At 40.1% G+C, this 461,373-nt stretch carries 446 protein-coding genes, 9 tRNA genes, 1 other RNA gene, 2 pseudogenes, 1 CRISPR repeat array, 1 riboswitch and 1 other annotated feature (2 of these 461 cut by a window edge); of the genes and pseudogenes, 222 read left to right on the top strand and 236 right to left on the bottom strand.

Annotated elements, in window-relative coordinates; translation table 11 throughout:
* The 3 genes in view from tssK to tssB are tightly spaced (at most 23 nt apart) and all read right to left on the bottom strand, a layout consistent with a single transcriptional unit that may run on beyond the window.
* Positions 1 to 133: the 5' end (the start) of a type VI secretion system baseplate subunit TssK gene (gene tssK, locus G3341_RS13600; RefSeq protein WP_154623941.1), read on the bottom strand. It extends 1,205 nt beyond the left edge of the window; only the first 133 of its 1,338 coding nucleotides appear in the window; the start codon lies at positions 131 to 133; its stop codon lies beyond the left edge, outside the window.
* A gap of 23 nt (positions 134 to 156) precedes the next feature.
* A complete protein-coding gene (gene tssC / locus G3341_RS13595) occupies positions 157 to 1,701 on the bottom strand; it encodes a type VI secretion system contractile sheath large subunit (protein ID WP_375097468.1) in 1,545 nt (514 codons plus the stop codon).
* A 19-nt stretch (positions 1,702 to 1,720) separates the two neighbouring features.
* Positions 1,721 to 2,218, bottom strand: a complete 498-nt coding sequence (gene tssB, locus G3341_RS13590; RefSeq protein ID WP_154623943.1) for a type VI secretion system contractile sheath small subunit — start codon at positions 2,216 to 2,218, stop codon at positions 1,721 to 1,723.
* A 1,046-nt stretch (positions 2,219 to 3,264) separates the two neighbouring features.
* Between tssB and G3341_RS13585 the strand changes: the two genes are divergently transcribed.
* Positions 3,265 to 3,594: a hypothetical protein gene (locus G3341_RS13585; protein WP_230085867.1), complete on the top strand. Its 330-nt coding sequence runs from the start codon at positions 3,265 to 3,267 to the stop codon at positions 3,592 to 3,594.
* A 525-nt stretch (positions 3,595 to 4,119) separates the two neighbouring features.
* Here the strand turns inward: G3341_RS13585 and G3341_RS13580 are convergent.
* Both G3341_RS13580 and G3341_RS13575 read right to left on the bottom strand, forming a co-directional pair.
* The gene (locus G3341_RS13580; RefSeq protein ID WP_244316438.1) at positions 4,120 to 4,443 is read right to left on the bottom strand and encodes a hypothetical protein; all 324 of its coding nucleotides are present in this window, start codon (positions 4,441 to 4,443) and stop codon (positions 4,120 to 4,122) included.
* 367 nt (positions 4,444 to 4,810) lie between these two features.
* Positions 4,811 to 5,698, bottom strand: coding sequence for a PhzF family phenazine biosynthesis protein (locus G3341_RS13575; RefSeq protein ID WP_163862439.1), 888 nt, complete (start codon positions 5,696 to 5,698; stop codon positions 4,811 to 4,813).
* Between the two features lie 988 nt (positions 5,699 to 6,686).
* Here G3341_RS13575 and G3341_RS13570 point away from each other — a divergent pair.
* Positions 6,687 to 6,917, top strand: a complete 231-nt coding sequence (locus G3341_RS13570) for a hypothetical protein (protein ID WP_244316437.1) — start codon at positions 6,687 to 6,689, stop codon at positions 6,915 to 6,917.
* Positions 6,918 to 7,074: 157 nt separating this feature from the next.
* Here G3341_RS13570 and G3341_RS13565 read toward each other — a convergent pair whose 3' ends face one another.
* The 8 genes from G3341_RS13565 to G3341_RS13530 all read right to left on the bottom strand — a co-directional run bounded on the left by G3341_RS13565 (position 7,075) and on the right by G3341_RS13530 (position 15,081).
* Positions 7,075 to 7,824 carry an ankyrin repeat domain-containing protein gene (locus G3341_RS13565; protein WP_154635716.1) on the bottom strand — a complete coding sequence of 250 codons (750 nt, stop codon included), beginning with the start codon at positions 7,822 to 7,824 and terminating at the stop codon, positions 7,075 to 7,077.
* Positions 7,825 to 8,010: 186 nt separating this feature from the next.
* Entirely contained in the window at positions 8,011 to 8,232 is a 222-nt protein-coding gene (locus G3341_RS13560) for a hypothetical protein (protein WP_154623984.1), read from the bottom strand.
* Positions 8,233 to 9,234: 1,002 nt separating this feature from the next.
* Entirely contained in the window at positions 9,235 to 10,011 is a 777-nt protein-coding gene (locus G3341_RS13555; RefSeq protein WP_154623983.1) for a 3-hydroxybutyrate dehydrogenase, read from the bottom strand.
* Positions 10,012 to 10,141: 130 nt separating this feature from the next.
* The gene (locus G3341_RS13550) at positions 10,142 to 11,536 is read right to left on the bottom strand and encodes a GntP family permease (protein ID WP_208852772.1); all 1,395 of its coding nucleotides are present in this window, start codon (positions 11,534 to 11,536) and stop codon (positions 10,142 to 10,144) included.
* Positions 11,537 to 11,581: 45 nt separating this feature from the next.
* Positions 11,582 to 12,505 carry a 3-hydroxyacyl-CoA dehydrogenase family protein gene (locus tag G3341_RS13545; RefSeq protein ID WP_163862433.1) on the bottom strand — a complete coding sequence of 308 codons (924 nt, stop codon included), beginning with the start codon at positions 12,503 to 12,505 and terminating at the stop codon, positions 11,582 to 11,584.
* Positions 12,495 to 13,700 carry an acetyl-CoA C-acetyltransferase gene (locus tag G3341_RS13540; RefSeq protein WP_163862430.1) on the bottom strand — a complete coding sequence of 402 codons (1,206 nt, stop codon included), beginning with the start codon at positions 13,698 to 13,700 and terminating at the stop codon, positions 12,495 to 12,497. Before G3341_RS13540 ends, G3341_RS13545 begins: the two co-directional genes overlap by 11 nt.
* A gap of 14 nt (positions 13,701 to 13,714) precedes the next feature.
* Complete coding sequence (locus tag G3341_RS13535; protein WP_154623979.1) at positions 13,715 to 14,371, bottom strand: 3-oxoacid CoA-transferase subunit B; 657 nt, start codon at positions 14,369 to 14,371, stop codon at positions 13,715 to 13,717.
* A gap of 11 nt (positions 14,372 to 14,382) precedes the next feature.
* A complete protein-coding gene (locus G3341_RS13530; RefSeq protein WP_154623978.1) occupies positions 14,383 to 15,081 on the bottom strand; it encodes a CoA transferase subunit A in 699 nt (232 codons plus the stop codon).
* A 142-nt stretch (positions 15,082 to 15,223) separates the two neighbouring features.
* Here G3341_RS13530 and G3341_RS13525 point away from each other — a divergent pair, with 142 nt between their 5' ends.
* The 4 genes from G3341_RS13525 (at position 15,224) to G3341_RS13510 (ending at position 19,944) form a co-directional block, all read left to right on the top strand.
* A complete protein-coding gene (locus tag G3341_RS13525; protein ID WP_154623977.1) occupies positions 15,224 to 16,114 on the top strand; it encodes a LysR family transcriptional regulator in 891 nt (296 codons plus the stop codon).
* Positions 16,115 to 16,663: 549 nt separating this feature from the next.
* Positions 16,664 to 17,593 carry a Dyp-type peroxidase gene (locus G3341_RS13520; protein WP_154635618.1) on the top strand — a complete coding sequence of 310 codons (930 nt, stop codon included), beginning with the start codon at positions 16,664 to 16,666 and terminating at the stop codon, positions 17,591 to 17,593.
* Between the two features lie 427 nt (positions 17,594 to 18,020).
* Entirely contained in the window at positions 18,021 to 19,397 is a 1,377-nt protein-coding gene (locus G3341_RS13515) for an alanine/glycine:cation symporter family protein (protein WP_154623233.1), read from the top strand.
* A gap of 181 nt (positions 19,398 to 19,578) precedes the next feature.
* The gene (locus G3341_RS13510; RefSeq protein ID WP_154635619.1) at positions 19,579 to 19,944 is read left to right on the top strand and encodes a hypothetical protein; all 366 of its coding nucleotides are present in this window, start codon (positions 19,579 to 19,581) and stop codon (positions 19,942 to 19,944) included.
* A gap of 39 nt (positions 19,945 to 19,983) precedes the next feature.
* Here the strand turns inward: G3341_RS13510 and G3341_RS13505 are convergent, their stop codons facing one another.
* The 5 genes from G3341_RS13505 to G3341_RS13485 form a co-directional block, all read right to left on the bottom strand.
* Entirely contained in the window at positions 19,984 to 20,934 is a 951-nt protein-coding gene (locus G3341_RS13505) for a substrate-binding domain-containing protein (RefSeq protein ID WP_375097499.1), read from the bottom strand.
* A gap of 93 nt (positions 20,935 to 21,027) precedes the next feature.
* Positions 21,028 to 22,068, bottom strand: a complete 1,041-nt coding sequence (locus G3341_RS13500; protein WP_154622946.1) for an ABC transporter permease — start codon at positions 22,066 to 22,068, stop codon at positions 21,028 to 21,030.
* 44 nt (positions 22,069 to 22,112) lie between these two features.
* Positions 22,113 to 23,615 carry a sugar ABC transporter ATP-binding protein gene (locus G3341_RS13495; protein ID WP_154622947.1) on the bottom strand — a complete coding sequence of 501 codons (1,503 nt, stop codon included), beginning with the start codon at positions 23,613 to 23,615 and terminating at the stop codon, positions 22,113 to 22,115.
* Positions 23,612 to 25,123, bottom strand: coding sequence for a xylulokinase (gene xylB / locus G3341_RS13490; protein WP_154622948.1), 1,512 nt, complete (start codon positions 25,121 to 25,123; stop codon positions 23,612 to 23,614). Before xylB ends, G3341_RS13495 begins: the two co-directional genes overlap by 4 nt.
* A gap of 3 nt (positions 25,124 to 25,126) precedes the next feature.
* A complete protein-coding gene (locus G3341_RS13485) occupies positions 25,127 to 26,164 on the bottom strand; it encodes an NAD(P)-dependent alcohol dehydrogenase (RefSeq protein ID WP_154622949.1) in 1,038 nt (345 codons plus the stop codon).
* A 212-nt stretch (positions 26,165 to 26,376) separates the two neighbouring features.
* Between G3341_RS13485 and G3341_RS13480 the strand changes: the two genes are divergently transcribed.
* From G3341_RS13480 to G3341_RS13460, 5 genes are all read left to right on the top strand, one after another.
* Positions 26,377 to 26,928, top strand: coding sequence for a D-lyxose/D-mannose family sugar isomerase (locus tag G3341_RS13480; RefSeq protein ID WP_163862427.1), 552 nt, complete (start codon positions 26,377 to 26,379; stop codon positions 26,926 to 26,928).
* Between the two features lie 76 nt (positions 26,929 to 27,004).
* Positions 27,005 to 28,018, top strand: a complete 1,014-nt coding sequence (locus tag G3341_RS13475) for a LacI family DNA-binding transcriptional regulator (protein ID WP_195848154.1) — start codon at positions 27,005 to 27,007, stop codon at positions 28,016 to 28,018.
* A 160-nt stretch (positions 28,019 to 28,178) separates the two neighbouring features.
* Positions 28,179 to 28,772, top strand: a complete 594-nt coding sequence (locus G3341_RS13470; RefSeq protein WP_154622952.1) for a YcxB family protein — start codon at positions 28,179 to 28,181, stop codon at positions 28,770 to 28,772.
* Between the two features lie 98 nt (positions 28,773 to 28,870).
* Positions 28,871 to 29,407, top strand: a complete 537-nt coding sequence (gene aac(2')-Ia / locus G3341_RS13465; RefSeq protein WP_163862424.1) for an aminoglycoside N-acetyltransferase AAC(2')-Ia — start codon at positions 28,871 to 28,873, stop codon at positions 29,405 to 29,407.
* Positions 29,408 to 29,648: 241 nt separating this feature from the next.
* The gene (locus G3341_RS13460) at positions 29,649 to 29,912 is read left to right on the top strand and encodes a DUF2798 domain-containing protein (RefSeq protein ID WP_154622954.1); all 264 of its coding nucleotides are present in this window, start codon (positions 29,649 to 29,651) and stop codon (positions 29,910 to 29,912) included.
* Between the two features lie 45 nt (positions 29,913 to 29,957).
* Here the strand turns inward: G3341_RS13460 and G3341_RS13455 are convergent, their stop codons facing one another.
* Complete coding sequence (locus G3341_RS13455) at positions 29,958 to 30,401, bottom strand: PACE efflux transporter (protein ID WP_163862421.1); 444 nt, start codon at positions 30,399 to 30,401, stop codon at positions 29,958 to 29,960.
* Between the two features lie 98 nt (positions 30,402 to 30,499).
* Here G3341_RS13455 and G3341_RS13450 point away from each other — a divergent pair, with 98 nt between their 5' ends.
* From G3341_RS13450 to G3341_RS13420, 7 genes are all read left to right on the top strand, one after another.
* Positions 30,500 to 31,405, top strand: a complete 906-nt coding sequence (locus tag G3341_RS13450) for a LysR family transcriptional regulator (RefSeq protein WP_154622956.1) — start codon at positions 30,500 to 30,502, stop codon at positions 31,403 to 31,405.
* 46 nt (positions 31,406 to 31,451) lie between these two features.
* Positions 31,452 to 31,760, top strand: coding sequence for a YnfA family protein (locus tag G3341_RS13445; RefSeq protein ID WP_163863619.1), 309 nt, complete (start codon positions 31,452 to 31,454; stop codon positions 31,758 to 31,760).
* 411 nt (positions 31,761 to 32,171) lie between these two features.
* Entirely contained in the window at positions 32,172 to 35,219 is a 3,048-nt protein-coding gene (gene fdnG, locus G3341_RS13440; RefSeq protein ID WP_154624643.1) for a formate dehydrogenase-N subunit alpha, read from the top strand.
* A 12-nt stretch (positions 35,220 to 35,231) separates the two neighbouring features.
* A complete protein-coding gene (gene fdxH / locus G3341_RS13435) occupies positions 35,232 to 36,113 on the top strand; it encodes a formate dehydrogenase subunit beta (protein ID WP_154624642.1) in 882 nt (293 codons plus the stop codon).
* Complete coding sequence (gene fdnI / locus G3341_RS13430) at positions 36,106 to 36,759, top strand: formate dehydrogenase-N subunit gamma (protein WP_154624641.1); 654 nt, start codon at positions 36,106 to 36,108, stop codon at positions 36,757 to 36,759. The genes fdxH and fdnI overlap by 8 nt, the downstream gene beginning before the upstream one ends.
* A 105-nt stretch (positions 36,760 to 36,864) precedes the next feature.
* Positions 36,865 to 37,545: a hypothetical protein gene (locus tag G3341_RS13425; protein ID WP_163862419.1), complete on the top strand. Its 681-nt coding sequence runs from the start codon at positions 36,865 to 36,867 to the stop codon at positions 37,543 to 37,545.
* 155 nt (positions 37,546 to 37,700) lie between these two features.
* Complete coding sequence (locus G3341_RS13420; protein ID WP_154624639.1) at positions 37,701 to 38,159, top strand: YbaK/EbsC family protein; 459 nt, start codon at positions 37,701 to 37,703, stop codon at positions 38,157 to 38,159.
* 7 nt (positions 38,160 to 38,166) lie between these two features.
* Here the strand turns inward: G3341_RS13420 and G3341_RS13415 are convergent, their stop codons facing one another.
* Both G3341_RS13415 and G3341_RS13410 read right to left on the bottom strand, forming a co-directional pair.
* Positions 38,167 to 38,721: a GNAT family N-acetyltransferase gene (locus G3341_RS13415; RefSeq protein WP_154624638.1), complete on the bottom strand. Its 555-nt coding sequence runs from the start codon at positions 38,719 to 38,721 to the stop codon at positions 38,167 to 38,169.
* A 14-nt stretch (positions 38,722 to 38,735) separates the two neighbouring features.
* Positions 38,736 to 39,176 (bottom strand): acetyltransferase, encoded by a 441-nt coding sequence (locus G3341_RS13410; protein ID WP_154624637.1) that lies wholly within the window; start codon positions 39,174 to 39,176, stop codon positions 38,736 to 38,738.
* 309 nt (positions 39,177 to 39,485) lie between these two features.
* Here G3341_RS13410 and agp point away from each other — a divergent pair, with 309 nt between their 5' ends.
* Positions 39,486 to 40,739 (top strand): bifunctional glucose-1-phosphatase/inositol phosphatase, encoded by a 1,254-nt coding sequence (gene agp / locus G3341_RS13405; RefSeq protein ID WP_163862415.1) that lies wholly within the window; start codon positions 39,486 to 39,488, stop codon positions 40,737 to 40,739.
* Positions 40,740 to 40,826: 87 nt separating this feature from the next.
* Complete coding sequence (locus G3341_RS13400; protein ID WP_244316436.1) at positions 40,827 to 41,438, top strand: GNAT family N-acetyltransferase; 612 nt, start codon at positions 40,827 to 40,829, stop codon at positions 41,436 to 41,438.
* 181 nt (positions 41,439 to 41,619) lie between these two features.
* Here the strand turns inward: G3341_RS13400 and G3341_RS13395 are convergent, their stop codons facing one another.
* The 12 genes from G3341_RS13395 to ttrS all read right to left on the bottom strand — a co-directional run bounded on the left by G3341_RS13395 (position 41,620) and on the right by ttrS (position 55,160).
* A complete protein-coding gene (locus G3341_RS13395) occupies positions 41,620 to 42,057 on the bottom strand; it encodes a universal stress protein (RefSeq protein WP_154624635.1) in 438 nt (145 codons plus the stop codon).
* A gap of 223 nt (positions 42,058 to 42,280) precedes the next feature.
* Entirely contained in the window at positions 42,281 to 42,847 is a 567-nt protein-coding gene (locus tag G3341_RS13390) for a tetratricopeptide repeat protein (protein ID WP_154624634.1), read from the bottom strand.
* A gap of 536 nt (positions 42,848 to 43,383) precedes the next feature.
* Entirely contained in the window at positions 43,384 to 43,869 is a 486-nt protein-coding gene (locus G3341_RS13385) for an AmiS/UreI family transporter (protein WP_154624633.1), read from the bottom strand.
* 3 nt (positions 43,870 to 43,872) lie between these two features.
* Positions 43,873 to 44,886: an AAA family ATPase gene (locus G3341_RS13380; protein WP_163862411.1), complete on the bottom strand. Its 1,014-nt coding sequence runs from the start codon at positions 44,884 to 44,886 to the stop codon at positions 43,873 to 43,875.
* A gap of 205 nt (positions 44,887 to 45,091) precedes the next feature.
* A complete protein-coding gene (locus tag G3341_RS13375; RefSeq protein ID WP_154624631.1) occupies positions 45,092 to 46,138 on the bottom strand; it encodes an aliphatic amidase in 1,047 nt (348 codons plus the stop codon).
* A 484-nt stretch (positions 46,139 to 46,622) separates the two neighbouring features.
* Positions 46,623 to 47,033: an acyl-CoA thioesterase gene (locus G3341_RS13370; protein WP_154624630.1), complete on the bottom strand. Its 411-nt coding sequence runs from the start codon at positions 47,031 to 47,033 to the stop codon at positions 46,623 to 46,625.
* 258 nt (positions 47,034 to 47,291) lie between these two features.
* On the bottom strand, positions 47,292 to 48,083 hold the full coding sequence (locus G3341_RS13365; protein WP_163862408.1) for a PhzF family phenazine biosynthesis protein: 792 nt from the start codon (positions 48,081 to 48,083) through the stop codon (positions 47,292 to 47,294).
* 155 nt (positions 48,084 to 48,238) lie between these two features.
* Complete coding sequence (locus G3341_RS13360; protein ID WP_154624628.1) at positions 48,239 to 49,771, bottom strand: peptide MFS transporter; 1,533 nt, start codon at positions 49,769 to 49,771, stop codon at positions 48,239 to 48,241.
* A 436-nt stretch (positions 49,772 to 50,207) separates the two neighbouring features.
* Entirely contained in the window at positions 50,208 to 51,428 is a 1,221-nt protein-coding gene (mdtG, locus tag G3341_RS13355) for a multidrug efflux MFS transporter MdtG (protein ID WP_154623011.1), read from the bottom strand.
* A 69-nt stretch (positions 51,429 to 51,497) separates the two neighbouring features.
* Positions 51,498 to 52,442 carry a Kdo(2)-lipid IV(A) acyltransferase gene (locus tag G3341_RS13350; RefSeq protein ID WP_154623010.1) on the bottom strand — a complete coding sequence of 315 codons (945 nt, stop codon included), beginning with the start codon at positions 52,440 to 52,442 and terminating at the stop codon, positions 51,498 to 51,500.
* A 162-nt stretch (positions 52,443 to 52,604) separates the two neighbouring features.
* On the bottom strand, positions 52,605 to 53,201 hold the full coding sequence (gene ttrR, locus G3341_RS13345) for a tetrathionate respiration response regulator TtrR (protein WP_154623009.1): 597 nt from the start codon (positions 53,199 to 53,201) through the stop codon (positions 52,605 to 52,607).
* 225 nt (positions 53,202 to 53,426) lie between these two features.
* A complete protein-coding gene (gene ttrS, locus G3341_RS13340; RefSeq protein ID WP_163862404.1) occupies positions 53,427 to 55,160 on the bottom strand; it encodes a tetrathionate respiration histidine kinase TtrS in 1,734 nt (577 codons plus the stop codon).
* 265 nt (positions 55,161 to 55,425) lie between these two features.
* Between ttrS and ttrB the strand changes: the two genes are divergently transcribed.
* The 3 genes from ttrB to ttrA are packed head-to-tail and all read left to right on the top strand — an operon-like array spanning position 55,426 to position 60,270.
* Positions 55,426 to 56,163: a tetrathionate reductase subunit TtrB gene (ttrB, locus tag G3341_RS13335; protein WP_154623007.1), complete on the top strand. Its 738-nt coding sequence runs from the start codon at positions 55,426 to 55,428 to the stop codon at positions 56,161 to 56,163.
* Positions 56,163 to 57,191: a tetrathionate reductase subunit TtrC gene (gene ttrC / locus G3341_RS13330; RefSeq protein ID WP_154623006.1), complete on the top strand. Its 1,029-nt coding sequence runs from the start codon at positions 56,163 to 56,165 to the stop codon at positions 57,189 to 57,191. The genes ttrB and ttrC overlap by 1 nt, the downstream gene beginning before the upstream one ends.
* Positions 57,184 to 60,270, top strand: a complete 3,087-nt coding sequence (gene ttrA / locus G3341_RS13325) for a tetrathionate reductase subunit TtrA (RefSeq protein ID WP_163862398.1) — start codon at positions 57,184 to 57,186, stop codon at positions 60,268 to 60,270. The genes ttrC and ttrA overlap by 8 nt, the downstream gene beginning before the upstream one ends.
* 137 nt (positions 60,271 to 60,407) lie before the next feature.
* Here the strand turns inward: ttrA and G3341_RS13320 are convergent, their stop codons facing one another.
* Positions 60,408 to 61,433 carry a nickel/cobalt transporter gene (locus G3341_RS13320; RefSeq protein WP_163862396.1) on the bottom strand — a complete coding sequence of 342 codons (1,026 nt, stop codon included), beginning with the start codon at positions 61,431 to 61,433 and terminating at the stop codon, positions 60,408 to 60,410.
* Positions 61,424 to 62,059 carry a DUF1007 family protein gene (locus G3341_RS13315; protein ID WP_163862393.1) on the bottom strand — a complete coding sequence of 212 codons (636 nt, stop codon included), beginning with the start codon at positions 62,057 to 62,059 and terminating at the stop codon, positions 61,424 to 61,426. The genes G3341_RS13320 and G3341_RS13315 overlap by 10 nt, the downstream gene beginning before the upstream one ends.
* A 268-nt stretch (positions 62,060 to 62,327) precedes the next feature.
* Between G3341_RS13315 and G3341_RS13310 the strand changes: the two genes are divergently transcribed.
* A complete protein-coding gene (locus G3341_RS13310; protein WP_154623002.1) occupies positions 62,328 to 63,374 on the top strand; it encodes a rhodanese-related sulfurtransferase in 1,047 nt (348 codons plus the stop codon).
* 31 nt (positions 63,375 to 63,405) lie between these two features.
* Here the strand turns inward: G3341_RS13310 and G3341_RS13305 are convergent, their stop codons facing one another.
* From G3341_RS13305 to G3341_RS13285, 5 genes are all read right to left on the bottom strand, one after another.
* Positions 63,406 to 63,999: a LuxR C-terminal-related transcriptional regulator gene (locus tag G3341_RS13305; RefSeq protein ID WP_163862390.1), complete on the bottom strand. Its 594-nt coding sequence runs from the start codon at positions 63,997 to 63,999 to the stop codon at positions 63,406 to 63,408.
* 248 nt (positions 64,000 to 64,247) lie between these two features.
* Complete coding sequence (bssS, locus tag G3341_RS13300; RefSeq protein ID WP_154635662.1) at positions 64,248 to 64,502, bottom strand: biofilm formation regulator BssS; 255 nt, start codon at positions 64,500 to 64,502, stop codon at positions 64,248 to 64,250.
* Positions 64,503 to 64,714: 212 nt separating this feature from the next.
* Positions 64,715 to 65,764, bottom strand: a complete 1,050-nt coding sequence (gene pyrC / locus G3341_RS13295) for a dihydroorotase (RefSeq protein WP_163862387.1) — start codon at positions 65,762 to 65,764, stop codon at positions 64,715 to 64,717.
* A 185-nt stretch (positions 65,765 to 65,949) separates the two neighbouring features.
* Positions 65,950 to 66,025 (bottom strand) — tRNA-Asn (locus G3341_RS13290).
* Positions 66,026 to 66,271: 246 nt separating this feature from the next.
* Positions 66,272 to 66,347, bottom strand: a tRNA-Asn gene (locus G3341_RS13285).
* 220 nt (positions 66,348 to 66,567) lie between these two features.
* Here G3341_RS13285 and G3341_RS13280 point away from each other — a divergent pair.
* Both G3341_RS13280 and G3341_RS13275 read left to right on the top strand, forming a co-directional pair.
* Complete coding sequence (locus G3341_RS13280; protein ID WP_163862383.1) at positions 66,568 to 68,283, top strand: arylsulfatase; 1,716 nt, start codon at positions 66,568 to 66,570, stop codon at positions 68,281 to 68,283.
* Between the two features lie 12 nt (positions 68,284 to 68,295).
* Entirely contained in the window at positions 68,296 to 69,471 is a 1,176-nt protein-coding gene (locus G3341_RS13275) for an anaerobic sulfatase maturase (RefSeq protein ID WP_154624498.1), read from the top strand.
* A gap of 49 nt (positions 69,472 to 69,520) precedes the next feature.
* Here the strand turns inward: G3341_RS13275 and G3341_RS13270 are convergent.
* Together G3341_RS13270 and G3341_RS13265 are read right to left on the bottom strand one after the other, a co-directional pair.
* Positions 69,521 to 69,596: transfer RNA gene (locus G3341_RS13270), tRNA-Asn, on the bottom strand.
* Positions 69,597 to 69,718: 122 nt separating this feature from the next.
* The gene (locus G3341_RS13265; protein WP_154624497.1) at positions 69,719 to 70,237 is read right to left on the bottom strand and encodes a YlaC family protein; all 519 of its coding nucleotides are present in this window, start codon (positions 70,235 to 70,237) and stop codon (positions 69,719 to 69,721) included.
* Between the two features lie 471 nt (positions 70,238 to 70,708).
* Between G3341_RS13265 and cspE the strand changes: the two genes are divergently transcribed.
* The 4 genes from cspE (at position 70,709) to mgtA (ending at position 75,169) form a co-directional block, all read left to right on the top strand.
* Positions 70,709 to 70,921 carry a transcription antiterminator/RNA stability regulator CspE gene (gene cspE, locus G3341_RS13260; RefSeq protein ID WP_008911725.1) on the top strand — a complete coding sequence of 71 codons (213 nt, stop codon included), beginning with the start codon at positions 70,709 to 70,711 and terminating at the stop codon, positions 70,919 to 70,921.
* Between the two features lie 106 nt (positions 70,922 to 71,027).
* Positions 71,028 to 71,219, top strand: coding sequence for a protein DsrB (dsrB, locus tag G3341_RS13255; RefSeq protein ID WP_195848191.1), 192 nt, complete (start codon positions 71,028 to 71,030; stop codon positions 71,217 to 71,219).
* Between the two features lie 395 nt (positions 71,220 to 71,614).
* The gene (locus G3341_RS13250) at positions 71,615 to 72,313 is read left to right on the top strand and encodes an MgtC family protein (RefSeq protein ID WP_154621814.1); all 699 of its coding nucleotides are present in this window, start codon (positions 71,615 to 71,617) and stop codon (positions 72,311 to 72,313) included.
* A 153-nt stretch (positions 72,314 to 72,466) separates the two neighbouring features.
* Positions 72,467 to 75,169 carry a magnesium-translocating P-type ATPase gene (gene mgtA, locus G3341_RS13245; protein WP_163862380.1) on the top strand — a complete coding sequence of 901 codons (2,703 nt, stop codon included), beginning with the start codon at positions 72,467 to 72,469 and terminating at the stop codon, positions 75,167 to 75,169.
* A 477-nt stretch (positions 75,170 to 75,646) separates the two neighbouring features.
* Here mgtA and G3341_RS13240 read toward each other — a convergent pair whose 3' ends face one another.
* Positions 75,647 to 75,958, bottom strand: a complete 312-nt coding sequence (locus tag G3341_RS13240; RefSeq protein WP_154621816.1) for a DUF5339 domain-containing protein — start codon at positions 75,956 to 75,958, stop codon at positions 75,647 to 75,649.
* Positions 75,959 to 77,153: 1,195 nt separating this feature from the next.
* On the opposite strand from G3341_RS13240, the gene fliZ reads away from it, so the two are divergent.
* Positions 77,154 to 77,666: a flagella biosynthesis regulatory protein FliZ gene (gene fliZ, locus G3341_RS13235; RefSeq protein ID WP_154624120.1), complete on the top strand. Its 513-nt coding sequence runs from the start codon at positions 77,154 to 77,156 to the stop codon at positions 77,664 to 77,666.
* 357 nt (positions 77,667 to 78,023) lie between these two features.
* Here the strand turns inward: fliZ and putA are convergent, their stop codons facing one another.
* Positions 78,024 to 82,007, bottom strand: a complete 3,984-nt coding sequence (putA, locus tag G3341_RS13230; RefSeq protein ID WP_163862377.1) for a trifunctional transcriptional regulator/proline dehydrogenase/L-glutamate gamma-semialdehyde dehydrogenase — start codon at positions 82,005 to 82,007, stop codon at positions 78,024 to 78,026.
* Positions 82,008 to 82,462: 455 nt separating this feature from the next.
* Between putA and putP the strand changes: the two genes are divergently transcribed.
* Positions 82,463 to 83,947: a sodium/proline symporter PutP gene (gene putP / locus G3341_RS13225; RefSeq protein ID WP_154624122.1), complete on the top strand. Its 1,485-nt coding sequence runs from the start codon at positions 82,463 to 82,465 to the stop codon at positions 83,945 to 83,947.
* A gap of 244 nt (positions 83,948 to 84,191) precedes the next feature.
* Here the strand turns inward: putP and G3341_RS13220 are convergent, their stop codons facing one another.
* From G3341_RS13220 to G3341_RS13195, 6 genes are all read right to left on the bottom strand, one after another.
* Positions 84,192 to 84,938 carry a glutathione S-transferase family protein gene (locus G3341_RS13220; RefSeq protein ID WP_154624123.1) on the bottom strand — a complete coding sequence of 249 codons (747 nt, stop codon included), beginning with the start codon at positions 84,936 to 84,938 and terminating at the stop codon, positions 84,192 to 84,194.
* A 417-nt stretch (positions 84,939 to 85,355) separates the two neighbouring features.
* Positions 85,356 to 86,759 (bottom strand): D-serine/D-alanine/glycine transporter, encoded by a 1,404-nt coding sequence (cycA, locus tag G3341_RS13215; protein ID WP_163862374.1) that lies wholly within the window; start codon positions 86,757 to 86,759, stop codon positions 85,356 to 85,358.
* A gap of 1,093 nt (positions 86,760 to 87,852) precedes the next feature.
* Positions 87,853 to 88,842 (bottom strand): Csu type fimbrial protein, encoded by a 990-nt coding sequence (locus G3341_RS13210; RefSeq protein WP_163862371.1) that lies wholly within the window; start codon positions 88,840 to 88,842, stop codon positions 87,853 to 87,855.
* A 54-nt stretch (positions 88,843 to 88,896) separates the two neighbouring features.
* On the bottom strand, positions 88,897 to 91,275 hold the full coding sequence (locus G3341_RS13205; RefSeq protein WP_163862368.1) for a fimbria/pilus outer membrane usher protein: 2,379 nt from the start codon (positions 91,273 to 91,275) through the stop codon (positions 88,897 to 88,899).
* Positions 91,247 to 91,963: a fimbrial biogenesis chaperone gene (locus G3341_RS13200; protein WP_244316434.1), complete on the bottom strand. Its 717-nt coding sequence runs from the start codon at positions 91,961 to 91,963 to the stop codon at positions 91,247 to 91,249. Before G3341_RS13200 ends, G3341_RS13205 begins: the two co-directional genes overlap by 29 nt.
* A 31-nt stretch (positions 91,964 to 91,994) precedes the next feature.
* Positions 91,995 to 92,519, bottom strand: coding sequence for a Csu type fimbrial protein (locus G3341_RS13195; protein ID WP_432279732.1), 525 nt, complete (start codon positions 92,517 to 92,519; stop codon positions 91,995 to 91,997).
* A 1,931-nt stretch (positions 92,520 to 94,450) separates the two neighbouring features.
* On the opposite strand from G3341_RS13195, the gene flhD reads away from it, so the two are divergent.
* The 12 genes from flhD (at position 94,451) to G3341_RS13135 (ending at position 106,549) form a co-directional block, all read left to right on the top strand.
* Entirely contained in the window at positions 94,451 to 94,798 is a 348-nt protein-coding gene (flhD, locus tag G3341_RS13190; protein ID WP_154622961.1) for a flagellar transcriptional regulator FlhD, read from the top strand.
* On the top strand, positions 94,798 to 95,385 hold the full coding sequence (gene flhC / locus G3341_RS13185; protein ID WP_154622986.1) for a flagellar transcriptional regulator FlhC: 588 nt from the start codon (positions 94,798 to 94,800) through the stop codon (positions 95,383 to 95,385). The genes flhD and flhC overlap by 1 nt, the downstream gene beginning before the upstream one ends.
* Positions 95,386 to 95,481: 96 nt before the next feature.
* Positions 95,482 to 96,369 carry a flagellar motor stator protein MotA gene (motA, locus tag G3341_RS13180; RefSeq protein WP_163862359.1) on the top strand — a complete coding sequence of 296 codons (888 nt, stop codon included), beginning with the start codon at positions 95,482 to 95,484 and terminating at the stop codon, positions 96,367 to 96,369.
* Between the two features lie 7 nt (positions 96,370 to 96,376).
* Positions 96,377 to 97,336, top strand: a complete 960-nt coding sequence (motB, locus tag G3341_RS13175; protein ID WP_154622962.1) for a flagellar motor protein MotB — start codon at positions 96,377 to 96,379, stop codon at positions 97,334 to 97,336.
* A gap of 67 nt (positions 97,337 to 97,403) precedes the next feature.
* On the top strand, positions 97,404 to 99,503 hold the full coding sequence (cheA, locus tag G3341_RS13170; RefSeq protein ID WP_163862356.1) for a chemotaxis protein CheA: 2,100 nt from the start codon (positions 97,404 to 97,406) through the stop codon (positions 99,501 to 99,503).
* A gap of 22 nt (positions 99,504 to 99,525) precedes the next feature.
* On the top strand, positions 99,526 to 100,023 hold the full coding sequence (gene cheW, locus G3341_RS13165) for a chemotaxis protein CheW (protein ID WP_154622964.1): 498 nt from the start codon (positions 99,526 to 99,528) through the stop codon (positions 100,021 to 100,023).
* A 93-nt stretch (positions 100,024 to 100,116) separates the two neighbouring features.
* A complete protein-coding gene (locus tag G3341_RS13160; RefSeq protein ID WP_163862354.1) occupies positions 100,117 to 101,802 on the top strand; it encodes a methyl-accepting chemotaxis protein in 1,686 nt (561 codons plus the stop codon).
* A 112-nt stretch (positions 101,803 to 101,914) separates the two neighbouring features.
* Entirely contained in the window at positions 101,915 to 103,480 is a 1,566-nt protein-coding gene (locus tag G3341_RS13155) for a methyl-accepting chemotaxis protein (protein ID WP_154622966.1), read from the top strand.
* Between the two features lie 69 nt (positions 103,481 to 103,549).
* On the top strand, positions 103,550 to 104,386 hold the full coding sequence (locus G3341_RS13150) for a CheR family methyltransferase (protein WP_154622967.1): 837 nt from the start codon (positions 103,550 to 103,552) through the stop codon (positions 104,384 to 104,386).
* Positions 104,386 to 105,453: a protein-glutamate methylesterase/protein-glutamine glutaminase gene (locus G3341_RS13145; RefSeq protein ID WP_154622968.1), complete on the top strand. Its 1,068-nt coding sequence runs from the start codon at positions 104,386 to 104,388 to the stop codon at positions 105,451 to 105,453. The genes G3341_RS13150 and G3341_RS13145 overlap by 1 nt, the downstream gene beginning before the upstream one ends.
* A gap of 40 nt (positions 105,454 to 105,493) precedes the next feature.
* Positions 105,494 to 105,886, top strand: coding sequence for a chemotaxis response regulator CheY (gene cheY, locus G3341_RS13140; RefSeq protein ID WP_154622969.1), 393 nt, complete (start codon positions 105,494 to 105,496; stop codon positions 105,884 to 105,886).
* A 24-nt stretch (positions 105,887 to 105,910) separates the two neighbouring features.
* A complete protein-coding gene (locus G3341_RS13135) occupies positions 105,911 to 106,549 on the top strand; it encodes a protein phosphatase CheZ (protein WP_154622970.1) in 639 nt (212 codons plus the stop codon).
* Positions 106,550 to 106,649: 100 nt separating this feature from the next.
* On the opposite strand, the gene G3341_RS13130 is transcribed toward G3341_RS13135, so the two are convergent.
* Positions 106,650 to 107,207: a hypothetical protein gene (locus G3341_RS13130; protein WP_154622971.1), complete on the bottom strand. Its 558-nt coding sequence runs from the start codon at positions 107,205 to 107,207 to the stop codon at positions 106,650 to 106,652.
* A 335-nt stretch (positions 107,208 to 107,542) separates the two neighbouring features.
* On the opposite strand from G3341_RS13130, the gene flhB reads away from it, so the two are divergent.
* Positions 107,543 to 108,694 (top strand): flagellar biosynthesis protein FlhB, encoded by a 1,152-nt coding sequence (gene flhB / locus G3341_RS13125; protein WP_163862351.1) that lies wholly within the window; start codon positions 107,543 to 107,545, stop codon positions 108,692 to 108,694.
* On the top strand, positions 108,687 to 110,783 hold the full coding sequence (gene flhA, locus G3341_RS13120; RefSeq protein WP_154622987.1) for a flagellar biosynthesis protein FlhA: 2,097 nt from the start codon (positions 108,687 to 108,689) through the stop codon (positions 110,781 to 110,783). Before flhB ends, flhA begins: the two co-directional genes overlap by 8 nt.
* A gap of 558 nt (positions 110,784 to 111,341) precedes the next feature.
* Here flhA and G3341_RS13115 read toward each other — a convergent pair.
* The 3 genes from G3341_RS13115 to flgA form a co-directional block, all read right to left on the bottom strand.
* A complete protein-coding gene (locus tag G3341_RS13115; RefSeq protein WP_154622973.1) occupies positions 111,342 to 111,782 on the bottom strand; it encodes a flagella synthesis protein FlgN in 441 nt (146 codons plus the stop codon).
* A 10-nt stretch (positions 111,783 to 111,792) separates the two neighbouring features.
* Complete coding sequence (gene flgM, locus G3341_RS13110; protein ID WP_154622974.1) at positions 111,793 to 112,095, bottom strand: flagellar biosynthesis anti-sigma factor FlgM; 303 nt, start codon at positions 112,093 to 112,095, stop codon at positions 111,793 to 111,795.
* A 172-nt stretch (positions 112,096 to 112,267) separates the two neighbouring features.
* Positions 112,268 to 112,924, bottom strand: coding sequence for a flagellar basal body P-ring formation chaperone FlgA (gene flgA, locus G3341_RS13105; RefSeq protein ID WP_163862349.1), 657 nt, complete (start codon positions 112,922 to 112,924; stop codon positions 112,268 to 112,270).
* Between the two features lie 276 nt (positions 112,925 to 113,200).
* Here flgA and flgB point away from each other — a divergent pair, with 276 nt between their 5' ends.
* From flgB to flgL, 11 genes are all read left to right on the top strand, one after another.
* Positions 113,201 to 113,614, top strand: coding sequence for a flagellar basal body rod protein FlgB (gene flgB, locus G3341_RS13100; RefSeq protein WP_154622976.1), 414 nt, complete (start codon positions 113,201 to 113,203; stop codon positions 113,612 to 113,614).
* A gap of 5 nt (positions 113,615 to 113,619) precedes the next feature.
* Positions 113,620 to 114,024, top strand: coding sequence for a flagellar basal body rod protein FlgC (gene flgC / locus G3341_RS13095; RefSeq protein WP_163862346.1), 405 nt, complete (start codon positions 113,620 to 113,622; stop codon positions 114,022 to 114,024).
* A 12-nt stretch (positions 114,025 to 114,036) separates the two neighbouring features.
* Positions 114,037 to 114,870 (top strand): flagellar hook assembly protein FlgD, encoded by an 834-nt coding sequence (locus G3341_RS13090; RefSeq protein WP_154622978.1) that lies wholly within the window; start codon positions 114,037 to 114,039, stop codon positions 114,868 to 114,870.
* A 30-nt stretch (positions 114,871 to 114,900) separates the two neighbouring features.
* Positions 114,901 to 116,121, top strand: coding sequence for a flagellar hook protein FlgE (gene flgE / locus G3341_RS13085; protein WP_154622979.1), 1,221 nt, complete (start codon positions 114,901 to 114,903; stop codon positions 116,119 to 116,121).
* Between the two features lie 15 nt (positions 116,122 to 116,136).
* Complete coding sequence (locus G3341_RS13080) at positions 116,137 to 116,892, top strand: flagellar basal body rod protein FlgF (RefSeq protein ID WP_154622980.1); 756 nt, start codon at positions 116,137 to 116,139, stop codon at positions 116,890 to 116,892.
* A gap of 19 nt (positions 116,893 to 116,911) precedes the next feature.
* Positions 116,912 to 117,694, top strand: a complete 783-nt coding sequence (flgG, locus tag G3341_RS13075; RefSeq protein ID WP_154622981.1) for a flagellar basal-body rod protein FlgG — start codon at positions 116,912 to 116,914, stop codon at positions 117,692 to 117,694.
* A 90-nt stretch (positions 117,695 to 117,784) separates the two neighbouring features.
* Complete coding sequence (locus G3341_RS13070) at positions 117,785 to 118,552, top strand: flagellar basal body L-ring protein FlgH (RefSeq protein WP_375097498.1); 768 nt, start codon at positions 117,785 to 117,787, stop codon at positions 118,550 to 118,552.
* Positions 118,553 to 118,589: 37 nt separating this feature from the next.
* Entirely contained in the window at positions 118,590 to 119,693 is a 1,104-nt protein-coding gene (locus G3341_RS13065) for a flagellar basal body P-ring protein FlgI (protein WP_154622982.1), read from the top strand.
* Complete coding sequence (flgJ, locus tag G3341_RS13060) at positions 119,693 to 120,673, top strand: flagellar assembly peptidoglycan hydrolase FlgJ (protein WP_163862343.1); 981 nt, start codon at positions 119,693 to 119,695, stop codon at positions 120,671 to 120,673. The genes G3341_RS13065 and flgJ overlap by 1 nt, the downstream gene beginning before the upstream one ends.
* Positions 120,674 to 120,813: 140 nt before the next feature.
* Complete coding sequence (flgK, locus tag G3341_RS13055; protein ID WP_163862340.1) at positions 120,814 to 122,454, top strand: flagellar hook-associated protein FlgK; 1,641 nt, start codon at positions 120,814 to 120,816, stop codon at positions 122,452 to 122,454.
* Between the two features lie 28 nt (positions 122,455 to 122,482).
* Entirely contained in the window at positions 122,483 to 123,418 is a 936-nt protein-coding gene (gene flgL / locus G3341_RS13050) for a flagellar hook-associated protein FlgL (RefSeq protein ID WP_154622985.1), read from the top strand.
* 254 nt (positions 123,419 to 123,672) lie between these two features.
* Positions 123,673 to 124,660: a CRISPR direct-repeat array (repeat unit 28 nt; unit sequence GTTCACTGCCGTATAGGCAGCTTAGAAA).
* 709 nt (positions 124,661 to 125,369) lie between these two features.
* Here flgL and fliR read toward each other — a convergent pair.
* From fliR to fliF, 13 genes are all read right to left on the bottom strand, one after another.
* Positions 125,370 to 126,152 carry a flagellar biosynthetic protein FliR gene (fliR, locus tag G3341_RS13045; protein ID WP_154623806.1) on the bottom strand — a complete coding sequence of 261 codons (783 nt, stop codon included), beginning with the start codon at positions 126,150 to 126,152 and terminating at the stop codon, positions 125,370 to 125,372.
* Positions 126,153 to 126,154: 2 nt separating this feature from the next.
* Positions 126,155 to 126,424 carry a flagellar biosynthesis protein FliQ gene (gene fliQ, locus G3341_RS13040; RefSeq protein WP_163862337.1) on the bottom strand — a complete coding sequence of 90 codons (270 nt, stop codon included), beginning with the start codon at positions 126,422 to 126,424 and terminating at the stop codon, positions 126,155 to 126,157.
* Positions 126,425 to 126,470: 46 nt separating this feature from the next.
* A complete protein-coding gene (gene fliP, locus G3341_RS13035) occupies positions 126,471 to 127,214 on the bottom strand; it encodes a flagellar type III secretion system pore protein FliP (protein WP_154623804.1) in 744 nt (247 codons plus the stop codon).
* A gap of 12 nt (positions 127,215 to 127,226) precedes the next feature.
* Positions 127,227 to 127,655, bottom strand: coding sequence for a flagellar biosynthetic protein FliO (gene fliO, locus G3341_RS13030; protein ID WP_154623803.1), 429 nt, complete (start codon positions 127,653 to 127,655; stop codon positions 127,227 to 127,229).
* A gap of 19 nt (positions 127,656 to 127,674) precedes the next feature.
* Positions 127,675 to 128,091 carry a flagellar motor switch protein FliN gene (gene fliN, locus G3341_RS13025; protein ID WP_154623802.1) on the bottom strand — a complete coding sequence of 139 codons (417 nt, stop codon included), beginning with the start codon at positions 128,089 to 128,091 and terminating at the stop codon, positions 127,675 to 127,677.
* The gene (fliM, locus tag G3341_RS13020) at positions 128,084 to 129,091 is read right to left on the bottom strand and encodes a flagellar motor switch protein FliM (RefSeq protein ID WP_154623801.1); all 1,008 of its coding nucleotides are present in this window, start codon (positions 129,089 to 129,091) and stop codon (positions 128,084 to 128,086) included. The genes fliN and fliM overlap by 8 nt, the downstream gene beginning before the upstream one ends.
* Positions 129,092 to 129,096: 5 nt before the next feature.
* Positions 129,097 to 129,579 (bottom strand): flagellar basal body-associated protein FliL, encoded by a 483-nt coding sequence (fliL, locus tag G3341_RS13015; RefSeq protein WP_163862334.1) that lies wholly within the window; start codon positions 129,577 to 129,579, stop codon positions 129,097 to 129,099.
* Between the two features lie 163 nt (positions 129,580 to 129,742).
* On the bottom strand, positions 129,743 to 131,101 hold the full coding sequence (locus G3341_RS13010; protein ID WP_163862332.1) for a flagellar hook-length control protein FliK: 1,359 nt from the start codon (positions 131,099 to 131,101) through the stop codon (positions 129,743 to 129,745).
* The gene (gene fliJ / locus G3341_RS13005) at positions 131,102 to 131,545 is read right to left on the bottom strand and encodes a flagellar export protein FliJ (protein ID WP_154623798.1); all 444 of its coding nucleotides are present in this window, start codon (positions 131,543 to 131,545) and stop codon (positions 131,102 to 131,104) included. It lies immediately after the preceding gene.
* A gap of 7 nt (positions 131,546 to 131,552) precedes the next feature.
* Complete coding sequence (fliI, locus tag G3341_RS13000; protein ID WP_163862329.1) at positions 131,553 to 132,920, bottom strand: flagellar protein export ATPase FliI; 1,368 nt, start codon at positions 132,918 to 132,920, stop codon at positions 131,553 to 131,555.
* Positions 132,917 to 133,648, bottom strand: a complete 732-nt coding sequence (gene fliH / locus G3341_RS12995) for a flagellar assembly protein FliH (protein WP_154623796.1) — start codon at positions 133,646 to 133,648, stop codon at positions 132,917 to 132,919. The genes fliI and fliH overlap by 4 nt, the downstream gene beginning before the upstream one ends.
* A complete protein-coding gene (gene fliG, locus G3341_RS12990; RefSeq protein ID WP_154623795.1) occupies positions 133,641 to 134,633 on the bottom strand; it encodes a flagellar motor switch protein FliG in 993 nt (330 codons plus the stop codon). Before fliG ends, fliH begins: the two co-directional genes overlap by 8 nt.
* Positions 134,630 to 136,312 (bottom strand): flagellar basal-body MS-ring/collar protein FliF, encoded by a 1,683-nt coding sequence (fliF, locus tag G3341_RS12985; protein WP_163862325.1) that lies wholly within the window; start codon positions 136,310 to 136,312, stop codon positions 134,630 to 134,632. The genes fliG and fliF overlap by 4 nt, the downstream gene beginning before the upstream one ends.
* A 238-nt stretch (positions 136,313 to 136,550) precedes the next feature.
* Between fliF and fliE the strand changes: the two genes are divergently transcribed.
* Positions 136,551 to 136,862: a flagellar hook-basal body complex protein FliE gene (fliE, locus tag G3341_RS12980; protein WP_163863616.1), complete on the top strand. Its 312-nt coding sequence runs from the start codon at positions 136,551 to 136,553 to the stop codon at positions 136,860 to 136,862.
* Between the two features lie 139 nt (positions 136,863 to 137,001).
* On the opposite strand, the gene G3341_RS12975 is transcribed toward fliE, so the two are convergent.
* Positions 137,002 to 137,724: a YadA-like family protein gene (locus tag G3341_RS12975; RefSeq protein WP_244316433.1), complete on the bottom strand. Its 723-nt coding sequence runs from the start codon at positions 137,722 to 137,724 to the stop codon at positions 137,002 to 137,004.
* Positions 137,725 to 138,538: 814 nt separating this feature from the next.
* Between G3341_RS12975 and def the strand changes: the two genes are divergently transcribed.
* Positions 138,539 to 139,042 carry a peptide deformylase gene (def, locus tag G3341_RS12970; protein WP_154624561.1) on the top strand — a complete coding sequence of 168 codons (504 nt, stop codon included), beginning with the start codon at positions 138,539 to 138,541 and terminating at the stop codon, positions 139,040 to 139,042.
* 41 nt (positions 139,043 to 139,083) lie between these two features.
* On the opposite strand, the gene fliT is transcribed toward def, so the two are convergent.
* Genes fliT through fliD form a run of 3 tightly spaced genes read right to left on the bottom strand, consistent with a single transcriptional unit; the run spans position 139,084 to position 141,294 of the window.
* The gene (gene fliT, locus G3341_RS12965) at positions 139,084 to 139,473 is read right to left on the bottom strand and encodes a flagellar protein FliT (protein ID WP_154624562.1); all 390 of its coding nucleotides are present in this window, start codon (positions 139,471 to 139,473) and stop codon (positions 139,084 to 139,086) included.
* On the bottom strand, positions 139,463 to 139,861 hold the full coding sequence (gene fliS, locus G3341_RS12960) for a flagellar export chaperone FliS (protein ID WP_154624563.1): 399 nt from the start codon (positions 139,859 to 139,861) through the stop codon (positions 139,463 to 139,465). Before fliS ends, fliT begins: the two co-directional genes overlap by 11 nt.
* 5 nt (positions 139,862 to 139,866) lie before the next feature.
* Complete coding sequence (fliD, locus tag G3341_RS12955; RefSeq protein WP_154624564.1) at positions 139,867 to 141,294, bottom strand: flagellar filament capping protein FliD; 1,428 nt, start codon at positions 141,292 to 141,294, stop codon at positions 139,867 to 139,869.
* A 349-nt stretch (positions 141,295 to 141,643) separates the two neighbouring features.
* On the opposite strand from fliD, the gene G3341_RS12950 reads away from it, so the two are divergent.
* Positions 141,644 to 142,726 (top strand): FliC/FljB family flagellin, encoded by a 1,083-nt coding sequence (locus G3341_RS12950; protein ID WP_163862321.1) that lies wholly within the window; start codon positions 141,644 to 141,646, stop codon positions 142,724 to 142,726.
* Between the two features lie 215 nt (positions 142,727 to 142,941).
* Positions 142,942 to 143,667, top strand: a complete 726-nt coding sequence (locus G3341_RS12945) for an RNA polymerase sigma factor FliA (protein ID WP_163862319.1) — start codon at positions 142,942 to 142,944, stop codon at positions 143,665 to 143,667.
* A 172-nt stretch (positions 143,668 to 143,839) separates the two neighbouring features.
* Here G3341_RS12945 and G3341_RS12940 read toward each other — a convergent pair whose 3' ends face one another.
* A complete protein-coding gene (locus G3341_RS12940) occupies positions 143,840 to 144,457 on the bottom strand; it encodes a bifunctional 4-hydroxy-2-oxoglutarate aldolase/2-dehydro-3-deoxy-phosphogluconate aldolase (protein ID WP_154624566.1) in 618 nt (205 codons plus the stop codon).
* A gap of 2 nt (positions 144,458 to 144,459) precedes the next feature.
* Complete coding sequence (locus G3341_RS12935; protein ID WP_154624567.1) at positions 144,460 to 145,413, bottom strand: sugar kinase; 954 nt, start codon at positions 145,411 to 145,413, stop codon at positions 144,460 to 144,462.
* A 239-nt stretch (positions 145,414 to 145,652) separates the two neighbouring features.
* Here G3341_RS12935 and kdgR point away from each other — a divergent pair, with 239 nt between their 5' ends.
* Together kdgR and G3341_RS12925 are read left to right on the top strand one after the other, a co-directional pair.
* Entirely contained in the window at positions 145,653 to 146,438 is a 786-nt protein-coding gene (kdgR, locus tag G3341_RS12930; protein ID WP_154624568.1) for a DNA-binding transcriptional regulator KdgR, read from the top strand.
* A 209-nt stretch (positions 146,439 to 146,647) separates the two neighbouring features.
* Positions 146,648 to 147,001: a hypothetical protein gene (locus G3341_RS12925; protein WP_231131749.1), complete on the top strand. Its 354-nt coding sequence runs from the start codon at positions 146,648 to 146,650 to the stop codon at positions 146,999 to 147,001.
* 32 nt (positions 147,002 to 147,033) lie between these two features.
* Here G3341_RS12925 and G3341_RS12920 read toward each other — a convergent pair whose 3' ends face one another.
* Both G3341_RS12920 and G3341_RS12915 read right to left on the bottom strand, forming a co-directional pair.
* Positions 147,034 to 147,984, bottom strand: coding sequence for a chitinase (locus G3341_RS12920; protein ID WP_163862314.1), 951 nt, complete (start codon positions 147,982 to 147,984; stop codon positions 147,034 to 147,036).
* A 310-nt stretch (positions 147,985 to 148,294) separates the two neighbouring features.
* Positions 148,295 to 150,337, bottom strand: coding sequence for a choline transporter (locus G3341_RS12915; protein WP_154624571.1), 2,043 nt, complete (start codon positions 150,335 to 150,337; stop codon positions 148,295 to 148,297).
* Between the two features lie 210 nt (positions 150,338 to 150,547).
* On the opposite strand from G3341_RS12915, the gene betI reads away from it, so the two are divergent.
* From betI to betA, 3 genes are read left to right on the top strand one after another with little or no spacing between them, the layout of a single operon-like run.
* On the top strand, positions 150,548 to 151,144 hold the full coding sequence (betI, locus tag G3341_RS12910) for a transcriptional regulator BetI (RefSeq protein WP_154624572.1): 597 nt from the start codon (positions 150,548 to 150,550) through the stop codon (positions 151,142 to 151,144).
* A gap of 29 nt (positions 151,145 to 151,173) precedes the next feature.
* A complete protein-coding gene (gene betB / locus G3341_RS12905; protein ID WP_163862311.1) occupies positions 151,174 to 152,652 on the top strand; it encodes a betaine-aldehyde dehydrogenase in 1,479 nt (492 codons plus the stop codon).
* 39 nt (positions 152,653 to 152,691) lie between these two features.
* Positions 152,692 to 154,359, top strand: a complete 1,668-nt coding sequence (betA, locus tag G3341_RS12900; RefSeq protein WP_163862306.1) for a choline dehydrogenase — start codon at positions 152,692 to 152,694, stop codon at positions 154,357 to 154,359.
* A gap of 337 nt (positions 154,360 to 154,696) precedes the next feature.
* Here the strand turns inward: betA and cutA are convergent, their stop codons facing one another.
* Positions 154,697 to 155,044 carry a divalent-cation tolerance protein CutA gene (gene cutA, locus G3341_RS12895; RefSeq protein WP_154624575.1) on the bottom strand — a complete coding sequence of 116 codons (348 nt, stop codon included), beginning with the start codon at positions 155,042 to 155,044 and terminating at the stop codon, positions 154,697 to 154,699.
* 688 nt (positions 155,045 to 155,732) lie between these two features.
* Here cutA and G3341_RS12890 point away from each other — a divergent pair.
* Positions 155,733 to 157,205 carry an anion permease gene (locus G3341_RS12890; protein ID WP_163862302.1) on the top strand — a complete coding sequence of 491 codons (1,473 nt, stop codon included), beginning with the start codon at positions 155,733 to 155,735 and terminating at the stop codon, positions 157,203 to 157,205.
* An 84-nt stretch (positions 157,206 to 157,289) separates the two neighbouring features.
* Here G3341_RS12890 and G3341_RS12885 read toward each other — a convergent pair whose 3' ends face one another.
* Complete coding sequence (locus tag G3341_RS12885; protein ID WP_154622931.1) at positions 157,290 to 157,505, bottom strand: 3-oxoacyl-ACP synthase; 216 nt, start codon at positions 157,503 to 157,505, stop codon at positions 157,290 to 157,292.
* Positions 157,506 to 157,813: 308 nt separating this feature from the next.
* Between G3341_RS12885 and G3341_RS12880 the strand changes: the two genes are divergently transcribed.
* Together G3341_RS12880 and G3341_RS12875 are read left to right on the top strand one after the other, a co-directional pair.
* A complete protein-coding gene (locus G3341_RS12880; protein WP_154622930.1) occupies positions 157,814 to 158,686 on the top strand; it encodes a DMT family transporter in 873 nt (290 codons plus the stop codon).
* Positions 158,687 to 158,845: 159 nt separating this feature from the next.
* Entirely contained in the window at positions 158,846 to 159,166 is a 321-nt protein-coding gene (locus G3341_RS12875) for a hypothetical protein (RefSeq protein WP_154622929.1), read from the top strand.
* A gap of 54 nt (positions 159,167 to 159,220) precedes the next feature.
* Here the strand turns inward: G3341_RS12875 and G3341_RS12870 are convergent, their stop codons facing one another.
* Entirely contained in the window at positions 159,221 to 160,312 is a 1,092-nt protein-coding gene (locus tag G3341_RS12870; RefSeq protein ID WP_154622928.1) for an NADH:flavin oxidoreductase/NADH oxidase, read from the bottom strand.
* A gap of 605 nt (positions 160,313 to 160,917) precedes the next feature.
* Between G3341_RS12870 and G3341_RS12865 the strand changes: the two genes are divergently transcribed.
* The 3 genes from G3341_RS12865 to G3341_RS12855 all read left to right on the top strand — a co-directional run bounded on the left by G3341_RS12865 (position 160,918) and on the right by G3341_RS12855 (position 164,339).
* A complete protein-coding gene (locus tag G3341_RS12865; protein WP_163862299.1) occupies positions 160,918 to 162,234 on the top strand; it encodes a CitMHS family transporter in 1,317 nt (438 codons plus the stop codon).
* A 276-nt stretch (positions 162,235 to 162,510) separates the two neighbouring features.
* Positions 162,511 to 163,221, top strand: a complete 711-nt coding sequence (locus tag G3341_RS12860) for an RNA ligase family protein (RefSeq protein WP_154623071.1) — start codon at positions 162,511 to 162,513, stop codon at positions 163,219 to 163,221.
* A complete protein-coding gene (locus G3341_RS12855) occupies positions 163,218 to 164,339 on the top strand; it encodes an AAA family ATPase (protein ID WP_154623070.1) in 1,122 nt (373 codons plus the stop codon). The genes G3341_RS12860 and G3341_RS12855 overlap by 4 nt, the downstream gene beginning before the upstream one ends.
* Before the next feature lie 67 nt (positions 164,340 to 164,406).
* Here the strand turns inward: G3341_RS12855 and G3341_RS12850 are convergent, their stop codons facing one another.
* The 8 genes from G3341_RS12850 to citC form a co-directional block, all read right to left on the bottom strand.
* On the bottom strand, positions 164,407 to 165,444 hold the full coding sequence (locus G3341_RS12850) for a 4-oxalomesaconate tautomerase (RefSeq protein WP_163862295.1): 1,038 nt from the start codon (positions 165,442 to 165,444) through the stop codon (positions 164,407 to 164,409).
* 195 nt (positions 165,445 to 165,639) lie between these two features.
* Positions 165,640 to 167,073, bottom strand: a complete 1,434-nt coding sequence (locus G3341_RS12845) for an anion permease (protein WP_154623068.1) — start codon at positions 167,071 to 167,073, stop codon at positions 165,640 to 165,642.
* A 236-nt stretch (positions 167,074 to 167,309) separates the two neighbouring features.
* Positions 167,310 to 168,194 (bottom strand): triphosphoribosyl-dephospho-CoA synthase CitG, encoded by an 885-nt coding sequence (citG, locus tag G3341_RS12840; RefSeq protein ID WP_163862292.1) that lies wholly within the window; start codon positions 168,192 to 168,194, stop codon positions 167,310 to 167,312.
* Positions 168,175 to 168,720 carry a citrate lyase holo-[acyl-carrier protein] synthase gene (gene citX, locus G3341_RS12835; protein ID WP_163862289.1) on the bottom strand — a complete coding sequence of 182 codons (546 nt, stop codon included), beginning with the start codon at positions 168,718 to 168,720 and terminating at the stop codon, positions 168,175 to 168,177. The genes citG and citX overlap by 20 nt, the downstream gene beginning before the upstream one ends.
* A 4-nt stretch (positions 168,721 to 168,724) precedes the next feature.
* Complete coding sequence (gene citF, locus G3341_RS12830; RefSeq protein ID WP_154622463.1) at positions 168,725 to 170,251, bottom strand: citrate lyase subunit alpha; 1,527 nt, start codon at positions 170,249 to 170,251, stop codon at positions 168,725 to 168,727.
* Between the two features lie 10 nt (positions 170,252 to 170,261).
* A complete protein-coding gene (gene citE, locus G3341_RS12825; RefSeq protein ID WP_154622462.1) occupies positions 170,262 to 171,158 on the bottom strand; it encodes a citrate (pro-3S)-lyase subunit beta in 897 nt (298 codons plus the stop codon).
* Positions 171,158 to 171,454, bottom strand: a complete 297-nt coding sequence (citD, locus tag G3341_RS12820; protein ID WP_154622461.1) for a citrate lyase acyl carrier protein — start codon at positions 171,452 to 171,454, stop codon at positions 171,158 to 171,160. Before citD ends, citE begins: the two co-directional genes overlap by 1 nt.
* On the bottom strand, positions 171,451 to 172,527 hold the full coding sequence (citC, locus tag G3341_RS12815; RefSeq protein ID WP_163862286.1) for a [citrate (pro-3S)-lyase] ligase: 1,077 nt from the start codon (positions 172,525 to 172,527) through the stop codon (positions 171,451 to 171,453). Before citC ends, citD begins: the two co-directional genes overlap by 4 nt.
* Positions 172,528 to 172,895: 368 nt before the next feature.
* Here citC and dpiB point away from each other — a divergent pair, with 368 nt between their 5' ends.
* Both dpiB and dpiA read left to right on the top strand, forming a co-directional pair.
* Positions 172,896 to 174,524, top strand: coding sequence for a sensor histidine kinase DpiB (gene dpiB, locus G3341_RS12810; RefSeq protein WP_154621839.1), 1,629 nt, complete (start codon positions 172,896 to 172,898; stop codon positions 174,522 to 174,524).
* 1 nt (position 174,525) lies between these two features.
* Entirely contained in the window at positions 174,526 to 175,209 is a 684-nt protein-coding gene (dpiA, locus tag G3341_RS12805) for a two-component response regulator DpiA (RefSeq protein ID WP_154621838.1), read from the top strand.
* 49 nt (positions 175,210 to 175,258) lie between these two features.
* Here dpiA and G3341_RS12800 read toward each other — a convergent pair whose 3' ends face one another.
* Positions 175,259 to 176,284: an SEL1-like repeat protein gene (locus G3341_RS12800; protein ID WP_163862282.1), complete on the bottom strand. Its 1,026-nt coding sequence runs from the start codon at positions 176,282 to 176,284 to the stop codon at positions 175,259 to 175,261.
* A 1,038-nt stretch (positions 176,285 to 177,322) separates the two neighbouring features.
* Between G3341_RS12800 and dtpA the strand changes: the two genes are divergently transcribed.
* Positions 177,323 to 178,792, top strand: a complete 1,470-nt coding sequence (gene dtpA / locus G3341_RS12795) for a dipeptide/tripeptide permease DtpA (RefSeq protein WP_163862279.1) — start codon at positions 177,323 to 177,325, stop codon at positions 178,790 to 178,792.
* A gap of 66 nt (positions 178,793 to 178,858) precedes the next feature.
* Here dtpA and G3341_RS12790 read toward each other — a convergent pair whose 3' ends face one another.
* The 3 genes from G3341_RS12790 to G3341_RS12780 all read right to left on the bottom strand — a co-directional run bounded on the left by G3341_RS12790 (position 178,859) and on the right by G3341_RS12780 (position 181,578).
* Positions 178,859 to 179,347 carry a DUF4822 domain-containing protein gene (locus G3341_RS12790; RefSeq protein WP_154621837.1) on the bottom strand — a complete coding sequence of 163 codons (489 nt, stop codon included), beginning with the start codon at positions 179,345 to 179,347 and terminating at the stop codon, positions 178,859 to 178,861.
* Between the two features lie 188 nt (positions 179,348 to 179,535).
* Positions 179,536 to 180,519 carry a class II fructose-bisphosphatase gene (glpX, locus tag G3341_RS12785; protein ID WP_154621836.1) on the bottom strand — a complete coding sequence of 328 codons (984 nt, stop codon included), beginning with the start codon at positions 180,517 to 180,519 and terminating at the stop codon, positions 179,536 to 179,538.
* Between the two features lie 135 nt (positions 180,520 to 180,654).
* Positions 180,655 to 181,578 (bottom strand): AEC family transporter, encoded by a 924-nt coding sequence (locus G3341_RS12780; RefSeq protein ID WP_163862274.1) that lies wholly within the window; start codon positions 181,576 to 181,578, stop codon positions 180,655 to 180,657.
* Between the two features lie 579 nt (positions 181,579 to 182,157).
* Between G3341_RS12780 and G3341_RS12775 the strand changes: the two genes are divergently transcribed.
* From G3341_RS12775 to G3341_RS12715, 13 genes are all read left to right on the top strand, one after another.
* Positions 182,158 to 184,890: a DUF2339 domain-containing protein gene (locus G3341_RS12775; RefSeq protein WP_244316432.1), complete on the top strand. Its 2,733-nt coding sequence runs from the start codon at positions 182,158 to 182,160 to the stop codon at positions 184,888 to 184,890.
* Positions 184,874 to 186,352 carry a DUF3999 family protein gene (locus G3341_RS12770; protein ID WP_244316431.1) on the top strand — a complete coding sequence of 493 codons (1,479 nt, stop codon included), beginning with the start codon at positions 184,874 to 184,876 and terminating at the stop codon, positions 186,350 to 186,352. The genes G3341_RS12775 and G3341_RS12770 overlap by 17 nt, the downstream gene beginning before the upstream one ends.
* A gap of 208 nt (positions 186,353 to 186,560) precedes the next feature.
* Positions 186,561 to 186,842, top strand: coding sequence for a hypothetical protein (locus G3341_RS12765; RefSeq protein WP_154624558.1), 282 nt, complete (start codon positions 186,561 to 186,563; stop codon positions 186,840 to 186,842).
* 192 nt (positions 186,843 to 187,034) lie between these two features.
* Complete coding sequence (locus tag G3341_RS20905) at positions 187,035 to 187,295, top strand: GFA family protein (RefSeq protein WP_348273351.1); 261 nt, start codon at positions 187,035 to 187,037, stop codon at positions 187,293 to 187,295.
* Between the two features lie 206 nt (positions 187,296 to 187,501).
* Positions 187,502 to 187,918 carry a phosphate-starvation-inducible protein PsiE gene (psiE, locus tag G3341_RS12755; RefSeq protein WP_154624556.1) on the top strand — a complete coding sequence of 139 codons (417 nt, stop codon included), beginning with the start codon at positions 187,502 to 187,504 and terminating at the stop codon, positions 187,916 to 187,918.
* Positions 187,919 to 188,210: 292 nt separating this feature from the next.
* Complete coding sequence (locus G3341_RS12750) at positions 188,211 to 189,764, top strand: AbgT family transporter (RefSeq protein WP_154624723.1); 1,554 nt, start codon at positions 188,211 to 188,213, stop codon at positions 189,762 to 189,764.
* Between the two features lie 33 nt (positions 189,765 to 189,797).
* Entirely contained in the window at positions 189,798 to 191,030 is a 1,233-nt protein-coding gene (pepT, locus tag G3341_RS12745) for a peptidase T (protein WP_154624724.1), read from the top strand.
* Positions 191,031 to 191,250: 220 nt separating this feature from the next.
* Entirely contained in the window at positions 191,251 to 191,937 is a 687-nt protein-coding gene (locus G3341_RS12740) for a LuxR C-terminal-related transcriptional regulator (RefSeq protein ID WP_154624725.1), read from the top strand.
* Positions 191,904 to 193,736, top strand: coding sequence for an excinuclease ABC subunit UvrC (gene uvrC / locus G3341_RS12735; protein WP_163862268.1), 1,833 nt, complete (start codon positions 191,904 to 191,906; stop codon positions 193,734 to 193,736). The genes G3341_RS12740 and uvrC overlap by 34 nt, the downstream gene beginning before the upstream one ends.
* 57 nt (positions 193,737 to 193,793) lie before the next feature.
* Complete coding sequence (gene pgsA, locus G3341_RS12730) at positions 193,794 to 194,342, top strand: CDP-diacylglycerol--glycerol-3-phosphate 3-phosphatidyltransferase (protein ID WP_154624726.1); 549 nt, start codon at positions 193,794 to 193,796, stop codon at positions 194,340 to 194,342.
* 163 nt (positions 194,343 to 194,505) lie between these two features.
* A tRNA-Gly gene (locus tag G3341_RS12725) sits at positions 194,506 to 194,581 on the top strand.
* A gap of 24 nt (positions 194,582 to 194,605) precedes the next feature.
* Positions 194,606 to 194,679, top strand: a tRNA-Cys gene (locus G3341_RS12720).
* Between the two features lie 7 nt (positions 194,680 to 194,686).
* Positions 194,687 to 194,773, top strand: a tRNA-Leu gene (locus G3341_RS12715).
* Between the two features lie 201 nt (positions 194,774 to 194,974).
* On the opposite strand, the gene G3341_RS12710 is transcribed toward G3341_RS12715, so the two are convergent.
* From G3341_RS12710 to G3341_RS12595, 24 genes are all read right to left on the bottom strand, one after another.
* A complete protein-coding gene (locus G3341_RS12710; RefSeq protein ID WP_163862265.1) occupies positions 194,975 to 195,187 on the bottom strand; it encodes an ogr/Delta-like zinc finger family protein in 213 nt (70 codons plus the stop codon).
* An 86-nt stretch (positions 195,188 to 195,273) separates the two neighbouring features.
* Positions 195,274 to 196,371 (bottom strand): phage late control D family protein, encoded by a 1,098-nt coding sequence (locus G3341_RS12705; RefSeq protein ID WP_163862262.1) that lies wholly within the window; start codon positions 196,369 to 196,371, stop codon positions 195,274 to 195,276.
* Entirely contained in the window at positions 196,368 to 196,829 is a 462-nt protein-coding gene (locus G3341_RS12700; protein WP_163767912.1) for a phage tail protein, read from the bottom strand. The genes G3341_RS12705 and G3341_RS12700 overlap by 4 nt, the downstream gene beginning before the upstream one ends.
* 8 nt (positions 196,830 to 196,837) lie before the next feature.
* The gene (locus G3341_RS12695) at positions 196,838 to 199,777 is read right to left on the bottom strand and encodes a phage tail tape measure protein (protein WP_163862259.1); all 2,940 of its coding nucleotides are present in this window, start codon (positions 199,775 to 199,777) and stop codon (positions 196,838 to 196,840) included.
* The gene (locus tag G3341_RS20970; RefSeq protein ID WP_423811247.1) at positions 199,770 to 199,838 is read right to left on the bottom strand and encodes a GpE family phage tail protein; all 69 of its coding nucleotides are present in this window, start codon (positions 199,836 to 199,838) and stop codon (positions 199,770 to 199,772) included. Before G3341_RS20970 ends, G3341_RS12695 begins: the two co-directional genes overlap by 8 nt.
* A gap of 65 nt (positions 199,839 to 199,903) precedes the next feature.
* Complete coding sequence (locus G3341_RS12685) at positions 199,904 to 200,212, bottom strand: phage tail assembly protein (protein WP_163862256.1); 309 nt, start codon at positions 200,210 to 200,212, stop codon at positions 199,904 to 199,906.
* A gap of 10 nt (positions 200,213 to 200,222) precedes the next feature.
* On the bottom strand, positions 200,223 to 200,738 hold the full coding sequence (locus tag G3341_RS12680) for a phage major tail tube protein (RefSeq protein ID WP_163767839.1): 516 nt from the start codon (positions 200,736 to 200,738) through the stop codon (positions 200,223 to 200,225).
* 2 nt (positions 200,739 to 200,740) lie between these two features.
* Positions 200,741 to 201,913, bottom strand: a complete 1,173-nt coding sequence (locus tag G3341_RS12675) for a phage tail sheath protein (RefSeq protein ID WP_163862253.1) — start codon at positions 201,911 to 201,913, stop codon at positions 200,741 to 200,743.
* 110 nt (positions 201,914 to 202,023) lie between these two features.
* Positions 202,024 to 202,656, bottom strand: a complete 633-nt coding sequence (locus G3341_RS20900) for a tail fiber assembly protein (protein ID WP_348273350.1) — start codon at positions 202,654 to 202,656, stop codon at positions 202,024 to 202,026.
* The gene (locus G3341_RS20735; protein ID WP_244316430.1) at positions 202,656 to 204,437 is read right to left on the bottom strand and encodes a phage tail protein; all 1,782 of its coding nucleotides are present in this window, start codon (positions 204,435 to 204,437) and stop codon (positions 202,656 to 202,658) included. Before G3341_RS20735 ends, G3341_RS20900 begins: the two co-directional genes overlap by 1 nt.
* Complete coding sequence (locus G3341_RS12660; protein ID WP_163862249.1) at positions 204,434 to 205,045, bottom strand: phage tail protein I; 612 nt, start codon at positions 205,043 to 205,045, stop codon at positions 204,434 to 204,436. The genes G3341_RS20735 and G3341_RS12660 overlap by 4 nt, the downstream gene beginning before the upstream one ends.
* On the bottom strand, positions 205,038 to 205,946 hold the full coding sequence (locus G3341_RS12655) for a baseplate assembly protein (protein ID WP_163862246.1): 909 nt from the start codon (positions 205,944 to 205,946) through the stop codon (positions 205,038 to 205,040). The genes G3341_RS12660 and G3341_RS12655 overlap by 8 nt, the downstream gene beginning before the upstream one ends.
* Positions 205,947 to 205,949: 3 nt before the next feature.
* A complete protein-coding gene (locus G3341_RS12650; protein ID WP_121875247.1) occupies positions 205,950 to 206,291 on the bottom strand; it encodes a GPW/gp25 family protein in 342 nt (113 codons plus the stop codon).
* Complete coding sequence (locus G3341_RS12645) at positions 206,288 to 206,926, bottom strand: phage baseplate assembly protein V (protein ID WP_163862243.1); 639 nt, start codon at positions 206,924 to 206,926, stop codon at positions 206,288 to 206,290. Before G3341_RS12645 ends, G3341_RS12650 begins: the two co-directional genes overlap by 4 nt.
* 69 nt (positions 206,927 to 206,995) lie before the next feature.
* Positions 206,996 to 207,610 carry a phage virion morphogenesis protein gene (locus tag G3341_RS12640; protein WP_163862240.1) on the bottom strand — a complete coding sequence of 205 codons (615 nt, stop codon included), beginning with the start codon at positions 207,608 to 207,610 and terminating at the stop codon, positions 206,996 to 206,998.
* The gene (locus G3341_RS12635; RefSeq protein ID WP_163862237.1) at positions 207,603 to 208,034 is read right to left on the bottom strand and encodes a phage tail protein; all 432 of its coding nucleotides are present in this window, start codon (positions 208,032 to 208,034) and stop codon (positions 207,603 to 207,605) included. Before G3341_RS12635 ends, G3341_RS12640 begins: the two co-directional genes overlap by 8 nt.
* Positions 208,012 to 208,557 (bottom strand): DUF2570 domain-containing protein, encoded by a 546-nt coding sequence (locus G3341_RS20545; RefSeq protein WP_208852750.1) that lies wholly within the window; start codon positions 208,555 to 208,557, stop codon positions 208,012 to 208,014. Before G3341_RS20545 ends, G3341_RS12635 begins: the two co-directional genes overlap by 23 nt.
* Positions 208,554 to 208,955, bottom strand: a complete 402-nt coding sequence (locus G3341_RS12625; RefSeq protein ID WP_121875172.1) for a structural protein — start codon at positions 208,953 to 208,955, stop codon at positions 208,554 to 208,556. The genes G3341_RS20545 and G3341_RS12625 overlap by 4 nt, the downstream gene beginning before the upstream one ends.
* The gene (locus G3341_RS12620) at positions 208,952 to 209,266 is read right to left on the bottom strand and encodes a phage holin, lambda family (protein ID WP_409097264.1); all 315 of its coding nucleotides are present in this window, start codon (positions 209,264 to 209,266) and stop codon (positions 208,952 to 208,954) included. Before G3341_RS12620 ends, G3341_RS12625 begins: the two co-directional genes overlap by 4 nt.
* A gap of 24 nt (positions 209,267 to 209,290) precedes the next feature.
* The gene (locus G3341_RS12615) at positions 209,291 to 209,494 is read right to left on the bottom strand and encodes a tail protein X (RefSeq protein ID WP_121875173.1); all 204 of its coding nucleotides are present in this window, start codon (positions 209,492 to 209,494) and stop codon (positions 209,291 to 209,293) included.
* A gap of 28 nt (positions 209,495 to 209,522) precedes the next feature.
* The gene (locus tag G3341_RS12610) at positions 209,523 to 209,987 is read right to left on the bottom strand and encodes a head completion/stabilization protein (protein WP_163862233.1); all 465 of its coding nucleotides are present in this window, start codon (positions 209,985 to 209,987) and stop codon (positions 209,523 to 209,525) included.
* A 66-nt stretch (positions 209,988 to 210,053) separates the two neighbouring features.
* Positions 210,054 to 210,746 carry a phage terminase small subunit gene (gpM, locus tag G3341_RS12605; RefSeq protein ID WP_163862231.1) on the bottom strand — a complete coding sequence of 231 codons (693 nt, stop codon included), beginning with the start codon at positions 210,744 to 210,746 and terminating at the stop codon, positions 210,054 to 210,056.
* Positions 210,746 to 211,831 carry a phage major capsid protein, P2 family gene (locus G3341_RS12600; protein ID WP_163862228.1) on the bottom strand — a complete coding sequence of 362 codons (1,086 nt, stop codon included), beginning with the start codon at positions 211,829 to 211,831 and terminating at the stop codon, positions 210,746 to 210,748. The genes gpM and G3341_RS12600 overlap by 1 nt, the downstream gene beginning before the upstream one ends.
* A gap of 24 nt (positions 211,832 to 211,855) precedes the next feature.
* Positions 211,856 to 212,689 carry a GPO family capsid scaffolding protein gene (locus G3341_RS12595; protein WP_163862225.1) on the bottom strand — a complete coding sequence of 278 codons (834 nt, stop codon included), beginning with the start codon at positions 212,687 to 212,689 and terminating at the stop codon, positions 211,856 to 211,858.
* Between the two features lie 143 nt (positions 212,690 to 212,832).
* Between G3341_RS12595 and G3341_RS12590 the strand changes: the two genes are divergently transcribed.
* The 3 genes from G3341_RS12590 to G3341_RS12580 all read left to right on the top strand — a co-directional run bounded on the left by G3341_RS12590 (position 212,833) and on the right by G3341_RS12580 (position 217,172).
* Positions 212,833 to 214,590 carry a terminase ATPase subunit family protein gene (locus G3341_RS12590; protein WP_163862221.1) on the top strand — a complete coding sequence of 586 codons (1,758 nt, stop codon included), beginning with the start codon at positions 212,833 to 212,835 and terminating at the stop codon, positions 214,588 to 214,590.
* Positions 214,590 to 215,615 carry a phage portal protein gene (locus G3341_RS12585; RefSeq protein WP_121875179.1) on the top strand — a complete coding sequence of 342 codons (1,026 nt, stop codon included), beginning with the start codon at positions 214,590 to 214,592 and terminating at the stop codon, positions 215,613 to 215,615. Before G3341_RS12590 ends, G3341_RS12585 begins: the two co-directional genes overlap by 1 nt.
* Before the next feature lie 519 nt (positions 215,616 to 216,134).
* Positions 216,135 to 217,172 carry a hypothetical protein gene (locus tag G3341_RS12580; protein ID WP_163862218.1) on the top strand — a complete coding sequence of 346 codons (1,038 nt, stop codon included), beginning with the start codon at positions 216,135 to 216,137 and terminating at the stop codon, positions 217,170 to 217,172.
* Positions 217,173 to 217,182: 10 nt separating this feature from the next.
* On the opposite strand, the gene G3341_RS12575 is transcribed toward G3341_RS12580, so the two are convergent.
* The 11 genes from G3341_RS12575 to G3341_RS12530 all read right to left on the bottom strand — a co-directional run bounded on the left by G3341_RS12575 (position 217,183) and on the right by G3341_RS12530 (position 223,646).
* Positions 217,183 to 218,052: a DNA cytosine methyltransferase gene (locus tag G3341_RS12575; RefSeq protein WP_163862215.1), complete on the bottom strand. Its 870-nt coding sequence runs from the start codon at positions 218,050 to 218,052 to the stop codon at positions 217,183 to 217,185.
* A 2-nt stretch (positions 218,053 to 218,054) separates the two neighbouring features.
* Complete coding sequence (locus tag G3341_RS12570; protein ID WP_163862212.1) at positions 218,055 to 220,445, bottom strand: replication endonuclease; 2,391 nt, start codon at positions 220,443 to 220,445, stop codon at positions 218,055 to 218,057.
* A complete protein-coding gene (locus G3341_RS12565; RefSeq protein WP_163862210.1) occupies positions 220,438 to 220,761 on the bottom strand; it encodes a DUF5405 family protein in 324 nt (107 codons plus the stop codon). Before G3341_RS12565 ends, G3341_RS12570 begins: the two co-directional genes overlap by 8 nt.
* Positions 220,761 to 221,561 carry a DNA adenine methylase gene (locus G3341_RS12560; RefSeq protein WP_163862206.1) on the bottom strand — a complete coding sequence of 267 codons (801 nt, stop codon included), beginning with the start codon at positions 221,559 to 221,561 and terminating at the stop codon, positions 220,761 to 220,763. The genes G3341_RS12565 and G3341_RS12560 overlap by 1 nt, the downstream gene beginning before the upstream one ends.
* A gap of 22 nt (positions 221,562 to 221,583) precedes the next feature.
* Positions 221,584 to 221,850 carry a DUF3850 domain-containing protein gene (locus tag G3341_RS12555; RefSeq protein WP_163862203.1) on the bottom strand — a complete coding sequence of 89 codons (267 nt, stop codon included), beginning with the start codon at positions 221,848 to 221,850 and terminating at the stop codon, positions 221,584 to 221,586.
* Position 221,851: 1 nt separating this feature from the next.
* Positions 221,852 to 222,073, bottom strand: a complete 222-nt coding sequence (locus G3341_RS12550) for a TraR/DksA family transcriptional regulator (protein WP_121875187.1) — start codon at positions 222,071 to 222,073, stop codon at positions 221,852 to 221,854.
* Positions 222,066 to 222,326, bottom strand: a complete 261-nt coding sequence (locus G3341_RS12545; protein WP_121875188.1) for a DUF2732 family protein — start codon at positions 222,324 to 222,326, stop codon at positions 222,066 to 222,068. Before G3341_RS12545 ends, G3341_RS12550 begins: the two co-directional genes overlap by 8 nt.
* A gap of 74 nt (positions 222,327 to 222,400) precedes the next feature.
* Entirely contained in the window at positions 222,401 to 222,832 is a 432-nt protein-coding gene (locus tag G3341_RS12540; protein WP_121875189.1) for a DUF5347 family protein, read from the bottom strand.
* Between the two features lie 12 nt (positions 222,833 to 222,844).
* Positions 222,845 to 223,003 carry a TetR family transcriptional regulator gene (locus G3341_RS12535; RefSeq protein WP_121875190.1) on the bottom strand — a complete coding sequence of 53 codons (159 nt, stop codon included), beginning with the start codon at positions 223,001 to 223,003 and terminating at the stop codon, positions 222,845 to 222,847.
* Between the two features lie 245 nt (positions 223,004 to 223,248).
* Positions 223,249 to 223,452: a DNA-binding protein gene (locus G3341_RS20730; RefSeq protein ID WP_244316429.1), complete on the bottom strand. Its 204-nt coding sequence runs from the start codon at positions 223,450 to 223,452 to the stop codon at positions 223,249 to 223,251.
* A gap of 2 nt (positions 223,453 to 223,454) precedes the next feature.
* On the bottom strand, positions 223,455 to 223,646 hold the full coding sequence (locus G3341_RS12530) for a hypothetical protein (RefSeq protein ID WP_121875193.1): 192 nt from the start codon (positions 223,644 to 223,646) through the stop codon (positions 223,455 to 223,457).
* Between the two features lie 77 nt (positions 223,647 to 223,723).
* Between G3341_RS12530 and G3341_RS12525 the strand changes: the two genes are divergently transcribed.
* Genes G3341_RS12525 through G3341_RS12510 form a run of 4 tightly spaced genes read left to right on the top strand, consistent with a single transcriptional unit; the run spans position 223,724 to position 226,373 of the window.
* On the top strand, positions 223,724 to 224,113 hold the full coding sequence (locus G3341_RS12525; protein ID WP_121875194.1) for a helix-turn-helix domain-containing protein: 390 nt from the start codon (positions 223,724 to 223,726) through the stop codon (positions 224,111 to 224,113).
* A gap of 18 nt (positions 224,114 to 224,131) precedes the next feature.
* Positions 224,132 to 224,743 (top strand): hypothetical protein, encoded by a 612-nt coding sequence (locus G3341_RS12520; RefSeq protein ID WP_163862200.1) that lies wholly within the window; start codon positions 224,132 to 224,134, stop codon positions 224,741 to 224,743.
* Positions 224,744 to 224,769: 26 nt separating this feature from the next.
* Positions 224,770 to 225,354 carry a hypothetical protein gene (locus G3341_RS12515; RefSeq protein ID WP_163862197.1) on the top strand — a complete coding sequence of 195 codons (585 nt, stop codon included), beginning with the start codon at positions 224,770 to 224,772 and terminating at the stop codon, positions 225,352 to 225,354.
* Between the two features lie 8 nt (positions 225,355 to 225,362).
* Positions 225,363 to 226,373: a phage integrase gene (locus tag G3341_RS12510; protein ID WP_163862194.1), complete on the top strand. Its 1,011-nt coding sequence runs from the start codon at positions 225,363 to 225,365 to the stop codon at positions 226,371 to 226,373.
* Between the two features lie 288 nt (positions 226,374 to 226,661).
* Here G3341_RS12510 and G3341_RS12505 read toward each other — a convergent pair whose 3' ends face one another.
* The 12 genes from G3341_RS12505 to G3341_RS12460 form a co-directional block, all read right to left on the bottom strand.
* Positions 226,662 to 227,684: a tyrosine-type recombinase/integrase gene (locus G3341_RS12505; protein ID WP_244316428.1), complete on the bottom strand. Its 1,023-nt coding sequence runs from the start codon at positions 227,682 to 227,684 to the stop codon at positions 226,662 to 226,664.
* 2 nt (positions 227,685 to 227,686) lie between these two features.
* A complete protein-coding gene (locus tag G3341_RS12500) occupies positions 227,687 to 227,905 on the bottom strand; it encodes a DUF4224 domain-containing protein (protein ID WP_163862191.1) in 219 nt (72 codons plus the stop codon).
* Positions 227,902 to 228,072, bottom strand: a complete 171-nt coding sequence (locus G3341_RS20495) for a hypothetical protein (protein WP_167520924.1) — start codon at positions 228,070 to 228,072, stop codon at positions 227,902 to 227,904. Before G3341_RS20495 ends, G3341_RS12500 begins: the two co-directional genes overlap by 4 nt.
* Before the next feature lie 73 nt (positions 228,073 to 228,145).
* Positions 228,146 to 228,319: a hypothetical protein gene (locus G3341_RS12495; protein ID WP_163860442.1), complete on the bottom strand. Its 174-nt coding sequence runs from the start codon at positions 228,317 to 228,319 to the stop codon at positions 228,146 to 228,148.
* Complete coding sequence (locus G3341_RS20490; protein WP_167520923.1) at positions 228,316 to 228,486, bottom strand: hypothetical protein; 171 nt, start codon at positions 228,484 to 228,486, stop codon at positions 228,316 to 228,318. Before G3341_RS20490 ends, G3341_RS12495 begins: the two co-directional genes overlap by 4 nt.
* Positions 228,480 to 229,073, bottom strand: coding sequence for an HNH endonuclease signature motif containing protein (locus tag G3341_RS12490; RefSeq protein ID WP_163862187.1), 594 nt, complete (start codon positions 229,071 to 229,073; stop codon positions 228,480 to 228,482). Before G3341_RS12490 ends, G3341_RS20490 begins: the two co-directional genes overlap by 7 nt.
* Entirely contained in the window at positions 229,070 to 229,300 is a 231-nt protein-coding gene (locus G3341_RS12485) for a hypothetical protein (RefSeq protein WP_163862184.1), read from the bottom strand. The genes G3341_RS12490 and G3341_RS12485 overlap by 4 nt, the downstream gene beginning before the upstream one ends.
* A 25-nt stretch (positions 229,301 to 229,325) precedes the next feature.
* Positions 229,326 to 229,505, bottom strand: coding sequence for a hypothetical protein (locus G3341_RS12480; protein WP_163862181.1), 180 nt, complete (start codon positions 229,503 to 229,505; stop codon positions 229,326 to 229,328).
* A gap of 45 nt (positions 229,506 to 229,550) precedes the next feature.
* A complete protein-coding gene (locus tag G3341_RS12475; RefSeq protein WP_163862178.1) occupies positions 229,551 to 230,051 on the bottom strand; it encodes a siphovirus Gp157 family protein in 501 nt (166 codons plus the stop codon).
* On the bottom strand, positions 230,051 to 232,069 hold the full coding sequence (locus G3341_RS12470; RefSeq protein ID WP_163862175.1) for a hypothetical protein: 2,019 nt from the start codon (positions 232,067 to 232,069) through the stop codon (positions 230,051 to 230,053). The genes G3341_RS12475 and G3341_RS12470 overlap by 1 nt, the downstream gene beginning before the upstream one ends.
* 12 nt (positions 232,070 to 232,081) lie before the next feature.
* On the bottom strand, positions 232,082 to 232,414 hold the full coding sequence (locus G3341_RS12465; protein ID WP_163862172.1) for a hypothetical protein: 333 nt from the start codon (positions 232,412 to 232,414) through the stop codon (positions 232,082 to 232,084).
* Positions 232,415 to 232,917: 503 nt separating this feature from the next.
* A complete protein-coding gene (locus G3341_RS12460; RefSeq protein WP_223854751.1) occupies positions 232,918 to 233,502 on the bottom strand; it encodes a LexA family transcriptional regulator in 585 nt (194 codons plus the stop codon).
* A gap of 162 nt (positions 233,503 to 233,664) precedes the next feature.
* Here G3341_RS12460 and G3341_RS12455 point away from each other — a divergent pair, with 162 nt between their 5' ends.
* The 12 genes from G3341_RS12455 to G3341_RS12400 all read left to right on the top strand — a co-directional run bounded on the left by G3341_RS12455 (position 233,665) and on the right by G3341_RS12400 (position 240,993).
* Positions 233,665 to 233,850, top strand: a complete 186-nt coding sequence (locus G3341_RS12455; RefSeq protein ID WP_150375409.1) for a Cro/CI family transcriptional regulator — start codon at positions 233,665 to 233,667, stop codon at positions 233,848 to 233,850.
* A 38-nt stretch (positions 233,851 to 233,888) separates the two neighbouring features.
* The gene (locus G3341_RS12450) at positions 233,889 to 234,344 is read left to right on the top strand and encodes a toxin YdaT family protein (RefSeq protein ID WP_163862168.1); all 456 of its coding nucleotides are present in this window, start codon (positions 233,889 to 233,891) and stop codon (positions 234,342 to 234,344) included.
* Positions 234,345 to 234,358: 14 nt separating this feature from the next.
* On the top strand, positions 234,359 to 234,583 hold the full coding sequence (locus G3341_RS12445) for a hypothetical protein (protein WP_163862164.1): 225 nt from the start codon (positions 234,359 to 234,361) through the stop codon (positions 234,581 to 234,583).
* Position 234,584: 1 nt separating this feature from the next.
* A complete protein-coding gene (locus G3341_RS12440; protein WP_163862161.1) occupies positions 234,585 to 235,415 on the top strand; it encodes a replication protein in 831 nt (276 codons plus the stop codon).
* Positions 235,405 to 236,823, top strand: coding sequence for a replicative DNA helicase (locus G3341_RS12435; RefSeq protein ID WP_163862157.1), 1,419 nt, complete (start codon positions 235,405 to 235,407; stop codon positions 236,821 to 236,823). Before G3341_RS12440 ends, G3341_RS12435 begins: the two co-directional genes overlap by 11 nt.
* Before the next feature lie 224 nt (positions 236,824 to 237,047).
* Entirely contained in the window at positions 237,048 to 237,278 is a 231-nt protein-coding gene (locus G3341_RS12430; protein ID WP_163862155.1) for a hypothetical protein, read from the top strand.
* A 36-nt stretch (positions 237,279 to 237,314) separates the two neighbouring features.
* Positions 237,315 to 237,788: a hypothetical protein gene (locus G3341_RS12425; protein WP_163862152.1), complete on the top strand. Its 474-nt coding sequence runs from the start codon at positions 237,315 to 237,317 to the stop codon at positions 237,786 to 237,788.
* Between the two features lie 38 nt (positions 237,789 to 237,826).
* Positions 237,827 to 238,165 carry a hypothetical protein gene (locus G3341_RS12420; RefSeq protein ID WP_163862149.1) on the top strand — a complete coding sequence of 113 codons (339 nt, stop codon included), beginning with the start codon at positions 237,827 to 237,829 and terminating at the stop codon, positions 238,163 to 238,165.
* Positions 238,166 to 238,285: 120 nt separating this feature from the next.
* On the top strand, positions 238,286 to 239,173 hold the full coding sequence (locus G3341_RS12415; protein WP_163862146.1) for a DUF2971 domain-containing protein: 888 nt from the start codon (positions 238,286 to 238,288) through the stop codon (positions 239,171 to 239,173).
* A 76-nt stretch (positions 239,174 to 239,249) separates the two neighbouring features.
* Positions 239,250 to 239,843 (top strand): DUF1367 family protein, encoded by a 594-nt coding sequence (locus G3341_RS12410; RefSeq protein ID WP_163862143.1) that lies wholly within the window; start codon positions 239,250 to 239,252, stop codon positions 239,841 to 239,843.
* A gap of 11 nt (positions 239,844 to 239,854) precedes the next feature.
* A complete protein-coding gene (locus G3341_RS12405; protein WP_163862139.1) occupies positions 239,855 to 240,169 on the top strand; it encodes a Ref family recombination enhancement nuclease in 315 nt (104 codons plus the stop codon).
* 44 nt (positions 240,170 to 240,213) lie between these two features.
* The gene (locus tag G3341_RS12400; protein WP_163862136.1) at positions 240,214 to 240,993 is read left to right on the top strand and encodes an antitermination protein; all 780 of its coding nucleotides are present in this window, start codon (positions 240,214 to 240,216) and stop codon (positions 240,991 to 240,993) included.
* 314 nt (positions 240,994 to 241,307) lie between these two features.
* Here G3341_RS12400 and G3341_RS12395 read toward each other — a convergent pair whose 3' ends face one another.
* The gene (locus tag G3341_RS12395) at positions 241,308 to 241,640 is read right to left on the bottom strand and encodes a hypothetical protein (protein ID WP_163862133.1); all 333 of its coding nucleotides are present in this window, start codon (positions 241,638 to 241,640) and stop codon (positions 241,308 to 241,310) included.
* Positions 241,641 to 241,920: 280 nt separating this feature from the next.
* On the opposite strand from G3341_RS12395, the gene G3341_RS20895 reads away from it, so the two are divergent.
* The 5 genes from G3341_RS20895 (at position 241,921) to G3341_RS12375 (ending at position 243,554) form a co-directional block, all read left to right on the top strand.
* A complete protein-coding gene (locus G3341_RS20895) occupies positions 241,921 to 242,040 on the top strand; it encodes a hypothetical protein (RefSeq protein ID WP_120752678.1) in 120 nt (39 codons plus the stop codon).
* A 149-nt stretch (positions 242,041 to 242,189) separates the two neighbouring features.
* Positions 242,190 to 242,459, top strand: a complete 270-nt coding sequence (locus G3341_RS12385; protein ID WP_163862130.1) for an HP1 family phage holin — start codon at positions 242,190 to 242,192, stop codon at positions 242,457 to 242,459.
* The gene (locus G3341_RS12380) at positions 242,459 to 242,929 is read left to right on the top strand and encodes a lysozyme (RefSeq protein ID WP_004918815.1); all 471 of its coding nucleotides are present in this window, start codon (positions 242,459 to 242,461) and stop codon (positions 242,927 to 242,929) included. Before G3341_RS12385 ends, G3341_RS12380 begins: the two co-directional genes overlap by 1 nt.
* On the top strand, positions 242,911 to 243,084 hold the full coding sequence (locus tag G3341_RS20485) for a hypothetical protein (protein WP_167520922.1): 174 nt from the start codon (positions 242,911 to 242,913) through the stop codon (positions 243,082 to 243,084). The genes G3341_RS12380 and G3341_RS20485 overlap by 19 nt, the downstream gene beginning before the upstream one ends.
* A 20-nt stretch (positions 243,085 to 243,104) precedes the next feature.
* Entirely contained in the window at positions 243,105 to 243,554 is a 450-nt protein-coding gene (locus G3341_RS12375) for a lysis system i-spanin subunit Rz (protein ID WP_244316427.1), read from the top strand.
* 45 nt (positions 243,555 to 243,599) lie between these two features.
* Here G3341_RS12375 and G3341_RS12370 read toward each other — a convergent pair whose 3' ends face one another.
* Positions 243,600 to 243,914 carry a hypothetical protein gene (locus G3341_RS12370; protein WP_163862124.1) on the bottom strand — a complete coding sequence of 105 codons (315 nt, stop codon included), beginning with the start codon at positions 243,912 to 243,914 and terminating at the stop codon, positions 243,600 to 243,602.
* Between the two features lie 191 nt (positions 243,915 to 244,105).
* On the opposite strand from G3341_RS12370, the pseudogene G3341_RS12365 reads away from it, so the two are divergent.
* The 5 genes and pseudogenes from G3341_RS12365 to G3341_RS20480 form a co-directional block, all read left to right on the top strand.
* Positions 244,106 to 244,771: pseudogene (locus G3341_RS12365) on the top strand (terminase small subunit); the annotation flags it as partial.
* Positions 244,772 to 245,335: 564 nt separating this feature from the next.
* Positions 245,336 to 245,677 carry a hypothetical protein gene (locus tag G3341_RS12360; RefSeq protein WP_154623575.1) on the top strand — a complete coding sequence of 114 codons (342 nt, stop codon included), beginning with the start codon at positions 245,336 to 245,338 and terminating at the stop codon, positions 245,675 to 245,677.
* A 454-nt stretch (positions 245,678 to 246,131) separates the two neighbouring features.
* Complete coding sequence (locus tag G3341_RS12355; protein WP_163862121.1) at positions 246,132 to 246,845, top strand: carbonic anhydrase; 714 nt, start codon at positions 246,132 to 246,134, stop codon at positions 246,843 to 246,845.
* 1,216 nt (positions 246,846 to 248,061) lie between these two features.
* Positions 248,062 to 248,445: a hypothetical protein gene (locus G3341_RS12350; protein ID WP_195848632.1), complete on the top strand. Its 384-nt coding sequence runs from the start codon at positions 248,062 to 248,064 to the stop codon at positions 248,443 to 248,445.
* 944 nt (positions 248,446 to 249,389) lie between these two features.
* Positions 249,390 to 249,560 carry a hypothetical protein gene (locus G3341_RS20480; protein ID WP_167520921.1) on the top strand — a complete coding sequence of 57 codons (171 nt, stop codon included), beginning with the start codon at positions 249,390 to 249,392 and terminating at the stop codon, positions 249,558 to 249,560.
* Positions 249,561 to 249,844: 284 nt separating this feature from the next.
* Here the strand turns inward: G3341_RS20480 and G3341_RS12345 are convergent.
* A pseudogene (locus G3341_RS12345) lies at positions 249,845 to 250,837 on the bottom strand (chitinase); the annotation flags it as partial.
* A gap of 1,492 nt (positions 250,838 to 252,329) precedes the next feature.
* On the opposite strand from G3341_RS12345, the gene cas1f reads away from it, so the two are divergent.
* From cas1f to G3341_RS12305, 8 genes are all read left to right on the top strand, one after another.
* Positions 252,330 to 253,307: a type I-F CRISPR-associated endonuclease Cas1f gene (gene cas1f, locus G3341_RS12340; RefSeq protein ID WP_163862118.1), complete on the top strand. Its 978-nt coding sequence runs from the start codon at positions 252,330 to 252,332 to the stop codon at positions 253,305 to 253,307.
* A complete protein-coding gene (gene cas3f, locus G3341_RS12335; RefSeq protein WP_163862116.1) occupies positions 253,304 to 256,831 on the top strand; it encodes a type I-F CRISPR-associated helicase Cas3f in 3,528 nt (1,175 codons plus the stop codon). The genes cas1f and cas3f overlap by 4 nt, the downstream gene beginning before the upstream one ends.
* A gap of 211 nt (positions 256,832 to 257,042) precedes the next feature.
* Positions 257,043 to 258,314: a type I-F CRISPR-associated protein Csy1 gene (gene csy1, locus G3341_RS12330; RefSeq protein WP_163862113.1), complete on the top strand. Its 1,272-nt coding sequence runs from the start codon at positions 257,043 to 257,045 to the stop codon at positions 258,312 to 258,314.
* Entirely contained in the window at positions 258,311 to 259,258 is a 948-nt protein-coding gene (gene csy2, locus G3341_RS12325) for a type I-F CRISPR-associated protein Csy2 (RefSeq protein ID WP_163862109.1), read from the top strand. Before csy1 ends, csy2 begins: the two co-directional genes overlap by 4 nt.
* Before the next feature lie 2 nt (positions 259,259 to 259,260).
* Positions 259,261 to 260,286 carry a type I-F CRISPR-associated protein Csy3 gene (gene csy3 / locus G3341_RS12320; protein ID WP_163862105.1) on the top strand — a complete coding sequence of 342 codons (1,026 nt, stop codon included), beginning with the start codon at positions 259,261 to 259,263 and terminating at the stop codon, positions 260,284 to 260,286.
* 8 nt (positions 260,287 to 260,294) lie between these two features.
* Positions 260,295 to 260,936 (top strand): type I-F CRISPR-associated endoribonuclease Cas6/Csy4, encoded by a 642-nt coding sequence (gene cas6f / locus G3341_RS12315; RefSeq protein WP_154623419.1) that lies wholly within the window; start codon positions 260,295 to 260,297, stop codon positions 260,934 to 260,936.
* 1,116 nt (positions 260,937 to 262,052) lie between these two features.
* Positions 262,053 to 262,835, top strand: coding sequence for an elongation factor Tu (locus G3341_RS12310; RefSeq protein ID WP_154622575.1), 783 nt, complete (start codon positions 262,053 to 262,055; stop codon positions 262,833 to 262,835).
* A gap of 318 nt (positions 262,836 to 263,153) precedes the next feature.
* A complete protein-coding gene (locus G3341_RS12305; RefSeq protein WP_154622574.1) occupies positions 263,154 to 263,627 on the top strand; it encodes an anti-virulence regulator CigR family protein in 474 nt (157 codons plus the stop codon).
* A gap of 254 nt (positions 263,628 to 263,881) precedes the next feature.
* Here G3341_RS12305 and copM read toward each other — a convergent pair whose 3' ends face one another.
* From copM to G3341_RS12220, 17 genes are all read right to left on the bottom strand, one after another.
* The gene (gene copM / locus G3341_RS12300; protein ID WP_154621784.1) at positions 263,882 to 264,247 is read right to left on the bottom strand and encodes a CopM family metallochaperone; all 366 of its coding nucleotides are present in this window, start codon (positions 264,245 to 264,247) and stop codon (positions 263,882 to 263,884) included.
* A gap of 325 nt (positions 264,248 to 264,572) precedes the next feature.
* Positions 264,573 to 265,004 carry a hypothetical protein gene (locus tag G3341_RS12295; RefSeq protein WP_154621785.1) on the bottom strand — a complete coding sequence of 144 codons (432 nt, stop codon included), beginning with the start codon at positions 265,002 to 265,004 and terminating at the stop codon, positions 264,573 to 264,575.
* A 749-nt stretch (positions 265,005 to 265,753) separates the two neighbouring features.
* A complete protein-coding gene (locus tag G3341_RS12290; protein WP_154621916.1) occupies positions 265,754 to 267,397 on the bottom strand; it encodes a thiamine pyrophosphate-binding protein in 1,644 nt (547 codons plus the stop codon).
* Positions 267,398 to 267,465: 68 nt separating this feature from the next.
* Positions 267,466 to 268,935, bottom strand: a complete 1,470-nt coding sequence (locus G3341_RS12285; RefSeq protein ID WP_154621915.1) for an aldehyde dehydrogenase — start codon at positions 268,933 to 268,935, stop codon at positions 267,466 to 267,468.
* Positions 268,936 to 268,948: 13 nt separating this feature from the next.
* Positions 268,949 to 269,743 (bottom strand): aspartate dehydrogenase, encoded by a 795-nt coding sequence (locus G3341_RS12280; protein WP_154621918.1) that lies wholly within the window; start codon positions 269,741 to 269,743, stop codon positions 268,949 to 268,951.
* 10 nt (positions 269,744 to 269,753) lie between these two features.
* Positions 269,754 to 270,548 (bottom strand): SDR family oxidoreductase, encoded by a 795-nt coding sequence (locus tag G3341_RS12275; RefSeq protein WP_154621914.1) that lies wholly within the window; start codon positions 270,546 to 270,548, stop codon positions 269,754 to 269,756.
* A 22-nt stretch (positions 270,549 to 270,570) separates the two neighbouring features.
* Positions 270,571 to 271,401, bottom strand: coding sequence for an alpha/beta fold hydrolase (locus G3341_RS12270; protein WP_163863606.1), 831 nt, complete (start codon positions 271,399 to 271,401; stop codon positions 270,571 to 270,573).
* Positions 271,402 to 271,416: 15 nt separating this feature from the next.
* On the bottom strand, positions 271,417 to 271,932 hold the full coding sequence (locus G3341_RS12265) for a cupin domain-containing protein (RefSeq protein WP_154621913.1): 516 nt from the start codon (positions 271,930 to 271,932) through the stop codon (positions 271,417 to 271,419).
* Between the two features lie 30 nt (positions 271,933 to 271,962).
* Positions 271,963 to 273,237, bottom strand: a complete 1,275-nt coding sequence (locus tag G3341_RS12260) for an MFS transporter (protein WP_154621912.1) — start codon at positions 273,235 to 273,237, stop codon at positions 271,963 to 271,965.
* A gap of 22 nt (positions 273,238 to 273,259) precedes the next feature.
* On the bottom strand, positions 273,260 to 274,474 hold the full coding sequence (locus G3341_RS12255; RefSeq protein ID WP_154621911.1) for an NAD(P)/FAD-dependent oxidoreductase: 1,215 nt from the start codon (positions 274,472 to 274,474) through the stop codon (positions 273,260 to 273,262).
* A 4-nt stretch (positions 274,475 to 274,478) separates the two neighbouring features.
* The gene (locus tag G3341_RS12250) at positions 274,479 to 275,405 is read right to left on the bottom strand and encodes a VOC family protein (RefSeq protein ID WP_163862102.1); all 927 of its coding nucleotides are present in this window, start codon (positions 275,403 to 275,405) and stop codon (positions 274,479 to 274,481) included.
* Positions 275,406 to 275,514: 109 nt separating this feature from the next.
* Positions 275,515 to 276,291 (bottom strand): IclR family transcriptional regulator, encoded by a 777-nt coding sequence (locus tag G3341_RS12245; protein ID WP_154621909.1) that lies wholly within the window; start codon positions 276,289 to 276,291, stop codon positions 275,515 to 275,517.
* Between the two features lie 32 nt (positions 276,292 to 276,323).
* Positions 276,324 to 277,079: an SDR family oxidoreductase gene (locus tag G3341_RS12240; RefSeq protein ID WP_154621908.1), complete on the bottom strand. Its 756-nt coding sequence runs from the start codon at positions 277,077 to 277,079 to the stop codon at positions 276,324 to 276,326.
* The gene (locus tag G3341_RS12235) at positions 277,072 to 278,109 is read right to left on the bottom strand and encodes an aromatic ring-hydroxylating oxygenase subunit alpha (RefSeq protein WP_154621907.1); all 1,038 of its coding nucleotides are present in this window, start codon (positions 278,107 to 278,109) and stop codon (positions 277,072 to 277,074) included. The genes G3341_RS12240 and G3341_RS12235 overlap by 8 nt, the downstream gene beginning before the upstream one ends.
* Positions 278,110 to 278,172: 63 nt before the next feature.
* Complete coding sequence (locus tag G3341_RS12230; RefSeq protein WP_154621906.1) at positions 278,173 to 278,481, bottom strand: recombinase-like helix-turn-helix domain-containing protein; 309 nt, start codon at positions 278,479 to 278,481, stop codon at positions 278,173 to 278,175.
* A 2-nt stretch (positions 278,482 to 278,483) separates the two neighbouring features.
* Positions 278,484 to 278,798, bottom strand: a complete 315-nt coding sequence (locus G3341_RS12225; protein ID WP_154621905.1) for a Rieske (2Fe-2S) protein — start codon at positions 278,796 to 278,798, stop codon at positions 278,484 to 278,486.
* A gap of 455 nt (positions 278,799 to 279,253) precedes the next feature.
* The gene (locus G3341_RS12220) at positions 279,254 to 279,679 is read right to left on the bottom strand and encodes a universal stress protein (RefSeq protein ID WP_154621904.1); all 426 of its coding nucleotides are present in this window, start codon (positions 279,677 to 279,679) and stop codon (positions 279,254 to 279,256) included.
* A 330-nt stretch (positions 279,680 to 280,009) separates the two neighbouring features.
* Between G3341_RS12220 and G3341_RS12215 the strand changes: the two genes are divergently transcribed.
* The 4 genes from G3341_RS12215 to G3341_RS12200 all read left to right on the top strand — a co-directional run bounded on the left by G3341_RS12215 (position 280,010) and on the right by G3341_RS12200 (position 283,758).
* Positions 280,010 to 280,207 (top strand): ParD-like family protein, encoded by a 198-nt coding sequence (locus G3341_RS12215; protein WP_154621903.1) that lies wholly within the window; start codon positions 280,010 to 280,012, stop codon positions 280,205 to 280,207.
* A gap of 1 nt (position 280,208) precedes the next feature.
* Positions 280,209 to 281,003: a type I methionyl aminopeptidase gene (gene map / locus G3341_RS12210; protein ID WP_154621902.1), complete on the top strand. Its 795-nt coding sequence runs from the start codon at positions 280,209 to 280,211 to the stop codon at positions 281,001 to 281,003.
* Positions 281,004 to 281,879: 876 nt separating this feature from the next.
* Positions 281,880 to 282,230, top strand: a complete 351-nt coding sequence (locus G3341_RS12205; protein ID WP_154624736.1) for a phage holin family protein — start codon at positions 281,880 to 281,882, stop codon at positions 282,228 to 282,230.
* Positions 282,231 to 282,945: 715 nt separating this feature from the next.
* Entirely contained in the window at positions 282,946 to 283,758 is an 813-nt protein-coding gene (locus G3341_RS12200) for a hypothetical protein (RefSeq protein ID WP_163862099.1), read from the top strand.
* A 72-nt stretch (positions 283,759 to 283,830) separates the two neighbouring features.
* Here the strand turns inward: G3341_RS12200 and G3341_RS12195 are convergent, their stop codons facing one another.
* The 3 genes from G3341_RS12195 to G3341_RS12185 are packed head-to-tail and all read right to left on the bottom strand — an operon-like array spanning position 283,831 to position 285,848.
* Positions 283,831 to 285,087, bottom strand: coding sequence for a PTS ascorbate transporter subunit IIC (locus G3341_RS12195; RefSeq protein ID WP_163862096.1), 1,257 nt, complete (start codon positions 285,085 to 285,087; stop codon positions 283,831 to 283,833).
* Between the two features lie 11 nt (positions 285,088 to 285,098).
* The gene (locus G3341_RS12190; RefSeq protein ID WP_154624733.1) at positions 285,099 to 285,386 is read right to left on the bottom strand and encodes a PTS sugar transporter subunit IIB; all 288 of its coding nucleotides are present in this window, start codon (positions 285,384 to 285,386) and stop codon (positions 285,099 to 285,101) included.
* Between the two features lie 18 nt (positions 285,387 to 285,404).
* Positions 285,405 to 285,848: a PTS sugar transporter subunit IIA gene (locus G3341_RS12185; RefSeq protein WP_154624732.1), complete on the bottom strand. Its 444-nt coding sequence runs from the start codon at positions 285,846 to 285,848 to the stop codon at positions 285,405 to 285,407.
* Positions 285,849 to 286,083: 235 nt separating this feature from the next.
* On the opposite strand from G3341_RS12185, the gene G3341_RS12180 reads away from it, so the two are divergent.
* Positions 286,084 to 287,118 (top strand): LacI family DNA-binding transcriptional regulator, encoded by a 1,035-nt coding sequence (locus tag G3341_RS12180; protein WP_154624731.1) that lies wholly within the window; start codon positions 286,084 to 286,086, stop codon positions 287,116 to 287,118.
* Positions 287,118 to 287,864, top strand: coding sequence for a YnfC family lipoprotein (locus G3341_RS12175; RefSeq protein WP_163862093.1), 747 nt, complete (start codon positions 287,118 to 287,120; stop codon positions 287,862 to 287,864). Before G3341_RS12180 ends, G3341_RS12175 begins: the two co-directional genes overlap by 1 nt.
* Positions 287,865 to 288,009: 145 nt before the next feature.
* Here the strand turns inward: G3341_RS12175 and G3341_RS12170 are convergent, their stop codons facing one another.
* Complete coding sequence (locus tag G3341_RS12170; RefSeq protein WP_154624729.1) at positions 288,010 to 288,300, bottom strand: hypothetical protein; 291 nt, start codon at positions 288,298 to 288,300, stop codon at positions 288,010 to 288,012.
* 1,009 nt (positions 288,301 to 289,309) lie between these two features.
* On the opposite strand from G3341_RS12170, the gene G3341_RS12165 reads away from it, so the two are divergent.
* Entirely contained in the window at positions 289,310 to 289,699 is a 390-nt protein-coding gene (locus G3341_RS12165) for a hypothetical protein (protein ID WP_154635772.1), read from the top strand.
* 155 nt (positions 289,700 to 289,854) lie between these two features.
* Here G3341_RS12165 and fetB read toward each other — a convergent pair whose 3' ends face one another.
* The gene (fetB, locus tag G3341_RS12160) at positions 289,855 to 290,631 is read right to left on the bottom strand and encodes an iron efflux ABC transporter permease subunit FetB (protein WP_154621971.1); all 777 of its coding nucleotides are present in this window, start codon (positions 290,629 to 290,631) and stop codon (positions 289,855 to 289,857) included.
* Between the two features lie 9 nt (positions 290,632 to 290,640).
* A complete protein-coding gene (gene fetA / locus G3341_RS12155) occupies positions 290,641 to 291,294 on the bottom strand; it encodes an iron efflux ABC transporter ATP-binding subunit FetA (RefSeq protein WP_163862089.1) in 654 nt (217 codons plus the stop codon).
* 262 nt (positions 291,295 to 291,556) lie between these two features.
* Positions 291,557 to 291,629, top strand: a riboswitch (Fluoride riboswitch).
* A gap of 113 nt (positions 291,630 to 291,742) precedes the next feature.
* Between fetA and crcB the strand changes: the two genes are divergently transcribed.
* The 4 genes from crcB (at position 291,743) to G3341_RS12135 (ending at position 296,764) form a co-directional block, all read left to right on the top strand.
* A complete protein-coding gene (crcB, locus tag G3341_RS12150; RefSeq protein WP_163862087.1) occupies positions 291,743 to 292,123 on the top strand; it encodes a fluoride efflux transporter CrcB in 381 nt (126 codons plus the stop codon).
* A gap of 923 nt (positions 292,124 to 293,046) precedes the next feature.
* Positions 293,047 to 294,270: a hypothetical protein gene (locus tag G3341_RS12145; protein ID WP_154623350.1), complete on the top strand. Its 1,224-nt coding sequence runs from the start codon at positions 293,047 to 293,049 to the stop codon at positions 294,268 to 294,270.
* Positions 294,271 to 295,512 carry a Zn-dependent hydrolase gene (locus tag G3341_RS12140; RefSeq protein ID WP_231131754.1) on the top strand — a complete coding sequence of 414 codons (1,242 nt, stop codon included), beginning with the start codon at positions 294,271 to 294,273 and terminating at the stop codon, positions 295,510 to 295,512.
* A gap of 67 nt (positions 295,513 to 295,579) precedes the next feature.
* Entirely contained in the window at positions 295,580 to 296,764 is a 1,185-nt protein-coding gene (locus tag G3341_RS12135; protein WP_154623351.1) for a M20 family metallopeptidase, read from the top strand.
* A gap of 756 nt (positions 296,765 to 297,520) precedes the next feature.
* On the opposite strand, the gene G3341_RS12130 is transcribed toward G3341_RS12135, so the two are convergent.
* Positions 297,521 to 297,697 carry a DUF2526 family protein gene (locus G3341_RS12130; protein WP_154621823.1) on the bottom strand — a complete coding sequence of 59 codons (177 nt, stop codon included), beginning with the start codon at positions 297,695 to 297,697 and terminating at the stop codon, positions 297,521 to 297,523.
* 116 nt (positions 297,698 to 297,813) lie between these two features.
* On the opposite strand from G3341_RS12130, the gene G3341_RS12125 reads away from it, so the two are divergent.
* Complete coding sequence (locus tag G3341_RS12125; protein ID WP_230085767.1) at positions 297,814 to 298,167, top strand: hypothetical protein; 354 nt, start codon at positions 297,814 to 297,816, stop codon at positions 298,165 to 298,167.
* A 108-nt stretch (positions 298,168 to 298,275) separates the two neighbouring features.
* Here G3341_RS12125 and G3341_RS12120 read toward each other — a convergent pair whose 3' ends face one another.
* The 3 genes from G3341_RS12120 to G3341_RS12110 all read right to left on the bottom strand — a co-directional run bounded on the left by G3341_RS12120 (position 298,276) and on the right by G3341_RS12110 (position 299,411).
* The gene (locus G3341_RS12120) at positions 298,276 to 298,464 is read right to left on the bottom strand and encodes a hypothetical protein (protein WP_154635543.1); all 189 of its coding nucleotides are present in this window, start codon (positions 298,462 to 298,464) and stop codon (positions 298,276 to 298,278) included.
* Between the two features lie 170 nt (positions 298,465 to 298,634).
* Positions 298,635 to 298,826: a YegP family protein gene (locus G3341_RS12115; protein ID WP_154621824.1), complete on the bottom strand. Its 192-nt coding sequence runs from the start codon at positions 298,824 to 298,826 to the stop codon at positions 298,635 to 298,637.
* A gap of 270 nt (positions 298,827 to 299,096) precedes the next feature.
* Positions 299,097 to 299,411 (bottom strand): hypothetical protein, encoded by a 315-nt coding sequence (locus tag G3341_RS12110; RefSeq protein WP_163862081.1) that lies wholly within the window; start codon positions 299,409 to 299,411, stop codon positions 299,097 to 299,099.
* 288 nt (positions 299,412 to 299,699) lie between these two features.
* Between G3341_RS12110 and G3341_RS12105 the strand changes: the two genes are divergently transcribed.
* A complete protein-coding gene (locus G3341_RS12105) occupies positions 299,700 to 300,710 on the top strand; it encodes a luciferase-like monooxygenase (RefSeq protein ID WP_163862079.1) in 1,011 nt (336 codons plus the stop codon).
* A gap of 305 nt (positions 300,711 to 301,015) precedes the next feature.
* On the opposite strand, the gene G3341_RS12100 is transcribed toward G3341_RS12105, so the two are convergent.
* The 4 genes from G3341_RS12100 to hxpB form a co-directional block, all read right to left on the bottom strand.
* A complete protein-coding gene (locus G3341_RS12100) occupies positions 301,016 to 301,402 on the bottom strand; it encodes a YkgJ family cysteine cluster protein (protein ID WP_163862076.1) in 387 nt (128 codons plus the stop codon).
* A gap of 292 nt (positions 301,403 to 301,694) precedes the next feature.
* Positions 301,695 to 303,086: an L-cystine transporter gene (locus G3341_RS12095; protein ID WP_154621828.1), complete on the bottom strand. Its 1,392-nt coding sequence runs from the start codon at positions 303,084 to 303,086 to the stop codon at positions 301,695 to 301,697.
* Between the two features lie 179 nt (positions 303,087 to 303,265).
* Positions 303,266 to 303,841 carry a metal-dependent hydrolase gene (locus G3341_RS12090; RefSeq protein ID WP_154621829.1) on the bottom strand — a complete coding sequence of 192 codons (576 nt, stop codon included), beginning with the start codon at positions 303,839 to 303,841 and terminating at the stop codon, positions 303,266 to 303,268.
* Positions 303,842 to 304,030: 189 nt separating this feature from the next.
* Positions 304,031 to 304,696 (bottom strand): hexitol phosphatase HxpB, encoded by a 666-nt coding sequence (gene hxpB, locus G3341_RS12085; RefSeq protein WP_154621830.1) that lies wholly within the window; start codon positions 304,694 to 304,696, stop codon positions 304,031 to 304,033.
* A gap of 324 nt (positions 304,697 to 305,020) precedes the next feature.
* Between hxpB and G3341_RS12080 the strand changes: the two genes are divergently transcribed.
* Positions 305,021 to 305,560, top strand: a complete 540-nt coding sequence (locus G3341_RS12080; RefSeq protein ID WP_154621831.1) for a YniB family protein — start codon at positions 305,021 to 305,023, stop codon at positions 305,558 to 305,560.
* Positions 305,561 to 305,602: 42 nt separating this feature from the next.
* On the opposite strand, the gene G3341_RS12075 is transcribed toward G3341_RS12080, so the two are convergent.
* Entirely contained in the window at positions 305,603 to 306,472 is an 870-nt protein-coding gene (locus G3341_RS12075; protein WP_154621832.1) for a fructosamine kinase family protein, read from the bottom strand.
* A gap of 415 nt (positions 306,473 to 306,887) precedes the next feature.
* Between G3341_RS12075 and G3341_RS12070 the strand changes: the two genes are divergently transcribed.
* Entirely contained in the window at positions 306,888 to 309,176 is a 2,289-nt protein-coding gene (locus G3341_RS12070; protein WP_163862073.1) for an FdhF/YdeP family oxidoreductase, read from the top strand.
* A gap of 78 nt (positions 309,177 to 309,254) precedes the next feature.
* Here G3341_RS12070 and G3341_RS12065 read toward each other — a convergent pair whose 3' ends face one another.
* The 4 genes from G3341_RS12065 to G3341_RS12050 are packed head-to-tail and all read right to left on the bottom strand — an operon-like array spanning position 309,255 to position 312,805.
* Positions 309,255 to 310,121, bottom strand: coding sequence for a metal ABC transporter permease (locus tag G3341_RS12065; protein ID WP_154622294.1), 867 nt, complete (start codon positions 310,119 to 310,121; stop codon positions 309,255 to 309,257).
* A complete protein-coding gene (locus tag G3341_RS12060; RefSeq protein ID WP_154622293.1) occupies positions 310,114 to 311,004 on the bottom strand; it encodes a metal ABC transporter permease in 891 nt (296 codons plus the stop codon). Before G3341_RS12060 ends, G3341_RS12065 begins: the two co-directional genes overlap by 8 nt.
* On the bottom strand, positions 311,001 to 311,891 hold the full coding sequence (locus G3341_RS12055) for a manganese/iron ABC transporter ATP-binding protein (protein ID WP_154622295.1): 891 nt from the start codon (positions 311,889 to 311,891) through the stop codon (positions 311,001 to 311,003). Before G3341_RS12055 ends, G3341_RS12060 begins: the two co-directional genes overlap by 4 nt.
* 2 nt (positions 311,892 to 311,893) lie before the next feature.
* The gene (locus G3341_RS12050) at positions 311,894 to 312,805 is read right to left on the bottom strand and encodes a metal ABC transporter substrate-binding protein (RefSeq protein ID WP_154622292.1); all 912 of its coding nucleotides are present in this window, start codon (positions 312,803 to 312,805) and stop codon (positions 311,894 to 311,896) included.
* Positions 312,806 to 313,072: 267 nt separating this feature from the next.
* Between G3341_RS12050 and G3341_RS12045 the strand changes: the two genes are divergently transcribed.
* On the top strand, positions 313,073 to 313,732 hold the full coding sequence (locus tag G3341_RS12045) for a transglycosylase SLT domain-containing protein (protein ID WP_163862070.1): 660 nt from the start codon (positions 313,073 to 313,075) through the stop codon (positions 313,730 to 313,732).
* Here the strand turns inward: G3341_RS12045 and G3341_RS12040 are convergent.
* Positions 313,726 to 314,430, bottom strand: a complete 705-nt coding sequence (locus tag G3341_RS12040; protein WP_154622290.1) for a MarC family NAAT transporter — start codon at positions 314,428 to 314,430, stop codon at positions 313,726 to 313,728. The genes G3341_RS12045 and G3341_RS12040 overlap by 7 nt on opposite strands.
* Positions 314,431 to 314,986: 556 nt before the next feature.
* Between G3341_RS12040 and fos the strand changes: the two genes are divergently transcribed.
* The 5 genes from fos (at position 314,987) to G3341_RS12015 (ending at position 318,010) form a co-directional block, all read left to right on the top strand.
* Positions 314,987 to 315,403: a fosfomycin resistance glutathione transferase gene (fos, locus tag G3341_RS12035; protein WP_163862067.1), complete on the top strand. Its 417-nt coding sequence runs from the start codon at positions 314,987 to 314,989 to the stop codon at positions 315,401 to 315,403.
* 76 nt (positions 315,404 to 315,479) lie between these two features.
* Complete coding sequence (locus G3341_RS12030) at positions 315,480 to 316,004, top strand: GNAT family N-acetyltransferase (RefSeq protein ID WP_163862064.1); 525 nt, start codon at positions 315,480 to 315,482, stop codon at positions 316,002 to 316,004.
* Positions 316,005 to 316,133: 129 nt separating this feature from the next.
* Positions 316,134 to 316,535 (top strand): hypothetical protein, encoded by a 402-nt coding sequence (locus tag G3341_RS12025; RefSeq protein ID WP_154623094.1) that lies wholly within the window; start codon positions 316,134 to 316,136, stop codon positions 316,533 to 316,535.
* Between the two features lie 118 nt (positions 316,536 to 316,653).
* Positions 316,654 to 317,103, top strand: a complete 450-nt coding sequence (locus G3341_RS12020; RefSeq protein WP_163862063.1) for a methyltransferase family protein — start codon at positions 316,654 to 316,656, stop codon at positions 317,101 to 317,103.
* A gap of 307 nt (positions 317,104 to 317,410) precedes the next feature.
* Complete coding sequence (locus G3341_RS12015; protein WP_154623091.1) at positions 317,411 to 318,010, top strand: LysE family translocator; 600 nt, start codon at positions 317,411 to 317,413, stop codon at positions 318,008 to 318,010.
* A gap of 59 nt (positions 318,011 to 318,069) precedes the next feature.
* On the opposite strand, the gene G3341_RS12010 is transcribed toward G3341_RS12015, so the two are convergent.
* The gene (locus G3341_RS12010; protein ID WP_163862059.1) at positions 318,070 to 318,267 is read right to left on the bottom strand and encodes a hypothetical protein; all 198 of its coding nucleotides are present in this window, start codon (positions 318,265 to 318,267) and stop codon (positions 318,070 to 318,072) included.
* A gap of 314 nt (positions 318,268 to 318,581) precedes the next feature.
* Positions 318,582 to 319,217 carry a lytic polysaccharide monooxygenase gene (locus G3341_RS12005; RefSeq protein WP_154623354.1) on the bottom strand — a complete coding sequence of 212 codons (636 nt, stop codon included), beginning with the start codon at positions 319,215 to 319,217 and terminating at the stop codon, positions 318,582 to 318,584.
* Between the two features lie 555 nt (positions 319,218 to 319,772).
* Here G3341_RS12005 and thrS point away from each other — a divergent pair.
* The 8 genes from thrS (at position 319,773) to ihfA (ending at position 327,938) form a co-directional block, all read left to right on the top strand.
* The gene (gene thrS / locus G3341_RS12000; RefSeq protein WP_163862056.1) at positions 319,773 to 321,701 is read left to right on the top strand and encodes a threonine--tRNA ligase; all 1,929 of its coding nucleotides are present in this window, start codon (positions 319,773 to 319,775) and stop codon (positions 321,699 to 321,701) included.
* Positions 321,702 to 321,704: 3 nt separating this feature from the next.
* Entirely contained in the window at positions 321,705 to 322,244 is a 540-nt protein-coding gene (gene infC / locus G3341_RS11995; RefSeq protein ID WP_163863604.1) for a translation initiation factor IF-3, read from the top strand.
* Positions 322,245 to 322,685: 441 nt separating this feature from the next.
* Positions 322,686 to 323,225, top strand: a complete 540-nt coding sequence (infC, locus tag G3341_RS11990) for a translation initiation factor IF-3 (RefSeq protein ID WP_163863602.1) — start codon at positions 322,686 to 322,688, stop codon at positions 323,223 to 323,225.
* A gap of 92 nt (positions 323,226 to 323,317) precedes the next feature.
* Positions 323,318 to 323,515: a 50S ribosomal protein L35 gene (gene rpmI, locus G3341_RS11985; RefSeq protein ID WP_004263702.1), complete on the top strand. Its 198-nt coding sequence runs from the start codon at positions 323,318 to 323,320 to the stop codon at positions 323,513 to 323,515.
* A 42-nt stretch (positions 323,516 to 323,557) separates the two neighbouring features.
* Complete coding sequence (gene rplT / locus G3341_RS11980; RefSeq protein ID WP_004263714.1) at positions 323,558 to 323,914, top strand: 50S ribosomal protein L20; 357 nt, start codon at positions 323,558 to 323,560, stop codon at positions 323,912 to 323,914.
* A gap of 89 nt (positions 323,915 to 324,003) precedes the next feature.
* Positions 324,004 to 324,128: a sequence feature (Phe leader region), on the top strand.
* A 123-nt stretch (positions 324,129 to 324,251) separates the two neighbouring features.
* Positions 324,252 to 325,235, top strand: a complete 984-nt coding sequence (gene pheS / locus G3341_RS11975) for a phenylalanine--tRNA ligase subunit alpha (RefSeq protein ID WP_154623356.1) — start codon at positions 324,252 to 324,254, stop codon at positions 325,233 to 325,235.
* Positions 325,236 to 325,249: 14 nt separating this feature from the next.
* The gene (gene pheT / locus G3341_RS11970) at positions 325,250 to 327,637 is read left to right on the top strand and encodes a phenylalanine--tRNA ligase subunit beta (protein WP_154623357.1); all 2,388 of its coding nucleotides are present in this window, start codon (positions 325,250 to 325,252) and stop codon (positions 327,635 to 327,637) included.
* A gap of 4 nt (positions 327,638 to 327,641) precedes the next feature.
* A complete protein-coding gene (gene ihfA, locus G3341_RS11965) occupies positions 327,642 to 327,938 on the top strand; it encodes an integration host factor subunit alpha (RefSeq protein WP_004263721.1) in 297 nt (98 codons plus the stop codon).
* 246 nt (positions 327,939 to 328,184) lie between these two features.
* Here ihfA and G3341_RS11960 read toward each other — a convergent pair whose 3' ends face one another.
* On the bottom strand, positions 328,185 to 329,183 hold the full coding sequence (locus G3341_RS11960) for a RhoGAP domain-containing protein (RefSeq protein WP_163862053.1): 999 nt from the start codon (positions 329,181 to 329,183) through the stop codon (positions 328,185 to 328,187).
* A gap of 120 nt (positions 329,184 to 329,303) precedes the next feature.
* Here G3341_RS11960 and btuC point away from each other — a divergent pair, with 120 nt between their 5' ends.
* From btuC to G3341_RS11905, 11 genes are all read left to right on the top strand, one after another.
* On the top strand, positions 329,304 to 330,305 hold the full coding sequence (gene btuC, locus G3341_RS11955; RefSeq protein ID WP_163862050.1) for a vitamin B12 ABC transporter permease BtuC: 1,002 nt from the start codon (positions 329,304 to 329,306) through the stop codon (positions 330,303 to 330,305).
* A gap of 2 nt (positions 330,306 to 330,307) precedes the next feature.
* On the top strand, positions 330,308 to 331,084 hold the full coding sequence (locus G3341_RS11950) for a vitamin B12 ABC transporter ATP-binding protein BtuD (RefSeq protein WP_231131755.1): 777 nt from the start codon (positions 330,308 to 330,310) through the stop codon (positions 331,082 to 331,084).
* A gap of 130 nt (positions 331,085 to 331,214) precedes the next feature.
* Positions 331,215 to 332,360 (top strand): UDP-4-amino-4-deoxy-L-arabinose aminotransferase, encoded by a 1,146-nt coding sequence (gene arnB, locus G3341_RS11945; RefSeq protein WP_154623360.1) that lies wholly within the window; start codon positions 331,215 to 331,217, stop codon positions 332,358 to 332,360.
* Positions 332,360 to 333,352 (top strand): undecaprenyl-phosphate 4-deoxy-4-formamido-L-arabinose transferase, encoded by a 993-nt coding sequence (gene arnC, locus G3341_RS11940; RefSeq protein ID WP_163862047.1) that lies wholly within the window; start codon positions 332,360 to 332,362, stop codon positions 333,350 to 333,352. Before arnB ends, arnC begins: the two co-directional genes overlap by 1 nt.
* A complete protein-coding gene (arnA, locus tag G3341_RS11935; RefSeq protein ID WP_163862044.1) occupies positions 333,352 to 335,334 on the top strand; it encodes a bifunctional UDP-4-amino-4-deoxy-L-arabinose formyltransferase/UDP-glucuronic acid oxidase ArnA in 1,983 nt (660 codons plus the stop codon). The genes arnC and arnA overlap by 1 nt, the downstream gene beginning before the upstream one ends.
* Positions 335,334 to 336,227 carry a 4-deoxy-4-formamido-L-arabinose-phosphoundecaprenol deformylase gene (gene arnD / locus G3341_RS11930; protein WP_154623362.1) on the top strand — a complete coding sequence of 298 codons (894 nt, stop codon included), beginning with the start codon at positions 335,334 to 335,336 and terminating at the stop codon, positions 336,225 to 336,227. Before arnA ends, arnD begins: the two co-directional genes overlap by 1 nt.
* Before the next feature lie 7 nt (positions 336,228 to 336,234).
* On the top strand, positions 336,235 to 337,893 hold the full coding sequence (gene arnT, locus G3341_RS11925) for a lipid IV(A) 4-amino-4-deoxy-L-arabinosyltransferase (protein WP_163862041.1): 1,659 nt from the start codon (positions 336,235 to 336,237) through the stop codon (positions 337,891 to 337,893).
* Positions 337,890 to 338,237 carry a 4-amino-4-deoxy-L-arabinose-phosphoundecaprenol flippase subunit ArnE gene (arnE, locus tag G3341_RS11920; RefSeq protein ID WP_154623364.1) on the top strand — a complete coding sequence of 116 codons (348 nt, stop codon included), beginning with the start codon at positions 337,890 to 337,892 and terminating at the stop codon, positions 338,235 to 338,237. Before arnT ends, arnE begins: the two co-directional genes overlap by 4 nt.
* Positions 338,234 to 338,632, top strand: a complete 399-nt coding sequence (gene arnF / locus G3341_RS11915; protein WP_154623365.1) for a 4-amino-4-deoxy-L-arabinose-phosphoundecaprenol flippase subunit ArnF — start codon at positions 338,234 to 338,236, stop codon at positions 338,630 to 338,632. The genes arnE and arnF overlap by 4 nt, the downstream gene beginning before the upstream one ends.
* 99 nt (positions 338,633 to 338,731) lie before the next feature.
* Positions 338,732 to 339,220 (top strand): C40 family peptidase, encoded by a 489-nt coding sequence (locus G3341_RS11910; protein WP_154623366.1) that lies wholly within the window; start codon positions 338,732 to 338,734, stop codon positions 339,218 to 339,220.
* A gap of 74 nt (positions 339,221 to 339,294) precedes the next feature.
* Positions 339,295 to 340,311, top strand: a complete 1,017-nt coding sequence (locus tag G3341_RS11905) for a lipoate--protein ligase (protein ID WP_154623367.1) — start codon at positions 339,295 to 339,297, stop codon at positions 340,309 to 340,311.
* Between the two features lie 77 nt (positions 340,312 to 340,388).
* On the opposite strand, the gene G3341_RS11900 is transcribed toward G3341_RS11905, so the two are convergent.
* From G3341_RS11900 to ppsR, 11 genes are all read right to left on the bottom strand, one after another.
* Positions 340,389 to 341,966 carry a phosphoethanolamine transferase gene (locus G3341_RS11900; protein WP_154635596.1) on the bottom strand — a complete coding sequence of 526 codons (1,578 nt, stop codon included), beginning with the start codon at positions 341,964 to 341,966 and terminating at the stop codon, positions 340,389 to 340,391.
* Positions 341,967 to 342,296: 330 nt separating this feature from the next.
* The gene (locus tag G3341_RS11895) at positions 342,297 to 342,668 is read right to left on the bottom strand and encodes a helix-turn-helix domain-containing protein (RefSeq protein WP_154622097.1); all 372 of its coding nucleotides are present in this window, start codon (positions 342,666 to 342,668) and stop codon (positions 342,297 to 342,299) included.
* A gap of 651 nt (positions 342,669 to 343,319) precedes the next feature.
* Complete coding sequence (locus tag G3341_RS11890; protein ID WP_163862038.1) at positions 343,320 to 344,105, bottom strand: heme ABC transporter ATP-binding protein; 786 nt, start codon at positions 344,103 to 344,105, stop codon at positions 343,320 to 343,322.
* Between the two features lie 5 nt (positions 344,106 to 344,110).
* Positions 344,111 to 345,112, bottom strand: a complete 1,002-nt coding sequence (locus G3341_RS11885; RefSeq protein WP_163862035.1) for a FecCD family ABC transporter permease — start codon at positions 345,110 to 345,112, stop codon at positions 344,111 to 344,113.
* Complete coding sequence (locus G3341_RS11880) at positions 345,109 to 345,930, bottom strand: heme/hemin ABC transporter substrate-binding protein (protein WP_163862032.1); 822 nt, start codon at positions 345,928 to 345,930, stop codon at positions 345,109 to 345,111. Before G3341_RS11880 ends, G3341_RS11885 begins: the two co-directional genes overlap by 4 nt.
* Positions 345,931 to 345,945: 15 nt before the next feature.
* Positions 345,946 to 346,995, bottom strand: a complete 1,050-nt coding sequence (locus tag G3341_RS11875) for a hemin-degrading factor (RefSeq protein ID WP_163862029.1) — start codon at positions 346,993 to 346,995, stop codon at positions 345,946 to 345,948.
* A gap of 26 nt (positions 346,996 to 347,021) precedes the next feature.
* Positions 347,022 to 349,022, bottom strand: coding sequence for a TonB-dependent hemoglobin/transferrin/lactoferrin family receptor (locus G3341_RS11870; RefSeq protein WP_163862025.1), 2,001 nt, complete (start codon positions 349,020 to 349,022; stop codon positions 347,022 to 347,024).
* Between the two features lie 114 nt (positions 349,023 to 349,136).
* Complete coding sequence (locus tag G3341_RS11865; RefSeq protein WP_163862022.1) at positions 349,137 to 351,290, bottom strand: TonB-dependent hemoglobin/transferrin/lactoferrin family receptor; 2,154 nt, start codon at positions 351,288 to 351,290, stop codon at positions 349,137 to 349,139.
* Between the two features lie 89 nt (positions 351,291 to 351,379).
* A complete protein-coding gene (gene hemP, locus G3341_RS11860) occupies positions 351,380 to 351,565 on the bottom strand; it encodes a hemin uptake protein HemP (RefSeq protein ID WP_154622091.1) in 186 nt (61 codons plus the stop codon).
* 226 nt (positions 351,566 to 351,791) lie between these two features.
* A complete protein-coding gene (locus tag G3341_RS11855) occupies positions 351,792 to 352,841 on the bottom strand; it encodes a 3-deoxy-7-phosphoheptulonate synthase (protein WP_154622090.1) in 1,050 nt (349 codons plus the stop codon).
* Positions 352,842 to 352,968: 127 nt separating this feature from the next.
* A complete protein-coding gene (gene ppsR / locus G3341_RS11850) occupies positions 352,969 to 353,829 on the bottom strand; it encodes a posphoenolpyruvate synthetase regulatory kinase/phosphorylase PpsR (RefSeq protein WP_154622089.1) in 861 nt (286 codons plus the stop codon).
* A gap of 272 nt (positions 353,830 to 354,101) precedes the next feature.
* Between ppsR and ppsA the strand changes: the two genes are divergently transcribed.
* Positions 354,102 to 356,477, top strand: coding sequence for a phosphoenolpyruvate synthase (gene ppsA / locus G3341_RS11845; protein WP_163862019.1), 2,376 nt, complete (start codon positions 354,102 to 354,104; stop codon positions 356,475 to 356,477).
* Positions 356,478 to 356,869: 392 nt separating this feature from the next.
* On the opposite strand, the gene rprA is transcribed toward ppsA, so the two are convergent.
* An RNA gene (gene rprA / locus G3341_RS11840) (antisense sRNA RprA) lies at positions 356,870 to 356,979 on the bottom strand.
* 244 nt (positions 356,980 to 357,223) lie between these two features.
* Positions 357,224 to 358,339, bottom strand: a complete 1,116-nt coding sequence (gene ydiK, locus G3341_RS11835; protein WP_154623914.1) for an AI-2E family transporter YdiK — start codon at positions 358,337 to 358,339, stop codon at positions 357,224 to 357,226.
* Between the two features lie 266 nt (positions 358,340 to 358,605).
* Between ydiK and ydiJ the strand changes: the two genes are divergently transcribed.
* From ydiJ to G3341_RS11790, 9 genes are all read left to right on the top strand, one after another.
* On the top strand, positions 358,606 to 361,662 hold the full coding sequence (gene ydiJ / locus G3341_RS11830) for a D-2-hydroxyglutarate dehydrogenase YdiJ (protein ID WP_163862017.1): 3,057 nt from the start codon (positions 358,606 to 358,608) through the stop codon (positions 361,660 to 361,662).
* Positions 361,659 to 362,075 carry a hotdog fold thioesterase gene (locus tag G3341_RS11825; protein WP_154623916.1) on the top strand — a complete coding sequence of 139 codons (417 nt, stop codon included), beginning with the start codon at positions 361,659 to 361,661 and terminating at the stop codon, positions 362,073 to 362,075. The genes ydiJ and G3341_RS11825 overlap by 4 nt, the downstream gene beginning before the upstream one ends.
* 370 nt (positions 362,076 to 362,445) lie before the next feature.
* Positions 362,446 to 362,826: a Fe-S cluster assembly scaffold SufA gene (gene sufA, locus G3341_RS11820; protein ID WP_154625058.1), complete on the top strand. Its 381-nt coding sequence runs from the start codon at positions 362,446 to 362,448 to the stop codon at positions 362,824 to 362,826.
* 16 nt (positions 362,827 to 362,842) lie between these two features.
* Positions 362,843 to 364,342 (top strand): Fe-S cluster assembly protein SufB, encoded by a 1,500-nt coding sequence (sufB, locus tag G3341_RS11815; protein WP_163862014.1) that lies wholly within the window; start codon positions 362,843 to 362,845, stop codon positions 364,340 to 364,342.
* A 45-nt stretch (positions 364,343 to 364,387) separates the two neighbouring features.
* On the top strand, positions 364,388 to 365,134 hold the full coding sequence (sufC, locus tag G3341_RS11810; protein WP_154625060.1) for a Fe-S cluster assembly ATPase SufC: 747 nt from the start codon (positions 364,388 to 364,390) through the stop codon (positions 365,132 to 365,134).
* Positions 365,109 to 366,413 (top strand): Fe-S cluster assembly protein SufD, encoded by a 1,305-nt coding sequence (sufD, locus tag G3341_RS11805; protein WP_154625061.1) that lies wholly within the window; start codon positions 365,109 to 365,111, stop codon positions 366,411 to 366,413. The genes sufC and sufD overlap by 26 nt, the downstream gene beginning before the upstream one ends.
* A 7-nt stretch (positions 366,414 to 366,420) precedes the next feature.
* Positions 366,421 to 367,659: a cysteine desulfurase SufS gene (gene sufS, locus G3341_RS11800; RefSeq protein WP_163862011.1), complete on the top strand. Its 1,239-nt coding sequence runs from the start codon at positions 366,421 to 366,423 to the stop codon at positions 367,657 to 367,659.
* Positions 367,660 to 367,846: 187 nt separating this feature from the next.
* The gene (sufE, locus tag G3341_RS11795) at positions 367,847 to 368,263 is read left to right on the top strand and encodes a cysteine desulfuration protein SufE (RefSeq protein WP_154625063.1); all 417 of its coding nucleotides are present in this window, start codon (positions 367,847 to 367,849) and stop codon (positions 368,261 to 368,263) included.
* 270 nt (positions 368,264 to 368,533) lie between these two features.
* The gene (locus tag G3341_RS11790; RefSeq protein WP_154625064.1) at positions 368,534 to 369,607 is read left to right on the top strand and encodes a L,D-transpeptidase family protein; all 1,074 of its coding nucleotides are present in this window, start codon (positions 368,534 to 368,536) and stop codon (positions 369,605 to 369,607) included.
* Between the two features lie 106 nt (positions 369,608 to 369,713).
* On the opposite strand, the gene G3341_RS11785 is transcribed toward G3341_RS11790, so the two are convergent.
* The 6 genes from G3341_RS11785 to G3341_RS11760 all read right to left on the bottom strand — a co-directional run bounded on the left by G3341_RS11785 (position 369,714) and on the right by G3341_RS11760 (position 374,132).
* Complete coding sequence (locus G3341_RS11785) at positions 369,714 to 369,950, bottom strand: major outer membrane lipoprotein (RefSeq protein ID WP_004919171.1); 237 nt, start codon at positions 369,948 to 369,950, stop codon at positions 369,714 to 369,716.
* Between the two features lie 544 nt (positions 369,951 to 370,494).
* Positions 370,495 to 371,907 carry a pyruvate kinase PykF gene (gene pykF / locus G3341_RS11780; RefSeq protein ID WP_154625065.1) on the bottom strand — a complete coding sequence of 471 codons (1,413 nt, stop codon included), beginning with the start codon at positions 371,905 to 371,907 and terminating at the stop codon, positions 370,495 to 370,497.
* 409 nt (positions 371,908 to 372,316) lie between these two features.
* Positions 372,317 to 372,393: transfer RNA gene (locus G3341_RS11775), tRNA-Val, on the bottom strand.
* Positions 372,394 to 372,420: 27 nt separating this feature from the next.
* Positions 372,421 to 372,497: transfer RNA gene (locus tag G3341_RS11770), tRNA-Val, on the bottom strand.
* Between the two features lie 26 nt (positions 372,498 to 372,523).
* Positions 372,524 to 372,600 (bottom strand) — tRNA-Val (locus G3341_RS11765).
* Between the two features lie 158 nt (positions 372,601 to 372,758).
* The gene (locus G3341_RS11760) at positions 372,759 to 374,132 is read right to left on the bottom strand and encodes an MATE family efflux transporter (protein ID WP_163862008.1); all 1,374 of its coding nucleotides are present in this window, start codon (positions 374,130 to 374,132) and stop codon (positions 372,759 to 372,761) included.
* A 283-nt stretch (positions 374,133 to 374,415) separates the two neighbouring features.
* On the opposite strand from G3341_RS11760, the gene G3341_RS11755 reads away from it, so the two are divergent.
* Entirely contained in the window at positions 374,416 to 375,072 is a 657-nt protein-coding gene (locus G3341_RS11755; RefSeq protein WP_154625066.1) for a riboflavin synthase subunit alpha, read from the top strand.
* Between the two features lie 183 nt (positions 375,073 to 375,255).
* On the opposite strand, the gene G3341_RS11750 is transcribed toward G3341_RS11755, so the two are convergent.
* The 4 genes from G3341_RS11750 to punC all read right to left on the bottom strand — a co-directional run bounded on the left by G3341_RS11750 (position 375,256) and on the right by punC (position 379,216).
* A complete protein-coding gene (locus tag G3341_RS11750) occupies positions 375,256 to 375,543 on the bottom strand; it encodes a putative quinol monooxygenase (RefSeq protein WP_154625067.1) in 288 nt (95 codons plus the stop codon).
* Between the two features lie 27 nt (positions 375,544 to 375,570).
* Positions 375,571 to 376,326: a helix-turn-helix transcriptional regulator gene (locus G3341_RS11745; RefSeq protein WP_163862005.1), complete on the bottom strand. Its 756-nt coding sequence runs from the start codon at positions 376,324 to 376,326 to the stop codon at positions 375,571 to 375,573.
* Between the two features lie 158 nt (positions 376,327 to 376,484).
* A complete protein-coding gene (gene cfa, locus G3341_RS11740; protein WP_163862004.1) occupies positions 376,485 to 377,633 on the bottom strand; it encodes a cyclopropane fatty acyl phospholipid synthase in 1,149 nt (382 codons plus the stop codon).
* Positions 377,634 to 377,995: 362 nt separating this feature from the next.
* Positions 377,996 to 379,216, bottom strand: a complete 1,221-nt coding sequence (gene punC / locus G3341_RS11735) for a purine nucleoside transporter PunC (RefSeq protein WP_163862001.1) — start codon at positions 379,214 to 379,216, stop codon at positions 377,996 to 377,998.
* Positions 379,217 to 379,339: 123 nt separating this feature from the next.
* Here punC and punR point away from each other — a divergent pair, with 123 nt between their 5' ends.
* A complete protein-coding gene (gene punR / locus G3341_RS11730; RefSeq protein ID WP_154625070.1) occupies positions 379,340 to 380,245 on the top strand; it encodes a DNA-binding transcriptional activator PunR in 906 nt (301 codons plus the stop codon).
* On the opposite strand, the gene purR is transcribed toward punR, so the two are convergent.
* Positions 380,246 to 381,271, bottom strand: coding sequence for an HTH-type transcriptional repressor PurR (gene purR / locus G3341_RS11725; protein WP_154625071.1), 1,026 nt, complete (start codon positions 381,269 to 381,271; stop codon positions 380,246 to 380,248).
* A gap of 281 nt (positions 381,272 to 381,552) precedes the next feature.
* On the opposite strand from purR, the gene G3341_RS20965 reads away from it, so the two are divergent.
* Positions 381,553 to 381,636 carry a YnhF family membrane protein gene (locus tag G3341_RS20965; protein WP_101495216.1) on the top strand — a complete coding sequence of 28 codons (84 nt, stop codon included), beginning with the start codon at positions 381,553 to 381,555 and terminating at the stop codon, positions 381,634 to 381,636.
* 77 nt (positions 381,637 to 381,713) lie between these two features.
* Here G3341_RS20965 and sodB read toward each other — a convergent pair whose 3' ends face one another.
* Positions 381,714 to 382,292 carry a superoxide dismutase [Fe] gene (gene sodB / locus G3341_RS11715; RefSeq protein ID WP_154625072.1) on the bottom strand — a complete coding sequence of 193 codons (579 nt, stop codon included), beginning with the start codon at positions 382,290 to 382,292 and terminating at the stop codon, positions 381,714 to 381,716.
* Between the two features lie 503 nt (positions 382,293 to 382,795).
* Here sodB and G3341_RS11710 point away from each other — a divergent pair.
* Positions 382,796 to 383,143, top strand: a complete 348-nt coding sequence (locus tag G3341_RS11710) for a Grx4 family monothiol glutaredoxin (protein ID WP_163861998.1) — start codon at positions 382,796 to 382,798, stop codon at positions 383,141 to 383,143.
* Between the two features lie 103 nt (positions 383,144 to 383,246).
* Here the strand turns inward: G3341_RS11710 and rnt are convergent, their stop codons facing one another.
* Together rnt and gloA are read right to left on the bottom strand one after the other, a co-directional pair.
* Positions 383,247 to 383,888, bottom strand: a complete 642-nt coding sequence (rnt, locus tag G3341_RS11705; protein WP_154625074.1) for a ribonuclease T — start codon at positions 383,886 to 383,888, stop codon at positions 383,247 to 383,249.
* A 118-nt stretch (positions 383,889 to 384,006) separates the two neighbouring features.
* Positions 384,007 to 384,414, bottom strand: coding sequence for a lactoylglutathione lyase (gloA, locus tag G3341_RS11700; RefSeq protein WP_154625075.1), 408 nt, complete (start codon positions 384,412 to 384,414; stop codon positions 384,007 to 384,009).
* Positions 384,415 to 384,584: 170 nt separating this feature from the next.
* Here gloA and G3341_RS11695 point away from each other — a divergent pair, with 170 nt between their 5' ends.
* Positions 384,585 to 384,824 carry a DUF1289 domain-containing protein gene (locus G3341_RS11695; RefSeq protein WP_154625076.1) on the top strand — a complete coding sequence of 80 codons (240 nt, stop codon included), beginning with the start codon at positions 384,585 to 384,587 and terminating at the stop codon, positions 384,822 to 384,824.
* A gap of 543 nt (positions 384,825 to 385,367) precedes the next feature.
* Positions 385,368 to 385,802 carry a transcriptional regulator SlyA gene (gene slyA, locus G3341_RS11690; RefSeq protein WP_154635589.1) on the top strand — a complete coding sequence of 145 codons (435 nt, stop codon included), beginning with the start codon at positions 385,368 to 385,370 and terminating at the stop codon, positions 385,800 to 385,802.
* Between the two features lie 498 nt (positions 385,803 to 386,300).
* On the opposite strand, the gene G3341_RS11685 is transcribed toward slyA, so the two are convergent.
* Positions 386,301 to 386,768, bottom strand: a complete 468-nt coding sequence (locus tag G3341_RS11685) for a glycine zipper 2TM domain-containing protein (RefSeq protein WP_154622766.1) — start codon at positions 386,766 to 386,768, stop codon at positions 386,301 to 386,303.
* Positions 386,769 to 387,307: 539 nt separating this feature from the next.
* Between G3341_RS11685 and anmK the strand changes: the two genes are divergently transcribed.
* The 4 genes from anmK (at position 387,308) to pdxY (ending at position 391,652) form a co-directional block, all read left to right on the top strand.
* Positions 387,308 to 388,429 (top strand): anhydro-N-acetylmuramic acid kinase, encoded by a 1,122-nt coding sequence (anmK, locus tag G3341_RS11680; protein ID WP_196713031.1) that lies wholly within the window; start codon positions 387,308 to 387,310, stop codon positions 388,427 to 388,429.
* Positions 388,430 to 388,453: 24 nt separating this feature from the next.
* Positions 388,454 to 389,107, top strand: a complete 654-nt coding sequence (gene pdxH, locus G3341_RS11675) for a pyridoxamine 5'-phosphate oxidase (protein ID WP_154622764.1) — start codon at positions 388,454 to 388,456, stop codon at positions 389,105 to 389,107.
* A 159-nt stretch (positions 389,108 to 389,266) separates the two neighbouring features.
* A complete protein-coding gene (gene tyrS, locus G3341_RS11670; RefSeq protein ID WP_154622763.1) occupies positions 389,267 to 390,541 on the top strand; it encodes a tyrosine--tRNA ligase in 1,275 nt (424 codons plus the stop codon).
* A gap of 247 nt (positions 390,542 to 390,788) precedes the next feature.
* The gene (pdxY, locus tag G3341_RS11665) at positions 390,789 to 391,652 is read left to right on the top strand and encodes a pyridoxal kinase PdxY (RefSeq protein WP_154622762.1); all 864 of its coding nucleotides are present in this window, start codon (positions 390,789 to 390,791) and stop codon (positions 391,650 to 391,652) included.
* A gap of 48 nt (positions 391,653 to 391,700) precedes the next feature.
* On the opposite strand, the gene gstA is transcribed toward pdxY, so the two are convergent.
* From gstA to G3341_RS11625, 8 genes are all read right to left on the bottom strand, one after another.
* Positions 391,701 to 392,306, bottom strand: a complete 606-nt coding sequence (gstA, locus tag G3341_RS11660) for a glutathione transferase GstA (RefSeq protein ID WP_154622767.1) — start codon at positions 392,304 to 392,306, stop codon at positions 391,701 to 391,703.
* Between the two features lie 371 nt (positions 392,307 to 392,677).
* Positions 392,678 to 393,466 (bottom strand): enoyl-ACP reductase FabI, encoded by a 789-nt coding sequence (fabI, locus tag G3341_RS11655; RefSeq protein WP_154622761.1) that lies wholly within the window; start codon positions 393,464 to 393,466, stop codon positions 392,678 to 392,680.
* Positions 393,467 to 393,616: 150 nt separating this feature from the next.
* On the bottom strand, positions 393,617 to 394,420 hold the full coding sequence (gene sapF, locus G3341_RS11650; RefSeq protein WP_154622760.1) for a putrescine export ABC transporter ATP-binding protein SapF: 804 nt from the start codon (positions 394,418 to 394,420) through the stop codon (positions 393,617 to 393,619).
* Positions 394,420 to 395,415 carry a putrescine export ABC transporter ATP-binding protein SapD gene (sapD, locus tag G3341_RS11645; RefSeq protein WP_154622759.1) on the bottom strand — a complete coding sequence of 332 codons (996 nt, stop codon included), beginning with the start codon at positions 395,413 to 395,415 and terminating at the stop codon, positions 394,420 to 394,422. Before sapD ends, sapF begins: the two co-directional genes overlap by 1 nt.
* Complete coding sequence (gene sapC / locus G3341_RS11640) at positions 395,415 to 396,305, bottom strand: putrescine export ABC transporter permease SapC (protein WP_154622758.1); 891 nt, start codon at positions 396,303 to 396,305, stop codon at positions 395,415 to 395,417. The genes sapD and sapC overlap by 1 nt, the downstream gene beginning before the upstream one ends.
* A complete protein-coding gene (gene sapB, locus G3341_RS11635) occupies positions 396,292 to 397,257 on the bottom strand; it encodes a putrescine export ABC transporter permease SapB (protein ID WP_154622757.1) in 966 nt (321 codons plus the stop codon). The genes sapC and sapB overlap by 14 nt, the downstream gene beginning before the upstream one ends.
* Complete coding sequence (gene sapA, locus G3341_RS11630; RefSeq protein ID WP_163861995.1) at positions 397,254 to 398,939, bottom strand: ABC transporter substrate-binding protein SapA; 1,686 nt, start codon at positions 398,937 to 398,939, stop codon at positions 397,254 to 397,256. The genes sapB and sapA overlap by 4 nt, the downstream gene beginning before the upstream one ends.
* 368 nt (positions 398,940 to 399,307) lie before the next feature.
* A complete protein-coding gene (locus G3341_RS11625) occupies positions 399,308 to 399,916 on the bottom strand; it encodes a hypothetical protein (protein WP_163861993.1) in 609 nt (202 codons plus the stop codon).
* 210 nt (positions 399,917 to 400,126) lie between these two features.
* Here G3341_RS11625 and umoC point away from each other — a divergent pair, with 210 nt between their 5' ends.
* The gene (gene umoC / locus G3341_RS11620) at positions 400,127 to 400,555 is read left to right on the top strand and encodes a lysozyme inhibitor LprI family protein (protein WP_154623861.1); all 429 of its coding nucleotides are present in this window, start codon (positions 400,127 to 400,129) and stop codon (positions 400,553 to 400,555) included.
* 86 nt (positions 400,556 to 400,641) lie between these two features.
* Here the strand turns inward: umoC and pspF are convergent, their stop codons facing one another.
* Positions 400,642 to 401,670, bottom strand: a complete 1,029-nt coding sequence (gene pspF / locus G3341_RS11615; RefSeq protein WP_163861990.1) for a phage shock protein operon transcriptional activator — start codon at positions 401,668 to 401,670, stop codon at positions 400,642 to 400,644.
* 278 nt (positions 401,671 to 401,948) lie between these two features.
* On the opposite strand from pspF, the gene pspA reads away from it, so the two are divergent.
* The 9 genes from pspA (at position 401,949) to G3341_RS11570 (ending at position 408,927) form a co-directional block, all read left to right on the top strand.
* A complete protein-coding gene (gene pspA / locus G3341_RS11610) occupies positions 401,949 to 402,620 on the top strand; it encodes a phage shock protein PspA (RefSeq protein ID WP_154623859.1) in 672 nt (223 codons plus the stop codon).
* 79 nt (positions 402,621 to 402,699) lie between these two features.
* Positions 402,700 to 402,930 carry an envelope stress response membrane protein PspB gene (gene pspB, locus G3341_RS11605; RefSeq protein WP_154623858.1) on the top strand — a complete coding sequence of 77 codons (231 nt, stop codon included), beginning with the start codon at positions 402,700 to 402,702 and terminating at the stop codon, positions 402,928 to 402,930.
* Entirely contained in the window at positions 402,930 to 403,286 is a 357-nt protein-coding gene (gene pspC / locus G3341_RS11600) for an envelope stress response membrane protein PspC (RefSeq protein WP_154623857.1), read from the top strand. The genes pspB and pspC overlap by 1 nt, the downstream gene beginning before the upstream one ends.
* A 92-nt stretch (positions 403,287 to 403,378) precedes the next feature.
* Positions 403,379 to 403,561: a hypothetical protein gene (locus tag G3341_RS11595; RefSeq protein WP_163861986.1), complete on the top strand. Its 183-nt coding sequence runs from the start codon at positions 403,379 to 403,381 to the stop codon at positions 403,559 to 403,561.
* A 119-nt stretch (positions 403,562 to 403,680) separates the two neighbouring features.
* Complete coding sequence (locus G3341_RS11590) at positions 403,681 to 405,078, top strand: YcjX family protein (protein WP_163861984.1); 1,398 nt, start codon at positions 403,681 to 403,683, stop codon at positions 405,076 to 405,078.
* Positions 405,075 to 406,130, top strand: a complete 1,056-nt coding sequence (locus G3341_RS11585; protein ID WP_163861981.1) for a YcjF family protein — start codon at positions 405,075 to 405,077, stop codon at positions 406,128 to 406,130. Before G3341_RS11590 ends, G3341_RS11585 begins: the two co-directional genes overlap by 4 nt.
* Positions 406,131 to 406,368: 238 nt before the next feature.
* Positions 406,369 to 407,934, top strand: coding sequence for a transcriptional regulator TyrR (tyrR, locus tag G3341_RS11580; RefSeq protein ID WP_163861977.1), 1,566 nt, complete (start codon positions 406,369 to 406,371; stop codon positions 407,932 to 407,934).
* Positions 407,927 to 408,349, top strand: a complete 423-nt coding sequence (locus tag G3341_RS11575) for a hypothetical protein (RefSeq protein WP_163861975.1) — start codon at positions 407,927 to 407,929, stop codon at positions 408,347 to 408,349. Before tyrR ends, G3341_RS11575 begins: the two co-directional genes overlap by 8 nt.
* A 203-nt stretch (positions 408,350 to 408,552) precedes the next feature.
* Positions 408,553 to 408,927 carry an ATP-binding protein gene (locus G3341_RS11570; protein WP_154623851.1) on the top strand — a complete coding sequence of 125 codons (375 nt, stop codon included), beginning with the start codon at positions 408,553 to 408,555 and terminating at the stop codon, positions 408,925 to 408,927.
* Between the two features lie 46 nt (positions 408,928 to 408,973).
* Here the strand turns inward: G3341_RS11570 and tpx are convergent, their stop codons facing one another.
* Positions 408,974 to 409,477 (bottom strand): thiol peroxidase, encoded by a 504-nt coding sequence (tpx, locus tag G3341_RS11565; protein ID WP_163861972.1) that lies wholly within the window; start codon positions 409,475 to 409,477, stop codon positions 408,974 to 408,976.
* A gap of 502 nt (positions 409,478 to 409,979) precedes the next feature.
* Here tpx and G3341_RS11560 point away from each other — a divergent pair.
* The gene (locus G3341_RS11560) at positions 409,980 to 411,602 is read left to right on the top strand and encodes a peptide ABC transporter substrate-binding protein (RefSeq protein WP_163861969.1); all 1,623 of its coding nucleotides are present in this window, start codon (positions 409,980 to 409,982) and stop codon (positions 411,600 to 411,602) included.
* 363 nt (positions 411,603 to 411,965) lie between these two features.
* Positions 411,966 to 412,949, top strand: a complete 984-nt coding sequence (gene zntB, locus G3341_RS11555; RefSeq protein WP_154623848.1) for a zinc transporter ZntB — start codon at positions 411,966 to 411,968, stop codon at positions 412,947 to 412,949.
* 369 nt (positions 412,950 to 413,318) lie between these two features.
* Here the strand turns inward: zntB and ttcA are convergent, their stop codons facing one another.
* The 3 genes from ttcA to G3341_RS11540 all read right to left on the bottom strand — a co-directional run bounded on the left by ttcA (position 413,319) and on the right by G3341_RS11540 (position 416,286).
* Complete coding sequence (gene ttcA / locus G3341_RS11550; protein ID WP_163861967.1) at positions 413,319 to 414,233, bottom strand: tRNA 2-thiocytidine(32) synthetase TtcA; 915 nt, start codon at positions 414,231 to 414,233, stop codon at positions 413,319 to 413,321.
* A 725-nt stretch (positions 414,234 to 414,958) separates the two neighbouring features.
* Positions 414,959 to 415,207 carry a helix-turn-helix domain-containing protein gene (locus tag G3341_RS11545; RefSeq protein ID WP_154635587.1) on the bottom strand — a complete coding sequence of 83 codons (249 nt, stop codon included), beginning with the start codon at positions 415,205 to 415,207 and terminating at the stop codon, positions 414,959 to 414,961.
* A gap of 386 nt (positions 415,208 to 415,593) precedes the next feature.
* A complete protein-coding gene (locus tag G3341_RS11540; protein ID WP_154635586.1) occupies positions 415,594 to 416,286 on the bottom strand; it encodes an aspartate/glutamate racemase family protein in 693 nt (230 codons plus the stop codon).
* Positions 416,287 to 416,537: 251 nt separating this feature from the next.
* On the opposite strand from G3341_RS11540, the gene G3341_RS11535 reads away from it, so the two are divergent.
* Positions 416,538 to 416,870, top strand: a complete 333-nt coding sequence (locus G3341_RS11535) for an MliC family protein (protein ID WP_154635585.1) — start codon at positions 416,538 to 416,540, stop codon at positions 416,868 to 416,870.
* A gap of 130 nt (positions 416,871 to 417,000) precedes the next feature.
* Here G3341_RS11535 and G3341_RS11530 read toward each other — a convergent pair whose 3' ends face one another.
* Positions 417,001 to 417,627, bottom strand: coding sequence for a glutathione S-transferase family protein (locus G3341_RS11530; RefSeq protein WP_163861964.1), 627 nt, complete (start codon positions 417,625 to 417,627; stop codon positions 417,001 to 417,003).
* 158 nt (positions 417,628 to 417,785) lie between these two features.
* Entirely contained in the window at positions 417,786 to 421,091 is a 3,306-nt protein-coding gene (locus G3341_RS11525) for a M66 family metalloprotease (RefSeq protein WP_163861960.1), read from the bottom strand.
* A 512-nt stretch (positions 421,092 to 421,603) separates the two neighbouring features.
* On the opposite strand from G3341_RS11525, the gene G3341_RS11520 reads away from it, so the two are divergent.
* The 9 genes from G3341_RS11520 (at position 421,604) to G3341_RS11480 (ending at position 429,988) form a co-directional block, all read left to right on the top strand.
* Entirely contained in the window at positions 421,604 to 422,527 is a 924-nt protein-coding gene (locus G3341_RS11520) for a substrate-binding domain-containing protein (protein WP_375097497.1), read from the top strand.
* A 55-nt stretch (positions 422,528 to 422,582) separates the two neighbouring features.
* The gene (locus G3341_RS11515) at positions 422,583 to 424,139 is read left to right on the top strand and encodes a sugar ABC transporter ATP-binding protein (RefSeq protein WP_154622583.1); all 1,557 of its coding nucleotides are present in this window, start codon (positions 422,583 to 422,585) and stop codon (positions 424,137 to 424,139) included.
* A gap of 11 nt (positions 424,140 to 424,150) precedes the next feature.
* A complete protein-coding gene (locus tag G3341_RS11510; RefSeq protein ID WP_154622582.1) occupies positions 424,151 to 425,170 on the top strand; it encodes an ABC transporter permease in 1,020 nt (339 codons plus the stop codon).
* Positions 425,171 to 425,530: 360 nt separating this feature from the next.
* Positions 425,531 to 425,755, top strand: coding sequence for a stationary-phase-induced ribosome-associated protein (sra, locus tag G3341_RS11505; RefSeq protein WP_154622117.1), 225 nt, complete (start codon positions 425,531 to 425,533; stop codon positions 425,753 to 425,755).
* Positions 425,756 to 426,040: 285 nt separating this feature from the next.
* Positions 426,041 to 426,823 carry a YaeF family permuted papain-like enzyme gene (locus G3341_RS11500; protein WP_154622118.1) on the top strand — a complete coding sequence of 261 codons (783 nt, stop codon included), beginning with the start codon at positions 426,041 to 426,043 and terminating at the stop codon, positions 426,821 to 426,823.
* Between the two features lie 372 nt (positions 426,824 to 427,195).
* Entirely contained in the window at positions 427,196 to 428,125 is a 930-nt protein-coding gene (locus G3341_RS11495) for a Gfo/Idh/MocA family protein (protein WP_163861957.1), read from the top strand.
* A 280-nt stretch (positions 428,126 to 428,405) separates the two neighbouring features.
* Positions 428,406 to 428,834, top strand: coding sequence for a universal stress protein (locus tag G3341_RS11490; protein WP_154622120.1), 429 nt, complete (start codon positions 428,406 to 428,408; stop codon positions 428,832 to 428,834).
* Between the two features lie 186 nt (positions 428,835 to 429,020).
* Positions 429,021 to 429,359, top strand: a complete 339-nt coding sequence (locus G3341_RS11485; RefSeq protein WP_154622121.1) for a hypothetical protein — start codon at positions 429,021 to 429,023, stop codon at positions 429,357 to 429,359.
* A gap of 191 nt (positions 429,360 to 429,550) precedes the next feature.
* Positions 429,551 to 429,988: a universal stress protein gene (locus tag G3341_RS11480; RefSeq protein ID WP_154622122.1), complete on the top strand. Its 438-nt coding sequence runs from the start codon at positions 429,551 to 429,553 to the stop codon at positions 429,986 to 429,988.
* A gap of 148 nt (positions 429,989 to 430,136) precedes the next feature.
* Here G3341_RS11480 and G3341_RS11475 read toward each other — a convergent pair whose 3' ends face one another.
* Positions 430,137 to 430,430: a DUF5339 domain-containing protein gene (locus G3341_RS11475; protein WP_154622123.1), complete on the bottom strand. Its 294-nt coding sequence runs from the start codon at positions 430,428 to 430,430 to the stop codon at positions 430,137 to 430,139.
* Positions 430,431 to 430,673: 243 nt separating this feature from the next.
* Between G3341_RS11475 and G3341_RS11470 the strand changes: the two genes are divergently transcribed.
* Complete coding sequence (locus G3341_RS11470) at positions 430,674 to 431,081, top strand: hypothetical protein (RefSeq protein WP_163861954.1); 408 nt, start codon at positions 430,674 to 430,676, stop codon at positions 431,079 to 431,081.
* A 4-nt stretch (positions 431,082 to 431,085) separates the two neighbouring features.
* On the opposite strand, the gene G3341_RS11465 is transcribed toward G3341_RS11470, so the two are convergent.
* Complete coding sequence (locus G3341_RS11465; RefSeq protein ID WP_154622125.1) at positions 431,086 to 431,715, bottom strand: TetR/AcrR family transcriptional regulator; 630 nt, start codon at positions 431,713 to 431,715, stop codon at positions 431,086 to 431,088.
* 202 nt (positions 431,716 to 431,917) lie between these two features.
* Here G3341_RS11465 and G3341_RS11460 point away from each other — a divergent pair, with 202 nt between their 5' ends.
* The 3 genes from G3341_RS11460 (at position 431,918) to G3341_RS11450 (ending at position 434,553) form a co-directional block, all read left to right on the top strand.
* A complete protein-coding gene (locus G3341_RS11460) occupies positions 431,918 to 432,727 on the top strand; it encodes a threonine/serine ThrE exporter family protein (protein ID WP_163861951.1) in 810 nt (269 codons plus the stop codon).
* A complete protein-coding gene (locus G3341_RS11455; RefSeq protein WP_163861948.1) occupies positions 432,718 to 433,188 on the top strand; it encodes a threonine/serine exporter in 471 nt (156 codons plus the stop codon). The genes G3341_RS11460 and G3341_RS11455 overlap by 10 nt, the downstream gene beginning before the upstream one ends.
* Positions 433,189 to 433,566: 378 nt before the next feature.
* Positions 433,567 to 434,553, top strand: a complete 987-nt coding sequence (locus G3341_RS11450; protein WP_410241965.1) for an endonuclease — start codon at positions 433,567 to 433,569, stop codon at positions 434,551 to 434,553.
* Between the two features lie 80 nt (positions 434,554 to 434,633).
* Here G3341_RS11450 and G3341_RS11445 read toward each other — a convergent pair whose 3' ends face one another.
* A complete protein-coding gene (locus G3341_RS11445; protein ID WP_163861946.1) occupies positions 434,634 to 435,179 on the bottom strand; it encodes a toxin-antitoxin system YwqK family antitoxin in 546 nt (181 codons plus the stop codon).
* Between the two features lie 511 nt (positions 435,180 to 435,690).
* On the opposite strand from G3341_RS11445, the gene phoH reads away from it, so the two are divergent.
* Positions 435,691 to 436,476, top strand: a complete 786-nt coding sequence (phoH, locus tag G3341_RS11440) for a phosphate starvation-inducible protein PhoH (RefSeq protein WP_154623910.1) — start codon at positions 435,691 to 435,693, stop codon at positions 436,474 to 436,476.
* A gap of 61 nt (positions 436,477 to 436,537) precedes the next feature.
* On the opposite strand, the gene zinT is transcribed toward phoH, so the two are convergent.
* The 6 genes from zinT to G3341_RS11410 all read right to left on the bottom strand — a co-directional run bounded on the left by zinT (position 436,538) and on the right by G3341_RS11410 (position 441,169).
* On the bottom strand, positions 436,538 to 437,182 hold the full coding sequence (zinT, locus tag G3341_RS11435; RefSeq protein ID WP_154623909.1) for a metal-binding protein ZinT: 645 nt from the start codon (positions 437,180 to 437,182) through the stop codon (positions 436,538 to 436,540).
* A gap of 181 nt (positions 437,183 to 437,363) precedes the next feature.
* Positions 437,364 to 437,540, bottom strand: a complete 177-nt coding sequence (locus tag G3341_RS11430; RefSeq protein ID WP_163860441.1) for a hypothetical protein — start codon at positions 437,538 to 437,540, stop codon at positions 437,364 to 437,366.
* Positions 437,541 to 437,694: 154 nt separating this feature from the next.
* Entirely contained in the window at positions 437,695 to 438,534 is an 840-nt protein-coding gene (locus G3341_RS11425; RefSeq protein WP_163861943.1) for a siderophore-interacting protein, read from the bottom strand.
* Between the two features lie 161 nt (positions 438,535 to 438,695).
* Positions 438,696 to 438,875, bottom strand: a complete 180-nt coding sequence (locus G3341_RS11420; RefSeq protein WP_154623908.1) for a DUF2474 domain-containing protein — start codon at positions 438,873 to 438,875, stop codon at positions 438,696 to 438,698.
* Positions 438,832 to 439,842, bottom strand: coding sequence for a cytochrome d ubiquinol oxidase subunit II (gene cydB, locus G3341_RS11415; protein WP_154623907.1), 1,011 nt, complete (start codon positions 439,840 to 439,842; stop codon positions 438,832 to 438,834). The genes G3341_RS11420 and cydB overlap by 44 nt, the downstream gene beginning before the upstream one ends.
* Positions 439,832 to 441,169, bottom strand: a complete 1,338-nt coding sequence (locus G3341_RS11410) for a cytochrome ubiquinol oxidase subunit I (protein ID WP_154623906.1) — start codon at positions 441,167 to 441,169, stop codon at positions 439,832 to 439,834. The genes cydB and G3341_RS11410 overlap by 11 nt, the downstream gene beginning before the upstream one ends.
* A gap of 247 nt (positions 441,170 to 441,416) precedes the next feature.
* Between G3341_RS11410 and G3341_RS11405 the strand changes: the two genes are divergently transcribed.
* Together G3341_RS11405 and G3341_RS11400 are read left to right on the top strand one after the other, a co-directional pair.
* Positions 441,417 to 442,841, top strand: coding sequence for a PLP-dependent aminotransferase family protein (locus tag G3341_RS11405; RefSeq protein WP_154623905.1), 1,425 nt, complete (start codon positions 441,417 to 441,419; stop codon positions 442,839 to 442,841).
* A gap of 99 nt (positions 442,842 to 442,940) precedes the next feature.
* On the top strand, positions 442,941 to 443,522 hold the full coding sequence (locus G3341_RS11400) for a HutD/Ves family protein (RefSeq protein WP_154623904.1): 582 nt from the start codon (positions 442,941 to 442,943) through the stop codon (positions 443,520 to 443,522).
* Positions 443,523 to 443,668: 146 nt separating this feature from the next.
* Here G3341_RS11400 and G3341_RS11395 read toward each other — a convergent pair whose 3' ends face one another.
* From G3341_RS11395 to G3341_RS11385, 3 genes are all read right to left on the bottom strand, one after another.
* Positions 443,669 to 444,265, bottom strand: coding sequence for a lytic polysaccharide monooxygenase (locus G3341_RS11395; RefSeq protein WP_154623903.1), 597 nt, complete (start codon positions 444,263 to 444,265; stop codon positions 443,669 to 443,671).
* Positions 444,266 to 444,824: 559 nt separating this feature from the next.
* Positions 444,825 to 445,241, bottom strand: coding sequence for a structural protein (locus tag G3341_RS11390; RefSeq protein ID WP_154635583.1), 417 nt, complete (start codon positions 445,239 to 445,241; stop codon positions 444,825 to 444,827).
* 443 nt (positions 445,242 to 445,684) lie between these two features.
* Positions 445,685 to 446,230, bottom strand: coding sequence for a hypothetical protein (locus G3341_RS11385; RefSeq protein WP_154621834.1), 546 nt, complete (start codon positions 446,228 to 446,230; stop codon positions 445,685 to 445,687).
* Between the two features lie 1,078 nt (positions 446,231 to 447,308).
* On the opposite strand from G3341_RS11385, the gene G3341_RS11380 reads away from it, so the two are divergent.
* The 4 genes from G3341_RS11380 (at position 447,309) to G3341_RS11365 (ending at position 453,740) form a co-directional block, all read left to right on the top strand.
* A complete protein-coding gene (locus tag G3341_RS11380) occupies positions 447,309 to 448,883 on the top strand; it encodes a S8 family serine peptidase (RefSeq protein WP_154635656.1) in 1,575 nt (524 codons plus the stop codon).
* Positions 448,884 to 449,308: 425 nt separating this feature from the next.
* Entirely contained in the window at positions 449,309 to 450,886 is a 1,578-nt protein-coding gene (locus tag G3341_RS11375; RefSeq protein ID WP_154635655.1) for a S8 family serine peptidase, read from the top strand.
* 439 nt (positions 450,887 to 451,325) lie between these two features.
* On the top strand, positions 451,326 to 452,699 hold the full coding sequence (dbpA, locus tag G3341_RS11370; RefSeq protein ID WP_163861939.1) for an ATP-dependent RNA helicase DbpA: 1,374 nt from the start codon (positions 451,326 to 451,328) through the stop codon (positions 452,697 to 452,699).
* Positions 452,700 to 452,762: 63 nt separating this feature from the next.
* Positions 452,763 to 453,740 (top strand): Gfo/Idh/MocA family protein, encoded by a 978-nt coding sequence (locus G3341_RS11365; protein WP_163861936.1) that lies wholly within the window; start codon positions 452,763 to 452,765, stop codon positions 453,738 to 453,740.
* An 81-nt stretch (positions 453,741 to 453,821) separates the two neighbouring features.
* Here G3341_RS11365 and G3341_RS11360 read toward each other — a convergent pair whose 3' ends face one another.
* Positions 453,822 to 455,471: an alpha-keto acid decarboxylase family protein gene (locus G3341_RS11360; RefSeq protein WP_163861933.1), complete on the bottom strand. Its 1,650-nt coding sequence runs from the start codon at positions 455,469 to 455,471 to the stop codon at positions 453,822 to 453,824.
* A 125-nt stretch (positions 455,472 to 455,596) separates the two neighbouring features.
* On the opposite strand from G3341_RS11360, the gene G3341_RS11355 reads away from it, so the two are divergent.
* From G3341_RS11355 to G3341_RS11340, 4 genes are all read left to right on the top strand, one after another.
* Complete coding sequence (locus G3341_RS11355; RefSeq protein ID WP_154624116.1) at positions 455,597 to 456,475, top strand: LysR family transcriptional regulator; 879 nt, start codon at positions 455,597 to 455,599, stop codon at positions 456,473 to 456,475.
* 202 nt (positions 456,476 to 456,677) lie between these two features.
* Complete coding sequence (locus G3341_RS11350) at positions 456,678 to 458,225, top strand: type I restriction-modification system subunit M (protein WP_163861930.1); 1,548 nt, start codon at positions 456,678 to 456,680, stop codon at positions 458,223 to 458,225.
* Positions 458,222 to 459,364 carry a restriction endonuclease subunit S gene (locus tag G3341_RS11345; protein WP_163861927.1) on the top strand — a complete coding sequence of 381 codons (1,143 nt, stop codon included), beginning with the start codon at positions 458,222 to 458,224 and terminating at the stop codon, positions 459,362 to 459,364. Before G3341_RS11350 ends, G3341_RS11345 begins: the two co-directional genes overlap by 4 nt.
* A 64-nt stretch (positions 459,365 to 459,428) precedes the next feature.
* Positions 459,429 to 461,373 carry the 5' portion of a type I restriction endonuclease subunit R gene (locus G3341_RS11340; RefSeq protein WP_163861925.1) on the top strand. The gene runs 1,295 nt beyond the window's last position, so the window shows 1,945 of its 3,240 coding nt (coding positions 1–1,945); it begins with the start codon at positions 459,429 to 459,431; its stop codon lies off the right edge, out of view.

The raw sequence follows: 461,373 nt of genomic DNA, 5'->3' as shown, positions 1-461,373 counted from the left end.
TCACACCCCATGTTGAGGCTATGCCCATCTTGGCAACGACTTCGGCAACATAGCTATCCCAACGGGATTGTTGCTGGAATTGTTGGGGGGCCAAAAAGGCCCCGTCAGTCCATAGGGGACGATAGATTTTCATCCTGAAATGACCTTTAATAACCGTTAGGATTTTGCTTTAGGCATCTGTGAAACTAAAGATAAATCGACATCCATACCTTCAACTTGGAAGTGTGGAACTGCATACAGTTTCACTCGGAAGAAGCCAGGGTTGTCTTCAATGTCCTCAACCACGACTTTCGCATCGCGCAGAGGGTGGGAGGCCTGTAAGTCATCACCTGGATCAGTCATTTCAGTCACTAAGCCACGTACCCAATTGTTGAGTTCTAGCTCAAGTAGGCGTCTATCTTTGGTCGTACCGATATTTTCACGCTGAATAAGTTTCAGATAATGGGCGATACGTGATAGCAAGAAAATGTATGGTAAACGGGAGTTGATGCGACTGTTAGCGGTTGCATCTGCCGTGTCATACAGGGCTGGCTTTTGCGCTGAGTTAGCAGAGAAAAAGCAGGAATAATCACGGTTTTTGTAGTATGACAGCGGAATAAATCCAAGATTTGCAAATTCAAATTCACGTGTTTCAGGGATCATTACTTCGGAAGGAATTTTCACCTGACTGCCAGTGCCTAAGTCAAATAAATGGATTGGCAAATCTTTAACTGCACCACCAGCTTGAGGCCCTCGGATTTGGACACACCAGCCATTATTAATAAAACTTTTCACCATATTCGCTGCAAACGCGAAAGTTGCATTTGTCCACAAATATTTCTCATGATCTGGCCCTTTAACTTCTTCAACATAATTGAAGCTACGAACAGGGACTGTATCGGGGCCATAAGGTAGACGACCCAACACACGAGGCATAGTTAAACCAATGTAACGGGCATCATCGGAATCACGGAATGCTTTCCATTTGATATATTCAGCGCGGTCAAAGTAGTTACCAATGTCTTTAATTGCAGCCACTTCTTCCATTGTATCTTTGCCGAAGAATTTAGGGCCTACAGAACCAATAAATGGCATATGCGCTGATGCGGAAACTTTTGAAATATTACGTAATAGCGCAATGTCTTGGGCACTACGGTCAAATTCATAGTTGGAGATCATTGCGGCAATTGGCTCACCACCTGGTGTGTCGTATTCGGCAATATAGGTGTGATGGTATAGACCACTTTGAATGACTTCTGGACTATCTTCAAAATCTTGACGTAGGTCGTCTTTTGAAATATCGAGCAGTTCAATTTTAACATTTTGGCGAAAATCGGTGCGATCAACGAGAAATTTCAACCCACGCCATGTTGATTCGACTTGTTGAAATTCGGAATGATGCATGACTTCATCTAGTTGTTGACTGATTTGTTTATCAAGCTCAGCAATATGGTGGTCGAGTAGATTGCGGTCTAAACGCTCCACTTTTTGACCTGAAGATTTCAAACGGTCAAGAAAGACTTGAACTGCGACGGTAACACGTTCATCTGCGGTTGCATCGGCTAATGCAGCATTATCTTGGAATGCATTAATATCACTGATACTTGCTACAGGGGTTAAATTAATTTTTTCAAACAAAGAGGCATAAACACCGTGATTTGAGGTGTCATCAAGTACCGTGGTTGCGCCTTGTGTTGGTTCATTTTTTACAGACATCAGCATAATCCTTTCGTAATCCATATTAATCTTTTTTTGGTGCTAATTGAGCAAGCTCTTCACGCAACTCATCACTAAGTGATGGGTCTTTAAGGATATTTTCCAGTTCTCGACGGAACGTGGCGTTATCGAGCAGATTAGATTTCAGATCACGTAATAAGTTACGCATGGCTAACATGGCACGAAGCTGAGGAATCTGGCGAGCGACTTGCTCAGGTTCAAAATCTTTCATATTTTTAAACGTCAATGCGATGCTTTCTTCACTGCCATCCGCTGCAAGGGTGTTTTTGACTGTTAAGTTCACTGACGGGGAGAATTCGGCTAACACGCTATCAAAGTTATTCTTGTTAATATTGATTTTTTCGCGTTCAGATAACGCTCTATCATCCTGCCCGTGGCTGTAATCACCAACGGCTAATAATTTTAGAGGTAATTCGACTTTTTTCTGAGCGCCACCGGTGTGCAGATCCAATTTAATATTAACCCGAGCTTTGGGGACTTCATTTTGAAAGCTATCTGACATGCGAAGTATTCCTTGAATTTGTCACGCATATTGAAATGCATATTGATAAATGGTTGCAATAACATTGCGTTTATTTCACTTATGTTGTTATTAAATTTATATCTTTATTGATGGAATAAATCAACTTTTCTTATCAGTAAATGTGACGGTAAATTTAGTATATGGCCTGTTTTATTTTGCCTTAAATTAAAAAGTAAATAATATCAATTGGTAATATTGTTTTTTGTATGTCTACTTATTAAGATGTATCAAATAGATTTATACGCAATATTTGATATGTGAAAGTATGTGGGTGTCATATATAAGATTTTTTACTCGTTTTGTTAGTAGATTGTCGTTTTTTGATTAAAATAGTCTTGCTATGAAAAAGGAATATATGACTGTCTATCAAAAATGATTGTTCCCTGAGGTCTTTGGAAGACATGCGGTATATTGAATGTCATTAGGGTTGCAGTAAAAAATACAGCTAACCTATACCGAAAAATACGGTGTAGCCACTTTGAAATTAAAAACACTCACGTTAATAACGTAACAAAATAATACTGAAAATAAATTACAGTGGTGTCATTGATTGAATCATATACAACACAATGTTTAACTATCTGTTATTAAATGTAATTTTTAATTGAGGTGTGCAGTACGTGCGTATTCAGTTTGGTATTAAGCTAGATTACTTATTTTTTGGAATTATCTTAATTGTTGAATTTATTATCTAAGGTGTCATGGGGTGGCTGGAATTTTATTTTAATTAGTATGCTTTCTGTGATTGTTTTAAGATGAATAAACCAAATAATGGAAGTTTGAAATCATTTAAGTTAACTATCTCAGGGACAAAAATAAAAAATTTGTCATGAACTAAAATAGCGACAGATAAAGTTATCTCTATAATGACCATTCAGATTAAGAGCGACAAACGTAGCTCATCCTATGATACTCGATATTTGCGCGCTGGAGTTAATGACTTGCCAGAAAGTAAACAAAGTAACCGCTACAAGTCGTGATGATTGGTTTAATGGCTATCAGCTAATAAGAGCAATAACAATTTAATGACAATGGATAAAATGGAACACAAAGTTAATATTGTTAAAGCAATAAATATCATTGATGAAAACTCTAAAGTTCTTTACGGAATCTTTGGGATGATTGATAGCTCAGGTTATTTTCCTCCTTGTGATTTTTTGAATGAATTTTTATTTCATGGAAGCGACCCTTGTGACCAATATTATAGAATGGGGGAATGGAAGCCTTTTATTCTCACAAAGCAAGAATATGAGGGAGTCAAAAAATGGTGGTATGAATTACATCCCGAAGCTATTGAATCGAGCTTAAACTGCAAATGTTGGTGCGATTGGGTACAGAAAATATTAAGTCAATAATTGACCTTTATTCATTTTTCGCAACGTTTTTAAGCCTTGGATTGTTCGGCAAGTACGTTAGTGAGTTTGACCTTTTGCGGCAATAATGAGTTTCTTTATCGGTTCATGATCGGGCTCAGTACGATGAACGAAATATAGATTGACTGTTTTTCATGTCAGTAAGGAGTCTCCACTCCTTAATCAAACGGGCTATGGTATAGCCATAAGTGACGGTTGACTCTTATTAAGTAAGACATAGTAATTTAGAGTTTTCTCGTTGTTTTCGATGTCTCTCCGTTGGGGGGGAATTAAACTTTTATGAGTTTAGTTCAGTTCAATTCAGGTTGTAGCTTTGGCAGAAAATCTGATTATAGTTGCCTCACTTTAGGGGAGGTGGAGAAGTGTAAACACCTCAATAGCTGTTGAGTTTATTCATTAATCCCTAAGATACAATCTGGTAATACTCGCTAAGTAACTTTTAAAGAGTCTTTGCTTATGTTTATTGATGAAAGTCTATAATGCCAAACTTTGAGGCGTTAAGGTTAGCTAAGTCAACATTTCTTTTTTCCAAGTGAAAATATTAGAAGGCTCGATATATATACCCTTTTGAGGGTCAAAAAGTACGCCATCAGTTAATTTTATGAGGCAGTATATGGATATCACCGTTATGGTTAGTTCTAAGGGATTGTTACCGATTGAAAAACACATACAGAAATCAGCACTAGGTATATTAACCTCTTGTTTTTCTTCATGGTCTATAAACCATGAACAGTATTCAAAGCCCGTTATTTCTTGATTAAATTGAAAAGGCAGAAAGCCAGAGAAAGTGACTAAGTTAATGTCAGTATCCATAATCAGCGAGCTATTCATTTTTGTTATTTCCGCTTGCCATTTAGAAGGCGATGGTAGCGATTTAGTCGCGAGGTAAACGTGAAAATTTGTCGACATAAAGACCAACTTAAGCAAATATATTTTATGTCACATCAGTATACTCAATATTTTCCACTCATGAGTGTTTTTAGTCTTCGCCATCACAAATTTTCGGGTGAGTCTTCTTTCAGGTACGGTTGTTGCAATATCAACAAGGCGTGACATGCATAATCTATCAACACAATAATATTACGGGGCCGGATGTAGCAAAGATGCGAGTAAAGCATTTATATTGCTTTTGGCGATAATCGTAGCTTTTTACACTGACATTATCTGAGTTAAACCCACGTAATATTCATTTGTCTTTTTAAATTCTAACTATTTTTGTGCCAACCATCGCAGCTTGCCCACCAACTCTGACACGATTTATCGTTTGTCCTTGTTTATTAATTATCACCTGAAGGAGGGAAGAACATGCCATAGCACGCCCTTGCTCTAACAGAAAATGCGTGTCATTAGGCAAGACATGCTTGACTAAATAGCATCCTAAAGCGCCGCTGGAGCTCCCCGTTGCAGATTCTTCATTTATGCCATAAAGAGGTGCAAAGTTACGGCAGTGGGCGGTGATAGATGCATCGCTGCTCAGTTCAAATACATGGAAACCTATCGTATTAAATTGGCGACTTAGGTTGGTGATTTGCGCATAGTTTGGACGTAGGTCATCTAATTGACTGGGCTGTACGGGAATAATAATGTCTGGTAATCCTGTTGAGATCACCTCTATGGGGAGACCCGTTGCCTCGATAGTTTCTTGTGGTATGCCAAGAGCGCTTGCAACATCTGCAACATCAGGTCCTTTGCGTATGATAGGTAAAGCTTGCTCCATGATGATCCCATCAGAACTGACATCGACACTCAGAATTCCAGCTTTTGTTTTCTGTGTATAATGCCCAGAAGTCAGCTGATGAAGTGAAAAAAGGGTAAAAAATGCGGCTAGTGTAGCGTGCCCACAAAAGTCTACTTCTGCTTCTGGAGTGAAAAAATCCACCTTGAAATCGGTTTTTTCGCCACGATAGACAAACGCTGTCTCGGAAAAGCCAACTTTCCGTGCGATGGCTATTTTTTGTGCATCGCTTAGCTCAGGGGGATAGAGCACGACCCCAGCGGGATTACCGCCAGAATTATTTCGTGTAAATGAATTTATGAGGTGTACCTGAACGTCGAGTCCAACCGAATCTAGTATCTCGTTTTGCATCTATTCTCCAATATTTTTTGACTCAGTTTGCTTGATTTTTCTGAGTATAAAGCTTTCTTATCGTTGATAGAGATAAATAATTAGTATGAACGTTTACCATTTCAGCCGAAACATGGTTGCTTAATCGAATCGCGATGAAGTCGGTCAATAAATGGTCTAAAAAGGTCAAGCTTGAATAATTTTTTACAGCCAGATGGTCGGGATTTCATATTGTTGACTATTTCTCTATACAGGACTAGCGGAACTTATGACTAATTACCATCATCAATTGGTTTTGTATAACAAAAATGATTTTTTCTCTCTTTTTAGGTAGAAAGTGGGTAGAACATCAATGCCCAGTTTGTTTAAAATCGGCTCATTAGTGATATCAGACAGGGTAAAGGAAAAAGACGAATTATAGAGTCCTCATTCTATTACAGTGGAGACTATGGCGCTTTATTGACCATTAGCTAACGCCTATTTGCTCATCGGGTTGATGCACGCGAGGCTTACCTCTGCTCTGTAGTGACTCGCGATATACTTGATGTGACTCTTTGAGCGCTAACAGACATTGAGGACATTATTTTGGGTGTTATAGGAATAGAAAATCTTATGGTTATATCCTTACGATTATAGGTGAAGGGTTGGTGATAATAGCAAGCTGGTAATAACGGTAAAGCGGCGATATAACAGTATCATGTCATCAATGGGATAATGATGAATGCTTGAGTCTTGTTGTTGATAAATTGAGCCATGTGACATGTTTATGTCATGTACAATAGGAATATCATATCTGTAGGTTGAAGCTTATTTAAATTAGAGAAATTAAACCATGCAAGAGCGGTTAATTAGCCTTAGTGACAGATCATTGTCTAGAATTCAGTTAGATAATTTTCATTATGACTTACACGCTATTTCTTTAATTTTGAGTAGTGCAGAGGAAATATTCAAATTAACATTTGAATGGGTTTATTCATTTAGGGTAACGGATGAAGGAAACCTCTTAAAAATGCTTGACTATTTTGACGGTCAGATGACGACAGGGTTATATAAAGTCGCAAATTCATCCTATTTACAGTGGTTCCATGAGCAAAGTGCGAATATCCATGATGCGTGTGTTGAACATTATTTAGTTGTGACAAATGATGATGTGATAGACATTATCACATCGGCGAAACCTTTGTTTGAATCTTTATCAGAACCTAAAAAAACACTCGATTGTGATACTCTTTCGCGATAATGATGCGTGATTAAAAGTTATAGAAATAATTAATTAACTAATTGAAATATCATCAAAAAACTAATTTTTTTGATGGCAGTATTATATGAAAGCAAAAACGATGTTTGCAAGGGGGTTTTGATAAAAATACCGTCTATGGTAGACGGTATTTTCAGCGTTATTCGTCGCAAGATGGTTTACCCGTACGGTGATTTAATGCGCCATTAGCAATTAATAACTTTTGCATATCTGGCAGATTATTCTTACATGCATAGGTTAGTGCGCTTTGATCGTAGGAAGGGTAGGTTTTATCATCGGTTGTCGTGGAGCGATTAATATCAGCACCTTGCGATAAAAGATATTTTACGATATCAAGGCGGTTATTGCTGGCGGCGACCATAACAAGTGTTTCACCGTCGCTTTCAAGCGTTTGGTCATTTAAATCAACATCTTTTTTCATTAAATTATGGATTTTTTTAACGACATTAACATTATTCCCAAGCACTGCGGATTTTAATACGTTATACACATCTCCTTTATCAGTTGCCCATAGATTCGCATTCTGAGAGATAAGGTAATCAACCATTTCTTCATCACCGATAAATGCAGCCCAGCCAAGCGCTGTTTGGTCTAAACTACCAGTATCTTTTGCTTCGATATTTTGCCCATTAGCGACCATTTTTTTGACTTTGACTAAGTCACCTTGTTTTACTGCATCAAACCATTCAGCGTTTTCGCCTGTGCTGGGTGTTTTATAGAAAATTCTATGAGGTAAGCGATTTTCATTAGCTAATTCAATCATTTCAGAATAATTATATTTAAATGATTGATATTCTGGCGGATTATTTTTATTGATAACCTGAGCTTGAGCGTATGCTGCCACCATTGATAAAGATAATAGAACAACTTTTAATCCGAATACTCGCATTATTAACTCCAATATTATTTTTTGACGATCAGGTTATTATTTTAACTAAAAATAAATTATTTGCATTTAAATGATGCTAAAGTGAAATTGATTGTTTAATTGGAAATGTGATTTATGTAATTATTTGATTTTATTTGATAAAGTGATTTTTAATCAATAAAAAATTGCTTAGAGGGCACTTGCTCTCTATAAAAACGTTTCGTTAGTTTTTTCTGGTGTCTTGTCCTTGAAGGAGCAGTTCTGTTTAAACTCAGGATTGGATATTGCTATGGTTGCAATAACAATACCTTTGGAGCTGGTTTTATGGCGGTCAGCGGGGGAGATAAACTTGATGTGATAGTTTGGCAAAGGGTCAACAATTTCAACGGGTGCCATGGCATCTAAGGCTTCAAACTGATCAAATAACACGATGTTAGCATGTGAGTTTTCATGGTGAGTTTCTTAATATCAGAGCAGTGTAGCTATAACGAGAAATATCGGAAGAGCCAAACAATGTGTTCGTGATATTGGATGTGAGTCTTATAAAAATATTCTAAAACTTCTGATAATGATAACTGTCTATGCCTGTTGAGAAAATAATGAGCGCTCGCTTACACCATATCAAGCAAGCATCAAAAGGTCGTAATAGATATGATATTGTTGAGAGTGCTAGTGTTATGACGGTGTAGCAAAATAAAAATCGTCATGATGGCCAGTATTGACTCGGAAATAGTGTGCTCTTGTTATCACAAGGGCGTTGTTGAGCAATAGAGAGTTAGGTAACAAGCTATGATTGCCTTTCAATTTCTTCTATTCTTTTTATCACAGAGGTTGTATCGCTGTTGGCATATTCCATTGTACTCAGGTAGATAATATTTTTTGTGTCAAAATCCTTTTTGTAAAATTGGTATTTTAATCCTGGAATACAAATAAGCAGGGAGGCATTTTGTTGTATCAACATTTCAATATCTGACTCTGTATTATCTTTATAAACAATCCAATTTAAATTCTTTTTTTGGATAGTGGATTGTAATAGAGAGACATAGTGCTCAACGGTATTTCCTGACAATATACGGGCGATGAAATTAGAACCATCTAGCCATGTAAAGGCTGCTCTACCAAGTGTTGGACTAAGTTGATAAATAAGGTAGACTTTTTTTCTTCTATTGTCACGACGACTATCCTTATGAGGATGGAGATAGTTTTAAGGATTAAAACTATCGCATGCTTTGGTGTGATCAATGTTTTTATTTTAAAGAGTGATATTCACTAAAAATAAACGGATTCATTGATGATTTATTTTAAGTTTCAAATAATTTATCAGCGGAATATGTGTTATCAAAAATAATAAATAAGGCAGTGGTATGGATGGTTAGTATTATTTAATAGTAGAATAATTAACCACAACGACTGCCTAACTTCAATGGGTGTTTATTGGGCTACCCATCCACCATCCATATTCCAAGCAACGCCTCTGACTTGTGTGGCGCTATCAGAACATAAAAAGAGGGCTAATTCGCCTAATTGTTGAGGTGTAACAAATTGGCCTGACGGCTGTTTTTCTTCGAGTAAGTCTTTGAGTGCTGCTTCGGGCTTTGCTCCATCAGCGATACGCTTATCGATCTGTTGCTGTACCAGTGGGGTTAATACCCATCCCGGACAAATGGCATTGCAGGTAACATTAGTGCGAGCGGTTTCAAGAGCGACGCTCTTGGTTAAGCCTATGACACCATGTTTAGCCGCCACATAAGCGGATTTATTTTTTGACGCGACTAGACCATGTACAGAAGCAATATTGATAATCCTTCCCCAATTATGTTTAAGCATATTTGGTAGGGCTAGCCGCGTGGTATGAAATACAGACGAAAGATTGATGGCGATGATAGCGTTCCATTTATCGACAGGAAAGGATTCTGCTGGGGAGACATGTTGGATCCCTGCATTGTTAATCAGAATGTCCACACCGCCAAATTCCTTATCTGCATAGTGCATCATATCGATGATTTGTTTTTCATCGCTTAGATCGGCATTGTGGTAACCCGGTATATTGCCATTTTGTTTTTGTGCCACCGCGGCTTTTGCCATCTCGATATCGCCAAATCCATTGAGAATAATTTTGGCGCCAGTTTGGGCGAATACTTGTGCAATTCCTAATCCTATACCGCTAGTGGAACCTGTAATAAGTACTGTTTTTCCATGTAAATTCATGATTATTCTCCTCAAATAAAGCGAACTGTATAAAACAAATCAATAAGGTGTTTTTGAGCTACCGTATTGTTAACGATCAATTTACTGTGCACTAACTCATGCATAATGCGGCTCATTTTGAACAGGAGGCTTACACTATACCTGTCATATAAAAGACACCGATGACGAAAAAGACGGCGAGACTTTTAATGATGGTAATAGCAAAGATCCCACCATAAGCTTGCCTATGGCTCAAACCTGTAATAGCGAGTAATGTGATCACCGCACCATTGTGAGGAAGGGTATCCATGCCACCACTAGCCATTGATGCTATACGGTGAAAGACTTCAAGAGGGATATGTGCAGCGTGAGCCGCCGCAATAAAATTATCGGCCATTGCCGCTAATGCAATACTCATTCCTCCGGATGCTGAGCCAGTGATACCTGCTAATGTCGTGATACTAATAGCTTCGTTAAGTAATGGGTTCGGAATGGTTGAAAGCGCGTTAGAGAGAACTAAGAATCCCAGTAATGCGGCAATAACGGCACCAAAACCGTATTCAGACGCTGTATTCATAGCGGCAAGAATCGCACCACTAACAGCACTTCGGCTTCCTTCAGCTAAACGCCCACGGATATTACGGAACCCCAAAATGATAACTAATAAAATACCGGATAGCAGGGCGGCTTCAACAGCCCAAATTGCAGTAATTTTACTTAAGTTAGTCATGATGGGCGCAGCAAGCCCCGGTAACATTAATTCGTGTTCTGGCCCATACCATTTAGGAATGAGATAAGTGAATACTAAGTTTAAGACACCCACTAAAATTAAAGGTGAAATAGCGACAATAGGATTAGGCAGATCAATATTTTTGGGCGTTTCTGGTTCATTGAGTAATTCGGTTCCATAACCTTCATTTTTTATTTTGGCCTTACGTCTTTGACGTTCTAAATAGATAAGGCCAAGTAAAATGATAAATAATGAACCAATTAAACCCAGCCAAGGAGCTGCCCAAGCGGTTGTCCCAAAAAAACTGGTTGGGATGATATTCTGTATTTGTGGGGTACCCGGCAACGCATCCATGGTGAAAGAAAAAGCACCAAGAGCGATTGTTGCTGGGATCAAGCGTTTGGGGATATTACTTTGCCTAAAGAGTTCGGCGGCAAATGGGTAAATAGCAAAGACCACCACAAATAAGGAAACTCCGCCATAGGTTAATAATGCACAGGCTAATACGATGACTGGAATAGTGTGGCGTTGCCCTAATCTTTTGATGGCAGCGGCAACGATTGAATGAGAAAAACCAGATAATTCAATTAGTTTTCCAAATACGGCACCTAGAAGAAAGACGGGAAAGTATAATTTTACGAAACCGACCATTTTCTCCATAAATAGCCCTGTGAAGGCTGGCGCTACAGCACTAGGGTCGGTGAGTAGTACAGCACCGAGAGCTGCGATTGGCGCAAATAGAATAACGCTATATCCACGATAGGCTGCCAACATTAGAAGGCACAGTGCGGCTAGGGCAATTAATACACTCATTATGGCACCTCAATTTTTTGCTTGTGCTTGTGGAAAATCAAAGAGACGTTATGGTTTTAAGCCAGAACGTAATTGGTGTTCTCTGCGTTTTTGAATGTATTCCTTGCGTGAATCATCCCAGCGATAAAACCCTTGCCCACTACGTATCCCTATATGCCCAGCCTTAACTTTTTCATCGATTAAGGCGACCATGTCACTTCCGTTTGCCAATTCAGGTAGTAAATGACGATAAATATCTTGCACAGTAGCAAGCCCGGTCATATCCGCAGCTTCAAATGGACCTATCATTGCATAGCGTCGTCCTAATGACGCTCTCATGACTTGATCGACGGTTTCAACGCTAGCAATGCCACTGTTCACGATGTGTAGCGCTTCTCGGAGTAAGGCAAATTGTAAACGGTTACCAATAAAGCCTGGTGCAGCACGGTTTAGTACCACAGCCTCCAATTGCATGCTAACGAGTATCTTTTGCAGCATATTGAGATATTCAGGTTGTGTGGCTGAACTAGGAACAATTTCTACAAGCGGAATAAAATGAGGAGGATGCCAAAAATGAGCGATTAATAAACGCTCTGGGTAGGTAAGGTTTGCTGCTAGCACATCGGGAAGAAAACCGCTGGTATTGCTAGCAATAATAGCATTTGGCGAAATAAGTTGTTCAAGTTGGGCATACAGTGCATGCTTTAAGTCCAATTTTTCAGGTATAGCTTCGATAATTAAATTCGATGGCGCGATGTCATTTAATGAAGTCGTTCCTTTTAAACGCAGGATAATCTGTTCTTTATCATCTGGAGAGCATTGTTCAGCGGCAATCAACTCATCAAGAATGTGGTTAGCAACAGTGCCGATTTCAGCAATTCTTGTATCATCAGTGTCATACAACCAAATTGTATGTCCATGTCTTGCAAAATGCGTGGCAATCCCAACGCCCATTAAGCCTGCACCGATAACGCTAAAATGATTATTCTGCATAAGACGCTCCTTTTGGTCGTTCAACGGCTAATGCAATGCCTTGGCCTCCGCCAACACAGAGGGTGGCTAACCCTTTGTAGACATCTCGACGAGCCATTTCATGAAGTAGAGTGACAAGAATACGGCATCCCGATGCGCCAATAGGGTGGCCCAGTGCAATTGCTCCCCCATTAACATTAACTTTTTCGCTATGCCAACCTAACGTATTGCTCACCGCGAGCGCTTGGGCCGCGAACGCTTCATTCGCTTCAATTAGGTCTAAATCGTCAATGCGCCATCCCGCTTTGGCTAAACAGCGACGTGATGCATCGACTGGACCAATTCCCATGATGGCGGGGTCAACCCCTGAGACCGCATAACTCACAATTCGAGCCAAAATTGGCAGACCGAGTGCTTGAGCTTTTTGTTCACTCATTAGCATGACGGCGGCAGCACCATCATTAATTGAAGATGAATTTCCAGCGGTCACTGAACCATGGTTAGCGCGGAATGCGGGAGGAAGCTGGGCTAACTTTTCAGCTTGAATATGCGGTCTCGGTTGTTCATCGGTATCGACGGTTATCGTAGTTTTATTCTTTTGTGGGATATTGACAGGAGTGATCTCACTGGCAAAGCGACCGGTTTCTATTGCCATTGCCGCTTTTTTCTGAGAATTCAAGGCAAATAGGTCTTGTTGTTCACGGCTTATGTTAAATTGTTCGGCTAAATTTTCTGCGGTGATCCCCATATGGTAATCATTGAAAGCATCCCATAATCCATCATGCACTAGGCTATCTTTTATTGTGTGATGACCCAGACGCATTCCTGAACGGGCGCCATCAAGATAATAAGGGGCTTTGCTCATATTTTCTTGCCCACCTGCAATCACAATGTTGGCATCACCACAACGAATCGCTTGAGCTGCCTGTTTCACTGCTGCAAGACCTGAGCCACAAACTAAGTTAATTGTAATCGCTGGGGTTGTTTCGGAGAGCCCCGCAGTTAAGGCAGCCTGTCTGGCAGGGTTCTGCCCACAGCCTGTTGTTAATACTTGCCCGAGTATGACTTCATCGACTTCATCTGCCGAGATAGCCGTTTTTTCGAGCAGTGAACGGATCACGGTCGCGCCAAGTTCAACGGCTGAAAGAGAGGATAATGCTCCCTGAAAAGCCCCAATAGGCGTACGTGTGGCTGCAACTATAACGACGTTTTGCATCATTTACTCCTTAATTAGGCAACATTCATTTCAGGAACATGTTCTGGAATAATTAATTTTCCAGCCGTTTTCATCGCGATTTCATCAATGCTTATTCCTGGAGCGCGTTCGCGTAAAATAAATGCTCCATCAGCAATATCAAGTAACGCTAAATCCGTTAGAACCCGTTTGATACAGGCAGCCCCCGTCAAGGGTAGAGTACAGGCAGGTAGTAATTTAGATTTTCCGTCTTTGGCAGTATGGGTCATCACAACAATGATATTGTCAGCACCCGCCACTAAATCCATTGCTCCGCCCATACCTTTAACTATTTTTCCAGGAACCATCCATGAGGCGATATTGCCATTGACATCAACTTCAAATGCACCTAATACCGTTAAGTCAACATGGCCGCCTCGGATCATGGCAAAGGATAATGCGGAATCAAAAATAGCCGCCCCCTTGCGAGCAGTAATAGTTTGTTTTCCTGCATTAATCATGTCTGGGTCAAGCTGTTCTCGCGTTGGAAAAGCCCCAATACCCAATAAACCATTTTCTGATTGCAACATCACATCGATGTCATCAGGAATGTAGTTAGCAACCAGTGTCGGGATACCGATGCCGAGATTCACGTAATAACCGTCTTGTAATTCACGGGCAATACGCATTGCCATTTGTTCGCGTGTTAACATGTTTATAGCCCTCAACTACGCAGAGTTTGTTGTTCGATGCGTTTTTCAAAGTGACCTTGTATTAGGCGGTCGACAAAAATGCCGGGGGTGTGGATCATGGCAGGGTCAAGCTCACCTGGAGGAACGATTTCTTCGACTTCGACAACGGTAATGCGCCCAGCGGCAGCCATAAGTGGATTAAAATTTTGTGCGGTATTACGGTAAATGACATTGCCATACCAGTCGGCTTTCCATCCTTTAATGAGTGCAAAGTCACCGGTGATCGCTTTTTCCATAATGTAGTGACGCCCATCAAATTCACGAACTTCTTTACCTTCTGCAACGGGGGTTCCATAACCCGTTGCAGTGAAAAAAGCGGGAATACCGGCACCACCTGCGCGTAATTGCTCAGCTAATGTGCCCTGTGGGGTGAGTAATGCTTCAAGCTCCCCATTGAGAACCTGTTTTTCAAATAAGGCATTTTCGCCGACATAAGAGGCAATGATTTTGCGTATTTGTTGTGTCTCAAGGAGTACGCCTAGACCAAATCCATCAACACCACAGTTATTAGATACAACAGTCAGTTCTTTCACTCTACGGCGACGAACTTCTGAGATGAGATTTTCAGGGATACCACATAGCCCAAAGCCGCCAGCAAGCACGACCATATTATCAGTTAACCCTTCAAGCGCGTCTTGATAGGAGGTAACACGTTTATCGAGTCCAGCCATAGAAATACTCCTTCAGTTGTCTTTACAGACATGATTCATGACCAAAAATGATTTGTTAATTTTAAATTTGTGACGGATTCATTTGTTTTTCTTATTAATATAATGTTAATTAAATGTATTCATAAGGTTAACGAGGTTGGTCATGAGGATGAGTATCAAACAGCTACGCGCATTTTCAGCGGTAGCTCACACTTTAAGTTTTGCCCATGCCAGTGAACGATTAAATATGTCTCAGCCAGCACTTAGTTTGACGATTAAGGGGTTAGAAGAAACGTTAGGGGGACCGTTATTATTGAGGACAACCCGCAAAGTGATGTTAACGCCAGAAGGTGAAACTTTGCTGAAGATGTCTCGTCAGCTACTCTCTGATTGGGACAGTACAGAAGAAGCGATGCGCCAACACTTTAATCTTCAGTGTGGTAAGGTTTCTATCGCGGCTATGCCATCATTTGCGACGAATGTGTTACCACCAATACTTAAAACATTTCGTATGCGTTATCCTGGGATCAATATTACGGTTCATGATGTGATTAATGAACAAGTGATCGAGATGGTTCATGAAGGACGGGTTGAGATAGGTATCGTTTTTGAGCCTAATTGCTCTGAACAGGTTAATTTTACACCTTTAGGTCTCGAACGTTTTATTGCAATAGTGCCCCCTGATTGTCATCTAGCAAATCGTGAACGTATCTCATGGCGAGAATTGCTCAGCCTTGATTTTATTACTTTACAGCGTCCGTCATCGGTACGTTTTATGTTAGAAGAAGAACTGAAAAAAAATGGGCGTTCGTTGAAAGTGGCATTTGAGAGCCATCAACTGGTAACGGTTGGTCAATTAGTGGCAAATGGTTTGGGGGGAAGTGCTGTTCCTGCTCTGTGTCGTACTCAGATGAAAGAATTGGGGGCGGTGTGCCTTGAGTTGGATAATCCCGTTATTGAGCGTCGTGTAGGCTTGCTATATTCAGCACATAATCAGTTTTCTACTGCGGCACAGGCGTTGGTGAATACCTTAAAGAAAGCCTATAACCCCTAACGGGGCTTGTGGTTGTTGACAAAGTGGGATAAAAGCGTGGTTTTTCCCACTTTGTGTTATCAGCCGAAAATCAATAAATTGATTTTCGTAGTCTATTTTCAAAACTTATTCGACTTGCCGCCAAACATAATAGGTTTGTCAGCGGTCTGTAGTCCCTAACAGGGCTTTTTGTCTCTATTTTAACCATGACAGCGAAAGTTTTATAAAGGCTTTATAGGATAGTGAATAGTGTGAAGCCCTTCCTTTCTAATTAATTTAGATGATGATATAACATTTTATATAGAGTTATTTTTATTATCTGACAATAATAAAAATAATTTAAAGATGTTTTTTAAGATTAGATGTTTTTTTAGAATGTGATTATCTTTTTTGGATTGAAATTTGATTTTCTTTGCTTGTTTATGGGGGATTAATATTTTTATCTTTTTATTAAAAGTGCGTTAAAGGTGTTTTTAATAAAGGTTAATTTAAATAAAAGAGATAAATTATGATGTTTTTAAATCAAATAACAATCCTAAAATGAATGAAAATAGAAAGGGTATAAATTATATGAAATATCAAGATGTGACTAAAACCCCAGGTGAAAACTCTTACTTTCTTGTTTTTAATCTCTTAGATAAAGAAAAAAACCGAGATGAACTGGTGTCTTTTTGTAATAACTTATCAGGTCTAATACGTAGTATGAGAACACGTTTTCCAGCACTGGAAACGAGTTGTGTCATGGGATTTGGCGCAGAAGCTTGGGAACAATTATTTCCCCAATTGCCTAAACCTAAGCAATTGAGTCCTTTTAAAGAAATTAAAGGGGAGCATTACACCGCGGTATCAACACCGGGCGATCTTTTTTTTCATATCCGTGCATTGAATGTTTCAGCCTGTTATGAGCTAGCCTCAATGATCAGCCAACAATTAAATGGAATCGTGACTCACATCGATGAAGTTCATGGTTTTCGCTATATGGACGGGCGGTCAATTATTGGTTTCGTTGATGGAACAGAAAACCCAGAAATGGAAGATGAACGTGCTGAATATGCGGTGATTGGCGATGAAGATGCACAATTCGCTGGTGGCAGTTATGCATTTGTTCAAAAATATATCCATGATATGACAGCATGGCAAAACTTGAGTGTTGAAGAGCAAGAAAAGGTGATTGGTCGTCATAAGTTTAATGATATCGAATTAACGGATGAGCAAAAAATACCTAGCTCTCATAATGTCGTCACGAATATTAAAGATGAAAAGGGTGAAGATCTGAAAATTGTTCGAGCCAATATGCCATTTTCTAGTCCTTCTAAAAATGAATATGGCACTTATTTTATTGGTTATGCAAGATACTTTACAACAACGCGACGCATGTTAGAAAGTATGTTTCTAGGAACAGAAAATGGTGCAACAGATGAGTTACTCAAATACAGTACAGCAGTAACAGGTACTTTGTTTTTTGTTCCTTCACCGTCGCTATTAGATGATATTGAATAAAAGTGTAGAGTATTATTTTAAACGTTATTTCGAGGTTATTAAATTAACCTCGAAGATTATGGCTTAAAATTTATGATTGAAACTTAGTCAGTTCGGTGAGCGATTTAAATAATTTTCGTTTAAATAAATAAAATATCCAATATATTCTTCCATTTCTTGTCGTCATGTAGATTAAACGAATCACAATAATAATCTTGAATGAGTCTGATGGATTTATTCAGGATGATCTGCGTCCAAAAAATAACTCGTATGATTTAAATTCAAATAGTAACTAGTGACGTCACTCACATTCTTTCACTAATAATGTCATTTTGTGAAATTTTTTCTCGCACTAAATCTGTTTATCGTCTTTATTAAAAATTATAAGAAAATGTTATGGATTTGTAATGGACAAATAAAGAGCAATAAAAAATGGGGGAAGGGTAGGATGGAGCTGATAACAACTTGGCTAGGTGAGTTAAACAGTATTGTATGGGGGGTACCGATGTTGATAGGTATCCTCGGCGTTGGGATCTATATGCAGCTACGGTTAGCATTTTTGCCTATTCGTAAACTCGGGACAGGGTTTAAATTATTATTTCAAAAGAATGAATCCCGAGGGGAAGGGCAAATCTCACCATTTAATGCCTTAATGACTGCATTATCAGCGACCATTGGTACGGGGAATATTGCTGGTGTTGCGACTGCTGTTGTTATGGGAGGGCCTGGAGCACTATTTTGGATGTGGATGACGGCATTAGTCGGTATGGCAACGAAATATTCTGAAGCTGTACTTGCGGTCCGTTTCCGTGAAGTTGATAAATATGGGCAATATGTGGGCGGCCCAATGTATTACATCAAAAACGGTTTAGGGCCGAAATGGATTTGGTTAGGAACGCTCTTTGCGCTTTTTGGTGCATGTGCAAGTTTCGGTATTGGTAATACAGTGCAAGCAAACTCGGTAGCAGATGTATTAGAAAGTAATTTTGGTATACATAAATGGTTGACTGCTGGGGCGCTTGTCATACTGGTTGGTGCTGTTTTAATTGGTGGCTTACGTCGCATTTCTGATGTGGCAGGGAAATTAGTGCCCTTTATGACAGTCGCTTATTTTGGTGCTGGCTTGTTGGTGTTAGGGATTAATTTCAGCGAAATTCCCGCTGCATTCTCTTTAGTTGTGACTTCTGCATTTACACCAGTTGCAGCTCAAGGAGGATTCGCTGGTGCGGCAGTTTGGGCCGCTATTCGTTTTGGTGTCGCTCGAGGGGTATTTTCCAACGAAGCGGGTTTAGGTAGCGCACCTATCGCACATGCCGCAGCGAAAACGCAAAATCCTATTCGCCAAGGTTTGATTGCCATGTTAGGCACATTTATCGACACGATTATTGTTTGTTCGGTAACAGGTTTAACGATCATTATTACGGGGGGATGGCTGACAAGTGAAACAGGTGCAACACTCACCGCATCTTCTTTCCAATCAGCAATTCCTGGTGGGAACTATATTGTTGCAGTTGCTTTAGCCATATTTGCGTTTACGACGATTCTTGGGTGGAGCTTCTATGGTGAAAAATGTGTGCAATATCTATTTGGTTTGAGGGCAATTAAGGTATTTAGAATATTATGGTTAATTGCTTTACCTATAGGCGCGACACAATCACTTGATTTTGTATGGTTATTAGCTGATACCTTGAATGCCATGATGGCAATTCCAAACTTGATTGCATTGATCATGCTAAGCCCTGTGGTTTATCGGTTAACTCGAGACCATATTAAAGATGTCAATGCTGATAGCATTGATATGGCTAATAAGCTCTATGAAAAATAACTCATTTAATATTAAAGCCCCGTCAGTATGAGGGGCTTTATACATGTGTGATTGAAGAATACATTAGGTGCTCAATTAATCATCAAAATTTTTTGCAATTGAGGGAATGAAATGTTTTTATAGAAGCCATTCTCAGACCTTGGATGAAGATGGTTCAGATTATTTTTAATATGGAGTCACAATGATAAAAAGGGTTTTTGCGATAGCTATGTTGTGTGCGGCTTATATGCCAGCGCAAGCCATGAAAGAATATCAGTTACAGTGTCCTGAAAGAGATGTGATGACAATACTCCATACCAATTATTTGATTACGACATTGAAGTGGGGCTCTAGTTTTATTATTTCTCATCCAACCGTTCGTTATAGTGATAATAATATCAAATATAAAATCTATAATTTTTTAAATGGAGATTCGTTAGTTAAAACAGCAGGCGATAATAAGCATTACTATTTTGTTTATAAAAATGGTCACAAGGTAGAGTGTAATAAAATAAAGGAAACGGAATTAGAAATAACAAAATTACCAAGAGTGCATAATGTTGGGTAATTCATCGTCACCCAAGTGATGAGTGACGATGAGATGTGCTTATTGACGAGCGTCTAAGAGTTGTTGTGCGTTGTCTTTTGTGACAACAGTCCAAGGAATTTGATAACGTTTGTCTTTACCATCGTTCCACTGTAATTGATCTGCATACTGTTTCCAGATAGCAGACTTCGGTTGATAGCTATCACCTTTAACGGATTTCATGGCAATATCGATAGAGCCTTGCATTTGTGCGTTTGCATCTTGCAGGATAGATACCATTTCGCCATTTTGAACAGCAATGATGGCATCGGAAACCCCATCAACCCCGGCAATCGCAAAACTATTTACCTCAAGGCCCGCACCTTTGATTGCTTCGATTGCTCCCAGCGCCATTTCATCATTTTGCGCGATAACACCATTGATTTTGCCGCGATGTTTTTGTAACCAGTTTTCCATTAATGGCATCGCTTCTGCACGTGACCAGTTTGCAGTCTTGCGCTCTAATACTTTGATTTTACCTGGGCCACATTCTGCAATAGCTTTATCGTTACCTTCACCACGCTGGATTTCACCGCTACCCCCTTTAGGGCCTTCAATGATAACGACATTACCTTCACAGTTCATTTTCTCGAGGACATTTTTGGCTTCCATATAGCCACCTAAAACGTCATCTGAAACGACTTCCGCGGTCATTTTATCGGTATTAAGGCGTGCGTTAGTCACAATAACCGGGATTTTGGCATCATTTGCCATAGTGACGACATCAATGTTTGCTTCATAATCCATTGGATTGATGATAATCGCATCGGTCTTGGTCTGAATAGCCGTTTCTGCTTGGTTATTTTGTACCATCGGGTCATAACGGCCATCATAGACGGTAATTACTGCTTCACCGTCTTTAACCGCAGGGTGTTCTTTGGCCGCTTTTTCCATTAATTGCACGAATTCCGCTTTCATTCCATACATCAAAATAGCAATTTTGACGGGATCTTCTTTGGCGGCGATCGCCATATTACTGATAAATAATGCAGAGGTAAGAGCTGCAATTTTAGTCATTTTTTTCATTATAATACCTTTCACAGTTAGGGTTCAGTGTTGTTTTAATTAATCACGTCTTTGTTTACGTGAAGGGTCGAGCAGTACGGCAATGACGATTAAGGCGCCTTTAATAATTTGTTGGTAATAAGAAGGAACGCCCAATAAATCTAATCCATTGTTCATGACACCGATGATCAATACGCCAAAGAAAGTACCAACCAAGGTGCCTACACCACCAGACATACTGGTTCCACCGATAACAACAGCGGCGATGGCATCTAATTCATAAGCACCACCAGCACTGGTTTGTGCAGAACCCGTTCTTGCCGTTAAGATCAATCCGGCAATACCAGCTAACGCACCACACAGGGTGTAAACTAGGACTTTTACTTTGATGACACTGATACCTGATGTTCTTGCACTTTTAGGGTTTCCACCTACGGCATAAACATAGCGGCCGAATGTTGTTTTATTTAGCAGCACCCAAGCAAGTGCGAATATGACGATCAATAACACGACAGGTACAGGAATATCAAAGATGTAGCCGTTACCTAGCCACCTAAAGTCACTATTAAGTTGAGAAACAGGGTTACCGTCAGTGGTTAATAATGTTAAACCACGGGCTGCTGAGAGCATTCCCATCGTTACGATAAAGGGCTGGAGATTGAATTTAGCTAAAATAGTACCGTTAATCAGGCCACAGATAATACCGATGCCTAAGGCAATGATCATGGGCACCATCACGGCATTTGCAGTATCGCCAATCGATAAGCCAGCATTTGTTGTGGCAAAACGAGCAGCAACAATACCACTAAGAGCAAGAACAGAGCCGACTGATAAGTCAACACCAGCAGTAATAATAACGAAGGTCATCCCTATCGCTAAAATACCGTTAATGGATATTTGACGTAAGACAATCAGCATATTGTCTTGGCTAAGGAAATAGTTATTTGTCCATTCGCCGCGCGCCACTTGCACTTCACCAATAACAGCGACAATCAGGCAAAGAACAAAGAAAGCCATAATAATGCCGTACTTATGCATATTCTTCTTATTGCGAGCGAGAAAGGACATCCCCGGTGTTGGTGTAGAGTAAGTACTATTCATTGTTTTTCTCTTTATTATTTAAAATAAAAATCAATGTCACTGAATTAAACAGCAAGTTTCATTAATTCTGTCTGAGTTGCTTCAGCAGCAGAAAGTTCGCCAGCAAGCTCACCGTTACGGAAGACAATAATGCGATCGCTCATCCCGATAATTTCCGATAATTCGGAGGAGACCATGATGATCCCTTTACCTTTCAGAGCAAATTCCGACATATAACGATAGATCTCTTTTTTGGCGCCAACATCAATACCCCGAGTAGGTTCATCAAGTAACATCACTTCAGGGTCAAGCAGTGCCCAACGGCCTAGAACGACTTTTTGTTGATTACCGCCACTGAGATTTCCTGCCAGTTGATCGGCATCGGGGGTTTTAATGTTGAATAATTTGATCATGTCATCGGCGCGAGCTTGTTCTTTCTTCTCATTAATGAAACTGGCACGACTAATCTCTGAAAAAGAGGCGATGTTAATATTTTCATTAATTGAACGGCCTAACATTAAACCCGTTTCTTTTCTATCCTCAGTTACATAAGCAATACCAGCTTTGATCGCATCTTGAGGAGAGTGCTTGCCTAATTCAGTATTGTTAACTTTAATGGTTCCCGCAGAGGCGTGCTCAATACCGAAAATAAGATCGAGAAATTCACTTCGCCCTGAGCCGACAAGTCCATATATTCCCAGAATCTCCCCTTTTTTAAGGGTTAAACTGATATTTTTGATTTTATCGAGCCAACTTAACTGTTCGACAGTTAAGATCGTTTCATTGGTAGGCTGATTAAATTTGGCAAATTCATCTTTAAATTCACCACCAATAATATGTTCAATGAGCTGCTCACGTGTGATATCTGCAATTGCACCTTCTGTAATAAATGTGCCATCGCGGAAAATAGAAAAAGTGTCAGCAATTTGAAATATTTCAGAGAGACGGTGGGAAACATAAATAATCCCTTTCCCCATTTGCGCTAAACGAGTAATAACGTCAAAAATCTTTTGTGCATCTTCTTCACCAATAGCGGATGTCGGCTCATCCATAATGATGATATCAGCATCAGAGTGAGACAGTGCTTTGGCTATCTCGACCAGCTGTTGTTCAGCAACACTGAGATTACGCACTTTTTCTGTGGGTGAGAGATCAAAATGCAAGTCTGCCATTAAATCAGCCGTTAGCTGATTCATTTTTTTGAAATCGACAAAGCCGAGCTTTTTAGGTTCGCGACCTAACCAGATATTCTCAGCAATGGTGAGATCAGGAATTGAGCTAAGCTCTTGTTGAACAATTGCAATGCCTGCATTAAGTGCATCTTTTGGTTGATGAAAATGGCAATGTTTGCCTTTCACTATGATGTCACCCGAATCAGGCTGGATGAACCCCATTAGGATACTTAAAAAGGTCGATTTGCCAGCGCCATTTCCGCCGCATAAAGCATGAATAGACCCTTTTTTCAGGCTAAATTGTGCATTTTTTAATGCCACTACAGGCCCAAATGATTTTTTAACCCCAGTGATATGTAAAAGTTCATCCGCTTGAATGTCCACCGAGTTTGTCATATTGCCACCTCTGGATATTCAGCTTGGAGTAACGAAAGGTAATCTTGATATAAACCTTCATAGCAAGATACTTTTTGGTTGTCGGGTATGACGAGTGTGCTCTCATCAAGATGCACAAATTGCCGACAAATTTTTTCTAATAATGCTGTTTTATCATCATGTTCAGTTAAGGTATCGCACCAGATAGCTTGAATTGCCGCGCCCAACGCCGCCGCTTCACTGTTAGTGACGCAAATAACAGGAACATTCATAATATTTGCAACAATTTGACGCCATTTGGCACTTTTCGCGCCACCGCCAGTGAGACGAATTTCATGAGCATGTATTCCTTGTTTACGGAATAAATCAATACCAAAACGTAGGCCATAAGTTGCACTTTCAACAACGGCGAGGCTTAGGTTTTGAGCATTGAGATTGCTGCTATCAATATTATGAATACTGGCTTTAGCTTGCGGTAATTGTGGAACGCGCTCGCCATTAAAGAATGGCAACATTTTCAAACCATTAGCGCCAGGTTCGGTCTGTTCTAAGGCTTGATTAAAGCTCTTTAAATCAAGATTGAGGAATTTTTGTACTGCCGTGGTTGCTGAGGTCACATTCATTGTACAAATTAATGGTAACCAGCCATTTGTTGATGAACAAAAACCAGCAATCATCTCTGAATTTGCGACAACAGGCGTTTTCGAGTAGGTAAAGAGTGTGCCTGAAGTCCCCAAGCTCATTGTGATGATACCGGGTACAATATTGCCAGTGCCAATGGCTGCCATCATATTATCACCGCCACCAGTCGCCACTTTTGTTTGGCTCGATATGCCTAATCGACAAGCAATTTCCGGCAATACAGTACCAATACAGGTTTCAGCGGTAACCAACGGAGGAAGCGCTCGCTGTAAACGGCCTGAATCATCAATCAGATTGATGGTATGAGTATCCCATTCACGCGTGCGAATATTCAGTAGCCCAGTTCCTGATGCATCGCCAAATTCAGCAATACGAACACCCGTTAGCCAAAAATTAAGGTAATCATGTGGCAGCAACACCGTGTCTAACTGCTCCCAAAGTTCAGGATGATGTGTTTTTAGCCACAAAATTTTAGAAATGGTATAACCCGTTTGAGGCATTAACCCTAGTTGGGATAAAGCACCTTCTGTGCCACCTAATGCATCAACAATGTTTTGATTTTCTGCGGCCGTTTCAGTATCGCACCATAGTTTAACGGGGGCGATAACATGACCTTGACTATCGAGTGGCACAAAACCATGTTGTTGACCCGAAACGGCAACAGCAGCAATTTCTTTACCTTCAATTCCAGCGTTATTAATTGCTTGGTGAAATGCTATTTCCAGTGCATCTGTCCACCAAGAAGCATGCTGTTCACGGCGCCCAGATGCTTCGCTTATGAGAGGGTGAGGCGCGGAACCTTCACCCAATATTTGTGCGCTTTCGCTATCAACGATAACGACTTTAGTACTTTGCGTACCGCAATCGATCCCAGCATACAGTGTCATGTATTACTCCATTTCTAATACAATCTTAATATCGGTTGGGCGACCTTCGGCAGCGCGCTCATAAGCTTCAACACTGTCCTTAAACTTATAGGTTGCTGATAATAATGGTTTTACATTAAGTTTGCCGGCACTGAGTAAACGGATAGTACGTGGGTACATGTTTGCGTAACGGAAGATGGTTTTAAAGGTAATTTCTTTCGCTTGTGCAGACACGATATCTAAAGGTGCAGGATCGATTGGCATACCAACGAGCACAGCGGTTCCACCCGGCGCCATGTGTTCAGTGATGTTGGCAATAACGGCTTTGGCACCACTGCACTCAAACAGAACATTCACGCCATTACCTTCCGTCAATTCATTAACTTTATCTGCGATGGCTTGGGTATCTTTACTGTTAATTGGGTGTAGCCCCGGATATTGCTTAGCAACTTCCAATTTTTTATCAAATAAATCACAGATAATAACGTCTGAACAGCCGCCAGCGAGCGCAGACAACGCGGTGATGATGCCGATGGTACCTGCACCAATAACGAGAGCAATATCACCGGGCTTAATTTCTGCTTTTGTCGCAGCTTGCATACCGATAGCAAGAGGTTCAACCATTGCGCCTTCAGCAAAAGAAACATTCTCAGGAAGCTTGAAGGTAAAGGCGGCTGGATGAATAACGCTTTCACGCAGACAACCGTCAATCGGCGGAGTTGCCCAGAATCGAACCGCAGGATCTAGGTTATAGAGGCCCGCACGTGATTGCGTTGATTGTAAATTAGGAATGCCAGGCTCCATACAAACACGATCACCGACTTTTAAATGAGTGACATTTTTACCGACAGCGGTGATCACACCTGATGCTTCATGCCCTAGAATCATCGGTTTTTCAACGACAAATGGACCAATACGCCCATGTTGGTAGTAGTGAACATCACTACCGCAAATACCCACAGTATGAATTTTAATTTCGACGTCATCCTCACCGAGGACTTCAGGGCTTTGCCAATCCTGAATAGAAATTTTTCCTGCTTTTTCGAGTACTAATGCTTTCATGATTACCTCTGGCTCATTTCTATGGTATCGATATCATTTTAATGATGCGGATATTAGATCGAATTTTATTATTTTTATGTGATGTAGGTTGTAGTTTCATTAAATGAGTAGCATTTTTGTAAATGCAAGGGGGGAAATAGGCTAGTGGATCACATTTTTTGTAACCATGATGCCGCTATAATGTTATCGGTATCATTAAGGAGATTCATCTGATGAATAAAGCACAATATCAACAGCAAGTCGTTAATTTCCTAAAGAAAGCACAACTGCGTATCACTGAAGAAGAAAAAGCACGTATTGAGATTGCGAGTTTTGGATTACCTGATTATCCTCGTCCAGGCTTACAACTATTAACTTATTGTAATAACGAACGTTATTGTGCTAAAGAATTGGTTCTTTTTCCTGATCAAGTGTGCCCAGAACATCGGCACCCACCGTTCGGCTCTTCAATCGGTAAGCAAGAAACCTTTCGTTGTCGTTGGGGGGAGGTGTACTTGTTTGTTGATGATGACTCATTAACATTGAATGAAAATGAATCAGGTGAACCCATTTGTCATAAACCGGAAGGGGATGAGCAATGGTATCAATGTAACCGTTTTATTCTATTGAAGCCGGGGGAGCAGTACACCATCAAACCGAATACACTACACTGGTTTAAAGCGGGTAGCATGGGGGCGGTAGTGTCAGAGTTTTCCAGCGAAAGCCGTGATGAGTTCGATATTTTTACGGATCCTAGAGTACGTCGTTTAGAAGGTATTGAATAATATTGTGGGTTTTACATGACTGAAACGATTAAATGATACTATAATGGTACGAAATGATACTTAATTTAATAAGGAGATGAAATTGGCAGAGCATAAGTCACAGAAAGTGACGTTAGAAAACGTAGCGGCACTTGCTAATGTAAGTAAAATTACAGCATCTCGTGCTTTTTCTCAGCCAGATAAAGTTCATCCCGAGACGTTGAAAAGGATTTTAGAAGCGGCGGATAAAATCGGTTATGTTGTTAATGCGGTTGCTCGTAATCTACGTGCGAAATCATCAAAAACGATAGGCATCGTTACCCCTGATATGGGAAACCCCTTTTTCGGGGGGTTAGCGAAATTGATGACACAAGAAGCCTATCAAGTCGGTTATGACACATTAGTTTTTGACTCTTACGAATCGAAAGAAAATGAAGCGCGAATCATTGAAAAACTGATTGGTTACAATGTGGATGCGATTATTCTTTCGGTTGTTTCTTCTGACCGTTTTTATCAGCCCGCTTACTTTAAGCAACTTGAACTGCTTAATATTCCCGTTATCCTTGTTGATCGGGAAGTGGATATTAAACAATGTAGTGGTGTCTACATCGATAATTTAGATTGTGGGCTGCAAGCAGGGCGTTTTATCCAATCGCAGGATGCAAAAAGTGTTGTTATCGTATCAGGGCCTGAAGATTCAAATGTTGCCCGCGATAGGGTGACAGGGCTGAAAGCCGCTTTACAAGGTAGTGTTAATCATGTTGAGATTTTATATGCGGATTTTCTGATGGATGAAGCCTATAAGATTACAGATAGTTATCTTCAAAAAAATAAATCTCCCGATTTTTTTGTTGGTTGTAATAACCAAATTTCGTTAGGAATTATTAAGGCTTGTATTAAAAATCAAATATCATTGCGAGATGATGTTTCATTGTTCAGCATTGATGAAGTTTCTTATTCATCAATCTATGGTTTTAACTTCCCTTGTATTTCACACGATTTGCAAGAAATATCGTGGCAAGTGATTAATATGGCGGTGAGAAGAGCATCGGATGAAACGGCAAAACCTGCAAAGGTTATTGTTAGAGGGAAGCTTACGAATACATTTTAAACGCTATCTATTCGCGACGAGTGGGTATTATGCATTGTTATTCGATGACTTACCCACTGCGACAAGTATGGCATCTCTGTTTCATCGTGGCTATTAGAGTTAGCAATGTTATGATACTTTGAGCGTATCAGAGCCACTATCACTATTAAGTATCTGTAAGATGAAAGATCGCTACGAAGTCAAATTTTCACTTTCTATTTCTGAAATAAGAAAGATCCAAAAACAGATAAAAGAATATCAAAGAATTGAAATCGCTAAGCCTTATCAGTGGGTACTCTATTTAGCAAAGATCGGTTTATACAGCCTGAGTATTGGTGGCCTATTCATTATTTTTATCGTGTTATCTCTGCTAATGTTATCAACAGATATCGACCCTGAAATAGCACGGTTACAGAGAATGAGCTGGTTAGGCTTGGCTTTGGTTGTTGTTGCATTATTCGCATTTTTTCTATCTCAAAAGTTAGAAAATTATTTTATGAAAAAATATGAAAATAAAGAACAGAATGATGAAACCTATCTACGTCATATCAAAATAAATCGATATTTTATTGAGTTCATCCAAGATAACAGTAGTTATAAAGTGTTTTGGCCGCGAGTAAAAAAAGTCAAACGAGATAACGAACTGATATTTGTACAAACCAGTGACAACGATTTTATTATTTTTCCTATTCGTGCTGTTTCATCAATAGAAGAGTTTAATCAACTCTATCAGTTTATGAGTACACAAATAAAGCATCACATCACTCAGCCGTGAGGCGTTGAGTTCAACAGCACAGCACATTTTTTCCGTTATTTGATAAATGTTTTGAATATACTGACTACGATTTTTATCAATGCTTATATAGGATTTTTATGGCTATCGAATATCGCAATCTGCATACATCCCAATTATCACAAGATGAAAAAGAGAGGCTTTATCACTTGCTTGTGGAAGGCTTTGAAGGGGATTTTACGCATGATGATTTTGCACATACTCTCGGTGGAATGCATGTGGTTGCCTTTGACCAACAAAAAATGGTTGGCCATGTTGCGATAATTCAGCGTCATATGGCAATCAATGAAGCGCCTATTTCTGTTGGTTATGTTGAAGCTATGGTGGTTTTACATGAATATCGACGTCAAGGGATTGGGCGACAATTGATGTTACAAACGAATAAAATCATTGGTTCATGTTATCCGTTAGGTTTGTTATCGGCTTCGGAAGAAGGAGAGAAATTGTATCATTCGGTTGGCTGGAGAGTATGGAAAGGCAAACTATTCGAATTAAATCAAGGCCACTATATCCGCTCTATTGAAGAAGAAGGTGGGGTTATGGGCTGGAAAGCTGATGGTGAAATTGATTTGAGTGCTTCACTGTATTGTGATTTTCGCGGCGGTGATCAATGGTAATTAATCAGCAGAGTTGGGTTTGTAGAATAATTGCTCATTAGGTAAGAGCCAACCACATGTTATGGATAATTAAGATCGGAATTACTGTTGAGATATACTATTTGACAAGCAGAAAGATATACTTAAAATATGACTTTCTATTGGTCTAAAAGACTCGTAAGCGTTTACGTTAATCAACGCATATAACTTTGTTATGCAACAGTTATATGCTGTTGTATGCGTGTAATTTGGAGTCTATAGAATGTCATTAGAAAATAAAAATACAATTTTGGGGATCCCCAAACTTCCTACCAGAGCTTTGATTTTTCTTATTCCTTTTTTCTTATCATTAGTGATGAGCGGTATTGTTTCTTTTATTAGTATTGTAAAAGCCTTGGGCTTGAATAGTGAAATATTCGCACCTTGGTTAAGTTCTTGGTTGTTATCATGGATGATAGCTTTTCCGACAGTATTAATTGTTTTACCGCTAGCGAAAAAAGTGTCTTTATTTTTTGTTAAAAGCTAATGACTTTGCCATCTTTATGTAAGATGGCATATCATTAACGTCATATTACTGAATCATATTCTCTTCTTGTGGTAAGGCCGATTTAGGTAAGCCAAATATTTTGTCAAAAGCCCAATTAAAGAAGAAAGTATAAATAGGAATAAATATAATTAACGCAAAATCGAGTATTAAGGCTTGCAGCAAACTAACCGATAACCACCATGCAATAAGTGGAATTAAAAAGACCACTAAGGTTAGCTGAAATAAAATTGCATGGGCAAACCGTCGACGGAATGTCCTGATCCTCGATGTTTGTTTTGACTCCCAATATTCGAATGCGGTATTGAAAATAAAATTCCAGCTCACGGCAATCGTCGTGATAACAAGCGCTAATGGCCCTGTGGTTTCTGCCGAATTACCAGAAAGAAAGGCAAGTGCCAGTGATGAAATTAACCAGCCAATCACTTCATAGGCGGTAATAAAAACGACTTTTCGTTTGATACCTTGCATTTTTTTATCCTACATACTGTGTGTTTTAGTCTGGTAAATTAAATCAACATTGATGATAATAAAAGTCAGCTAATATCAATATAATTGAAAGGTTGGATATGCCATTTAATAGCGAAAATCTCACTATCTTTTTGACTGTACTGGAGAAAGGCTCATTTTCGGCTGCTGCAAGAGCGTTGCATCGAGTTCCCTCTGCGGTGAGTATGGCGATCGCTAATTTGGAAGCTGAGTTGGGTTTTTTGCTGTTTGAAAGGCATACTAGAGAACCTAAGCCTACTGAAAAGGCCCTTTCTCTAGAGCCTTATGCGCGTACCATTGTCGATAATCTGCGGCAGTTAAATGTTTTTTCGCGAGAGTTAACACAAGGGGTGGAAAGCATCTTAACTATCGGGATTGCAGAAGGCATTAACCCCAATTTATTATTTGATTCATTGAAAACATTGAGTCAGCGTTATCCTTTAATGCACGTCGAGTTAATGACGGCCCCCCAAGATGACATTCTGTCGTTATTACACCAGAACCGCCTACACCTTGCGATTGCCTTTGGTGGTATTTCTGTTAACGCTCAAGAACAATTCCAATGTATTGGTTATGAATTGTTGGTTGCAACCATTTCAGCGGCTCATCCATCGATTAAACAGGCATCTTCTTTATATATGGAAGATCTTGTTCAAACTCGGCAGATTGTCATAACCAGTTTTGAACATGAGTTGAGTGATATTCGTGCCGTTGTGGCAAGTAATTATTGGCGAACGGATAACTTTGCAATGGCATTAGGTTTAGTTGAAGCCGGAATGGGGTGGGGTAACTTACCAATTTCATTAATTAAAGATAAGTTAAAACACGGTACGCTTAAGCGATTAGAGTTTAAAAATACGCCAAATGGATTAGAGTTACCGATTCATATAGTTTGTTTAAAAGGGCAGGTATTAAAACGCGGTGCACAGGAATGTATCGAATTATTAAAGTCAAATAATCAAGTCATCAAAGTTCCTCGTGTTTGAGCCCTAGACCCTACGTTAGAGAATATTATTATGTCATTAAAAATTTATTGGTTTGTTTTTCTTAACTGCGTTAGCTGAAATTGCAGGTTGTTATTTCCCTTATTTGTGGATGAAAAAACAAGCTGGTGCATGGGTATTATTACCTGCGGCGCTGTGCCTTATGGTGTTTGTGTGGTTACTGACGCTCCACCCTGAGTCTAGCGGCAGAATTTATGCAACTTATGGCGGAATTTATATTGCTACAGCATTATTATGGTTACGTGTGGTGGATGGCGTCTCTCTGACGACAACCGATTGGATTGGTGCGCTGGTGGTATTTATTGGTGCTGGAATTATTATTAGCGGTTGGAAATAAAGTTAAATTAATTTGACATAAAAATGTAAATTTTAGTTATGGGAATAGAGTGCTTTTTTATTATTAATAAATTTTTTTAATATAGAAGGCGTGTCAGAGTAGAGATGATTTAGTGAATATTGATAAGGAAAACTTAATTTAAATTAAGTAAGCGTTTATTATTGAGGTAAGTGTTATACGCTAAAAATTGATCCTGACTTTGTTTTTATATTTAATGTGTTTTCTTGTTATTTGATCTGTATCATTATTTTAAAATATTACTCTATTAGTAGTATATTTAATTGAGGATTAACTACTCAGTTAATATTAATTTACCTTTTATTTTCACATTCATTGATTTTAGGCAATATATAATTATCATACGTTGATATTCTCCCTCCGATTTATACAATAAATATAAAGAGGGAAGCAATGAACGTCAGTCGCAGAAAGTTTTTTAAAATCTGTGCCGGCGGGATGGCAGGTACGACAGTAGCTGCGTTAGGTTTTATGCCTTCAATGGCAATGGCTAATGTACGTGAATATAAATTACTCAGGTCTAAAGAGACTCGTAATACTTGTACTTACTGTTCTGTAGGTTGTGGATTATTAATTTATAGCATGGGCGATGGTGCCATGAATGCTAAATCTGCTATTTTCCATGTTGAAGGGGACCCTGATCATCCTGTCAATCGAGGAGCTTTATGTCCTAAAGGGGCTGGGCTACTGGATTATATCCATAGTGAAAACCGCTTACGTTATCCTGAATATCGCGCGCCAGGTTCTGATAAATGGCAACGCATCAGTTGGGATGATGCCTTTACCCGCATTGCACGGTTAATGAAAGATGATCGTGATGCCAATTTCATCGAAAAAAATGAACAAGGTACAACAGTAAATCGTTGGTTATCGACGGGGATGCTTTGTGCATCAGCGGCAAGCAACGAAACGGGTATGTTAACTCAGAAATTTGCACGTTCCCTCGGCATGTTAGCCGTCGATAACCAAGCACGTGTCTGACACGGACCAACGGTAGCAAGTCTTGCTCCAACATTTGGTCGCGGTGCGATGACCAACCACTGGGTTGATATTAAAAATGCGAATGTTGTTGTTGTGATGGGCGGAAATGCTGCGGAAGCTCACCCTGTTGGGTTCCGTTGGGCGATAGAAGCGAAGAATAACAATGATGCGACACTGATTGTGATCGATCCGCGTTTCACTCGTACGGCATCTGTGGCCGATCACTACATACCAATTCGCTCAGGTACTGATATTACTTTTTTATCAGGGGTTCTGCTATATCTGATTGAAAATAATAAAATTAATGCGGAGTATGTTCAACACTATACCAACGCAGCGTTGTTGGTCAGAGATGATTTCAGCTTTGAGGATGGTTTATTTAGTGGTTATAACGCGGAAAAACGTGCTTATGACAAAACGACATGGAACTACCAATTTGATGAAAATGGTCACGCACTACGTGATGACACGCTACAAAACCCACGTTGTGTATGGAACTTACTGAAGCAGCATGTTTCTCGTTATACACCTGAAATTGTAGAACAAATTTGTGGTACACCGAAAGATGACTTCTTGAAAGTTTGTGAAATCTTAGCTTCAACAAGTGTGGCGGATAGGACAACGACTTTCTTGTATGCATTAGGTTGGACCCAACATACGGTTGGCGCGCAAAATATTCGCACAATGGCGATGATCCAATTGCTATTGGGTAACATGGGAATGGCAGGTGGCGGAGTCAATGCGCTACGTGGACACTCAAACATCCAAGGTCTTACCGATTTGGGCTTGTTATCGACTAGCTTACCTGGCTATCTCACTTTGCCATCTGAAAAAATGCTGACGGTGGAGAGTTATTTGGCCGCGAATACGCCAAAAGCCACTTTACCCAATCAGGTTAACTATTGGAGTAATTATCCAAAATTCTTTGTTAGCTTGATGAAGTCTTTTTATGGTGATGCGGCACAAAAAGATAACCAATGGGGTTATGACTGGTTACCAAAATGGGATCAAGCTTATGATGTGATGAAGTATTTTGACATGATGAGCAAAGAACAAGTCAATGGCTATATTTGCCAAGGCTTTAACCCTGTTGCGTCATTCCCAGATAAAAACAAAGTGGTTAGCTGCTTAAGTAAACTGAAGTATTTAATTGTTGTTGACCCACTCGTCACTGAAACGGCTAACTTCTGGCAAAACCATGGTGAAATGAATGATGTTGATACGGCATCCATTCAAACTGAGGTATTCCGTTTGCCATCAACATGTTTTGCTGAGGAAGATGGTTCGATCGCTAATTCAGGCCGTTGGCTACAGTGGCACTGGAAAGCCGCAGATGCACCTGGTGAAGCACGTAATGATGGTCAAATCCTAACCGGCATTTTGTATAAAATCCGTGAGCTTTATGAGCAAGAAGGTGGTCAGGGTCGTGACCCGCTTATGCAGATGCGTTGGGATTACAAGCGTCAATTCCATCCAGAATCAGAAGAAGTAGCCAAGGAAAATAACGGTATTGCATTGGCTGACCTCTATGATGCGGATGGTAATTTGCAAGCGAAAAAAGGCGAGCTACTCAGTTCTTTTGCGTTATTACGCGATGATGGTTCTACGGCATCATCTTGCTGGATCTATACAGGTAGCTGGACAGAAAAAGGCAATCAGATGGCAAATCGTGATAATAGCGACCCATCTGGCATTGGTAACACATTAGGCTGGGCTTGGGCATGGCCACTCAATCGTCGCGTCATTTATAACCGTGCTTCTTGTGATACACAAGGTAAGCCATGGGATAAAAAACGCATCTTGATTGAATGGAATGGCAAAAAATGGGTCGGTAATGATATTCCTGACTTCAATGCTTCTGCGCCTGAAGTAGGAACTGGACCATTTATTATGCAACCGGAAGGTTTAGGTCGTTTGTTTGCGATTGATAAAATGGCGGAAGGTCCATTCCCTGAGCATTACGAACCATTTGAAACGCCATTAGGAACTAACCCGTTGCACCCGAATGTGGTTTCAAACCCAGCAGCACGTATTTTTGAGGAAGATAAAAAACGCCTCGGAAATCACGAGCAATTCCCTTATGTCGGTACCACTTATCGTTTAACTGAACATTTCCATACATGGACTAAGCATGCTCGTTTGAATGCGATTGTACAGCCTGAGCAATTTGTGGAGATTAGCGAAACTCTGGCAAAAGCGAAAGGCATCGTGAATGGCGATAAGGTTAAAGTCAGCAGTAAACGTGGCTTCATTAAAGCGGTGGCTGTGGTCACTCAACGATTGCAGACATTAATGGTGGATGGCAAACCGATCGAAACGGTCGGGCTACCTATCCATTGGGGCTTTGAAGGTGCAACCCAAAAAGGGTTTATTACGAATACATTAACTCCATCTGTTGGTGACGCGAACTCTCAAACTCCTGAGTATAAAGCGTTTTTAGTTAATATCGAGAAGGCGTAAGGGAGGGAACGAATGCAATCTCAAGACATTATTAAACGTTCCGCGACCAATAGCATTACGCCTCCCCCACAGGCGCGTGATGATAAGTTTGAAGTTGCGAAACTGATAGATGTGACATCCTGTATTGGTTGTAAAGCCTGTCAGGTTGCGTGTTCAGAATGGAACGATATTCGTGATGAAGTCGGTCATTGCGTTGGTGTTTACGATAACCCAATGGATTTGAGCGCGAAATCATGGACCGTGATGCGATTTAGCGAAACCACTGAAAATGGCAAGCTAGAGTGGTTAATTCGTAAAGATGGTTGCATGCATTGTACGGACCCTGGGTGTTTAAAAGCCTGTCCGTCGGCGGGAGCAATCATTCAATACGCAAATGGTATCGTGGACTTTCAATCTGAGCACTGTATTGGTTGTGGGTATTGTATCGCGGGTTGCCCGTTCAATATCCCGCGTTTAAATCCAAAAGATAACCGTGTTTATAAATGTACACTGTGTGTGGATAGGGTTGCTGTAGGGCAAGAGCCTGCTTGTGTGAAAACTTGTCCAACAGGCGCGATCCATTTCGGTACCAAAAGAGAAATGCTGGAGTACGCTTCCGAACGTGTTGATAAGCTACAAAAACGTGGTTTTAAAAATGCGGGGATCTATGATCCAGAAGGTGTTGGCGGTACTCATGTAATGTATGTGCTACAACATGCGGATAACCCAGAGTTATATCATGGTTTACCGAAAAATCCGCAAATTGATACCCCAATTAACCTGTGGAAGGCGGTGTTAAAACCACTTTCAGTGGTGGGCTTTATTGCCACTTTTGCAGGGCTAATTTTCCACTATGTTGGAATTGGTCCTAATAAAGAAGTGGATGATGAAGAGGAGGAAGATGGTCATGAGTAAAAAGAGCAAAATGATTGTTCGGACAAAATTTATTGACCGAGCATGCCACTGGACCGTGGTTATCTGCTTCTTTTTAGTTGCTTTGTCAGGGATTGCCCTATTTTTCCCAACATTGCAATGGCTGACAGAAACCTTCGGAACGCCGCAAATGGGACGGATTCTGCATCCTTTCTTTGGTGTATTAATTTTTGTGGTGTTGATGTTTATGTTTTTCCGTTTTGTGAAACATAACATTCCGGATAAACAGGATTTACCTTGGATTAAGAACATCGTTGAAGTTTTAAAAGGTAATGAACACCATGTAGCGGATGTAGGAAAATATAACGCTGGGCAAAAAATGATGTTTTGGAGCATTATGAGTATGATTTTTGTACTCTTAGCGACTGGCATCATAATATGGCGTCCTTATTTTGCGCATATCTTCCCAATGTGGATGGTTCGCTGGAGCTTATTTATTCATGCAGCAGCAGCCATCATCTTAATTCATGCCATTTTGATCCATATGTACATGGCTTTTTGGGTTAAAGGGTCGATTAAAGGCATGGTAGAAGGTAAAGTCAGCCGACGTTGGGCGAAAAAACATCACCCTCGTTGGTATCGTGAAGTTGAAGCGAAAGAGGCGGAAGCGGAAAAAAACAAACCGTAAGCTTATAAACTGCCGTTATTTGAGCCACCGTCATTTTATGCGGTGGCTTTTTTGTATGTTTTTTTGCTAATGTTATTTATCACGAGTGTTGTCATAGGAAAAATAATGCGGGCTGATCAATATATTGCGTACTGTTTTGTGAGGGCAATGAAGCGGGAAAAAGATATTTTATTATTGCAAAAAATGTCTTATGTGAAACATTGGGTATTATGTAACCAAGCGGGTGTTGAGGTTATCAGAACGGTAGAAATTACATATTTCCTTGATAAATTACGCGATTATCTGGATGGAATGATAAGCAAACAGGTTTATTTCAATCAACAACAACAGATCGTCATCGCGGATGGTGATGTATGTGTAAAATTGTTTACTGTGGAATGGACGGGAGAAAATGCAGTTTTAATTGAGACTGTGGCGGAACAATCCATATCGTCATTGCAAAATGAAGGACATAATCAACAGGCATTTTTAAAGACGCTACAAGAAATTGAACGGCTAGCAATGCAAATTGGGGAAACTGGTTTTGCCGCTATTTTTAGATCACAAGCAGAAAAACTACTAAAACCAGTTAAAAATAATGAAATGCTTTGTGAATGCTTATTTGATGTGGCTTGTGGTGCTTGGGTTTTTGGTGGGATGGGCTCATGGAATGATTCAGCGCCTTTTTTAGCTTATGAAAAAGGCTTAGAACCTGAGTATGATAAGCTAACTCACCAATTATACCATCATATTCAGCATGCTCTCCGTTATTCAGCAAATCATTGTGATGTGAGCACCGAGAGCTAAAAAATGCACATTTTCTGAAAAGTTTTCATTAAAATCATCCTATTTTAGGGTGGTGGTTTTCATTAATTTGCGGCACCTAATGGTGTTTTTTAATTTCTAAACCAATAAACGAAAAAATAATAATCACTTGCAAACCATAACAAAAGAGTACAACGATGAGTATAGAATCTGTTAGAAAGTTTATCGCCCAACATGCTCCTGATATCGAGATTATTGAGACTGACGGGGTGACAGCCACTGTTCAGCAAGCCGCACTTGTTCATAATGTCGAGCCTAATCAGATAGCGAAGACCCTATCACTAAAAGTAAAAAATGAGGTTATCCTTGTCGTGTGTGCAGGAGAGGCTCGTTTGGATAATCAAAAGGTCAAACAGGCTCTCGGTTCGAAAGCAAGAATGCTCAGAGCGGATGAGGTGGTGGAGTTAACCAGCCACCCTGTTGGGGGTGTTTGTCCTTTTGGTTTACCTTCAGCGTTAGCGGTATATTGTGATATATCGCTACAACAATATACTGAGGTACTACCTGCCGCAGGGTCGGTTAACAGTGCATTACGTATTTCACCTCAGCGCATGTTAGAACTTACTCAAGGTTCTTGGATCGATATTTGCCAATAATGATGGATTAATTTGATAAATAAGGGTTTTGTAGACGATATAATACATGCTCTTGTAGCCAATGGCCTTCAGGGAGGGCGGGATGAGCAAAGTTTTCAGGGTCTTTCGTCATGCCCAATTTTTTCATCACGCCCTCAGAAGGTGTGTTAGCGACCGCGGTGAAAGCAACGATCTCATTTAATTTCAGTTGATTAAAAGCAAACTGAATTGCAGCTTGAGCCGCTTCAATGGTATAACCTTGTCGCCAATATTGAGGACGTAATCGCCATCCAATTTCGGTACACGGCGAGAAAGGAAATTGATATTCGGGAATATTTAGACCAACAAAACCAATTAATTCATGTGTCGACTTTAATTCAACAGCCCACAATCCCCATCCTCCTTGGCTGGCAAATCGCGCCATAATCGTATCCATAAAGTGATCGCTTTGTGATTTATTTAATACGAAAGGAAAATAACGCATGACTTCAGGGGAACTATTCATTTCAAAAAACAGCGCTTTGTCTTGTTCAGTCCAGCCACGTAGAAGTAAGCGGGGAGTTTCAAGTGTAATAATTGACATATAAAAGCCTTATATTATTTTGTGTGTAGCCTCAGATGAAGAATGGGGAAGGGATTACCTTCACCATCTTTTTCTGAGCGTGCAAATTGCCTAAATCCCATATGCTGGTAAAAACCAATGGCCTGTGGATTTTGCTCATTCACATCAACGTCAGTAATTGCGAGTTGCTCAATAGCAAAACGAAGTAATTGTTTGCCGATCCCTGAACCTCGATGAGATTGTGAAATAAATAGCATCTCTAGTTTATTTTGGTCAACACCGATAAACCCAGTTATTTTATTATCTTCAGTAACCGCAACATAGACTGAGAGTTGCGGTAAATACTCTTTATAGATGGCGACTTTTAATTTCTGTAACGTTGCTTCAGGTAAAAAATCGTGTGTTGCTCTGACGGATGACTCCCAGACATCAATAATTTCATTGTATTGTGATGGGGTAGCGGCTTGAATTCTCATCGGAGTAAACTCCTAATTTGGTGAATAGAATATTGTCAGTCGTTGCGGTTAATATCAACCATGCCTTTATAGGGTTTCGCTAATATTCTTGGTTGAAGCGATTATAACAATAAATAGCCATTAATGACCTCGCTTAGTTCTTATTTCGTAGTGAAGTCTGTTTTTGAGATATTAATCGCAGAAAAAAAAGTCAGTTACTTCATTATAAGATAGCAGTAAATTCAACTAGAAATAGGAATAAGTTATTTATTTTACAATAAATTAATGTCATGCGACAAAATACAACAACAAAATGGTAGGGGTATTTCGATGAAATATAAGGTTTTAACACTCTGTTTATCTGCTGCACTATTGGCGCCAATCGCTCCTGCATTTGCAAATACCGATAATGCTGAAAATATGCAACTCGACCAAGTATTATTATTAAGTCGCCATAATTTACGAACACCTATTGTTAATACGGGGATCTTAACGGAAGTTACCGATAAAAAGTGGCCTGCATGGGATGCGAAGAGTGGGTATTTAACGACAAAAGGCGGCGCACTTGAAGTTTATATGGGGCATTATTTTCGGGAATGGGCGGATGAAAAGAAGTTACTCGCCGATGAATTATGCCCAACGAGTAATGAAGAATTATTTGTTTATACAAATAGCTTGCAAAGAACAATTGCGACAGCACAATTTTTCACCGCGGGTGCATTTCCCGGTTGTACTGTGAAAATTCATCATCAACCTGAAATTGGCACCATGGATCCCGTCTTTAATCCTATTATTACTAACGATAGCTCTGAGTTTAAGCAAAAAGCCTTATTAGCGATGGAAGAGCATTTAAAACAGCTCAACCTGAAACCAGGATATGATGAGCTAGATACTGTTCTTGATATTAAAAACTCGCCAAAATGTAAAACGGATAAGCTGTGTGAACTTTCATCACAAGATAATCGTTTTATTATTGAGGCTAATAAAGAGCCAGGTGTAGCTGGGGCGCTTAAAATTGCGAACTCAGCAGTCGATGCGATCGATTTGCAATATTATGAAGGGTTCCCAGAAAAACAAGTTGCATGGGGAATGGTAAATACAGCAGATAAATGGCGTAAGCTAAACACGTTAAAAAATGGCTATCAGGAAACTTTATTCTCTCCTAAATTAATTGCTAAAAATGTTGCTCATCCTTTATTAAATTACATTAATAAAGGCTTCGTTTCTGTCGATAAAGGAGAAACGGCAAAATTTATTATGCTGGTTGGTCATGATTCAAATATTGCTTCCTTAATGTCAGCCATGGATTTCAATCCGTACCAATTGCCAGAGCAATATGAATATACCCCAATTGGTGGAAAATTAGTTTTCCAACGTTGGCATGATAAGAGTGATAATAAAGATTATGTGAAGGTGGAATATGTTTATCAAACAGCAGATCAACTTAGAGATAATAGCTACCTTTCTTTAGAAACCCCACCTAAACACGTCACGTTATCTATGAAAAATTGCCCTATCGATAAGAACGGTTATTGTTCTTGGGAAGATTTTCAAAAAGTGATGCAATCTGCATTAGCGCAATAATGGTTTTATTGATACGCACTAGCCCGTGATAAAAGCGGGCTTTTTACTTTATTGAATCATTATCGTGTTGCGTTAAGTCGATAGTCAATGCGGCTTAACGATACTCAATTTAGCGAGTTATTAGCGAGTACTGGCGACTTGAAGAATGGCAACTCTCGTTGTTATTATGGCTGTTTATTAGCGGAATTCACGGATAAATTATATAACATGGACATTCAACTACTGCACTTAAATCAAATAGACTGTAATGACATTATCGCACTCAATACGCATCCTCTCGTATTAGCACACATGCCCCTTGGAGATGACCAGTTTGATGAGCCATTTTGCCACCAATGGGTTAAGCAAAAAGAGCAACACTGGCATACACATGGATTTGGTGTATGGGCATTGGTTGTTGATGGTAGGTTTATTGGATGGGGAGGGTTTCAAGATGAAAATGGAGATGCTGATTTAGCGTTAGTATTGCATCCAGATTATTGGGGGTGCGGTAAAAAAATCGTGAATAAAATGCTTGAACAAGCGGTGACTCATATGTCGTTACCCTCAATAACCATTCATCTTCCACTCAGTCGTAAAAAACTGGGGGCTATTTACCGTTATGGTTTTGTGGAAGAAGGTGAAGTGAGTTTTGATGGGGTCATTTTCAAACGATTTAGATTGAAATTAGCCGAACTATCTAAGAAAAAACCCTGCTAGAAAGCAGGGCGTGAAAGCCACGAAAATGTTTATGAGGCTTCAATCTAACCTATAATCTTGTGTAATAGTCTTATAAATTGTGTGTATTTATTATCTCTTGAATTGGTCTTAAAGAGATGATCTCAATAAGATTAAAATCCAAACATTTCACTAAAAATGTTATTTTTTACTACCCTATATTTCAGCGGATCACCAAAACAGATGTTTTTGCGTAACGTACGACTGATGCAGCATTAGAGCCGAGTAAATAGGTAGACATGCTTGGGTGGCGAGAACCAATTAAAATGATATCTGCATTGATCTCTTCGGCGATAGCCAAAATTTCATCCTTAACTGAACCTACAGAGGATGTAACATGTACCTTATCAGCAGGGATAGCAAAGCGTTTTACTTTCTCTTTTAATTCATTGAGGATGATTTCCGCTTGTTTTTCATCATCGGGAAAATCGCCAGGAAGAATGGTTCCACCGTAGCGTAAATAGTTAGAAATGGGAGCACTAACAGCGAGAAAATGCACTTCGGCATTATTTAATTTCTGGATGGCAGTGACATGAGGGATGACAAGGTCGGTAAGTGCGTCTTCACTAACATCAATCGGAACTAGAATCGTTTTGTACATAAATCCTCCTTTTTGTCTTTTATTTTATAAGTTTAGAACATTTCCATGCATATTGAAATTAATCATTACTATTTTAAAGACAATGAACTATTTAGACTTAAATGGAGCAGATAGTGGGGGAGTAGGATGAAAAATAGAGAGGAATATTATCAGGAAAATAGAATATATTTAATCCACAACTCATAACGAATTTCGCTAGAGTTGTGGCACGATTTGGTATCAATTATTTTTTACAAGCTTCTTTTAAACCGCCTTTGCAGGCTTGACTCAAGTATTGTTTGGCTGCTTTATCATCTATTTCGATACCTTCACCATTTTCATACATTTTTCCGACTTGAAATTGTGCTGGTGGATATTTTTTATCGGCAGATTTTTTAAACCAGTCAAAAGCCACGATATAATTTTGTTTAACACCGATCCCTTGATAATAAATTTGCCCCATATAATTTTGAGCTTCGGGATTACCTTGGTTGGCAGATTTTTCAAACCATTGAATCGCAGTTTCAATATTCGGCTCAACACCGTTACCATTTAAGTACATATCGCCTAAAAAAAGCTGTGCATCTGCACTGCCTTTATTAGAGGCCATGGTTAACCATTTTTTAGCTTTCGGGTAGTCCTTCTTAACTTCATTTCCCAAGTAGTAGCCGATACCCAGCATGACTTGAGCTTTGATGTCACCTTTTTGAGCCTCTTTTTCAACCAATTTGATCGTTTCGTTAGAGACAGCGGCAAAGCTTGAATGCATCGAAATAATGAAAAGTAAAATGAATGAATAGATTTTATACATAATGTTGTGAATATCTTATATTGTGTCAGTGAGCAAGGTAAAGGTGGTTGTACACGCTATGTTAAGATGATAGTCCAAACAAATAACAACATCATTAACACTCAGGATTAGCGTTAGCAACAAAATTTTACTTTAAATACTTTACGTCTCTAGGCATAGAATATCAATGTGTTTTAGTTTTTTATCTCACTTTGCTAACGCTTTTTAAAATAAGAATGTGCGTAAAGTTGTTTTTATCTCGTTCATTATCGTAATTTACTAGTTTTAGGTGTGTGTTATGCAGGGTTAGTATTGTAGTGAACGGATGTATTTTTATTTATAGGAAAATCCTGCTTTTTTAAAGAGGCAATTTCGTTGTTCTATTTTAAGAAAGTGCGATCGGTTCTCATACTCGTTAAGAATAGAACTATCACACGGTGATAGGCGTATAAAGTGAGGTTCTTCCTATTATAAGGGGTTAATTAACGTGAAATCCTGATAATGCTAATCCCCCTACAATATCTAGAGGGTACTAGCGATTTATTTATTGCTATTGATTACCAGTGATTAGTCACCATCATTAGCCCTGGTATGGCGCAGGTAACAATACCAACGAGTAGTGTTAACGTACCTAGATGATTAATTTTAATATTCAGTGAGAATGTACAAAAAAACAGTAACCATAATATTGCCCATACTAACCAGAGCACAACCATGCGAATATCTGAACTGGCATAATAGGCATAAAATAAGGCATTAAAAAAGACAAAAAGACAATACCATCCAAATAATTTACCCGATAAGGAATATATTTTCACAAAACTTAAAAATAGATAAGTGAAGGTAAATAGCATAGATTGTGCTATTGCAGTGTAGGCTATACTCTCTTTAGCATTGATCATTAAAATGATATTACCAATTAAACAAAAACAACCAATAATACCATTAAATATTCCCGTTTCTTTATCATCATATCCTTTTATAATTGCGATTCCATTTATACTCAAAACACTACCAATAAAAATAAGTAATATCCCCTCCATCGTTCACCTCTTAATGATAAATTGATTATTATCGACAGTGAGCACTATATGCTTTGAGTGCTCATTATTGAATATCGCTCTTGCGACTAAAGGTTCTATATGTATCTTAAAAATACGCTTTATATCTCTTACACCATAACGTGGGTCACACATTGAATTTATTTTCACTTTTGCTAAAAAATCGAGTGTGATATTAATTGAATACTGTACTATTCTTTGATTAAGATTGGATAATTGCATATCAATTATTTTAATCGCTTGTTCAGAGGTTATTTTCTTAAAGCTTATTTTTCTATCTATTCGATTAATAAATTCGGGGTCAAACTGTTTTTCAAGTAATGAGATGATTTTATTATCATAGCTCTTTTTTGACCATAACTTAGTTATACCCTGTTTTTCATTTAAAATATCTTTAGAGCCTAAATTAGACGTCATAATAATTATTGTATTTTTGAAGTTAATCGTTTTTTGGCCATTGGCAAGTTCTAATTCTCCAGTATCAAGAATATTCAGTAATGTTCTGATGACGCTTTTGCTGGCTTTTTCGATTTCATCAAATAATACAATGCCAGGAGTATTATAGCTGCCCTCTATTTTATCAGTATCAAATAACGAGTAGGACTCTTTACTTCCTGAATAACCTGGTGGTGCACCTGATAAAGAGGCAGCATAGTGATCTTGAGACAAAGTATTCATGTTTATTCGGCAATAATGCGCTTTACCATTATTGATTGCCTTCGCTAAAGCAATGACTGTTTCTGTTTTTCCTACCCCAGTTGGTCCTAAGAATAACAATGTAGTTAATGGTCTATTGGGATCAAATATATTGGTTTTAATGCAGTAAAGAATATCTTTTAGCTGAGTTAATACTTCATCTTGCCCAATGATAGTTTTTTCAATATTCTCGATAACATTTTCTGGGTCAAAGATAAAACGAAAATGTCCTTTCTCTATTTTTAGAGATGAAGTGTTTTTTTCTTGAAGGTTCGATGCTAACATATCATTGATAAAAGGCATGTTTGTTCCTAATTAATGATAATGGATAAAGTAGTAATTCAAGAACAGCAGTGTATTTCTATTAATCATGCAAGTTGCTATTTATATAATATTTGGCTAATAGAGATGCCAAATACTCTCCATTTATCCTTGATGTAGAAAATTAATAGCAAGTATTAATATATTTAACGTTTATTCAATAATGAATTACTACTTCAGATTTTAGTTAACCAACATTTTTTATTTTATTTTCATCCGTGGGTAAATCGTAAACTTGGCATTCTGAAATACCGATAGTATCTCGAGTGATGCTTTCAACCTGTTCTTGCGTTTTTTCTGCATCAAGTACCCAGCTGCGATAAAATTCAAAAGGACACTCAGCAAGCCCTTTATTACCGTCACCCGAATTATAAATACCGGTATAGCCACGATGTAAAATCTTAAATAGATGGTTTTGTGATTGATCATATCGGCGAGCATCGCGGATTTCAGTTACTGAGAGTTGAGCATACTGCACACCCATTTCCTCTTCACCACATTCACCTAATGTATGTCCATCAAAACCAATAATCGCAGAATGCCCAAAGTAGGTATAAACCCCATCAAACCCAGTGCCATTTGCGACAGCAACATAACAGTTATTTGCCCATGCCATGGTTTTTGCCATCATTATCTGTTGTTCTTTAGCGGGATACATATAACCTTGACAACGAACAATAAGTTCTGCGCCTTTCATTGCGCAATCACGCCATATTTCAGGGTAATTTCCATCGTCACAAATGATCAGGCTTATTTTTAATCCTTTAGGTCCATCAGAAACATAAGTTTTATCGCCGGGGTACCAGCCTTCGATAGGGCACCATGGAATAATTTTACGGTATTTTTGGACTATATTACCGTTATCATCGATCAAAATAAGCGTGTTATAGGGCGCTTTTAAAGGATGTTCTTCATGTTGTTCACCCGTGATAGAAAATACCCCCCAAACCTTATTCGCTTTACAAGCCGCTGAAAATATTCTTGTTTCATCACCGGGAACCGTTGCTGCGGTAGCCATCATTTCTTCATGATCATACATGATCCCTTGGGTGCTATATTCAGGAAAAATAATAAGGTCAAGACCTGGAAAGCCTGTTTTTATACCCGCAATGACATCTGAAATTTTATTTGCATTTTCAATAACATCATCTCGGTTATGCAAGCGAGGTATTTTGTAATTAACGACAGCAACACCCACGGATGTAGGACTACTCGAAATATCACCATGTCTCATAGATTTCCTCTCTATATTATTTTTACTCGTTTAATGACTAAGTAAATGTAACTAAATGGAGGTATCAGGGGAGTTAATTCGCGACTATATGTGATAATTATCACGTTTTTTTGTAATCAGTGACTGGGGAGTATAATGTATTGATTTAAATAGAAAATACTTTTTTAAAAAATGACCCCTATAGTTTATTTGGTATTTTTATTGGTGAGTCATTGCGGTTTTTGTAGTGTGAAATGAGGTTAATCAGGCTGCGTAGGTATGTTATTTACTATGAATCATCTTTAAATATGGAAGGAAAAACTGGCAATATCGTCACATTGCTGCTTTTTAAAGTTATCTTTTAAGTAGATGGTTATTATTTTTTATTTCCAATAAGGAAGAATTAATGACTGATTACTCTGTGTGATAGGGTAGCGTTTAGAATAATACCTCAATACATTCATGAGGTAAGACTTTAGACTTGCTACCCAGATTGAATGCTGATCTATTGAAAATCGAAAAGTGGTGTTGGTTTACCATGATCATCGACAGCGACAAAGTTAAATTGACCATGGATCACTTCTTCGCGGCCTTCACGATACATATCTTCTAAAAAGATAGAAACATTTACTGTCAAACTTGTTCTACCAACACGGCTCACTTTACCCACTAATTCAACAATTGTGCCGGAGGGGATCGGGTGAGTGAAGTTGATTTTTTCGGTTGAAACGGTGACCAAACGTTTACGAGAAAAACGCGTTGCAGTAATAAAAGAGACTTCATCCATCCACGCAAGGGCGGTTCCACCAAATAAGGTATCATGATGGTTTGTGGTCGTAGGAAAAATAACCTTGGAAACACTGGTAATAGAATCTTCGATTTTTTGCGTGATTATCTCATCAACGTCAGAACGCATAATGTTGCCTTACAATTATTTGCTATGGGACTAAATTAGCCATATTTCACACCGTGGTGATGACTCGGTTTATATGTCCAAGCCATCCATATTGAATGTGGCTGGCGAATGATTACCTCATTGCTGCCACATTCCCCTTATTTAGGGTATATAAATTTATTGTTATACGCTATCCAAAATGAGTTACACCGGCGATGTTTCATTGATAATTATTTTTTGGGTCAATATAGGGACGTAGTCAAACACATATTCGTGAGCTTAAATATGGATGTTACCGGTTAAAAATAGCGTTGCTTCTCCAGTCAGTTTGACTCTCTCATTGTCGACTGAACATAACACGACACCACCACGAGCAGATATTTGATGACCGATTAGCTGATTTTTATTTAAACGTGCAGCCCATAATGGTGCGATAGCGCAATGCGAGGTACCTGTTACCGGATCTTCGTCGACCCCTTTGGCGGGAGCAAAGTAACGGGATACAAAATCAGCATTTGGGTTATCACTGAGGGCAGTAATGGTTAGGCCTGGTAGAGGGAGCGCGGCCATCGCGCTCAGATTAGGCGTACAGTTGGCAACTTGATTGGCATCACTTAAAAAGCAGACATAGCGGTCTTTAGCGAGCCATAATGATTCTATATCGACCCCTAAAATGTCGGTTAATTGAGGGTGATCGGTAACAGCAACCTGTTTTGTTTCTAGCACAGGGAAATCGAGTGTAAACCCTTTTTCATTTTTGTATACGATGAGTTCTCCAGAAAGAGATTGAAATACGAAAGGTGAAATCGGGTGTTGCTTAAACTGATGCAGTATAAATGCCGCCGCAAGTGTCGCGTGACCACATAATTTAACTTCTACGTTAGGTGTGAACCAGCGAATATGCTCTCCAACTAAGAATGCAGTTTCTGAAAGATTAATTTCAGCAGCAATAGCCATTAATTGATCATCTGGAAGCCATGTTTCGAGTAACACAATAGCAGCAGGATTACCGTGAAATTGTTGTTGAGTAAAGGCATCAACATAATAAACAGGAAAGGTTGTAGTACTCATAATGGTTTTCCAAAGGCAAGTTTAATAGGGTGCTAAATGAGTAAGAGGGAAAGGAGTATAGCGCTAATTAAGCATCAACATAATAGGTTAATGCTTGAAATAAAAATGCCCGATAGGCTGTAAAAACCTATCGGGCATAGAGACGTTAATGAGGATTATTCTGCTTTCGCTTCATTCTCATCTGCGTTTTTTAACATTTTTCTGACTGGGATAATTAAGGCAGCCAGAACAATGGCACAGATAACTAATGCTATTGAAACGTGTGAGAACAGCTCAGGCATTGAATTCAATTGTTCTTTATTGATATTACCGCCCATAATACCAGCCGCAAGGTTACCGAGTGCGCTAGCACAGAACCACAGGCCCATCACTTGACCACGCATTTTTTGTGGTGCTAATAATGTCATTGTGGCTAACCCAATAGGGCTTAAGCACAGTTCACCCAATGTCAGCAACAAGATACTTGATACTAACCAGAAGGGAGAGACCCCCGTTTGTGTCGCTAGAACTTGATTAGCAGCCATCATCATGACCGCAAAACCTGCCGCAGCAAATAGGATACCAATGACAAATTTAGTCATGCTGCTTGGGTTCATATTGCGCTTGGCGAGGGAAGGCCAGAACCAGCTGAATACCGGCGCTAACAGAATGATGAATAATGCGTTGATAGATTGGAACCAAATCGTTGGGATTTCAAAGGAACCCATTTGGCGATCGGTATAGTCACGCGCGAAGATATTGAACGACGTTGGTTTTTGTTCAAACGCTGACCAGAAAAATGCGGCAGCAATGAGCAGTATTAAACAAGCCAGTAGACGTGAACGTTCGCTGCTATTTAGGCCTGCAAAGAAGAACATAAAGAAGAAATAGATACCAACACAAGTTGCAATGATATAAGCGGAGCTTTTTGCAATTGTCGATGCATTGAATGGGATCGTGCCATTATCGATTAAGATAACTAAGACTGCTAGCAATGCCATTGCAACAGTAACCCATTTACCAACATTTTTACGTTCTACAGTTGGACGGTTCCAAGTGGAATCTAATCCAACTTCTTTATCATATCGGCGCATTTGCGGAATGGCATAGAATCGGAAAATTAACAACGCGATCAACATACCGATGCCGCCTAGGCCAAAGCCGAGGTGCCAACCATATTTTTCATGTAGAGGGCCAATAATCAAAGGAGCAATAAATGACCCCATGTTAATGCCCATATAAAATAGTGAAAAACCACCATCACGACGAGTATCTTCTTTCTTGTACAGTGTCCCTACCATGACGGTGATACAAGTTTTAAATAAACCCGTACCTAATACAATCAGTAACAAACCGACGAAGAAAAAGGTATTACTCCAGAAGGCGGACATCGCGATGGATAGGTGACCGAACGCGATGATCAATGAGCCATACCAAACTGCTCGACGTTGCCCTAACCAGTTATCGGCAAGCCAGCCTCCAGGAAGTGAGGTGATATAAACACCACCAGCAAAGATACCGACAATTGCGGATGCTTGTTCAATGGGTAACCCCATTCCCCCTTGTAATAGTGCTGCACTCATAAATAATATGAGGAGAGGGCGTACACCATAGAAAGAAAACCGTTCCCACATTTCAGTGAGGAAGAGTGAACTTAGTGGGTACGGGTGCCCAAAAAAGGTTTTTGTTTTAGTCGCAGAATGACTCATCTGTGAACTCCGATAAATTATTTTTTGATTGGTTGTGCTTGGAAATACACCTAGCGAATCTGTAGGTGTTAAAATTTATAGATATGTTAACTTAATTTTGTAAACATATTTTTAACATACATTATTATAAAAACACTTATAAACAGAATATATTTCTTGTTAAAAGTGTATTTTTAAGGTGAAAAGTCGATATCAATCGCACTTTTCACGATAAGGTAGGCGACAATACAGGAATTTGGTTGACAAGAAAAGAGATGATTATAAAACAATCATAGCCTTCAAAAACATAAGCTTAAGTTATGTTTTCTCTGTTTTTTGCATAAAATGCTGTTATACCTACAATAAATCAGGGAAATGAATAAATAACTGCATTTATCAGCGGGCGGTATGGAACGAATTTTTTTAGCGAAAAAAAATTTTTTGCTTTCTATCACATTCAAACAGAGGGAGACTGACAACCTTGGGATTGTCGTTTAATGATGTACCATGAATAAATTAAATTGAATAACACCAAGGCTGCGGTAAAGAAAAACACAGCTCTAAAGCCATAACTTGCCGCAACAAATGATCCCATTAGTGGACCCGTGACGTTTCCCACATCACGTAATGCTTGGTTATAGCTAAAAATTCGGCCTGTCACTTGGTGAGAGATATTGTAAATAATTAATGTTTGTACGGCGGGTAATAAGGCCGCGTTTAATGCCCCGAGTAAAAAGCGTAGTGCGCCAAGTTCCCAATAATTACTGACAAGCCCCATCGGGAATAACACAAAAATAGAAGCGGCTAATACCGCCAGTAAGACTTTTTCAGGACCAATGCGGTCACTCAATTTACCTAACCGAGGGGCGCTAAGCAGGGCGGCGATACCGGGAATAGACGCGATGACACCACTAATAAAAGCTAAGTTCTCTGTTGTGCCAGCGAGATCACGAACATACAGTGTAATAACTGGGTTGATTGAACCCATTGCTGCTTGGATAATCATGGTCGTAAAAAATAAGCTGATCACCAGATTTTTATTTTTTAGCGATGCAAAGACTTGCTTGTTATTAAGGGCATCTTGACGTGAAACTGGGGTAAAACGTTCTCGGACATAAAATAGCGTAACAATAAAGCAAATAAAGAGTACGCTAGCGGTAATAAAGAATACTGGGCGTAGGCCATATTGGTCGGCCAGTAATCCCCCAATAAGCGGACCAATTAATGCGCCACTTACCGCACCGGTTGCGAGCACGCCCATCGCCCAACCGCTTTTCTTAACCGGTACTTGCGTCGCAATTAATGCGTTAGCATTGGGAACAAATCCGCCGAGTAAGCCTAATAGCGCCCTAAGGGCGAGTAACTGCCAAATATTTTGAGCAAATCCAATTAATACCATTACGATGGCCATACCTAATGCCGAACGCAACAGCATTAACTTTCTGCCTTTTCGGTCAGATAATCGCCCCCAAAACGGCGCTGCAATCGCAGAAAACAAAAACGTAATACTGAAAACCGCACCTGTCCAAAGGTTTAAAGAGCTATGATCGGTCACGCCGAGTTCTTCGATATATAACGGAAGAAAAGGCATGATCAGACTAAATGCAGCCCCCGTTAAAAAACAACCAAACCAGACCACATAAAGGTTACGTTTCCAATAACTGTTTCTGTTTAACATAGACTCCTTACTCAACTGTAATGCTTAAAACACAGCGGCTGTCAGAAAACCGACAGCCGCTGTGTTTTATCAATGATGGATTTTGTCTAAATCACCGTACAATGAAGGTTCTCCTTCGGGACGTGTTTTGAACCGTCGATGTAGCCACATGTACTGTTCTGGGGCTAATAATATCGCTTGTTCAATGAGCTGGTTCATTTTTGTTGCCACCGCCACTTCATTATCAACGGGGAAGTTGTCGATAGCAGGCTGAATGATTAATTCATATCCTTTGCCGTTAGGTAATCGACGAGGAATAAAAGGTACAATTAACGGGTCGGCAAGGCGTAATAAAATCGCTGAACCATTTGTGGTTGCGGCATTTTTTACCGCGAACAGCGGTGCAAAAGAGCTGTTTCGAGGACCATAATCATGGTCAGGGGCATACCAGAGAATTTCCCCCTGTTTTAAGCTACGTACCATCCCTTTAACATCTTTCCGGTCTAACATATATTTATTAGAACGCAGACGCCCGCGAGTCTGTAACCAATCCATCAGCTTATTGTCATTTGGACGATAAACGCCAATGCCTGGATTAAGTATACCGAATGCTCTTGCTCCTAGCTCTAAGGTTAAAAAGTGGATCCCTAAAACGATAATGCCACGACCTGTTGATTGCGCCGCGAGCATATGTTCACGTCCTTCAATTTTAAACCAGCGACGGATACGCCATTCAGGCCAAAACCAAGCCATTCCTGTTTCAAAAACGCCCATGCCAACGGATGCAAAATTTTTGTTAATGTACTGTTGGCGTTTTTCTAAACTCATTTCAGGGAAGCAGAGTGCTAAATTACGATCGGCAATCTGTGCACGCTTTTTCAGTAATCGCTTCGATAGCATGCCTAAACGTGTGCCCATCCAATAGATCATGGGGTAGGGCAACAGAACTAGCAGGTACAGCAAGCCGATGCCAAACCAAGTGAGCCAGTAACGTGGGTGTAATAAACTTTTATGAAACTTTGGAGCTTGTATCATTGGTTTCCAAAAATTAGGTTAGTGATTTTATACCGTTGTTCGTTATTGACATTGTTATTATAACAACGATTAATCTATGGTTTTGACGACTAAAGCATCATGAAATGACTGATTTAGTTTAAACATTAGCCTATTTATCAATAATGTTCTTATTATAACAAATTATTCATTTAATAAATTAGCCGTCTGTAGCGTACTCATTAATTCAGCAATATTACGCACAGCCATTTTTTCCATCATTCGGGAGCGGTGTACTTCAACAGTTCGCACTGATACACAGGCGACGTCTGCAATTTCTCGGTTGATTAAGCCCTGTAAGACATACTTGCAAATCTCTTTCTCTCTCGGTGTCAGTGTTTGGTAGCGTTGCTGGATGAGGTAACTGGCCGTCGCTTGCGTTGTTTTTGTTTGAGCTTGTTCGAGTGTTTTAGCGAGCAATTGGCTATCAATGGGTTTTTGGAGAAAATCGACCGCACCCAGTTTGATTTGCTCGACAGCCATAGGGATGTCACCGTGACCAGAAAGAAAAATGACTGCTAATGTACTTTGCTGTTCTTTGAGTAATTGATGGACTTGGCGGCCATCAAGTTTTGGCATGCGCATATCGAGCAGTACCACACCTTCTTGATGAAGATTTGCTTGTTGGATAAATTGTTCACTGTCATTCCAAACCACAACGGTATAACCGAGTGTTTCAAGAAGAAATTGGCAGGCATCCGTGACAGCAGGATCATCGTCCACCAGATGTATAACAGGCATGAATAAGTACCTCATTTCATCAAACTGGGGTATCAATATCTAAACGGGTGAAGCGTGATTGTCTCATATTCACATGATTAATGTTATCAATAGTATGCGAAAGTAAATCGACATTCATTAAAATTTAGCGTGAGGGGATATGACTCCATTCTTATTGAACATCACCTTGAAAATAGATGACCCTCGCCTTCATGTTATCCGTCGATGTATGAAGGCGGTTGGTGTTTATACTTTTTCCTCATAAGGAAAAATTAAGGTCACTCTTAGGCCATTTAACCCCTCCTCACTCAGATTATTTTCAATACGAATATCCCCTCCTTGGCTTTGAATCAGCCGCTGACAAATCACTAAGCCAAGTCCGAGTCCCTCTTTTTTCGTCGTCGCAAAGGGCGTAATCCCTTGAGTGAGCTGTTCAGGCGCCATACCACCGGCATCATCTTGTAAAACCAATAAAAATCGTTCTGGTGCAAAGTGAAAACTAAAACATAAAGTCTTTGCACCAGCCTGTAAGCTATTACTGATTAGATTGGAGAGTAATTGGTCAAGTAGTGTTTCTGGGAGCTTCAAGCAGACATCATGGCTATTAGGTAAAATCAGTTTGACGAGTGGGTAATGCTGTGGAACTCGTAGTAGCTGCCAGATATGTTGTATGGTCGGTATGACATATTGCTCACTTAAAGGTAACGCAACTTCTTGGTTTGGTTTTCCTGCCCATAACCGAAGATTGCGAATAATATCACCACCGCGCTGCGCTTGATTATCAATTTTAGTGAGGGCGTTAATCAGTGGATGTTCATCTGACTCTTTTTGAAGACGTAAAATACAGCCTTGGGCATAGTGGCGGATTGCCGAAAGAGGTTGGTTTAACTCATGAGCAAACCCAGAAGCCATTTCGCCTAATATATTCAGCCGTTGCGCCTTTGCTAAGTTGGCTTCTTGTTGTCGTAAGCGATTGTGCGCGTCTTCGAGTTGTCGACTTTTGCGACGAACTAAAAATGCGATCCAAACATGGTTAATGCCAAGTAGAATAAAAAACAGTACCGCGATGCTGATAGTGATTTGATGCTGGATCAGCCAACTCACAATATCTTGCCAAATTTGGCGTTGTTGTGGGTGTTGATTCACATCACGCAATAGCGTCTCAACTTGATTGACCGAGGCGGGGGCTCCCCAGCGCATACCTGACTTATCCGATGAAAGCAGTGTTTTAGTCACTTTATCAACTAAATTATCAGGAACATCATTCAGCGCGGCAAACGACCAATTCGGGTAGAGTTCTGTACTGGTTTTACAGGGTAAATTGCTCTCATGTTCGATTAAAGGACGGAAATGGTTTTTATCAATTAACCCTTCTTTATCCATATTCTCCAATAAACAGACAGGGATAATGGCCGCAGAAAGTGAGTCGTCCCGTAACGCATACAATAATGCATCGGCAGGAAAGCCGAGGAACTGCATGCGAAAATCTTTTTCGGCATCATAGCCCATATCTCGCAATACTTTATAACCTAACAGATAGCCTCCAAATGCATCCGGAGAAATTGCCCCCACCTTCTTACCGATGAGGTCTTTTATTTCGTTAACCTCGCTATCAGCGCGCACTAAAATAAGGCTACCAATCACATTGCGTGTTGTACTATCGGGTTCGACGGAAGAGCGTAAAGAGAGCAACCAACGTAGATGATAACGGCTATCTAATTGAATAAATTGTGCGGGATTAGTGAGTAAAAAGTCAATTTTGCGTTCTGAAATCGCATTACGCATCTCATCTAAATTAAGCGGCTGCAAAGTGAAATGCTCATCAGGCAGCGCATTATTCAATGTATCAATTAATGTTTGCCAATGGGTTTGGGTTGAGTTAGCACCGCGTAAGGCAAGCACCCCAATTTTCCATTCTGCTGCCATGGCCGGAAATGACCCGGCAATAAGAATGATTATCAGTAATCGATACAAAGACATAGAGTATTTCTTTAACATATTTGGCTTATTAGTTGCGTTAGATCAATTTAGCTACGGGTATGTGGTAAACCACAATAGGGTCGTTACGCTGCCCCTCTTACAATAAGACCAATTAAAGATAACACACCGTTTTTAAAGAGAAATAAGAATTACTGGGGTTATCAAAAATAGCTTGATGTAACAGGTAAATAAAACCTGTAAAACCAAAAGAATAGCAATTTTTATCCTCTATTTTAGCATTAGCAATGTCCTACTGGAGCCAATTATGGATCTGAGTAAACGAAAATTTCTACAACAATTAGGAGCTGTGACTGCCGGGGCATCGTTGATACCGATTGCTGAAGCAGGACTTAATTTCGCTCCAACTCGTCGTGAAGGTAATCCTGAAAAGCGTTATGGAATGCTGATCGATTTACGCCGCTGTGTCGGTTGTCAATCATGTACTGTTAGCTGTGCTGTTGAGAATCAGACGCCACAAGGTCAATTCCGGACGACGGTTAACCAATATCAAGTCTCTTTGCAAGGTGAAGAAGGGCTGACAAACGTCCTGTTGCCCCGTTTATGTAACCATTGCGATAACCCGCCTTGTGTGCCTGTTTGTCCTGTGCAAGCAACGTTCCAACGTGAAGATGGCATCGTGGTGATTGATAATGAACGCTGTGTTGGCTGCGCCTATTGTGTTCAAGCCTGCCCATACGATGCGCGTTTTATCAACCACACAACACAAACCGCAGATAAATGTACTTTCTGTGCTCATCGCCTTGAGGTGGGATTATTACCTGCTTGTGTTGAATCCTGTGTTGGTGGGGCACGCATTATCGGTGATTTAAAAGATCCGAATAGTACTATTCGGAAAATGCTCACAGAACATGAAGCAGAAATTAAAGTTCTTAAACCTGAAAGTGGCACATTACCGCAAGTGTTTTATTTAGGTCTGGATGATGCTTTTGTTCAGCCGTTAGCCGGCAAAGGGCAACCAGCACTGTGGCAGGAGGTGTTCTGATGAGTGAACAAGTGGCTTATATCTCAGAAATTATGGCTCAACCGCAAGAGTTTTTTTGGTTGCCTTGGGCGGTTCAGTATTTCTTTTTTATCGGTATTGCAGCATGTGCAACCTTGTACGCTTGTTACTTACACTGGCAAGCTAAGAGTGAAAATAGCCGTTTAGAAATGATAGCGGTATTTATCACGATAACGATGGGTATTACAGCACCATTAGCATTGACAGCGGATCTGCACCAAACGGCTCGTGTATGGCATTTCTATGCCCATCCAACCATTTGGTCATGGATGTGGTGGGGATCTGTGCTGTTGCCTTTATTTACGACCTTTACTGGCCTGTATTTCATCGCACTCTTGGTTAAGTTTATTTGGAAAAAAGAGTTTAAAGCAACGCGTTGGGTTGCGCTATTGTCTGCTCTATCCGCCATAGGGTTATTGCTGTATACCGGACGTGAAGCGTCAGTATTAATCGCACGACCAATTTGGTTTAGCTGGTGGATCCCAGTATTGCTATTCTTCAGTGCAATGCAAGCAGTGCCCGCTTTAATCGGTTTAGGTGCACGACGTGAGCCACAATATCAACAACGTCTAGCACGTTTTCAGGTTATCACCTTACTTTTATTAGCCGTGTGCTTCGCATTATGGTTATCAGGTGACACCATTTCAGGTATTGCAGTACGTCATCAACTCGATGTAGCAAGCCCTGGCTGGTGGATGTTAATGGGGATTTGTGCACTATGGGTTGCCGCGTTATTGATGTCAGTATTCAATCTGAAGGCGACTCGTTCGATAGGTTATATCACCGTTGCTGCATTAGTCGCGATGGGGCTAACTTGGAGTTTACGTTGGGTATTCTTGATGGAAGTTCAAGCGGTACCAAAATACAACGTTATCGTTAATCCATATCATTTCCCGATGGGCACTGATGGGCTACTCGCATTACTCGGTACATTCGGATTGTGGATTGCACTAATTATTATCGTTCGTGAAGGTGTTCGTTGGTTTGCAAGGAGAGTGCAACATGGCTAAATTCTCAAGACGTCAATGGCTTAAAGGTGGTTTAGTTGTCGGTGGATTAGCACTGTTTGGTGCAGGTTACCGTGACGTTGCTAAGCGTGCAGTCGATGGCCTCGCCAATGGCACCTCCGGTAAAGTGACATTAGATCGTATCAATGGCAACTCATTACGTCCTGAAGGCCAAGCGAATGGTGGCTGGAAGGAAAATCCAGAACAAGTCGTTGCCATGACACAATGCTTCGGTTGTTGGACACAGTGTGGTATTCGCGCACGTGTTGATACGGCAAAGAATGAAGTATTACGTATTGCAGGTAACCCATACCATCCACTTTCTCATGAAAAGCATTTTCCTTATGGTATGCCTTTGAAAACGGCCTTCAACAAAATGGGGGGAGAAAGTGGTTTAGAGCATCGTTCAACGGCATGTGCACGTGGTGCGACGTTGATGGAAGGACTAACGAGTCCGTTACGTATCCTAGAGCCAATGAAGCGTGTTGGTCAGCGTGGTGAAGGTAAATGGGAACGTATTAGTTTTGAGCAACTGATTAAAGAAGTGGTTGAGGGCGGTGATTTATTTGGAGAGGGACATGTTGATGGACTACGTGCTATTCGTGACCTCGAAACCCCTCTGGATCCTGCACAACCCAAATTAGGTCCAAAAGCAAACCAATTATTAGTCACTAATGCTGGGGATGATGGCCGAGATGGTTTCATTCGACGCTTTGCGCAAAATGCGTTTGGTAGCAAGAACTTTGGTGCCCACGGCTCCTATTGTGGTTTAGCCTATCGTGCGGGTTCTGGTGCATTAATGGATGATTTGGATAAAAACGCACACGTCAAACCCGATTGGGATAACGTTCGTTTTGCCTTATTTATTGGAACCTCACCAGCACAGTCAGGGAACCCATTTAAACGTCAAGGTCGCCAATTAGCGTCTGCTCGTTTACGAGATAATTTTAACTATGTCGTAGTTGCGCCTGCATTACCGTTAACGACAACACTTGCTAACGATCATGGTCATTGGGTACCTGTTCAACCGGGTACTGATGCTGCGCTCGTCATGGGAATGATCCGCTGGATCATCGAAAATGAGCGTTATAATGCGGCCTATTTGAGTGTGCCGAGCGAAAAATCGATGCAAGCAGCGGGGGAGAAGAGTTGGACTAACTCGACGCACTTGGTGATCACTGATGACGCACATCCATTAGCGGGACAATTATTACTTGCTTCACACTTGAATGGACAAGTCGCGGATGATGAACAAAGTAAAAAAGCATACTTGGTACAGGATGCATCGGGTGAGCTAAAACTTGCTGATGATGTCACGAATGCACAACTGTTTGTGACGCGTAAAGTAACGTTACATGATGGTAGTGAAGTTACTGTGAAATCAAGTTTCCAATGCTTAAAAGAAGCGGCTGAGCGCATGACTCTAGAAGAGTATAGCGAACGTTGCCAAGTTCCTGTGAAGACGATCGAATCATTGGGTCGCGCCTTGACCTCTTATGATCGTCAAGCCGCTGTAATTTCCCATGGTGGGATGATGGGAGGCAATGGTTTTTATACCGCTTGGTCGGTCATTATGTTGAATGCACTGATTGGTAACTTAAACCTCAAAGGGGGAGTCTCTGTTGGTGGCGGCAAATTTAACGGCGAAACCGATGGTCCTCGTTATAAGATAGCGAGCTATGCAGGTAAAGTGAAACCAAAGGGTGTCGTATTATCACGTAGTAACGAAGTCTATGAAAAATCTGATGAATTCAAGGCTCGTGTCGCTGCGGGTGAATCACCTTATCCTGCGAAAGCACCTTGGTATCCGTTTGCTAAAGGCCAATTAACAGAGCAATTAGCATCGGCACTGATGGGATATCCCTATCAATTGAAGGCGTGGATCACCAATATGACGAACCCTGTTTACGGTATTGCAGGGATCCGTCAAGTGATGGAAGAGAAACTGAAAGATCCAAAACATCTTCCTCTTATCATTGGTATTGATGCCTTTATGAATGAAACCACCGCATTGGCTGACTATATCATTCCTGATACTCATAATTTTGAAAGTTGGGGATTCAGTGCTCCTTGGTCTGGCGTCCAGGTCAAAGCAAGTACAGCTCGCTGGCCGATTGTTGAGCCGCGTACCGCGAAAACGGCGGATGGTCAGCCTATTTCGATGGAAGCATTCTGTATTGCGGTCGCTAAAGAACTAAACCTTCCAGGATTTGGTGATAACGTTATTGAAGATATGGATGGCAATAAACATTCATTGAACAGTGCAGAAGATTATTATCTACGTGTGGCAGCGAATATGGCTTGGTTGGGTGAGAAGCCTGTACCAGAAGCGGCAAGCGAAGACATTCAGCTCAGTGGTGTGGAACGCATTATGCCAGCCATGGAGAAAACACTAAAACCTGAAGAGATCAGACGCGTAGCCTATATCTATACACGTGGTGGTCGTTTTGCTCCTTATGAAAAAGCATGGGATGGTGATGCGACAGGACCACAATGGAAAAAAGGTTTACAGATTTGGAACCCAACGGTTGCGGTTAATCGCCATGCCATTACAGGCGAGCGTTACAGTGGATGTCCAACCTATTATCCACCGCGTTTAGCTAATGGTGAGGATGTCAACAATATCTTCCCACCAAACGAATGGCCATTAAAACTCATGTCATTTAAATCACATGTTATGAGCAGTTCTACCACGATGATTGAACGCTTACGCCATGTGAAGCCGACCAACCTTGTGGCTATTCACCCTAATGATGCACAAAAAATGGGTGTTAAGCATGGCGATTGGGTCAAAATCACGACGCCAGGAGGTCATGTAGAAGCTCAAATCAGTGTATTAGACGGTGTGATGCCAGGGGTACTTGCGATTGAACATGGCTATGGTCACAAAGAAATGGGGGCGAAACAGCACTTTCTTGATGGTGAACCGATGCCGATGAATGCAGCGAATGGTTCAGGTATCAACCTAAATGACCTAGGTTTTGCCGACCCAACGCGTGAAGTGGCAAACACGTGGTTAGATTGGGTTTCAGGAGCATCGGTAAGACAAGGATTGCCTGCTCGTATTGAACTTATTGGTTAGAAATAACAGGTGGCCAGAGAGGATGGTTCTGGTCACATTCAGTTTAGACAGTTGACATTGCGCTTACGATGTAGCTACCTCATCGTAACTTCGGCAGATGCCAAGGAGGGGGAGCCCTCCTTTTTTTCGCATATTACTCAGTGTATTCGAGGCGTAAGTAAAGGTGAACTCACTTCATTGAGTGTTAAGCTTTGGTACATCAAGACACCTAACAAGATAAACACAATCCCAGCACATAAGCTAATCGCTATTCCCCAATACGGCGAAAAAGGGGGACTGCGCGTTTTCGTTATCCGCATTGCGTTATCACGCATAAAATAGACAAAACAAGCGATTAAACAAATCGTTAAGGCTGTCCCCATTGCCATCGCTAGGGCGGCAAGTACTCCCCACAGATAAACGCCTATTACTGACGAAAATAGCAAAACAAGTATCGCCCCTGAACAAGGGCGTAGCCCCATAGAGAGCACGACAAGGATTTGTGTACGTATACTCGTTTGTAATTGACTACTTGAAACAACGTGTTGATGACCACAACCGCAAACAGCATCCGTGGAAAGTGTCGGTTTAAGAACGGCGCCATGGCTTAGTTTCGATGGTGAAATTGTGTGTATTTTCCATACAGATGCCGTGCGTCTTTGAGCGGTTTTATACCACTGGTGAATCGCCTTTAAACAGAACAAAAAACCGAGCAAGATGACGAATGCATAGCTGAGTTTTTCACTGTATAAGCTGACTATATTGAGGTGGCGGGTGGATAATTGGAAAACGACTAAGATAACGGAGACGAGGACAATCGCCACACCACCTTGTAACAGGGAGGCCAGTAAACTGAGTAGGACACTCTGTTTTAGGCGAGTTGGTTGTGTTGCAATATAAGTACTAATAATCAATTTACCATGGCCAGGGCCAACCGCATGTAAAAAGCCATAGAGAAAGCTGACCGCGACAAGTAAGCTTCCTGCTTGTAAAGGGGCTCGTTGAGTTGATTGCAATAACTCAGTCAGAGAAAGATTTAACTGACGTTGCCAAGCAACACTGGTTTGTAACCAAAGGGGCCAGTACTGGTAAATTTGATAAGCAACAGCGCTAAGAGTTACGAATAATAAGAGACTGAGAACAATTTTGGGGCGTAAAACTTGAGCTAATCGACTTATTGGCATTGTATTTTTACCTTCTGAGCAAATTGCAGCCCTAAGGTTGTGTCCTCTTCAGGTGTCTGATTAATATCAAGTGAATAAGCATAGAAACGTAATTCGTCAGACACGTTAGGCTCTTGCAAGGTGAGGTGGCATGATGCGGCATTAAGCGCTTGTGGGGCAATCACCGATTGCTGATTGGGGTAAGTCATGCTGACAAAAAAGGTGGGGTCATAGGTCATGAACTCGATATTTGAACCTTTTATCGCGATAGGCTGTTTCAAAACCATGCTAAAAGAGAAAATTAGTTGCAGCCCTTCACGGCGTAATTGGTAATGGCTCGGTATTGTGTGGAAGGCCGCTTTTTTGCCTTGCGAATAAAAATCGGTGAAATAGTCTTGAGCTAGAATATTTGCCATAAGCGTTGCTGCCTGAGCTTTCCATTTAGGGTCATCTTCCTTACTATTTTTCAGTTCATAAGCAATATCAGCGGACGTCATGGGATCCATTTTCCAAGTAAACGTTAGGCCAATAAATTGCTGTTGCTTGATATCTGGCACTACTTGCATATCGATAAAGCTATGAGGATGAGAAATACTTTTTGCTGTGAATATTAAACAGAGAACAAGAAGCAACGCTTTGAATTTCATAGGCGATCTATGTTAATGAGTCGGATTGAGTAAATAATGTCAAATTTTAATGTTATAATATAACTTAATTTCACGTTGAAATAAACTCATCTATTACGGTAAGTTTCCCTTTTGTATTACTAAAAAATAAAACCCCTTAACATTAGGGGTTTTTTATTAACAAAATAACAGCGATAATATTGGCGAATGATCTCGTGTGGACACTTCGTGGACACCATCTGATTTTAAGCTTTAACGATGAGTTAGTTACAAAGGAAAAGAGAACACCATGCCAGTGTTACACAATCAAGTTTCGAATAAAATTCTTAAAGAACGTATGTTGGCTGAGACTGAGCCGCGAACAACGATTTCTTTTTATAAATATTTCAATATCCAAGATCCGGTCGAGTTTAGAAATGATTGGTATGTGAAATTCAAAGCACTTAATGTGTTTGGGCGAGTGTATATTGCTAAAGAAGGTATCAATGCGCAAATCAGCATACCTTCATCAAAGGTTGACGCACTACGCGAACTTATTTATCAGACTAGCCCTGAATTAGATGGCTTACGCCTTAACATTGCTATCGACGATGACGGAAAATCTTTCTGGGTACTTCGCATGAAAGTTCGTGATCGTGTGGTTGCTGATGGTATTACAGATGATTCGTTTGACGCTTCAAAGACGGGACAGTATCTCAAAGCGGAACAAGTGAATGAGATGATTGATGATCCAAACACTGTTTTTGTGGATATGCGCAACCATTATGAATATGAAGTAGGCCATTTCGAAAATGCACTGGAAGTGCCATCTGATACTTTCAGAGAGCAACTACCAATGGCTGTTGACATGTTGCAACAACAAAAAGATAAAAACATTGTCATGTACTGTACTGGTGGGATCCGTTGTGAAAAAGCTAGCGCATACATGCTGCATAATGGCTTTAAAAACGTCTACCATGTTGAAGGTGGTATTATTGAGTATGCGCGTAAAGCGAGAGAACAGGGTTTACCTTTGCGTTTCAAAGGGAAAAACTTTGTGTTCGATAACCGCATGGGAGAGCGTATCACTGATGAAGTATTAGCGCATTGTCACCAATGTGGTGAACCTTGTGACTCACATACTAATTGCCGGAATGATGGATGCCATTTATTATTTATCCAATGCCCATCTTGTGCTGAGAAATATGAAGGCTGCTGTAGCGCTGCATGTACTGAAGAAATGAAATTACCTGAAGAGCAGCAACGTGCCCGCCGAGCAGGCCGTGAAGTTAGCAATAAAATATTTAATAAATCACGTCATCGTTTAGAAGATGGCTTATTAAATAGTGATAATTAATTTTTAAAAAAGCCCTATGTAGGGCTTTTTTTTAATAGAGATATTTAAAAATATTATAAATAAAGAAAAGCTCTATACGATTTTTAACATACACTTTTGTGACGATATGCCTCTTTTGTGAATAAACCGTACTATTACTGATCCCCAATTTCTTAGAAATAAGGTGATTAGGTGTTTCATTCATCCAACTATTAATAATGCACTGTTCTTTTAATGTAAATATTGATGAGTTTGATTTATTTGTTAGTTTTATTGTTTCCTTGATATGTTCTGAATCATTAATCACTTTATCTAAAGTAGGAATAATGATTTTTTTAGACATAATAAAATAGTTGTCCTTTAATAATAATGGCTTGTCTGATATTGGGTAGGTGGCATTGATATAAATATAAAACCTTGTTTCATTCGATGATGTTAAAAGTTTTTTTAGTGATAAGCAATAATTAGAGTGATGGCAATAGTAAGTTAAATTCACAAGGACTATTGTCGGCTTGGTGTCATTAATACAACTAATCGCTTCATCAATACACCCCACACTGATAAATTCTAATTTTTTATTAGATGATAAATATTCAGTAATGCCAATTCGAGTATAATAACACTCATCAATCACTAGTATTCTCATAAGGAACATCCTTGTTCGAAAAGAATATTACAATAAATTGTAAGGGATATTAAAGTCAATAAACTAATGATAAAAAATAATTAATTTTGTTTGTTTTTGATAATAAATCGAAAATAACAATTATCAATTTTATGCTATTAATATTAACTATATTAAATATAAAGATTGAATCTATTTAAATTAAGAATAAGAAGGCATTGAATGTGCTAATGGATATTGGGGATAAACCCGAATATCCATTACTTTCTCTAGTGCGTTTTAAAATCTGGTTCTACATAATCACCAGATTCTATTTTATCGATACCGGCTTGTAGAATATTAATCAGCTGCCTTGCTACATCGGTTGTTAACCACATTGTCTTGTCAACAACAGCACTTTCACTATTTTCACTTTTTTCTGGCAAATAATGCAAACGCAGCATCATTGCATCATAGGCATCAACGGTACTGATGTCCCAACCAACAACAGGGTGGGTTTGAATCACATCATTTTTTCTATTCATAGACACCTCCTAATCATACTACGTGATAAATACATATCGATAACTGACTAAGGGCGAGATACTCATAACGAGTATCACTTAGTATAAAAGGATTTTGTCATTTGAAAAGAGGAAAGTCGTTTTTTTTGCATCTAAATGACAGATTATGCAAAAAAGTCACAGAAAAGGGATTAATAGACTAACGGGAAGTGATTAGCTTCCCGTCAAAATGATTAGCTAACAACGCGTACAGACCAAGATACATCTTCATCAGCGAGAAATGGGATCAATTTATCATGACCGCAATCAATCGATGAGGCAGTGATATTTTTTTCTTTTGTTAATTGGATAAAGCCCTCATTAACAGGAAGATTATAGAACTTAGGCCCATTTAATGAGCAAAAGGCTTCAAAATGTGCCAGTGCACCGAGTTCTTCAAATACCGTTGCATAAGCTGCGAGTGCGGTCGGTGCATTAAATACGCCCGCGCAACCACAAGATGACTCTTTACGATGTTGTACGTGAGGCGCCGTATCGGTCCCTAAGAAAAAGCGCTTATTACCAGATGCAACGGCTGCACGTAGTGCTTCTTGATGCACATTACGCTTTAAAATAGGTAAGCAATATAGGTGAGGGCGTACACCACCCACTAACATGTGATTACGGTTAAACATTAAATGTTGCGGTGTTAATGTAGCAGCTAAATAATTGTCTGCCTCTTGTACATATTGAGCAGCTTCTTTTGTCGTGATGTGCTCAAACACAATTTTTAATTTAGGAAACCTTTTTCTGAGTGGTTCCATGACTTGCTCGATAAAACGCGCCTCGCGGTCAAAAATATCGATATCACTTGAAGTGACTTCACCATGGATCAATAGTGGCATGCCAACTTGCTCCATTGCAGCAAGTGCTGAATAGATATTTTTGATATCAGAAACACCATGACTTGAATTGGTTGTCGCATTAGCAGGGTATAACTTACACGCTGTAAATACCCCTTCTTGGAAACCACGAATGAGTTCATCGGCATTCGTCGTATCGGTTAAATAACAAGTCATTAATGGCGTAAATTGATGACCCACAGGAACCGCTTGCATAATGCGTTCACGATAGGCTTTAGCCATTTCAATGGTCGTAACTGGGGGGACAAGGTTTGGCATGACAATGGCACGACCGAAAAACTGACTAGTATAGGGCACTACAGTTTTCAGCATATCACCATCGCGAAAATGAACATGCCAATCATCTGGGCGGCGGATCGTTAAAGTTGTTGCAGTTGTCATGAAACCGGCTCCATAAAGGGGGAAATAGAGTAATGAGCAAGATGCTCAAGCCGGAGCAGAATAATAAAACGAAAACGATAAAATAGCTACGCTAATTGACAATTATCTTGAAATATAAGCGTTTTCAATTTGGATTTATCATAAAGGAAAAAACAGGGAGTGTACTAAAGGTAGGTGAATTAAGTTGGCTCCTCCAGCTGGACTCGAACCAGCGACATACGGATTAACAGTCCGCCGTTCTACCGACTGAACTATGGAGGAACTCCTTAAAGCGAGAGGAATAGTAGCGTTACTGGATCGAAATGTCAAAGAAGAAACGGTAAGAAAAGTTTGATTGCTTGTTCTGTGATCGAATTGCTGTAAGTTTCATCGAATAGGGCATGGTAACGTGCTTTCGAGGGGGAAAGACGTGATGAATAAACGACGATAGTAGTGAAAAATAGTGATAGGAAAAGCGAGGTTATCTTCAAATAGCAAAAGCCCGCTATAAAGCGGGCTTTTTAAATTTGGCTCCTCCAGCTGGACTTGAACCAGCGACATACGGATTAACAGTCCGCCGTTCTACCGACTGAACTATGGAGGAATTGCGATGTTCCTGAGAACGAGGCGAATATTACCCATCCTATTGATGCTTGTAAAGCATAAATATGAAAAAAATTGCCAAGTGATTGCTAAATAAACAATATGGCGGTTATGTCAGCAAAAATAGGACCAATAGGTATCGTACCTAAGAACGATAGTCATTGATGAAAACTATATTTAACGTTAAAGCTACAAAAAATTAACAATGAGAGTTAGCTTGAATGAAAAAAACACTGTTAGCTGTCGCTTTAACCTCTGTGATTTCTAGTACAACATTTGCTGCACCTATTGATAAGCCTAATGTTCTGATCATCATTGTCGATGACATGGGATATTCTGACATTAGCCCATTTGGAGGGGAAATCCCTACGCCAAATTTACAAGAAATGGCTAATCAAGGTGTTAGGATGAGTCAATATTATACCTCTCCAATGTCTGCGCCTGCGCGCTCGATGCTGTTGACGGGGGCAACCAACCAACAAGCAGGAATGGGGGGAATGTGGTGGTATGAAAATACGGTAGGGCAACCCGGCTATGAGCTGCGTTTAACCGACCGTGTGGTCACTATGGCGGAGCGTTTCCAAGATGCCGGCTATAACACCATGATGTCAGGTAAATGGCATTTAGGTTATACCAAAGGAGCAAGGCCAACGGACAGAGGTTTTAATCAAGCATTTGCATTTATGGGAGGCGGAACCAGTCATTTTGATGATGCGATGCCACTTGGAACAGTTGAACGTTTTCATACTTACTATACGTTAAATGGCGAAAAGACATCATTGCCGAGTGATTTTTATTCAAGTAAAAATTATGCGCAACAACTTGAACAATGGATAAAAGAAACGCCGCAAGACCAACCTATATTTGCTTACCTCGCTTTTACTGCCCCGCATGACCCCATTCAAGCGCCTGACGATTGGATCAGTAAATTTGATGGAAAATACGATGAAGGATTTGGCAAAGTTTATCGCCAACGTATAAATAGACTCAAAGAATTGGGTATTATCAATGATAAAACCCCCATGCCCAATTTGGATTTAGATAAAGAATGGCAGCAGTTAACGCCTGAAGAAAAGCGTTATGCTGCGAAAACAATGCAAGTATATGCTGCAATGATTGCCTATATGGATGATCAAATTGGCGGTGTCATAAATACATTAAAGGCCACTGGTAGAGAGAAAAATACCATTATTATTTTTGCTACGGATAATGGTGCTAATCCAGCTTCTGGTTTTTATTATGAATCGGATCCGCAATATTGGGAACAATTTGATAATAGTTATGAAAACCTTGGTCGTAAGAATTCATTTGTATCTGTTGGGCCTCACTGGGCAAATGTGAGCAATGCTCCTTATGCAAATTTCCATAAAACAACCAGCGCGCAAGGTGGAATTAATACTGACCTGATTATTACGGGCCCTGGTATTGGCAAAAAAGGCAGTATTGACCATACCCCGATGGCTGTTTATGACATCGCTCCAACGTTATATGAATTTGCAGGTATTGATGCAAATAAACAAATTAAAAATATCCATCCATTACCGATGTTAGGCACAAGCTTTAAATCCCATTTCCTAGGTGAAAGCACGGTTAATCCTCGACATTTATTTGGTGTGGAATTACATAATCAAGCTGCATTAATTGACGGGGATTGGAAATTAAGACGTTTAGTGAAAGGTTCGTCAAAAGCGGAAATGGCGCCTTGGCAGCTCTTTAATTTAAAAGAGGATCCACTAGAAACACATGATTTAGCGTCGAAATACCCTGAAATTGTAAAAAAATTAGAGGCGCAGTATCAACAATTTGCTGAGACGGGCATGATTATCGAGGCTAAAGGCGAAGCGATAGATTATATCGGCGTCGATGAATCAACGGGGCATTACATTGGTATCGATCCTAAAACGAACCAACGTATCGAGTCGAAAAAGGGGCAGTAATAGGAGAATAAAATGAAAATTGCGTTTTATGATCCACCTGTCGTTGATAAAAAATCGGTCAGATCGGCGATTCCTTTTCATATTTTATTAAAGCCCGTTGGTTCGGGCTGTAATTTAAAATGTGACTATTGCTATTATCCACAAAATAATGAGCAAAAAGCGGCACCGATGATAAAGGATATGCTGGAGCCTTTTATTAAAAATTACATTGCATCCCAGCCCATCTATACCAAAGAAATTAATTTTGTCTGGCAAGGTGGGGAACCTCTACTCGCAGGATTAGATTTTTATAAACGAGCGATGTCCTTACAACAAAAATATGTGCCTCAAGGTGTCCGCATTATTAATACATTGCAAACAAATGCAACGTTATTAACGCCGGCATGGTGCCGTTTCTTTAAACAGCATGATTTTATCATTGGCGTTAGTCTTGATGGTCCAGAACATATTCATAACCGCTATCGCCATGACAGACGAGGTAATAACGGTAGCTATCTGGCTGTGCTACAAGGCATTAAATTACTGCAACAGTTTGCTATTGAATTTAATATATTAACCGTTGTTCATGATGGGGTTGCTCATTTAGGCAAAGAAATTTATCTCCATCTGGTTGAGCTTGGCGCTCATTATATTCAATTTCAGCCCTTGATGTTAGAAGGGGATGCGATTAACCAAGGGTTTACCTTAAGTGCAAACAACTGGGGGCAGTTTTTAAGTTCAGTGTATCGACAGTGGCAGGCGTCGGCGCATATTGGCAAAGTCTTTGTAATGAATATCGAACAAGTATACAGCCAATATTTTACCCATGTAAGCACAAGCTGTGTTCATTCGGAGCGCTGCGGCACGAATATGATGATGGAAACAAAAGGTGAAATTTATGCTTGTGACCATCAGGCAAATAAAAGCCATTATCTTGGCAAATTTAATGGACAGCAGGGATTCAGTGAATTTGTCACTTCTGCTATTTCGCTCCCTTTTGGACAAAATAAAAGCCGCCGTAAAGAATGCCAGCAATGTGCGGTGAAAATGGTGTGTCAAGGTGGTTGTCCCGCGCATGTAAACCTATTAGGTCGCAATCAATTATGTGAGGGATATTTTGCTTTTTTTAGCTTGGTGTTAGAGCCGATAAGGCAATACCAGCGAAATGCGCAAGGTGTGCAGCGTTGGCGTAATGCTATGTTGAAATAAAACGAACATTAATAGCAAAAAGCCCGCTATAAAGCGGGCTTTTCAAATTTGGCTCCTCCAGCTGGACTTGAACCAGCGACATACGGATTAACAGTCCGCCGTTCTACCGACTGAACTATGGAGGAATTGCAGTGTTCCTGAGAACGAGGCGAATATTAACGATATCGCCTCAGGCTGTCAACGATAAAAACACAAAAATAATTCGTTTGGTTACGGACTGTGCATTATGGTTGATTTTTACTCTAGCTTATTGATATTGCGCTTTATTCTGAGTCATTAATGGTGTTTCTACTCGTGTAGGAACTTCCGGATAGGCAATATGATAAATATCATAAAATGAAACCATCCCTTTAAGTTCGACCAAACGTGTAATTTCTTGTTTGATTGCACTACTAACATCATTCGAATCAAGGATTTTTTGAATCGAGGTATCAGAAACTTTCTCGGTTACAAACCATTCACCGTTATAGCAAACGCGTAAGTCAAGGACACCGATATCTTCAAAACGATATACAGGTTTAATATCAAATAGCAGAACAGCCGCTAAAATGATAAATAATGCGGTAAAACCAAGCATCCAGTACAACCCAAAATAAGGGGCATAGAGGACTAAAATCGCTAATGGAATATAAGCGGCAACCATACCGATACATAAATAGGGATGGTTAGCGATAAATTGACTGTTGAAGTACGGCTTACCATCACGCTTTTCGCTTTTATTGATAGTGTCCAAATCTTCGATAAGTATTTTTTTAATGATATCCATGGTGTGATAGCTCTCTGTAAGACATCTATGCAATGAAGAGTATCATGCGTAAGTCGAATTGTTATATATCAGTTACGAAAAAAATTGAGTGTAATTGTCACGGCATAAGAATTATCTTATTGATAGCGTTTGGATTGACTCAATAATTCTTTCAATCTATCAACAAAATGCGAAAAAATTGTTAATTTAATAGCGTGAAAAGTGACGTAGCCTAAAAAACAGCGTTTTTTTCAGGGGAATCTCTATAAAATAGTTGCTATTATCCTTAACTCATGAGTTAATGGTCATCGGCCTGTTTAGCAGTCCTATTTGATGTATGATTACTGAGTTAGTGTGTTCTAAAGAAGAAAGTTATCCCAGATAGCCTTTGACCGTGACGCTTCATCTTGGTTTTTTCCTGATTAAATAGCTGACTCTGGCCCATATATGCCGAAAAGGCAAGTTTTTTTGATGTTATATAGGAAAAGTCAAATGTCCGACAAAATGAAAGGTCAAGTTAAGTGGTTCAACGAGTCTAAAGGCTTCGGTTTCATCACTCCTGCTGATGGTAGCAAAGACGTTTTCGTTCACTTCTCTGCCATTCAGGGCGCTGGTTTCAAAACTCTGGCAGAAGGCCAGCAAGTTGAATTCACCATTGAAAATGGTGCGAAAGGCCCAGCAGCTGCTAACGTAACTGCAATCTAAGCTTAATTGCTTAACTGATTTTCTAAAGCCCGTCATTTTTAATGACGGGCTTTTTCATTCCCGCTACACTAGGTTTCAGTACACTTTTACTGGAGACCGCCATCTGATGAAAATTAATGATCGTGTTTATGTCAAAACTGACGGCCAAGAACGACGTGAAGGCAAAATATTACTCATTGAAACTTTTAATGAAGGCATAATGTATTTAGTTTCTCTACCTGAATACCCAGGTGGTATCTGGTTTTTTAATGAAAAAGAAGGGGGAGATGGGATATTTGTCAGTCCCATAGAAAGCTAATTATTATGAAATATTATTTTAAAGCTTTACTTCATAAATAACGCAATCTATACTTCTTGCAAATTTCGTTAGGAGATAATTACTTGGACAGTCAGAGTTGTAATAAAAATTTAATTTTATTGGCAAGTAATTAATTATTCCTTCTATTAACTGCTTGCCGCGATGGTGGGCAGTATCAAGCGTTGACTCTCTCGATACTCCTTAATTAAATAACTATTGTTTATCAATAGGTTGTAATTTTTGTGGGTAAAGGTCATGAATCTCTATTTCTATTCATTATTTCCTCCAGGTAATAGCCTATAACGTTGAATAATTATTTTATTATTCATACTTAAGGCTAGGTGAAATATATTTTACCTATTTTTATTATCCAATTTATTTTTGGAGGGACCATCATGTTATTTACTCCCGATATTTTAAATTTAGTTTTCGCAATGTGCTTAGGTGCTTTAATTGGTGCGGAACGTCAATGGCGTCAGCGCATGGCGGGTTTACGCACAAATGCGTTAGTCGCAACAGGGGCTGCCGTATTTATTTTGAGTTCGGTCACCACCTCACCTGATAGTCCAGGAAGAATCGCAGCACAAGTTGTATCTGGAATAGGTTTTCTGGGAGCCGGGGTTATCATGCGTGAAGGGATGAATATTCGTGGTTTGAATACGGCGGCCACACTTTGGTGCTCTGCTGGTATTGGGGTGTTATGTGGCCTCGGGCAGTACTCTTTAGCGACGATGGCTACGATGCTTATCCTTTGTGCCAATATTCTACTGCGTGAAGCGGCACAAAGAATTAATAAACAACCACAAACCCAAGCGCTTGATGTTGAACAACGTTATAAAATTCGTGTGATGTGTCATCAAGACGATGAAATCTTAGTTAGAACATTAATTTTACAAGCAATAAATGGATTACATATCCGGCTGCAATCATTAAGCAGTGCCGATACGCTTAGACCGGAACAGTTAGAAGTTATTGCTGAATTTTTAGCAACACCGGCGGAGCAAAAAGAAATTGAAGCATTGGTTTGCCGGATCAGTATTGAACAGAGTGTCAGTGCAATTAACTGGAAAGTGGCATCAGAGCTACCAGCCTAATGCTGAATAATTATTAACTAAAGGAGCCGAAATGGACGATCACCCTCCGTCATGGAGTAAAAAATGGGAGCTATCTAACTATGAATAAATAATTTATTTTCAGTTAGATAGCGTTCAATTAGCACGGTAAATACCGTATTAGAGATAAACGTTATGACTGAAATCAGGCATCCGCGCAAAAGTGCCAAGACCACTGCGCGCCAAAAATATATTGTTGGCGAACAAGCCAATAAAACAATGGAACAAGTGCTTAATGAATATCAAACTAATTTATTAGGTTTGACAGATAATGAGGCACTCGATCGATTAGTAGAACAGGGCGAAAATGAAGTTGCCCATGAGAAAGCCCCTCCAGCGTGGAAGCAGCTCCTCTCCTCATTTAAAAATCCTTTCATTTTTGTCTTAATGACATTGGCAATAGTGAGTTTTTTCACTGACTATTTCATCCCTGAACGCCAAGGTGAAGAAACTGATTTAACAGGCGTTATTATTATTGTCACCATGGTGTTATTAAGCGGATTATTAAGGTTTTGGCAGGAATATCGAACCAATAAGGCTGCTGAAGCGTTGAAATCCCTTGTTCGTACCACCGCAACGGTGTTCCGTCGAGACAATAAAACAGGGCGTTCAGTACGCAAGGAAGTTCCCATCAAGTGTTTGGTTCCAGGAGATATTGTCTTGTTATCTGCTGGGGATATGGTTCCAGCAGATCTAAAACTGGTTGAGTCTCGCGATCTATTTATTAGTCAGGCGATATTAACTGGGGAGTCGATACCAGTAGAAAAATATGACACGCTGGGGGATGTCAGTGCGAAAAGCATTGATCCCATCTCACTAACCGAAAATGAATTGTTGGAAATCTCTAATATTTGTTTGATGGGAACCAATGTGACCAGTGGAACAGCGAGAGGGATCGTTGTAGCAACGGGCGCAAAAACCTATCTTGGCTCACTGGCCAAATCGATTGTTGGTAGTCGTGCGCAAACGGCGTTTGATCGTGGAGTCAACAGCGTTAGTTGGTTACTCATTCGCTTTATGTTGGTTATGGTGCCTATTGTTTTACTCATTAATGGTTTTACAAAAGGTGATTGGTTTGAGGCAACGTTATTCTCTCTGGCTGTTGCGGTTGGCTTAACGCCTGAAATGCTACCTATGATTGTCAGTTCAAATCTAGCCAAGGGCGCAATTGCCATGTCTAAACATAAGGTGATTGTAAAAAGGCTCAATGCGATTCAAAATTTTGGGGCAATGGATGTACTTTGTACTGATAAAACAGGCACATTAACGCAGGATAGGATTATTTTAGAGCATTATTTAGGAAGTAACGGCGAAAAAGATAATCAAGTTTTGCAACTGGCATGGTTGAATAGTTTTAACCAAAGCGGTGCTAAGAATATGATGGACCAAGCGATCATTCGGCGCGGCAGAGGAAAAAATGCAATAGAGCAATTGCGTGCTTATCAAAAAATTGATGAACTTCCCTTTGATTTTATTCGTCGTAAGCTCTCTGTATCGGTGAGGACCCCAGCAGGAGAGGCACTATTAATATGTAAGGGTGCAGCAGAAGAGATGCTTGCTGTATGTACGAGTTATCAACACAATGGTCAATCTCAGCAACTTGACTCCCAAGCGAAACAACAGATTACCGAATTAGTCAGTGATTATAATCGACAAGGTTTTCGCGTGTTGCTATTGGCCACTCGCTCACTAAATAGTGATGAAGCCAGTTTGCCACTTTCTGCCGTTGCGGAACAACAGTTAGAATTGCGTGGTATTTTAACGTTTCTTGATCCGGCGAAAGAAAGCGCAATTTCAGCGATTGCAGCTTTACGTGAAAATGGTGTGACCGTAAAAGTATTAACGGGTGACAACGCCATTATTACGGAAAAGATCTGTCACGATGTAGGTTTAAATGTGAGTGAGATTATGACTGGCCTTGAAGTTGAGGCTATGTCAGATACAGAATTAAAACAGAAAGTTGAGCAAGTCTCGGTATTTTGTAAGCTAACACCATTACAAAAGTCCAGAATTTTAAAAATATTGCAAGCCAATGGTCATACCGTGGGTTTCTTAGGTGATGGAATCAATGATGCACCGGCATTACGTGATGCAGATGTGGGGATTTCCGTTGATACAGGAACTGATATTGCAAAAGAATCTGCTGATATTATTTTGTTAGAAAAAGATTTAATGGTATTGGAACAAGGTGTGATTAAAGGACGAGAAACCTTTGGCAATATCATTAAATACCTAAATATGACGGCAAGTTCTAACTTTGGTAACGTATTTTCTGTTTTGATCGCTAGCGCCTTTATTCCATTCTTACCGATGTTAGCGATTCATCTATTAGTACAAAACTTGTTATATGATATTTCTCAACTGGCTTTGCCTTGGGATAAAATGGATAAAGAGTTTTTAAAACGTCCACGCAAATGGGATGCAAAAAACATAGGCCGTTTTATGGTATGGATAGGTCCTACATCATCCATTTTTGATATTACTACCTTTGCTTTGATGTGGTACGTTTTCCAAGCTAATAGTGTTGCTCATGAAGCATTATTCCAATCAGGTTGGTTTGTTGAAGGGCTATTATCACAAACCTTAGTTGTTCATATGTTACGTACGCAAAAAATACCGTTTATTCAAAGCACTGCGGCGTTACCCGTCTTATTAACCACAGGGTTGATAATGGCGCTTGGTCTTTATATTCCGTTCTCCCCATTCGGTGAATGGATCGGATTACAACCATTACCAATAGAATATTTCCCTTGGCTGGTGTTAACGTTAGTCAGTTATTGTGTTGTTGCACAGCTAATGAAGCAGTTTTACATAAAACGTTTTGGTACTTGGTTGTAGATAATTAAAACGTGGTAGTAAGGCTATTTTAATCGCCTTACTACTCAGCTAAATACAGAGATTAAAGCGTCATTTGCTTGTTTTGAAAGATAATAACAACAGGGTAGTCTTCATTCAATTTACTGCCTTGAACAGCTTTAATAATAACAGTGTATTTGTGACATATTTTTATACTGGGACATTTTTACTGAATACAGGATGATTATTAAAAATAATATGAGAAACATCTCTTCGATAGGGGGGTAGAATAGGCTTTGAGAAACTATTTTCTGGGTACTCAACAGTTCAGCATGATGACGCTATTTTTTATCATTATTGAATGGCCGATTTTCAGGAAATTATAATAAGCCATTTTTATTGTTATAATTGAGTATGAAGGGAGACAGGACGAGACAATATTTGAAGGCTTGCGATTGTACTCTCATTATAAAAATATGGAGCCATATATCTATAGCCCCATGGTATAGAGAAATCTTATTACTGTAGGCCTAAAGCAGATTTCATTTGTTTCATTGCATCAATACCTTGTTGGCAAGCTTTATCTTGCTGATCTTTAGGTAGTGCTGCAACTTGTTTTTTACCTTCTTCTAATTGGCCTTTCATAGCATCTAATTGAGCTTTTGCTTCTGGATTTTCAGACGCTTTTGCAATCAGAGAATCAATCTCAGCAAAGTAGGTATTACAAGTTTCTGTTGCACCCGCAACTTCTGATTTTTTCTCTTCATCAGAACAAGCTGTGATCGTTAATGCCATTAAACCCATACCGCAAGCTAGAATTAACTTTTTCATAATCAACCTTAAATTATTTATTTTTGAAGTAGCAGAGGGAGTATATAAAAGTTTTTCTCGATATCAAACGTAACAAATCCTAAAAAATAACTCGAAAAATACCTTATAAGTTAGCTTAAAACTGATATCTAAAATCTATGAGCCAAGATATTTGGCATTTTAATCTAAAAGATGAGTGTGATGTATTGAAAATATATTACAAGATGCCGTAATAACATAGGCCATTGACAAGATAATGTTGTCTGTTGTTATCACAAGCGGGGCATTTGCAGTAATGGGAATATTTTAATATAAGTCGACTGTTTTTTATTCAATTTGCTTAAAGCGTGGTATCACCATGAATCAAGAAAGTTATCCACAGACTGAGCGTGAATTTACCCACAGAAAATGTGGATGGTATCAATTTATAGGTGTCGTATATTAGCGATGTGGTATGAGTGATATCAGTGTAACGATCTTAATAAGTGAATGGGTAAATTTACTTAAAAAAAATAAATTAATATCTCAGATGGCTGTTTGGGGTGAAATTATAATCTATAAATTAGATATATCTTTTGGTTATGAGCTATAACTTTTTTGCATATGTTAAAAAAATAAATTCATATGCTTAATAAGCACATAAATGTAAAATTAAATTTACAACTTTTCTTTTATATCAGCTTATGAGCTATTTAAAAAATTAATATCTACGCAGAGAATAGTTAAATTTTGGTTATGTTAGGTGAGTTACTTCACATTTTTACTATTTTAACGCCAATTTAACTATCAAACTGATTTATAAATTAAATTTTTATTGAATGCTCGGTTGATTATCGGGTAAAGTCATCACTTTAACTGTTGGTATAGTTAGCGACTTATAATGCTTTATTGTGATTTTATTCTGTGCAAAGGCAATAAATGACTGGTTTAATAGGTTGACGCTAAATCAAATTCGTACCAAACTCTAGTCTTCGCAGAAATTCGCCAAAGAGTGATAGACGCGATAGAATGCATTTCACAGAGGGAAAATAGCTCATACCGTGTATTTTTAGTATGAACTAGTCTCTTAAGAGAAAGCAAAAGAGCTTGATACAGATAAATCTGTATTATTATGCAACATAGCGGATAAATAATAATGCTATGGGCATGCTAAGTATGTAGCGTGGATACCACGTTACAATTTTAATTTTAGACTTACACACAGGGCTTTATCATCATGTCTGCTTCTATTGTTAAGAAACGGCCGCTGAGTCGTTATATCAAAGACTTTAAACACAGCCAAACTCATTGTGCACATTGTCATAAAACACTGGATCGTATCTCTCTAGTCTTTAATGATAGCATCTTGAATAAAGAAGCTATTGCGGAGATGACCGAGCTAGTTGATGAAAATACATGGGTTGAATTACAAGATAAATTTACCGCACTTTGTCGTTTTTGCAGTGAAATTTATTGCAATAGTAATACTGATTTCTTTGACATCATGTCATTTAAACAGTATTTATTCTTACAGACTGAAATGAGCCACAGCACAGTTCGCGAATATGTTGTTCGTTTGCGCCGTCTTGATGAACTTCTCTCATCGTCTAATTTTTCAATGAAAGAGTTTACAGCGAGCAAAATTCAAGAGCAATTAAGCGATAAAATGACTGAATCTGCTTTTAGCAACTACAATATTGCGCTACGTAAATATGAGCAATACTTGTATTGGGAATCAGAGAAAAATTAATCCATAGCAAAGAACCTAGTTAACAACTTGTTCAGTGCAATACGGTTATAGTACGTCAGGTGTCCATTATGGGCACCTTTTTGTTTCTAATGAATATAGTGATTTTTTTCGTCATTAATCGAGGTTAATTAGAACCGTCTATTGTGATGGTCATATTAAGAATAAGTACTAACCACAATAGATAATTATTTAGATTCAATCTTAGCTCAATATTATTAATTACCAATATTGAATATCTGGTTATTAAAAGAACAATACAGATTGGGTTGAAATAATAAAGGGCATGACGGGAAGATAGGAAGCAAATAAATAAAACGACGCCTGAACCTAATATTAACTAGGCTCAGGCGTTTTTAATTAGCCAATGGTCATTAGGCTTGCATTACCACCTGCTGCTGCGGTATTGATGCTCAATGAACGTTCATGGACTAATCTTTCAAGTAATAAGTTGGTTTCACCACGTTCGAAACCTTGTACTGAAATGATTGGGCCTTTACGTTGAGCGATACTCTCGCAGACAACTTTGAGTTGGTCACTGTCACCATGATAAATAACGGCTTCAATATGGCCATGATGTTCTTGCCAATTTTTTGTCATTGCAACTGCATGACGCACTTTTTCAGGCAGTGATTTGTAGAGCTTTTGGTGGATCTCACTTTCAGGCCATAATGCTTGGCAGCCGCTGGCAAGAACCCCAGCCAATTGCACTAAACAGTCTTTTTCATTATCACTAAGACATAAAATCGTGCCACGTGGTGTTAAGGTATACGTGTTCTTTTCACCCGTAGGTCCCGGTAGTAAACGTGATGTACCTGCTTGTGCATGGCGTGCAAATTGCTCTAATACTTCAGATTCTATATGGTGTTCTTGTTTCTCTAACCATGTAGAAAGGGCATTGAAAGACTCAAGTAGAATAGGGCGTGCAGTGGCATCTAGTGCAAGCTCACTATCTTGTCTTTCGAGCGTACGAGAGACAGCATTATCTGGACGTTCACTTAATAATCGATACAGATAGAGTGGTCCACCCGCTTTCGGTCCAGTACCCGACAGACCTTCACCACCAAATGGTTGAACACCGACAACCGCACCAACCATATTCCGGTTAACATACAGGTTGCCAACTTTGGCTCTTGCAACGACTTGGTTGATGGTTTCATCAATTCGAGTATGAACGCCTAACGTTAATCCATAACCCGCAGCATTGATCTGCTCAATAATATCAACGAGTTGTTCTCGTTTGTAACGAACAACATGTAGCACAGGACCAAAGATTTCTTTTTTCAGTTCACTGACGTTATCCAATTCAATCAATGTTGGTTTCACATAAGTACCTTCAGATTGCTCATGGAGATCCTCATTATGATTGAATACGGCTTGGAACACCTCTTTGCCTTTGCTACGCATTTGTTGAATATGTTGCTCAATATTCTCTTTAGCTTCGCTATCAATGACAGGCCCAATGTCAGTATACAGATGCTCAGGATTCCCCATACGGCACTCTTCCATCGCACCTTTAAGCATACGAATTGTGCGATCCGCGACATCTTCCTGAACACACAAAATACGTAAAGCCGAACAGCGTTGACCCGCACTATCGAACGCGGAAGCGACCACATCGGTGACAACTTGCTCCGTTAAGGCTGATGAATCCACGATCATCGCATTCAACCCGCCCGTCTCGGCAATGAGTGGTGTTGGGCGGCCTTGAGCATCCAGCCTGCCTGCAATGTTACGTTGCAATAAACCTGCCACCTCAGTAGAACCAGTAAACATAACGCCACGAACTCTTGTATCACCAACCAGTTTCGCACCGATAGTTTCCCCTTTACCCGGTAAAAATTGCAATACTTCACGTGGAATACCCGCCTGATGGAGTATCGATATTGCAATTGAGCCTATAAGAGGAGTTTGCTCCGCCGGTTTTGCTAATACGGTATTACCTGCCGCTAATGCTGCCGCTATTTGCCCTGTAAAAATAGCTAATGGGAAGTTCCATGGGCTAATACAGACGACAGGACCTAGTGGTCGATGCGTATTGTTATCAAAATCATCTCTGACTTGAGTTGCATAATAATTGAGGAAATCGACGGCTTCTCGAACTTCTGAAATCGCATTCGCGTAGGTTTTACCCGCCTCACGAACAAGCACATCTAACAATGGCTGTAGCTGTTGCTCCATGATATCAGCGGCACGTAGTAATATCGCCGCACGCTCTGAAGGTGGAGTAGCAAACCAAATCGCACCGGCATCACTGGCGATATTTAATGCATATTCAGCTTCCTCTAACGTTGCTTCACGCACGTGACCAACAATATCGGAATGGCAGGCAGGATTAATGACAGGCACTCTGTTTTCGGCTGCTTCCGTAGATTGATAATCCCCTCCTAACAGTGGCTGAGCTAATTTTTCCTGCATTGCAGCCGTTAAAAGAGCGCTAGAAAGTGAAGCTAAACGGTGCTCATTTGACAGATCCAGCCCCATTGAATTGACGCGACGCTGGCCATAAAGATCACGAGGTAATGCAATTTTAGGATGCGGTAAACCAATTTGTCCTTCGACTTTAGAAAGCTCAAGTACTTCTTTCACTGGGTCAGCAACTAACTCATCAAGAGGAATCGTTGCATCCGCAATACGGTTAACAAATGAAGTGTTAGCTCCATTTTCGAGTAGACGACGAACCAAATAGGCTAACAACGTTTCATGAGTACCAACTGGCGCGTAAATACGGCAAGGACGATTAAGCTTGCCGTCAGCAACTTTTCCAACCACTTGTTCGTATAGCGGCTCCCCCATGCCATGTAAGCATTGGAACTCGTATTGGCCTGGATAGTAATTTTTCCCTGCAATTTGATAGATAGCAGCGAGGGTATGAGCGTTATGTGTTGCAAACTGTGGATAGATAAGGTTTGGAACAGACAATAATTTACGAGCACAAGCCAGATATGAAACGTCAGTATAGACCTTACGTGTATAAACAGGATAACCTTCTAAGCCATCAACTTGTGCGCGTTTGATCTCGCTATCCCAATAAGCCCCTTTAACTAGACGGATCATTAATCGACGCTTACTGCGTTCTGCAAGATCAATAATAGAGTCGATTACAAATGGGCAGCGCTTTTGGTAGGCTTGGATGACGAAGCCAATCCCATTCCAACCGGCAAGTTTAGGCTCGAAACAGAGTTTTTCGAGTAAATCGAGTGAGATTTCTAAGCGATCTGCTTCTTCCGCATCGATATTGATCCCCACATCATATTGATGTGCTTGTAGCACTAATGATAATAAACGAGGATACAACTCTTCCATGACGCGCGAATATTGTGCGCGACTGTAGCGGGGATGCAAGGCAGATAATTTAATAGAAATGCCTGGGCCTTCATAGATGCCTCGGCCATTAGATGCTTTACCGATTGCATGAATAGCTTGTTGGTATGACACCATATAATCTTGGGCATCTTTTTCTGTTAGTGCTGCTTCACCTAACATGTCATAAGAGTAGCGAAACCCTTTTTCTTCCAGTTTCCGAGCATTTGCTAATGCTTGTGCGATAGTTTCACCAGTAACAAACTGCTCACCCATCAAGCGCATCGCCATATCAACGCCTTTGCGGATTAATGGTTCACCACTCTTACTAATAATACGGTTTAAAGAGCTAGAGAGTTTTGCTTCATTATGTGTAGAAACTAATTTACCAGTGAACAATAAGCCCCAAGTTGCTGCATTGACAAACATTGAGCTACTTTGCCCTAAATGGGATTGCCAATTACCCGTACTGATTTTATCTCGGATCAGTGCGTCACGTGTTGCTTTATCTGGGATACGTAATAGCGCTTCAGCTAAGCACATGAGCGCAACACCTTCTTGTGAAGAAAGTGAAAACTCTTGTAATAAGCCTTGAACTAATCCAGAACGACCAATGCCATTTTTTTGGTTACGTAGTTTTTCCGCTATGGAGTAAGCCAACTGGTGTGCTGCATCGGCTTGTTCAGCGGGCAATTGCGCTTGTTGCAATAACATGGGAAGCGCTTGCGTTTCAGGAATGCGATAAGCGGATGTAATCGCTGAGCGTTTAACCGATTGGGGTAAAATATGTTCAGCAAAATCCAAAAAAGGCTGATAATTCGATTCTGTTAGTGATTCTTCTTCTGATATTTGGCCGTCTTTGTTATCTTGTCCTGCGGAGATCTCAGGGATGAACTGCTGATTATCAAGCTGTTCAAGATAATTGAATATGGCTTGCTTAATTAGCCAATGCGGCGTGCGGTCAAGACGTTGAGCAGCAGTTTTAATGCGTTCACGAGTCGCTTCATCAAGTCTCACACCCATAGTTGTCGTACTACTCATCCCATTTCCTCTAAATAATTAGCTACTAGAAACAAAAAAGTTACACATCAATAGCATGATGTTGCAACTTTGTGCAACGTTGTTAAAGCCTATTCTAAAGGAATTGTGAAATATATCGTATTTTTATTTGTTAAATGAGATGGTCAATAATAACAAATTAATTTTTTATTGAAAATCAATCGGTTGAATTCAACCCCTTAATGAGTGGAATGTTAATCAATCTATTAACTTTAGTACCACTAATTTAACATTTGTGATATGGGTATCGTTTATGGAATAAAATGGCGTTAATTTCTTGTTAAATGTAAATGAGTTTGTCTAGCATGCTAAGGTGATATTTTTTATTAAGTGCAACACAACACAAACACAAGACACATAAATTTATAATTTAATTTGTTAACGTGCAATTTAGTGCAACAAACCAAAAAAGAATAACTATTCTATGGAGAAGACGGATGACTGTAAGCACTCCGATGATCATTATGTTCATCGTATATATTACTGGCATGTTACTTATTGGCTATTTAGCTTATCGCTCAACGAAAAATTTTGATGATTATATTTTAGGCGGGCGAAGTTTGGGTAGCGTGGTAACAGCCTTATCGGCCGGTGCCTCCGACATGAGTGGGTGGTTGCTAATGGGGTTACCTGGCGCTATTTTCCTCGCGGGTATTTCAGAAGCTTGGATTGCGATAGGATTGAGTTTAGGCGCTTACCTCAATTGGCTATTTGTCGCTGGGCGTTTACGCGTTCAAACTGAGAAAAATAATAATGCGTTAACCTTGCCTGATTATTTTACTAGTCGCTTTGAAGATAATAGTAAAATTTTGCGTATTATCTCCGCTGTTGTCATTTTAGTGTTCTTTACCATCTACTGTGCTTCTGGTGTTGTCGCTGGTGGCCTATTGTTTGAAAGTACTTTTAATATTAGCTACGAAAAAGCAATGTGGCTTGGGGCATTAGCAACAATCGCATATACATTCCTAGGGGGATTCTTAGCGGTAAGTTGGACAGATACCGTCCAAGCCTCGTTAATGATATTCGCATTGATTTTAACGCCTATCGTGATCATCTTCTCATTAGGCGGTGCCGATACCGCAATTGAGGTGATTAAAGCTAAAAACCCTGAATATTTAGATATGTTTAAAGGGTTGAATTTTGTTGCCATTATCTCGCTATTAGGGTGGGGGCTAGGCTATTTCGGGCAACCACATATTTTAGCTCGCTTTATGGCTGCGGATTCTCATCGTACTATCCGTTCTGCTCGTCGCATCAGTATGACTTGGATGATTTTGTGTCTTGGTGGAACGACGGCTGTTGGTTTCTTTGGTATTGCTTATTTTGAAATGAATCCTGCATTAGCCTCTTCGGTTATGGGGAATAATGAGCGTATTTTCATGGAGCTAGCGGGGATACTCTTTAATCCTTGGATTGCCGGTATCTTATTATCCGCTATTTTAGCCGCGGTTATGAGTACATTAAGTTGCCAATTATTAGTATGCGCAAGTGCTTTAACTGAAGATTTGTATAAGCCATTCATTCGTAAAAAAGCAAGCCAGAAAGAACTCGTTTGGGTTGGTCGTTTAATGGTTCTGTTAGTGGCAGCGATTGCGATCTACATCGCAAGAGACCCTGATAGCAAAGTTCTGGCACTGGTTAGTAATGCATGGGCTGGTTTTGGTGCGGCTTTTGGTCCCGTTGTCTTAATGTCAGTATTGTGGAAGCGCATGACACGAACAGGGGCTCTTGCAGGGATGATAGTTGGAGCTGTCACAGTATTAGTTTGGATGAAGTACAAGTGGTTTGCACTGTATGAAATTATTCCTGGCTTTATTCTTGCGACTATTGCAATTGTCCTTGTTAGCCTATTAACAAAGGCACCAAGTGCTGCTGCTCAGGCGCGTTTCGAACAAGCTGAGGCGGAATATAAAACGAAGTAATTTATAAAATAAAGTCCCCCCAGTAGTTGGGTAATCAACTGCTGGGGGTTTTTTATGAGCAAATAGAAAATGACTATTGAATATTGTTCATTGATTTTATTTTGTATAGCCTTATTTTTTGAGCATTCAAATCTGAGCTTGTGGGGATGTTTATTCACCGCAAGTGATGGTAAAAATAATCAACTTTGAGTAAGGCGCTCAGTTTGTTTCCTTTAGACTTGTCTAAACCGCTTATCCGCTTTTGTTACCCGATGACTTGTTCACAAGTATCAGCTATCCACGCTGGAGACCCTTTAGAACCCCCGTTTAGTGCCAGTATTTGTGGAACAATGTAATCCCATGCTTTATGTGAAAGCCTATAACTTGGCCTTGACTCGAGCTTTGTTAACCAGCCACAGATATTAGGGTATCTTTCTATTATTTGCTTAAAATTGGGGTCAATCCTTAAAGCAAAAATATCGCAAGCATAGAGTAAATCTGCGGCGGAAATATCATTTCCAGATAAGAAATCTTTGCCTTCAAGCAGAAAATCTAAATTTTTAAACATAGCATGAAGTGCATTTAATTTAGCTTCAATCTCAATTGCTGAGGGTTTTGCTATCCCGAGATATGCAGGCATTAATAGTACGGGAAGAAAATATTCCAATGTTGAAATTTTACGAAGATTCGTATGATACCAAGATAAATGTTTATTGATGACAGCCTTAGATCTATGGTTCGCTCCAAACCATTTATCACTACAACCGTGAATATCGGTAAGGTAGTTCATGATTGCCGTTGCTTCGGAAAGGCAAAAGTCGTTGTGCTGCATTGCGGGTATCTGATGCAACGGATTGACGGCTAAAAACGCCTTAGAAAGATGTTCTCCTCGCGTCAACCACGTGTATTTGATATCGATGGGAATATTAGCCTCAATACAAAGCCAGTGAACTGCTCTACTTGGCTCTGAGGTAGGATCATGAAAAATAGTCAATGCGGATAAATTTGTCATTTTTTACCTTTAATTTAACGTTGCTCATTAGACATAAAGTGAACTTTACGATCATGTTTATGACTTATCTCTTTCAATGTAATACCAAAATAAATTAATAAATAACAGCTCAACTGCTTAATAATCTGTCGATATTTATTCTCTACACTAACTTAAGTAAACGGCGGCATTAATAAAAGGTGCTTGTACGGTTAGGAAAAAGTGCATTGAAAATGTACTAGCACAGATGAAGAAGATTGAGCTGATGATATTTGGTTCAGAAATAGCCATATCGATAGGCTATAGGTATGAATGCATAAGGTATTACGAAGTCGATAAAAGTTAAAAGGCCTGAGTTCAGGAGTGTCTTGAATTCAGGCCTTTTAAGCTATTTGAATAACATATTCAATTTTATAGTAGCGCTTTACTATCTGGTCTTTAATGCGTTTTCTTACGGCGTTTAACGACTTGGTAACCAATTAATAGAATGATAAACCAGACAGGAGTCGCGATCAGTGCTTGTCTTGTATCATGTTGAAATGCTAGTAGCACTACCATAAATGCGAAGAAAGCCAAACAAATCCAAGACATCACAATACCCGCAGGCATTTTATAAAGTGAAGCTTTATGAAGCTGTGGGCGATGTTTTCTAAATTTGAGGTAACTGTATAAGATCATACTCCAGATAAACATAAATAGGATCGCTGATACAGTCGTGACTAATGTAAAAGCATGCATGATATCAGGAATAAAATAGATCAGTACGATACCAAAGCTGAGACAAATACAGGTAAAGATCAGTCCCGTGGCTGGAACAGCTTTTTTTGATAAACGACTAAACTGTTTTGGTGCATCGCCTTCTTTTGATAGGCCAAATAGCATGCGGCTGGTTGAAAAGACGCCACTATTAGCCGAAGAGGCTGCCGATGTCAGTACAACAAAGTTAACAATACTCGCAGCTGCCGGTAAGCTAATCAATACAAACATTTCAACAAATGGGCTTTTATCCGCTAAAATTGTGCGCCATGGCGTTACCGCCATAATCACAATCAGCGATAACACATAAAAGGTAATGATCCTAAAAGGAATAGCATTAATTGCTTTTGGCAGAGATTTCTCAGGATCACGGGTTTCTGCTGCGGCAGTGCCGACCAATTCTATTCCTACAAAGGCAAAAATGGCGATTTGGAAGCCCGCGAAAAAGCCACTCATTCCCATCGGGAACATGCCGCCATCATTCCAAATATTACTTAATGATGCAGTATGACCTGCCGGTGATTGAAAGTTCATGGCGATTAAAGTGCCACCAACGGCGATGAGCGTGACAATGGCAACAATCTTGATCATGGCAAACCAGAATTCGAGTTCACCAAATAGCCTGACAGACACTAAATTCAGCGTTAATAGAACGACAACGCAAATAAAAGAGGTCACCCATTCAGGAAAATCGGGGACCCAAAAACTGACATAGGATGTAATGGCGACAATATCGGCAATACCTGTAATGACCCAACAAAACCAATAAGTCCAGCCGACAAAAAAGCCAGCCCAAGGACCAATGAGGTCGGATGAAAAATCACTAAAGGATTTGTAATTGAGGTTGGAAAGTAATAATTCGCCCATGGCTCGCATGACAAAGAAGAGAATGAAGCCAATAATCATATAGACAAATATGATTGAAGGGCCCGCGAGTGAAATGGTTTTCCCAGAACCCATGAATAGCCCAGTTCCGATCGCGCCACCGATAGCGATAAGTTGGATATGGCGGTTACTCAGGCTACGTTTTAGCTGTTGCCGATCAGCAGACGAGCGTGTTGATGTTGTGGATTGATTTTCTTCCATCGGTATTTATCCAAAGAGGTTGGTTAGTGCGGTCACAGTATATTTTTAGTTGTGTGACAGTGTTTGCATAAATATTGTGACACAAATCTCAGTCAGTGTAAGGAAAACTTAACTGATTGTAAGTAGAGTGGTGATATCTTAATCCAAAGATAACACCAAATTAACATCAATAACCAAAATTTAATTATATAAATAAAATAGCAGAATAATGTGGATTCTGCTAAATGAGAGAGATTAAATAAATTTATCGGATTGTCAGCTCAGTAGGTAGAGCGATTGGTTTTGAGCCACAGCCAAACAGTATTGCGGTCGATAATCGAATAGCGAAAGCATTTTTTGAAATGAATAGTTCTATTCTTGATGGATATTTTAACTTAATTTCAAGCGTTATATTACTTAGTTTTCAATCACACTGATCGCCTACAGATTCAGGAATATTAGCCTCAGCGTTTATCAGGAGTTAATACACTAAGCAATCGATTGTTTATGATTACTTGATATTGTATTCCCATAAAATGTTTTAATGGGAGAGTGACTAATGTTTCTAAACTAGGGCTATTGAATCAGTCATCTTCATATGACTGATAACTCTGAAGAGTAATACCTTTGTTAACCTTGAAAAAATCTTTGCTGCTTGATGCAGCAAAACGACACGGTTATAAAAGTTAAATGGGATATAAAAAATACTCATACCGACTACGAAAAATAGCGGTTAATTATCCATTCAATGTACGCATAAAAAAGTGAGCGCCCGCCAAACGCTGCTCTTCTTTCGCAACAATGCAATGATTGCTAAGAAGCTCCCCTTGTAATGACCGTTTTGATAATAAATAAGCCAATTGCCGGATAATTAGATTATGTATTATCAAATTCCGGCTTGCTTGCGCATCCCACAAATCGCAATATGATACCAACAAGGCTAATTATCATTCAATTATTATTCAATTCTCATAATATTAATTTTTTCCAACCAAGAGCGAAAATATTAGAAAAAATCTATGTGTATTAAGTAACAAATTACTTGAGAATAACCTTTGGGAACGGTTTTTTCTTATCAGGGTGACGCAAAATACGCTAATGATTCTCTGGTATTTTAATAGGTTACATTAATAGTGACGGTATCGCTATAACTGCCTGGAGGATAATTTGTTGATGGTACCGTGACATAAACCGGGTAGTCTTTAGTGATCCCCGAGCCAATATCGGTAATTAAATTTAAAGGATTATTTCCCCACGTTGCGCCATTTAACCCCGGTGTTGAGCTTAATTGATAAGGGATTTTTTCAGTAGTCGAAATACTTTGTAACACCCCTGAACCTTGTAAATTATTATTTGAGGGTAAGAGTCCGATACTAAACGGTGTTGTATTTGTACAAGTGACCGAAATATGGCCACTAGCCGCTGCATTATTTGTTGAGCTCTGTACACTGCCAATATTAATGTCTCCATTACTTGATACTAGGCATTGATCAGTAATTGTTGCGGTTACGACAAAAGGAAAACTAGGGCCAACAATTGAACCACAGCTATTAGGCGTACTAAGGATACCAAGATTTAAGGTTGAGGTGGCTGTTAGTGAGGTATAAGTGTCAATATAAGTTGCAGGAATAACACTTGATTGATTAACTGATAGTTGAGCGTAAATAGTCACTGAACCAGTCGCAGGTGTTAGTCCTTGGTTTAAGCTTAATTTAATCATAATTGGACTGGAGCCAGAAATATGTTGACTCCCCCAGATTAGACTATGATTTGCATTTTGATAGAGCTGATAATTAATGGGACTATTTAATCCAACTGGTAACATTTGGCGAGAGGTAATTTGTCCAGAAACGCTGGAGATACCAATATTTAAACAAAGTGTGGCACCAACAAGTGTTTCGAGAGTTTCTTTAGTACAGCTATAATTAAAGGTCAAAGAGGTGGTTGCCACGTTATTCGTTAAAGGCATTATGTGACCAAAATTCAATGTGCTAATATTTGAAATGGAGCAAGCTAGGCTATAAGCGTGACGAGGTAAATTTAAAGACAGAGATAAGAAAAAAACAATGCAAGATATTTTATATTTTCTATGAAGAGTTAACATTTTTTATCTCCTATTCAATTTGTGATTGAATATAGTGAGTAAGTATTAGGATACTTACTCTGAATGGCAGCGTAATGGCCCAATTTGAGGAATAAGTTCCTCCGTTTTGGGATAGTGGAAAGTGAGGCTACATTGCTCTTTACCGTAATTAATGAAAAGCGTATTGCTTTCTTGTAATGTATCGAAATAAGCCATTCCATCGTATCCAATTGTGATTAGATTTTCTTTTTGATCATTTAATTGAACTAGGCTACCTGCGGGCAACAGTCTTCCTTCAGCATCTGAAAGAATAACGAGTGCGGAATGTGTTTTTAATAGTTCAAATGTTGCGAAAACACCGGAATGGTATTTAGGTATGACTTGTATACTCGATTGCTTGACCTGTATATTGGCTGGAAGGTCTGTGGAATCTAAAGCTAGAATATTTTTTTGATAACTATTGAGTGACGGTATTAACAGTAACCCGTCATCATCAGTAATACCAACAATAGAGTTTTCTAATTTAATTGGAATATGGCTGATACCGTTAGTTGAAACGATAGCAAAACTGTTCATGATGGATTTTGAAATAAATAAACCATTACCGATAGTTGCTATAGCGCCACTCGCGCCAAGATATTGTGAATTCATTTGGTTTATTTTATTCATACCCGCGCTGACATCTATTTTATCGGTAAGATAACGAATATCTATTTGATGATGGCTTTCATCACCTTGTTTACTTGCGGTTATATCCCAACCTAATCCACCTTCGTTAGTGATCGATTTATTGGCATTAATTTGATGCAAGAATCCATCTTTATTGTGTTGGCTAGTCATGCGGATACTCTTGTTATTTTCAAATAGCAGAGTCGCGGCAAGATAAAAAAGGCTTTCTTTATCATCATTGAGTTTTTTATTCATGCTGGCGCTAAGATATAGATTATCACCGAGGGATTTATACCAACTCACTCCTAAATAATGAATGGCATGATCATGCTGAGGACGAAAACCTAAATAGGATAGATTAATATTGCCAAGGGTTTCAAAGTGATAACCTATAGTGGTATTACCGTTAAATGCATAGGGTGGGGATGAATAGGTTGCGGCAATATCTTGATATTTAGAGGTGGTAGTGGTGGCGGATGCCCCGAAATTAAAGTGATTATTTGACCAATAGTAACTTGCATAATAAAGCCAGCCTTGGCTATTTAAATCAGAGCTTACGGCAACAGCCGTTGAGATTGTGCCGCCTCCCATTTTTGGGATCCAATCACCTTCAATACCTAAATTGATTAAATCAGTTGTTAATTCAGAATGGGCACTTGCAGTGAAGTGATTATTCATACCATAACGCAATGTGGTACTTGCAATCGGTGAATTGGCATAGTCAAAAGATCGGAGGGCATAATTTTCGCGTACGACACCAAATTCAGTGGACCAATCAAAAATGCCTTCACGTAGTAATGTTTGGTCATTATAGAATGAAATGTTTTGCACGTTTGCTCTACCTAGAGAATCAGTCAGGATGATTTGTGCATTTCCCTCTCCATTAACGCTCGGCAAACTGTTCAAGGTAAAATGACCTATAGGAACTTCACCGCTATAGCGTTTGATACCATCAATATATAACTCAACATTTGAAGGAAGTGTGGCGGAGCCATAAAAAGCGATTAACGGGGCGGTTGGAATATAAGGCTGCAAAGAAAAGTCAGTCGCTATTTGTAGCCCTGCTATCCGAGTTGCTCGTGACCAAGTTAGTGAACGAGTTATGGTATCGCCGATATTTAAAAATAGTTTTTTATCTTCAAAAGAAGAACGCCAAGTTGTGTCTAAACGAATAAAAGGTTGGCTGAACTCGCTGTGCCCAAACGTGTTTTGGGTTTGTTGTGTCGTACTAAATAAGCCTTGTTGATTAAATAATCTCAATTCTGAAAAGCTACTTAATGCAGTGGTTTTATTTTTTACAACACGTAAATCATAGTTGAGTAAAGCACCAGAGGAGGATTTTGCCTGCACTTGTTCCGATGGGATAAGTTCGATTGTTGTCGAGCCGAGTTCTAATAATGAAAGAGGAGAATGAATTGCAACGGCTTGTTGGTTGGGATCATAGTGGTAGCTAAGGCCGGTTAATTCATCCAAGCAAATAGTCTTAGCATGCGTTTTTATTGCTTTGAAACGCAGTTGTTTCAGTGTTTCTGTCGTGGTACACAGCCGATCATTATCGTAGCCAAAACGAGCAATACCAAAATGAGTTTGGTTAATTGTGACTTCAAGATACAGTTCGGTACCTGATAATGGCGTTGTGTCATTGAACACATATTCCACTGTCGTAGAGGTGATATCGGATTGAGCGATAACAAATAGGGGATAAAACATCACGTATAGCAGTGAGATATCTGCTAAGTAATGATGATGAAAGCGATTAGAGGGGGTAGGATTGTCGCTCACCATTGATCATTACTTTTATTTGGTTGTTGGGGGCGGAGCATAGGTCAGTCAGTTTAATATTCCATTGCATAGTGGATTGCGGTAAGACGTATCCTAATAAACCTGAATTAATTACCGTCGTTTTACCTTTACAATTTATCAAACGAATATCTGACAGCTGGGCATGTGTATTGCCTCTGTTATGTACAACTAGATAGCTTTGGGATTGGAATTTTTTTATTTGCCATTCTAATAACGTGCTGGGAGGAGGCATGTTTAAAGGTTGAATAAAAATAGGCAATGAATAATGTAAAACAAGCCGTAAATGACTGCTGTTTTTCTGAGGTAATGGAATTTCATTAATTGAGAGTCGATATGCTTGTTCTTGGTTCCCTAGTAGGTTGTTGTTACGAATAACCCTGATAAGCTGTTGTTCATTGGGGAGAAGCTTTATCATTGGTGGACTAATCATGATATCTCGAGTTGGTGTTAATTGGTTACCTAAATTCTTTTGTTGCCAGATAAATGTTCTCACCTGAACTTGTATAAGGTCTTTTCCATTATTACTTAACCAAATTCCGGCTGCTTTTTGTTGCGCGGTGAATGTCAATGTCACGGGTGTGACTTGCAACCCACTCGCACTTATCTGGTTGGAAAAACTGATAGTAGCGAGTAGGTTGATGAACAGTAGAATAAGGGGGCATTTAATCAATTTGCTCTTCCTTATACTGAAACAGTTACGTTTAGTAATTAACATTGACCGTAACTACATCAGAATAGGTATCCGGTGTAAAATTGGCATTCGTCACCACGGCATAAACGGTGAAAGTTTGCGTTTCTCCATTACCTGTTCCAGACACCCCATTTCCTTCATCAAATAATGTTGTTGTATTTCCCCAATTAGTGCCAGTTGCAGAGGTTTGCTTTAATTGATAGGGGATCCTATCTGTATTGCCTGTTGGATTGGTGAGTGGTGCTAAATAGCCACTACCTTCGTCAGTACCTTTATTTGCAAGAGAGGGAGCGAGTCCAATATTAAATGGTGTGTTTTTTGAGCAAGTGACACTGAGTATATTACTTGAAGATAAATTGGTGGTATTTGAAGTGACTGATCCTAAGTTGATATTTGAGCCAACACTGATCTGACAAGTACTGGTGACTGTCATGAGTACTTGAAAGGACGTTGTTGCTAAGTTAGCACCATAAAATGGCGATGATACAAAAGCTAACCCAATAAGAAATTGTGTTTTCTTCATTGTCAATAGCATAGAAAACCTCGCATAGCCGTCTCTGGCATAGATATATATTAATCATGGGTTTTTCTGTTTTAACAACTCAGATGTGTTAATTGTTTAATCATAATTGGAGTAAAGGCAATATTATTATCCATTATTTTTTGTATTTTAATCTTTGATCATCCTGAGGCTCTAGATAACGTATTAATAATGTTTACATTTTTATTGTTTAAAAAACGAACACTGCTTGAGCGGCGTCGTGATTTTAAGCAGTAAAAAATGAAAACTAAATCAGTTGTTTGAATTTTGGTTTGCAAATAAAGCTGATTATTAGGGGATTTTCTTGTTTATGTTTATCTATGTTTTTATTTGGTTTTTTTGTATTTTTAATCGATTAAATAGCAAGCGTTTCGTAAAGTAGATAGCTTTCCATGGCAGTTAGCGTAACTCAGCAGCAGAATATTTTGTTAATGCTTTGGGGCATGACAAGGTGAATTTGCGTCACGAGTTTTCATCAAAATGAGCGAATTAATTAGAAAATTTTCAGAAACTCCAAAATGGATTGTGATGTCATTCACATTTTCATCATCACTTTTTATGTCTAAAAAGCTAGCAATTTAGTCTTAAAATCAAAATTTACGCTTCAAATGAAAATTTGAAATGAAAAGAGAGAGTTGATGGTTAGGTCGAATGGTGACTAAGAAATTTTACTTATGTTGCCTTTGAGGAAATGAGTGGATTGTTAAAATAAAAATATATAGTAACATGTATTGATAATCTCTTTTAGTTACTATTTGGTGTCCACTATGAAAGCAAATTTTATCTCTATTAAAAAAAAGCGTTAATCGGATAATCCTTGAAAATTTATGATTTTTCACAAACAGTGAAATAACAATTGAAACAAAAAATTAATAAAAAATGTATTTTTAACATGCGAATAATTTGTCTTTTTAGCTTTAATGACAGTAGCTTTGGAAATGTAGGTTGATCATTTCATTAAAAAAAACAGCCTAGAATAATTTACTCGTAAAAGGGAATTTATTATGTAATGAATAAAAGTGTAATACTTTAAATAATTAACTTAACCAAAATAAATATTAGTCAGCTGAATTTACATATATAGAAATTCAGTTTTATATGAAAAATGACCTACTCTTTTATGAGTAAAAATCACCCTAAAAAGTAAGGGTGAATAATAATCAATAGCATCTCATTCATAAATTTTACTTATCAAATATTAAGTGGAATTAATAATGCATCATTTAATATTCTGTATTTAAAATAGCCACTCTATGTTGAGAAATTTTGAATGAATAATATTGGGTTTATCGAACTAATTGAAATTTAATAGATAAAGTGAAATTTGTTGTAGCTGTTATTTTGACCTACCACGAAGTTGGTCTGGACTTTCTTAATAACTTTGTTTGATATGGATCAATATCCTGTTTTGTATGTTGTGATTGGTTATTTGCGTTGTTTATTCAATAAATAGGAGTGAAAAAATCAACTAAAATCCTATCATTTGGTTTAAGTTGATCTTATGTGTCGCGGTTATTTGAGATATGGAAGAGTAAGATAAAGATATAATGAAGAAATCTTTATGAATCGATGGATTGTTACCCTAAAGGAATAAAAAGAAACATAAGCATCTTGAATAGTTAATCCAGTGGTGCATAATAAATACCGACTGAAATTGATATCGGTAAATTCCGACATTTATTCAAATTTTAGCTTTGCCATTATTGTCTGTAGGTATTCAGGAAATAGATTTAATTTAAGTTTTAATTTTTGAGTATTTTATACCCCTTACTAGGTATTCGCTTAATGAATCACATGAAAAGGCAATGGAGACTGTCACCTAGTATATTTTTCTAATTATTAAAAATTAGGTTATAGAAACACATTTAAACTTCATGTTTGTCCTATTTGAACGTAGATGTAGGTAATATTTAAAAGGAAAAAAAATGACCTCAACAACTGATTTTCTGAAGCATATATACGATATTAATCTTTCATATCTACTGCTTGCTCAAAAACTTATCTCCCAGGAAAAGGCCTCTGCTATGTTCCGGCTTGGTATTTCTGAATCAATGGCGAATACATTAGCAGATCTTTCTCTCCCTCAATTGGTCAAATTAGCAGAGACAAACCAGCTTATCTGTCAATTTAGATTTGAAAACAGTGGCACAATAGAGAAATTAACTCGTGACTCAAGGGTAGATGAATTACAACAAATTCATACAGGTATATTACTTTCAACTCACTTGTTGCAAACGCACAAGGCAAATGACAATGAAACAGCGAGAAAATGATGAGTAGCATTACTGAAAAAAGTATTGTTAAAGAAGCTAGCGATATTCGCCTTGCGATGGAACTGATTTCTTTAGGTGCTCGTCTCCAAATGCTAGAAAGTGAGACTCAAATTAGCCGCGGGAGGTTAATTCGTTTATATAAAGAGTTAAGAGGGTGCCCACCACCAAAGGGAATGTTACCGTTCTCAACAGATTGGTTTATGACATGGGAACAGAATATCCATTCATCCATGTTTTATAACGCCTATCAGTTTTTAATCAATACAGGGCGTTGCAAAGGTGTGGATGCCATTGTAAAGGCTTATCGTTTGTACTTGGAACAATGCGCACCACAATCAGAAGAACCATTATTAGCTTTAACACGCGCGTGGACACTTGTTCGTTTTGTTGAAAGCGGCATGTTGCAAAGCTCTGTATGTAGCTGTTGCCATGGCTCTTTTATTACTTATGCACATATACCCGAAAATAGTTTTACTTGCAGTTTATGCCAACCGCCATCAAGGGCAATAAAAAAACGTAAACTTTCCGAACATCTCGCCGATATAACGGTATATCGACAGGATGGCATTACTAAAGCGGTAATGTGATTGGATTGATTTGGTCAACAGGTCTTAAGATTACCTGACTTTCCTTATATTCCCTTTAACTGCCATCTGTTACATAACTGAGTTGAAGGGAATATTGTGTTAATACTCATCGGATATATCATTGTTACAGGTACAGTTATCGGCGGCTATTTGATGCTCGGTGGGCATTTAGGGGCGCTTTATCAACCTGCGGAATTCGTTATTATTTTAGGTGCTGGCTTCGGTGCATTCGTTGTTGGTAACAGTGGTAAATCGATTATCGCCTTATGCAAAGTGTTACCACGCTTATTTCGCCGTTCTTCCTACAACAAAGCAATGTCGATGGATTTGATGGCATTGTTGTTTCAGTTATTAAATAAGTCACGTCAAGAAGGCTTGCTCGCACTTGAAAAAGATATTGAAAATCCTCAAGAAAGCGAAATTTTCTCTCAGTATCCCCGCGTTTTAAAAGATCAAACTACGCTGATGTTCGTGGTGGATTATTTGCGTCTAATGGTGACGAGTAATCTTCAAAGTCATGAAATAGAAGCTCTGATGGATGAAGAGTTAGAAACTTTTCGCCAAGAAAGTGAAGTCCCCGCTTCTGGACTGAATATGGTCGGTGATTCGATGCCAGCATTCGGTATCGTTGCGGCAGTATTAGGTGTGGTGAATGCATTAGGTTCAGCGGATCGACCCGCTGGCGAACTGGGGGCATTAATTGCGCATGCCATGGTTGGTACTTTTTTAGGTATTTTAGTGGCTTATGGATTTATTTTACCGCTTGCCGCACTTATTCGTTTACGTACGAGTGAGCAACTCAAAATGATGGAATGCATCAAAGTGACATTCCTATCTGCATTGCAAGGGTATGCACCACAAATCGCTGTCGAATTTGGACGTAAGGTTTTATACAGCACGGATCGTCCTTCTTTTATTGAGTTAGAAGAGAGGGTTCGTGAAGTGAAAGTGGGTAATCGTTCACAAGTTCAGAACGAGGAGTGAGCAGCCGATGAGAGCAAATAACGCCCATATTATTCGTGTTAAAAAGCGTGTTTCAAGCCATCAAGGTGGACATGGTGGCTCTTGGAAAATCGCCTATGCGGATTTTATGACGGCGATGATGGCATTTTTTTTAGTTATGTGGCTGATTTCTATATCAAGTCCACAAGAGCTAACTCAGATAGCGGAATATTTTCGTACCCCATTAAAAACAGCGATTAATCCGGGTGCGAAAAGTGGTGATGCGACAAATCCAATACCAGGAGGGGGCAAGGACATCATATTTCGTGATGGAGATGTTTTGCCTGAACCGAATAATGAGATTCAAGGTCATGCTAATTTTCAGTTTGAAAAACTAAAGCGTTCGCTTGAGCAAGCCATCCTCAAAGACCCTCGATTAAATGAACTCAAGCCTCACTTGTTGATCGATATGATTGATGAAGGGTTGCGTATTCAAATTGTTGATAGCGCAAATCGCCCTATGTTTATGGTCGGTTCGGCACATGTCGAGTCTTATATGCGTGATATTTTGCGCGCGCTTGCTCCGTTACTTAATGACGTTCCTAATAAGATCAGCATCTCAGGCCATACGGATGATCTGCCGTATGCCAATGGCGCAAACTATAACAATTGGGAACTTTCCGCGGATAGGGCAAATGCCTCACGCCGTGAACTGATCGCTGGCGGACTCACCCAAGATAAGATTTTACGGGTTGTTGGTATGGCTTCCAGTATTCATCTCGATAAAAGCAACGGATTAGCGCCGATCAATCGCCGTATTAGCATCATTGTATTAAATGAAAGTGAAACGGAGCAAATCTTACATGAATACGATGGCGCAACAACCTTGAGTGAAGTGTTACATAAATCTTCATCAAGGCCTGAGCCTTCCTCAATTGGAAATGCAGAAAATGCAACCAATGAGGACGCTCATTCATCATCAATATCAACACCAACACCTTCAAACTGATTGAGTTGTATCGCCATTTATCGGCCTACAACATGAAGTGAAACCTAAGCTAAATTGGATAAGAACCATGGATATTACTGAGTTTTATCAAACGTTTTTCGATGAAGCTGATGAGTTACTTAGGGATATGGAACAACATTTGCTTGAGCTCGATCCTGTCGACCCAGATAGCGAACAGTTAAATGCAATCTTCCGTAGTGCTCATTCAATAAAAGGTGGAGCTGCGACCTTTGGTTTCACACAGTTGCAAAACACCACGCATACATTAGAAAACCTGCTCGACAAGGCACGTCATGATGAACTGACATTAACACCTGATATCATTGATATTTTTCTTGATGCAAAGGATGTGATGGCCGCACAACTTGAAGCTTATAAAAATGATTCATTACCGGATGAAGAATCATTTAAGCATATTTGTGAAGTACTTGGACGTGTAGAGCAGAAAGCCGAAGAAGTGGTTGTTGAAGAAACCAGCATCGCATTACCCTTGAACCAATCAACCTCTGTTCAAGTTGCTGAAGACACGATAAAAAGTGAATACGAGCATTATTTTATCATCACGCTTAATCAATTGAAAAAGAATGAGGTAGAGCTATTAGCGGAGGAGTTAGCGCTATTCGGCACCCTGTATAACACACAAAAAACAGCAGATAGTTTAACGGCTTGGGTTGGAACCAATACAGCAATTGAAGATATTTGTGGCGTGTTATGTTTTGTTGTTGATGAGTCACAGATCAGTCATCAATTAACCAATGCACAAACCTGTTTAGCTTACCTACTCGCAGACAGTAATAATGAATTAGAAGCGGCTGATTCAGCAAATGTTGCTTCAGAAGCGGTTGATTCTGCAAAAGAGGTTGAACAGGACCTTAACAAGGAAGCGCCTTCAACCGCGGCAGTCAAGCCTAAAGCAAATGCAGACTCTCGCAAAGCTGTCTCTTCAAAAACAAAAGCCGATTCTAGTAGTATTCGTGTCGCCGTGGAAAAGGTTGATCAGCTTATTAATTTAGTGGGTGAGTTAGTGATTATTCAGTCCATGCTGACTCAACACAGTCAGCAGCTCGACCACAATGAATATGGTGATTTACTGAGTTCGATAGTGCAATTGGAACGTAACTCTCGTGCATTGCAAGAGTCCGTTATGTCGATTCGTATGATGCCGATGGATTACGTTTTTAGCCGTTTTCCTCGAATGGTGCGTGATATTGCCACTAAGCTCAATAAAAAAATTGAGTTAAAAGTCGAAGGTAGTGCGACAGAGCTCGATAAAAGTTTAATTGAACGGATTGTTGATCCCCTTAATCACCTCGTTCGTAACAGCCTTGACCATGGTATTGAAAAGCCTGATGTTCGGGTTGCTAATGGCAAGCCTGAAACCGGTACATTAACACTCTCGGCATCACATCAAAGTGGCAATATTTGTATTGAAGTTCGGGATGATGGCGCAGGTCTCAATCGTGAACGTATTCTTGCAAAGGCTCGCTCTCAAGGCATGAGTGTTCATGACGGCATGAGCAATGAAGAGATTGCCATGCTGATTATGGCACCGGGCTTTTCAACCGCAGAAGTTGTCACCGATGTTTCTGGGCGTGGTGTCGGTATGGATGTTGTAAAACGCAATATTCAAGACATGGGCGGACGCATTCAGATTGGTTTCACCGAAGGAAAAGGCACCATCATTCGTATCTTACTGCCGCTTACCTTAGCCATCTTAGATGGTATGTCAGTGAAAGTTGCAGAGGATGTATTTATCGTTCCACTAAGTGCCATTATCAGTACGTTACAACCACGCCAAGAAGATATTTATCGCCTTGCGGGCGAAGAAAAAATGTTACTGGTCCGCGGCGAATACCTTCCCTTAGTTGAATTACATCAAGTGTTTAGTATCACTGGCGCTGAGCGCGACTTGGCCAATAGTATCGTACTGATCATTCAACATGCCGGACATCGTTTTGCATTATTGGTTGATAAGTTGGTGGGGCAGCAGCAAGTCGTTGTTAAAAATATTGAAAGTAATTACCGCAAAATTCCGGGAATTTCTGCCGCCACCATTATGGGGGATGGCTCTGTCGCACTGATTTTAGATGTGGCTGAGCTACAACAGATGAATAACAGCATTTTGCTGAAAAAGAAGCAGCAAATTGCACAACCCGTTCTGCACTAAATAGAGATAGAGGCTAAACACTATGTCAATGTTGGATGATGATTTAAATAAGCTTGATGAAGAAAAAAATGGGGAAGGTTATCTCATTTTTACGTTAGGCGAAGAAGAATACGGCATCGAAATATTAAAAGTACAAGAAATTAGAGGATATGAGCAAGTTACTCGTATTGCTAATACACCTGATTTCATTAAAGGGGTTACCAATTTAAGGGGAGTGATTATCCCTATTATTGATTTACGCATTAAATTTTCCCATCAAAACGTCACCTATAACGACAACACGGTGGTGATTGTTGTGAATTTAAAAGACAGGGTTGTTGGCATTGTTGTTGATGGCGTATCCGACGTATTAGTGCTGAATGAAGAGCAAATTGCTGCTCCGCCAGATTTTGCCGTCACATTATCAACGAAATATCTGACAGGGCTTGGTACTGTGGGAGAGCGTATGTTGATTCTTGTGGATATTGAAAAACTGTTAACCAGTGACGAAATGGCGCTGATTGACAGCATGGCTGAGTAACCCTCAGCCATAAATATTCTCGTTTCAACGGCTAAAGTTTTTAGCCTTACGACCGATACCAAAAATACAACAACATTATGTTAGTAAAACGTCATGCACAGCCGAATTAAAATCGTATCAGGACTTTTGTCCGTCATTGTTGTCTTTATTCTGTTGCAGTTAATATCCAGCAGTTTGATGTTTAATAAACTGGGCGATAACAGTGACAGTATTAATTATTTGAATTCGCTCCAACGCCAAAGACAAGTATTAACCGAAAGTTGGGTTAATCTTTTACAAGCTCGCGCTAATCTGAATCGCTCAGTCAATGCCTATTTATTGGAAGGGCGTGCCTATCAGGATGATGCTTCCGCTGACGACCTGATTAAGGCAGCAAATCGTAATTTTAAAGCCGCGAATGCTGCCTATCAGCGTTATAACAAGCTGATGTCAGAAACAAATTATGATAAGGCTAAATTTGAAAAGCTCTTTTCAACTTATGAAACTTACCGTAATGCGTTAATTAAATTAGGGGAATACGCTCAAAAAGGTCAATTAGAGCAATTCTATGCACATCGTACGTCAGAACATCAAATTAAATTTGAAGAACAATTTAATGCTTATTTTGCTGACATTTCAGCGGATTTCCAAAGTGAAGTTAAACGTGCCGATGCTAATTATCGCGAATCCTTATATTTAATTATCTTTTTATCGGTTGTATTAGCACTTATTGGCTTCTTGAGTTACCGCTATGTACGTAAGGGAATTATTGAACCTTTAGGGCATTTAATTCAACGAATCAAAATTTTTGCTGCGGGTGATTTAACACCAACCGTTGATACCAAGGCGACCAATGAAATTGGTGAATTGGCTCGGGGTGTCGAACATATGCAACAAGAACTGATTAATACGGTTCGTGGGGTTCGTGATGGTAGTGAGACTATTTATCAAGGAACCAGTGAGATAGCCGCAGGTAACAATGATCTTTCTTCTCGTACTCAGCAACAAGTTGCGTGTTTAGAAGAAACTGCCGCGAGTATGAGTGAGCTGACCGCGACAGTAAAACAAAATACGGAGTACGCGCATCAAGCTAGCGAGTATGCAAGTCAAGCTTCAGCGATTGCTAAAGAAGGCGGGAAAGTGGTGTCCAATGTGGTAAATACCATGCTGAATATCGCTGAAAGTTCTCAAAAGATCTCAGATATCACTGCTGTTATCGATAGCATTGCCTTCCAAACCAATATATTAGCATTGAATGCGGCGGTTGAAGCGGCACGTGCTGGTGAACATGGGCGTGGATTTGCGGTGGTGGCCGATGAGGTTCGTAACCTCGCGCAACGCAGTGCAAATGCCGCAAAAGAGATCAAAGCATTGATTGAAGACTCTGTATCAAGAACCGATACAGGCGCGCGTCAAGCTGGTGATGCGGGTGAAACAATGACAAAAATTGTTGAGTCCGTTACTCGTGTCACTGACATTATGTCCCATATTGCATTGGCATCGGATGAGCAGAGCAAGGGAATTTCACAGGTCAGTATTGCCGTTGCTGAAATGGATAAGGTGACTCAGCAAAATGCTTCACTCGTTGAACAATCTGCGGTTGCGGCAAATGTTTTGGAAGAACAAGTCGCTAAGCTTGCTCAACTGATATCGATTTTCCGTTTGCCTGCCATGAAGCAAACAGAGCGCCAAGTGACAGAGCCTGCGGCAAGAACAATTTCAAATGTCGTGAAGACGCCAGATTTGAAAAAAATAGCATCGAAGAATCATCAAGATGATGACAATTGGGAAACTTTCTAAAGACTCAGCTCAGCTTAGCGCTGCCAAGTTTTACGCTTGGCAGCGTTTCTGTACATCACTGAAATAGTGATTGTTACATAGAAATCTTAGCTGGCGTATGTGGGGATAAAATATGTTTGGTAAGAGTATAAGGATTTCAGTCAGTTTATATCTACTGCTTATTATGTTTTGTGGGATGCAGATAGTATCTAGCGCCCTTTCATTGGGAATAGTGTCTAGCGAACTCTCTTCTTTAGAACGTATCGATCTCGGTTCGAAAAAACGTGATTTACTCGAAACCACCTATGAAGATCTTATGCAAGCCCGTAGTACTCTGACCCAAATCGTGGTGCACATGAAAGTGGATTCTGACACGAAGAGCATTGAGCAGGCGAAAGGTGTTTTTGATCAATTTCTACAAAAAGCGGCTGACGACTATGAAAAATTTAAAGCTCAGCCGCTATTGAATGAGCATGAAAATCTCGCGGCAATCGAAGAGAGTTACCAAGCTTTTGTGGCAATTTTAAAAGAATTAAGAGCGTTGATTGAGAGTAATGACATTCCTGGCTATGTCGCATTGCCTGCACAGCAGCATCAAGATCAGATGGCTGAAATTATCAACCAATACCTTGAGTTACTGAACAACGACAGCAAAAACTCACTAGATTCTGCGAATTTCTATAATCAAGTGGCCTGGTTTATGTTCTTTGCTGTGACCTTCATTATTTTAGCCGTTTCTGGTTTAGCGCATTTTTGGATGAAGCGTAAAGTCATTTATCCACTCATGAGCATGAGTGAACACTTTATGAAACTCGCGCAAGGCAAACTGAATCAAGATATTCGCGTCACAACCCGAGATGAAATTGGTGAAGTATTTGAACAACTTAAACTGATGCAAGAGTCACTTGCGACTTCAGTTATTAATTTACGCATCAACACTGACCAAATGTATACCGGTATTCGTGAGATTGCGTTGGGCAATAACAATTTATCCTCTCGCACGGAGCAACAAGCTGCATCATTAGAAGAGACGGCAGCGAGCATGGAAGAATTAACCGCGACAGTAAAACAAAATGCGGACAACGCACGTCAAGCAAGTGAACTCGCGATCTCAGCATCAAAAACGGCAACTAAAGGCGGTGATATTACTGTCGATGTTATTGAAACAATGACAGAAATTTCACACAGCTCACAAAAAATCAGTGCCATTATTAGTGTGATTGATGGCATTGCCTTCCAAACCAATATTCTCGCTTTAAATGCAGCAGTAGAAGCCGCTAGAGCTGGCGAACAGGGACGTGGGTTCTCGGTTGTTGCAGGTGAAGTTCGTGCATTGGCTCAGCGTAGTGCTGAAGCGGCGAAAGAGATTAAAACATTGATTGATGAATCCGTTGGACGAGTCAACCAAGGATCTCAATTAGTTAACGAAGCGGGACAAACCATGAATGAGTTGGTGGCGGCAGTGAATCAGGTCACTGAATTGATGGGGAATATCGCGTCTGCTTCTAATGAACAGAGCCGAGGTATTGAACAGGTTGCAACAGCAGTGAGCCAAATGGATTTAGTGACGCAACAAAACGCCGCATTGGTTGAGCAATCGACCAGTGCAACAGCGGCCTTGGAAGACCAAGCCAATAATTTAGTTGATACTGTTGCATTCTTTGAAGTATCGGAAAATAAAGTCGCACACATTCGTTAATTCATTGCTAGGCATTAAGCAGCCGTTTATCGGCTGCTTCTGGGTTTTTATTAAATAGGACAAAGTACGATGCTTTTTGCGCCACAGATAGAACCATTGACCGATGAAGAGTTCGGTCGGGTTTGCCGATTTATTCATAAAAAATCAGGCATCGTTCTTACCATGAATAAAAAAAACATGGTGTATAACCGGTTATTAAAAAGGTTACGAGACTGTAATGTCAGTAATTTCGCTGAATATCTCCATATGTTAGAGCGAGAGCCGTTACATCCTGAATGGCAAGCATTTGTGAATGCATTGACGACAAACTTAACCGCTTTTTTCCGTGAACCTCATCATTTTGTCACTTTGGCCGATTTTGTTCGTTCTCGTAAAAATAGCAACATCAATATTTGGTGTGCGGCTTCTTCAACAGGGGAAGAACCTTATTCTATTGCGATGACACTAAGCGATGTGCTGGGTGCTCAAGCCTCTAATGCCAAAATCATCGCAAGTGATATTGATACAGAGGTATTAGATAAGGCGAAACAAGGTGTGTATCGCATTGAAGAACTCAAATCACTCAGTGCATTACAGCGGCAACGCTATTTCATGAAAGGGGTGGGAGATTTTGAAGGCTACGCACGTGTTAAACAGACATTAAGGCAGATGATTGAATTTCGGTATTTAAATCTTAGCGATAACGATTGGCAGCTGCAACATCGCTTTGATGCAATTTTTTGTCGTAACGTCATGATCTACTTCGATAAAGAGATGCAAATCAAACTATTAGAGCGGTTTGCGCCATTACTCAAACCAGACGGTTTGTTATTTATCGGCCATTCAGAAAATTTATCACAATTATCACAACGATTTGTAATTAAAGGACAAACAGTCTACAGCTTACAATCGGCGAGGAGGGGGTGATGAACAAAATTAAAGTGCTTTGTGTTGATGACTCAGCATTAATGCGTCAAATCATGCGTGAAATCATTAATAGTCACTCCGACATGATGGTTGTTGATACGGCACCGGATCCCTATGTGGCGCGTGATTTAATCAAACAACATCAACCTGATGTCTTAACGCTTGATGTTGAGATGCCGCGGATGGACGGCATTGATTTTTTAGAGAAATTGATGAGGTTACACCCATTACCTGTTGTTATGGTTTCTACGCTCACATCCAAAGGCTCTGAAGTTACACTGAAAGCATTAGAACTTGGTGCGGTTGATTTTGTCACTAAGCCACAAATTGGTATCCGTGAAACCATGATGAGCTACCGTGATGTGATCGGCGAAAAAATCCGTGCCGCGGCCATGTCAAAAATTACTCAGCGAAATCGTTTTGCGCGTCCAGAAAAGGGGGTTGCTGAGCCAACAAAAATGGTTAAGCCACTGTCACCCTATGTTTGTCATAGCAGAGTGATTGCTGTAGGGGCATCAACTGGCGGGACAGAAGCTATTCGCCAATTTTTAGAAATGCTCCCTCGTGAATGTCCTCCGGTGGTGATTACACAGCATATGCCTGCCGGTTTTACGCGTTCATTTGCTGAAAGGTTAAATAAATTGTGTTCGTTGACCGTGAAAGAGGCCGAACACAATGAACCACTACAGAAAGGCCATGCTTATATTGCCCCCGGTGATTCACATATGTTGGTAGTCGATAACGGCCGTGGTTATCACATCCGTTTACAGCAAACTGAACCTGTAAACCGCCATCGCCCTTCTGTGGATGTGTTATTTGACTCCGTGGCGAAATGTGTTGGTCGTAAGTGTGTGGGTATTTTATTAACCGGAATGGGCATGGATGGGGCAAAAGGCATGCTGAACTTGCGTCAACAAGGCGCGGTCACCTACGCACAAAACGAAAGCAGTTGCGTGGTATTTGGCATGCCGCGAGCAGCTATCGAACTCAATGCTGTCGACGAAATTCAAGATATTGCCAAAATTGCGCCGAGTGTTTTGGCTCGACTTTCATCTGTGTCCGCATAACGGTTGCAGAATTTACAATTGTATTTTTGAAGGAGTGGTTATGGCCGCTAAAGATCTGAGTTTTTTGGTAGTAGATGATTTTTCCACGATGCGACGTATTGTTCGTAACTTATTAAAAGAACTTGGCTTTAATAAAATTGAAGAAGCGGAAGATGGCATTGATGCCTTAGAAAAAATCCGTGCCGGACATATTGATTTTGTGGTTGCGGATTGGAATATGCCTAACATGGATGGCTTAGAGTTATTGAAAACTATTCGTGGCGATGAAGCGTTGAAACATATTCCTGTTTTGATGGTGACTGCTGAAGCGAAGAAAGAAAATATCATCGCAGCAGCCCAAGCGGGTGCGAGTGGCTATGTTGTGAAGCCATTTACCGCGGCGATATTAGAAGAAAAATTGAACAAAGTATTTGAAAAGATGGGATTGCAATAAACGCACCTGCTGAAGGAGAGTGTGATGACAGAACAAATAGTAACGGCGAGCAGTCCCACTGGTAATGACGATTTAAAACAGGTCATTACTCGGATTGGTACCTTGATGAGAACTTTGCGCGAAAGCATGCGGGAACTTGGCTTAGAAAAAAGTGTTCAGCAGGCTGTTGCTAGCATTCCTGATGGCAAAGACCGTCTGCGCTATATTGCGCAAATGACGGCTCAAGCAGCTGAAAAAACATTAAATGGTATTGATGTAATCAAACCACTGCAAGCCCAGATGCATGACCAAGCGCTAGCATTGCAGCAGCAATGGAATGGTGTGACTAATAACCAAATTAGTGCGGAATTACAGCAATCTACGAATGATTTTCTCGGTCGAGTGATTACTGATAGTAATACGACTAAAGCAGAATTACTTGAAATCATGATGGCACAAGACTTTCAAGATCTGACAGGGCAAGTCATTAAAAAAATGATGGAAGTGGTCGAAGAAGCAGAGAAACAGCTACTCGCATTGTTAATGGAAAATACGCCACCAGAAATGCGAGTTAAACAGCAGAATGACAGCTTATTAAATGGCCCACAGATTAATAAAGACGGTGCGAATGTGATGGCATCACAATCGCAAGTCGATGATTTGTTAGATGAGTTAGGTTTCTAACTGGCGGTAGATCCCCCTTCAACTATGATGCAGGGGGATTTCATCATGTAGAGAACATGTCGCTCAAGTCATGAAACAGAGCACGCTATCGACCTATTACTTAGTCATGTTGATAGACTTCAACAATTTTGCCACCAAATGCTTCAGTAAATTGCTGAATGAAATCATCACTCATATCCCAACTATGAAAACTGAATCCTAAATCACCAAATGCCCATGGTGGGTCATAATGCCAGTCTGAAATAGGGGCGTGATAATCACAATTGACACATTCTAAATCATGAGGATGACCTTCGTACCAAGCCGTCACCGCATCGCTCCAACGTTCACTTTGCTCGCTTTGCTCATTTTTACACGTTGGGCAGTAGATACCCAGACCATTTCCTCCGGCATGGAAAACCGTACGCTCAGTGGTAATGGTTAAATAGTTTTTCAGTATGTTTTCGGGAAGTTGTGTCGGTACGATTTTATCATCAATCACATATAAGATGGGTTGTTTATACGCTGGCGTCGGGCGATACAACACTTCATCATCTTCTAGCTGCTGATAATCAGGGTCAATAATACCTTGTTGTTTTAACCAATTTAGCATGCGTTCCGCTTCTTTTTTGGCATCTTCAGCTAAAACCTCTGGGGCGACAAGATGGCAACTATCCATATCGTGGTGACCTTTAAACAAGAAAGTAGCTGATTAGCTTACCTTCTGACATGACCGAACAAAATAGGATTCGGTGTATTTATTTTGCAGTACTGATCATGTCTACGCTTAATCAGCATACTCAGGATTTTCGTCTTTATTTTTGTCATGTAATTTCGACATCTTTTTAATGCACGATGCCGTTATTTTTTGCGTAACGTTTCGCAAAATAGCTGAAATATTACTCAATGGGTAAATAACCCTAGTGAACGTCGTCTATTTTCTTGCATTGATTTTTTTACACTCTGTCATGCTATAGCCCAAACTTCCAATCTGCTGACCAGCAAGGAAATGGCGTGTCCGACGACAGTGATGTAGAAAAAACAGAAGAACCCACGCCCCATAAAAAACAGAAAGCAAAAGATGATGGGCAGATAGTTCGTTCAAAAGAGCTAAGTTCGCTAATGATGATGTTGGCGGGTATCAGCCTATTATGGCTAAGTGGTGGGCACCTTGCCGACGAGTTGCGGCAAATTTTTCGTCAAGGCTTTATTTTTGATGGGCACTATATACAAAACACCTTGTTGATGGTGAGTTACTTTGGACAAATGGTAGGGGAAGCATTATTTGCACTCTTACCTGTCATTGGCGGGTTGGCGTTAGTTGGTATTTCGGCATCTTCACTTGTTGGTGGCTTATTATTTAATAGTAAATTAATTAAATTTGATTTGAAAAAGCTTAATCCAATCAGTGGATTAAAACGAATTTTTTCGATGAACGCACTCTCTGAACTGTTTAAAGCAGTCCTAAAGTCGATGTTTGTTGGATTAGGGGCAGCCATTTTTTTATGGCAAAACTGGCCATCATTGTTGCATCTGGTAACCGAATCACCAGTAAGTGCGTTAGAAAACGCGATGTACAAGGTGATTTTTGCCGGCTATTTAATTGTATTTTTGCTGATCCCGATGGTGGCATTTGATGTGTTTTATCAGTTTCGCTCTCATTTAAAAAAATTACGAATGAGCCGCCAAGAAATCAAAGACGAGTTTAAACAACAAGAGGGTGACCCTCAAATTAAAGCAAAAATTCGTCAGCAGCAGCGAGCAATAGCGCGTAATCGCATGATGGCGGATGTGCCTCAAGCCGATGTGATTGTCACCAACCCGACTCACTATGCAGTCGCATTAAAATACGATGACAAGCATATGGGGGCGCCGAAAGTATTGGCAAAAGGTGCTGGCGTGTTAGCGCAACGCATCAAAGAAATCGGCCAAGAGCATCGAATTTTACAGCTAGAGGCTCCCCCATTAGCACGGGCTCTCTATCGCCATGCTGAAATAGGGCAAAGCATTCCTGTCGCACTGTATGCTGCGGTGGCAGAAGTCTTAGCATGGGTTTACCAACTGCGTCGCTGGCGGCGTGAGGGTGGATTAAAACCAAGAAAACCGAAAAATTTACCAGTGCCACCGGCGCTGGATTTTGCTGGAGAAAACAATCGCGATGGCTAATTTGGCTGCATTATTAAAATTGCCTAAAAATTTACAGGGTACACAGTGGCAAATTCTTGCTGGCCCAGTGCTTATCTTACTTATCTTATCAATGATGGTACTGCCGCTACCGGCCTTTATTTTGGATTTGCTATTTACCTTTAATATCGCGCTATCCATTATGGTGCTATTAGTGGCAATGTTCACCAAGCGTACACTTGATTTTGCTGCTTTCCCAACCATCTTACTGTTCGCGACATTATTACGTTTATCACTGAATATCGCCTCAACACGTATCATTTTGCTGGATGGTCACACCGGTCCTGATGCGGCAGGGCGTGTTGTTGAAGCCTTCGGTCACTTCTTGGTCGGCGGCAACTTTGCGATCGGGATTGTCGTTTTTATCATTTTAGTGTTGATTAACTTCATGGTGATTACTAAGGGGGCTGGACGAATCGCTGAAGTCGGCGCACGTTTTGTACTCGATGGTATGCCTGGCAAACAAATGGCCATTGATGCGGATTTGAATGCGGGAATTATTAATGATGATGAAGCCAAAAAACGTCGAGCAGAAGTCACTCAAGAAGCTGATTTTTATGGTTCGATGGATGGTGCGAGTAAATTTGTGCGTGGAGATGCAATCGCGGGGATCATGATCATGGTGATCAACGTCGTTGGTGGACTGATAATAGGTGTTGGGCAACATAATATGACGCTAGGTGATGCAACCAGTGCTTATACGTTGCTGACTATCGGTGATGGCTTAGTGGCTCAGATCCCTGCTCTGATTATCTCCACTGCCGCGGGGGTGATTGTGACTCGTGTGGCGACCGATGAGGATGTGGGTGAGCAGATGGTCACCCAATTATTTAATAACCCACGAGTTATGTGGCTCAGTGCAGGGGTATTAGGGTTAATTGGCTTAATCCCAGGCATGCCAAACTTTGTTTTTTTACTGTTTACGGTGGCGTTAGCTGGATTGGGTTGGTATTTAGTACGTAAATCAAAACAGCCTGAAAACCAAACTGAGGATGGTCAACTCAAACAGTTTCAAGAGGCAAATAAAGTCGTTGAAGCGACGTGGGACGATGTTCAATTAGAAGATTTGTTGGCAATGGAAGTTGGCTATCGGTTGATCCCTTTAGTGGATAACGACCAACAAGGCGAATTGCTTGGACGTATTCGTGGGCTACGCAAAAAATTTGCTCAAGAGGTGGGGTATTTGCCTCCAGTTGTTCATATTTGTGACAACTTAGAGCTTTCCCCTTGTGAATATCGCATCCTTATCAAAGGTGCGGAGGTTGGGCGCGGTGAAGCTCAACCAGGGCGTAGTTTAGCCATTGACCCCGGTAATGCAGCAGGCACCTTACCTGGTGATGCGACTAAAGAACCCGCCTTTGGTCTGCCAGCTGTGTGGATTGATGATGATTTACGTGAACAGGCTCAAATTCAAGGATATACCGTTGTCTCCGCGAGTACGGCTGTGGCGACGCACTTTAATCAAATTCTGCTACAGAACTCCAGCACATTGTTTGGTCGTCAAGAAGCTCAATTGTTGTATGACCGAGTGAAAAAAGAGATGCCGAAGTTGGCTGATGACCTGATCCCTGACACCATTTCTCTGACAATACTGCATCGTGTATTGCAGAATTTATTGGCGGAGGAGGTGATGATCAGAGATATGCGGACGATCCTTGAAACACTCGCTGAAATGGCAGGTGAAAATGGTGAGCAAAAAGATACTGACTATTTAACATCGCAGGTGCGTATCGCGCTAGGACGAGCAATAACCCAACAGTGGTTTGGTCATGCAGAAGAAATTCAAGTGATTGGATTAGATGCCGGTCTCGAGCAAATTTTATTACAGGCGGCAAAAAATGGCGGCGGGTTAGAGCCTAACTTAGCACAATTTATTCAAAATCAGGCAGAAGAGGCGATAAGGCATCAAGAAGCCATGGGAGCCCCGACGGTATTGTTAGTTAATCATGGTTTACGTTTGATTCTTTCTCGTTTTTTACGTCGAAGCTTGCCACAGCTGGTCGTGATGTCAAATCTCGAACTAAATGATCGTCGTAAAATTCGTATGACATCCATGATCAGTGGCAGCTAAATCCGTTTATGAAAGCGATGAGTATTTAATAAAAGAGTACGATGCCTTATTGGGTAATCCAGTCAGGCATCACACACTGTCCGCCATGGCATTTTTATCTTTGGATAAAAGAATAACCTCCCCATAATCATTGCCTATCGATATCACACAGCTATCACTGGCAGAAGACATAAAAAACGCAACGTTGATGTTTGATAGAAACGCTTTTGTGACGTTGATGATGTCACGTTGAATTCTAATGGCTTGAAACATACCAACAGTTATATCACCAATAGGTATGATGCCAATTGGATCATTATTATGTTTTGTGGCTGCTGGTTGTTGTGAAGTTATAGAATAAGATGCTTGGATGAGTCATCTATTACTATTGGATAGATCTAGTTGCCCAGCGAAAGGGCGAGATTGGTTTAACCAATGATATACCTTAAATGATAGCTTCTCTTTTATTGGCTCGTAAACGCGATGATGATGGGATGCGACGATAATAAAAATAAATGATTCTTCAATGATATACCGACTTTAGCTAGCGAGTCATAATTGACCAGTATATCACTGAGATTAAATAGAGATTTTCTTCCCTAAAACAGGGCGTTTCTCTTCTAAACCATCCGCACCATAAGTTGATTGATTATTATGCTTTTTGACAAAAGCAAGTCGCTGATTATTCAGTTCAATGTGCAACTGCAACATTTGGTGGTTACGGTAATTAAGCTCTTTTAACGTCGTTGTTAGCGCTTTAATTTCAGCCCATAGATGATAAAGAGCAGGATGTTCATCATAAGGTGCGGCAATACCAAGTTCTTGCTCAAGGCGTAACCGATTTGTTTCACCATGGCCTATCGTGGTGACTAAATAGCGTTTTTGCTCAGTCGCTTCCTGAAAAGGTGAGGGTGGAACACGGTGGTAGCCCAACAACAGCTCTTCATTCTTCATCACAATTTGTAATGACTGCAAATGTGTGAGCTGTTGTTCCAATAATATTAATAATTCGTCGTTCATATTAACTATCTTATTTCATCGCCAGCATACATTCATGGGCATCGCGTAAAATACCGTCAGCAATTTTTCCTGCATCCATTTGCAATGTTCCCTCTTTAATGGCTTGCTTAATTCTTTCAACCTTTTCACTATTAATATCGCTCGCCTGAGGCTGGAGTAATTTCTTTTTGAGTTCACTTGGTGAAAAAGTACTTTCTTTGACTGATTCGGCTTCTGAGACTTTTTTCTCACGAAGTTGTGCCGCAGGATCTTGAGGGTCACGGTTTGTGACTTGCGTTAACGCTGAAATTGCAGATGTTTGCTCAATAGCCATAGTGTTTTTCCTGTTCCGATATTTTTATGAATGGAATATCGGCATTAATTACGAGTTCTTTAATGTTATGCTTATCTTTAAGACAATTCTAATATTTGAAATGATGCCGCTACTATTCATTATTAGCGGGTACATACTATATATTATGTTATTGAATCTCAATTAAAATTCGCTACTTGAGCGCTATCTGAACACTGCCATTTTCGAGGGCCGAGCCATTCACAACTTGGCCGTTAATGAGACGCACGCGTATATTTTCACCTATGGCAGCATTATTGATGGCTCGTCCTTCATATTTCACAGAAAAATGATTTCCATTGGCAAAAACATAGACGTTTTGTCCTGCTTTAATAGCCCATGGTTTACGCATCATGGATTGCGTCAGCGTCTGTCCTGCATTGATATCACGTAGTGCGATACTACCGCGTATTGCGACTTTATCATTTATCGTGCCAGAGGGTAATTTGTGTAATAACCCCTTTTTGGTCCCGATATCAACAAATTCAATTTTTTCACCACGGGTGATATTGCGTGTTGCAACATGGTACTGCCCTGTGACATTAACGGTTAATTGGATAAATTGCTTCTTTTTACCGCACTGTACAGGTAATGAAATATTTCCCATATTTCGCCTACCGACGGGTGGGAAAATGTGTGGTTTTTCACAATTGGGCCAACGTTCTATTGGGGTTTTTATCTCAATAGAAACTTGATTAGGTTTTGGGTGTATTTGGCGAAAATAGTCGTTAATGTCTTGAGGTAAAGAGGCTTCAGCGGTGGCTGTCAGTAAAATTAATGTACTGAATATTGTTGTTTGAAAACCATTCATCGAACTGACACCTTATCAACATACACTTTTTAGTTGCTCGCATTCTACGCATGCCATCAATATTGAATGGGGCAAATAGGTCAATAATTTTGCCTTTATCCTGCCATTAGATTTTTTGTCATACCGCTAATATAAGCGCGTCGAATTTTAAATTTCAGCGTTTTCTGCATTGCTATTCTTTGAAGAATCGCGTTGGCGAATGACGTGACATATTCCAGCTTATTTAGAGCGATAAGATTGAAACGCTAGGTAAGCACATATTTATCGAGGGCGAACATGATTGATAAATTAAATGCCACATTTGCTTTTCAGCAGCAGGCATTATCAATACGCGAGGCAAGACAAACTGTATTGGCCGCAAATATTGCGAATGCGGATACACCCGGATATCAGGCGCGAGATATTGATTTTAGTCGTCAGTTACAACAGGCGGTCGATCGCGCTGGGATCAACGGTAAAGGTGTTGCGCTTGCAGTGACAGCAAAGGGCCATATAGAAGGCCGAGGCATGAAAGCTCCCGCTCTTGATCTTAAATATCGTGTGCCATACCAAACGTCAATGGATGGTAATACGGTTGATATGGATATAGAACGCAGCCAATTTGCAGATAATACCTTGAAATATCAGGCAGATCTGACATTCATTAATAGTCGCGTTAAAAGCATGTTGGCCGTGCTACAACAAGGGTAATGATTATGGCTTTATTAAGTATTTTCGATATTTCAGCATCTGCATTGACGGCTCAATCACAGCGCCTCAATGTGAGTGCTAGCAATATGGCTAACGCAGAAAGTGTCGTTGGCCCTGACAGTGAACCTTTCCGTGCGAAACAATTGGTCTTTCAAATGTCGCCTCAAGGTCGCAATGAGGTCGGTGGTGTGCGAGTCAGCCAACTGATTGAAGACCCTACACCGCCACGTATGGAATATAAGCCCGGTCATCCATTAGCCGATGAGAAAGGTTATGTACGTATGCCTAATGTCGATATGGTTGGTGAAATGATCAACACGATTTCTGCTTCCCGTAGCTATCAAGCGAATTTAGAAGTAATGAACACCGCGAAAACGTTGCTTCAAAAAACCTTAACCATAGGCCAGTAACGAGGAAGCAAAATGGGCATTGCAGCCACAATGTATGATTCTTTGGATAATACAACGACTGGCCCTGAGCCATTGAAAAGTAATATTCCAACAAAAAGTCAAACAGATGATATGCGTGACACATTTTTAAAAATGATCGTGACGCAGATGCAAAATCAGGATCCCACCAAGCCGATGGAAAACACGGACTTGACGAGTCAACTTGCCCAAATTGCAACTCTCGAAAGCATGAATAAGTTGAGCGATAAAGTCAGCGGGATCTCAAGTCAAATCGGTTCAGGTCAATCGTTGCAAGCAACCCAATTAGTAGGAAAAGGGGTTTTGATACCGCGTAATGAAATTGTGCTTGCACCGCTTAAAAAACAAGAAAGTGGTGAAAATAGCGATATTTCTAAGCCAACAAATCCTCTACCTGATGATGAACTCAACCGTAGTTTGTCGGTGTTAAATGATAGTGGTGATGAGAGTGAGGTATCTCAAGACGATTACATTTCTTCACCATTTGGTTTCTTCCTACCTAAACACGCAGACAGCGTTGAGATCACCATTCGTGACAAAAATAGGGCAGTAGTTCGTACGATTTCTTACGAAACAGAAGTAAAACCCGATATTTACGATATGTCGTGGGATGGTCGTGATAACAACGGTCAATTAGTTGCAGATACTAAAAGTAAATATTTCTTTGATGTAAAGGCCATTAAAAACGGTGCTGAGATAGAAGTCACTAAACTGGGTTATACCCGAGTGAATGGTGTCACACCGGGCACTGATGCGCCTTTATTGGATGTTGGGATAGGGCAGAGTGTGCCACTTAGCAGCATTTTTAAGGTCTACCCATCATCTTAATTTTATTCCCCAAACCGTCATGGAGAACACATGTCTTTTTCACAAGCAGTTAGTGGCTTAAATGCCGCCTCAGCGGGGCTTGATACGATTGGTAATAACATTGCCAACTCCGCAACCAATGGTTTCAAAGGGGCGACCACCTCTTTTGCCGATATGTTTGCCGGTTCAGGCGTAGGTCTGGGTGTTAACGTTGCGGCAGTCACTCAAAATTTTAAAGATGGTCCAATTACTCGGACGGATAGACCGACAGATGTGGCAATTTCTGGTAATGGCTTTTTCCGAGTTCAAAATCAAAACGGCGATATCTTTTATAGCCGTGATGGACAATTTACGCGCGATAAAAGCGGTAATCTGGTGAATAACCAAGGAATGATTATTACCGGTTACCCAGCGGGTTTAGATGAAAATGGCAATATCGTTGTTCAAAGCGGTGGCGTACCTCAAGGATTAAATATCCCAACAGATATGATGGATGCAAGAGCATCTGATACGGCAAAGCTCACCATTAATCTAAACTCCGAAGATAAAGTTAAATCAAAACCATTTGATGTTAATAACCCTGATGACACAGGAAGTTATAACTTTAGTACCACAATGAGTGCCTTTGATAGCCAAGGTAACACCCATGAAATTTCAGTTTATTTTGTTAAAACGGATGACAATAAATGGACGGCTTATGGAAGAGACTCAGGCGATAAGGTGGCGAAAAAATTAGGTGACCTAGAATTCGATGGTAATGGTCGCTTAGCCAGCCCAACGAATGCCGTTTTTGCATTTGATTACAACGGATTGAATGGCGCTAATGATGGCACATTGCAGGTTGACTTAAATAAAACTCGTCAGCAAAAAGTCAGTGAATCTTCTGTCAGTGCTATTGATGTTAATGGCTATCCTGCCGGTGAGTACACCAATTTTAAAATAGAAGACAACGGTCTGATTGTCGCTAACTACTCAAACCAACAAAAGCGAGTGGTTGGTCAAGTGGCCCTGTCTGCTTTTGCTAATCCAAGTGGCTTAGTTTCACAAGGCGGTAACGTGTGGGCATCATCAAATGCGTCAGGTAACCCAATGGATGGCGTACCGGGGGTTGGTCAATTCGGGAAATTGACGAGTGGAGCGTTAGAGTCTTCTAACGTTGATATGAGCCAAGAGCTGATCAATATGATTGTGATGCAACGTAACTACCAATCGAACGCGCAGACAATCAAAACCCAAGATCAGATGCTGCAAACGATGGTTAATTTACGTTAATAGTAGAGGGTGGCCATGGATCACGTCATTTATACCGCAATGGGTGGAGCTCGACATGCGCTTGAAAACCAAGCGATTGTTTCTAACAACATTGCGAATGTTTCTACCTCTGGTTTTAAAGCACAGCTAGCGGCGATGCGCGCTGTTCCGATTAATGGTGATAGCGAGCAAACACGTACGTTAGTCGTTGCTTCAACGCCAGGCGCTGATATGAGCCAAGGGCCGCTTAATTATACCGGCCGGCCGATGGATGTTTCATTGAACGATAAGCATTTCTTAGCGGTTGAACTTGCCGATGGCAGTGAGGCTTATACACGTAACGGGAACATCCAAATTTCATCTGAGGGTGAGCTGGTGATTGGTGAACACCGTTTACAAGGTGATGGCGGGCCAATTAACGTTCCCCCAAATGCTGAATTAACCATTGGTGAGGATGGTACGGTCACCGCGCTACTCGCCACCGATCCGCCAACCATGTTAGGTCAAATTGGTCGTTTGAAAATTGTGGAAGCTCAACCTCAGGATTTGCTACGCGGTGAAGATGGATTATTTCATCTCTCACCACAGGCAATAGCCGCGAATGGTGATGTGCTGGCACAAAGTGAACGAGCATCACTCACATCGGGAGTGATTGAAGGCAGCAATGTTAATGCGGCTGAAGCTATGGTGTCGATGATCGCCAATGCGAGATATTTTGAAATGCAGATGAAAGTGGTACGTAGTGCGGATGAAAATGCACAAAAAGCCAACCAACTGCTTGCCGTTAGCTAATTTTTAGTAAGGAATCACCATGATCCGTTCTCTATGGATTGCGAAAACTGGGCTTGATACCCAACAAACCAACCTTGATGTTATTTCCAACAACTTGGCAAACGTCAGTACTAATGGTTTTAAACGTCAGCGTGCTGTATTTGAAGACTTGTTATATCAAAATGTTCGTCAACCGGGGGCAATGAGCTCAGAGCAAACGTCTTTGCCATCGGGGTTACAATTGGGTACGGGTTCCCGTCCTGTCGCAACAATGCGTATACATAGCCAAGGTGCGTTGAATAAAACAGGGAATACCACGGATATTGCGATTAAAGGGCAAGGTTTTTTACACGTGCAGATGCCTGATGGTAGCGACGCTTATACCCGTGATGGCGCTCTACAGCCTAATCAGGATGGCCAATTAGTCACCTCCAGTGGTTACCAGATCGTGCCGGCAATTACCATCCCAGATAATGCAAATAGCCTTTCTATTGCCTCGGACGGTACCGTTTCAATCACAGTTTATGGTGATAACCAACCACAACAAATTGGGCAAATCACACTGACAACCTTTATTAATGATGCAGGCTTAGAAAGTATGGGGGAAAACCTCTATATGGAAACTGCCAGCTCAGGCGCTCCAAATGAAAGTGCGCCGGGCACTAACGGTGCTGGCTTGCTGTATCAACATATGCTGGAAACCTCGAACGTTAACGTTGCAGAGGAGTTAGTCAATATGATCCAAACTCAACGTGCCTATGAAATTAACAGTAAAGCGGTTTCTGCTTCTGACCAGATGCTGCAACGTTTAACACAACTTTAATTTGATGGAATAGCAATCCAGTACAAGCTAAATGGCAATTTGCGGATGATTGCAGGTTGTCATTTGGCGAATGAGAGGGAATTCAACGTGATGATAAAACAGATACAGCAGCTAAAGAGCACCATGATGATGAAAAGCGGTATTGTCCCTCAAAATAAGGAAAATTCATTATTTTCACCCAGTAAGGTTCTCGTGCTGACATTGGTATTCGCTATCAGTGGCTGCGCTTATGTCAAACCTCGTCCTCTGGTGGATACGCAGACAAGTGCGTTACCGACAGCACCGACCGCACCTGCACCTAATGGCGCCATTTTTCAAAGTGCACAGCCTGCATATTATGGCTATCAACCACTGTTTGAAGATAGGCGGCCTCGTAATGTGGGGGATATTTTAACGATTAACTTGCAAGAGAATGTTAGCGCCAGTAAGAACTCATCGGCCAATGCGAATCGTAGTGGCAAAACAGGTTTTTTAGCCGCCATTTTACCCGGTTTTATGCAGGGTTGGTTAGGGGGTAGCAATACCGAATTGGATGTGAAAGGAAGTAGCGATTTTACGGGGAAGGGAGGAGCGAATGCTAATAATACATTTAAAGGCACAATCACCGTCACGGTCGATCAACTCTTAGCGAATGGCAACTTACATGTTGTTGGTGAAAAACGTATTGCTATCAATCAAGGTACAGAATCGATTCGCTTTTCGGGTGTTGTGAACCCTCGAACAATTGGTGCGGATAATAATGTCAGTTCCACACAAGTGGCGGATGCACGTATTGAATATGTCGGTGATGGTTATATTAACGAATCACAAACCATGGGCTGGTTGCAACGCTTTTTCTTAAATGTTTCGCCTTATTAAGGTGAAAATTGAGCTGTAAACTCGTAGAGATAATCGAATGAATAAATTAGTGACCCTTCTGCTGACACTACTCTGTGTGTTTGTTGCCCCCGTTAATGGTGAGCGCATCAAGGATTTAACTACGGTGCAGGGTGTGCGTGATAACGCGTTAATTGGTTATGGATTGGTGGTCGGGCTGGATGGCACGGGTGACCAAACCATGCAAACGCCATTTACCACCCAAAGCTTGAGTAACATGTTATCTCAGATGGGGATCACGGTTCCTCCTGGCACCAATATGCAATTGAAAAATGTGGCGGCCGTTATGGTCACCGCTAAATTACCGCCTTTTGCACGTTCTGGTCAGTCACTCGATGTTGTTGTTTCTTCAATGGGGAATGCGAAAAGCCTACGCGGAGGAACATTGCTAATGACGCCTTTGAAAGGGGTTGATGGACAAATTTATGCGATGGCACAAGGCAACATTTTAGTCGGGGGAGCAGGCGCCAGTGCGGGGGGGAGTAGTATCAAAGTTAACCAATTGGCTGGTGGGCGGATCACTGGAGGAGCCACGATAGAACGTGAGCTCCCAACGAGTTTCGGCCAAAATGGTGTAATCAATCTACAACTTAATGACGATAGTTTCACATTAGCTCAAGATATTAGTGATGCGATCAATCGGTTACGTGGGGCAGGTACAGCAACACCATTAGATTCTCGCACAGTACAGTTACGTGTGCCGATGACGAATAGTGAGCAAGTACGTTTTCTTGCACAAGTCCAAGAGTTGAACGTTCGCACGCCGATTGCTGAAGCGAAAGTTATCCTTAACTCGCGTACAGGTTCAGTCGTGATCAATCGCAGTGTGACATTAGAAAGCTGTGCCGTGGCACATGGCAGCTTATCTGTGATGGTTGATAGGCAAACGCAAGTGAGCCAACCGGACACGCCGTTTGCTGGCGGACAAACCGTAGTGACGCGTAATACGAATATCGGCCTTCGTGAGCAAGGTGGCGCGCTACAAAAAGTGAACGCAAGTGTACAGCTGAACCAAGTCATACAGGCGCTGAATACTTTAGGCGCAACGCCAACAGATTTAATGTCTATTTTACAAGCGATGGAGAGCGCGGGTTGTTTACGTGCTAAGTTGGAGATCATCTAATGAATGATATGCAACTCATGCAAGGTGCGGCATTTGATTTGCAGTCGCTCAGTAGCCTAAAACGTGAAATTGCTGATTCCCCAGATAAAGGGTTACGTCAAGTCACCCAACAACTGGAAGCGACATTTGTGCAAATGATGTTGAAAAGTATGCGTGATGCGCTACCTCAAGATGGCTTATTTTCCAGCGATCAAACACGCATGCTGACCAGTATGTATGATCAACAAATTGCTCAAGATTTGTCGAATAAAGGATTAGGGTTCGGCGAAATGATGTATCAGCAGTTAAAACAAACTCAAGGTGAGACTTCCTCCCCCGAAGAACCAATAAAGCCATTCAGTATGGAGAGTAAGTTACTGGATTCGCTGCCTAATCCAGCAATGGCTCAAATTGTACGCCGTTTTGCGCCATTAGGTGATGCATTGTCATCACCAATGGGAAAAGTCAAATCCCTCTCGCTAAATAGCCAAAACTTTATCAGTCAGCTTATTGAGCCAGCCAAAGCCGCGAGTCAAAAAAGTGGTATATCGCCTCTGTTAGTGCTTGCTCAAGCCGCGCTGGAAAGTGGTTGGGGTCGCAGAGAAATTTTAACGGCAGAAGGGAAAGCCAGTCATAACCTATTCGGTATTAAAGCAGGGAAAAGCTGGCAAGGACCTGTGACTAACATTATGACGACCGAGGTGATTAACGGTAAAAGCATGAAAATGCGTGATAATTTTCGCGTTTATGCTTCTTATGAAGAAGCGATTGCGGACTATATTAATTTACTCACCGAAAACCCTCGTTATCACAGCGTTAAGCATGCGCAATCACCGGAAGTTGCGGCACGCCGTTTACATCAAGCCGGTTATGCAACAGACCCTAACTACTCGGATAAGTTAATTGCTTTGATTAACCAAATTCGTAGTCATCATGGGGTCGATAAAACAGCCTCGAAAGCGGTTCAAGCGTATACCGTCGATCTCAGTGATATTTTTTAATTTTTTATTAGAAAGGTGCCGTAAGCACTAAATGTTTACGGCATTTTTCCGATAACTAAAGCAATGAAAAAATTTGGGTTGATATTGCGACGGTTTCATCGATAAGCCATGGCGATAAGCACCAGATAAAGGAAAAGCTTATGCTGAATAATGTAATGAATAATGCGCTTAGTGGTGTGAATGCGGCACAAGGTGGGTTAAGTGTTATTTCTAATAACTTAGCTAACGCTGGTGTCGGTTATTATCACCGCCAAAGTGCTGTTTTCGGGGAGAATCCCGGCACAATGACACCTAACGGCTATTTTGGTAACGGTACCTATTTCAGCCATGTTCGCCGCGAATTTGATGAGTTTATCAACCAGCAATACGGTCAATCACGGGCTCGTAGTGGTGAATATGAGGCTTATGCGAAAAACAGTAGCCAAGTTGATGATTTGCTCACTAATGATATCGAAGATATTTCCAGTAATATCGGTAGCTTCTTTACTGCTCTTGATGCTGCGAGTAGTGATGCGAGTGATAAGACACTGATTGATGTTTTTTTGGGTAAGTCAAATGCATTAGTTGGTCAATTTAAAGAAGCAAATCGACGACTGCAAGACATGGAGCGTGATGTTAATCGCCAAATTGAAACTAAGGTGAGAGACATTAATACCTATGCGGAAAAAATCGCAGGTCTGAACCAGCAGATTGCTCGAGTACGCTCTGTGAGTGGTTCCGAACCGAATGACCTGCTTGATGTACGTGATCGCTTAGTCAGTGAAATTAACTCATTAGTTGGTGTAAAAGTCATCGAACAAAATGGGAATTATAACGTTACCTTCGCAAATGGCTTGCCATTAGTCACAGGGGAACACGCTAACCGTTTAGAAGCGGTTCCGTCCTCACAAGATGATAGCCGTTTCAGTATTGGGTTTGTGGGAGCGAATGGGCAAGCGCGAGAAATTCCGGATGATGCATTTCGTGGTGGCGAGCTCAGTGGTGTTTTACGTTCACGCAAAGAAGTTATTGATCCTGCTTATCAAAAAATCAATAAATTAGCATTGGTCTTTGCGAGTAAATTTAATGAGATCCATCAAAAGGGCTTTGACGCTAACGGCAATACAGGTAAGGACTTTTTCGAAATTGGAAAAGGGAATGTCGTCAGCAATACCTTTAATCGGGGCCAAGCGGATTTCGATTTTCACTACAGTGATGTCTCTCAAGTGACGGGTAATAATTATGAGATGCGCTTCGATGGTAAAAATTGGGATGTCACAAGGTTACCAGAAGGGACTAAAGTCACTGTGGATGCGTCAACCGCGGATACACTGAAGTTTGATGGTATTGCGTTGAAGATTAGCAATAATAATGCACAAAGTGGTGACGCATTCTTAGTAAAACCAGTCAATGGTGTCATCAACGGTATGCAGACGTTGGTGAGTGAGGCGGCAAATTTTGCTGCTGCGGGCAGTAAAGGTAGTGGCCCTGGTGATAATGAAAATTTAAAAGAGCTAGTAAAACTCCAAGATCAAAAATTAGTGGGGGGAACATCGACATTCTCAGATTATTACGCCACTATCGTCAATGATGTTGGTAACCAAACAAAGCAAGCGCAAATTGATTCCGAAACACAAAATAAAATGACAGAAAGCTTCTATGAGCAGCAGCAGGCTATTTCTGGCGTCAATATGAACGAAGAAAGTATTCAGATGCAAAAAATCCAACAGTTTTTTAATGCCAATGCACAGGTACTAAAAACCGTTGATGACCTGTTCAATGCCTTGATGAGAGCGTTCTAAGTTTCAGTGAATTAAAAAGGATTCTATTATGCGTTTAAGTACTAATATGATTTATCACCAACGTTTGCAAGACATGAACAATGCACAAGCACGTTGGATGGATGCAGGCAGTCAATTAGCGTCGGGAAAACGAGTGAGTAAGCCATCGGATGACCCTCAAGCATCCTCACAGGCGGTACGAATTAATCAGTCAGAAAACCGTAATCAGCAATATGTCGCAAGCCGAGGGTTCGCAAAAACCGGTATGTTGTTGCAAATGAGTATTTTGACTCAAATGACGGATATAACAACTCAAATCGATACAACTATTATTCAAGCTTCCAACCAAGCCAGTTTAAGCGATAGCGATAGATTATCCCTCGCAGAACAATTAAGTGGTTTAAAGGACCAGTTGGTTGCTTTGGGTAATACAACCGATGGTAATGGCCGTTATATTTTTGCTGGTTTTAAATCGGATAAGCCCCCATTTGAGGTCGATGCAAGTGGTGAAGTGATCTATAAAGGCGGCGATAAAGCGATTATGCAGAATGTATCGAGCGATCGCGAAATGACAACCTATTTCACTGGTGCTCAAGTATTTACAACAGATAGCACGAATACGGTTGAGGTGTTTAAAAGATTAAATGCAGGTATTGCTGCATTGAAAACACCACAAGAAAATGCGACTCAAGCTGAGCGAGAGGCTGCTCAAAAAGCATTGGGTGAGGCGAACTCAGCAATTAAATCGGCGTTAGATAAGATTTCAAACATTGAGGCTAAGCAAGGGTTGCAATTGCAAGAAATTGATAAGTTAGATTTCCTTGCAGATACGCGCAGTATTCAAAATAGTCAGCGTATGAGTAATTTGTTAGATACAAATTGGACAGGGGCAACATCAGACTATTATAAAGAGATGGCAATGTTCCAAGCGTCTCAGGATATTTTTAAAGATTTAAATAGCATGTCACTGTTTGGCGGTCGCTAATTTATTAGCCAGCTTCAATTGGGTTGAGGCTGGCTAATTGGTTTACCCACTTCTTTTTCCCTCTTGTTCATATTTTTCCTATCAAACCATTGTATTTTTCTTCGTATGTTTTACCCTTTATTTACCTTTTTATTTTTGCTCTTTAAAAATTTCTGATAAAACAAGATGTTACTAAGGTAGTAAAAAAAGAAGGTATTTAGCTAATAATTAGCTTAATTTATTGTTGTCTAACGCATTTTATTTGCTAGGCTATCGTTCACTGCCGTATAGGCAGCTTAGAAAGGTAGGAAATATTGTATCAGTTACAAAAGATAGTTCACTGCCGTATAGGCAGCTTAGAAACCGCGAATGGGACACCGGAGCTGGCGTTTTGGGTTCACTGCCGTATAGGCAGCTTAGAAAAGATCAGCAAAGAGGTGCTGAGGATACGCCAGGTTCACTGCCGTATAGGCAGCTTAGAAATATAAATATAATAGGATTAACAAGCATTGTCAGTTCACTGCCGTATAGGCAGCTTAGAAAGTCAGTTGCGGCACTTAAAGAGCAACAGTCATGTTCACTGCCGTATAGGCAGCTTAGAAACGTAAATTTGCGTGTAAAAGATTATTTTACATGTTCACTGCCGTATAGGCAGCTTAGAAAAGACAAACAAGCAGCTGAGACACAAGATAATCGTTCACTGCCGTATAGGCAGCTTAGAAATTTATCATCCAGCACGACCGGTGTAGTGATAAGTTCACTGCCGTATAGGCAGCTTAGAAAAGTAAATTTGCGTGTAAAAGATTATTTTACATGTTCACTGCCGTATAGGCAGCTTAGAAAGAGCGAATACAACAAATACTAACTTTTATCTGGTTCACTGCCGTATAGGCAGCTTAGAAATATTTCTCCCACCCAAAATTTAGTACCTGAATGTTCACTGCCGTATAGGCAGCTTAGAAATATAGGTGAATATATCAAAAACGGTGAAACAAGTTCACTGCCGTATAGGCAGCTTAGAAAACACAGAAACCAATCATGCACAATCTCGCTGAGTTCACTGCCGTATAGGCAGCTTAGAAATTTGAATAATGCGACTGAGGGAAATTTCCCTGGTTCACTGCCGTATAGGCAGCTTAGAAAATCAAACGCAATAAAGTTACCCGCAGCATCACGTTCACTGCCGTATAGGCAGCTTAGAAAGATCGATGCAAGAGTAACTGAGCAGACAGAAGGTTCACTGCCGTATAGGCAGCTTAGGAATCACGAAATCGACGCTATATATTAATGAATAATTAGAATACTTCTATAATGAATAGGTTTTAGTCGGAGATATAGAGGTTAATACATATTAATAAGAGTGATCATTTCAATTATTAGATACTTTATCTCTATCAATATTTGATTTGGCATGTTAAGGCGAGTGTGTTACTTTTATCAATACTTAACGTGATATGTTGAAATTAATTTATGTAGTTTTATTGATATTCAAAATAATACATTTAAGTCGCTTTTTAAATGTTTCTCGTTAACTATTTATTATATATGTTAATTTTACTGATATCTTATCAGCTTAGAAATCGATGATTTTACTGTTAACGTTCACTGCCGTACAGGTAGATTAATACATAAACCATATCAAGGTGATAGCTATTATAGGCTTGTTAGCCTTTAGCCAGATGAACAAATGATGATTTATCAACTGATATCAATTATAGGTATATGGTTATATGTTTAATGACTGTTGTTTTTTATAATTTTAACCTCGATAATTTTACTGTTAATATGGGTTTTTTATTTACTAAGGTATGTTAAGGACTAATTATGTTTATTGAAATAGTTATTATAACAAAGCACCTTAAGTTAAGGCTGCTGTTTAACTTACTCTTATTAATGTTTAAATGAAATATAGGTGTGCAAATAAGTAGTTATATGCGGTACTACTTATTTTAAAATTATTCATCTGTATTATTTATCCAGAAAATAACCCAAACATTAATGAAAGCTGTTCAAAAGCTTGATGGATAAGGCGTTCACTATAACGCGGTAAAATTGAAATAATCAACCCGAGCATGCTAATACCAATCGTGAGTGTCAGTGGGAAACCGACCACAAATACAGAAAGTTGTGGTGTCATGCGATTCAGAATACCCAGTGCTAAGTTAAGAATTAAAAATAGCGTAATAAATGGTAATGCCAACATTAACCCATTGATAAAAATGCTATTGGCAAATTGCACCAATGACCAAAATCCATCGCGATTTAGAGGCGAAACCTGAATTGGGATCAGCTCAAATGAATGAACAAGAATATAAATCAACCATAAATGTCCATCAAATGAGAGAAATAACAACAGCATAATCAGATTTAGAATTCGACCTAAAATGGGCATATTAGGGCCACCTGTAGGGTCGAAAAAGGTGGCAAAAGATAATCCCATCTGTAAACCAATCACTTCCCCTGCATGGCGTACAGCAGCAAATGCCATCTGCATGGTTAAGCCTATAGCAACGCCAATAACCAGCTGTTGCACTATCACCCATAAGCCCATTGCTGAAAATAATGGAATATTCACGACAGGAAGTTGAGGTGATACGATCAAAATCACAAAAAAAGCTAATATCACTCTGACTTTAGTAATCGATTGTTTTTCATTAAAAAAGGGCGCTGTACCGAACAGCGCTAAAAGGCGTATGAAAGGATAAAAGCCTTGGCTGAGCCAGAGAGTGAGTGTTTCACTAGTCATCGTTAACATGATTAGCCAATGATGAATGGTAAATTACTGAATAGGGTGCGCATATAGTCCAGCAATAAATTGAGCATCCATGGACCCGCAATAATAATGACAGCGATAACAGAGAGAATTTTAGGAATAAATGATAGGGTCATTTCATTCACCTGTGTAGCCGCTTGCAGCAAGCTAATGATCAACCCCGCGAATAGTGCAGCGAGCAATAATGGGGCGGCTAACATTAAAGCAATCTTCATCGCTTCGGTACCCATTGCCATAACTGATTCAGGTGTCATCGTTATTCCTTATTTAAATAACTCAATGAATAAATGATGTTTATTGCTAATTAAAAAAGCTTTGTGATAAAGAACCGAGTAATAACTGCCAGCCATCCACTAAAACAAATAACATCAATTTAAATGGCAACGAAACTGTCGCAGGTGGAACCATCATCATACCGAGCGCCATCAAAACACTAGCAACCACTAAGTCTATGATTAAAAATGGAATAAAAATGGTAAATCCGATTTGAAAAGCGGTTTTGAGTTCGCTGGTAATAAAAGCTGGTACCAAAATTCGCATAGGAACATCTTTAGCTTCTTGGATATCACCGACTTTTGCTATTCGAGCAAACAGAGCTAAATCAGTTTCACGGGTTTGTCCTAGCATAAAGGTACGAAATGGGGCGGTTCCCCGTTCTAAAGCCGTTTCTAAACTGATCTTATCTTCACTAAACGGTTGATAAGCTTCGCGATAAGCTTGGTCTGCAACAGGTGACATCACAAAAAATGTCAGAAAGAGCGCAAGTCCTAATAACACTTGGTTTGGTGGTGCTGAAGGGGTACCAAGAGCGTTACGTAATAGACCTAACACAATGATAATGCGTGTAAAGCTGGTCATCATTAACAAAAGTGCAGGAATAAAACCAAGCAAAGTTAAAAAAAGTAGTGTTTGAACGGGCAATGACCAGCTTTGACCCCCATCAGGTAGCGTTTGACTCATGATGGGAGGCAAAGCCGCCAGAGCGTGTGTTGGTAGTATGAATAATAATGAAGCGATCACAGTGGTAGATTTCAAAGGGAACATGTGTGCTTCCAATTATTGACAAGAGGAGATGTTGGAGGCCGCTTGCTGAGCGGCTTCTTGTTTTTTCTTCAGAAGAGACTGAAATGTCAGTGGTTCAGTCACCGATGTTAACGTTGTTGCTTGCTTAGCAGGGCATTGATGCAACAAATTCACGGATTGTGCAGTAACACCTAACACTAACCATTCATTATTTATCTCAACGACCACAACACGCTCTTTATTACCGAGTGAACAGTGACTTTTCACGTTCACTAATGGGTTTTTACCGAAACTTTTTGGGGCAAAACCGATTTTTTTTACCAACCAAGCGCCAGCGAGTATCAATAAGATGATGCCGCCTAAAGCGCCTGAAATTTGCGCTAAGCTGTCACTGTTGCTAATTGCCGGGGGCGTTTGGCTGCTAGGCTGTTCTGTGTGGCTAATAAATGGTGTTGTTTTCATGTCACTCCCCATTGCCATATTAACGACTTAAACGGCGCATACGTTCCGATGGCGTAATAATGTCGGTGATGCGAATACCATAGTTATCTGACACCACGACCACTTCACCTTGGGCGATTAAATAGCCATTAATGAGGATATCCAAAGGTTCACCCGCTAATCCATCAAGCGCAACGACAGACCCTTGCGATAAACTTAATAGCTTCTTGATCGTCATTTTGGTACGCCCTAATTCGACTGAAAGACGAACGGGGATATCCATAATCAGGTTAATATCAGACAGCTGATTGAGTGCATTTTGGCCATCGAGATTTGCAAACGCCTGTGCACCGGCAGAGGCGGATTCCGCTTTCTTTTGTTGCTCTAATGCCTCAGCCCATAAATCTTCACTGTCGTGATTGGTTGATGCATCAGGAGAATTTTTCGCCTCACTCATTGGTACTTTCCTCATCTAGAGTGTTTAAAACAGGGTTAATCAAATGTTCTACACGCAATGCATATTGGCCATTTTGCGCGCCGTATTGGCTGGTTAATACTGGCACACCATCAACGCTCACGATGAGGCGATCTGGCTTCTCGATAGGAATAACATCCCCTTTTTGCAATTGCAGTAAGCGAGATATTCGTAATGGAATATCGACAAAATTCGCGACGAGTTCTAACTCAGAACGTTTGACTTGTGTGACTAAATTACTCACCCAAGCCTCATTTTCTTGGTGGCCTTGCTCTACTGGCGGGTTAATTAACCGTTCACGTAAAGGCTCTATCATGGCGATAGGAATACAAATACTAAATTCACCGATGGTATTGCCGATTTCAACCAAAAAGGGGGTTGTCACCACAATGTCATTCGGTGACGTTGTGATATTGGTGAATTTTACCTGCATTTCCGAGCGCACATATTCCACATCAATATCTGCGATAGGTTTCCAAGCATCGCGATAAGCGCTAAGCGCTAGCTTTAGCATTCGGTTGATGATGCGCTGTTCAGTATTGGTGAACTCCTTACCTTCTGAACGAACGGGAAACCGCCCATCACCACCAAACAAGTTATCGACAGCGATATACACTAAGGCCGGCTCAAAAGTGAATAAAGCCGTACCGCGCAAAGGCGGCATATGAATCAGGTTCAAGTTAGTAGGAACTGGCAAGTTACGAGCAAATTCATGATAAGGCTCGATCTTTATTCCCCCAACAGTAATATCTGGGCTACGGCGTAACATATTAAACAACCCCATCCGAAATTGACGAGCAAAGCGCTCATTAATAATTTCGAGAGATTGCATGCGTTCACGAATAACGCGACGTTGCGTATTTGGGTCGTAGGGACGAATGTGTTCTTTGTCTTTCGATTGTGTCGCTGATTCATTCGACGCCGGTGCGTCATCATTGAGCAACGCATCGATTTCAGCCTGAGATAAAATATTATCGCTCATCTGAATTACCGTAAAATAAATGTCGTAAATAGTACGTCTGTGATTTGCTGATCTTTTTCACCAGGGATCATCGTCGGCGACAAAGTGTCTTTAATAGATTGCATTAATTGCAATTTACCTTCATGACTACTGAGGACTTTTGATTTTTGTTCCGATAGCAGTAATAGCAGTCGGCTACGTACTTCGGGTAAGTAGTCATGCAGTTGCTTACGTGATTTTTCATTGCCTAAACGTAATGTGATATTGATATACAACACACGGTCAGGGGCTTCATTGAGGCCGGGAAGATTGACCGTAAAAGGTTCTAAATCCATAAAAATAGGTTGGCTAATGTTAGATGGGGTGTCTTCTTCATTTGCTGATTTTGCTATCTGCTGTGTTGTCCACCATGTATAACCACCAAAACCTACACCGGCAATGGCAAGAAGGGTAAGCAGTACGAGCAGCCCTTTATTTGAACTTTTAGATGCATTGCTTGAAGACGACATGTTAGCAAAATTCCTATTTATGAAGACCAAACCCAACATGGGCTTTTTATTTTGTATCTTTAGCATTATGGCTTGCTTGAGCCAGACTAAAGGGGGGAAAAACGAAACAAAAAGGGGGTAACTCGGCGCTTTAAATAGGAAATCACCACCTCTTGTTTAAAAATTAAGCGAATGTGTCGATTCCTCCTCGAGAGTGAGCAATCGAGGTAATATGCGTGGCGGTTACCGAGTCACTATTCACAACGCCTCCCACAGAATGGCGGGTATGAAGTTGGTGTTCATGGCTGTTTTGCGAATGTGCATCTGAGCCATTTTGATCACTAAAGTTATCTTGCCCAACAGAACCTTGAGCAAGATGAATGCCACTTTCCTGCAACGCATTACGTAGCATCGGCATCATCGTTTCCATGGCGGCCCGTACGTGGCTATGTGGCGAAACAAAATGCATTACCGCTTGGTTATCTTCAATACGCAGATGAACATTCAAGGAGCCTAGCTCTTCTGGATGTAAACGTATTTGCGCATGTGAAATACCTTGGCGTGAGAAAAACAACATGTGTTGGTTTAATTGCTGTTGCCATGCGTCACTCCCTAAAGGCACTCCGGATGGCATTGGCACAACAGGCATATTGGCGGAAGCTGCATGTGAGTTAACGAGTGGTGCTGCCAAATTGACAGTTGTGCCTACCACGGTTTGTGTTGGTGTCACCTGAAAGGAACCATTCTCCACAGTTGATGTAAATGCTCCTTTGATATTTTGACTGTTATCCACAACGGAGACGTTTTGTGTTACAGAAAGTGGGTCTTTATCAGTCAGTTTTTTATTTAATGGCATAAAGTCGTGGGTTAACTCTTTAGCCGGTATTTCGCGTTTATCGTTAAGGGAAAATAGCGGCTGGTCTTTACGTTCTTGTTTCTCGTTTTTAATAAATGCCGCGATTGATGTCGACTCCTCATCTTCAGCTAGCTGCATTTGTGCACGAAAATCAATGCTCTCATCAGCGTCGGGGTTAGCGACCAATTGGCTATTGAGTGGTGATGTTTTTTGCGCAAAAGGCACTAAAGCTGAACGATGACCATCGGCAAACTTCGTGGATACCGACGCAAGCGCTTGCTGATTTAAATCACTTTTTAGGTTGGTTAACCACACTTGTTCGACAGCATCTGCTTGGTTCAGTAACTGTGCCTGTAACGCCGGTTGGTTCGCTTCGTTGCGTATGTGGCGGCTATAATTGAGCTGGTCGATCGCGTGTTCAGTTTTATCCTTAATCGGTGAGGTATCACGCTCAGCCGCTGCTGTCGGCGTATTTGTCGACACCGAGGTGCTGTTAGGCGCATTTTCTAACGTAGAATGATTAGTCGATGTTTTTTGTGGCGCTGGCTGCTGGTTATCCAACACAGCTTGAAAAGGCACCGCAGGCGCTTGGTTATCCTCAAAACGCGGCTCGTTTTGTTGTGCGTTACCGATATTTTTACTGTTTGTGATGGCTGCCTTGGCGGCGTTATGCGTATTGACGTCCATTTATTGGTTTCTCCGTAACGTTGCACGTTGAGCATATTCATCCATTTGCTTTTGCTCTAATCGGCTTAAGCGCTGATTTTTAGTCTGCTCAGCACGTTGAATTAAAGTATCGAAAGCATTGACCCGCTGTTGTTTTTCCTGCCAGTGACGGTTTGCTTCATTGACACGTTGTTCCCATAGGGATAACTGTTGCTGCTGTTGCTCAATTGTCAGCTCTAATGTCACTAAAAACTGTTGATAGTTTTGCCATTTATCGGCATCTATCCCGCTATGCAGTGTCTGATTGAGCTTTTGTCGGTACTCAGTCTGATAGTTTTCTAGCATATTGAGTTGTTGAGTCATCTGTACTTGCGTTTGTCTAACTTGGGCTAAAACCTTTGCGGCTTCCTCAGAAGCCTCAATAGCCAAACTCAATAATGTAGTTAACGCATTGTTTTTACTCATCTAACCCTCATGACTCATTAGGAACCGCATGCGCCAATTGTTCACAAGCGCTTTGATAGTCGCAGCGCTCATCGATGTCTTGTTGCAAAAATTTAGACATACGAGGGTAATATTGAATGGCCATATCTAGCAGCGGATCGCTGCCTGCTGCATAGGCACCCACATTAATGAGGTCACGATTTCGTTGATAACTGGAAGTCAGCTGCTTAAAGCGTTGAATTTGGCGATAATGTTGCTTATCAATTAATTCAGTCATGGCTCGGCTGATTGAGGCCTCAATATCAATAGCGGGGTAGTGACCTGATTCAGCCAGCGAGCGTGATAATACGATATGACCGTCAAGAATAGCGCGAGCAGAATCCGCGATAGGGTCTTGCTGATCATCCCCTTCCGTTAGCACCGTATAAAAGGCGGTAATTGAACCACCATTTTTGCCATTACCTGCGCGCTCAACCAATGCGGGTAATTTGGCAAAAACAGATGGCGGATAGCCTTTGGTCGCAGGCGGTTCTCCAATGGCTAAAGCGATTTCCCGTTGTGCCATGCTATAACGCGTCAGGGAGTCCATAATCAGTAAAACATTCTTACCAAGGTCACGAAAATACTCGGCGATACGGGTAGCATAGGAGGCACCTTGCATGCGTAGTAATGGTGAAACATCAGCAGGCGCCGCAACAACCACTGCTCGTTTTAAACCTTCAGCACCTAAAATATTTTCAATAAAATCTTTAACTTCGCGCCCACGCTCTCCGATGAGGCCAACGACAATGATGTCAGCTTGTGTGAAACGCGCCATCATCCCAAGCAGGACACTTTTCCCCACGCCAGAACCGGCAAACAGGCCCATACGCTGCCCTCGACCCACAGTGAGTAGGGCATTGATCGCTCGAACCCCCACATCCAAAACACTGTGGATAGGTGTACGCTCTAGTGGGTTGATTGGTGGAGTGATCAAGGGAGCACGTTGCTTAACATCAAGCGGCCCCTTGCCGTCAAGAGGGGTGCCTTGCGCATCTAAAATACGCCCTAATAGCTCATCCCCGAGAGGTAATAAACGGCTAGTTTGCCCATCATCTCCCGTTGTTTGTGCATAGACACGCGCTCCCGGCGCAATGCCTTCGAGATCCGCAAGCGGCATCAGTAACATGCGCGAACCATTAAATCCAACGACTTCACAAACCACCTCGTCATGGCGGCCATTGATAGTACGCTCAATAATACAAGTGGCTCCCAATGGCATTTTGATGCCTTCAGCTTCCATGACTAAACCGGTAATTTTAGTCAAACGCCCATAATGGCGTGTCATTGGGATCCCTTTCATACGTGATTCAAACCCTTCCAGTGCGGCAATCCAACGGCTCATTCGTACTGTCATGATAGGGTCTCCGGCGCATAAAGACGGCACAATTCCTGCCAGCGTGTTGCAACGGTCATATCGATTTCACCCTCTTCAGCGACAACGCGACAACCCCCAAGGTGTAACTTGGGGTCACCCACTAAGCGCCAGCCGTTTAAGCTCAGCAGTGAGCCTAAATGCTGTTCGATCAGTTCGGTATGCGCTGGGTTAACGTGTAACTCAGGCTGCCCAGTAAAAATAGGTTTTTGCTGTAGCAGATGGCTGATTTCTTCAAGTAGAGCGGTACCGTCACAGATGGTTGATTGCCCCAATACCTGTTTTGCAGCGGTTAAAGCGATTTGCAACAGCTTTGTTGTGATCACGGTATCGAAACTATCTAATGAATAATTAAACTCAGAGAGTAGTTTTTGCCATGTTTCAATAATGGGTTGCTCTTGCGCTAATGCTTGTTGGCGGCCTTGCTCTTCACCCGCGCGAAGCCCTTGCTCAAAGCCTGCTTGATAACCTTCCTTTTTCCCCAAATCATAACCTTGTTGATAGCCAGCACGATGCGCTTCTTCTTTTAGGTTATCGAGAATATTAATCTGCTCTAGTACCTCTTGTGGTTCAAGGCAGGGGACTTTAGGTTTATCAGGTTCAGGCTGTTCATCAGCGGAAGGTAACCCTGAAGAGTTAAGATCCCACTGGTTCAACTCGCGTAATTGCCAAGGCTGCCATGCATGCGGAGGAATCGATGAATTAGACATAGACATCATCTCCACCACCAATGGTGATTTCGCCTTTCTCTGCTAGGCGGCGAACGATCATAAGAATCGCTTTCTGCTCGTTTTCGACTTGAGACATGCGTACTGGTGAACGGGACTCCAAATCGTCACGAACAATTTCAGCAGCACGAACAGCCATATTGTTGAGGAAATGGTCTCGTAGAGCTTGATTGCTGCCTTTGAGCGCGATAACCAACGAGTCGTTGGAAACTTCTTGTAGAATGCGCTGAATGCTGCGATTGTCGACTTCGATAAGATTTTCGAATAGGAACATTTCATCAATAATGCGTTGTGCCAGTTCGCCATCGTAATCACGCATCGCATTAATCACGCTTTCTTCTTGCTGATTTTTCATCAAGTTAATAATTTCAGCAGCAGTTCTTACGCCACCCATTTTGCTGCGTTTGAGGTTTTGTCCATCAAGCAGGTTATTTAGCACTTCGGTCAATTCAGCTAACGCTGCTGGTTGAACGCCACCAAAGGTTGCGATACGTAGCATAATATCGTTGCGTTGACGCTCTTCGAATAGCTCCAAAACATCCGCAGCTAGGTTACGCTTCAGATGGACTAAAATCGTAGCAATAATCTGTGGATGTTCGTCACGAATAATATCGGCAACGGTTTGCGGTTCCATATAATTGAGGCTTTCAATACCTGAAGTGCTTTCCTGCTTATCAAAGATATCTTCAAGTAAGCTAGCGGCACGCTCTTCACCCAGTGCTTTCACAAGCACGGAACGTAAATAATCATTCGTATTGATATTGAGTGCGGCAAATTGAATGGCGGATTCCTCAAATTCTGTTAAAACCTCCGCCAACTCATTGTTAGAGATTTGTCGCATATTCGAGACGGCCATACTCAATTGCTGCACTTCTTTAGGATTCAAATGCTTGAAAACTTCAGCTGCCTGATCTTCGCCGAGTGTCATCAGCATCACGGCACTTTTTTCGGTTCCACTTAATATCATTGTGCTTTTCCTAACCACTGGCGAATGACCATAGCCACGACTTGTGGATCTTTTTCTGCCATTTCACGAATACGCTGACTTTGGATTTCTGCGCTGACACGTTGGCGAGTGAGACGGCGACGTGTTTGTTCATCCATATCTTCATTAATTTCTTCTTCAACGACGAGAGGGGTTTTAGGCTGAGCCGCAACAAACACCTCTGCTGCTTGGGCTTGCTGTGTTTGACGGTATTTGAGCCATTGAGGCTTGATACCAAAACGCCACATAAACCAAGCAATAATAGCGATTAAGATAATTTTGCCGTAATCCAATACTTGTGCGAGAAGTTGTGGGTTCTCAAGCATTGAAGGTTGTTCTTCTACGACGCTATCGTTGGTGAACAGTGAATTTGTAATACTCAATGAGTCACCACGATCAGTCGAATAGCCCATTGCCTCACGGGTAAGTGATTCAATTTGTTCCATCATTTCCGGTGATAACGGCTGCATTTGTGGACCATTTTCACCTTCTTGCGGTAAATAGTTGATGATCACTGCAACGGACAACCGTTCAACGACACCTATTTGGCGCTGAGTATGGCTAATTTTACGGTCGACTTCATAATTGGTGGTTTCATCACTTTGAGAATGACTTGAACCATTATGAGAAGCACTGCTTTGCTGTGATGTTTGTTCTTTTTTATCCGTCGTTATTGGTGCACTCGGAGCACTGGGTGGTTGATTCGACAGCGCCCCAGGTACGCCACCGGTACCGCTAGCATTGTTCTGCATGCTATGGCTATTTTGACGAGAACGTATCGCCGCACTATTGGGGGTTTGGTTTGGCTTATATTCTTCAGAGGTTTGCTCAACTTTTGAGAAATCCATCTGTGCGGTAACTTGAGCATGAACGTTAGCACGCCCAACTAAAGGCGAAATAATGTCTTCAATACGTTGTTTGAGATGAGACTCCATCTCTTTCGTCATTTTTATTTGCGCATTGTTAGCCGATTGCTGGCTATTGTCATTGTTAGTCAGCAATCGACCTGTTTGGTCAACAATCGTCACATTTGAGGCTGTTAAACCTGTTACACTGCTCGATACCATGTGGATAATGGCATTGATTTGGCCCTCATCGAGCATACGACCAGGGAGTAACCCCACGGTAACAGATGCAGTCGGTAATTTTTGTTCACGGACAAATAAGGTCGGTTTAGGAATAGCCAAATGAACGCGAGCATTTTGCACTGGACTGAGTGATTCAATCGTGCGCGATAACTCACCTTCTAATGCACGTTGATAGTTAACTTGCTCACTAAATTGGCTAATACCAAACTGTTCTTTATCTAACAGCTCAAAGCCTGTATTTCCGCCCTTTGGTAAACCTGACTGGGCTAATTTTAGGCGCAATTCATGAACTTTATCGGCCGGTACCAAAATTGCACTGCCATTATCGGCAATTTGATACGGCACGTTCATTTGCGTTAATTGACTGACGATATCACCACCGTCTTTTGCGCTGAGGTTACTCAGAAGTACGCGGTAGTCAGGGCTGCGTAGCCAAAGAAGTAGGGCGACAACGACCGCAATTGCGGCGGCGCCAGCAATCATTAATGGGATTTTTGGGGAAGTCTTAAAGCGTGATGCAATAGATGCAAACCCTTTGGTAGCTTCTCCGGTCTCTTTAGATGCGGCACTCATAAATATTCCCTGCCTTGCAGAATCAACAGATGAAAACACTTTTGGCGAAACAATGTTATTCCCTCTTCGTACATCACTTTTTTACGTTGCTATTATTGATGACTCTGATAAATCTAATGACGGAATCAGCCCATAATTTTGGTGTTATTTATCGGCTTCAAGTTAAAAAGGCTGTGCTAGGGTATGCATGCCAAATAAGACAGCGACGATGGCTCGCACAGAAATTGAAGGGAAGAAAATGACAATCCAAGCTATTGAAGGCGTATTATCGCAGCTACAAATGACCGCATCACAAGCTGCAAATCACAGTAAGCCCGTGATTGAACCTGTTGGTTTTGCTGATCATCTTGTTTCTGCCGTAAATCAAATTAATTCTGTTAGGAATCAATCGGCAAAACAGATTGAAGATTTTACATTGGGCAAAAGTGATATTTCGCTGAATGATGTTATGGTGGATATGCAAAAAGCCAGTTTAAGTTTACAAATGGGTATCCAAGTACGAAATAAACTGGTCGCGGCATATCAAGAAATTATGGCGATCCCCGTTTAAACAATGATTTTTAAATTATGATGATATGAATTTTATCGTTGTTAGGATTTTGGCATCAATGATGCAATGGAAGCGTTCACTTCCTGTGGTATGGGAAGTGAACGTTTAAAGATATCAAAAAAGAGTGTGGCGTAGCCAACTACCAACCAATGGCAATACCAGCACCGACCACGGCGCGGTCTGAATTATTCCAAGAGATAGAGCTACGAAGGTTAATATTCTCTTTTACTTGGTATTGTGCGCCAGCCGCGATAGCATGACCATCATGATAATGACCTAGGCCAACACCTGCACTAAAACGGGTATTCATGGTATAGGGAATATTCGACATCGCCGCAACAGAAGCGATGCCTGAATTAGCTTGCTTGGCTGTTTTATCAATTTTTTTATCCAGCTTAGTAAAACGTGTGTTATTGATATTCTGAGTTTTATCTATGCTTTGGTGTAGGTTAGCAAACTGATTCAAATTATCTGTCTGAGCTTTATGATGCTTCCTCTTAAGTAATAACCATTTTTTTTCGCTATTATGGGAATACATGCTTAGCTGAGCATTAATATAATGATTATTATTTTCTATTGATTGTTTTATGTTTTCATCTACTTCAGACATGGTGGGTGTAAAACTTTTGTCTACTTTTTTTAATTGTTCCAAAAGAAGCTCATCAAAGGTTTTAAATTTTGATTTTTGCTCTTTTTCAGCGAGATGTTGTTTGATTTCTTTTCCGAACTCTTGCAGTTCATAGAGTGTCATGGCTGAATCCATTAATAATGTTGAAAAATGAATAGGGGCGGCGAGCGTGGCACTTGAAAGAGAAACGATTGATAGGAAAGTCATCGCCTTTAGGGGAAAGTGTTTTTTCATCTTGATTCCTTTATTAATGAAATAAATCCATCTACTTTAATTAACTCAATTAATATAGTGCGTTCTGTTTTTTATAATAAAGTTAATTGATTTTTATTAATATTCTGAATTTGTTTTTAATTAGCTCGTGAAAAGTGATTTTATTTGAATTAAATTGAAGGCTATTTATTTCTTTGATAATTTTGGTGAATGAAACAACCGGAGTGAAGCAGCATATTCAGTGTTAACTTTATGATAAATGGTTTTAAATATAATCCTGTTGATATAGGAATTGATAGGTTCCTGAAGCTCAATCAAATGACACAAAAAATAACAAAAAGCGATAATCAGGTAATGTCTTACTGGCAATTCTATTAATTTATACATAGATAATGTTTTTATCGCTTACTCCGCCAATTTCATTCTATTGATGAGGGAAATAATCTAGGCTAAAAATAGAGCAGATTGATTGTGGGCTAAAAATGATTTTAGATGTATATTATTATGATAAATCCCCTCGATAAGTAAGGCTATTATTGCAGCATAGCGAATGAGATGATTAATCCTTATTATAAATTGGGTTATTTATCATTAATTTGAATTGTTTTGCTGTTTTAGGTCTATTTTTGGTGTTTTTTCCCAAATTACATGTTATTTTTCTGTGAAATTCCATTATGTATTCTTTTACTTTAGGCGACGTAGCGGTAACCTAATTGATTGTTATGTGATTTTTTCATTGAGTCATAATGCCATTTTTTGCATCTTATCGTAAATTTAAAAATACGATAATGATAATAGTTTGAATAAAGAGCACGACAGATAGGATTTTTGAGATATGGCAGTAAAAACGATTATTGAGATACCTGATGAGCGCTTGCGAATCAAATGCAGTCCAGTGACTGACATTGCGGCGGTACAAACATTAATTGATGATTTATTAGATACCATGTATAGCACCGAGAATGGTATTGGTTTAGCAGCAACGCAAATTGCAGCAACACAATCGGTAATGGTAATTGATATTTCTGAAAATCGCGATCAACCGATGGTATTTGTTAACCCTGAAATTATTGAAAGTGAAGGTGAGACGAGCTACCAAGAAGGATGCTTATCTGTACCTGAAATTTATGCAGATGTTGCGCGGTTTAAACGTGTGAAAGTCAAAGCGTTAGATAGAGATGGAAAAGAATTTACTCTTGATTCTGACGAGTTTTTGGCAATTGTGATGCAACATGAAATCGACCATTTACATGGAAAAGTGTTTCTTGATCATTTATCGCCACTAAAGCGGAATATGCTGTTGAAAAAATTAAAGAAACAGCAACGCTTAAGGCAATAAGTTATCCATAAGTGTCAGGTAGGGGCGCCTGACACACATGGCTATTCAATGGGTTTAATTGTCATTGGTGTATCTGGCTCATTAAATTGGCCATAACTGTTATTGATGACCCGTGTTTGATCCAACTGTTTCATTTCTTTACTTAAAAAATCTAAGTGTTGTTGCAAATAGGTTTTAGTGATCTTTTCATTTTCGATAATTTGATGCAATAACCCCACCAGTTCATCTGTGATGGGGTTCTGCGCTTCGAATTCATGTGTTAATTGCGTTAAATTTTCGACGGCATACACATACTCTGTTTCTTGGGCAACGAGTTGTTCCCACTGTTTTGCTTGTGCTAGCGCGACTAAATTTTCGCTTAATACTAAAACATCACGATAGATTTCATATAAATCAATAGGTTCTTTATTATTCACCTGTTTATCTTTCATCCACATTTGCCCCGATCTGTTGCCAAGCTGACGCGATATCGGAGAGTAATTGGTAAACTTCTTGGATATAAGCCACATTATTTTCAAGGTTAGCATTTAATAAGCGCATAATCATGTAATCATATAGACGATCAAGGTTTTCCGCGATTTCGCCACCCGCGTCATGATTAAGCGCTTGTTTCAAACCCGTATCAATAATATCGATGGCTTTTGTAATTTCTTGGCCTTTTGCCGCGATATTATTCTGTTGCATAAAAATTTCAGCACGTTTTAGGGCGCTTAACGCCCCTTTATATAGAATAGTGATCAATTGATACGGTGTCGCGTTGGTAATTTCACTTTCCAAATCGACTTGTTGGTAGGCTTGTTTTGCTTTTTGTTGATACATAATTATTAACCTAACAGTCTGCCTAATGAGTTACTGGTGCTATTGAGTGAGCTCATCATTTTATCTAAATTCTGGAATTGACGGCGGTATAAATCCATAGTGTTTTCAATTTGTTTATTTGTTTGTTCAATGCGTTTATCAAGGCTTTTCTTTTTCTTTTGCACGCCATCAGTTGCGTTATGCAGTGTGCCTTCACGAGCGTCAAGTGTCTCTTTTAAGAAATTAAAGTTTTCTGTGGCAAAGCCTGTTTCTTTACCATCTCCCATAAAGAAACTTTTGACACTTCCAGGGTTATCTTTTAGCGCTTTTTCGAATTTTTTATCTTCTATCTCTAATGTGCCATCAACTTTTTGTGTGATCCCCATTTTATTCAATAAATTAATCTCACCACTATCTTGTGCTGAACGTATTTGCGTACGTAACTGGCTTTGTATTGTTCGTAGTGTAGAATCACCAATCAATGGGCCGTTGGTTTTATCTGGCGCAGTTCCTTTCGTTGTTGGCGTATATTTAGTCAATTCCTTAGCGAGATTTTGGAATTCATTATAGGCATCTACCCATGCTTTAATTTTTGCTTTAGCAGGTTCAATATCCTCAGAAACGATCAGATGATCGGGTTTTTTATCTTCACTCTCTTTTTTTAGTGTCAGAGTTAAACCAGGAAAGAGATCTTTTGCTTCATTGCTTTGTGATTCAAGTTCAAAACCATCAATATTTAACAAGGCATTTTGCGGGGGAACTTTTTGCTCTATGCCGATGTTTTTTTCATCTTTTAAAACGACATTACCATCACTGTTTAATTCAGATTCAACATTCAGTATTTTTGCGAGTTCGTCATCACCTTCAACATTAATACTAATACGGTGGTCTGTACCTTCTTTTTTAGATGTGATAACAAGGTGATAATTATTCGTTTTATCTTTAATCACTGCAGCGGTAACCGTTTTATCGGTCTTATTAATCGCATCTGCTATTTCAATTAAAGAAGTATGTTCATTATCTAATTTAATAATGATAGGTTCTTTTTCAGCGGGTTGAGTAATGGTGATGGTGCGTTCTGCACTGCCATTCCCTAATAATTTTTTATTATCATCATGGCCTTTAGTGGCGATAGTTTGCGCTTTGGCTAACTGGGTGACTAATACATCATGTACACCTGCTACCGCTTTGCCGTCTGTTTTTACATCAAAACTCTTATATTCGCCATTGACTTTGGTGGTACTGATATCACCATATTTTTTAAGATCTTCAGCCGCTTTTTTTAATTTTTCGAGTGACGATTGCATTTTACCAAAGGCACTGATTTGCGCATCATAGCTGGCTTTTTGAGTGGCTAATGGCTCAAGGCGGCGTTTTTCCATCGCTTCAAGTTGGTCCATTTGGTTATTTAAGTCTAAGTTTGCCCCGATACCGAGTGTCGATATACCAGCCATTGTTCTCTCCTAAAAAATTATTCTCATTTACAGGGTTATCGGCGAGAAGAACGGAAATCTTAGACTAAGTCGATAAATAATGATGGCAGGAGTTGACCCTACAAAACAGGGTATTTGTCTCTATTGATAATCAATAAGTTAAAATTTGCGGTTTATAAAATTATTTTGACAAAATAATTTATCGCTCGAAGTGCTGTGGTTGCTGGTTTTTTGGCTTTCAGATAAAAAATTTTTGTTGAAAGCCCTAAAGCCCTTTTTTATGCCGCCGATAATGGTATTGCTGGCAACAAACTGTAAAGCCTAACAGATTGGCTAACTTTATTATTACGGAATAACAAGGACATATATTATGGCACAGGTTATCAACACTAACATCCTGTCTCTGACAACTCAGAACAATTTAAACCGTTCACAAAGCGTACTGGGTACTGCAATTGAGCGTCTATCTTCAGGTTCACGTATCAATAGCGCAAAAGATGATGCTGCGGGTCAAGCGATTGCTAACCGTTTCACTGCTAACATCAAAGGTTTGACCCAAGCTTCTCGTAATGCGAGCGACGGTATTTCAATGGCGCAAGTGGCTGAAGGTGCAGTTAACGAAATCAACGAAAACTTGCAACGTATTCGTGAACTGACTGTTCAAGCAGCTAACGGCAGTAACTCTGACAGCGATATCACTTCAATTCGTGATGAAGTACAACAACGTCTGGATGAAATCGACCGTATCTATCAACACACTGAATTTAACGGAACACAAATTCTAAACGGTGAGACTGTTTCTTACCAAGTGGGTGCGAAAGATGGTCAAACTATCAGCATGGAAATGCAAAAAATGGATCTTGATACATTAGGTATCAAAGATTTTAAAGATAAAGTTGAAAAAGTTTCCGCGGCTGCGGCTGGTCCAAAAGAGCCAGCGGGTAAAGGCACTGCAATCACCGTAGATGCTGATAACTATGCGGTTGAAACCGCTGGCGGTACAAAAATTGGTACAGCTGAAATTTATGCAGATAAAACAGATCCTGCTAAATTTTATATCAAGGATACAACAGATAATAAATGGTACGAAGCGACTAAAGACACAACCACTACCACTGGTAAGGATGAGTATGTGAAAGGTGCTGAGATCACTGCTCTAGGTGGTGGTACTGCTGCAAAATCTGACGCATTAGATACTTTAGATACTGCACTGAAAAATGTGGATTCATACCGTTCTAAACTGGGTGCATTCCAAAACCGTATGCAATCTACTATCAATAACCTGAACAACTCAGTCAACAACTTGAGTGCAGCACGTAGCCGTATCCAAGACGCTGACTTTGCAACAGAAGTGTCTAACATGAGCCGTGGTCAAATCCTGCAACAAGCAGGTACTTCAGTTCTGGCACAAGCAAACCAAGTTCCACAAGGTGTTCTGAGCCTGTTACGTTAATTCGTTTCACTCTCTCGTTTATAAGGCCAGAATATTCTGGCCTTTTTTGTATTATGATGACGGCATGAATTTCATTTCGGCGCGATACCATTTCGCCAGTAAACATTTGTGTTAGGGAAAATAGCGCTAATTTACCTCATTACTCAACGGATTGAATTATTAAGTCACTAGCATAATGAATACCTTTATATCAGTCTTAAAGGGTGATTCCGGTTGTGAGTGATTTGTATACTGCCGAAGGTGTAATTAATAAAAATAGCCTATGGGAGCGTTATTATCCCTTAATACGACATGAGGCCCTAAAGTTACAAGTGAGACTGCCAGCCAGTGTAGATGTTGATGACCTCATACAAGCGGGAGGTATTGGGCTATTACATGCATTGGAACGTTTCGATGCTTCTCAGGGGGCGTCATTCGCCACCTATGCGGTACAGCGTATTCGTGGTTCCATGTTGGATGAATTACGCAGTCGCGATTGGGCGCCTCGTAGTGTACGCCGCCAAGCACGAGAAATGGCAAAAGCGATTGGTGAGCTTGAACAAACATTGGGTCGTACAGCCACTGAAAGTGAAATAGCGCAATCACTAAAAATAGATATTACTGAATATCGACAAGCCTTACTGGATACGAATAACAGCCAACTCTATTCCTATGATGAGTGGCATGAAATTCATGGCGAGAGCTGTGAACCCGTCATTGATGAAAGTGATGGTGGCAACCCATTGAATTTTTTGATGGAGTCGAATTTGCGTTCACAGGTGATTGATGCCATCGAGCAACTCCCTGAGCGAGAAAAGCTTGTGCTGACGCTATATTATCAAGAAGAATTGAATTTAAAGGAAATTGGAGCGGTGTTAGAGGTTGGGGAGTCACGTGTTAGTCAGCTGCATAGCCAAGCTATCAAGCGCTTACGTGGTCGTTTAAAGTCTATTTCCGAGTAATATTGCGGCGTTCGCCGCATTCGCGATAGTCACAGAAGCCGCGTTAGCATACTGATGATGTGGTGATAGGACTAAAAAGTCCGCTTAGTTAACTATTTTGCTGTGGAGAATGACATTTCTTTGTTGAATAAGCGCTCCCTACATCATGGCGTCAGGAGCACTTACTTGAGCATTAAAGGCTGGCAGCCTCAGCGATCAGCTTCCCTAACTCATGCCAATTTTCATTATCAATCAGGTCATTAGGTACCATCCATGAACCACCACAAATAAGGACAGAAGGTAGCGCCTTATATTCGTGGATATTTTTTGGACCAATTCCCCCCGTAGGCATAAAATTCACAGGGTAGACGGCACTTAACGCTTTTAACATCGCTACGCCACCAGAAGCTTCTGCTGGGAAAAACTTCACTGTGGTTAAATTAAATTCTAACGCCTGTTCAACTAAGCTTGGATTATTGAGCCCAGGGATAATAATGACATTTTTTTGCTGGCAATAAGCGACGATTTTAGGGTTAAAACCTGGGCTTACGATAAAGTCCACGCCTGCATCAATGGCTTGATCAACCTGTTGAGTTGTCAGTACTGTGCCCGCCCCAATCAGAATTTCAGGGTATGCCGCTCGCATATTTTTGATGGCTTGTACGGCAGCAGGAGTTCGAAAAGTCACTTCTGCACACGGCAGCCCATTTTCCATTAACGCTTTAGCGAGGGGAGCACCATGTTCTGCATTATTGATAGTAATAACAGGCACGACATTAATTTTTTTTAATTTCTCGATGAGTTGATTCATGTTTAGATCCCTTTGATATTGTTTAGCTCTATGATGGGCATCGCTTCACGCGGAATAATGGCACCTCGGTGTTGGATCACGGTTCCTGCAAGTAAATGGCCTGTGCGAGCCGCTTCTTCAGGTGAGCCACCCAGAATTCGACAGGCAAGATAACCGGCGCTGAAAGAATCACCAGCAGCGGTGGTATCAATGACTTGTGCCACTTTATTCGCGGCGACTTCGAATTGTTGGTCGTGAATAATGATATAGCAGGGTTTTGCTCCGCGTTTAATAATGATCTCTTCAACGCCATGCTGCTGTGCACGTGCAATGGATTGGCTTTCTTGCTGATCACCATACAGCAGTTGCTCATCATCAAAAGTTAAAAATGCGATATCAGTCAGCGATAACATCTGTTGGTAGGCTTGCTGTGCCGCCTCGACAGAAGGCCATAATGCCGGACGGTAATTATTGTCAAAAATGACCTTAGCGCCTGACTGGCGAGCTGTTGCTAACAGTGTAAACAGCAATTGGCGAGCGGCTTCAGGTAAAATAGCTAAGCTGATGCCACTTAAATAGAGATATTGTTGTTGATTCAGTAATTGTTGGGTGCGCTCGGCGGTTTGCGCATTTAACCAAAATTTCGCTGCTGAGTTATCACGCCAATAAAAAAAACGGCGCTCACCCTCTTCTGAAGTTTCAATTAAATACATACCGGGGAGGTGTTTTTCGGCGATCAGTACATGGTCTGTATTGATCCCTTCAGCTTGCCAACTTTCTAACATTTGTTGGCTAAAAGGATCTTGACCAAGCCCCGTTAAATAGCGAGTGATAACACCTTGTTTATGGGTTAAACGTGCAAGATAGAGAGCGCTATTTAGCGTGTCCCCACCAAAAGTTTGCTTAAATAATTCCCCTGATTTTTGTAACTCAACCATACATTCGCCAATCACGGCAACTTGCAAAGCTGTAGCCATTTTTACCACCTATCGTTTTTATTTTTTATCACTCAATTGAGTAAAACCTCATTAGCTAACAGCATTAAAACCTATTTTTTAGACAAGTTCAAATAAAAATGAAACGCCGTTTTAAAAATATCGAATCAGCGTTCTTGTTTTTCATGAAAGTGATCTTTATGCTGTTGAGTAAACATAAAATCGGCACATCAAACCATCTGATATGGTTATCATATTGGTTTGAACAAATAGGAAGGTGAATGGTGGATAAGGTCACGCAAACGGATGCCGTTTCGTCAGTAGTAAAAGTATTCAGTATTCTCAATGCATTAGGAGAACAAAAAGAGATAGGCGTGTCTGAGCTTTCACAACGACTGCTGATGTCAAAAGCCACCACCTATCGTTTCTTGCAAACCATGAAACAATTAGGCTATGTGGCGCAGGAAGGGGAGGCGGATAAATATTCATTGACGCTTAAACTATTCGAATTAGGTGCTAAATCTTTAGAGTATGTTGATTTAATTGAAATTGCTGATAAAGAAATGCAGCATATTGGTCAATTAACACATGAAGCTGTGCATCTTGGTGCTTTCGATGATAACGCCATTATTTATATTCATAAAATTGATTCTAGCTATAACTTGCGAATGTATTCGCGGGTCGGGCGGCGTAACCCATTGTATTGTACCGCTATCGGCAAAGTACTTTTAGCTTGGCAAGATGAAGCCACGGTAAACAGCATTTTAGAGAATGTGGAGTTTGTGAAAAAAACGGAGACGACGATCCTCAGTAGCGAACAATTTATGCGAGAGCTTGCTGAAGTGCGTAAGCTGCATTATGCACAGGACAGAGAAGAGCAAGAGCTGGGGCTACGTTGCATCGCAGTGCCTGTTTATGACCGTTTAGGCCATGTGATTGCTGGGCTATCAATATCTTTTCCTACCATTCGCTTTGATGAACAGCAGTTGGAATATTATATTCGTTTGCTAAAGGTTGCTGGACGTCATATTTCAGAAAAAATGGGCTATCACGATTATCCGTTATAGTAGGGGGTTAAACCTGTAATTCTTCACTAAGCTGTATATGAGTGAATATTTAACCTTTAAATTTAACTAAATCAATCGTTTGAAATTTGGTTAAATGATCACTTTTTTGCAGATAAAAAGGGCAGTCACACAAGTTTTGGCTGATAAAACTCGCCATTTCATTCGTCATATCTATAATTTTGGCATTATTTTGTGATTAAAATATGATTATGCTTAAAAATTTATTGATATTTAGCCTATTTATTATCCCTATCCAAGCCATAGCAATGGATTATACCTTCACAGAAAAAGCGCCTGCTGACCGTGTATATAATGAAGATTATCAAGGTATTGATATTATCAAGCAGCAACAACGTTTCATTTTTGATCCGAAAAAGAAAGTGGCTGAAGAGGATCGCCGCTATGAAGACTTACTGGCTCAAAAACAACAAAGTGGCGAGTGGGATAGTTGGAATAATGGTGTCTGTCATCATGCTTTCGCCACGATGGGATGCTCGGGGGAGCCAGCCTGGTTGCATGACCCGCAACAACTGAAGCACATGATTGAACAAGCGAAGAAATAAGGCGAGGCAATGTATCGCCTCACCTTGGCCCGTTATTTCAGTGCGTTAGTAAAGCGTTCCGTGTATTCAAAATCTTTGGTTTGCTCAGGGTTGCCTGAATTAGAGGCTGATGCGAATTCGCCGACGCCGACCCTATCGCGGGTTAAGCTCCACATTGAAATTAAGTTCACGCCATTGGTTTTCGCAAAATTACTTAATGTATTGATATCATTAAAATTAAACATGGATCTATCATCATTAAGACCAATCATTGGAGTGACTTGTACTAAATCATACAGCTCTGCATCTGTTAGTGTTGGGTAGTAGGTTTTTAATTGACCTTTTAGGCTGGCTGCCACATCTGCGGCGGCCTGCCCCATATTTTTATCAGTTCCTTGACCATAATCCATAGCCATACCATTCACTTTCATTTTTAAACCTGCATTAACAGATTTTTGTACTAGCGCTAACCCTTTTTCGACAAGCCCATAAGGCATCACCGGTAACGTTAGGCTCAAGGTGATATCAGGGTTATTTTTTACTGTGGTTGATAGCGCGGTGAAGGTTTTATCGGCATCGTATAAATCATTTTCAAAATCAAAATCTAGCTGCGAGGCGCCAAGAATATCAATGACTTCTTGGTAGGTTGCAATCAGTTGGTCAACAGTTTGCCTTGCAGAGACATCATAGTTAGCCGCACCTCCGAATGACACAATCACTTTGATATTGGCTTCAATTAACGCATCACAAAATGGTTTAGCCCAAGAGATAGGCATACTGGAGTATGCTCCCCATGCGGCATTATTATTAGGATCCGCAGTTAAAAAAGCCAAGTACACACCATCAACGCTGTGACTTATCGCGGCTTGGCTATATTTAGGGTTTGGTTTGCCGTTAGGAGCAAGTGGGTCGTTCCAAATAGCATCAACGGTAACATCGAAATAAGGTGCAAATAGTGTCTTATTCATCATCATTTCTCTTTTAGTCGGGGGAATTTTAACCATCTGGCATCGCGCCATTAATGATCAAAATACGCGATCTTTATTGGTCAAATGATGAACAGATTAATGACTTGTCATGAAATTTATTTCAAAAACAGGCATGTTATTGTTATTTAAAAAGGGGCCTAATTGGCCCCTTGAGGTGGTTGACAAAGCGGGATAAAAGCCTGGTTTTTCCCGCGTTGTGTTATCAGCCGAAAATCAATAAATTGATTTTCCTCGTTTGTTTTCAAAACCTATTCGACTTGCCGCCAAACATAATAGGTTTGTCAGCAGTCTGAAGGGGACTCATTGCCCCCTTGCAGTAAAACGCTTAATTAGTTTCAGGGAAGGTCAATGTTGCCCCAGGTGCTTCTCTACTTAAGTGAATGAAATTCAGATGTTTTTCGTATTGATCTAAAATGTCACTGATCACCTGTTCTTTGGTGTAATCCATTAAGTCATTGCCTTGTGTTCCCTCCCAAAGGAAGGTCTCTAAGCGATAGTAATGAGATTTTCCAGAACGAGCTCGGTAAGTAAAGCCCGGCACAGAGTAACGCTGAGGCCAAATTTGATAAATAAAGTTCTGCTCTTCGGCCAGATCAACGACAAGTTCTAAGTGATTTAAACGTTCATCGCCAACGGGGGGAAGGCTATTAAATTCAACGTTAGCACCACGTAGCGATAACTCTTTTGCTACCTCTTGCATTGCGGGTGTACAGACTAAATCCAACATACGCTGTGTATAGGTGGTACCTGGGAAGTTCATCACACGACCTAATCGCTGTTTCCAGTTTAATTTTCCGTTACCGTATAACGGGGCTGGTGCATTGGTCGTCAGTGAACTTACTCGTCTGAAATCTTCCACTTTAAGTGACTTATACAGCCCAGCCATAATAAAGAAAATAACAAAACTGAAAGGTAAACCCATAATGACGGTTGTGTTTTGTAACGCCGCCACGCCATCGGTCATTAACATCCCTAAGGTTAATAAACCAATTGCGACAGACCAAAAGATACGTAACCAGTTCGGCGCATCATTGTTGATATCGCTTAAGTTTGACGTGAAATTACCAAGGACTAATGAGCCTGAGTCCGCGGAGGTCACATAAAAGAGTAAGCCTGTGATTGTCGCAACGGAAGCGGTTAAACCAAAACCTGGGTAAAGTTCAAGCAGTGAATAGAATCCTTTTTCAGGCGCCGCTAGAACGGTTTCAGCAAGTGCTTTATTGCCATGAATGATTTCGTATAACGCACTGTTACCGAAAATAGATAACCAGAGAAGGGTAAACACAAAAGGGATAATCAGTGTGCCAATGACAAATTGGCGAATGGTTCTTCCTCGTGAAATACGCGCAAGAAACAAACCAACAAATGGCGACCATGCGACCCACCAAGCCCAGAAGAATAAGGTCCAGCTATTCATCCAATCCGTTGGGCGGTCAAAGGCAAAGCTATTGAGCGTCATCCCCATAAAGCGATTAATGTAATCACCGACATTAAGGACTAGCGCATTGAGTAAGAACTCAGTATCACCAACAAACAAAATGAATAAGATCAAACCTAATGCGAGCAATACATTAAGTTCCGATAAAATACGGATCCCCTTATTGACCCCAGAAGTGGCTGAAATCACGGCCATGATGACGGAGAGCAAGATTAATCCCCCCTGAACACCAAGCCCTTGCGGGAGGTCAAACAGGACTTTTAAACCATAATTGAGCTGAACAACACCAATACCGAGTGTGGTTGCAATGCCAAAAATAGTACCAATAACCGCGGCGACATCGACGGTATGACCGATAGGCCCATAAATACGTTTACCAAAAATCGGATAAAGTGCAGAACGGATGGTTAACGGTAAATTGTAGCGGTAGCTAAAGTAACCAAGCGCAATTCCCATTAATGCATACATAGACCAGCCCGTCAGGCCATAGTGGAAGAGAGTCCACACCATCGACTGACGAGCTGCTTCTAATGTTTCCCCTTCGCCTGTAGGTGGCAGCATATACTGTGTCACGGGTTCGGCGACGGAGAAAAACATCAGGTCGATACCGATTCCGGCAGCAAACAGCATGGCAGACCAACTGAGTACACTAAATTCAGGTTTCGATTGCTCTGGACCTAATTTGATATTACCAAAACGAGAAGTCGCTACGAATATCACAAAGACAATATACAGCGTTGCGGCTAATAGATAATACCAACCAAACGTTTTTGATACCCATCCAAGGGTGGCAACGATCCACTGATTGGCCGTTTCTGTCATGAGTATGGTGAAAAATGAAAATGCTAGTATTAAACCAGCAGAAGTGAAAAAAACCACAGAGTTTAATTTGTCTTTCTGCTGATTTTTTGGACTATTTTGAATTGTCATCGGCAGTTTCCACAATTTTATTTATTCGAAAGTTAAAAGTTACATTCTTTGCTAATTTGTTGAATTAAAAGCAAAGAGTTGAATTTTTACGGCTATCCTCTCCTTATGTTTGTAAAGTAATTGTGATAAAATATAGTTAATATTGATTGAATGTTCAATTAAAAAAAAGTTTAATAAATAGGTTCACTGTATTTTTTGGGTTAAGAAATCATGCCGAAAATAGGAATGCAATCGATACGTAAGCAGCAGTTAATTCAAGCCACACTTGATGTAATTAATGAAGTCGGTATGCAAGAGGCGAGTATCGCTTTAATTGCTCGAAAGGCGGGGGTATCAACCGGCATTATTAGTCATTACTTTCGTGATAAAAACGGTCTGCTAGAGGCGACAATGCGCCATATACAGTACCAATTAGGCGTTGCTGTTGCGATGCGTTTAAGACTGTTGAGTCATGCTCAGCCAAAGCAGCGTATTCAAGCCATCGTTGAAGGTAATTTTGATTCTTCACAAATTAGTGAAGCGGCGATGAAAACATGGCTGGCATTTTGGGCAAGTAGCATGCATCAACCGAGTTTAAATCGGTTACAGCAAGTGAATGATAGACGGCTGTATTCCAATCTCAGTTATGAATTTTCGCGTGTACTTGATAAACAATCTGCACGCATGGCTGCTAAAGGATTAGCGGCATTGATCGATGGGTTATGGTTGCGTAGTGCCTTGAGTAATGAGGCTTTTCCCCTGCAAGATGCTTTAACCATTACGAATGAATATATCGATATGCAATTTACTCGGCATAAGGATAGCTAAGCCAACCGTTTTAACAGAAAGGAGATATTATGCACCAACCACAATTACATAAACTTTATATTCATGGTGGTTATGTGGATAGCTCACAACCTGAATGTGGGCAGTTTGATGCAATTAATCCAGCGAATGGTGAAGTGATCGCATGTTTACAATCTGCAACGCATGAAGACATTGATTGGGCTGTGGAAAGTGCCAAACAAGGGCAAAAAGTATGGGCAGCGATGACGGCAATGGAGCGTTCTCGTATTTTGCGCCGTGCTGTTGATATTTTACGTGAGCGCAATGACGAATTGGCACACTTGGAAACGTTGGATACCGGTAAACCATTATCTGAAACACGCTATGTGGATATTGTCACGGGTGCTGATGTTTTAGAGTACTATGCAGGCTTGATCCCCGCGTTAGAAGGAGAGCAAATTCCTTTACGTGAGAGCGCATTCGTCTATACACGCCGCGAGCCACTTGGGGTTGTTGCTGGGATTGGTGCGTGGAACTATCCAATTCAAATCGCACTTTGGAAATCTGCACCCGCTTTGGCGGCAGGTAATGCCATGGTATTTAAGCCAAGTGAAGTCACATCGCTGACCGCACTAAAACTGGCTGAGATTTATACGGAAGCCGGACTGCCAGCAGGCGTTTTTAACGTTGTGACAGGCGCTGGTGCGGATGTGGGTCAATGGCTAACAGAACACCTAGGGATTGCAAAAATATCCTTCACCGGTGGTGTTGCGACAGGCAAAAAAGTGATGGCAAATGCTTCGGGTTCGACATTAAAAGATGTCACGATGGAACTTGGTGGCAAGTCACCGCTTATTATTTTTGATGATGCTGATCTGGATAACGCAGCAGATATTGCCATGATGGCCAATTTCTATAGTTCAGGCCAAGTTTGCACTAACGGCACTCGAGTTTTTGTGCCAGAAAGCTTAAAAGCACAATTTGAAGAGAAAATTCAACAACGTGTGGCGCGCATCAAAATAGGTTCACCGCTCGATGAGACAACTAACTTTGGTCCATTGGTGAGTTTTCCACATATGGAAAATGTATTGCGCTATATCGAAATAGGCAAACAGCAGGGCGCTAAATTACTTTGTGGTGGTGAGCGTTTGACTGAAGGAGCATTTGCTCAAGGCGCTTATGTGCTGCCAACCGTCTTTACTGATTGTTCTGATGATATGCAAATCACCCAAGAAGAGATTTTTGGTCCTGTGATGAGTATTTTGAGTTATCAGTCGGAAGATGAAGTTATCGAACGTGCAAACCATACGTTATATGGCTTAGCCGCAGGGCTTGTCACTCGTGATATCTCACGAGCGCATCGAGTCATCCATCAATTAGAAGCGGGTATCTGTTGGATAAATACTTGGGGGGAATCACCAGCACAAATGCCTGTTGGGGGCTATAAGCACTCAGGGGTGGGTCGTGAAAATGGCCTAGTAACACTCCAAAATTATACTCAAATAAAATCAATACAAGTCGAACTTGGGGAGTTTGCCTCGGTATTTTAATCGTTTATTTTAAATTTGACTGAAACAGAGGAGATAACAATGGTCTATGACTACATTATTATCGGTGCTGGTTCAGCCGGTAACGTTCTTGCTACCCGCCTGACAGAAGATTCTGATGTTACTGTGCTGCTCCTTGAAGCTGGAGGACCGGACTACAGGTTCGATTTTCGTACACAAATGCCAGCGGCTTTAGCCTATCCATTACAAGGTCGACGTTATAATTGGGCCTATGAAACTGATCCTGAACCGCATATGAATAATCGCCGTATGGAGTGCGGACGAGGAAAAGGATTAGGAGGCTCATCACTGATCAATGGCATGTGCTATATCCGTGGTAATGCATTAGATTTTGATGGGTGGGCTCAAGCACCAGGCTTAGAAGATTGGCGTTATCTCAATTGTTTGCCCTATTTCCGCAAAGCAGAAACGCGTGATATAGGGGCTAATGATTATCATGGTGGCGATGGCCCCGTGAGTGTGACGACACCGAAAAATGGCAATAACGTGTTGTTTCATGCCATGGTTGAGGCTGGCGTTCAAGCGGGTTATCCGCGAACTGATGACCTGAATGGCTATCAACAAGAGGGCTTTGGCCCTATGGATAGAACAGTAACGCCAAAAGGGCGTCGTGCGAGTACGGCTCGTGGTTATCTGGATCAAGCCAGAAAACGTCCTAATTTAACTATTATCACGCATGCTACGACAGATGTTATTGAATTTGAAGACAAAAAAGCAGTCGGTGTGAAGTTTTATCAAGGGAATAATAAAACGGCCGTTCAGGCAAAAGCACGTAAGGAGGTCCTATTATGTGCTGGGGCGATAGCTTCACCTCAAATTTTGCAACGTTCGGGGGTTGGGCCTGAAGATGTTCTGCAAGAGTTTAATATTCCTGCTGTACATGTCTTACCGGGAGTAGGGCAAAATTTACAAGATCATCTGGAAATGTATTTGCAGTATGAATGTAAGCAGCCTGTATCTCTCTATCCAGCATTAAAGTGGTATAACCAACCCGCAATTGGTGCTGAATGGTTATTTAAAGGTACGGGGATTGGTGCCAGTAACCAATTTGAAGCTGGCGGATTTATTCGTACCAGCGATAAATTTGCGTGGCCAAATATTCAATTTCACTTCTTACCTGTAGCCATTAACTATAACGGCAGTAATGCTGTAAATGTGCATGGCTTCCAAGCACACGTTGGGTCGATGCGTTCACCTAGCCGTGGTCGTGTAAGATTAAAATCCACGGATCCTTATCAGCACCCTAGTATTTTGTTCAACTACATGTCCAGTGAACAGGATTGGGAAGAGTTCCGCGCAGCCATTCGTATTACACGTGAAATCATGGCACAGCCAGCACTGGATCCTTATCGAGGTAAAGAAATTAGCCCTGGTAAGCATATCCAAACGGATGAAGAGCTGGATGCATTTGTGCGTGAACGTGCTGAAACAGCATTTCATCCCTGTGGTTCATGCAAGATGGGATATGATGAAATGGCCGTTGTTGACGGTGCAGGTCGGGTTCATGGACTCGAAAATCTCAGGGTAATTGATGCATCAATTATGCCGCTGATTATCACGGGTAATTTGAATGCAACAACCATCATGATAGCTGAAAAAATGGCGGATAAAATCCGTGGTCGTGAGCCGTTACCTGCGAGCCAAGCAGACTACTATGTTGCAGGTGATACGCCTGTACGCCAAATTTAATCATCATTCATTTTATTTTCGCCCCCGATTTATTGGGGGTTTCTTGTTTTATTGAACAGTAAAAATAAGCGTATATCACAGTAGGTGAAGTTACTTATTTAACTCCGTTGATTTTCAAGTGACCCCTCTTTAAATGAGGGTCTTTTTTATACTTTTATTGATATGTTTTAATAGGATAAAAAAGCCCTCCTAAAAGAGGGCAAATAAATCGAAAACGAGAACTTCTGTATAACATTAATTTTTTACTTACCAGAGCTGACCAGTTGTTTACCCTTAGATAATGAGAGATGTGATTGAAATATTGAGAGCTTACTCACTATTTAGGATGATTATTGGTTCATTTTACCGCTTTTATTAACCACTCTAGATAACGGCTATCGATTTTATCTAAATCTAGGCTAATCAACTCTGGGGTTTCGTATGGGTGAATTTCCTTGATGGCAGCGAATAATTCAGGCTGATTTTTATGCGTAGATTTAATGAATAACATTATTTCTTTATCTTGTTCGATCGTGTTTTTCCATTGATATATCGATGTTATCTCGGGTAGCAAAGAGACACATGCCGCTAACCGTTTATCTAATAATTGCTGAGCAATTTTGATGGCATTGTTTTGGCTATTCGTCGTGCATAAAATAATACAAGGCTGTTGTTCTTTATCATAACTAACATCATTTTTTGTCATTTATATTTCCTCAGAGTCGTGAGTTTATTTGGAGTATATTCATGATTAAGGTTAGATTAAATAGCCATACAGGGTATGAAATTCAATCAACAGATAATTGTAGTGCAGAGAGTAATAGTTTCATACCTTAATTATCATGATGGTAAGAGAAACAAAATTATGAAAGAGAAAATAGGTACAAAGAGATTATTATTTGAACACTATAGTAAATGAAGATTGAAGTCTTTTATTTAATGTGATTATTGCATAATAAAAGCTGTTTATATTAATAATTCGATTCAGCCTTCATTTTTGTTAATTTTAATATAAATTAGTCTGGTTTTTTGTATATTGTGGTGTTTCACTTTCATATTGCTTTAATAATTAAGCCGATATTCTTTATGAGGGAAAATGAATTTAAAGATTAGGGAGGATCTTATAAATGGCTATCTTCAATCATCTCATTTTCTCAATTAGGAATATGTTAATTCTATGATAATTACTTGTTAATTGTTAACAATATTTTTTGTAATCATGAATTACATTCTGTTACTAAATTAAAATCGTTTCTTATATGTAAAACTAAGTAACTCAATGATAACGATCAAAGTCTGGCAGAGATATTTCGCTAACATGTTTACAAAGATAGAAAATATATGACTAGAAAAAATTTTATTTCCATTTTTAAAACTCGTATGGATATCCTGATATGAATAAACTGACCCCTCTAAAACCGATACCTACATTGATTGCAGTTGCAATCACACTCATTATTTGGTTCCTTATCCCCGTACCGGAAGGCGTTAATCCGAATGCTTGGCATTTATTAGCGCTATTTGTTGGTACGATTGCCGCTATTATTGGTAAAGCACTACCAATTGGTGGTGTGTCTATTATTGCTATCGCGTTAGTCGCCGTGACGGGAGTGACTAATCCGAATTCAACAAAGGCTGCGATTGCAGATGCATTAAGTGGTTTTTCTAATGACCTGATTTGGCTAATTGGTATTTCAATCATGGTCTCTATGAGCCTAAATAAAACCGGATTAGGCGCTAGAATTGGTTATTATGTTATTTCATTGTTTGGTAAAAAAACGTTGGGGATAGCTTATTCACTTGCCATTGCTGAGACAGTACTTGCTCCTGTAACGCCAAGTAATACTGCTCGAGGAGGGGGAATCATTCACCCGATTATGCGCTCAATTGCTGATAGCTTTGGCTCTAAAGCGGATGATGGTACTTCTGGGAAAATAGGTCGTTACCTCTCGTTAGTGAACTACAATATTAACCCTATTACTTCTGCAATGTTTATTACCGCGACAGCACCAAACCCACTCATTGTCAGTTTGATCGTCAGTGAAGCAGGGGGAGCGAATGAATTAACATGGTCAATGTGGGCTATTGCTGCATTTGCGCCCGCTTTAGTTTCATTAATTTTGATGCCTTTAGTCATCTATTTCATGTATAAACCTGAAATCACTTCAACACCCGATGCGCCTAACTTTGCCAAAGAGCGTTTACAGCAATTAGGCCCTATTTCATTACCTGAAGTTATTACACTCGGGGTATTCGTATTATTACTGTTAATGTGGGCTGGGGTACCGGCAATGTTATTTGGCCCAAGCTACAGTGTTAATGCGACAACAGCGGCATTTATTGGGTTAGGTATTTTACTCTCAACTGGCGTAATAAATTGGGATGATGTATTAAAAAATAAAGGCGCTTGGGATACCGTCGTCTGGTTTGCTGCTTTAGTGATGATGGCGAGCTTCCTTGGTAAATTAGGGCTGATTAAATGGATGTCTGTCTCAGTGGGAACTTCGATTGATAATATGGGACTGAGCTGGGCGTCGGGAGCCTTAATACTTGTTCTAATTTATGTTTATTCGCACTATTTCTTTGCAAGTACAACAGCGCATATTACCGCGATGTTTGGTGCTTTCTTTGCTGCTGGATTAGCACTTGGCGCACCTCCAATGTTACTTGGATTAACATTGGCATTCTCATCTTCGTTAATGATGTCATTAACGCATTATGGTACAGGGACGGCGCCGATTATTTTTGGTTCAGGTTATGTAACATTAGGTGAATGGTGGAAAGCCGGTTTTGTGATGAGTGTTGTTAACCTAATTATTTGGATCGGCTTAGGTAGCGTTTGGTGGAAATTCTTAGGTTATTGGTGATTAATTAAATGAATTAGTTTGGTCATTTTGAAGAGACCCCCAGTAGTTGAACCACTAATTACTGGGGGCTTTTTTATAATACAATTACAGCAAATAATTAATCAGTAATATTAACAGGGCACTGACTAAACAAGCTGTCAACATAATGCTTGACCAACTGATGTTGAATGATGAATCCCTTGTGTTTTTCCATAATAAACTGATTTCCGCAGGATACGCATATTTACGAGCCTGAATAGCACGCTTAATATTCTGAACGGCCGCAGGATCGGTATCCGCGTTTTTAGGAATATTCCTCATATTGACCCGCCTTTTCAAATATAGTTTTGATCACGTCTTGGCATAAAACTGAAGATATTATGTCATGCTTAAAAAGGAGAAAAATTGACGGATTAAAGAGCTGATTTCCTCATTTACGAAATGAAAAACAGGAAATAGAGGAGATGGCAACGAAAAAAGCAAACTTCGGTGAGACGAGTCATTTATAAAGAGGAAATTTTGTTGCTATAAAGGTCTTATTTGATTGTGAATATAAAATATCGATTGGCATAAAACATATAGGCAGTATGATTATCACTAATAAACATAATCAATAGGTAAAATAAATTATGCAGCCACAAAGAAAAGCGGAAGTGTTCTTAGTGCTGACTACCTTTATTGCTGCATGGGGATGGGTATTTTCCCGTGAGTCCGTGCAAGGTATGCCAATCTTTGCTTTTCTCGGAAGCCGTTTTTTACTTGCAGCGGTTATTCTCTTACCTTTTTGCCTAGGTAAACGAAATCGAATTCAATTACAGCAAATTCCGAGCATTTTAATGACCGGAGGATGGATGGCTCTTAACCTCGTCTTATGGATTTATGCGGTAGCGACAACCGATTCATTAGGTGAGGGGGCATTTATTATGAGTTTAGCGATGCTGTTTGTGCCATTAGTCGGATGGGTTTTGTTAAAAATTCGTCCTACACGTTACTTTTGGCAAGCACTACCTGTGGCAGTCTTAGGTCTTGCCTGTTTGACCCTATTTAAAGGGCAAATCCAATTTAAAAGTAGTCAACTTTGGTTTTTAGCCGCAGCAATCGTACAAGCAATTTACTTTTGTTATACCAGTGTTTATGCCCGCAGTGTGCCTATTTTACCGCTAACGACCATTCAATTAGCTTGTACAGGTATCGTTGGGCTAATGTTGTCTTTCTTTTTAGAAGAGTGGCCTACAACGATAGCCACATCGACCTTAATGTGGTTTATCGCAAGTGTGGTGATCGCAACGAGTTTACGATTTATTTTGCAGTTAATTGGACAAAAAAATACGACTGCTGCAAATGCTGCGATCATTATGATACTCGAGCCTGTTATGACGGTATTTGTTGCCGCTATTTGGTATCATGAGAGAATGCCTGCCATCCAAATTTTAGGTTGTATTCTTATTTTAAGTGCATTGTTTTATTATCGATGGCGCTCTTTTCGCTTATTATCGAAATAAGACGGCAATGAAAAATAGCCTTTATACTAGAGATTTTTTAATCTAAAGCAGCTATTATTATTCACATGTAAAAGGTATGGGGAATTAATCTAAATATGATTTTCTCATTTGGTTTTTTAGATTAATCGTAATGCAAACTAAATTTATAATAGGCTAAAGATGAAAAAGATCGCATTAGTTTTGGGTATGGCAGGCGTTATGACTTTATTGGCAGCATGTTCGGATGATAAAGCGGAAATTGCTGAATATAAAGCAAGTTTTGTGAATGATTGTGTAAAAGCATCCGGTAGCCCAGCCGGTGAAACCGCAGATGCTATTAGTGCTATCTGTGGTTGTGCCTATGATAAGACTATCGAAAAATATGGTTTGAAAGAGTTCAAACGTATTGAAGGTGAATTAGCGAAATCAGCAACCGCTGAATCTGATTTCCAAAAATCAATGATTGAATTTGTTAATCAGTGCACGCAGGCTGAGCGTTAATTAGCATCAATCACAGCGGCGGTTAAATCATCTACCGCTGTGATTGCTTTTTTTTTAGCTAAATAATTGCTTAAATTGATGTGGCGCACTTCGCAAATATTGTGGGGCGACTTTGATGTGTTCTGCTAATTGTGTCGCTGCATGCCATGGCCAACGTGGGTCAAACAACATTCCTCGGCCGATCGAAACAAAATCAGCTTGCCCTGTTGCAATAATGGCTTCTGCCTGAGCAGGCTCCGTAATTAAACCAACCGCGATAACAGGCATAAAGGTATGCTCATTGATCGCTTGAGCAAGTGGGACTTGGTAATTTGGGCTGATTGGGATCTGTTGTTGTTCAGATAACCCACCGGAAGAAACATGGATATAGTCGCAACCTAATTCTTCCAATAATTCGCTAAGTTCAATGGATTCAGGCACATTCCAGCCACCATCAACCCAGTCCGTTGCTGAGATCCTTACACCAACAGCAATATTAGGGCTAATGGCCTCTCTGACTTCCCGAAAAACATCAATTAATAAACGGCTACGATGAGTAAAACTACCGCCGTATTCATCTTGTCGTGTATTTGATAATGGGGATAAGAATTGATGCAATAAATAACCGTGTGCCGCATGAATTTCAATAACGTCAAACCCAGCATATTCCGCGCGTTTAGCAGCATCGACAAAATGTTGTACGGTTTCAGTGATCTCTTGTTGACTGAGTTCACGCGGTGGATGTGCATGACCAAAAGGTAAATTGGATGCAGACACTGTCTGCCAACCATGCGGTTGTTCTTTGGCTAAACTTTGACCGCCAAGCCAAGGAAGGTCGGAAGAGGCTTTTCTACCTGCATGAGCGAGTTGAATTCCTAAGCGTGCATCAGCAAACTGTCTGATATCTTCTAACATTTTTTTTAATGCATCGGCTTGTTCATCATTCCACAGACCTAAGTCTTTATAGGTAATGCGTCCTACAGGCGTCACTGCACTGGCTTCAATAATGACCAAAGCAGCCCCTGACAAGGCAAGGTTCATATAGTGGGCATTATGCCAAGCTGTTGGCATGCCATCGGTAGCAGAATATTGGCACATTGGTGGAACAATGATCCTGTTATTTAAGGAGACCTGCCCAAGAGAGGCGGGAGAAAATAGGAAGCTCATTTGTCTTGTTCCTTAGTGGTCGTGAGTCATTTGTCTATAGTACTCATAAGTTTAGTCTTATTCTGTGCTGTTCATGTGGTTTTATCCTATCCATGATCTCGCGCTAGTAATAACGGAATAATGCAAGTGAATAAGTATAAATTTGAGTGTTAAGTGAAAAAGTATAATTTCCTGCTTCTCACCGGTGATTTGAAAACAAAAAAGTTAAAAAAAAATAGAAAATATAAACTGATTTAATAATTTAAAATAATTACTGTCTGATATTCGCTAGCTTAGCAATTAAATAAATAAAAAACAAATCTAATTGGCGTTAATTTTCATTAATGGTTTTAATGGAGTTAATAGATTTTTTATCTGTTTTTTTATTTTAAATGCTAATTTTACTTGTTGATTTATCATCATTTATTCCGCAAAAAAGACAAATGACACTTGCGAAATTGAATTTTGATTTATATAAGAGCTGATAGGTAGATGTGTTTACTTGAGCATATTAAAAATAAATGTCTCACGATTGAAATTAAACAATGAAATAAATCAATACACATTTTAAGTATATTTAATTTTTAATATTCACCTGAAAATATAATTCTAATAAGGAACTCAATGTGTTAACAATTATTGGTATCTTGATCATTCTTTCTATCGTCACCCTACTGATGATGGGCAAAGTTAGCCCTATCATTGCTATGTCATGTATCCCCTTTATCGGCGCATTAATTGCGGGATATTCAATAGCAGAAATATCGACTTTTTTTGAAAGCGGCATTAATAAAGTTTCCAAAGTGGCTGCGATGTTCTTGTTCGCCATTTTATTCTTTAGTTTGATGAAGGATCTGCATATTTTTGATCCGCTGATTCGTTTGATGGTTAAAATGACGCGAGGCAATGTCATTATTGTCTGTGTTATGACCACATTAATTGCGGGCCTCGTACACTTAGATGGCTCAGGGGCTGCGACTTTCTTAATTATTATCCCTGCGTTACTGCCACTATATCGGCAGCTTGGCATGAGCCCTTACTTAATGCTGCTATTGATGTGTGCCAGCATGGGGATTATGAATATGGTGCCGTGGGGAGGCCCATTGGGACGCGCTTCGGCGGTAACAGGTATTGATGCGGCAACGTTATGGCAGAGTTTAATTCCAGTACAAATCATTGGCATGGCTGGTGCTGCCGTTTTCGCTGCACTAATGGGAGTACGTGAAAAACGTCGTATTGCTGCCGCTGCCGCTAAAGGCACTACGCCATACATGATGGATTCCTTGTTGCCAGCAAATGAACAGATGGCAGATATTAGTGAACAAACTCATAAACCGAAAAAACCGTGGATTAATGGCGGGTTAATCCTAGCCTCCGTGATTTGCCTTGCTTTTGGGCTACTTTCGGCGCCGTATGTCTTTATGATCGCCTTATCGATAGCTTTGCTAGTTAACTTCCCTAATCCAAAAGATCAGATGAAGGTGTTATCACAACATGCTCCACAGGCATTAGGCATGGTCGCTATTATCTTAGCTGCTGGCGCGTTTCTTGGAATTCTATCCGAGGGAGGCATGCTGAAATCTATCGCGGAAGACTTAACGGCAATATTGCCAACAGAGTGGGTATCTAAAATTCATATTTTTGTTGGAATTTTAGGTGTGCCGATGGATATTTTCACCAGTACGGACGCGTATTATTTCGCGCTATTACCGATCATTCAACAAATTGCTGAAACAGCTGGAGTCGATCCTTCATCTGTCGTGTATGCGATGGCGATTGGGAATAATGCGGGGACATTTGTGAGCCCATTCTCGCCAGCAGCTTGGCTTGCGATGGGGCTAGCAGGAATTGATATGGGACGTCATTTACGTTATTCATTCGGATGGATTTGGTTGTTCAGTTTCTTTACTTTAGCCATTGGTGCTGTGCTCGGGCTTTATTAGATGCTAGCCGTTTGACCAATATTTCACAAACCGTAGCCTAATTGGCTACGGTAATTTGTTGAATAGTATAAATTCGGATTAATTTCCTCGCTTTTTGCTTCACTGTTAGTCTAGAATGCCCCCGCTTTAATACAAAGGTTTTAAATCTATACCACTCCATTATGAGGCCGTTTCGCGGAATTAATATGTAATACCAACTCTTGATTTCTCATATAACGCAGAGGCAAATCTTGCGAAAAGATTTGTTGTTTTTTCTATTTCTGTAGAGAGAGCATAATGACTATGCAATCAAGAAAGTATGGTAGAACGTATCACTATCCGTTCTCACCTGGCACCACTAGCGATGATCGTATCAATAGCGATTGGTGGTCACACATCCAGAATATTAAGCAGCTGGTACATACTGAAAAACTCGATGGTGAAAATAATTGCTTAAGCCAATATGGGGTGTTTGCTCGTTCTCATGCGACGCCAACGCAGTCCGCATGGAGCCAACAGATACGTCAGCGCTGGCAGTTAATCAAGCATGATTTAGGGGATATCGAGCTATTCGGAGAAAATCTCTACGCCGTACACTCTATTGAATATCAACATATTGAAGATTATTTCTATATTTTTGCCGTACGACAAGGCCGCTACTGGTTAAGTTGGGATGAAGTCAAGTTTTATGCAGCATTGTTTGATTTTCCGACAGTGCCTGAGCTTTCCCTGAGTATTAGCCAACAGCAAGGGCCGCAAGTGTACGCACAACAACTTATCGAGGCGGCTTCACAGGATAGCCATTTCGGTGCTTGCGATACGCATACTCAACTCCCTTGCAGCATGGAAGGGATTGTCACTCGCGATAGCCAGCGCTTTTTAGTCGATGATTTCATGTCGCATGTGTTTAAGTATGTACGCAAAAATCATGTTAAGACTGATATTCATTGGAAAAGAAACTGGCAGCGAGCAAAGTTAGCGTTCGAGCGCAAAAAGGAGGCGAGATGAATTGGCAATTAACGGACACAACGGAGTGGTCACAGTTAGAGTCTCAATTTGAGTTTGTTCGTGATATGCGAGGGGTTCCTCAAGATGGATTACATCATGCCGAAGGCGATGTTGCGATACATACCCAAATGGTGCTTGCAGCGTTAGAAACATTGCCTGAATACCAGCAACTTTCTGACTTGCAGAAAAATATCGTATGGACGGCGGCACTCATGCATGATGTTGAAAAGCGAAGTACGACGCGCGAGGATGAAAACGGGCGCATTATTTCGCCGGGTCATGCTAAAAAAGGTGAGTTATCAACGCGGCAAATTCTTTTTCGGCAGGTTGAAACGCCTTTCATTATTCGAGAGCAAATTGCCGCATTAGTTCGCTATCATGGCTTACCATTATGGGTGATGGAAAAAAAGGATCCTGAAAGAGCGCTCTTTGCCGCCTCTTTACGTGTCGATATGTCGCTGCTGTGTTTGTTAGCAAAAGCGGATGTATTGGGGCGTATCTGTGAAGATCAGGCGGAACTCTTATCTCGCATTGAATTATTTGAGCTATTTTGTCGTGAACAAGGTTGCTGGCAACAACCAAAAGCTTTTGCTTCTATGGCTGGGAAATTTCATTATTTCCATTATCAACGGGGTACACCTGATTATGCACCGTTTGAGGAAGCCGGAAGTGAAGTTATCATGCTGTGTGGATTACCTGGAATGGGGAAGGATCACTTTATTTCTCAGTACTTTCCTCAAAAAGAGGTTGTGTGCCTCGATGAAATTCGTCGCAAACATAAAATTAATCCAGCGGATAGAAATGCCCAAGGTTGGGTGGCACAGCAGGCAAAAGAGCAAGCTAAAGGGTTATTGCGTGAAAAGCAGGATTTTATTTGGAATGCTACGTCACTCAGTGCGTCATTGCGCGCCAGTATGATCGATTTATTTGCGCGTTATCAGGCTAAAGTTCATCTGATTTATTTAGAAGTACCTTATAAACAGTGGCAGCAACAAAATCGCCAACGTCAGTATGCGGTGCCTGAAAAAGTGATGTCGCGTATGGCCGATAAACTGGAAATACCGACACCCGATGAAGCACACCAAGTCTCTTATTTTATTAATGGTGAGTTTCAATAGCGAGATACTGCAAGGAAGTGGCGTCTATGATGAGTAGACGCCATTTTTCAATTTACATTGTGACGGGTTAAGGGACATAGACATCCCCAGCAAATAGTTTTCTTGCTGTTCTGATAATTGAGGCTTGTAATCCTTCAGGGAAATGTCCTCGCTGATTGAGAGACACATCAAAATGCCCACTTAAATGTTCGATAGAGATGTGCTGCATATCGACTTTTTGAGATAAATATCGTTTTATCACACTGTTTTCTAAAATAGTGCCGGTTGCAATGGCAATAGCACCAGTGACAGCCAGTGCACCATGGCATTTATGTGGCATAAAGTAGCGTACGTTGACGGTTCCGCCATGAATAGCTGGGGAGACTAATATGGGTTTAGGGATAACTTTTTGGCTCACATCACCTAACCCCATTGCAAGGCCTGCTTGCTGGCGAATGCTTTCTAAGCGTTGCATAAACGTCTCGTCTGCTTCAAGCTGCTCCGCCGTTTCATAACCTGTTTTATTCAGTTGTGGAGCATCGATTAAAACAACGGGCATCGCCATATCGATGCAACTCACCTCCACCCCATCAAAAATATCGATTTCGTGCCCAGTGGGGAGCAATTTTCCTGTTTTGGTGCCACATGCATTTAAAAAGGTGAGGGAGATCGGTGCTGCATGGCCCGGAACACTGGCAATAGTCGTACTTCCCTCGTACAACACTTGTCCATTTGGCGTTTGCACTGTGGCATTAACGAAGGTATGAGTATTGATGTTGCGAATACGAATGATCGTTTCATCGCCTGTAACCGGTATTAAACCTTTTTCTATCGCATATGAACCTACCGCACAGAGTATATTGCCGCAGTTCGGTGCCGTATCAACAAGACGATCGGTAATCGATACTTGTGCAAATAAATAATCAATATCTGCATCAGGGTGAGATGAACGACTGATAATCGCAACTTTACTGGTTTGTGGGCTGCCTCCTCCAATACCATCAATTTGCAAGGCATGACCTGACCCCATAATGGCTAATATGAGTTCATCACGTTCTTGGATATTTTGGGGTAAGTCATCCGCTAATAAAAATACGCCTTTAGATGTGCCTCCGCGCATCAACATACAAGGTATTTTTTCATGTATTTTCCTCTGTAGAGTATCGCTTATTATTATTTATGCTGTTGATGGCATGAAATAAGATAACCGCTGCCCATAACACAGCAAAATAATAGAAGAGGGAGGTTTTATATTTATATGGGACCCAAATAATACTTGGATCCCATGGGTTATTTTTACGTTTAGGCTAAACGTTATTATTTAAATTAAACCAGCACTGATTAAGATTTCCCACCAGCCTAAACCAATGGTCATATGTACCAGTAAACTTAAGAATGCGACGATACCCCCAATAATCCACCAAGAACGAATGTCGTTATAACCAGCACCGAAAACAATTGGAGCTGCCGCGCCGCCATAGTGAGTTAAGCTACCGCCATATGCATTAGAGAACAGTAAACCTAGTGCTAGTAACATTGGCGGTGCCCCAGCAACCATACCCACGGTTGCAAATACAGGAACCATCGCAGCGACATAAGCACCACCAGAGGCGAATAAATAACGTATCGCAACACTGATAAACATGATCACAAAGAAGGCCAGCATTGTTTGATCGCCAAATGAAAGGTGTTGCCCCATCACATCAGCTAACCATTTGAAAAAGCCAGCTTTCGTTAGCACGCCAGACATTCCGATGATACCGCCATACCAAATTAAGGTATTCCAGCCACCTTTATTTTTTAACACATCATCCCAAGTCACCACGCCTAGAATTAATGTTAAGGCCATAACACAAATCGCAACGGTGGAGGCGCTAACGCCAATTTGACCTGCAAATATCCATCCCGCCAAAGCTAAGATAAAGATAATACTGAGCAGTTTTTCTCTTACCGTCATTGGGCCGAGGTCAGCTAATCCTTTCGCAGCAATCTCTTTATTGTTGACTTTTTTCAACTCAGGAGGATACAACTTGTAGATGATAAGGGGAGTCAGGATCAACATAATTAGCCCAGGAATAGCAGCCGCAAGCGCCCATCCACCCCAACTTAAATGGATCCCCATAATGTCAGTCATCATGGCTAATGCTAATGCATTTGGTGCCATCGCGGTTAGGAACATATAGCTGGTGGTTTTTGTCACCATATAAACGTTCACTAACAGGTAATGGCCGGCTTTACGAGGGCTTTTTTCAGGATCTGAACCTAATGCCACCGCTACGCTGTTAATAATTGGAAAGACAATTCCCCCTGCACGTGCCGTATTTGATGGCGTTGCTGGTGCAATAATTAAGTCAAGAATTGCGGTGACATAACCAAGACCTAATGTTGTTCCACCGAGCTTGCCAATTAAAATATAAGAGAGCCGTTTACCTAAGCCTGTAATCACGAATGCCGCACTGAGCGTAAAGGCAGCAAAGACGAGCCAGGTTGTACCGGAGGCATAGCCATTAAGCACTTCACTGACTTTGACATCTTTAGTGCCTGTCACACCAATGACCACTGCGCTGGCAGCGATAGTGGCTAACAAAATAACAGGTTCAGAATAGGGCTTTAATACCAGCCCCACGATAGCGGCTAAGTAAAGACCAAATAATAACCACGCAATGTGGGGTAACCCTTCCGGTGTTGGGATTAACGATATGATTATGGGAATCGCTATGAGAAGAAATAGCTTCCATATTTTATCTTTTTGCATAGGCCAATTTCCTTAATGAATACTAAATTTGGTTAATATTAAAATTTATTATTTAATATTATGAATTTTTGTCTGGTGTATTTGGAATACAGCTATGCTTTGAATGGATATTGGAAATCCTTCAATGCCAAATACGGGATAAATTCGTTAAAACAGTAATCAATGATTAAGTTTTTTATTTTTGTTAATTAAATTTTATTTTTCCTGTGTCGGTTAATATTGAATTGGTGTTAATTTTATTTTGAATAAGGTAAGCGAGCTAAAAACCAAGTGAGAATTAATAAGTCTGCACTTCCACCTGGACTTAAGTTTTTTATAATGCATTGCCTATCGAAGCGTTTAATTTTTTCTAAATCTGTCGAATAAACTAATCCACCTTGGTCAAGTACCGCTTGTGCTTGGGTTTTCAGCCATGATAAACCGGCTAGTCCGCCACGATTGGCCACATTGGTATCATCATTGTTTGCCATTAATAAGATGAGTGTTTCAAGTAATGCGAGTTGTTGAGGTTTACCTTCAATAAGTTGTTTTAAATAATAAGGCAGAGATAAATCAACCACGAGTCGGTAACCACTTTCCGCTTCACCACGAGCACCTGTTAAACCAAATGATTGGTATAAACGCTGGCCTGCGGTAGGCGTATCCGTTATTTGCATTAATTCAGTCGTAATACCTTGGCACATCAGTGATACGTCTTGACTGATAGAGGCAGCCGAAACCGGTTTCTGTAACGCTAATTGACGGCCGATGATGGTTAATACTAATCCTAGAGAGAAGATTGAACCTTTATGCGTATTAACGCCTTTTGTCGCACGAAACATCGATTGTTCACATGCAATACCAATTGGGCGAATTTTTTTCAAAACATGCTGAACAGGGAGTTGTTTATACTTTGCGCCAGCGAAGAGAAAATCAGGAAAATGCTGAGCGATAGCACGGGCACTGAGATGAAAATCAGTCAACGCCATATCCTTGTGAGCCCCTGTATTCCATGCATCAACAAGGCCGGGTTTTGGGGTTAGATTCACCTCAGCCATCATGGCTTGCCAACCCAGTTGGCTATAATAATGTACGGCCTCATGTGTGAGCCGTTCTGTTTGCTCAATCGTTAGCGGACGCATTAGCTAGCACCTCGATTTGAGTAAGAATCTCATTCAGCGGATGGATACGCTCCCGAGCACAAATTTTGGCCTCTTTTTCGCACAGCAAGCAGCGTCTAGCGGGAAGGCCTAGCTTGGCGCGTGAATATTGCCGCCCCTCAGCGTCAAAGACATCAAAATCCCATAAACGACCTACGTGAGATAACGCTTCTGCTTCAATTAAGGCATGTTTTACCTCAATGGCATTGGCATCTACTGCGACGAAACATTCAGGCCCCGTCGATAAGGCAAAAGATTGTTGCGCTAAAAGTACCCACTGCCTGCGTTGAGCGACCTGTTTAAGCGCATTTAATCCCTGATTAAAGATCAGTCTGACAAGATGATTATCTTTGACAGGACCAGGAAAAACGACAGTAAATGAAATCAGGGTTACCTGATGGAGACCAATCCACTGCTGCTGTCTAGCCTGACGGTTATCACGACTTTGTAGCAGCTCAGGTAAAGAAATTTCAGGTTGCTCTATGGTATCAGGCAGTGGGTAAAACATGGTGTTACTCCTTAACTTGATGCACGATATCAATCACAGAGCCATCTCGGTAGCGAACAACGGCGACGATTTTATCAGTGAATTCAATAGGATTAGGTTTACCTGTTAATAACTCAGCCCGTTCACGTAGCCAATCAATGGAAACGGTATTGATTCCTTGGTTTTCCAATTGTTGTTTCAATTCGGGGCGAGCTGGATTAACAGCGATACCATGGTCTGTGACTAAAATGTCGACACTAGACCCAGGCGTAACACAGGTGATCACTTCATCAACAAGCGTTGGTATACGGCCACGTACTAACGGTGCAACAATGATGGACAGTTTTGATGCAACAGCAGTGTCACTGTGACCCCCTGATGCGCCACGTATCACGCCATCGGATCCTGTCAGTACGTTAACATTGAATTTTGTATCGATTTCGAGTGCACTTAACACCACCACATCCAGCATATCCACCGAGGCACCTTTGGAATCAAAGCAGGCGTATTGATTGGCACTGATCTCGATATGATTTGGGTTGCGAGCTAATGACATTGCAGCGGCACGGTCAAAGCTTTGCACATCAATTAATTTACGAATAAAGCCTTTTTCATGTAAATCGACTATTGTGGATGTGATGCCACCGAGGGCAAAACCCGCACAGATATTGTGACGGCGCATTTTATCTTCTAAGAAACGGGTAACAGCAAGTGACGCACCCCCCGTACCTGTTTGTAATGAAAAGCCTTCTTTGAAATAGCCTGACTTTTCGATAACGTCGGCGGCTGTTCGAGCGATCAAGAGTTCTCTAGGATTCGAGGTCATGCGGGTCGCATCGGCACCAATTTTATCGGCATCACCAACCCGTGGCACTTTGACAATATAGTCCACTTCATCCTGTTTAATACTTGCGGGATTGTGTGGGTATGGCAGTAGTTCTTCCGTTAACATGATGACTTTATTGGCAGTTTCAGCATCAATTTTGGCATAACCGAGTGAGCCACAACAGGCCTCACCAGTGTAACCATTAGCATTGCCATATTCATCACAAGAGGGGACCCCGATAAAAGCGACATCGATACTGAGCTCACCACTGTGAATAAGATTAGCTCGACCACCATGAGAGTGGATTTGTACGGGTTCAGTTAGCTCACCACGAGAAATGGCTTCAGCTAATGGGCCTCGAAGACCTGAAGTATAAATTTTACGTACGACACCATGGCGAATATGCTCCACTAATGGTGAATGACAGGCACTTAACGAGCTTGAAGCCAGTGTGAGATGACGAAAACCCATTTCTGCGATGACTTGCATAACAAGGTTAATCGTTAAATCGCCACCACGAAATGCATGATGAAATGAAATAGTCATGCCATCTTTTAAACCCGCACGGCGAATAGCGAGTTGCAAGTCTTCACACAGTTTACGATTACGTGGTTTTTGCACCTGCTGCTGAACCTTGCCAATATCATTAAACTGACGATGTGATTCGTCTGTCATAAGGTCAAAATAGGCTGATACGCGAGCCTGACGCTGTGTCATATTTGTCATTTTTTATGCCTCACTCTTCCCGAATTCCTGATAATGCCGCTCGTGAAAGGACTAAACGTGCTCGATCAATCACTGGGCCATCAACCATTTTCCCGTTTAATGAAACGACACCACGACCTTCTTGCTCAGCAGCATTAGCTGCATCAACAACACGTTGAGCATGATCCACTTCTTTTTGGGTTGGGGCATAAAGGTTATGCAGTAGCTCGATTTGACGAGGGTTAATTAAGGATTTGCCATCAAAACCAAGCTGTTTAATGTGAGCAGCTTCTTTTAAGAAGCCTTGTTCATTATTCGCGTCAGAGTACACGGTATCGAATGCTTGAATACCTGCTGAACGCGCTGCCTGTAAAATAGCGCACCGAGCATAGAGGAGTTCAATGCCTTCTGGAGACCGCTCGGTACGCAAATTGCGAACATAATCTTCAGCACCTAATGCGATGCCAATAAGTCGGGGTGATGCGTGAGCAATATTGACTGCTTGTGTAATCCCCATGGGTGATTCAATTGCTGCGAGTAAACCGGTGCTACCCTGTTCACGACCACAGCTTTTTTCAATACGTAAGATTTCATTTTCGATATCAATAACGTCTTGCGCCGTATCTGTTTTTGGCAGACGTACGATATCGGCACCACCACGAACAACGGCTTCTAAGTCAGCGACACCGAAGGCCGAATCAAGGGCGTTCACACGTACAACCGTTTCAACGTCCTGATATAGCGGGTGCTGTAGCGTATGATAAACCAAGCGACGAGCCGTATCTTTTTCACGGAGTGTGACAGAGTCTTCAAGGTCGAACATCAAAGCATCCGCTTTATAAATAAAGGCATTACTTAGCATGGCCGCATTGGAGCCAGGCACAAATAGCATACTTCTACGGGTGCGATTTTTTTGTTGTGGAGTCATTATTGCTCCTCCCAAGGTAAGGCAGTTATGTCAGCAGCTCTGGCAAATAAAGCTTCTAAGCGTGCTCTAAGAACACATTCCAGAGCGCCTTTATCGTCAACAATAATTTGAGCCCCTTGGATGTCGTGTTGTTTAACTAGCTCAAGCACTACGTGTTCAATTGCATCGCCAAACTGTTTTTCAACACTACTGCTGATTTGTATCGAGACTTCTTGGGTGTCTTCTAAGGGTTCTATTCGTACCATGACATCACTTGATTCAAGCGTGCCAGCAACGGCTGCGTGGAGTATTTTCATAGTTCACCTGTGACTAATTCAGAATTTTCGATGCGGTGAGAGGCAGATGGTGAGCGGGAAGCTAACATATTCTCTAAATAGTGATAGGTTGCCTCAGGCACAATCGGCTTGATCGCCGCCAGATCTTTTTTAGCAAGTAGCCTACGTACTTGTGAGGCGGAAACTGCCGTGCCGTCGTAGACCATTCGCGGAGATTCAACCAGCTCAATAGGTGGGGAGTTGAGCGTGCGAGTTTCGAGCCAAAAGCGCATGTCTTCGTTATATTGATGAGTGACTTTGCAAAAAGGCTCTGTTCCAACAAAACGGTGAGTAATACCAAGCGCGGGGGCAATATATTGTCGAAAAATTTTAATATCGATTTCGGTATAACAATTATCAACAACCGCTTTATCTTTAATGAAATAACACGGGAAAGTTGCTCGAGAAATAATGTATTCAGAGCCTCTATGAATGGTAAGGTTCTCTATTCCTTGAGTGCCTGCTTCAATTAACTGTAATCTGACGCTGTAAGGGAAGCGTGAGGTATCTTCTTTGACAACAAAAAGATGAAGCCAATCACAGGATTTGGCTGCTTTTTCAATTAAATAGCGGTGCCCTAAAGTGAATGGATTGGCATTCATCACAATCGCGCCAATTTTTTTGCCTTCTTTATACTGGGCTTTTAAACTTTTAATATAGCGTTTTAGATAACAGCAGCTGTTCTCCATTAACACCATAATATTCGGCACGGTGGCTAGGGTATGGAATCCACACTGTTGAAATAAACTTTCATTTTGTGTTTTAGTATAAATAAATAAGTGAGTCGTATTATTTTCATAGGCAAGGTTAACCAATTCGGTTGCTAGCTTTAACGCTAAACCTTCACCACGAACATGATCACTAATTGCAACACATTTAATAACATTTTTAGCGAGGCCGCCACACGCAATTAATTGATCATTACGCGTAATCGTAATAAAAACGTCAATGCTGGAATCTATATCTAAATCGTTTTCTTTTAAAAACTGAGCTATTTCAGCTAGTTTCCTGTTCTCATGACGTTTTACTTGGTTAAACGTTATGTTTTCGAACATATTAGTATCCTGCATCTCATATAGAGATGTTTTTAAGTTGTTACTAATGTTAAAGTTAATTAAATAAAAGTTCGGATATTAATTTAATAAATAACTCATTAGCTTTTTATTTAATTACCCTGTTCGATATTAATATTAAAGATTATCTCATTATTATATTTGACCTATTTCATGTTTCTAAAAGGAGTTTGTATTTGTTTTATGGTTTTAATGTGTTTAATTATGGGATATGTTGTTTATTGCTTGGTTTTAATGTATTTAATTATTAATATGTCTCTTACTCGTGAGCTCAGTTAGCTTCATAATGCGCTAATCGGTGTTTTTTCGTGTAACAATATTTTTACTTTTCAGTAGGTAATAGGATATCCATGAAAAAAGAGTACCCGCGGTCTCCATTTAGAAAAAGCCACTCGATATCCTTTTCTGTGCGAGTTTTCTTTCTTTTATTACTCGTTTCCGTTGTGTTGACGTTTAGTTTGGGTAAGTACTTTACCGAAACCGCTGAAAATCGTTTAATGGCGAATATTCGCTCACTTGCAATGAGCCAAGCGAAGTTGATCGCCTCCATGGAAAGTATTATTCAGTCTGTTAAGACACGCGATATCCCAAAATTAAAGATAATTGCGGATAAACTTAATCAAGATTCTGACTATGATTATGTGGTCATCGGGGATGAAAATTCGCTACGCTTATATCACCCCAATGAAGAAAAAGTTGGCTTCAAGATGCAGTGGAACAAACCCGGTGCATTAGAGCGGGGGGAAAGCTATTTTATCGGTGGGGAAGGTTCTATAGGCAATGCCGTTCGCGCGAAAACCCCGATATTTGATGAAAACAATCAAGTGATTGGTGTTGTCTCTATTGGTTATCTCACTAATAAAATAGAGACGTCCAGAAGTGAATTATTGGTTCAGACGGGAGCCATGTTTTTTGGGGTGTTAGTGATATTGTTATTCCTATCATGGGCCTTTACTCGCTTGATTCAGCGGCAAATGTTGGGGATGGAACCTGAGCAAATTACACAAATGGTTGTCGTACAAAAAGGAATATTTGAAGCGGTTTTTGAAGGGGTGATTGCTGTTGATTGCGCAGGGAAGATCATTAATATCAATCATAATGCACGTAAAATGCTTTCGTTAAGTGAACCCTTGAACCATTTAGTTGGGCGTTCAGTGAGTGAGTTGATTACCCCAGAGACTTTCTTTATTAATGATATCGCAACAACGCAGCATGATGTTATTTGTTCATTTAATGGTTTGAATGTTATCGCTAACCGCATTGCTTTATTAGATGAAAATCATCTCATTGGTGCGGTGATTAGCTTTCGTAGCCAAAATGATATTGAATCCCTCAACTCACAATTGACACAAGTGCGTCAATACGTTGAGAATCTTCGCTCATTACGTCATGAGCACCTTAATTGGATGTCGACACTAAGTGGTTTATTGCAAATGAAGGAGTATGACCAAGCATTGGCAATGATAAAGGGGGAATCAGAGTCACAACAGCATCTCATTGATGCGCTACGTCAACAATTTGCGGATAAACAGGTCGCAGGTCTACTGTTTGGAAAATATCACCGAGCCAGAGAACTCGGGTTGCAGTTGGTGTTCACGCCGGGTTGCCAATTGAGTTCACTCCCACCGTTATTAAGCAGTACTGAATTCTGTGCAATTTTAGGTAATCTTTTAGATAATGCATTTGAAGCAAGCCTAAAAAGTCAGGAAGGAAACAAGCAGATTGAATTATATCTCTCAGATGAAGGTAATGAGTTTGTTATTGAAGTGGCTGATGAAGGCTGTGGTTTCCCTTCAGAAATAAAAGATAAATGGTATGAAAGGGGCATAACGACAAAAACGGAGTCTGTCGATGGGCATGGGATCGGCTTGTATCTGGTGGCTTCGTATGTCAAAAGATGTAATGGTGTGATTATTATTGAAGATAATCAACCAAATGGTACTCTATTCTCAATTTTTATTCCAAAAGTGAAGATATAAAATGATGAAGATAAAAATCCTCATTGTGGAAGATGAACTGCTGCTCGCTGAGATGCATGGCGAATACATTAAATCCTATCCTGCTTGCGATAAAGTTTGGGTGGCAGGGGACTTGGCACAGGCCAAAAAAATGATCGAATATATGAAGCCTGACCTGATCTTACTGGATAACTATCTACCTGATGGAAAGGGGATAGATTTGGTTCATGAATTAATCCAAGAAAGAAATAGCGCAGATATTGTTTTTACAACGGCGGCGAGTGATATGGAAACTGTCTCTGAAGCGATTCGTTTAGGGGTTTTTGATTATTTGGTGAAACCTATTGCTTATGAGCGATTAGGTCAGACACTGGATCGCTATATTCAACGTAAATCGGTCTTGCAGGCGAGCCGTAAAACGAATCAGAGCCAAATTGATGATATGTTTAACACATATGCACGCGGTGAAGCGAAAGAGGAACTGCCAACGGGTATCGATGGGTTAACGTTAGAAAAAGTCTTGTCACTATTTACGCAACCAGAAGCGGAGCATACTGCTGAAACAATTGCGGAAACTATCAAGCTCAGCCGTACTACAGCGCGTCGTTATCTAGAGTACTGCTTGGCACAACACAAAATAGAGGCAGAAATTGAGTATGGTAAGGTAGGGCGTCCTCAGCGTATCTATCGCGCGGTTCAAAAATAAGCTTATCATTAGCGTCTGCATAACGTGATTTTTATGCAGACAACTAACACTATTTTTTTAAATTATTTTCAAGTATCAACACTTTTTTCTCTGCTCTTTCATTGCCGTGTGCGGCGGCGAGTTTGTACCAATACAGTGCTTTTTTATCATCCTGATTGACGCCCATGCCATATTGGTAACAGGCACCAGTGGCATACTGCGCGTCAGCACTGCCATGTTGTGCCGCACGAATAAACCAGTGGCAAGCTTTTGCTTGATCAGCAGTTACACCATCGCCTCGAGCATAGATCAAAGCGAGGTTAAATTGCGCCGAAATTTCACCTTGTTCAGAAGCCAAAGTTAACCATTTTATAGCAGATTTAATGTCCTGTTTGACGCCTTGTCCATGCAGATACAGCATACCTAAACTATTTTGTGCAGGAGAGAAACCAAGCTGCGCTGAACGTGAAAAATAGTGATAAGCTTGTTGATAGTTCACTTTATCATACATGCCAGTCGCGGCCTGATAACCTAATAGATAAAGTGCTTGAGGTTGATCTTGTTTCGCCAACGATAGATAGATTTGCTGGGCCTTTTGCGGATCTTCAGTGACTGCAATACCTTTTTCATACCAATAAGCCAGCATCAATTCAGCCGGTTGGAAATGTTGTGCTGCGGCTTTAACTAACCACTCTTCAGCGTGCTGTTTGTTTTGTGGCAGTAAATTATGTATCCCCGTTAAAGAATATTCGGCCATATTTAACTGACCGAGAGGATCACCGGCGATGGCGGCTTTTTTCATCCATAACAGCATTTGCTCTTCATTCTTATCTACCCCTTTACCTTGTTGATACATAAGGGCGAGATTAATTTGTGCCTTTGTAAATCCTTGCTCTGCGGATAAACGATACCATTTAGCCGCATCGGCAAGTTGGTTTTCGGATTGATATAGCATAGCAAGGTTGAATTGTGCCTCGGCCTGCCCATTTTGTGCATTTTCGTACAGTTTTTGTTTATCTTGAGGCGCTGGCTCAGCGTAACTGTGCAGCGCGAAGGCATTGAAAATAATAAACAGCGATAACAAAAAATTTTTCACGGGAGACCCTTTTATCGTTTTTTCTACGAGTAGGTTAACTTGCTGTTTTCACTTAAGCAATAATGAATATAACTAGGACGTTTTTCGTGAACAGCGTGCTTGGTGATGTCAACAGAGAATTTTTTCAAGGAAATAAGAAAAAATTATGAACCTTTATTAAGGGTAAGAGGTCTTATTAGTAAGTATATCTGTTTGCTTGCGTAAACATTCATATATTTACCCTCAATATTCATTTCTTTACATGAAGTAATGCAATAATGCATCTAAGTAGTGAGAGTTTCACTCGTAGCAACGAAGATCCTTAAGTAGAATGCATTATGCCCAGCCGATTTGCTGGGCTTTTTTTTATCTAAATTTTCTCTCAACAACCCCCGTTATCCTTTTCATCTTAGTTGTCTGCATTGTTATTCATATTCTATGTTGATTTATTTTTAATCAAATTATTGTGTGTGAGATAACGACACGTTTTGACGAATAGCGCTATTCAACGGCTGTTTTATGGAAGTAAAAATAAGAATGTGTAGTTGATTTACACATTAGCACCAAGGAGATATAAATTTTGTCGCTATGCGCTTTAAATCAGAACAATATGCTTAACATATGATATACAATTGATTAATTAATGTTCGTTGTGGGTGGGGGAAACTGGCTGTATAAGTGAGCTTAATCACGATATAAAACTATTGATAAGGTAATTAGTGCTAGCTAAATCTTTATTTTTGGTGCATAAATAGCGTATATTGCTTAATTGATTTTCGCATTCCTAGCGGTGTTTATCCCTATAAATGTTGAATAAATAATCAAATCTGCTTTAACTCATTGAATTTTATGTTTGTGATTCATAAACATCGTTTTACACACAGAGATGTTAATTTTGAAGGTTAAATCTATGGAGCCTAAGGTCAGGGATTTTGACGTCATTAGCCCGCAAAGTTTGGATTTTTCAACTTTAATTCTTGAGACAATAACAATGCTGAGGGTACAGACAGTACCCCATTTTGCTTTTTGCTTACGTACAGGTTGTCATAGAGGTAACTAGTGTCCACAACTAACAACAAAGAGGAAATCAGTCTTAACGCGTTTAAGCAACCTCGCTCGTTCTATCTTATATTCTCCATCGAACTCTGGGAGCGTTTCGGTTATTACGGTCTTCAGGGGATCCTTCCTATTTATCTTAGCCAAGTGCTGGGAATGTCAGAAACAGAGTCAATTACGCTGTTTTCTGCTTTTGCTGCTTTAGTATATGGCTTTGTGGCGATAGGAGGCTGGTTAGGTGATAAAATCCTAGGTACTAAACGTGTTATTGTGCTTGGTACGCTGGTTTTAATCGCCGGTTATGCTTTAGTGGCCTATTCTGACCATGATGTCTCCATGGTATATGTCGGTTTGGCAACCATCGCCGTAGGTAACGGCTTGTTTAAAGCTAACCCATCATCATTATTATCAACCTGTTATGCTAAAGACGATCCACGTTTGGATGGTGCATTCACGATGTACTATATGTCTGTTAACATTGGTTCCTTCTTCTCTATGTTAGCAACACCGTGGTTAGCCAAACATTATGGTTGGGATATTGCATTCTCACTCAGTGTTGTTGGTCTTGTTATCACCTTGATTAACTTCTTTATGTGCAAAAAATGGGTCGCGGCTCATGGCTCTAAGCCTGACTTTGTACCCATGGTCATTTCAAAGCTCTTAGCCACGCTCGTTGGTATTGTTGCACTGATTGCGATTTCAACTTGGCTACTGCACAACATGGATATTGCTCGTGCAGCGCTAGGGATTATTTCATTAGGTATCATTGTTATCTTTATTAAAGAAACGGTCGCGTTAGATGGAATAGCACGTCGCCGTATGATCGTTGCGCTGATCCTGATGTTAGAAGCGATTGTGTTCTTTGTTTTGTATAGTCAGATGCCAACATCTCTTAACTTCTTTGCGTTACATAACGTTGAACATGAAGTTTTAGGTTTCAGCGTTGAGCCTGCACAGTATCAAGCTTTAAACCCACTGTGGATTATGATTGGTAGTCCGATCCTTGCGGCTATTTATAATAAGATGGGCGACCATCTACCGATGCCGCATAAATTTGCTATTGGTATGCTGCTTTGCTCTGCGGCCTTCCTTGTGTTGCCATTGGGTGCAAAATTCGCTAACGAAGCGGGTATTGTGTCAGTCAATTGGTTGATCATCTGCTACGGCTTCCAAAGTATCGGTGAATTGATGATTTCTGGTTTAGGTCTGGCGATGGTGGCACAATTAGTTCCACAACGTTTAATGGGCTTTATCATGGGGTCATGGTTCTTAACAAACTCCGCAGCGGCATTTATTGCTGGTTATGTTGCTTCTATGGCAGCAGTGCCAAAAGGGGAACTCACGAGTTCTGTTGATTCTCTGGCGGTGTACAGTGATGTGTTCTTGAAAATAGGTGTTGTTACAGGTGTGATTGCGATTTTGATGGTCGTCACCGCACCAATGTTAAATCGTATGACATTAGAGCGTGATTAAACGAATTTTATTGCTCGATGATTCAATAAAAGGGCCGAAACAGGCCCTTTTGTTATTTATGAAAAATTATTTTTTCACTTTATGGACGATATCAACATATTTTGAGGTATCGTCTTGTGATGGATAGATGCGGTAAGTGTATTCCTCTGGAGTCACCGTCACGTTTTCGACAACGCGAGTAAATAATACTTCACCCTTATCATTTTTGGCGGTAAGGGAACGGCTTTTTCCATCTTCACTGAATGACCAGTCACCTTGCATTTTCGGCTTACCCTCTAAAGTGGTCATCTTAAAAGTACCATCTGGGTAGTATTCCGCAAGTCCGAAGAAATTAGCCACTTGCTCATTGGCAGGGTCAACACGTTTTTTGTCTTGATCAAGTGCTTCTGTTGTCACCCACACTTTATCTACCATGATATCTTCATACGCATTGAGTTTCTTTTCGACAGAAGCTGATAAACCAACAGAGGCTGTTGAATTTGTATTAGCTTGGACTGTGAACGCCGCAACACTAGACAGCGCAATGATAGCGGCAATAAAAGGTTTCAATTTCATAAATACTCCATTATTAGATGACATTATAGATTGATTAAAGAGAGTCCTTATATAAAACTAGAAGATTAATGATGAAATGTGAAGGCGTAAATTATTGCCAATTATGTCTATCGTATAGTTATCTTTACGCAATAAATGCGTGTGAAGAAACTGGTACTTAACCAAAATACCAGTTTTAGGAGAGGCCGTTAGTTGAAGTGACGGTTGTTAATTATTTTTAATGAACGATTATTACCATTAATTAATAGTGTACTTGAAGTACGGCCATTCGCGTTATAAGCGATCCCTGACATTAATACGGTAGGAGTAATGGCGGTGGCGGCAAACATAACATCATCGGTACTGACCATCGTCTCTAACGTCAGTATCTCGCCGATAGCGACACCCATTTGCTGGCAACGTAACGCTTCTTGTTCGGCTAATAATCTATTTTCTGGGCTATCGCCTTTCGCTAAAGTTCGGGTAACTAAGCGGGCTTGCATGTCTCCACCTAGCGCACGTGCAATAGCAGCACTAATAATCCCTTCGGGGGCACCACCCGTGCCATACATCATATCGATAGGTTGCTCTGGCAATATAGCTAATAGTGAAGCTAAAACATCGCCATCGGGGATGGTAACAACATTCACGCCAAAATGACGTAGTGTTTGCATAATATGCTGGTGGCGAGGCTTATCTAAAATAGCAATTGATAGATCAGCAATGGGTTTATTGAGTGCAGATGACAAATTCTCAAGGTTTTTTTCTAATGGATTGGCAAGATGGACCGCACCTTTAGCCTCTTTGCCGACAACCAATTTTTCCATGTACATATCTGGTGCTTGTAAAAGAGCGCCTGTTGGGGCTGCGGCTAGTACCGCAATCGCATTATGTTCATTACAGGCAACCATGCGCGTACCATCGATAGGGTCAACAGCGATATCTAACTTCTGTTTTGCAGAAGGGTTTCCAACCTGTTCCCCAATATACAGCATAGGCGCTTCATCAATTTCACCTTCACCAATCACCACTTGCCCGTGAAAATCAATGGCGTTAAGGCGATTACGCATTGCTTCGACGGCGGCTTTATCTGCCGCATGTTTATCTTGTTTACCCACCCAATCGTGAGCTGCTAAAGCTGCAACTTCTGTAACGGAAGCGATTGCATAAGCTAGTTCATCGCTAATTTGCATTATTTATTCCCTGAATAGTAAAACATCATATCTAGACATATAATACTTTTTTTGTGATCTATCTGGCAAATCGTTGGTGAGGAAAGCGGCTGGAGAAATAAAAGAAAAGCAGGCTATTAGTAGCCTGCCTGTGTGTTATAGCGCTTCAACGATCGCAATACCGCCAATAATCGAAATTAAAGCGGCGAGTGTACTGAGTAATACGGTTCCTGCCGCAGTCTCAGTATAAGCCTTATTACTGATGGCTAATGCTGGAACGGCTGTCGCTGTCGGCAATACCCCAATAATAAAGGCAGATTTTAACATATCGCCTTGTAAGCCAAGAGCAATACCGGTTCCCAGTATTAAGGCAGCTTGCATAAAGTTCTTCACAAAGACGTTGAAAACGATCTCGACGCTAATTTTTAGCTTAATTCCAGACAGTAGTAAGCCTAGGAAGAATAATGCGACCCCTCCCGCTGTTTTACCTAATTCGTTTACTGAGTTTTGCAGTATTTCAGGTAACTTAACGCCAAAAATAGCGAATAAGGCACCTAGAATAGGTAGGAACACTAACGGTTGTGCGACGGCTTTACCAATTGATTTTAAAATACCGTTGTTTTGTTGCTTGCCACTAATCAGCAACAGGGTAAAAGGAATGATAATAATGGTATAAATTAAATTTCCTAGCACCATCGCAATAAGACCAGATGAACCTACTGTTGCTAAAAGCACCGGTGGCCCACAGTAGGCCATATCAGGGAAAGAAACGGATAGCGCTTGCATCGCTGAGTCTTTTTTATTATGTCGGAAAAAAACTTTACCGACTAAGAAACCGATTATATAAGAAACGATCAAGCCAACAGCTAATGCTAATAGATAGTCAATATTGAGCAGCACAGAAGGTGGGGCTTGTGCTGCGGCAAGGAATAGGGCAAAAGGTAGTGCAATTTTAACAACAAAGTCAGCAAATGCTTGGGAATATTCACGTTTTATAAAGCCGTATTTTCCTGATAGCCAACCGACCGCTAAACCGAGAATGATTGGTCCAAGTGCGGCCATTATTACTTGTAATAACATAATGTCCTCATGAGATGAAATAAAATATTACCCGAATAGACAAATTATGACGCACGAAAATTCACCACTTAAAAAATTATCTTATTTAGATAATCTTATTTGTGCTGATTTCAAGTGTACGGGCAGTACCTCTTTTAGTGGTAGTGTTCACTGTATTATTAATTAGCGCTAATTTTTAATAACGCAAATATATAAATATCACAAATAAATTAGAAAATATGGAAAAATAATCATTATCTATTAAATAAGGTCGTTAATGACAAAAAAAGAGGTTCTTAATAATAAGTAAACATAAAATGAGGGTCATTTTTACAATAAAATAACGCTATTTTAGAACAGTCTTGACTCGACTACGGATAGTGACCTACTGTTCATAATAACTCTTTTTTTGACTAGTATTTTGAGGTATTGTTCAGCCTTGGCTTTAATTTGTAATAATTTATTACAGCTAGTTGGCAATAGGTAGAATGCTATCTACACTAGTCCAATATTTAGATGCTCTTTTTTGGCTAATTTAATGATGAGGGAAGCCTATTTGTGGATATTTTGATACTAGTAGGGTTCGTAGTTATTCTTTTAATGGTAGTTTCACCTATACTTGCCATTATTGCGATGCATCGCGTAAGTCGAATGAGATCTCAGCTATCAGAGTTAAATCAACGCGTTATTTCATTAGAACAAGCGTTAAAGCCTGATGCTGGGAGCTTGGAAAATAGCCAATCGGAGCTAGTCCATACAGCGGAAATGGCCTCGTCAGAAAAAAAACAAACGCCGCCAATTTTATTTCAAGAAACTCCTCATTATCCACACAGTTTAACTGGTCATTCAACCACAAATGCATCATTGGAGCCGCATTCGCAAACTGGCGTAATAATGTCAGCACAGGAATCGCAAACACCCGTGGATGTTAATCGCTTTGAGCGTCGTGCAAATAATAAAACGCAATTACAAAATGACAGTAATTGGTCTTTATTTAGTCACTTTTTTAGCTGGGTTTGGAAAGGTAATCCGCTTGCTAAAATCGGTATTTTATTATTATTTTTTGGTATCGCATATTTATTGAAATTTGGCGTACAAAATAACGTATTATCCCCACAATTACGTTTAATAGTCAGTTCGATTGGTTGTTTGTTACTGCTTGGTATCGGTTGGTATTTACGGCATAAAAAGACGTTATTTGCATTAATATTACAAGGTGGCGCCGTAGGGTGTTTTTATATAACCGTTATTGCAGCATTTAAAATGTATTCGCTACTGCCATACGGTATGGCATTTGTGGCAATGCTGATAATTTGTGCCGTCAGTATTGTGCTTGCCTTATCGCAACGAGCGATCAGCTTAGCGATTTTAGCCTCGCTCGGCGGATATTTAGCACCTATCCTGCTGTCTACTGGTGGTGGTAATCATATATTTCTCTTCTCCTATTATTTGATGCTATCTGTCGCTATCTTAATTATTAGTGTCTGGCAAGCTTGGCGCCCGCTTAATCTAGTCGGTATGTTTATGACTTATTTTGTCGCGGTTCTATGGGGTTGGGAATACTATCAAACTGACTATTATGTCTCTAGCCAAATTTTTCTTATTGCAAATTTGATTGTCTTTAATGTGTTAACGCAACTATTTGCTTTACGTTACCCACATGATAAGCAATTAGTTGTTGATAATACGTTATTATTTGTACCTCCTTTTATTAGCCTTGCGATACAGTATGCTATTTCTTGGCAAATCAATGTTGTTCCTGCATTTGTTGCATTGTTGCTTGGCGCATTTTATTTATTGGCCGGTTTCCGGATCCATAAAAAATATGCAGCCATCGGAAAAGAACTTGCATTGGGAAATATGATTATTGGGGCAAGTTTTGTCTCGTTAGCGATACCCTTGGCGCTTTCATTCGAATGGACATCTATTATTTGGTCTATTGAAGGGCTATTGCTGCTGTATTATGGGTTTTCGGTACAAAATAAAAAATTGTCTACAGTTGGAGTATTGCTTATTTTAGTGAGTGCGATAACGCTATTAGGTGGTTTCTCACTATATACTTGGAGCCGTTCCAGTGTTTATATGGTTCCTGTTTTGTTAGCAGCCTGTTTTAGTGCAGGGGCTATGTTCCATGTTCGACGTGAAACGTCAACCAACTTCAATATTGTGAGCCATGGGTTATTACTTCTAGGATTAGCCGTTTGGTATTTTTGGCTCCCAGCCATAACGGATATTTTGTCTTGGAGTGGGGAATCTGAAAGCTTCATCATTATGGCATTAGTGATTATTTCTGCCTGGCTCTGGCGAATATTAGCCATTAAAGCTGATTGGATTGCACTATTATTGTGTCAGTCCTTTATTTGGCTGGTGGGGTATTACTATCTTGCCGTAGATTTTATTCAAGATGAAAACCCTATGGGTAGAGGAGAGGGGTCTCTTATTTGGCCCGTCATGTTGGGTAGTTCGGTGTTATTCGCCATGCATGCCCAAAAAGCGCATTATATTTGGATGCAACGTATTCTCCATGGCGCAACATTTTGGCTAATCATCGCGTTTATTGCGGCACAAGTGAATTGGTTTGTTGCGATCCTCCCTTGGGGGATGAATGAGTTAGGTTATTTTATTTATGTCATGACGATAACCTTAACGACGCTAGTGTTGTATTGGCTACAAAGCCAAAAAATGCCACCAATGAAGCGAAATGGTATTATTTATTGGTATAGCTTCTTGCCAGTTATTCTTGTGCTTATTGTGTTGTCATTTGTCGCTAATTTAGAGGATGGCAAACTGACATTCTGGAATTATGTTCCTCTGATTAATCCATTAGATGAAGCTGGGTTATTTAGCATCGCATCATTACTATTGATGCGTCGTGGTTTAGTACAAAAATTGAAAAAAATAAGGGTGTTCGATCTCTGGGTTATTAGGGGATTAAGTCTTGCTGCTATTGTTCTGAGCATATTATGGTTTAATGGCATTATGCTTCGAGCAATATCTGATTTTGCCGAGATTAACTGGAATGCTCAAGCACTCTTTGATTCTCGCTTGGTGCAAACTATTCTTTCTATTAGTTGGTCATTAGCTGCTTTAGCTTTTATGATTTTTGCCAGCCTCAAACAAAACCGTCTCAGTTGGCTGTTTGGCGCGGGAATTTTTGCCTGTGTAGTCGTGAAATTATTCTTGGTTGATATCTATGGGCAGGACGGTTTATTCCGCGCTATAAGCTTTATTGTTGTCGCAATACTTATTTTAGTTGTTGGTTATTTTTCTCCACTACCACCAAAAATGGCTCAAGAGAAAGGACTTAATGAGGCTGATGATGAAACTAAATAAAAATCCAAGGAGTTGGCTGGTATTTGTGATGCTAGCTTTTTTTCTCTTATTCTCGGGGACAATTTATGCCGAAAATAAAAAAATATTAACACCTTATGATTTTTATCAGGGGGTTGAGTTAAAAGAGTCCAGTCATAACATTCCATTTGCTTGGGTTGAACTTCCCGTTGAAGCCTATGTTAATTCTGCTTACCCTAAAACGTTACAAGATGTCAGGGTATTTAACGGTACGGGTCAGGAAGTGCCTTCTGCGCTCTTTTACCATTCAGAAGAAAGCAGTCAAACATCACCAATTCGTTTCTCTTTACAGCCTTTAATGACGCGTGAAGAACAATTAAACTTAAAAGAAGAAACAGAGGACGATAAACAGTATCTTTTGGTGGAAACCATACCGAATAAACTGACTCGCCTAGAATTACCCTCTATACAACAGTCGAAAGATACACGGTATCAAGCTTATCTTTTAACTCGCCAACAGGATCAACAAGCTCTTTTCCCTGCTCAAACATTAAATTTAGAGTGGGGAAAGAGTGATCAAGATTGGCAAGGCAAAGCATTTATTTATGCTAGTGATGACAAACAACATTGGGTAAATATTTCAGCTTATCAGCCAGTGATGAATCTCAGCTCGGATGTCGGTGTTATTCAAAATAATACAATTGAATTATTAAAGGGGAATGATTCAGCGCTAAGTGCGCCTTATCTAATGGTGATTATTGTTACGACTAAAGATACAACCCTACCTGAACTCAAGACAGTACAGGGAATTGGTAAAACATTCCATGCAACAAGACAGCAAGAAATTTGTCGTTTTATTACTCAGAATGAAGGTATCTCTTTAAATCAATTAATCTACCGTTTACCTTCACCTCAGCCATTGAGCTCAATTGTCATTCAGTTACAACAAACAAATCGCGTAATTCCATTACAAATTGAATATGCCTCTAATTCAGGCGAAAATTGGCTACCGTTGACAAATATGGTTGCTTACCATCAAGTGAATAATGGAGAACAAACTCGTAACCCAGAGATAGCGTTAAATGACTTAATGATTAAAAAACTGAGGATTACGGCATTGAAAGGGAGCTGGGATGATAAGCCCCCTTATATAGAAGGAAAACGAGATGCGGTTAATTTAGTTTTTAATGTACAAGGTGCGTCGCCTTATTTATTAGTTTGGGGGAGTCACCTCGCTAGTATGGATGGGCTAAATTACCAAGAGCTTATTGAGCAATCATTAACGGTTGAGCAGCTCATGCATAATTATCCTGAATTATCACTCGCAAAAGAAGTTATTGAGTTAGGTGGTGAAGAGCAGTTAACCATCAATGGCTCAGAGGGTAATAATTTTGATTGGATGATCCTTGTTATCTGGTTGTTGTTAGGGATTGGGATTATTGCCTTACTGTATTTCTGTTGGTATCTCTTAAGAGAAATTAACACTAAATCGACTAAAAAATAGCACAATGCATTATTTGTGTTCCTGAATCAATAAAGTGGGTGAGTTAAACGGCTTCATCCACTTTATTATTATTTGGCCAGCCTATTCTTAAATAAAAAAATCTACCACACTAAAAAATTTACAATTTTTTCCAAATGATTACCTTCAGACAGTATATTTTGATGCGGTAATGCGCTAAAACAAATACTTGGAAACAGGAGGGTGACCAATGAAAAGAGGTTTTTTTTCAAAGCTATTTATCGCTATTGCATTATTAACTAGTGCTTCTATCGTTGCACAAGCAACGGATACTGTGAATTTGCATGATTACGAAAAAGTGAAAATAGTATATTCATTGAAACAGGATAAAATGCAAGATTCAGGTGATATTGAATCACTACGTGAACGAGTAGAAGTCAATCGCGCAGAGCTAGAGGAAATGAATACAGACCGTCGTCTTAGTGATCGACAATTCCGTATTCATCATAAAAAAAATCGCTTTTTTCATTAGCCGATTCTATAGTGATACAACAACGTTAATAATAAAAAGGAACGACCCTGTATCAGGGGCAATGCCTTTGTGGGGCGGTAAAAATAGTCGCGTCTCAGCCTATCGATAAAATCAGTGTCTGCCATTGCAATAGCTGTCAACGTTGGAATGGCGGCCCTAGTTTTACTCTTGATTGCAAAGAGGATGTGATTATTGAAGGGGGAAAATAGCGTAACGCGTTTTGCCTCATCGCTGTGGGGGGAACGTGCATTTTGTCAGCGATGTGGTACACATTTATATTATCACTTTCATTCACCTTCTTCTTATTATGTTTCCGCCGCTTTATTTGCAGAAAGTCGCCATGCTAATCTTGCTATGCAGATATTTGTTGATAGCAAACCTAACTACTATCACTTTATTGAAATAATACCAATGCTGACAGAGCAAAATATGATAAAGTTGATGAATAAATAGACTATGTAGAGAGCGTTGCTGCGAGCTATTCAAAATATTATCGGTTTTGTTTTCCTTCTATCCTGTTAATGTCATAAATATCGATTACAATAAATAAAAAGACTTATCACTTGTTATAGATATTCATTTAACGCTGTTTATTTGATATAAAAAAGATAGATGAATGCCCTATAGTAATATGACGCCTAGTTTAGGAAATTTAACTAATGAATAGTATGAGAAATATGCGACATGCCAGCAATATCGCATGGGTATTGCAATGGGTGCTGAATATTGGATTGATAGCATTAGCGATCGTACTTGTTTTCTTTTTGGCTAAAGAAACATACACCATGGCATCTTTAATGTTTAGTGGGCAGAAGGAAGCAACAGCTTATGAATTATTAGAAGGAATTGTCATCTATTTCCTTTATTTTGAGTTTATTGCTTTGATAACTAAATATTTTTTATCTGGTTACCACTTCCCATTAAGGTATTTTATCTATATCGGTATTACTGCCGTGATACGCTTGATTATTGTCGATCACAGTGACCCCATGACGACGTTACTTCATGCTGGCGCGATTTTAGTTTTAGTGATTGCTCTTTATATCGCCAATACCGAAAAACTCAAACGAGAGTAGAATATTTAAAATAATTTTTGTTTATAAAAAGGAATGTTACACATTCCTTTTTCTTATATTTCTTTAGTTAAAATATAGCCATTAATATCTTAACTAAAAAATTGCCCCTTACCAAAAGCCTGTTCTATTTTAGTGGAAAACATTAAGTAATTTGCAATGATAAATTATCTTAATGCAAGTGTGGGCAACTGGTTTATCCTGTTAAATATTCGAAAGAAAGTATTTTACTTTTTATAAAGGGTTATTTAGTGTGTAAAAGTTTATTACTCTAATAACTTAAGTACTTGCGAATATGACAACAAATACACTCCCTAAAAAAAAGGGCTTCTTAAATCGCGTTGAGCGTATTGGTAACGTTATGCCTGACGTTACAATGCTATTTATTTATGCCTTGATAATCTGTTGGTTTTTATCTTATTTACTCTCATTTGTAGATTTTAATTACTACCATCCAGTGTCAAAAGAAAAAATATCTGTCGTAAATATGTTTAACTATGAGGAAATCATATTATTCGTTACGTCGGCAGTGAAAAACTTCATTAACTTCCCACCTCTTGGAATAACAATCGTTGCAACTTTGGGGATAGGGATCGCTGAGAGTAGTGGCTTTATCAATACAGCCTTGAAAAAAATGCTCTCGTTTATTACGCCAAAAATGCTGACACCAACAGTGGTTTTTGTGGGTATCGTTTCTCACATCGCGTCTGACTCCGCTTATGTTATTTTAATGCCGGTCGCAGCGATGATGTTCTACGCAAGTGGTCGTCATCCATTAGCAGGTATAGCCGCCGCCTTTGCAGGCTTAGCGGGTGGGTTTACAGCAAGTTATACACCTTCAATCATTGATCCAATTATGCAGAGCTTTACACAAGATGCAGCGCAAATGATGGCTCCAGGCTATAGCGTTAATGTCTTATGTAACTATTTCTTCAGCCTTGGTGGTACGTTTGGTGTTATTTTTACGTGTTGGTTCATTACTGAAAAAATTGTCGAACCTTGGCTAAATAAAAACTGCCCAATTACAACAAGCCAAGTTGATACTGACGCAGAGCAAAATTTAGGCAAAATTACGCCGTTAGAAAATAAAGCATTTCGTGTATCAGGCCTTGTTGTGCTTGCACTGGCTGCTGGTTTATTTGCTTTATTATGGCCAGAGAATTCATTATTACGAGGTCCTGACGGTAGTTTGACTAGCCCGAAAGCCCCAATAATGCAAATTGTTGTGCCATTGCTGTTTATTTTCTTTGCATTGCCGGGCATTGTATATGGTTATATGACTCAATCTTTCACATCGACTAAAGATGTTGTGAAAGCGATGGAAAATATTACTAAGTCATTAATTCCATTTATTGTATTTGCTTTCTTCGCGGCGCAGTTTCTATATTCATTTCAGCATTCAAACCTCGGCACATTATTGGCGCTATCGGGTGCTGAATTATTGCGTACCTTAGATATGCCTTCAGAATTGACGGTATTCGGTGTCATTTTATTGACTGCAATATTGAATATTATGATCACATCAGCAACTTCCAAATGGGCGATTATGGCGCCTGTTTTGGTACCCATGTTGATGGCGGTTGGGATCTCTCCGGAACTAACACAAGCGGCTTTCCGCGTGAGTGATTCAGCGATGAACGTCAGTACACCGATGTTCCCATTCTATCCGTTGATTTTGATGTATTGCCAAAAATATTACAAAAATGCTGGTATTGGAACACTTTGCTCGATGATGATACCGTTCACGGTCGGCTTGTTGGTAACATTAACTGCGACGTTGTATCTGTTCTGGGCATTTGATATTCCAATTGGTTTTGATAGTGGTTACACATGGCAACCAACGCCATAAATAAGTTGGCGGATTGAGTAAAAGGAACAAAAAATGAATGAATTAGGTAAACAGCTTGAACAACGTTTCTTTCGCTATCTAGCAATAGAAAGCCAAAGTGATGCAGCAGCAACGGTTGTTCCAAGCACGGAAGGGCAACGTGATTTAGCAAAATTGCTGGCAAAAGAGCTAGAAAGCTATGGTTTAAAAGATATTTATATCGATGATCATGCTATTTTGTACGCGGTTCGCCCTGGTAATAATCCTTCAGCACCGAAAATTGGTTTCGTGACCCATTTAGATACCGTAGATGTTGGATTATCACCCGTCATTAAGCCTCAAACCTTAAAATATGAAGGTAAAGATCTGTGTTTGAATGCACAAGAAGATATTTGGTTTAAAACAGCAGAGCACCCAGAAGCGGCACCTTATGTAGGGGAAGAGATTATTTTCAGTGATGGCACGAGTGTACTCGGTGCCGATAATAAAGCGGCGGTCACTGTTGTTATGGAGTTAATGGATAAACTGCAATATGCTGATTTTGCATGTGGCGATATCTACGTTGCTTTCGTTCCTGACGAAGAGATTGGGTTGCGCGGCTCAAAAATCATGGACTTGTCACGCTTTAAAGTCGATTTCGCTTACACTATTGATTGCTGTGCATTGGGCGAGGTGGTTTATGAAACCTTTAATGCGGCTTCTATTGATGTTTCGATTAAAGGAATAACCGCACATCCAATGTCTGCAAAAAATGTGTTGTTAAATCCAATTCGTGTGGCGCATGACTTTATTGGTTGTTTTGACCGTTTTGATACGCCTGAGCATACAGAACAGCGCGAAGGCTATTTTTATGTGACTGACTTAGTAGCCAATCCGGATAATGCAAAAATTAAAATGGCTATCCGCGATTTTGACCGTAATAGCTATGAAGCTCGTAAGCGTTATATCGGTGAAGTGGTTGAGTTGATAAGAGCACGTCATCCAAAAGCAAAAATTGAATTCAAAATAGAAGATGTGTACAGCAACATTAGTGATTCACTAGGTAGTGACCGTACTGCTATTGATTTAATTTTTGACGCGCTAAAAATTCAAGGCGTCGAGCCAAATGTTATTCCTATGCGTGGAGGCACTGATGGTTCAGCTCTGTCAGCAAGAGGGATTTTAACGCCTAACTACTTCACGGGTGCGTTGAATTTCCATTCTCGTTTTGAGTTCTTACCATTAAGTTCTTTCGAGAAAAGCTATTTGGTTTCAGAGAGCATTTGCCGCTTAGTCGGCCAAAAATAGTTTATGACAAGTCGTTTCTCTCATTATCAAATAACCATGTTTATGCATGGTTATTTTATTTGTATTCAGTATGGTTTTTAAAAATCCATTTTTAATTTTTATTAAACTGCGGAATATTAAATCCATCGGCTAATGATGAAATAAAAAAACTGTATTTTATCTTATAAAATTGCTATTTATGGAGATGGATATTAACGTGCAATAACATATAGAGAAATAAATGATTAATATTATAATTATTGACGATAATAATATTTTAATTCGCGGGCTGGAAGCTATTTTTAATCGTCATAAACGCTGTCATGTTGTCGCGTCATTTCCCTTTATCGAGCAAGCCATTTCGTGGAATAGAAAACAAAAAGCCAATATTATCTTAATTAATAGCGATAATTGCCAATTTGAATCATTAAAAAACTTGCAAACCTTAAGACGGACTCAACCTGATGTCGGAATTATCATTTATAATATACACAATCACTATGCTTTTTTATTAAAGGCTCTTGAGCTTGGGATCCAAGGTGTGTTGAGTGCAAAAATTGAAATTAATGAATTTTTAGAAGCCATACAGATAGTCAATGCGCGCAGTAAAATTATTTCCCCCGATATTGCACAAGCCATCGCATTGAAACGCATTCATCAAAACGATCAGACGGATATCTATGAGTTATTATCCACTCGTGAACTTGAAATCATGCTCTTCATCACTCAGGGGATTTCGACCAAACAGATTGCACAGCTTCTTAATTTGAGCCCTAAAACGGTAAATACCTATCGATATCGAATGTTTGGTAAACTTAATATCCGTAGTGATGTAGAATTAACTCATATTGCTATCAGCTATGGGTTAATCGTAGCCAAACAGGGTTTATTAGGGTGTCAGAACAGTTCGAACCAAAAGCTTTCTTAAAAACAGTCACCAATCAACCTGGCGTATATCGAATGTATGATGCTGGGGGAACAGTCATTTATGTTGGAAAAGCTAAAGATTTAAAAAAACGGCTTTCCAGTTACTTCCGAACGACAGTCAGTAGCCGAAAAACTGAGCAGCTAGTAAAAAACATTGCCTCTATTGATGTGACGATCACACACACAGAAACCGAGGCCTTGTTACTTGAACATAACTATATCAAGCTTTATCAGCCACGCTACAATGTTTTGTTGCGGGATGACAAATCTTATCCTTATATCTTTTTAAGTAAAGAAACACATCCGCGACTCTCTATGCACCGTGGAGCAAAACACGCGAAGGGGGAATACTTTGGTCCGTTCCCTAATTCCTACGCGGTTCGCGAAACATTAGCGCTGATGCAAAAATTGTTTCCAATTCGTCAATGCGAGGATAGTGTTTACAAAAACCGTTCAAGGCCTTGTTTACAGTATCAGATAGGTCGCTGCTTAGGGCCTTGTGTTAAAGGGTTAGTCAGCGATGAAGAATATGATCAGCAAGTCAATTACGTACGTTTATTCCTAACAGGCAAAGACCAACAGGTCTTAACAGGATTGATAGAACGGATGGAAAAGGCAAGTCAGGAGCTGCGTTTTGAAGATGCTGCACGTTTTCGCGATCAAATTCAGGCCGTACGCGCAGTCACGGAACAACAATTTGTTTCTGGTGATGGTGAAGACCTTGATGTTATCGGTGTTGCATTCGAATCAGGGCTTGCCTGTATTCATGTGTTATTTATTCGACAAGGTAAAGTATTGGGAAGCCGTAGCTATTATCCAAAAGTTCCAGCAGACACTTTACTTGAAGAAGTAGTACAAACTTTCTTAGGGCAGTTTTATTTGCAAGGCAGTGAAAATAGAACATTACCCGGTGAAATCCTCTTAGATTTTTCATTACCAGAAAAAGAATTGCTAGCGGACTCTTTATCACATATTGCAGGTCGAAAAGTGCAGATCCAAACCCAACCTCGAGGGGCGAGGGCGCGCTATTTAAAATTAGCTCGAACGAATGCGCTTACTGCACTACAAACTAAGCGTGCTCAGCAATCAACCATTCATCAAAGAATGGCATCTTTAGCAAAAATTGTGGGTATGGATGCCATAGCACGTATGGAATGTTTTGATATTTCCCATACGATGGGAGAGCAAACGGTCGCATCGTGTGTTGTGTTTGATAAGAATGGTCCCGTTAAATCAGAATATCGACGCTATAACATCACAGGAATTACTCCCGGTGATGACTATGCAGCCATGCATCAAGTTTTAACCCGTCGCTATGGTAAGCATCTGGATGAAAGTAAAATACCCGATATTATTTTTATCGATGGTGGAAAAGGGCAATTAGGGCAAGCGAAAGATGTCTTTGATTCACTGGATGTTGATTGGGATAAAAATAGACCTCAACTTATTGGCGTTGCAAAAGGGAGCGATCGCAAAGCGGGCCTTGAAACGCTATTTTTTAAGCCTGAGGGCGAGGGCGTAGCTTTACCGCCTGATTCACCTGCATTACATGTGATTCAACATATTCGTGATGAGTCACATAATCATGCGATAACAGGACATCGCCAGCGTAGAGCAAAGGTAAAGAATACCAGCGCGTTAGAGTCAATTGAAGGTGTTGGACCAAAACGTCGTCAAATGCTACTAAAATATATGGGAGGCTTACAGCCACTGAAAAATGCGAGCATAGAAGAGATAGCAAAAGTGCCCTCGATCTCATACGCGTTGGCAGAAAAGATTTATAATGCATTGAAACAGTAGGTGTCTTAGGGCACCATACTTATTAAATCCAATTTGGTCAAAAAGTTACTGAGCATGATGAAATTAAATATTCCTACGTGGTTGACCCTGTTTCGTGTCATCTTGATACCGTTTTTTGTGCTAGCTTTTTATTTACCTGTAAGCTGGGGCCCATTTGTTTGTGCATTAATTTTTGTTATTGCCGCAGTAACAGATTGGTTTGATGGTTATTTAGCGAGGTTATGGAAGCAAACAACTAAGTTTGGTGCCTTCCTAGACCCTGTTGCTGATAAGGTGATGGTGGCGACGGCATTAGTTCTTGTCACTGAAAGTTTTGATGTTTGGTATGTTACCTTACCTGCCGCCACAATGATTGCACGTGAAATCATTATTTCATCATTAAGAGAATGGATGGCTGAAATTGGTAAAAGAAGTAGTGTCGCTGTGTCTTGGATAGGTAAATTTAAAACAACTGCTCAAATGATGTCTTTAGTTGGGTTGTTATGGCGTCCAAATTTACTTATTGAGAATCTGGCTATCGCATTATTGTATGTTGCCGCTATTTTAACGTTCTGGTCAATGTATCAATATTTGAAGGCTGCATGGGCAGATTTGAGCGAAGCTTGATCGAAATGATTGAAAAAACAGCGAACGAACGGTTTTAAGTGATTTTTTTAAATAATTGTGTTGACTCAAAATGTGAAATCAGTAGAATGCAACGCATCGAACGGCAACACGGTTTACGAAAAAAAATAAGTAAATCAGCCAGTTTGAAAAGCGAAAGCTTTAGGCGGGAATAGCTCAGTTGGTAGAGCACGACCTTGCCAAGGTCGGGGTCGCGAGTTCGAGTCTCGTTTCCCGCTCCAATCTCAGTAAGAGATTAAGAAGAAGGCGCGTTAGCAAAGCGGTTATGCACCGGATTGCAAATCCGTGTAGCTCGGTTCGACTCCGGGACGCGCCTCCAAAATTTAGCCCAGGTGGTGAAATCGGTAGACACAAGGGATTTAAAATCCCTCGGCCTTTAGGCTGTGCGGGTTCAAGTCCCGCCCTGGGCACCAAATAAAAACCGCGTTGAATAACAACGGGTTAGGGAAAGAAAAAGCCACCTCTAAGGTGGCTTTTTTGCATCTGAAATTTGTCACTGAAAATCAAAAGTGGCAGCAAAGTGGCAGCAGATTGGCACCACTGGTTGTAACTACAGTATAGTTTTGAATGAATTTTACTATTAACAAACAGTGATCTCCATCACACTCTACAAATTAAATAATAGCTCGTTGTTCACTACATGTGTGAGGGATCACCGCATCCAACAGTTCAGTTTTAATTATGTATCGCGCCACGGACTCATGGCTAACAAAAGTAGTGCTGCAATTGATGTTTTGGCACTGATTATAATTTTCTTTGGTTTCGTTGGTGATATAGCGTGAGCTACGAATGCGGGTAGGTTCATTACAAATGGGGCATTTCATCATGATCCGGTTACCTTTTGCCATGATGTTGATATTAAGTCTATTGTACTGATATTTTATCCAGTAGTCATTCTGGTTTTGTATGATTATCAATCAGTCATTTCCATATCTGAAATTTTCACCTCTAATTCAAGCGCTGAAGTAAAGCCACTGTCGCTTAATGAATGAGACACTTTTGTGATTATCCATTCGGCGTTATCTATTTCAGGTTTAAAACCTTGCACTTTAACTGGCATTTCGGGATAGATATCGGCTCGGCCTTTGGCCAATTGAATGGAGAATGAGGCGACACCTCTTTGCATTTTTTCCCATGCGGCCTTAGCGGCTCGCTCGGCGTTCCCTTTATTTGCGTAAGTGTGTGAAAGGGTTAGCGTATTACCTTCCTCGCCAACAAGGTAATCACCTTGCGGCTCATCAACTTTAGTCTTGTCTTTTTGCTTAGTTTTCCGTTTACGCTTAACTTTCACATCATCTTTCTTTTGTGGTTTGCGCGTATTTAGCCAGCTTGCCACAACGCCGGTATAGGCACCCCTGTCAGCCAATGAAAAGCGGTACCCATCACCAATTGATCGCGTTAATAATAATGGGGGAATGGGGCGACCACTGGCAGTTTTACCACTGCCTTGTGGCATAAATAACAGCTGGCCATTTTTAATCGCGGCAATTGCGCCCTCTTGTTTGCCAAGTCGTGCCAGAAAAGAACCATCAGATTCGTTGGTTTGGTCGATGTGGGCTAATTTAACGTTGGCCAACTTATTTTCAATCATCGGCTCAACGTTATTTCGCTTGGCGATGGTTTTAATAATGTCACCAAGGCTTTTGTCATGATATGAGATTTCACGTTTTACATTGAGTGATGATCGGAAATCTGCACTACGGCCACGAATGGTAATTTTATCGGGCGCGCCACTGTATTCAATTTCATCAACAGTGAATTTGCCTTTAAATATTAGCGGCTCGTTTTTCCAACCCAAATGCAAAGAGAGCACTTCGCCGCGTTTAGGCAACATCATTTTGCCGTCAGCATCATCTATCTCAATGTCCAGCTGGTCAGCTTCAAAGCCGCGATTGTCGGTCATGGTGAGTGACATTAGCCGGCCTTGCAGCCGATCATTGATATTGACATCACCGGCGGCGAGCACATATTGCGGTACCGATTCAATACCGGTCAGAAAAAAATCACTCATGACAGCAATCCTCCAAGTCCATTTGCGACGGAATCGGTCAGCGTATCCAGTTGCTCGCTGATATTGCCGAACACCTCAGCGAGCGACTCATCAACGCGTTTAAGCGTTAATGTGAATTCAATTTTTCTGGCCGCACTGTCATGAAAGAAATCACTTTTGTTTTCATTGAGGTTCTCAATAACGTACATGCCGTAAATTGTACCGTCGCCACCAATAAACGACCACGCTTTACCAGTCTCTGCCATGGCCTGCAACATCAATAATGAATATTTGCCGCCGGTTAATTCAGGGTAAAGCGTACCAGATAGGGTCAGCCCATCATTTGACGCGCCCATAAATTGGAAGCTTGGCCGTTTGCCGATGCGGTTGTTATAGCCAAATCGAAATTGGTGCTCGCGTTGCATCCCCTGAAATGGTGTGGTGCGTAACTCAAATACGAATAAACCAAGTGCTGCCATGGCCATAATTAAAAGTCCTCACTGTCGCGGTAATTGCTACGCTGTGCAGCCTGCTGGCGTCGATAATAAGCGTCAATTTGTCGTGCGACCTCTTGCCCAATATCTTGTGCTGACTGGGTTGGTTGCGGGTAGATATTGATCACTGGCGCAGGTACCGGTTTTGATGATGGTGCACTTTGTTTCATACCGGCATTAACCGCGTAGGGGTGAATAGGTTTTGCGCTGACTGGCTGTGATAAGGTACCGAGTGTCATGGCTGCCGCCATGGCCATTGCCGCAGTATTGCGCCGACTGGTTACGCGAGCAGGCCCTTCGACAATTTCCGCGCCACGTTCGCCGACAATACCAAATTGGCCACGGGGTATGATGCCGCCACTATCAAACATACCGGCGCTCTTCATGCTAGCTTTGATCACTGTAACTTGATTTGACGCGCGTAATGCGCGCGTTTCATCGGATAGCATCCAATCCGGCATCAAATCCGTGGCCATTTTTTTGATTTCAGCAAATTGGGCTTTTAAGGCTTCCCATTTTTCAAGGATGCCATTTTTTAAACTATCAATGATCAAACCACCCACTTGTTTAAAGTTTTCAGGGAGGTTTTTGACGTTGTTAACGATTTCATCCCATTTATCTGAAATGGTTTTTTTAATGGTTGCCCACATTTTCAAGGTGACAGCGACAATGCTATCCCAATGTTTGTAAATTAAACCAACGGTTGTCCAGTTTAAAATAAAGTTTTTTGTCCATTCCCAAAACTGGGAAAAGGTTTGTTTGACCGCATCCCACACCACATTTGCATAGTGCGTTATTTTATCCCAATGTTGGTAAATTAAGCCGGGTGTTGTCCAGTTAAGAATAAAGGCTTTTGTCCACTCCCAAAACTGGGAAAAGGTTTGTTTAACCGCTTCCCAAACAGTATTGGCATAGCCGGTTATTTTATCCCAGTGGGGCGCGATCAAACCGACGATAGTCCACTTCATTAAAAAGCTTTTTATCCAGTTCCACGCAGCGGAAAAAAGCTGCGCTACTTTATCCCACAATTTTTTGACGTACGGCGCAATATTATCCCAGTATTTATAAATGAGATAAGCCGCTGCCGCGATGGCGGTAATAATCAAAATAATGGGGTTGGCCAATAATATTTTGCCGAGTGTCATAAATGCTGCGCCAACGAGCTTGATAGGCTTAATCAGCATGGTTAAGAAGCCACCGCCTTTAATGCCAAGCACCGATAGGCTAAATTTAGCCATAGCAAGTGGCCCTATCATTGCGGCGATCATTAACGAGATACCACCGCCAACAGCCAGCACTGCGCCTAACCCCAAAGTGATCATAGTAATTTGTTTGACTAACGCAGGGTTTTGCTTTGCCCATTCACCGAACCGAGATATAAGGCTTGTCACACTTTTTGCTATTTCACGAAGTGGGCTATCGGCACCACCGAATATTTGAATGCCGACGTCCTCATAGGCAGATGTAAGGTTTTTTAAGTCACCATCAAGGTTATCGGTCATGGTTTTAGAAACTTTCTCAGCCTCACCTTTTGCGGCTTTGATTTCTGCAATCATGCTTTGCAGTTCACCAGAGCCGGATTTATCCACTAAGACCGATAGCGCCGAAAACGCCTCTTCACCGGCGATATGTTTAAATAATCCCGCACGTTGAGCGGTACCCATTTTTTTAGTTTTCTTATCCAGCTCCGCTAAAATTGCGGGTAATTCGCGTAAATTACCTTTGGCGTCACGGGTTTGAATACCTAATTGTTTTAGGGCATCGGCGGCTTGCTTAGGTGGTTCGGCTAGTCGGCCAAGAATGGATCGCAAACTGGTACCAGCCATTGAACCTTGAATACCGGCATCGCCTAATTTGCCCGCAGCCACGGCAGCGGTTTCTAAATCGACACCGAGCCCCGAAGCAACCGGCGCAACATATTTCATCGTGTCGCCAAGCATAGTGAGATTGGTGTTAGACCGCGTAAACGTGGCGACAAGTGCATCACTGACACGGTTCATTTCATTAGAATTCAGCTTAAAGCCGGTCAAGATGTTGGAACCAATATCAGCGGTAGTGGCCAAATCAATATCACCGGCCAATGACATGGCCAGCGTGCCTTTCATGGCGTTCTGAATTTGGTCGGGCTTAAAACCCGCCATGGCATAGAAGGCTTGACCTTGTGCCACTTCATTGGCGGTAAATGCGGTTGTTGCACCCAGATCACGCGCTTGATTACGTAATGCTTTGTAATCATCGGAATCTTTATCAAGACGGGTTAGAGCCTGCACTTTCGACATGCCCACTTCGAAATCATAGCCTGGGGCCAGCACTTTTTTTGCCGCATAACCCATACCCACACCAGTAGCCGCCATTGCTGCACCCGCTCCCGCAATTTTATTGCGCGTGCCCATGGTTGATTGGTAGCTGCTACGCGCATTGGCCATTCGCCGCTCTTGCTCTGCGCTGCGCCTCAATTGTTGCTCTTGGCGCTGTAATTGTTGGGTTGTGCGTGAAATATCACTATTTAGCCTGCGTTGAGCTTGTCCTAGCTGATTCGTTGAAATGCCGTTAGCTTGTAATTCATTCCGTTGCCGCTGTACTGATTGTTGCAGCTCACCAAATTTATTTTTGAGTTTTGCCGCCTCTTGCTGGGCTTTTCTCAGTGCTTCGGTTTGCCGCTGGGTGGGATTCGCTGTTGCACTCATTTCACGAGCAAGTGCAGCCGCCCGTTGCGTGGCGGCTTGATATGCTTGCTGAGTTGTTGTGAGTTGCTGCTTTGCTTTGCGAAAGCCTTCGATTTGTCCGGCTTGCTGGTTTAACGATTTCAATGTATCGCGAGACTGGCGAATAGCACTCGCCAGTTTCTTATTTGACTCTTGTGCGCTACGAAATGGCCTTGTCAATTTATCGACGGCGTTTAGCACAACTTGTAAACGTAGATTTCTACTCATCACTATGTCCGCTTCGTTTGTATGCGCGATAACGCCATTCTAATAATTCAATCAAACTCATTTCGGCGGTGGCAGAAGGTGTCCAATGAAAAATGGTGGCAATGTCTGCCACCAAATCATCAACGGTTAATCGTTCTGGTAATCTGTGCGCATTGAGTTCGGTAGCAAAAAACTCACCACCTCAATCGATAGCAAAACCAAATCGGCTGGGTTCATGGCCATGATTTCCGGCTTGGTCAATGCCGGCGTGGTGATACGAGGGAGCACCTCAGACATGGATAAAACATCCATATCCATCAGCGCTTGCAAACGAACGCCGCGCAATGCGCCAGTGTTAGGCTTACGCACGACAATTTCAGCCAATTCAGATTCACCACGTTTAATTGGTTCGTCCAGTTTTACAGTAGCTTGTGTTTTTTTCACTTCGTCAGTCATGTGATTTTCCTTACAGGCCAATGGCGGCGCGTTGTTCAGCAAGACGGTCTACGCCGTCAACAATTTCGATCATGTTGATAATGTCGATTTCAACTAGCGGTGAGCCATCCCAAATCAGTTTGTAGTAGGTTGATTTAAAACTGAATTTAACTTGGGTGTTTTCACCTTGCTTGGCATTACCGGCGTCGATTTCAGACAAAAAGCCGCGTAATACCACCTCACAGGCATTAACTTCGCCGGTATCTTCGCGTTGATAAGCGCCAGCGAAACGGAGCATCACACCATCGACCCCAGAGATACCCCACTGTTTATAAATTTGTGCTTCGATACCGCCCAGTGTGATTTCGCTGTCTAACGCGCCATCATCTAAACCCATGCGGATATTTACCGCGCCCTGCATACCGGCGCCGCGATAGGTTTCTAATTTGCGGGTGATTTTGGGCAGCGTGATCTCTTCTGCAATGCCTTGCCAGTTGTCGCCATCGACAAACAAATTCATGCTTTTTAATTTGCGTGGTAAAGCCATGGTTACCCCTTAATATTGGATGCAAAATCCATCAAGTAGCGATCAGTGATACGCTGACGGAATGAGATATTTTCAGCAGGTGGTACCGGTGTATAGTCATAATCAATGGCTAATTTACCGTCTTTTAATTCGTCTTTGCCGTTAGCATCGGGATCAAACCAGCATTGACCACCCAGCAAATAACCGTTGGTGACTAAATTGCGCATTTTGGCATTGATGCCTTCGATAATGTCTTTAACCAGCGTTGGGGTCAGCGGCTTATCGACTGCCCACATGTGCGCTTCTGCCATGGTATCGGCGAGTACTTGTGCGGTACGGGTGTAGTTTTCAAAGGCGAACAGCGGATCATCAGAGCAGGTGCGAGAACCCCAAAAGCGAAAGCCATCTTCCCGAATCAAGGTGGTGACTTCGTTTTCATTGAGTAAACCGGCATCGGTAGCGGGGTTTTGCAAATCCCAAGATATGTCCGCAGAGATACCGGTGACACCGTTAACACCAACGTTTGAAAGCGTTTTATGCCAGCCAATATCCTGATCGATTTTTGCGCGCAGACCTAGCGCCCGTGCGCTAGCGTAAGCGATAGATTCCGAATTAGTGACCGTATCCCACGATACAAAATCAGGGTGGATCACCATTATTTCGCGTTGATTGAAGTTTTTGCGGTAGTCGAGGGCTTGAGAAATGGTTTTACAACCGTACGCGCTGACGTAAGCAAATGCGCGCAGCTCTTGCGCTATCGATGCCAGTTTGGTGGCAACGGCTTGCGTGTCGTGGCCGGGTACACCGATAATGCGCGGTTTGACGCCGGTGTGGTTTTTGGCGGTAAGCAGTGCCTGTAAACCGGTTTTCTGGCCAGTGTCAGACGTGCCGCCAATAATGTTTGATGTGGTTTCTACTTCGGTTTCGCCTTGTTCAACACGAACAACAACTGTGACCGGTGCGGTTTGGTCAGCGATCGCGGTCAATGAATGCGATAACGTGCCCGTTTTACCTGCCTTGCCAATGGCTGTGCGAATATCGGTAATCAATACCGGTTTGTTAAGTGGGAATACCGTTGCATCAGCATCGTCGGCGGTACATACCATGCCGACAATAGCAGTACTAACAGTGCGGATAGGGCGAGTACCGTCGTTGATTTCAACAACGCGCACGCCATGGTGATAATCTTGCGCCATAGAAGCTCCTTTTGGTGGTAGCTTCTATGGTGTTATTGATATTAAACGTTGTCGCGGGATTGGTGTTGTATGAGTGAAGGGTACAACAAAGGGGAACATACCCCTTGTTGTTATTCGGGTTTTTGTGGCCAATCGATATCATGTGCTAAAGAAGTATCAACACGATTTAGTAAAACGCGGTATTTTTTCCACTCTTTCAATAATGCAATTTCTTCATCAGTAGCAATATCGAGATCAACAGCATCTTGTAGAGGTGCAATCGCATTATTTGACTCTGCTAAAAGTGATTGCTTTTGCTGTTCGGCTTCTGCAATTAGCTGATCTTTAGATATAGGTGGGTTTAAATGTGCTTTAATCTCTTTTTCTGACATTTTCTTGAACAGTTTAATATTTTCTCGTATGTCAAAAATCGCAGGGGTGACAGCGTCATATTCAATTTTGAGTGGTTGATATTCTTGAAACACTTCATTGAACTCAAATAACTTATTATCTAGGTCAATCTTAGCAACTTCAATTTTTTCATTTAATTCATTAACATCATCTTCTGATAGACCATCATTGAATGAATCAATTAAATTATCAAAAGTATCTTGAGCATGCTGTAGGCTGTTCTGAGCGTCAAAAAATAGTGGCTCTTTTTCACTGATTAAAAACTCAAGCTCGGTCAATCGTGCAACTTGTGATAATTGCTCATCGTCATATGCATAAACAACATTTGTGGCTTTATCTTTGTAATAGTTCATTAGCTTAACTCCAGCCATTTAGTGATTGATATACCTGAGCCGCCCGATGCTGACACGGAATAACTTGCGCTCGGTGGTATAATGCAAGTCACGCATGCGTCTGCATTACTTCCGTAGCTTGATGATTGAAAGCTACCAACGCCTGTTATTGAAAGTTTAAGATTGACAGCGACTTGCGCAGATGATTGTGCAGCAGTAATGACAACTTGGATCGCTTTACTCGATGAGTTTGTGTAATTCGTACCTTGTGCTCTCGAACTCGTCACATCTTTCCAAATTTGACCAATTCCAAGCAGTCGGTCTGTCGTCGCTTTTTGGCTTAATACTTTTGTGGTTGATGAACCAATATCATTAGCAATATCACTAATGTTAATTTTATTTTCATTTAAGTATGCCGCAAGTGCAGAGGTAGGAACTGTATCAGCGCCAGCATCGGCAATTCTATTTGATAACTTTACGAGACCTTTCGTGCTTGTTGTCGCATCGGGTACCGATGAGAGCTTTTTCCCCAGCTCTTCATAGAGATAATATGTCACTAACGAAGAAGGAACAGTCTCCGACGTGTTATCACCCGCGCGGTTTGATATTTTAACGATGCCTTTTGTCCCCGTTGTTGCATCTGGTACCGATGACAATTTCTTTCCTAGTTCTTTGGCAAATAAGTCAAGACTTGGAACTTTATTCACATCGTTAGTAACTTGCTGGGAAATATTCTCTTTATCAAACTTTTTAAGTAGTGCTAAGTTGAAATCACTTGTACTCACTTTATTTAAATGTAAATAATTTGTTATCGCAGACGTGGGTACTGTCTCGGTTGTATCATCAGTTACACGATTTGATATCTTAACAATACCTTTTGTACCCGTTGTTGCATCAGGCACTGATGACAATTTCTTTCCTAGTTCTTTAGCAAATAAGTCAAGACTTGGAACTTTATTCACATCGTTAGTAACTTGCTGGGAAATATTCTCTTTATCAAACTTTTTAAGCAATGCTAAATTGAGATCTCCAGGTGTTACAAAACCCGTTAATTCAAGCCATTTATTTAGCTCACCATTGCTATTTTTCCTCGTCGTTATCCATGCTTTGCCGGCGTATGCATCAAATGCTAATAATGTTGGCCACTCATCAGGGCCAATTTGGAACACTTTGAATGCACTTTGAATAGGGGAATCCTCTGGATAAGGCGCGGATGCCCTAATACCACTACCTAGCCCACCCAAAACTTGTTCTGCAATGGGTTTATTTCCATTTAATACTAAAGGCTTGATATTAACTTTTTGAGCCAAATCGAATTGTATTTTTTTATCTAATACAGTGATTTCAGCATTCACATATTCACGCGTAGCAAGCACAACAGACGGATCAATCTTTAAGGTCACTGATTCGGTATGACTGACAATTAACACCATACGAATTGACTGTGTACGGCCTGAGCCTTCGGCAAGCTGTGGTTTGTAGGTTTCAGGACAGTTAGCAATAGCAATTAAATTGCCCGCTTTATCAAATAAACCAATTTCGCGTATCCACCAACCGCCGTCAGCTTCAGGAATGATTTGTTCAGCGATAATTTGGTTTTTATTCTTTTCATCAATAAACAACGTATTGATAGCGGCTCGGCGCTTTTCAGCAATCAGTTTCGTTTGATTGGTGTCTGGCGTAGGTAATGAGCCGCCGCCATCACCGACGGCCATGTGGGTTAACTCTATTTTTGTGCCCAAGGCGGTTGCCTGAGCGAGTAAGTTCTCACCTAATTTAGTGAGCAGAGCAAAGTATTTCATTGTGGATTAATCCTCATTTCATCAATTAAGTGAACAGCCGCGCCGCGAACGTCAAGGCCAGAAACCGAAATTAAAGGCGGTGTATACGCGTAAACAGTGAGTGAATCACCGGTGTAGCTAGATGCCCCGCAATAAAATTCACCGCGTGTTTCCAGTTGAATAGTGAGCCCAGCCAAATGACGGCTCGCTGGCTTGGCATCAAAAATTAGTGCTTCTAACTCTTGATACATCTCTTCTGTAATGCCAGTTTCCAACACTCCAATATCAAGGCGAAACGTGCCGGCGGTTTCGTTTGTTTTCCACCACTCAACAACGCGAATCAAATAACCGAGCGGCTCAACCACGCGGCGTAGTGCGCCGATAGTGCCCTTGTGTTTATGAATAAACATCGCGGCTTTAATTGCGTCACGTTTGGCTTTCTCCGTCCAGTTTTTATCCCATCGGTCAACGCTAAATGCCCATGCCAAATACGGCAATAAATGCACAGGGCATGAATCAGGACTCCAAAGCTCACGAATGGGAATAGGTACACGTTCGATTTGCGCGCAAGCTTCGGCGGCGGCGAGTTCTAATGTTGATGAGCCGGTAGGCAGTAAACGATTATTCATCGGAACCACCCAGCGATACGTTAATATTGGTGCAGTAGCTGGCCTGTGTTTTGTCTAGCTTGATATCAGCAACCGGCTTTTTGATTTCGACACGTTGCACACCTTGAACATGCAGCGCCGCATAGATGGCGCTCAGCACAATGTCACGGCCTAACCTGTGCTGCTGAGTGGTGTAGCGTTTTAATTGCGCCTCAGCAGCGGCGGTAATTGGCTCGTATTCAGGTGAGGGATAGCAGTAGATCACAGCATCAATTTCATAGTTAATAATGGTAGCTGATTGAACCGTGACACGGTCTGCCACTGGCCTAACATCTTCATCGTTTAACGCGATATCGACTTTTTCAATTAAATCCGCCGGTGCGCTACCGTTCCCCTCACGAGATAAAACTGTCACCGTGACATACGCCGGCGCAGGGCTGATCACAGAGGCATCAGCTACCCGACCATCGGCGCTACGTGCATGATGTTCGTAACTACCAACGGGACCGGCAACGCTAAGCCCCTCAAATGCACTTGGAATACGTACGCGCAGGTCAGCATCGGATTCATAAACCGGCGGGATAGGCGGAACGGCATTAGGATCACCGGCTGATAGCATTAGGCGTTTCACATTATTGTTGGCTGCAAGTTGGTCTAAATCGCTACCAACGGCAAAAGCTACCATGCTAGCTCGCGCGGCCTCATTGATGCGCTGGCGTAATATCAATTCGCGATAGCTGTTTTCTTGCAATAGCTTAGTAAGCGGCTCCGATTCAAGCGCTAACGTGCGAGCAATCGCGCCTCGTAGTTCTTCGGGCAGCGCAGCAATTAAGGCATTTTTTCGCTCTGTAAAAATCAATTCAAACTCTAATGATTCAACGACATCCGGCGGCGGCAATTGGCTTAGATCAATTGTTGGCATGGTTTACCTCACGGGTACTGAAAAATTAAATGATTGTTCAGTGCCAGAAAAGACACCGCTTAAGTCAACGACAATACTTGCAGGTGTTGGCGATGAAATAGTGAGTCGCTGAATTTGAATACGCGGTTCCCATTGCAGTAGCGCGGTATAGCAAGCCGCCATTAGTTGTAATCGCAACGCGTTATTGTCGGGCTGGTCAATCAAACGAAATAACAATGAGCCATACGAGCGACGCGCGAGCCGGCTACCGATTGGCGTGACTAAAATATCGCGCACTGATTGACGAACATGGTCAATGTCGGTGATGTGTTGGCCACTTGTCGCACTTAAGCCTAAATATTTCATTGCGGGTTACCTGTTGAGTCACCACCTGAGCGCACACCACCATGAGTATGGGTATGCAATGTGATACCGTTCGATTTGATTGCGCCGCCTTGGTGATTAAAGTTGCCGGTCATTTCGCCACCTTTTTGCACATTTAACGTGGCACAGGTGAGGTTGTCAGAACAAATAACAGTGGGTGTATTGAATTGGATTTGCTCACTGGCGTTAACTGTGACAACGGGTGCATTGGCGGTGATCTGTTCGCTGGCGTCAATCAATGCGGTTTTAATGCCAACGGCTTTTAAGGCACCGGTTGCCGGTTCGTACTCAATCACCGCACCGTCAGAATAGGTCACATGGTTGGCGGTCAATGAATCGGTTGGCTCGCTATGCTCATCCGAAAAAATACCGGTCAATACAATACCGGTGGTCAACTCACCGCCAATCGAAAATATCACCACTTGTTCACCAACAGACGGCGCCCAAATGTGACGCGCTGCACCGGCTCGCTGGGTTATCCACGGTAGCCAGTCAGTTTGTAAGTTTCCGGTTTGCACCCGACAGCCACGGTGAATATCGACATCAATCACAACGCCGGTGCGGATCAGGTTTCGGATTAAACGGAGTAACTCCGCATTTTTCGTGTTTGGGTTCATGGTGACAGCCTGCCCGAAAACATGGCGTGAATGCATCGGCTTAGTGTTGTAAGCCGTGGGCTTACAACATCAGGAGGCGAGATAGTTAATAAGCAGAGTTTCAATATGGCGCACATCTTCGGGGGTAAAACCAAGCAACTGACGGGCGGGGTATTGAATATCCAGATTACGCAGTTTTTCTTTTAAGCCATATTGATGGATGGCGGCGATGTTAGCCGCAGCCGGCGCAAAATAGATTGCCGCCTCGTTTTCATTGGCAAAGGTGCGCATATAACGCGCAGTGGCGAGGCGTTTAAACATGCGAGCCTGTTTACTTTTCCCTTTGATTTTGACGCGGTCTTTTTTGACTGAAATAAAACGCTGAATATCGCTTTTTCGAAATGAACGAGCGCCGCCTTTATCCACATCAAAGCCGATGATCATGTTTCTGCTTTGTCGCCAATTTTTTAAATTACGCTGTTGGCCACGCCAGATAAAACGCATTTCACGCTTAACGGTAATAAACTGTGCTTTGCGTTTGGTAAAGGCGCTGCCATCAGGGTTTTTCTGTTCGCGAATACGTTTGATTTGGCTTTTACGTAAATCACGAACCAGTAACCGCGACAGTTTTTTGCGCTCAGATGGAGAGACTCGGGCAAGCAGGCCAGCGAGTTCGTGATTGAGTTCGGTGAGCGCATCATCCATACAGGCTATCCCATTCGTGGGCTGGGTCTACGGGTTCACTGACCGCTTCAACGTGATATTTACCGTCTTTGTTGGCGACAATGACACGCTCTGTCAGTTTTAAATCAATACTGATATTGGCACTTTGGCTATTGAGAATGTCGGCTTCAAAGCGAATGCCGGTTGAGCGTTTATCGGGGTTTGCCAAAATATCGGGCTGATGTTCTTTTAGCCACTCGATCACTACGGCAAAAACAATATTTTGGTCATCAGGAAAGGCTTCAATAATGATATTTAGGCTGTAGCTGTACTCATAGGAAAGCGAAGGCTCCATGGTTGCGATGATGCTGCCATCATCAACAAACAAATAGAGCTTTTCAGGGTTGCTTTTGAGATAAGGGATTTTTTGGCACAGCCGATTTTTAATGCTGTTCAGTTTTTTCATTTTGCCTTGCGTCCTCTATGTCTTCGATAGCCATCAGCTGTGTGTTGGCCTGCTCTAAGTCTGCCAGCAAGGCATTAACCCACAGCGCCAAATCACAGTAGGTTATAGATTGTCGGGCAATGATGGCAGTACTGGCTGGGTCAGTGTTTTCGGCAAGGGAACGCATTGCGCTGGCACGTAAACGGTAGGTGTTGTTGAGCAAGCTGTCAGCAATATCACGAGGCACAGGCAAATCACAGGTTGGCTCTTTTTTAAGCAGGGTTTTGTATTCAATTTTTCTTTCCTCGGCGTCAGCGCGCTGCTGAATACCCCGCGATGAAGCACTGGCGGCAATCTGATTAAAGCGCTGAAACTGTAATGACTGGTCGGCAATAATGTGCTGTTGCATCGCAAGTTCACTTGCGAGTTGGTTATTTGCATTCACTAAACGCTTGCGGGATGCTTCGCTTTTGTCCAACAAAAAGATAAGCCATCCCACAAGGAATATACTAATGACAGCCAATGTCAGTGGCGTTTTACTCATAACAGGCTGTACGCTTTTTCAAATTGTTGCTGGCTATAGGGTTGCTGGTTACTGTTTTCAACCTTGATAATCGCCTTGCTTATTTCAAATAAAACGGCTTTATCTTCCAATGTTAAACAGTCATCAGGACTGACATTGAGGCTATTGGCTACTGCCTGAATATAGTTCTCAGTATGGTTTTCAATGGGTGGTGCATAGCGATTAATCACTACGCGTATAGAACACAGGCCATGCAATTTTTGATAATTGAGTAGTAATTTAAACAATGCGCGCAATCCCCAAACAGGATCCGTGAACTGGCAAAAACTACGGTCTGTTTGCTGTTCGCTTAGACCTTGCCATTTAGCCCCATGGCGAATATTTCCGGGGTTGTGATTACGTATGCCTCGTGGTGTCATTTATCCCCCAATCGTTTGTTAATCATGCGGTGCGCGATATCTCGTATTTTCTCAACACCTAAAAAACCAATTGCCCCGCCAATCATGCCGGAGGCCGCTTCAGGGATACCGATAAACTCAGCACCACTGATCACCGCCCAAGAAAGTGCGCCACACAATAAACATTCGGCCCATTTATTTTTACGGGTATCACCGTCATAAATAAAAATGGCGTAGCGAATAAATATGGCTAATGCGACACCAGATAATTGCGGCCATGCGTTTTTCAATGCTTCGAAAATTTCCGTTAAATGTTCTTTCATCGTTTTCATACCATCCCCCTATTGAGGGTGTTATTAATCCCATAGTTGGATCAGGACTTTTTGCGGCGGCTCGGTGATATCAGGGAGTTCAACTAATGTGCCATGTTGTAAAATAGCGCCCATTTCCGCTAAACGCGGGTTAAGCTCTAAGGCTTTTTCGACCATGCCCGCCGTTTGCCCCAACACCCGAAAACACAGTGCATCCAGCGTTTCGCCTTGCAGTGCCGTCACTTTCATATCAACTCACTTTCATATCAACTCACTTTCATATCAACTCAACAATGTTGTGTGATTGCCCCTTGATGCGCTGAATTGCCCACTGCACATCACGCCACAGTTCATCAATTGTGGTACCTAGACCCTCGGCTTTTTTTTCACCGCTGTTAGTGGTATCAACATCGCGGTAACGTTCGGTCAAATTGGCTTTGGTTTGGCTGTAAACGGCTCGGCGATAAAGTAGAACTAATTCACTGTCATCATTGATAAAATCAGCCGGCACTTTATCCATCGAAATATAGCCGTTGGTGATTTGCGTTTGTCGCCAGTTTGCCAACTCACGATTGATTTCAATAATGGCGTTAGTGATCGCGTGGCGAAGGCGTTCAGGCGTGACCTTGCCATCTGTTAACATAGATTGCTGATAATCCCGCGCGTGAATATCGGGAAAAAAATCACCACTGTGAAACACCTCATCAGTGATGTTCTGTGATTGCGTGGATGTAAAATCCATACTGACACCTCTTAATAGGTGGGCGGTGGACAGAGGCGTTAACCTAAGTTGTGTCTCTGTGCCGCCCTAGCGCGGTGGCTCGTTCTGTAATGTAGTGTTGGTTTGTTGCTGCTTTTCTAAGTATTTTTCTAGCTGTCGCAAATCTTGTTTCACACCAACACGATCATTTAACTCAAGCGCACGCAACCATGAGCACGTCGCTGGTTGCGGCTGGTTATTGTCTCGCTGTGCATAGCCTAACCATTTGTAAAGATTCGCTCGCACCTGGTCTGGCATATCTTCATCAATGGTTAATTCCATTGTGCGAGTTAAGACATCTAATGGGATTGGGTTTTTGGCTACATATTGCTTTTCTGCCTGATCGGCAATCTCTTCTGCGATAGCACAACCCGTTGTTCGGGTGTGCTTTTCAGGCATATTCAGGTTATAACGCAAAGCATATTCAGCAATATCTAGCGCACCGTGCCAATCGCCGGCGTCGACACGCCAGAGCATCACGCGCATAGTGACATCATCTTGTTGTCCTTTTCCGCTGGCTAAAACACCCGCGACCCACGGTGCATAATTGGGTAGCATTTCCCGCTTCACGCTGGCTTTACGTTCAAATGACTGAATGCGCTTTAGCCGGCGGCGGTCAGCGTTCATCATTAAGACCATTTGGGTATAAGCCGAGCTAGTTTGTGTGATGGGATCGCGCTGTTGCGCGTCCTTTTCGGCACTCATGCGGATAACGTGACGACGAAAAATGCTATTACTCACTATGCGCTTTCCTTTTCTGTCTCAGTTTCTTCCTTTTCAGGCGCTTTGACTTGTGCTGTGAGCATTTCGATATTTTCAATCAAGGCCACGCCGCGATAGTCTTCAACCACATAAGCCTCATTGACTGACTCGTAGTTTTCGATTTGATCGCGTTTTGGGTTATCAATAATGTGACGGCGGCGGGTCTCGTTTTGCCAGTAAATAGACAAGTTATCAAGGCGAGTGATGAATAGTGCGTTTTCAGGGAAATACGGCGCACGAACAGCTTGTAAACCACCAATCCGTTTTTGGCTGATGATCATATCAGCGGCCAGTTTTTCGCTGTTTTCTTGGTCTTTATTGACAAGTGGGAAATATTTATCGCTCAGCAGCTTACGACCACAAATCACAACAATTTCGGTGTCATCTTGGTACTCTTCATCAATCAAATCATCAACAGCACTCATAACCAGTGCGTCGAGGTTGGAGAAGTCACCACCGATACCAACACGAATAGTTTTTGAAATAACTGCGCCGTTCTCATCTTTGACGTCACTCACGACATGCTCAGGGGCATCATTGCGGACTTTTTGCAGCCAACCAATATTCACGTCTTGCAGCAATTTATTCACTTCACGGTTAGATTTTTTGGCGCGAGTAACACCATTAAAACCAATCATGATGCGGTCAAGCGCTTGGCGGCGAATGATCGCGTTACGAATGCGCAATTGGAAATCTTTGAATTTCGCCCACAAATCCAGTTTTTGATATGTCAATGCAGTATCAAAGTTCGTTTGTTCACATTTATATTCAATATCCGTTAGTGAACTAGGGTCTGTCGGTACTCGGTCTTCTTTTGTCGTGTCGGTTGTACCGGCAATAGTGGAGCCTACTCCCAAACCGATCACTTGCCCTGATTGTTCATCAACAGGAACGACATTAATCATGGTCAGGAAAGCGGCGCTTTGCTGAATGTTATCTTCCAGTTTTTGCGCAATTGACGGATTCACTTCAACTTTTGTTGAAAGTGCCTCTGTCTCCACTTCTAACAATGAGGCTAGTTGAGTCAAAAATGCATTAAATTGAAATCGGGTATGTTTTTTCATGTCTGTTCTCAAATTAGGGGCTAATTAGCAATCCGTCAGATATTCCGCTGCCGGTGCACCACTATTGCCCAGCGATTGAGGGCGTTGTTTGCCGCTGTTATCAGTGTTGGTTAACTGGGTTTTTAGTTCAGTCAGTTCAGTGCGTAGTGCTTTCAGTTCATCGCTGTCTTTTTGGCAATCGTTTAATTGCGCTTTCAGGGTAGTGACCTCGGCTTGTACGTCATCAATGGTTTTTGCGCACAGCTCAACGCTTTTATTGACGTCCGTAAAACGGGCATCATCGTTTTTACTTTTGCGGCCAATAATTTCAGTAATACGAGCAAATAGAGATGGACCTTTTGGCTCTTCGGGTTGTTCGTCTTCAAACTCAAAAAGCGTCTCTTCAGCCGCAGTGAAAACGTTGTCTTTTGATTGTTTGCGTTCTGAAAGTGGGTGAGTGCCACTGTTTTGACTGAATTGCAGCATTTCAGTGCCAAGACTAGCAGGGCGATCAGTGACCGCGAGGCCAACTAAGTAAGCCTCGCCAGTATCAGAAAATTTCGGGCTAATCTCGACAGAGGTATAAACTTTTTGGCGTTTTTGGTTCATTTGGATCAGGTCGTCAGTCGGCGATAACTTTGCATAAAGCCCTAACTTGCCCTTTAGTGCGCCTTCAGTGATCTCTTCGGTATAGACGGAATCCACATCACCAAAACGCGGCATCCATTCATAATTTAAATGCTCAAGGTTAATGCGCGCACCGTAGACCTTCGGATCGTAATTCTTTTCAATTTCAGTTAACCAATTGCGCGGTACTGTGCGGCCATCGGTTGTAGCCCCCTCAACACAAATACGCACTGGCTTTGTTTTTTTCGCCATTTAATGACTCCATCAGTCACATCAGAATAATAGGCTTATGGTTCCAGTGTTTACATGACAGAGACAATGATTCGTTGTTGTAAAGGGGGGAGGTACAACACAAGGCGAGCGCGCGGAAGAATGGCGACCAGTAATCTGACCGCATGAATACATTACACGATTTTGAACCCCGTAAACGCGCGATGCACCTGTATTTTAATGGGTACAGGATCGCACGTATTGCTGAACTGCTTAACGAAAAATCAGCCACAATTCATAGCTGGAAACGGCGCGACAAGTGGGATGACATTACGCCGATTGAACGTGTTGAAATGACACTGGAAATGCGGCTTTGTACCTTGCTAGGCAAAGAAAATAAGGAAGGCAAAGACTTTAAAGAAATTGACTTGTTGTACCGGCAAGTCGAACGTCACGCAAAAATCCGCAAATACCAAAACGGCGGTAATGAAGTTGATTTAAATCCGAAGTTGGCCAACCGCAATGCCGGCGAACGCCGCGCACCCGATAAAAATGTATTTAGCGAAGAACAGATCGAAAAGTTAGAAGAGATGTTTCGTGAAAATATGTTTGCGTACCAAAAAACATGGTACAGCGCAGGGCATAAACACCGAATTCGCAACATTTTGAAATCGCGTCAAATTGGGGCGACTTATTTTTTTGCTCGAGAGGCGTTTATGGATGCGCTGATCACAGGGCGAAATCAGATTTTTTTATCGGCGAGTAAGGCTCAAGCGCATGTATTCAAAGGATACATCATTGATATGGCGCGAGAGGTTGATGTTGACTTAAAAGGTGATCCGATAGTTTTGCCTAATGGCGCAACCCTGTATTTTCTCGGTACCAATGCACGGACAGCACAAAGTTACCACGGTAATTTATATTTAGATGAGTTCTTTTGGATACCTAAATTTCTTGAATTGCGCAAAGTGGCCAGCGGTATGGCGATGCATAAAAAGTGGCGTCAAACCTATTTTTCAACACCTTCAAGTCTCACACATAGCGCGTACCCGTTCTGGTCAGGAAAATTATTTAATCGCGGTCGCTCTAAAGCTGATCGCATAGAGATTGATATTAGCCATAGCGCACTTGCCGCCGGCAGACTGTGTGAAGATGGTCAATGGCGTCAAATTGTCACCGTGGAAGATGCGATAAAAGGCGGCTGTAATCTATTTGATATTAATCAGTTAAGGCTGGAATACAGCCCCGATGAATATCAAAACTTACTGATGTGTGATTTTGTTGATGATATCGCATCTATTTTCTCGCTAGAGCTAATGCAGCGCTGCTTAGTTGATAGTTGGGATGCATGGGAAGACTTTCAACCTGAAATGTACCGGCCTTATGGATATCGTTCTGTTTGGATTGGCTACGACCCCGCCAAAGGTACAGAAAATGGTGACAGTGCAGGTTGCGTAGTGATAGCGCCGCCATCCATGATGGGCGGCTCATTCCGCATTCTTGAACGCCATCAATGGCGCGGTATGGACTTTCGCGCTCAAGCGGAAGCCATCAAGCAACTGACCGAACGCTATAATGTCGAGTATATTGGCATTGACTCAACCGGTATTGGCCACGGTGTTTATCAATCTGTTTTAGAATTTTTCCCGCAAGCCCGTGAATTTGTCTATAACCCTGCGATGAAAAATGCATTAGTGCTTAAAGCATGGGATGTGATCAACAGCGGTCGCTTAGAGTTCGACGCTGGGGATACGGACATTATTCAATCCTTTATGGCCATTCGCCGCTCAACAACGGCTAGCGGTAACCGACCAACATATGAAGCCAGTCGCAGCGAGGACGCCAGTCACGCCGATTTAGCATGGGCAACCATGCATGCTTTGTTCAATGAACCGATCACGGGTGACAGCACCCAACATCATAATATCGTGGAGCTTTACTAATGAGCCGTAGAAATCGTAAAAAACAAAATCAATTGCAAAACACTGGCGGCGTAGAGGCGTTCACATTTGGTGAGCCGGTTTCTGTTCTTGATAGCCGTGAAATCTATGATTACCTTGAATGTGTAAGGATGGAGAATTGGTACGAACCGCCGATTAATTTTAATGGATTATCAAAAGCGTTTCGTGCCGCGCCGCATCACAGCAGTGCTATTTATGTCAAACGCAATATTTTAACCAGTACTTTTAAGCCACACCGACTACTAGACCGACAAACGTTCGACAGCTTTTCACTCGACTTTTTGATGTTCGGTAATGCATATCTTGAAGAACGAACCAATCAACTCGGCGGGCTATTAAAATTCAAGCATACACCGGCGAAATATACGCGCCGAGGTACCGATGACGAGCAATATTGGTTTGTGAAATACGGCTATGAAAGTGAGCCGTTCGCATTCAATCAAGGTAGCGTATTTCATTTGATAGAGCCGGATGTGAATCAAGAGCTTTATGGCCTGCCTGAATACTTGGCTGCACTGCCATCAACATTGCTCAATGAATCCGCAACGTTATTTCGTCGCCGTTATTATCTGAATGGTAGCCATGCTGGTTACATCATGTATATCAGTGATTCTTCGCAATCCCCCACAGATATAGAGAATATTCGTAAAGCAGTACGTAGCAGTCGAGGACCAGGCAATTTCCGTAATCTGTTTTTGTATGCACCGAACGGCAAGAAGGACGGCATTCAAGTTATGCCCTTAAGTGAAGTCGCGGCCAAAGATGAATTTTTGAATATTAAGAATGTCAGCCGTGATGATATGTTAGCAGCGCATCGGGTACCACCACAAATGATGGGTATCATTCCACAAAACACCGGCGGTTTTGGAGATGTTGAAAAGGCGGCAAAGGTATTTGTGCGCAATGAACTAATACCGCTACAGGCCAAGATGAAACAGTTAAACGACTGGTGCGGGGAAGAAGTAATACAGTTTGAGCCGTATAAGCTAGATGATGATAACGATTAAGTTAATGACAATAGAATAAATATTACCGCCCACCGAGGCGGTATTTTTTCGCCTACATGTAGGTGATCTTGATGGCTCCTATAATAATAAGACCCCACGATATTATATCAAAGTGGCACTGCCAAGACGAATCCGCAGAAATCCCCCCTCACTAATTAGCGAATTAAGCGCGCTGTACGCCACTGTAATCAGCGCAAAAATAATTGCTGCTGTGGCATAAATAATTGATTTTAACGCCTCTGTGACGCTGAGATTTTGCGGACGGATAATTAACAATAAACATGTCGCCGCGCAATCGTAGCCCCGCCACGCCTGCCCACTAAATAGAGCGCTTTTCATGCAGGTGCAAGAGATCGTCTGAGGTGCGCTAGTGCTGGCGCTTTGCGCGGGTTACGATCCTTGTTTAAACTTGCGGAATGGGACGGGAAATTGCAAAATTTTATTACACTATATAGATATATAAAGTACACATTTTTCTGTAGTCTAATAAAACAAATTAATTGAATTTCAAGAGGAAATATGAGTATTTTTGCCAGTGAAACAAAAAATCAACACTTCGTATCTCAAGTAGAACAAAGAGAAAACTCTTGCAACAAGAACGCTAGCAATAAAAATCAAGAAATATTTAAATACACAAGAGTAGATGAAAGCCAATTTGATGACGGGAAACGAGTAAAAATATCAACTAATCAAAGTGATTTTGATTTATTCACGTTAGCAAAAAAAGACAGCCAAAGGAAAAATCTTGAAAATTTAATGGGTAATCTAGAAAGTAATTATCTGACAATAGTAGATAAAATAGAAAAGTCTTGTGAAAACCACAAAAATGGTGTAAATATTTTCTTTACAGAGATAGATGATATAAAAAAAGTCTTAGAATTGAAATTCTTAACTCGATTTAGAAACCCATACCTAATAAAAGAAACGTTACGCTTAATTTCTTTTACCAAAAATTTCATATTAGATGATGACCGTCATCTTGAAGCACTTATCGCTTTGCATAAGGCTGAAAACAATATTGATTTTTTGAGTAAAAAATACGGCGTAACAAAGGATGAATATATATCTTGGTTAAACACTCTAGTCGGGTTATTGCTACCGATAAAAGGAGGAAGCCTTCTATCAGGAATGGTTAATGAGTTTTTTGAAGCGTCAGAGTTCGGGAAAAAAGTTTTCATTTATTACTATGATAATGAAGGTGTTTTGCTTCCTGACTGCGGGACATTAGACATTGCAGAAAGTGACATGATTACCTATGGATTTAATTTAACATCTAAAATTTTTATACTGCTCGCTATGCCTGTATGTAAAGATATTGCCTCTTTTAAAGTAAAACAGAGGTCTGATGCTGAAATGAATCAGTTAATCAATGACCTGAAAATCAAATACCCAAACATAACAAACGAAGCTATACAGCGTTACTTAGAGTTTGAGAAACAATTTAATGCTAAAACAAGCATCACTTACGCAGGAAATAACACTCAAATGCTTGATGTTTTTAATTTTGGCGTTAAGAGACTTTCGAAACAGTATTACTTTTCTTCATCAAGTAGTTAGTTACAGATATTTATTTCATATATTTTTTTATCTGCCTACCTATCCATTCACCAACAGGGACGCTTACACCATTACCTATCTGTTTGTAAGCGTCAGTTTGGCTAACAGGAAACTGAAACCAATCAGGAATACCTTGTAATCTCGCATATTCACGAACTGTATATGGGCGAACGCCCATAGCAAAATTTTTGTCTACTACTAACCGAGTACTTTTATCTTTTGCGTAATGAGCTATGCATGTTGGTGCTATATCATCACGAGCCGGATCACTGATAATAGGTAAATCTCTATAGCTTCCATTCATGCGAGAATAAACGGATTTCGGTATTGTAATGTGAGGCTCTTTTTCTAAAATTTCAGCTAAGCGAATTGGTTTAAAGCTCTCAGGTGCTTGCGGTGAAAAATATCGTTTTGTTCCAATAATAATTAACCGGCTACGTTTTTGAGGTAACCATGTTTCAGACTTAATTGGACAAAACACGTTCACATAGTAGTCTGGCATTTTTTGCATAGCTTCCATCACCACGGGAAAAGCCTTCATCCCTGGTACATTTTCAACTACATAAAATTCAGGTCGAGCAATTGCCAAATGTCTCAACGCATGTAAAAAAAGTTCATCGCCGGTTCTAGTGCCGTGAATATCAGAAATTGTGCTGTACTTGGTACATGGGTATGTAAAAATCATACCATCACAAGAATCTTGTTCAAGTACCAACTCTTGGGTTAAGTCGCACTCTTTTATGTGATTTCCTAGATTGTGCCGGTAAGTTTTACAGGCTGCGTTATCTATTTCGAATGCTTGCCCAATATTGATACCTGCTTGTAATAAGCCTATGTCCATCAAACCGCCACCACAAAAATATGAATTTACCGTAACCATTCCTAACCCTTTTTCATTTTCTCAATGCGCGCCAGCGCCGCGGCGCAACGTTCCCGACTCCGTTGTAAATCCGCCTCTTTTTTCGCTTTAACTGCCTGAATTCGTTCTTTTATGGCTAATTCCGACTCAATAACCCGCACTTGTCTACCGTCAAACCTGAAAATACGGTCATCATCTTTGATGGCCATACCTCTAATAAACATGTTGGCCATAGTTTCAGTTGGCAGATCAACCCCTGTTTTCTGCATAAAACTGCAAATTTCTGGCCTTAATTCGCTTTCCTCTTCATTTAATTCAATTCGTGATACTTGCCGCTGCTGCCTACCCTGTGAAATTTCGCTTCCTGCCGCGTTCTGAGCATCTGTTTCAATAAAGGCAAAACCGTATTCCTCTATGTTGCATACTTCACCAGAGCAACGCTCTGGCTCGTAAAATTGCACATCTGATAGATTGGATGTGATCCGCGATCTACAGTTATTGACAGGACTCCGAGGCGCGCCGATGGCGCTTTTTAAAAGACCATCGTTCGCAGCATCGGTGTTTTTCTTCACAATCTTGTATTGCCTTTCACGCGTTTTGAGTGTTGGTTTGCCGGTTGCGAGCTGGTTATAAATACCTACCACTTTCTGCACCTCTTCGCCGTATGTGTTTACATCACTGACTTCACGTGCAACTCGTATCGTTTCTTCTTTACGACGAATACATGGCCCACCTTGCGACATCACATATTCAAAGAAATCACCACCATCGGCAGCGGCGCGAACACGCTCCGCAACATCACCGAGCTGATCCGCAATCGAAACGCCTCGCGGAAGCCGACGACACTCGCGATAAGCACCTTTTGAGGGAAGTTTATAGAATTGAAATTGCGGTATGCGCCATGTTGAAGCCCAAGCAGTAACCGCTGCTGCCATGCTTTTTAAATCTTTGCCGGTTTCGTGGTCTATCTCGCCATCAAGCGCATAACCATCAATATTTTTAGCGATATACTTTGCAATGTAACCCACAGCACCGCCGCGATTCATGTGCTTACATTCGAAACGGTACTTATGTGCGCCGGCCTCGTCACCATCTTCTTTTAAAGCGCGTTTACGCATAATCTCAATGGCTTTTGCACGGCTGGCTTTATCAACAAATAACAGCATATGCCAATGTGGTGTTCCATCATGATGCGGCTCAACAACACGAACACCATAAACATTAATGTTATTGTCATTAAATGCAGAACGAATACGCGACCAGACTTTGACTAAGTACTGTTGTCCGTCCTTCGGTGTGTATGCTTCATTTTTCCATTTACTATTAAGCACAGCGATCACGTCTTTTTTACGTTTGCGTAGCTTTGTTGGGTGATATTTAGAAGGGCAAGTCATGGTAATAAACATACCGATATCGCCACGTTCTTTCGCTACACGTTCAATACCGGCCATTTGCGCCATTAATTCCATGCGACGAATTTCAGGGTTTGAAACACTTGCCATCACTTTATCGAACAGATCAAACCGCTCACCCGTTTCAACGTCTTCAATATCCATGCCTTGTAAATACTGCATATTAGATAAACGTTGCTCTTGCACAGCTCGAATTGCTTGTTTACTGGCGTAGGGGGTGCGATTCTGACAAACATCCATATTTGCGATCATCAAGGCTTCAAGCCATTGGGTACGATGGGCTTTTAATTTGCGATACCAATAATCTGTATTGGTTAGGCGCTGGATAGCGGAAATAACTTTGCGAACATCTAAATTTTGCTTTTTTTTGCCTCGTTTGCGATTTTTAAGTACACGACAATAGGCTTGATAGTGAAGCGGTGATATATGCAGCCCTTTTGCTAATTCAGCTAAACGACCATAGATTTCAGTTTGTGTTGAATCTTCATAGATAATTTCACGATCGCCGTTATGGTGTTCGGTCAGCGTATCGCAATACTTTTCATATAAATCGAAAAAGCCGGCAGCGATAGTCTCCGCAAGCTTTTTTACGGGTTTATCACTCAGATCAAACAATCTATTGAATTGGCTTACTTCGACAGATAAGCGAGTAGAAAGTGTCAATAATGCTTTTGCACTCATCTCATAGCGTGAGCTTACAGCGTTCAAGCGCGGCCAAATTTGCTCATGAAAACGGAAATACAAAAAATCATGCGCTTTGCGTAAGCCTTTTTCTTTAACGAGGTTTTCATAGTGCTTTTGATAGCGGTAGCGCAGAACGCGCGGCAAGGCTTCTATGTCATTTAAAATCGCTTGCCCCTGAACGACTTGTTCACGGGTAAGCGGTCTCTCTACATCAGACTTGTAATAACCATTCTCTTTAGGCTTATTCCACGGATACGGAAATACCACATCCGCAGTATAAGTTAACGGTTGCTGCGTAAAATCTAATACCTTAGACATTTAGCGCACCACCCAAGGTTTCAGGCCGTAATACGTTGATGGCCGTTTCACAACGACGGGAAATAACATCTACTGCTTCACGGTAAACATCTAATGTTTTTATGCCTTTTCCTTTCACGTTTTGGACGTGATAAGAGGTCAATTCAATAGCCAGCATCCACGGATCAGAATGACAACATACAAGGCTATAGCTACGCTCAAAGCGATTAATTTCAAGTAATCGCCAAATGACTTTATTATTTTCAGTATCAACATGGCGCTGAATAGCAAAACGTGTACCGCTAATGTACACGCCGTTTTTAGGATCAAGTTCCATTACATGACCCCCTCTAAAACAGCAACAATTTCTTTGGCCGGCTTGCGGTTGCCTTTTGCTGATATAGTACGAGGCGCATCTATTTCATGGATTGTGAAACCTAAATCAGAATAAAGCTCTTTGGCATCAGGTGAATTAGAAACCGTGATCGGATTGCCTTGGATATCATTAATATCTTTTAGAGCTATTGCTAACGCTTCGTGGTCTGCATCAGAAAAACCGGCAGTGTGATATTGAGTGAAACCTTCACCCATATATGGTGGATCGCAGTAAACACCATCATCAAAATCAACGAGTGAAAGTGTGTCTTTCCAATCAAGGCAAATAATATCGGCAAGTTGTGACTTTTCAGAAAATGAAATAATTTCATTTATTGGGTAGTACGGTTTTTTGTATCTACCATAAGGCACATTAAATTCGCCTTTAGAATTATATCTGCATAAGCCATTAAAACAGTGTCTATTCAAATATAAAAAACGAAATGCATGGTTAAAACTATCTGAAGGTAAAATGTTAAACAAAATACGTTGGGCTTTATAATTAAACTCAGTATTCAAGTTTGACCACTCAAGCTCTTTTTTTAAAAAATATTCAATATCATCTTGAACCATTAAATATAAATCTATTAAATCCTGATTTACGTCTGCAATTAAATACTGCTCATAATCAGTATTCATCATCACTGCGCATGATCCGGCGAACGGCTCGACTAGACGCTTTGCCTTTGGTAGGTGTGGGCGTAGCTGTTCAATAATGCGAACTTTAGAGCCCGCCCATTTCAAGATAGTTTTATTTTTCATGCTATAACTTTTCCTCGACGACTTAAAAAGACAACATGACAAACTCAGGCAAATGGGCTAACTCAGCGTAAACGTCATTAACCCTTGTTACATCTGTGATAACGCATGCAATTTCACGACCTGTATATTCACCACCATGACGAGAACCACACGTCAATTTAATTTCTTGTAAAATTAAAATATCGGTACACAAGAAATTTCTATCGTTGTACCTGAACTCAGCCCGCTTTTCTTTTTTAAGTATTTTTTTAAAGTATTCTGAATTTATTTTTAATAAATGTTTAGCCATCTCAAACACCCCGATAATGTTTATTTTTCAGTTCAAAGATGGTTTGGCAGTCGATGCAGCGGACACAGCCAACAGAAGCAATGCGTCGCTCCTCAGGAATAGGATTTCCACATTCTTCACACATAAAAGCAGACACACCAACAGGACGCTTAACAACAGCATTGATTTGATGCTCACGCATTTGCGCTTCACACTCGCTAGCACGGTCAAAGTTTTTAGACATGATTTAGCTCCGCCGCTTCGTTTGATAAACGTTCCGCTTCTCCAGCTAGTAGCTGATAAACTTCGGAGTAAGACATTTTTTCTTGCACGGCTTTGCACGCTAGCGAGTCAATGCGCGATGAGAATTTATCTAGTAATGTTTTGCGTTCGTCTTCACGAATAGCATGAATACTGACAGCCACAGCGGAGTAATCACGCTCACCTGTAGCAAGGTCAACACCAACTAAAATGGGCTTAATTTCAATGTTTTTCATAATAAAAATCCTATATTTAGAGTGTGGAAATCCCTGACGCTCAACGTCATTAAATTCCGGTTATTCATTATTCATTAAATAGGCATTGCAATGTTTTTTGGTATTAACGCTGCAAGCGCTTTAATTTTATTTATCGCTGTAATAATTGATTGCTTCTCTTCTTTACTAAAATCATAAAACTTTAAATTGTGCTGTTCTTTTTTTATTTCAGCTAAATAAAAAATCATACTCAATGTTCGTTTATCATTTAATCTTAAGTATTCAATAAACCCCGCTAGTTCATGATTTTTTGGATTCTCTTTGTTTTTGTGAAAGACAGATGTTCGTAGCGCTGCTGCTTTGTTTATTGCGTATGTACGTTCAGCAATGCTACCACCGTCATTTTTGTACGCTTTAATAATCGCTTTATTGCTGACACAATCATGCTTACTTACATCTTGCTCTACATTATTCAGTAACTGAATAATGCCTTCTGTTTTAGCAAGTTCAGTTGTAGTGCTAGCCATAAATAATTAATCTTAAATAGAAGCGATTAATAAATAAAAAACAAATAAAATACCGGCGGTCATAAATAGCCTATCCGCTAAAGATAATTTATTTTTTTTCTTTTTATGTTCGAATTTTTTTACAGATGAACCTGTTAATTTATATTTGTACTGCAAACGTAATTGGCTCATTTTATCTTCTCCGTTCTATTAAAAACGAAATCATCAATACATGGATGTGTCCCGCGCATTGCATATAACTTATCAATGTATTGAGCTGCATCATTAAGCGAATCAAATAACCCATACGAACACCCATCGTGCTGAACGTTATAGCGAGTGATTGGGTTTATTGTTTTCGCCGGTAATTTTGTTATTGTGAAATTACAGTATGTAAAGCTATGTGTTGAAATTTTCTCAATCATAAATACACCGGATTAGCTATTTCTGATTGCATCTTTCAACATTGCAATCATGTTGATTTGAACTTTCTCTTTTGCACATTTTTTGGGCCTTATAATTATGTCGCCACGGTGCACCATCTTTCTCACCGTCTCTAATGGTATGCCGGTGAGCTCTGAATATTTATTAACAGATACATAAGGCGCTGAGACACTGAATTCATACGTAACGTTACTCATAACTACCTCTTCGCTATTACTTTCAGGCCCTCGAGGAACACAAGGCGCGCCATTGCTGATTTAGAACGGCTTTCTCGTTCCGCTAATAATTCAAGTTCAATATTTTCGCTTTCTAATAATCGCATAGGAATCAATTTCTTATCTCCGCCTGATGCAGTTAAACGCGATCTAGGTACATTTTTTTCTTGTGTCATAATGTTATATTGTGATCCACTAAGTGTTGGTTAGTTGTATTTTGGTATTCAATTGAATACATGTCAAGGGTTTTTGTATGCAAATAGATATCGGTGAGCGTATTCGCTCAGAAAGAGAGCGAATTGGGCTTAGTCAAATGGCATTTGGCGAAGTGGGGGGCGTGAAGAAATTAGCGCAACTTAAATATGAACAGGGTGAACGCTCACCAGATGTTTTATATCTAGCGGCACTTTCAAAAATTGGAGTTGATGTCCAGTTTATTGTGACTGGAGTCAGATCAAGTGAAGCATTAGCAAATGATGAAATGGAACTAATTAACTACTACCGTTCTGCGCCTTTGGCAGTAAAACAAGCTGTATTTGCAGCTTTAACCGCAAACAAGCCTGCTGATAGTGAAACGACGATTAATGTAACAGGATCAGGTCAACGTATAGCAGGGCGTGATTTTCACGAGAATAAAAAATAGTCTTTATAGGTGGTATGAGTGAGCATTGAAGTCAAAGGAAACGACAGCCGCATTGCTAGTCGAGACTTTAAAGAGGGTGGTGTTCATATAGAGCGATATGAAGACAGTAAAGTGATTCATATCAATAATACTAATAATGATGAGAAATTATTAGTTTATGCACAAAGAAAAGTACTTAATGAATTAGTTGCTGAGGTTTCAGAACTATGCAGTGAAGAGAAATTTGTGATCTGGAAACTGGTGCATGCTGAATGCGGCGTGACAAAAATTGATGAGATCACAACAGAACAATACCCATCGATTGTTAATTATTTAAATAAGATGATTGATGAAAAAAAAGAGGAAGCCACTAAGTCATCACTTGTTCATTTGCTATTAAAAAATACACAAAATGACAAAGTACTCAGAGATGATTTGATGGTTTATTGTCAATTTAAATTTGCAATGAGATCACTTTTGACAGAGTTGAATTGTTCACAGCTTAGGCAAGCACTCGGCTGGCTTTATGAAGAGAAACAGAAAAAAGAGCAATCTCAGGGTATAAATTGGATAGATGTTGTTCGTAAGTATCCCAAACAATTCACGGTTGTTTTTGCAATTGGTTTTTTTGTTGGGCTAATTATTTTTTGATTATTAATTTTATATGAGACGATTTTATGAAAAAGACAATCATCAGTATTGTATTGCTTTCGTTTATGTTAGGTAGCTTGCCAGCCAAAGCAGAAGAAATACTTAGCTACGGTGAAACTGAGGAATTAGCTTGTAAAAATAAAGTATTTGATCGTGATATATCTGAGACGATAGAAGACTTTGGCGATTATTATCCAGAGAATAATTCGTTTAAAGTGTTAAATAAAAAACCATTGAAATTACAGTTTACTCCGAACGGATACGCAGAAGATGCTAAAGATGTGAAAGAGTTGCTAGTAAAACGTGCGGTAGTCTACGGTGTATATAGAACATTTATACATAGTAACAATGATAAAGTCACAATAGTTTCTTATTTAACAGACTCAACAAATACAAAAAATAAGCTGAAAGGTAGCCCTGAATATACAGTAACGCTCACAAAAAAACAGGCTGAAGATATCTTGAAAAAATATCTTCCGGTGAAATCTATCGATGCAATAGTGAATGATGATTGTTCATTTACCCAACAATTTAATGAGATTCGTTATGATGATTCTGGAAAAAAAGGCTTTGATTCGTTTTTTGATGATTTAGTTAAAGTCTCGAAGTGAGGTAAATAGTGGCTGTCAGTAAGCTCTCTAATGGTAAATGGTTATGCCAGTGTTTCCCTGATGGGAGAGATGGCCCTCGCATAAGAAAGAGGTTCGCTACAAAAGGTGAGGCGCTGGCTTATGAACGTAAAATGATGCAAAGTGCGGGTCAATCAGATATTGGCGTCAATGAATCTAACGCTATTCGATTAAGTGATTTGATTAGCCGCTGGTATGAAATGCATGGAAAAACGCTAACATCAGGTGACGGTAGAAAAAGTAAGCTTGAGGCTATTTGCGAAAGATTAGGTGATCCCCTAGCTTCTGATTTTGACCGAAATATGTTTGCTCAGTATCGTGAACATAGATTAGCGGGTAAGTGGAATGCCAAAGGCAGAACAACGCCAAAACAAGCCACTGTTAACCGTGAGCAATCATATTTACACGCTGTTTTTGCTGAGCTAAAGCGCTTAGGTGAATGGGAAGGCGATAATCCACTTGATGGCGTTCGCCAGTTTAAAGAATGTGAGCAAGAACTGGCATTTCTTTATAAAGATGATATCAAGCGCTTGCTTGTTGCATGTGACGATTCTCAAAATAAGGATCTTGGTTTTGTTGTTCGCATTTGCTTAGCAACTGGCGCTCGATGGAGCGAAGCGCAGAATTTAACACAGTCACAAATAATTCCGCACAAAGTGACTTTTGTTCAAACGAAGTCAAAGAAAAATAGAACGGTTCCTATATCAAAAGCCCTTTATGACATATTACCAAAGCGTAGAGGGCCGTTATTTTCGAATTGCTACGATGCTTTTGAAGGGGCACTAAAAAAGGCAAATATAGAATTACCAACAGGGCAAAGAACACATGTTTTAAGGCATACATTTGCTTCACATTTTATGATGGGAGGTGGAAATATATTAGTTTTACAACAGATTCTAGGCCATAGCTCTATTTTGATGACGATGCGCTATGCTCATTTTGCACCTGAGCATTTGGATGCTGCGGTTTCTTTGAATCCACTTGATAATTTGAATAAATAATGTGGCAGCAAGACGATATACAGACTTATTCCGGCTAATATAAGCTTATAAATAATTCATTATTATCAGCAACTTATTGTTTTAACTACTGCCTGTCTAATATTTAAAATCCCTCGGCCTTTAGGCTGTGCGGGTTCAAGTCCCGCCCTGGGCACCAAATAAAAACCGCGTTGAATAACAACGGGTTAGGGAAAGAAAGAAGCCACCTTTAAGGTGGCTTTTTTTGTGACTGAAATCACCTTTCGCTACTATTTCGCTATTAACTTTCGCTACTAACTCTCCCATTCACTAACGCTTTTGCCCTCCAACTGTTGGAACGATTACCACTTTTCGATCATATCGCGCTGTCTGTGATGGTGTTTTATGGCCAGAAATACTTTGTTTCTCACTCAGCGTTCCTTCCAGATCAGATATTCCTTTAGCCTTCAAATCATGAAACGTAAAATTAAAATCTAAATAAGGAAATTTTTTTACAGCTTCCTCTTTAGCTTTTTGCCAACGACTATTAAATCCATCTCGCGTATATTTTGAGCCTTTTGGTTGATGAATGACATAAAGACTACTAATTCCTGAACTAAGTGGTAATGTTCTACTTAAATCAATAGCGGCTTTTAATCTCTCCGTCCATGCTTTAATTTGTTTCTTACCCGTCTTCCCTTGTTTGATAAATATTCCATCATCGGACAATTGTGAATAAGTGAGCGTTAAAACGTCTGCTTGTCTTGCGCTACATAAATAAGCGATCTCCATAGCTATTTTGACTATATCGGGTGCAACAGAGTAGAGCGCATTATATTCATCGTCTGTAATGTATCTATCGCGCGCAATTTCTTTAAACTGCCTAACACCCTTGCATGGATTACCTTTCACCATGCCGCGTTCATATGCCCAACTGAACACGCGAGATAAAAAAGCTTTTTCTCTATTAGCTTGGGTTTGGCTATTAACGCCGCGTTTGTCCATATATTTTCTAACATGTTCAGGCTTGATGTTATCAGGTAGCATTTTTCCAAAAACAGGTAATAACTTTTTTGAATATTTTCTATAGTCTTTTTGTGAAGTTATAGAGAGGTTAGTAAAGTCAGCAGAAAAAAAGAATTTATCAATTAAAGCATTCAATGTTTCTTCATTTTTCTGATCGTTAATAAACTTCTCATAAGCAAACCATACCTCGGCTTGTGTGAATGTTAAGTCACACAGTCGAACAGTTCTTCCTCCTGGTACTTGGAATTCAAATGCAGATTTACCTCTTCGTACTCGAGGAGGCATCCAATTATCCTCAGCGTTTTTTCTTCTTCTAACTCGCACCATGATCACATCGCCCCGAAGTCTGGCTCTTCTTGTGCTGGTACTTGAGCGCGTTGTTTGAGCGGGCTGTTAAAATGCCCCCACGTTGTTTTCGGATAGCCGTCAGGGCGCTTAACGAAAAAGATCCCTGAACGTTTTAAAACTTCGCATTGTTTGGACGGAAATTGATAGCCAGTTAATTCAATCATTTCCTCATGAGTGATAATGTCATGATCGCTTTTCATTGGTCTTGCCTCATCATCAATAAAATAAGCAAATCGGCGGTATCACAAGCGCGTTTTATATCAGCTTCGGTTAATTGCTTGTTTTTAACGCTTGCTGCTAATTTGCCTAATTTAATATCGAAATCTGTTAATAATTGTTTACCTGATACCCAAGGTTGTAATTGCATGATGTTAACTCGTTTGGTCGTTGAGAAAACACCATGCTAGTTAGAAATAAAAAATAAAACTGATTACGCTTAATCAATTATTTGCCCTGATAATTGCCTCGACTGGGTAACACTCAGACAGAATGCCTTGTTGAGTTAGCGTATCTTTATCAATCAGACAGTTTTGCTCATCGGGATAAACGTAGCCGTAGGGTTGATATAAACAATCAGCACCGCTGCAAATTAGCAGGAATAAACCATAAATCATTGTTTACTCCTTTGTAGTTCTGCTTGAGTAGGTTGAATTTCAATTTTGATTGATGAGGGTAAGTCATAAGAGACTTTGCAGCGTCTGTCTGTTGAAATAAAACCGTACGAGCCATCGGGTAGGGTGATTTTTACTTCCTGGTCTTTTTGATGTTGATGTCTTAGCATTGGTCTTGCCTCTGTTTTATTCGGTCTGTAATCGCTAATTTTATTTTGGCCAATTGAACTGCGGTATGTTTATGCTCTGCTATCGCACCAGGGAAATGTCGATTAACAATTGCATGTTCCCGCATTGAAATAATCATTAAGTTATCGATATCACAATTTTGTTTATCATCATCAATGAATTTAATAACGTGTTCTTTGGGAATAGGGCCGTTATATTTTTCCCACACGAGTCGATGCTTTAATTCCCATTTGTTGGGGTCGGCAATTTTGACTTTGATGTAGCCATCTTTTGTTAATGCTTCAGCTCCTATGGATTGATAATTGTGGGGGCGATTACCCTTTTTAAATGAGCCGCTATTTGCAGTAATTAATCCTTTCTTACCTTTATTAAAAGGAATGTCACCTTTAGCGAATTGCCCTGAACGACCCACTCGTAGCCCTAATCGTTTACGGAAGCCATTGACAGATTTTCGGGTATACTCAACGTCAAATTCTAAGTTAAAGGCATCAGTCAACTGATCAAGCCGTAGCATGTAATTGATGCGCATCCAACTGCGCATTTGCTCATTGTAGGTAAAGTGTGTCACTCTTTAACCTCCAAATAACTAGGTGCAGTTCTGATTTCGTTATCGCCTAATAAGCGTTTTACGGTGATGGCCAACTTGCCATTTTCAACAATAGAGGCAGCAACTTCGGTGACAGCTTTGGCTCTATTGATCTCTTCTTTTAAATCATCGCCTTTTACTGATTCATCAGAGAGTCTTTCAAGCTGTGCAAACAAATGGTTGTGCAAATCTTCTAAATTATTCTTCATAATCAATACTCCGTGACATGTCACACTAGTGTAAAACGGTTGAATTTGTTGGTGCATTAAGCTGTAGTAGTAATGCTTTTTGTACCTGAGACAGCATTTGACGTTCTTGTTTTGTGACATCGTCCGTTGACGCTGTGGACCATTCGATACTGGATTTATTACTGTCTTCGTCGTGGTTGATGATGATTTCTAATTTCATGGCCATAATATTATTTCCTATAATGCGCTCATTGCTGAGCGCTAAAAGTTATTAACGGACTTGCAATGTACGTTCATTAATTTCGAGATGTGCGCCAGCCACTTTTTTGCCTTTTTCAATTGCTTCTTTAATGGCTTTTTTGTCCGGTGTAGTTACAACTTGAACTTGAACCAAATCGTTAGGAAGCAAATCCTCGTTATCAATGACAACAGAGGTTGATCCTTTACGTGCAGTGAACGTATTTTTAAGTGTTTTGAGATTGTCTAAACCCGATGCCAGCAAGCAGGTTAATGCATACTTTTTTAAGTTTTTAGCCTGGTTTTCGAATGATTTTTTACGTTCAGATAAGCGCTTAGATTCTTCCTCTAGTGTTTTTGCTTGCCCTTCAATATTGCGAACATGAACCATGATTGCATCTAACTTATCGCCTAACTCGCCCTCGATGCCTTCTAACGTGTCAGCGATTTCTTCAGGGGAAAAATTACCAACTTCAACAAGCTGCTGTAGCTTTTCATAGCTTGCAGCAAGTGCAATAGCAGTAGTTTTGGTCATTAGATTGCCTCTTCTTTCTGTTTAAGTAGATCTATACACTCTTTTTCAATTTCATTTAGCCGGCGCAAACGACCGGATAAATATTTTGCGTACTCTTTGTCACCGCGATCTTGCGCTAATTTAATATGTGTTGATATTTCACGGGTGAGGGAGGATGTGATTCCCTGTAATTCATTTTGTGTAACAGCGCTGCGCATGGTTTCAGTATGCTTAGTGAATTTCTCATCTAATTCTTTACGAATGCGAGTGGCATCTTCAGCGTTGTCTGTTGCGGCTTTGATTTCATATTCAAGCTTGTTACTTGCAACATATTCAGGGTTATCATGCATACCCATGAATACATCAGAACTAAAGCCAAGCATAGATAAGGCTTTTTTGATTGCATCGGTGAGAGATTTCTTAATGGCTTCACCATCAACTTTCATGCCGTATTGAGTTTGGTACCGGTAAGGGGTGGCGCCATAACTTTCAAATTCGCCACGGGTTTCACATTCGATGATGTACCAAAAACGGATTTTGATTGAATGGTTTTGTTCGCAGAATAAAGATCCGTCACCATCACGTAAGAATCTAGTCGCGACTTGTTTGTTTCGCTCATCAAGAACAGGTTCTACAAGCGGTTTACCATCGATAAACTTCTCTTCAAGTACTTCATAACCCCAGCCCTCACCGATGGGTCCGAATATCTCTGTTGCACGCATGAACATGTAATTACTGTTTATGCTAGTACCAACGAACCCCATACCTTCTAAAGGCTTGGTAAAACGTGCATCGGTACGTTGTACACGCTTCCAGATGCTGAGATTATCGCTATCGCCTTTATTAAGAACTTCATCTAATACAGAGGCGCGGTGTTGGAAATCATCTTGTTGAACATTGACGACCTCAACTGCAGGCTCAATATGCTGGTTAACTACCGGTGTTTCAGCTTGTTCGGTTTCTACGATAACTTCCTTCACAGGCTCTTTTCCTGTTTTAGTCGGTGAATCTTTTTTCTTACTCGAGCGTTTTGTTTTTTCTGATTTAGCCGGTTCAATTTCCTCTTTTGTTGTTTCATCGTTAGCTGGCTTAGTATCTAAATTGTCAACTGCAAAACGGCCACTACCGAGAGAAGTTATCTTGGGGTTATTGGTACCAAGTTTTGAATCAATAAACGCTTTACGGGCATTCGCATCATCAAATAGTTCAGGCTTCTCACGTGCTTCTGTTACTAGTGCAAATATGTTTTCACGTGGGATATCTAGAACGCTAGGGAAGGTACGCAAATCCATAGATAAGCGCTTCCAAGGTTTATCTTCAGTGCTGATGAGTTCTTTTGCTTTACGAATATCTGCACTTTTTGCATCGCTTGGTTTAATATCCAAGAGTGCGAGGGCAATTTCGAGGTCAAGAGCGGCATAATCACGCTTAAGAACAGGCTCATCTTCAACGGGAGGTAGTTCAGGTTCCTCGATTAACCAACTTTCACCAAGCGCCTTAGCTTCTTCGATTGTGACATTATCGTCAGCATACTCATAAACTGCCTGCGCAATTTCCATTGTTTCATCGGCATCCATTAATGAAACCTTGGTGATTTCAGCAAGGCCAGTAGCAATATTACGAACTTTCGGGTCTTCTGTACTTTCATTGAGATACTTCAATGTGAAAGTATATTGCTTATCAGTAATTTGAGTTTTACCAAACATCAGCAAAGCAGCTATGCGAGGTTTAGTAGCAAGTTTTTTAAATTCTTCATATTTAACTGGCTGCCATTTCTCACCGTCAAACTCATTTTCAACAGCAAATTTTTCATCGAACTGATCGAGTACAGGGCGGGGGGAACCTACTGCGTCTTCACAAATGATTGGTTCATCAACGTTGAAGTTATCCATCGAATCAGGGAAAACCTCAGATAGCTTAATCATTGCAGTTGCAGCAGCAATTTTGGCATTAGCCGCATTGAAAGCGATTGTTAAAGGTACAGCACCGTTCGTCCGAGCCTCGGTCGTAGGCTCAAATACACAGATAAAAGTTTTCATTGGTCTTGCCTCTTAATATGGGATTTGTTCGTCTTCTTTAGAAATGGGTTTGCCTTCTAAACAAAGCAGCATCTGGATCTGGTCTTCAAGTAAACTTGATTTCACTTGCGCATCAGCAAGAATTTTGTTTTGCTCAGCTTTGAGCGCGTCAATCTCTAATTGAACTAGCTCAGTGCTTGACGGTGCAGTAAATGGAATGTCGATAGTATGCTCAGCAATGACAAAGCCTAAGCCAGAATCGATATCGTATTTGAATGGATAAGGGCTGTATTTGTATGAACCGTCAAATTGCTTTTGTGCGTGGATATACAGCGTAACATTTAGGGTTTTATGTTGTGCTTTCATAGCAACTCCTTTAAAATAGTGACTGATCAGTGATTCTTATCATTGGTCTTGCCTCTTAAGCGGATTGGTCTCCGCTAAGAACTTCCGGTTAGCTTTGGTCGGCGATCCGGGTAAAAGAGCCCACCTCGGTGGGTTTTTTTACGTCTATAATTTGTTGCCCGTCTTTCCGAGCTGTCAGGTCTGGTCTTGCCTCGATCGTGGTCGATGGTCTTGCCTAGCTTTGGTCTAAAAGTTTTCCCTGGTACTGCTAAAAAATTGCCGTTATATCGTGGTAATCATGGTCAGTCGCGATGAGGGTGACGGTTCTCCTCCGACATAACAGCAATAAATCTGGTTTGAACACTTACCTAAACACTTGCTGTGTTGTTTGAAACACAAAACCGTTCTAGTTGCGCTAAAGTTTAATTAATCAAACAATACTGTCAAGGAAAAAGTTCGTTTTTTTAAACTTTATTTTGTGGGGAACAAAAAAACCCACGTGATTGTGGGTTTGAGAGGGGATTCTATATTAAATCTTGCTCTATTCTGACACAGACACCTATTATTTCACATGTCTCATCAAACTGTATGGGTTTATAATTTGGGTTAATTGGCATTAGATATTGATTGGGACCATCAATAACATATTGCTTAACTGTTGTTTCATTGCTTGGCTTTAATCTTGCTACAACAATTCGACCATTATAAACATCCTTTTCTGGGTCAACAATTACAATAGCCCCTTCTGGTATAGATATACGACTCCTTCCTGTCGTATCAACCATTGAATTACCAACCACACGGAGTGAAAAGGATTTATTGGAAACTTTTGCAGTAGTTTCTATCCATTCTGTAAACTCATCAAAATGCTGTTCAAGCATATCTTTCCAACGTCCTGCTTGTACATATGAGATTAAAGGTACTCGCCTCGTAATATCTGGTCCTTGGGTAGTATTACCTATAGTTTCCTCAATTAATCCTCCATCGATTAACCATTTTTCGCTAACACCAAGTACAGAAGCTAAGGATGATAGAAATTTAGCGGATGGCTCAGTACCACCGTTAACCCACTGACTAACAGTTCCTTTAGATGCACCTGTTGCATCCATTATGTGTTTACTCTTTAGTTTTAACTCTCGCATTCTCAGGTTAATGCGATCACTCATTGTTTGTATTGTCATGTTTGTATAATTAAACAAATCCGGTTTAATTTCTTGATTTTCTATAGTTTATTTATTTAAACTTTTGCATGAACTTCACAGGAGAAACTAATGAAGAAGCAAGATGTATTAGATTATTTTGGCGGAACTACAAAAACCGCTAATGCGCTAGGAATATCAAAATCAACAGTAAGCCTATGGAAAGAAACGATTCCTTGGAAATATGCTTTGCTGATTGAAAAAATAACTAACGGATCGTTGTTGGCAAGTATACAGACAGGTTCGATTTTAAACTGATTAAGGCAAATCAATTTTGCGACAGGAGACGCGAGTAGATGAATTTTGATATCGATATTGTTCGTTCCGAGGTTGAGAGCTGGGCCTCAGAACATGGTCAAGAGCACGTAGCGATTGAGATCAGTCGCGCTTACATGCGATTAGTAAATGATAAATCACAAGGGCGTTTACATGTGATTGAAGATGAGAACGGTAGGGCGGATTGGAAGGCGATCAACAACAACAGGCAGCAAATTTTCAGATGGTTACGTGGTGATTCTAGTGCGTCATTGAAAAAAATTGCAGAGCTAATGCCAGCAATTGAAATTGCGTTGCCCGCAGTGAGGCTAGCCAGACTTCGCGGTGATACTAAAAATTATTTAGCGTCAGTGGCGATACAACTTTTTGCTGATGCGATCAGTGAAATTTTATTAGAGGGGCGTGACATGTCACGTCACATAAATAATGCAGTCAATGCATTAAACGCTATTCCACGCCCGACCAGCGTGCATTAAAAGAGGCAAGACCAATGCTAAGAACAACTGAAATTATTACCTATTGCAATGGTTTTTTATTGAATGGAGAACCAGCAAATAGAGAGCAAATTGAAGATATTTTTGAAGGTCGAAGAGCGGCTGCAATTAGTGTGTGGGTTCAATACGAGCAGCAGAAGAAAAAATTGATGCTAAAAAAACTCACGCCAGAACAATACCAAAACGCGTGTCGTGACATTGCCAAAGCGCTGGGGGTGTGAAGTGAGGCCTTCTGATTTATTGTTAGATTTTGGGCGACCAGTGGCCTATTACCCTGGTCTTGTAAAACGTTTTGGCAGTGTTAATGCGGTGATCTTTTTTAGCCAAATTTTTTATTGGCAAGATAAAACCGATTCTGAACTGGGCGTTTATAAATCCTCAGAAGAAATCACATCTGAAACAGGTTTAAGTTATCGAGAGCAACTTACTGCGCGGAAACATTTAGTTAAGCGTGGGATCTTGGTTGAAACGGATAAGCGCTTAGAACATAAAATCTATTATCGGATAGATTGCGACCAACTTGATAGAATAATGTCACAACCTATTGAAAAAACACCAAATGCGCAAAGCGCATCTGGGGAAAGTCACAAAGGGGATTTCGCGGAACAACAAAACGAACAGCCGCGACAAAACAAATCCTACGGTGGCGGTGAAACAAATCCGCAATCCGATCCTACAGAGAATACTACAGAGATTACTACAGAGATTACTGATGGTACGTCAGGTGAACCTGACGACAAAAAGGCATCAACAAAAATTAAATTGAATTATGAATCTATCGTCAAAGCTTATCACGATATTTTACCTGCTATGCCCGCTATTCAAGTGATGACAGATGAACGCAAACGCAAGCTGAGAAACTTCTGGTTAAAATTTAATTTCAATCAAGAGCGCTGGGAGAACTATTTGACCTATGTTTCTAGCAATTGTCGCTGGATGCTTGAAGAGAGGGAAAATGGTCGTGGTGGCTTATGGCGCCGTAAAAACTTGGATTACTTGATTACTGAGCGCTGCTATGTTGCGGTCAAGGAGGAGCGAGCTAATGACAAATAATTACTTTGTGCCACCAAGCAGCACGGAAGCCGAGCAAGCGGTGTTAGGCGGTTTGATGATGAGTACGGATGAAGACAAACGTCAGTATGTGATTTCGCAGATCAAGCCGGAGTCGTTTTATCAGTGGTCTCACAATCGAATTTTCGCTGAAATTGTTAAATTGATTAAATCCAATTACCCAACGGATGTGATCACAGTAAGTGATGCCCTAACTGAAGCCGGTGATTTGGATAAAGTTGGCGGATTTGCCTATGTAGCCGAGCTTTGCAAGTTACCTACAGCAGCAAACATTGTGAATTATGCACGTATTGTCAGAGACAAAGCCATTCAGCGTTACGCAATTAATAATCTCAATACTTGCGTTGAAATGATGATGGCTAATGATGGTCTAGAAGTCAGCAATAAACTTGCCAATGTTCAGCAAGTAATTTCAAGTGTGATTGAGCATGCTAAAACAGGCAAAAGCAAAGGGTTACGACCTGCTCGTGATGTCGTCGGTGATTGGGTATGTGAGGTTGAAAGACGCTTTGATGATCCAAAAAATGCGGTAGGTTTTACGCTAGGGATTGAGTCGCTTGATGAGTTAATGGCCCCGAAACAAGCGCTAAGAGGTTCTCTAATTGTTGTGGGAGCTAGACCTAAAATGGGTAAGACAGCTTTCTACAACCGTGTTGCAACGCATTTTGCATTGAATCATAAACTCCCTACATTGCTATTTAGCCTAGAAATGACTGACCGTGGGATCATCGAACGTATGATCGCTCAAGAAGGTAATGTTTCAGCAGATATTTTCTATACTGGCGCACACGACGACATGGAAATGAATTGCGCATTAGCAAGGGCAGAAGAGATCGCTGAGTCGAATATGTATATCGATAGCACTCCTGGTGTTGATTTGCACCATATTATTGCTGAGTGTCGAAAGGTAAAAAGGGTTAAAGGGAAAGTTGGGCTTATTGCTGTGGATTATCTAACATTAATCAAAGCTGCCCCAGCAGAACGCCGCGATATTGCCTACGGTGACATTACAACGGGTTTAAAAAACTTAGCTAAGGAAATGGATTGTGTGGTCCTGTTACTTACCCAGCTTAACCGTAAGCTGGAAGAACGAGCAGACAAACGACCGACACCCGCTGATAGCAGAGATACAGGGCAAATAGAGCAAGATTGTGATGTGTGGATAGGTTTATATCGTGATGCAGTTTATAACACTAATGCGGACAAATCGTTGATGGAGATAATTTTACGATTAAACCGTGATGGTAAAACCGGTACCGCTTATGCTCAATTGGTTAACTCGTATATCAAAAATATCAACCAACGAGATGCAGAACTATTAGCCTTTAAAGGGCGAAAAAATAACCGAATTTACTCTCAAAAAGGAACACAAAACACAAACGCATTTTAAGCAGTTAACAAGGCTCGACCAAGCCATTGATCAATAAATTAGAGGCAGACCATGATAATCAAAGACCCCATCACACACGAATCACTCGTGCGTGATAACAGACCTATTTTCCCTGATGATGGATGCGACTATTCACAATGTCATATCGATCGCCTTCATGCAGCTGCAAGGGCGAGAATGAAAACACCTTATCAACCCAAGTTAAAACCACAAAAGAGGTAGGCATGTCAGGGCAATCAAGTTACTTGCCTGATGGGCTTCCTCACAATCGTGCTTTATGGCCAGAAGAATATCGCGAACTGGAGCAACTTGATTTATTGGCTAGTCGGTTAATTCGGCAACTGAAAAATCGCAAAATCTACAGAGAGCGCGTGCTGGTGGAAATTGAAAAGGCACCTGAGGTACATCGGGAATTTTTTAGAGATAGGTTGAATTATTGGTTAAACATAATGTAGAAGATAATAACTAAACTAAATAAAAGTGATGCAAAAATGAAATATAAACCGATGCCTAAAGAGTTTGTTTTGTTAGATGTTGAAAAAATCAATGGTTACTTATGTGCTGTTGAGTCATTGAATAGAGAGCCGAATGTTGCCCCTGAGTATGAATGCACTTATGTGGAAGAAAAAACGACCTTACTTAGCTCAGTTCAGTCAGTGATTGTTCGTCATAGCGATAAGCATCCCATTGAGCATTGGCATGTTTCGTTAGAGCAAATCAACGAAAAAGACATGATTAAGATAGTGGAAGAATGGTTTTTTCAGCTTGGTTTTGCTGCAAAGCATTCGGATTTACTAGAGGATTTAGTCGTTGGTTTTAGAGATTTAATTCAGCCATACACTATCGGTTCTTCAGTATATAGAGTGAATATATCCCCACCAATTTGGTATGCAATACGATGGGATATTTTTGTGATCCATTCTAGGCACGGCTCTCTTTTATTTGAATTTAACTTTAGTGATTAAATTATTTGTGAGCAATTGTACTAAAAGAGGCAAGACCAATGAAAATGACTACATCAGAACGTAAAGCTAAGCAGCGCGAGAGACAAAAGCAGCAAGGCTTAGTTAAAGTTGAATTATTACTTGATGAACAAGAAATGGAAATGCTCCAAAGAAACTGTGCATTACGTAGACCAGGAAGAGATCCGTATGATATCGCTGAATATATTTCTATGTTGACTAGAATTGATGACCGTTCAGTTATATCTTTGGTTACAGAGCTAAATAAACGACGTTGTAAAAAATGTAATGCTCAACTGCCGGTGGCTGAATGTTGCCTTAGTGGTAGTGTAGAGTGCTGGAATACTATGGGATGGCATGAATTGAAGTTAGTGATTTAAATTAGTGGGTTCAGGATTCTGCATAGGTACATTGGTCATGATAGTATTAGCTAAGTATGTGATGATCTGGCAAAAATGATATAGCCGGCGATCACATCAATTTTTGATAAGGAAACAAGGATGATTAATGAAGTATATAAATACGTTCCTCCTGAGCGTATTGATATTTTAGAGTCCAAGAGAATATGCTTTTCTACAAAGGAGCAGTTAAATGATAACTATGAGTTCCAGTTCAAGATAAAAGCATGTAGAGAAGATGTTGATGAGCAGCAATTTCTAATTGAGCAAATTCTTAAGAGTCATGACTTAAAAAATGAGCTAGCACTTTTAGACAGTATGAAATTTATAGCTGAGCATAATTTAGGTCGTAGTATAGATTTAAAAGAATTTTTATTTTTACTATTAAACATAAATCAAAATGGAAGTGATTTCATAAAAGGTCTAGTCAAAATATTAGAAAAAGAAGCTATCGGTGCTTTTCAAAAAAGGCTTTGTGTATTATGCCTAAGTAACAACCCAAGTAATAATTTAATGTGGGGCTATTATGCGAAATCATATACAGGATTCATGATTGGTTTTAACAGTGAACATCCTTTTTTTAATAAAAAAAAGAATGATTTTGATGTGGTTCGGAGTCTTAGAAATGTTGAATACATGGATGAAATACCAATCTTATATTTGAAGGATGCTATTGATAATAAAGCTGAAATAGAAACATCTATTTTTTATAATAAGCATACAGATCATCTAGCAGAACAGGAATGTCGATTTTTAGATATAGTAGAGAATGCAGCATCTGTTACCAAAGATGGATATCATTTATTCGACCTGCCCAAAGGATTAATAACCTCGATAACTTTTGGGCATAACATGTCTTCAAATGATGAAATGAATATTAAAAATATTATCACGAATGACCACTTCTTTGACGGAGTTTCGCTCTATAAAGCATCACCCAATGATGACAGTAGGATAATAGAGAGGCATAAATTGAAACTGGTTATATAACCATACTTGCTATATAATTTACCTATTGGTCTGAACACCCAATCTTAACACTTGCTGTGTCTACTGAGAGAAACGTATGGCACAGCATAGCTTTATCAAAATGTCTAACGACACTCTTGTACCTGCCAATCCAGCTGCGAGAGATTTTTTGCATTCCAAAATCAAGTGTGGTGACGTGCTTTATGCTGATTTTAAGAAGGCACGTAACCCTCGATTCCATCGTAAATACTTCGCATTACTTAACCTTGGGTATGAATACTGGGAACCAACCGGTGGCACTATTTCGCCTGAAGAAAAAGAGCTAGTATGCGGTTACGTTAAATTCCTCGCTTACTACACCGATAACGACGATGCCCTCCAATCCGCTGCGGATGTTTATCTAGACGAAATAGCACAGAAGCGCGCTCACAATATTTCAGCGACTAAGTCATTTGAAGCTTATCGTGCTTGGGCTACTGAGCAAGCTGGATATTTTGATACATACATAATGCCTGATGGCAGCAAGCGTCAAGTTCCTAAATCAATTAGCTTTGCCAGTATGGATGATTTTTCATTTAGTGAACTCTATAAAGCAACGCTCGATGTGCTCTGGAATTTTATTTTATTCCGTAAATTTTCCACCCAAGAAGCTGCTGAAAATGCGGCGGCTCAGTTATTAGATTTTACCTAGAGGCAAGACCAATGACCAAAAAATCAAAGAACAAAGAAGAGATGCAGTGGTTATCAGATGTAGCAGAACTCGGCTGTATTTGTTGTAGAAACATGGGGTATGGGGCAACTCCTGCGGAAATCCATCATACACGAACAGGGCAGGGAATAGCGCAGCGTGCTAGTCATAAGGATGTATTGCCGTTATGCCCGCCTCACCACCGCGCTAGCTATGATACCGGCTTTCATGCGGCCCCAAAAACATGGCAGCAAATTCACGGTACCGAAATCGAGTTATTAGAACAAACCAAAAGAGAAGTCATGGAGCTGCGCGCATGTCGTATCTGATAGCCATTAAAAAATATTGTTGATGTGTAATAGGTGGTGAACCAATGAAACTCGAAAATGCACTGAAAAACTTTCACCCTAAGTCACCTACATTCGGTAATGTAGCAGGTTGTACATCTCCTGACCGAATTACAGGTACAGATATCATGGCAGCTATGGGGATGGCAGAATCACAAGCTAAGTTCGGTATGACAGCCTTTCTAGCGAAGAATGATATCAGCGAAGAAGATAAATTTTCTACCGTGGAAGCATTGACCCAATACGCTAAAAAAATTACACCAAAGCTGGTGGCTAAAGCTGCAGGTAAAAAGTTGGGTTACTGTCTAATTGTTCTGGCCAGAATGGCATTTGAAGATTATGCCCGTTCAGCAGGTTCAGTTTTTCCATGTTCAGCATGTAGCGGTAAGGGCCTTATTTATAAGCGTAAGGACGTAGTCAAACATCCTGGTATAACGAGACTAGACGGAGCAGTGGTTATTGAGCCATGGATTGAAAATGAAAAGGTGGATGAGTTATGTGTTCCTTGCAATGGAAAAGGGCAAATAGCGCACCGTTGCCGCTGCAAAGGGCGAGGTAAGGTATTAGATGACATTCAAACTAAGCTGCAGGGCGTGCCTGTATTTAAAGATTGCCCTCGTTGTGCTGGCAAGGGGTTCAACCGGGTGCCGTCGTCTGTGGCATATAATGCGATAAAACACTTAGTACCTGATTTAACCCAATCGTCATGGTCACGAAATTGGAAGCCATTTTATGAAAAGTTAGCTAGTAAATGTTTTATTGAAGAAAGTGCGGCAGAACTGGCATTTAGCAGGGTAATAAAATAATGTGTTTTATTTGATTTTTGCATAAAATTGGCTTATTATCTTCTAATAATGGACTTTCTATACCTAGTCGCATTAAACAAATTCAAGGCCTCGCAATCGCGGGGTTTTTCGCACTATAGAGGTTTATATATGTTTGATTATTTTGAGGGGTTTGATGAGTTCGAGTGGGTTTAATTTATTGATATTGTTAAGTGGCTTATTGCTGAATTAAGCATATCTATATGATTAAAGTTAGTAATTAGATGAATTAAAGAAAAAAGCCATTCAGTATCAAATGGCTTAAATATCGAAAGTTGATTATTTATTGTTAATTATTAATTATCGTCATATACATCATTGTCTGGTACAATGTTGTTTGACATATCAAAGCCAATCAGGCCGCTATCATCTAACGAAATTCCAGCCCTTAGATACTTAGGGCCTAATAAATTATTAGGGTTTGAAAAAGATGGCGATCCATAGCAATATGAGAGCAGTGTTTGGTAGAACATCATGTCAAGTTTTGAGTGTAGATTTAAATTAACCACCTCTGTCCCTCCGCTAGCTCTTTCTAGCGTTAACCTAAAAGGAATATCCTCCCCCGCAAAGTCATTATATATACTAGAAAACCCTTTAACATTGAAAACTATATAACGGCGCCTTTCCATAAAAACCTCGCTTAAATTTTATTAATAGACTAAGTTTTTGAAATTCAATTTAACTGTAGTTAATTAAAGCAACAAAAGCTAATTAATATTAAAATATTTAATGGAATGTGTTTTTTGTATTTAAGTGAGTATCTTTGATTGATTGATTGATTGATTGATTGATTGATTGATTGATTGATTGATTGATTGATTGATTGATTGATTGATTGATTGATTGATTGATTGATTGATTGGTTGATTGGTTGATTCAAAATTAACACAGTCAGATCTAGCGAGAGAGATGGGAGTTAAAAAGCAGGAAATCACCCGGCTTTTTAATCTTCAACACTCAACTAAAATTGACACTATTAATCAAGCTATTATTGCAATGGGGCATAGACTAACCCTTTCATTATTATAGTGCAAAACATCTAACCAAGAGGTCGCCTAGTGCGGCCTTTTTTCGTATACAGCCCCCGCAAATCACTATTAACACGTTTAATTACTGCAATTAATTTGCTGGTGGCTACCTATTAACTAAATATCGGGCACTCCGTAGGGGGTGAAATCATGCGTATGGATAAATATAGCAACGCAGCCTACGGTAGTGCTGGGCTCACAGCATTCTTTGCAAGCTTATCGCTTTATGAGTGGGGCTTTATTATCGGGATGGCGTTTAGCATCATCCTTGGTTTAGCGACTTTCTTTATGAATAGGCGAGAACAGAGAAAGCGAACTCGATTATTTGAAGAACTGGTTAACAAAACAGACCCTCTAAACCCTTCAGCCACTGCACGAAAAGCCACCGAACTTATGGCGAAAGCCCCTAAGGATATCTAATGTCACTCAAACAAAAATTAACTGTGCTTGTTGGTGCAGGGGCTTCGGCTATCGCGTTAACAGTGATTGCGTATTTTGAAGGTGTTAGGTATGAGCCGTATGAAGATGTGGGTGGGGTTTTAACAGTTTGCTATGGGCATACAGGAAAGGACATTGTTCCCAACAAAGTTTATTCAAAAGAAGAATGCAATGAGCTGTTAGAGCTTGATTTTATGAGAACTAAACTTCAGGTAGATCGCCTGGTTAAAGTTCCTGTAAGTGAACATACCAAAGCTGCTCTGTATTCATTTGCATTCAATGTTGGTACCGGCGCATTTGCTAAGTCGACAATGCTTAAAAAGCTAAATGCAGGTGATCAATATGGTGCTTGTGAAGAGCTTAAAAAGTGGGTTTACGCTGGTGGAAAGGTATGGCGTGGGCTAGTTAATCGCAGAGAGGCGGAGGCGGCCATATGTCATGGAAACCTATAGTGGTTGTAATGTGTTTCATGCTACTTGCGATATCAATAATTGCTTTCGGTGCTTACCGTATAACAGATAACACATGCAGCATTGATAAAGTCAGTTTAGAAAAACGCTGTCAGAAAGCCATCGACCACTATAAAGGTCGGCAAGTTAATTTTTAATCTTCTATATGGTAACTGCCATGAATAAAGTTAGAGCATTGTTATTTATCGCTGCATGGGTGGCCATATGGGGAATGTGGAAACAACACGAAAGGATAGGTGAGTTAAATACCAAGAATGCCGCACTACTCGTCGAGCTGACAGAGCAAGTCAAAATTAATGAAGACTACCAAGAACGTGTCCAAGCTCTTCATAAACTCGATACAAAACATATTCAGGAACTAACCAATGCAAAAATTGAAATTGATAAGCTGCGTATTGCTGCTGAGCGTAATCCTGAGCGGGTGTATATCAAAGCCAGTTGTAAAAAAGCCGAGGGCACTACCGCCCCCGGCTTGGATGATGCAATCACCGCCAGACCTACTGACTCCGCTATCAGAAATTATTGGTTACTCAGGCAACGAATCGCTGAGTCCAATCAAATAATACTTGGCTTGCAAGATTTTATTAGATTGGAGTGTTTAAAATGAATTCAAGTATGCTGTTCTCTGAAACTAAATCTAGACTAATACAAGTTATTCCTGAGCAAATGCATTTAAAATAGCTCTTAGTTTTTCGTTTATTTGCTTGCCAGCTTTTTCTAGTTGGTATTCTGAGCTGTTAGGAAGAATCTCTTTGAGTAAAACACTCATATCCATAGCATCTATAAGATTTTTGAAAGCAACCACAACCTTATCGTTACCTGCAACATCATTTAATGCCTGTATTAAAAATGAAATAGATAAGTTGCTTGCGACCAACTCATTGTGTACTGATAAATTCATTTCTTCCAAATGAGCTAAACGTTCATTTTGAAGCTCTAATATTTCTATAAGTTTTTGTAATTCCATGACTTAGTTAACTCCATTTTTAGTAGTGGTGAACATGATGTGATTTTAGTTCTTTGATTGCATTCTAATACAAAACTTACTTTGGAATATCGAAATATACGGCTAAATCTCCCACTAATCTTAGTTTTATATTTCGTTATTAATGGAGTGAGATTTGTTCTCGGTAAGTATTGGTACAAGAGATAAACACGATGGCTAAACCGGATTGGGGGACGCTACAGCAACAGTTCCTCACCGAACATGCTATATCAGGAATATCCCCTAAAGAGTGGTGTGAAGACCAGGGACTCAATTACGCAACAGCAAGGCGATATATTAAAAAGCCAGCTGCGCAATCTGCGCAAAAAACTGCGCAAAAGAAATTGCGCACTGCGCACGAAAAAGAATGCGCAAAAGAGCCGATACACGATAGTGATATACCAACTGCGCAGAGTAGTGAACAAGATAATGCGCACGATGATGAAAACACGTTTAACCTGCGCAACTACAAGCTTACAGACCTACAATTTCGTTTCGTCAATGAGTATCTTATCGACTTAAATCGAACGGCTGCATATAAAAGAGCTGGTGGTAAATGTGATGGCCATAATGCCTACGCTAGCGCAAGTCAGATATATAGAAATATTGAGGTCAATCGAGCAATAAGAGACGCGCTAGCAGAACGAGAACGCAGAACAGAAATAACCCAAGATGCCGTATTAAAAATGTGGTGGGATATTGCGACCGCAGACGTTAATGAGCTAACTGAATACCGTCGCTTATGCTGTCGTCGCTGTTGGGGCTTTGGCTTCAATTACCAGTGGCGTGATGCGGTCGAATATGATGATGCTGTGAAAAAAGCCATGTTAGCAAATAAAGCGCGTGGGTGGCTACGGGCACCTGTGAGGAAGCATGATAGCCAAGTATGCATTGGTTAGATCCAAAGGGGAGCTGAGATGAACTGGTATGGTGAACTCAATGTCATGAGGAAGGTTACTGCGAAAGTGTAGCTATTTTCTATAACGATAAGGTAACTTTAAGTAGTAGGCCTGCTGCTCTTGAAATCCATTCGAAAAACTGGGAACTACCTTTTCGTTGTGGAGAATGCCAAAGCTAATTGGCTAAATATCAGTAGAATTTAGAGGTCCACATGAGCAACATAAATGAAAGAAATGCGAGTATTACACCAACAGATATACCGAAAGTTCCTTTGCTTTGGCTGGACGAAATAATAATTATGAATGAGATCGCAAACCCAATTATAGGGGCGGCGACTAATAATTGAACAATACCATCAAGCATAGTAAATCCCATTTAAGTGACTGTGTTCTATCATGCATGAATAAAAGACACAACCGCTATATTTTGCTATTAACTATTTTCCTTTTTAAAATTTAGAACTATAGTGTACTTAACCTAAATTTCAATGAAAGTGAAAATATATGAGTACGGAAAAAGTAGAATATAAAGTAGTTGGAAAAGGAATTTTAAATGCATTCTGGTTCGGGCTTATCGTATTCATCATTGCATTGATCATCAATCATGTTAACCCACATAGTCACTATGGAGGATGGTCAACCCTTTCCAGAGGGTTGTCGATGGTATTTATTATTTTTGGTGCTGGCGTTTATTGCTTTTTTTGTTTCATAATTGCTATAAATGAGTGGTTAGATAACAGGAAAAAGAGTCATGTTAATACTGAAAAGGCAATGATAGCCACATTTTTACATGGTACCGTTGCTTTGTTTGTGGGGGGTTGTACGTTGATTATCTTCTATCAGTAGCTTTTCCTTTTTATTCAAAAAATTACGCAAAGGCTACACATTGTGTAGCCTTTTTCTATTTAGGAGAGGTGGTTGTGAGTCAAAATACCAGCAGTAATGATATCTCCATCATAATTTAGACCACCTAATTGGCGGTTTTTTTATCTCTAAAGGAGGCGTGACATCATTAATGGATATATTCTGTTCAGATTTTTGAGTTTGATACACGCCAAGCCGGTGGAGCATCTGATCGTGTTCGGTTCCCAACAGATGACATTATTACTGCCATTAAAGGTGCACAACAATCTGCAACTGAGGGTAGAAATAATGGAATATAGTATGTTTTATTTTAGATAAGATGTGCTATTAATTGTTATTATAAGATAAATCCTAATGATATTTGTGTAAGCCAAGGTGTAGCTTTAGAATTCACATTGACAACTTGAGTTACTATCACATGGGTTACAATAAGGCTATGTTATATATCTTAGCTACTCTCACTTTTTCATCACAAGCTAATTCATTATGGACTTACGAAGGTAGTGGAGCACCTGAAAATTGGGGGAAGCTGAGCGACGAATTCAAAGTTTGTGAAAATGGATTTAACCAATCCCCGATTAATATTGATAAGGTCATTGATGGCAAATTAAAGCCATTATCTATAAACATACATACCCACGCACAAAAAATCATCAATAATGGGCACTCAATACAAATCAATGTTAATGATGATGATGACTTTTCTATTGATGGAGCAACTTACCAATTAAAACAATTTCACTTTCATAGCCCAAGCGAAAATGAAATAAAAGGTAAGCAATATCCATTGGAGTTGCATTTTGTTCATTCCAAAAATGATGGTGGAGTTGCTGTACTCGCAATTATGTTAGAGGAAGGTGATGCGAATCCTGCCATCGAGCAAGTGTTGAGTAATATACCGGAAGAAAAAAATCAGGAAAAAGAGTTAGGTACAAATATTAACTTAGCTGCTCTTTATCCAGAAGACAAAAGCTATTACCGTTTTAGCGGTTCTTTAACGACACCACCGTGTACTGAAGGCGTGGTATGGTTAGTGATGAAACAGCCAATAAAAGCATCAAAAGAACAAATAAAGAAATTTCAACAAGCCTTGGGGCATTCAAACAATCGGCCCGTTCAGCCATTATATGGTCGGTTGATCGTAAACTGATATAAGCTTCAGTATAAAGCGCCAACGGGAGTAGTTGGCGCATTTTCAAATCACATAAAGTGTTTTTTATGGCCTAATTCCTATGTTTCAGGGTTACCATAAAAATGCTTTTCCAGTTGTTTCAATCAATCTTTAGCTATCTGTTAATGTATAAAAGACTAAAGAAGTTCTTTATTAACTGTTTCCATTTTTAAAACATCTTTATGAAAACGAGGAGCAGGTAATGTCATTTTTATCAATAAAACATCGGGGATAAAGAAAGCTCTTTTACTAAAGAAATGAGTTTAACTTAAATTTTCTCGATTTTTATTTAAATAGTAGTTGAATTGAAAAGAGGAGAGGCGAAATGACAGCGTGTCATGCATTGTTTATAAAAGCGGCTTAGTAATGTATAATAAGCATTGCTAAGTTAATTTACGGCTGCGGCCGGAGTTCTAGTAAAAGTGATAATAACTGACCCTATCTTATTTTGTATAATCTTCGGCATTGCTTTAGTCGTAGCTGTAATCTTTGAAATGATATCTGAAAATAATAGTGCTAACGAACTGAATTCAATGGGAGGTCATATGATGAAAAGATTTTCAAAATATATCAGTAAAATGTGTTTTTTTGCAGTAACAGTAACCTTATCAACCTTTCTAGGGCAGCCGTAAGTTAATTTTAACACTATGTACCATCCTGATTAGCTATAGTTCTCATTTTTCCTATGTTGTATTTGTCTTATTAGTCAGCCAGTGACTTAATTTTTTCAAAAAACATCCATTTAATTATTGAATAATGTGTCAATTATACGCTTAGTTAACGAAACGATATATGGGGCTAACTGTTTTAGTGATTCTTTGAATTAGATACTCATATTCCTACACGGTTCTAATGCCAATCATTGCGTTTTCTAAAGTGCTTATCACCTTTTTTATCAGTTGCAGCTTCTGGTAGTGATTTTTGCTTGAAAAGGTCTTTATCTATCATCGCTCATTTATAGTCATAGCCGTCTAGTTATTTAGCCTGACTATTTGGCTTTTCTAAAAATATTTTTCACCTTAAGTGTTTGGGTGACGGAATATAAAATGGGTAAAATAGGAATATTACTGATGATGATAATTTACTGAAATAAAATGCAAAAAGTGGTAGCCATCGGTGGTTAATGAAAATGTTTGTGTTATTAGAGAATAAAAAGGAAAATAGATATTCAGAAAATAAATAAAGGTACCTTAGTATGTTTAAGAAGTTCATGTATATCTTATTATTAACGTCAGGACTGGCTAGCGCTGAAAATCTTAAATTTGATGATTTTTTTCGCGAGAATCAAGACTTGAACACGCCTCTTTTAAAAAAGGTTATCATGGCGCAAGCGATTGGTATATATGAAATAGAAACGGTTCCAGAAAAAGAACTCAGGATATTAAATTTTGATCAGTCAGAACGAGAAAAAAGAGAAATGATCAAAAAACTATTAATTGAGCTTGATCCTAAAAGTTATGAGTATGCTAAAAAAGCGTTGATATTTCTACAAGACCTCTGTGATCAAGGCTATGGCTCAATATACAAGTTAGATGATGAAAATTGCGACATAATTAAAAAGCATAATCAAAAAGCATAACCAATGACGGCAAATAAAACTTTTACGAGAAATAAGCAGCCACTTGTGTATGGGCGTAATAACCTTTCAGAGTTGTTGTTATAGTGTTTTACTATCCTATTGATTTAATTATTTATTAAGTTAAATGATTGTAGTGAAAGCGTTATATCATTATTTGAAATATACAGTTAAAAGTGAATTTAAAATCTCTTGATGCAAAGTCGTGAAGGGGCTTCTCCTGTCTTGTGTGTCAAATAAAATAGCTTTTAATAATAAAGGGTTAGGGAAGAAAAAGCGACCTTTTAGGTGGCTTTTTTGTCATTGAAATCCTCTTTCGCTACCCACTTAACCATTCATGAATGGTTTTCTCTCCAACCGCTTTAGGAGCAGTGCTCTTCGAGCAAACTAAGTTGTTTTTGATGACGTTTGTGGTTAGAAAGACATTGTTTCTCATCAATAATGCCTGCTAGGCCTAATATTCGTTTCACCTTCAAAACATGAAACGTTAAAAATCTAATTAGATGAGCTGTTTCCAGCTTCCTCTTTGGTTTTTGGTTAGTGGGATTAAATCTACTATGGAGGTACATTGAGTTTATCGGTTGAGATAGGCATCAAGGCGGCTCACTTCGCCATAGCGGTATGAGACAAATTACAGTTCATAGCCCTGCATGCCATTCAAATAAATCAAACATACGTTATAACTAGAAATAATTTGATTATTAGCTAGCCAGTTTGTTCGATATCTTAAAAGTTTGATGCGTTTACAGAGAAAAAATTGAAAAATCGCTAATGCGGCATGGGACATGTTCTAGAGGTTGGTGAGTTATCAGCAATAGGTTATGAGAATATGACTGACGATACACTTGGAAAAAGTAAAATCGCTCCCATCATATAACTACATATTTTATAGCGGATAGACAGCCGTTTTGTCGTAAGGTTATTGAATGTAGTGAGTTGGAGTGAAAATGAAAAAGTCGGTTTATAAAGCTAGCGGTTTATGGAACGAAAAATCTTTCATAACTCTTTTTATTGCAACAAGTGAAAAAGATGTTCTCTCAACAATCGCATTCTGGGCAAACTTAGATGGCGCCAGAGTCGATGAGCTATCTATCGAGCATTTCTGTTCTGTGCACTGATGACATTAGGATGAAAGAGTTGAGTTATTCATTTAGCTTAATCTCTTTCATCATGAAAAATTAACGGGTAGCAAGAGAATGACTAAAAAATTAGCTCTCAAAGAAGAGAGATAAACCCTATCAGGTTGGTTGTATTTGCTGATGTGGTCTGGTCTATGATGCTAGTTAAGCGAAAGCAAAAATGACTCGCCTCCGAATGGCCGGAGGCGAGGGAATGTTATATTGATAAGTATCAAATACATTATTTGGCAGCTAGCTTGCTAGTTTCGAGAGCTATTTATTCAGAGTAGTGCAGCGTAGCGAGTTTTAAATTCCCAGTTATACGCTACGCCAGCCTTACTTTTTCCATTGTCCCAGTTCACTGACCAAGTCATTAAGCCTTTGATGGATAGGTTTTGAGCATCAAGACGTGAAAAAGCGTTATAAACTGCTTGCTTATCGACGACATAACCGCTACCAGCGGCATCATTATTACTTGGTAAGCCAATAACAAATTTTGACGCTGGGATCTTAGTGTAGCCGCGAGTACCCGTTACTAAACTTTCGGTGAGGTAATACAGAAAATCTTCCTTCATGGCGTCGTTATTTTGAGCGAGCCAAGCACCTGTACCAGCTGTTGTTTGATCGACCCAGATACCGTCACCACCTTGGTTATAATATTGCGGTGCGATGAAATCATAATAGCCTTCGAGCGCGGTAATATAGTCAAGATAAGTACCATTAATACGTAAATAAGGAAATTCAGGCGCCATACTAATAATAAAGTTTTTACCTTCTGCCGCATAATGTGCTTTTACTTTTTTCAACGCGGCAGGTAAAACAGTTTTATTATTGGCAGCACCAATGGCAGCCTGTTCTAAATCGATATCCAGACCATCGAAACCGTAGACTTCTACCAAACGGATAATTTCATTAGTCAGCTTGTCTTCATCGCCAGATGTCAACGCGATATGTGCATCTGCGCCACCGAGAGAGATCAACACCGCACGACCTTGGCTATTTAGTACGCCGACTTGACGACGAAATTCGGTGTCAGTCAGATTATAAGGCTTGAAGGTTGGAATGCCTTCTCCCTTCATGAAGGCGACGGCGACAACGTTATATTCTACGGGAATATCAGTTAGATCCATGTTGGTGAATTGGCCTTGTTGATAACCATCACTAGTCCCTGCGGCCCAGTTATGCCAAAAACCCATCATGATTTTTTTATTGGATATATCAGGCATAGTGGCTGCATCATCGACAAGGGATGTATTGGTAATGTCATTTGAGCTCATAGTAACCTCATTATTGTAGGTAAGATTAATTCCACTCGTTCCCAATATTCAATATTGGTAGAACGTAAAGATATAGTGCGAATTTTCTATGAGGCTGTGCTGAAAAATTTTCCTACCAATAATAAATTAAATTCAAACTAGCAATAATACGCTATATTCTAGCGTTTGAGTCGTCATCTAATATTAGAGTAAGCTATCGGCGATAGCGAATATAAGGTCGATTATTTAGATAGTTATAAAATAACAACTTTACTTTTATAATAAATGTTTTTCAAAATTCATTATTAACAAATAAAGGTGGTTTATGTTCTGCTAGGTAATATATTTTTACTAACAATACTAACAATACTAACAATACTAACAATACTAACAATACTAACAATACTAACAATACTAACAATACTAACAATACTAACAATACTAACAATACTAACAATACTAACAATACTAACAATACTAACTCACTGCCTGAAATTAATGGTTGCTAAAGAAGAAATGATAGAGTCAGCGTGAGTGTTTGAGGGGATAGGGGGATGGAGAGAGGCGAATATACCATTTATGTCCTATTTTTATATTTTGTGAAGCGTAATACTGTTAATATTCAAAAGCATACTCTTCGTATTCCAGTGATTATATTTTATTTCTGATGATAAATTGCTTCTATTTGTTAATGAAGAGGTTATTCACAAGATGATATGGATTGCTTTTACACATAAACAAAAGTATTTATCTAGTAGAGTTTAAATACAAGAGACAAAAGAATTACGTTAGGTGACTATTCTTTTGATAGCTAACTTAGCGAGCCGACTTATGCAACCGATGAAAATCGAAAAATTGGCAGAAGGGCGTGTGTTATTCAAAATTGAAAATTCTTAACGTATTTCTATCTTTTTTGAGGGGATGATATAAGTTTATATAAGGTTCAGTATTTTTTACCCCTTTATTTTTCTTGCTGAAATGTTTCTATTAAAAATCAACTGGTTATATGTCATTAAAAAATAAAAGGTATTTTCCACAAAATCAGATGTAATATATTGTTGAACTTAGATTTTTTGCTGATAATTTATAGTGCACTGCCGTATAGGCAGCTTAGAAATAACGTTTGGCATTGAGCCTGACTACGACAAGGTGCACTGCCGTATAGGCAGCTTAGAAAAAACCAGTTCTGCCCCGCATTCGCCGCAGCTGGTGCACTGCCGTATAGGCAGCTTAGAAATGTGACCTACGGCATAGAAGGCCGTAGGTCACTAGTGTGCGATTATATCAGTGGCTCAAAATCCTCTTATCACTATATGCCTACAATACTATAAAAATTATTATCTGTTAGTCTTAATACAACATATAAGTTATTTTTATGATATGGATTGGGATCTGCTTCCCAAAATCACCTTATACACTATGAAATTAAAGGCGTAACGGTAGACGTAGCCTAAGTTAAATTGTATTAATATAGCAAGGTGGCTTATCAAAACAAACGGAAGGTTGGCTTAGCATGGATGATCTCTCTCCGTCAGATTTAAAAACAATCCTTCATTCTAAACGTGCCAATATGTATTACTTGGAGCATTGCCGAGTGATGCAAAAAGAGGGGCGAGTTCTCTATTTTACTGAAGCAAAAAATGAAAATCTTTACTTTAATATTCCGATAGCGAACACAACGGTTTTACTATTAGGAACCGGCACCTCTATTACTCAAGCGGCGATGAGAATGTTATCACAAGCAGGGGTACTGGTGGGGTTTTGCGGCGGTGGTGGAACACCTTTATATATGGCTACCGAAGTTGAGTGGTTTACACCACAAAGCGAATATCGGCCAACGGAATATTTACAAGGTTGGATGAGCTTTTGGTTTGATGAACAGAAACGCTTATCCGCTGCGAAAACGTTACAGTGTTCACGTATTAACTATTTACAGAAAATATGGCAAAACTCTCGGGAACTGAAAAGCGAAGGGTTTATTTATGACGACACAGTTATTCAAAACGCATTAAAAACCTTTCAAACGCGAACTGATGAAGCCAATGACACACAAATATTATTATTAATCGAAGCACAGTTGACTAAAGTGCTATATAAATATGCGGCAAATAATACTGGGCAAAACAAATTTACCCGTCAGCATCAAGCAATAGATAAAGCGAATACTTTTTTAAACCATGGTAATTATTTAGCGTACGGTTTAGCTGCAAGCTGTTTATGGGTTCTGGGGATCCCTCATGGCTTTGCAGTGATGCATGGAAAAACGCGCCGTGGTGCGTTAATATTTGATATTGCAGATTTAATTAAAGATGCCATTGTACTGCCATGGGCATTTATTTGCGCTAAAGAAGGGGCTACAGAACAAGAATTTCGTCAACAAATTTTACAGTCTTTTATTGATAATCACGCTTTAGATTTTCTGTTTGATACCGTTAAAGCTATTGCATTACAAGCGGGGTCACAGCAACAAATACAAAGGTCAGAATTATGATGGTGACTTTTGTTTCACAATGTGAAAAACATGCTTTAAAAAGAACTCGGCGTGTATTAGACGCATTTGCCAATCGTATTGGCGATAATACATGGCAAACGCTTATTACGGAGGAAGGGTTACTTACCGTAAAAAAAATGTTGAAGCAAAGCGCGAGTCGCAGTACTGCTGTCAGTTGTCACTGGATACGCTCTCGCTCACGTTCGCAACTTCTCTGGATTGTTGGAAATCGAAATAAATTTAATTCACAAGGATATGTGCCAGTAAATCGCACTGAAAAATCATTTTTGGGGCGAGAAGATGAAAATGATTGGAAATACCTTTCTTTAATTAGTACTTTTGCAAAATTAGCCGCTTTATTTCATGACTGGGGTAAAGCATCACGCTTATTTCAAGATAAGCTCAATCCTGCAATTAAAACGACATTTAAAGGTGACCCTGTTCGTCATGAATGGGTATCCACAATATTGTTTAGTTTATTAGTTAAAAACCAAGGGGGTGAGAGCGATGAGCAATGGCTTGAAACCCTCATTAAGAATGAATGGGATGAACTGCAATTACAGCAAGGGGCAACTGAAAATTATTTATTACAATCACCGTTGGCTAATTTGCCTGATGCCGCAGCTTTGCTAGCATGGTTGATATTATCTCATCATCGGTTGCCTTTTCTTGATGAACAAGAACTTAAAAATTGGCAAGACATAGCGCTTAATACACATAATCAGTTACTAACTGAAATAAGGCAAAATTGGGGTTATGAAAATAATGATGATATATCTCAATTTCAACGACGTATTAAGATGTGTTTTGAGTTCCCTAATGGCTTATTAAGTCACTCGACTGTTTGGATTCGCACCGTTCAGAAAGTCGCAAATGAGCTAAAAAATCAATTACCGTTATTTCGACAAGCAATGGCCGATGGAAGTTGGAGAGTGATTGCCCATCATGCACGCCTTTGCTTAATGTTGGGGGATCATAATTATTCATCCAAAGGGAATGATCCTCAATGGCGCAGTGAGATAGCGCTATATGCTAATACCCATAAAATTAATCATATCCCCCAATTTAAACAAAAACTTGATGAACATCTGGTGAAAGTAGCAGAAATAGCCGGTGATATTGCAGAAACGTTACCTTATTTTGAAAGCGAATCATCTCCTGTCAGTGATATTCCTCAGTTAGCTTATGATAAAAACAGTAAAGGGAAATTTAGCTGGCAAGAAGATGCAGTTAATTCAATCTATCAATATCGTAAAAAGCGCGATGATGAGATAAAAGGTTATTTTATTGTCAATATGGCGAGTACTGGCTGTGGTAAAACACGCGCGAATGTCAAAATTATGCAAGCGTTATCAGAAGATAAGCAAAGTTTTCGTTTTATTTTAGCGCTGGGGCTACGTACGTTAGCATTACAAACAGGGGATGAATATAAAGATAAAAATAGTATTGGGTTAAATGAGGGGGATATTGCGGTTTTAATTGGCTCTAAAGCGGTCGCTCAGTTACACCAACAAGCAAAAGAGAATGACGATAACTTAAAAGCCCATGATCAAGATTCATCGCCGCAGCTTAATACCAACTCGAATAACTTATTGCCTTATCAAACCGGTTCTGAATCACAAGAAATGTTGTTCGATGAAAATGAAGAAGAGCTGAGATGGGCAGAAGATAAATGGCAGGGAGTTCTCCCTGAGGAACTGTTATCAACGGTGCTTACTAGAGCAAAAGATCGGGCTCTACTCTATGCACCTGTTTTAGCTTGTACTATTGACCATATCATGGGAGCCACTGAAACAGTTCGTGGAGGTCGCTACATTTTACCTTGTTTGCGGTTAATGTCTTCAGATCTTGTCATTGATGAAGTGGATGACTTTACTGATAGTGGCTCGATAGCCGTAGCGCGTCTTATCTACATGGCTGGACTATTAGGGCGTAAAGTCATGATCTCCTCTGCTACGATAACCCCAGATACCGCGTTAGCTTACTTTCATGCGTATCAGTCTGGGTGGTATGCCTATGCTAAAAGCCGTCAACAGCCCTTAGAGGTTGGTTGTCTATGGGTGGATGAAGGTGAATACGACTCAATAAAAGATAAATGTCAATCTTCAACCTTGGCGGCGACATTAGTCGCTAATGATGACAATACGCCTTATTTATACCAGCAGTACCATGACAAGTTTATTAAGAGAAGAGTCAATGTGTTAGCGCAACAGCCTGCACGTCGTAAAGCATTAATAGTACCTACACCGAAGGATAATACTCAAGATAGTCAACAATGTTATTTTAATCACATCCTCAATGCAGCATTAGCTCAACATGACCAGCATGCCTTTCTCGATAAACGTACGGGTATTCAAGTTTCATTTGGTGTGATACGTGTTGCGAATATTTTACCTTGCGTTGATTTAACACGTTTCTTACTTGAATGTGCATGTCCTGAAGGTGTTGAAATTCGCACCATGGCTTATCACAGCCAGCAAGTTCTTTTACTACGTCATGAGCAGGAGCAACATTTAGATAGCGTTTTAAAACGTAAAGAGCAGGTCGGAGAAGAGGCGAATGCACTCAATAATCCAATTATTCGCCAGCATCTAGAAAATGTGAGTATAGAAGGGAAAGCTCAGCATTTGCTATTTATTTTAGTTGCAACTCCGGTGGAAGAAGTAGGGCGTGACCATGACTTTGATTGGGCAGTTGTAGAGCCATCATCTTATCGTTCTGTTATTCAAATGGCAGGGCGCGTTCGCCGACATCGAGAAGGCGAAGTTCAGCAGCCTAACATCGCATTACTACAATACAACAAGAAAGGGTTTGAAGGTGGGATAGATAATCCTTTTTCTCGCCCTGGCTATGAAAATAATCATATTGGACTTGGCTTATCTACTCATAACCTTTGTGATCTTGTTGATGAGCAACAGTTACTCAAATCAGTTGATGCGACACCACGGATACAACAGCAAACTAATTATGAAAATAAAAAGCACAGGGATCTAGCTTGCCTAGAACATGCGGCAATCAAGTATACACTTAAAACTGAATATATTTTCCCTCCTAAACAGGTAGAAAAACCGGTGGCTACAAAAAGACGGTCGCAAAGTAAAAATTATCATACGTTACCCCGTAATGCGGCATCGCATATTTGGGGATACACCCATGGTTGCTGGTGGATGACCGCAGTGTCCCAGCAACTCGCCTCTTTTCGCAGTCAAATGCCATCTTTTCGGCTTGTTTTGGAAATATCACCAAAAGGCACAATACAATTTAGTGAATATACTCGAGAAAGTGCGTGGATATCGGTAGGGCCTCAAAATGGCATTTATTACAACAAATTTCCTGAGTCGATAAAAAAACGATTATGGTTGGTTCGGGACTATGAACAATCCATTCAATCGCAGGGAATGGATGGGAAACAAGCGACTTCACTGTCACGGTTTTATGGTGAGTTAACATTTTTAAAACAGCAGAATAGAGACGTTATCTATCATTATGATGACCAAATGGGGATCTATCCGGTAATAAGATAATGAAGATAAAAGATACCTTTTGATCATTCGATGTTGGACGGTGATGTAAATCTAAAAGCGTTATATTGATGATAAATAATTACATTTAACTGAATGAAATTATTCGATGTAGATAGATGAAAACCATGGTGGTTATGTTATTTGTGGTATGAAGAGTCAATATTTTGTTCAGCTAGATTAATGTATAAGTTTAGTCACAAGGACCCTAGATATGTTAGATCCAGCAATAGAGGCCTTTTTTGAAGAACGTAAAGAAGGTTGGCTTAAAAAGACTTTAAAGGCATCAATGAGTGAGGATGAGGTTAGTCAAATAAAGCAGAAGTGTGAGGAGGTATTTGCGCTATCACAGTGGTTACCAAATGCTGCAAAACGTGCTGGACAGATATCACTTTCGACTCATCCTTGTACTTTCAGCCATCCAAGCGCCCGTAAAAACAAAAATGGCTCTGTGAGTGCAATCATTGCTAATGCAAAGGCCGCTAATGACGGTTTTTTACGTTCAGGTAATGTGGAAGTCGAACCCGATGCATTAGGCAATGCTGCTGCATTAGATGTTTATAAGTTCTTGACCTTACAAATGTATGATGGAAAAACACTGTTGGCACATATTGAAGCAGAAACTTCACTTGCTAAATCGTTGCTTACTTTCGAGGGGATGCCTTACGAACAATTAAGAGAAGGTTTTTTAGCAATGAGTGCAGCAGATGATTCAGTCGTGACAAGTTCAAAAATTAAACAGGTTTATTTTCCTGTTTGGACGGATGAAGATGATTACCATCTACTCTCACCTTTGACGCCTTCTGGATTATTATTTGAAATGCGTCGTCGTATTGATGATATTCGTTTTTCAGAGCAAACCAAGGAGCTGCGGGAATTAAAACGTAAAAGGGAATATAGTGAGATTGGCTTCAAAGAAATCTATGGGATCACCACGATCGGCTTTGGCGGTACTAAGCCACAAAATATTTCCGTTTTAAATAACCAAAATGCAGGGAAAGCGCATCTATTGCCTTCTTTGCCTCCGGTATTAAATATTCGCGAAACGCGTTTGCCTAAAACTAATTTCTTTACTGATGTGATAAACCCATGGCATAGCAAGGAAACATTTCAAGCATTTCACGGATTAATCACACTTCCTAAAGAAAAAATAAATAGCGACTTTGCTGAATATCGTGATAACCGCATTCAAGAATATGTGGATTATATCATCGTCATGATGTGGAAAATTCGCCGTATATTAGAACAAGAAAAAGTCGTTCTTCCTGTGAATATTGCGAAGTACCAACAAACCTGGCTATTCCCTGATACTGAAGAGCAACGAAATAATATGGAGGATTGGCTTGAAATATTAATTCCTGAAATCGCTCGTCAATTTATAGCAGGCTATAAGGTTGTTAATGGCAAGAAAGCATTATTCTTAGGTAATGATGAGTTTAATTTCATTAAGGATCTTGTTGCGAAAAATAAGGAGCTGCTGAGATGAGCAAGCCAATGAATTTACTGAAGCTCCCACATTTGAAAGTGCACAATGCCAACGCATTATCAAGCCCATTTACAATCGGATTTCCTGCAATGACTGCGTGGCTAGGGTTTATGCATGCATTGGAACTTAAATTAAGAAAAATTGGTTTTTCGGCGTTAGAGTTTGAATCAATCGCTGTTATTAGTCACGAGTGTAATTTACAGACATATCGTGGTCGTGATGACTTTGTGAATTCAATTATAGGAACGGGTAATCCTCTGGATAAAGAGGGTAACCGCTCTGCATTTATTGAAGAAGCGCGCTGCCATTTAGATGTTTCATTGGTGATTCACTTTTCTGATGCTGATAACGAGCAAGGTGACGTGTTATTAGATACCGCCAATGTACATCGTGTTACTGAAATTCTTTCTACTATGAAGTTAGCGGGTGGAGATATTTTATCGGCTAAAAAACCTGAAATATATTATTTACCTGCCAATGATAGGAACGGTAGTTATAAGCGTAACTTACTCAATAGCTTAATGCCTGGTTATGCTTTGGTTGAACGTAGGGATTTAATGGTGGCTTCAATGGAGGAGGGGCAAGATGCAATGGATGCACTATTGGATTATGTGACAGTTAATAACCAATGTATTGAAATAGAAAGTAAAAACGAATCAAAAGATAAGTCGTTTGAATGGAAAACACAACGTAAAACGAATGGTTGGATTGTTCCCATCGCGACGGGTTATCAAGGTATTTCCTCTTTAGGCATCGCTAAAAATCAGCGTGACCCCAATGTTCCCCATCGGTTTGCAGAAAGCGTTGTAACGCTAGGACAATTTGTCATGGTAAACAAAATTGGCCATCTAAATGAAATGTTGTGGGAATATCACACTGATTTAGAAAATAATCTCTATTTATGTCAACAAGTTGAATCTCAATATTTTACGCGCGGAGAGTAAAAATGGCAAAGAATAATGATGTAGCATCCGTATTGGCATTTGAAAAAAAATTGGTTCCATCGGACGGGTATTTTTATGGTACGAGTTGGAAAAATAGAACAGAGTGTATACCGCTTGCTTTGCAAGAAAAATCGGTCCGAGGAACAATCTCAAATCGTCTCAAAGGCCCTGTCAAAAACGATCCGCTAAAATTAAATGCTGAAGTTGAAAAGGCGAACTTACAAACAGTCGATGCTTGTGCATTAGGTACACAGCAAGATACCTTAAAACATCAATTCACCTTGAAAATCTTAGGTGGGGTAGAAACGCCATCCGCTTGTAATAACGCACTGTTTAAAGAAAGCTACACAAAAGCGGCAAAAGAATATATTGAAAAAGAAAGCTTCCGTGAACTTGGCCTCCGTTATGCCCATAATATTGCGAATGCACGTTTTTTATGGCGCAACCGAGTCGGCGCTGAAAAAATAGAGGTTGAGGTAAAAATCTTGAGTGAAGGTCTCGAGCAACAATGGACTTTTGATGCAACGCAATACAGCATTCGTAGCTTTGACCAGCAAGATGAAAAGGTGAATGAACTCGGCGCTAAAATTGCTGCTGCCTTAGCAAACAGTGAGGGAGCATTACTTCTTGAAATAACAACTTATACTCTGTTAGGCCAATCTCAAGAAGTTTATCCCAGTGAAGAGTTGGTATTAGATAAAGGTAAAGGGAGTAAAAGTAAAATTCTTTACCATGTGAATGGGCATGCCGCAATGCACTCACAAAAGATAGGTAATGCATTACGTTCCATTGATACTTGGTATCCCGATTATCATGATGACGTGAATAGTGGTGGTGCTATCGCTATTGAACCTTATGGAGCGGTGACTAATCTTGGTCGGGCTTATCGAACACCAGGAGCAAAACAAGATTTTTATACTCATTTTGATAAATGGGCTCGTGGTGAAAAGTTGGCACGCATTGAAGATGAACACTATGTTATGGCGGTATTAGTGCGTGGTGGTGTCTTTGGCGAAAGTGACAAATAAGGTGAACTATGAACTATTATCAGGAGATTACACTACTACCTGATTCGACGATACCGTTGGACTTTCTATGGCAAAGGGTTTACCAACAAATACATATCGCATTGGTAGAAAATAAGTCTGAAACGGGTCATAGTGAGGTTGCTGTTGCTTTTCCTGAATATGGGAGTGTCGGGTTCCGTTTAGGTAAAAAGATACGATTGATGGCAAATACAGAAGCTATGCTTGCCCAGCTCAATGTCAATCATTGGCTAGCACGGTTATCTGATTATGTGCATGTTAAGTCGATTCTGACAGTACCGGAAAATGCCATACCAGTCAGTTATGTACGACAACATGTGAAAGGTAAAAAACGGACTGAACTGGATATACAAAAGAAAGCGCAATTTCTCTCAATAAAATCGGGGCAGCCTGCGGAAGTTTGCTTACATGTGTTGAGGAAAAATCAGGTTAATGAATTTAGTCGATTGCCTTTTATCTGGATGGAGAGTCAACAGAGTAAATCTAAATATGAAGGAGCAATTCATCGCCCGTTTCCGTTATTTATTCGCTGTATTTCTGCGGGAAAAGCACAATTAGGTGGGTTTAACTGTTATGGATTAAGTCAGCAAGTCGGAAGAGATGTTGAGTTAGCGACAGTTCCTCATTTTTAACCTTATTATTTTGCTCTTTAAAAATAAAATTATAAAACAATGAGTTACAATTAACGGTAAAAAAGAAGGTATTTTCTCTAAAATATCACTAACTGTTTGTTGTAACTTATTTTTTATTTGATAAGCTCGCGTTCACTGCCGTATAGGCAGCTTAGAAAACGCAGACTCGCTCATGACGCTCTGATCTATCGTTCACTGCCGTATAGGCAGCTTAGAAAACACAATATATAAGACCACTGACAATAATTAAGTTCACTGCCGTATAGGCAGCTTAGAAATATCACTACGATGCTCAAGTAATACTTGTTTAGTTCACTGCCATATAGGCAGCTTAGAAATGAATGTTTACGCCAAGGGAAAACAATAGTGTGTTCACTGCCGTATAGGCAGCTTGTTGGTGTTTTAAATAAGTGAAGTATACCATCATCATAAAAATGGGAACTTATAGTCGCTAGTGTTGTTTGTGAGATATCATCCCATTAATAGTTAAAGCTGAAGATAATATATCAAAAGAATCTATCAATAGAGCAGTAAATAATACTGCACATCAAATACGTAACCTAATAAATAGAATGATATTATTTAATAATAGTCAAATTTACGTTTTAGTTGTTATGATTTAGATAATGTTTAGCGTATTTGTAAATATTCGCTAAATAACATTGCTATTGATATAAATAGTAAAAAATAGCCCCAAGATATATTGGGGCGAAGCTTAAAATCAGCATTACAGGGAAAATCCAGTAATCAATGCATTCTCTCGTAGGGGGAGAATGTGATAAGTATAGTACAGTAGTTTTAATTAATTGCATAACAAGAATATGTTACCAAATACTGAATGGAATGTACTGTTTTGAACTATTTTAGTGAATGAAATACAATGTTATTGATAAGGTAATATAAATAAAAAAGATAATTTAATTTACACTTTTAAAGTGTTTGGTATATTAAGAGCAATATATGATCAGAGGAGACGAAATCCTTGATGAAATAAACGGTTATCACGATTTACTCTTTCGTTTATATTGTTAGTATATAGTGGTGGGGGCAGTTTCTGTAGCAGAGCATGATATCAAAGAAACTGTAGAGATTATCTCGTCATAGGTGTTGGTTTCCATGAAGGCGTTCGTTGTATTCTTAGGAGGATTGTTATTTTCATCCTTAGCATTTTCATCTGTCAATTCTGTTATGCTTCTTGGGGATGATTACCGCTACAATTTAGTTAACGCGTTCCCGAACAAAAAATTTGTGGCACCTAAAGTTAGTAATTCGCTAATTCAAGATGTTAAACAGGCATTTAGCCAAGAAAGTATCATCCTAGTTGTTAATATGGCTGATGGACCTACTCAAAAACTTAGAGAATCAATTTTAGTTGCAAGGCAATCAGGTCATAACTCTGTCCAAATCTACTTTCACGGTAAACATCTACCAAAAGAAATGCTGGATGACGAAGATTTTCAGCAACTTATGTCATTAGCTATTGAGGAAGTGAACGAATTATTAAACTTATATGATATGCAAGTAACCGCAGTTTATCATGATTGGTTAGATGATTCGTTTGAAAAATTTCTATCCCAGAAAAATACGGTGGAGAGAGTTCTACCAGAAAAAGCGATATTAATGAATCAAATCTATAGCCACGCCTATATCTTCAGTAAAGAAGAAGCGGCAAGTAATGACGCTATTATGGATGGAACAGTTATCGAATTTGCTTGTCAGGATGTCATAAGCAGTGGCACCGTGCGAGTGCAAGAGCCTATTCAGCGAGGTGAGACTTATTCAAACATTATACTACAATTAGAAAATCCAACACTTATTCCAATTTATGCACGTTGCTTAGGGACATTAAATAATAAATTAAGTATGGCTTTCATTACGATTTCTAAAAATGATATTTAAAGCGCGTTAGTCTTTGTTAAAGATATTATAACAAGATTAGTCTGGTTTTATGTGACTAAATTAGGGTGTGTCAATTGTAGGGTAATAGGCTAACGTAATCAGCACAAAATGATATTGTTAGTCTTATTGATATATTCACTTTATAAATCTGTCTTAGTTAGCTGCCGATTTTAGAGTAAATGACTGCATTAATGTGCTATGTCAGGGTTATGGATGATAATATTCTTTAATTAGGGCTTTATTCTAGGAATATTACCTATAGAGGCAAGGTCTATTGAGGTGTATTTTGGATGCTACAGCGTCAATGAGGGTATCATCATGAATAAAATGACTAAATTGTCAGGCCTATTGATTTTAGCGACAAGCTTATCATTAGCGCCGTACGTCTCTTACGCGGAGCCAAATGGTGGCCAAGGTCATGGACAAAATAAAGAGCACCCTAAAAATAAAGGAAATAAGAGTAATCAGGGGAACGGTAAAGATAAAAGGCATGATGCTTCTTCAGATAAAAATAATACCTTATCAGTGGCGTTGACATACAATGAAGCGAGAGCATTGGCTTTAGATAGTGGTATTACAGGTTATAATGCCTTACCGCCGGGTATCGCCAAAAATTTCGCAAGAGGTAAACCATTGCCTCCGGGAATTGCTAAGAAAGCCGTTCCTCAATCCATGCTACTTCAATTGCCACATTATCCAGGATATGAATGGAATATTGTAGGTAATGACTTAGTATTAATAGCGTTGAGTACAGCAATCGTGACTACAATTATTAATGATGTTTTTGATTAATTAACTTTAAATAGTGGGTTAGCGATTCAATAATTATTTTATAGCCCCCGTTTAATTTAGATAAATTAAATGGGGGCTTTATTGTTTGCAATATGCCTTAGGCATACATCTTGGTGACTCAGCGATTAAACACGCAGAAATCTAATTAAAGCGAGAGATAAATAGCCACTATTGGTTTTTTAGATAAACACTCTTAAATGGATACTACGATTAATACTCGCTTATTGGACTCTTAGTGATAAAGATAATGTCTATTACTTTTTATCTTTATTTTTTTCTAACCACTTTTGCATTTGCTCTATTTCTGGGCCTTGGGCATTAATGATTTGTTCTGCGAGTTTTTTCATTTCAGGATCTGTACCATATTTTAGTTCAATTTTAGCCATCTCTATTGCCCCTAAATGGTGAGCGATCATGCCTTGAGCAAAGGCGACATCTGCATTTTGTTCATTCATGCTTTTGGCCATATCTGAATGCATTTTATCCATAGATTGGTTTAACTCCTTCTGCATTTCATTTGTTGTTGAAGAAGACATATGCATTGAATGACCTGAGTTAGCGAAAGCACTCAATGAAACGCTAGCGGCAATAAGTGTGGCGATAGGAAGTATTTTTTTCATGGTAATGTCCTTATGAAATGATAGATTAAACGGAAGTAACCATAAAGCTTCCCCTAAGGTTAAGGTCAATCGGCCCTATAACAAATTTAACTTATTTTACATATGAATTGATTGTGAATTTTTAATTCGATATGGGGTGGTGAAGATAGCGGATTGTTTAATGTGGGTTTTGCTGAGAAGAGCGATACAATGGCATTGATAATGCAGAGCCTATTGCGGTACAAAAAAGCCAATCAGCGGGTGCTCCCCCTGTTGGCTTTAATCGTCTGGCGCTATTTGAGGTTGAATTTAGATCTCTGATACTAATAGTAAAGGGCTAGAGTCATCAATCTGTCACTGTAGATATTTTTTCACTGATATAATTAATCGTTGAAACACCTTTTTCACACGCTGTTTCTTTGAGTGCAGAAGGGGCTTTTTCTGCTGATTTTTTTAAATTATTTAATTGTTTAATATAGGTCTCAGCACCAGCAATTGTTGGGTTTGCTGTTAAATATTCAGTTATTGAGTCTATATTTTGGTAGAAATAGGCACACTGACTTTGGCCAGGTTGAATTGTATCGATGCGCTTTAACCCCTCAGGAATTAATTTGGCTGTATTATCTTTAATTAATTCAGCATATTGACCATTTTTTATTTGTGCAACCGTTGTATCAATTTTGCCTTTTAAGTTAAAAAATAGTGTTGCCATCACGATAATAGCGATAAGTAAAACGAGATTGATGAAGAGGCTAATGGGTAGTAAATATTTTTTCATTATATTCCCTTAAAAATTATTACTATAGCAGAGGTGTTTGTTTTCCTATTACTCATAATATAACATCTACCTTTAATGACAGTGAAATAAAATAGGTAAATATTTGTAACCTTATATCTTAATTATGCGAGTAAACCGAAGGCTTTTTATGGTCGAGAAACGGCTAGGAAAGAGATAACTTTTTACGATAAAAGAAGATACTCAACTAGGTAATATCTGTCGCTCAACTTTATTGAGAACCGCTACGGGGTTGCATGAAGTGTAAAAATTTCATGTTAATTTTTCAGCATGTAGGGCGACATTGACCGTATTTTCTGTACCTTCAAAGCGCTGTGGTTGATGCGTTATGTTATCCATCAAGCGATGTGACATGTTTTCGCGGTTATATTCCTTTTAGATCTTTATTTAGAATATTGTAATCTGACAAACAAAAATAACTTTAAAATAAAGGTTATTTATTTGGTGTTACTTTGGGCAGTATAAATGATGATTATTTTAAACGATTTTTCATCTTTCAGTATTGAAATCGTTTAAAGTGAATCTAAACAATCCATTTTTACTCTTATAATATCTTGATTAATTTAAGTTTTAACATATACCAGCTATTTTAAACGAACCACATTAGGCTGTGTAACATACAGAAAAGCTAAAAATCCATCAATTAAGTAAAATAGAGTGAGACTATAAGACTCACTCTATGGTGTGATCATCAGAAATCGTTGTAGATGAATAACGTTAATAATAAATGATTAAAATAATTTTTTCTGAGGAGGCCCAGAGAAATTCATTTTACCAATATTTTCCATTAAAACCTCGATAACAACAGGTTGTTTTAAGTCGACGGCAAGCTGTAAAGTTGACTTAAAATCGTCTGCTTTATCAATAGTTAATGCTTTAATTCCCATTGATTCGGCTAATCGAGTGAATGAAGGTGTCAGTAGGTCATTATAATATTGGCGGTCAGCAAAATATTTTTCTTGGATCCCGCGCATAACACCGTATCCATGATCGTTCATGATAATTAAGACAATGGGTAATTGTTCTTGGGCCATGGTGGCGAGTTCACCGACACCTAACATCAAACCACCATCACCGACTAAACCAATAACTGGAATTTGTGGGTTGGCTTTGGCACTGCCAATCGCCATGGCTAAACCAAGGCCTATAGCTCCAGCTAACGAATGTATATTATGCCGTGGTTGAGTGGCCTTTAATAATCGGCTCCCCCATAAACTACCCGAAACTGTAATATCTCGAACAAAGATACCTTGAGTCGGTAAGGCGTGTTCGACGGCATCACTGAGTTGGCTGTAGGGGCCACACTGTTCTCTAAGTTGTTGTTCTGCTAAATGAGTCGCCTCTTGCACTTGTTGTCGCCATTGCGGTGAAATCACACTATTCGCTTTTTCAAGTCTTTCAGCCAATGCACTTAGAATGCTGTGGCAATCCGCGGTAACGACAAGGTCTGCACTATAGTTGCGATTGGTCGCTTGAGGATCAATATCAATTTGAATTAAAGGTTGCGGTAATGGCAATGACCAGGTTTTGGTTTCATTGCTGCGTAATCGTGAACCTGCAACGAGTGTGATATCACAAGTGCGCATTAATTTATCAATTGAATCCGCATTATGGAAAGCCCGTAAACTGAATGGATGGTCATCAGATAAAATGCCTCGACCATGGGTACTACTTATCACGGCGACGCCTAAATCGGCTAGTTTTTTAACCGCTGCTGAAGCATGGAGAGCGCCGCCTCCAATCCATAATAAAGGGCGTTGTGCATGTTGTAATCTTTGCCAAATCGCATCAACTTGATCTGTGGTTGCGGCGGGTAGCGGTTGAGTGGTCAGGGGAGTACTGAGTATTGATAAGGGAACGGGGGTATTTTGAATATCAATAGGAATTTCGATAGAAACAGGTCCGCAAGGGATGGTTTGAGCCACTTGAATCGCTTTATGCAAAATTGCGACTGCTTGGGCAGCGCTGTGAACACGAAAAGCCTGTTTAGAACTGGCTCTTAAAAAACCGAGTTGATCACGTGTTTCATGAATAAAGCCAGCATCCATGTCGAGATAGGCTTTTTCAACTTGCCCAGTTATGTGAATGAGTGGTGAGCACGCGTTCATTGCTTCAATCATCGAGCCTACAGCATTCCCCGCACCCGCACCTGTGCTGGTTAAGGCAACGCCTAATCCTGTAAAGCGGCTATGTGCATCAGCCATGGTAACGGCTCCCGCTTCCCCACGACTAGGTGTGAAATCAATAAGGCCTCGTCGACCAATGGCATCGGCAATGGGGAGATTGTGGATTGAGATAACGCCATAAACAGTGCTAACTTGATATTGTTCTAATGTTCTGGCGATCGCCTCGCCAACCGTGATTGTCTCATGCATAGTGTTCTCCTTAAGAATTTGATAACCAATTAACAGCGACGTGTGTAGGGCTGCATATCAATGGTCATTTATTCACACCAACGGTTTGGTTGTGGGTTTAGTGCCAGAAAAATACTTTTTTGTTGCATATAAGCTTTTAGGCTTTCTAAGCCTTTTTCTCTACCGAGTCCGCTCTCTTTGAACCCACCAAAAGGTGTTGAAATGGAGAAAACTTTGTAGGTGTTGATCCAAACTGTGCCAACATCTAATGCATCCGCGAGTTTAAATGCACGTGTATAGTCTTTAGTCCAAATACCTGCTGCGAGGCCATAAAGCGAGTCGTTGGCTTCTTCTATCAACTCCGCTTCATTATCAAAAGGGATCACGACTAATACAGGACCAAATATTTCTTCTTGGCATACAGAAGCTTGATTATTTAGTCCTTCAATAATGGTCGGTAAGAAATAATTACCTTCTTGTAAGTGAGGATCTTGAGGTATTGTTCCGCCCAAGCGGATACTGCCGCCTTCTGTTATTGCTTGAGCGACATAGCGCATTACACTTTCTCGATGCGCTGGTGATATTAATGGGCCAACATGCACACGCTCTTGACGGGGGTCGCCAATAATTAATTGTTGTGTGAGTGCAGTTAACTTTTCTAAAAACGGTTGATAAATTGCACGTGAAACAAAGAGTCGAGAGCCTGCGATACATGCTTGACCCATCGAGCTAAAGATGCCGTAGCAAACACCATGTGCAGCAAGATCGAGATCCGCATCTTCTAAGACGATGGTAGGTGATTTGCCTCCAAGCTCTAATGAGGTGGTGATCAATTTGTCAGCAGCGATATGAGCGAGTTGTCTGCCGGTATTGGTACCACCAGTAAAGGATATCTTTCTGACTAATGGATGACGAACAAGGGCATCACCCACAACAGAGCCTTTACCGGGCAACACGCTGAGTAGCCCTGAGGGCAATCCGGCTTCTTCAAATAATTCGGCTAGTTTTAACGAAATTAATGGGGTTGCTTCCGCTGGTTTTAATATCACCGCATTTCCCGCCGCTATTGCTGGAGCAATTTTTTGCATATCACTGGCAATAGGGGAGTTCCATGGGGTTATCGCAGCGATGACGCCAAGAGGTTGGTAGGTACTTAATGTCATCATATCAGGTTGGCGGCGAGGGGGTAATTCGCCACCACTGACCTCACAAACGGCGGCAAAATAGCGCGCTGTTGCCGCTGCACTCATTACTAAGCCACGGGCTTCTGCCCATGGTTTACCGTTATCGAGAGTTTGTAAACGTACTAATTCCTCAGCGCGTTCTTCAATGAGTGCACTGACTTTCAGCAGAATTGCGGCTCGCTGGTGGGCGGGCATATAGCGCCAAGCGGGGTCACGCCATGCGTTATCTGCGGCGAGAACAGCCTCTTCAACATCGTCTAAACTGGCGCTGTTAAGTGTTGCAACAATATGTTGATCACCAGGGAAACGTGAATGCATTTCGTGACCACGGCCTAGTTGCCATTTTCCCCCGACAAAGATATCGATTTTTTTCATGGTCCTACTCCAGTCAGATAATGGCTTTTTGTTCTGCAATGCGACGACAAATTTCGACGGCGCTTAATGCTGATAACAAAGATGTTTTGGCATTTAAAGGCAGCGGATTACCGTTTAGTTCGATACAAAAATGGCCGAAATCCCCCGAGACATCGATGCGATGACTATTTTGGGTGGTGATTGGATCAACCATTAACTCAACTTTAGTCTCATCCATGCCAATACCATAAAGAGCGACAGTTGCTGCGACATTGGCATTGGCAGGAAATTTCAACGCCGCTTCTCGTGCAGTTCCACTAAAAAACACCGTCGGTTCGGAAACCGCATCAAGGTCGATATAATTTTCAGCGGGGCCATTACGCCAACTGGCAGGGCTCTTTCTTGATTGGTAGGTCACTTGATTGATCGTGGCTTCTTTTGCGCAGCGTAGGCCATCCAATCCAGCAACCGCACCTGATAAGGGTATCAATGTGCCTTGATGCTGGTGAGCTTGATGACGGAGAGTGTCAGCGAATTGCGCATCAGCAAGAGCACCGGTTGAAATAATCGCGAGTGTCCACCCCTTTTCTAATATTTTGGCAGCATATTGTTTTACAGCTTGTTGACTTGCACACTCTAGAACCAAATCAGGTTGTTGTATGGCCTGAGTCGGCGAGCTGAGTGGCGTCACACGGTTTTGAAAGCGTTGTTGGATATCAGGATGATGATGTTCTCTTGCCACTATCCAACGCAATTCAATGCCTTTGGGTAAGCGACTAATTACTTCATTGGCCATTGCACCATATCCGATCAGCATTAATGTTTTCATCATAATTCCTTTAAATGTGATGGCAGAAACCACCTGAAACATCCAATGCCGCACCTGAGGTAAAAGAAGCCATTGGTGAAGCTAAAAAGACGAGAGCTCTAGCTGGCTCTTCAGGTTTACCAAGGCGTTGCATTGGAATACCGCGTTTTTGGGCAATCTCGCCAATCCAACTTTCCCAATTAAGACTTTTATCACTGCGCTGTTCAAAACGGCGCCGCCACTGCTCTGATTCAACCATGCCGAGCAAAATAGAATTCACACGGATGCCTTTTGGTAAAAGGGTTTTTGATAGGTTTAGAGTGAGGTTGAGTAATGCTGCACGTGCAGCAGAGGTTGCTACCATGTGAGGTTCTGGTTGTAAGGCTAACAGTGAATTGACACAAGTAATGGAGGCAATCTCAGATTGCTCCAATAATGTCATAAATGCATTAACGGGGTTAATGACGCCAAATAATTTTAGTTGGGCCTCGTGTAACCATGCCTCTTCGGGCGTGTCGGCATAGTGAGCGACATACCCTTGTCCCGCATTATTGATCAGTAAATCAGCTTGGCCAAAGTGCGATTGTACTTGTTGTGCAAAGGCTTCTGTTTGTGTTTTATCCATAACATCACAGCAGACAGCAAGAAGCTCCGCTTGTGGATAATCAGCTTGTAACATCGTGAGTGTTTGCATCAATTTGTCTTGATTACGCCCACAGAAAGCCACTTTACATCCCTCTTCGAGCAATAATTGAACGGTCGCTAATCCAATCCCTGAACTGCCACCGGTGACGACGGCAACACGATTTTTTAGCTGTAAATTCATAGCGCTTTCCTTAATTAAACTTCTACAACGGCAGAGTCGCCAAAAATTGTTTCAGGTAATGATTAAATGGCTGAGATGCATCGAGATAGCTTGCATGTCCAGCCTGTTCGATATAGACGAGTGAACAACCTTGTTGTTGAGCGATCGCTTGGACTTTTTGAGGCGGCGTAATGGTATCATCAAGGCCTACTAGCATCTGGAGCGGACCAGAATAATGGCTGAGATAACGATTAATATCATCGTATGCCAGCATCCAAGCCGCCGCTAAGAATCCTTTAGGATTGAGTTTACGCATCGTCTGCCTAACCCAATCTATTTGTTGCTCACTGGCTGTTGGGCTTAACAAGGCGGCTGCACGTTGTTGCGCATAATTTTCAATACCGGAATTGAAGACGATAGTCTGTCTTTGTTCATAAACTTGTTTTTGTTCCGTTTTGTCTTTAGCTCCATAACCTTGCGCTGGGTTAGCTAATAGTAATCCTTTAATACGCTGTGGGTATTTTGCCGCAAATGCACTGGCTATAATGGCACCAAGGGAATGACCAACGAGCACCACTTGCGAAATAGCTAAACCGTCAATCAAAGCCACTAATGCCTCTGCATAATCGTTAGCTGTTGGTGTGTCGGTCGTCAGGGCTAGACTATTGAGGTAACCCGGCGCCTCCCATGCGAGTAGTCGGTATTGTTGAGTCAGTGATGAATCCGCCAGTTGATAAATCCACGATGCAGATCCAGAGCTGATACCGTGAAGTAAAATGATAGTTTCTCCTTCACCTGCTTCACGCCAGTTAACATGATATTGACCAAAATCAGCGGACCGAATAGTTGGCAATTGTTCAATAGGCAGTTTCATCACTCAATTCTCCTGTTAACCACGTTTCACTTTTGATAATGGATGATCGTCTGGATAGGTTGGAATCGCAGGTTTTGGTGTACCAATCATGACGCACATTAATGCTTCTTCTTCACCATGGTTGAATAGGCCGCGATAAATACCTGCTGGAACTGAAATCAGGTCGCGCTCTTTAAGTATCGTTTCATATTCTTCATCACCATCCTTAATGAATAGGGTAATTGTTCCTTTTAGCATGAAGAAAACCTCTTCAACATCAGGGTGTAAGTGAAGAGGGCCCTCACATTTTGAGGGAAGAACCATTGTTGAAAAGGTAAAATTTTCAGCAGGAACGGTATTTACATCGTTAGCAACACCTGTCGCGCCTGTACCGATGTAGCGCATTTGTGCACGGCGATATTTGGGATCAAAATCAGCTTGAAATTTCAACGCGTTCCAATCATATTTACGACCTTCGAAGCGGGCGATGCGTGATTCAACCCAATCTGCCATCGAGGTGTCTTGTGGTTTTATTTGGGCTTGTTGTGACATAGTGATATCTCCGGATATTGAGTAGTAAAATCAGTATTTTTTGATGATAGGTAGCAACAAGACGCTACCGATTAAACCGATAATGACGATAAATAGTAGGCCGCTATCCATATCGTGGGTCAGTGTGATTAATACCCCCATCAATAACGGTGCTGCCGCGCCAGCAAGATTGCCGAGTCCATTAAATATGCCACCAGCGAGTGCGCTGACTTGTTTCTGTGTGGCTTTGGCGAGTAGTGCAAAAATATTGGGTGCTCCCGCCCCCCACATGAACATGCTAAAAGCCATCATTAAAATGATGCTGTAGGTCGTACTTAGGAATAACACGCCTGCCAATCCAGCGACGGCGCCTAGCAATGAGATAAAGCAAACCAGAGCGCGACGGTCATAACGATCTGAAAGCCATGCGCCTATCGCCTCACCAAACAACATGGCGATAAAGGGGAGAGAAGAAAGGATCCCTGCATGCTCTAAATTGATGGATTTACCCTTGATTAAATAACTGGGTAACCAACCATTCATTCCCCATAGATAAACAAGGAACGCAATATTAAATAAGCAGATAATCCAAAAATGGCTATTGCGTAAGAGGATGTTGCGTTGTGTTTTGGCTTCAGCAAGTTCGGTAATGGATACTTTTCCATCAACTTTTTTAGCGTGTTGATTGACTAAATTAGGGTGGCGAATACCAATAACGACAAGCCACCACACAGGCACCGTGAAAGCCGCCATAACAAAAAAGGTGCTTTGCCAGCCAAAACTGTGCAGTAAATAGATAGAAATAGGAAAACCGAGTGCGGCACCAATCGGTGTACCTAATAACCAAAGCATTGTCGCTCTTGCTTGCATTTTTTGTGGAAAGGTGCGACGAACAATGGCATAAGAAATCGCCAGTAAGGGGCCTTCAGCAATGCCCAGTAAGACACGTAAGACAACCATCGTTGTGTAGTGATGGGTAAAGCCCATAAAAATCATCAAAATACACCAACTGCTAATCATAAACAGTAGCATTTTTGTTGGATGAAATTTATCGCCAATACCACTGAGTAGCATGGATGAAATACCATAAGAAAACAGAAAAGCACTCATCAACAATCCAAGACGAGTTGGATCAAAATCAATCCCTAATGCTTTTTGGAATTGTTCATCAGAAAATAAAGCGGCGATGCTGATTTTGTCGAAAAAAGCTAGCAATACACAGGAAAATAGAGCGATTGGGATGAGCCAATTCACTTTTTCTGTGTGTTGGGTAGCTGTTTCACCGGTTTGTGTCACTGAGGGCACAGATATTGATTGATTTGCCATAGTATGTCTCCTGTCTGTACATTTACTTCAGTGACATGAGTGAAAATTGAGGATCAGCTAGCTCTAAAGGGGATAATTGACGGCTGTTTTGCATCCACCTTTTGCCTAATTTAATGGTGCGAGCATCGTTAAATGCGACCATTTGAACTAATTCATTGTCATTATTCAGTGAAAAATGCACTTCGGACGTTGGCGTTATTCGTTGAATATGTTGGGTTGCCTGTGAAGTAGGGACTCCTAAAATCTGGATATTATCTTGGTATTGGTCTGACCATAGCCACGCGAGCTCATTAAACCCTTCACTATGGTGGTTAAGCATGGCCTTTGCGGTGCTAATGGCTTGGTTCTGTGCATAAGCCCAAGATTGCAAACAAAGGGATAACGTGGGGTGACAAGCGACATCGCCAGCGGCATAAATATCAGGGTGTGAGGTTTGCCCCTGTCCGTTGACAACGATGCCATGGGTTAATTCAAGGCCTGCCTGAGCCGCTAATTCAAGATTTAATTCAACACCAATTCCCATGACGGCAAGGTCAAATGATTGGTTAGGTCGCTTTGCACAGCGAATACAGAGTTCGTCTGTATTTTCATCAAGTAAAATTTCACCGCAATCGGTAATAACATTCACGCCAGCTTGTTGGTGGCGTAGGGCTAATGCGTTTGATACGCTGCTGGGCACACTTCGCTGACATAAACGCTCTTGGCGTTCAAAAATAGTGACATCGATCCCCATTAGGCGTGCGGAGGCAGCGACTTCTAAACCTATCCATCCACCACCAATAATGGCAATTTTTTTGGCTGATAATAGCGCGCGGCGTAATTTTTGCCCGTCATCCCAAGAGCGAAGGGCAAATACTCGTGGGTGGGACTGCCAAGCAGAGGAAAGGTAGCGAGGCCGCCCGCCTGTAGCAATCAATAGCTTATCAAATGTTAAGCCGCGTCCATCACTGAGTTGAACCTGTTTTTTCTCGCTATCAATGCCAGTGGCCCGAATAGGGCGATACCACGTTAAATTTAACGCCTTGGTTTCTTCTTCACTGAATAGACGTGATAATGTGGTGTTTTCTTGAACAAGGGCTGCTTTTGATAACGGTGGTCGTTCATAGAAATCATGTGGTTCATCACTAATGACGGATAAACGCCCTTGATAACCTTGGTCCCGTAATGTTTTGGCTGCCCAGCCTCCGGCTTGTCCACCACCGATAATCACGATACCGCCTTCAATTAATGGTTTCATCGCTTCACCCCTGACCTTTTTTCACTTGTCGACGAGTTTCATGATCGATACCGCCTTCCACAGCCCATTCGGTAAAGGAAACGAGGGAGTGTTCAAGTTCACGTGGTTGCCATTTTTCGGTTAAATAATCGTCATTGGTGTAGTACTCAAAAGCCCCGCCAGTTGGGCTATTGACATACCAGAAATAGGCTGACGAAATAGGGTGACGACCGGGACCGATAAAGGTGCTCCATTGTTGCCGATTCATTGCGAGACCGCCGCCAATAATCTCGTGGATATCGCGAACGGTGAAGGCTACGTGATTCAAGCCACGCCCACGATGAGGGAGTTTGAGTAAAAATAAATTGTGATGGCAGCCATTAACTTGCGTGCGTAAAAAAACGGCACGATCGATATAGCGATCAGAGACTTGAAAACCGAGCTTATCGCAATAAAACGCTTCTGTTGCTGCTAGGTCATCAACAAAAAAGACGACATGACCAATATTAATAGGGGTGGCTTTGTCGTAAACAGGGCTTGGTGCATCAATACGACGAATATCCCCCCATTGGTTGATGGGCGAAATATCAACGGAGACTTGTTGTTGTTGCGTGATACAAAAAGCGACAGTCATTCCATTAGGATCAAGGCATTGTGCGCCATCAGGCGTCAATTGGAAATTGGGGCTGTTTTCGATTTGTTGAATAATGTGTTCAAGTTCTGCACGAGTATTCACGCCCCAAGTGATTCGGCGTAAGGTCGAACCGGATTCAAATGGGGTGGGTAAGCGGGGATCATCAATGGCTGATAATGTCACGCTAGCACCGGACAGTGTTGTAAAATAAGAAGGGGTATTGGGTGATGCTTGCAGACCGAAATCCTGTAAAAATTGCTGACAATCGGCAATGTTATCCACACCAAATTCTAATTTTTCAATACCAATGACTGACATAATTTGACCCTCTATGTATGCATTTGTTATTGCCCACCTTGATTTTGGGCAAGCAGAAACCCGAGGCTTATGGCAATAAACCTAATGTTTGATTTTTTTATGGGTAACGCTATATCGCTTTAGCGGATGTCATACCACCTATAAACTCAGTAAGTTTTTGCGCGGCGCTGCTCACTTCATTCTGTAGCCGTTGTCGTTCCTGTACAGGGATGGTATCCATAGGAACCATAATACTGATCACAGCTTCCACACCGTTATCACGATTGAAAACAGGATAAACAATCGAGGAGATGCCTCGGCGATAAAATGATTCTCCAATCACGTAGCCACGTAATCTATCCGCTTGGATCATTGCCCAAAACGCTTGTTTACTGCCTGCATCATCCGGTAATTCATCATCGGGGTAGAGAGCATCAAATTCCTCTCGGCTCAATCCACTGAGTAACATACGTCCAAGCGATGTTCGATGAGCTAATAAACGTGTTCCCACGCTGACATGGTTAATTTTTGACTCTGCGCCACTGACCCGAGCAATGTAAATAATGTCACGCCCATCACGTATGACTAAATGGCTGTTACATTGGCTACGGTCACGCAATTGTTCAATAATGGGTTGGCCTAATTGTGTAAGATCCAGTGACGCGATATAGCCCAACCCTAAGCTAAGTACTTTGCGACCAAGTGAAAAAGCCCCAGTGCGTGGGTGTTGCTCAATAAAATCTAAATGTACTAACGTCTGTATCGCGCGATAAGCAGTGGCCTTTGGCATATCAACTAGGCGTAAAATCTCAGCGAAGGTTAGCTCGCGGTGCTGTTGTGCGAGGAGTAACAAAAGCTGCAATCCTTTTTCCAGACCCGGGATCAAATACTTGCATGTTGAACTCAAATCCTTAACCTCCCCGCATTAAAGCGGCGCCTTTAGTTAAATACAAAACCACCATTCACAGGGATGAGTTGCCCAGTGACGAAATTGGCCAGCGGTGACAGCAAATATAAAACCGTACCAGTGACGTCTTCAGGTTTTTGTTCACCTTGAAGAGCTCGCCCATTTTCGTATAGCTGGTGGCGCTCCACAGGAACATATTCGGTGGCTTCAACTTTGGTTAACCCAGGGGCGATAGCATTGACACAAATTCGTTGTTCACCCAGCTCTCTTGCCATAGAACGTGTCATGCTGATAATGGCTCCTTTGCTCGCAACATAAGCCATGAGTTTAGGGGCACCCCATAATGCCGTATCGGAGGCGATATTCACGATCTTGGCATTGTTACTCTGGCGCAAAAAAGGCAGCGCGGCTTTGGTCACGAGCCAAGTTCCTTTCACATTGACCGTCATAACACGATCCCATAACTCTAGGTCGTACTCTTCTAATGTCTTACCCCCTACGCCTGTTGCGAGGGCTGCGTTATTAATCAAGCCGTCTATCTTGCCTTGCTGACCAATAGTCTGGAATACATCCTCTATCGCTTTGGGATCGGCAATATCCAGAGTCAATCCATCGGCAGCCAAACCTTCTTGACGTAGCTGAGCAACGCTTTGTTGCAAGCGATCACTGAGGATATCGCAAAGCACCACTTGCGCTCCTTGTTGAGCAATCGCTTTGGCAAAATCAAACCCTAGCCCTCTCGCTGCGCCGGTGATCACAATACGTTTGCCTGCCAACAAATCATGCATTTGACGTTTCCTCTTTGTAGATTTGGTCAAATTGTTTTTTGGCTTCACGTTGCATAATTCGACGAAGACGCGATAACCCGACATCATGTTGGTAGAGGAATTCACGCTGACGTGCATTAGGCGCCATATTTTCAAGAATAACTCTGTCTTGTTCTAAAACATCCCAGTGCAAGCCCTCTAGGCGGTTGCGGTACATAAAACGCCAAAGATCTCGTTGCCAATCTTTAACTTTACGGATACGCCAGAAGAAGACTCGGGTATTGTCTCTATCTTCAGGCACGACCATACCGATAATCCAAAAATGGCCACCGGGCCCGAAACGCTTTTGGTAAGGGATAGAGAGTCGAAGCCAATTAGCGCCGGTGCTCGCGAACTCTACCCAGTCAAAATTGACACCCATTTGGTCATTTTTGCGAAAGATAAAACCATTTTGGGTCGGTTCTAAGATCATTTCAGACTGTTTGTCACCGTCAGCCATGGAATGTGAAGAGGAGTGTAAATAAGTGCCATGCATTGGATCCATGACGTTTTCCAGTGCATATTGATAATTACAATGCCAAGTTGCAGTACATAAAAAGTGGCTATGGTTTTCACTATCAGCAAGCTCTTCAGGGAATGCGAGCTGCGGTGGTGTTTCATCGGCGATGGCGAAATAAAGAAAAATCGCGCCATGACACTCTTGAACTGGATAAGTTTTTAGGCATTTTTGGCCTTCTAATGGGCATTGATTAACAGCCGGCACATCTTTAACAACGCCATCACCTCCCACCTCAACACCGTGATACCAGCAAGCGATACGTTCACCAAGGTTCCATCCCATCGATAAACGAGCGCCGCGATGTGGGCAACGGTCTTCCAATGCGTGAATTTGACCTTGTTGGTCTCGCCATAAAACAATTTGCTCTTCTAAGCGAGTAATTCCGATCGGATTACTGGTGACTTCCCAGCTGGATAAAACAGGGTACCACTGGCCTCTAAGGCCAATGTCTAAATAATCTTGATAGTTCTGAGGTTGTGTATTAGTTGTCATAATTTGCTTCCTGTTATCAGCGGTATCATTCTTTATTATTATTTCTGCGCTAGCGGCAGTGAATTAATACCCATTTACTTGGAGAAATTCGCGGAAACTTGCCTCATTCCATGGTTGGCCTTGCCTATCAAACACGTGCTTTTGATTGAGTGCACTGATGATTTGTTCGAGAGTCTCAATACCGGAATCAAATAGGGTCTCTAATGCGGCAATGAGTGCGACTTCGTATTCATCGGGGAGCCGTGAACGAGTTTGCCAAATAATATTGGGTGCTGTACCAGGCGACTGGATTTGCCCTTTACCGCCTTCACGTGCAGGTATAATCTGATGATTAGCAGGTAAATAAGGGTTGAAATTCTGTATCGGTTCCATTTCTACTCCTCAATGAAGCTAATTTCGATTTGGTTGTTATTAACGCGAGTTTGATAAGTTTTTAAGTCACGTCCCCCAGGCTCGCGCAGACATTTTCCTGTTTTGATATCAAATACCGCTTCATGCAGTGGGCATTCAACTTTGCCATCTTCAACAAAACCTTGGCTCAGTAAAGCGTAAGCATGGGGGCAAACGTCCTCCATGGCGTAGTACTGGTTTTCCACTAAGAAAATACCAATCTCTGCATCATTGACTCTGGCGGAATAAGGAAATTCTTCTTGTACTTGTGAGACATTACATACGGCGACCCAACTCATATTACTTCCTCCACAGCAAGACAGTTTGTTTCATATATAAAACATTGTTTATTATTTAAAACCAGACTAATGGGCTGAGCGATAAACAGTCAATCTAATGTTGCGGATATGTAAAATATTTGTTTTAAAATGTGCGTTGTGTCGAGCTTATCGTTATTTCTGGTTTCATATAAGAAACCGTATCGGGAAATACAGCATAAGGGTCGCTTATACATTGAATTGTCGAGTATTCAGTTTAGGCTAGCGTGCCTACAGCAAGGAATAATGACTGTAAAAAGAGATGGTTAAGAGAAGTTTAAACGATGAGGTGGTAGAACGATTCTGAATATTATTTTGGCGTATATCCATGGGTAGGGAGGTGAAACTTGTCAGCAAAGACGGGTTGATAACACCATGTATTGTATTATTCGTTAACTGATAGGTATTAACACCCACCGATAAAGTGGGTGCAAATATTAACGTATAGTTAAAACAGAAATGTTAGAGTTTTGGATAATCATTGAGGCGGTAGAACCTAAGAAGTAGGTGGACATACCAGGCCGTTTTGAGCCGATAACAATCAAATCTGCTTGTATCTGATCTGCAATACGTAAAATTTCATCTCTAGGTGTGCCCATGACAACTTGAGCCGTATATTTTTCTTTTGATAATTTGAAATCTTTAATTATATCAATCAATTGATTGGTCACTTTATCTTGTTCACTATCCGCTTTTTCAGCAAAACCAAATCCCATAGAAGTATAAAAAGGAATGGTTGGAATGACGGCTAAAAAATGAACGTGAGCATTTTCTTCCTCAGAAAGGTATTGAATGTGAGGAAGGACAAGGTTCGCTAAATTTTTTTCTGTGATATCAATGGGGACTAAGATTTTTTTGTACATATTGTTCTCCGAACAATCATGAATAGTATGCTCAAAACTTATCTGATTAAAACAATCGCTGGAAACAACATTTACCCTAGCTTTTGCACGGTAAAAAACTCTCTCTTAATACAAGTATAAATATAGCGCTAACTAACAATTAGAGTACAACATGATAACGTTTGATACTTTGACGGAGGATTCAAGTCAGAAAATTAAAATTGGCTGTTTTAAACAGGTTCATTCGTGCGATTTATTTCTAGATAGTTATTTAACATCTATCTTTATCATGGTAGATATTATATGGTTTATATATAAACCATAACGTTTTATATGCTTTGAGGGGCTATTTTGGGAATTGTCAAAATTTCAGATGAATTACATGACTATTTGCGTCGAGCTAGCCATGTTATGTCACGTTCTATTAATTCTCAGGCGGAATTTTGGATAAAAATAGGTATTCAAGCAGAATTAAATCCAGACAAAACCTTCACGACACTGATTAGTGAAATGTTAGAAAAAGAATCTGTTAATCATAAAGGGAAGTAGCATGAGTAATATCACAATCAAAACAGCGGAAGAAATTGAATTGATGCGTGAGTCAGGCCGCTTGCTAGCTAAAGTATTTGCCATGCTGGATACGTTTATCGTGCCAGGTATTACCACCATGGAAATCAATAATAAGGTTGAAGACTATATTGTAAACGATCTACAAGCTAGGCCGGCCAGTAAGGGGCAGTATGATTACCAATATGTGTTAAATACCTCGTTGAATGAGGTCGTTTGCCATGGCGTACCGAAAGTTGATGAATATTTAAAAGCCAAAGATATTATCAACGTAGATATTACATTAGAAAAAAATGGTTTTATTGCTGACTCAAGCAAAATGTATGTCATGCCAGAGGCTTCTCCACTTGCGCGTAAACTAGTTAAAGATACTTATGAAGCGATGTGGGAAGGGATCAAGCAGGTCAAACCTGGTGCAACTCTGGGAGATATTGGTGCCGCAATTCAACACCATGCACAAGCCAACGGGTACAGTGTTGTGCGTGAATACTGTGGTCATGGTATAGGCCGCGAAATGCACGAAGATCCTCAGGTCCTCCACTATGGCGTACGGGGTCAAGGAGCGGTGTTGAAAGAAGGGATGACATTTACAATCGAACCAATGATTAACCAAGGTGGCATGAAAATTAAAACTAAAAAAGATGGTTGGACTGTGGTGACTCGAGACAAGAAGTTGTCAGCACAATCTGAGCATACGATTTTAGTGACAGCAACAGGTTATGAAGTGCTAACCCTGCGCGATGAAGAAAAAGCTTATGTCGCTAAACATCACCTCTAATAGAGCGAAAATGAGTGTAAAAAGCCGCTTATGCGGCTTTTTGTCTATTTATTCCTTTATTTACTAAGGGAATGCGTTGCTGTTAAAAGCTCAGTTTGATTTTACTGATTTCACTCAAGTTAATATGCTGCATTGACAGTAGAATAACATCACGTCTAACAGACTTTTGACTGTATGAATCGATTGACTCGCCATTGGCTTGGTCATATACCATTTTGTCGTTGTCGTGATAACACTGATGTTTTTAGTCACTTTTACAATGCTAAGTTGCGCATTTAAATCCGATATCATGTTATTGAGTTAATCAGATGTATAATTTTATAACAATTTGATTTTATACAATAATAGCTATGTTTTGGCGATGACTCAGTGAATAAATTCGCGCTGGCCATTCTGTTTCAATAAATAAATTTATTAGGTTTTACCAATATAGCGAGTTATCGGCGTTTTTGAGTACTCGATTCACATTAAAAATGATAATTGAAAGTCATAATTACAAGGAAATACCTTTAATTATTAGAGAGCTGCATGGTATATAAATAATAGCGTTTTTTACATTTTCTTGGTAAGCGTAATTATTATTAATGACTAAAAAATTAACGCCTTTAATTTGGCTTTTGTGTGTGTGAGGATACAAATCTATCAGCTGCTATATATAAAAATAATATAAAGTTAAATATGTTTTCAATTAATGCTTTTAGTTTTATTTCTCAAAGTTAAAAGGAGGTTTTTGCAATAATGTCATTTGGGAGATTTTTCTGTGTCAGTAGCGATAAAAAATATCAAGGGTAATTGAGATTAATTACGACTTGATATCAATGATAAGGGGGCTTCATTTATTGATAATAATTTTCACTCCATTTAGGAGGTTTCATTATGCATGAGAAAAATATTGATTTTTGGGAGCAGGTTTTTCGCTGGATTCAACTCAATTTTCCTTTATTAAGTGGTGTTATGTTGGCAACGCTAATTGCATTTATTAGAGAATGGCGAGATGGTAACAGCGCATGGCAATCATTAGCCGAAGCAGTCATATGTGGTGCTATTACCGTTAGTGCTATTCGTACTCTACAATGGTTACTTGTATATATGAATTATTCTGAGGCTTGGTCATCCCTTGCGGAGTTTTGTGGAGCGATGATAGGTTTTCTTGGGACAAAAAAATTAAGTTGGATTATTGATTCTTTTTTAATTTCAATAAAAAAACGCTATGGAGATAAAGAGTAACGTGTCATTTTAGTTTCCGAGTAATGAAGAATGAAAACTGAGTAGTACGATAAGCCCTAATGAGGCTTATCGAAGTATATTGTTATCCATAAAAAGAGTAATCGCTAATATAAAACTTAATTGGCCCGTCTCATCAACAGAGATAACTTATATCCATTAATCCATTAATCCATTAATTCATTCCTTTCATTGGGTTATTCTTGTTAAGATTTATAATTCAATTTATGCGTTTTCCAGACGTGCGGTCATGTGTGTGAACAACGCGTCAGAGATCCGGTCAAAATTATCTTATTGTAGAGAAAAGCGTAGGGCATTTGATCCGCGGAGCTAATCGACTTTGCCAAGGGAACGATGTTACCTCATTGCATACACGTGGCGGTAGATATTCTGACTATATGCAAACACTAAAACTAGGTTGATGAAATTTTGTATTAAAAGGGACTTGGGTTAATTCACGATGACACACTGGGATTTAATTGGGGAAGCTCGAGGAGTGTATGCCAAAGCTTGAATTTGAACATCAAAAACCAATTAAAAAACAGTAGGTTAACTAGCTGTTTTTTTAGGTGTGAACATGAGTAATGGCAAGCAAATAATCATTTTTAGATGGCATTTTAGCGTTAAAATCTGAACTTGTTTTTGGTCGTTAAAAAGCTAGAAAGTGTTATTCTGGATATGTTATATCATCGAGAAATTTCTTATCTGGAACTTCTCTATGTTTAGCCTTTCTGAATTAATTAATGACACACCTATTGACTCTATTCTCTTATTTGTTATTACGTTTATTTTGTTAGTGATTTCAGCTTACATCGGTAAATTTATATTTAAGCGTAGGAATGCACATGAAGACATTGCGGATGACGAAGCGAAAATAATATTGGGTGCAATTTTATCCTTACTGGGGTTATTGATTGGTTTTGTGTTGTCAATTTCAATCAATGGCTATAATAGCCGTCAACAAACTGAGGAAAATGAAGCGATTGCGATTGGCAATGCTTATCAACGGATACAAATACTCAACAATAGCGATAAAAATGATGCAATCCATCTATTACAGCAGTATTTAGAAGCAAGAATTGAATTTTTTAAATCGGGTATCAGTGATGAAAATAATCAATGGCGAAGGGTATCTTTAGAAAAGCAAGCCGCACTCTGGGATATCGCCGTTAAGGAAGCGAACCAATCTCCCAACCCAGTCATTGCTTCTGTACTCACTGCGTTTAGTGACCTCTATCTTTCACAGCAAAAAACCATGGCAAGTTGGCGTCATCAAATACCAAACGCAGCTTGGTTTTTACTCATTTTCTTTGCGATTTGTTCTAATATCTTGATCGGATACAACATCCGAGGCACGAAAGGAAAGAACTGGTTAATTTTAATATTGCCTTCCTTAACAACATTAGCGTTATTTATGATTGCAGAGATTGATATTCCGGGAGAAGGGGTTATTCATGTGACTCCGGATGATTTGATTTCTTTGCAGGAGTTCTTATTTAAAGAAGGGGCGTTAGTTGGTAAGTTGGGCTAATAGCATTTGGAAATTGATTGCTTAATGAAGTGAAAAATCCCCGTAGCCAAGGTGGCTATGGGGATTTTATTTCTAGCGTACAATAATACCTAACAGAATACCGATAGCTCCAAAGTCAGCATCACTAAATGTTGTATTTGCGATACCGATATCACCAAGAACAGGGAATAGGAATACAGGTAAGAAGGTAATCAATAAACCTTGCGCAAAGGCACCTAAAATGGCACCTCGACGTCCGCCTGTTGCATTACCGAATACGCCAGCTGCTGCACCAACGAAGAAGTGTGGCACAACGCCTGGAATAATGACGGTCATATTGAGCGCATAGAGAATAAACATACCGATTATGCCGGCAGCAAAACTACTTAAGAAACCGACTAATACAGCATTTGGCGCATAAGGGAAGACGACAGGGCAGTCTAGAGCTGGTTTTGCATTTGGTACTAATTTATCCGAAATACCTTTAAAAGCAGGTACGATCTCAGCAATCACCATACGAACACCTTGCAGGATAATATAAACACCCGCAGCAAATGTAATAGATTGCATTAATGAGAACATGAACCAATTTTTACCGCCACTCACTTCACGTACATAATCACCACCCGCGAATAGGCAGGTAATAATGAAAATAATGAACATAGTGAATGAAATAGCCACTGGGGTATCACGTAAGAAAAGCAAGCTCTTTGGCACATTCATATCTTCAGTTGAATGTTCTTTATTACCAAATTTACTGCCAATAAAACCGGCGAGGACATATGAAATAGTGGAAAAGTGACCAATGGCGACATCATCAGAACCCGTGACTTTTTTCATGTATGGGTGCGCGATGGCTGGGAAAAACACCATACAAAAGCCGACAATCAGTGAACCAACGACGACTAACATTGTTCCTTGCATTCCAGCAGTTGCTAGAATAACGGCAACCATCATTGACATGAATAATGTGTGATGGCCGGTGAGGAAAATAAATTTCCATGGTGTCAGGCGTGCAATGAGTATGTTGATTAACATGGCAAAGAACATAATCATCGCCATTTCACGGCCAAAGCTCTTCTGAGCGATAGAGACGATCGCTTCATTGTTTGGAACGACACCGTTAATGCCAAAGGCATGTTGGAAAATCGCTGAAAAATCACCGAGTGAACTAACGACTAAACCAGCACCTGCACCTAAAATGACAAAACCCATGATGGTTTTGATGGTGCCTTTAATGCATTCGGTCACCGGTTTTTTTTGAGCAATCAGACCGATAAGTGCGATCAGACCCACTAATATAGCGGGTTCTGATAGCACATCTTCCATCAGAAAACGAAAAAATGACATACCGCCTCCGTTTATAGCGCGCCGAGATTACGCAGAGCGACACTCAAATGTTCTTTCATTGCAACTTTGTCGATCATATTTTCTAGCGCAACAATTTCACCATTAACGTGTTGTGCGACTAATTGCTCCGCGATATCTTTAGTTCCGACATAAATATCACTTGCAGTCCCTTTTGCTGAACCAAGATCAACATGATCAACATCTGCATTGACTTGCAAGTCTTTCAAAATTGTTTTGATGCTCATTTCCATCATTAGGCTAGTACCTAAACCATTTCCGCATACGACTGTGATTTTCATGTGATTTCCTTTTAATAATTAGTAACGAGCGATGATATTGAGAATGTCATCGATGTTTTCTGATTGCATAATGCTGTCAATATCTTCTTGATTATCAAAAAGTTCTGCAAGTTTAGCGATGGCGCCAATATGGCTATCACTGTCAGTTGCAGCAAGAACAATTAACAGCTTGATTGGGTCGTTGCCTTCAGATCCAAACTCCACACCATTCTTGATAACGGTTAAACCCAGTGATAATTGGTTAACACCGTCTTCCGGGCGAGCATGAGGCATTGCAATGCCTGGACCTAGGACATAATAAGGACCAATTTTTTCATGTGAATGAATGATGGCATCAATATAAGAAGGTTGAATGGAATTGTTTTTAATCAAGGGTTCGCAAGCGATATTAATCGCCTCTCGCCAATCAGTGGCGTTTTCGACAACCTGAATAACATTGGGGGTCAGTAATGTCGTTAGCATTAAATTTGCTCCTGGTAATGTAAAACTCTTTTTTTAGCTTTTCTTCTAACTAAGAGCATAGTAGTGATCAATGGTAGCGCTATCTAGTTGAATTATTCATTTTCGTGATAGCGCTATCATTTCGCAAAAATAAAGCGAATAAAAAGCAAAGAGCATAAAAGTCCGCTCATTAACAAAACTAACCTGTGGTAACTTATAGCCAGATAGAGAATGAAATAGAGCAAAAAAACCTTTTATGGAAAAAATACGCAAAAGAAAAAATACAGGACGGGTAACGCTTCAGGATGTGGCCAAATATGCAGGTGTGGGATCAATGACTGTATCGAGAGCGTTGCGTACTCCTGATTTGGTATCAGATAAACTGCGAGAAAAAATTAATGAAGCCGTTGCCGAGTTGGGATACATACCAAACTCTGCGGCTGGAATATTAGCATCAGGCCAAAGCAGAACCATTGCAGTGTTAGTACCGTCATTAAGGGACTACGCGAGTTCGGCATTCCTGCAACCATTACAAGACGTGCTGAATAAAAATAGTTATCAGGTTGTCATTGGTAGTCATGATTATCAGCAAAAAAAAGAAGCAGAGGTTCTATTTACGTTATTACAAAGTAATCCTGCTGCTGTAGTGATTTTTGGGGCAATTAATTCCGAGAGCGTTTTTAATTACCTTAAAAATATTGATATTCCCGTCATCGGTGTTGCAGGTGAATCGAATTATCCGCTGTCATTAAACATCAGAAGTAATATTGGTGAAGCCGTGTTTTTTTTAACCCACTATATGCTGCAAAAAGGGTATCAAAGAATTGGTTATATAGGCGCCCAGATGGATAGCAAAGTACAAAGTCAGCAATTGAGTGGTTGGACAAAAGCCATGCTCAGTCACTATCATAGCGCTGAACAAAGTATTACGACGCCCTATGTTGCGACGATGGATTTTGGGCGCCAAGCGATTAGCGAAATGCTAACACGGCAGCCTGAGCTTGATGCTGTCATATGTAGCCATGAAATGATTGCGTTAGGTGTGCTATTTGAATGTCAAAGAAGACTCGTAAAAGTACCATCTATGTTAGCGGTTGCTTGTGTTGAAGGATCATCTAATTGTGATTATATTCATCCGTCATTAACCTCTGTGCGTATTGATTATAGCAAAATGGCAAAAGAGACGGCGAAGAAACTACAAAAATGGTTAGCAGATCCTGATAGTGATTACTCGAATCAACACGAAGAGATCATCTTTCCTTATAAATTTGAAGCAAGGCAAAGTGCATAATGATGAAGTTTATAACTTTCGCTTTCACATTAGCGAGTTTATTAATGTCGACGGCATCAGCAGAAAAGGGATATCTGCCAGCAATACAAAATATATACGCATTGTACAGTGGGGTATTAATAAAGGGGCCTGTAAAAGAAATAAATGCGACGTTTTATACTGAAAATAATATAGTCGCTCATGAGATTAACTTAAAATTGGACGAAAACAGTTGTATTGAGAGTTTTGAGTCCATTTCTTCTGCCGCTAACCAGCATATACAATTAGCAAGAGAAGATAACCAATTAAAAGGTCGTAGCGCTCAAGGGGAGATTATTATTAATTTAGACGACCAATGTCGTTTTATCTCTCAAAAAGATCATTATGGTACTGCGTATTTTGAATACAATGAACGGGGTTATATCAAGAGTATTACCAATAGCAGTAGCGATACCATTGATACATTAGTTTATAGTCATTTAGGTGAGCTTCAGGAAATGAATTACTATGATAACAATCAATTGTATATGCAGACGATCTACACGCCAATAGCCGATAGTGAGCGTTATGCGGATATTCGGATAGAACAGAAAATGCTTGGTGATTTGGGGTATAGCGTTGACAGAAAATGTCAATATAATCCGTCGGGAGCACCAACAACTTGCCAAGTTTTAACGACCTATGATGTTGATGGAAAAATGCAAACTCAAAAGCAGTCTTTAGTGATTGAAACACAATTCTATGAGGTTCAAGGGGAAGGTAAATAACTCACCGGTTAAGTGATAAGTGAGTGTGACAGTTATCGATATGGTCGTAAGGATTGATGATTTCTGAGTTGCTGTCCTTTGAATGAAATGCGCTATATCTCCGGTGAACGCCTCTTTAGGGCAAGTTAAAGAGGCGTTTGATTTCTTATTTTTTATTAATCAACGTTTTATTATAAATAAAACGCGCTTCCGCTTGTTGCAAATAACTCAGAATGAGTTGATAGATCTGCTCAGATTTATGGCATAAATTGCTATTGCTCGCCAAAGTGGGTTCCACTTGTTCGATAAATTGTTTTAAAAAATCATCAATACTTAGATTCTTATGAGCAATTTGTGTATGGTAAAACTGATATACATATGATGCTTGTGTATCTGAAAGATCGATATTTGCATTTATATTGTTGATTGCAAGTAAGAGCAATTGAGTATTTGTCATAATACACCCTATCACAGAGACGTATAAATGCTACCTGACTAAAATGAAATCCATTGTCAAAATTGGTCGTAAAATTTTAGTTTTCTCATTCAAGATAGATTTATAGGAATATTCTGTATTGGTACGCCTGCTATTTTGTGTCCGCAATCAATAAGGCATGGTGTATTCACTATTTCTATTGGGCTTTTAAGTATATTTTTAAGGGGTATCTGGCGCAAATTGCACCTTAAAAGCGTGTTGAATGCTAACCTCTTATTCTATTGATGTACTGAGTTTCTCACTATGTCGTGTTTTGACGCGCTATGGTGATGTGAGATTAGAGTCATATTTTCCCAGATGAGTGAAGCGCGATTAGTCTAGTCGACGAGAAAGGTAAAATAGCACAAATTAGAAAAAAGTGGTTTATTGATTCATCTGTATAAATTAAAGACCGCCGGTACTGGTGATATAGCCGAACGACAGATAACAAATTTAGATTGTATTATGAATTATCGTTATGATTTCTATTTTTTATCCTTCATTTACTCCTTTTGCGGGAGTGTAAATATTTAGATACAAATATTTGCTTATTGAAGGAAATATTTTTATTTATTCATGTTTTAAAATGCCATATTATTTGTTCTTAAGTTAAATGTTTTATGGTGATTATGCTGAAAATATTCTTTTTCGCTAAAAGAAACAAACTGTAACAGTTTGGTGGGGCAATAACTCTTATTTTCAATCGTTATTACTGATAGGATTACTCTTTGATTGTGTGAGACGAGTTAAAATAATTTAATTTTATTAAACTGAGTTATTTTTAACTGTTATATTTTCATCACTGTCTCTCGCCTTATCATAATTATTTTTAATAGATAATAGTAAGAAAAATTTAAGTTATTAATGTGAGACGTATCGTTACCTAAAGCTGTACTCTACCTTATACTATTTAGAGATGCTTTAATTAACACGCTTGTTAAATATACTTTTGTTTAATTATCAATGTGTTGGCTTTTTAAGAGCGTAAAGTATGAATATAGTCAAATTGCTCACGATCGTGCTGATTGTCGGTGGTGCATTTCTATTAGGGGTTATTTTTAATTATAAGCCTCAACCGGATTTGATCAAATCGGTTAAATATAGCGTAGTGGATTATTTGTCTTATCCTGAGTCAGCGGCATTTAGAAATATAAAATATAATTTTATTCGTGCAACAACTGACAAAGGGGAAGTCGGTTATGTTTGTGGGGAAGTATTAAGGGTAAAAAATGCAAAAATAGAAGGATATAAACGGTTCACGGTAAAGGTTTACAAAAATCAAGACGGCAGAACAGTATTGTCAATTCCATTAGTTGAAGGGGATTATGATCTGTTACCGTTGTCAGTGATGGAATCGTTATGGAAGCGATATTGCAGCTAAATTAATGCTTAGTGAATTTAGCTGTAATAGAGAATAGTATATAACCACTCAAATAACTTATTTTTATGGTCTAATAGCCAAATCGGAAATTGCGAAAATTCGCTTTATAAGAAAACACTGGATAATTGCGCTGTTACCCAGTGTTTCCTCTGTGATTACTTATTTAGCGTGTTTATAAGTAGCTGATGACGATTATTATAAAATTTAAGGTAGGTCATATATCCCGTTAAAATGGTCGATAAACTGGCCGTAGCTAATAACATAAATGTTACCATGATCTGATATTTAACTGCTTCCAATGGATCAACACCAGCAAAAATTAATCCAGACATCATTCCGGGTAAACTGACGATACCGACTGTTTTTGCTGAGTCAATTGTTGGGATGAGTGATGCTCGGATACTATCACGAATGATAGAAATAGAGGCCGTTTTTGGGGTTGCACCTAGGCTTAGCATCTCTTGTATCTGCTGTTGTTGATTACTAAAACGCTGCCCTAAATTATTAAAACATAAACCGACAGCAATCATCGCATTGCCGGCAATCATGCCTGTAATTGGAATCACCTGCATAGGTGTAAAGACAATGGCTTTGGTGATAATCAAGATCAATAAGGTTAAAAGTGTGCTGGAGGTAATGGCGATAAAAGCGGTTACGAAAACTTTTTCTATATATTTACTTCTCTTTCTCGCATTCCAGGCGGCATTAAAGCAGATAAACATAACCATAGCGATAGTGAGAATTTCATGATCAACATGAAAAATATACTTTAGAATATAACCAACAATTAATAGCTGGACGATCGCACGGCATGTACTCCAAATGATGTCTTTTTCTAGAGTGAGTTTTTCTTTGTGACTAATAAAAATGGCAACCAGAACAAGCATGATAGAGAAAGCCAAGGATTCATTGGTAATATTAGGTTGGTGCATGGCTTATTCCTATTTTTCGGTATGATGAGCGGGAAGGGTAATCATGTTATCTGCATGTGAAATTTCATCTTGGTCATGTGTAACCCATAAGATGGCAATATTTTGTTGTGTTGCTAATTGATGGATTAATTCATTAACTTTCACTTTATTCGCCTCATCCAAAGCGCTGGTTATTTCATCTAATAATAAAACTTTAGGTAAAAATTGAAGGTTACGAATCAATGAGATACGTTGTTTTTCTCCTCCAGATAGCTCATTGATGCTTTTTTCTAAGATAGATTCGGGTAAAGAAAAATAGCTTAGATCTTGAAGCACTTTGTTTTTATTAAAAGTTTGCTTACGTATTTGATAAGGAAAAAATAGGTTGTCGTAAACAGTAGAACCAAATAAAGAGGGAGTTTGTGTACAGTAAGAAACTTGTTGGCGATATTCTTCCGGTGAGAGAGTCGTATAATCATGACCATTAAAAAGCAGACGTCCAGAAGTTGGCGAGAGTAACGAAGCGATTATTTTTAGTAGTGTGCTTTTTCCGCAACCAGAAGGCCCTGTTATTAATTTGAATTCACCTTCATATAAACGAAAATCTACTTTGTCTAGTATGACTTTATTATCAATGACGTATCCAATATTCTCCGCGGTCAATAGTGTGCGTTTTTTATCCATTTTAGATTTATCCTATGAAAATTAATCTGACTTCATGTGGAAATTTTATCATTGATTATCGATCTCAATAGTGACATGAAACGATATAAGCCGTTATATGCTTTGCAATGCAAAATATTATGCGCCATTTACGTTAAAATTTACATATTAAGACGAAATAGAATGCCAATCGGAAAAAGATATTAATAAAATTTACGTTTTATTGTTGAGTTAATATGACTGCAAGACTCGGCGCTTTACCTTAATATTCATTATGGATATCCTATTGATAGGAGATGGCATTCCTCCTATCAAAAACCGCCCAAAGAAAAAGGGCTAATGATGCCTACGTTAACCTTTTCAATTGATAGGGGGCGTAGCGATTATGCGCCCTGAATATTTTGGGGCATAAATGCTTTCAACGTTTCCTTCTCATTTATCCCCTGTTTACAGCTATAAGGGATTGTCTATGTATGCATCACTTTTTTCTATTGCGTTAGGTTCCGTCTTGGGCGGTTGGCTAAGGTGGTTTGTCAGTTTAAGGCTTAATCATCTTTATCCAAACATTCCAATGGGCACAGTGTTTGTGAATTTAGTCGGGGGCTTTGTTATTGGTTTTGCTATTGCTTATTTTGCTAGCTCAAATTTAAATCCAGCTTATAAATTGTTTATTGTGACTGGTTTTTGTGGTGCCTTTACGACGTTCTCAACGTTTTCATGGGAAGTTTTGATGCGGATTCAAGAAGGAAAATTGATGATTGCGCTGAGTACTATCGCAATTCATGTTGTAGGAGCGTTATTTTTTACCTTCTTAGGCATGCTTTGTCATCATTGGCTATTGCAACAGTAATGCCTGAAAACGGCTCTTCCATTGTGGATGATGATTAACGATAAATTGAATATTTTCGGCTGGATGCATAATAGGCGAAAAATAGGAGTAAGCTCACAAGGGCTGCTTAGAAGAAAAGTATTGATATCACCGCCTTACTCTGGTTGCAAAAACTAGGCGCTTATTTGTTAATGACAACGGGTAAGGTGGGTATTTATAAATATTAAGATAATTTTTATAAATGAATATTCCTTATTAATCCCTAATTACGATCAGTTATTTTAAAGGAGACGATATTGAATCTCTTTATATTGTATTTACGTTTCTCAATGAGTGAAATTTTGTCTAGTTAAAAATATGATCAATTATCCTCACATCGTATCTTTAAAATGAAGAACGCATTATTTCAGAATGGCTTTTAGCAAAAAAACACTTTTTATACACTAATTTTAACAAAATGCTAATAAAGTAGATTGTTTGGAGTAATGTGATTCTATTATGAGAAAAACAACCTTTTTTCCTAAATCATAAGTGTATTTTTTGGAATTATGGCGGTCGACAACAGAATATAATCTCGTTGAACAAAAAATAAACCAAGAAATTATTTATTATTAACTCTGTATTTTGTGAAATATATCGCTAAAAAATCACGCTATTATCAGCGTATTCCTGATGTTGCAATAGATTTTTTGTTATTTATCACTATTTTAATAATGAGTTTTCTATTTGGCAATTTGCCTAGTCTTCCAGAGCGTTATCTATACATATTGATTTTCGATGATATTATGATTTTTGTTGCTATTTTCCATTATCGATAGCGAAATAATCTCATATTTGGCTATATATCAAACTAATTATGAAGTTATATCGCGCGTTATAAAAAATAATAAAACGTATAGCCTTAAAAAAATTGAATTAGAAAAAGATATTGACGGGGAAAAGTTATGTCACAGATGTTAGCTCTGTTTATCATAGTTTTGATATTGTATATCGGCGATGCAATTGCGGTGAGAACCAAAGCTTGGATCCCTTCTGTATTCGTGTGTGCCGTTTTATTCCTATTCGGTTATTGGACATTCTTTCCAAAGGATATTGTAAGTATTGCTGGAATACCGCAAGTGGTTGCAGTGATGTTGATGTATCTGTTAATAACCAATATGGGAACACTGTTATCGCTAAAGGAACTTTTACGGCAGTGGAAAACCATTTTAATTTCCTTATCTGGAATTTTAGGCATTATTATATTTATATTCGCTGTGGGAATGGTGTTATTTGATCTCAATACAATCTTGGTTGCTATTCCACCCTTAGTGGGGGGAATTGTTTCTTCACTTATTATGTCTAAAGGGGCAGCGGATGCTGGCCTGATTGATTTATCCGTATTTGCTATTTTAATTTATGTTATGCAAGGTTTTGCCGGATACCCATTAACAGCGGTCATGTTAAAAAGAGAAGGGCGCAGAGTTCTTGAACAATACCGTAATGGTCAATGGAACGCGTCATTATCTGTTGAAGGGGCAAAAGATGTTGCAGTAAAAACGGTGGTTTCTGAAGAAGAGATGCCGCGTTTATTCAAGAAAATACCTTCACATTACAATACCAGTTATTTTAAGTTTTTACGCTTAGCAGCGGTTGGGTATCTTGCCTATTTAGTTTCAACATGGGCTGCCCCTATTGTGAGCATTAGCCCATTTGTATTATGTCTGTTATTTGGGGTTATTGCTTCTTCACTCGGCTTTTTAGAAAGGCAACCTTTACAAAAAGCCAATGGGTTTGGCTTTGCCATTATGGCGTTGATGCTGTTTATTTTCGATACCTTAAACCATGCGACTCCAGATATGTTATTACGACTGGTTTATCCAATGATTGTTTTAATTGTTGCCGCAGTAATTGGGATGTATCTCGCTTCTTGGATAGTCGGAAAGATACTGGGTGTCTCTAAAGAAATGGCATTCGCCGTATCGTTAACCGCACTCTATGGTTTTCCAGCCGATTATATCATTACGAATGAAGCGATTAATGCGCTGACGAAAGATGAGAAAGAAAGGCAAATTCTGACCGGCCATATGTTAGGACCCATGTTAGTCGGTGGATTTATTTCAGTGACCATGGTCTCTGTGGTACTTGCTGGAATTATGGTTGGTTTTATTACACCACTTGCAGGGTAAATGATGATGGAAACAAGCACATTCAGAATTCAACGGCATTTAGAGCAGTTGGCCGAATTTACATCGACACCGGGTCAAGGAACGACTCGTATGAGCTATAGTGAGCAAGATAAGCAAGCTAGAGCATATTTAAAAGAGCAAATGCATCTGCTTGGCTTACAGGTACGTGAGGATGCCATCGGTAATCTCTATGGACGATTAGAAGGCACGGAAAGTGGGTTGCCTGCCGTTATGATTGGTTCACATTTTGATTCTGTACCCAATGGTGGCGCTTTCGATGGGCCAGCAGGGATTGTGGCAGGGTTGGATGTTGTGGCGCGTATTCGTGAGCAACAACTTCAACCACGTTATCCCCTTGAAGTCATTGCATTGGTTGAAGAAGAAGGAACCAGCTTTGGGCGTGGTTTGATGGCTTCGAGTGTGATAACAGGTCTGATTGGTCGCAAAGAGTTGCACCAATTAACTGACAGACAAGGTATTTCTGCGGCACAACGTATGGCTGATGCGGGATTTAATGCCGATAAAGCAGCAGAAGCCGTACTTGTACCGTCGACAGTGAAAGCTTTCTTAGAACTGCATATTGAGCAAGGCCCCGTCTTAGAGCAAGCAAATGAAGACGTTGGCATTGTTGATATCATTGTTGGCATTGCTCAGCTTGAAGTCAAATTAACGGGTAAAGCGGGGCATGCAGGAACGACACCAATGCATATGCGTGCTGATGCATTGGTGTGCGCGAGTCACATTATCAGCCAAATTGCGAACATAGCGATAACAGTAGGTGAAAGTACGGTTGCAACAGTCGGAAGATTGAATGTGTTACCTAATGGGGCAAATGTGATCCCGAGTGAAGTCACATTCAGTGTTGATATTCGTTCGAGAAATGAAACGGCGTTACGTCAAGCCATTGCACAAATCATCGCGCTGGTTGAGCAGGAAAGTACTAAGAGGAATATTCAAAGTGATGTTATTCAGCCTCTTTATGTTTCACCCACAAAATTAGCCCCTGAAATTCATCAATTGATGGTAAATCATGCACAAAAACAGGGATTACGTTATCGAACGATGGTAAGTGGTGCAGGGCATGACACGATGATTTTTGCCGGTATCACAGCTACTGGGCTAATTTTTGTACCGAGTCGTAATGGATTAAGTCATCATCCAGATGAATGGACGGATTATGAGCAAATCGCTCGTGGTGTTGACGTTATGTTTGAGTCTGTGCGGTCATTAACCGAATGTTGAACTCATAATCAGTCTTATCGTGATTAAGCAGATGAAGAGATCTCTGCTCTGAGGTAAAGGTAGAACAATGGTAAATACAACAATTACTGAAGCAATCAAAAAATACACAACAGCGATGATTGCCTTTCGTCGAGACCTGCATGCGCATCCTGAATTACCGTGGGAAGAAATACGGACAACAAAACGGATTGCAGAAGAGTTAACTAAGATTGGTATCGAATATCGACTAACAGAGCCAACAGGGATTATTGCTGAAATTAAGGGCGGAAAACCAGGCAAAACGGTGGCGTTACGTGCAGATATTGATGCGTTACCCGTGCTGGAATTGAATGATTCTTTGGAATATAAATCGCAGAATCAAGGAAAAATGCATGCATGCGGACATGATGCACATACCTCGATGTTATTGACAGCCGCAAAAGCGCTATACGATGTCCGCGCGGATTTGAAAGGCAATGTGAGGTTGATTTTTCAGCCGGCTGAAGAGATAGCCCAAGGCGCTAAAGAAATGGTGAAACAAGGTGCCGTGGAAAATGTGGATAATGTATTTGGCATGCATATCTGGTCAACGACGCCTTCCGGAAAAGTCTCTTGTAACGTAGGGGGGACATTTGCCTCCGCTGATTTGTTAGTCGTGAAGTTTAAAGGGCGTGGTGGTCACGGTTCAATGCCTGAAGCCACAATTGATGCCGCTGTCGTGGCATCTTCTTTTGTGATGAATCTACAATCAGTTATTTCTCGTGAGACATCGCCATTGGAATCAGCAGTGGTCAGTATTGGGAAGATGGAGGTTGGTACTCGCTTTAATGTGATTGCTGAAAATGCGGTATTAGACGGAACTGTTCGCTGTTTTAATCTTGAAACTCGCAGTCGTATTGAAGCGGCAATCAGACGTTATGCAGAACATACCGCCGCAATGTATGGCGCGACAGCGGAAGTTATTTATACTTATGGCACACTTCCTGTGATTAATGAGGAACGTAGTGCATTGTTGGCGCAATCTGTTATTACGCAAGCATTTGGTGAAGACACGTTGATGTTTGAGAAACCAACAACGGGTGGTGAAGATTTCAGTTTTTATATTGAAAACATTCCTGGCTGTTTCGCTTTATTGGGATCAGGTAATCCAGATAAAGATACACAATGGGCACATCATCATGGGCGTTTTAATATTGATGAAGATGCAATGGTGACAGGTGCTGAACTTTATGCTCAATACGCTTGGTCTTATTTGCAACAAGATGAATTTTAATTAACCGCGTTAACCTTGTCGTGACGATAGCGACAAGGTTTATATTTTTGACAATATAAGCCGATTCCCTTCTCAAAAATGTCTCTCCACTGCCTATTTTCAAACTCATGATCGCGCTATGACAATCATCACACTTTATCCTGCATATGAAAAGAAGGGTTCTTGTCATCAAGTAAAATGCTATTGAGGTGAGTTAGGCGTAAATGAATAAAAATAGTACGGTTACTTTTAAAAATGAACATAAAAATTCTCATATACAATCTATTGATTATTTAATTGTTGATAATTAAATTTCAAAAATAGGTAATGCTAGATGTTTTTTTTGAATTTAAAGGTGCTAATGGTTTTTATGTGTTTAATTTTTAGAGAATTGCCTTACTATATAGGGTGTTATTATTGGGGGTATTCAGGGTTGTTTAAAATAAAACCTATCATTACTATAACTTGTTGAATTTAAATAGGTAAGTTAATCAAGTTAGAGGTTGGTAAGCAAGTAAAATAAAGGGTGAGAGTTTAAGGAAACAGTTATTTATGATTATTTGTAGAGACAAAGCCGCGCTGAAATGACGAATAAATAAAATAATTATTATTGTTTTTAATATACACTGATATTAATAAACTGATTTAATTTAAACAATCGATTATATATTTAGCGTAATTGATGCTATATATTGACATGACCAATTTAATTAGACAAAATTCGATTAAGCATGTGATGGGTAATAAATGTTTTATTTTATACTCATCACATTGGCTTTACGATTCATGATGTTTAAAAATTGCGTTTCTTAAGCGTTGCTGTTGTTCGAAGCGTTGCTCTTGTGTTAACAATTCATCGTGGGAAAGTTGCATAAGTAACGCATTCATATTAGGGATCGAATTCTCTTCTAATAGCGAATCGACGTGTTTAACGATATTTTTATAGTGTTGCATAGCATCCTCCAATCGTTGTGATGAAAAGATTATAACATATGGAATGTCGGTCTCCTTATTTATTATAAGTAGTGATTAGCGTATTTTTATATTAAGACAAGCATAGGAATAAGATATTGAAATTAACCGTTATGTTGATGTGTTTGTTGTTATTTGCCTGCACGTCAAAATGGGAACCCGTAGGTTTATCTGAATGGACATATCAGGAGGCGGATTCACAATGTGAATTTGATGCCTTTAAACGATTTCCCGTTCGTAACGAAGTCGCCCAGCACACTGTGTATGAAACCATTTCAAAAAAGTGCAAGAAAGACGATGAATGCGGTAAAGAAAAAACTTATGAAGAGAAAGTACCGAAGACAGAGAGCTATGTTTTAGATGTTAATAAAGAGAGTCGTCGTCAAGAATATGTTCGTTGTATGAAACGTAAAGGCTGGCAAGAAAAAAACGATTATTTTTGGCAGTCGTAAACGTTTCTTGCATTATAAAGTGTAGGTTCAGTGAAGTTTATCACAAAGCCCTTATTATCATTATGGCTTTAATTCTTATCTCTGTGGCAAGTGATCGTGTGTGACTATTTATAGCGTTACATGGAGATTATTTCTGTCAGTGAAGTGGTATTTTATTATCGCTGCTGGAAACTGACTGAATAGGTGCATTGGAGGGATCTGATAATAGGAAAGCGCGATTTCAGCTATGGCTATTATGACGTTATTTCCAGAAGCAATGACATCAATGGCTTTTGAAGGCGAACACTTTTCTGACATAACAAAGTCATGGCAATTTCGGTTGGTGATATCAGAATCCTTTTATTACCCCTGTAAGATGAGTCTTTGTTGTGACTGAATGAGTGTGCTTTATTAGGCGAGTTGCGCATAAAACGCCTCGTAGGTTCACAAGGCGTTTCAGCCGTTAAGTCGAAAAACCTTTTTTGACGCTATGAAGCGGTGAGATCTTTGATTTCCTCCGTTGCGGCATTTTTTTGAACAGATGCAATTCCTTTTAATGCAGCTTGCTTCGTCGAATACATCTCGCTACTTGCGATGATTTCATGATTTGCAGCTTTAAGAACAAAATAGTATGGCTGAGCCGTATCTTTTGTCGATTTTTTCAGTTCGAAATAACCCATGATTTGCTCCAACGGTTGTATAAAAATAGATACTCAAGTCTACACAATACTGTTTGTTGCTTATTAAGATTAGAAATAAATAAGGAAATTTACTAGTTTTAGACTAAATTTAATTAGGATAAAAAAAAGCCTCTATAAATAGAGGCAATTCGTAGGATTAATAGATCTACTTGTTATTCGCTTAAGATAACGAACATTTGCAAGAGATGCTATTTGATTCTGCGTATTAGTCTAAAAGGTAATACCTATGAGGTATTTTATCTTAAAAAACTATTGTGCTGGAGTCGTTGTAGCTGCATTGTCCGGTTGCGGTGCTGCACCTCGTCTCATGGGGGCATACTCAGGCATTTCTACAAGGCTCATTTTAACCATGTAACGTTTACCTTCTGCCACTTTGGGTGCATCATTAGCAAGTTTTTTCAATGTTTCATTTGGGGTTGTTGTCTGTTGAGTCACACTGAATAGCATATTAGGGTGATTCCCCATATGGCTGCGTGGCACTTTATTATTAGGGCCATTAGCAGCAGCCGAAAATCCAATTGACATCAACATGATAGCAAGTAAACCAGAATTTAATTTTGTCATTGATATATCCTCTTATTTGCACTGATTTGAATAATCAATGAATTGGTTTTTTACCGCAATCGGTTTTACCTGCTTTGACTGAAGCTTCACAATTGCTGCACTTTTTCCATATTTTCTACTTATTTAGCTTCCTAACACAAATAGCAGAGTCAATTAAGGCTTTATTATGGGGTGTTAGTATAGCGAGATAGCATCACTTGTGCTGTAGGAAACAGAGTGACTGGCAGGTGAGAGAGTAATCGATTAGCATGTTGTATAACGAACAAAATGATAACAAAGTGAGTCATTATGTCTGATATCAATATGCCTTTTTCCGTGTTAGATCTTGCGCCTATCCCTCAAGGTGCTACCGCTAAGGAAGCCTTTTCTCATTCTCTCGATTTAGCTCAATTAGCTGAAAAACTCGGCTATCATCGATATTGGTTAGCGGAACATCATAATATGACTGGGATAGCAAGTGCTGCCACATCAGTGCTGATTGGCTATCTTGCTGCGAATACCACAAGGTTACGTGTAGGTTCGGGAGGCGTTATGCTACCTAACCATTCACCTCTGGTGATCGCTGAGCAATTTGGAACATTGAATACCTTATATCCAAATCGAATAGATTTAGGACTAGGGCGTGCTCCGGGAAGCGATCAACAGACCATGAGGGCACTACGTCGGCACATGAGTCAGGATATTGATAATTTTCCGCGAGATGTGGCTGAATTAGTCAATTGGTTTGATGCAATAGATCCTAACCCACCTGTTAGGCCTGTTCCCGGTTATGGCGAAAAAATTCCAGTTTGGTTATTAGGTTCAAGTTTATACAGCGCACAGCTTGCTGCTCAGATGGGCTTACCTTTCGCCTTTGCATCACATTTCGCACCTGATTTGTTACTACAGGCACTGCATGTATACCGTGAAAACTTTCAACCTTCAGCAAGGCTTGAAAAGCCTTATGCAATGGTTTGTATCAATATAATTGCAGCTGATACGGTGCGTGATGCTGAATTTTTATTTACATCAATGCAGCAAGCTTTTGTTATGTTGCGTAGAGGACAGCCTGCTCAATTGCCACCGCCTGTTCAAGATATGGATAAAATTTGGTCTCCAGCCGAGCAATTGGGTGTGCAGCAAGCCCTAGGGATGTCATTGGTAGGAGATAAGGCGAAAGTTCGTCATGGGATAGCGTCTATATTGCGGCAAACTCAGGCCGATGAAATCATGGTTAATGGTCAAATTTTTGACCATCAGGCTCGCTTATATTCATTTGAATTAGCAATGGAAGCCATGACAGAGTTAAGGGAAGAATAAACATATTAGCGTTTTTTTGCGTAGATAACGCTTTAACATCCGCAAAACAAAGAAATAGTCCTTGGAAGCCATTTAAATCCTCAACATAACCCATTCGGGTTATGTTGATTAACGTTAGATAAACAGTCGATCTGAATATCATTCAGAGGCATCAAAGAAGAGGGGATGTGGCTAAAGGAGATGACCATTTTTCATTGTTATTCAATTAATCTATTGAGATGAATAAGCTCAATTTCTTCATTGAAGTAAGATGTATCATCAATGGATTCAAAGAGATAACCCAGAGTGACCTGGGTCATAGACGGTTAACACGCGATCTGTGGCAAGTGAGGTTCTAAAGGCGGAAGGCCATGGGCTGCTCGAGCTCGGTCACAAGCTTCATTGTGAACTTCTGATAACCATGATTGTTCAAACTCGCGGCAAGGCGTTGGTCGTTGTGTGTAAATTGAGCAAGAGACACATTCGCCAATGGTACCTGTCAATGCGGTGCAGCGCGTATTGTGTTTTTGGTTCGTCCCTTTCATTGCACTCATAAAGGGGGTGATTTGCTCAGTTAACTCTTGAGGGACTAACCCACCACCACTTTCACTCTCAGCCCAATAGAAAGAGACGCGAAAATAAGCGCAACATGCACCGCAACTTACACATGGGTTATTTTCAGGATCAGTTTTTAGTATATGAATATTGGTCATATATAAAATCACTAAAAAATATTGATGATGGTGACCCGCAGAACACGGGCTGACGTAACATAGGCAGATAGCCTAGAATCGTTACTCAGCCGCTATTATCTTACGTACTATTGACTATTGGCAAGGTATTTTAGAATTAAACACTGAAATTTATCGTTATCCATACGATAAATAAATTTAATTAAAGGCGTGAGATAAAAAAAAACCCTGTCAGCCTAAGACTCACAGGGTGTGATTGTTATTTTACTAACCGAGCCAGATAGGACGGTGAGCAGTTAATCATGAGCGAAGATTAGACGTGTTTTAGTTCGCCATCCTCTTCCTGGTTATAAATTGTTTTGTTGGTTTCACCCATTAACTGACTGGTTACGGTACCCGCAGTCATTGAACCGCTCACGTTTAATGCGGTACGGCCCATATCAATCAATGGTTCAACGGAAATCAATAATGCTACAAGCGTGACGGGGAGACCCATCGCTGGCAATACAATTAATGCCGCAAATGTTGCACCACCACCAACACCCGCAACCCCAGCGGAACTGATTGTGACGATACCAACCAAGGTGGCAATCCATAGAGGATCAAATGGGTTAATTCCCATTGTTGGCGCAACCATTACCGCCAACATCGCAGGATAAATACCTGCACAACCGTTTTGGCCGATAGTGGCACCAAAGGAAGCGGAAAAGCTAGCGATAGACTCTGGCACACCAAAACGGCGAGTTTGCGTCTCAATATTTAATGGAATACTCGCTGCACTAGAACGGCTGGTGAAAGCGAACGTTAATACTGGACCTGCTTTTTTGAAAAATTTAATCGGGCTTAGGCCAGTTACCGCAATGAAAATACCGTGGATAATAAACATTAATCCGATTGCGACATAAGAGGCAATAACAAAAGTACCTAAGTTGATGATATCGGATAAGTTAGAGCTTGCGACAACTTTTATCATTAGTGCCATTACACCATACGGTGTTAAACGCATCACTAAACGAACCAGTTTCATCGCCCAAGCTTGTAACACATCGATAGCCGCTAATGCTTTCTCACCACGCTCTTGGTCATCTTTGAATAATTGTAAGGCAGCGACACCTAAGAAGGCTGCAAAAATCACGACGCTAATAATTGACGTTGGGCTAGCCCCAGTCAGATCAGCAAATGGATTTTTTGGAATAAAGGATAAAATTAACTGTGGAACAGCTAGATCGGATACTTTACCGACATAGTTATTTTGAATCGCATCAAGACGTGCGGTTTCTTGCTGGCCTTGAACCAAACCTTCGGCCGTTAAGCCAAACAGGTTAGCCATCAAAATACCAATCAGTGCGGCAATGGCTGTCGTTAATAGTAGTGTACCAATCGTTAAAAAACTAATTTTTCCTAAAGAGGAAGCCTTGTGTAGGCGTGCAACAGCGCTGAGTATTGAGGCAAATACCAATGGCATAATAACCATTTGTAATAATTGCACATAACCATTACCGACGATATTAAACCAGAGAATGGAATCCTTCAGCGTTTGGTGACCAGTACCATACACATAGTGTAGCGCTACACCATAAGCAACACCGAAAACCAAGCCTAATAAAACTTTTTTAGATAGACTCCAGCCCTTTGCCCCTAATTTTGCTAGCAGTATAAGCAGTGCTACAAAGATGAGCACATTAATTATTAAAGGAATATTCATTCCGAACTCCAATCGCAGTTTTTGAATTATGTTATTAGCACTGTAAACCTTAAAGGTTATAAGGGATTAGCTTATCCTAACAACTGGTTATATGTTAACAGTAGATAAAATACAATTCTTATAATGAAAAGTAATAACATATAAAGATTGATACTTACAGTATATTACAAAACGATTGATTAGGTAGGTAAGTATGTATCTATTTGATTATGAATATATTTTATGACGCTATCAAATTGTGAGTGCAGATCAAAGTTGTAGCCAGCAGGTAGAAGGCAAGCACAAACCGTCAATGCAATAGCAACAAAGCGCTCAGCCCGTTTATTTGACTTACTACGCAGTAGTGGCAGGCAAAAACGCAACGGCAGTGGCCATAGGAATGGCACTCCAGAAGGCGTTAGTATATCTGCAATTAAGTGGCTGATATAACCGAGTAAGAATGCTTGCAGTAAATCATTCGGGATAGCCCATTGTGATGGTAACCACTGGTAGCAGGCGATCATTAATAGTAGCCAAGCAATCAAGCTATGCGTGAATCCACGGTGTCCGCATAATTTAGAAATCGGTATTGATAAGATCCTTAATAGCCGCCCTGGAATAGAAGAAGGGTGATCGATATCTGGCAATAAGGCACCCAGCAGAACGCCTGGCACCATATGTAGCCAGTCACCTTGAGCAAGCTCAGTCGTGATTTCTAGCTTATGTGCCATTATTAATGAGGCGACAGAAAATAGCAGGTGCCCTTCAGCAGTCATGGTGGATAAATTACCATCTGTTTATCTATACAGTTAGGCGGGAAGTATAAAGTGTTTACAAGGAATATGATAGGTGAGTAGCGAAAAAAACGCTTATTTATTAGCGAATAACATCAGAGCTTTATACTTTTTCGTAATATCCCTATCAAAAAATGATAGGGATTAGATAAAAAAAGAAATGAATAAAAATTAACGCAAATGTTTTTCAGTTAATTCATTGAGTGAAGATAGCTTAACATCAGCGAGGCCCCAACGCGGGTCATTAAAATGTTGTTTATCGGGTACGACGATCGAGCGCATCCGTGCTGCTTTAGCGGCAATCATGCCATTAAAGGAATCTTCTAATGACACACAATGAATAGGCTTGGTGTCTAACAACGCTGCGGCATTCAGATAAACTTCTGGGTGTGGTTTGCTGTGAGGTAAATCAGCAGCAGAGACGACCGCAGAAAAATAATCGCGAATATCAAATAAGTTTAAGACTTTTTCCAGCATATAGAGTGGGGATGCTGAAGCGAGCGCGATATTGAGATCCATTGAACGGCACAGTTCAAGGGCATGATGCACACCAGGTAGGAGAGGACGTTGTTCCTCAACTAATCCAATGACACGGTCAATAATCATTTGCTCAACTTCTTTGAGGCTATGGCCTTGCCATGGAGAAGCGTGGTACCAAAGCTCTACAACATGGTCGATACGTAAACCGAGAGTATCAGGTAATTTATCGGCAATAGACAAGTCGATGCCTAACTGAGAAAACACCTCTCGCTCTCCCTGTGCCCAAAAAGGCTCAGAATCAATCAGCAAGCCATCCATATCAAAAATAACAGATTGGATGGTTAAATTATGGTACATGTCAAAACTCCATTCATGTATGTGTGACCTTGCCATGCTTCAATCCGTTGTATGCAGTGAAATGATGGATTGATTTCACTGGTCACTTGGTTAATGAGTGGCATACAACTTGAAATGCTTAGCCCTTTCGTGTGACGAGATATTGTAGCAAGTCATTACTTGATTATATATATCAGAACGGGGATCTTTGTTAATAGCCTTAATAAATAACAAGTTAAAAAATCTGAAAATAGTCGGAACACTATTATTCAGTGTTGTAAATTTGGTGGGTTTATGAAAATTCAGTTATGATTAGTTATAAAAAAAATTTTTTGAGGGTTAATAATGAATTACCAGACTGCAAGTTATGTCGCAATCGGCAAACGTATTCTCGGTTGGATTGTTTTTCTTGTAGCATTGCTTTCTACCTTAGCTTCACTCATCAAACTTGCAGCAATAAAAGGGCTGGAAGGTGAGGGAATTAACGCGGTCGCCAATGATTTTATTAAATTAATGGCTGAAATGACCCGTCAAAGTACACCATTTCTCAATCTGTTTTGGCATAACTCTCCCATTCCCCGAGTCTCTGAAGGGTTTGTCGGGGCGAATATCGGTTTTATAATCATTTTTATTTTTATCTTTGTTGGTATAGCGCTAAGTGCGTCGGGCCTACGAATGTATCGACAAATTAAGTTTATTCGTGAAAGTATTGAAGACCATGTGATTTTAGAAAAGGCGAAAGGTAACGACGTTTCGAAAGAGGAATTGGAAGCCAAGGTTACGATCCCTCGTCATACCATTTTTACTCAGTTCTTTATTCTGTATTTTTGGCCGATCGTGTTAGGTGTCGCAATTTATTTCGCGTTAAAATTTTTGAATTGGTAATCAGTCAGGCCCAGTCAAACAAAACTGGGCCAAAACACGTCGTTACTTTTCACCAAGTAACTCATCGGTAATCGTTCGAGCATGCAAGTAGCTCTTTTCAAGCCCAAATATGTTTGACTGACAAAGTAAATAGTACAGTTGATAAAGGGGCTGCCTATCGAGAAAACCGCTTGGTAATGGCCAAACACTTTGATAGCCATCTATAATCTGGATTGGTAATTCTTGATACAGCGGTAACATTGCGATATCACATTCTCTATCCCCCCAATAACAAGCGGGATCATATAAAATACCGTTTTGCTCCAAGGTAATAGCGCAATTGGCAGGCCATAAATCACCGTGTAACAATGAGGGTTGAGGCTGATGTCCTGCAAGGCGTTTTTTGACAATATCAACGATTTGTTGAATATCACCAAATACCATACCTTTTTCTGCTGCAAGTTGTAATTGTAGGCCAATGCGTTTTTCAGCAAAAAACGAGTTCCAACGCTTTTCCCATCCGTTTGGCTGAGTGATGGTCCCTAACATGGTGTCAAAGTCAAAACCATAACTAGGCTGCTCTTCCCATTGGTGAAGTTGTGCTAATTGTTGACCAAAGCGCCATGCATTGGTTGCATCAAATTTTTTCAACGGAAAATATTCGAGTAGCAGGAAGCTATGGTGTTTATTACTCCCGACGCCGTAGACTTTTGGCACGGTGATAGTATTGCTTTTGGCAAGCATCTCAAGCTGCTCAGCTTCTTGTTTAAACAAAGGCAAAAATTCACGCAGGTTCTGTTTGACGAAAATGGTATGTTCACCATAATCGATTTTCATCGTGTGATGAATGTCTCCTCCAGACAGGATCTCTTTGTTATGAAGTTCTGCTTCACCCAAGTGTTCGCTTAATAAACGATACATTGCTTGCCACATGACACACCTCGCTTTGCTTTGGTCTTCATTAACACAATTCTATAGCGACAGTTTAGGAATTAACAGCAATAATTATTTAAAAAGAAGAGCCTATCACGAAATTACCCAGTGATAACATTTGATGGAATATGGTTTTTTTGAAAATTTGTTGTAATTAAATAATCATTATGACGTTGATAAATCATCGTAATTAAATATTGAAATATGACAATAAATAGAGTGAATTAAATTTGAGTCGTAATAATGACATATTTTTAAGTCTATTTGCCTATTAATAAAAATAATGGCTTATTGTTATTAATATTATTTGCTATATTTTTCTATGTATATAATTAAATAAAATTTAATCAAAATTAGATTGTAATTATTTGATGTTCATTATTTGTAATATTTTAAATTTAAAAGAGTAATGAAAATGAAAGAAAAAATTGAAAATTACACTGGCCCGGCTGCGGGCTGGGGCGCGGTAAAAGCCGTCGCGGAAGCCATTAGAGGCCAAATGGATATTGGTCATGATGTGATAGCAATGTTTGAAATGAATAAACCTCAAGGATTTGATTGCCCAGGTTGTGCATGGCCTGATCCAAAACATTATGCCTCATTTGATATCTGTGAAAATGGCGCAAAAGCCATGTCATGGGAAGCAACATCAAAAAGAACCACACCTGAATTTTTCGCTAAATATTCTGTTTCCGAATTATTAAAATGGGATGATTACGATTTAGAAAACGAAGGTCGATTAACGCATCCAATGAAATATAATGCACAAACTGACCATTATGAGCCGATTGAATGGGAAGACGCATTTGCACAAATAGGTCAGCTTTTATCAAGTTATCCTGATCCAAACAGTGTAGAGTTTTATACTTCAGGTCGTACGTCAAATGAAGCCGCGTTTCTCTATCAACTGTTTGCGAGAGAATACGGTACTAATAATTTTCCCGATTGCTCCAATATGTGCCACGAACCAACGAGTGTTGGGCTTGCTGCATCGATAGGTGTTGGTAAAGGTACGGTTTTGCTGGAGGATTTTGATAAGGCCGACTTAGTCATTTGTATTGGTCATAATCCGGGAACGAATCACCCAAGAATGTTAAGTTCATTGCGTGAGGTGTCAAAACGAGGCGCTAAAATCATTGCCATTAATCCGTTGAAAGAGCGTGGATTGGAGCGTTTTGAGTACCCTCAAGACCCGATTGAAATGTTAACGTTTGAGTCAACGCGGTTAGCTGAGCACTATTATAAAGTACGCATTGGTGGTGATACCGCTTTGATAAAAGGCGTGATGCGTTGTGTGATTGAGCAGCATGAAGCTGCGATTGCACAAGGAAAAGCACCTATTTTGGATAACGAATTTATTCAAACTCATACTGTTGGTTTTGAGGCCGTTAAGCATGATGTCATGACAACAGGCTGGGAAGATATTTTACGTGTTAGTGGTCTCTCAAAAGAAGACATTGAACAAATAGCACAGTTATATATTGAGGCGGACAGAACGATCATTTGCTATGGCATGGGGATCACTCAGCATCAACATGGTACGCAAAATATTCAACAATTGGTCAATTTACTCTTGCTAAAAGGCAATATTGGTCGTGAAGGGGCGGGTATCTGTCCTTTACGTGGGCACTCCAATGTTCAGGGTGACCGTACTGTCGGGATCACCGAAAAACCAAGCCAATCTTTCTTGGATAAACTTGAGCAGCGCTTTGGATTTAAACCACCAGCTCAGTTTGGTCATGCCGCAGTTGCAAGCATGCAGGCAATCGCGGAGGGAACAGCTCGCGCACTGATCTGCATGGGAGGAAATCTAGCAGTAGCAATGCCTGATCAAGATGCTTGTTTTAATGGCATGAAAAAATTAGATTTGGCGGTACATGCAGCGACAAAACTGAATCGCTCACATCTATTAACGGCAAAAAATACCTTTTTGTTCCCTGTATTAGGGCGTACTGAACGTGACATGCAAAAAACAGGGCCACAAAGTATTACAGTGGAAGATTCCATGTCGATGGTACATGCTTCTCACGGTAAGTTAAAACCAGCTAGCCCACATTTAAAATCAGAATGTGCCATTGTTGCTGGTATGGCAAAAGCCACATTGCCAAATACTAAAGTGGAATGGGATGATTTTATTGATGATTACGATAAAATCCGCGACGCAATGGAAGCTGTTTTACCTGGTTTTGACGATTATAACGCGCGTATTCGTGTGCCTGGCGGTTTTCACCTCACTAACGCGGCGTCAGAACGACGCTGGCTAACGAAGTCTGGTAAAGCAAATTTCATGACCACAGAAGGGGTGATTGAAGATCCTAAATCAGCCGTGAACAGCGAGTTAATCTTAGCGACAGTTCGCAGCCATGATCAATATAACACCACGATTTATGGATTAAATGACCGTTATCGAGGCGTGTTTGGTCAACGTGACGTGATGTTTATCAGTGAAGCGCAAGCGAAAAAACAAAACTTGGCAGCTGGTGATAGGGTCAACATTATCGCACTTGATAGTGATCAAAAACGCACTCATCGCCGTTTAGATAACTTGAAAGTCGTGATTTATGATATGGCAGACCGTTGTGTTGCGACCTATTTTCCTGAAGCGAATAACCTAATCGCATTGGATAATTTTGATCCACAAAGCGGTATTCCTGCTTATAAAAATATTCCAATCGTATTGGAAAAAGTTGATGTAGCTTCTTAAGTACTCATGATTAATCTGCATAGTCAAAGGCCGCTTCTTATAGGAAGCGGCCTTTATTTTTTAATAACAAAAGAATTTTTAGGCTGATTGTAACTTTTCTTGCGGCATTTTAGCTCTTTTGCGTGTTAATACCATTTTGCTGTAGAGCAGAGCAATAATGAAATAAACCGCTTGGGTAATCACGATACAAGGGCCGGTTGCCCCATCAATGTGGAAGCTAATAATAGTACCAATCACGCTGGAAGTGACGGAGGCGATGACGGCAACCACCAACATCCATCCAAAACTTCGACATAGCACGAATGCGATGATCCCCGGTGAAATCAACATGGCAATAACCAAAATGATCCCGACGGCTTGTAGCGAGGCGACAATAGTTAAAGCAAGTAAGGACAGTAAACCATAATGAATGAGTTTAACGGGGAGTCCAATGACCCTTGCCTGATTAGGGTCAAAACAGTACAACATAAAATCTTTACGTTTTAGTAAGATTATGGCGATCGTGATACCTGCGAACCATAAGTTCTGTTTAAACTCGGCATCAGTAATTCCCAAAATATCACCGAATAAAATATGGGTAAGGTGTTGTTCTGTATCGATTTTAGCAAACATCACTAAACCGACGGCAAACATGCCGGAAAACACAATTCCCATCACGGTATCTTCTTTTATTCGACTGTTCTCTTTTAAATAACCCGTCGCGAATGCGCAAAATAGCCCTGAAATAAAGGCGCCTATAGCAAGAGGAATACCTGCCACAGAAGCGATGACGATACCTGGTAATACGGCATGAGAGATAGCATCCCCCATCAATGACCAGCCTTTTAGGACTAAAAAGCAAGATAAAATGGCGCATACAGCACCTGTCACGATGGCGGTGATGATCGCTTTTTGCATAAAAGGGAAGAGAAACGGTGCCGTTAGTAAGTCAATAAAATCACTCATTAGAGGCTCCTTGTTGCTTTATTTTATGCAAATTCTCCACTTCTTGTTTTGCTTTGCGTCGTGATGCAAAAATACCGTGTTTGGGTGCAAAGAAGAAAGCCAACAAGAAAATAATTGTTTGTAAAGTAACAATTAATCCACCAGTTGCACCATTGAGGAAATAACTCGCATAAGCACCAATTGCACTGGTTGCTGTACCAATAGCCACCGCAATGATCAATAAACGTTTAAATTGATCAGTCAGTAAGTAGGCGGTTGCCCCAGGTGTCACGACCATTGCAATAACCAAAATTGCCCCAACTGTTTGTAACGCAGCAACAGTACAGGCGCTCAGCAAGGTAAAGAAGATTATTTTTAAACGTAGTGGATTTAACCCAATTGAACGCGCGTGGCTTTCATCAAAAAATACTGCGAGTAGATCTTTCCAAAGCGCGAGTAATACAATGAAAGAGACGGCAATAATGATTTCAACTTGCAGCACATCGGCATCCGCAATACCTAAAATATTACCAAATATAATAGTCTGCACATTCACTGAAGTGGGGTTTAACGATACGATCAATAAGCCCGCAGCAAAGAAGGTGGAAAAGATAAAGCCAATTACGGCATCTTCACGCAAACGGGTGATATGCTTGATAAACGTCATCGCAAGAGCTGCCAAGATCCCAGTAAAAAAAGCACCAGCGGCGTAAGGCAACCCTAACGCATAAGCGCCTGCTACCCCAGGAACAACAGAATGGGAAAGGGCATCCCCCATTAATGACCAGCCTTTGAGCATCAAATAAGCGGACAGAAATGCACAGACGGCACCTACAATGGCACTTACCCAGATGGCTTTAACCATATAGTTGTACTCGAAAGGCTGAAGTAACAACTCGATCATTCTGAATCCTTAGGTTGGTTCGTTCTAACGGGTGCATCGTGGTCGTGACCATAGAAGACAGCAGCCCTTTCATCATCGGTAATGACCGTGATAGAGCGGGGGTCATCATCATCATGAAGCTCTTGTCCGGAGAGATTGATATGACGCAGTACGCCACCAAAAGCAACTTGTAAATTCTTTTGGGTAAAGGTGGTTTCAGTTGGGCCACTGGCCAGTACTGTACGATTAATCAAAATCACTTGGTCACAAAATTCGGGTACGCTACCTAAGTTGTGGGTTGATACTAAAATCAGGTGGCCTTCATCACGTAAACTGCGTAGTAAATCAATGATGGCATTTTCAGTTTTAACATCAACCCCAGTAAAAGGCTCGTCGAGCAACAGAACTTTACCTTGTTGAGCAAGAGCACGAGCGAGAAAGACCCGTTTTTTTTGGCCTCCAGACAGCTCACCTATCTGGCGATGCTCAAGCCCTGCTAAGTCCACGCGCTCTAGCGCTTTTTTGACTGCTTCTTTATCTTCATTTTTGGGGATACGGAAAAAGCCCATTTTACCGTAACGTCCCATCATCACTACATCAGAAACGAGCACAGGGAAGTTCCAATCAACTTCCTCTGTTTGTGGAACATAGGCGATAATATTTTCTTTTAGCGCAGCTTTAATTGGCTCGCCATTTAAAGTGACGCTACCAGATGATGGGGTGACTAACCCCATGATCGTTTTAAACAAGGTTGATTTGCCACTACCGTTGACGCCAACGAGTGCGCAAATTGAGCCACCAGTAATATTAAAACTTGCATCATAAATAGCGGTATGACCGTTGTTATACGTTACAGTGGCATCATCAACAATCAATTTAGGGTGTTCAAAGCGGTTTGAGCTACTCATCATTACTGATCAAATCCTTTCGCTATGGTGTCTACTGTTGTATTTAGCAAATCAATATAGGTGGGTACAGGGCCATCAGCAGTTGATAATGAGTCCACATACAGTACCCCACCATATTTTGCCCCAGTTTCTTTGCTAACTTGGCGTGCGGGTTTATCTGAAATAGTACTTTCGCTAAAAACAACAGGGATATTATATTCGCGTACGGTATCGATAACTTTTTTAACTTGCTGTGGGGAGCCTTGCTCTTCAGCATTGATAGGCCATAGATACACTTCTTTTAAACCGTAGTCTTTTGTTAAATAACTAAATGCACCTTCACTGGATACTAACCAACGCTTATCTTCAGGGATACGGTTAAGACGTTCGCGAAGCGGTGTATCAAGTTGTGCGATTTTTTCAGCATACTTTTTAGCGTTTGCGTTATAGATTTCTGCATTTTCTGGGTCATACTTTACCAAGGCTTTGCGAATATTTTCGATGTAAATTTTGGCATTGGCAGGAGACATCCAAGCATGAGGGTTTGGGTTTCCTTTATATTCACCTTCTCGAATTGGCATAGGTTCTATACCTTCAGTGACTACGACGGCAGGAACGTTTTGGAAATTCTCAAAGAAACGTTGAAACCACACTTCAAGGTTTAGACCATTCCATAAGATTAAGTCAGCATCATAAGCTTTCATAATATCTTTCGGGGTAGGTTGATAACCATGGATTTCTGCCCCAGGTTTAGTAATGGACTCTACGATTGCGGCATCACCCGCCACGTTTTGTGCGATATCTTGAATAATAGTAAAAGTTGTGACGACCTTAAACTTTTTAGCCAAAGCAGGTTGACTGACTAGTAGAATAGCGGATAAAGCAAAGAGAGCAGAAAGCAGTGGTTTAGAAAAGAGCGAAAATTTTTTGTTCATAGTTCAGACCCTGACATCATTGGCTTAGTGGATTTTTTAATTGTACTGTTATTAACAAAAAAGCATAACAGGATTAAAACTCAATTGATAATGATTATCAATATCAATTGGATAAAGTCAAGACAAAAAGTGTGTGATTCATCAATTATTGTGATTATATATTGGTATGAATAGAACATGTCTTAAAGTAAAAGTTAAGTAAAAATTGTTTTATTTTTCTTACGATTAGTTATTCTTCCGTCAGTTTTGTTAGCAGAGGATATCTCGGTGAAAAAAAATATCGGTGGCGCATTGGTATTTCTGTTACTGGCGGGATGCTCCAGTGAACCAGAAAAACAAGTATCAACACAACGGATGTTAAATAAAAGTAGCAATTTATCAACCGTACAGCAAAATATTTCATTCCCTCGCACGCCATTTGATGAATTTATTCGAGAATCAGCAAATCGGTATAATGTCGATGAAACGTTGATTAGAGCGATAATTGAGGTCGAATCCAACTTTAGACCTGAAGTGGTGAGTAAATCCAATGCTATTGGCCTAATGCAAATAAAAGCATCGACAGCGGGTCGTGATGCTTATCGTTATCAGGGTAAGTCGGGGGAACCGTCAAGTCATGAATTAAAAGACCCAAAAACCAATATTGATATCGGTACCACCTATATTCGTATACTTAAAGAGCAGCACCTAGCGGGGATTAATCATCCACAAACCATGTACTATGCGACTGTTGTTGCTTACGTTAATGGTGCAGGGGCGTTATTGCGAACATTTGATAATGATAAGGGCAGAGCTATTGCGATGATTAATAGTTTGACGCCTGAAGAGTTCTACCAGCACGTTCAATCTAAGCATCCAGCGCCTCAAGCTCCGCGCTATTTGTGGAAAGTGAAAAATGCCTATAATGCATTAGCCATAAACTATTGATGTGTTGCGATTAAATGTGGGAGTTGTGCGACTATTTCAACGATACCGTTGATAACGAACTGGACTCCCATACAAATTAATAAGAATCCCATAATACGAGAAATAGCATCAATCCCACCGTTACCTAACCATTTCATAATTGAAGTTGCGCCCCTTAGCGCTAACCACACGATTAGGCTGACAATAAAAAATGTCAAAACAGGAGCAACTTTTAAGATCCAAGGTGCAAATCCGACATCACCTTGCAAAGATGCCGTAGAACTAATGATGATAGCGATAGTTCCTGGTCCAGCAGTACTTGGCATGGCGAGGGGAACAAAGGCAATATTTGGAGATCGTTGACGTTTTTTAGAAATAGTCGAATCATCAGGCGCTAATGCACTAGTGTCATCATTATTTTCACTGCTAGGGAATAGCATTCCAAATCCGATAAAGGCCACAATGAGCCCACCTGCAATTCTTAAACCGGGGATGGATATACCGAATGTATTCATGACTAACTGCCCAGCATAAAAGGCAATTGTCATGATTGCAAAAACATAGATGGCAGCCAAAAGTGATTGATGGTTTCGTTGTTCTTTGGTCATATTGCCAGACAAACTGAGCATTACAGCGATTGTTGTCAGAGGGTTGGCAAGTGGTAGTAATAAAACCAATCCAATACCGATGGCCTGAAACAGTTCCAAAATATCATTCATAATAGGCAAATTAAGCTCTTATAGATGTTAACAATTTTGAGTATGAATGAGCACTATAACAAAAATTATTATTGTATGCCCCGTAAAAGCACTCCGACTGCTGTTTGCTAGTGAAGTTAACGATAAAATATTGCCATGACGAGTCTCATAATGACATTTCTAAATTACAAAGAGGTGTATTCAAATAATATGAAATAAGAGCAGTTGTTCACATTAACTGTGGATAACATTAGCATTCCATTGTGAATAACTTATCTTATTTCTTATATAACAGTTAGATAGGCTTGTGTTTTAAAAGTGTTCAATTTTTAGGGTAAAAAAAACCCTTTTTATGGGGGACATAAAAAGGGAAAGGGCATCTATTAGTAGGTTGTCAAAATTTCGATATGCTTTAAGTTATACGCTTAATTATGTTAGTTAACTATTGGTTATGTAAATTCATTAAAAGAATAAACATTTATTGTTTATTATTATCGAAATACCCATCCGTATATTATTTAACTAATTGAATATATATAAAAACATATTTTTTCTGGCAATTTAATATAGAGGTTATATGCTTACGGGGATTAATCATTTGACTCTGGCAGTCACAGATATTAAGAACAGTCTGTTCTTCTATCATTCAATATTAGGAATGAAGCTTCATGCAAGATGGAAAAATGGTGCTTACCTTACATGCGGGGAGTTATGGGTATGTCTTTCAGTCGATCCCACCCGAAAGGCCCAACGACCAGAGAAGACAGACTATACGCATTATGCTTTCACCGTATCATCAAAAGACTTTTCTACGGTAGTTGAAAAGCTACAACGTGCAGATGTTACCGTTTTGAAAGATAATCGTAGCGAAGGGGATTCGTTTTACTTTTTGGATCCGGATGGCCATAAGCTAGAAATTCATGTTGGTTCATTAATAGAGCGTTTAGCACATTGCCAAAAAGCACCTTATGAGAATATGGTGTTTTACGATTAGTGTCCTTGTTAACTGGCCTTTGCAGAATAACTATTTTTGATGCTAATAACAAAATAAGGTATTAAGGAAAAATACAATGTCTATCAAAGAAATGACATCTATAGAAGGCATAGAACAGCAGTTAGAGTTTCTATTAATCGATAGTGTTAATAGTGGAGCGTCAATCGGATTTATTGCACCATTAATGCTGAAGGACGCCCGGCAGTATTGGCAAAAGGTCGATAATGATTTACGTAAAGGTGAGCGCCTATTAGTGGTGAAATATATTGATCAACAGTTAGTTGGCGCCATTCAACTCTCTTTATGTTTAAAAGCAAATGGACGTCATCGAGCAGAAGTTGAAAAACTCATGGTACATACTGCTTTTCGGGGGCATGGTATGGCGAAACAGTTGTTGATGAATATTGAGCAGTTAGCGCTCAATCATAAACGGACATTATTGGTACTGGATACCCGAACGGGGGATACCGCGTCTCATTTGTATTGTAAACAAGGCTATATTAAAGCGGGAGAAATCCCTCATTTTGTGACAAATGCACAGCATGAATTTGAAAGTACAACACTCTTCTATAAATTATTGGACAATAACGTATCATCTTAATTTGTCTGCTTTTATTAGCAAAATACGCTTGCTAAAGTTTTCTTTACAAACAATTTTTTATTATAAAAATTGCTTTACGCCTTATGCAGTATCCTAGAGACAGTGAAACAGGACAGTTTGGGGTTGTAAATGAAAAATGTAATGACGGCTCTAACAGCCTTAGTGATGCTGATTGGTATCTCAATGGCTGCACTATTTATTGTTTTCCCACAACAATGGAAACAAAATATTTATCCTAGTGTTGCAAACCTTTTGCCGGAATCCATTAGCTCATTAATACCAAGTCGGGATGTCAATAATAATGTATGCGATAGTTTAGAAAGTAACCTACAAACGTTCGCAGACTATTTAAAGACCAATGAAGATATCGTCAGTATCAAAGGGATGAATGGGCTAGATGATCAACTCAATGGAATTCGCTCGCGTATTGATAGTATGCCAATGCAAGTGCGTAAATTAGTTTGTCAGCAAGAATATGCTCGTCTTGAAGGATTAAAAAGTGTTTTCTTTTTAGGACATAATCAGCGTTGATGGTACAAACGCACAGCCGCTTTATCCCCCCAAGATCAAAAAATATGATTGGCGACTTAAAACAAGCTAATTGATTTATGTTAGTCTACGTATGCTAGGTTGATTCAGGAAGATTGTCATGAGCATATTTAGATTACCCTTCTTAAATTGGTTAATTTTAAACGCAATTGCCTTCTATGCGCTCTACGCAAAAAACATATTGGCGTGGAGTTTTTCTGGTTGGACGGGGGTTCTAGGTATCTTAGTTGCTTTAGAAAGTTTTGGATGGATAGCCGCCAGTTTATATTATTTTTATCGTTTCAAAACGTCTCCTAATCCTATCAGCCCTGCGACAGCTTTAATTACCGAGGGCCCATTTAGATTTTCTCGCAACCCTCTCTATCTCGCTTTTACTTCAATGTGCGTTAGCTTAGCGCTATTCACTCAATCCCCCTATTTTTTGGTGTCTGGCCTAGTGTTTTGGTTAATCACCGATTTGTATACCATCCCGCAAGAAGAAAAATGTTTAGCGGAACACTTTAAAGCAGAGTGGCAACGTTATCGCCAACAGACTCGGCGCTGGTTGTAACCATACACAATAGAATCGCGACTAAAATAGCGACTAAATATTATCTCTCTTTATGACAGCTAGAGAAATATATCGCGATTGACCACATAGTTTGATTTATAGATAGGTAGAAAAAGCAATGACCAGTTATATCTGTTTGTGAATTAATGGGGTTAAGCTAAGCATGCGCACGTAGAGATAAAAAAGTTGAAATCAAACCGCTTTACACTGCGAGTTACTCAGTATTCAGCGGGGTAAAAGTTGCTGCATTGAGTAAAGGTTCTGTGGTTATTTTTTATTAATAATTTGCTCAATAGATGCACACACTATGAATATTGAAACTTTCTTATCTTTATCGATGTTTTCTTTCGTAACCTCCATCACGCCTGGACCCAATAATATTATGTTGCTTGCGTCAGGAATGAACTTTGGATTGAAACGGACTATGCCGCATGCTTTAGGGGTATCCCTTGGCTTTTTTGTGATGTTGGTTGCTGTTGGCCTAGGTGTAGGGGCCTTAATTCAATCTTCAGAAGTGGTTTACAATATTCTGAAATATATAGGCATTATTTATTTATTGTGGCTGGCATGGAAAACGACGATTAGCCGTTCAGTTGGCTCACCGAAAGACGGTAATGAAAAGCCATTAACCCTATTAGAAGCCGCACTCTTTCAATGGGTTAACCCTAAAGCCTGGATGATGGCCGTGTCAGGGATGGCTTTGTATACAGAATCTATGAATCCTTATAGCTCCATGTTGATAGTCGCCATTATTTTTAGTTTGATTAATTTTCCGTGTGTGACGATTTGGGCAATGTTTGGTAGTGAATTAAGAGAGCGATTGAAAAATCCACAGGTATTGAAAAAATTTAACCTAGTGATGGGGTTATTATTAGCAGCCAGTGCAATATCTGTTCTTTTTCAATAATCAAATCATACGAGTACTATTGTCCATGATGGGATGGTTAAATAGTACTCATATTTAAACTATGTTGTTTTGTCGGTAGCTTTATTGATATTAACGCGAGTGGCTTGAATCTCGATATGTTCTTTTTTATCGCTGATATTTTGCTTGATGTTTTGAGAATGAATACCCAAACGTTCATCGATTTGCTTGGTTGCTTGATCTTTAATTGCTTTTTGTGTGTCACAACGGCCGGAGATTCCAATTTTTTGATCCAACATTTTATTCCTAGCGGCTTTTTTTAAATGGCAATCAGCTAAAGAGGCTGTTGATACAAAAAAAAGTCAGTAACAGTATAATTTTTTCATAAAAACACCCCATAAAAAAACCGATGATAGAGATCTATCTCGCGGCGGCAAGAAATTAACGGTGACAAAGTATATTGCTGATTATTGATAGTTTTTAAGGATATCAATAACGCTAAGTCGATACTGAGATAATCTGTTGGTTAATCCATCATGATTTGAGTGTAGAGAGGCTCTTACATTAAAGAGCCTCTCTTCTTAATAAAGGGATAAAGAGAGCCATTATTGCGTTAATTGCTTAAATTAACATCAATAACTTGGTAGAAAGCATTATTGGTATCAGCAACATCCCATATTGCGAGAATAACATGGTAGCCTTCTCGGTCCGTCGGAATATAACATTTAAACTCTATATTTTCTTTTGTGGGTGGATTAATGCCACTCACACTGATTGGCTCAGGATCACAAATAGAGTTTTCTAAATCAAATGCTGCTCGAGTTAAAGCTTCTGATTGATTCCAATCGGCTTTAGTGATGAAAAAACGCCATGAAGCCGATGTATGGCTCATTGTTAGATACCAAACGAAAGTATTCTCGCCGGTTTTCATATCAACTTTTGTCCAACGATCTGGGGTTTGTACATCCAACTCAGAATAGGTTGAAATATTTCCGCTCGCAATATGACCATCTGGAGGGCCAGCTTCTGGAAAACCTTTATAACCTTCAATACTTTGTGGGTCAGATGTGCCTCTAATACCACAATCAAAGTTGGTTGGTTCTTTGCCATTTCCATAGCCATTATAGCATTGGTAAGCACGGCTTTCAGGGCTTAACACGTAACCATGAGCACTCACTTGGGATGACGACAGGAGTAACATAACACCAATAGCACAGAACGATAGTATAGCGTTACATAAGCTTTTCATATTACACCTCACTTATGCTCCTTATAAGTCAAGTTGTGCAGATAATAAGATTGGCAACGACGCTATCTGAGTTAATTCACTATTAACGATTATCAGATCTGATTATGTGTTGTCTAAGCACAACCTAATTTATTTGGAGTCAATGTCAGTTAGATAATTACTGTTTGCTGACTTGTCGCTGAGTATACGGCTAGGCTAGCGATGATGAATATCAGCAACTTTATATTTACGCTTTTCAATGGGGTGAGTTGCTGAATAATTTTGTGCAGTATTGATTAAATTTTCGGTCCTTTTTATACAGGCATATCTTTTTTAGCGGCTTTATATAATGGATTAATAATCTTATCTCTCTATCGCCTTAAAATATGTCTGTGTTATTATTGTCTTTGAGTTGCATTTAATGTGCATAGTATTTTTGTCATTTGTGTACAGACTGGTGTGCATACCTCGCATTGTGCAGCGAGAAATTAAAGGTAACGTATTGATTTATAAACTTTGGAATAATCAAGCAAGTGATCTTTCGTGTGGGTCACCACTGCTGATAAGGATTTATTAATGCCTGTTATTACTCTTCCTGATGGAAGTCAGCGTCAGTTCGACCATGCCGTTTCTGTCATGGATGTTGCGCGCGATATTGGCGCAGGTCTAGCAAAAGCGTGTATCGCGGGTCGTGTAAACGGTGAGCTAGTTGATGCTTGTGAAATCATCGAAAATGATGCCAATCTATCCATCATCACAAGTAAAGATGACGATGGCCTTGAAATTATTCGTCACTCTTGTGCTCACTTGTTAGGTCATGCCATTAAGCAACTTTGGCCAAATACCAAAATGGCTATCGGTCCAGTGATTGATAACGGTTTTTACTATGATATTGATCTGGACTATGCGCTGACGCAGGAAGATTTGGAGAAGCTTGAAAAGCGCATGCTGGAGCTTGCCAAAACAGATTATGACGTAATTAAAAAACGTGTTTCTTGGGCTGAAGCTCGTGAAACATTTGTTGCGCGTGGTGAAGATTATAAAGTGGAAATTCTTGATCAAAATATTAGTCAAGATGATCGTCCTGGTTTATATCACCACCAAGAATATATTGATATGTGTCGCGGTCCACACGTGCCAAACATGCGTTTCTGTCATCACTTTAAATTACAAAAAGTGGCAGGCGCATATTGGCGTGGTAATAGCGATAATAAAATGTTGCAACGCATTTACGGCACCGCATGGGCAGATAAAAAACAATTGAATGCCTATTTGCTTCGTCTTGAAGAAGCCGCTAAGCGTGACCACCGTAAAATTGGTAAGCAATTAGATTTATACCATATGCAGGAAGAAGCGCCAGGTATGGCATTCTGGCACAATGACGGTTGGACTATCTTCCGTGAATTGGAAACCTTTGTACGTACTAAATTAAAAGCTTATAACTATCAAGAAGTGAAAGGTCCATTCATGATGGATCGCGTACTTTGGGAAAGAACAGGACACTGGGAAAACTATAAAGACGCGATGTTTACAACCTCTTCAGAGAACCGTGAATATTGTGTTAAACCAATGAACTGCCCAGGACATGTGCAAATTTTCAACCAAGGTTTGAAATCTTATCGTGATTTGCCGTTAAGAATGGCGGAATTCGGTAGCTGCCATCGTAACGAACCATCAGGTGCACTGCATGGATTAATGCGCGTACGTGGTTTCACACAAGACGATGCGCATATTTTCTGTACCGAAGAGCAAATTTTAGGTGAAGTCACTAACTGCATTAAAATGATTTATGACGTTTATGCAACTTTTGGTTTCGAAAAAATAGTTGTTAAATTGTCTACACGCCCAGAGAAACGTATCGGTACTGACGATATGTGGGATACCGCAGAAGCGGATCTGGCTCAGGCATTAAAAGATCAAGGTATTGAATTTGAATACCAACCAGGGGAAGGGGCATTCTACGGTCCTAAGATTGAATTCACGCTGTATGACTGCTTAGACCGTGCTTGGCAATGCGGAACTGTCCAGTTGGACTTCTTCTTACCAGGGCGTCTCAATGCATCTTATGTCGGTGAAAACAACGAACGTATCGTTCCTGTGATGATTCACCGTGCGGTATTAGGTTCTCTTGAGCGTTTTATCGGTATTTTGACAGAAGAATATGCAGGTTTCTTCCCAACTTGGTTAGCGCCGCAACAAGTCGTTGTGATGAATATTACGGATGCTCAATCAAATTATGTTCAAGAATTAGTTAGCAAGCTACAAAGTGTTGGCATTCGTGCGAAAGCGGATTTACGTAATGAGAAAATCGGCTTTAAAATTCGCGAACACACCTTGCGTCGTGTTCCTTACATGCTAGTTTGTGGTGATAAAGAAGTTGAATCAGGTAAAGTCTCTGTTCGTACCCGTCGTGGTAAAGATTTAGGCAGCCTAGATGTTAATGAATTTACAAGCAAACTGCTGGAAGAAATTCGCAGTCGTCAGCTCAATCAGATGGAGGAATAAGGTATTAAAGGCGGAAAAAAACTCCCAACAGCACGTCCAAATCGTATTAACGAAGAAATCCGTGCAACTGAAATCCGTGTCACCGGTTTAGACGGTGAGCAACTCGGTGTAATGAGTGTTCGTGAAGCACTCGCTAAAGCGGAAGAGGCTGGTGTTGACCTAGTTGAAATTAGCCCTAATGCTGAGCCACCTGTTTGCCGAATCATGGATTACGGTAAGTATCTTTATGAGAAGAGTAAATCTCAAAAAGAGCAGAAGAAAAAACAAAAAGTTGTTCAAGTGAAGGAAATTAAATTCCGTCCAGGAACAGATGAAGGTGATTACCAAGTTAAATTGCGTAGCCTCATTCGCTTTTTGGAAGATGGTGACAAAGCCAAAGTGACATTGCGTTTCCGCGGTCGTGAAATGGCTCACCAACAGATTGGTATGGAAGTGCTTAACCGCATTAAAGCTGATCTGGATGAACTGGCGTCAGTGGAATCATTCCCTTCAAGAATTGAAGGTCGCCAGATGATCATGGTATTAGCACCAAAGAAAAAATAATTAAGTCATAATGACCAGCACCCACAGTAAAAGTGGGTGCTATACTGCCTTATTGTCATTAGCAAGGTTATTGAGTATACCGGCGTTAATAGCCTTTTTGCCTATACGCTAGTGGTATATTGAATGACGCGATACCACGGCAGACCAAATAACCTAAAACGTGTTTATTTGTTTATATTTCGTTCTGTTAGGCCCTGTTGGTAATAACAAAAGGCAACGATTAATGCGAAAAAATTGATTATCTACTTGAGTAATCGGGCAATAAGCATTAAAATCCGCGGTCGAATCGCCATATCGGTCCGTAGAGATTGGAACCCATATAGGCAAATGAATATGACATTTTAGTAATCAACATGTTGAATATGTTACCTTTAATGATTATTGAAATGTATGCTTTAGAGAAGATTAGCAATTCTCTTTATCCAGTTGGAGGAATAAAGTATTAAAGGCGGAAAAAGAATCCCAACAGCACGTCCAAATCGTATTAACGACGAAATTCGTGTGACTGAAGTCCGTTTAACCGGTTTAGACGGCGAACAGCTTGGCATTATGAGCTTGCGCGATGCGCTAGAAAAAGCAGAAGAAGCAGGGGTAGACCTTGTTGAAATCAGCCCAAATGCCGAACCGCCAGTTTGTCGTATCATGGATTACGGCAAATTCCTTTATGAGAAGAGCAAATCTCAAAAAGAACAGAAGAAGAAGCAAAAAGTTGTTCAGGTGAAGGAAATTAAATTCCGCCCTGGTACAGATGAAGGTGATTATCAGGTCAAACTACGCAACCTGATTCGCTTTCTCGAAGATGGTGACAAAGCCAAAGTTACACTACGTTTTCGTGGTCGTGAAATGGCTCACCAACAAATCGGCATGGAAGTACTTAACCGTATTAAGGCTGATTTAGATGAGCTGGCGTCAGTGGAGTCATTCCCTTCAAAAATTGAAGGACGTCAGATGATCATGGTGCTGGCACCGAAGAAGAAATAATTAGGCCATCAAGTAGTAACTGTGCAGTAATGCACGATTATTCGCCTAATTAATTCGTAGTTTATCACAATGCGAAGTTGGAAATTAAAGAAATGCCAAAGATTAAAACTGTACGTGGCGCAGCAAAGCGCTTTAAAAAAACTGCAGGCGGTGGCTTTAAGCGCAAGCATGCAAACCTTCGTCACATTCTGACTAAAAAGTCTACTAAGCGTAAACGCCATTTACGTCCGAAAGGAATGGTATCTAAGGGCGATCTGGGTCTGGTAGTTGCCTGCCTGCCTTACGCATAAGTAAACATTGGTTAATAAGATTAAAGACGATAGGAGATAGCTATGGCTCGCGCAAAACGTGGTGTAATCGCCCGTGCACGTCACAAAAAAATTCTGAAGCAGGCGAAAGGTTACTATGGTGCACGTTCTCGTGTTTACCGCGTAGCATTTCAAGCGGTAATCAAAGCTGGTCAATACGCTTACCGTGACCGCCGTCAACGTAAACGTCAGTTCCGTCAACTGTGGATCGCGCGTATTAACGCTGCGGCTCGTCAGAACGGTCTGTCTTACAGTCGTTTCATCAATGGCTTGAAAAAAGCGTCTATTGAAATCGACCGTAAGATCCTAGCAGACATCGCCGTATTCGATAAAGCAGCATTTACTGCTTTAGTTGAAAAAGCGAAAGGCGCTTTAGCTTAATGTTTGCTTGAAAAGAGGAAGGTAACTTCCTCTTTTCATTTATGTTGTTTTATGTTACTACATTAATAGTACACATTATTTACCGAGTTAATTATATGCTAATCGTCGCTTTTCGTTTCTTCTTTTACTTTAGCACCTGAATGTCGGGGGCTTTCGCGCGTAAGAAAAGAAACTAAAAGTTACGCTAAAGCCTCCGCTAGGAGGCTTTTTTGTTTTTGATTGAAGAAAAATGCAGTAAAATCAGTTAAGTGCTTATCCATTTAACGAATGGCAAGTGATAACTTAATAAATCGGTGAATAACTAGCAAAACGACCAGAAGGTCATAAAGGGGAAACAATGCCACATCTCGCTGAGTTGGTTGCACAGGCAAAAGCAGCCATTGAACAGGCCCAAGATGTTGCTACGTTAGAGTCAGTTCGTGTTGAATATTTAGGCAAAAGTGGCCACTTCACACTACAGATGAAAACGTTGCGTGATCTGCCAGCTGATGAACGTCCAGCAGCAGGGGCTGTGATTAATGAAGCCAAAGTACAGGTACAAGATGCATTAAATGCGCGTAAAGAAGCCATGCAGGCTGATATATTGAATGCACGCTTGGCATCGGAGAAGATCGATGTCTCATTACCTGGCCGTCGTATGGAAAATGGTGGATTACATCCAGTTACCCGTACCATTCAGCGAATTGAAGAATTTTTTGGTGAGTTAGGCTTTAGTGTGGAAACGGGACCAGAAATTGAAGATGATTACCACAATTTCGATGCCTTGAATATTCCTGCTCATCACCCAGCACGAGCAGACCATGATACTTTCTGGTTTGATGCTAAACGCTTATTGCGTACCCAGACTTCGGGTGTACAAATTCGTACTATGAACGGTCAGCAACCGCCAATTCGTATCATTGCCCCAGGCCGTGTCTATCGAAACGACTATGACCAAACGCATACCCCAATGTTCCACCAAACAGAGGGGCTGATTGTGGATAAAGATATCAGCTTTACTAACCTTAAAGGCACATTGCACGATTTCTTGAATAACTTCTTTGAAGAAGAAGTCCAGGTTCGTTTCCGTCCGTCCTATTTCCCATTCACAGAGCCTTCTGCTGAAGTGGATGTTATGGGGAAAAATGGCAAATGGTTAGAGGTGTTGGGCTGTGGTATGGTTCATCCAAACGTTCTGCGTAATGTGGGGATTGACCCTGAAGTCTACTCTGGCTTTGCATTCGGAATGGGAATGGAGCGCCTTACAATGCTGCGTTATGGTGTTTCTGATCTACGCGCATTCTTCGAAAATGACCTTCGTTTCCTCAAACAGTTTAAATAAGGCGGGACTTTCTCATGAAATTCAGTGAACTTTGGTTACGTGAATGGGTAAACCCAGCCATTAGCAGTGAAGCATTATCTGAACAAATCACGATGGCCGGTTTGGAAGTTGATGGTGTTGAACCGGTGGCAGGGCAATTCACAGGTGTGGTTGTTGGTGAAGTGGTTGAGTGTGGCCAGCACCCAAATGCGGACAAATTACGTGTCACAAAAGTCAATGTGGGTGGTGAGCGTCTACTCGATATCGTGTGTGGTGCCCCAAACTGCCGTCAAGGTTTGAAGGTCGCAGTTGCAACGGTAGGTGCCGTGTTGCCTGGTGATTTCAAAATCAAAGCAGCAAAATTGCGCGGTGAGCCTTCAGAAGGGATGCTTTGCTCATTCTCTGAGCTCGGTATTTCTGATGATCATAGTGGTATCATTGAATTGCCACTTGATGCGCCAATTGGTACTGACTTGCGTGATTATTTGAAATTTGATGACCGTGTTATCGAAATTAGCATTACACCGAACCGAGCGGATTGTTTAAGTATTCTCGGTGTTGCTCGTGATGTTGCGGTGATTAATAAGCATGAGCTGATCGAACCGCAAATTAACGCAGTGAAAGCAACCACTTCAGAGACATTCCCAATCCGTGTTGAAGCACCAGAAGCTTGTCCTCGTTTTCTTGGTCGTGTCATCAAAAATATTGATGTGTCCGCACCAACTCCGATGTGGATGAAAGAAAAATTACGTCGTGGTGGTGTCCGTTCAATTGATGCGGTTGTTGATATTACCAATTATGTACTACTCGAATTAGGCCAACCTCAGCATGCTTATGATCTTGACCGCTTAAACGGCGCTATCGTCGTTCGTATGGCGAAGCAGGATGAGAAGCTAGTCTTGCTAGATGGTAGTGAAGCGACACTGAAAACGGATACATTAGTCATTGCCGATGAGCAAAAAGCACTTGGTATCGCGGGTATTTTTGGTGGTGAACATTCTGGTGTTAACAGTGAAACGAAAAATATTCTTTTAGAATGTGCATTTTTCAATCCACTATCTATTACGGGTCGTGCGCGTAATTATGGTTTGCACACGGATGCGTCTCATCGTTTTGAGCGTGGTGTTGATCCTGAATTGCAATTCAAAGCAATTGAGCGTGCGACACAATTAATTTTAGATATCTGTGGTGGGGAAGTCGGTGAAATTATCGATGCGACCCATGCAGAATATTTACCAAAAGCAGCAAATATTACGTTAACACGCAATAAACTCGATCGATTGATTGGTTATGTTATTGCCGATGATGTCGTGACCGATATTTTGACGCGATTAGGTTGCCAAGTTGCGGTGTCTGAAGGCCGTTGGGATGTTGTTGCACCTAGCTGGCGTTTTGATATGCAGATTGAAGAAGATTTGGTCGAAGAAGTTGCACGGGTATATGGATATAACAATATTCCTGATGTACCGTTACGTGCCGATCTTGTCATGACCGAACACAAAGAGGCTAAATTGCCACTTAAGCGTATCAAAGCGCTGTTGGTTGACCGTGGCTTCCAAGAGGCGATTACTTATAGTTTTGTCGACCCTAAAGTACAAGCCTTGCTTCACCCTGAACAAGAAGCGTTAGTGTTACCAAACCCAATTTCAGCGGATATGTCAGCGATGCGTTTGTCGCTGTTAACCGGACTTTTGACAACCGTCGTCTATAATCAAAATCGTCAGCAAAATAGAATTCGATTATTTGAAACAGGCCTACGCTTTATCCCTGATAATCAAGCAGAATATCAAATACGCCAAGAAACCATGCTGGCGGGCGTGATCGCGGGAAATCGATTCGAAGAACATTGGTCATTAGATAAGCAAGTTGTGGACTTCTTTGATTTAAAAGGTGATCTCGAAGCTGTTTTAGAATTGACTGGCAAACTGAATCAAATTACATTTAAACCTGAGGCACATCCAGCGTTGCATCCTGGACAAAGTGCTGGGATTTATCTGGAAAATGAACATATTGGTATCATTGGTGTTGTTCATCCTGAGTTAGAACGTAAACTTGATTTAAATGGTCGTACAGTGATTTTTGAGGTTCGCTGTGATGCGATAACAGAACGTGTAATCCCTGATGCAAAGGCGATTTCACGCTATCCATCGAACCGCCGTGATATCGCTGTTGTTGTGCCAGAAGACGTTGCCGCCGCAGATGTTCTGGCAGAGTGTAAAAAAGTTGGCATAAATCATATAGTTGGCATAAACTTGTTTGATGTGTATTGTGGTGAAGGGATAGCAGATGGTTACAAGAGTCTGGCTATCAGTCTCATCTTCCAAGATACCGCTCGTACCATGGAAGAAGAAGAGATAACCGCGACCGTTGATATGTGTGTTGCTGCGTTAAAACAGCGATTCCAAGCCTCCTTGAGGGACTAAACCTATGGCGCTTACTAAAGCTGAAATGTCAGAAAATTTGTTCGAAAAACTGGGTGTTAGCAAACGTGATGCTAAAGACCTTGTGGAAACTTTCTTTGAAGAGGTCCGCCTTTCCTTAGAAAATGGTGAGCAAGTAAAATTATCTGGATTCGGTAACTTTGATTTACGTGATAAAAATCAACGTCCCGGACGTAACCCAAAAACTGGGGAAGATATTCCAATTACTGCACGCCGTGTTGTTACTTTCCGCCCTGGCCAAAAATTGAAAAGCCGTGTGGAAAAAGCAACACCGAAAGAGTAATTGCAAACTTGCAGTGCTAATAAAAGACCGCCTAGGCGGTCTTTTGTTTTTTTAATAGCAAAGCATTATCTCAATAAATTTTATCTATCTATATTGAGGCAGAAGAGGACTTTCAGACGGTCAGTTAAAAAATCGTTAGAGGTTATTGAGAATGGATAACACGAATGTATTTATCGATATTTTAAATAGCTACCAATGGTATCGGTAGCTATAGATTTAAAGGTGCAAAAATTTATATTCAGACGTCTATCTATGCAATAATGCGCTAAAATAATGAATCGGTAATTGTGCAAGTTCTATTTGTTTGAGTTGATCAAGCGGATTTCCCGTTGTTTTAGAATAATCGGTTCTATCGAGAGTCGGGGCAAAGGCAATCGATAAATTTTCTGGGGTCATCTGGTGTTTTTCTGCATGACGGCCAATTTCGATCAGCAGAGGTACTGCTATTTGTAATATCAATGGCTGTTTTTTTAGTGGTGGCAGTGAGTCTGCAATTTTTGTATCAGAAACGGCTAAAATATGATTTTCGCTTGTTGCTAATGTTGGTTTTGTTTCAATAAAACGTTTAACGGTGGCTTTGTTTACGACGGCATCATGATATTTTGTGAAGAGAGTCGATAATGTTTTTCGTTCACTCGATGAGCCATCTAACACGTTGCCAACTAATTTTTTATATGCTGATGTTAGATCAGATACTTCAATATTATTTTGTTGAATAAAAAAGGAATCAATAGATTTATTACTAGCGAGATGCTGCAATATTATTTCAACTCTCTGTTTGTTGCCTGAGATTCGAAAGGGTCCTGTTTCATGTAAGTAATTTGGATGAGATAAAATAGCCGTACCAATCTCATTAATTTGTTGGTATTTAAGGCGATCTTCATAAGCGATACCAATATATTCATTGATAGCGCATACATTCTGTTTTTCAATCCGTTTTGCTGTTTGTTGCTGTGTTATTCTTGATTCCATCTCTTGTAATTCATCAAATGTTTTATAATGCGAAGGTGGCAACAAAGATTCTTGCTCCTGTATATCTAATCTTTTGATACTTATTGGCTCAATAGATTTATTTTTTTGTTCTATTAACTCATGCTGATATTGAGCAGGAATGCCAAAGTAACTTTTACAACAATTAATGATCTTGCGAATAGAAGCCAGAAAGCCTTTCTGCTCATGATGAAAGACGGATTCAATCAACGATACGGGGTTATTTATTGGAGTGTTTGAAGTTTTTATAGCCATATAATACCTTATTTAATAATGATCTTAGAACTAAGCTGGAGCATAAAATCGTTGCTTTGGTTTTGCTTTCATAAAAAGCTATAATCCTTTAATCCATTGGAAAAATCAGATAATTTTTAAATGAATCAATCGGTTGAATACTTACAGACCAAACAGCGTAAAACAGACTGCCGACGTATTGCTGTACTAGGGCTATTGCTGATAGTGATCGCACTATTTTCTCTTTGTGCGGGGGAAGTGTGGTTATGGCCTCATCAATGGCGTGAAGAGGCAGCGCAATTATTTGTTTGGCAAATTCGTTTTCCTCGCTTATTGGCTGTTATTACGATTGGTGCATCTTTGGCGGTGACGGGGGCTATTATGCAAGCCCTATTTGAAAACCCATTGGCGGAACCAGGGCTATTGGGTATCAGTAATGGGGCGGGGGTAGCAGTCGTATTGACCGTCTTATTATCCCATGGCATCACTCAGTATGGGTTAATCAGTGTTGGTGCCATTATTGGTGCATTATTATTAACCTTACTATTATCTTTTTTCGCACGTGTAAAACATTTTAATAATAGTAGCTTGTTGCTTGTAGGGGTTGCCCTTGGCGTAATATGCGGTGCCATCATGACATGGATGGTTTACATGAGTAGTAACTTGGATTTGCGTCAGCTACTTTATTGGATGATGGGCAGTTTTAGCGGTATCGATTGGCGTCAATTTGGATTAATTGTGGCATGTGCTCCTTTTTTGTTATGGGCTATTTGCCAAGGTAATACACTTAATTATTTGTCCCTCGGTTCGTTACAAGCTTATCAACTTGGTTTTTCTCATCATCGTTGGCGCCTTGTATTAATTATAGTAACAGGGGTTTTAATTGGATTGAGTGTTGCTATTGCAGGGGCTATCAGTTTTGTCGGTTTGGTGATCCCACATGTTTTACGTTTAATTGGCTTGACGGATAATCGCACATTATTACCAGGATGTGCCATTGCGGGGGCAGGCGGGTTATTATTAGCCGATATTTTGTCCCGAATATTAATTGCTAATGCCGAAGTGCCAATTGGCGTGATAACGGCAACCTTAGGAGCCCCTATTTTTATTTGGCTTTTAGCGCGTAATAACCAATGGCGATAAATATGAGCATGAATGAACAACCTACCATTGAGCTAATTCAATTTTCAATAGACCATCGACTTATCAATATTAATGAATCCGTATTTCCGGGTGAGCAAATCCATATACTCGGCGCAAATGGGGCTGGTAAAAGTACGTTGTTGAATGGGATGAGCGGTTTTTTGAATTTTACAGGTCAGTTAAATATCAATGGTAGGGCACTTAAAGAGTATCGAACTCAAGATCTACGTCAACAGCGAGCCTATTTTCCTCAGCAAGTTGCGACACAGCCTATTTTAAAGGTGTTTCAATATTTAACCCTTTTCCATTCGTCAACGGATTATCAAATTGCACTGTTTGAGGAACTATGCCGAGATTTTCAGTTAACATCGTTGCTCATGAAACCTATTGCACAACTTTCAGGTGGTGAGTGGCAGCGAGTACGTATTATTGCAACTTTTTTGCAAGTTTGGGATCGTCAAGATTTAAGTGGAAAATTTATCCTATTTGATGAGCCAACGAACAATTTGGATATTATTCAACAATCCAGATTCGATAAATGGGCGAAATATTTTTGTGATTGCCAAGGAACGGTTATAATGAGTGGTCATAACCTTAGCCACTCTTATCAACATGCCAACCGAATTTGGATGTTAAAAGAAGGTAAAATTATTTTTTCAGGTAAACCTGAGCAAGTTATGACTGAGGTTAATTTATCTGAGATATTTGCAAGTAAAATAAGTTTAATCACAAATAATGATGCCAAAAGTTGGCGAGTAATTAGTTTTGACGATGAGTAGAAAAATTGTTTTAATCGTCTGTTTGGTTATGCTTTATGTAATAATAAATGTTTTCAGGTGTTGATGTTCGGTTAAAGTAACTTTGACTAGAATACTCTCTTCTTAATAAAAAAATTAGGCTGCAAACTATATGAGCAATTTCCTTCCGTTTTCAAAACCGGCAATCGGTGACGAAGAGGTTAAGGCAGTAGAGAAAGTTCTGCGTTCGGGGTGGATCACTACGGGTCCTCAGAACCACCAGTTAGAGCAAGATTTTTGTGAGCGTTATGGTTGCAAGCATGCCATAGCATTAGCTTCAGCCACTGCGGGTATGCACGTTGTGTTAATGGCATTGGGGATTGGTCCCGGCGATGAAGTTATCACGCCTTCACAAACGTGGGTATCCACCCTCAATATGATTGAGTTACTAGGTGCGACACCGGTTATGATCGATGTCGACCGTGATACACTAATGGTGCAACCTGACGCGGTAGAAAAAGCGCTCACTGCGAAAACGAAAGCGATAATTCCTGTGCATTATGCAGGTGCTCCTTGTGATCTCGACGCTTTACGCGCTATTGCGCAAAAAGCGGGGGTTCCATTAATTGAAGATGCTGCCCATGCGGTCGGTACCCGTTATAAAGAGGAATGGGTTGGTCAACACGGCACGGCCATTTTTTCTTTCCATGCCATTAAAAATGTCACCTGTGCAGAAGGTGGTCTTGTTGTTACTGATGACGACGAGCTGGCGCAACGTGTTCGTACATTGAAATTCCATGGACTTGGTGTTGACGCTTTTGATAGACAAATGCAAGGACGAAAACCACAAGCCGAAGTGGTTGAACCCGGTCTAAAATATAATTTATCTGATATTCATGCTGCGATAGCTGTTGTTCAGTTGTCCCGTGTTGAAGAGATGAATCAACGACGCGCACAATTGGTGGCACGTTACCGTGAAGCGCTGAAAAATTCGCCATTGCAAATGCTTTCAGTTCCTGAATACCCGCATTTACATGCCAATCACTTATTTATGGTGCGTGTTGATAAAAATGTCTGTGGTATTGATAGAGATAGCTTTATGGAAAAATTGAAAGCGTATGATATCGGTACAGGTTTGCATTTCCGTGCAGCACATACACAGAAATATTACCGTGAGAAATATCCGCAACTCTCACTTGTAGAGTCAGAATGGAACACCGCGACGCTTTGTTCTCTGCCTCTCTTCCCTGATATGTCTGATGCAGATGTTGACCGGGTTGTTAAAGCGATAAATGAAATCCTTTTGGAGTCAAAATAGTGTCATTTGTAGATGAATTTGAAGAGATCAAAAAGGTCTCTGTTGTAATCCCTGTTTATAATGAAGAGCAAAGTCTTCCTCAGTTACTTGAGCGTACAATTAAATCATGTAAACAACTTACGCAAGATTATGAGTTAATTTTAGTTGATGATGGCAGTAGCGACCGTTCAGCTAAAATGTTAACTGAGGCGGCAGAAAATCCTGATAACCACGTTATCGCGATTATTTTGAATCGTAATTATGGGCAGCACTCTGCAATTATGGCTGGTTTTAATCAGGCAGATGGTGATTTAGTTATCACTCTGGATGCAGATTTGCAAAACCCTCCAGAAGAGATCCCACGTTTAGTCCAAACTGCGGCTCAAGGTTATGATGTAGTTGGTACGCGCCGAGCAAATCGTCAGGATTCTTGGTTCCGTAAAACCGCATCTAAAATGATTAATGCGATGATCACGAAAGCAACTGGCCGCTCAATGGGCGATTACGGTTGTATGTTACGTGCTTATCGTCGTCACATTATTGATGCGATGTTGCAATGCCATGAAAGAAGCACATTTATTCCAATTTTAGCAAATACGTTTGCGCGTAGAACCATTGAAATTGATGTCGCTCATGCTGAACGTGAGTTTGGTGATTCAAAATACAGCTTTATGAAGCTGATTAATTTAATGTATGACCTACTGACTTGTTTAACAACGGCGCCTCTACGTTTGTTAAGTGTCGTTGGTAGTATTATTGCAGTCGGTGGTTTCTTGCTAGCAGTGTTGTTAATTGTATTACGTCTACTCTTCGGTGCAACTTGGGCTGCCGACGGCGTATTCACACTGTTCGCCATACTGTTTATGTTTATCGGTGCACAATTTGTCGCGATGGGCTTACTAGGTGAGTATATCGGCAGAATTTATAATGATGTGCGCGCGAGACCCCGTTATTTTATTCAAAAAGTCGTCGGTGCTAGTGATAAGACTGACAAAAATCAGGAAGAAAACTAATGAAAGCTATTGTTTTTGCCTATCATGATATTGGCTGTGTAGGGCTGAAAGCGCTTAAAAAAGCAGGTTTCGACATTCAGGCAGTCTTTACTCACACTGATGATCCTAACGAAAACCACTTTTTCTCTTCAGTAGCGCGTGTCAGCGCAGACATGGAACTTCCTGTTTACGCGCCAGAAAACGTGAACCATCCACTGTGGATTGAACGTATTCGTGAATTAAAACCAGATGTGATTTTCTCATTCTATTATCGTGATATGTTGAGTGAAGAACTGTTGGCTCTCGCTCCTAAGGGGGCATTTAACATACATGGTTCTTTATTACCTAAATACCGTGGCCGTGCACCTATTAACTGGGCGCTATTGAACGGTGAGAAAGAAACTGGCGTCACGTTACATAAAATGGTTGCGAAAGCGGATGCTGGTGACATTATTGCGCAAGAAAAAGTCGCGATTACTGACACAGATACCGCATTAACTTTACATGCAAAAGTTCGTGAAGCTGCTGAAGTTTTGTTAGACAAAACATTACCATTAATTGAAGCGGGCAGCTATAAAGCGATCGCTCAAGATGAGAGCCAAGCAACCTATTTTGGTCGTCGTACTGCGCAAGATGGTTTGATCGATTGGAATCGTTCTGCAAAAGAGATTGATTGCTTAGTTCGTGCAGTGACTGAACCATATCCAGGAGCATTCACCTATTTAGGTGAGCGTAAAATGGTTATTTGGCGTGCCCGTGTATTAGATGACAATCAAGGTAAACGTGCGGGAACGGTACTCTCAAGCGATCCTCTGCGTATCGCTTGTGGTGAAGGTGCGATTGAAGTCGTTAGCGGACAAGGCGATTCCGGCTTATATATGCAAGGAAACCGTCTGGCGAACGAAATGGGCATCGTCACCGATGTTCGTGTAGGACCAAAGCCAACCGCTCAAATCAAGCGTCGTAAGCGTGTTCTGATTCTTGGTGTTAACGGGTTTATCGGTAACCATTTAACTGAGCGTCTATTGCAAGATGATAATTATGATATTTACGGTATGGATATCAGTTCATCGGCGATTGATCGTTTCATTGGTAACCCACGTTTCCACTTTATTGAAGGCGATGTCAGCATTCATACTGAATGGATCGAATATCACATCAAAAAATGTGATGTCATTTTGCCGCTGGTGGCCATTGCAACGCCAATTGAATACACGCGCAATCCACTGCGTGTCTTTGAGTTAGACTTTGAAGAAAACCTGAAAGTTGTGCGTTACTGTGTGAAATATAACAAGCGTATTATCTTCCCATCGACCTCTGAAGTTTATGGTATGTGTGATGATAAAGAGTTTGATGAAGACGAATCACGCTTGATTGTTGGCCCAATCAACAAACAACGTTGGATCTATTCCGTGTCTAAACAATTGTTAGACCGAGTGATTTGGGCATACGGTGCGAAAGAAGGCTTGAAGTTTACACTATTCCGTCCATTTAACTGGATGGGACCACGTTTAGATAGCTTGAATTCGGCTCGTATCGGTAGTTCACGCGCTATCACGCAACTTATTTTGAACTTAGTTGAAGGTTCGCCAATCAAGTTGGTGGATGGTGGTGAACAAAAACGCTGCTTTACTGATATTAAAGATGGTATTGAAGCACTGTTCCGTATCATTGAAAACAAAGATGGTAAATGTGACGGTCAGATTATCAATATCGGTAACCCAACGAACGAAGCGAGCATTCGTCAGTTAGCTGAAATGTTGCTTGAAAGCTTTGAAAATCATCCATTACGTGGCCACTTCCCTCCGTTTGCGGGCTTCCGTGAAATTGAAAGTAGCAGCTACTATGGTAAAGGTTATCAAGACGTTGAGCATCGTAAACCAAGTATTGAAAATGCGCGTCGCCTGCTAGAGTGGGTGCCAACCATTGACATGAAAGATACCATTGAAGAAACGCTGGATTTCTTCTTGCAAGGTGCAGTGGAAGAATTAGGTAAGAACTAATGAAAAAAGTTGGCTTGAGAATTGATGTGGATACCTATCGAGGCACATTAGAAGGTGTACCACAGCTACTCAAAGTGCTTAAACAGCATAATATTCAGGCCAGCTTTTTCTTCAGTGTAGGACCCGATAATATGGGGCGCCATTTATGGCGCCTTTTGCGTCCTAAATTCCTGTGGAAAATGCTAAGGTCGAATGCAGCTTCTTTATATGGACTCGATATTTTACTTGCGGGTACGGCGTGGCCCGGCAAAAAAATAGCTAAAGATTTAGGCTATTTAATGAAACAAACCTTAGATGAAGGCCATGAGGTTGGATTACATGCTTGGGATCATCAAGGTTGGCAAGCTAAAGTCGCTAAATGGAGCGATGCTCAATTGACTGAGCAAGTTAAATTGGGGGTCGATGCATTGCAGCAAGCGATTGGGCAACCAGTGACCTGTTCGGCTGTTGCAGGGTGGCGAGGTGATGAGCGTGTCTTGGAAGTTAAACAAAAATTTGGGTTTCACTACAACAGTGACTGTCGTGGTAAATACCCATTTCGACCTGTTTTACGAGATGGTTCAATAGGTACAGTACAAATTCCTGTCACATTACCCACTTATGATGAAGTTGTTGGGACTGTTGTGAGTGATGAGGATTTTAATGATTTTATCCTACAGGCCATTAAAGATGATCTAGGTGTGCCTGTTTACACCATTCATACCGAAGTTGAAGGGATGTCGAAATCACAACAATTTTCACAATTATTGGAACGAATTGCCCAAGAAGAAATCCAATTCTGTACATTGAGTGATTTACTGCCAGAAGACATAAACACACTGCCTAAAGGAAAAGTGGTTCGTGCACCATTCCCAGGGCGTGAGGGCTGGCTTGGCTGCCAAGAAGAGGGATAGTATAAGCATGTTGAATAACCGAGCGAGCAAAGTAGGAGCCTCTCTGCTGGCTCTTTTTTTTATCTTAACTTATTTGCTACCGTTAAATAGCCGTTTACTTTGGCAACCAGACGAAACACGATACGCAGAAATTAGCCGTGAAATGCTGCAACGCGGTGATTGGATCGTGCCGTATATGCTGGATATACGCTATTTTGAAAAGCCTGTTGCGGGCTATTGGATTAACAATATCAGCCAAATGATCTTTGGTGATACTAACTTTGCGGTTCGTTTTGGTTCAGTATTCTGTATCTTGCTCAGTGCGCTACTGATTTATCGCATGGCAAAAATGATGTGGCGTAACAATCATGTAGCTTATGTTGCCAGCTTCATCTATGTGTCTATGTTTCTCGTATTTGCCGTAGGAACATACAGTGTACTCGACCCGATGTTATCATTGTGGATTGCGGCAAGTATGTACTGTTGCCTATGGGCGATGAAGGCGAGAGGGATAAAAGAAAAACTAGGCGCTTGGATATGCCTTGGTTTAGCGTGTGGGATGGCCTTTATGACAAAAGGCTTCTTAGCATTAGCGATTCCTGTGATTGTGATGTTACCGATTACCCTTTATCAAAAACGCTTCTTAGAGATGGTGAAGTATGGGCCATTGGCGATTATTTCCGCAGTAATCATTAGCTTACCTTGGGCACTATCTATCGCCAAGCAAGAGCCTGATTATTGGAATTACTTCTTTTGGATAGAACATATTAAGCGTTTTACCGCTGATGATGCTCAGCATATCGCCCCATTTTGGTATTACATTCCTATTATCCTGTTAGGAAGTATCCCTTGGGCTGGTCTGCTACCAGGCTCGCTAATTAAAGGTTGGAAAGAGCGTAAATCCAATCCAGATATGTTTTTCTTGTTTTGTTGGTTTATTGTGCCAGTTATTTTCTTCAGTATCTCGCGCGGTAAGCTTCCTACGTATATGTTGCCATTTATGGCTCCGCTCGCATTACTTATGGCCAAATATGGTGTGGATTGTGTGCGTAGCGGTAAAATGAAAGCTTTAAAAGCCAATGGGATCATCAATGTTGCAATTGGTGTTCTAGCAGTGATCGCAATTATTGTGGCGGGAACGGTGATTAAGCGTCCTTTGTATGAAGCGGATGAGTGGTCGAAAATGGTGCTTGGTATCGTTGCTTTCTCCATTTGGGGCATCATTGGTTACCTATGTACCGTGTTAAATGCGAAGTATTGGTTATGGGCTGCATCTTGTTCACTCGCAGTAAGCTTATGTATCGGTAGTGCTCTGCCAAACAACACCATTAATTCAAAGTTGCCACAAAGTTTTATTCATAAGCATCATGATTTATTAATGGATAGCAAATACTTAATGGCAAGTAACGTTGGTATTGCGGCTGGACTGGCTTGGGAAACTAAAAACTCAAATATTTACTTGTATAATAGCAGTGGTGAATTGACTTACGGCCTAGAGTATCCAGACAGTCAACATCGTTTGGTGAAACCGGATCAATTTGCAGCTTGGCTAGCAAAAGCGCGTCAAGAAGGTCAAGTAACGGTCGTCTTCTTGCTCGGCCGTAAAGAGGGATTACCTGACATTCCTAAACCTGATGAAGTCATTAGTAATTCGCGTATTGCGATAGTGGTATATCACAAACAATGATTGCACAATTATTCCTATTGCTTTTCGTCAGCGTACTAACGTGTCTTGGGCAAATTGCACAAAAACAAGCCGTTGTCTGTTGGCAAGGTGATAAACATAATAAAACAGCAGCGGCCATTCGTTGGCTGCTGCTAGCAGTATTGATGCTTGGGTTAGGTATGTTGTTTTGGTTAAAACTACTGGAAAGCATGCCACTCAGTATTGCTTACCCTATGCTCAGTATTAATTTTGTGTTAGTTACCTTAATTGGCCAATTTGTTTACCATGAACCTACAGGTCTTAATCATTGGTTAGGGGTAGCGGCAATTATGTTTGGTATTTTCTTGATGAGTATAAGTGGATGAATAAAGGCTATTTTTGGGTAATAGGTAGCGCACTATTAGTCACGATTGCACAATTAAGCTTAAAAGCTGGCGTTGTGGGATTGCCTTCATTTACTTTAGGCTGGCATTGGTTGCAACTCGAATGGTTAATCACCAATGTGGTTAATCTGAGTATTGTATGCGTTGGTTTAGTTTGTTATGCCTTATCGATGCTGTGTTGGCTATTGGCATTAAAATCAATTCCACTTAATAAAGCCTATCCATTGATTAGCTTAAGCTATGTTTTTGTTTATCTATTAGCCGTTATTTTGCCTTGGTATAATGAGCCTGCGACATGGCTAAAAGCAGGGGGAATTGCTTTTATTATTCTGGGCGTCTGGTTGATTAGTCGACCTGTGAAAGCAAAGTCTCAATAATAGAATGAGGTAGTTTAAACTTCTGATTATTTATTTTTCATCTTTCAGCGGCTATGATAATAAATTAAACATGTCACTGATTTATTCACAGGGTGCAGCATGATAATAAAATGGCAGTATCTACCATTATTGTTTTCATTGGTGTTAATCGGCTGTTCGTCTACATCGGTAAAAAAGACGCCGCCCCCGCCATTAAAAACACAATTATCGGATCCCATTATGACAATTGCTCAACTTAAGGAGCAATTACAACAGTGGTATGGCACGCCTTATAACTATGGTGGGATGAGTCAAAGCGGTATTGATTGCTCTGGTTTTGTTTATCGAACCTTTAATGATCGTTTTGCCATTCAATTACCCCGTACCACGATAGATCAAACCCGATTAGGTACCCGTATTGATAAATCAGATTTAATGCCAGGTGATTTGGTTTTTTTCAAAACCGGTTCAGGTGAAAATGGCTTACATGTTGGGATTTATGATACAGATAATACCTTTATTCACGCTTCAACCAGTAAAGGTGTCATCCGTTCTTCAATGGATAACGTCTATTGGCGAAAAGTGTTTTGGCAAGCTCGTCGCATCTGATTTCACTGTCATTGCCTCATTTTTATCTTTATTTATGCTATCTTAAGAGCAAATTTTGCTTTTAAGGTAGCACTATGTCTAGCTTACGTTTATTGATATCTGAATCGTTCGATCCTTGGTTTAACCTTGCTGTAGAAGAGACTATTTTTCGCCAAATGCCAGCAGACCAGCGGGTCATGTTTTTATGGCGCAATGCGGATACCGTCGTCATTGGACGTGCGCAGAACCCATGGAAAGAATGTAACACGCGTCGTATGGAAGAAGATAATGTCCGCTTAGCTCGCCGTAGTAGTGGAGGAGGGGCTGTTTTTCAGGATTTAGGCAATACCTGTTTCACCTTTATGGCGGGCAAACCTGAATATGATAAAAGTATATCGACAAAAATTATTGTTGATGGTTTGATGCGTGTGGGGATCGACGCTGAAGTTTCTGGACGCAATGATTTAATCTTAAATACGATTGATGGGCCGCGTAAAATCTCCGGCTCAGCGTACCGTGAAACAAAAGATAGAGGCTTTCATCATGGCACTTTATTAATTAATTCAGATTTAAACCGTTTAGCTGATTACCTCAATCCCGATCCCAAAAAATTACAGGCGAAAGGGATCACCTCGGTTCGCTCACGAGTGGCTAATTTGTGCGAATTGGTCGCGGATATTAGCCATGAAAAGGTGTGTGAAGGCATTATACAAAGTTTCTTCGATTATTACGGCGAAACTGTTGACGCTGAATTTATTTCCCCTGAAAAACTGCCAGATTTACCCAATTTTAGTGACACTTTTGCGAAACAAAGTCGTTGGGAGTGGAATTTTGGGCAAGCACCTGCTTTTACTCACTACAGTGATACTCGTTTCCCTTGGGGAGGTATTGAGTTTCATTTTGATATCGAGAAAGGGGTCATTAAACGTTGTCAATTTTTCACAGATAGTCTTGAACCATCACCGTTAGAATGGCTTAGTCAGCAGTTGAGCGAACAAGTTTATCAAACTGACACTGTTCGTAAACTGATTGTACAAATGCGTCAGATGTGGCCTGAACTGGCTGAACAAATTTCAGACCTAGAAGGTTGGTTAATACACGAATTAAGCTAAATAAAATTCACTTTTCGTTAACGGTTACTTAGCCATTGAACCTAAATAGATGGAGGCCAAGTAACAGTTAACGTTATTTATTTTCCTTGAATATTAATCGCATCATCCATTCTAGCTTCGAGTTTTTCACTTAAGCCAAAATCTTCTTCATCGCTCTCTGGAGTAAATAAATGATAGCTTTCCTTTAAATGTGGGTTAGAAATACCAAGCCAACTTGCTAATCCATTAATAAACATCATGCCTGATTTTTTAGCGATAATATATTGTGTCGATACCTGATCTGAAGAAAGCTGAATTAAAGGTACGCGATACGCATATTTCGTTTTTCCATGCATAATTTTTATTTGTTCTTCTGTGTCTTGATGAGAAAGACCATGGTCAGCAAAATAAATCACTGAGAATGTACGATCTTTTTGTTTGTATTGCTTTTCTAGTAATGAGTAAATTGCCTCAATCACTTCATCTGTTTTATTGATGCTAGCGACATAACACGAGATATTGTGATATTTAATATCTTTAGTGGTAAACGGATTATCATAGTCCTCAATTCTGCCACATGGGTTCGGGTGAGAGCCATAGAGATGTATAATAAAAAGCCTTTTTTGTTTTTTTTGAGTCGGGCTAGTCAATTCTTTTTTAAAGAGAGGGATCAGTGAAAAATCACTCTCATCATTAGAATTAAATGCGCCAAGTTTATTAAATCTTTTGACATCGGCATGTTTTGCGATAAACGTAATCGGTGTATCATGTTGACCAATATAACCTTGATTAGATATCCAGTACGTTTTAAAACCCGCTGATTTAGCTAATCCAACAATATTAAGTCCGTAATTTGGTTTAACTGTTTCTTTATCCGATAACGTTAGCATTAACCGCAATGAACCAATGGTGTTGTTATCTGCGCTGTTTAAACCATCAATAATGGTACTATTCACGCGATTCAAAAATGGCGTATTGTTTATCGGGTATCCGTAAATTCCCATATAATCACGGCGCACACTTTCACCAATGATTAACACATAATCATCATAATGTTGGTTATTATCTAATGTCGATTTTCCCCACTCACTAGATTTAGTAAAATCACGTAGCGTGATAATTTCTTCTTTCACCTTGGTGGCAGATTCATAAACGTTATAGAAATATTCAAATGGAGATTGATTAATCAAGGCGATTATGACTAAAACAATCATTAATGTTTTGTTGCGATAGTAATTAATATTTAGCTTAGAGCATAATTTTTTAAAGGCTAAAATACCAATAATAATTAATATGGCATAAAAATAATTTACTATTGAAATCTGTGTAAAAAATTCAATCCCTTCGATCGCATCGGTTGCAATAACCGATGCAAAATATTGATATGTCGGTTTATCAAATGTTAAGCCAATGGGCGTATAAATTGCATACAGAATAGCAATTGGTATTCCTATCCATACATAGGCTTTCTTGGATGCATAGAGAATAATATAAAGAGCACAAACGAGAGTAATATCTCTAGGGGTTGGATGGGCGTAGCCTGATCCCTTCAACATTAATTTAGATGAAATAATAAGTATGATAAGAGGGATAATGTAGATAAGTAAGTTTTTTATTTTTACAATCTTATCTTGTAACTTATTTTTATACCATTCAGATAATCTGGGGTGTTTCACAAATAGCCTTTAAAATATACTTAAGAGTGACTTAATTATAACGCTGTAGAATAATTGAAAGAAGGTTATTGCTTTTTTTGTAGAATGTCAAAAGATCATAGCGAGCGTTTTATTTAAAAAGAAAGCGAACTTAAGTGATTATTGGAACGAATGTAATGGTAGCAGGCGGAGATTTTTCTCTTTTTTAAAGAAAGATTCAACGTTAGTGTGGGGCTGACGCGGTATAAAAAAGAGCCGGTATTTACCGGCTCGGACATAGACTTCAATGTTTAGGGAATGAAAAAATTGTTAAGGGGACTAATAATACTCAACTATACAACTGAAATTTACTTAGCTATTACAATTGCAAGACATAAAGGTTTTACACTCAGGCATTTGACCACTTTGGCGAAATTTTGCTGGAGTGATATCAAAATGTTTTTTAAATATACGTGTGAATGTCGCTTGTGAGCTAAAGCCATACTGTAGAGCAATATCTAAAATAGGTAGATTACCATCACGTAATGATTTTGCTGCTTCGAGTAAACGACGTTTACGGACGTATTCGCCAAGCGTGCAGCCTTTCATTTCTTTGAAAACACGCTGTAAATGCCATTTAGAATAACCACTTTTATCGGCAATAGTGTCGATTTTGATGCCTTCATTGCGTTGTAACTGACTTTCCAGCCATTTAACAATATCGTTGACTACACTCTCAGACATATTTACCTCCCACTGCTATGGGTTATTGTTCATTAATAACTAATAATAACTAAAGAAATTAGTATCTATTCTTCCTATTTTTCCGATATATCGATAGGCATAACGTGCTTTTTTTTAATGAGAATAATAATAACTTCGATAGTTTTTACCAATCGGTCAATTTTATACATACATTAGTGTATGTTATTTATTATTTTAAATCAATATGATATGAGTTGTGTGTTTTATTTTAATCAATCTGTATCCTTATCTGACCCCTTATTCAAATTTTTTGTCGGAAGCATTCGAAATTATTAACCAAGTAAAATATTGAAAAATTAATTTTGCTTAAATCTGTAGTGAGACGCGATTTTAACCATCAATCGTTAGGAAATACCGAGCTAATAGTAATGAATGTAAATGCTTTATAATTTTTATTCTTCAATGTTATTAACTGTATTTTTAATTTTAGGAAGTTAATTTGACAAGTAATTCGTATTAACTTATTGGTAACAACCTAAATAGTCATTTACCGATGATAATAAAAGGTCGGTGATGGGAGAGGGAGGAAGCGGTCATGACGCATATTTGTCGCGACTGTATGGCGTGATAAATTGATAAAAAGGAAAGAAGGTTTCTTGAATAAAATGCGCCAAGAAACCTAAGAGATTGTTAGCGTCGTAGGTATACGTGAGGTGTTGCAATTTCTGGGTGTGAGATCACACCGAGATCGGCTTTATACCATTGAGTTAAATTTGCGGTAGTGAGTACCTGTTCAGGTGTACCTGTTGCAACGAGTTGCCCTTGATGAATTAAATAAACCCGATCAGCATAAAGTGCAGTGAGGTTGAGATCATGCAAAACACAACATACGCCAAATGGGCGTTCACGAGTTAGCTGATGCAATAAACGTAAGCTATGTTGTTGATGATAAAGGTCAAGAGCAGATGTTGGCTCGTCCAGAAATAAACAGGCTGGCGTCGTATTTGGTTGCCATACTTGCGCCAGTACTCGCGCAAGTTGAACCCGTTGCTGTTCACCGCCTGAAAGTTGGCGAAAATCACGCTGGCGTAGTTCAAGACAATCTGTTTGTGTTAAAGCTTCTTCGATGGCTTGTTGCTTATGCTCTGAACCGTAAGGGCTTCGCCCCATGGCAACGACGTCTTCAACGGTAAAAGCAAATGATAGGCTATTTTGCTGCTTCATCACCGCACGTTTTTTTGCTAATGCCTTGTGTTGCCATTGGCCCAGCGCTATGCCTTCTAATAAGCATTCGCCGGTGGTTGGGGGCGTAAATCCAGTTAGTAGCTTTAGTAGACTGGATTTACCTGCACCGTTAGGCCCAATAATGACAACCATTTCATGCGGTTGTATGGATAGACTAATGTCCTGTATTAGTCGCTTATCACCGATTTGGTAACTGAGATTGCGTGCCTCTAGGAGAGATGATGTCGTCATGGTTTTTAAACCCTCCCTGTTGGTTGACGTAAAATTAGCCATAAGAAGTAAGGGCCACCAATTAAACCGGTAAGTAACCCAACTGGGATTTCAGCGGGGGAAACCGCGATCCGTGCAAGAGTATCTGCGACTAGGAGTAACGTTGCGCCAACAATTGCGGAACCAGGGATCAGCCAACGATGATCTGGACCCAGAGTCATGCGAATGAGATGAGGCACGACTAATCCCACAAACCCAATCACACCACTCATTGCGACAGCGCACCCGACAAGTAGAGCGCTGAGGAAAAGCAAAATAAATTTTGAGCGTTCAACGTTTAATCCGAGATAGTGCGCATCTTCATCACCCAGTTGAAGTAGGTTAAGTTTATTACCTTGCCAAAGGCAGACAAAGCAGGTAGGTAAAATCACACTAGCGGCAATGGCCAGTGAGGACCAATCGACATTCGCCAGTGTTCCCATCATCCATAAACTAAAGGTACGTAATTGTTGGTCATCACTGATATAACTTAACACCCCAATGAATGACATACATAATGCATTGATAGCAATACCAGCAAGTAATAAGCGTGACAGGTTGCCATGAGAGTAACGATTCAAGCTAAAAATAATCACTGAAACAATAAGGCTGCCAATGAAAGCCGCACCGATATGCCCATAGTTAAGTAAGACACTTGGCAATGAAAATGAAAAAACGATAAAAGCGGCAACGCATAAAGCCGCACCGCTACTGATCCCTAATAAGCTTGGGTCGGCGAGAGGATTACGGAAGAGTCCTTGCATAATAGCGCCAGAAACGGCAAGCGCTAAGCCGACTAAAATAGCCAATAAGATACGCGGTAGGCGAATATTAAGCCAAATTTGCCAAACGGGGTCTGTGGCTGGTGTTTGCCACAGAGTCTTAAAGGAAACATTCATTGCACCCGCATTGGAAGCGAGTAAGGCAATGACACTCAAAACCAGTAAAAGGACAACAATAGCTAACCTTGGGTGTTTAATTCGATTCATTGAAACTTCTCTAATGCCTCTCGCATTTGCTGCATGACTTTTGGCGTACCGAGACTAAAACCAAGCATTCCCATATCATCAACAACGATCAGTGCTTTATTTTTTGCTGCCGGAGTCATGGCTAATCCGGGGAGTTTCCAAACGTTATCTTCTCCACCTAACGATTTAATGCCTTCATGAGTCACGATAATGAGATCAGGTTGGCTCGCGATAACGCCTTCTTGTGATAAAGGTCGATAGCTATTAAAGCCTGTCATTGCATTTTTAGCCCCTGTTGCTTTGATCAGGCTATCTGCGGCAGTTTGTTGTCCAGCGGCAAGAGGGAGTACACCACCATGACTCATGATAAATAATACTTTTTTATCTATTGGTGACGTATTTACGGCGGCAACTTGTTGATTAAATTGTTCCACCAACTGTTGACCTTGTTCTGTTTTGCCAACTGCGTTGGCAACAGTCGTAATTTTTTCTGGAATGGCTTCTAATGCAGGTTTACCAGTGACTTTGATAATCTTTACGCCACTTTTTTCTATTTGGGAAAGTGCGATTGAGGGTTTTGCTAGTTCACTGGCTAGCACAAGCGTTGGGCGCATAGAAAGTACGCCTTCAGCGTTGAGCATTCGCATATAACCGACATCGGGTAGCTTAACAGCTTGAGCGGGATGAAGGCTGGTGCTATCCCGAGCAACAACTTGTGAACCTGCATCAAGCTCAAAAACAATTTCAGTGACATCACCACCAAGTGTGATGATACGTTCTGCCGAGTGAGCAGTGAAGCTCATGATTAAAGTGACTGCAATTAGAAGCCATTGTTTCATTTTATTTACCTACGATTAAATGTGCGGTAGCGCCATAACCTGATTACGCCATTGTTCTTGCTCAGGCGTACCTTCTGTACGTTGCCCATACATCTGTACAATTTGATGACCGTCTTTATCGAAGACTTCAAGGCTTGTTACGAAACCATCTTGAGTTGGTTTGCGCGTTACCCAACACTCTGAAACACCATTTTCAATCATATGTAAGGTAAAATCTGGATTGAAAATATTCAGCCATTTAATATCAGAACCTTCAGCTTGATATGGCATCAAACGTTTGAGTTGGCCTGTAAAAATTTGTACGCAACCGCGGTTACCGACAAAAATCATAATTTCATTTTGATCGTTAAACGCAGTATTAACCAATTGGTTAAATGAATCAGCAGGCACTCGCCACGCGAGATCATCACTGACAGCGCGAAAGACTTGTTGGCGACTTAAATTGTTTTTCTTCAGTAAGATAAAGAATTGGTGAACATCGGTCATGTTGCGCCATTCTTGCTCAAGCTGTTGTTTCAATTCATCGCTGATAGGCTGTTCAGAGAAAGGCTCTGCGGCTTCAATAACCAATGGAGGATTATCAGAGGTTGCATATTGTTCAATCAATGCATGCCAAGCAGCCATGTCGGTCTCATCTGTAGTATAGACCTTATGTAGCGCATCACCTTGTTTGTCAAAAAACTGAATGCTATGACGTTCACCGTTTTTAGCGTCTTCAGTCAAGGTAAAAACCGAATCCCAATGGCTGAAAAACATGCGTAAATCGAGTGCGCGTGGATTTAAAATCAATCCGGCATGCGCACTGAATTTAGCATTGTCATAACGACCAATTTGTTCATGAACAACATATTCATTGCGAGTGATGGCTTTAACATTGCCAACCGCCGCTAACGCTTTGAGTAGTGTAGGGGCATCAACATTCAGTCTTTGCGCTTTGTCATGGCCAACACGGCTATGTAAAAGTTCGCCTTCCGAAACATTGAGATAAGCAGCTAGATCACGAGCATATTTGGCTTTGTTTTCTACTTTTGCTTGTTGATAACGCTCAAACAGTGTTGAACTCACAGTGTATCTCCTTAATTAACAATAAATTACCATTGGAAACTGACAAATAGCTTCGCATTACGTCCATCCTGCGGGACGCCTTGTGATGAGTAGTATTCTTTATCGAAAGCATTGCCTAAAACGACACTGGTTCCTAGACCTTTTAATTGGCCTTCACCTTGATAGCTAACGTAAAAATCATGAACAGCATAGCCTGCTTGGCGTGGTTGTTTTGATGCAGCATTAAAGTCAGTATGGCGGGTAAATTCACCTAACCAACCGACAGAAAAACCACTGTCTGAAATGGGGACGTTAAGGTTGCTGGTTAGCGAGTCAGGTTTAATGGAGGTAATTGATTTACCATTTGATTCGTCTTTACCTTCGGTATGGTTGTAAGCCAAATTCCAACCAAAATAGTCGTTTTTATAGTCCATTGAAGCATCCCAACCCCAAATTTTAGCTCGTTTTGTATTGATGGAGGTTGTGTAGTTATTCTGAGGATTTCTAAAGTCAACGTTCACATAGGTATTGATATAGTCTTTTGCTTTAGTATCAAAATAACTAGCTTTAAATTGTAGATTGTCACGCTCAGTTAGGAGGTCATCAAACCTTAGCCCAAACCCATATTCAGCAGTACGCGTAGACTCTGGCTTGAGGTTGGGATTTGGTCGCCATCTATTGACTATTGGGCCCATTTGGAAATGAATTTCATCGTTATACATTTCCATCATAGAAGGTGCTCGGAAAGCTTCTGAATAAGAGGCAAATAACATTGACCAGTCTGTTGGGGTAATGCTAACGGCGCCTTTAGAAGACCATTTGCCTTCTTTCACGTCCTCATTATCTTTAGCGGTTGCTTTATAATGGTCATAGCGAGTGCCAACAATAAACGATACAGGTAAATCTTTTAAGGCGATTTCATCTTGCAAGAAACCGGATGCAAAGGTGATATCAGCATCAGGGAATTGCGTTGTTGACGCGTAAGGTGTTTGATTTTGTTTGTATGTTTCGCCGCCATAAGTAAAGTTATGGGCTGCGATAGGTAAGTCATACAAGTGTGTTTTATTATCAACTTTCAGACCATAAGTTTTTTGGGTACGGCCTTCATAGTGAGTATTTTTACCTTTAGCGGTAATATTAACGTCAGAATAGTAAGTGGTCGCTTTAAGATTTAACCAATCGTTTGATTCTGGATTTAACTGGTAAGTCGCTTGGGCATCACGTTGACGTGTAGTGCGGTTAACCTTTAGATTATCCTTAGTAATATCGATTTGTTGTGGGTCTTTGGGTTCATAAGCATTGTTATTGTAATAGCGCAGTTGCCCTGACAATTTTTGGTCATCATTCACCTGCCATGTGCCTTTGGCAAGCATGTTGGCTATGGTTTCTTTGTTTTCCATATCATCGCCATTACTCAAGCGAATATCACCCACTTGTTTGGTGACAAAACTGAATAAACCATCAAATTGTTCAGTTCGCCCAAAAGATGTACCGCCGAAACCAAAACTATGATCCCCTGTCGCCGCTTGGCTAAAAACACGGAAACCGCTGTTTTGACCCTCGCGTAATAGATCTTTAGCGTCTACGGTTTCCCAAGCGATCACACCGCCCATCGCGCCGCTACCATACAGTAGAGCTGAAGGACCGCGAACAATTTCAACTTGTTTTATCAATGCCGGATCAATAAAAGTACCATTTACATGGCCAGTATCAGTACCTTGGCGCACATTATCGACTAATGTCAAAATACCGCGACGGTCGAAACCACGCATATAGATATCTTGCCCATTTACACGGCTGGTGCCTGTGACACCAATACCCGGAACTTTACGTAAGATGTCATTTACAGTACTTGCCGTTTGTGTTTCAGGTGAATTATTTTTGATAACAGTCACCATCATCGGGGCATCGAAGCTATCTCTTTCAGTACCTGTAGCATAGACGGTCATCACATCATTGCGATTTGATGTTGTTGTTTCTGCATGAGCGCTTGCCATAACGGAAAGTATTGCGCTTGTCAGAACGGATAAACGTAAAACATGAGACATATAGTTATACTCCATAAAGTGTTACCGGTTTGCTCCCTAAGTTTCGATTTTGCCTAAAGCCGTATGCAGGGAAACAAACCGGCGAGTATTATTTATTTTATAATTATTAAATGGTTACCATTGATAACTCACATTGAAATAGAAATTACGGCCTTCTTGGGGAACCCCCATTGAAGAGACATATTGACGATCAAAGGCGTTTTTCATCGTTAATGTCGTATTCAACCCTTTTATAAATTGGTCAGCTTGATAGTGCATATAAAAGTCATGAAGGCTATAGCCTGCATACTGGATGACTTCTTTATGGTAACGATCGAGTCCATGCTGAGATTTGTGTTGTTTTAATTGGTACTTAGCATTGCCTTGGAACTGTGTTTTAGCCGCAAATTCACCTACCCAGCCAAGACTAAGGCCAGTGGTTGCAATAGGGGCATTGAAGCGAACAAGTAACGTTTCAGGGCGAATGGAAGAGAGGGAATAGCCTGTGCCGTCCTCTTTACCTGTTGTTTTGTTATGACTGATATTTAAATCAAACCAGTGGGTTTTATAGCGAATAAAGCTATCAATACCTCGAATGGTGGCGGAAGGAATGTTGCTAAAATAAATTTCATTAGGGAACCATTGATATTGCCCTTTCATGAAATGGTATTTTTTGGTGTAACGACCTTCAACGGCAATATGATTTTTCGCTTTGGTATCAAAATACGTGGATCCGAATTGCAGCTCGTCGCCATTTGATAACAGATCATCAAAACTTGCTTTTAAACCAACTTCTACTGTTTTATTTGTCTCAGGTTGTAAGTCAGGCGTAGGTCTAAAATCGGAAGTTAGCCAGCCGCCCATCACCGAAAAGTGATTAGAATTGTTATACAGCTCTGCCATACGAGGCGTCCGATAACCTTCGGAGTAAGAGGAGTATAGGTTTAACCAATGTGCCGGCGTGATACTGACCGCAAAACGTGATGACCAATTCGTGTCTCTATTTTTTGCAAACCCTTGGCGTGAAGCTTCATAGCTTGTGAAACGGGTTCCCGTTGAAAGCGTAATAGGCAGGTGGTGCAACGTCATATCGTTGTTAATCCAGCCCGAAATATTAGCGAGTCGAGTCGGGGGATAGCTGATTGCGTGTTGATTGGGTTTTTGTTGTTGTTGATAATACTCGAGACCACTTTCTATTTGGTTGTTCACCCAACTCTCAATAGGGACGATAACGTGATTCGTCAATTTTGTACCATAGGTATATTGCGTCCGCTTTTCGCGTTGATATTGATGATCGGCTTTTGCTTTTTCTCTATCTAACTGACTCAAAGCGAGGTCGGTATAGTACAGCTCCCAATTTGTTTGCCAGTTAGGAAAACGGTTTGACGTAATATACTGACTAATTGAAACATCACGCTGGTGACTATTGCGCTCGTGGGGCGTGTTTTTAAAACGCGTATCTGCGAAATTGTTTACTGTCGGTTGTTTGAGACCCAATCCATCATTGCGATATTCACGTAGTTGTAGGGCTAAATGATAATTAGGCTGTGCATACCAAGTGGTTTTTAATAACCAGTTATGCACTTTCTCGTGATTATCTTGGGTCGGAAAATCCGCAGAGGTGAGTGAGTATTTTTTACGTTGGCTATAACTCAATAGCATATCCAGAGGGCCTGTATGTCCGTATACAGATGCCCCAGCAAGGTAGCTATGGTCATTGCGGTTGATCCCACTGAATAAACGACCACCTACACGCTGGCCTTCTTTTAATAAGTCGGCAGCATCAACGGTTTTCATTGCCACAACACCTGCTAATGCGCCGCTACCGTGTGCAACAGAGGATGCACCTTTATGGATAAAGACGTTTTTTACCAGTGACGGGTCAATAAATGTCGCGTTATATAACCCAGAATTAAAATCTTGAGTGACGTTATCCACCGTGATTTTTACTGCGCGAGAATCGTAGCCACGCATATGAATTTCTTGGCCATAAGTTCCCCCAGTACCTGAAACAAAGATACCTGCTTGGCCTTTGAGCAAATCGAGTGCAGAAGTTGCTGATTGATATTCAGGGGTTTGCGCATCAATGACATCAACTTGCTCGGCGACGGCAATGTTTTCGTGATGATAAGGGGGGGCGGTGACATGAACAGTATCACCTATCGTTTTTTTTGCTGTTGCCACCGCGCTAAATCCTGAAATAGCAAGTGTTGTCGCAATGGCGGAAGCGGTGAGTTTTGATCCATTTAACGATAGGGTAGGTGTAGCAGACATCAGTTTAAACTCCATAGGAAATCCTTTCCTTATGTGGTGAATTAAGCTGGCTGCCTTGATACGAGATCTGGGTGGCTTGCTATGAACAAATTTTGAATAAAAAACTATTTAGTGAGAATAAGTTTTCCAGCGCGAGTTTGCCTTAATTGGTAAATCTCTCCATGATGTTGAATGGTCAGTTTACCTTCAGAACCTAATAGTTGCAGGCTATCGACAACATCAACTTTGACTGGTTGAACCACGGGTTTGGCGATATTTTTAACGGCTGGTTTTGTCATGTTATCAGTCATAATCAACCCAAGTGATAATAAAACTCATAGTGAGAATCATTATCTTTAAGTTGTTTGGTAACATCAAGAGGTTTTTACATTTAGGTGACAAAATGGCGACAATCGGTATGTTAATCGTTTACCTAGTTGAATAGCTGGGGGATTTGTTCAGAAAATTTGAGAGAAATCGGCTTTTTTACTCAGGATAGGATGAAAAAAGCCGATGTGGTTAAATCATTCGTCGATATTATTTGAATCGGCTTTCTACCGCTTCCACTAAAACGTCGATTAGTTGTTCAGTATCATCCCAACTTAAGCAAGGATCAGTAATGGATTGACCGTAAGTGAGAGGATGGTTAGGTATAATTTTCTGAGTACCTTCGATTAAAAAGCTTTCAGCCATAACCCCACTAATGGCTGTAGAGCCTCCTTTGATTTGTTCCGCGATATCTCGAGCCACTTCCAGTTGGCGACGATGAATTTTTTGACAGTTGCCATGGCTAAAATCAATGACTAAATGCTCAGCTAATTCAAACTCACGCAATGTATCGCAAGCGGCGGCAATATCACCAGCAGAGTAATTTGGTTGTTTACCACCACGCATGATGATGTGACCATGAGGATTACCGCTGGTTTGGTAGATGGTCATTTGGCCATGTTTATCTGGGGACAAAAACATATGTTGTGCTTTTGCCGCACGAATAGCGTCAATAGCAATTCGAATATTGCCGTCAGTGCCATTTTTGAAACCAACCGGACAGGAAAGGGCCGATGCCATTTCGCGATGGATTTGGCTTTCGGTTGTTCTCGCGCCAATTGCCCCCCAGCTGATTAAGTCGGCGATATATTGTCCAGTGACCATATCGAGAAATTCTGTCGCTGTCGGTAGCCCAAGTTGGTTAACATCAATAAGCAGTTTTCGCGCGAGACGGATCCCGGTATTAACTTGGCAAGAATTATCTAAATTGGGGTCAGAGATTAATCCTTTCCAGCCAACAACAGTGCGTGGTTTTTCAAAATAGGTCCGCATGACAATTTCGAGGCGATCTTGGTAACGTTCACGTAATATATTAAGCCTATTTGCATATTCTAGAGCGGCATCAATATCGTGAATAGAGCAAGGACCCACGATCACCAATAAACGAGGATCTTCACCCGATAATATTTTTTCTATGCGTTGACGTGACGCTGTCACGTTTTGTGCGACTTTTTCAGAAATAGGAAATTCATCAGCGAGTGCTTGTGGTGTAATCAAGCTATCAACACGCTGAGTACGTAGTTCATCAGTTTTTTGCATTCTTTTTTCTCAAAAGCGGTAATAGGCTGAGCCATATCAGTGATTGAGATCACAATAAACGAAAATGGCTCAAATTCAACCAACAACATGAGATTGAATGAAAGATTTTTTTAAAAATGCTGACGAATTAAAAAATTCGTCGTTGTAAGCCCATTGTATCAATGACTTTGGCTGAAATTTCTTCTACAGAATAGTTGGTTGTATTGAGGTAGTTAATTTTGTTTTGTCGAAACAATGCTTCTACTTCTGCAATTTCAATACGACACTGCCTCAATGAGGCGTAACGACTATTTTCCCGACGTTCTTCACGAATGGCAGCTAATCGTTCTGGGCTAATGGTTAAACCAAATAATTTGTGAGTATACGGGCGTAATGCGGCTGGCAGTTGTAAATTATCCATATCATCGGCAGTAAAAGGGTAGTTTGCTGCTTGAATACCGAATTGCATGGCTAAATATAGGCTGGTGGGCGTTTTGCCACAACGGGAGACACCCAGCAAGATGATTTGGGCTTGATCCAAATTACGTAATGAAATGCCATCATCATGCGCTAAGGTATATTCGATAGCGGCAATACGGGCATCATATTGGTTGATATTTTGTAGGGATAAACCGTGAGTGCGATTCAGTTTAGGTTCTGGTTCAAGGCCCACTTCTTGTTGGATGGGGGCAACTAAGGTTTGTACGATGTCCTGACAAAAACCGGCGCTTTCAGTAATAATTTTTTTAACAGAAGGTGAAATAATGGAATAGAACACGAGGGGGCGATTTTGTGTTTCTTGATAAATGGTATCTATTTTCTGTTTTATCTCTTGAGCACGTGCTTCTGTCGTGACGAAGGGCAGCGTATAAGAGTTGAAAACTAAAGGGAATTGCGACAAAACAGCATGCCCTAATGTTTCTGCGGTAATGGCTGTTCCATCAGAAATAAAGAAAACAGTTCGTTCTGCGAGGTTTGTTTTACGATTAGTTGCGGTTATTTCACTCATATATTTTATCTTTTATTGTATTTTTCGTTGGTTTTAGAGAGATATTATATTTGATTAAAGTTTAAAAAATAGTTTATAGGGGAAAGTATAGCCAATATTTGAACAATTTTTAGAACAAAAATTTTTTCTTGTTAGTTGGAACGATTCACCTATCTATCTTCATATATTGTCTGTGCTAGTCTATTTCGTGAGGCGAATTATCGCCAATGAGATTTTTTTACGATTTGTACCTTGTCACTAAATTGCTAGATAAAGATAAAGGATCGCTTTCAATGTCCACAAATGGCCTCACTCCGTGTAATGTACTTTGGTATAACCAATTAGGGATGAATGATGTTGACCGTGTTGGCGGCAAAAATGCCTCGCTCGGTGAAATGATTACCAACCTGTCCGATCTTGGTGTATCCGTACCTAACGGATTTGCGACAACCGCACAGGCGTTTAATGATTTTCTTGAGCAGAGCGGCGTCAATCAACGCATTTATCAGCTGCTAGATGAAACGGATATTGATGATGTTAATCAACTCGCTGCCGCGGGTGAAAAGATCCGTCAATGGGTAATTGATACACCTCTCACACCACAGTTAGAAAGTGATATTCGCGCCGCGTATCAAACGTTGTCGGAAGGCGAAAAGGATGCTTCATTTGCTGTGCGTTCATCTGCAACGGCAGAAGATATGCCGGATGCATCATTCGCTGGGCAGCAAGAGACTTTCTTGAACGTCCAAGGTATTGATGCGGTATTGGTCGCGATTAAACATGTTTTTGCTTCCTTGTTTAATGATCGTGCGATTTCCTACCGTGTTCACCAAGGTTATGACCACCGTGGCGTTGCGCTTTCTGCGGGTGTTCAACGGATGGTTCGTTCAGACTTAGCGTCTTCTGGCGTGATGTTTACCATTGATACTGAGTCAGGATTTGATCAAGTCGTGTTTATTACCTCCGCCTATGGTCTAGGTGAAATGGTTGTACAAGGCGCGGTTAACCCTGATGAGTTTTATGTTCATAAACCGACGTTAATCAATCAGCGTCCAGCGATCGTCCGTCGTACCCTTGGCTCTAAAAAACTGCAAATGGTTTATGCAGATAGCCAAGAACATGGCAAACAGGTACAGATTGAAGATGTACCAGAAGCATTGCGCAATCGTTTCTCTTTAACTGATCTGGAAGTGGAAGAGTTAGCTCGCCAAGCGTTGCAGATTGAAAAACACTATGGCCGTCCGATGGATATTGAATGGGCAAAAGATGGTCATAATGGTCGTCTGTACATTGTTCAGGCTCGTCCGGAAACGGTTCGTTCAAATCAGCAAGTGATGGAACGCTATCAATTAAAGCAGCAAGGTAATGTTTTGGTTGAAGGGCGTGCAATTGGTCATCGCATAGGTGCAGGGCGAGTTAAAGTGATTCATAACTTAAATGAAATGGATCGCATCCAACCTGGTGATGTATTAGTGACGGACATGACTGACCCAGATTGGGAACCTATCATGAAAAAAGCCGCCGCGATCGTCACTAACCGTGGGGGGCGTACTTGCCACGCTGCAATTATTGCGCGTGAATTAGGTATCCCTGCTGTTGTGGGTTGTGGTGATGCAACAGAACGCCTAGCTGAAAATAGCCCAGTCACTGTCTCTTGCGCAGAAGGCGATACGGGGTTTGTCTATGAAGATGAACTTGGCTTTGAAATTCATAGTTCCGCTGTAGATGAAATGCCTGCCCTTGATGTCAAGATCATGATGAATGTGGGGAATCCTGATCGTGCATTTGACTTTGCTTGCTTACCTAATGAAGGTGTTGGTTTAGCAAGGCTGGAGTTTATCATTAACCGCATGATTGGTGTTCATCCAAGAGCATTACTGGAGTTTGACGCTCAAACACCAGCGCTACAAAATGAAATACGGACCATGATGGCAGGTTATGATGACCCTATTGAATTCTATGTGGGTAAGTTGACCGAAGGGATCTCAACGCTAGCCGCTGCGTTCTGGCCAAAACGTGTGATCGTGCGTCTGTCTGACTTCAAATCTAATGAATATGCCAACCTTGTGGGGGGGGATATTTACGAGCCTGAAGAAGAGAACCCAATGTTGGGCTTCCGTGGGGCAGGTCGCTATGTGTCTGACAGCTTCCGTGACTGTTTTGCACTTGAATGTGCAGCAGTTAAACGAGTACGTAATGATATGGGCTTAACGAACGTTGAGGTTATGATCCCATTTGTGCGTACCGTTGCTCAAGCAGAAGCGGTTGTAGACGAATTAGCGAAGCACGACCTTAAACGTGGCGAGAACGGCTTGAAAGTGATTATGATGTGTGAGATCCCATCTAATGCGTTATTGGCTGATCAATTCCTTGAGCATTTTGATGGCTTCTCAATTGGCTCTAACGATATGACACAGCTAACGTTAGGCTTAGACCGTGACTCAGGTGTGGTATCTGAATTGTTCGATGAGCGTAATGATGCCGTGAAAGCAATGCTATCGATGGCAATTCAAGCCGCTAAACGTCAAAATAAATACGTCGGTATTTGCGGGCAAGGTCCTTCAGATCATCAAGATTTTGCACAATGGTTGGTTGAAGAGGGGATTGATAGCCTCTCTTTAAATCCAGATACTGTTGTCCAAACTTGGTTAACATTAGCGGATTCTTAATAACTTAATACGTTATTTAAGACGAGAGTCTCAAGCCGACAAATTTATTGTCGGCTTTTTTATAAATCAAATTGAATATACCAATTAAAGAAATTAATAAAATCTATCGATAGGTTTCATTGCCGTTATTGGTTTTAAAATAAAAGAAGCTATTTGATAAGTCATAAAAAATTTAATTAGAACTACTCATATTAGAATCCTAAGAAGGTTAATAAACCGATCCATTAGTGTTAATCATTTTAAGTAAAATTCGAATTGAATAAGTAAATAAACATATAAACCCAATGCGATAATGCTTTACTCTAAATTAGAGTAATGTCATGGGGGAAATTATTGCTATGGAAACGTGTTCGCTTAGGGAATATGAATAAACTTCATGTTGAATGGGGAGATAAAAAAAAAGCCTATCATGGGCTGACAGGCAAAGACTACACACAGCAATTCTATTGAGACAATCACGCTTAAAAAAGAGGCATGATTTTGAGATCTGTATTAATCAAAACGTAAATCATTAGCTTACTAATAATAATTTATTTAAAATTTATATTCATTAAGAAGACTCTTAATGTAAACTTTAGTGACTGTAAGATAAATAGAATTCGTTTCAACGCAAAGGATAATATCACAAATAAGTTTGAATACTAATATAAGTCTGTTAAATATTGTTTCTAAATATTAATGAGAATAAACATTAATCCAACAGTATGCTTAATAGCAAGCATACTGTTGGTGAATTTTACTTTAATTTATTTTTTACTCATAAACTCTTCCTCAAGAAACTTTTCGGTTTCTTCAAGGTTTTCATTTGGCATTGCGACTTCATTCATCCACGCTTTTAATAGGCTATATGAAACGGCAAGTACGACAGGACCGATAAATAATCCAATCATACCAAAAGAGAGGATGCCGCCGATCACGCCGACAAGAATGAGTACCATAGGTAAGTCAGCACCCATTTTTATTAGCCACGGGCGTAACACACCATCCATGGTTGCGACAACGGCAGCCCATATAGCAAGGATAATCGCCCATGTTGTATCCCCCGTCCAAAATAACCAAATCACAGAAGGAACCATAATCAAAAGGGGGCCGAGTTGTGCGACGCAACAGATAAACAATAATACGGTGAGGATAGCCGCGTAGCCGATACCTGATAGTGCTAAGCCGATACCGCCAACAATGGCTTGAATTAATGCCGTTACAACGACACCTAATGCCACTGCTCGAATAGATTGTGCGGCTAATACCACCGCTGCATCACCCCGGATCCCTGCTAATCTAACCGCAAAATGGCGGATACCAAGCATCACGGATTCCCCTTTTAGGTACAGTAATCCACTAAAGAGCAGCATTAATGCAAGATGGAACATAAAGCGTCCTGCATTGATGGCTTGAGCGAGAAACCAGCCAGCCGCTTGGCCAAAATAAGGTTGAACTTTCGCTAATAATGCGTTGCCTCCGCTAGCCACTAAGCTATGCCAAGCATAATAAATTTTTTCACCAATAAAGGGGACTGTATTAAGCCATTCTAAATCCGGTAAGCGTAAGCTGTTTGGCGATTTCGCCAATTCAACAAGCGGGGTGCTATTTTGAATGATACTACCAATGAGAATACCGAGAGGTATTACAAATAGAAGGAGTATTAATGAGACCATGATCAAGGCTGCAAGCCAGCGCTTATTCCATAATCGAGATTCGATACGTAACAGTAAAGGCCATGTAGCAATCACCATCATACCAGCCCACACAAAGCCAAGAATAAAGGGATTTAGTACCCAAAAGCAGGCGGCTATCATTAAAATGATAGATGCCAATCCAAAGATAAGTTTGGGTAAGTCGAGTCGTTTTTGCGATTTTTCCATTAATGCCTAATCCTTAACAAATAAAAACACTGCAAGTGAGCCGTTTTTTTAGGTGAAAATAATGTAATTTTTTTTCACGATCAAAAAAAACAATATTGTGATATGGTTCATCACTGACAATGTCATCAGCGGTTGTACTCTCTCTATCAACAACAGGTTTTGCAGGAGAAACTCTGCAAACCAATCAGGCACTATTGTGCTACTTAAAGTAAAGATAGTACATAACGAGTAATGCGAACACTAAACAACAAGAGTCATCGTTAATAATGATCCCGCGTATAATAGAAGCACCTAATTTAAGTAAGCTTGTCATTGAATTTCTACATCAACTGCAAGAGCACGGTTTTACCGGTGATAATGGTACTAGTTATGCAGAACGTCTATCAATGGCAACGGATAATAGTATTTACCAATTATTACCTCAGGCGGTCGTCTTTCCACGCTCCAGTGCCGATGTACAAATTGTTGCTCGGGTCGCTGGGCTAGAGAAATTCCGTGAGCTGACTTTCACTCCAAGAGGTGGGGGAACGGGCACCAATGGTCAATCGCTAACGGAAGGGATTGTGGTGGACATGTCCCGTTACATGAACCGCATATTAGAGATTAATCCTGAGCAAGGTTGGGTGAAGGTGGAAGCGGGGGTGATCAAAGATCAGCTAAACCAATTCCTCAAGCCTTATGGCTATTTTTTCTCACCTGAGTTATCGACCAGTAACCGCGCGACGTTAGGTGGCATGATCAATACCGATGCGTCTGGACAGGGCTCTTTGGTGTATGGCAAAACCTCTGATCACGTTCTCGGCGTTAAAGCAATTTTATTGGGGGGCGAATGCATCGATACTCGCGCTATGCCTGTTGCGCTTGCCCAAACGATTGCGTCAGAAGATTCTGTGACGGGACGTATTTATAAAACTGTACTTGAGCGTTGTTTGGAGCAACGCCCTTTGATTGAAGAAAAATTTCCCAAACTCAATCGTTTTCTAACTGGGTACGACTTACGTCATGTCTTTAATGACGATCTTAGCGAATTTGATTTAACGCGTATTTTAACGGGTTCAGAAGGCTCGTTAGCTTTTATTACGGAAGCGACGTTAGATATTACGCCTTTACCAAAAGTGCGCCGTCTGGTTAACGTAAAATATGATTCATTTGAATCCGCCTTGCGTAATGCCCCTTTTATGGTGCAAGCGAAAGCACTATCTGTTGAAACGGTCGACTCAAAAGTATTAAACCTAGCGCGGGAAGATATCGTTTGGCATTCAGTAAAAGCATTGATTACCGATGTGCCTAATAAAGAGATGCTTGGCCTGAATATTGTCGAGTTTAGTGGTGATGATAAAGACGAAATTAATCATTTGACAATGAGCTTGTGCCAGCGTCTAGATGAGTTAATGGAGCAGCATAAAGCGGGTGTGATTGGTTACCAAATTTGTGATGACCTAGATGATATCAACCGTATTTATAATATGCGTAAAAAAGCCGTTGGCTTATTAGGGAACAGTAAAGGCGCGGCGAAACCAATTCCATTTGTTGAAGACACCTGCGTGCCCCCAGAGCATTTAGCCGATTATATTGTTGAGTTTAGGGCGCTTTTGGATAGCCATAATTTAAACTATGGTATGTTTGGTCATGTGGATGCTGGGGTGTTACATGTTCGCCCAGCCCTAGATATGTGTGATCCACAGCAAGAAGTATTGATGAAACAAATTTCGGATGAAATTGTTGCGCTCACCGCAAAATATGGCGGCTTGCTATGGGGAGAACATGGTAAAGGCTTTAGGGCAGAATACAGTCCTGAATTCTTTGGTGAAGTGCTGTACGGTGAGCTGCGAAATATTAAAGCCGCTTTCGACCCAGACAATCGCCTTAACCCCGGAAAAATTTGTCCTCCCGCTGGTCTCGATGCGCCGATGAAACAAGTTGATGCGGCGAAACGAGGCACTTATGATCGCCAAATACCCATATCAGTACGTCAAGAGTTTCGTGGCGCTATGGATTGCAACGGTAATGGCTTGTGTTTTAATTTCGATGTAAAAAGCCCTATGTGTCCATCGATGAAAATCAGTGGGCAGCGAATTCACTCCCCGAAAGGTCGTGCGACCTTAGTGCGTGAATGGTTACGATTACTTTCCGAGCAGGGAGTAACCCCTGAAAGCCTTGAAAAAGGTATCAAAGAAGATCGCCCATCACTACGTGGATTAATAGATAAAACTCGTAACACATGGCGGGCACAAAAAGGGGATTATGACTTCTCTCATGAAGTTAAAGCGGCTATGTCGGGATGTTTAGCCTGTAAAGCCTGTTCAACGCAATGCCCGATTAAAATTGATGTACCTTCATTTAGGGCAAAATTTTTGGCGTTATATCATGGGCGTTATTTGAGGCCGATTCGTGATCATATCGTTGCGGGAGTTGAAAATAGCGCCCCTTTATTGTCTAAGGCCCCTAGCGTATTTAATTTCTTCTTGCGTCAACCTTGGGTACAAAAGTTAAGTGAACAAACCATTGGTATGGTCGATTTGCCTTTATTCTCACAGCCAACATTGAAACAGCAACTCTCCGGCCATGCTGCGATAACTGTGACGCTCGAGCAGTTAGAAGCGATGTCTGCATCACAACGTGAACATTATGTTTTGGTTGTACAAGATCCCTTTACGAGTTATTACGACGCCAAAGTTGTCGCGGATTTTGTTAAATTAGTCGAAAAATTGGGCTTTAAACCAGTATTGTTACCATTCTCTCCAAATGGTAAAGCCCAACATATCAAAGGCTTCTTATCTCGTTTTGCTAAAACAGCACAAAAAACAGCAACGTTTCTCAATAGAGTGGCTAAGTTAGAACTGCCTATGGTGGGTGTGGATCCTGCGTTGGTGCTGTGTTATCGCGATGAATATCATGAAATCTTAGGAAAACAGCAGTGTCAGTTTACTGTGCAACTTGCGCATGAATGGCTTGCTACATTGCCAGAGCCGCCACAACGCCAAACAGCACCGTCGGAGCCGTGGTACTTCTTTGCTCATTGCACTGAAACCACAGCACTGCCAAACAGTGGTTCCCAATGGGCAAACTTATTTAAACGTTATGGGCAAGAGTTGAAGAATATCAGCGTGGGTTGTTGTGGGATGGCGGGAACATATGGTCATGAAGTTGCGAATATCAAAAACTCAAAAGGCATCTATAATTTGTCGTGGAAGCCAGCAATAGAGAAGTTACCTAAAGAACGTTGTCTGAGTACTGGGTATTCATGCCGTAGCCAAGTGAAGCGGATGGAAAATACGCAAATTAAGCACCCTATACAGGCGCTATTGGAGATAGTTGAATGATTTGGAAACGTAAATTTACGCTTGACCATATGTCGGAAATGGCAAAAAACTGTATGTTAGGCCATCTCGGCATTGAAATCACAGGTTATGGTGATGATTATATTGAAGGAACGATGCCTGTTGATCAGCGTACCAAGCAACCATTTGGATTATTACATGGTGGCGCCTCAGTGGTTTTGGCGGAGTCATTGGGGTCAATAGCAGGTTATCTGTGCAGTGAAGGTGAACAGCGTGTTGTTGGCCTTGAAATTAATGCCAATCATATTCGTTCAGCGACACAAGGTACGGTTAAAGGTATTTGTAAACCGATTCACCTTGGACGTCGTCAGCAGGTTTGGAACATTGATATTTTCAATGAGAAAGGGCAACTGTGTTGTACTTCTCGATTAACAACAGCAGTACTCTCTGATTAATCCTCGTTAACCTCAATTCATATCGAGTTGAGGTTACTTCAACTATTTCATTATAATTTCAATTCTTGTTGAGTAAATTAAGTTGTATAATAAATGTATGTTTATTAATTTGTGCCATTTAAATGTATTGATGAGTACATAATATTAAAAAAAATGTAACTTTTTTTAATCGTTAATATTTAATAAGTTAGAATAGCTTCTTGCTCTGTTTGCCTAATAAATAGGCTCATAATGCCTAAAAAATAGACTGAAATAGGTATAACCTTTCAAAACAAATGGTTGAAGTGACAAGGGTTATCGCTACCATAGTACAAACGGAGTGAATTCTCCTGATAACTGGCTGAAAAGCCATGAAAATTGTGGGGTCAATATGACTGCAAAAATGAATGACAATGTAGAAACTTTTTCTATAGATGAAACGAATTGGCAGGGTGTTAACCTGACTGACAGCGCAGCGAAACAAATCAAAAAATTGATGGAACAACATCCTGAAACTAAAGGGCTTTCGCTGGGAGTTAAACAGTCAGGCTGCGCCGGTTTTGGCTATGTTTTCGAAATGATAGAAAACCCAACAGAGAACCATTTACTCTTTGAGCACGATGGTGCATGTCTATTTGTACCTAAAGAAGCAATGCCATTTATCGATGGCACAGTGATCGATTATGTCCAAGAAGGTCTTAATCGTATATTTAAATTCAATAATCCGAAAGCGCAACATGCCTGTGGGTGTGGTGAAAGCTTTGGTATTTAATATGTGAAGTCAGATTATGTCTCAGAGCAATGTAGAAATTGGCGATGAAGTTCAAAGCTGGCTTAATGACCAGCGTTATAAAGAAGGCTTTTTTACAAATGTCGCGACAGATGAAATGGCCAAAGGGATCAACGAAGATGTTGTCCGGGCTATTTCCGCGAAACGTAATGAACCAGAGTGGATGCTAAAATTCCGCCTTGATGCTTATCATCATTGGAAAGGTATGGAAGAACCACATTGGTTAAAAGCCCATTACCCAAATTTAGATTATCAAGACTACAGTTATTACTCAGCACCGTCTTGTGGTTCGTGTGACGATAGTTGTGGCTCGCAAACCGGTGCGACACAAGCAACTGGCGTGACAGAAACGAATAATTACCTGACAGCTGAAGTTGAAGAAGCATTTAATCAGTTAGGGGTTCCTGTACGTGAGGGGAAAGCCGTTGCTGTGGATGCGATTTTTGACTCAGTGTCTGTTTCTACTACATATCGTGATGATCTTGCGAAACACGGTATTATTTTCTGTTCATTCAGCGAAGCAATTCAAGAGTATCCTGAGCTGGTACAAAAGTACTTAGGTACTGTCGTATCCAGTCACGATAATTTCTTTGCCGCTTTAAATGCAGCAGTTGCATCAGATGGCACCTTTGTCTATATCCCGAAAGGGGTACGCTGCCCTATGGAACTTTCGACTTATTTCCGTATTAATGCCGCAAAAACAGGGCAATTCGAACGGACTATTTTGATTGCCGACGAAGGTAGCTATGTTAGCTACATCGAAGGATGCTCTGCACCTGTGCGTGATAGCTATCAGCTGCATGCCGCGGTCGTGGAAGTTATTATTCATAAAGATGCCGAAGTCAAATACTCAACTGTACAAAACTGGTTTTCAGGTGGAGACAGTGAGGAAGGGGGCATCCTTAACTTTGTGACCAAGCGCGCGTTATGTGAAGGTGAAAATTCGAAAATGTCATGGACGCAGTCTGAAACAGGCTCGGCTATCACATGGAAATACCCAAGCGTTATCTTAAAAGGGGATAACTCTGTTGGTGAATTTTTCTCTGTCGCACTCACGAACGGTAATCAGCAAGCGGACACGGGAACAAAAATGATCCATATCGGGAAAAATACCCGTTCTACGATCATTTCTAAAGGTATATCCGCCGGTAAAAGTCAAAACAGCTATCGCGGCTTAGTCAAAATATTACCAAGCGCTCATAATGCACGCAATTTCACTCAGTGTGACTCAATGTTAATTGGAACTCAGTGTGGAGCACATACCTTCCCTTATGTTGAAGTCAAAAACAACACTGCGCAACTCGAGCACGAAGCAACCACCTCCCGTATTGGGGAAGATCAGCTATTTTACTGCTTACAGCGTGGAATTAGTGAAGATGATGCGATTTCAATGATCGTAAATGGTTTCTGTAAAGATGTTTTCTCGGAACTTCCATTAGAGTTTGCGGTAGAGGCACAGAAATTGCTGGCAATCAGCTTAGAACATAGCGTCGGCTGATCACAATCAGGTTTATATGCGCAAAAGCGCCAAAGGCATGTTGATATGTTAAGTGTTAAAAATTTACATGTAAGTGTAGAAGGTAATGAAATTTTAAAGGGCTTATCACTGGAAGTTAAACCGGGTGAGGTTCACGCCATTATGGGCCCAAATGGTTCCGGTAAAAGTACGTTATCTGCGACGTTAGCTGGCCGTGAAGAATATGAGATTGACGGCGGCGAGGTGATCTTTAAAGGGAAAGATCTACTCGAGTTAGACCCTGAAGAACGTGCAGGGGAAGGTATCTTTTTAGCGTTCCAATATCCGGTTGAAATTCCGGGTGTGAGTAACCAGTTTTTCTTGCAAACAGCCGTGAATGCGGTACGTGAATATCGTCAGCAAGAACCCTTAGATCGTTTTGATTTCCAAGATTTTATTGAAGATAAAATCGACTTACTTGAAATGCCACAAGATCTACTGACTCGCTCAGTGAATGTTGGCTTTTCGGGGGGGGAAAAGAAACGTAATGATATTTTACAGATGGCAGCTCTTGAGCCACAGCTGTGTATCTTAGACGAAACCGATTCAGGTTTGGATATTGATGCATTGAAGATTGTTGCAAATGGTGTTAACTCACTGCGCTCTCCAGAACGTTCTTTTATTATCGTGACGCATTACCAGCGCATTCTGGATTACGTCAAACCTGATTTCGTGCATGTACTGTATCAGGGGAAAATCATCAAATCAGGTGATTTCAGCTTGGCGAAAAAACTGGAGGAGCAAGGTTATGGCTGGCTTATTGACCAACAGTGAAAGAGCAAACAAACGTGCTCAGGTCGCTGCACTAAATGAGCAAGCAATGGCGCGTTTTGCAACACTTTTCGAACAACGTTCTGGGGATAAATCCCAGCATGCAGCAGCACATTGGGAAAAAGCGAACCACGTTGGCTTACCTGCCTTTCGTCATGAAGATTGGCATTATACGCCATTGCAAACGGTCTTAAATACTCAATATCGCTTTGCTGAAAACGTTGTTGATGAAAAAGCATGTGAGTTATTGGCATTACCTATCGATGCTTACCGAATTGTACTTGTTAACGGTCGTTATAATTCGACACTCAGTTCAATTGATATGGGGCCGTTCAAAGTTGCGTTATTAGACAGCCAAGATATGTTACCAGATGCTGTTAATGGAGAGGTTTTCTTGCATTTAACAGAAAGTCTTGCGCAACAACCGATTGTTATTCACCTCGGTGCAAACCAAATCGCACCAAAACCACTTTATCTGCTGAATATTTCGAGTGGTGATGATGAGGAAACCGTGAATCACAGTCATTATCGTTATCACATGACATTGGATACCAATAGCAAGGCACAAGTGATTGAGCACTATGTCAGTGTTAATGATAAACCGCACTTTACGGGTGGTCGTTTAACGGTTGAGGTGGGCGATAACGCACAATATCAGCACTTCAAATTGAATAACGAGAATAACCAAGCACAACATTTTGCGCATAATGACATCGTCGTTGGTCGTGATAGCCAAGTGTTGAGCAGCAGTTTTCTGCTTGGCGGTACTTTGACTCGCCACCATACTAGCGCACAGTTATCGGGTGAAAATGCTGACTTTTCATTGAATAGCATGTTATTGCCTAAAGATAATGAAATTGTCGATACTCGTACCTATCTCGAACATAATGTCGGTCACTGCGAAAGCCGTCAGTTACATAAAGTCATTGCGATGGATAGCAGTAAAGCCGTCTTCAACGGCATGATCAAAGTTGCTCCGGATGCGTTGAAAACAGATGGTCAAATGAGTAATCACACCTTATTATTGGGTGATAAGGCCGAAGTTGATACTAAGCCTCAATTAGAAATCTATGCTGATGATGTGAAATGCGGACATGGTGCAACGGTTGGTCGTATCGATGATGAACAATTGTTTTACCTGCGTTCGAGAGGGATCGATGGTAAAGCCGCAAAGCATATGATTATTATTGCTTTTGCAGCTGAATTGACAGAATCGATCGAATCTGAAGAACTCAAACAAGCGGTTATGGCGAATATTCGTCAGCGCTTAGCAGAGGTCTAATACGCGTATGACATTCAACGTAGCAGCAGTTAGGCAGGATTTTCCTGCCTTATCCCAAAGTATCCATAATCATCCTTTGGTTTATCTTGATAGCGCGGCTAGTGCACAAAAGCCTCTTCAGGTGATTGAAAAAGAGAGCGAGTTTACGTTGCATCAATATGCTGCGGTACATCGGGGCATACATACGCTTAGTGCTCAAGCCACAACGATGATGGAAAACGTTCGCCAAAAAGCCGCGGATTTTATTTATGCCGCCTCAGCAGAGGAAATTGTTTTTGTTAAAGGAACAACAGAAGCAATTAACTTGGTAGCGAACACCTTTGGCCGCAAATTTATCGGTAAAGGCGACAATATTGTCATTACCGAGATGGAACATCATGCCAATATCGTTCCTTGGTATTTATTGGCAGAGCAGATCGGCTGTGAAATTCGCCTCATTCCTGTTTCTGATCATGGTGAGTTAGAGTTAGCAAAACTTGACGCATTGATTGATGCGAATACGCGCTTGTTGAGCTTTACTCATATCTCTAATGTGCTCGGTACTGTCAATCCTGTGAAAACCATTATTCAAGATGCAAGAGCGATTGCCGCCGAGCGTGGTGCAGAGCTTTATGTACTGGTTGATGGTGCTCAAGGCGCAATGCACAGTGTTGTTGATGTGCAGGATTTAGATTGTGATTTTTATACTTTTTCTGGACATAAATTGTATGGGCCAACAGGGATAGGTATCCTTTATGGCAAAAAATCCCTTCTTGATAAGATGCCGCCATGGGAAGGTGGTGGAGCAATGATCCGCCATGTTAGCCTTAAGAAAGGTATTACCTATGCCGATGCGCCATGGCGTTTTGAAGCAGGAACCCCGAATGTCAGCGCAATTATTGGCCTAGGTGCAGCGTTTGATTATCTGAATGCTTTAGGAAGAGCTGACGCATTTGCTTATGAAAAAGCAGTGATGGAGTATGCCACCGAAAAGTTGAAACAGATTCCATCGTTAACGTTATATGGTAACGACCAGCGTGAAGGGGTGATCGCTTTCAATCTGGGAGTTCATCATGCTTATGACGTCGGTTCTTTTTTAGATCAATACGGTATCGCCATTCGAACTGGGCATCATTGTGCACTGCCATTAATGGAGCGCTATAATGTTCCTGCAATGTGTCGGGCATCCGTGGGTATCTATACGACGAAAGAAGAGATAGACTCTTTATGTGATGCATTACTGCGCATTAAAAAATTATTAGGCTAAGCATTAACGCCTGATGATTTTTTGTTATTATTGACTGAAAAAGCCAATCACGATTGGCTTTTTTAATTATTAGCATAACGAGTTTTGTACTGAGTTAGCCTTATCTCCATCATGAATCGATAATAAACAAAGCGTTAATCAGGCCAACTAAGCTTAGATACATTTGTGACTTTTTAAGGAAAGAAGTATGCCTGCTTTACCCGATGAACATAAATTGCTACGGAATTTTGCACGTTGCCAAAACTGGGAAGAGCGTTATCTGTATATGATAGAGCTTGGTGGACGTTTAACGGCATTAACAGAGCAACAGCGTAGTGACAAGAACCTGATTGCAGGTTGTCAGAGCCAAGTATGGATAGACATGCAAAAGCAAGCGGATGGCCGCATTCATTTTGCTGGTGACAGTGATGCAGCTATTGTGAAAGGGTTAGTGGCAATAGTCATTATTCTTTTTCAGGATAAAACAGCAGCAGATATTCTGTCGTTAGATGTAAAAGCATTTTTTTCGCAACTTGCTTTAGAGCAGCATTTAACCCCGTCACGCACTCAAGGGTTAAATGCAATGATCCGTACCATTTTGTCTCGAGCAACCGAGTTACAATAAGCGGTAAGCAGGGGAATGCATTTCCCTGCTCTTTTTTCGTGTTATTCCTATCAACGGTACTTAAGTGAATTGTTAACCTATTCATTAATGATTGTATGTCGTTTCGTCAGCCCACGGCAGCGGTTACAGCCTAAAATATTTAATAGCTATTAAAGATATGTAATATAGTTGCTATTATGTACATCTCTCACTAAACGGTATACTCATGAGGCTTTAAGTTGCACCTTGAATAATTAGAGTATGCATATGGTATTATTCCCTGGAGTCGGTATGAAGAAAGCGTTAACTGTAGCAAGTTTGTTTATAGCGAGTGCATTGCTGTCGCCAGTGCAAGCAATGGATTATCCATTACCAGATAGCAATACGCGTCTTATCGGGGAAAATGCGCGTTATGTCGTACCTGATGATGGGCGTTCGCTAGAAATGATCGCCAGTGAATATCAAATCGGTTTACTTGCGATGTTAGAAGCGAACCCAGGTACTGATCCTTATTTACCGGAAGCGGGAAAAGAGTTGATTATCCCAACTCAAATGTTACTCCCCGCCACGCCTAGAACGGGCATTGTTATCAACCTTGCTGAATTAAGGCTCTATTACTATCCTGCTGGTAGCCAAGAAGTGGTCGTCTACCCGATCGGTATTGGTCAATTAGGTCGTGACACACCGGAAATGGTGACGTCGGTTAGTCAATCAATTAAAGATCCGACGTGGACACCTACAGCCAATATTCGTAAAAATTATGCAAAAGAAGGTATTACATTACCAGCGGTAGTACCTGCTGGGCCAGATAACCCAATGGGACTCTATGCACTACGCTTAGCCTACGGCAGAGGTGAATACTTAATTCATGGGACTAATGCCGATTTTGGGATTGGTATGCGTGTGAGCTCGGGATGTATTCGTTTACGCCCTGATGATATTGAAGCCTTGTTTAAAACGGTACCTAAAGGAACGCGCGTTCAGGTTATTAACCAGCCTGTTAAGTATTCCAAAGAGCCAGATGGTAGCTACTATATTGAAGTACACCAACCCCTTTCGAAGAAAGCGACAGATGATCCCCAAACGATGCCTATCCCGCTATCTGATGATTTCAAACGTTTCCTTGAGAATGAAGGCATTGATAAATCCTTAGTGGAAAAAGAGCTGGCAAGACGTTCAGGGTTGCCTGTGAAGGTGAATGCAGAGCAGGGCGTAGAGAGACAATATGAACCTGAATACGCAGTCAACGAACCAGAAAAGAGTGAGGAAGCTTCTGATCAGGGACATTATCCTGAATTAAAACCGATCGATCAGTTTACCATTACACAGCCTCAGCCTGTGTATCAGGAGTCTGAAAGCCACTGATTGGGGTTTTAAAGTACAAAAAATAAGGGCCTAAAAATTAGGCCCTCTTATTATTATTTATTGTACGATATCAAAACATACTTGCTATATCGCAGCTAATTTAAACTTACTTTTTGTAAGAACGAACTTGGTTATCAAGACGTTGGTTAGCACGAGCTGCTTCTTGTTGTGCAGCTTGTACTTCAGCACGGATAGTCTGAACATCGTTGCTCAGTTGATCAACTTTACCATTCAGAGTTTGCACGTCTGAAGAGAGTTTTTGCACTTCAGTGCTGTTAGAACAACCCGCCAGTAATGCTGAAGCTAATACGATAGAGCCCAGTACAATTTTAGTACGAATCATTATTTTACCCTCTAGATAGATTTATCTTGAAAATATCAAAGTAAGCTACCAACAAAATAGATATTAGATTGCTCCACATCTACTTATCCACTTTAACACTTAATGTGTTGTGGAATGGTACCCACTTAGTCTTATGCTAGTACTTAATTTCCAGTTTTGCTAGAAATACTTTACGCCAGATAGTAGGAAAAATAAGAAAATTAATTTTTAACTCTCAAGGCTATTATTCGGTAGAACTCAGTTAGCTCTCAGATATTAGTCTAATATAGCAAATGAATAATAGATTGCAATAATGTCATAAATTAAAAAGTTATCTAATGAAAGCATTTTATGTTAAACCAAAATAGCCTTCTATATTAGACGAATAGTATTAGTCTGAAATTAGCGGATAACGACGACCTGTTTATTGCGCTAGGACAAAGTCCTGTGAATTGTGTTATTGAAATGTCGGAGATAAATAAAAAAACGGGAAAAAGTGAGTTTTTCCCGTTTCAAAGATAATCGGAGTGCCTATAGTAAAGTCATGCTATAGGTAATATTACGATTATAAAACGTGTACTGATGAAGTATTTGTTGTTCCACTTGGTACGAGTGCGCCAGAAACCATGACAATGGCATCACCTTCTTTAGCGAGACCACTATTTAGCGCTGCACGTTTACCTTCACGATAGAAGTCATCTGTTGACGTGAATCCACCGACCATCATTGGAATAACCCCTTTTACCAATAACAGCTGACGCGCCGTCTCTTCATTGGTGGTCAATGCTAAAATTGGTGCGGTAGGGAAATATTTACGGACCGATTTTGCAGATTTACCACCGAAAGTTGCCACAACGATCAGTGGTACTTCCAATTTTTGTGACATTTCTACTGCACCACGGCAAACGGCTTCGGTGACGCGTAAACGCTGACCAGGTTTTTGGTTATCGATACGTGAAGGCATAACACGGTCAGTACGCTCACAAATCGTTGCCATGATAGTGACTGCTTCAATAGGGTATTTACCTTTCGCACTTTCACCAGAAAGCATCACGGCATCGGTACCATCGAGGATAGCGTTCGCTACGTCACCCGCTTCGGCACGAGTAGGGCGAGGGTTTTTGATCATTGAATCTAACATTTGTGTTGCTGTGATAACCACTTTGCGTGCAGCAATACATTTTTCAATCATCATTTTTTGCGCGAAAATGACTTCTTCTACTGGGATCTCAACACCCAAATCTCCACGAGCAACCATGATACCGTCAGAAGCTTCAAGGATCTCATCAAAATTATTTAAACCTTCTTGGTTCTCAATTTTTGAGATAATTTGAATATTCTCGCCGCCATGTTTTTTCAGATGCGCACGAATTTCTTCAACGTCAGAACGTTTACGGATAAAAGAGGCAGCGACAAAATCAACGCCTTGTTCACAACCAAACACCAAGTCTTCTTTATCTTTTTCTGCGAGAGCAGGTAGGCCGATAGATACGCCTGGTAGGTTAACGCCTTTTTTCTCGCCTAAGTCACCATTATTTAAGACTTCACAGATAACTTCTGTTGCGGTGACATCTTTCACTTTCATACCAATCAAACCATCATCAACTAAAACGGTATCACCAGCATTCAGATCAGACGTTAAACCCGCATAGGTTACGGCAACTTTATCTTTATTACCGATGACTGAGGTGTCTGTCGTGAATGTGAAAGTTTGACCAGCGACTAAAGAAACGTCATTACCGCCTTCGAGTTTCATTGTGCGGATTTCTGGTCCTTTAGTATCAAGCAGGATAGCGGCTTGTTTGCCTGTTCTCGCACAGACTGCGCGTAGGTTTTTGATACGTTGACCATGTTCTTCATAGTCGCCGTGGGAGAAGTTAAGACGCATGACATTCATGCCTGCATCAAGAAGTTGACTCAATTTTTCTTCTGATTCGGTTTTTGGGCCGATGGTACAAACAATTTTGGTTTTTTTCATGGCAGTCTATCTAAAGGTTATAAAGGAAATCGGTATCGTCGCCGGCTTATTTACGGTGCGCAGAATATTAAAAGTTGCGCAACACATTGTATTAAGAATAGGCGACGGTCTGGTGTTTAATCCAATTATGTTGTGAATTAGATCTCATTTTTTATGTAAATTATTGTTATTGTAACCTAAATCACTAAAGCTAACTTACTGATTTATTTTTGATGAAACCTTTCAGCTAGTGAGCTTATTATAGACAACAAAAAACTGTGAGACAAATCAAATTTTACAAAATTGAGCGAAGGGATATTTCAGATCAAAAAATGATGGTTTTAAGATGGGAAGTTGCGCAACAAAATCAAGTTATGTGCACTAATGCATGAATATAAGCGGATATTGATGATACTAGAGAATGATAAGATGGTGCGTCCGAGTAGACTCGAACTACCGACCCCCACCATGTCAAGGTGGTGCTCTAACCAACTGAGCTACGGACGCATTACAATTTCGTTGACGTCTTTGAAATGGTGCGTCCGAGTAGACTCGAACTACCGACCCCCACCATGTCAAGGTGGTGCTCTAACCAACTGAGCTACGGACGCATTATGATTTCATTGACGTTTTTGAATGGTGCGTCCGAGTAGACTCGAACTACCGACCCCCACCATGTCAAGGTGGTGCTCTAACCAACTGAGCTACGGACGCATTTCAAAATTGTCTGGGTGACAACGGGAACGAATATTAACTTTCTGTCGCCGTTCTGGCAAGGGGAAAATGTATTTTCGTGATAGTTTGCTCGTATTTACAGCGACTAAGTCGAAAATACATTCCCCAATACGATAATTTGCTGATTATTCGCTCAACTAGCGTGTTGATCGTAACAGCACAACGCTATCAGGTTGTTTATGGATCCACCAAATACGCGTTGCCATACCGATAGCGGCAGCGCTCAGACCAACAATAAAGCCAATCCAAAAACCTTGAGGCCCCATCGCTGGCAATAGGATATCTGTTAAAGCGAGCACATACCCAATAGGTAACCCTAAAATCCAATAGGCGGTAAAAGTAATAAAGAAAATAGAACGAGTATCTTTATAGCCACGTAGGATACCTGCACCGATAACTTGTACTGAATCCGATAACTGATAAATGGCTGCAAATAGCATTAAGCTTGAAGCCAGTACGACGACTTCAGGACTCTTGTTATACATTAAGGCGATAGGTTCACGTAAGGTTGCAGTGAGGATCGCCGTCATGCAAGCGACTAATAACCCAACAACCAAACTGGTATAAGAGGAGACTTTGGCGGCCTCAGTGGATTGCTGCCCAAGGTTATAGCCAACACGAATCGTCGCTGCAATGCCTAATGACAATGGGAACATAAACATCACTGAGCTGAAGTTTAATGCAACTTGGTGACCCGCTACAGCGACAACACCTAATGGCGCGACCATCAAGGCAACGATGGCAAATAATGTCACTTCAAAGAACAACGCTAAACCAATAGGTACACCTAATACAAAAATACGTTTCATAATTTGTGGGTTAGGGGACGCAAATCGTTGGGTCGCTCTAATATCACGTTGTGTCGGCGCTCTTCGAACATACCAACGCATCATTAAACACATAACCCAATAAACCGACGCCGTTGCAACACCACAACCCACGCCACCTAACGCAGGCGCACCAAAATGGCCATAAATAAAGATGTAGTTAATCGGAATGTTAACCATTAGACCCAGAAAACCAATCACCATCCCCGGTTTGGTTTTTGACAGGCCTTCACACTGGCTACGGAACACTTGATAAAATAAATAACCAGGCGCCCCCCACATAATGGCATGCAAGAAACGAACCGATTTATCTGCCAGTTCTTCATCAATATGTGGCATGTTGCCGATGATTAACTTGCTATTATAAAGTAAAAAAATCACGCCAAGTGAAAGAAAGAAGGCGAGCCATAATCCCTGCTGAATTTGATTACCAATTAAATTACGGCGACCGGAACCATTCATCTGAGCGACGATAGGTGTCAATGCCATTAATAGCCCTTGACCAAAAAGAATAGCTGGCAGCCAGATAGAAAATCCGACTGCAACTGCTGACATCTCAGTTTCACTGACGCTACCTGCCATGACGGTATCCACAAAACCCATTGCAGTTTGTGAAAATTGGGCAAGAATGATCGGAATGCCGAGAGCTAGCAAGCTACGCGCTTCTGTAAAATATTTCTGCACGCATACACCTTTAGAGTAATAAACACTGATTAATAGAATTTAGAAAAAGAAATGCTAATGATTTTTGATATATCAAATAGTTAATAGCAACGTTATATTTTAACTCTTTTAATAATTTAATCCAATGGCTCGCAAGTCTGAATATCAAATAAAGTCATTAATAGACAAGTGTGATGGCCTAGAAGAATTCATTACGAGGTTAGATAAAACCACTCAAATTAGGTAGATCTCTAAGAAATGTCAGGTAAACTGAGTCTATCAATTCACAGCACTGAGAATCATTATGTTTACAGGTATTGTTCAAGGCACAGCCCCAATTATTGAGGTCACGGAAAGAGCGAATTTTCGTACCCATGTGATGAAATTTACACCAGAACTACTTGTCGGGTTAGAAACCGGCGCTTCAGTTGCGCATAATGGTTGTTGCTTGACCGTGACAAAAATAGATGGCGAGTATGTTAGTTTTGATCTCATCAAGGAAACATTAAGGCTGACCAATCTTGGCGAATTGAAAGTTGGCGATGTCGTTAATATCGAAAGAGCCGCGAAATATGGTGATGAAATAGGTGGTCATGTGGTATCAGGACACATTGTGACGACCGCGGAAATTAGCAAAATTTTCACCTCAGAAGATAACCATCAAATTTGGCTGTCTATTTATGACAAATCGCTGATGAAATATATTTTGCACAAAGGGTTTGTTGCGATTGATGGTATAAGCCTAACGGTAGGCGATGTTATCAATAATCGTTTTTGTGTTCATTTAATTCCTGAAACCCTAGCAAGAACGACATTAGGTAAAAAACGCTTAGGGGACAAAGTGAATATAGAAATAGACCCACAAACGCAAGCCATTGTAGATACAGTGGAAAGGGTTTTAGCGCAGAAAGAACAAGAAAAGAAAGCCCAAGAAGCGCTTACACAAGAGAGCGATAGTTAAATACCCGAGCGGGGTAGGCAGTGAGGCTTACTTAAAATGCTATAACACCGTAAGATCAACGGCGGTTATAGCATTAAAAAATTCAAACAAATTAAAGGTGTTATGCATTAGCGTGAAAACCTATTTGTTTGAAAAGTTAACGGTGAGGGGGCGCTTTGCAGCCCTTGCCATTAACTTACTTAATTAATCTTTGCATTGATAATTTTCACTAAAATTAATCGAGATGCTTGCATTATCACGTTCAATAGCTTCAACCAACAGTTTAAAATGCGCTGATTTTTTATGCATCTCAAGAGCATCAGCACTTTCCCATTCTTCAAAAACAATGTAGCCATCATCTTTAGTGAAGAGGTCGTATTTGATACACCCTTGTTCACGTCGACTTAATTTAGCTAAATTTTTGATAATATCCTTGGTTAAATACCCATCCTTATTTTCCGTTGTGATTTGTGCATATACAACAATACTCATTCCGTTCTCCTTAATGTGTATTGAGAACTATCTTAAAGGGTACTTGGCTTTTGTATTGTAAAAAAACGAATAGCTGGACTTTAAGAAGGCGGACGGGGTCATGGTAAAATAACGCTTAAAATCACGGTAAAAGTGAGACTGATCATAATAGCCTGTTTCCAGCCAACGATAGGTATCTTGCTCGTGAAGCATGCTTTTAAGTAATTGTTCTAAACGGCAATTTATCTGATATCTTTTAGGCGTGATCCCATATTCTTTGACAAATTCTTTTTGGATAAAACGTGCACTATATCCCATTTCATCGGCAATATCGTTAATCTTTTTGTTTGGATGGCGATAGAGAATAGCCAATATATCATCGACTAATTGATGCTGTTTTGAGGCCTTAGTCACAGTAAAACATTCTAATAGCTCTTTAAAAGAAGCATTGATTAAGTTTTGATACCAAGGTTCTGACCATATGCTCTCAAGCGAGGTGGGATTATCCGTGTAAGCTAAAGTACGTTCAGGCAGTAAAAAACGCACCGCATCATGACGCACACGTAATATAATTAATTTTCCTTGATTCGGTTTTGCTGTAAATGTCTCGACTCGGGGAATGACAAGTTGATATTGGCTAACTTGTTGTTGTTGTGCTGTTGATAAATGTAACTCTTTGGTGGAAACCCAAATCTCAGCGCCAGTACCAGGAAAAATTTTAATGGGTTTAGTAAATTTTTTAAAAATTAAGATGGAGCTAATAAAACCATTCAATTCAGCTGGTGGATAATACTGTTTGAGCATAGTCTATACGTAAAGAGTTATTAAGATAACATATAATAACGTTTTTTAGTCGAAAGACTAATAAATTAATACTCACGACGAAATTAAGGCTCTATCAAGAGATTTTTTCTCAATAATAGAGCCTTAACGACGGTTTTAAAGAATACTCGCTTGGTTAATTAACGTGGTACTCTCATTCCGCCGCTGACCCCATTGGGGCTCCAGAGAATTTGCCATAGCTGAATATCTCTGGCTCGAAAAGCACCAGCACAGGAATTTAAATAATAGCTAAACATACGTTTAAAGCGAGGCGTATAATTCTCGCTTAATTCAGGCCAGCTATTTAAAAAGCGCTCATACCAAGCCATGAGCGTTTTGTCATAATCAGCACCAAAATTATGCCAATCTTCCATGACAAATTTTCCTTCACTGGATTGACCTATATTTTGAATGGAAGGAAGTACGCCATTGGGGAATATATATTTACCGATCCATGAGTCGACATTTACCTTATTTTTATTAGAGCCAATGGTATGTAACAAAAATAAGCCATCGTCTTTAATATTGCGGCGTGCTACATCAAAATAGGTTGCATAATTTTTAGGTCCAACATGTTCGAACATACCGACAGAAACGATACGATCGAATTTATCATTTAGTTCGCGATAGTCTTGCAAAATAATATTAACATCTAGGCCAGCGCAACGTTCTTGAGCCAATTTTTGTTGTTCTTTAGAAATGGTAACACCGGTAACAGATGCGCCATAATGGCGTGCAGCATAAGCACTTAGGCCACCCCATCCGCATCCAATATCTAACAGACGCATACCCGGCTCAATTTGCAATTTGCGACAGATTAAATCTAATTTATTTTCTTGTGCTTGCTCAAGTGTCGTTGCATGATTCCAATAGCCACAAGAATATTGCATATAAGGATCTAGCATTAGGGTAAAAAGATCATTTCCCAAATCATAATGTTCTTCCCCAACAATCCAAGAGCGTTTTTCTGTTTGCAAATTTCGTAGGCGCGCCATGGCGATTTTCATGATATCTGTGAGGTTATTTGGCAGCTTTGTATCAAGCTTGGCTTTTAAAACTTTATAAAAAAAGATATCCAAGCGTTCACAGTCCCACCAACCGTCCATGTAACTCTCGCCTAGACCGAGAGAACCTTTTTGCAGAACCCTTTTATAAAAATCAGTATTATGTATTTGGATGTCGAACGGTCTAGAGCCGTTTATTTCAATTCCAGCTTGATTTAATAAAGATTCTGCGATTCTTTGCCAATTAGAAACTTTAGTTTTGGTTTCATCTACACAAGTGCTCATATGCTCTCCAACTTGAGATGAAGGTTTTTGAGATAGAATTTCAGCTTGCTGAAGGTGTAGGATTGCGAAGAATTGCTTCACAAAGACAGGAACGCATTTATACCGTCGCGCCCTGAGTTTAAACCATGAATATCGTATTAACTCAAAAATCACTTCGGACTAAGTATTATCCGAGTATAGAAGTGATAATTTTATTTAACAATGGCGAAAAATGTCACTTTTGGTAAAAAAGGAGAATTTTAAGCGATAACACTGAATTAGAGTATCAGATAAGGTGTGGATAATCATAGAAAGATGGTCGGAAGAGGGTTTTTTGAGGAAATCAGCCACGACAAAGCAGTGGCTGATGAGTTAACAGGTTGTTAATTCTGATAACTTGTTCTTTCATTAGTCTGTTTGGTGCAATCTTTTGTATATTGCATAAAATAACCAATAACCATCGGTATGATGGTCACCGCCATGACACCGGTTGTCGATAATAAAGGATCGAAAGGTAACGCTGAAACCAATAAACTGGCTAAAAAACATAAACCAAGTTGCAAAGCATTTTGTAATGCAGCGGCTTTACCGCTAGCCTGTGGATAGGTATTGAGTGCTTTTGACACCGCGATTGGATAAGACGCCCCATTCATTGCTGCCATAAAACAGAATGGAATTAAGATCATGGTGAGGCTCGGTGTTGTGTATATCGCCATCAAAAAGAGTATCGACATGCTCACCGCATAACCGACCAACAGTAATGGAAATAATATTTCAGCACGAATTTTGATTAATAGAAAACGGCAGCCATAACCACCAATAATAAATGCTAGCGTTTGTGGGATGTAGCTCAAACCAATATCAGCAGGGTTAAAACCCATATTTCTTAAAATAAATGGTGAACCTGTTAACCAAGCAAAAAAACCCGCACTACATGAAGCGTAGACTAACACGTTACCACTATAGATACGTGAACCCAGTAGTTTTAAAAACGAAATAGATTCTTGGTCATGGGAATCCACCGTCATGTCTTTTGAAGGATTCTTTTTCAATAACAGGGTTGGAATTAACAATAAAATACCAACAGCCATTAAGACAATAAAAATAATTTCCCAATCATAATGTTCAAGAACCCATGCACCTAATAACGGTGCTAAAGCCGGAGAAAGAGCCACTAAAGGCATAATCGAAGCAAAGACTTTTTGAGTGCTCGCAGCATCATAGCGGTCAATGACCAGAGCTTGCCAGAGCACAGCCGCACTACAGACGCCAACCGCTTGTAAAAAACGCAAAATAAGGAGTTGAGTCGCATCCGTTACCCATAAAATGCCTAAACAGCTCACAATGAATAACGATAAACCTGCGATCAATATCGGTTTGCGTCCCAGTTTGTCAGATAATGGCCCCCACAAAAGTTGTGCAAAGGCAAAACCAGCTAAGAAAATGCTCAAAGAAGCACTAATCGCACCTTCAGAAGTGTTTAATGCCGTTTGCATTGAACCAAATGCAGGCAGGTACATATCGATGGCTAAAAAACCAAGCATACTCAAACCAGCAAGGTAAAGCATAAAGCCTGGGGAGTTTTTTGTCGCAGAATTTGTCATGGAAGCTTACTTATCCAGAATTTACATAATTGTTAACAGAGACTCTATTTTATAGGTTGTATTTTTACATTGTGAAACGGTAATATTTGGAATCTGCTATCAAAATTTTTGAAAGGTATCATTATGTGGTCAGCTCATGCTCTAGAAGTTATTGATGCCGTTGCAAGAACGGGAAGTTTTAGTGGCGCTGCGGAAGAACTGCATCGTGTTCCTTCAGCAATTAGCTATACGGTTAAGCAAGTAGAGGAATGGCTTGCTGTACCTATCTTTGAACGTCGTCACCGCGATGTTGCCTTAACTGAGGCAGGGGAGATTTTCATCAAGCAAAGTCGCTCCGTTATCAAAAAAATGATACAAACGCGTCACCAATGTCAACAGGCAGCAAATGGTTGGCGAGGGCAGTTTAGTATCGCGGTAGATTGTATTGTCAAACCTCAGCGAACAGAGCAACTGATCTTAGATTTCTATCGTCATTTTCCTGATATCGAATTATATATTCATCCTGAAGTGTTTAACGGCGTATGGGATGCACTCGCCGATGGGCGTGTTGATGTTGCGATTGGTGCGACGCGTGCTTCACCCATCGGAGAGCGTTATAGTTTTCGTGATATGGGGTTTATGTCATGGCGTTGTGTGGCCAGTCCAAACCATCCTCTGGCACAGCTAAAAGGAAAATTGACAGACGATCAAATGCGCGAATACCCAAGTTTATGCCTTGAAGATACCTCACGTAACTTGCCGAAAAGAGATACATGGGCATTAGATAATCAGCGGCGTTTAGTGGTGCCATTTTGGGAAAATGGTATGACATGTCTTGTTAATGGCTTATGTGTTGGCATGGTACCTGAGCACCGAGCAAAGCCCTTTTGTGATGAGGGGAAATTAGCCCAATTGCAGCTATCTCAGCCATTCCCTCCGAGTCCTTGCTGTTTAACGTGGGTGGAAAAGAATACATCACCGGCGTTGAGTTGGTTACTTGAATATCTTGGGGATAGTGAAACACTCAACGCCGAATGGTTAGCGCCTTAATTAACGACGGTAGTCAATAAATGGTCCGTCAGCGACAGAACGACGCTCAACTAGGCGAGGATGGACTTCAATCGTTTGTGCATCTTCGCGCTTGTTCACAATACGATCAAGCAGCATAGCGAATGCCATCTGGCCTAGACGCTCTTTAGGCTGGTGGATAGTCGTCAACGCGGGAGTAAAATAACGCGCATTGCGCACATTATCATAGCCAATGATAGAAATGTCTTGAGGAACACGCAATCCCATCTCATCCGCAGCGCAAATTGCGCCCATCGCCATAATGTCACCGCCACAGAACACGGCAGTAGGTTTTTGCTTATTACTTAAGATCTGCATCATTGCTTTATAACCAGATTCTGGTTCAAAGTCGCCTTGCACGATCCATTCATCACGTAAAGTCACTTTCGCTTCTTCCATGGCTTTTTTAAACCCCGTCAGTCGACCAATACCGGTGTTGCGTTCTAAAGAGCCAGGGATCACGCCGATGTCACGGTGACCCCGATCAATTAAATAACGACCTGCGAGGTAACCGCCATGAAAAGAGTTATCAATGATACTGTCGGTAAAATCACCACGGGAAGTGCCCCAGTCCATGACGACCATAGGAATATTGCGATAATCTTCCAGCATATGGATTAGTTTATCGGGATATTCAGAACACATGACGAGTAGCCCATCAACACGCTTTTGCGCAAGCATTTGTAAGTAAGCTTGTTGCTTACCTAAGTTATTATGAGAGTTACATAAAATAAGGGTATAACCTTTCTCATAGCAACTATTCTCGACTGACTCAATCACTTCAGCAAAATAAGGCGCCTCACTTGATGTCGCGAGTAGGCCAATCGATTTTGTATGATTAACTTTCAAACTACGAGCAACAGCACTCGGTGAATAGTTGAGTTCTTTTATCGCAGCCCAAACAGCCGCTTTAGTATCATCAGCTACGAAGCGCGTTTTGTTTATTACATGGGATACGGTTGTGGTGGAGACGCCAGCGCGCTTCGCCACATCTTTAATCGTTGCCATGGGAAAAAAAAACTCCTGACCAATAATCGGTCTTGTTATGAATTCTTATTAAAAAATTACCTAATATTACCTACATATTGAGGCATAGTGCCTTAACTGGCAATAATTTAGCGATTAGTTATCGATTTTGTCTGATCTAGCGCAAAAACAAAAGAAATAATTGATGTTATAACCTGTGATATAGACACTGGTTTTTATAAATCGTCATGTCATACTTATTTAACCATGTATAAGTTATGGTTATTTTGCTGGTTAACTGTTCGTTATGATGAGAGGGACTCATGGATACAGATTTTAAATTTGGACTATTAGCAGCGTTAGGTTCTTTGGCTGTGATCATTGCTTTTGCAGTACATATTTTTTAATTTTACTGTTTAATTAAAGGTGAAATTAAGAAGGGCGAGTATTGACTCGCCCTTTAGCTATTCTCTAAAGAAAATGATTAAGCGAGGTTTTCTTCAACGAATTTCCAGTTGACTAAGGCCCAGAAGTTCTCTAGGTATTTAGGGCGCGCATTACGGTAATCAATGTAATAAGCGTGTTCCCAAATATCGACAGTGAGGATAGGTTTATCATCACCAGAGATAGGGGTTGCCGCATTTGATGTATTCACAATAGCTAAGCTGCCATCGGTTTTTTGAACCAGCCAAGTCCAACCGGCACCGAAATTTTTAATCGCAGCATCTGTGAACTGTTGTTTGAATTCAGCGAAAGAACCAAAAGCTTTATTAATGGCTTCAGCAACTTTACCGGTTGGTTCTCCACCCGCATTTGGTGCTAAGCAGTGCCAGTAAAAAGTATGGTTCCAAACCTGTGCGGCGTTATTAAAAATACCCGCATCTGAAGTCTTGATGATCTCTTCCAGTGATTTACCTTCGAAAGCCGTACCTTTGACTAAATTGTTGAGATTAACAACATAGGTATTATGGTGTTTACCATAGTGATACTCTAAGGTTTCTTCCGAGATATAAGGTTCTAGCGCATTTTTAGCATAAGGTAGAGCGGGAAGTTCAAATGACATTGCGTACTCCTTGTTTGCGTTTAAAACAACACATATGGGTGTGGTGCTCATAAAAGTGAGCAAATAATTTAATACGTATATCTTGCTATGAGTTATACACGAACCGAACGTTCATGCGGTCTTGCTTATTCTTTAATAGATTAATAATAGCATGAGATGCTTGCCGAGTTATAGGCATGGATATTCTGCGTCATATATTACCAAATTTTTTCAACAAAAACACCTTAAAATCATAGAGATAATTATCTTAATCAATAGAGTTTAAGATCTCGCTTTTCTGCCTTGCTGAAGGAAGTTCGTGTAACTTAAAACGGGATTCTAGAAAAAATCCCTTTTTCCAGCTTGGAGTGCTATAGTAATACCCCTGTAAAACTGGCATATTGTATGAAACAATCACGTTTTAACATTCCGGTCAAATATTCTAGCTTAGTCGCCATCGTTGAGAAAATGGCTGACGATGGCGACTGACTGCAAATCAGCACCCATGTTCTAAGGAAGTAAAAATGACGACAATTGAAAGAATCGAGCGCCAAATTAAAGAAAACCCAATCCTTCTGTACATGAAAGGCTCTCCTAAGCTCCCTAGCTGTGGTTTTTCTGCTCAGGCAGTTCAAGCTTTATCTGCTTGTGGTGAACGTTTCGCTTATGTCGATATTCTGCAAAATCCAGATATTCGTGCAGAACTACCAAAATACGCTAATTGGCCAACTTTCCCACAATTATGGGTTGATGGTGAGCTAGTAGGCGGTTGCGATATCATCATGGAAATGTATCAGCGCGGTGAACTCCAGTCACTGATTAAAGAAACTGCTGATAAGTATCGCTCTGCGGATGAGACTCGTGCGGAGTAAGTATCTGCTTAGTTAAGAACGCCGAGTAAATCTAAAAAACCGTATTAGCCCCATAGGTTAAGCTAATGCGGTTTTTTTGTATCTTAAGGGGCTTAAGGGGGGGTTACTCTTGCTCTGCGAGTGGCCAACCACCTAGTTTTTTCCATTTATTTACTAATTCACAGAACAACAGAGCGGTACGATTCGTATCATATAAGGCCCCGTGAGCTTGCTTGCCATCAAATGGAATACCCGCTGTCACACAAGCTTTCGCTAAAATCGTTTGTCCGAAAACCAGACCACTTAATGCCGCAGTATCGAATGTGGCAAATGGATGGAATGGATTACGTTTTAAGCCTGCACGTTCAGCTGCATTCATGACAAAACTATGATCGAATGTCGCATTATGAGCAACAATAATGGCTCGATTACAATCGGTAGCTTTCATTCCTTTGCGTACCATTTTAAAAATAGCGTGCAAAGCGTCGTATTCACTAACTGCACCACGTAAAGGGTTAGTGGGATCAATGCCGGTGAAGGCTAAAGCTGTTGGTTCTAAATTTGCTCCCTCAAAGGGTTCTACATGAAAATGTAAGGTCTCATCAGGGGATAACCAGCCGTCTTTATCCATTTTTAAAGTAATGGCGGCAATTTCAAGTAGGCCATCCGTTTTGGCGTTAAACCCACCCGTTTCCACATCAATGACGACAGGATAGTATCCTCTGAAGCGGTTAACGAGTGCATTGGGATTATTTTTATCAGACATTAGGTTTTTATATTAGGTTTCTGGTTAGTGGCTATTATGCCAAAGCCAAAAAAATTTTGCAGATAAACTAAAACTAGGCAGGAAGCACACTGCCTAGTGATTCACTCATCAAGGTAAATTAATTACCTAGGCCTTTACTGGCACTTTTATTTTCAATCAACTCGATTTTGTAGCCATCGGGATCTTCAACAAAAGCAATAATCGTGCTGCCCCCTTTTACAGGGCCTGCTTCTCGAGTGACGTTACCACCCGCGTGACGAATATCTTCGCAGGTTTGAGCAACATTATCGACACCAAGCGCAATATGGCCAAAAGCGGTTCCCATCTCGTAGCTATCAACACCCCAGTTATAGGTTAGCTCAATGACTGCACCTTCACTTTCGTCACTGTAACCGACGAATGCCAACGAATATTTATACTCAGGGTTTTCACTGGTACGCAGTAGACGCATACCCAAAACCTTAGTATAAAAATCTATTGAACGCTGCATATCTGTCACACGTAACATAGTATGTAGTAAGCGCATAAAGAACTCCCTTAAAAGTAACTAAGTGAAACTGAATCGTTTAACGATCAATATAACGCACCTATAGGATCGAACACAATGAAATAGGTTTATTTATTAACCAAATAGTAGATATAATCTAATTCATGGAGTATATCATTAATGGGTGTTTTTAGTTAGGTGATATCAATATGGCGGAGCAACTCGAGTTTTTTGAAATTCAAAGCCCTTGTCGTGGAATTTGTCAAACCAATGAACAAGGTTATTGTCGAGGCTGTTTTCGTTCGAGGGAAGAACGCTTTCAGTGGTTAAAATTTACAGATAGCCAAAAACGCAATATTCTACGTTTATGTCGCCAGCGCTACCTTCGTTCAATCTCGGTTAAAACACAAAAAGATGAGCCACCTTCAACGCAACAAGAGCTGTTTTAGTCGATATCTAAACTGAAATAGAGAGTAACTATTTTAAAAAGTAAATTTTATTCGAATATAATTAATTTCAATTCTAATTAATTCAAAAAAGTTAATAACCACACATATTCTTCAATTAAATTTTAGTTATTCAAAATAATTATTAAATAAAGTGTCGGTGATTAAAAATAGCATGATTTTAAGAATAACTATATTTAATTGTTTTTTAAGAAGTAATTTGGAATTGTTTTTTTTATTGTTAATTGTAATTACTATAAGGGTTAAAATAGATAGATTTGAAAGAAGAGTAAGGCTATTCTTATTAACAAGATAATTGAGAGTTCATATTAGTGAATAAAATGATATTTAATATATAAGAAAATTGAATTTGATTTATGATGGAAATCACAAATCAAATGATTGACTATGACCATAAATGGGTATTTATCATGGTTATTTTTAATAATTAGTTGTCATAGCGAGAGGGAGTGAATATATAATTTAAAAAATAATTTATTGGTTGTATATTTGTTAGGCAGAATAGTGTTATATAAGGAGGGAACATTGGAGTCACAAATAGGAACTGATTTATCACGTGTGGTACGCATGTGGAGATCACTCATTGATCATCGTTTGAAACCGCTTAAGTTAACGCAAACGCATTGGATTACATTGCACAATATTAGTCAATTACCACCTGAACAGTCTCAAATTCAACTCGCAAAAGCTATCGGTATTGAGCAGCCATCATTAGTGAGAACACTTGATCAGTTAGAAGAAAAAAAACTGATATCTCGACACACTTGTGTCAATGATAGACGTGCGAAAAGAATAAAGTTAACGGAGGAGTCTGAACCTTTTATTAAGAAAGTAGATGAAGTTATTGATAACACACGGAAAGAAATTTTAGGCAATATATCTCAAGATGAGCTTGGTCAATTATCCGTTCTATTGTTAAAGCTAGAAAAAAATATCTTAAGATTACAAGGAGATTTGTAGTTAGAGTTTAATAATAAATTAAGTGTATTATTAGTGTTTCAATTATTACAGCAGAATTAATTTTCTATTTTGCTGGGGCCATTATTGTTCTGAGTTTTTGCTAAATAGATGTTTTTTGATATTTAATTATTGATTAAGCTTATTGTTTAGTAATAACTCGTTTTTAACTAAATTGACCAATTAAAGATGAAAAGTTATTCAAAGCGCTATTCATGACAAGCTTTAGTATTCATAAACTTTTGTAAGATTAACTGGTTTTTAAGGAATAAGTCACACAGAGCAAACAAACAATAAATCAAATAGGATTGGCAATTGATGGTGGTAAATCACTTATACATTATCAATCGGTTATTAGAATCCAAGATGATGTAAATACAAATTAGGTGAGTATATAGACAACTAGAGGTATGAAGAGGCTATACGGAAATAGTTTATAAATTCCCTAAGATAAAAAGTATGTTCACCGGTAGGGTACCGGTGAACATATACTCATTATTATTAACGTGGTGATACAGTGACTGTGCCGCCACTATTTGCAATCATGACACGTTGGCCAGAGCGGAAAACACTTGGATCTTGTTTTTGAACAACGACGATATTTTTACCGCTATCAAGACGAATTTCTAATTGTACACCTTGGCTCTTATTCAGCGCACCTTGAGCTTGTTGGCCGGCTAAGCCACCCGCAATTGCTCCCGCTGCGGTAGCAAGCGTTTTACCAGAACCGCCACCAATGGTATTACCCAATAGGCCGCCTAGTACTGCACCACCAATCGCACCGATAACATTTTCATCTTCACCAGCTTGGATGGTAATAGGGCGTGCATTCAATACAGTACCGTAAGTTACAGTCTGTACTTGTTTAGCGTCTTTAGCTGAAATAGTATCACCAGAAAGTGTACTGGTATTGACACAGCCAGATAATACAACGACTGCTACAACACCGACGAAAACTTTCTTAAGCATAATTACTCCTATGAGACTTGCTGTCTGTGGCACTAACATAGCATTGGATAGTTGTTTTAACCATATTCGCAATATGAATGTTACATTTGGGTCAAGTTAAAACGGGTATAAGACTACTGATTCTGATTTAAACAGAGTGTAAACACTAGGTAAAATATCTCAAAGTAGGAAATATTTCATAAACTAAGGCACACTTTGTTAAATTCTTGCATGACACAAATTCATGAACAATCATAATTGAGTATTAATCATACAAAAAATATGTTCTTACGATCAATTATCTTTGTCTTTATTAAATTCAGTTTATTCAGTTTAGTAATTATACACTAAATTATAATTAGTGATATATAGATATCAGTGCGTTCAAATAATGAGATTTGCGTATATTTTAAACATAGAAGGGGATTATTTCGTTAACTCTCTTTTTTTCTGCGAGTCAGCCCGAGAAATCACAATGTCTGGTTGACAAAAACTTCCATCAAAGCACAATCTTTTTAGGTTTAAACTCACAAGCCGTAACGCTAACTAAAGGAACGATAATGATAAAGCAAGGTCGTTATATAGGGATCATGTCAGGAACCAGCTTAGATGGGGTCGATGTTGTTCTTGCAGCGATCAGCGATAAATTTGTTGCTGAGCAATCCAGTATTAGTATTGCGTTTCCTGTTGAGTTGAAAAAAAGAATTCTCAATATATGCCAAGGTCAGGAAACCACATTATCTGAAGTTGGAAAAATTGATCGTGAGTTAGGTTCTCTTTATGCAGATGCTGTGAACCAGTTGCTAGCTAAAACGGGAGTCGCGGCTACCGATATCATTGCAATAGGTTGTCATGGGCAAACAGTTTGGCATGAGCCTGATGGTGAAGCACCTTTCACAATGCAACTTGGTGATAATAATCGGGTCGCCGCATTAACGGGTATTACGACAGTCGGTGACTTTAGACGGCGAGATATGGCGTATGGCGGGCAGGGGGCTCCACTTGTGCCTGCCTTTCATTTAGCGGTATTGGGTCATGCGATAGAAAAAAGAATTATATTAAATATTGGTGGCATATCGAATATTACAGCTTTACTGCCAGGCGCTTATGTCAAAGGTTATGATACCGGGCCTGGGAATATGTTGATGGATATATGGGTATGGCGTCATAAACAATGTGGCTATGACGAAAACGGTAATTGGGCAAGCTCGGGAATTGTGCATCAACCACTACTTAAAGCGATGTTACGCGATCCCTATTTTAGACGTTCGGCGCCTAAAAGCACGGGGCGAGAATATTTTAATATGCAATGGTTAGATAAACATTTAGCGAATTTCCCCGCACTGTTACCTCAAGATGTGCAAGCCACCTTATGTGAATTAACCGCGGTGTCCATTGCTGAACAAATATTGCTTTGTGGTGGCTGTGAGCGTTTAATCGTGTGCGGTGGTGGAGCAAAAAATACCTTTTTAATGCAGCGCCTTGCTGCGTTACTGCCGGGAACAGAAGTTGGCCCAAGCGATAAATATGGATTAAGTGGTGATGATATGGAAGCGCTGGCTTTTGCTTGGCTCGCTGCACGAACGATCGCGAATCTACCGGGTAACCTTGCGTCAGTGACAGGTGCTGAGCGTGCCACTGTTCTTGGCGCGATTTACCCTGCCAATACCGATGAAAAATAATTGCGTTAAGGAAATGAGACAACGATGAACGACGCACAAAACTTAAAGCTTGCAGCACTACGCCGTGAATACACTCAAGGCGGCTTAAGACGAACCGATTTAACGCCAGAACCTCTGGCATTATTTGAACGATGGTTAAAACAGGCCTGTGAGGCAAATCTCAGTGATCCAACGGCTATGTGCGTCGCGACGGTTGATGAAACAGGTCAACCTTATCAACGTATTGTGTTATTGAAGCACTTCGATGAAAAAGGGTTAGTTTTTTACACGAATATGGGGAGCCGTAAAGCTCAGCATCTAGAAAAAAATAATAAGGTGAGCTTACATTTTCCATGGTATCCACTTGAGCGACAAGTGAGTTTTTTAGGTGTGGCAGAACGTTTGAATCCGATTGAAGTGGTGAAGTATTTTCATAGTCGGCCAAAAGATAGCCAAATTGCAGCTTGGGCATCTCAACAGTCATCGAGAATTTCGGCTCGGAGTATTTTAGAAGGTAAGTTTTTAGAGCTAAAACAAAAATTCCAAAATGGCGAAGTACCTCTTCCTAGTTTTTGGGGCGGGTTTCGCGTGGTCTTTAATAGTGTTGAGTTTTGGCAAGGGGGAGCTAATCGTTTACATGACCGTTTTATTTACCAGCGTGATGGGGACGGATGGAAAATTGATAGGTTAGCGCCGTAATAAATTGTTTTTTAGCTGGCACTTAAAAGCTAGGCGCTTTATGCTATAGCTTCGTTTACGAAAACTGACAAGCGATCCCCATGAGATCGGGAGAGTCTTCTCATCTCAGGGGCTTTTTATTAAAAATAGATAGACAAAATTCAACTGATGGAGTCATTGATGTCTAGCAATAACCTGATTAAACAATTGCAAGAGCGGGGCCTCGTTGCCCAGGTAACGGATGAGGATGCGTTAGCAGAGAGACTGGCGCAAGGCCCTATCTCTCTCTATTGCGGCTTCGACCCTACCGCCGACAGCTTGCATTTGGGACATCTGGTTCCCTTGCTGTGTTTAAAACGATTCCAACTAGCCGGGCACAAGCCTGTGGCGTTGGTCGGTGGCGCGACGGGTCTGATTGGTGATCCGAGTTTTAAAGCCTCTGAGCGTAAATTAAATACCGCAGAGACCGTCCAAGAGTGGGTGGAAAAAATCCGTAATCAAGTTTCGCCTTTCCTGAGTTTTGATTGTGGCGATAACAGCGCTAAATTAGCCAATAACTATGACTGGTTTGGCAAAATGGATGTGCTGACTTTCTTACGTGATATCGGCAAACACTTCTCTGTTAACCAGATGATCAATAAAGAAGCCGTTAAACAGCGTCTAAATCGTGATGATGTCGGTATCTCTTTTACTGAGTTTGCTTATAACTTACTCCAAGGCTACGACTTTGCAAATCTGAACAAAGAGCACGGCGTAGAATTACAAATTGGTGGTTCAGACCAATGGGGTAACATTACCTCTGGGATCGACTTAACCCGTCGTTTACATCAAAACCAAGTCTTTGGTATGACGGTGCCACTCATCACAAAAGCTGACGGGACAAAATTTGGTAAAACAGAAGGTGGGGCAGTGTGGCTTGATCCGAAGAAAACAAGCCCATATAAATTCTACCAATTCTGGATCAATACCGCCGACGCCGATGTTTATCGCTTCTTGAAGTTCTTCACTTTCATGGAGTTAAGTGAAATTGACGCCTTAGAAGAAGAAGATAAAAACAGTGGTAAAGCTCCACGTGCACAATATGTTTTGGCTGAAAATGTCACGCGACTGGTACATGGTGAAGAAGGCTTAGCGGCTGCTCGTCGTATTACTGAAAGTCTCTTCTCAGGCGCTGTTTCTGATTTGACTGAGGCGGATTTTGAACAGCTTGCTCAAGATGGTATGCCATGTATTACGCTTGAAAATGGTGCGGACTTACAACAAGCATTAGTTGATTCAGAGCTAACACCATCACGTGGCCAAGCAAGAACAGCGATTAGCTCAAATGCCGTAGCCATTAATGGTCAGAAACAAACTGACCCTATGTATGTATTTAATGATTCTGACCGCTTATTCGGTCGTTTCACATTGATTCGTCGTGGTAAGAAAAACGACTGTTTAATCAACTGGAAATAACTCTGACTAACCGTTGTGATAATAGCCCGAGAAAATCTCGGGCTATTTGTACTTGTGATAGTTCAAGCTACTTGGCAGGTGTGATGTCTTAACGTGCTTTACGGATTGCTTTGCATCGACAGTTGGCAAGATAACAATAGCAAGCAGTGTTTGTCACCAATGCTATGTCTCTGAATTATTAGCGTATATCGACAATGGCTAATCACTAATTTCTCTTCATTCGTCATAATAAATCCTTGGATTTTCCATGAAAAGTATTCTTTCAATTCAATCCCACGTAGTTTTCGGTCATGCTGGAAACAGTGCTACGGTATTTCCTATGTGCCGTATGGGGGTCGATGTTTGGCCACTTAACACTGTACAGTTTTCGAATCATACGCAGTATCCACAGTGGACGGGAACGGTTTTTCCAGCTCAGCATTTGACAGATATTGCCAGTGGTTTAGCCAAAATTCATAAACTGGAAATATGTGATGCTGTCTTAAGTGGCTATATTGGCTCAGCGGAACAAGGTAAGGATATTCTATCGATTGTTAAGCAAGTCAAAGCGGCTAATCCACAAGCAATTTATTTTTGTGACCCAGTAATGGGGCATCCTGAAAAAGGTTGTATTGTTGCACCGGGAGTGGCTGAATTTCTTTGTCAGCAAGCCCTACAAATGAGTGATGTGATTGCGCCTAATTTACTAGAGTTAGAAACGTTATCAGGTGAAACGATTGTAACGGTAGAGCAGGCGGTACATGCGGCACGGCAATTGTGTCGTAAAGGACCTAAAATTGTTTTAGTCAAACATTTGAGCCGAGCTGGCTATCGTGCTGATCGTTTTGAAATGATCTTAGTGACGGCTGAACACAGTTGGCATGTAAGTCGTCCACTGGTTGATTTTGGCGAAAAACAGCCCGTGGGCGTAGGTGATTTAACCAGCGGTTTAATGTTGGTGAATTTATTAAAAGGCGCAAGTTTACCAAAAGCTCTGGAACATGTTACCGCAGCAGTGTATGAAGTGATGCTAACCACCAAAGAAATGGGCGAGTATGAGCTTCAGTTAGTGGCGGCTCAAGATAAATTAGTGACGCCAAACCATAAATTTTGCGCCACAGAACTCGATTAATATTTTTATCGTTTACATAGCGCTCCAGTGATGAAGCGCTATGATAAATTAGATCAGCCCTTCAGCCGATAATGCTTCTTGAACTTTAGGACGTTTAGCAATTTTGCCGCAATATTCAGTCAAATGTTTCAAGTGAGTAATATCAACACCCACTAATTTTGCCCAATTGCTCACGGTGAATAAATAAGCATCTGCAACAGTAAAGCTATCATCTGCAAAGAAAGCTTGTTTAGCTAATACATCATCAACATATTGGAATTTTCTTGAGAGAGTTGCTCTGGCTATTTGCTTGTATTCTTCAGGGGTTCCTGGTGTGAATAAAGGCGCAAAATTCTTATGTAGCTCAGTGGAAATAAAATTCAGTGCTTCAAGTTGATGATAACGTTTCATCGTGCCAGCAGGGGCGATTAAATGTCTATCTTGTTTTTGGTCAGCGAGATATTGCACAATCACTGCACCTTCCGTCAACTGTTCACCATCATCTAAAATCAAGGTAGGAACTTGCCCTTTAGGGTTGATAGCTAAGAAATCTTGGCCATCTTCCGTTGTTTTATCTTTTAAATTGACGCGTATAATGCTGAAGTCCAGCCCTGTTTCGCGCAAGATAATGTGAGGAGAAAGAGAACAAGCACCGGGAGCATAATACAATTTCATCATAAAACTCCTAAATAGTTATGTTGGCAATCAGAAGACACATATTTTATAGAGTATATCATGACTGGCGGGAAAGAATTTGCTTTAAGGTGTCAGTTTAATCGCAAAATAGTTAATTGGCTTAGTGCAAACCGATAAATCGCGCGATATCAATAAATAATTACGATTGTTCCTTGCTTTGATTTTGAAGATATCCAGTTTAAATGGACGCGTGATTAATGATGTATACAGGGGAGTGGAAGGCTTAGCCATGATTGGTGAGCGTGACTTTTATGATTATCGTTCACCTTAGCGATATAAAAGAAAGATTGCTATTGGACGTTAATAAGAAAAACGCCATCATAAGATGGCGTTTCAAGATAAACTGACACTTATTTTAGTTCTAACTCATTCATCGCAGCGATGCTGAAACCACCGTCAACGTGAACGACTTCACCAGTAATACCGGCTGCAAGGTTAGAGCACAGGAAGGCGGCTGTATTACCAACATCTTCGATCGTGACAGTACGGCGGATTGGCGTTACAGCTTCACAATGCGCAAGCATTTTACGGAAATCTTTAATACCAGATGCCGCTAGTGTCCGGATTGGACCGGCAGAAACCGCGTTCACACGGATACCTTGAGGACCCATAGCATTGGCCATATAACGCACATTAGCTTCCAAAGAGGCTTTTGCCAGGCCCATGACGTTATAGTTAGGGATCGCACGCTCAGCACCTAAGTAGGTCAGCGTTAACAGAGAGGCATCTGGGTTCAGCATTTCACGACATGCTTTTGCCATTGCAACAAAGCTATAAGCACTGATGTCGTGAGCGATACGGAAGCCGTCACGAGTGACCGCATCAACATAGTCACCATCGAGTTGGTCTGCTGGAGCAAAGCCGATTGAATGGACAAAGCCATCAAATTTAGGCCAGGATTTTCCTAATTCAGCAAACAGAGCGTCAATACTTGCATCAACAGCAACGTCACATTCAATAACGAGGTTAGAGCCTAAAGATGCAGCAAACTCTTCAACACGCGGTTTTAATTTTTCGTTTTGATAAGTGAACGCCAGTTCAGCGCCTTGATCATGCATTGCTTTAGCAATACCGTATGCAATTGATAATTTACTGGCAACACCAGTGATTAGAATGCGCTTGCCGGTTAAAAAACCCATAGCATTATCCTTGTTTATTTTCTATTGAAAGCGCGAATATACCAGAAGACACCGTGTCTTGGGTAGTTTTCGCGTTCCTTATTGACGAATTATCGATATCTTACCATGTATTACATTAAGAAGGGTATTTTGCTGTTCTCCTCGGAGCAGTCAAATATCCTGGCGCCATGCATCAATGGATAGTGGCTCACCGAAATGGCTCTCAATTAATCGGCGTGTCACATCATGAAGTGGTGATGCGAGTACCTCAGCGGTATTGCCCCGTTCGACAACAACGCCTTTATCCATGACGAGCATTTTATCGCTAATATGTTTCATCATCCCTAAATGCTGGGTTACGTAAATATAGGCAATATCTTGTTTGGCCTGTAGTTCCAACATGAGGTTAATGATTTGTGAACGCATTGACATATCGAGTGAAGCCAATGCTTCATCCGCAATAATAATTTCGGGTTGTAAAATCAGTGCCCTTGCGAGCGCAACACGCTGTTTTTGACCAGATGCTAGCATATGCGGATAATATTCTGCATGATCGGCTAATAAGCCCACTTGCCGTAGTGTTTGAATAATACGGCGTTCTCGTTCAATTCCGGTCAAATCAGTATTGAGCTTTAACGGTAATTCAAGTGTTTGCCCAATACGTTGTCGTGGGTTTAATGAGGTACTAGGATCTTGAAATATCATACGCACCCGCTGGCTACGATAGCTATAATCGCCATAGCTAAGTCGATGACCGCGGATCATAATTTCACCCGCGGTCGGTTCAGTGACACCTGATAGCATGCGCGCCAGTGTTGATTTTCCTGAACCATTCGCGCCAATAATCGCTAAAGTTTGCCCTGCTTGCAGATTAAAACTTAACGGTTTAACGGCTTCTAATTCATATCGGCGGAATAACCCTTCACGAAAACGAAATGTTTTTGTGAGGTTACGTACCTCAAGTAAGGTATCCATCAGTTTGGTTCCTCCGTATTTAACGGGTAGTGGCAAGCAAATAGATGGTTTTTAATATTACGTAAAGGGGGTGCCACGATACAGGTTCGTTGAGCATAAGGACATCGAGGGCCTAAGCGACAGCCAATGGGTAAATGCTCCAGTGATGGGATCGCACCGGGTAACGTATTTAACCGTCCTTTATGCGGAATAGGGCTTTCGAAATCAGGTATTGAACGAATAAGTGCTTGCGTATAAGGGTGATGAGGTCGCTGTAGAATATCTTCAGGTGTGGCACTTTCAACGGTTTGCCCACAGTAAAGCACATTAATTCTATCGACGAGTTTTGACATCATTTCCATATCATGACTGATCAATAAAATAGTCATGTTATTGTTTTGATTTAGCTTATCGAGTAAACGAAAAATTTGTGCCTGCGTCGTGGATTCCATCGCGTTAGTGGGTTCATCAGCAATTAATAAACGAGGCTGATTAGCAATAGCGATAGCGATCATCACTTTTTGGCATTCACCATCGGTCAGTTCATAAGGGTAGCTACGCATAATATCTTTATGATCTTTAATACCAACACGATGTAACAGTTCAATAGCACGACGTTTTCGCCAATTAAATCGCTGCCACCAACGGCCTTTATACGTCCATCTTGGGATGGCTTGTATTAATTGTTTGCCAATATCCTCAGCAGGATCAAGGCAAGATTGCGGCTCTTGGAAAATCATCGAGATATTGTGACCAATTAGTTTTCGGCGTTTACGCGGACTCAATTTTAATAAATCGATATCTTGAAAACGAAAGCGGTCTGCCGTGACGCGAATATTGTCTTTAGTTACCCCACAAATGGCTTTTGCGATTAAGCTTTTACCTGAACCTGACTCACCGACTAAGCCTCGAACTTCACCTTCGGTCAGCGTCATAGAAATACGGTCAACCGCCTTGACGGGGCCATTGGCGGTCATAAACTCAATGGTTAAATTGCGGATGTCTAGTAAAGGCATTATTCAACCCCCGCATTAATGGCTCGATGTAAACCATCGCCTAATAAGTTGACGAATAAGACACTCATCATAATGGCAGCGCCAGGTAAAATCACAGACCAAGGTGCAACATAGATCAGTTCCAAGCTATCACCGAGCATAGCGCCCCATTCTGAAGAGGGTAATTGTGCACCAAGGTCAAGGAATCCTAAAGCCGCAATATCTAAAATGGCAATAGAGAGCGCTCGGGTTAATTCGGTGACTAATATCGGGGTGATGTTAGGTAACACGGTATACCACAAAATAAAAATATTTGAAGCGCCATCAAGACGTGCCGCAACAATATACTCTTTATCCAGCTCATCGTGAACGGCGACATAGATGGTTCTGACCATGCGAGGGATCAAGGCTAAGCAGATAGCCAGCATCGCATTTTGTAAGCTCGCCCCCATAAATGCCACGACAATAATTGCAAGTAGCAGAGAGGGAATTGAGAGAAGTGTATCGAGTATATGGTTAAAAATGGCGGATTTTAAACCGCGTGTCATACCGGCAAGACAACCAAGCACCAGCCCTATCATGGTGGCTATAAATGTTACCAATAGAGCCGCACCGAAAGTGGATTTAGTACCCAGAATAAGCCGACTAAGGATATCCCTTCCAAGGTCATCTGTACCCAGGAAAAATGCCACATTACCGTAATGAGACCAAGAGGGCGGCAGTAATTGATAACCTAGAAATTGCTGGTCGATAGTATAAGGTGCGAGGTAACTGCCTATAAAAGAAAGGGCTAATAAAAACAATACGCCATAGAAGCCAATCATCGAAATAATATCAGATGAAAAAATATTCCAAACTACCCGCGTTGGGGAAGGCATTTTTTGTTCACGATAAAAATTATCTGAGGACATACCAATCCTTATGTTTTAACGGATCCATCATCGCACCTAAAATGTCTGATAACACGTTAACGGCAATCACTAAGGCTCCGATTAGCATGACACCTGCTGAAATAGCGGAATAGTCTTGTTGGCGTATCGCTGTCACCAACCAACGGCCTAGTCCGGGCCAGTTAAATACGACTTCAGTCACCATGGTTAATGTTAGCATGGTAGAAAACTGTAAGCCTAATTTAGGAATAATAGGGGGAATTGCGTTATGAAAAATATGACGGCGAATAATCGTCAGCCTTGATAGCCCACGCGTTGCAGCGGCTTTTATATAGTTTGCGCTGGCAATTTCCTCGGTACTGTTTCGCACTAAGCGAATGACTTCGGTTGTTGGTGCTAACGCGAGAGTTAATACAGGAAGCACCATATGTTCTAGCACATTGATAATCATCTGTTGGCGATAAGGTGAGTCAGAAAGCCAAGCATCGATTAATGCAAAGCCAGTAATCGGCTTTAAATTATAGAGAAGGTCAATACGTCCAGAAACGGGCAGCCAACCGAGCCGCAATGAAAAGAACAGTGTGAGTACTAATGCGAGTACAAATACAGGCACCGAAAAGCCTAATAATGCAAACGTACTGATTGCGACATCAACAGGTTTATTGCGCCAAAATGCGGCGATCATACCAAGAGGAATACCGACGATGAGAGCAAACATGAAGGCTAAAATACACAGCTCCATGGTGGCGGGGAAGGTATCCTTTAATTGCTCGGTAATAGGTTCGCCATTAATGCTGGAAACGCCAAAATCGAAATGGAGTAAACCATCGAAATAGAATAAATAAGCATCAACTAATGAGGCACCACTTAAAGGCGCATTAGGCGTAAAGTAGCTGAGGCTAAAACTTACCAATGAAAGGAAAAAGACGGTAACTAATAGCAACAGTATACGGCGCAGCGAATAGATGATCATGGTTGCTGCTCCTGTTTAGGTTTGATTTTTTGAGCATATTCACTCATATCACGGTATACGCCAGCAAACGAGGTATTGCCAAATGCACTGATCACTAATCCTTTCATATCAAAACGGTATGCCTGCAAACGTAAAGAATAGGCTAGGGGTAAAACAGGCAAATCATCACTTAATATCTGCTGTGCTTGATGATAATAATCAATTCTAGCGGCAAGTTGTTCTGTCAATAAAGCTTTATGCAATATCTCATCAAAAGAGGGGCTACACCAATGACTTAAATTGGTTTGAGAGGCTATCGCGGCACAACTTAACAGCGGACGGAAGAAACTATCGGGATCGTTACTGTCAGTTGCCCAGCCAGCGAGGGTCATATCATGGGAGCGATCCATTAATTGGTTTTCCTGAAAACGCCCTTCAACAGAACGAATGTTCATGGTAATCCCAACTTGTGCTAGGTCGGCTTGGATAAGCTCTGCCATTTTAAGTGGGCTGGGATTATAGGATTGTGAGGAGATAGGCACCCACAAATCAAGGGTCAGGTTTTCGAGACCTAGTTCTTGTAGCATCTTTTTTGATAGCTCAGGATTATAATCTGTTACTTTGGCTTGATTATCATAAGCCCAAGACGCGCGAGGAAGAATAGAAGCTGCTGTTTCCGCGGTACCATAGTAGATTGATTGCATTAAACGTTCATTATTAATTGCATAGGCAATCGCTTGACGTACTTTCAATTGGTTAAGCGGTGGTTTGCTAGTGTTAAACGCTAAATAAGCAATGTTCATACCTGAACGCATCGAAATACGTAAACGAGGGTCATCACGTAAGACAGAAAGTTGGCTAGCTGCGGGATAAGCCAGTACATCGCACTCACCCGTTAGTAATTTTGATATGCGCCCTGTGCCACCCGCTCCCATATCGATAACAATTTCCTCCATACGAGGCTGACCTTTCCAATAGTGATTGTTACGCAGTAAGCGAACAAATTGTCCTGCTTGGTAATCATCAAAACGGAATGGGCCGGTTCCTACTGGACGCCAATCAATCATTTCTTGTCGATTAATACGAGAAAGATGGTCTGCATACTCGGCTGACAAAATGGGGGCATAGTGTGTGGCTAAATGCCATAAGAAAGAAGCATCGGGCGCATTAAGACGAAATTCGACAGTGTAGTTATTCAATTTACGGACACTCTGCACACTATTAGCAAACTGCAAGCTATCAAAGTAGGGGTAATGACCCCCACTGATATAGTGATAGGGGTGATTGACTTCAAACATGCGGGAAAAACTAAAAACGACATCATCCGCATTCATATTACGTGTTGGTGTAAACCACGGTGTCTCTTGAAACTTTACGTCTTTACGCAGTGTTAATCGGTAAGTGGCACCATTATCAAGAACCTCCCATTTAGAGGCGACCTCCGGAATTAGCCGATAGGTAAAAGGGTCAACATCCAGTAAACGGTCATAGATTTGTGCTGCTAAAGGATCAACGATCAGGCCACTGCTCGCTAACTGTGGATTAAATGTGGTGACAATGCCATTAACACAATAGATAAAGCCATTTTGGCGGATGTTCTCTGGAACATCGTTTGCCATGGTATCTTTGTATGACATATTGTCACTAAGAGCCTGAGCTGTTAGTGAAAGAGTATATAGAAGCCAAAGAATTATTAGGCGCATAGCACTGATATCGTTAACCTTAAAAAACGTATTGTATCGTAAAAATGGTTCAACAGGGTATAAGCAAAATTGTGCTTATTTTTCGTTCTAATACCAATGATTATGATGAAAAATTATCTAAAAAGAAAATATAATTATTTTTAAAATCATATTATTACCTTTTAATGAGAAAAAATCTCATTAAAAAGCTTTACAAATGGTACTGATAACTATTATCATTCGCTTTGCCACCTAAGTGAAAAGCTTACGGTCTGGCATGACATTGCTCACATTGCTTCCAGTGTTTTTTTATAGCCAGCATGGGTGCTGGCTTTTTTTTATCTAAAAACTATGGATTTAAAGTGGTTTTTAGCTAGTCTGTGTGAGAGTTAATTGATTAAACCCACTGTTTTCAAATCATTCTCATTCACATTACCCTGTAAAGTACACATTATCCTGACGATCCCACTTTCCTTGTTTGCTTCAATAAAAAAGAGTTTTTCTGCCCAGTCATTTGTTGGGGAGATACGACTAATCGGCGTTAAATTTTTTTGCCAAGGCGCTGAAATAGCATCTCTTATCATTGAATTAGCGACATAAAACTCACCTCCCTCAGTGAGTGGGATCTGGGTGGATAAACGTTGAATGACCTCCTGTTCAGGTAGCGATGTTTCAAACCCCCAATAATAAAAGGTTTCATCAATTTTATTATTCGAAATTTTGTTGTCACGCTCGAGGTCAATCGCGATAGCCACAAAACGAGTCAACTCAATGCCTTCTTCGGTCGTGTATTGCAGTGGAATGGTGAGGCCGGAATCACTAAATAATTGTGAAAGCGTGATATTTTGAGGAAGGGTATCAAGTTGCGAATCGTGTTTGACTTTATCAAAAAACCGATGATCGCAGAACGAGAGGGATTCGATAATACTATTGGCATTGACAGAGTAGGTAAGACCCATAAATAAAAAAAACAAGGTCACTTGTTTAATGATTTTCATTTATTACCCTCAAATAGTAGTCATAAGCAGTTATAAGTGCAAATAATGAGTAAGTTAGAAATTCAATTGTTATCGATATAAATTAAATTAAAGTAAATGTCATATATTTTCGTTATGAATTATTTTATATTTATTTGATTGTACGTAATTTTACTCATTTGGTGTTGAGGTGGTTAAATCTCAATATATTAGATAATAGTAGAGTGATATATGAATATTAACAATATGAAAAAAACAATGCCTATTATTTTAACTACGTTATTATTATCTTATTCAAGTATGTTATTCGCTGCAAACGGAAATATAGCGAATTCATTAGCGCAATGTTACCAAGAAATAGGTGATAATCCACGTACACAAATAGCGGATTGCTTAAAAGTCAAATTAGTTGTTGCAGAAAAAAATATGAATGAATCTCTGTTAAAAGCTAGAGAAAGCTTAGCTGCCGTTGATTCTAGCGCCACTAAACCAGCACTTGAATCATTGGCGACATCGCAAAAAGATTTTATCGTATATCGTAATAGCGAATGCCAACGTCAATCAGATACCCTTTTAGGGGGGAGTGGCGCAGGCGATATTTATCTCGCTTGTCAAATAGAGCAAACAGAAATGAGAACGAAAACATTACAAGAAAAATAATGCATTGATGATGAGTAAGCCGATTGTTTAGACTTACTCAACTCATGTGTTATTTTACAAAAATAATGAATAAATTAAATATGATTTCAATTAGAAAACTCATCGTTATCAAAATTTAAATTAAGTTCAATCTGATGCTTTTTAATTAAACCTCTGATTTGATCGTAGCTCAGAGATAATCGTTGAGCCGCTTTTCGTTGATTAAATTGACACTGCTGTAAAGCTTGCTCGACTAATTGTTTTTCACTTTGTTGTTGCCAAAGGCGTAAATTACACGGTAAAGAAGGAAGGGATATAGACTTATGCACTATTGGCGTATTTGTATCTGAAAGTTCAGCGAGTTTTTCGCCGAATGGGTCAAAAATAATAGTATCAACAGGCGCTTCTTTGTTTCCATGACGATAAACGGAACGCTCTACAACGTTTTTTAATTCACGGATATTGCCGGGCCATGAATATTGCTCTAAGGCCTGTTGGGCCGCAGAGGTAAAACCTGTGAAATAAGGGCGTTTTAGTTCACCACTCATGGCGATAGCAAAGTGCTCCGCGAGCAACATAATGTCAGATATTCGTTCACGTAATGGTGGTATGCGGATGACTTCAAACGCTAACCTATCGAGTAGATCTGCCCTGAAGCGGCCTTCCTTCGCCAATATCGGTAAGTTTGCGTTAGTTGCACACACCAGACGAACGTCAACTTTTAATGATTGGCTACCGCCTACTCGTTCTAATTCACCATATTCGATAACGCGCAGGAGCTTTTCTTGTACTGACATGGGCGCAGTAGCCAGCTCATCGAGAAAGAGTGTGCCTTTATCGGCGCGCTCAAAGCGGCCTTGATGTCGTTTTTGAGCGCCTGTAAAAGATCCCGCTTCGTGGCCAAATAATTCAGAATCCAGTAAATTCTCATTGAGTCCGCTGCAATTGAGAGAGATAAAAGGCTCTTGCCAGCGAGGTGAAAGATAATGCAGACGATCTGCAATGAGCTCTTTTCCGGTTCCTCGTTCACCAATAACTAATATAGGTTTATTAAGTTTGGCCAGTTCTGAAGTTCGCTCAAGTACATCTAAAAAGTTGGAAGAATTACCAATAATGATATCGTTCGTATTTTTCATGGTTATTTTCACCAATAGTTGGTTTTATTGACCAGTTCAAGACTATAGTCTAGAACGATAATTATTGATACTAAAATAATTAATTCATTATAAATCAATATCTTGTATTTTATTTTTATAAGTTGGCACAGTGGTTGCAATATACTGATTGTAATAAGCAAGATATCACTGCCATCATTTGGCTAAGTCAGTTTTACTATGGAGCGTCACGTATTGGTTGGAAGCCAAAGTGGGTTGAGGCTCTACTGAATGATAAATCCATCAAGAGGATATAAATAATGGGTATTTTTTCACGTTTTGCCGACATCATTAATGCAAATATCGCATCTTTACTCGATAAAGCAGAAGATCCACAAAAAATGATCCGCCTGATGATTCAGGAAATGGAAGATATGTTGGTTGAAATTCGTTCTACATCGGCTCGAACTTTGGCAGAGAAAAAAGGTTTAGAGCGCCGGATCGAAATGGGCGAAAAACAGATTGCGGATTGGCAGGAAAAAGCTGAGTTAGCCTTAGTTAAAGACAAAGAAGACTTAGCGCGTGCCGCACTGATTGAAAAACAGAAAGTTAATTCAATGGTTGATACCTTGAAACATGAGCTTATTATTGTTGAAGAAACGCTGGCTCGCTTAAAAGGTGAAATTACTGAGCTCGAAAACAAACTGCAAGAAACTCGCGCGAAACAGCAATCAATGGTGGTTCGTTTAGAAGCCGCGCAATCAAGCCGCAATGTACGTCGCCAACTTGATAGCGGTAAACTTGATGAAGCGATGGCGCGTTTCGAACAGTTTGAGCGTCGTATTGACCATATGGAAGGCGAAGCGCAAAGCTACGGTATCGGTAAGCAAAAATCGTTGGATCAACAATTCGCTGAATTAAAAGCGGATGATGAAATCAGTGCACAGTTAGCTGCTCTTAAGGCTAAAATTAACACTAATAAAGAACAGTAATTTATCATCCTAATCCCTAGTGCGGTTCACGATTGCACTAGGGAGAAACGGATATAACCATTTGATATAAGGAAATGTGATGGGCTATGTTTTTCTGTCTCTCGTCTTAATTGTTTTTCTTATTTTTATTCTGCCATTTTGGTTGTGGTTGCATTACAACAAGCAAAATAATAGGCAGGGGAGCCAGCTAACAGAAAATGAAATTCAGCGTTTAGTGCAGCTTGCAGAACAATCACAGCGTATGCAACAACGTATCAAGACGCTAGAAGATATTCTGGATGCGGAACATCCTAATTGGAGGCAAAAATAATGACTGATTTTCGCAACCGTAAATTATATCGTTTAACTGACCGCCGTGTTTTTGGTGGGGTATGCTCTGGTATTGCACAGTTTTTAGACCTACCGGTTGCATTAGTCAGAGCATTAGCTGTATTAGCACTGTTTATGAGCTTTGGGATAACACTGATCCTCTATATTGTGATGTGTTTTGTGGTGCCAAAAGCACCGAGTGGTTATCAAAGCGAACAAGATATCAGTGTGGAAGTAACGAATTTATTTAATGAGGTTGATGCGCAGTTAAAATCGGGAGAACAACGTCTACGTCAAATAGAACGTTATGTCACGTCTGATACCTATACCGTGAATAGTAAGTTCCGTCATTTATAATACATGAATGCCCTCACATTTTCGGGGAATAGAACTCGGGTTGTATTCCCTAAAATGGCTTTTTTGATTCATTAAATTCATGTGGTAGCACCATGCAAATGGATATTAAACGTAAATTGAAACGGCAAGCCAAAAAGCAAGCGATTAGTAAAGGGTTAAAAATCATTGTCACTCTTGCAATCACTTATGGGCCCGGTGGGATTATTGGTAAAATATTAAAAATAGTAGGCAGTAAGTGGGTGATAGGCTATTTCACAAAAAGGATGGTGAAATAATCATATTAAACGTTGTGTCTATTTATTGAACGATATAAAAACAATTTGCACTCAACAAATTAGAGATGCTGAATTTATGCTAAATTAGGCATTAATAATATTGAGCGAGTGGGAGAACTATGAAACGGCTGCAAAATGAATTGACCGATATGGTAAATCGTAGTGTCGATCGCCATGTCAGACTCGCAGTAACCGGACTTAGCCGTAGTGGAAAAACGGCATTTATTACTTCTCTTGTGAATCAACTATTGAATGTGAATAGTGGTGCTCGATTACCGCTATTTTCTGCTGCGCGGGATAAACGTTTACTTGGGGTAAAGCGCATTCCTCAACGTGATTTTTCAATTCAACGTTTTACCTATGATGAAGGCATTGCGCAACTATATGGCAATCCACCTCAATGGCCAACACCGACGCGCGGCGTGAGCGAAATACGTTTAAAATTACATTATCGTTCAAATGACTCTTTTTTCCGGCGGTTTGTGGATAACTCATCGTTATACCTTGAGATCGTCGATTACCCCGGCGAGTGGTTACTTGACCTCCCGATGCTTGACCAAAACTACGTAGATTGGTCACTTCAAATGCAAAAACTGCAAAATGGGGAACGCGGTAAATTAGCGCAAGAATGGTTAACTTTGTGTGAGTCCTGTGACCCATTGGCACCCGCTGATGAGAATTTATTGGCAGCGATTTCGACAGCCTACACCGCTTATTTAGAGCAGTGTAAAGCACAAGGACAGCATTTTATTCAGCCTGGACGTTTTGTTCTGCCCGGTGAATTAGCAGGTGCACCGGCATTACAATTTTTTCCATGGCCTAATATTGAAAAATATAGTGAAAAACAACTTGCTCAGGCTGATAAGCATACCAACTTTGGCATGTTACAGCGTCGCTACCAGTATTATTGCGAAAACGTGGTAAAAGGTTTTTATAAAGATCACTTCCAGCGTTTTGATCGCCAAATTGTGTTAGTTGATTGCTTACAGCCATTAAATAGTGGGCCTGATGCCTTTAATGATATGCGTATGGCGCTGACGCAATTGATGCGTAGCTTCCATTATGGTAAGCGTACTTTACTAAGACGCCTATTTTCTCCCTGTATTGATAAACTCTTGTTTGCGGCAAGCAAAGCAGACCATGTCACGCCTGATCAACATGCTAATTTAGTATCGCTATTGCAACAGCTGGTACAAGAAGCATGGCAAAATGCAGCATTTGAAGGGATCAGCATGGACTGTATGGGGCTAGCCTCAATTCAAGCTACCGAAAGCGGCATTATTGATTATCAAGGGGAAAAGCTACCCGCATTAAAAGGTGAGCGTTTGAGTGATGGTCACTCAATGACATTCTATCCTGGCGAGGTGCCGAAAAGATTACCGAGTGAAACATTTTGGCAAAATCAGCGGTTTGAGTTTGAAAATTTTCGTCCTCGACAAACACCGTTTGACCAGCCGTTGCCTCATATTCGAATGGATAGTGCGCTTGAGTTCTTGTTGGGAGATAAATTGAAATGAATGAACCTATCAAACAACGCGTCGATTTTAATGAAAATAGTCGTGTTGAACAGACTGAAACACTAAAAAAAGCCCATCATTTTGATTCACAAGAGCAACATAAGTTTATCCCCGTAGAAGCTGAAGCGGAACAAGATATTCAGGAAGGGGAAGTGGAAAGTCTCATCAATGAGGCGCTAAGACCAAAACGTAGTTTTTGGCGTAAGCTAGTCGGGACAGCGATAGGTATCTTTGGGGTGAGTGTGATCGCGCAATTGGGGATCTGGATCCATACCTCATGGGTAACTCAAGATTGGACAGCACTAGGTACTGCGGCAGCTGGCGGATTAATTGTTGTTGCTGGTGTTGGTTCTGTGGTCACAGAGTGGCGTCGTTTGTATCGTTTAAAAGAGCGCGCTCAGGAACGTGATATTGCGCGTGAGTTACTCCATAGTCATGGCATGGGGCAAGGGAAAGCATTCTGTGAAAAACTGGCCAAACAATCCGCCCTGTCTGCTCAACACCCAGCAGTACAGCATTGGCAGGCCACGCTTCATGACTCGCATAACGACCGTGAAGTTGTTGAGTTATATAGCCAGTTAGTTCAACCCGTTCTTGACGAACAAGCACGTAAAGAAATTAGCCGTTCATCGGCAGAGTCTGCTTTGATGATTGCAGTCAGCCCACTTGCAATTGTTGATATGGCATTTATTGCTTGGCGCAATATTCGCTTAATAAATAGAATTGCAGCCATTTATGGTATTGAGTTGGGCTATTACAGTCGCATTCGATTATTCAGAATGGTACTGATTAATATCGCTTTTGCGGGAGCTTCGGAATTAATTCGTGAAGTAGGCATGGATTGGCTATCTCAAGATATTACGGCTCGTTTATCTACACGCGCGGCACAAGGTATTGGTGCAGGACTATTAACCGCTCGGTTAGGCATCAAGGCGATGGAATTGTGTCGACCATTGCCATGGATTGAGGATAAGCCAAGGTTAGCCGATTTTCGTGGGCAATTACTGAGCCAAATCAAAAGGGCAATGCCCAGTAAAAAAGCGTCTCAATAAATCACGATATTGCTGGTAGGTGGATTGAATAGTAAAGTACACTTTCCAGCAAAAAAACGCCTAATTGTTATTTGTCCGATTAAATGCGTTTATTATTCCTTGTTCTGATAGTGATTTTCTCTGTTTTTCCTTATTGTAAATCACGGGTGTCAACAATATGTGACACATGTGCTGTATTCTTACCGTAAATCAAGCTAAAATAATAAGCCTATATCATTTCTGCTAAAGGTTTTTATCCATGCGTCTCGAAGTAACTTGCCAAGATCGGATCGGTCTAACACGTGAATTGCTTGACTTATTAGTCTTACAGAATATTGATCTTAAGGGTATTGAGATATCAGCACAGAGACGGATTTACCTTAATTTCACACCTGTTGATTTTCAGGTATTCAGCACACTAATGGCGGAGATACGTCGTATTAATGGTGTGATTGATGTACGTCGCATCTATTTCATGCCGTCAGAGCGAGAGCATAAGGCGGTATGGGCACTGTTAAACTCATTCCCAGAGCCTGTCCTATCCATTGATAATAAGTTGAATATTGAATTAGTTAACCCGATGTCATTACAGATTTTTGGGGTTGATGAAAACAAGATAAAACAAAAAACCTTTTCACAGCTCGTTGGCAATCATGGTTTACAACGTTGGTTTGAACGCGAAGATCCCGAACCTTACACAGAAAGAGTCACCGTTAAAGGCAATGATTATCTGATGCAAGTTACGCCGATTGTTTTGGCGGATGAGAATGGTAAGTTGCACTGTACCGGTGCCGTTTTATTATTAAAATCTGTCGCGTTACTCGAAAAGCAACGAAAACAAATCGTTGGTGTGGATACGGAAGGATTCGATTTAATTATCGCCAATAGTCCCGCAATGTCACATGTGGTTGAACGTGCAAAACGCATTGCCATGCTAGATGAACCATTATTATTGGTTGGGGAAACTGGCACAGGAAAAGATATTTTAGCGAAAGCATGCCATTTGCACAGTCCGCGTGGTAATGCGCCTTTCTTAGGTTTAAATTGCGCATCAATGCCTGATGATGTGGTTGAAAGTGAATTATTTGGCTATGCGGCTGGTGCATATCCAAATGCAGTAGATGGTAAAAAAGGTTTCTTTGAACAAGCCAATGGTGGAACCGTCTTATTAGATGAAATCGCCGAAATGTCGCCACAAATGCAAATCAAGTTACTGCGTTTTTTAAATGATGGCACATTTAGACGGGTGGGTGAGGAGCGAGAAGTGAAAGTGGATGTGCGGGTTATTTGTGCAACACAAAAAAAACTGCCAGAACTCGTCGCTCAGAAGAAATTCCGAGAAGACCTTTATTATCGCTTAAATGTTTTGACGTTAACTATTCCGCCACTACGTGAAAGACAAGAAGATATATTACCCCTCACAGAAGCTTTCGTAGCTAACTTTTCTAAAGAACTGAATATTACAAAACCACGACTAGCACCGTCTCTAATTGATTATTTAAGCCGTTATTATTGGCCTGGTAATGTCAGACAACTACGAAATGCGATTTATCAAGGATTGATACAGCTAGAAGGGGAAGTGCTAAATTCACATGATATTGATTTACCAGAAACAGATAATTTGCCCGCAGTAGCTGTTGATTCATTAAATGGCTCATTAGATGAAATAACCAAACGCTATGAAGCCTCAGTGTTATCACGTTTATATCGTGATTACCCAAGCACGCGTAAACTCGCAAAACGTCTTGAAGTGTCTCATACCGCGATTGCCAATAAATTACGTGAATATGGGCTAAACCAGAAAAAAGAGCCGGATAATGAATAAGTCCCTCATATTAGGCTTTTTATTCGTCTGCTTCATTGGGCCGAGCTATGGGCAGGAGTCAACACATTCACAAGTATTAGAGGATCTGTGCCGCAATCAACAACAAACACCTGAAGAGATTTATGAGAATGGTTATTTAATCGAATGTTATTTTGATGGGGCAGATATTCCTTCGGCATTTGAACGCTATAAACAGCTGGATATTGAAAACAACGCTAACTTTATTAACAAACTGGTTAGAAATAAAAATATGAAGGTGACATGCAGTCAAGCTGGTTGCGTTGAAGCAGAGTATTATTGGCCGAATGATAAACAGCTAGATATCAGTTTACTATTTGAAGGTGGAGAAACAACTTACAAATATACTGAAGAGGCAAAGGGAACTAAGCTCGAAATAAGGATGTTTCCTGATTAATCAGGCTGCACCCTATGCAGGTAACTCATCATTTTTTGAAAATATGTGATCGTTGGCGATTTTTTCGACCACAGTGATATCTTTTAGCACAGAAAGCAAACTATACTTAAATTAATTGAATATTCATTTGAAGTGTTAAAGCGATATTTTGATTGATGATAACGAAAACAGCAAGGCCGCCCGTGTGCCTGCAAGGAGTTGCTATGGATCAATTTGCTCTTAACTTTATTGTGAATACCAAACTGCGAGAATATCTCAACCAACGTCATTATCAAAATGATATGTTTGAGTCCGCCGCTTCAGCAGCAGAGTTATATTTAATGAATAGAGCGGCAGTGCGTTACCTAGAAAAAAGAAATCGTTTCACTTGGGAAGCGTTGGTCAAAAATGGTAACAAACCCCGTGATCTGATTATTGATATTCTTACCTCGTCATGCCCTGCCAATAAAGAGCAGGCACTGAAAATTCTCAGCTGTTGTTCTCACTCTCTCGTGAATATGATGAGTGAAAATAAGTTATTTGCGAATGTGGTTAACGCAAAACAGCATAAAACCCTCAATTGGCTTTACGTAGAGTGATTGATTAGGGATGAGCAGCCAGTTTGAAACTGGCTGCATAATAGACTTATTTTAATGCATCAAGTGCTTTATCGTAATCAGGCTCTTCTGTAATTTCTGGAACCAATTGGCTATAAATCACTTTATCATTTTCATCTAAGACAACAACGGAACGCGCAGTTAAGCCTTTCAGTGGGCCACTGGTCATTGCAACGCCGTAGTTTTGAGCAAACTCAGGATTGCGGAAAGCAGAGAGGGTAACGACGTTATCTAAACCTTCTGCACCACAGAAACGTGCTTGTGCAAACGGTAAATCAGCTGAAATGCACAGTACAACAGTGTTGTTAAGGTCATTTGCTAATTGATTAAATTTGCGCACAGATGCCGCACAGACGCCGGTATCGACGCTTGGGAAAATATTCAGTACCTTACGTTTACCTTTGTAGTTTTCTAAAGTGACTTCAGACAGGTCTTTAGCCACTAGAGTGAATGCTTTTGCTTGTTGGCCAGCTTGTAAAAACTCACCGCTAACAGTGACATCATTACCTTTTAATTTAACTGACTGTGACATATCGATTTCTCCCATTAATGAGTCAGTGCGTGAAAGCGTGGATATTATTATTGATCAATTTGTTAACGACCAAGCTAGCACTAGATGCATTCAATATCAACATAGCACAGTGATTTTGGCTTCGGGGGGGATGCCGTTGCGGATAACCGCGTTTACGCATTATTGCGCGAAAAAAAGTCAGCTAAGTCGATGAACAATCATATGAATTGATAAAAAATTGTTCATAATACCTTGAAGAGATTAGGATAAATTTTAAAAGTATGAAATGCTTACAGATTAAGTCATCGTGTATAGATTTTTAATCGCTGAAAGAATATGATGCTGGAAAGGTTTTTTTGGCCGTTTTATAACGTCAGCAACCTTTAACCGAGGTATTTTATTGATTAATGGTATTTAAAGTACCTTCTTATTTGCTTAGTTAATTCTTTCTGTTTGTCCATTGACTTATATCCATAAGAGAGAGTTGCTAGTTCACTTTTGCTAATACGACAGAATTCCCAACATGCATAAACGCACACTTTCATCTTTAGCGATTGTTTTCACCGCGATGTTTACAGCAGCTCCTGTTATTTCGGCAGAGGTTCCTGCCGGAACAGTACTGGCAACAAAGCAAGAGGTAACCCGTCATCTTAAAGATGAACCGGCATCATTAGATCCAATAAAATCGGTTGGGTTGACCGAAGCACAAGTTATGCGTGACTTATTCGAAGGATTAGTGAATCAAGATAAGCATGGCAAACCGATTCCTGGCGTGGCTCAAAGTTGGAGTACGACGGATAATAAAACATGGCTTTTTAAATTACGTCCAGAAGCGCGCTGGTCGAATGGCGAACCTGTAACAGCGGACGATTTTGTCTATAGTTGGCAACGTTTAGTGACGCCAGAAAATACCTCTCCATTTGCATGGTTTGCGGCATTAGCTGGGATCAATAATGCACAACAAATTATTGATGGAAAACTACCTGCTGAGCAATTAGGCGTTGAGGCCGTTGATAAACAGACGCTTAAAGTCGTTTTAGATAAACCAGTTCCTTATTTCCCTTCATTAACGGCTAACTTTAGTTTATTTCCGGTTCATGCGAATACGGTTAAAAAATATGGCGCAGACTGGATAAAAGTGAACCACTTAGTTGGAAATGGCGCATTTAAACTTACCGATAGAGTGGTTAATGAAAAAATCGTTTTAACCCAAAATCCATTCTATTGGGACAATGCGAATACGGTGATCACCAAAGTGACGTTTGTGCCAATAAACCAAGAGTCCAGTGCGACTAATCGTTATTTAGCGGGAGATTTAGATATTACTGAATCATTCCCTAAACAACGTTATCAAAAATTACTTGCCGAAATACCGAATGAGGTGTTTACCCCTGATCAACTTGGCACCTATTATTATGCCTTCAACACGCAGCGAGCACCGACTAACGATATTCGTGTACGCAAAGCGTTAGCGATGACGATAGATAGGCAAGTGATAGCCAAAAAGGTATTAGGTACTGGAGAGAAGCCTGCAAACCGTTTTACACCGGATGTAACCGCTGGTTTTAAACCACAAAAAAGTATTTATGAAAATTACACTCAAAAAGAATTGGATGAGCAAGCCAAAGTCTTATTGCAAGCGGCTGGTTATGGGCCCAAAAAAACACTTGAATTAGTGCTTTTATACAATAGCTCGGAAAATCACCAAAAAATTGCGATTGCCGTTGCCTCAATGTGGAAGAAAAAATTGGGCGTTGAGGTTAAATTAGTTAACCAAGAATGGAAAACTTATATTGATAGCCGCAATACAGGTAACTTTGATGTGATTAGGGCATCTTGGATAGGTGATTTTAATGAGCCATCAACCTTTTTGTCGCTATTAACCTCACAGCATAATGGCAATATTCCAAAATTTAATAATAAAAATTACGATGCGGTGATGGCTTCAGCAAGTATAGAAACTAACGAAGATTTACGTAATCGTTATTATAATCAGGCGGAAGCGATAATTGCACAAGAAGCGCCAATAGCGCCAATTTATCAATATACTAATGGGCGATTGATTAAACCTTGGCTAAAAGGATACCCGATAGAAAACCCAGAAGATGTAGCTTACAGTCATAGTTTTTATATTATTGCACATTAATCGTACATTCAGCCTATATAGGTGATATGGGCTGTCTCTTTGTATGGCTAAAAAAGAAAAAACTCCTTCTGCTGGAGAGTCAGAAGGAGGACCAAAAAAGGAATAAACACTACACAGAGAATACTAGTGTAGTCCGATGTTAATTTATTGTTCTTTTGTGGCAAAAAGCCGTTGTTATTTAGCAATTATGGCGGTTCGGTGTTTGTCGTTATTTCATGACCTCTCCTTAATTGCAGGTTTTTTAACATTAGGTCTCAGTGTTATTCTCAATATGCGCTTGTTTTATAACCTTTGCTTGATATTCCTGCTGTATTCCCTCTATGCTATAACTAATAAATCGCTTAAATGGAAGGAGAATGCCGCATGGCGCTGATTTATGGTTCATTATTTCAGAGCTCAAACCCCGTACATGCATTTCAATTAAATGGAGACGGTGGGTTTCTTCCCATTGATGTTAATGCGAGTGCAACTCAGCAATCTCCTTTTTGGTTGCATTATGACTATAAAAATCGTGAGAGTGAGAAATGGATCCAACGGTCAGAGCTACTTGGCGAACAAGTCAAAGCGGCACTTTGCGGTCATGCTGGCCGTTGGCGGATCTTACGAGTAGGGGATGGTGTTTTATTAACGTTACAAACATTAAATACGAATGCTGGCCAACGTCCCGAACAACTCGTTGCCTTTCGAGTATTTATTAACAGCCGCCTCATCATTTCCAGTCGCCATCGAAAAGTCAATTCATTAGATTCTGTGATAACAGACCTGAAAGAAGGCGTGGGTGCACAAAGTACCGGAGATTGGCTGGTGGAAGTTGCTGATGCCATTACCGATGAAATCAGCGATTTTACAGATACCCTACATGAACGTTTGATAGAAATGGAAGATACCATTCTCAATGGTGATATCCCTGAACGTGGTGAGCTCGCATTATTGCGTAAACAGATTATTGTCATACGCCGTTATATGGCGCCACAGCGTGATATGCTGGCACGTTTAGCGACGGAAAAACTATTGTGGATTGACGATACTGATAGAAGACGATTACAAGAAATTTCAGATCGTTTAGGTCGTTGTATTGAAGATTTAGACGGATTTGTAGCACGTACCGCGATTATGTCCGATGAAATAACGAACATGATCACCGAGATGATGAATCGTCGTATTTATACGATGTCTATGTTAGCGATGATTTTTTTGCCAACTACCTTTTTAACGGGGCTATTTGGCGTCAATTTAACCGGTATTCCTGGTAGTGAATCCAGATTCGCTTTTAGTGTATTTTGTCTTTTACTTGCTGCATTAATCGGAACCGTTTTCTGGTGGTTGAGAAAAAGTCGCTGGCTGTAGTCTGCAAGTTATTGGCATAAACCGACCCTAGTTTGAGGTAAATCAATAAAAGACCTATGGTTTTGGGGCACTATTAATCCCGCAGGTGAATGCAACGTTGAGCGATGAACGTTGTGCTCCATAATTGTAGTTTTTCTCATATTGAGTTCTTATACAGAATAATTGACCACTGTAATGCCGATGTATGTTACATCGGCTTTTTTTTATTCTAAATTTACGCAATCCACAGCCATTAGCGGTGTTTGAAGCATTAGCGCTGCAAACGTTCACTTTACAGATAGCTTATCGGGAGTGAATAGATTCTGTGAGTAAGGAAATAAATGCTCAAATGGGCAAAACAACCACCCTCTATCAAGGGTGGTGGGCTGGTTATTTAACTTCAATCACATCCAGACGTTGTGCCGTGAATGCCGGTCGCTCATCGTCGTCGAGCTGAGTTTGAGCAGGCATCTCTTCTCGATCAAAGGCAAGATCACCGCCATTAACAACTTCATCACCATGAGAAATATTTTTAAAATCAAATAGCTCAGTATCACACAAGTGAGATGGAACAACATTTTGTGTTGCTCTAAACATCGTTTCAATACGCCCTGGGTAACGTTTATCCCAATCACGAAGCAGATCTTTGATCACTTGACGTTGTAAGTTAGGTTGTGAACCACACAGGTTACACGGAATAATTGGAAATTCTTTTGCCTGCGAATAACGTTCAATATCTTTTTCACGACAGTAAGCAAGAGGGCGGATAACAATATGTTTTCCATCATCACTCATTAGTTTAGGGGGCATCCCTTTCAATTTACCACCGTAAAACATATTCAGAAAAAGTGTTTGTAATATGTCATCTCGGTGGTGTCCTAGCGCAATTTTAGTTGCGCCTAATTCTGTCGCTGTACGATATAGAATACCTCTACGTAAGCGTGAACATAATGAACAGGTCGTTTTTCCTTCAGGGATTTTTTCCTTGACGATGCCGTAAGTATTTTCTTCAACAATTTTATATTCAACCCCTAAATTATCGAGATATTCAGGCAAAATATGCTCGGGGAAGCCGGGTTGTTTTTGATCTAAGTTAACGGCAATCAGCGTGAAAGAGATTGGCGCACTTTTTTGTAAGCTTTGCAAAATAGATAGCAAAGTATAACTATCTTTACCACCAGATAGGCATACCATAATGCGATCACCCTCTTCAATCATATTGAAATCGGCAATAGCTTGTCCTACGTCACGGCGTAATTTTTTTTGTAGCTTATTGAAGTTATATTGTTCTTTCTGTGCGTTCATGTTTTGCTGTTCTGTACCGTTGCTGATTATACGTTAACTTAATGATAATTAATGGCTTATGTGTTCTTTTTGGATGCTAAGTTGATATAACAATTTGCACAACCTATGAATATTTTCTCTCACAAACAGAAAGAATAGGCTGTTACATGTGACAAACGATCCATTAAATTATCAAAAAGGAGGCCATAATAACAGATACAGGGGGGGTTTTGGTATGGATAAGTCTAGACAGAACAATTTTTTTGGGGCTGTAGTGGGTCACTGCGCCTCTATCGGGGTGCAATACAAGCAGAAGCCAAATGAAAAAATGAATATTATCAGACCAGTATTATGATTATTGTGGGGGTGAACATTTTGTATCTAACTGATTTATATTAATTTAAAAAAATTTTGAGTATTCCATTCTGAAGTGTAATAACGGAATAAGTATAGCGTTAATACTATTATAAAATACAAGTATTTATCAAAATCTGCCGTCATTAAAGTAAAAACAGCTTTATAAAATTATTATTTTTAAAATAGCATAGGGTTATATCGATTACTCAAAATATGATTATTATTCTCTGTGAAGCGATAATATAAAGATATATGAATCATCAATTTTTAAAATGTCGACTAATAATAGTACGGAGAGGATTTATAAAAGATAATAAATATGATGATGCTTGAACAGTAAGGGGGGGCCTCACTGCTCACTCTATAATATTCAACGAATGATGGACTTTTTATATCCATATGTTTTTTTCTGCGCCTTCGAAAGCATTAAGTAGATGCTTAATATCAATATCAAGAATACTTGAGATAATCACAAGATGCTCAACATAAATAGAAGAAGTTCCTGTTTCATATTGAATATAGTGACTCTCTGATATCTCCAGTGCCGTTGCCATTGTTAATGTTGAAATACGACGGGATATACGTAATTCTCTAATATATTTACCTAAAGCGATCCCTCTAGAATTTGAGTGCCTCATGATTCTATTATCCCTAGCATAAAAGAGTAATACTATTATCAGAAATAAAATGGATAATTCAATAGTCTAATTCCTATGTTAAATAAAAATAAAAGCGATAAAATGTCTCTTTATTAAATATTGGGTTTACCCATAAATTAAGTAAAAAAATAGCTAATTGGTGAATTTGAAGAAAATAAAACTAATTTACGATTATGGAGATACTATCGCTAGATTAACCATATAAAATATGCTTATTCATTTATTTTTCATTGTAAATATAAACTAAGATTAAAAATGAAATTTAATATCAATTAGTTACTTAGTCTGATGAAAAAAGTGTCTGCCATTTTAATAAATAGCAGACATGTAATCATAGTGAGTCCAAATATGACTTAACGCAATATTTAGCTTAAGGCCAATTCAATGGCTTTTTGTGCGTGTAGGGCGGTTGTATCAAAAATAGGCACGGAAGTATCGTCTTGATTGACTAAAAGGGTTATTTCAGTACAGCCTAAAATGATCCCCTCAGCACCTCTTTCTACTAATGAAGCCATGATTTGTTGATACTGTTTCTTTGATGCATCTTTCACTTCACCCATACAAAGTTCTTGATAAATAATGTCATGGATAATTTTTCGTTCTTCAGGCATTGGCGTGATCACGGTAAGGCCATATTTATCTTGAAGTCGCTGTTTATAGAAAGGTTGCTCCATTGTAAAAGCGGTTCCTAATAAACCGATGGTCTTTATTCCAGACTCGATAATATTTTCTCCAGTTGCATCTGCAATATGAAGTAGTGGGATATTAGTGCTCTCTTCAATATATTCGGCGACTTTATGCATCGTGTTAGTACATAACACAATAAAATCGGCTCCAGCGCTTTCAATACTTTTTCCCGCTTGCGCCAAATGTTGACCAGCCAGCGCCCATTGACCTGTCGCTTGCATATGTTCTATTTCAGCAAAGTCGACACTGTATAAAACAATTTTTGCTGAATGAAGGCCACCCAGTTGCCGTTTGACACCCTCATTGAGTTGCTGATAATAAAGTAAAGTTGATTCCCAGCTCATTCCCCCGATTAAACCAATGGTTTTCATTTTTATTTTTTCGCCTATTCCGTTTAAAAACATATTCTCGTTATAACAATAATGTCATTAAATGAACAGCATTAGCATGTAGTTTATAATGATACTAATTTAATAAGTATAAATTCTTATTTTAATTTAATGGGCGAAATTTACAGGTCAAAAAAAGAGTAATTACGGATGAATCTTATGTATCAAATAACGATTTTTGTAATGATATAGGCGTAGAGTCATAATGGTTCTAAGTGTTTCAAGGAGAATTTATGCGTAAAGTTATTACAGTTTCGGCAATAGCGCTTTTATCTGCATTAACAGCATCTTCTGCTTTTGCAGCAAAGACAGATACCTATAAGTGCGAAGATCAAAAAATTAGAGTTTCATTCCCAGACGAAGATACGGCTGTGATGCTTTATAGCGATGAACTTATCGTATTAAAAAGTGCTCCATCGGCAAGTGGTGCTCGTTATGTTGGGGAAAATATGCAGCTATGGGCTCAAGGAAAAAATGAGTTTAATCTAGCCTCAATTTCTGAAGATGATGTCGTCAATAAACGCGTTTCTGATGACAAAGGCCGTATCTGTAAATTAGTGAAGTAGGCAATTACTCTCAACGAGTTGTCTATTTTTTATTAATAAATTTAAATATTTATTATTGATTCTATAAAATAAAGTGGGGCAGTTATCTCTGCTACCACTTTATATAGGTTATTCTGCTGCTATAACGGGTTTAAGCAATATTCGGGTCTAAATATAATTTTGCAGTAGGGCGAGCTAACATTTTTTGATAATAATGAGCGATCGCGGGAGCTTCTGGCCGAGTAATAGGCGTGAGTAACCAGCGATGAATCGATAACGCAATTGTAATATCTGCGACAGTAAATTGCTGACCACTAATAAAGTCACCGTTTTTTTCCAGCGCCTTTTCAAGAAGTAACATTTTACTATTCCAATCATGGGTACTCTTAGCAATTAATTCAGGGTATTGACTAAAACTGTCACTGTTGCGAACGAGAGTTAAAAAAGCGGCTCTCCATGCACTATTGAGTTCTGTTGCTTGCCAATCCATCCACTTTTCAACATCTGCTCTTGCTTCAGGATTTTCAGGTAAAAGATCGACACGTTGTGCCTTTGTGGCAAGATAGCGACAAATCGTATTACTTTCCCATAACACGCCACTGTCATGAATAAGTACGGGAGCCAGCCCATTAGGATTGAGTTTAAGATAATCAGCTGATTTTAAACTTAATTCTTTTCCCCACTCAGGTTCATGAATAAAAGGTAGCTGAGTTTCACTTACAGTCCAAAGCACTTTTCTAACATTGATGGATGTAGTACGACCTAAAATTTTTAGCATAGTGGCCTCAAAAAGCATCAATAGAGATACTGGAAATAGCATAGCCTCGTAAAAACTGCAATTTGAAAGTCGTTATCGAGGGAAAAATAGCCATTATTGCTAATGCAAGAAATGTTCTAGCCCTTTATCAATAATAAAAAGGGCTAGAAGGCATCAATTTATTGAATAATACCGTTTACCATCGTATTAAGAGAGAGATTGCTAAGTGCTATATCTCTTGATGAAATAAGCTGATCATCAATAAATAACTCCGCTTTTATTGGGTTTAAATCACGCTCAATATTGATGTGGAATTTATTCATTAAATCTTTATTCGTTTGTTTTTCATCAAGCTGATATTTCTTTTTAGTTCCATCTGCTAATGTCACTGCAATATAAGGTTTAGTTTTATTAATCGTATGAGTGTCATACACCATGCCATAAGATCCTTCTAAAGCGGGGTAAATGTAACTCTTTAATTGATTGTTGGTATCATAAAAACCTACCAAGGTGACAACGGGAACACCTTGTTTATAAGGTGTCTTACTGTAAGTATATTCAGAATGAGTCTCCCATGTGTTTCCATTTGAAATATAGTAAATTTTTGTATTTTCTTTGATTGTTTCAACCTGATCATTAACGTGTAGCGCTATACTGAGCTGAGAAGTACAATCGATTTCTATGACTTTATTGATATTTGTTACATCTGCTTTTGGTATATAAACATTTGGTGGGTAATGCGCGTTATAGCTATTGATTTTTATGTGGTCATTGACGTTAAGTAAGTCTATTAGTTGAGTTTCGGTTACATCATGACCGTTTTGGATTTTTGCCTCAATGAATATATTCTTTAGGCTATGAGGAAGTAAAAAATCTTCCATTTTTTGTGTATCTGAATTCCATTTTTTATAACCTGTTGATGATTCTTTACTAAAGACCGCATTATTTTCGAAATACTGTTGAATAGCTTCTGAACTTGCAGGCGTGTGTAATGTATAGGCGTTATAATCTACATCATAGATTTCTCCGCCAGACATCGCATCTTTCGCCATAGAGTGTTGCATAAAGGGTTCTGCCGCCATTTCACCTTCTTTCTTCTCTTTTAAATAGGTTGTTTGGTTTCGTTGTGCCTTTTCAAAATTTGGAATAAAGAAGTTATTGTCTGCATCCCAGCCCCAAGTTGAATTAGGTTTATCGGCTGTCGCATGAACGCCACCATGGAATCCTTTAAAATAGTGGCTTATGTGGTAGTTATGACCAAGTTCATGGCTAAATTCATTATCTACTGATTTCGACAATGTGGCTTTTCCTGCACCGCCAGACCAGCCGTGTACTTGTAGGCCATTTTTATACCTACCACGTGAATGATGGAGAGTGATTTGTGAGGTAGGTAAAAAACGGTTTTCTTCTAGTGAGGAAGAGTTAACCCCATAATTTGCCAAGTTAATGCCATCGGAAATCAGGCCTTTACCGATTATTTCCCTCATATCACCTCTATGGCCTCCACCTTCATCCGTTGAACGTTCAATTAAATATTGCCCATTAGGAAAAACAATTTCTTTTAAATAGACAGGGGCATAACTAGATACAATCATACGATTGACAGGAATTTGTTGATAGTATTGACGCTGAAGCTCAGGGTCTGTTTGAAACGCGAATTGATTTTTGTTTGGCGTTAACATTCCAATATCAATTGTATGCAATAAGAGCTCACTAGCAGCTCCAACTTTAATATCCGCTAAAGTACCTTTCTGGTTTTTGTAATTAAACTCAAGCTCAATGCCGGGTTTAATAATGTGTTTAGGGAGAGAAATAGACCAACCATTTTCGATATATTTTATCTCTTCAGTTAACTCATTGATCAGTGGCTCATCTTTAGAAGTGCGCCAAAAGCCGTTTTCATCACAAACAAACAACTGATTTTCATTCGTTTTTATGGTTAATTTTTTATCGCCATAAAAAACATGACTACTATAATCCGCCTCAGAAGAGAAATAGATTTTTTTATTTTTAAATTTAACGTTGTTTTCTAATGTAAAATGTCTTGCCCAATTTGCATTGCGTGTTGCGATATGAATTGTATCATTATTTTCGATGATTTTATTAAAATAATCAATATCTCTGGATAGGGTTAGTAATTCTTTATTGGTGTTAATCTTTAAAGTAAATGAATTGGGAATATCATAATAGCTGTTTTCTTGGGTATTAGATTGAGTCTCTGCGATGGACCAAATACCATTTTGATCACTGACAAAAAGGAGACTATCATTAGTGACGATGCTGACTTTATTATCCCCGTAAACAACATCACTATTATAATGTGCCTTAGACGTGAACAGTATTTTTTTATTGGCATATTGACGACCATTAGGAATAATAAAGTCTTTTGCCCAATGGCAATTTTTGGTCGCTATTTTGATAGCATCATTTTCACTGATAATTTGATGAAATAGCTTTGTATCATTGGATATTTTGTTAATATCGGCATTAGTACTAAACACAGTGTCAAAAAAGTCAGGGATTTGATTTTTATGTTGATGTAACGCTTGTTTTAAATGTTGATTGAGTCTAGCCTCATCGCGGCTATACCAATTCCCAGAAGCATCACTTACCATAACAAAGGATTGTTGGTGTTCTCGTGAAATTGATTTATTTTTGTATTTTATATTAAGTTTAGCATTATCATCTAATTTAAATATAATTTTTTTATTAACATGATTTTTTAATGCATTCAAATTAATGTTTGATGTTGAATTGCCAATATCTAGTTGTATGATATTGTTTTCACTTATGATTTGATTAAAGTAACTTTTATCTGTCATGACTTTTTCAAGCATGTCGGATGAATTAATGTATAAATCACTTGCCTCGGGTATGTTAAAATCACTAGGTGTTAAATGGGTAAAGCTGTATTTTTTCCCTGCAATTTTGGGGAGTTGAGACGGTGATAATAAATGAGTTGAATATATTTCTTCTTTTTTATCATTGTAGACTTTCACTTCAATATTTTCATTCTGCTTAATGGTTTCATGAGGTTTGAAAATAATAAGCGTTTTACGATCAGGAACAAGGTGAGGGTGTATATCACCGTCTATCCGGTTAACAGCGGGAATAATACTATTTTGAGCATAAAATACGTTCCCTTTAAGGTCGCCGGCGGTATCACTCGGGTAATTATTTTGATTAAAATAAAAAACCTTACCTAATTTTTCTCTATAATCAGATAGTAATGCATTATAGCGTCTATCTTCATTTTTATTTTCAAGGGCTAATTTTCTATTATGCAAGGCCACCTCTAAGTGATGAGAAATTGAGGTGTTTTCATTCAGGAATTGCCATATATCATAGAGTGATAGGGTGTTACTGTGTAATGGATCAGACGCTCCAGTGATAGTTGAATTATTTATATTTTCATTAAATGAATTTGTGACCGGAATAATATTGTTTTGCTGGTTCTGACATACACATATCGTGCAAATTAACATATAAGTTCCTTTTAAGTGATTAATACTTTACTAATGAGTCCATCCTATTAACTAACGTTAATCATATATAAAAAAATAAAAATGATAAGAGAATAATTTTATAGTTAATCTTAAACTGCTACTTAATTATTCATTAAATAAGTAGCAATAAAATAGGGATTATCAGTGACTGCTTACCTATTGATTAGATTAAAAATAATCAACAAACACATCAAATGAAACAAACATTTCATTTTTATTATAAGGAAATATAGGTGAAATGTCATGAAAAATTCAGCGATATACTGTCAACTATTGCTGCCATAGCGGGAATAATCTGTGATCCTCTTAACACTATTTTATGACTTTTGGCTTAATTTCGTTATCAACGCTACAAAAATAAAATTTTCATATAATAAAAATTGGAATGTATATTTCATTGATGTATACCTATGTTATCGCCATGTTAATAATTGGTGAAATTTAAACACATCTCTATTCATAATCAGTGGAAGGGCAAAATGAAAAATATCATGAAATTAACCGCGCTGGTTGCTGTACTTGGCTTGTCATCGCATGCGATGGCAAAAAATGAACAAATCGTATTTAGTCCACCAACACTGGCAAGCCCATTTGAAGTGCATATGCAAAAATCGGCGGTGAAAGTGGCCAAGGAACTGGATGTGAATATTCAAGTCTTGGATGGACAAGGTAGCTCACCTAAACAAGTTGCGGACATCGAAAACGCCATCACGCGTGGCGCACAAGGTTTCATTGTTTCACCCAATGATGTTAATGCTATCGCTGATGCCGTCGTTGAAATTCAAAATGCAGGCCTACCCGTTGTGACTCTGGACCGAAATATTAATGCTGAAAAACCTGTACCGCATTTTGGTGCCAATAATTATAAAGGCGGTTATGCCATCGCAGAGTATGTTAAGCAGCAGTTTCCTAATGGTGCTGATTTAATCTTAATTACAGGCCAACCAGGCTCCTCTTCTAACATTGAACGGACAAAAGGTATCCGCGACAGCTTAAAGGCAGGGGGGAGTAAATACCATTTAGTTGCAGATCAAAATGGTAATTGGATGAGAGCAGAAGGTATGAGGATCACGGAGAGCTTATTACCATCCTTACCCAAAAAACCGGATGTCATTCTCTCTGCTAATGATGATATGGCACTCGGCGCGATTGAAGCATTAAGTGCACAAGGATTTAAACCGGGTGAAGTGCTAGTGACAGGTTTTGATGCAAGTCCAGAAGCGCTTAGCCGTATCAAAGAGGGTTGGATGGCAGTAACGGCCGATCAACGGGCAGGGTATGCAGTGAAAATGGCGATGGAACAATTGGTGAATAATATTCGCGATAAGCAAGAAATCACGGGGGCGGATTACCAACCGACCATTATTAGCAAAGATAACCTTGAACAAGCTGAACGTATTGGTGAATTGAAATAGTTACTTAGCATTATTCGGGGCTCTACGAGCCCTGTTTTCCTGAAAAGGAGTTTTTATGTCAGAGCCATTACTTAAAATTACTAATCTTGCCAAAAGCTTTTCAGGGATCTGGGCATTAAGCCAAGCACAGATGACTGTGATGCCAGGAGAGGTACATGCTTTATTGGGTGAAAATGGCGCAGGTAAATCGACCTTCCTCAAAGCATTAGCAGGGGCTCAACCGCAAACCAGTGGCGATATTTGGTTTAATGGTGAAATGCTGTCAGCCGTAGACTCTCCAATAGATCGTCAACAAAAGGGCATTATCACGATTTATCAGGAGTTTAATCTCCTTCCCAATATGACAGTAGCTGAAAACATGTTTCTCGGACGTGAAGCGCTTAAAATGCATTGGATGGTGAATGAAAAGGTGTTGAATCAAGAAGCTAAAGCGATTCTTGATTACCTTCAATTAGCGATTTCGCCAACGACTCAAGTCGCACGGTTAAGTGTGGCTCAACAGCAGATGATTGAAATTGCTCGAGCGTTAACCCTTAACGCTAAGCTTATCGTGATGGATGAGCCGTCTGCTGCACTAAGTGATACAGAAGTCGAAAGTTTACATCGTGTTGTCAGAGAATTGAAGAATCGAGGCGTAAGTGTCATCTATGTTACACACCGCCTACATGAGGTGTTTCAAATCTGCGATAAATTTACCGTGTTTCAAGATGGTCGCTATACGGGTTCAGGTAATGTGGCAGAAACAACCGTCCAAGAAATTATCCGTATGATGGTAGGCCGTAACGTTATTTTTGAACGTCGACCAGCGAGTGAAACCTATCATCGTGATAAGCCTATTCGTCTATCGATAAGGCACTTATCTAAAGCTAAGCCTCCACTCGACCCGCACGGTATTGCGCTTCATGATATTAGTTTTGATGTGCATGAAGGTGAGATTCTTGGCATTGCAGGATTAATGGGAGCTGGCAGAACTGAGATTGCACGTTGTTTGTTTGGGGCGGATAAATACACCACTGGGACGTTTTTTCTCGATGGAGAACCATATCACCCAACAACGCCAATGAATGCGTTAGACAAGGGAATTGCCCTTGTTCCTGAAGACCGCAAAAAAGAAGGTGCGGCATTGGGGCTGTCGATTCGCTATAACCTTTCGCTTTCCGCCTTATCCCATCTATTAAAAATGGGATGGATAGTGGATACCAATAAAGAAAACGCCTTGATAGACAGTTATCAGCAAGCACTACAAATAAAAATGGCCAGTAAAGAGCAAGAAGTGCGTAAATTATCGGGCGGAAATCAACAAAAAGTGATTCTTGCACGTTGTATGGCAATGGATCCAAAAGTATTAATTGTGGATGAGCCAACCCGGGGAATCGATGTTGGTACCAAATCAGAAGTGCATCAGGTCATTTTTGAAATGGCTAAAAAGGGGGTTGCAGTTATCGTTATTTCGTCTGATTTACCTGAAGTTATGGCTATTTCAGATAGGATCATCACATTAAGTGAAGGGCGATTAACTGGAGAAATGACGGGTGATGATGCGACAGAAGAAAAATTAATGACGATGATGGCGATTTGTCATCAAAATTTATCAGCAGAAGCTGCCGTATAAGAGAGGTTAATATGTTACAACAACAATCTTCTACGGCAGTTAGCCGTAAAAAAATAGATTTTATTGCATTTTTCGAACGTTTTGGCGTATTGATTTTCATGGTACTGCTGGTGCTCTTTTTTCAAACACAAAACAGTAATTTTCTCACTGAACGTAATATTACTAACATACTCACTGAAGTCTCTATCTATGGAATTATGGCTGTTGGTATGACACTCGTCATTCTGACAGCAGGTATTGATTTATCGGTGGGATCGATATTGGCTGTTTGTGCAATGACAGCGGCATTCGTGATTAAAGGTGACAATTTAGTTGGTTTAGATCCGAATGCATGGGGGGGAATGAGTTGGTTAGTGGGATTAGCTATCTGCCTAGCGGTAGGAACGGGCATTGGTTTTTTACACGGTCTCGGTATCACTCGATTAAATATCCCTCCTTTTATCGTGACATTAGGCGGAATGACAATTTGGCGCGGTTTAACGTTAGTGATTAATGATGGCGCACCAATATCAGGTTTTGATGCCGGCTATCGCTGGTGGGGAAGAGGAGAATTATTAGGGATATCGGTACCTATTTGGATTTTTGCGTTAGTGGCATTAATCGGTTATTTGGCTCTGCATAAAAGTCGTTGGGGACGTTTTGTTTATGCCGTGGGTAGCAACCAAGAAGCCGCACGATTGGCTGGAGTGAATGTAAAACGCGTTCTCGTGAGTGTTTACGTGGTCATTGGTTGTTTAGCTGGTCTGGCGGGGTTTGTATTAAGTGCTCGTTTAGGGAGTGCTGAAGCTGTGGCAGGTATGACGTTTGAGCTGCGTGTGATCGCCTCGGTCGTGATTGGAGGGACATCATTAATGGGAGGATATGGGCGTATAGGCGGGACAATAATTGGCTCAATCATCATGGGAATATTAATTAATGGTCTAGTTTTAATGAATGTCTCAGCGTATTACCAGCAGATCATTACAGGTTTAATTATTATTTTAGCTGTTGCTTTTGATACTTATGCGAAAAATCGCCGAGGGGCGAGTTAAATAATTAACCAATGATGATAGTACAAACACCTTTTTAAATGAATAAAAAGGTGTTTTTTTATCATAAAATAAAGTTAACCTTATAAATTAGTTTATTTTCAATTTGTGAATGTCGTTATGTTTTATTTTATGATTAGCACTTAGTGACGTTTTAAGGATATATTTTTTCTCTCTCACATAATCACATTATGAAACTAATTAGTTTAATTTCATTCACTTATGTTTTATTGCTGCTATAATACTATCGTTATTTTAGCTTCCCTATGGAAAGAAAAAAATAACACCATGTGGTCAACACTGACTATGTTTTTGATATTCAGCATATCGCTGAATTTAAATGTTGTAGTTAAGGAGTCGATAATGGTAAGTAATAATACAGCACGTCGCTTATTAGGAATGCCTTATAAATTGAGTCGTTCTAAAAAAAACATGCGTGTTTCCATCATTGCAAAAGAAAATGCAACTCAACAACTGCCTACTGAGTTACAAAATAAATCAGTAGTTGCTGCATTAAATAATAAAGCGACAGAGAAAAAAACATATCATTCAACGACAGTATTCTATCCAGAATATGTTATTAGTTAATTGAATGGATGTTAACCCTCTGGCATCGCTAGGGGGTTAAAGAACAAAAAAATAATCATTTTGATATGCTGATTTACTAATAGCATACCTGCCTTATTTCCCCCAACATATTGATTGTGAGATAAATATTCAGTTTTAACGTGATTTAACGAGTCAACATGTGATGTGGTAAGCGTTTCTACATCACGAATAACATCGAATATTAAGATATTTCCGATGAAAAAATAGCAGAACTTGGTTACATTAAATTAGCTCATAAATATAAAAATTAACTAGGTATCTCTATTGATAAACTTCAAATATTTGTTCTGCTATTTTTGTCTTATTATTGTGACAGGCTGTTCAACCGGATTTAAAAAAGATGAAGAAAGTAATCGGCTAAAGTTTAGCATTCAGCAGCCGAACACCATACCGATTAAAGAGTCGGTAGAAGTGCTGGCCGTCTCTGATATGTTACCTGGTGATATTTTATTATCTTCAGCAACAGGACTGAATTCATGGGGGATCCGACTATTCAGTATTAGCGGTGTTAGCCATGCATCAATCTATTTAGGCGCTGGTGAAGTCGCTGAATCAGTAGGGAGTGGGGTGAGGATTATCTCTCTCGACCAAGCAATTGCGGATTCAAATAATATGGTCGTTTTACGGCAAGCAGGTTTAACCTCTATTCATGCGGATAAACTTCGCGAATTCTCAATGCAAAATGATGGTAGCAAGTATAACTATAAAGGTATTGTGATGATTGCCCCTTGGATGCTCACTAAACGTGTTTGTGAACTTCCCTTTATTGGCCAAACAATACGTAATTTTTGTTTAAAAACGCTTGCGACAGTACAACTAGGTGATGATGTTGATCAAGCGAATGGTTTCTTTTGTTCGCAGTTTGTCCTAGATGCATATAAATATGCGGGGCTGCCTTTGTTTGAAGGTAATTCTGCATGGATAACGCCAGCAGATATTCTGCATATGCGAACAGGAGATGTTCCAACCTTTGTGCCAACTCAGCGCTTAAGTTACGTTGGACATTTAAAATCATGGAGCTTTTCCAGCGCAATTAGTCGGAAATAATGCAGGACGTCAAACGGAGTATTGGCAATATTTATTGAAAAAAAAAGGCCAACTCAGAGAAGTTGGCCTGCTAAAACTGGAAGCAATGTGAGCAATGTCGTTTACGAAAACTTGAGTAAATTACTCAGGTATTCGTTAGGTAAAAGATAACCATTCTCATTTAATAAATCAACCCCTTTTTTATGTGTTAACATGATTTTATTTTCTTACGCATTAATCAGTCTTAAAAAAAACTGAAATTTCAAGTTGTTGCCTTTTGACGTTTTTATGCGATAGGCTTTAAATTCTAAGAAAACAATGGGTTTATAAAGAAATTATTCGTTATACTCAGCGGAATGCATTTGTGAAACCTCATATACAGGTTATGGTTTAATGAGAAAACTACGTGTCGGCATTGTTGGTTTGGGGGCTATTGCACAGAAAGCCTATTTACCTGTGCTCAGTAAAACTGAGAATTGGCAACTTATGGGGGCTTTTTCGCCTAACCAAGCGAAAGCGAAAATCGTTTGTGATAGTTATCGTATTCCGTTGTATTCAGGCATAAAATCACTAGCAGCAGACTGCGATGCGGTTTTTGTTCATAGTAGTACCTCAAGTCATTTTAGTGTGATCCACAGTTTGCTATCGGCGGGTGTGCATGTTTATGTCGATAAGCCACTCGCTGAAACCCTGACTCAATCAGAACAGCTTATTCATTTAGCATATAAACAAAAACGCTCGCTGATGGTTGGCTTCAATCGACGTTTTTCACCTTTTTATCAGCAGCTAAAACAACAACTTAATCAGGTCTCTTCGATACGGATGGAAAAGCACCGTAGTGATAGTGTTGGCCCTAACGATGTGTGTTTCACTTTGCTTGATGATTATTTGCATGTAGTGGATACCGCTATTTGGCTGGCGGGAGGCCATGCGTCGTTAGTAAGCGGTAGTATTAGTACGACAGCGAATCGAGAGTTATTTTACGCTGAGCATCATCTTAATGCTAATCAATGCTGGATAACGACATCAATGCATCGTCGTGCAGGAAGTCAACAAGAGCAAGTCTCGGCCATCTGTGATGGTAGTATTTATCAAGTGACAAATATGAATCATTGGGTCAGCGAAAATCAACAAGGTGTGATACAAAAACAGCCTTCTAATTGGGACTCGATATTAGTGCAGCGTGGCTTTGATGGCGCGATCCGTCACTTTATTGAGGCAGTAAGCCATAATACGCCACCGGATATTAGTGGAGAGCAAGCCATATATGCGCAACAAATGATTGAAAAAATGTGGTCTATGGCTGAGTCGCATTTGAGATAAGCGGAAGGGATTAACCGCAAACAGTTATATGATAATTGCGCTATAAAAATTATTCCGTTTAGGTTTTTCAGCGCATGATGTTGGAGAAGGACGTTATTACTCAATTCTTGGATCCTAAAAATACATTCGTTGGATTAACAATCACACGATGGCTAAAAGAATAATCGTTAATCATTTGTAGCGGTAGATCTCATTTATCTTGTTGTTTTAGAGACATTCTTGAGTATTCGATTATAATTTTACCGTTAACTTAAATTTTATTTTCTATCAGGAGGGGTATATGTATAAAACGATTCTGGTTCCTATAGATCTCACCGAAGATGAACTAACAAGTAAAGCTGTTCGTCATGCGGTTAATTTAGCCAAACAATCAGGTGCAAAAATTCACTTGATTCATGTATTGCCAATTTCTTCTGCGATTATTAATGCATACGCGCTGGGTTATATGGAAATAAAAGACCGAGCAACGGTTAAAGCAGAAGAAGATATGAAAATGTTAATGGACTCCATTGATTTACCTATTGCCGATGTCAGCTATACCATTACGTTTGGCTCACCTCGTGATGAAGTCATTAATACAGCGAAAGATATTAATGCAGATATTATTGTCATCGGTTCGCGCCGTCCTAATATATCCACTCACCTCTTAGGTTCAACAGCCGCAGGAATTGTTCGTTACGCAGAAACTTCTGTATTGGTTGTCCGTTAATATTGACCGTGAGCCTATGCTAATGCTTAGGCTCATGGAATTGTTCACTAGGCTTTCTTTTTATTTTATTCATCGTTAAATGATGATTTACGATTAGATTCGTATTTTACTGTTATTCACCTAATGCATTGAATGTTATAGTTCAACCTGATTATTGTTATTTCTATCGGGATGGTAAACGTATTTATGGAAAAGTTTTCTCAAGAAGTGCTGAGAATTGAGCATTTCGTATTAAGGGTATTACGATTCTATTTTATATCATTACTGGTTTTTTTCCTTGGGCTATTACCGGGTATTCTTGGTTTTTATGTTATTGAAGGGCATTCGTTAATGGAGTCGATGCTTAACGCATTATCGATGTTAAGTGGTCAATCAATAGAACCAGCGCCAATAACTCAAGGTGGACGATTTTTTATTGCTATTTATGGCTTATTTTTACAGAGTGTGTTCATTATCAGTATTGGTTTAATTGTCACGCCTTTTTTACACCGTATTTTGCATAAATGGCATTTAGAAGATAACTAGTGTCTTGATAAAATTGTGAACTCGATTTTACAAATAGTCTGGTAGCTCACGGCAGTTTGATTTTATTAATACTATACTTTTAGTGAACAAAAATGATAAGCATCCAACAGTGTCTCCTTGTTATCAGAACTTAGTCATAAATGGTTTAAGTGACTGATAACAAAAATATAAATAATTAATGGGGGTATCGCATGTATAGTAAAATTTTGGTTCCTGTAGATATTTCTGAGGATATTCTGACAGATAAGGCATTAAAACATGCAATTTATTTGGCAAAAGTGTCAGGAGCAAAAATACATCTTTTTCACTCAGTTCCCGATGTATCAAGATTTTCGATGAGCTATAGCTATCATTATGATCTTTTATCTTCATTCGCCAAAAAAGCGGTTGAACGCTCAGAAGAGCAGTTAAAAGAAATTATCGCTAAGATCGATTATCCGCATGAAGATATCTCTTATAAAGTGGCTTTTGGATCGCCGCGCGATAAAGTACTCGCGGAAGCGGAAGAAATTGGCGCTGACTTAATTGTTATTGGCTCACGTAACCCTAGTATTTCAACACATTTATTAGGCTCAAATGCTTCAGGTATTGTTTCTTATGCGACAATCTCTGTGTTAGTCGTGAGATAATATTATTAAGGGTAAGACCAGTATGATACTGGTCTTACCCAAGTTAAGTTAATGTAATGGCATATTGAGAGATAATATATTGTTACGTTAACTTGAAGGGCATTTATCCCCATATAAGTGAAGTGCTATGGGTATAAAAATAAAACGATTATTTACCTTCTACGGCTTCTTTCGCTTTTTTGATTGCTTCAATACCTTGTTGACAAGCTTGTTCTTGAGCTTCTTCAGGGTAATCAGCAAGTGCTTTTTTGGCATCTTCTAATTGCTGTTTCATTTCAGAAATTCTTTCTTTCACATTAGGATCACTTTTGTACTGCTCTTCCGCCTGTTTAACAAGCGTATTCATTTCTTGAAAATAAGTATCACAATTTTTTCCTGCATTCGCGCTAAATGCAGTTAATGCCGTCAATATCCCGAAAACAACTGGAAGTAATTTTTTCATAATTTATTCGCTTTTTTGATGTAACAATAAGCCGAGAATAGCATCCCATATTCAAAAAGACACCTCCTCCATCAATCAATATTTTCAGCAGAAGGTGTTTTTTAAGCATATTAGGAATAATCTGTAATATTGGCATTATCAAGATAGCATAAATTGCATAAATATTAATGAGAATCATTATTGACTCACTGAACTTTAAAAGTGTACAGTTAAGTACACTTTTAGTCATGAAGGAAATAAGGTATGCAGAATAAAATAGTGATTGATACGACGGAATGGCCTGTTTGTGTCATAAAATCATTCCCTGAAACAGTGGATGAGACTCGTTTATGGCTAGAGGAGATGGATCTCTTATTAGCAAAAAGAATGCAATTTGCGTTAGTTTATCCACCCGTTAAACAGAAAAAAGGGAAAGCTTCAGATGAGCATATCGCCGCGATGAAATATGTCCGCCGTTGGTTAAAACATGCGAGAGAACCCATGTTAGAACATTGCCGAGCCATGATTGTGACATTACAACCTGATGCAAGTGATAAAGAAGATATGGAACAAATGGCGCCGTTACTTTCTGCTTTATATGGACCTGAAGTATTGATTGAAAATGACACCGCCGCAGCAAAACGACGTGCTACGGCATTGGTCGCATCATGACAGGTTATTGGCTAATTTTTCGAATATAACTGGCGATGATATCTACGGAAAGCGTAATTTGCTTGGAGATAAATTCATCGCTAGGTTTAAAGTTAGAGACACAGAAAGTTTTAATAAAAACATCGGCTTTTAACATTTCTAAGAATCGAGATGAGATGCTTAATAATGTTTGTTCATCGACTTTGACTTCAGGTAGGCTGAGCAGCTTTTCAGTTAATAGCCGATAGCTACGAACAGGGCCCTGTTCGAAAAAAGCATGGCTAATTTCAGGGAAACGATTATATTCTCCGAGGATTAACCGATATAAACCAATAGATTGTGGCTTGATCACATTTAATAAAAAGCGAGCGCCATAAAAAGATAAAATGGATTCAATAGTCTGTTTGGTCGGTGTGCTGTCATCATCATCGGTGAAAATATCATCAATCATAGACTCAATAACGGCAGCAAATAATCCTTCTTTATCTCCGAAGTTTTTATATAAAGTCGACCGAGAACCTCCCGCACGCTCAATTATCATATCAAGCGTTGTTCCTTCAAACCCATATTGAATAAAAATATCAGAGGCTGCACTGATTAATGCTTTATTACGGCGCTGTCCTTTAGGGGTTTTGGCAGGAAATGGGCTATTCATGCAATGTTTATCCTAGAATTATGATTTTTTACGATTAATTTTAACTATTCTTAACACGAAAGACGCAGCTAGTGCTGACTAATCATGCTTTAACCTGAAAGAGATCATGATTCAGGCTATTATTTCTCTTTATGATATTGTCAAAGATTATCATGTTTAAATAATTATCTGAATAATGGCGCTGTATTCGAGGGGAAGGGGAATGAAAGGATATGCAAGTGATGAGTGGCAGGGGGAGCATGCCGTATCTGAGATGCAAAGAGAAATCACACGATTGTGTATGCAGTGTGGCCTGCTATTGCTTCAGCATGGTGCCGAAAGCATGTTGGTCGAACAGTTAACAACTCGTTTAGGTATCGCTCTAGGCGCAGATCAAGTTGATAGTGCTATTTCTTCAAATTCATTGGTTTTGACAACCATCATTAACGACCATTGTTTAACTTCTACTCGACGTATTATTGACCGTGGAATTAATATGCATGTCGTCACGGAAGTACAGCATGCCGTGATATTAGTTGAGCATCATTTACTCGATCGTAAACATCTACAGAAAAAGTTATCTTCTATAAAACCGCTACGCTATCCACGTTGGATAATGGTTTTAATGGTGGCACTATCTTGCGCCTGTTTTAGTAAATTAAACGGTGGGGGATGGGATGGTTCACTAGTGACCTTTATTGCGAGTGGCTGCGCCATGTATATTCGGCAGGTACTCACTTCTCGACAAATGAATCCATTAATTAATTTTTGTATTACTGCTTTTATCGCCACTTCCGTGTCAGGCTTATTACTTAAAATGTCTTATTTTGCACCGACGGCAAGTATTTCTATGGCAGCAAGCGTATTGTTATTAGTACCTGGTTTTCCATTAATTAATGCGGTAGCAGATATGTTTAAAGGACATGTTAATACCGGACTCGCTCGATGGACGATGGCCAGTTTATTGACGCTTGCGACCTGTATAGGTGTTGTTATTGCAATGGCTGTGTGGAATTTAAGGGAATGGGCATGAGTTTTTTATTCGCACTCTTAGAAGATATGTTGCTTGCGGCAATTCCAGCGGTTGGCTTTGCAATGGTATTTAATGTGCCGGTTAAGGCATTAAAATATTGTGCTTTGCTCGGGGCTATTGGCCATGGTTCCCGTATGACCATGATGACGTTAGGTCTCAATATTGAATGGGCAAGTTTTATTGCTGCTATTCTTGTTGGGGCGATTGGGATCCAATGGTCAAGAACGTGGCTTGCACACCCTAAAGTATTTACTGTGGCAGCAGTTATTCCCATGTTTCCTGGCATTAGTGCTTATACAGCCATGATCTCTGTTGTAAAGATTTCTCATTTAGGCTACACCCCCGAATTATTTGAAACATTAGTCACTAACTTTTTAAGAGCTTCATTTATTGTTGGCGCTCTATCAATCGGATTATCCCTTCCTGGTTTATGGTTATATCGTAAGCGCCCGAGTGTATAACATTGAATAGAAACCTTTGGCAAATATAATATTGCTGAAGGATTCTATTATCTTCGTTTTTATAAAAATATTGCAATTGATAAAATAGATGTTAAAGCTATTTAATTAGCTTTTATTATTAAATATTCGATTAATTAATAGACAGACACTACCGACGATTAAGATAATTGTGATTATCAAATTGCTTTAATATCAGTATATGATGCCCTATTGGGAGTATTCTTTAATTGTAAAATAGTGTGCCTCTAATATTCATTCACGACAAAAAAGCTTATATTTAGCTAACTGAAGCTGCGCTCAGAAAATATGCAGTATATTACGGGATGCAGTAAAGCATCTATGTTAATCGTTTAATCTTAAACCATCAGTGGTGTTATTTTGAGTAGAACAGATGTTTTTTGGTGCCCAAAATGGGTGCTATCATTTTTATTATTGTTATTTACATTCCCACTTATCGCAGCTCCAGCTACATTTGATGAAGCAAAAGTCTTAAGTAAAACCAAAGTGTATATGGATCAAAACCATCAAGGAGAGGGAACGCTATATTGTGGATGTGAATGGAACTGGGCAGGAAAAAGTGGGGGGGTAGTCGATTTAGCCTCATGTGGTTATCAAGTGCGCAAACAACAAAATCGAGCGCAACGCATCGAATGGGAGCATATTGTTCCAGCATGGGTTTTTGGTCATCAAAGACAATGTTGGCAAAATGGTGGGCGTAAAAATTGTGTGTCAACAGATGCTATTTTTCGCAAAATGGAAGCGGATATGCATAACTTAGCACCATCAATAGGTGAAGTTAATGGTGACCGTAGTAATTATAGTTATGCTCAGCTACCCGCAAATGCCGCGTATGTTTATGGGCAGTGTCGTAGTCGGGTGGATTTTCAACAGCGCGTTTTTGAACCTCGTAATGAAGTCAAAGGGCAAGTTGCACGTGTCTATTTCTATATGCACGATCGCTATAATCTTTCCATGTCTCGTCAGCAGCAGCAATTATTGATGGCTTGGGATAAACAATATCCACCGAGCCAATGGGAAAAACAACGTGACCAACGTATTGCCGCAGTGATGGGACACCATAATCCATTCGTGACAGGAGAAATGAAATGGGAATTAGGGCATAAAAATAGCGGGCAAGGGATAAAGACACCCGAAAAGGCGTCATCACAACCAATGACAAAGGCATTAAAAGCGGAAACGCCTAAAGCCACGACGCAGGTAAAAGGAAATCGTAATTCGCATAAATACCATTTGTCACATTGTTCTGGTTTTAAAACCACGGCAGATAAAAATGCGGTAATGTTTGTTGATGAATCTGCGGCACAAGCTGCGGGATATGAATTAGCAGGTAACTGCAAACCTTAACGTCATCAGGTAAAGGGCATTTTAGTTTTATCTTCTCAGTAAAGGATCCCCCAATTATATTGGTTGGGGGATTTTTACGTTTATTGTGCAGTCACTATCTTGCCATTGATGACATTAAATTTTTGGATTAACTGGCCATTCTCATCAAATTCTGAAATAGTACCTTGAGGTTCACCATTTTTAAATACACCAGAAGCCTGAAGTTTGTTGCTTTTGGTATCATGATAAACTTTAAATGGACCCGTTAATTTCCCATTGCTTGCGGTCATTTCGAGATCTTTACGCCCATCTTCATGATATATTTTCACCAGTCCATTGACCTGACAATTTTGAATTGGCGTATACATTTTCGTTTTGCCATTTTCATAGAAGTATTCAAGATAACGATCTAAACAACCATTCTTCACCCAGCTTTTTGACTCTAATTGACCATTATCATAGTGGAACTCATAAGGGCCATTCGGTGTACCTTTAGGTACTTGAGTTGAAGGGAATTCGTAGCCTTTAAGCTCATTGAGAGCATTCAAATCTGATTGAGAGGAGGTTGGTGTGAGTAGCTGACAACCCGAAATAAGCAAAGCGAATGAAAAGGATAATGTTGGTTTTAATAGATTTAGCTTTAGCATAATATCCCTATTGATAGAGGTATGAAATTTTACTTAAGTAGTGATAAATAATGTTTTTTCCAATAAGTATCAATAAACTATAGTCATAATAAGCCAGATATCAGTCAGAATTTTCTTAAGCTAGACTAAAACACAAATTAAATACGCAGTGAGAAAAATGTTAATTTATTGTTGCATACAACGTGAAGGCAGAGTTATAGTCGGGTAATAGGAATAAGCGTAACTCAATAATAGCCAAAGCATTTAAGTTTTATCGATTTTGTCATAATAGTGTCATAGAAATTCATTAGTTTACGGGTATAACCTAGCAGGGAGGAACTAATGGGAACTAAGTCTTTGTTTGTATGCGCACAAGACCGGTTACTACTCCATCATGTTGTTGTCATGGTGAGATAAGTAACCGGTTTTTTTATTGCATGTTCAACCAACATGAGCTTGAAGGGAGCTCCTCTCTGTTCTGAATAGTCCGTCATTTGAATTGACTTTAACGATACCTGGAAGGGTTAATACTATGAGTAGACAGAAAGCTGCAACAAAGACGCGCCGTGAAATGAAACGTTCATTACGTAAAGAACGCGCTGGTCGTTACGAAATGGCAAGTGTATCCTCTTTTGCTGATTTTACTGGGATTGAGCCAATCGGCATGGCAAAAGAACGACGTGATATGTCGCCAATTACTCCACGTAATGATGCTCAAAAGCTCTATATTAATTCCATTAAACATAAACAGTTAATTTTCGCTAATGGTGAAGCTGGCTGCGGTAAAACTTATATTAGTACCGCATTGGCGGCTGACGCGTTAATTAATAAAGATATCAATAAAATTATTGTCACACGACCTGTTTTACAAGCAGAGGAAGACCTAGGCTTCCTGCCCGGAGATATGGCTGACAAATTTGCGCCATATTTCCGTCCTGTCTATGACGTATTAGTGAAAAGGCTTGGCAGCTCCTTTTTACAATACTGTTTGCGGCCTGAAATTGCGAAAGTTGAAATTGCGCCATTTGCTTACATGCGTGGTCGTACGTTTGAAAATGCCATTGTGATTTTAGATGAAGCGCAAAATGTCACCGTTAGCCAAATGAAGATGTTTTTGACGCGGCTGGGGGAAAATGTCACCGTAATTGTGAATGGTGATGTGACTCAGTGTGATTTACCTGAAGGGGTCATATCGGGGTTGGCCGATGCATTGCAACGTTTTAGCAGCGATGAAATGGTCTCGATGGTGAATTTTTCAGTTGATGATTGTGTTCGTTCGACACTGTGTCATCGTGCATTATTAGCTTATAGCCATTAATAGCTTGTTAAGCCCCAGCGGCGAATTAGCTCGCTGGGGCTATTTAAAGTATTAATGCCAATTAGTGGTGTAGCATTTCATGAACAATTTGTTCATCATTTAGCGAATATGGGTAATAAGTCGGCCAGTTATCCATTTGTTGTAATAATTTTTCATGGGATTCATTCCCCATATAAAGATGGAAATGACCTGAAGGTTGCGGTTCTATAATATGGTCACTAAATTGAATATATTTAGGGGCTTTCGATGCCGCATCTTGGCATTCAAATAAATAGCGAACGCCTTTCTTACCTGATGCATACTGTAAGATCTTAAATCCTGAATAATGATATTCGCAGCGGCTGACATGACCATTTTGGCTAAATTCAATGATATTGTTTTCAATACTAATATTATCGACGTCTGTTTTATAACCTTTTTTATAATAATCGCGATATTCTTCAATCGTTTTATCTTTATTGGTTTTTGCTTTATGTTCTAAAACAGGATCTAATTTCCCTGACAATAACAGCGGGTTAATAGATTCCCATATCCCATCCCAATCACTGAGTTTTCTATCTTTGACATCTGCATCATCAAAAAAGCCTTTGCTGGCTTGTTTGGCTTTTTCTGACTGAGGATGTGCATGGCTGTGGGCTAGAGCATTAACACTCATCAATAGTGAGCTGAGACTCAGAGCAATAGCAATAAAGGGTTTGTTAATCATTGAAATGTTCCCATAGTCATAAATGAATTCCATTATGTTATAACATAACATTTATTGGGTGCAAAAATTTATTTTTAAATTTGAATAAATAGAATTTATGGGAATATGTCTAATCATTTGAAATAAAAGGAAAAGAGTGCAATAAATCTTTTCCTTTGATAATTGATAAATGAGTCATTGATTATCTAGGTTTGCTTTCTTGTTGTTTTTTATAAATGTCCTGATTTTTTTTGATCGTATTTAGCACGCTATCTTCATATGGGTCGCTCTTTACTTGAACCTCTTTTTTATCATCAGGGGAGGGGGTTGAGCATCCTGAAAGGACGACTATCAAAGCGGTTAATAATCCTATACGCATAAGAACTCCTTCTTAAAGTTAAGCAAATACAATAGATCACATGATAATTATTGAAAAGTGAGTGACAGAATAAAGCACATATTGACACGCATTGCGCTATAGAAAAAGTGATGGTAATAACCATCACTTTCATGTTATTCGCTATTGTTACTTCTTAATCGTCAGGGTTATCCATGACGTGATGTCTTTCTTGATGATAACCTTCCTCATCATAGCCATAACGCCAATAAGGAATAGCATAAATGCTTTCACGACCAAAGCCTTTATCACGACGTACAAAGCGGCGTAAATCGCGAATTATTTGGTCTTCGCCAGCGATCCAAAATGAAGCATCTTCAGAGGGAATATCCCAAGATTTGAAGGTATTGATTAATTCTTCAGTTTTGTTGATGCCGCCACAAACCCATATCACCTCAATCCCTGCTGGTTTGATTAATTCACGCATATCGTCTGGGTGGTCTAAACGTAAAACCACTTTACCGGTTGCTTTTGCATGCATTTTTTCCAGTAAGGCTGCAATGGCGGGCAAGGAGCTAGAGTCTCCAGCCATAAAATAATGCTGGCTATGCGGTAATAATGGGTCTGGGCCACCTGGGTTGGTTATTCCCATCCAGTTACCTTCTACAGCATCACGAGCGAACAAGTAAGCAGGACCTTCATTACCGTCATGCATGGCGAACTCAATATCTATTTCTTTCACTTCCGGACGGATCGCACGCACCGTGTAGGTACGAACAAACGGACGCGGCTTATCGGTAGGCCAACTACGGCCATGTTCACTGAGGATAGGTAATGCAGGCTGGCTTTTTAAATCGGGGGCAAGGAAAATTTTAATATGGCCACCTTCACATTGGGTTGGATAGTCACCAAGCCGTTCGCCAGTGAAAGTGATACTACGAATTGAAGGGCTAATATCGGTAACAGATTTGACCTGAATCAGCTGTGGTGGCGCCGGGCGGTAAATATTTTTTTCGACTGGTTTGTCATTTGCCACAGGCGGTCTCCTTTTATTAATGATAATGATAAAATTATTATTTGGGAATTGTTATCATTATCATATCATGCTTTTCTTGAATATAAATCACCGAAAACCAAACATTTTTAGAGTAAAAAAATGCCGTATTTGACACAATACGGCATTCCAAACAACGAAATTTATTTCACTTTCATTCCCGCGGCGGTCATTAACAGCCTAAATAGGGATGAGAAGGCAAATAACGCTAGGACACTCCCAAACCAAATTATTGCCATCCAACCTATTTTTTTCCACCATGGCGATGAAACAGTGTGATTAGTGGTAGCCTTGGTCTGGGGTAATTTTTCCTCTGAAGACATAGTAACTCCAATAGGTGTAAACCAAAATAATAGGGATAATAAACAGTGCGCCAACCAGCATGAAGCCTAAACTTTCCATTGGTCCTGCGGCATCACGGAAGCTAATCGCAGGTGGGATCAGGTTTGGCCAGATACTGATGCCTAAACCAGTAAAGCCAAGGAAAATCAATGTTAAGGCCGCTAAAAAAGGCACGCTGTCTGACCGTTTGCGTTTGGCACTGATTAACATGATATAGACACAACCAAGGACTAATAACGGTACTGGTAGGAAGAAGAATAGGTTTGGAAGGCTAAACCAGCGCTGATAAATAGCCTCATTAAGGACAGGCGTCCATGCACTAATGACCGCGATCACGGCAAGCATTAATAACGTTAATGGGCGTAATAAACGGTACATTGTTTGTCGTAAGTGTCCTTCGGTTTTCATAATCAGCCAGCCACAAGCGAGTAGGGCATAAGCAATAACTAAGCCGAAACCACAGAATAATGGGAATGGTGAGAACCAATCAAAATAGCCTCCCATGTAAACACGGTTTTCGACATGGAAACCTTGAATAAAGGCACCAACAACAACACCTTGTACAAAAGTGGCAAAGATAGAACCCCAGATAAAGGCATGATCCCAATGCTTGCGGTGTGATTCATCGGCTCGGAAACGAAACTCAAAAGCAACCCCTCGGAAAATCAAGGCCAATAGCATAAAGGTGAGAGGAATCGATAGCGCATCCAGTACAATGGCATAGGCGAGGGGGAAGGCACCAAATAAACCCGCACCACCTAATACTAGCCATGTTTCATTGCCATCCCACACAGGCGCGACACTGTTCATCATCAAGTCGCGATCTTGGCTATCTTTCAGGGCTGGGTATAAGATACCAATCCCTAAATCGAAACCATCCATAACAATGTACATCAAAATACTGAATACAATGATGACAAACCAAATAAGTGGTAAATCAATGCCCATGAGTTGTATCCTCCTGGATCCCTTTGCGAATTAATTTCATCATGTACATATAGCCAATACCAAAAACACTACCGTAAACAATAAAGAATGCTAATAGACTGATACTCATATGCATTTCGCCATGAGCACTGACGGCATCGGATGTCCTTTGTAATCCATAGACGACCCAAGGCTGACGTCCTATCTCTGTGGTAAACCAACCGGCTAAAATAGCGATCAAACCAGAGGGTGCCATGATAAACATAAAACGTAAGAAGGTTTTTGATTCATAAAGATTTTTACGGTAGCGCAACCATAATCCCCAAACGCCAGCGGCGATCATCAATAAACCCAGCCCAACCATGACACGAAATGACCAGAACACCATAAACACATTCGGTCTATCTTCGGGGGGATAATCTTTTAACGCGGGAACTTGCTTATCCAAGCTGTGTGTCAAAATGATGCTCGCAAGATAGGGAATTTCGAGCGCATATTCAGTTTTCTCTTTTTCCATATTAGGAATACCGAACAGGATCAATGGGGTAGCTTCACCGGGTTTATTCTCCCAATGTCCTTCCATCGCGGCGACTTTAACGGGTTGATGTTTCAATGTATTTAATCCATGAGCATCACCAATGAGCGCTTGAAGAGGTGCTAAAATTAAGATTAACCATAGTGACATGGAAAACATTTTCTTCATGGCGGAAGAGCGATTGCCTTTAAGCAGGTGCCATGCCGCTGACGCCCCTATGAAAAATGCCGCCGCGAGGAAGGCCGCCGTTGTCATATGCAATAAGCGATAAGGGAAAGAGGGATTGAAAATAACGGCTAACCAATCAACGGGGACGATACGGTTATCAACAATTTCAAATCCTTGTGGCGTTTGCATAAAGCTGTTGGATGCAAGGATCCAAAAAGTTGAGATAATCGTCCCGAGAGCAACCATACAGGTCGCAAAGAAATGTAATTTTTCCCCAACACGGTTCATGCCGAATAACATGACACCGAGAAATCCTGCCTCAAGAAAAAAGGCAGTAAGTACTTCGTATGTTAATAAAGGTCCAGTCACACTACCGGCAAAATCGGAAAAAAAGCTCCAGTTAGTGCCGAATTGGTATGCCATTACCAAACCAGACACCACTCCCATACCGAAATTGACCGCAAAAACTTTCGACCAGAAATGAAATAATTTTATATAGTCCTTATCCCGAGTTTTCAGCCATAAGCCTTCGAGTACCGCAAGGAAACTCGCGAGCCCAATGGTGATCGCTGGGAAAATAATATGGAACGAGACTGTAAACGCAAATTGAATACGAGCCAGTTCCAGCGCAGTTAGTCCAAACATATTGACCCCTGATTGGAATTGATAATGCGCACGCTGCATGTTTGATATTCAGCCAACAATAACGGTGCTATCCATAGCAAAATTACCGATTAAAACTGTTGGTTTGTGACAAATCGCAAACCTATCGAAAAATGCATTGTGCTTATAGTGAAAAAAGTCAGGTAAATGTATGGATAAGTAGAACATGAGACGATAAACTATAATAGTAACAATTTTTTAGTTATTAACTATAACAGTTGAGGCGGGTATGACGCGATACGAACAACTGGCTGCACAAATACGCCAACAGATTGAAGATAATATCTGGCAAGTTGGTGATAGGTTACCGTCACTTAGGGAAAGTGTAAAACAGTCTGGATTGAGCTTGATGACAGTAGTGCAAGCTTATCAATTACTTGAAAGCCAAGGTTGGATAGCCGCACGGCCACAATCGGGATATTATGTTGCCCGCAGAAATACCAATTTCGCTGCGGCAAAAGGCGGTAAAGGACTACATCTTAATGAAAATGTAGAAATCAATGCGTCGATTTTTGGTGTCCTACAAGCTTGTAAGGATCCTGATATTGTTCCATTTGGTTCGGCTTTCCCTGAACCCGCACTACTTGATGAGCCTAAACTAGGAAAAACACTAGCCTCAGTAGCTCGTCGTTTAGCAAGATTTAATACAACAGCCAATTTACCGCCGGGTAATGAACAATTACGACGAAATATTGCTCAGCGATACGCTAGCCAAGGGATCCACGTGGCTCCCGATGAGATAGTGATCACCGCAGGAGCGATGGAATCGTTAGTGCTGAGTTTACAGTCAGTGACCCAACCTGGTGATTGGGTTGTTATTGAATCACCGGCCTTTTATGGTTCATTGCAAGCGATTGAGCGCCTCAAATTAAAAGCAATCGCAATTAAAACAGATCCTTTGTTTGGTATTGATTTGGATGCGCTGGAAGATATTGCGGCAAAATATCCAATCAAAGCGTGTTGGCTCATGACTCATTATCAGAACCCGTTAGGAGGCACAATGCCACCTGCCAATAAAAAAAGGCTGGTGGAGATCCTCAACAAGAATCAAATTGTTCTCATTGAAGATGATGTGTATGGCGAGCTTTATTTTGGTAATCAACAACCAATACCCGCTAAAGCCCTCGATGTGAAAGGCAATTTTTTTCATTGTTCGTCATTTTCAAAATGTTTAGCACCAGGCTACCGTGTCGGTTGGGTGGCTGCCGGTAAGCATGCGAGCAAGATTCAACATTTACAAATGATGAGTACAGTATCTGCCAGTGTGCCAACCCAGCTTGCCATTGCGGAATACCTTACTCAAGGTGGATATGACAATCATTTACGTAAGCTACGGCAAACGATGGAGCAACGCCAACATCAAATGTTAGGCGCTATAGCACAATATATGCCATCCTCAGTCAAAGTGAATACACCAAAAGGTGGCTATTTCTTATGGTTAGAATTTGAACCTCCATTTAATGCGATACACCTTTATCAGCTCGCACTTAAAGAGGGAATCAGTATTGCTCCAGGCAGCATGTTCTCAACCAGTGATCAGTTCAATCATGCATTTAGATTAAATGCGTCATTCACTTGGAATGAGCAGTTGGAACAGGCAATGAAAACTCTGGGTCGTTTATGCCATTCGTTGATTGCTGAGAAACGCGGCTAGTCACACTTTACATGTAGGAACATTGCCTTGGGCGGTTAACTTTGCCACTCTTAATACGAGAAACGAAAGTTAATGGACAGCGATTGCTCGGGGGAATGTATGAAAATTAAATGTTTTGATGCGACTGAGTTACCGATCGAAGAATGGCAAGAGAGTTATGGTACTAATGCCGAAATTTTTTGTTGGCCTGTCGCATCTGACTTCTCACTACGAGCAAGTCTTTCGCAGGTTAGCGATTCGAATTATTTAAAGCAATACACAAAAGGGAAACGTCTTTGTGTTTCTCTTGATAACGGCAATTTGTCGATTGTTGATTGTCAACAACAGAGGCATTCAATGGCCAAAATTGGCGATACTTTTTATGCTCCTGCCCAGCAGCTTGCCAAGCTTGAATTACAAGGTTCATCTGTTCGCTTACTCAATCTTTTATTTAATCCTGAACGCTGGTCGGTGACGAGTCAAATTATTACTCAGGAACATCGTTTACCAATAGGACAGGCTGGCATGGTATATGTATTAGCGGGTGAATGGGATGTGTTTGGTGCGAATTGTAATAGCATGAAAGTAAACCAAGGAGGGTGGTGGTTGCCCGATATTGGTGAAGGGCATCTGACTCCCAGCGAGGCGGGTAGCAAATTAATATGGCTTGATATCACCGCATATTCGGTTAATAAGCTATAAGTAGAGGGGAAAATATCTACTTTCCAATAATGGTTTTCTCATCATATTAAAACGTTTTTATGCTCTTAAGTTAGTTTTCAAATAACGCATTGTTTAGCGGATTATTTAAACAACGCGTTATTTAAATAATACTCTATAAATACGCATTATTTAGCTGACATATTGGCATCGATAACCTGATAGAATGCATTAGAGGTATCAGCAATAGTCCAAACACCGAGAATAACCTGATACCCCGTGCGTTCTGGAATATTACAGTCTATTTTCACTCTATTTATTGGGATATTCCCATTATCATATTGTTCACAAAATGGTTTTAGATCAAAATCAGCACGCGTTAAAGGTTTATTTTGTTGCCAATCTGGCTTAGTGATAAAAAATTGCCATGATGTGGTTCTGTGTGGCGCGGTTAATGACCAAGAAAATATATTTCTTCCACTACGGATATCGACTTTATGCCAACGCTGAGCAGTTTGTTCATTTAATGTAGAAAAATTCGCATTGCCACCACTGGCGATTTCCCCATCTCTAGGGCCACTATCTGGAAACCCTTTTGCTCCTTCAACCGACTGAGGTTCATACTGGACGGCGCCACACATTTTATTGAGATTATTCCCCATTGATGAACAGAGATATGCTCGGCTGGGTGGATTATCAATATAACCGTGGCGGGAGGTCGTATCATAAGCTAATGTGGTTGTTGAGATAGATAACACCGATAGAGTGATAAATGTCTTTTTCATCAGAAGTGCCCTTATATTATATATTTATCAAAAAATATTTTAAAAGTGATTAAGAACGATGAGGTCAGCGCCTCTCTATGGTTTTTTACTATTTTAAAATAGTAAAATATCATTACTTATATTGGTCTTGATTCAAGTAGCAATATAAATAGCAATATTGTTTTAAATAAAAAACAAATTAATGGTTTTTTGAAAAATGAATAAGTAGTTATAATTTTAGGTTAATCATGTTTTTTCAAAAATCACTATACGGTTTGTGTTATTATGTTCCGAACCCTGATTGATGGCGATATTCGTTTTTTAACTTGTTGAGCAGTGGAAAAACAATTACAGATAATCAATCGATTGTCTATTAATTAATTTATCCACTCTCTCCATTATATTCTGTAAACTGAGATATATATCAACAGGTTCAGATAAGTAAAACTGCCAATAGTTTAAAATGTCATAAATAAATTTTCTAAAAATCACTTAAACTCAAAAACAGCTGAAAGCTCTCCACTTGGAATACTAAATCATCAGTTTAAAATACACATCGTTAGATGCTTTAAGACATTCATTACAGTAAACCCCATGCCTTTTCAAAAATTAATTCATCATAAGGTTGTGAGTTGTTTTCATACTTAATGATTGACGTCGAAAGATTGATTAAAATGGTTTTGTTTTCAAGGTTAATAAACGTATCAGGGGACACATTTAAACTTTGAGCAACATAATGAACATAATCATCTGTATTATTTTCATCGGGTGGTGCCCATCGTGTGATTAATTGCGATACGGTTTGTAGTGAGTATCTACGTTGATAGGTACGAAGTAAGGCGAATAATGCCCGAACACCATATTCCGGAGATTCAAAACGACAAAATTTATCTTCAATAGAACTATCATGTGGTAGCTGTCCTTTCCAATAATGAGCCTCATTGTAATTGATATTACCAGGGTTATTATTTCGTACACCTCGAGACATTTTTTTCATTTTTAACTTACTCCAAATTGCGAAAAAATTAATACAGTTAGATTTAGAATTAAATTTTCATTAAAGTAATGATTGACAATATTTAAAAAGATATTGTCTTAATAATAGAGGCCGCTTAAATGTCGAAACACACGAGTCTTATGTAGTGTTTTATTTGACTTTTGGGTTAAATTAGCTCGCTGCCATTGAATAAAGTACATTCGATTTTTAAAGTTAATCATATGTTCGTTTTATTTCTCCTTCTATTTTTGATGACGAATTTTATCTATAAAATAAATCTGTGTTGGCGCGAAAATCAATGAAATATAAAGCTCAATGAGCAAATGGTAATTGCTCATTGAGCAATATGACAGTAGATAGATTAATATAATAAACTCATAATTAAATATGTATGAGGTCATATTAGTTATTTATTAAAGCATAAATAAAAATTAACCTGTACATTATAAATAAATTACTGAGTTATTGTCTTTTGTTGGTAGGTCATTACCATTCTCATCTGTCGCACCCGTATCATCAATAGGGTTACCTGCACTCGCAATTCTAAATGTATTACCTGTTGAGTTTTCAATTTGGAGAACATTAACATAAGCCATAGCAGTGACTTCGACATTAGGATATAAACCTGTCACGTTCATATCAATAGTCACTCGACCAGTCACTTTCTGAGAGTTCTGTAATTGTTCGAGCACCTCATGAATTTCTTCCTTATGAACTTCAGCATTAACGCTAAGCCCAATCCATGTAAAGAAGCCTGAAACGCCTCCACCAAACTTATACTCATTGAGTAATTTATTGTAGGTTGACGAAGACTCTAGACTTATAATATCAAAAGTCATATCACCTTTAAGTTTAACTGTTGCACCTAGGCCTGATACCGCACCAGTAATCCCCGTCAGCATACCTTTCTTTTGTGAGATTTGCCAAGACTCGCCATTATTATTACTTGCAAATGCAATGCTGTTATTTTCAATAAATGTTGTACTCATTTTAATACCCCTTACTTTTAAATAAATTAATGTTTGAGTGTTAAATAAACGGATAAGTGGTTTATGCTCATACCACTTCCTATTTAACGGTGGTCATATTATTTGATATTTTATGTTGATAATGTGATCAATAGTGGATTTTTGTATTGTTATGTAAAGTGATTTTGGTGTATTAAACTAAATAATTGTTTTTTTTGATAATTTGGATCAAAGTATTTACAAGTTGGATATTTATTTGAAAAAATGACGGTTATTTTGTTATTAGTTGGTTTTGTTTTTGGTATATCAATGAAAATAAAGATGATTTTTCAATTTCGTTATCTTGTGCTGAACTTTTTTTGTTGTTATTAACGATGTCATGCTGTTTGGTTTTTATAAAAATGAAATGGTATGGATACAGCATATCATGCTTATAGTTATCCATATGGCGATATGGATGCGAAGTTTTGCGAATAAGGCAATGTTTAATAAAACTGCATAGTTTTAAATAAAAACTATACAACATGACAAGTAATTGACTATTTTTTAATGATGCTAAGTTGATAGTTGTGTTTCATTTGTCTTTTTAGGGCTGACTAACATTTTTTTAAACGTCTTAACGAGGATGAATTGCTCGATTACCATTATTCTAGAAATAGTTGTTATCCTACCAATTTAAGGATGTTTTATAAGAATGATATAAAACCATTATAAAAGGATGAATCGAATTAAAATAAAAAATTATTCATAATAATTGTATTAACTATAAATCAATCTTATAAAGTATATCTTTAATTAATGTTTTAAGGCTATTTTATTATTCAGGTGATCTCTTGATTCATTATATGAAGATTTTTTATATTAATGTGCATTACTATAAACTATATATATTATAACGTAACTATAAAGATATTCGTGTGATGATGCTATTCTTGGTTTTACATACTGTAAATGATATCTGAAAATGAAAAGGTGTAATTTAATATAAGAAAATAGCACTTCTATTCGATTTTTTATTTTTATTTGTTGGTAAGCAATGAAAATAAGAAAAAGCATTCTAATATTAAATTGATTGATAAAACCAAAAAAGGATAAAGTTATGAAAAAAACAGTTAGGTTGATTGTTAAAATAAAATTGAAACATATTTTAATTGATAATGTCTTAAGGTTTAGAGTTAAAGAGGATATGATAAACGATTATCAGCTAAAGAATTATCATTTCATCCCAGCTATGCCAGATTCGTTTGTTATGAAGCTTAGTAATAATAATAACAAATTGAATACAGAAAATCTTTTAGGTATCTATTATGTTGACTTAAAAAAAGAGGTTACTGATGAACAATTGAATAAAATAATCAAAAAGCTATCATTGCTTCCTTATTTTGAATATGTTCAGAAAATATCAGAAGTACCGCCTCCAACAGTATCATTACAAACTTCTTCATATGATACGCCTGATTTTACCTATCGCCAAACTTACAAAAATGGATTTATGGGTAATTATAGCGGTATCGATATGGAATATGCATGGTCTCTCGGTATTGCAGGTCAAGGTATTAGAATTGCAGATATAGAGTGGGGTTTTAATTTTGATCATATTGATTTAAAAAGAGAGAGTTTTATTCAATTAATCCCACTGACAAGACATGAGCATGATTATCATGGAACGGGTGTTGCGGGAGTATTGTATGCAAAAGATAATGGTTTTGGTGTTACAGGTATGGTCCATGATGCCGATGTTCTATATGGTGTTACTGAATACATTAATGGTGATGGCGCTCGCCCAACCTGCATCGCGATTGGATTAGAACAATTAAGGGCGGGGGATGTTTTTTTATTCGAAATGCAGGAATATCATGGAGAACCTGCGGATTATAATAAAGCCGTTTGGGATATGATTAAAGTGGCGACCGATGCGGGTATTATTATTGTCGCGACAGCAGGTAATGGTAATTGGGATTTAGATAGCGAGCAGTTTGCCGAGTATCGAAGTTGGGGAGACAATGGCGTGATTATGGTGGGGGCGGGAACCGCAATAGGCCGTAATAGATGCAATTTTTCTAATTATGGAACAATGGTTCATGTACAAGGATGGGGCGATTGGTCTGTTGTCACAACAGGGGGCGGGAACTTATATAATGGCCTCCCTGATGGCGATAATGATTATACAAATACTTTTTCTGGTACATCTGCCGCTGGGCCAATCGTGACTTCCGCAGTTGTAGCGATTCAATCTTGGTATAAAAGAGAAACAAACAATGTTTTATATCCAGAGGAAATGCGAAATTTACTGATTGAAACGGGTCTTGCCCAAGGTAATGAAGTCCATGGTCATATCGGGCCTTTGCCTAATATTAGGAATGCGATTGAAAAGCTAGAAAAATCTATTACTTATTTTAACGTTATCAATAATGAAAATATTTACGCAAATGAAATTAATTCTTATCTTAATAATTATCAAGTAGTTATTATTAATTTTGGCAATGGCAATTGGAGTAATACAACTTATATTCCTGCGGCATCGGGATTTAATATGGGTAAACGAATCTATATTAATAATTATGCGACACTTGATGCAGAAGTCTATTTTAACTTTAGTTCAACTCCTGTTGTTTTAGAAACGAATGAATCTATTTCGTTGGTTTCTGATGGTGAAGAGTGGAATGTCAGATAATAATTCATGTAAAAAAAGATAATTTATTATCGCTTTCTATTTTAATAAATACTATTAAGCATTTAATTGTGATGAATACCTATCTCAATACTTACCAACACGGAGGGTATTGAGTTGGTATTCTTTAACTTATTTATTGACTAATGAGTATGTCAATATTTGATAATGTTATATATTAAACTCTATTTTCAATGCTCATCTTATGAGATGATTCGGGGTGTTAAATTAAGGAGATATTCTGATATTTTTATACTGCATTATGTTATTAAGTGTAAATGTAGTTATTGATAGGATAGGTCTCCATATAGTGGAGTTATGACTGCCTTACGCTGGAACATCAAAATACGAAAATAAAAGTGTTTGTCTTTAATTGAAGGTTTGAAAATCATTAATGATTTTCAATTTTGCAAAAAAGGAAGTCAGTTGTGAAAAAGCTACAAAGATTAATTGTTAAGGTGAAATCTCGCTATTTATTAATCAATGATGGATTGAGCATTAATATTAAGGATTGTATTAGAGAAGATAATCCATTAAAGAATTTATATTTTATTCCTGCTATGCCAGATTCTTTTATTAGAAATAATAATAAAAATAATAAAGTTAATACAAAAAGTTTAGTTGGTATTTACTATGCTTGCATTAAAAAAGAAATGAATGAAGAGCAACTCAATGCCACAATAAACGCGTTGTCAATGTTACCTTATTTTGACTATATCCAAAAGATACCGGAAACGTCCCCGTTGCCTCCAGCAGTTTCAATAAATAATACTTTTTGTGATTCTCCTAATTTTACGCATTACCAAGATTATAAATATGGGAATAGGGGACATTATTATGGTATCGATATGATGTATGCGTGGTCTCTTGGTATTGCGGGCCAAGGTGTTAGGATCGCTGTTATCGATTGGGGTTTTAACTTTAACCATATTGATTTAAAAAGCGCGCGTTTTGTTGAGTTAATTCCATTATCAAAGCATGAGTTTGATTACCATGGCACGAATGTAGTCGGCGTATTATATGCAAAAAACAATGAGTCTGGAATTACAGGCATGGTCTATGATGCCGATGTTGTGTACGGTGTTACTGAATTTACAGAGGGTTACAGCACCCGGCCGACCAATATTGCGATTGGATTAGAACAATTAAGGGCTGGCGATGTTTTTTTATTCGAAATGCAGGAATATTATGGAGAGCCCGCAGATTACAATAAAGCTATTTGGGATATGATTAAAGCGGCGACCGATGCCGGTATTATCGTGGTCGCGACAGCAGGTAATGGTAATTGGGATTTAGATAGCGAGCAGTTTGCCGAGTATCGAAGTTGGGGAGACAATGGCGTGATTATGGTGGGGGCGGGAACCAAAATAGGCCGTAATAAATGCAGTTTTTCTAATTATGGAACAAGGGTTCATGTACAAGGATGGGGTGACTGGACTGTTGTAACAACGGGGATTGGCGATCTATACGATGGTGTGCCGGCCGGTGATAATGATTATACGCATACTTTTGCGGGTACTTCATCTGCTGGCGCTATAGTGACTTCTGCGGTTGTAGCGATTCAATCTTGGTATAAAAGAGCAACAAACCATGTTTTATATCCGTTGGAAATGCGAAACTTGCTGATTGAAACGGGGCTTGCTCAAGGGAATGAAGTTCGTGGTCATATCGGTGCGTTGCCAAATATTAGAAATGCCATAGAAAAACTCAAAAGGGTCATCATTTATTTTGATATTAAAAATGATGAGGATATTTATGCGAATGATATTAAAGGATACCTGCAAGAACATGAAGTCGTTATCATCAATCTTAGCGATAGTGAATGGAGTGAATCCATTTTTATTCCAACAGCATCTTTACTTAATAAAACGAAAAGAATTTATATCAACAATAATTCTCAATATACCTCCGAAGTGTATTTGAATTTTAGTGATAATCCGCGTTTTTTGAAAAAAAACGAATCGATCTTATTAGTTTCTGATGGTCAAGAGTGGCGTAATAGATAAATAAAACATAAAAGATTGAGTTTTATTTAAGTTAATCTATCAAGAAAGAGTGACTAAACCGAACATTTTTTATTTGCTGGATAGCGGTTCTACAGTGAGACTAAGAGATAAAGGATAGGGATACAGGAAAATCGCAAAAGCAGCGCAATAATCAGTGATGAGATGTTGAGATAAAATAGTCTCTAACCTTTTATTTTACGAAATTTATATATTCGATATGTTGTGGAGTTTGCCGTATTTAAAGCATGAAATTGAGTCATTAATAGCAATAATAAAAATTGCTAATAGGCTCTATATAGGTAAATACGGGTATGAACATTGAAAAAAGCGATAAAGCGACTTGCTGAGGTGCCATTTATGTAAATTCCTCACGACATGCTAGGAAAGGGATAGTATCATGGCTATCCATTAGCTTTTTATTATACTCGGAATTTTTATTGTGACCTCATTTGCTGAACTTAACACGCTCCCTGAAGAACAACTTACCAACCTCACTGAACTAGGTTACTTAACGATGACGCCCATTCAGGAAGCGGCGTTACCCGCTATCCTGGCGGGCAAAGATGTTCGTGCACAGGCAAAAACAGGGAGCGGTAAAACAGCCGCTTTTGGATTAGGTATTTTACAACATATTGATGCGAAACAGTTTAATACGCAATCTCTCGTTCTATGTCCAACCCGTGAATTGGCAGATCAAGTCGCGAGTGAACTACGTCGTTTAGCACGTTATATGGCCAATATTAAAATTTTAACCCTGTGTGGTGGGGTGCCATTTAGTGTGCAACGTGATTCTTTGATTCATGCCGCGCATATTATTGTGGCGACGCCAGGTCGACTCCTTGATCACTTAAGTAAAGAAACAGTCAAACTGGATGCGCTGCAAACTTTAGTATTGGATGAAGCTGACCGTATGTTAGATATGGGATTTGCTGATGATATTGATGAGGTGATGAGTTATGCCCCTGTCGATCGCCAAACACTATTGTTCTCAGCAACATGGCCGGAAACTCTTCCTGCGATGAGTCAACGTATTCAGCGTAATCCAGTAACGATTGAAATAAATACTGTCGATGAATTACCCGCGATTGAACAGCAATTTTATGAAGTTGCTCGCCATGAAAAAATGGATTTATTACAGAAGTTACTGAGTCAACAACAACCCGCTTCTTGCGTTGTCTTTTGTAATACCAAAAAAGATTGCCAAGCAGTCTATGATGCCTTGAATGAAAGTCGTCAAAGTGTATTAGTTCTTCATGGTGATATGGAACAGCGTGAACGAGATCAAACATTGGTTCGCTTTGCTAACGGTAGTAGCCGTGTATTAGTGGCAACGGATGTAGCAGCACGTGGCCTTGATATAAAATCACTCGAAATGGTGATTAACTATGAGCTGTCATGGGATCCTGAAGTGCATGTTCATCGTATCGGTCGTACCGCACGAGCTGGGGAAACGGGGCTAGCGATCAGCCTGTGTGCTCCCGAAGAAGCTCAACGTGCAAACGTGCTAGAAGAGATGTTGCAGATGAAGCTTAACTGGAAACAACTGCCAACAGGGTTAAGTATCACACCGCTTGAAGCGACAATGGCAACCTTGTGTATTGATGGTGGTAAAAAAGCGAAAATGCGTCCGGGGGATATTTTAGGTGCTTTGACTGGTGATCTGGGCTTTGAGGGCGCGGATATTGGTAAAATCACTCTTCATCCGACACACGCTTACGTTGCGATAAAACACTCTATTGCTCATCAAGCATGGAAACAATTGCAACAAGGTAAAATTAAAGGCAAATCAGTGAAAGTGAGATTGCTAAAATAAATTATAACGGCGGGCAATATGCTCGCCGTTTTTGTATAAGCCTATTAGATGGGTCGATAACATATGAAGATAGCACTTATTGGTTCTGGAAAAATAATCATGTCAGCTTTAGATGCTTTAACAGAGGTTTCGGGCATTGAGGTGATGGCTTTATGTGTTCGAGCATCAAGTATTGCAAAGGGGGAAGCGATCTGTCAGCAATTTGCTATCAATAAACTTTACACAGATTACGAGGCGCTATTACAAGATACAGAAATTGACGTTGTTTATATTGGCTTGCCAAATCATTTGCATTATAGCTATACGTTTCAGGCATTAATGGCAGACAAGCATGTCATATGCGAGAAGCCATTTACGCCAGAATGGCAGCAGTTACAGGAGCTTGTGCTGTTAGCGAAAAAAAAGAGACTGTATTTATTTGAGGCGATTACGGCAATACACACCCCAGGCTTTCATTTCATCCAACAATATATCAATAAAATAGGGGAAATAAAGGTTATACAAGGCAACTATTCACAATACTCAAGCCGATATGATGACTATTTACGTGGTAGCGTGCATGCAGCATTTGATCCACAGCAAGCCGGCGGTGCTCTATACGATATTAACCTTTATAATATTTATGTGTTATCTGCACTAATGGGCGCTCCTGATAATAGCCATTATGTGTGTAATAAAGGTTATAACGGCATCGATACCTCAGGGATATTAACACTACAATTTGGTTCAGCCATTGCCGTGTGCTCAGGTGCAAAAGATTCTGCTAGTCCAGGTTACTTTATTATTCAAGGGACTAAAGGATACATCCGGGTCGAAGGTGCACCGAGTCTTTGCCAATCTGTGGAAGCTTGTATTGAAGGTCAGGTGACCTCAGTTGCGCATGAAGCATCAACTAATCATATGATATTTGAATTCGCTTTCTTTCGAGATCAAATCGCATCGCAAAAGTTGACGCTATGTTATGAACTGCTCGAATTAGCGCTGACGGTTTCAAAAATACTCCATAAATCAAGAAATGATGTGGATATTTCTTTTTCCTGACTGTATCAGTGACTCAGGGCATCGCTGGCAACCTTGATATCCATCGTCAAAGCTGCCAGCAATAACATCAATCAAAATCATTTAGAACGAATATAAAGACGCAATAGATTGCCCCAGTTTTTCGGCAAGTTCTGAGGATGCATATCTATCCATCACAATCTCGATATAAGCCGCACTGTCTTGAGATTCTGCATGTTGAATTGCCTTATCTAATTCATCACAGGTGGTGACTTTTTGACAATACCAATCATTGCAGCCAAGCGCGGCAGGTAATTGAGCATAATTCCACTGTGGCAGGTCGTTGTAATACGCTTCAGGATCTTTACAGAGTAAACGTTCAATAAGATAACCATCATTATTAAGCACAAAAATAATGGGTTTTAGGCCAAAGCGAGCGAATTGACTGACTTCTTGCGCTGTAAGTTGATGGGAGCCTTCACCGGTGACTAAAATTACTCGGCGGTGTGGTTCGGCGATTGCAGCTCCAAAAGCAGCAGGTGTCGCCCAACCGATCGAACCCCATAAGGTTTGATTGTGGAACTGTGCATTTTCAGGAAGCAAGGCAAACCCTAATCCCATTGAGGCAGTTCCTGTTTCCGCGATAATAATATCATCTTTTTTAAACATTTTTTCGAGGCGAGGGTACAAATAATCCGCCGTAATTTGCCCATTTTCACCTTGGATAGGCGCCCCAAGATCTTGAGCTTTGATACCTGGGTGATTTAATGCTGGAGCCAGTTGCTTAAGTTGAGCGAGCACGTCATGCATATAGACTTGCGGATAAATGGCTGAGCCAACCTTAACATGATCCGCAAGAATATTAATGCGGTTTTCTGGGCGGATGGTTGCGGTAAAGCTTCCGGAGTTAAAATCTGTCAACACAGCGCCAATTCCCATCACACAATCACAACTTTCAACAAAGTTGCCAACTTGTGTGTTCATCAATTTACCATTGTAAATGCCCATATAAGATGGATTGGACTCGCTGACAATACTTTTATCCATAAACATCGTGGCATAAGGTAATCCTGTTTTATCAATAATTGCTTGAACATCATCGGCATAGCCTAAACGAGCACTTAAGATACCAGGAATAATACAGGCTTTTTGGCTTGAGTTGAGTTTTTCCAAAATAGCAGTAACGGCGGATGATAATGACTCACTATTACTTTTATGAATAATGGTTTCTTCAGTGTTTTTATCTGCTATAACGGGCATTACTGCATAGTCTGATGGTAATCCTATGTAAACCGGTCGACGCTCATGAAGAGCCGTCGCTATCAAACGTTCTGTTTCGGCAATGCAGTTTTCAGGTGTCAAAATCGCATGAGCACAACTTAAATGTTGGCTCATCTGATAGAACACGTCGAAATCACCATTACCAAGTGTATGGTGGACTAAGCGATGGTTTTTTTGTACACCACTGGTAGGCATACCAACTAAATGAAAAATAGGAAGATGTTCGGCATAAGATCCAGCAATACCGTTTAATGCACTTAATTCACCGACGCCAAATGTTGTAGAAAGGGCGGCAACGCCTTTAATACGCGCATAGCCATCTGCTGCATATGCTGCATTCAGTTCATTGCAGTTACCTATCCAGCGCATATTCGTGCTTTCACAGACGGCATCCTCTATTGGAAAGGCATAATCACCTGCAACACCAAAAATATCATTGATGCCGATCTCATTTAGACGAGCTAAAACATATTCGATGACGGTTTTATTCATTATATTATCTCCTAATACTTAATATGGTCGATAATTCTGCTTTTTATTAGTTTTAGCGTGGATTTTTCTTTAACGGAAATTATTTATAATTATTCTATCTATAACTAAAAGTCATAGGGGGAGCAATGGATATACGTTCATTACGCTATTTTGTTGAGGTCGTACAACTGAATGGGTTTAGCCGAGCGGCAGAACACTTATTTGTCACCCAGCCCGCCATTAGTCGTAGTATAAAAAAACTGGAGCAAGAGCTTGGTTATACATTATTAGTCAGAGAATTTGATGGGGTCAGACTGACAGATGAAGGCGAGATTTTATTCAGTCATGCAAAACAAATATTGATGCAATTCCATAGTATGAATAAAGCACTCAAAGAAAGAGCAGGGCCGTTATCTGGCGTTTTAAATGTCGGACTTCCCCCTGTGATTGCATCGACGTATTTTGCTGACATTATCATGGTGTTCAGTCAACGTTATCCGCAGATAGAATTAAAAATTATTGAGCTTGGCTCTCGTAAAATGATGGAGGCGATGCTGAAGGGCGAAGTCGAAACCGCCGCAGTCATGCTCCCATTCGAAAATGAACAATTTGATTTGCATGTTTTTTCATCGGACCGACTAATGTTACTGGTGAGTGAACAGCATCCATTAGCGCTGCACAGCTCGGTAAAATTTGCAGAGGTTGTCGATGAACCATTTATCTTTTTCTCAGATGATTTTCGAATTAATGAACTCGTCACTAGTGCGTGCGGTATTTATGGGAAAAAGCCTACGGTTGTGGGGCGTAGTGGCCATTTAGATTTAGTTACTGCAATGGTGAGAGCAGGTGTCGGCATCACCTTGCTGCCTGATAGTATGTGGAATAAAACGCGGGCTGATGGTTTATCGATCATCCCTGTCGTTGAGCCAGTACTTTCGTATGAATTAGCATTAGCAACACTGAAAAATATACCGCAAAGCCGTAGAGCGAAAGCATGGCATGATTTGGCGATAGAAATGTTGTAGTTATTGTAAAGATTATAGATATCAACATACTGTGACTATTTCTATGATTTTTATCCCCATAAAAAGTGGTGGCCTTTTTATTGATGGATATCGAGGTAGTAAAATCGGCCTGATCCTTAAAATAAGCCATCCATAGTTAGATTTTCATCAATAAATAAGTCACAATAGTTCCATTATCTTTATTGATGTAAGTAATGGAATCATGGCAAGAAAACCAAAAGAGACAAAAGTTGAACCATTAGAAGTTATTCTGTGGAAATCAGCAGATAAGCTGCGTAAGAATATTGATGCTGCCGAATATAAACATGTTGTTCTTGGACTGATATTCTTAAAATATATTTCTGACTCTTTTGAGTCGCATTATGAAAAGCTCAAAAAAGGTGAGGGTGAGTTTGCTGGTGCAGATCCTGAAGATCGCGATGAATACATGGCTTATAACGTTTTCTTTGTTCCAGAGAAAGCCCGTTGGTCAAACCTTCTCAGTAACGCTAAACAACCGAATATTGGTAAATTAGTCGATGAGGCAATGGAGGCGATTGAAGAGGATAACCCGCAACTAAAAGGGGTGCTTCCGAAAGTTTATGCACGTCAAAACCTTGATGCGACGGTATTAGGGGAATTGATTGACCTTATTGGTGATATTGCTTTAGGGGATGCGAAATCACGTTCCGCTGACGTCTTAGGCCATGTTTTTGAATATTTTTTAGGTGAGTTTGCTCTTGCGGAAGGTAAGCAAGGCGGCCAGTTCTATACACCTAAATCGATAGTTTCTCTATTAGTGAATATGCTTGAGCCTTATGAAGGTCGTATATTCGATCCATGTTGTGGTTCCGGCGGTATGTTTGTGCAGTCTGAAAAATTTGTCGAGTCACATCAAGGAAATATCGATAATATTTCGATTTATGGGCAAGAATCTAACCAGACCACATGGCGTTTGGCGAAGATGAACTTGGCTATCAGAGGCATTAACTCTGAACAAGTGAAATGGAATAGTGAAGGCTCGTTTCTTAATGATGCTCATAAAGACCTACGTGCTGACTTTATTATTGCTAACCCACCGTTTAACGTTTCTGATTGGTCTGGTGAACAGTTGCGCAAAGATGCTCGTTGGCAGCATGGAGCTCCGCCTGTAGGTAATGCTAACTTTGCATGGATGCAGCACTTCTTGTATCACTTGTCACCAAAAGGACAAGCCGGTGTTGTATTAGCGAAAGGCGCATTAACGTCGAAAACTTCAGGCGAAGGCGATATTCGTGCAGCATTAGTTAAAGATGCCAATGTAATCGATTGTATTGTTAATCTGCCTGCTAAGCTGTTTCTTAATACGCAAATTCCAGCGGCATTATGGTTTATGCGTCGTGACCGTAAGAACTCTACTCAATATCAAGATCGGAGTGGTGAAATTCTGTTTATTGATGCGCGTAATCTTGGTCATTTAATTAATCGCCGCACTAAAGTGTTATCCGATGATGATATTAAGCTAATTTCGGATACTTATCATAATTGGCGTAATAAAGACGGTGTTTATGAAGATGTTGCGGGTTTTTGTGCATCGGTTTCCGTTGAGAAAGTGGCTGAGCTGGATTATGTGCTAACTCCAGGTCGTTATGTAGGACTTGCCGATGAGGAAGATGATTTTGATTTTAAAGAGCGCTTTACCCAGTTGAAAGCGGAGTTCGAAGCTCAATTAGAAGAAGAAGCAAAACTCAATCAAGCAATTGCTGAGAATTTGGCGAAGGTGATGATATGAGTGAGTGGCAAAATGTGACTCTTAAACAGTTAGTCAAATTTGGAAATGGTAAAAGTAGACCAAAAGAAAAAGGAAAAATACCTGTTTATGGTGGTAATGGAATATTAGACTTTACTGATAAGTATAACTATGCTGGTGAAACACTGATTATTGGTCGGGTAGGGGCGTATTGTGGGGCAACGTATTTAGAGAAAAGTCCTGTATGGGTTTCTGATAATGCGTTATCAGCCAAAGCCTTAGATAATAATAATCCTGATTATTTGTATTATTTATTTAAGTATTTAGATTTAAACCAGTATGCTCAGGGTTCAAGTCATCCTTTGTTAACTCAGACATTATTAAATGCAATTGAAGTAGAAACAACACTTGATGGTATAGAACAAAAAGCTATCGCCTCGGTGTTATCTTCGTTGGATGACAAAATAAATCTTCTTCATCGTCAAAATAAAACTTTAGAAGCTATGGCGGAAACGCTTTTTCGACAGTGGTTTGTGGAAGAGGCTAACAATGTATGGCCCTTAGTACCACTTAGTTCATATATTAAATGTATTAATGGTGTTTCTTACAAAAGTTCAGAGTTAAAAGATTCTTCTACAGCTCTTGTTACATTGAAAAATTTTTCACGCGATGGAGGGTTGAGAGCTGATGGATTTAAGGAATTCGTTGGTAACTATAAAGAATCTCAGCTAGTTATTGATAAAGATATTGTTGTTGCCCATACTGACTTGACTCAGGATGCGTCTCTAATAGGAAATCCTATCTATGTTCAAAACATACATAACTATACCAATTTAGTCATAAGTATGGACTTAGTTAAGGTTGAGCTAATTTCAGACTCTTTGACTAAAGAATTCCTATTTTATTTGTTAAAAAGTTCTGATTTTAAAGAGCACGCTCTCTCTTGCTCAAATGGCTCGTCTGTGATCCATTTGAGTAAAAAAGCATTACCCAGCTTTATATTCAAATTACCACCGAATATTCTGGTAACTAAATTTACGGATATAGTTCAATTATTAAATCACAAAGGAAGTGATAATCAAAAGCAAATCCAAACCCTAGAAAAACTCCGTGATACCTTACTTCCTAAACTGATGAGTGGGGAAGTGCGCGTAAAATATACTCCAGAAGCAGAACAATAATTGTAGTAGGCAGCGTGAATTGAACGCTGCTTTTTTATTACCTCTACCTGATAGGATGATAATAATGTCAAAAATGACGGAATCCGATATTGAAAAAATGGCGATTGAGCAATTACAACTGTTAGGCTATAAATATGTTTATGGTCCTGATATAGAGCCAACAAGCATTAATTCATTACGCGCCTACAACCAAGTCATCCTTCAGGAAAACGTATTAACAGCATTAAAGCGTTTAAATCCTCATTTAAGCGAAGAAAAATACCAAGAAGCACTGAAACAAGTTACACAAATAAACTCCCCAGATTTAATGAATAATAACCTCAATTTTCATCGTTTATTGACGGAAGGAATTAATATTGAGGTGACCAAAAATGGTCATACACAAGGTGAATATATTTGGCTGGTGGATTTTTCACAGCCCGATAATAATGAATTTATTGTTGTTAATCAGGTAACCATTAGAGAAGATCGTAAAGAGCGTCGACCTGATGTAATTATTTATATTAACGGCTTACCGCTTGTCGTTATTGAACTAAAAAATGCGACTGATGAAAATGCCACGATAGAAGGGGCATATAAACAAATAAAAACCTATCAACAGGATATTCCTTCCTTATTTACCTACAACGCTTTTAGTGTTATTTCTGATGGATTGGAAGCCAAAGCTGGAACGTTATCGGCTGATTTTGAGCGTTTTATGGCATGGAAAACCGATAATGGCATGACTGAAGCGAAAAGAACGCAACCACAATTAGAAGTATTAACGCAAGGTTTACTAAATCCAGTGACCTTACTCGATATGATCCGCTATTTTATTGTATTTGAGTCGAGCAAACAGGAAGATAAAAATGGCATTATCTCGATCAAAACGGTCAAAAAAATGGCCGCTTATCACCAATATTATGCAGTGAACGCAGCGGTACTTTCGACAATACGTGCCGCAAATGTGAATGCAGACTCCCCGTCAGCAGAAGTTGCATTACGTTATCAAGGGCGTAATAAGCAGCACTTAGTACAAGAACAAAAAATAGGTGATAGAAAAGCAGGGGTTGTTTGGCATACACAAGGTTCTGGTAAATCGCTTTCTATGGTGTTTTATACCGGAAAAATTGTATTGGCACTCGATAATCCAACCGTAGTGGTTATTACAGACCGTAATGATTTAGATGATCAGCTTTTTGGTACCTTCTCATCTGCGGTGCAATTATTACGTCAAACACCAAAGCAAGCCGACAACCGCGAAGAATTGAAAGAATTACTGAAAGTTGGTTCGGGTGGCGTGATATTTACGACTATTCAGAAATTCCAACCCGATACGGGTAGCAGTATTTATGAATTACTTTCAGATCGCAGCAATATTGTGGTCATTGCTGATGAGGCGCATCGTTCTCAATATGGTTTTGGTGCAAAAGAGGTTGATGTTAAAAATGAACAAGGAGAAGTTGTTGGTAAGCGAACCGTTTATGGGTTTGCTAAATATATGCGAGATGCGTTACCTAACGCAACCTACCTTGGATTTACAGGAACACCGATTGAAAAAACGGATGTGAATACACCAGCTGTATTCGGTAACTATGTTGATATCTATGATATTGCCCAAGCAGTGGAAGATGGTGCAACAGTACCGATTTATTATGAAAGTCGCTTAGCCAAAGTCAAAATTAGCGAAGAAGGCAAACAGCTTATAGAAGCTTTTGATGAGGAATTTAGTGAAGAAGAGCTCACATTGACTCAACAGCAGAGAGCAAAATGGGCTCGTATTGAGGGAATTATTGGTAGCAAGGAACGAATTAAAGCGATCGCTGAGGATTTAGTGACCCATTTTGAAGAACGTTTAGTCGCGAATGCTAATCAAGGTAAAGGCATGATCGTGGCAATGTCACGTCGTATTGCTGTGGATTTATATAATGAAATAGTTGCGTTAAAACCTGAATGGCACAGCGATGACCTTAATGACGGCGTGATTAAGGTTGTGATGACATCTTCTGCATCTGATGGACCTGAAATTT

It is taken from the genome of Providencia vermicola (assembly GCF_010748935.1).
GTDB lineage: Bacteria > Pseudomonadota > Gammaproteobacteria > Enterobacterales > Enterobacteriaceae > Providencia > Providencia zhejiangensis.
Note: the sequence above shows the minus strand (reverse complement) of the source record. Positions and strands in the feature narration are given on the sequence as shown.

What these genes read in the sequence shown, in the direction of transcription:
- G3341_RS13315 (WP_163862393.1), bottom strand. Translation starts at nt 62,059, where the DNA reads ATGAAATTCAAAGCGTTGCTTCTTGTTCTCTGTTTAATATTCACAGCA.
- cas6f (WP_154623419.1), top strand. Translation starts at nt 260,295, where the DNA reads ATGAACTATTATCAGGAGATTACACTACTACCTGATTCGACGATACCG.
- flgB (WP_154622976.1), top strand. Translation starts at nt 113,201, where the DNA reads ATGATTGATAAATTAAATGCCACATTTGCTTTTCAGCAGCAGGCATTA.
- anmK (WP_196713031.1), top strand. Translation starts at nt 387,308, where the DNA reads ATGATAAAGCAAGGTCGTTATATAGGGATCATGTCAGGAACCAGCTTA.
- fliH (WP_154623796.1), bottom strand. Translation starts at nt 133,648, where the DNA reads ATGTCTAATTCATCGATTCCTCCGCATGCATGGCAGCCTTGGCAATTA.
- G3341_RS11345 (WP_163861927.1), top strand. Translation starts at nt 458,222, where the DNA reads ATGAGTGAGTGGCAAAATGTGACTCTTAAACAGTTAGTCAAATTTGGA.
- mgtA (WP_163862380.1), top strand. Translation starts at nt 72,467, where the DNA reads ATGACTGAAATCAGGCATCCGCGCAAAAGTGCCAAGACCACTGCGCGC.
- G3341_RS13505 (WP_375097499.1), bottom strand. Translation starts at nt 20,934, where the DNA reads ATGGCGATCGCCGCCAAAGAAGATCCCGTCAAAATTGCTATTTTGATG.
- G3341_RS13010 (WP_163862332.1), bottom strand. Translation starts at nt 131,101, where the DNA reads ATGGACGTCAATACGCATAACGCCGCCAAGGCAGCCATCACAAACAGT.
- G3341_RS12880 (WP_154622930.1), top strand. Translation starts at nt 157,814, where the DNA reads ATGCAGCCACAAAGAAAAGCGGAAGTGTTCTTAGTGCTGACTACCTTT.
- flhA (WP_154622987.1), top strand. Translation starts at nt 108,687, where the DNA reads ATGGCTAATTTGGCTGCATTATTAAAATTGCCTAAAAATTTACAGGGT.
- G3341_RS12350 (WP_195848632.1), top strand. Translation starts at nt 248,062, where the DNA reads ATGTTTAAGAAGTTCATGTATATCTTATTATTAACGTCAGGACTGGCT.
- fdnI (WP_154624641.1), top strand. Translation starts at nt 36,106, where the DNA reads ATGAGTAAAAAGAGCAAAATGATTGTTCGGACAAAATTTATTGACCGA.
- arnD (WP_154623362.1), top strand. Translation starts at nt 335,334, where the DNA reads ATGAAAAAAGTTGGCTTGAGAATTGATGTGGATACCTATCGAGGCACA.
- pdxH (WP_154622764.1), top strand. Translation starts at nt 388,454, where the DNA reads ATGAACGACGCACAAAACTTAAAGCTTGCAGCACTACGCCGTGAATAC.
- G3341_RS12590 (WP_163862221.1), top strand. Translation starts at nt 212,833, where the DNA reads ATGAATACATTACACGATTTTGAACCCCGTAAACGCGCGATGCACCTG.
- fliM (WP_154623801.1), bottom strand. Translation starts at nt 129,091, where the DNA reads ATGAGCGATAATATTTTATCTCAGGCTGAAATCGATGCGTTGCTCAAT.
- punR (WP_154625070.1), top strand. Translation starts at nt 379,340, where the DNA reads ATGTGGTCAGCTCATGCTCTAGAAGTTATTGATGCCGTTGCAAGAACG.
- ydiJ (WP_163862017.1), top strand. Translation starts at nt 358,606, where the DNA reads ATGATCCCGCGTATAATAGAAGCACCTAATTTAAGTAAGCTTGTCATT.
- G3341_RS12185 (WP_154624732.1), bottom strand. Translation starts at nt 285,848, where the DNA reads ATGCTAACGACATTACTGACCCCCAATGTTATTCAGGTTGTCGAAAAC.
- G3341_RS13495 (WP_154622947.1), bottom strand. Translation starts at nt 23,615, where the DNA reads ATGACAAACTCGGTGGACATTCAAGCGGATGAACTTTTACATATCACT.
- G3341_RS20495 (WP_167520924.1), bottom strand. Translation starts at nt 228,072, where the DNA reads ATGCAATTACAACCTTGGGTATCAGGTAAACAATTATTAACAGATTTC.
- G3341_RS12915 (WP_154624571.1), bottom strand. Translation starts at nt 150,337, where the DNA reads ATGACAATTCAAAATAGTCCAAAAAATCAGCAGAAAGACAAATTAAAC.
- G3341_RS12545 (WP_121875188.1), bottom strand. Translation starts at nt 222,326, where the DNA reads ATGAAAAACATTGAAATTAAGCCCATTTTAGTTGGTGTTGACCTTGCT.
- G3341_RS12400 (WP_163862136.1), top strand. Translation starts at nt 240,214, where the DNA reads ATGAAACTCGAAAATGCACTGAAAAACTTTCACCCTAAGTCACCTACA.
- G3341_RS12500 (WP_163862191.1), bottom strand. Translation starts at nt 227,905, where the DNA reads ATGAAAAGCGATCATGACATTATCACTCATGAGGAAATGATTGAATTA.
- purR (WP_154625071.1), bottom strand. Translation starts at nt 381,271, where the DNA reads ATGGCAACGATTAAAGATGTGGCGAAGCGCGCTGGCGTCTCCACCACA.
- G3341_RS13310 (WP_154623002.1), top strand. Translation starts at nt 62,328, where the DNA reads ATGCCAGTGTTACACAATCAAGTTTCGAATAAAATTCTTAAAGAACGT.
- agp (WP_163862415.1), top strand. Translation starts at nt 39,486, where the DNA reads ATGAAATATAAGGTTTTAACACTCTGTTTATCTGCTGCACTATTGGCG.
- G3341_RS12925 (WP_231131749.1), top strand. Translation starts at nt 146,648, where the DNA reads ATGCTTAAAAATTTATTGATATTTAGCCTATTTATTATCCCTATCCAA.
- zinT (WP_154623909.1), bottom strand. Translation starts at nt 437,182, where the DNA reads ATGATTAACAAACCCTTTATTGCTATTGCTCTGAGTCTCAGCTCACTA.
- G3341_RS12535 (WP_121875190.1), bottom strand. Translation starts at nt 223,003, where the DNA reads ATGAGCCAATTACGTTTGCAGTACAAATATAAATTAACAGGTTCATCT.
- G3341_RS11400 (WP_154623904.1), top strand. Translation starts at nt 442,941, where the DNA reads ATGAAAATTAAATGTTTTGATGCGACTGAGTTACCGATCGAAGAATGG.
- G3341_RS12075 (WP_154621832.1), bottom strand. Translation starts at nt 306,472, where the DNA reads ATGTGGCAAGCAATGTATCGTTTATTAAGCGAACACTTGGGTGAAGCA.
- G3341_RS12230 (WP_154621906.1), bottom strand. Translation starts at nt 278,481, where the DNA reads ATGGAACCGATACAGAATTTCAACCCTTATTTACCTGCTAATCATCAG.
- cycA (WP_163862374.1), bottom strand. Translation starts at nt 86,759, where the DNA reads ATGGAAGAAAATCAATCCACAACATCAACACGCTCGTCTGCTGATCGG.
- arnA (WP_163862044.1), top strand. Translation starts at nt 333,352, where the DNA reads ATGAAAGCTATTGTTTTTGCCTATCATGATATTGGCTGTGTAGGGCTG.
- G3341_RS12240 (WP_154621908.1), bottom strand. Translation starts at nt 277,079, where the DNA reads ATGCATGATTTGTTGGCAGGCAAACGTATTGTGATCACCGGCGCAGCG.
- G3341_RS12850 (WP_163862295.1), bottom strand. Translation starts at nt 165,444, where the DNA reads ATGTTGATGCGCGGAGGCACATCTAAAGGCGTATTTTTATTAGCGGAT.
- ydiK (WP_154623914.1), bottom strand. Translation starts at nt 358,339, where the DNA reads ATGGAAAAATCGCAAAAACGACTCGACTTACCCAAACTTATCTTTGGA.
- G3341_RS11395 (WP_154623903.1), bottom strand. Translation starts at nt 444,265, where the DNA reads ATGAAAAAGACATTTATCACTCTATCGGTGTTATCTATCTCAACAACC.
- G3341_RS12675 (WP_163862253.1), bottom strand. Translation starts at nt 201,913, where the DNA reads ATGGCGCAAGATTATCACCATGGCGTGCGCGTTGTTGAAATCAACGAC.
- G3341_RS11685 (WP_154622766.1), bottom strand. Translation starts at nt 386,768, where the DNA reads ATGCTTAAGAAAGTTTTCGTCGGTGTTGTAGCAGTCGTTGTATTATCT.
- umoC (WP_154623861.1), top strand. Translation starts at nt 400,127, where the DNA reads ATGAATATTAACAATATGAAAAAAACAATGCCTATTATTTTAACTACG.
- G3341_RS12890 (WP_163862302.1), top strand. Translation starts at nt 155,733, where the DNA reads ATGAATAAACTGACCCCTCTAAAACCGATACCTACATTGATTGCAGTT.
- fetA (WP_163862089.1), bottom strand. Translation starts at nt 291,294, where the DNA reads ATGGATAAAAAACGCACACTATTGACCGCGGAGAATATTGGATACGTC.
- G3341_RS13415 (WP_154624638.1), bottom strand. Translation starts at nt 38,721, where the DNA reads ATGTCAATTATTACACTTGAAACTCCCCGCTTACTTCTACGTGGCTGG.
- G3341_RS11880 (WP_163862032.1), bottom strand. Translation starts at nt 345,930, where the DNA reads ATGAAACAATGGCTTCTAATTGCAGTCACTTTAATCATGAGCTTCACT.
- G3341_RS12095 (WP_154621828.1), bottom strand. Translation starts at nt 303,086, where the DNA reads ATGAATATTCCTTTAATAATTAATGTGCTCATCTTTGTAGCACTGCTT.
- G3341_RS13375 (WP_154624631.1), bottom strand. Translation starts at nt 46,138, where the DNA reads ATGAGACATGGTGATATTTCGAGTAGTCCTACATCCGTGGGTGTTGCT.
- G3341_RS11595 (WP_163861986.1), top strand. Translation starts at nt 403,379, where the DNA reads ATGCAAATGGATATTAAACGTAAATTGAAACGGCAAGCCAAAAAGCAA.
- G3341_RS11410 (WP_154623906.1), bottom strand. Translation starts at nt 441,169, where the DNA reads ATGTTTGGACTAACTGCGCTGGAACTGGCTCGTATTCAATTTGCGTTT.
- G3341_RS12080 (WP_154621831.1), top strand. Translation starts at nt 305,021, where the DNA reads ATGAATTACCAGACTGCAAGTTATGTCGCAATCGGCAAACGTATTCTC.
- G3341_RS12175 (WP_163862093.1), top strand. Translation starts at nt 287,118, where the DNA reads ATGATGAAGTTTATAACTTTCGCTTTCACATTAGCGAGTTTATTAATG.
- pgsA (WP_154624726.1), top strand. Translation starts at nt 193,794, where the DNA reads ATGAAATTAAATATTCCTACGTGGTTGACCCTGTTTCGTGTCATCTTG.
- G3341_RS11530 (WP_163861964.1), bottom strand. Translation starts at nt 417,627, where the DNA reads ATGCTAAAAATTTTAGGTCGTACTACATCCATCAATGTTAGAAAAGTG.
- G3341_RS12100 (WP_163862076.1), bottom strand. Translation starts at nt 301,402, where the DNA reads ATGACCAATATTCATATACTAAAAACTGATCCTGAAAATAACCCATGT.
- G3341_RS13385 (WP_154624633.1), bottom strand. Translation starts at nt 43,869, where the DNA reads ATGGAGGGGATATTACTTATTTTTATTGGTAGTGTTTTGAGTATAAAT.
- G3341_RS13420 (WP_154624639.1), top strand. Translation starts at nt 37,701, where the DNA reads ATGAGTATAGAATCTGTTAGAAAGTTTATCGCCCAACATGCTCCTGAT.
- fliE (WP_163863616.1), top strand. Translation starts at nt 136,551, where the DNA reads ATGACAATCCAAGCTATTGAAGGCGTATTATCGCAGCTACAAATGACC.
- G3341_RS13130 (WP_154622971.1), bottom strand. Translation starts at nt 107,207, where the DNA reads ATGGATAGTTGCCATCTTGTCGCCCCAGAGGTTTTAGCTGAAGATGCC.
- G3341_RS13470 (WP_154622952.1), top strand. Translation starts at nt 28,179, where the DNA reads ATGAAAGATCGCTACGAAGTCAAATTTTCACTTTCTATTTCTGAAATA.
- betI (WP_154624572.1), top strand. Translation starts at nt 150,548, where the DNA reads ATGCCGAAAATAGGAATGCAATCGATACGTAAGCAGCAGTTAATTCAA.
- flgK (WP_163862340.1), top strand. Translation starts at nt 120,814, where the DNA reads ATGCTGAATAATGTAATGAATAATGCGCTTAGTGGTGTGAATGCGGCA.
- rpmI (WP_004263702.1), top strand. Translation starts at nt 323,318, where the DNA reads ATGCCAAAGATTAAAACTGTACGTGGCGCAGCAAAGCGCTTTAAAAAA.
- flgE (WP_154622979.1), top strand. Translation starts at nt 114,901, where the DNA reads ATGTCTTTTTCACAAGCAGTTAGTGGCTTAAATGCCGCCTCAGCGGGG.
- hemP (WP_154622091.1), bottom strand. Translation starts at nt 351,565, where the DNA reads ATGACTGATAACATGACAAAACCAGCCGTTAAAAATATCGCCAAACCC.
- G3341_RS12395 (WP_163862133.1), bottom strand. Translation starts at nt 241,640, where the DNA reads ATGGAAAGGCGCCGTTATATAGTTTTCAATGTTAAAGGGTTTTCTAGT.
- def (WP_154624561.1), top strand. Translation starts at nt 138,539, where the DNA reads ATGGCAGTAAAAACGATTATTGAGATACCTGATGAGCGCTTGCGAATC.
- G3341_RS13275 (WP_154624498.1), top strand. Translation starts at nt 68,296, where the DNA reads ATGAAAATTGCGTTTTATGATCCACCTGTCGTTGATAAAAAATCGGTC.
- sufA (WP_154625058.1), top strand. Translation starts at nt 362,446, where the DNA reads ATGACTGCAAAAATGAATGACAATGTAGAAACTTTTTCTATAGATGAA.
- G3341_RS12260 (WP_154621912.1), bottom strand. Translation starts at nt 273,237, where the DNA reads ATGGCAAATCAATCAATATCTGTGCCCTCAGTGACACAAACCGGTGAA.
- G3341_RS12600 (WP_163862228.1), bottom strand. Translation starts at nt 211,831, where the DNA reads ATGAAAAAACATACCCGATTTCAATTTAATGCATTTTTGACTCAACTA.
- G3341_RS13205 (WP_163862368.1), bottom strand. Translation starts at nt 91,275, where the DNA reads ATGGTGAGCGACAATCCTACCCCCTCTAATCGCTTTCATCATCATTAC.
- G3341_RS13070 (WP_375097498.1), top strand. Translation starts at nt 117,785, where the DNA reads ATGATAAAACAGATACAGCAGCTAAAGAGCACCATGATGATGAAAAGC.
- putA (WP_163862377.1), bottom strand. Translation starts at nt 82,007, where the DNA reads ATGAGTAGTACGACAACTATGGGTGTGAGACTTGATGAAGCGACTCGT.
- G3341_RS12295 (WP_154621785.1), bottom strand. Translation starts at nt 265,004, where the DNA reads ATGAAAAAATATTTACTACCCATTAGCCTCTTCATCAATCTCGTTTTA.
- pspC (WP_154623857.1), top strand. Translation starts at nt 402,930, where the DNA reads ATGACTGATTTTCGCAACCGTAAATTATATCGTTTAACTGACCGCCGT.
- G3341_RS12305 (WP_154622574.1), top strand. Translation starts at nt 263,154, where the DNA reads ATGAATAAAATGACTAAATTGTCAGGCCTATTGATTTTAGCGACAAGC.
- G3341_RS12225 (WP_154621905.1), bottom strand. Translation starts at nt 278,798, where the DNA reads ATGAGTTGGGTCGCCGTATGTAATGTCTCACAAGTACAAGAAGAATTT.
- G3341_RS13520 (WP_154635618.1), top strand. Translation starts at nt 16,664, where the DNA reads ATGAAATATCAAGATGTGACTAAAACCCCAGGTGAAAACTCTTACTTT.
- G3341_RS11405 (WP_154623905.1), top strand. Translation starts at nt 441,417, where the DNA reads ATGACGCGATACGAACAACTGGCTGCACAAATACGCCAACAGATTGAA.
- G3341_RS12385 (WP_163862130.1), top strand. Translation starts at nt 242,190, where the DNA reads ATGCGTATGGATAAATATAGCAACGCAGCCTACGGTAGTGCTGGGCTC.
- kdgR (WP_154624568.1), top strand. Translation starts at nt 145,653, where the DNA reads ATGGTGGATAAGGTCACGCAAACGGATGCCGTTTCGTCAGTAGTAAAA.
- G3341_RS12015 (WP_154623091.1), top strand. Translation starts at nt 317,411, where the DNA reads ATGAATATTGAAACTTTCTTATCTTTATCGATGTTTTCTTTCGTAACC.
- ttrA (WP_163862398.1), top strand. Translation starts at nt 57,184, where the DNA reads ATGGCTAAATTCTCAAGACGTCAATGGCTTAAAGGTGGTTTAGTTGTC.
- cfa (WP_163862004.1), bottom strand. Translation starts at nt 377,633, where the DNA reads ATGAGCACTTGTGTAGATGAAACCAAAACTAAAGTTTCTAATTGGCAA.
- fliG (WP_154623795.1), bottom strand. Translation starts at nt 134,633, where the DNA reads ATGATATTAAGTGGAACCGAAAAAAGTGCCGTGATGCTGATGACACTC.
- psiE (WP_154624556.1), top strand. Translation starts at nt 187,502, where the DNA reads ATGAATAGTATGAGAAATATGCGACATGCCAGCAATATCGCATGGGTA.
- fliS (WP_154624563.1), bottom strand. Translation starts at nt 139,861, where the DNA reads ATGTATCAACAAAAAGCAAAACAAGCCTACCAACAAGTCGATTTGGAA.
- G3341_RS11525 (WP_163861960.1), bottom strand. Translation starts at nt 421,091, where the DNA reads ATGTTAATTTGCACGATATGTGTATGTCAGAACCAGCAAAACAATATT.
- citD (WP_154622461.1), bottom strand. Translation starts at nt 171,454, where the DNA reads ATGAAAATACTCCACGCAGCCGTTGCTGGCACGCTTGAATCAAGTGAT.
- flgL (WP_154622985.1), top strand. Translation starts at nt 122,483, where the DNA reads ATGCGTTTAAGTACTAATATGATTTATCACCAACGTTTGCAAGACATG.
- G3341_RS20490 (WP_167520923.1), bottom strand. Translation starts at nt 228,486, where the DNA reads ATGCTAAGACATCAACATCAAAAAGACCAGGAAGTAAAAATCACCCTA.
- mdtG (WP_154623011.1), bottom strand. Translation starts at nt 51,428, where the DNA reads ATGTTAAACAGAAACAGTTATTGGAAACGTAACCTTTATGTGGTCTGG.
- G3341_RS12935 (WP_154624567.1), bottom strand. Translation starts at nt 145,413, where the DNA reads ATGGCTACAGCTTTGCAAGTTGCCGTGATTGGCGAATGTATGGTTGAG.
- G3341_RS12275 (WP_154621914.1), bottom strand. Translation starts at nt 270,548, where the DNA reads ATGAATTTACAGCTAAAAAATCGTGTTGCCGTCGTCACCGGTGGCAGT.
- G3341_RS12610 (WP_163862233.1), bottom strand. Translation starts at nt 209,987, where the DNA reads ATGGATTTTACATCCACGCAATCACAGAACATCACTGATGAGGTGTTT.
- cspE (WP_008911725.1), top strand. Translation starts at nt 70,709, where the DNA reads ATGTCCGACAAAATGAAAGGTCAAGTTAAGTGGTTCAACGAGTCTAAA.
- G3341_RS11385 (WP_154621834.1), bottom strand. Translation starts at nt 446,230, where the DNA reads ATGAGTACAACATTTATTGAAAATAACAGCATTGCATTTGCAAGTAAT.
- G3341_RS13080 (WP_154622980.1), top strand. Translation starts at nt 116,137, where the DNA reads ATGGATCACGTCATTTATACCGCAATGGGTGGAGCTCGACATGCGCTT.
- tpx (WP_163861972.1), bottom strand. Translation starts at nt 409,477, where the DNA reads ATGTCACAGTCAGTTAAATTAAAAGGTAATGATGTCACTGTTAGCGGT.
- G3341_RS12855 (WP_154623070.1), top strand. Translation starts at nt 163,218, where the DNA reads ATGAATTGGCAATTAACGGACACAACGGAGTGGTCACAGTTAGAGTCT.
- csy2 (WP_163862109.1), top strand. Translation starts at nt 258,311, where the DNA reads ATGAGCAAGCCAATGAATTTACTGAAGCTCCCACATTTGAAAGTGCAC.
- G3341_RS13515 (WP_154623233.1), top strand. Translation starts at nt 18,021, where the DNA reads ATGGAGCTGATAACAACTTGGCTAGGTGAGTTAAACAGTATTGTATGG.
- G3341_RS13240 (WP_154621816.1), bottom strand. Translation starts at nt 75,958, where the DNA reads ATGAAAAAGTTAATTCTAGCTTGCGGTATGGGTTTAATGGCATTAACG.
- fliD (WP_154624564.1), bottom strand. Translation starts at nt 141,294, where the DNA reads ATGGCTGGTATATCGACACTCGGTATCGGGGCAAACTTAGACTTAAAT.
- sufD (WP_154625061.1), top strand. Translation starts at nt 365,109, where the DNA reads ATGGCTGGCTTATTGACCAACAGTGAAAGAGCAAACAAACGTGCTCAG.
- zntB (WP_154623848.1), top strand. Translation starts at nt 411,966, where the DNA reads ATGGCGCTGATTTATGGTTCATTATTTCAGAGCTCAAACCCCGTACAT.
- sapC (WP_154622758.1), bottom strand. Translation starts at nt 396,305, where the DNA reads ATGTCCTCAGATAATTTTTATCGTGAACAAAAAATGCCTTCCCCAACG.
- csy3 (WP_163862105.1), top strand. Translation starts at nt 259,261, where the DNA reads ATGGCAAAGAATAATGATGTAGCATCCGTATTGGCATTTGAAAAAAAA.
- fliJ (WP_154623798.1), bottom strand. Translation starts at nt 131,545, where the DNA reads ATGAGTAAAAACAATGCGTTAACTACATTATTGAGTTTGGCTATTGAG.
- G3341_RS11535 (WP_154635585.1), top strand. Translation starts at nt 416,538, where the DNA reads ATGCGTAAAGTTATTACAGTTTCGGCAATAGCGCTTTTATCTGCATTA.
- flgM (WP_154622974.1), bottom strand. Translation starts at nt 112,095, where the DNA reads ATGGCTATTGAGCAAACATCTGCAATTTCAGCGTTAACGCAAGTCACA.
- pspA (WP_154623859.1), top strand. Translation starts at nt 401,949, where the DNA reads ATGGGTATTTTTTCACGTTTTGCCGACATCATTAATGCAAATATCGCA.
- G3341_RS13065 (WP_154622982.1), top strand. Translation starts at nt 118,590, where the DNA reads ATGAATAAATTAGTGACCCTTCTGCTGACACTACTCTGTGTGTTTGTT.
- G3341_RS13365 (WP_163862408.1), bottom strand. Translation starts at nt 48,083, where the DNA reads ATGAGTACTACAACCTTTCCTGTTTATTATGTTGATGCCTTTACTCAA.
- fliT (WP_154624562.1), bottom strand. Translation starts at nt 139,473, where the DNA reads ATGAAAGATAAACAGGTGAATAATAAAGAACCTATTGATTTATATGAA.
- fdxH (WP_154624642.1), top strand. Translation starts at nt 35,232, where the DNA reads ATGCAATCTCAAGACATTATTAAACGTTCCGCGACCAATAGCATTACG.
- G3341_RS12765 (WP_154624558.1), top strand. Translation starts at nt 186,561, where the DNA reads ATGAAAAGAGGTTTTTTTTCAAAGCTATTTATCGCTATTGCATTATTA.
- G3341_RS12920 (WP_163862314.1), bottom strand. Translation starts at nt 147,984, where the DNA reads ATGGTTAAAATTCCCCCGACTAAAAGAGAAATGATGATGAATAAGACA.
- cheA (WP_163862356.1), top strand. Translation starts at nt 97,404, where the DNA reads ATGGATATTACTGAGTTTTATCAAACGTTTTTCGATGAAGCTGATGAG.
- G3341_RS12495 (WP_163860442.1), bottom strand. Translation starts at nt 228,319, where the DNA reads ATGATTTATGGTTTATTCCTGCTAATTTGCAGCGGTGCTGATTGTTTA.
- G3341_RS12750 (WP_154624723.1), top strand. Translation starts at nt 188,211, where the DNA reads ATGACAACAAATACACTCCCTAAAAAAAAGGGCTTCTTAAATCGCGTT.
- G3341_RS12115 (WP_154621824.1), bottom strand. Translation starts at nt 298,826, where the DNA reads ATGGGTTATTTCGAACTGAAAAAATCGACAAAAGATACGGCTCAGCCA.
- xylB (WP_154622948.1), bottom strand. Translation starts at nt 25,123, where the DNA reads ATGACACTGTATGCTGGGATCGATTGCGGTACGCAAAGTACTAAAGTC.
- dpiA (WP_154621838.1), top strand. Translation starts at nt 174,526, where the DNA reads ATGATGAAGATAAAAATCCTCATTGTGGAAGATGAACTGCTGCTCGCT.
- G3341_RS12285 (WP_154621915.1), bottom strand. Translation starts at nt 268,935, where the DNA reads ATGAAAAAAATCGATATCTTTGTCGGGGGAAAATGGCAACTAGGCCGT.
- G3341_RS13280 (WP_163862383.1), top strand. Translation starts at nt 66,568, where the DNA reads ATGAAAAAAACACTGTTAGCTGTCGCTTTAACCTCTGTGATTTCTAGT.
- sufB (WP_163862014.1), top strand. Translation starts at nt 362,843, where the DNA reads ATGTCTCAGAGCAATGTAGAAATTGGCGATGAAGTTCAAAGCTGGCTT.
- G3341_RS11365 (WP_163861936.1), top strand. Translation starts at nt 452,763, where the DNA reads ATGAAGATAGCACTTATTGGTTCTGGAAAAATAATCATGTCAGCTTTA.
- G3341_RS11905 (WP_154623367.1), top strand. Translation starts at nt 339,295, where the DNA reads ATGTCTAGCTTACGTTTATTGATATCTGAATCGTTCGATCCTTGGTTT.
- tssC (WP_375097468.1), bottom strand. Translation starts at nt 1,701, where the DNA reads ATGCTGATGTCTGTAAAAAATGAACCAACACAAGGCGCAACCACGGTA.
- pheS (WP_154623356.1), top strand. Translation starts at nt 324,252, where the DNA reads ATGCCACATCTCGCTGAGTTGGTTGCACAGGCAAAAGCAGCCATTGAA.
- G3341_RS11515 (WP_154622583.1), top strand. Translation starts at nt 422,583, where the DNA reads ATGTCAGAGCCATTACTTAAAATTACTAATCTTGCCAAAAGCTTTTCA.
- fliL (WP_163862334.1), bottom strand. Translation starts at nt 129,579, where the DNA reads ATGTCGTCTTCAAGCAATGCATCTAAAAGTTCAAATAAAGGGCTGCTC.
- ttrB (WP_154623007.1), top strand. Translation starts at nt 55,426, where the DNA reads ATGGATCTGAGTAAACGAAAATTTCTACAACAATTAGGAGCTGTGACT.
- flhD (WP_154622961.1), top strand. Translation starts at nt 94,451, where the DNA reads ATGACCTCAACAACTGATTTTCTGAAGCATATATACGATATTAATCTT.
- G3341_RS12290 (WP_154621916.1), bottom strand. Translation starts at nt 267,397, where the DNA reads ATGCATGAGACAATCACGGTTGGCGAGGCGATCGCCAGAACATTAGAA.
- G3341_RS20485 (WP_167520922.1), top strand. Translation starts at nt 242,911, where the DNA reads ATGTCATGGAAACCTATAGTGGTTGTAATGTGTTTCATGCTACTTGCG.
- G3341_RS12110 (WP_163862081.1), bottom strand. Translation starts at nt 299,411, where the DNA reads ATGACAAAATTAAATTCTGGTTTACTTGCTATCATGTTGATGTCAATT.
- G3341_RS11950 (WP_231131755.1), top strand. Translation starts at nt 330,308, where the DNA reads ATGAGCATGAATGAACAACCTACCATTGAGCTAATTCAATTTTCAATA.
- glpX (WP_154621836.1), bottom strand. Translation starts at nt 180,519, where the DNA reads ATGCAAATTAGCGATGAACTAGCTTATGCAATCGCTTCCGTTACAGAA.
- rnt (WP_154625074.1), bottom strand. Translation starts at nt 383,888, where the DNA reads ATGTCTGATAAAAATAATCCCAATGCACTCGTTAACCGCTTCAGAGGA.
- G3341_RS13265 (WP_154624497.1), bottom strand. Translation starts at nt 70,237, where the DNA reads ATGGATATCATTAAAAAAATACTTATCGAAGATTTGGACACTATCAAT.
- G3341_RS13540 (WP_163862430.1), bottom strand. Translation starts at nt 13,700, where the DNA reads ATGCAAAACGTCGTTATAGTTGCAGCCACACGTACGCCTATTGGGGCT.
- G3341_RS12380 (WP_004918815.1), top strand. Translation starts at nt 242,459, where the DNA reads ATGTCACTCAAACAAAAATTAACTGTGCTTGTTGGTGCAGGGGCTTCG.
- arnB (WP_154623360.1), top strand. Translation starts at nt 331,215, where the DNA reads ATGAGCAATTTCCTTCCGTTTTCAAAACCGGCAATCGGTGACGAAGAG.
- G3341_RS11585 (WP_163861981.1), top strand. Translation starts at nt 405,075, where the DNA reads ATGAATGAACCTATCAAACAACGCGTCGATTTTAATGAAAATAGTCGT.
- G3341_RS12790 (WP_154621837.1), bottom strand. Translation starts at nt 179,347, where the DNA reads ATGAAATTGAAACCTTTTATTGCCGCTATCATTGCGCTGTCTAGTGTT.
- G3341_RS12525 (WP_121875194.1), top strand. Translation starts at nt 223,724, where the DNA reads ATGCAAATAGATATCGGTGAGCGTATTCGCTCAGAAAGAGAGCGAATT.
- G3341_RS12375 (WP_244316427.1), top strand. Translation starts at nt 243,105, where the DNA reads ATGAATAAAGTTAGAGCATTGTTATTTATCGCTGCATGGGTGGCCATA.
- G3341_RS12420 (WP_163862149.1), top strand. Translation starts at nt 237,827, where the DNA reads ATGAAAATGACTACATCAGAACGTAAAGCTAAGCAGCGCGAGAGACAA.
- cheY (WP_154622969.1), top strand. Translation starts at nt 105,494, where the DNA reads ATGGCCGCTAAAGATCTGAGTTTTTTGGTAGTAGATGATTTTTCCACG.
- G3341_RS12770 (WP_244316431.1), top strand. Translation starts at nt 184,874, where the DNA reads ATGATGAAACTAAATAAAAATCCAAGGAGTTGGCTGGTATTTGTGATG.
- arnT (WP_163862041.1), top strand. Translation starts at nt 336,235, where the DNA reads ATGTTGAATAACCGAGCGAGCAAAGTAGGAGCCTCTCTGCTGGCTCTT.
- ppsA (WP_163862019.1), top strand. Translation starts at nt 354,102, where the DNA reads ATGTCCACAAATGGCCTCACTCCGTGTAATGTACTTTGGTATAACCAA.
- G3341_RS11460 (WP_163861951.1), top strand. Translation starts at nt 431,918, where the DNA reads ATGAAAGGATATGCAAGTGATGAGTGGCAGGGGGAGCATGCCGTATCT.
- punC (WP_163862001.1), bottom strand. Translation starts at nt 379,216, where the DNA reads ATGACAAATTCTGCGACAAAAAACTCCCCAGGCTTTATGCTTTACCTT.
- G3341_RS12265 (WP_154621913.1), bottom strand. Translation starts at nt 271,932, where the DNA reads ATGTCACAACAAGCCCAAATAAAACCACAAGACACCTCGATGGCAGAT.
- G3341_RS12700 (WP_163767912.1), bottom strand. Translation starts at nt 196,829, where the DNA reads ATGGCAGCACTTGGTTTATTCGTATTTGAGTTACGCACCACACCATTT.
- G3341_RS12515 (WP_163862197.1), top strand. Translation starts at nt 224,770, where the DNA reads ATGAAAAAGACAATCATCAGTATTGTATTGCTTTCGTTTATGTTAGGT.
- gstA (WP_154622767.1), bottom strand. Translation starts at nt 392,306, where the DNA reads ATGAAATTGTATTATGCTCCCGGTGCTTGTTCTCTTTCTCCTCACATT.
- G3341_RS12485 (WP_163862184.1), bottom strand. Translation starts at nt 229,300, where the DNA reads ATGAAGAATAATTTAGAAGATTTGCACAACCATTTGTTTGCACAGCTT.
- G3341_RS20965 (WP_101495216.1), top strand. Translation starts at nt 381,553, where the DNA reads ATGGATACAGATTTTAAATTTGGACTATTAGCAGCGTTAGGTTCTTTG.
- G3341_RS12475 (WP_163862178.1), bottom strand. Translation starts at nt 230,051, where the DNA reads ATGACCAAAACTACTGCTATTGCACTTGCTGCAAGCTATGAAAAGCTA.
- G3341_RS13220 (WP_154624123.1), bottom strand. Translation starts at nt 84,938, where the DNA reads ATGACAAATTTATCCGCATTGACTATTTTTCATGATCCTACCTCAGAG.
- G3341_RS13580 (WP_244316438.1), bottom strand. Translation starts at nt 4,443, where the DNA reads ATGAATAGCTCGCTGATTATGGATACTGACATTAACTTAGTCACTTTC.
- sodB (WP_154625072.1), bottom strand. Translation starts at nt 382,292, where the DNA reads ATGTCATTTGAACTTCCCGCTCTACCTTATGCTAAAAATGCGCTAGAA.
- G3341_RS12170 (WP_154624729.1), bottom strand. Translation starts at nt 288,300, where the DNA reads ATGACAAATACTCAATTGCTCTTACTTGCAATCAACAATATAAATGCA.
- G3341_RS11560 (WP_163861969.1), top strand. Translation starts at nt 409,980, where the DNA reads ATGCATAAACGCACACTTTCATCTTTAGCGATTGTTTTCACCGCGATG.
- G3341_RS11695 (WP_154625076.1), top strand. Translation starts at nt 384,585, where the DNA reads ATGGCGGAGCAACTCGAGTTTTTTGAAATTCAAAGCCCTTGTCGTGGA.
- G3341_RS11590 (WP_163861984.1), top strand. Translation starts at nt 403,681, where the DNA reads ATGAAACGGCTGCAAAATGAATTGACCGATATGGTAAATCGTAGTGTC.
- G3341_RS12220 (WP_154621904.1), bottom strand. Translation starts at nt 279,679, where the DNA reads ATGTACAAAAAAATCTTAGTCCCCATTGATATCACAGAAAAAAATTTA.
- pepT (WP_154624724.1), top strand. Translation starts at nt 189,798, where the DNA reads ATGAATGAATTAGGTAAACAGCTTGAACAACGTTTCTTTCGCTATCTA.
- sufE (WP_154625063.1), top strand. Translation starts at nt 367,847, where the DNA reads ATGCCTGCTTTACCCGATGAACATAAATTGCTACGGAATTTTGCACGT.
- flgJ (WP_163862343.1), top strand. Translation starts at nt 119,693, where the DNA reads ATGAATGATATGCAACTCATGCAAGGTGCGGCATTTGATTTGCAGTCG.
- G3341_RS12105 (WP_163862079.1), top strand. Translation starts at nt 299,700, where the DNA reads ATGTCTGATATCAATATGCCTTTTTCCGTGTTAGATCTTGCGCCTATC.
- cas1f (WP_163862118.1), top strand. Translation starts at nt 252,330, where the DNA reads ATGGATGATCTCTCTCCGTCAGATTTAAAAACAATCCTTCATTCTAAA.
- G3341_RS12180 (WP_154624731.1), top strand. Translation starts at nt 286,084, where the DNA reads ATGGAAAAAATACGCAAAAGAAAAAATACAGGACGGGTAACGCTTCAG.
- flgC (WP_163862346.1), top strand. Translation starts at nt 113,620, where the DNA reads ATGGCTTTATTAAGTATTTTCGATATTTCAGCATCTGCATTGACGGCT.
- cheW (WP_154622964.1), top strand. Translation starts at nt 99,526, where the DNA reads ATGTCAATGTTGGATGATGATTTAAATAAGCTTGATGAAGAAAAAAAT.
- fliO (WP_154623803.1), bottom strand. Translation starts at nt 127,655, where the DNA reads ATGAAAACAACACCATTTATTAGCCACACAGAACAGCCTAGCAGCCAA.
- G3341_RS13390 (WP_154624634.1), bottom strand. Translation starts at nt 42,847, where the DNA reads ATGTATAAAATCTATTCATTCATTTTACTTTTCATTATTTCGATGCAT.
- G3341_RS12270 (WP_163863606.1), bottom strand. Translation starts at nt 271,401, where the DNA reads ATGAAACTGCCTATTGAACAATTGCCAACTATTCGGTCCGCTGATTTT.
- G3341_RS12070 (WP_163862073.1), top strand. Translation starts at nt 306,888, where the DNA reads ATGAAAGAAAAAATTGAAAATTACACTGGCCCGGCTGCGGGCTGGGGC.
- G3341_RS12250 (WP_163862102.1), bottom strand. Translation starts at nt 275,405, where the DNA reads ATGTCAGTCATTGGTATTGAAAAATTAGAATTTGGTGTGGATAACATT.
- crcB (WP_163862087.1), top strand. Translation starts at nt 291,743, where the DNA reads ATGTATGCATCACTTTTTTCTATTGCGTTAGGTTCCGTCTTGGGCGGT.
- dsrB (WP_195848191.1), top strand. Translation starts at nt 71,028, where the DNA reads ATGAAAATTAATGATCGTGTTTATGTCAAAACTGACGGCCAAGAACGA.
- G3341_RS11480 (WP_154622122.1), top strand. Translation starts at nt 429,551, where the DNA reads ATGTATAGTAAAATTTTGGTTCCTGTAGATATTTCTGAGGATATTCTG.
- G3341_RS12200 (WP_163862099.1), top strand. Translation starts at nt 282,946, where the DNA reads ATGTTTAGCCTTTCTGAATTAATTAATGACACACCTATTGACTCTATT.
- csy1 (WP_163862113.1), top strand. Translation starts at nt 257,043, where the DNA reads ATGTTAGATCCAGCAATAGAGGCCTTTTTTGAAGAACGTAAAGAAGGT.
- tyrR (WP_163861977.1), top strand. Translation starts at nt 406,369, where the DNA reads ATGCGTCTCGAAGTAACTTGCCAAGATCGGATCGGTCTAACACGTGAA.
- ttrC (WP_154623006.1), top strand. Translation starts at nt 56,163, where the DNA reads ATGAGTGAACAAGTGGCTTATATCTCAGAAATTATGGCTCAACCGCAA.
- G3341_RS12950 (WP_163862321.1), top strand. Translation starts at nt 141,644, where the DNA reads ATGGCACAGGTTATCAACACTAACATCCTGTCTCTGACAACTCAGAAC.
- bssS (WP_154635662.1), bottom strand. Translation starts at nt 64,502, where the DNA reads ATGAATAGAAAAAATGATGTGATTCAAACCCACCCTGTTGTTGGTTGG.
- G3341_RS11485 (WP_154622121.1), top strand. Translation starts at nt 429,021, where the DNA reads ATGGAAAAGTTTTCTCAAGAAGTGCTGAGAATTGAGCATTTCGTATTA.
- G3341_RS13145 (WP_154622968.1), top strand. Translation starts at nt 104,386, where the DNA reads ATGAACAAAATTAAAGTGCTTTGTGTTGATGACTCAGCATTAATGCGT.
- G3341_RS12435 (WP_163862157.1), top strand. Translation starts at nt 235,405, where the DNA reads ATGACAAATAATTACTTTGTGCCACCAAGCAGCACGGAAGCCGAGCAA.
- flgG (WP_154622981.1), top strand. Translation starts at nt 116,912, where the DNA reads ATGATCCGTTCTCTATGGATTGCGAAAACTGGGCTTGATACCCAACAA.
- fliN (WP_154623802.1), bottom strand. Translation starts at nt 128,091, where the DNA reads ATGAGTGAGGCGAAAAATTCTCCTGATGCATCAACCAATCACGACAGT.
- rplT (WP_004263714.1), top strand. Translation starts at nt 323,558, where the DNA reads ATGGCTCGCGCAAAACGTGGTGTAATCGCCCGTGCACGTCACAAAAAA.
- sapF (WP_154622760.1), bottom strand. Translation starts at nt 394,420, where the DNA reads ATGGATACCTTACTTGAGGTACGTAACCTCACAAAAACATTTCGTTTT.
- G3341_RS12620 (WP_409097264.1), bottom strand. Translation starts at nt 209,266, where the DNA reads ATGAAAACGATGAAAGAACATTTAACGGAAATTTTCGAAGCATTGAAA.
- G3341_RS12870 (WP_154622928.1), bottom strand. Translation starts at nt 160,312, where the DNA reads ATGAGCTTCCTATTTTCTCCCGCCTCTCTTGGGCAGGTCTCCTTAAAT.
- G3341_RS11420 (WP_154623908.1), bottom strand. Translation starts at nt 438,875, where the DNA reads ATGTCTTCAGAGGAAAAATTACCCCAGACCAAGGCTACCACTAATCAC.
- G3341_RS12120 (WP_154635543.1), bottom strand. Translation starts at nt 298,464, where the DNA reads ATGTCAGAAAAGTGTTCGCCTTCAAAAGCCATTGATGTCATTGCTTCT.
- G3341_RS12550 (WP_121875187.1), bottom strand. Translation starts at nt 222,073, where the DNA reads ATGTCTAAAAACTTTGACCGTGCTAGCGAGTGTGAAGCGCAAATGCGT.
- ttrS (WP_163862404.1), bottom strand. Translation starts at nt 55,160, where the DNA reads ATGTCTTTGTATCGATTACTGATAATCATTCTTATTGCCGGGTCATTT.
- citG (WP_163862292.1), bottom strand. Translation starts at nt 168,194, where the DNA reads ATGCGTCCGCTAACGATTGAGCAAACAGAACGGCTCACACATGAGGCC.
- G3341_RS13370 (WP_154624630.1), bottom strand. Translation starts at nt 47,033, where the DNA reads ATGCGTTCTGACGTTGATGAGATAATCACGCAAAAAATCGAAGATTCT.
- G3341_RS11745 (WP_163862005.1), bottom strand. Translation starts at nt 376,326, where the DNA reads ATGCTCAAACAGTATTATCCACCAGCTGAATTGAATGGTTTTATTAGC.
- arnE (WP_154623364.1), top strand. Translation starts at nt 337,890, where the DNA reads ATGATTGCACAATTATTCCTATTGCTTTTCGTCAGCGTACTAACGTGT.
- dpiB (WP_154621839.1), top strand. Translation starts at nt 172,896, where the DNA reads ATGAAAAAAGAGTACCCGCGGTCTCCATTTAGAAAAAGCCACTCGATA.
- G3341_RS12280 (WP_154621918.1), bottom strand. Translation starts at nt 269,743, where the DNA reads ATGAAAACATTAATGCTGATCGGATATGGTGCAATGGCCAATGAAGTA.
- cas3f (WP_163862116.1), top strand. Translation starts at nt 253,304, where the DNA reads ATGATGGTGACTTTTGTTTCACAATGTGAAAAACATGCTTTAAAAAGA.
- G3341_RS12860 (WP_154623071.1), top strand. Translation starts at nt 162,511, where the DNA reads ATGACTATGCAATCAAGAAAGTATGGTAGAACGTATCACTATCCGTTC.
- pspB (WP_154623858.1), top strand. Translation starts at nt 402,700, where the DNA reads ATGGGCTATGTTTTTCTGTCTCTCGTCTTAATTGTTTTTCTTATTTTT.
- G3341_RS13135 (WP_154622970.1), top strand. Translation starts at nt 105,911, where the DNA reads ATGACAGAACAAATAGTAACGGCGAGCAGTCCCACTGGTAATGACGAT.
- G3341_RS12425 (WP_163862152.1), top strand. Translation starts at nt 237,315, where the DNA reads ATGAAATATAAACCGATGCCTAAAGAGTTTGTTTTGTTAGATGTTGAA.
- G3341_RS12410 (WP_163862143.1), top strand. Translation starts at nt 239,250, where the DNA reads ATGGCACAGCATAGCTTTATCAAAATGTCTAACGACACTCTTGTACCT.
- G3341_RS12465 (WP_163862172.1), bottom strand. Translation starts at nt 232,414, where the DNA reads ATGAAAGCACAACATAAAACCCTAAATGTTACGCTGTATATCCACGCA.
- G3341_RS12005 (WP_154623354.1), bottom strand. Translation starts at nt 319,217, where the DNA reads ATGAAAAGCTTATGTAACGCTATACTATCGTTCTGTGCTATTGGTGTT.
- G3341_RS11445 (WP_163861946.1), bottom strand. Translation starts at nt 435,179, where the DNA reads ATGCTAAAGCTAAATCTATTAAAACCAACATTATCCTTTTCATTCGCT.
- G3341_RS13410 (WP_154624637.1), bottom strand. Translation starts at nt 39,176, where the DNA reads ATGAGAATTCAAGCCGCTACCCCATCACAATACAATGAAATTATTGAT.
- G3341_RS12575 (WP_163862215.1), bottom strand. Translation starts at nt 218,052, where the DNA reads ATGGTTACGGTAAATTCATATTTTTGTGGTGGCGGTTTGATGGACATA.
- G3341_RS11360 (WP_163861933.1), bottom strand. Translation starts at nt 455,471, where the DNA reads ATGAATAAAACCGTCATCGAATATGTTTTAGCTCGTCTAAATGAGATC.
- G3341_RS12845 (WP_154623068.1), bottom strand. Translation starts at nt 167,073, where the DNA reads ATGCAAAAAGATAAAATATGGAAGCTATTTCTTCTCATAGCGATTCCC.
- G3341_RS12710 (WP_163862265.1), bottom strand. Translation starts at nt 195,187, where the DNA reads ATGATGAAATGCCCCATTTGTAATGAACCTACCCGCATTCGTAGCTCA.
- ttrR (WP_154623009.1), bottom strand. Translation starts at nt 53,201, where the DNA reads ATGCCTGTTATACATCTGGTGGACGATGATCCTGCTGTCACGGATGCC.
- G3341_RS13150 (WP_154622967.1), top strand. Translation starts at nt 103,550, where the DNA reads ATGCTTTTTGCGCCACAGATAGAACCATTGACCGATGAAGAGTTCGGT.
- G3341_RS13425 (WP_163862419.1), top strand. Translation starts at nt 36,865, where the DNA reads ATGCGGGCTGATCAATATATTGCGTACTGTTTTGTGAGGGCAATGAAG.
- G3341_RS13155 (WP_154622966.1), top strand. Translation starts at nt 101,915, where the DNA reads ATGTTTGGTAAGAGTATAAGGATTTCAGTCAGTTTATATCTACTGCTT.
- G3341_RS13380 (WP_163862411.1), bottom strand. Translation starts at nt 44,886, where the DNA reads ATGCCTTTTATCAATGATATGTTAGCATCGAACCTTCAAGAAAAAAAC.
- G3341_RS13535 (WP_154623979.1), bottom strand. Translation starts at nt 14,371, where the DNA reads ATGTTAACACGCGAACAAATGGCAATGCGTATTGCCCGTGAATTACAA.
- ppsR (WP_154622089.1), bottom strand. Translation starts at nt 353,829, where the DNA reads ATGAGTGAAATAACCGCAACTAATCGTAAAACAAACCTCGCAGAACGA.
- G3341_RS13475 (WP_195848154.1), top strand. Translation starts at nt 27,005, where the DNA reads ATGAAATTGGCAGAGCATAAGTCACAGAAAGTGACGTTAGAAAACGTA.
- G3341_RS12195 (WP_163862096.1), bottom strand. Translation starts at nt 285,087, where the DNA reads ATGTCATTTTTTCGTTTTCTGATGGAAGATGTGCTATCAGAACCCGCT.
- G3341_RS11910 (WP_154623366.1), top strand. Translation starts at nt 338,732, where the DNA reads ATGATAATAAAATGGCAGTATCTACCATTATTGTTTTCATTGGTGTTA.
- sapD (WP_154622759.1), bottom strand. Translation starts at nt 395,415, where the DNA reads ATGCCTTTACTAGACATCCGCAATTTAACCATTGAGTTTATGACCGCC.
- ihfA (WP_004263721.1), top strand. Translation starts at nt 327,642, where the DNA reads ATGGCGCTTACTAAAGCTGAAATGTCAGAAAATTTGTTCGAAAAACTG.
- G3341_RS11885 (WP_163862035.1), bottom strand. Translation starts at nt 345,112, where the DNA reads ATGAATCGAATTAAACACCCAAGGTTAGCTATTGTTGTCCTTTTACTG.
- G3341_RS12530 (WP_121875193.1), bottom strand. Translation starts at nt 223,646, where the DNA reads ATGACACAAGAAAAAAATGTACCTAGATCGCGTTTAACTGCATCAGGC.
- G3341_RS12130 (WP_154621823.1), bottom strand. Translation starts at nt 297,697, where the DNA reads ATGCAACACTATAAAAATATCGTTAAACACGTCGATTCGCTATTAGAA.
- G3341_RS13555 (WP_154623983.1), bottom strand. Translation starts at nt 10,011, where the DNA reads ATGAATTTACATGGAAAAACAGTACTTATTACAGGTTCCACTAGCGGT.
- fliQ (WP_163862337.1), bottom strand. Translation starts at nt 126,424, where the DNA reads ATGACACCTGAATCAGTTATGGCAATGGGTACCGAAGCGATGAAGATT.
- G3341_RS11495 (WP_163861957.1), top strand. Translation starts at nt 427,196, where the DNA reads ATGAGAAAACTACGTGTCGGCATTGTTGGTTTGGGGGCTATTGCACAG.
- G3341_RS12780 (WP_163862274.1), bottom strand. Translation starts at nt 181,578, where the DNA reads ATGTTATTACAAGTAATAATGGCCGCACTTGGACCAATCATTCTCGGT.
- betA (WP_163862306.1), top strand. Translation starts at nt 152,692, where the DNA reads ATGGTCTATGACTACATTATTATCGGTGCTGGTTCAGCCGGTAACGTT.
- G3341_RS11865 (WP_163862022.1), bottom strand. Translation starts at nt 351,290, where the DNA reads ATGGAGTTTAAACTGATGTCTGCTACACCTACCCTATCGTTAAATGGA.
- map (WP_154621902.1), top strand. Translation starts at nt 280,209, where the DNA reads ATGAGTAATATCACAATCAAAACAGCGGAAGAAATTGAATTGATGCGT.
- G3341_RS11490 (WP_154622120.1), top strand. Translation starts at nt 428,406, where the DNA reads ATGTATAAAACGATTCTGGTTCCTATAGATCTCACCGAAGATGAACTA.
- G3341_RS12310 (WP_154622575.1), top strand. Translation starts at nt 262,053, where the DNA reads ATGAAGGCGTTCGTTGTATTCTTAGGAGGATTGTTATTTTCATCCTTA.
- G3341_RS12190 (WP_154624733.1), bottom strand. Translation starts at nt 285,386, where the DNA reads ATGAAAATCACAGTCGTATGCGGAAATGGTTTAGGTACTAGCCTAATG.
- G3341_RS12705 (WP_163862262.1), bottom strand. Translation starts at nt 196,371, where the DNA reads ATGAGTGATTTTTTTCTGACCGGTATTGAATCGGTACCGCAATATGTG.
- G3341_RS12570 (WP_163862212.1), bottom strand. Translation starts at nt 220,445, where the DNA reads ATGTCTAAGGTATTAGATTTTACGCAGCAACCGTTAACTTATACTGCG.
- G3341_RS12405 (WP_163862139.1), top strand. Translation starts at nt 239,855, where the DNA reads ATGACCAAAAAATCAAAGAACAAAGAAGAGATGCAGTGGTTATCAGAT.
- G3341_RS12580 (WP_163862218.1), top strand. Translation starts at nt 216,135, where the DNA reads ATGAGTATTTTTGCCAGTGAAACAAAAAATCAACACTTCGTATCTCAA.
- G3341_RS12415 (WP_163862146.1), top strand. Translation starts at nt 238,286, where the DNA reads ATGATTAATGAAGTATATAAATACGTTCCTCCTGAGCGTATTGATATT.
- sra (WP_154622117.1), top strand. Translation starts at nt 425,531, where the DNA reads ATGGTAAGTAATAATACAGCACGTCGCTTATTAGGAATGCCTTATAAA.
- G3341_RS12975 (WP_244316433.1), bottom strand. Translation starts at nt 137,724, where the DNA reads ATGAAAAAACACTTTCCCCTAAAGGCGATGACTTTCCTATCAATCGTT.
- flhC (WP_154622986.1), top strand. Translation starts at nt 94,798, where the DNA reads ATGAGTAGCATTACTGAAAAAAGTATTGTTAAAGAAGCTAGCGATATT.
- tssB (WP_154623943.1), bottom strand. Translation starts at nt 2,218, where the DNA reads ATGTCAGATAGCTTTCAAAATGAAGTCCCCAAAGCTCGGGTTAATATT.
- flgA (WP_163862349.1), bottom strand. Translation starts at nt 112,924, where the DNA reads ATGAATGGTTTTCAAACAACAATATTCAGTACATTAATTTTACTGACA.
- G3341_RS13570 (WP_244316437.1), top strand. Translation starts at nt 6,687, where the DNA reads ATGCTTGACTATTTTGACGGTCAGATGACGACAGGGTTATATAAAGTC.
- G3341_RS11380 (WP_154635656.1), top strand. Translation starts at nt 447,309, where the DNA reads ATGAAAAAAACAGTTAGGTTGATTGTTAAAATAAAATTGAAACATATT.
- G3341_RS12555 (WP_163862203.1), bottom strand. Translation starts at nt 221,850, where the DNA reads ATGGCTAAACATTTATTAAAAATAAATTCAGAATACTTTAAAAAAATA.
- G3341_RS13455 (WP_163862421.1), bottom strand. Translation starts at nt 30,401, where the DNA reads ATGCAAGGTATCAAACGAAAAGTCGTTTTTATTACCGCCTATGAAGTG.
- G3341_RS13485 (WP_154622949.1), bottom strand. Translation starts at nt 26,164, where the DNA reads ATGAAAGCATTAGTACTCGAAAAAGCAGGAAAAATTTCTATTCAGGAT.
- G3341_RS12635 (WP_163862237.1), bottom strand. Translation starts at nt 208,034, where the DNA reads ATGAAAAAACTGAACAGCATTAAAAATCGGCTGTGCCAAAAAATCCCT.
- G3341_RS12585 (WP_121875179.1), top strand. Translation starts at nt 214,590, where the DNA reads ATGAGCCGTAGAAATCGTAAAAAACAAAATCAATTGCAAAACACTGGC.
- sapB (WP_154622757.1), bottom strand. Translation starts at nt 397,257, where the DNA reads ATGATCATCTATTCGCTGCGCCGTATACTGTTGCTATTAGTTACCGTC.
- G3341_RS11710 (WP_163861998.1), top strand. Translation starts at nt 382,796, where the DNA reads ATGACGACAATTGAAAGAATCGAGCGCCAAATTAAAGAAAACCCAATC.
- G3341_RS12445 (WP_163862164.1), top strand. Translation starts at nt 234,359, where the DNA reads ATGCTAAGAACAACTGAAATTATTACCTATTGCAATGGTTTTTTATTG.
- pyrC (WP_163862387.1), bottom strand. Translation starts at nt 65,764, where the DNA reads ATGACAACTGCAACAACTTTAACGATCCGCCGCCCAGATGATTGGCAT.
- fliF (WP_163862325.1), bottom strand. Translation starts at nt 136,312, where the DNA reads ATGAGTGCCGCATCTAAAGAGACCGGAGAAGCTACCAAAGGGTTTGCA.
- G3341_RS11465 (WP_154622125.1), bottom strand. Translation starts at nt 431,715, where the DNA reads ATGAATAGCCCATTTCCTGCCAAAACCCCTAAAGGACAGCGCCGTAAT.
- G3341_RS12695 (WP_163862259.1), bottom strand. Translation starts at nt 199,777, where the DNA reads ATGAGTAGAAATCTACGTTTACAAGTTGTGCTAAACGCCGTCGATAAA.
- G3341_RS12470 (WP_163862175.1), bottom strand. Translation starts at nt 232,069, where the DNA reads ATGAAAACTTTTATCTGTGTATTTGAGCCTACGACCGAGGCTCGGACG.
- G3341_RS11895 (WP_154622097.1), bottom strand. Translation starts at nt 342,668, where the DNA reads ATGTCTGAGAGTGTAGTCAACGATATTGTTAAATGGCTGGAAAGTCAG.
- G3341_RS11430 (WP_163860441.1), bottom strand. Translation starts at nt 437,540, where the DNA reads ATGCGTATAGGATTATTAACCGCTTTGATAGTCGTCCTTTCAGGATGC.
- G3341_RS12875 (WP_154622929.1), top strand. Translation starts at nt 158,846, where the DNA reads ATGAAAAAGATCGCATTAGTTTTGGGTATGGCAGGCGTTATGACTTTA.
- G3341_RS12645 (WP_163862243.1), bottom strand. Translation starts at nt 206,926, where the DNA reads ATGAACCCAAACACGAAAAATGCGGAGTTACTCCGTTTAATCCGAAAC.
- G3341_RS13305 (WP_163862390.1), bottom strand. Translation starts at nt 63,999, where the DNA reads ATGAGAATACTAGTGATTGATGAGTGTTATTATACTCGAATTGGCATT.
- G3341_RS12065 (WP_154622294.1), bottom strand. Translation starts at nt 310,121, where the DNA reads ATGAGTGATTTTATTGACTTACTAACGGCACCGTTTCTCTTCCCTTTT.
- cydB (WP_154623907.1), bottom strand. Translation starts at nt 439,842, where the DNA reads ATGGGCATTGATTTACCACTTATTTGGTTTGTCATCATTGTATTCAGT.
- G3341_RS12480 (WP_163862181.1), bottom strand. Translation starts at nt 229,505, where the DNA reads ATGGCCATGAAATTAGAAATCATCATCAACCACGACGAAGACAGTAAT.
- G3341_RS11825 (WP_154623916.1), top strand. Translation starts at nt 361,659, where the DNA reads ATGATTTGGAAACGTAAATTTACGCTTGACCATATGTCGGAAATGGCA.
- G3341_RS12460 (WP_223854751.1), bottom strand. Translation starts at nt 233,502, where the DNA reads ATGGATGCAACAGGTGCATCTAAAGGAACTGTTAGTCAGTGGGTTAAC.
- G3341_RS12775 (WP_244316432.1), top strand. Translation starts at nt 182,158, where the DNA reads ATGGTAGTTTCACCTATACTTGCCATTATTGCGATGCATCGCGTAAGT.
- G3341_RS13510 (WP_154635619.1), top strand. Translation starts at nt 19,579, where the DNA reads ATGATAAAAAGGGTTTTTGCGATAGCTATGTTGTGTGCGGCTTATATG.
- putP (WP_154624122.1), top strand. Translation starts at nt 82,463, where the DNA reads ATGACTGTAAGCACTCCGATGATCATTATGTTCATCGTATATATTACT.
- G3341_RS13195 (WP_432279732.1), bottom strand. Translation starts at nt 92,519, where the DNA reads ATGCTATTGACAATGAAGAAAACACAATTTCTTATTGGGTTAGCTTTT.
- thrS (WP_163862056.1), top strand. Translation starts at nt 319,773, where the DNA reads ATGCCTGTTATTACTCTTCCTGATGGAAGTCAGCGTCAGTTCGACCAT.
- G3341_RS11750 (WP_154625067.1), bottom strand. Translation starts at nt 375,543, where the DNA reads ATGAGTATTGTTGTATATGCACAAATCACAACGGAAAATAAGGATGGG.
- G3341_RS12660 (WP_163862249.1), bottom strand. Translation starts at nt 205,045, where the DNA reads ATGAATAATCGTTTACTGCCTACCGGCTCATCAACATTAGAACTCGCC.
- G3341_RS12255 (WP_154621911.1), bottom strand. Translation starts at nt 274,474, where the DNA reads ATGAAACCATTAATTGAAGGCGGTATCGTGATTATCGGTGGTGGACAA.
- G3341_RS12455 (WP_150375409.1), top strand. Translation starts at nt 233,665, where the DNA reads ATGAAGAAGCAAGATGTATTAGATTATTTTGGCGGAACTACAAAAACC.
- G3341_RS12940 (WP_154624566.1), bottom strand. Translation starts at nt 144,457, where the DNA reads ATGAATCAACTCATCGAGAAATTAAAAAAAATTAATGTCGTGCCTGTT.
- G3341_RS11625 (WP_163861993.1), bottom strand. Translation starts at nt 399,916, where the DNA reads ATGAAAATCATTAAACAAGTGACCTTGTTTTTTTTATTTATGGGTCTT.
- G3341_RS13160 (WP_163862354.1), top strand. Translation starts at nt 100,117, where the DNA reads ATGCACAGCCGAATTAAAATCGTATCAGGACTTTTGTCCGTCATTGTT.
- fetB (WP_154621971.1), bottom strand. Translation starts at nt 290,631, where the DNA reads ATGCACCAACCTAATATTACCAATGAATCCTTGGCTTTCTCTATCATG.
- G3341_RS11890 (WP_163862038.1), bottom strand. Translation starts at nt 344,105, where the DNA reads ATGACGACATCATCTCTCCTAGAGGCACGCAATCTCAGTTACCAAATC.
- G3341_RS13500 (WP_154622946.1), bottom strand. Translation starts at nt 22,068, where the DNA reads ATGAATAGTACTTACTCTACACCAACACCGGGGATGTCCTTTCTCGCT.
- G3341_RS12145 (WP_154623350.1), top strand. Translation starts at nt 293,047, where the DNA reads ATGTCACAGATGTTAGCTCTGTTTATCATAGTTTTGATATTGTATATC.
- G3341_RS20480 (WP_167520921.1), top strand. Translation starts at nt 249,390, where the DNA reads ATGAAAAAGTCGGTTTATAAAGCTAGCGGTTTATGGAACGAAAAATCT.
- G3341_RS12505 (WP_244316428.1), bottom strand. Translation starts at nt 227,684, where the DNA reads ATGGTGCGAGTTAGAAGAAGAAAAAACGCTGAGGATAATTGGATGCCT.
- G3341_RS12055 (WP_154622295.1), bottom strand. Translation starts at nt 311,891, where the DNA reads ATGAGTAGCTCAAACCGCTTTGAACACCCTAAATTGATTGTTGATGAT.
- G3341_RS11455 (WP_163861948.1), top strand. Translation starts at nt 432,718, where the DNA reads ATGGGCATGAGTTTTTTATTCGCACTCTTAGAAGATATGTTGCTTGCG.
- G3341_RS20735 (WP_244316430.1), bottom strand. Translation starts at nt 204,437, where the DNA reads ATGAAATACTTTGCTCTGCTCACTAAATTAGGTGAGAACTTACTCGCT.
- G3341_RS13565 (WP_154635716.1), bottom strand. Translation starts at nt 7,824, where the DNA reads ATGCGAGTATTCGGATTAAAAGTTGTTCTATTATCTTTATCAATGGTG.
- G3341_RS20545 (WP_208852750.1), bottom strand. Translation starts at nt 208,557, where the DNA reads ATGAGTAAAACGCCACTGACATTGGCTGTCATTAGTATATTCCTTGTG.
- G3341_RS13450 (WP_154622956.1), top strand. Translation starts at nt 30,500, where the DNA reads ATGCCATTTAATAGCGAAAATCTCACTATCTTTTTGACTGTACTGGAG.
- G3341_RS12165 (WP_154635772.1), top strand. Translation starts at nt 289,310, where the DNA reads ATGAATATAGTCAAATTGCTCACGATCGTGCTGATTGTCGGTGGTGCA.
- G3341_RS11870 (WP_163862025.1), bottom strand. Translation starts at nt 349,022, where the DNA reads ATGTCTCATGTTTTACGTTTATCCGTTCTGACAAGCGCAATACTTTCC.
- G3341_RS13400 (WP_244316436.1), top strand. Translation starts at nt 40,827, where the DNA reads ATGCGGCTTAACGATACTCAATTTAGCGAGTTATTAGCGAGTACTGGC.
- G3341_RS12135 (WP_154623351.1), top strand. Translation starts at nt 295,580, where the DNA reads ATGGTAAATACAACAATTACTGAAGCAATCAAAAAATACACAACAGCG.
- G3341_RS11545 (WP_154635587.1), bottom strand. Translation starts at nt 415,207, where the DNA reads ATGAGGCACTCAAATTCTAGAGGGATCGCTTTAGGTAAATATATTAGA.
- G3341_RS12565 (WP_163862210.1), bottom strand. Translation starts at nt 220,761, where the DNA reads ATGGAACTTGATCCTAAAAACGGCGTGTACATTAGCGGTACACGTTTT.
- phoH (WP_154623910.1), top strand. Translation starts at nt 435,691, where the DNA reads ATGAGTAGACAGAAAGCTGCAACAAAGACGCGCCGTGAAATGAAACGT.
- G3341_RS11350 (WP_163861930.1), top strand. Translation starts at nt 456,678, where the DNA reads ATGGCAAGAAAACCAAAAGAGACAAAAGTTGAACCATTAGAAGTTATT.
- G3341_RS13480 (WP_163862427.1), top strand. Translation starts at nt 26,377, where the DNA reads ATGAATAAAGCACAATATCAACAGCAAGTCGTTAATTTCCTAAAGAAA.
- G3341_RS12595 (WP_163862225.1), bottom strand. Translation starts at nt 212,689, where the DNA reads ATGGCGAAAAAAACAAAGCCAGTGCGTATTTGTGTTGAGGGGGCTACA.
- G3341_RS12010 (WP_163862059.1), bottom strand. Translation starts at nt 318,267, where the DNA reads ATGTTGGATCAAAAAATTGGAATCTCCGGCCGTTGTGACACACAAAAA.
- G3341_RS12615 (WP_121875173.1), bottom strand. Translation starts at nt 209,494, where the DNA reads ATGAAAGTGACGGCACTGCAAGGCGAAACGCTGGATGCACTGTGTTTT.
- G3341_RS11355 (WP_154624116.1), top strand. Translation starts at nt 455,597, where the DNA reads ATGGATATACGTTCATTACGCTATTTTGTTGAGGTCGTACAACTGAAT.
- G3341_RS13090 (WP_154622978.1), top strand. Translation starts at nt 114,037, where the DNA reads ATGGGCATTGCAGCCACAATGTATGATTCTTTGGATAATACAACGACT.
- G3341_RS11475 (WP_154622123.1), bottom strand. Translation starts at nt 430,430, where the DNA reads ATGAAAAAATTACTTCCAGTTGTTTTCGGGATATTGACGGCATTAACT.
- G3341_RS12680 (WP_163767839.1), bottom strand. Translation starts at nt 200,738, where the DNA reads ATGGCTTTACCACGCAAATTAAAAAGCATGAATTTGTTTGTCGATGGC.
- copM (WP_154621784.1), bottom strand. Translation starts at nt 264,247, where the DNA reads ATGAAAAAAATACTTCCTATCGCCACACTTATTGCCGCTAGCGTTTCA.
- citE (WP_154622462.1), bottom strand. Translation starts at nt 171,158, where the DNA reads ATGACTCCACAACAAAAAAATCGCACCCGTAGAAGTATGCTATTTGTG.
- G3341_RS11785 (WP_004919171.1), bottom strand. Translation starts at nt 369,950, where the DNA reads ATGATTCGTACTAAAATTGTACTGGGCTCTATCGTATTAGCTTCAGCA.
- btuC (WP_163862050.1), top strand. Translation starts at nt 329,304, where the DNA reads ATGAATCAATCGGTTGAATACTTACAGACCAAACAGCGTAAAACAGAC.
- betB (WP_163862311.1), top strand. Translation starts at nt 151,174, where the DNA reads ATGCACCAACCACAATTACATAAACTTTATATTCATGGTGGTTATGTG.
- G3341_RS12205 (WP_154624736.1), top strand. Translation starts at nt 281,880, where the DNA reads ATGCATGAGAAAAATATTGATTTTTGGGAGCAGGTTTTTCGCTGGATT.
- G3341_RS11520 (WP_375097497.1), top strand. Translation starts at nt 421,604, where the DNA reads ATGAAATTAACCGCGCTGGTTGCTGTACTTGGCTTGTCATCGCATGCG.
- G3341_RS11570 (WP_154623851.1), top strand. Translation starts at nt 408,553, where the DNA reads ATGGATCAATTTGCTCTTAACTTTATTGTGAATACCAAACTGCGAGAA.
- G3341_RS12650 (WP_121875247.1), bottom strand. Translation starts at nt 206,291, where the DNA reads ATGAAATATTTAGGCTTAAGTGCGACAAGTGGCCAACACATCACCGAC.
- G3341_RS12140 (WP_231131754.1), top strand. Translation starts at nt 294,271, where the DNA reads ATGATGATGGAAACAAGCACATTCAGAATTCAACGGCATTTAGAGCAG.
- G3341_RS20900 (WP_348273350.1), bottom strand. Translation starts at nt 202,656, where the DNA reads ATGAACTATTACAAAGATAAAGCCACAAATGTTGTTTATGCATATGAC.
- G3341_RS11960 (WP_163862053.1), bottom strand. Translation starts at nt 329,183, where the DNA reads ATGGCTATAAAAACTTCAAACACTCCAATAAATAACCCCGTATCGTTG.
- fliI (WP_163862329.1), bottom strand. Translation starts at nt 132,920, where the DNA reads ATGACAGTACGAATGAGCCGTTGGATTGCCGCACTGGAAGGGTTTGAA.
- cutA (WP_154624575.1), bottom strand. Translation starts at nt 155,044, where the DNA reads ATGACAAAAAATGATGTTAGTTATGATAAAGAACAACAGCCTTGTATT.
- G3341_RS13210 (WP_163862371.1), bottom strand. Translation starts at nt 88,842, where the DNA reads ATGTTAACTCTTCATAGAAAATATAAAATATCTTGCATTGTTTTTTTC.
- G3341_RS12355 (WP_163862121.1), top strand. Translation starts at nt 246,132, where the DNA reads ATGTTATATATCTTAGCTACTCTCACTTTTTCATCACAAGCTAATTCA.
- pykF (WP_154625065.1), bottom strand. Translation starts at nt 371,907, where the DNA reads ATGAAAAAAACCAAAATTGTTTGTACCATCGGCCCAAAAACCGAATCA.
- sufS (WP_163862011.1), top strand. Translation starts at nt 366,421, where the DNA reads ATGACATTCAACGTAGCAGCAGTTAGGCAGGATTTTCCTGCCTTATCC.
- G3341_RS12060 (WP_154622293.1), bottom strand. Translation starts at nt 311,004, where the DNA reads ATGATCGAGTTGTTACTTCAGCCTTTCGAGTACAACTATATGGTTAAA.
- G3341_RS12560 (WP_163862206.1), bottom strand. Translation starts at nt 221,561, where the DNA reads ATGAAAAATAAAACTATCTTGAAATGGGCGGGCTCTAAAGTTCGCATT.
- citC (WP_163862286.1), bottom strand. Translation starts at nt 172,527, where the DNA reads ATGTTCGAAAACATAACGTTTAACCAAGTAAAACGTCATGAGAACAGG.
- fliZ (WP_154624120.1), top strand. Translation starts at nt 77,154, where the DNA reads ATGTCTGCTTCTATTGTTAAGAAACGGCCGCTGAGTCGTTATATCAAA.
- G3341_RS11390 (WP_154635583.1), bottom strand. Translation starts at nt 445,241, where the DNA reads ATGAAAAAAATGTCTCGAGGTGTACGAAATAATAACCCTGGTAATATC.
- G3341_RS13575 (WP_163862439.1), bottom strand. Translation starts at nt 5,698, where the DNA reads ATGCAAAACGAGATACTAGATTCGGTTGGACTCGACGTTCAGGTACAC.
- G3341_RS11790 (WP_154625064.1), top strand. Translation starts at nt 368,534, where the DNA reads ATGAAGAAAGCGTTAACTGTAGCAAGTTTGTTTATAGCGAGTGCATTG.
- G3341_RS20895 (WP_120752678.1), top strand. Translation starts at nt 241,921, where the DNA reads ATGGGAGTTAAAAAGCAGGAAATCACCCGGCTTTTTAATCTTCAACAC.
- G3341_RS13115 (WP_154622973.1), bottom strand. Translation starts at nt 111,782, where the DNA reads ATGAACGACGAATTATTAATATTATTGGAACAACAGCTCACACATTTG.
- sapA (WP_163861995.1), bottom strand. Translation starts at nt 398,939, where the DNA reads ATGCGCCTAATAATTCTTTGGCTTCTATATACTCTTTCACTAACAGCT.
- G3341_RS12740 (WP_154624725.1), top strand. Translation starts at nt 191,251, where the DNA reads ATGATTAATATTATAATTATTGACGATAATAATATTTTAATTCGCGGG.
- G3341_RS12450 (WP_163862168.1), top strand. Translation starts at nt 233,889, where the DNA reads ATGAATTTTGATATCGATATTGTTCGTTCCGAGGTTGAGAGCTGGGCC.
- fos (WP_163862067.1), top strand. Translation starts at nt 314,987, where the DNA reads ATGCTTACGGGGATTAATCATTTGACTCTGGCAGTCACAGATATTAAG.
- G3341_RS12370 (WP_163862124.1), bottom strand. Translation starts at nt 243,914, where the DNA reads ATGGAATTACAAAAACTTATAGAAATATTAGAGCTTCAAAATGAACGT.
- G3341_RS11510 (WP_154622582.1), top strand. Translation starts at nt 424,151, where the DNA reads ATGTTACAACAACAATCTTCTACGGCAGTTAGCCGTAAAAAAATAGAT.
- citF (WP_154622463.1), bottom strand. Translation starts at nt 170,251, where the DNA reads ATGACAAATATGACACAGCGTCAGGCTCGCGTATCAGCCTATTTTGAC.
- G3341_RS12020 (WP_163862063.1), top strand. Translation starts at nt 316,654, where the DNA reads ATGAGCATATTTAGATTACCCTTCTTAAATTGGTTAATTTTAAACGCA.
- motB (WP_154622962.1), top strand. Translation starts at nt 96,377, where the DNA reads ATGAGAGCAAATAACGCCCATATTATTCGTGTTAAAAAGCGTGTTTCA.
- sufC (WP_154625060.1), top strand. Translation starts at nt 364,388, where the DNA reads ATGTTAAGTGTTAAAAATTTACATGTAAGTGTAGAAGGTAATGAAATT.
- G3341_RS13545 (WP_163862433.1), bottom strand. Translation starts at nt 12,505, where the DNA reads ATGCAGAATAATCATTTTAGCGTTATCGGTGCAGGCTTAATGGGCGTT.
- G3341_RS12235 (WP_154621907.1), bottom strand. Translation starts at nt 278,109, where the DNA reads ATGACAACTAATACACAACCTCAGAACTATCAAGATTATTTAGACATT.
- citX (WP_163862289.1), bottom strand. Translation starts at nt 168,720, where the DNA reads ATGTTTTACCCACTGCCTGATACCATAGAGCAACCTGAAATTTCTTTA.
- pspF (WP_163861990.1), bottom strand. Translation starts at nt 401,670, where the DNA reads ATGAAAAATACGAACGATATCATTATTGGTAATTCTTCCAACTTTTTA.
- G3341_RS11540 (WP_154635586.1), bottom strand. Translation starts at nt 416,286, where the DNA reads ATGAAAACCATTGGTTTAATCGGGGGAATGAGCTGGGAATCAACTTTA.
- G3341_RS12625 (WP_121875172.1), bottom strand. Translation starts at nt 208,955, where the DNA reads ATGACACCACGAGGCATACGTAATCACAACCCCGGAAATATTCGCCAT.
- gloA (WP_154625075.1), bottom strand. Translation starts at nt 384,414, where the DNA reads ATGCGCTTACTACATACTATGTTACGTGTGACAGATATGCAGCGTTCA.
- arnF (WP_154623365.1), top strand. Translation starts at nt 338,234, where the DNA reads ATGAATAAAGGCTATTTTTGGGTAATAGGTAGCGCACTATTAGTCACG.
- G3341_RS12430 (WP_163862155.1), top strand. Translation starts at nt 237,048, where the DNA reads ATGTCAGGGCAATCAAGTTACTTGCCTGATGGGCTTCCTCACAATCGT.
- G3341_RS12050 (WP_154622292.1), bottom strand. Translation starts at nt 312,805, where the DNA reads ATGAACAAAAAATTTTCGCTCTTTTCTAAACCACTGCTTTCTGCTCTC.
- G3341_RS12360 (WP_154623575.1), top strand. Translation starts at nt 245,336, where the DNA reads ATGAGTACGGAAAAAGTAGAATATAAAGTAGTTGGAAAAGGAATTTTA.
- G3341_RS12640 (WP_163862240.1), bottom strand. Translation starts at nt 207,610, where the DNA reads ATGGATGATGCGCTCACCGAACTCAATCACGAACTCGCTGGCCTGCTT.
- fabI (WP_154622761.1), bottom strand. Translation starts at nt 393,466, where the DNA reads ATGGGTTTTTTAACCGGCAAGCGCATTCTAATCACTGGTGTTGCCAGT.
- G3341_RS12090 (WP_154621829.1), bottom strand. Translation starts at nt 303,841, where the DNA reads ATGACTGCTGAAGGGCACCTGCTATTTTCTGTCGCCTCATTAATAATG.
- fliR (WP_154623806.1), bottom strand. Translation starts at nt 126,152, where the DNA reads ATGTTAACGATGACTAGTGAAACACTCACTCTCTGGCTCAGCCAAGGC.
- fliP (WP_154623804.1), bottom strand. Translation starts at nt 127,214, where the DNA reads ATGTTCCCTTTGAAATCTACCACTGTGATCGCTTCATTATTATTCATA.
- G3341_RS12540 (WP_121875189.1), bottom strand. Translation starts at nt 222,832, where the DNA reads ATGGCTAGCACTACAACTGAACTTGCTAAAACAGAAGGCATTATTCAG.
- G3341_RS12030 (WP_163862064.1), top strand. Translation starts at nt 315,480, where the DNA reads ATGTCTATCAAAGAAATGACATCTATAGAAGGCATAGAACAGCAGTTA.
- G3341_RS11755 (WP_154625066.1), top strand. Translation starts at nt 374,416, where the DNA reads ATGTTTACAGGTATTGTTCAAGGCACAGCCCCAATTATTGAGGTCACG.
- G3341_RS13585 (WP_230085867.1), top strand. Translation starts at nt 3,265, where the DNA reads ATGACAATGGATAAAATGGAACACAAAGTTAATATTGTTAAAGCAATA.
- pheT (WP_154623357.1), top strand. Translation starts at nt 325,250, where the DNA reads ATGAAATTCAGTGAACTTTGGTTACGTGAATGGGTAAACCCAGCCATT.
- G3341_RS13525 (WP_154623977.1), top strand. Translation starts at nt 15,224, where the DNA reads ATGAGGATGAGTATCAAACAGCTACGCGCATTTTCAGCGGTAGCTCAC.
- G3341_RS13350 (WP_154623010.1), bottom strand. Translation starts at nt 52,442, where the DNA reads ATGATACAAGCTCCAAAGTTTCATAAAAGTTTATTACACCCACGTTAC.
- G3341_RS13360 (WP_154624628.1), bottom strand. Translation starts at nt 49,771, where the DNA reads ATGAGTCATTCTGCGACTAAAACAAAAACCTTTTTTGGGCACCCGTAC.
- G3341_RS11470 (WP_163861954.1), top strand. Translation starts at nt 430,674, where the DNA reads ATGCAGAATAAAATAGTGATTGATACGACGGAATGGCCTGTTTGTGTC.
- G3341_RS13320 (WP_163862396.1), bottom strand. Translation starts at nt 61,433, where the DNA reads ATGCCAATAAGTCGATTAGCTCAAGTTTTACGCCCCAAAATTGTTCTC.
- G3341_RS12025 (WP_154623094.1), top strand. Translation starts at nt 316,134, where the DNA reads ATGAAAAATGTAATGACGGCTCTAACAGCCTTAGTGATGCTGATTGGT.
- G3341_RS12885 (WP_154622931.1), bottom strand. Translation starts at nt 157,505, where the DNA reads ATGAGGAATATTCCTAAAAACGCGGATACCGATCCTGCGGCCGTTCAG.
- G3341_RS13460 (WP_154622954.1), top strand. Translation starts at nt 29,649, where the DNA reads ATGTCATTAGAAAATAAAAATACAATTTTGGGGATCCCCAAACTTCCT.
- tyrS (WP_154622763.1), top strand. Translation starts at nt 389,267, where the DNA reads ATGTCTAGCAATAACCTGATTAAACAATTGCAAGAGCGGGGCCTCGTT.
- G3341_RS20730 (WP_244316429.1), bottom strand. Translation starts at nt 223,452, where the DNA reads ATGAGTAACGTTACGTATGAATTCAGTGTCTCAGCGCCTTATGTATCT.
- G3341_RS12655 (WP_163862246.1), bottom strand. Translation starts at nt 205,946, where the DNA reads ATGCCAACAATTGATCTAAGCCAATTGCCGCCGCCGGATGTCGTTGAA.
- G3341_RS12040 (WP_154622290.1), bottom strand. Translation starts at nt 314,430, where the DNA reads ATGAATGATATTTTGGAACTGTTTCAGGCCATCGGTATTGGATTGGTT.
- G3341_RS13395 (WP_154624635.1), bottom strand. Translation starts at nt 42,057, where the DNA reads ATGTACAAAACGATTCTAGTTCCGATTGATGTTAGTGAAGACGCACTT.
- G3341_RS11575 (WP_163861975.1), top strand. Translation starts at nt 407,927, where the DNA reads ATGAATAAGTCCCTCATATTAGGCTTTTTATTCGTCTGCTTCATTGGG.
- hxpB (WP_154621830.1), bottom strand. Translation starts at nt 304,696, where the DNA reads ATGTACCATAATTTAACCATCCAATCTGTTATTTTTGATATGGATGGC.
- G3341_RS13530 (WP_154623978.1), bottom strand. Translation starts at nt 15,081, where the DNA reads ATGGCTGGACTCGATAAACGTGTTACCTCCTATCAAGACGCGCTTGAA.
- pdxY (WP_154622762.1), top strand. Translation starts at nt 390,789, where the DNA reads ATGAAAAGTATTCTTTCAATTCAATCCCACGTAGTTTTCGGTCATGCT.
- G3341_RS13250 (WP_154621814.1), top strand. Translation starts at nt 71,615, where the DNA reads ATGTTATTTACTCCCGATATTTTAAATTTAGTTTTCGCAATGTGCTTA.
- G3341_RS11855 (WP_154622090.1), bottom strand. Translation starts at nt 352,841, where the DNA reads ATGCAAAAAACTGATGAACTACGTACTCAGCGTGTTGATAGCTTGATT.
- G3341_RS12685 (WP_163862256.1), bottom strand. Translation starts at nt 200,212, where the DNA reads ATGACTGACGAAGTGAAAAAAACACAAGCTACTGTAAAACTGGACGAA.
- ttcA (WP_163861967.1), bottom strand. Translation starts at nt 414,233, where the DNA reads ATGAACGCACAGAAAGAACAATATAACTTCAATAAGCTACAAAAAAAA.